At 71.6% G+C, this 431,827-nt stretch carries 376 protein-coding genes, 1 tRNA gene and 5 pseudogenes; 186 read left to right on the top strand and 196 right to left on the bottom strand.

From position 1 onward, the window contains the following. Positions 1-506 precede the first annotated feature (506 nt). The 3 genes from ACIPSE_RS12695 to ACIPSE_RS12685 form a co-directional block, all read right to left on the bottom strand. Positions 507-1,268 (bottom strand): class I SAM-dependent methyltransferase, encoded by a 762-nt coding sequence (locus ACIPSE_RS12695; RefSeq protein WP_401661228.1) that lies wholly within the window; start codon positions 1,266-1,268, stop codon positions 507-509. An 82-nt stretch (positions 1,269-1,350) separates the two neighbouring features. Then, positions 1,351-2,325, bottom strand: coding sequence for a sugar ABC transporter substrate-binding protein (locus ACIPSE_RS12690; protein ID WP_401661225.1), 975 nt, complete (start codon positions 2,323-2,325; stop codon positions 1,351-1,353). A 387-nt stretch (positions 2,326-2,712) separates the two neighbouring features. Then, a complete protein-coding gene (locus tag ACIPSE_RS12685) occupies positions 2,713-5,250 on the bottom strand; it encodes a discoidin domain-containing protein (protein WP_401661223.1) in 2,538 nt (845 codons plus the stop codon). A gap of 282 nt (positions 5,251-5,532) precedes the next feature. Between ACIPSE_RS12685 and ACIPSE_RS12680 the strand changes: the two genes are divergently transcribed. From ACIPSE_RS12680 to ACIPSE_RS12670, 3 genes are all read left to right on the top strand, one after another. Further along, positions 5,533-6,627, top strand: a complete 1,095-nt coding sequence (locus ACIPSE_RS12680) for a DUF1996 domain-containing protein (protein WP_401661220.1) — start codon at positions 5,533-5,535, stop codon at positions 6,625-6,627. A 12-nt stretch (positions 6,628-6,639) separates the two neighbouring features. After that, complete coding sequence (locus ACIPSE_RS12675) at positions 6,640-8,418, top strand: discoidin domain-containing protein (protein ID WP_401661218.1); 1,779 nt, start codon at positions 6,640-6,642, stop codon at positions 8,416-8,418. A 94-nt stretch (positions 8,419-8,512) separates the two neighbouring features. Next, on the top strand, positions 8,513-9,553 hold the full coding sequence (locus ACIPSE_RS12670) for a LacI family DNA-binding transcriptional regulator (RefSeq protein WP_401661215.1): 1,041 nt from the start codon (positions 8,513-8,515) through the stop codon (positions 9,551-9,553). Between the two features lie 22 nt (positions 9,554-9,575). Here the strand turns inward: ACIPSE_RS12670 and ACIPSE_RS12665 are convergent, their stop codons facing one another. The 10 genes from ACIPSE_RS12665 to ACIPSE_RS12620 all read right to left on the bottom strand — a co-directional run bounded on the left by ACIPSE_RS12665 (position 9,576) and on the right by ACIPSE_RS12620 (position 21,236). Next, positions 9,576-10,211, bottom strand: a complete 636-nt coding sequence (locus tag ACIPSE_RS12665; RefSeq protein ID WP_401661212.1) for a class II aldolase/adducin family protein — start codon at positions 10,209-10,211, stop codon at positions 9,576-9,578. 73 nt (positions 10,212-10,284) lie between these two features. Beyond that, complete coding sequence (locus tag ACIPSE_RS12660; RefSeq protein ID WP_401661209.1) at positions 10,285-11,592, bottom strand: MFS transporter; 1,308 nt, start codon at positions 11,590-11,592, stop codon at positions 10,285-10,287. Continuing rightward, positions 11,589-13,136 (bottom strand): aldehyde dehydrogenase family protein, encoded by a 1,548-nt coding sequence (locus ACIPSE_RS12655; RefSeq protein WP_401661206.1) that lies wholly within the window; start codon positions 13,134-13,136, stop codon positions 11,589-11,591. Before ACIPSE_RS12655 ends, ACIPSE_RS12660 begins: the two co-directional genes overlap by 4 nt. Before the next feature lie 215 nt (positions 13,137-13,351). Beyond that, entirely contained in the window at positions 13,352-14,683 is a 1,332-nt protein-coding gene (locus ACIPSE_RS12650) for an amidohydrolase (protein WP_401661203.1), read from the bottom strand. Between the two features lie 82 nt (positions 14,684-14,765). Next, a complete protein-coding gene (locus tag ACIPSE_RS12645) occupies positions 14,766-15,629 on the bottom strand; it encodes an ABC transporter permease (protein ID WP_401661200.1) in 864 nt (287 codons plus the stop codon). Continuing rightward, entirely contained in the window at positions 15,629-16,672 is a 1,044-nt protein-coding gene (locus tag ACIPSE_RS12640) for an ABC transporter permease (protein ID WP_401661198.1), read from the bottom strand. Before ACIPSE_RS12640 ends, ACIPSE_RS12645 begins: the two co-directional genes overlap by 1 nt. 1 nt (position 16,673) lies before the next feature. After that, complete coding sequence (locus ACIPSE_RS12635; protein WP_401661195.1) at positions 16,674-18,212, bottom strand: ABC transporter ATP-binding protein; 1,539 nt, start codon at positions 18,210-18,212, stop codon at positions 16,674-16,676. Beyond that, positions 18,193-19,245: a BMP family ABC transporter substrate-binding protein gene (locus ACIPSE_RS12630; RefSeq protein WP_401661192.1), complete on the bottom strand. Its 1,053-nt coding sequence runs from the start codon at positions 19,243-19,245 to the stop codon at positions 18,193-18,195. The genes ACIPSE_RS12635 and ACIPSE_RS12630 overlap by 20 nt, the downstream gene beginning before the upstream one ends. A gap of 213 nt (positions 19,246-19,458) precedes the next feature. Beyond that, positions 19,459-20,193: a nucleoside phosphorylase gene (locus tag ACIPSE_RS12625; protein ID WP_401661190.1), complete on the bottom strand. Its 735-nt coding sequence runs from the start codon at positions 20,191-20,193 to the stop codon at positions 19,459-19,461. Continuing rightward, positions 20,190-21,236 carry a s-methyl-5-thioribose-1-phosphate isomerase gene (locus tag ACIPSE_RS12620; protein ID WP_401661187.1) on the bottom strand — a complete coding sequence of 349 codons (1,047 nt, stop codon included), beginning with the start codon at positions 21,234-21,236 and terminating at the stop codon, positions 20,190-20,192. The genes ACIPSE_RS12625 and ACIPSE_RS12620 overlap by 4 nt, the downstream gene beginning before the upstream one ends. Positions 21,237-21,690: 454 nt before the next feature. Between ACIPSE_RS12620 and ACIPSE_RS12615 the strand changes: the two genes are divergently transcribed. Then, a complete protein-coding gene (locus tag ACIPSE_RS12615; RefSeq protein ID WP_401661184.1) occupies positions 21,691-22,383 on the top strand; it encodes a GntR family transcriptional regulator in 693 nt (230 codons plus the stop codon). A gap of 163 nt (positions 22,384-22,546) precedes the next feature. Here the strand turns inward: ACIPSE_RS12615 and ACIPSE_RS12610 are convergent, their stop codons facing one another. The 3 genes from ACIPSE_RS12610 to ACIPSE_RS12600 form a co-directional block, all read right to left on the bottom strand. Next, entirely contained in the window at positions 22,547-23,737 is a 1,191-nt protein-coding gene (locus ACIPSE_RS12610; RefSeq protein ID WP_401661181.1) for a beta-1,3-glucanase family protein, read from the bottom strand. Between the two features lie 670 nt (positions 23,738-24,407). Continuing rightward, on the bottom strand, positions 24,408-24,680 hold the full coding sequence (locus tag ACIPSE_RS12605; protein WP_401661178.1) for a hypothetical protein: 273 nt from the start codon (positions 24,678-24,680) through the stop codon (positions 24,408-24,410). A gap of 165 nt (positions 24,681-24,845) precedes the next feature. Continuing rightward, positions 24,846-25,499: a TetR/AcrR family transcriptional regulator gene (locus ACIPSE_RS12600; RefSeq protein WP_401661176.1), complete on the bottom strand. Its 654-nt coding sequence runs from the start codon at positions 25,497-25,499 to the stop codon at positions 24,846-24,848. A gap of 84 nt (positions 25,500-25,583) precedes the next feature. Between ACIPSE_RS12600 and ACIPSE_RS12595 the strand changes: the two genes are divergently transcribed. Next, the gene (locus ACIPSE_RS12595; RefSeq protein WP_401661173.1) at positions 25,584-26,321 is read left to right on the top strand and encodes an SDR family NAD(P)-dependent oxidoreductase; all 738 of its coding nucleotides are present in this window, start codon (positions 25,584-25,586) and stop codon (positions 26,319-26,321) included. Between the two features lie 123 nt (positions 26,322-26,444). On the opposite strand, the gene ACIPSE_RS12590 is transcribed toward ACIPSE_RS12595, so the two are convergent. The 5 genes from ACIPSE_RS12590 to ACIPSE_RS12570 form a co-directional block, all read right to left on the bottom strand. Then, on the bottom strand, positions 26,445-27,728 hold the full coding sequence (locus ACIPSE_RS12590) for a serine hydrolase domain-containing protein (RefSeq protein WP_401661171.1): 1,284 nt from the start codon (positions 27,726-27,728) through the stop codon (positions 26,445-26,447). Between the two features lie 221 nt (positions 27,729-27,949). Continuing rightward, the gene (locus tag ACIPSE_RS12585) at positions 27,950-28,657 is read right to left on the bottom strand and encodes a response regulator (RefSeq protein WP_401661168.1); all 708 of its coding nucleotides are present in this window, start codon (positions 28,655-28,657) and stop codon (positions 27,950-27,952) included. Further along, positions 28,602-29,738, bottom strand: coding sequence for a sensor histidine kinase (locus ACIPSE_RS12580; protein WP_401661733.1), 1,137 nt, complete (start codon positions 29,736-29,738; stop codon positions 28,602-28,604). The genes ACIPSE_RS12585 and ACIPSE_RS12580 overlap by 56 nt, the downstream gene beginning before the upstream one ends. Positions 29,739-30,014: 276 nt before the next feature. Beyond that, a complete protein-coding gene (locus ACIPSE_RS12575; RefSeq protein WP_401661165.1) occupies positions 30,015-30,548 on the bottom strand; it encodes a 2,4'-dihydroxyacetophenone dioxygenase family protein in 534 nt (177 codons plus the stop codon). A 245-nt stretch (positions 30,549-30,793) separates the two neighbouring features. After that, positions 30,794-31,189 (bottom strand): hypothetical protein, encoded by a 396-nt coding sequence (locus ACIPSE_RS12570; protein ID WP_401661163.1) that lies wholly within the window; start codon positions 31,187-31,189, stop codon positions 30,794-30,796. Positions 31,190-31,989: 800 nt separating this feature from the next. Here ACIPSE_RS12570 and ACIPSE_RS12565 point away from each other — a divergent pair. Further along, positions 31,990-32,496 carry a hypothetical protein gene (locus ACIPSE_RS12565; protein ID WP_401661161.1) on the top strand — a complete coding sequence of 169 codons (507 nt, stop codon included), beginning with the start codon at positions 31,990-31,992 and terminating at the stop codon, positions 32,494-32,496. A gap of 596 nt (positions 32,497-33,092) precedes the next feature. Here ACIPSE_RS12565 and ACIPSE_RS12560 read toward each other — a convergent pair. Continuing rightward, the gene (locus ACIPSE_RS12560; RefSeq protein WP_401661158.1) at positions 33,093-33,374 is read right to left on the bottom strand and encodes a hypothetical protein; all 282 of its coding nucleotides are present in this window, start codon (positions 33,372-33,374) and stop codon (positions 33,093-33,095) included. Continuing rightward, a complete protein-coding gene (locus ACIPSE_RS12555) occupies positions 33,371-34,150 on the bottom strand; it encodes a phytanoyl-CoA dioxygenase family protein (RefSeq protein WP_401661730.1) in 780 nt (259 codons plus the stop codon). The genes ACIPSE_RS12560 and ACIPSE_RS12555 overlap by 4 nt, the downstream gene beginning before the upstream one ends. Positions 34,151-34,255: 105 nt before the next feature. On the opposite strand from ACIPSE_RS12555, the gene ACIPSE_RS12550 reads away from it, so the two are divergent. Together ACIPSE_RS12550 and ACIPSE_RS12545 are read left to right on the top strand one after the other, a co-directional pair. Then, a complete protein-coding gene (locus ACIPSE_RS12550; protein WP_401661156.1) occupies positions 34,256-35,098 on the top strand; it encodes a helix-turn-helix transcriptional regulator in 843 nt (280 codons plus the stop codon). A gap of 219 nt (positions 35,099-35,317) precedes the next feature. Continuing rightward, positions 35,318-35,458, top strand: coding sequence for a hypothetical protein (locus tag ACIPSE_RS12545; protein WP_401661153.1), 141 nt, complete (start codon positions 35,318-35,320; stop codon positions 35,456-35,458). A gap of 115 nt (positions 35,459-35,573) precedes the next feature. Here ACIPSE_RS12545 and ACIPSE_RS12540 read toward each other — a convergent pair whose 3' ends face one another. The 6 genes from ACIPSE_RS12540 to ACIPSE_RS12515 form a co-directional block, all read right to left on the bottom strand. Beyond that, positions 35,574-36,353, bottom strand: coding sequence for an SDR family NAD(P)-dependent oxidoreductase (locus ACIPSE_RS12540; protein ID WP_401661151.1), 780 nt, complete (start codon positions 36,351-36,353; stop codon positions 35,574-35,576). After that, positions 36,350-37,363 (bottom strand): sugar phosphate isomerase/epimerase family protein, encoded by a 1,014-nt coding sequence (locus ACIPSE_RS12535; protein ID WP_401661146.1) that lies wholly within the window; start codon positions 37,361-37,363, stop codon positions 36,350-36,352. Before ACIPSE_RS12535 ends, ACIPSE_RS12540 begins: the two co-directional genes overlap by 4 nt. A gap of 95 nt (positions 37,364-37,458) precedes the next feature. Next, on the bottom strand, positions 37,459-38,343 hold the full coding sequence (locus ACIPSE_RS12530) for a sugar phosphate isomerase/epimerase family protein (protein WP_401661143.1): 885 nt from the start codon (positions 38,341-38,343) through the stop codon (positions 37,459-37,461). A 154-nt stretch (positions 38,344-38,497) separates the two neighbouring features. Then, a complete protein-coding gene (locus ACIPSE_RS12525) occupies positions 38,498-39,694 on the bottom strand; it encodes a Gfo/Idh/MocA family protein (protein WP_401661140.1) in 1,197 nt (398 codons plus the stop codon). 68 nt (positions 39,695-39,762) lie between these two features. After that, on the bottom strand, positions 39,763-41,208 hold the full coding sequence (locus tag ACIPSE_RS12520) for a sugar porter family MFS transporter (RefSeq protein ID WP_401661138.1): 1,446 nt from the start codon (positions 41,206-41,208) through the stop codon (positions 39,763-39,765). A gap of 392 nt (positions 41,209-41,600) precedes the next feature. Continuing rightward, positions 41,601-42,650 (bottom strand): LacI family DNA-binding transcriptional regulator, encoded by a 1,050-nt coding sequence (locus ACIPSE_RS12515; RefSeq protein ID WP_401661136.1) that lies wholly within the window; start codon positions 42,648-42,650, stop codon positions 41,601-41,603. 320 nt (positions 42,651-42,970) lie between these two features. Between ACIPSE_RS12515 and ACIPSE_RS12510 the strand changes: the two genes are divergently transcribed. Genes ACIPSE_RS12510 through ACIPSE_RS12500 form a run of 3 tightly spaced genes read left to right on the top strand, consistent with a single transcriptional unit; the run spans position 42,971 to position 45,980 of the window. Continuing rightward, positions 42,971-44,017 carry a sugar ABC transporter substrate-binding protein gene (locus ACIPSE_RS12510; protein ID WP_401661134.1) on the top strand — a complete coding sequence of 349 codons (1,047 nt, stop codon included), beginning with the start codon at positions 42,971-42,973 and terminating at the stop codon, positions 44,015-44,017. After that, a complete protein-coding gene (locus ACIPSE_RS12505; protein ID WP_401661131.1) occupies positions 44,017-45,093 on the top strand; it encodes an ABC transporter permease in 1,077 nt (358 codons plus the stop codon). Before ACIPSE_RS12510 ends, ACIPSE_RS12505 begins: the two co-directional genes overlap by 1 nt. Positions 45,094-45,101: 8 nt before the next feature. After that, complete coding sequence (locus tag ACIPSE_RS12500; RefSeq protein ID WP_401661128.1) at positions 45,102-45,980, top strand: ATP-binding cassette domain-containing protein; 879 nt, start codon at positions 45,102-45,104, stop codon at positions 45,978-45,980. A gap of 281 nt (positions 45,981-46,261) precedes the next feature. Here the strand turns inward: ACIPSE_RS12500 and ACIPSE_RS12495 are convergent. Then, positions 46,262-46,345 (bottom strand) — tRNA-OTHER (locus ACIPSE_RS12495). 331 nt (positions 46,346-46,676) lie between these two features. On the opposite strand from ACIPSE_RS12495, the gene ACIPSE_RS12490 reads away from it, so the two are divergent. The 4 genes from ACIPSE_RS12490 (at position 46,677) to ACIPSE_RS12475 (ending at position 48,232) form a co-directional block, all read left to right on the top strand. Then, positions 46,677-47,084, top strand: a complete 408-nt coding sequence (locus tag ACIPSE_RS12490) for a DUF6083 domain-containing protein (protein WP_401661125.1) — start codon at positions 46,677-46,679, stop codon at positions 47,082-47,084. A 241-nt stretch (positions 47,085-47,325) separates the two neighbouring features. Beyond that, complete coding sequence (locus tag ACIPSE_RS12485) at positions 47,326-47,508, top strand: hypothetical protein (RefSeq protein ID WP_401661122.1); 183 nt, start codon at positions 47,326-47,328, stop codon at positions 47,506-47,508. Positions 47,509-47,513: 5 nt separating this feature from the next. Continuing rightward, on the top strand, positions 47,514-47,852 hold the full coding sequence (locus ACIPSE_RS12480; protein WP_401661728.1) for an ArsR/SmtB family transcription factor: 339 nt from the start codon (positions 47,514-47,516) through the stop codon (positions 47,850-47,852). 179 nt (positions 47,853-48,031) lie between these two features. Next, the gene (locus tag ACIPSE_RS12475) at positions 48,032-48,232 is read left to right on the top strand and encodes a DUF6126 family protein (RefSeq protein WP_401661119.1); all 201 of its coding nucleotides are present in this window, start codon (positions 48,032-48,034) and stop codon (positions 48,230-48,232) included. 180 nt (positions 48,233-48,412) lie between these two features. On the opposite strand, the gene ACIPSE_RS12470 is transcribed toward ACIPSE_RS12475, so the two are convergent. The 5 genes from ACIPSE_RS12470 to ACIPSE_RS12450 all read right to left on the bottom strand — a co-directional run bounded on the left by ACIPSE_RS12470 (position 48,413) and on the right by ACIPSE_RS12450 (position 51,830). Continuing rightward, positions 48,413-48,763, bottom strand: coding sequence for an ArsR/SmtB family transcription factor (locus tag ACIPSE_RS12470; protein WP_401661116.1), 351 nt, complete (start codon positions 48,761-48,763; stop codon positions 48,413-48,415). A 343-nt stretch (positions 48,764-49,106) separates the two neighbouring features. Continuing rightward, positions 49,107-49,532 (bottom strand): ATP-binding protein, encoded by a 426-nt coding sequence (locus ACIPSE_RS12465; protein ID WP_401661114.1) that lies wholly within the window; start codon positions 49,530-49,532, stop codon positions 49,107-49,109. Next, positions 49,532-49,942, bottom strand: coding sequence for a pyridoxamine 5'-phosphate oxidase family protein (locus ACIPSE_RS12460; protein WP_401661111.1), 411 nt, complete (start codon positions 49,940-49,942; stop codon positions 49,532-49,534). The genes ACIPSE_RS12465 and ACIPSE_RS12460 overlap by 1 nt, the downstream gene beginning before the upstream one ends. After that, positions 49,939-51,696, bottom strand: coding sequence for a SulP family inorganic anion transporter (locus ACIPSE_RS12455; RefSeq protein WP_401661108.1), 1,758 nt, complete (start codon positions 51,694-51,696; stop codon positions 49,939-49,941). The genes ACIPSE_RS12460 and ACIPSE_RS12455 overlap by 4 nt, the downstream gene beginning before the upstream one ends. Beyond that, positions 51,693-51,830, bottom strand: a complete 138-nt coding sequence (locus ACIPSE_RS12450; RefSeq protein ID WP_401661105.1) for a hypothetical protein — start codon at positions 51,828-51,830, stop codon at positions 51,693-51,695. The genes ACIPSE_RS12455 and ACIPSE_RS12450 overlap by 4 nt, the downstream gene beginning before the upstream one ends. A gap of 454 nt (positions 51,831-52,284) precedes the next feature. Between ACIPSE_RS12450 and ACIPSE_RS12445 the strand changes: the two genes are divergently transcribed. The 11 genes from ACIPSE_RS12445 to ACIPSE_RS12395 all read left to right on the top strand — a co-directional run bounded on the left by ACIPSE_RS12445 (position 52,285) and on the right by ACIPSE_RS12395 (position 64,574). Continuing rightward, complete coding sequence (locus ACIPSE_RS12445) at positions 52,285-53,541, top strand: ATP-grasp domain-containing protein (protein ID WP_401661102.1); 1,257 nt, start codon at positions 52,285-52,287, stop codon at positions 53,539-53,541. Further along, positions 53,538-54,389: a Rossmann-like domain-containing protein gene (locus tag ACIPSE_RS12440; protein ID WP_401661099.1), complete on the top strand. Its 852-nt coding sequence runs from the start codon at positions 53,538-53,540 to the stop codon at positions 54,387-54,389. Before ACIPSE_RS12445 ends, ACIPSE_RS12440 begins: the two co-directional genes overlap by 4 nt. Next, positions 54,386-55,498 carry a PLP-dependent cysteine synthase family protein gene (locus ACIPSE_RS12435; RefSeq protein ID WP_401661096.1) on the top strand — a complete coding sequence of 371 codons (1,113 nt, stop codon included), beginning with the start codon at positions 54,386-54,388 and terminating at the stop codon, positions 55,496-55,498. The genes ACIPSE_RS12440 and ACIPSE_RS12435 overlap by 4 nt, the downstream gene beginning before the upstream one ends. Then, the gene (locus ACIPSE_RS12430) at positions 55,495-56,553 is read left to right on the top strand and encodes a dipeptide epimerase (RefSeq protein ID WP_401661094.1); all 1,059 of its coding nucleotides are present in this window, start codon (positions 55,495-55,497) and stop codon (positions 56,551-56,553) included. The genes ACIPSE_RS12435 and ACIPSE_RS12430 overlap by 4 nt, the downstream gene beginning before the upstream one ends. Beyond that, the gene (locus ACIPSE_RS12425) at positions 56,537-57,799 is read left to right on the top strand and encodes an MFS transporter (RefSeq protein ID WP_401661091.1); all 1,263 of its coding nucleotides are present in this window, start codon (positions 56,537-56,539) and stop codon (positions 57,797-57,799) included. Before ACIPSE_RS12430 ends, ACIPSE_RS12425 begins: the two co-directional genes overlap by 17 nt. A gap of 13 nt (positions 57,800-57,812) precedes the next feature. Continuing rightward, positions 57,813-58,616, top strand: coding sequence for a class I SAM-dependent methyltransferase (locus ACIPSE_RS12420; protein ID WP_401661088.1), 804 nt, complete (start codon positions 57,813-57,815; stop codon positions 58,614-58,616). Positions 58,617-58,708: 92 nt separating this feature from the next. Beyond that, positions 58,709-60,289, top strand: coding sequence for an ABC transporter substrate-binding protein (locus ACIPSE_RS12415; protein ID WP_401661086.1), 1,581 nt, complete (start codon positions 58,709-58,711; stop codon positions 60,287-60,289). After that, positions 60,286-61,239: an ABC transporter permease gene (locus ACIPSE_RS12410; protein WP_401661083.1), complete on the top strand. Its 954-nt coding sequence runs from the start codon at positions 60,286-60,288 to the stop codon at positions 61,237-61,239. Before ACIPSE_RS12415 ends, ACIPSE_RS12410 begins: the two co-directional genes overlap by 4 nt. Further along, on the top strand, positions 61,236-62,099 hold the full coding sequence (locus tag ACIPSE_RS12405; protein ID WP_401661080.1) for an ABC transporter permease: 864 nt from the start codon (positions 61,236-61,238) through the stop codon (positions 62,097-62,099). The genes ACIPSE_RS12410 and ACIPSE_RS12405 overlap by 4 nt, the downstream gene beginning before the upstream one ends. A gap of 44 nt (positions 62,100-62,143) precedes the next feature. Beyond that, positions 62,144-63,688 carry an ABC transporter ATP-binding protein gene (locus ACIPSE_RS12400; protein WP_401661077.1) on the top strand — a complete coding sequence of 515 codons (1,545 nt, stop codon included), beginning with the start codon at positions 62,144-62,146 and terminating at the stop codon, positions 63,686-63,688. Positions 63,689-63,821: 133 nt separating this feature from the next. Next, a complete protein-coding gene (locus tag ACIPSE_RS12395) occupies positions 63,822-64,574 on the top strand; it encodes a phosphotransferase family protein (RefSeq protein WP_401661074.1) in 753 nt (250 codons plus the stop codon). Between the two features lie 75 nt (positions 64,575-64,649). Here the strand turns inward: ACIPSE_RS12395 and ACIPSE_RS12390 are convergent, their stop codons facing one another. Beyond that, complete coding sequence (locus ACIPSE_RS12390; protein ID WP_401661071.1) at positions 64,650-66,869, bottom strand: protein kinase; 2,220 nt, start codon at positions 66,867-66,869, stop codon at positions 64,650-64,652. A gap of 166 nt (positions 66,870-67,035) precedes the next feature. Continuing rightward, on the bottom strand, positions 67,036-69,216 hold the full coding sequence (locus tag ACIPSE_RS12385; RefSeq protein ID WP_401661068.1) for a protein kinase: 2,181 nt from the start codon (positions 69,214-69,216) through the stop codon (positions 67,036-67,038). A gap of 346 nt (positions 69,217-69,562) precedes the next feature. Here ACIPSE_RS12385 and ACIPSE_RS12380 point away from each other — a divergent pair, with 346 nt between their 5' ends. From ACIPSE_RS12380 to ACIPSE_RS12365, 4 genes are all read left to right on the top strand, one after another. After that, positions 69,563-70,792: a hypothetical protein gene (locus ACIPSE_RS12380; RefSeq protein WP_401661066.1), complete on the top strand. Its 1,230-nt coding sequence runs from the start codon at positions 69,563-69,565 to the stop codon at positions 70,790-70,792. 54 nt (positions 70,793-70,846) lie between these two features. Next, a complete protein-coding gene (locus tag ACIPSE_RS12375; protein ID WP_401661063.1) occupies positions 70,847-71,452 on the top strand; it encodes a hypothetical protein in 606 nt (201 codons plus the stop codon). Then, positions 71,449-72,150 (top strand): ATP-binding cassette domain-containing protein, encoded by a 702-nt coding sequence (locus tag ACIPSE_RS12370; RefSeq protein WP_401661061.1) that lies wholly within the window; start codon positions 71,449-71,451, stop codon positions 72,148-72,150. The genes ACIPSE_RS12375 and ACIPSE_RS12370 overlap by 4 nt, the downstream gene beginning before the upstream one ends. A gap of 160 nt (positions 72,151-72,310) precedes the next feature. Next, a complete protein-coding gene (locus ACIPSE_RS12365; RefSeq protein WP_401661058.1) occupies positions 72,311-72,967 on the top strand; it encodes a hypothetical protein in 657 nt (218 codons plus the stop codon). A gap of 151 nt (positions 72,968-73,118) precedes the next feature. Here the strand turns inward: ACIPSE_RS12365 and ACIPSE_RS12360 are convergent, their stop codons facing one another. Further along, positions 73,119-74,024, bottom strand: coding sequence for a LysR family transcriptional regulator (locus tag ACIPSE_RS12360; RefSeq protein ID WP_401661056.1), 906 nt, complete (start codon positions 74,022-74,024; stop codon positions 73,119-73,121). A gap of 138 nt (positions 74,025-74,162) precedes the next feature. Between ACIPSE_RS12360 and ACIPSE_RS12355 the strand changes: the two genes are divergently transcribed. Next, entirely contained in the window at positions 74,163-74,981 is an 819-nt protein-coding gene (locus tag ACIPSE_RS12355; RefSeq protein WP_401661053.1) for an inositol monophosphatase family protein, read from the top strand. 44 nt (positions 74,982-75,025) lie between these two features. Next, entirely contained in the window at positions 75,026-75,622 is a 597-nt protein-coding gene (locus ACIPSE_RS12350; protein ID WP_401661050.1) for an NADPH-dependent F420 reductase, read from the top strand. A 127-nt stretch (positions 75,623-75,749) separates the two neighbouring features. Here the strand turns inward: ACIPSE_RS12350 and ACIPSE_RS12345 are convergent, their stop codons facing one another. Then, positions 75,750-76,619: an IclR family transcriptional regulator C-terminal domain-containing protein gene (locus ACIPSE_RS12345; RefSeq protein WP_401661047.1), complete on the bottom strand. Its 870-nt coding sequence runs from the start codon at positions 76,617-76,619 to the stop codon at positions 75,750-75,752. A gap of 156 nt (positions 76,620-76,775) precedes the next feature. Between ACIPSE_RS12345 and shiA the strand changes: the two genes are divergently transcribed. The 4 genes from shiA (at position 76,776) to ACIPSE_RS12325 (ending at position 82,089) form a co-directional block, all read left to right on the top strand. Beyond that, positions 76,776-78,197: a shikimate transporter gene (gene shiA / locus ACIPSE_RS12340; protein WP_401661045.1), complete on the top strand. Its 1,422-nt coding sequence runs from the start codon at positions 76,776-76,778 to the stop codon at positions 78,195-78,197. Continuing rightward, on the top strand, positions 78,194-79,063 hold the full coding sequence (locus ACIPSE_RS12335; protein WP_401661043.1) for an oxaloacetate decarboxylase: 870 nt from the start codon (positions 78,194-78,196) through the stop codon (positions 79,061-79,063). Before shiA ends, ACIPSE_RS12335 begins: the two co-directional genes overlap by 4 nt. Before the next feature lie 175 nt (positions 79,064-79,238). Beyond that, complete coding sequence (locus tag ACIPSE_RS12330; RefSeq protein WP_401661041.1) at positions 79,239-80,210, top strand: C-terminal binding protein; 972 nt, start codon at positions 79,239-79,241, stop codon at positions 80,208-80,210. Between the two features lie 46 nt (positions 80,211-80,256). Continuing rightward, positions 80,257-82,089 (top strand): bifunctional sugar phosphate isomerase/epimerase/4-hydroxyphenylpyruvate dioxygenase family protein, encoded by a 1,833-nt coding sequence (locus ACIPSE_RS12325; RefSeq protein WP_401661039.1) that lies wholly within the window; start codon positions 80,257-80,259, stop codon positions 82,087-82,089. A gap of 39 nt (positions 82,090-82,128) precedes the next feature. Here the strand turns inward: ACIPSE_RS12325 and ACIPSE_RS12320 are convergent, their stop codons facing one another. After that, on the bottom strand, positions 82,129-83,031 hold the full coding sequence (locus ACIPSE_RS12320) for an alpha/beta hydrolase (RefSeq protein WP_401661037.1): 903 nt from the start codon (positions 83,029-83,031) through the stop codon (positions 82,129-82,131). A gap of 229 nt (positions 83,032-83,260) precedes the next feature. Here ACIPSE_RS12320 and ACIPSE_RS12315 point away from each other — a divergent pair, with 229 nt between their 5' ends. Continuing rightward, complete coding sequence (locus ACIPSE_RS12315) at positions 83,261-84,262, top strand: AraC family transcriptional regulator (protein WP_401661034.1); 1,002 nt, start codon at positions 83,261-83,263, stop codon at positions 84,260-84,262. A gap of 89 nt (positions 84,263-84,351) precedes the next feature. Here ACIPSE_RS12315 and ACIPSE_RS12310 read toward each other — a convergent pair. The 4 genes and pseudogenes from ACIPSE_RS12310 to ACIPSE_RS12295 form a co-directional block, all read right to left on the bottom strand. Beyond that, positions 84,352-84,570 (bottom strand): annotated as a pseudogene (locus ACIPSE_RS12310) (cell wall anchor protein); the annotation flags it as partial. A gap of 4 nt (positions 84,571-84,574) precedes the next feature. After that, positions 84,575-84,907 (bottom strand): annotated as a pseudogene (locus tag ACIPSE_RS12305) (Ig family protein); the annotation flags it as partial. Positions 84,908-84,973: 66 nt separating this feature from the next. Beyond that, entirely contained in the window at positions 84,974-85,486 is a 513-nt protein-coding gene (locus ACIPSE_RS12300) for a hypothetical protein (RefSeq protein ID WP_401661032.1), read from the bottom strand. Continuing rightward, positions 85,483-86,421, bottom strand: a complete 939-nt coding sequence (locus tag ACIPSE_RS12295; protein ID WP_401661030.1) for a class I SAM-dependent methyltransferase — start codon at positions 86,419-86,421, stop codon at positions 85,483-85,485. The genes ACIPSE_RS12300 and ACIPSE_RS12295 overlap by 4 nt, the downstream gene beginning before the upstream one ends. 104 nt (positions 86,422-86,525) lie before the next feature. Here ACIPSE_RS12295 and ACIPSE_RS12290 point away from each other — a divergent pair, with 104 nt between their 5' ends. The 3 genes from ACIPSE_RS12290 (at position 86,526) to ACIPSE_RS12280 (ending at position 88,983) form a co-directional block, all read left to right on the top strand. Beyond that, a complete protein-coding gene (locus tag ACIPSE_RS12290) occupies positions 86,526-87,065 on the top strand; it encodes a hypothetical protein (RefSeq protein ID WP_401661028.1) in 540 nt (179 codons plus the stop codon). Next, entirely contained in the window at positions 87,062-87,439 is a 378-nt protein-coding gene (locus ACIPSE_RS12285; protein WP_401661025.1) for a GntR family transcriptional regulator, read from the top strand. The genes ACIPSE_RS12290 and ACIPSE_RS12285 overlap by 4 nt, the downstream gene beginning before the upstream one ends. Positions 87,440-87,972: 533 nt before the next feature. After that, positions 87,973-88,983, top strand: a complete 1,011-nt coding sequence (locus tag ACIPSE_RS12280) for a hypothetical protein (protein WP_401661022.1) — start codon at positions 87,973-87,975, stop codon at positions 88,981-88,983. An 82-nt stretch (positions 88,984-89,065) separates the two neighbouring features. On the opposite strand, the gene ACIPSE_RS12275 is transcribed toward ACIPSE_RS12280, so the two are convergent. Both ACIPSE_RS12275 and ACIPSE_RS12270 read right to left on the bottom strand, forming a co-directional pair. Then, the gene (locus ACIPSE_RS12275) at positions 89,066-89,845 is read right to left on the bottom strand and encodes a DUF2993 domain-containing protein (protein WP_401661019.1); all 780 of its coding nucleotides are present in this window, start codon (positions 89,843-89,845) and stop codon (positions 89,066-89,068) included. Then, positions 89,842-92,304 (bottom strand): MMPL family transporter, encoded by a 2,463-nt coding sequence (locus tag ACIPSE_RS12270; RefSeq protein WP_401661016.1) that lies wholly within the window; start codon positions 92,302-92,304, stop codon positions 89,842-89,844. Before ACIPSE_RS12270 ends, ACIPSE_RS12275 begins: the two co-directional genes overlap by 4 nt. 230 nt (positions 92,305-92,534) lie before the next feature. Between ACIPSE_RS12270 and ACIPSE_RS12265 the strand changes: the two genes are divergently transcribed. The 3 genes from ACIPSE_RS12265 to ACIPSE_RS12255 all read left to right on the top strand — a co-directional run bounded on the left by ACIPSE_RS12265 (position 92,535) and on the right by ACIPSE_RS12255 (position 95,946). Next, positions 92,535-93,215 carry a response regulator transcription factor gene (locus ACIPSE_RS12265; protein WP_401661014.1) on the top strand — a complete coding sequence of 227 codons (681 nt, stop codon included), beginning with the start codon at positions 92,535-92,537 and terminating at the stop codon, positions 93,213-93,215. Then, positions 93,212-94,624, top strand: a complete 1,413-nt coding sequence (locus ACIPSE_RS12260; protein ID WP_401661011.1) for a sensor histidine kinase — start codon at positions 93,212-93,214, stop codon at positions 94,622-94,624. Before ACIPSE_RS12265 ends, ACIPSE_RS12260 begins: the two co-directional genes overlap by 4 nt. 173 nt (positions 94,625-94,797) lie before the next feature. Continuing rightward, positions 94,798-95,946: a hypothetical protein gene (locus tag ACIPSE_RS12255; RefSeq protein WP_401661008.1), complete on the top strand. Its 1,149-nt coding sequence runs from the start codon at positions 94,798-94,800 to the stop codon at positions 95,944-95,946. On the opposite strand, the gene ACIPSE_RS12250 is transcribed toward ACIPSE_RS12255, so the two are convergent. From ACIPSE_RS12250 to ACIPSE_RS12235, 4 genes and pseudogenes are all read right to left on the bottom strand, one after another. After that, complete coding sequence (locus ACIPSE_RS12250) at positions 95,918-96,580, bottom strand: hypothetical protein (protein WP_401661006.1); 663 nt, start codon at positions 96,578-96,580, stop codon at positions 95,918-95,920. The genes ACIPSE_RS12255 and ACIPSE_RS12250 overlap by 29 nt on opposite strands. A 778-nt stretch (positions 96,581-97,358) precedes the next feature. Beyond that, complete coding sequence (locus ACIPSE_RS12245; protein ID WP_401661003.1) at positions 97,359-98,210, bottom strand: SDR family NAD(P)-dependent oxidoreductase; 852 nt, start codon at positions 98,208-98,210, stop codon at positions 97,359-97,361. Between the two features lie 56 nt (positions 98,211-98,266). Next, complete coding sequence (locus ACIPSE_RS12240) at positions 98,267-99,238, bottom strand: alpha/beta hydrolase (protein ID WP_401661000.1); 972 nt, start codon at positions 99,236-99,238, stop codon at positions 98,267-98,269. An 83-nt stretch (positions 99,239-99,321) separates the two neighbouring features. Further along, positions 99,322-99,636 (bottom strand): annotated as a pseudogene (locus tag ACIPSE_RS12235) (putative quinol monooxygenase); the annotation flags it as partial. 149 nt (positions 99,637-99,785) lie between these two features. On the opposite strand from ACIPSE_RS12235, the gene ACIPSE_RS12230 reads away from it, so the two are divergent. Further along, complete coding sequence (locus ACIPSE_RS12230) at positions 99,786-100,691, top strand: AraC family transcriptional regulator N-terminal domain-containing protein (RefSeq protein WP_401660997.1); 906 nt, start codon at positions 99,786-99,788, stop codon at positions 100,689-100,691. A 34-nt stretch (positions 100,692-100,725) separates the two neighbouring features. Here ACIPSE_RS12230 and ACIPSE_RS12225 read toward each other — a convergent pair whose 3' ends face one another. The 3 genes from ACIPSE_RS12225 to ACIPSE_RS12215 all read right to left on the bottom strand — a co-directional run bounded on the left by ACIPSE_RS12225 (position 100,726) and on the right by ACIPSE_RS12215 (position 103,852). Next, the gene (locus ACIPSE_RS12225; RefSeq protein ID WP_401660995.1) at positions 100,726-101,568 is read right to left on the bottom strand and encodes an N-acyl homoserine lactonase family protein; all 843 of its coding nucleotides are present in this window, start codon (positions 101,566-101,568) and stop codon (positions 100,726-100,728) included. A gap of 98 nt (positions 101,569-101,666) precedes the next feature. Further along, positions 101,667-103,340 carry an ABC transporter substrate-binding protein gene (locus ACIPSE_RS12220; protein WP_401660992.1) on the bottom strand — a complete coding sequence of 558 codons (1,674 nt, stop codon included), beginning with the start codon at positions 103,338-103,340 and terminating at the stop codon, positions 101,667-101,669. Positions 103,341-103,501: 161 nt separating this feature from the next. Next, positions 103,502-103,852 (bottom strand): hypothetical protein, encoded by a 351-nt coding sequence (locus ACIPSE_RS12215; RefSeq protein WP_401660990.1) that lies wholly within the window; start codon positions 103,850-103,852, stop codon positions 103,502-103,504. A 231-nt stretch (positions 103,853-104,083) separates the two neighbouring features. Here ACIPSE_RS12215 and ACIPSE_RS12210 point away from each other — a divergent pair, with 231 nt between their 5' ends. Continuing rightward, entirely contained in the window at positions 104,084-104,773 is a 690-nt protein-coding gene (locus ACIPSE_RS12210; protein ID WP_401660987.1) for an alpha/beta fold hydrolase, read from the top strand. A gap of 36 nt (positions 104,774-104,809) precedes the next feature. Here ACIPSE_RS12210 and ACIPSE_RS12205 read toward each other — a convergent pair whose 3' ends face one another. The 6 genes from ACIPSE_RS12205 to ACIPSE_RS12180 all read right to left on the bottom strand — a co-directional run bounded on the left by ACIPSE_RS12205 (position 104,810) and on the right by ACIPSE_RS12180 (position 111,207). Further along, on the bottom strand, positions 104,810-105,652 hold the full coding sequence (locus ACIPSE_RS12205) for a DUF6461 domain-containing protein (RefSeq protein ID WP_401660985.1): 843 nt from the start codon (positions 105,650-105,652) through the stop codon (positions 104,810-104,812). Positions 105,653-105,732: 80 nt separating this feature from the next. Further along, positions 105,733-106,737, bottom strand: coding sequence for an intradiol ring-cleavage dioxygenase (locus tag ACIPSE_RS12200; RefSeq protein ID WP_401660982.1), 1,005 nt, complete (start codon positions 106,735-106,737; stop codon positions 105,733-105,735). 167 nt (positions 106,738-106,904) lie between these two features. Further along, positions 106,905-107,756: an SDR family NAD(P)-dependent oxidoreductase gene (locus ACIPSE_RS12195; protein WP_401660979.1), complete on the bottom strand. Its 852-nt coding sequence runs from the start codon at positions 107,754-107,756 to the stop codon at positions 106,905-106,907. Between the two features lie 87 nt (positions 107,757-107,843). Further along, entirely contained in the window at positions 107,844-108,686 is an 843-nt protein-coding gene (locus tag ACIPSE_RS12190; RefSeq protein ID WP_401660976.1) for an amidohydrolase family protein, read from the bottom strand. Next, complete coding sequence (locus ACIPSE_RS12185) at positions 108,683-109,870, bottom strand: mandelate racemase/muconate lactonizing enzyme family protein (protein ID WP_401660973.1); 1,188 nt, start codon at positions 109,868-109,870, stop codon at positions 108,683-108,685. The genes ACIPSE_RS12190 and ACIPSE_RS12185 overlap by 4 nt, the downstream gene beginning before the upstream one ends. Further along, the gene (locus ACIPSE_RS12180; protein WP_401660971.1) at positions 109,870-111,207 is read right to left on the bottom strand and encodes an aspartate aminotransferase family protein; all 1,338 of its coding nucleotides are present in this window, start codon (positions 111,205-111,207) and stop codon (positions 109,870-109,872) included. The genes ACIPSE_RS12185 and ACIPSE_RS12180 overlap by 1 nt, the downstream gene beginning before the upstream one ends. Before the next feature lie 311 nt (positions 111,208-111,518). Here ACIPSE_RS12180 and ACIPSE_RS12175 point away from each other — a divergent pair, with 311 nt between their 5' ends. From ACIPSE_RS12175 to ACIPSE_RS12130, 10 genes are all read left to right on the top strand, one after another. Continuing rightward, entirely contained in the window at positions 111,519-112,367 is an 849-nt protein-coding gene (locus ACIPSE_RS12175) for an IclR family transcriptional regulator (protein ID WP_401660969.1), read from the top strand. Between the two features lie 831 nt (positions 112,368-113,198). Next, positions 113,199-115,001: a peptidase C14 gene (locus ACIPSE_RS12170; RefSeq protein WP_401661725.1), complete on the top strand. Its 1,803-nt coding sequence runs from the start codon at positions 113,199-113,201 to the stop codon at positions 114,999-115,001. 49 nt (positions 115,002-115,050) lie between these two features. Beyond that, positions 115,051-116,346 (top strand): Gfo/Idh/MocA family protein, encoded by a 1,296-nt coding sequence (locus tag ACIPSE_RS12165; RefSeq protein ID WP_401660966.1) that lies wholly within the window; start codon positions 115,051-115,053, stop codon positions 116,344-116,346. 102 nt (positions 116,347-116,448) lie between these two features. Beyond that, entirely contained in the window at positions 116,449-117,699 is a 1,251-nt protein-coding gene (locus ACIPSE_RS12160; protein WP_401660963.1) for an extracellular solute-binding protein, read from the top strand. Between the two features lie 115 nt (positions 117,700-117,814). Beyond that, on the top strand, positions 117,815-118,723 hold the full coding sequence (locus tag ACIPSE_RS12155; protein WP_401660960.1) for a carbohydrate ABC transporter permease: 909 nt from the start codon (positions 117,815-117,817) through the stop codon (positions 118,721-118,723). Positions 118,724-118,726: 3 nt separating this feature from the next. Beyond that, positions 118,727-119,641 carry a carbohydrate ABC transporter permease gene (locus tag ACIPSE_RS12150; RefSeq protein WP_401660958.1) on the top strand — a complete coding sequence of 305 codons (915 nt, stop codon included), beginning with the start codon at positions 118,727-118,729 and terminating at the stop codon, positions 119,639-119,641. A 43-nt stretch (positions 119,642-119,684) separates the two neighbouring features. Next, the gene (locus tag ACIPSE_RS12145) at positions 119,685-120,746 is read left to right on the top strand and encodes an NAD-dependent epimerase/dehydratase family protein (RefSeq protein WP_401660955.1); all 1,062 of its coding nucleotides are present in this window, start codon (positions 119,685-119,687) and stop codon (positions 120,744-120,746) included. Positions 120,747-120,750: 4 nt separating this feature from the next. Further along, complete coding sequence (locus ACIPSE_RS12140; protein ID WP_401660953.1) at positions 120,751-121,809, top strand: dihydrodipicolinate synthase family protein; 1,059 nt, start codon at positions 120,751-120,753, stop codon at positions 121,807-121,809. Beyond that, positions 121,793-122,806: a hydroxyacid dehydrogenase gene (locus ACIPSE_RS12135; RefSeq protein ID WP_401660950.1), complete on the top strand. Its 1,014-nt coding sequence runs from the start codon at positions 121,793-121,795 to the stop codon at positions 122,804-122,806. Before ACIPSE_RS12140 ends, ACIPSE_RS12135 begins: the two co-directional genes overlap by 17 nt. Positions 122,807-122,850: 44 nt before the next feature. After that, entirely contained in the window at positions 122,851-123,729 is an 879-nt protein-coding gene (locus ACIPSE_RS12130) for a fumarylacetoacetate hydrolase family protein (protein WP_401660947.1), read from the top strand. An 18-nt stretch (positions 123,730-123,747) separates the two neighbouring features. Here the strand turns inward: ACIPSE_RS12130 and ACIPSE_RS12125 are convergent, their stop codons facing one another. Together ACIPSE_RS12125 and ACIPSE_RS12120 are read right to left on the bottom strand one after the other, a co-directional pair. Continuing rightward, positions 123,748-124,182, bottom strand: coding sequence for a cupin domain-containing protein (locus tag ACIPSE_RS12125; protein ID WP_401660944.1), 435 nt, complete (start codon positions 124,180-124,182; stop codon positions 123,748-123,750). Between the two features lie 57 nt (positions 124,183-124,239). Beyond that, entirely contained in the window at positions 124,240-125,226 is a 987-nt protein-coding gene (locus ACIPSE_RS12120; protein ID WP_401660942.1) for an aldo/keto reductase, read from the bottom strand. Between the two features lie 708 nt (positions 125,227-125,934). Here ACIPSE_RS12120 and ACIPSE_RS12115 point away from each other — a divergent pair. From ACIPSE_RS12115 to ACIPSE_RS12100, 4 genes are read left to right on the top strand one after another with little or no spacing between them, the layout of a single operon-like run. After that, complete coding sequence (locus tag ACIPSE_RS12115) at positions 125,935-127,377, top strand: MFS transporter (protein ID WP_401660940.1); 1,443 nt, start codon at positions 125,935-125,937, stop codon at positions 127,375-127,377. After that, positions 127,377-128,261: an aldo/keto reductase gene (locus tag ACIPSE_RS12110; RefSeq protein ID WP_401660938.1), complete on the top strand. Its 885-nt coding sequence runs from the start codon at positions 127,377-127,379 to the stop codon at positions 128,259-128,261. The genes ACIPSE_RS12115 and ACIPSE_RS12110 overlap by 1 nt, the downstream gene beginning before the upstream one ends. A 52-nt stretch (positions 128,262-128,313) precedes the next feature. Continuing rightward, positions 128,314-128,688: a DUF2255 family protein gene (locus tag ACIPSE_RS12105; protein WP_401660936.1), complete on the top strand. Its 375-nt coding sequence runs from the start codon at positions 128,314-128,316 to the stop codon at positions 128,686-128,688. Between the two features lie 49 nt (positions 128,689-128,737). Beyond that, positions 128,738-129,772, top strand: a complete 1,035-nt coding sequence (locus ACIPSE_RS12100) for a zinc-dependent alcohol dehydrogenase family protein (protein ID WP_401660934.1) — start codon at positions 128,738-128,740, stop codon at positions 129,770-129,772. A gap of 22 nt (positions 129,773-129,794) precedes the next feature. Here the strand turns inward: ACIPSE_RS12100 and ACIPSE_RS12095 are convergent, their stop codons facing one another. After that, on the bottom strand, positions 129,795-132,149 hold the full coding sequence (locus ACIPSE_RS12095; protein ID WP_401660932.1) for an MMPL family transporter: 2,355 nt from the start codon (positions 132,147-132,149) through the stop codon (positions 129,795-129,797). 159 nt (positions 132,150-132,308) lie between these two features. Between ACIPSE_RS12095 and ACIPSE_RS12090 the strand changes: the two genes are divergently transcribed. Beyond that, positions 132,309-132,959, top strand: a complete 651-nt coding sequence (locus ACIPSE_RS12090; RefSeq protein ID WP_401660930.1) for a TetR/AcrR family transcriptional regulator — start codon at positions 132,309-132,311, stop codon at positions 132,957-132,959. Positions 132,960-132,996: 37 nt separating this feature from the next. On the opposite strand, the gene ACIPSE_RS12085 is transcribed toward ACIPSE_RS12090, so the two are convergent. The 3 genes from ACIPSE_RS12085 to ACIPSE_RS12075 form a co-directional block, all read right to left on the bottom strand. Beyond that, the gene (locus ACIPSE_RS12085; protein ID WP_401660928.1) at positions 132,997-133,515 is read right to left on the bottom strand and encodes a DUF1203 domain-containing protein; all 519 of its coding nucleotides are present in this window, start codon (positions 133,513-133,515) and stop codon (positions 132,997-132,999) included. A 79-nt stretch (positions 133,516-133,594) separates the two neighbouring features. After that, positions 133,595-134,299 (bottom strand): DUF2470 domain-containing protein, encoded by a 705-nt coding sequence (locus ACIPSE_RS12080; protein ID WP_401660926.1) that lies wholly within the window; start codon positions 134,297-134,299, stop codon positions 133,595-133,597. A 96-nt stretch (positions 134,300-134,395) separates the two neighbouring features. Next, a complete protein-coding gene (locus tag ACIPSE_RS12075) occupies positions 134,396-136,381 on the bottom strand; it encodes a hypothetical protein (protein WP_401660923.1) in 1,986 nt (661 codons plus the stop codon). Between the two features lie 425 nt (positions 136,382-136,806). Here ACIPSE_RS12075 and ACIPSE_RS12070 point away from each other — a divergent pair, with 425 nt between their 5' ends. Then, positions 136,807-138,021, top strand: a complete 1,215-nt coding sequence (locus tag ACIPSE_RS12070) for a cation:proton antiporter (RefSeq protein ID WP_401660920.1) — start codon at positions 136,807-136,809, stop codon at positions 138,019-138,021. Between the two features lie 81 nt (positions 138,022-138,102). On the opposite strand, the gene ACIPSE_RS12065 is transcribed toward ACIPSE_RS12070, so the two are convergent. From ACIPSE_RS12065 to ACIPSE_RS12055, 3 genes are all read right to left on the bottom strand, one after another. Next, positions 138,103-139,752, bottom strand: a complete 1,650-nt coding sequence (locus ACIPSE_RS12065) for a hypothetical protein (protein WP_401660917.1) — start codon at positions 139,750-139,752, stop codon at positions 138,103-138,105. A gap of 90 nt (positions 139,753-139,842) precedes the next feature. Next, the gene (locus tag ACIPSE_RS12060; protein ID WP_401660914.1) at positions 139,843-141,618 is read right to left on the bottom strand and encodes a hypothetical protein; all 1,776 of its coding nucleotides are present in this window, start codon (positions 141,616-141,618) and stop codon (positions 139,843-139,845) included. Beyond that, on the bottom strand, positions 141,615-142,394 hold the full coding sequence (locus ACIPSE_RS12055; protein ID WP_401660911.1) for a hypothetical protein: 780 nt from the start codon (positions 142,392-142,394) through the stop codon (positions 141,615-141,617). The genes ACIPSE_RS12060 and ACIPSE_RS12055 overlap by 4 nt, the downstream gene beginning before the upstream one ends. 522 nt (positions 142,395-142,916) lie before the next feature. Between ACIPSE_RS12055 and ACIPSE_RS12050 the strand changes: the two genes are divergently transcribed. Together ACIPSE_RS12050 and ACIPSE_RS12045 are read left to right on the top strand one after the other, a co-directional pair. After that, positions 142,917-144,305, top strand: a complete 1,389-nt coding sequence (locus tag ACIPSE_RS12050) for a hypothetical protein (RefSeq protein ID WP_401660908.1) — start codon at positions 142,917-142,919, stop codon at positions 144,303-144,305. 325 nt (positions 144,306-144,630) lie between these two features. After that, positions 144,631-148,455, top strand: coding sequence for a helix-turn-helix domain-containing protein (locus ACIPSE_RS12045; RefSeq protein ID WP_401660905.1), 3,825 nt, complete (start codon positions 144,631-144,633; stop codon positions 148,453-148,455). 99 nt (positions 148,456-148,554) lie between these two features. Here the strand turns inward: ACIPSE_RS12045 and ACIPSE_RS12040 are convergent, their stop codons facing one another. Genes ACIPSE_RS12040 through ACIPSE_RS12030 form a run of 3 tightly spaced genes read right to left on the bottom strand, consistent with a single transcriptional unit; the run spans position 148,555 to position 152,081 of the window. After that, positions 148,555-151,092 (bottom strand): FtsX-like permease family protein, encoded by a 2,538-nt coding sequence (locus ACIPSE_RS12040; protein WP_401660902.1) that lies wholly within the window; start codon positions 151,090-151,092, stop codon positions 148,555-148,557. Positions 151,093-151,095: 3 nt separating this feature from the next. After that, entirely contained in the window at positions 151,096-151,848 is a 753-nt protein-coding gene (locus ACIPSE_RS12035; protein ID WP_401660900.1) for an ABC transporter ATP-binding protein, read from the bottom strand. Then, positions 151,845-152,081 (bottom strand): hypothetical protein, encoded by a 237-nt coding sequence (locus tag ACIPSE_RS12030; protein WP_401660897.1) that lies wholly within the window; start codon positions 152,079-152,081, stop codon positions 151,845-151,847. Before ACIPSE_RS12030 ends, ACIPSE_RS12035 begins: the two co-directional genes overlap by 4 nt. A gap of 195 nt (positions 152,082-152,276) precedes the next feature. Between ACIPSE_RS12030 and ACIPSE_RS12025 the strand changes: the two genes are divergently transcribed. From ACIPSE_RS12025 to ACIPSE_RS12015, 3 genes are all read left to right on the top strand, one after another. Further along, positions 152,277-153,563 carry a sensor histidine kinase gene (locus ACIPSE_RS12025; protein ID WP_401660894.1) on the top strand — a complete coding sequence of 429 codons (1,287 nt, stop codon included), beginning with the start codon at positions 152,277-152,279 and terminating at the stop codon, positions 153,561-153,563. Next, positions 153,551-154,210 carry a response regulator gene (locus ACIPSE_RS12020; protein ID WP_401660891.1) on the top strand — a complete coding sequence of 220 codons (660 nt, stop codon included), beginning with the start codon at positions 153,551-153,553 and terminating at the stop codon, positions 154,208-154,210. Before ACIPSE_RS12025 ends, ACIPSE_RS12020 begins: the two co-directional genes overlap by 13 nt. A 216-nt stretch (positions 154,211-154,426) precedes the next feature. After that, positions 154,427-155,344, top strand: coding sequence for a CPBP family intramembrane glutamic endopeptidase (locus ACIPSE_RS12015; protein WP_401660888.1), 918 nt, complete (start codon positions 154,427-154,429; stop codon positions 155,342-155,344). Here ACIPSE_RS12015 and ACIPSE_RS12010 read toward each other — a convergent pair. The 4 genes from ACIPSE_RS12010 to ACIPSE_RS11995 all read right to left on the bottom strand — a co-directional run bounded on the left by ACIPSE_RS12010 (position 155,334) and on the right by ACIPSE_RS11995 (position 158,454). Then, positions 155,334-155,957 (bottom strand): hypothetical protein, encoded by a 624-nt coding sequence (locus tag ACIPSE_RS12010; RefSeq protein WP_401660885.1) that lies wholly within the window; start codon positions 155,955-155,957, stop codon positions 155,334-155,336. The genes ACIPSE_RS12015 and ACIPSE_RS12010 overlap by 11 nt on opposite strands. Further along, positions 155,954-156,550 carry an RNA polymerase sigma factor gene (locus ACIPSE_RS12005; RefSeq protein ID WP_401660883.1) on the bottom strand — a complete coding sequence of 199 codons (597 nt, stop codon included), beginning with the start codon at positions 156,548-156,550 and terminating at the stop codon, positions 155,954-155,956. Before ACIPSE_RS12005 ends, ACIPSE_RS12010 begins: the two co-directional genes overlap by 4 nt. 138 nt (positions 156,551-156,688) lie before the next feature. Further along, positions 156,689-157,363 (bottom strand): LuxR C-terminal-related transcriptional regulator, encoded by a 675-nt coding sequence (locus ACIPSE_RS12000; RefSeq protein WP_401660880.1) that lies wholly within the window; start codon positions 157,361-157,363, stop codon positions 156,689-156,691. Further along, complete coding sequence (locus ACIPSE_RS11995) at positions 157,351-158,454, bottom strand: sensor histidine kinase (RefSeq protein ID WP_401660877.1); 1,104 nt, start codon at positions 158,452-158,454, stop codon at positions 157,351-157,353. The genes ACIPSE_RS12000 and ACIPSE_RS11995 overlap by 13 nt, the downstream gene beginning before the upstream one ends. 260 nt (positions 158,455-158,714) lie before the next feature. Here ACIPSE_RS11995 and ACIPSE_RS11990 point away from each other — a divergent pair, with 260 nt between their 5' ends. The 5 genes from ACIPSE_RS11990 to ACIPSE_RS11970 all read left to right on the top strand — a co-directional run bounded on the left by ACIPSE_RS11990 (position 158,715) and on the right by ACIPSE_RS11970 (position 161,855). Then, entirely contained in the window at positions 158,715-158,942 is a 228-nt protein-coding gene (locus ACIPSE_RS11990) for a hypothetical protein (RefSeq protein WP_401660875.1), read from the top strand. 66 nt (positions 158,943-159,008) lie between these two features. Continuing rightward, on the top strand, positions 159,009-159,365 hold the full coding sequence (locus tag ACIPSE_RS11985) for a nucleic acid-binding protein (protein ID WP_401660872.1): 357 nt from the start codon (positions 159,009-159,011) through the stop codon (positions 159,363-159,365). Between the two features lie 201 nt (positions 159,366-159,566). Beyond that, entirely contained in the window at positions 159,567-160,364 is a 798-nt protein-coding gene (locus ACIPSE_RS11980; RefSeq protein WP_401660870.1) for a hypothetical protein, read from the top strand. A gap of 231 nt (positions 160,365-160,595) precedes the next feature. Further along, positions 160,596-161,372, top strand: a complete 777-nt coding sequence (locus ACIPSE_RS11975; protein ID WP_401660867.1) for a dienelactone hydrolase family protein — start codon at positions 160,596-160,598, stop codon at positions 161,370-161,372. Between the two features lie 150 nt (positions 161,373-161,522). Further along, positions 161,523-161,855, top strand: a complete 333-nt coding sequence (locus tag ACIPSE_RS11970) for a hypothetical protein (protein WP_401660863.1) — start codon at positions 161,523-161,525, stop codon at positions 161,853-161,855. A gap of 165 nt (positions 161,856-162,020) precedes the next feature. On the opposite strand, the gene ACIPSE_RS11965 is transcribed toward ACIPSE_RS11970, so the two are convergent. The 4 genes from ACIPSE_RS11965 to ACIPSE_RS11950 all read right to left on the bottom strand — a co-directional run bounded on the left by ACIPSE_RS11965 (position 162,021) and on the right by ACIPSE_RS11950 (position 166,727). Beyond that, on the bottom strand, positions 162,021-163,151 hold the full coding sequence (locus tag ACIPSE_RS11965; protein WP_401660861.1) for a hypothetical protein: 1,131 nt from the start codon (positions 163,149-163,151) through the stop codon (positions 162,021-162,023). A 138-nt stretch (positions 163,152-163,289) separates the two neighbouring features. Further along, positions 163,290-164,033, bottom strand: coding sequence for a class I SAM-dependent DNA methyltransferase (locus ACIPSE_RS11960; protein WP_401660858.1), 744 nt, complete (start codon positions 164,031-164,033; stop codon positions 163,290-163,292). A 301-nt stretch (positions 164,034-164,334) separates the two neighbouring features. Further along, complete coding sequence (locus ACIPSE_RS11955) at positions 164,335-165,390, bottom strand: acyltransferase family protein (protein WP_401660855.1); 1,056 nt, start codon at positions 165,388-165,390, stop codon at positions 164,335-164,337. 338 nt (positions 165,391-165,728) lie between these two features. Then, the gene (locus ACIPSE_RS11950; protein ID WP_401660852.1) at positions 165,729-166,727 is read right to left on the bottom strand and encodes a LacI family DNA-binding transcriptional regulator; all 999 of its coding nucleotides are present in this window, start codon (positions 166,725-166,727) and stop codon (positions 165,729-165,731) included. A gap of 179 nt (positions 166,728-166,906) precedes the next feature. Here ACIPSE_RS11950 and ACIPSE_RS11945 point away from each other — a divergent pair, with 179 nt between their 5' ends. Further along, entirely contained in the window at positions 166,907-168,271 is a 1,365-nt protein-coding gene (locus ACIPSE_RS11945; RefSeq protein WP_401660849.1) for an MFS transporter, read from the top strand. An 11-nt stretch (positions 168,272-168,282) separates the two neighbouring features. Then, positions 168,283-169,611: a carboxylesterase family protein gene (locus ACIPSE_RS11940; protein ID WP_401660846.1), complete on the top strand. Its 1,329-nt coding sequence runs from the start codon at positions 168,283-168,285 to the stop codon at positions 169,609-169,611. Positions 169,612-169,761: 150 nt separating this feature from the next. On the opposite strand, the gene ACIPSE_RS11935 is transcribed toward ACIPSE_RS11940, so the two are convergent. After that, entirely contained in the window at positions 169,762-170,550 is a 789-nt protein-coding gene (locus ACIPSE_RS11935; RefSeq protein ID WP_401660844.1) for a hypothetical protein, read from the bottom strand. A gap of 141 nt (positions 170,551-170,691) precedes the next feature. Here ACIPSE_RS11935 and ACIPSE_RS11930 point away from each other — a divergent pair, with 141 nt between their 5' ends. Then, positions 170,692-171,009, top strand: coding sequence for a UBP-type zinc finger domain-containing protein (locus tag ACIPSE_RS11930; RefSeq protein WP_401661722.1), 318 nt, complete (start codon positions 170,692-170,694; stop codon positions 171,007-171,009). Between the two features lie 103 nt (positions 171,010-171,112). Here ACIPSE_RS11930 and ACIPSE_RS11925 read toward each other — a convergent pair whose 3' ends face one another. Both ACIPSE_RS11925 and ACIPSE_RS11920 read right to left on the bottom strand, forming a co-directional pair. Continuing rightward, on the bottom strand, positions 171,113-171,610 hold the full coding sequence (locus tag ACIPSE_RS11925) for a GNAT family N-acetyltransferase (protein WP_401660841.1): 498 nt from the start codon (positions 171,608-171,610) through the stop codon (positions 171,113-171,115). 105 nt (positions 171,611-171,715) lie between these two features. Beyond that, positions 171,716-173,074 (bottom strand): hypothetical protein, encoded by a 1,359-nt coding sequence (locus ACIPSE_RS11920; protein ID WP_401660838.1) that lies wholly within the window; start codon positions 173,072-173,074, stop codon positions 171,716-171,718. Between the two features lie 224 nt (positions 173,075-173,298). Between ACIPSE_RS11920 and ACIPSE_RS11915 the strand changes: the two genes are divergently transcribed. The 5 genes from ACIPSE_RS11915 to ACIPSE_RS11895 all read left to right on the top strand — a co-directional run bounded on the left by ACIPSE_RS11915 (position 173,299) and on the right by ACIPSE_RS11895 (position 176,765). Next, entirely contained in the window at positions 173,299-174,123 is an 825-nt protein-coding gene (locus ACIPSE_RS11915) for an SDR family NAD(P)-dependent oxidoreductase (protein ID WP_401660835.1), read from the top strand. Then, positions 174,116-175,045, top strand: a complete 930-nt coding sequence (locus ACIPSE_RS11910) for an amidohydrolase family protein (protein WP_401660833.1) — start codon at positions 174,116-174,118, stop codon at positions 175,043-175,045. Before ACIPSE_RS11915 ends, ACIPSE_RS11910 begins: the two co-directional genes overlap by 8 nt. A gap of 59 nt (positions 175,046-175,104) precedes the next feature. Beyond that, complete coding sequence (locus tag ACIPSE_RS11905; protein ID WP_401660830.1) at positions 175,105-175,632, top strand: carboxymuconolactone decarboxylase family protein; 528 nt, start codon at positions 175,105-175,107, stop codon at positions 175,630-175,632. A 73-nt stretch (positions 175,633-175,705) separates the two neighbouring features. Next, positions 175,706-176,428, top strand: a complete 723-nt coding sequence (locus ACIPSE_RS11900) for a GntR family transcriptional regulator (protein ID WP_401660827.1) — start codon at positions 175,706-175,708, stop codon at positions 176,426-176,428. A gap of 79 nt (positions 176,429-176,507) precedes the next feature. Then, entirely contained in the window at positions 176,508-176,765 is a 258-nt protein-coding gene (locus ACIPSE_RS11895; protein ID WP_401660824.1) for a helix-turn-helix transcriptional regulator, read from the top strand. 100 nt (positions 176,766-176,865) lie between these two features. Here ACIPSE_RS11895 and ACIPSE_RS11890 read toward each other — a convergent pair whose 3' ends face one another. Continuing rightward, the gene (locus ACIPSE_RS11890; protein WP_401660822.1) at positions 176,866-177,675 is read right to left on the bottom strand and encodes an NAD(P)H-binding protein; all 810 of its coding nucleotides are present in this window, start codon (positions 177,673-177,675) and stop codon (positions 176,866-176,868) included. A gap of 87 nt (positions 177,676-177,762) precedes the next feature. Here ACIPSE_RS11890 and ACIPSE_RS11885 point away from each other — a divergent pair, with 87 nt between their 5' ends. Further along, the gene (locus ACIPSE_RS11885) at positions 177,763-178,182 is read left to right on the top strand and encodes a winged helix-turn-helix transcriptional regulator (RefSeq protein ID WP_401660819.1); all 420 of its coding nucleotides are present in this window, start codon (positions 177,763-177,765) and stop codon (positions 178,180-178,182) included. Between the two features lie 98 nt (positions 178,183-178,280). Here ACIPSE_RS11885 and ACIPSE_RS11880 read toward each other — a convergent pair whose 3' ends face one another. The 3 genes from ACIPSE_RS11880 to ACIPSE_RS11870 are packed head-to-tail and all read right to left on the bottom strand — an operon-like array spanning position 178,281 to position 180,798. Next, on the bottom strand, positions 178,281-178,910 hold the full coding sequence (locus ACIPSE_RS11880) for a 3-oxoacid CoA-transferase subunit B (RefSeq protein WP_401660816.1): 630 nt from the start codon (positions 178,908-178,910) through the stop codon (positions 178,281-178,283). Then, on the bottom strand, positions 178,910-179,605 hold the full coding sequence (locus ACIPSE_RS11875; RefSeq protein ID WP_401660813.1) for a 3-oxoacid CoA-transferase subunit A: 696 nt from the start codon (positions 179,603-179,605) through the stop codon (positions 178,910-178,912). Before ACIPSE_RS11875 ends, ACIPSE_RS11880 begins: the two co-directional genes overlap by 1 nt. Continuing rightward, positions 179,602-180,798 (bottom strand): thiolase family protein, encoded by a 1,197-nt coding sequence (locus ACIPSE_RS11870; protein WP_401660811.1) that lies wholly within the window; start codon positions 180,796-180,798, stop codon positions 179,602-179,604. The genes ACIPSE_RS11875 and ACIPSE_RS11870 overlap by 4 nt, the downstream gene beginning before the upstream one ends. A gap of 78 nt (positions 180,799-180,876) precedes the next feature. Here ACIPSE_RS11870 and ACIPSE_RS11865 point away from each other — a divergent pair, with 78 nt between their 5' ends. After that, complete coding sequence (locus tag ACIPSE_RS11865) at positions 180,877-181,758, top strand: LysR substrate-binding domain-containing protein (RefSeq protein ID WP_401660808.1); 882 nt, start codon at positions 180,877-180,879, stop codon at positions 181,756-181,758. A 121-nt stretch (positions 181,759-181,879) separates the two neighbouring features. On the opposite strand, the gene ACIPSE_RS11860 is transcribed toward ACIPSE_RS11865, so the two are convergent. Continuing rightward, a complete protein-coding gene (locus ACIPSE_RS11860) occupies positions 181,880-184,171 on the bottom strand; it encodes a zinc-dependent metalloprotease (RefSeq protein WP_401660805.1) in 2,292 nt (763 codons plus the stop codon). Between the two features lie 306 nt (positions 184,172-184,477). Next, positions 184,478-185,185 carry a GntR family transcriptional regulator gene (locus tag ACIPSE_RS11855; protein WP_401660802.1) on the bottom strand — a complete coding sequence of 236 codons (708 nt, stop codon included), beginning with the start codon at positions 185,183-185,185 and terminating at the stop codon, positions 184,478-184,480. A 134-nt stretch (positions 185,186-185,319) separates the two neighbouring features. Between ACIPSE_RS11855 and ACIPSE_RS11850 the strand changes: the two genes are divergently transcribed. The 8 genes from ACIPSE_RS11850 (at position 185,320) to ACIPSE_RS11815 (ending at position 195,175) form a co-directional block, all read left to right on the top strand. After that, on the top strand, positions 185,320-186,642 hold the full coding sequence (locus ACIPSE_RS11850) for a M20/M25/M40 family metallo-hydrolase (protein ID WP_401660799.1): 1,323 nt from the start codon (positions 185,320-185,322) through the stop codon (positions 186,640-186,642). Then, entirely contained in the window at positions 186,639-187,562 is a 924-nt protein-coding gene (locus ACIPSE_RS11845) for a polysaccharide deacetylase (RefSeq protein WP_401660797.1), read from the top strand. Before ACIPSE_RS11850 ends, ACIPSE_RS11845 begins: the two co-directional genes overlap by 4 nt. Continuing rightward, a complete protein-coding gene (locus ACIPSE_RS11840) occupies positions 187,559-188,383 on the top strand; it encodes an SDR family NAD(P)-dependent oxidoreductase (RefSeq protein ID WP_401660795.1) in 825 nt (274 codons plus the stop codon). Before ACIPSE_RS11845 ends, ACIPSE_RS11840 begins: the two co-directional genes overlap by 4 nt. Then, complete coding sequence (locus tag ACIPSE_RS11835; protein WP_401660793.1) at positions 188,380-189,408, top strand: ketopantoate reductase family protein; 1,029 nt, start codon at positions 188,380-188,382, stop codon at positions 189,406-189,408. Before ACIPSE_RS11840 ends, ACIPSE_RS11835 begins: the two co-directional genes overlap by 4 nt. Before the next feature lie 205 nt (positions 189,409-189,613). Next, positions 189,614-191,248 (top strand): ABC transporter substrate-binding protein, encoded by a 1,635-nt coding sequence (locus ACIPSE_RS11830; RefSeq protein WP_401660791.1) that lies wholly within the window; start codon positions 189,614-189,616, stop codon positions 191,246-191,248. Next, a complete protein-coding gene (locus tag ACIPSE_RS11825; protein ID WP_401660788.1) occupies positions 191,248-192,192 on the top strand; it encodes an ABC transporter permease in 945 nt (314 codons plus the stop codon). Before ACIPSE_RS11830 ends, ACIPSE_RS11825 begins: the two co-directional genes overlap by 1 nt. Next, positions 192,189-193,061: an ABC transporter permease gene (locus ACIPSE_RS11820; RefSeq protein ID WP_401660786.1), complete on the top strand. Its 873-nt coding sequence runs from the start codon at positions 192,189-192,191 to the stop codon at positions 193,059-193,061. Before ACIPSE_RS11825 ends, ACIPSE_RS11820 begins: the two co-directional genes overlap by 4 nt. Then, positions 193,058-195,175 carry a dipeptide ABC transporter ATP-binding protein gene (locus tag ACIPSE_RS11815; protein ID WP_401660784.1) on the top strand — a complete coding sequence of 706 codons (2,118 nt, stop codon included), beginning with the start codon at positions 193,058-193,060 and terminating at the stop codon, positions 195,173-195,175. The genes ACIPSE_RS11820 and ACIPSE_RS11815 overlap by 4 nt, the downstream gene beginning before the upstream one ends. A gap of 499 nt (positions 195,176-195,674) precedes the next feature. On the opposite strand, the gene ACIPSE_RS11810 is transcribed toward ACIPSE_RS11815, so the two are convergent. The 3 genes from ACIPSE_RS11810 to ACIPSE_RS11800 all read right to left on the bottom strand — a co-directional run bounded on the left by ACIPSE_RS11810 (position 195,675) and on the right by ACIPSE_RS11800 (position 197,114). Next, on the bottom strand, positions 195,675-195,851 hold the full coding sequence (locus ACIPSE_RS11810; protein WP_401660782.1) for a hypothetical protein: 177 nt from the start codon (positions 195,849-195,851) through the stop codon (positions 195,675-195,677). After that, positions 195,848-196,243 (bottom strand): DUF6415 family natural product biosynthesis protein, encoded by a 396-nt coding sequence (locus ACIPSE_RS11805; protein ID WP_401660779.1) that lies wholly within the window; start codon positions 196,241-196,243, stop codon positions 195,848-195,850. The genes ACIPSE_RS11810 and ACIPSE_RS11805 overlap by 4 nt, the downstream gene beginning before the upstream one ends. A 283-nt stretch (positions 196,244-196,526) precedes the next feature. Next, complete coding sequence (locus tag ACIPSE_RS11800; RefSeq protein WP_401660776.1) at positions 196,527-197,114, bottom strand: RNA polymerase sigma factor; 588 nt, start codon at positions 197,112-197,114, stop codon at positions 196,527-196,529. A gap of 236 nt (positions 197,115-197,350) precedes the next feature. On the opposite strand from ACIPSE_RS11800, the gene ACIPSE_RS11795 reads away from it, so the two are divergent. The 3 genes from ACIPSE_RS11795 (at position 197,351) to ACIPSE_RS11785 (ending at position 199,388) form a co-directional block, all read left to right on the top strand. Then, complete coding sequence (locus ACIPSE_RS11795; protein WP_401660774.1) at positions 197,351-197,818, top strand: SRPBCC family protein; 468 nt, start codon at positions 197,351-197,353, stop codon at positions 197,816-197,818. Positions 197,819-197,945: 127 nt separating this feature from the next. Then, positions 197,946-198,965: a MerR family transcriptional regulator gene (locus ACIPSE_RS11790; RefSeq protein ID WP_401660771.1), complete on the top strand. Its 1,020-nt coding sequence runs from the start codon at positions 197,946-197,948 to the stop codon at positions 198,963-198,965. 144 nt (positions 198,966-199,109) lie between these two features. Next, the gene (locus ACIPSE_RS11785; protein WP_401660769.1) at positions 199,110-199,388 is read left to right on the top strand and encodes a GlsB/YeaQ/YmgE family stress response membrane protein; all 279 of its coding nucleotides are present in this window, start codon (positions 199,110-199,112) and stop codon (positions 199,386-199,388) included. Between the two features lie 152 nt (positions 199,389-199,540). Here ACIPSE_RS11785 and ACIPSE_RS11780 read toward each other — a convergent pair whose 3' ends face one another. Further along, positions 199,541-200,161, bottom strand: a complete 621-nt coding sequence (locus ACIPSE_RS11780; RefSeq protein WP_401660767.1) for a TetR/AcrR family transcriptional regulator — start codon at positions 200,159-200,161, stop codon at positions 199,541-199,543. Between the two features lie 140 nt (positions 200,162-200,301). Here ACIPSE_RS11780 and ACIPSE_RS11775 point away from each other — a divergent pair, with 140 nt between their 5' ends. Then, positions 200,302-201,225: an alpha/beta hydrolase family protein gene (locus ACIPSE_RS11775; protein WP_401660765.1), complete on the top strand. Its 924-nt coding sequence runs from the start codon at positions 200,302-200,304 to the stop codon at positions 201,223-201,225. A gap of 96 nt (positions 201,226-201,321) precedes the next feature. After that, positions 201,322-202,326, top strand: a complete 1,005-nt coding sequence (locus tag ACIPSE_RS11770; RefSeq protein WP_401660763.1) for an SDR family NAD(P)-dependent oxidoreductase — start codon at positions 201,322-201,324, stop codon at positions 202,324-202,326. A gap of 24 nt (positions 202,327-202,350) precedes the next feature. Here the strand turns inward: ACIPSE_RS11770 and ACIPSE_RS11765 are convergent, their stop codons facing one another. Together ACIPSE_RS11765 and ACIPSE_RS11760 are read right to left on the bottom strand one after the other, a co-directional pair. Beyond that, positions 202,351-202,524 carry a hypothetical protein gene (locus ACIPSE_RS11765; protein ID WP_401660760.1) on the bottom strand — a complete coding sequence of 58 codons (174 nt, stop codon included), beginning with the start codon at positions 202,522-202,524 and terminating at the stop codon, positions 202,351-202,353. 25 nt (positions 202,525-202,549) lie between these two features. After that, positions 202,550-202,906, bottom strand: coding sequence for a PRC-barrel domain containing protein (locus tag ACIPSE_RS11760; protein ID WP_401660757.1), 357 nt, complete (start codon positions 202,904-202,906; stop codon positions 202,550-202,552). A 222-nt stretch (positions 202,907-203,128) separates the two neighbouring features. Here ACIPSE_RS11760 and ACIPSE_RS11755 point away from each other — a divergent pair, with 222 nt between their 5' ends. Next, entirely contained in the window at positions 203,129-205,507 is a 2,379-nt protein-coding gene (locus ACIPSE_RS11755) for an ATP-binding protein (RefSeq protein WP_401660755.1), read from the top strand. Here ACIPSE_RS11755 and ACIPSE_RS11750 read toward each other — a convergent pair. From ACIPSE_RS11750 to ACIPSE_RS11735, 4 genes are all read right to left on the bottom strand, one after another. Then, complete coding sequence (locus ACIPSE_RS11750) at positions 205,396-205,941, bottom strand: response regulator (protein ID WP_401660752.1); 546 nt, start codon at positions 205,939-205,941, stop codon at positions 205,396-205,398. The two genes, ACIPSE_RS11755 and ACIPSE_RS11750, sit on opposite strands and share 112 nt — an antisense overlap. Beyond that, on the bottom strand, positions 205,938-207,758 hold the full coding sequence (locus ACIPSE_RS11745) for a PP2C family protein-serine/threonine phosphatase (RefSeq protein ID WP_401660749.1): 1,821 nt from the start codon (positions 207,756-207,758) through the stop codon (positions 205,938-205,940). The genes ACIPSE_RS11750 and ACIPSE_RS11745 overlap by 4 nt, the downstream gene beginning before the upstream one ends. 254 nt (positions 207,759-208,012) lie before the next feature. Beyond that, positions 208,013-208,348 (bottom strand): hypothetical protein, encoded by a 336-nt coding sequence (locus ACIPSE_RS11740; RefSeq protein ID WP_401660747.1) that lies wholly within the window; start codon positions 208,346-208,348, stop codon positions 208,013-208,015. 3 nt (positions 208,349-208,351) lie between these two features. Further along, positions 208,352-209,173: a DUF1206 domain-containing protein gene (locus ACIPSE_RS11735; RefSeq protein ID WP_401660745.1), complete on the bottom strand. Its 822-nt coding sequence runs from the start codon at positions 209,171-209,173 to the stop codon at positions 208,352-208,354. Positions 209,174-209,381: 208 nt separating this feature from the next. Between ACIPSE_RS11735 and ACIPSE_RS11730 the strand changes: the two genes are divergently transcribed. Further along, positions 209,382-210,347, top strand: coding sequence for a YihY/virulence factor BrkB family protein (locus tag ACIPSE_RS11730; protein WP_401660743.1), 966 nt, complete (start codon positions 209,382-209,384; stop codon positions 210,345-210,347). Between the two features lie 34 nt (positions 210,348-210,381). On the opposite strand, the gene ACIPSE_RS11725 is transcribed toward ACIPSE_RS11730, so the two are convergent. Beyond that, positions 210,382-211,110: a flavodoxin family protein gene (locus ACIPSE_RS11725; RefSeq protein WP_401660740.1), complete on the bottom strand. Its 729-nt coding sequence runs from the start codon at positions 211,108-211,110 to the stop codon at positions 210,382-210,384. A gap of 124 nt (positions 211,111-211,234) precedes the next feature. On the opposite strand from ACIPSE_RS11725, the gene ACIPSE_RS11720 reads away from it, so the two are divergent. Continuing rightward, a complete protein-coding gene (locus ACIPSE_RS11720; protein WP_401660738.1) occupies positions 211,235-212,236 on the top strand; it encodes an NAD-dependent epimerase/dehydratase family protein in 1,002 nt (333 codons plus the stop codon). A gap of 67 nt (positions 212,237-212,303) precedes the next feature. On the opposite strand, the gene ACIPSE_RS11715 is transcribed toward ACIPSE_RS11720, so the two are convergent. Continuing rightward, the gene (locus tag ACIPSE_RS11715) at positions 212,304-213,416 is read right to left on the bottom strand and encodes a sensor histidine kinase (RefSeq protein ID WP_401660735.1); all 1,113 of its coding nucleotides are present in this window, start codon (positions 213,414-213,416) and stop codon (positions 212,304-212,306) included. Between the two features lie 3 nt (positions 213,417-213,419). Continuing rightward, complete coding sequence (locus ACIPSE_RS11710; protein ID WP_401660732.1) at positions 213,420-214,130, bottom strand: response regulator transcription factor; 711 nt, start codon at positions 214,128-214,130, stop codon at positions 213,420-213,422. A 104-nt stretch (positions 214,131-214,234) separates the two neighbouring features. Here ACIPSE_RS11710 and ACIPSE_RS11705 point away from each other — a divergent pair, with 104 nt between their 5' ends. The 3 genes and pseudogenes from ACIPSE_RS11705 to ACIPSE_RS11695 all read left to right on the top strand — a co-directional run. After that, positions 214,235-214,924 (top strand): glycosyltransferase family 2 protein, encoded by a 690-nt coding sequence (locus ACIPSE_RS11705; RefSeq protein WP_401660729.1) that lies wholly within the window; start codon positions 214,235-214,237, stop codon positions 214,922-214,924. Continuing rightward, positions 214,921-215,538, top strand: a complete 618-nt coding sequence (locus tag ACIPSE_RS11700) for a DUF2064 domain-containing protein (RefSeq protein ID WP_401660727.1) — start codon at positions 214,921-214,923, stop codon at positions 215,536-215,538. Before ACIPSE_RS11705 ends, ACIPSE_RS11700 begins: the two co-directional genes overlap by 4 nt. After that, a pseudogene (locus tag ACIPSE_RS11695) lies at positions 215,535-216,059 on the top strand (class I SAM-dependent methyltransferase); the annotation flags it as partial. The gene ACIPSE_RS11700 and the pseudogene ACIPSE_RS11695, both read left to right, overlap by 4 nt. 71 nt (positions 216,060-216,130) lie before the next feature. Here ACIPSE_RS11695 and ACIPSE_RS11690 read toward each other — a convergent pair. After that, positions 216,131-216,589 (bottom strand): hypothetical protein, encoded by a 459-nt coding sequence (locus ACIPSE_RS11690; protein WP_401660724.1) that lies wholly within the window; start codon positions 216,587-216,589, stop codon positions 216,131-216,133. Further along, positions 216,589-217,860 (bottom strand): molybdopterin-dependent oxidoreductase, encoded by a 1,272-nt coding sequence (locus ACIPSE_RS11685; RefSeq protein ID WP_401660722.1) that lies wholly within the window; start codon positions 217,858-217,860, stop codon positions 216,589-216,591. The genes ACIPSE_RS11690 and ACIPSE_RS11685 overlap by 1 nt, the downstream gene beginning before the upstream one ends. Before the next feature lie 65 nt (positions 217,861-217,925). Here ACIPSE_RS11685 and ACIPSE_RS11680 point away from each other — a divergent pair, with 65 nt between their 5' ends. The 4 genes from ACIPSE_RS11680 (at position 217,926) to ACIPSE_RS11665 (ending at position 222,634) form a co-directional block, all read left to right on the top strand. Beyond that, the gene (locus tag ACIPSE_RS11680) at positions 217,926-219,251 is read left to right on the top strand and encodes a hypothetical protein (protein WP_401660720.1); all 1,326 of its coding nucleotides are present in this window, start codon (positions 217,926-217,928) and stop codon (positions 219,249-219,251) included. Between the two features lie 184 nt (positions 219,252-219,435). Continuing rightward, on the top strand, positions 219,436-220,326 hold the full coding sequence (locus tag ACIPSE_RS11675; RefSeq protein ID WP_401660717.1) for an alkaline phosphatase family protein: 891 nt from the start codon (positions 219,436-219,438) through the stop codon (positions 220,324-220,326). Positions 220,327-220,331: 5 nt separating this feature from the next. Then, on the top strand, positions 220,332-221,615 hold the full coding sequence (locus ACIPSE_RS11670) for an MFS transporter (protein ID WP_401660714.1): 1,284 nt from the start codon (positions 220,332-220,334) through the stop codon (positions 221,613-221,615). Beyond that, entirely contained in the window at positions 221,612-222,634 is a 1,023-nt protein-coding gene (locus ACIPSE_RS11665) for a TolB family protein (RefSeq protein WP_401660712.1), read from the top strand. Before ACIPSE_RS11670 ends, ACIPSE_RS11665 begins: the two co-directional genes overlap by 4 nt. 93 nt (positions 222,635-222,727) lie before the next feature. Here the strand turns inward: ACIPSE_RS11665 and ACIPSE_RS11660 are convergent, their stop codons facing one another. Next, complete coding sequence (locus ACIPSE_RS11660; RefSeq protein WP_401660709.1) at positions 222,728-223,972, bottom strand: ROK family transcriptional regulator; 1,245 nt, start codon at positions 223,970-223,972, stop codon at positions 222,728-222,730. Between the two features lie 242 nt (positions 223,973-224,214). Between ACIPSE_RS11660 and mmsA the strand changes: the two genes are divergently transcribed. The 3 genes from mmsA to ACIPSE_RS11645 all read left to right on the top strand — a co-directional run bounded on the left by mmsA (position 224,215) and on the right by ACIPSE_RS11645 (position 228,364). Further along, a complete protein-coding gene (mmsA, locus tag ACIPSE_RS11655; protein ID WP_401661720.1) occupies positions 224,215-225,735 on the top strand; it encodes a multiple monosaccharide ABC transporter ATP-binding protein in 1,521 nt (506 codons plus the stop codon). Continuing rightward, the gene (gene mmsB / locus ACIPSE_RS11650; protein WP_401660706.1) at positions 225,732-227,039 is read left to right on the top strand and encodes a multiple monosaccharide ABC transporter permease; all 1,308 of its coding nucleotides are present in this window, start codon (positions 225,732-225,734) and stop codon (positions 227,037-227,039) included. The genes mmsA and mmsB overlap by 4 nt, the downstream gene beginning before the upstream one ends. A 215-nt stretch (positions 227,040-227,254) precedes the next feature. Beyond that, complete coding sequence (locus ACIPSE_RS11645; protein ID WP_401660703.1) at positions 227,255-228,364, top strand: substrate-binding domain-containing protein; 1,110 nt, start codon at positions 227,255-227,257, stop codon at positions 228,362-228,364. Between the two features lie 70 nt (positions 228,365-228,434). Here the strand turns inward: ACIPSE_RS11645 and ACIPSE_RS11640 are convergent, their stop codons facing one another. Further along, the gene (locus ACIPSE_RS11640) at positions 228,435-229,262 is read right to left on the bottom strand and encodes an NAD(P)H-binding protein (protein WP_401660700.1); all 828 of its coding nucleotides are present in this window, start codon (positions 229,260-229,262) and stop codon (positions 228,435-228,437) included. Positions 229,263-229,615: 353 nt separating this feature from the next. Beyond that, positions 229,616-230,083, bottom strand: coding sequence for a winged helix-turn-helix transcriptional regulator (locus tag ACIPSE_RS11635; RefSeq protein WP_401660697.1), 468 nt, complete (start codon positions 230,081-230,083; stop codon positions 229,616-229,618). A gap of 92 nt (positions 230,084-230,175) precedes the next feature. Here ACIPSE_RS11635 and ACIPSE_RS11630 point away from each other — a divergent pair, with 92 nt between their 5' ends. Further along, positions 230,176-230,676, top strand: a complete 501-nt coding sequence (locus ACIPSE_RS11630; RefSeq protein WP_401660694.1) for a PaaI family thioesterase — start codon at positions 230,176-230,178, stop codon at positions 230,674-230,676. Between the two features lie 21 nt (positions 230,677-230,697). Here the strand turns inward: ACIPSE_RS11630 and ACIPSE_RS11625 are convergent, their stop codons facing one another. Then, on the bottom strand, positions 230,698-231,507 hold the full coding sequence (locus ACIPSE_RS11625; protein WP_401660691.1) for a hypothetical protein: 810 nt from the start codon (positions 231,505-231,507) through the stop codon (positions 230,698-230,700). Positions 231,508-231,727: 220 nt separating this feature from the next. Then, a complete protein-coding gene (locus ACIPSE_RS11620) occupies positions 231,728-233,038 on the bottom strand; it encodes a LuxR C-terminal-related transcriptional regulator (protein ID WP_401660688.1) in 1,311 nt (436 codons plus the stop codon). A 208-nt stretch (positions 233,039-233,246) separates the two neighbouring features. Between ACIPSE_RS11620 and ACIPSE_RS11615 the strand changes: the two genes are divergently transcribed. Together ACIPSE_RS11615 and ACIPSE_RS11610 are read left to right on the top strand one after the other, a co-directional pair. Next, positions 233,247-234,329: an S-(hydroxymethyl)mycothiol dehydrogenase gene (locus tag ACIPSE_RS11615; RefSeq protein WP_401660686.1), complete on the top strand. Its 1,083-nt coding sequence runs from the start codon at positions 233,247-233,249 to the stop codon at positions 234,327-234,329. Between the two features lie 2 nt (positions 234,330-234,331). Next, a complete protein-coding gene (locus ACIPSE_RS11610) occupies positions 234,332-234,961 on the top strand; it encodes an MBL fold metallo-hydrolase (RefSeq protein WP_401660683.1) in 630 nt (209 codons plus the stop codon). Between the two features lie 230 nt (positions 234,962-235,191). Here the strand turns inward: ACIPSE_RS11610 and ACIPSE_RS11605 are convergent, their stop codons facing one another. Next, positions 235,192-235,599 carry a RidA family protein gene (locus tag ACIPSE_RS11605; protein WP_401660681.1) on the bottom strand — a complete coding sequence of 136 codons (408 nt, stop codon included), beginning with the start codon at positions 235,597-235,599 and terminating at the stop codon, positions 235,192-235,194. Continuing rightward, positions 235,596-237,077 (bottom strand): FAD-dependent monooxygenase, encoded by a 1,482-nt coding sequence (locus ACIPSE_RS11600; RefSeq protein ID WP_401660678.1) that lies wholly within the window; start codon positions 237,075-237,077, stop codon positions 235,596-235,598. The genes ACIPSE_RS11605 and ACIPSE_RS11600 overlap by 4 nt, the downstream gene beginning before the upstream one ends. 68 nt (positions 237,078-237,145) lie before the next feature. On the opposite strand from ACIPSE_RS11600, the gene ACIPSE_RS11595 reads away from it, so the two are divergent. The 8 genes from ACIPSE_RS11595 (at position 237,146) to ACIPSE_RS11560 (ending at position 246,466) form a co-directional block, all read left to right on the top strand. After that, on the top strand, positions 237,146-237,754 hold the full coding sequence (locus tag ACIPSE_RS11595) for a TetR/AcrR family transcriptional regulator C-terminal domain-containing protein (protein WP_401660675.1): 609 nt from the start codon (positions 237,146-237,148) through the stop codon (positions 237,752-237,754). Positions 237,755-237,845: 91 nt separating this feature from the next. Beyond that, on the top strand, positions 237,846-238,694 hold the full coding sequence (locus ACIPSE_RS11590; protein WP_401660673.1) for a helix-turn-helix domain-containing protein: 849 nt from the start codon (positions 237,846-237,848) through the stop codon (positions 238,692-238,694). Positions 238,695-238,849: 155 nt separating this feature from the next. Continuing rightward, positions 238,850-239,926 (top strand): iron-siderophore ABC transporter substrate-binding protein, encoded by a 1,077-nt coding sequence (locus ACIPSE_RS11585; protein WP_401660670.1) that lies wholly within the window; start codon positions 238,850-238,852, stop codon positions 239,924-239,926. 43 nt (positions 239,927-239,969) lie between these two features. Further along, a complete protein-coding gene (locus ACIPSE_RS11580; protein ID WP_401660668.1) occupies positions 239,970-241,055 on the top strand; it encodes a FecCD family ABC transporter permease in 1,086 nt (361 codons plus the stop codon). Continuing rightward, positions 241,052-242,113, top strand: a complete 1,062-nt coding sequence (locus tag ACIPSE_RS11575; RefSeq protein ID WP_401660665.1) for a FecCD family ABC transporter permease — start codon at positions 241,052-241,054, stop codon at positions 242,111-242,113. Before ACIPSE_RS11580 ends, ACIPSE_RS11575 begins: the two co-directional genes overlap by 4 nt. After that, complete coding sequence (locus ACIPSE_RS11570) at positions 242,110-243,774, top strand: ABC transporter transmembrane domain-containing protein (RefSeq protein WP_401660662.1); 1,665 nt, start codon at positions 242,110-242,112, stop codon at positions 243,772-243,774. Before ACIPSE_RS11575 ends, ACIPSE_RS11570 begins: the two co-directional genes overlap by 4 nt. Then, a complete protein-coding gene (locus ACIPSE_RS11565; RefSeq protein WP_401660660.1) occupies positions 243,771-245,576 on the top strand; it encodes an ABC transporter ATP-binding protein in 1,806 nt (601 codons plus the stop codon). The genes ACIPSE_RS11570 and ACIPSE_RS11565 overlap by 4 nt, the downstream gene beginning before the upstream one ends. Continuing rightward, positions 245,573-246,466 (top strand): siderophore-interacting protein, encoded by an 894-nt coding sequence (locus ACIPSE_RS11560; RefSeq protein WP_401660657.1) that lies wholly within the window; start codon positions 245,573-245,575, stop codon positions 246,464-246,466. Before ACIPSE_RS11565 ends, ACIPSE_RS11560 begins: the two co-directional genes overlap by 4 nt. Positions 246,467-246,513: 47 nt before the next feature. On the opposite strand, the gene ACIPSE_RS11555 is transcribed toward ACIPSE_RS11560, so the two are convergent. The 4 genes from ACIPSE_RS11555 to ACIPSE_RS11540 all read right to left on the bottom strand — a co-directional run bounded on the left by ACIPSE_RS11555 (position 246,514) and on the right by ACIPSE_RS11540 (position 252,292). Next, a complete protein-coding gene (locus ACIPSE_RS11555) occupies positions 246,514-247,515 on the bottom strand; it encodes a hypothetical protein (protein WP_401660654.1) in 1,002 nt (333 codons plus the stop codon). Next, on the bottom strand, positions 247,512-248,384 hold the full coding sequence (locus ACIPSE_RS11550) for a hypothetical protein (protein WP_401660652.1): 873 nt from the start codon (positions 248,382-248,384) through the stop codon (positions 247,512-247,514). Before ACIPSE_RS11550 ends, ACIPSE_RS11555 begins: the two co-directional genes overlap by 4 nt. Before the next feature lie 407 nt (positions 248,385-248,791). Further along, a complete protein-coding gene (locus ACIPSE_RS11545; RefSeq protein ID WP_401660650.1) occupies positions 248,792-251,179 on the bottom strand; it encodes a phosphoketolase in 2,388 nt (795 codons plus the stop codon). 207 nt (positions 251,180-251,386) lie between these two features. After that, complete coding sequence (locus tag ACIPSE_RS11540) at positions 251,387-252,292, bottom strand: universal stress protein (RefSeq protein WP_401660647.1); 906 nt, start codon at positions 252,290-252,292, stop codon at positions 251,387-251,389. Between the two features lie 300 nt (positions 252,293-252,592). Here ACIPSE_RS11540 and ACIPSE_RS11535 point away from each other — a divergent pair, with 300 nt between their 5' ends. After that, positions 252,593-253,045 carry a pyridoxamine 5'-phosphate oxidase family protein gene (locus ACIPSE_RS11535; RefSeq protein ID WP_401660645.1) on the top strand — a complete coding sequence of 151 codons (453 nt, stop codon included), beginning with the start codon at positions 252,593-252,595 and terminating at the stop codon, positions 253,043-253,045. 6 nt (positions 253,046-253,051) lie between these two features. On the opposite strand, the gene ACIPSE_RS11530 is transcribed toward ACIPSE_RS11535, so the two are convergent. Together ACIPSE_RS11530 and ACIPSE_RS11525 are read right to left on the bottom strand one after the other, a co-directional pair. Next, positions 253,052-254,176, bottom strand: coding sequence for a fatty acid desaturase family protein (locus tag ACIPSE_RS11530; protein ID WP_401660642.1), 1,125 nt, complete (start codon positions 254,174-254,176; stop codon positions 253,052-253,054). 7 nt (positions 254,177-254,183) lie between these two features. Continuing rightward, entirely contained in the window at positions 254,184-255,239 is a 1,056-nt protein-coding gene (locus tag ACIPSE_RS11525; protein ID WP_401660639.1) for a ferredoxin reductase, read from the bottom strand. Positions 255,240-255,326: 87 nt separating this feature from the next. Here ACIPSE_RS11525 and ACIPSE_RS11520 point away from each other — a divergent pair, with 87 nt between their 5' ends. Beyond that, on the top strand, positions 255,327-256,466 hold the full coding sequence (locus ACIPSE_RS11520; RefSeq protein ID WP_401660637.1) for a PucR family transcriptional regulator: 1,140 nt from the start codon (positions 255,327-255,329) through the stop codon (positions 256,464-256,466). Between the two features lie 95 nt (positions 256,467-256,561). On the opposite strand, the gene ACIPSE_RS11515 is transcribed toward ACIPSE_RS11520, so the two are convergent. Then, on the bottom strand, positions 256,562-256,957 hold the full coding sequence (locus ACIPSE_RS11515; protein ID WP_401660635.1) for a winged helix-turn-helix transcriptional regulator: 396 nt from the start codon (positions 256,955-256,957) through the stop codon (positions 256,562-256,564). Between the two features lie 186 nt (positions 256,958-257,143). Between ACIPSE_RS11515 and ACIPSE_RS11510 the strand changes: the two genes are divergently transcribed. Next, on the top strand, positions 257,144-257,872 hold the full coding sequence (locus ACIPSE_RS11510; protein ID WP_401660632.1) for an alpha/beta fold hydrolase: 729 nt from the start codon (positions 257,144-257,146) through the stop codon (positions 257,870-257,872). Between the two features lie 54 nt (positions 257,873-257,926). Here the strand turns inward: ACIPSE_RS11510 and ACIPSE_RS11505 are convergent, their stop codons facing one another. Then, positions 257,927-259,054 (bottom strand): polyprenyl synthetase family protein, encoded by a 1,128-nt coding sequence (locus ACIPSE_RS11505; RefSeq protein WP_401660629.1) that lies wholly within the window; start codon positions 259,052-259,054, stop codon positions 257,927-257,929. Between the two features lie 744 nt (positions 259,055-259,798). Here ACIPSE_RS11505 and ACIPSE_RS11500 point away from each other — a divergent pair. The 5 genes from ACIPSE_RS11500 to ACIPSE_RS11480 all read left to right on the top strand — a co-directional run bounded on the left by ACIPSE_RS11500 (position 259,799) and on the right by ACIPSE_RS11480 (position 276,010). Further along, positions 259,799-263,923 carry an amino acid adenylation domain-containing protein gene (locus ACIPSE_RS11500; protein WP_401660626.1) on the top strand — a complete coding sequence of 1,375 codons (4,125 nt, stop codon included), beginning with the start codon at positions 259,799-259,801 and terminating at the stop codon, positions 263,921-263,923. Next, positions 263,920-273,297: an amino acid adenylation domain-containing protein gene (locus ACIPSE_RS11495; protein ID WP_401660623.1), complete on the top strand. Its 9,378-nt coding sequence runs from the start codon at positions 263,920-263,922 to the stop codon at positions 273,295-273,297. The genes ACIPSE_RS11500 and ACIPSE_RS11495 overlap by 4 nt, the downstream gene beginning before the upstream one ends. Further along, positions 273,294-274,373: a GSCFA domain-containing protein gene (locus ACIPSE_RS11490; RefSeq protein WP_401660620.1), complete on the top strand. Its 1,080-nt coding sequence runs from the start codon at positions 273,294-273,296 to the stop codon at positions 274,371-274,373. Before ACIPSE_RS11495 ends, ACIPSE_RS11490 begins: the two co-directional genes overlap by 4 nt. Beyond that, positions 274,336-275,046, top strand: a complete 711-nt coding sequence (locus ACIPSE_RS11485) for a hypothetical protein (RefSeq protein ID WP_401660617.1) — start codon at positions 274,336-274,338, stop codon at positions 275,044-275,046. The genes ACIPSE_RS11490 and ACIPSE_RS11485 overlap by 38 nt, the downstream gene beginning before the upstream one ends. Before the next feature lie 91 nt (positions 275,047-275,137). Beyond that, a complete protein-coding gene (locus ACIPSE_RS11480) occupies positions 275,138-276,010 on the top strand; it encodes a TauD/TfdA dioxygenase family protein (RefSeq protein ID WP_401660614.1) in 873 nt (290 codons plus the stop codon). Between the two features lie 84 nt (positions 276,011-276,094). Here the strand turns inward: ACIPSE_RS11480 and ACIPSE_RS11475 are convergent, their stop codons facing one another. The 3 genes from ACIPSE_RS11475 to ACIPSE_RS11465 all read right to left on the bottom strand — a co-directional run bounded on the left by ACIPSE_RS11475 (position 276,095) and on the right by ACIPSE_RS11465 (position 277,929). After that, a complete protein-coding gene (locus ACIPSE_RS11475; protein WP_401660611.1) occupies positions 276,095-276,790 on the bottom strand; it encodes a SpcZ in 696 nt (231 codons plus the stop codon). A gap of 124 nt (positions 276,791-276,914) precedes the next feature. Next, entirely contained in the window at positions 276,915-277,679 is a 765-nt protein-coding gene (locus ACIPSE_RS11470; RefSeq protein WP_401660608.1) for an SDR family oxidoreductase, read from the bottom strand. 184 nt (positions 277,680-277,863) lie between these two features. Beyond that, the gene (locus ACIPSE_RS11465) at positions 277,864-277,929 is read right to left on the bottom strand and encodes a putative leader peptide (protein WP_401661717.1); all 66 of its coding nucleotides are present in this window, start codon (positions 277,927-277,929) and stop codon (positions 277,864-277,866) included. Between the two features lie 234 nt (positions 277,930-278,163). Here ACIPSE_RS11465 and ACIPSE_RS11460 point away from each other — a divergent pair, with 234 nt between their 5' ends. Then, a complete protein-coding gene (locus ACIPSE_RS11460; RefSeq protein WP_401660605.1) occupies positions 278,164-279,828 on the top strand; it encodes a serine/threonine-protein kinase in 1,665 nt (554 codons plus the stop codon). A gap of 278 nt (positions 279,829-280,106) precedes the next feature. Here the strand turns inward: ACIPSE_RS11460 and ACIPSE_RS11455 are convergent, their stop codons facing one another. From ACIPSE_RS11455 to ACIPSE_RS11445, 3 genes are all read right to left on the bottom strand, one after another. Further along, a complete protein-coding gene (locus ACIPSE_RS11455; RefSeq protein ID WP_401660602.1) occupies positions 280,107-280,376 on the bottom strand; it encodes a hypothetical protein in 270 nt (89 codons plus the stop codon). Between the two features lie 34 nt (positions 280,377-280,410). Further along, positions 280,411-282,435, bottom strand: a complete 2,025-nt coding sequence (locus tag ACIPSE_RS11450) for a DUF6461 domain-containing protein (RefSeq protein WP_401660599.1) — start codon at positions 282,433-282,435, stop codon at positions 280,411-280,413. A gap of 99 nt (positions 282,436-282,534) precedes the next feature. Continuing rightward, positions 282,535-283,389, bottom strand: coding sequence for a YwqG family protein (locus tag ACIPSE_RS11445; RefSeq protein ID WP_401660596.1), 855 nt, complete (start codon positions 283,387-283,389; stop codon positions 282,535-282,537). Positions 283,390-283,549: 160 nt separating this feature from the next. Between ACIPSE_RS11445 and ACIPSE_RS11440 the strand changes: the two genes are divergently transcribed. Next, positions 283,550-284,143 carry a helix-turn-helix domain-containing protein gene (locus ACIPSE_RS11440; protein WP_401660593.1) on the top strand — a complete coding sequence of 198 codons (594 nt, stop codon included), beginning with the start codon at positions 283,550-283,552 and terminating at the stop codon, positions 284,141-284,143. A gap of 17 nt (positions 284,144-284,160) precedes the next feature. Here ACIPSE_RS11440 and ACIPSE_RS11435 read toward each other — a convergent pair whose 3' ends face one another. Next, the gene (locus ACIPSE_RS11435; RefSeq protein WP_401660590.1) at positions 284,161-285,192 is read right to left on the bottom strand and encodes an SMP-30/gluconolactonase/LRE family protein; all 1,032 of its coding nucleotides are present in this window, start codon (positions 285,190-285,192) and stop codon (positions 284,161-284,163) included. A gap of 203 nt (positions 285,193-285,395) precedes the next feature. Here ACIPSE_RS11435 and ACIPSE_RS11430 point away from each other — a divergent pair, with 203 nt between their 5' ends. Together ACIPSE_RS11430 and ACIPSE_RS11425 are read left to right on the top strand one after the other, a co-directional pair. Next, the gene (locus tag ACIPSE_RS11430; protein WP_401660587.1) at positions 285,396-287,204 is read left to right on the top strand and encodes a flavin-containing monooxygenase; all 1,809 of its coding nucleotides are present in this window, start codon (positions 285,396-285,398) and stop codon (positions 287,202-287,204) included. Between the two features lie 156 nt (positions 287,205-287,360). Next, positions 287,361-290,360 carry a beta-N-acetylglucosaminidase domain-containing protein gene (locus ACIPSE_RS11425; RefSeq protein WP_401661714.1) on the top strand — a complete coding sequence of 1,000 codons (3,000 nt, stop codon included), beginning with the start codon at positions 287,361-287,363 and terminating at the stop codon, positions 290,358-290,360. A 72-nt stretch (positions 290,361-290,432) separates the two neighbouring features. On the opposite strand, the gene ACIPSE_RS11420 is transcribed toward ACIPSE_RS11425, so the two are convergent. Then, a complete protein-coding gene (locus ACIPSE_RS11420) occupies positions 290,433-291,197 on the bottom strand; it encodes a sugar isomerase domain-containing protein (RefSeq protein WP_401660584.1) in 765 nt (254 codons plus the stop codon). Between the two features lie 186 nt (positions 291,198-291,383). On the opposite strand from ACIPSE_RS11420, the gene ACIPSE_RS11415 reads away from it, so the two are divergent. From ACIPSE_RS11415 to ACIPSE_RS11390, 6 genes are all read left to right on the top strand, one after another. Continuing rightward, on the top strand, positions 291,384-292,277 hold the full coding sequence (locus ACIPSE_RS11415) for a MurR/RpiR family transcriptional regulator (RefSeq protein ID WP_401660581.1): 894 nt from the start codon (positions 291,384-291,386) through the stop codon (positions 292,275-292,277). Between the two features lie 138 nt (positions 292,278-292,415). Beyond that, the gene (locus ACIPSE_RS11410) at positions 292,416-296,645 is read left to right on the top strand and encodes an NEW3 domain-containing protein (protein WP_401660578.1); all 4,230 of its coding nucleotides are present in this window, start codon (positions 292,416-292,418) and stop codon (positions 296,643-296,645) included. Beyond that, complete coding sequence (locus tag ACIPSE_RS11405; RefSeq protein WP_401660575.1) at positions 296,638-297,339, top strand: peptidyl-prolyl cis-trans isomerase; 702 nt, start codon at positions 296,638-296,640, stop codon at positions 297,337-297,339. Before ACIPSE_RS11410 ends, ACIPSE_RS11405 begins: the two co-directional genes overlap by 8 nt. 177 nt (positions 297,340-297,516) lie before the next feature. Beyond that, on the top strand, positions 297,517-298,890 hold the full coding sequence (locus ACIPSE_RS11400; protein ID WP_401660572.1) for an extracellular solute-binding protein: 1,374 nt from the start codon (positions 297,517-297,519) through the stop codon (positions 298,888-298,890). Positions 298,891-298,892: 2 nt separating this feature from the next. Beyond that, positions 298,893-299,906 carry a carbohydrate ABC transporter permease gene (locus tag ACIPSE_RS11395; protein ID WP_401660569.1) on the top strand — a complete coding sequence of 338 codons (1,014 nt, stop codon included), beginning with the start codon at positions 298,893-298,895 and terminating at the stop codon, positions 299,904-299,906. Continuing rightward, entirely contained in the window at positions 299,903-300,787 is an 885-nt protein-coding gene (locus tag ACIPSE_RS11390; RefSeq protein WP_401660567.1) for a carbohydrate ABC transporter permease, read from the top strand. The genes ACIPSE_RS11395 and ACIPSE_RS11390 overlap by 4 nt, the downstream gene beginning before the upstream one ends. On the opposite strand, the gene ACIPSE_RS11385 is transcribed toward ACIPSE_RS11390, so the two are convergent. Together ACIPSE_RS11385 and ACIPSE_RS11380 are read right to left on the bottom strand one after the other, a co-directional pair. Then, on the bottom strand, positions 300,777-303,020 hold the full coding sequence (locus ACIPSE_RS11385; RefSeq protein ID WP_401660564.1) for a glycoside hydrolase family 3 N-terminal domain-containing protein: 2,244 nt from the start codon (positions 303,018-303,020) through the stop codon (positions 300,777-300,779). The two genes, ACIPSE_RS11390 and ACIPSE_RS11385, sit on opposite strands and share 11 nt — an antisense overlap. 64 nt (positions 303,021-303,084) lie before the next feature. Beyond that, on the bottom strand, positions 303,085-304,203 hold the full coding sequence (locus ACIPSE_RS11380; RefSeq protein WP_401660562.1) for an N-acetylglucosamine kinase: 1,119 nt from the start codon (positions 304,201-304,203) through the stop codon (positions 303,085-303,087). Positions 304,204-304,223: 20 nt separating this feature from the next. Between ACIPSE_RS11380 and ACIPSE_RS11375 the strand changes: the two are divergent. Next, positions 304,224-305,530, top strand: a pseudogene (locus ACIPSE_RS11375) (glycosyl hydrolase). A gap of 91 nt (positions 305,531-305,621) precedes the next feature. On the opposite strand, the gene ACIPSE_RS11370 reads toward ACIPSE_RS11375, so the two are convergent. Further along, positions 305,622-307,100 (bottom strand): glycoside hydrolase family 3 N-terminal domain-containing protein, encoded by a 1,479-nt coding sequence (locus ACIPSE_RS11370; protein WP_401660559.1) that lies wholly within the window; start codon positions 307,098-307,100, stop codon positions 305,622-305,624. Positions 307,101-307,312: 212 nt separating this feature from the next. Between ACIPSE_RS11370 and htpG the strand changes: the two genes are divergently transcribed. Next, entirely contained in the window at positions 307,313-309,247 is a 1,935-nt protein-coding gene (htpG, locus tag ACIPSE_RS11365; RefSeq protein ID WP_401660556.1) for a molecular chaperone HtpG, read from the top strand. An 88-nt stretch (positions 309,248-309,335) separates the two neighbouring features. On the opposite strand, the gene ACIPSE_RS11360 is transcribed toward htpG, so the two are convergent. From ACIPSE_RS11360 to ACIPSE_RS11345, 4 genes are all read right to left on the bottom strand, one after another. Further along, a complete protein-coding gene (locus ACIPSE_RS11360; RefSeq protein WP_401660553.1) occupies positions 309,336-309,662 on the bottom strand; it encodes a plasmid stabilization protein in 327 nt (108 codons plus the stop codon). 246 nt (positions 309,663-309,908) lie between these two features. Continuing rightward, the gene (locus tag ACIPSE_RS11355; protein WP_401660551.1) at positions 309,909-310,175 is read right to left on the bottom strand and encodes a DUF4235 domain-containing protein; all 267 of its coding nucleotides are present in this window, start codon (positions 310,173-310,175) and stop codon (positions 309,909-309,911) included. Between the two features lie 5 nt (positions 310,176-310,180). After that, positions 310,181-310,597: a DUF3618 domain-containing protein gene (locus tag ACIPSE_RS11350; RefSeq protein WP_401660548.1), complete on the bottom strand. Its 417-nt coding sequence runs from the start codon at positions 310,595-310,597 to the stop codon at positions 310,181-310,183. After that, positions 310,594-311,025: a phage holin family protein gene (locus tag ACIPSE_RS11345; RefSeq protein ID WP_401660545.1), complete on the bottom strand. Its 432-nt coding sequence runs from the start codon at positions 311,023-311,025 to the stop codon at positions 310,594-310,596. The genes ACIPSE_RS11350 and ACIPSE_RS11345 overlap by 4 nt, the downstream gene beginning before the upstream one ends. A 200-nt stretch (positions 311,026-311,225) precedes the next feature. On the opposite strand from ACIPSE_RS11345, the gene ACIPSE_RS11340 reads away from it, so the two are divergent. Both ACIPSE_RS11340 and ACIPSE_RS11335 read left to right on the top strand, forming a co-directional pair. Next, the gene (locus tag ACIPSE_RS11340; RefSeq protein ID WP_401660543.1) at positions 311,226-311,813 is read left to right on the top strand and encodes a DinB family protein; all 588 of its coding nucleotides are present in this window, start codon (positions 311,226-311,228) and stop codon (positions 311,811-311,813) included. Positions 311,814-311,902: 89 nt separating this feature from the next. After that, the gene (locus tag ACIPSE_RS11335; RefSeq protein ID WP_401660540.1) at positions 311,903-312,649 is read left to right on the top strand and encodes a class I SAM-dependent methyltransferase; all 747 of its coding nucleotides are present in this window, start codon (positions 311,903-311,905) and stop codon (positions 312,647-312,649) included. Here the strand turns inward: ACIPSE_RS11335 and ACIPSE_RS11330 are convergent. Both ACIPSE_RS11330 and ACIPSE_RS11325 read right to left on the bottom strand, forming a co-directional pair. Beyond that, positions 312,646-314,298, bottom strand: coding sequence for a PQQ-binding-like beta-propeller repeat protein (locus tag ACIPSE_RS11330; RefSeq protein WP_401660537.1), 1,653 nt, complete (start codon positions 314,296-314,298; stop codon positions 312,646-312,648). The genes ACIPSE_RS11335 and ACIPSE_RS11330 overlap by 4 nt on opposite strands. A gap of 107 nt (positions 314,299-314,405) precedes the next feature. After that, positions 314,406-315,413 carry a glycoside hydrolase family 26 protein gene (locus tag ACIPSE_RS11325; protein ID WP_401660534.1) on the bottom strand — a complete coding sequence of 336 codons (1,008 nt, stop codon included), beginning with the start codon at positions 315,411-315,413 and terminating at the stop codon, positions 314,406-314,408. Between the two features lie 205 nt (positions 315,414-315,618). Between ACIPSE_RS11325 and ACIPSE_RS11320 the strand changes: the two genes are divergently transcribed. From ACIPSE_RS11320 to ACIPSE_RS11310, 3 genes are read left to right on the top strand one after another with little or no spacing between them, the layout of a single operon-like run. Then, the gene (locus ACIPSE_RS11320) at positions 315,619-316,008 is read left to right on the top strand and encodes a hypothetical protein (RefSeq protein ID WP_401660532.1); all 390 of its coding nucleotides are present in this window, start codon (positions 315,619-315,621) and stop codon (positions 316,006-316,008) included. Positions 316,009-316,043: 35 nt separating this feature from the next. Further along, entirely contained in the window at positions 316,044-318,218 is a 2,175-nt protein-coding gene (locus tag ACIPSE_RS11315; RefSeq protein WP_401660529.1) for a glycosyltransferase, read from the top strand. Beyond that, positions 318,215-319,498: an acyltransferase gene (locus tag ACIPSE_RS11310; protein WP_401660526.1), complete on the top strand. Its 1,284-nt coding sequence runs from the start codon at positions 318,215-318,217 to the stop codon at positions 319,496-319,498. Before ACIPSE_RS11315 ends, ACIPSE_RS11310 begins: the two co-directional genes overlap by 4 nt. A gap of 120 nt (positions 319,499-319,618) precedes the next feature. Here ACIPSE_RS11310 and ACIPSE_RS11305 read toward each other — a convergent pair whose 3' ends face one another. The 5 genes from ACIPSE_RS11305 to ACIPSE_RS11285 all read right to left on the bottom strand — a co-directional run bounded on the left by ACIPSE_RS11305 (position 319,619) and on the right by ACIPSE_RS11285 (position 327,287). Continuing rightward, entirely contained in the window at positions 319,619-321,274 is a 1,656-nt protein-coding gene (locus ACIPSE_RS11305) for an amidohydrolase (protein ID WP_401660524.1), read from the bottom strand. A 25-nt stretch (positions 321,275-321,299) separates the two neighbouring features. Then, positions 321,300-322,667, bottom strand: a complete 1,368-nt coding sequence (locus ACIPSE_RS11300; RefSeq protein ID WP_401660521.1) for a purine-cytosine permease family protein — start codon at positions 322,665-322,667, stop codon at positions 321,300-321,302. An 82-nt stretch (positions 322,668-322,749) separates the two neighbouring features. Continuing rightward, complete coding sequence (locus tag ACIPSE_RS11295; RefSeq protein ID WP_401660518.1) at positions 322,750-324,273, bottom strand: APC family permease; 1,524 nt, start codon at positions 324,271-324,273, stop codon at positions 322,750-322,752. Positions 324,274-324,386: 113 nt separating this feature from the next. Then, complete coding sequence (locus tag ACIPSE_RS11290) at positions 324,387-325,739, bottom strand: aspartate aminotransferase family protein (protein ID WP_401660515.1); 1,353 nt, start codon at positions 325,737-325,739, stop codon at positions 324,387-324,389. 75 nt (positions 325,740-325,814) lie between these two features. Next, positions 325,815-327,287 (bottom strand): aldehyde dehydrogenase, encoded by a 1,473-nt coding sequence (locus ACIPSE_RS11285; protein ID WP_401660513.1) that lies wholly within the window; start codon positions 327,285-327,287, stop codon positions 325,815-325,817. 196 nt (positions 327,288-327,483) lie between these two features. Between ACIPSE_RS11285 and ACIPSE_RS11280 the strand changes: the two genes are divergently transcribed. Beyond that, positions 327,484-328,101, top strand: coding sequence for a TetR/AcrR family transcriptional regulator (locus ACIPSE_RS11280; protein ID WP_401660510.1), 618 nt, complete (start codon positions 327,484-327,486; stop codon positions 328,099-328,101). 16 nt (positions 328,102-328,117) lie between these two features. On the opposite strand, the gene ACIPSE_RS11275 is transcribed toward ACIPSE_RS11280, so the two are convergent. Genes ACIPSE_RS11275 through ACIPSE_RS11250 form a run of 6 tightly spaced genes read right to left on the bottom strand, consistent with a single transcriptional unit; the run spans position 328,118 to position 334,099 of the window. Further along, complete coding sequence (locus ACIPSE_RS11275; RefSeq protein ID WP_401660508.1) at positions 328,118-329,035, bottom strand: LysR family transcriptional regulator; 918 nt, start codon at positions 329,033-329,035, stop codon at positions 328,118-328,120. Between the two features lie 51 nt (positions 329,036-329,086). Beyond that, the gene (locus tag ACIPSE_RS11270; RefSeq protein WP_401660505.1) at positions 329,087-330,454 is read right to left on the bottom strand and encodes an MFS transporter; all 1,368 of its coding nucleotides are present in this window, start codon (positions 330,452-330,454) and stop codon (positions 329,087-329,089) included. Positions 330,455-330,496: 42 nt separating this feature from the next. Continuing rightward, on the bottom strand, positions 330,497-331,636 hold the full coding sequence (locus ACIPSE_RS11265; protein WP_401661711.1) for a M20 family metallopeptidase: 1,140 nt from the start codon (positions 331,634-331,636) through the stop codon (positions 330,497-330,499). Continuing rightward, positions 331,636-332,310: a DUF1028 domain-containing protein gene (locus tag ACIPSE_RS11260; protein WP_401660502.1), complete on the bottom strand. Its 675-nt coding sequence runs from the start codon at positions 332,308-332,310 to the stop codon at positions 331,636-331,638. The genes ACIPSE_RS11265 and ACIPSE_RS11260 overlap by 1 nt, the downstream gene beginning before the upstream one ends. Beyond that, a complete protein-coding gene (locus ACIPSE_RS11255; RefSeq protein ID WP_401660499.1) occupies positions 332,307-332,777 on the bottom strand; it encodes a RidA family protein in 471 nt (156 codons plus the stop codon). The genes ACIPSE_RS11260 and ACIPSE_RS11255 overlap by 4 nt, the downstream gene beginning before the upstream one ends. A gap of 26 nt (positions 332,778-332,803) precedes the next feature. After that, the gene (locus tag ACIPSE_RS11250; RefSeq protein ID WP_401660497.1) at positions 332,804-334,099 is read right to left on the bottom strand and encodes a flavin-containing monooxygenase; all 1,296 of its coding nucleotides are present in this window, start codon (positions 334,097-334,099) and stop codon (positions 332,804-332,806) included. A 272-nt stretch (positions 334,100-334,371) separates the two neighbouring features. Between ACIPSE_RS11250 and ACIPSE_RS11245 the strand changes: the two genes are divergently transcribed. Further along, positions 334,372-334,926 (top strand): EF-hand domain-containing protein, encoded by a 555-nt coding sequence (locus tag ACIPSE_RS11245; RefSeq protein WP_401660494.1) that lies wholly within the window; start codon positions 334,372-334,374, stop codon positions 334,924-334,926. A gap of 44 nt (positions 334,927-334,970) precedes the next feature. On the opposite strand, the gene ACIPSE_RS11240 is transcribed toward ACIPSE_RS11245, so the two are convergent. After that, a complete protein-coding gene (locus ACIPSE_RS11240; protein ID WP_401660491.1) occupies positions 334,971-335,903 on the bottom strand; it encodes an alpha/beta fold hydrolase in 933 nt (310 codons plus the stop codon). Positions 335,904-336,030: 127 nt separating this feature from the next. On the opposite strand from ACIPSE_RS11240, the gene ACIPSE_RS11235 reads away from it, so the two are divergent. Continuing rightward, positions 336,031-336,660: a TetR/AcrR family transcriptional regulator gene (locus ACIPSE_RS11235; RefSeq protein ID WP_401660488.1), complete on the top strand. Its 630-nt coding sequence runs from the start codon at positions 336,031-336,033 to the stop codon at positions 336,658-336,660. Here the strand turns inward: ACIPSE_RS11235 and ACIPSE_RS11230 are convergent. Then, positions 336,645-337,484 (bottom strand): GntR family transcriptional regulator, encoded by an 840-nt coding sequence (locus tag ACIPSE_RS11230; RefSeq protein WP_401660485.1) that lies wholly within the window; start codon positions 337,482-337,484, stop codon positions 336,645-336,647. The genes ACIPSE_RS11235 and ACIPSE_RS11230 overlap by 16 nt on opposite strands. Positions 337,485-337,837: 353 nt before the next feature. On the opposite strand from ACIPSE_RS11230, the gene ACIPSE_RS11225 reads away from it, so the two are divergent. The 3 genes from ACIPSE_RS11225 (at position 337,838) to ACIPSE_RS11215 (ending at position 341,428) form a co-directional block, all read left to right on the top strand. Continuing rightward, positions 337,838-339,355 (top strand): beta-N-acetylhexosaminidase, encoded by a 1,518-nt coding sequence (locus ACIPSE_RS11225; RefSeq protein WP_401660483.1) that lies wholly within the window; start codon positions 337,838-337,840, stop codon positions 339,353-339,355. Between the two features lie 55 nt (positions 339,356-339,410). After that, entirely contained in the window at positions 339,411-340,838 is a 1,428-nt protein-coding gene (locus ACIPSE_RS11220; RefSeq protein ID WP_401660480.1) for a cellulose binding domain-containing protein, read from the top strand. Positions 340,839-340,957: 119 nt separating this feature from the next. Beyond that, entirely contained in the window at positions 340,958-341,428 is a 471-nt protein-coding gene (locus ACIPSE_RS11215) for an Lrp/AsnC family transcriptional regulator (RefSeq protein WP_401660477.1), read from the top strand. A gap of 15 nt (positions 341,429-341,443) precedes the next feature. On the opposite strand, the gene ACIPSE_RS11210 is transcribed toward ACIPSE_RS11215, so the two are convergent. Beyond that, positions 341,444-341,929 carry an Lrp/AsnC family transcriptional regulator gene (locus tag ACIPSE_RS11210; RefSeq protein ID WP_401660474.1) on the bottom strand — a complete coding sequence of 162 codons (486 nt, stop codon included), beginning with the start codon at positions 341,927-341,929 and terminating at the stop codon, positions 341,444-341,446. Positions 341,930-342,177: 248 nt separating this feature from the next. Here ACIPSE_RS11210 and ACIPSE_RS11205 point away from each other — a divergent pair, with 248 nt between their 5' ends. From ACIPSE_RS11205 to ACIPSE_RS11175, 7 genes are all read left to right on the top strand, one after another. Further along, a complete protein-coding gene (locus ACIPSE_RS11205; protein WP_401660471.1) occupies positions 342,178-343,089 on the top strand; it encodes an ABC transporter permease in 912 nt (303 codons plus the stop codon). After that, the gene (locus tag ACIPSE_RS11200; RefSeq protein ID WP_401660468.1) at positions 343,086-343,892 is read left to right on the top strand and encodes an ABC transporter permease; all 807 of its coding nucleotides are present in this window, start codon (positions 343,086-343,088) and stop codon (positions 343,890-343,892) included. Before ACIPSE_RS11205 ends, ACIPSE_RS11200 begins: the two co-directional genes overlap by 4 nt. Positions 343,893-343,984: 92 nt before the next feature. Then, positions 343,985-345,067 (top strand): PotD/PotF family extracellular solute-binding protein, encoded by a 1,083-nt coding sequence (locus ACIPSE_RS11195; RefSeq protein WP_401660465.1) that lies wholly within the window; start codon positions 343,985-343,987, stop codon positions 345,065-345,067. Position 345,068: 1 nt separating this feature from the next. After that, positions 345,069-346,154, top strand: a complete 1,086-nt coding sequence (locus tag ACIPSE_RS11190; RefSeq protein ID WP_401660462.1) for an ABC transporter ATP-binding protein — start codon at positions 345,069-345,071, stop codon at positions 346,152-346,154. An 88-nt stretch (positions 346,155-346,242) separates the two neighbouring features. Further along, a complete protein-coding gene (locus ACIPSE_RS11185; protein ID WP_401660459.1) occupies positions 346,243-347,034 on the top strand; it encodes a carbon-nitrogen hydrolase family protein in 792 nt (263 codons plus the stop codon). A 6-nt stretch (positions 347,035-347,040) separates the two neighbouring features. After that, on the top strand, positions 347,041-347,733 hold the full coding sequence (locus tag ACIPSE_RS11180; protein WP_401660456.1) for an RraA family protein: 693 nt from the start codon (positions 347,041-347,043) through the stop codon (positions 347,731-347,733). A 50-nt stretch (positions 347,734-347,783) separates the two neighbouring features. Then, the gene (locus ACIPSE_RS11175) at positions 347,784-348,506 is read left to right on the top strand and encodes a 3-keto-5-aminohexanoate cleavage protein (protein WP_401660454.1); all 723 of its coding nucleotides are present in this window, start codon (positions 347,784-347,786) and stop codon (positions 348,504-348,506) included. Between the two features lie 108 nt (positions 348,507-348,614). Here ACIPSE_RS11175 and ACIPSE_RS11170 read toward each other — a convergent pair whose 3' ends face one another. Both ACIPSE_RS11170 and ACIPSE_RS11165 read right to left on the bottom strand, forming a co-directional pair. Further along, positions 348,615-349,076: a hypothetical protein gene (locus tag ACIPSE_RS11170; RefSeq protein ID WP_401660451.1), complete on the bottom strand. Its 462-nt coding sequence runs from the start codon at positions 349,074-349,076 to the stop codon at positions 348,615-348,617. 83 nt (positions 349,077-349,159) lie between these two features. Then, positions 349,160-350,353, bottom strand: a complete 1,194-nt coding sequence (locus ACIPSE_RS11165) for an MFS transporter (RefSeq protein ID WP_401660448.1) — start codon at positions 350,351-350,353, stop codon at positions 349,160-349,162. Between the two features lie 89 nt (positions 350,354-350,442). Here ACIPSE_RS11165 and ACIPSE_RS11160 point away from each other — a divergent pair, with 89 nt between their 5' ends. Then, on the top strand, positions 350,443-351,204 hold the full coding sequence (locus ACIPSE_RS11160) for a DeoR/GlpR family DNA-binding transcription regulator (protein WP_401660445.1): 762 nt from the start codon (positions 350,443-350,445) through the stop codon (positions 351,202-351,204). A 50-nt stretch (positions 351,205-351,254) separates the two neighbouring features. Here ACIPSE_RS11160 and ACIPSE_RS11155 read toward each other — a convergent pair whose 3' ends face one another. Both ACIPSE_RS11155 and ACIPSE_RS11150 read right to left on the bottom strand, forming a co-directional pair. After that, entirely contained in the window at positions 351,255-352,322 is a 1,068-nt protein-coding gene (locus tag ACIPSE_RS11155; protein ID WP_401660442.1) for a dipeptidase, read from the bottom strand. Next, a complete protein-coding gene (locus tag ACIPSE_RS11150; RefSeq protein WP_401660439.1) occupies positions 352,319-353,647 on the bottom strand; it encodes an amidohydrolase family protein in 1,329 nt (442 codons plus the stop codon). The genes ACIPSE_RS11155 and ACIPSE_RS11150 overlap by 4 nt, the downstream gene beginning before the upstream one ends. Before the next feature lie 133 nt (positions 353,648-353,780). Here ACIPSE_RS11150 and ACIPSE_RS11145 point away from each other — a divergent pair, with 133 nt between their 5' ends. Together ACIPSE_RS11145 and ACIPSE_RS11140 are read left to right on the top strand one after the other, a co-directional pair. Further along, positions 353,781-354,542, top strand: coding sequence for an IclR family transcriptional regulator (locus tag ACIPSE_RS11145; RefSeq protein WP_401660436.1), 762 nt, complete (start codon positions 353,781-353,783; stop codon positions 354,540-354,542). After that, the gene (locus ACIPSE_RS11140; RefSeq protein ID WP_401660433.1) at positions 354,539-355,468 is read left to right on the top strand and encodes an ornithine cyclodeaminase family protein; all 930 of its coding nucleotides are present in this window, start codon (positions 354,539-354,541) and stop codon (positions 355,466-355,468) included. Before ACIPSE_RS11145 ends, ACIPSE_RS11140 begins: the two co-directional genes overlap by 4 nt. A 141-nt stretch (positions 355,469-355,609) precedes the next feature. Here the strand turns inward: ACIPSE_RS11140 and ACIPSE_RS11135 are convergent, their stop codons facing one another. Continuing rightward, on the bottom strand, positions 355,610-356,593 hold the full coding sequence (locus ACIPSE_RS11135) for a helix-turn-helix transcriptional regulator (RefSeq protein WP_401660430.1): 984 nt from the start codon (positions 356,591-356,593) through the stop codon (positions 355,610-355,612). 93 nt (positions 356,594-356,686) lie between these two features. On the opposite strand from ACIPSE_RS11135, the gene ACIPSE_RS11130 reads away from it, so the two are divergent. Continuing rightward, positions 356,687-357,085 carry a VOC family protein gene (locus ACIPSE_RS11130; RefSeq protein WP_401660427.1) on the top strand — a complete coding sequence of 133 codons (399 nt, stop codon included), beginning with the start codon at positions 356,687-356,689 and terminating at the stop codon, positions 357,083-357,085. 56 nt (positions 357,086-357,141) lie between these two features. Here the strand turns inward: ACIPSE_RS11130 and ACIPSE_RS11125 are convergent, their stop codons facing one another. Beyond that, a complete protein-coding gene (locus ACIPSE_RS11125; protein ID WP_401660424.1) occupies positions 357,142-357,471 on the bottom strand; it encodes a GNAT family N-acetyltransferase in 330 nt (109 codons plus the stop codon). Between the two features lie 127 nt (positions 357,472-357,598). Here ACIPSE_RS11125 and ACIPSE_RS11120 point away from each other — a divergent pair, with 127 nt between their 5' ends. Then, positions 357,599-357,946, top strand: a complete 348-nt coding sequence (locus ACIPSE_RS11120; protein WP_401660421.1) for a PRC-barrel domain containing protein — start codon at positions 357,599-357,601, stop codon at positions 357,944-357,946. Between the two features lie 6 nt (positions 357,947-357,952). Here the strand turns inward: ACIPSE_RS11120 and ACIPSE_RS11115 are convergent, their stop codons facing one another. Beyond that, a complete protein-coding gene (locus ACIPSE_RS11115; protein WP_401660418.1) occupies positions 357,953-358,555 on the bottom strand; it encodes a TetR/AcrR family transcriptional regulator in 603 nt (200 codons plus the stop codon). A 151-nt stretch (positions 358,556-358,706) separates the two neighbouring features. On the opposite strand from ACIPSE_RS11115, the gene ACIPSE_RS11110 reads away from it, so the two are divergent. The 4 genes from ACIPSE_RS11110 to ACIPSE_RS11095 all read left to right on the top strand — a co-directional run bounded on the left by ACIPSE_RS11110 (position 358,707) and on the right by ACIPSE_RS11095 (position 362,828). Then, the gene (locus ACIPSE_RS11110; protein WP_401660415.1) at positions 358,707-359,270 is read left to right on the top strand and encodes a hypothetical protein; all 564 of its coding nucleotides are present in this window, start codon (positions 358,707-358,709) and stop codon (positions 359,268-359,270) included. Positions 359,271-359,332: 62 nt separating this feature from the next. Next, positions 359,333-360,679 carry a glycoside hydrolase family 18 protein gene (locus ACIPSE_RS11105; RefSeq protein ID WP_401660412.1) on the top strand — a complete coding sequence of 449 codons (1,347 nt, stop codon included), beginning with the start codon at positions 359,333-359,335 and terminating at the stop codon, positions 360,677-360,679. 209 nt (positions 360,680-360,888) lie between these two features. Then, positions 360,889-361,737, top strand: coding sequence for a PP2C family protein-serine/threonine phosphatase (locus ACIPSE_RS11100; protein WP_401660409.1), 849 nt, complete (start codon positions 360,889-360,891; stop codon positions 361,735-361,737). 71 nt (positions 361,738-361,808) lie between these two features. Beyond that, positions 361,809-362,828, top strand: a complete 1,020-nt coding sequence (locus ACIPSE_RS11095; protein ID WP_401660406.1) for an MASE1 domain-containing protein — start codon at positions 361,809-361,811, stop codon at positions 362,826-362,828. A 70-nt stretch (positions 362,829-362,898) separates the two neighbouring features. Here ACIPSE_RS11095 and ACIPSE_RS11090 read toward each other — a convergent pair whose 3' ends face one another. Continuing rightward, a complete protein-coding gene (locus tag ACIPSE_RS11090; protein WP_401660403.1) occupies positions 362,899-363,267 on the bottom strand; it encodes an ArsR/SmtB family transcription factor in 369 nt (122 codons plus the stop codon). A 131-nt stretch (positions 363,268-363,398) separates the two neighbouring features. On the opposite strand from ACIPSE_RS11090, the gene ACIPSE_RS11085 reads away from it, so the two are divergent. Then, positions 363,399-365,024, top strand: coding sequence for an MFS transporter (locus ACIPSE_RS11085; RefSeq protein ID WP_401660401.1), 1,626 nt, complete (start codon positions 363,399-363,401; stop codon positions 365,022-365,024). On the opposite strand, the gene ACIPSE_RS11080 is transcribed toward ACIPSE_RS11085, so the two are convergent. Next, entirely contained in the window at positions 364,993-365,700 is a 708-nt protein-coding gene (locus tag ACIPSE_RS11080; RefSeq protein ID WP_401660398.1) for a TetR/AcrR family transcriptional regulator, read from the bottom strand. The two genes, ACIPSE_RS11085 and ACIPSE_RS11080, sit on opposite strands and share 32 nt — an antisense overlap. Before the next feature lie 124 nt (positions 365,701-365,824). Here ACIPSE_RS11080 and ACIPSE_RS11075 point away from each other — a divergent pair, with 124 nt between their 5' ends. Together ACIPSE_RS11075 and ACIPSE_RS11070 are read left to right on the top strand one after the other, a co-directional pair. After that, entirely contained in the window at positions 365,825-367,327 is a 1,503-nt protein-coding gene (locus ACIPSE_RS11075) for an MFS transporter (protein WP_401660395.1), read from the top strand. 303 nt (positions 367,328-367,630) lie between these two features. After that, positions 367,631-368,095 carry a hypothetical protein gene (locus tag ACIPSE_RS11070; RefSeq protein ID WP_401660392.1) on the top strand — a complete coding sequence of 155 codons (465 nt, stop codon included), beginning with the start codon at positions 367,631-367,633 and terminating at the stop codon, positions 368,093-368,095. Between the two features lie 42 nt (positions 368,096-368,137). On the opposite strand, the gene ACIPSE_RS11065 is transcribed toward ACIPSE_RS11070, so the two are convergent. The 8 genes from ACIPSE_RS11065 to ACIPSE_RS11030 form a co-directional block, all read right to left on the bottom strand. After that, a complete protein-coding gene (locus tag ACIPSE_RS11065) occupies positions 368,138-368,878 on the bottom strand; it encodes a DUF6928 family protein (RefSeq protein ID WP_401660389.1) in 741 nt (246 codons plus the stop codon). A gap of 158 nt (positions 368,879-369,036) precedes the next feature. Continuing rightward, positions 369,037-369,438 (bottom strand): hypothetical protein, encoded by a 402-nt coding sequence (locus tag ACIPSE_RS11060; protein WP_401660386.1) that lies wholly within the window; start codon positions 369,436-369,438, stop codon positions 369,037-369,039. Positions 369,439-369,442: 4 nt separating this feature from the next. After that, on the bottom strand, positions 369,443-370,708 hold the full coding sequence (locus tag ACIPSE_RS11055) for an MFS transporter (RefSeq protein WP_401660383.1): 1,266 nt from the start codon (positions 370,706-370,708) through the stop codon (positions 369,443-369,445). Between the two features lie 37 nt (positions 370,709-370,745). After that, a complete protein-coding gene (locus ACIPSE_RS11050; protein ID WP_401660380.1) occupies positions 370,746-371,552 on the bottom strand; it encodes an alpha/beta fold hydrolase in 807 nt (268 codons plus the stop codon). A gap of 124 nt (positions 371,553-371,676) precedes the next feature. Next, positions 371,677-373,029, bottom strand: a complete 1,353-nt coding sequence (locus ACIPSE_RS11045; protein WP_401660377.1) for an MFS transporter — start codon at positions 373,027-373,029, stop codon at positions 371,677-371,679. A gap of 105 nt (positions 373,030-373,134) precedes the next feature. Then, the gene (locus ACIPSE_RS11040) at positions 373,135-374,379 is read right to left on the bottom strand and encodes a PLP-dependent aminotransferase family protein (protein ID WP_401660374.1); all 1,245 of its coding nucleotides are present in this window, start codon (positions 374,377-374,379) and stop codon (positions 373,135-373,137) included. A gap of 67 nt (positions 374,380-374,446) precedes the next feature. Next, positions 374,447-377,662, bottom strand: coding sequence for a BTAD domain-containing putative transcriptional regulator (locus ACIPSE_RS11035; RefSeq protein WP_401660371.1), 3,216 nt, complete (start codon positions 377,660-377,662; stop codon positions 374,447-374,449). A 146-nt stretch (positions 377,663-377,808) separates the two neighbouring features. After that, the gene (locus tag ACIPSE_RS11030; RefSeq protein WP_401661709.1) at positions 377,809-380,487 is read right to left on the bottom strand and encodes an FAD-dependent oxidoreductase; all 2,679 of its coding nucleotides are present in this window, start codon (positions 380,485-380,487) and stop codon (positions 377,809-377,811) included. Positions 380,488-380,677: 190 nt separating this feature from the next. On the opposite strand from ACIPSE_RS11030, the gene ACIPSE_RS11025 reads away from it, so the two are divergent. The 3 genes from ACIPSE_RS11025 (at position 380,678) to ACIPSE_RS11015 (ending at position 382,235) form a co-directional block, all read left to right on the top strand. Further along, positions 380,678-381,424, top strand: a complete 747-nt coding sequence (locus ACIPSE_RS11025; RefSeq protein WP_401660368.1) for an alpha/beta fold hydrolase — start codon at positions 380,678-380,680, stop codon at positions 381,422-381,424. Positions 381,425-381,499: 75 nt separating this feature from the next. Further along, positions 381,500-381,709, top strand: a complete 210-nt coding sequence (locus ACIPSE_RS11020; RefSeq protein ID WP_401660365.1) for a 2TM domain-containing protein — start codon at positions 381,500-381,502, stop codon at positions 381,707-381,709. Positions 381,710-381,743: 34 nt separating this feature from the next. After that, on the top strand, positions 381,744-382,235 hold the full coding sequence (locus tag ACIPSE_RS11015; protein ID WP_401660362.1) for a DUF4188 domain-containing protein: 492 nt from the start codon (positions 381,744-381,746) through the stop codon (positions 382,233-382,235). A gap of 139 nt (positions 382,236-382,374) precedes the next feature. On the opposite strand, the gene ACIPSE_RS11010 is transcribed toward ACIPSE_RS11015, so the two are convergent. The 5 genes from ACIPSE_RS11010 to ACIPSE_RS10990 all read right to left on the bottom strand — a co-directional run bounded on the left by ACIPSE_RS11010 (position 382,375) and on the right by ACIPSE_RS10990 (position 388,602). Beyond that, the gene (locus ACIPSE_RS11010) at positions 382,375-383,790 is read right to left on the bottom strand and encodes a glucoamylase family protein (RefSeq protein WP_401660359.1); all 1,416 of its coding nucleotides are present in this window, start codon (positions 383,788-383,790) and stop codon (positions 382,375-382,377) included. 412 nt (positions 383,791-384,202) lie between these two features. Then, positions 384,203-385,408 (bottom strand): glycoside hydrolase family 1 protein, encoded by a 1,206-nt coding sequence (locus tag ACIPSE_RS11005; protein ID WP_401660356.1) that lies wholly within the window; start codon positions 385,406-385,408, stop codon positions 384,203-384,205. A 96-nt stretch (positions 385,409-385,504) separates the two neighbouring features. Next, a complete protein-coding gene (locus ACIPSE_RS11000) occupies positions 385,505-386,374 on the bottom strand; it encodes a carbohydrate ABC transporter permease (RefSeq protein WP_401660353.1) in 870 nt (289 codons plus the stop codon). Continuing rightward, positions 386,371-387,342, bottom strand: a complete 972-nt coding sequence (locus ACIPSE_RS10995; protein WP_401660350.1) for a carbohydrate ABC transporter permease — start codon at positions 387,340-387,342, stop codon at positions 386,371-386,373. Before ACIPSE_RS10995 ends, ACIPSE_RS11000 begins: the two co-directional genes overlap by 4 nt. Before the next feature lie 15 nt (positions 387,343-387,357). Continuing rightward, entirely contained in the window at positions 387,358-388,602 is a 1,245-nt protein-coding gene (locus ACIPSE_RS10990) for a sugar ABC transporter substrate-binding protein (RefSeq protein WP_401660347.1), read from the bottom strand. Between the two features lie 301 nt (positions 388,603-388,903). Here ACIPSE_RS10990 and ACIPSE_RS10985 point away from each other — a divergent pair, with 301 nt between their 5' ends. Together ACIPSE_RS10985 and ACIPSE_RS10980 are read left to right on the top strand one after the other, a co-directional pair. Next, a complete protein-coding gene (locus ACIPSE_RS10985) occupies positions 388,904-389,878 on the top strand; it encodes an acetylxylan esterase (protein WP_401660344.1) in 975 nt (324 codons plus the stop codon). Between the two features lie 266 nt (positions 389,879-390,144). Beyond that, entirely contained in the window at positions 390,145-390,282 is a 138-nt protein-coding gene (locus tag ACIPSE_RS10980; protein ID WP_401660342.1) for a hypothetical protein, read from the top strand. A gap of 75 nt (positions 390,283-390,357) precedes the next feature. On the opposite strand, the gene ACIPSE_RS10975 is transcribed toward ACIPSE_RS10980, so the two are convergent. The 4 genes from ACIPSE_RS10975 to ACIPSE_RS10960 all read right to left on the bottom strand — a co-directional run bounded on the left by ACIPSE_RS10975 (position 390,358) and on the right by ACIPSE_RS10960 (position 393,849). Beyond that, positions 390,358-390,783, bottom strand: a complete 426-nt coding sequence (locus ACIPSE_RS10975; RefSeq protein ID WP_401660339.1) for a hypothetical protein — start codon at positions 390,781-390,783, stop codon at positions 390,358-390,360. Between the two features lie 182 nt (positions 390,784-390,965). Further along, positions 390,966-391,142 carry a hypothetical protein gene (locus ACIPSE_RS10970; protein WP_401660336.1) on the bottom strand — a complete coding sequence of 59 codons (177 nt, stop codon included), beginning with the start codon at positions 391,140-391,142 and terminating at the stop codon, positions 390,966-390,968. 141 nt (positions 391,143-391,283) lie between these two features. Next, on the bottom strand, positions 391,284-392,369 hold the full coding sequence (locus tag ACIPSE_RS10965) for a LacI family DNA-binding transcriptional regulator (RefSeq protein WP_401660333.1): 1,086 nt from the start codon (positions 392,367-392,369) through the stop codon (positions 391,284-391,286). Positions 392,370-392,586: 217 nt separating this feature from the next. After that, positions 392,587-393,849 (bottom strand): PucR family transcriptional regulator, encoded by a 1,263-nt coding sequence (locus ACIPSE_RS10960; protein ID WP_401660330.1) that lies wholly within the window; start codon positions 393,847-393,849, stop codon positions 392,587-392,589. Between the two features lie 247 nt (positions 393,850-394,096). Here ACIPSE_RS10960 and ACIPSE_RS10955 point away from each other — a divergent pair, with 247 nt between their 5' ends. After that, the gene (locus ACIPSE_RS10955; protein WP_401660327.1) at positions 394,097-394,972 is read left to right on the top strand and encodes a DUF4394 domain-containing protein; all 876 of its coding nucleotides are present in this window, start codon (positions 394,097-394,099) and stop codon (positions 394,970-394,972) included. Positions 394,973-395,053: 81 nt separating this feature from the next. Here ACIPSE_RS10955 and ACIPSE_RS10950 read toward each other — a convergent pair whose 3' ends face one another. The 15 genes from ACIPSE_RS10950 to ACIPSE_RS10880 all read right to left on the bottom strand — a co-directional run bounded on the left by ACIPSE_RS10950 (position 395,054) and on the right by ACIPSE_RS10880 (position 412,698). Beyond that, positions 395,054-395,686 carry a TetR/AcrR family transcriptional regulator gene (locus ACIPSE_RS10950; RefSeq protein WP_401660324.1) on the bottom strand — a complete coding sequence of 211 codons (633 nt, stop codon included), beginning with the start codon at positions 395,684-395,686 and terminating at the stop codon, positions 395,054-395,056. Beyond that, entirely contained in the window at positions 395,683-397,689 is a 2,007-nt protein-coding gene (locus ACIPSE_RS10945) for a CocE/NonD family hydrolase (protein WP_401660321.1), read from the bottom strand. Before ACIPSE_RS10945 ends, ACIPSE_RS10950 begins: the two co-directional genes overlap by 4 nt. Continuing rightward, positions 397,686-399,428, bottom strand: a complete 1,743-nt coding sequence (locus tag ACIPSE_RS10940) for a dipeptide ABC transporter ATP-binding protein (protein ID WP_401660318.1) — start codon at positions 399,426-399,428, stop codon at positions 397,686-397,688. Before ACIPSE_RS10940 ends, ACIPSE_RS10945 begins: the two co-directional genes overlap by 4 nt. A 34-nt stretch (positions 399,429-399,462) precedes the next feature. Then, the gene (locus ACIPSE_RS10935) at positions 399,463-400,353 is read right to left on the bottom strand and encodes an ABC transporter permease (RefSeq protein WP_401660315.1); all 891 of its coding nucleotides are present in this window, start codon (positions 400,351-400,353) and stop codon (positions 399,463-399,465) included. Continuing rightward, entirely contained in the window at positions 400,350-401,306 is a 957-nt protein-coding gene (locus tag ACIPSE_RS10930) for an ABC transporter permease (protein WP_401660312.1), read from the bottom strand. Before ACIPSE_RS10930 ends, ACIPSE_RS10935 begins: the two co-directional genes overlap by 4 nt. Before the next feature lie 2 nt (positions 401,307-401,308). Beyond that, a complete protein-coding gene (locus ACIPSE_RS10925) occupies positions 401,309-402,892 on the bottom strand; it encodes an ABC transporter substrate-binding protein (RefSeq protein ID WP_401660309.1) in 1,584 nt (527 codons plus the stop codon). Positions 402,893-403,102: 210 nt separating this feature from the next. After that, positions 403,103-404,032 carry a lysostaphin resistance A-like protein gene (locus ACIPSE_RS10920; RefSeq protein ID WP_401660306.1) on the bottom strand — a complete coding sequence of 310 codons (930 nt, stop codon included), beginning with the start codon at positions 404,030-404,032 and terminating at the stop codon, positions 403,103-403,105. A 101-nt stretch (positions 404,033-404,133) separates the two neighbouring features. Continuing rightward, the gene (locus ACIPSE_RS10915) at positions 404,134-404,811 is read right to left on the bottom strand and encodes a response regulator (RefSeq protein WP_401660303.1); all 678 of its coding nucleotides are present in this window, start codon (positions 404,809-404,811) and stop codon (positions 404,134-404,136) included. Beyond that, positions 404,808-406,019: a sensor histidine kinase gene (locus ACIPSE_RS10910; protein ID WP_401660300.1), complete on the bottom strand. Its 1,212-nt coding sequence runs from the start codon at positions 406,017-406,019 to the stop codon at positions 404,808-404,810. The genes ACIPSE_RS10915 and ACIPSE_RS10910 overlap by 4 nt, the downstream gene beginning before the upstream one ends. Before the next feature lie 94 nt (positions 406,020-406,113). After that, positions 406,114-407,388: a family 43 glycosylhydrolase gene (locus ACIPSE_RS10905; protein ID WP_401660297.1), complete on the bottom strand. Its 1,275-nt coding sequence runs from the start codon at positions 407,386-407,388 to the stop codon at positions 406,114-406,116. A 206-nt stretch (positions 407,389-407,594) separates the two neighbouring features. Further along, the gene (locus tag ACIPSE_RS10900) at positions 407,595-408,509 is read right to left on the bottom strand and encodes a helix-turn-helix domain-containing protein (RefSeq protein WP_401660294.1); all 915 of its coding nucleotides are present in this window, start codon (positions 408,507-408,509) and stop codon (positions 407,595-407,597) included. A 331-nt stretch (positions 408,510-408,840) separates the two neighbouring features. Then, a complete protein-coding gene (locus ACIPSE_RS10895) occupies positions 408,841-409,710 on the bottom strand; it encodes a hypothetical protein (RefSeq protein ID WP_401660292.1) in 870 nt (289 codons plus the stop codon). Positions 409,711-409,799: 89 nt separating this feature from the next. Continuing rightward, positions 409,800-410,279, bottom strand: coding sequence for an RICIN domain-containing protein (locus ACIPSE_RS10890; protein ID WP_401660290.1), 480 nt, complete (start codon positions 410,277-410,279; stop codon positions 409,800-409,802). Between the two features lie 513 nt (positions 410,280-410,792). Beyond that, entirely contained in the window at positions 410,793-411,461 is a 669-nt protein-coding gene (locus ACIPSE_RS10885; protein WP_401660287.1) for an NAD-dependent epimerase/dehydratase family protein, read from the bottom strand. 229 nt (positions 411,462-411,690) lie between these two features. After that, positions 411,691-412,698: an NAD-dependent epimerase/dehydratase family protein gene (locus ACIPSE_RS10880; protein ID WP_401660285.1), complete on the bottom strand. Its 1,008-nt coding sequence runs from the start codon at positions 412,696-412,698 to the stop codon at positions 411,691-411,693. Between the two features lie 109 nt (positions 412,699-412,807). On the opposite strand from ACIPSE_RS10880, the gene ACIPSE_RS10875 reads away from it, so the two are divergent. Next, positions 412,808-413,386, top strand: a complete 579-nt coding sequence (locus ACIPSE_RS10875; protein ID WP_401660282.1) for a TetR/AcrR family transcriptional regulator — start codon at positions 412,808-412,810, stop codon at positions 413,384-413,386. A 136-nt stretch (positions 413,387-413,522) separates the two neighbouring features. After that, positions 413,523-414,515 (top strand): hypothetical protein, encoded by a 993-nt coding sequence (locus ACIPSE_RS10870; RefSeq protein WP_401660279.1) that lies wholly within the window; start codon positions 413,523-413,525, stop codon positions 414,513-414,515. Here ACIPSE_RS10870 and ACIPSE_RS10865 read toward each other — a convergent pair. Continuing rightward, positions 414,448-415,323, bottom strand: a complete 876-nt coding sequence (locus tag ACIPSE_RS10865) for a LysR family transcriptional regulator (protein WP_401660276.1) — start codon at positions 415,321-415,323, stop codon at positions 414,448-414,450. The genes ACIPSE_RS10870 and ACIPSE_RS10865 overlap by 68 nt on opposite strands. 121 nt (positions 415,324-415,444) lie before the next feature. Here ACIPSE_RS10865 and ACIPSE_RS10860 point away from each other — a divergent pair, with 121 nt between their 5' ends. Beyond that, entirely contained in the window at positions 415,445-415,807 is a 363-nt protein-coding gene (locus tag ACIPSE_RS10860) for a DoxX family protein (protein WP_401660273.1), read from the top strand. A gap of 70 nt (positions 415,808-415,877) precedes the next feature. Here ACIPSE_RS10860 and ACIPSE_RS10855 read toward each other — a convergent pair whose 3' ends face one another. After that, complete coding sequence (locus ACIPSE_RS10855) at positions 415,878-416,627, bottom strand: FadR/GntR family transcriptional regulator (protein WP_401660270.1); 750 nt, start codon at positions 416,625-416,627, stop codon at positions 415,878-415,880. Positions 416,628-416,863: 236 nt separating this feature from the next. Here ACIPSE_RS10855 and ACIPSE_RS10850 point away from each other — a divergent pair, with 236 nt between their 5' ends. The 7 genes from ACIPSE_RS10850 to tkt all read left to right on the top strand — a co-directional run bounded on the left by ACIPSE_RS10850 (position 416,864) and on the right by tkt (position 425,098). Further along, complete coding sequence (locus ACIPSE_RS10850) at positions 416,864-418,231, top strand: MFS transporter (RefSeq protein WP_401660268.1); 1,368 nt, start codon at positions 416,864-416,866, stop codon at positions 418,229-418,231. Further along, complete coding sequence (locus tag ACIPSE_RS10845; protein WP_401660265.1) at positions 418,228-419,961, top strand: dihydroxyacetone kinase family protein; 1,734 nt, start codon at positions 418,228-418,230, stop codon at positions 419,959-419,961. The genes ACIPSE_RS10850 and ACIPSE_RS10845 overlap by 4 nt, the downstream gene beginning before the upstream one ends. Before the next feature lie 12 nt (positions 419,962-419,973). After that, positions 419,974-420,456, top strand: a complete 483-nt coding sequence (locus ACIPSE_RS10840) for a ribose-5-phosphate isomerase (RefSeq protein WP_401660262.1) — start codon at positions 419,974-419,976, stop codon at positions 420,454-420,456. Then, positions 420,456-421,229, top strand: a complete 774-nt coding sequence (locus ACIPSE_RS10835) for a triose-phosphate isomerase family protein (RefSeq protein ID WP_401660260.1) — start codon at positions 420,456-420,458, stop codon at positions 421,227-421,229. The genes ACIPSE_RS10840 and ACIPSE_RS10835 overlap by 1 nt, the downstream gene beginning before the upstream one ends. After that, positions 421,229-422,035: a sugar phosphate isomerase/epimerase family protein gene (locus ACIPSE_RS10830; protein ID WP_401660257.1), complete on the top strand. Its 807-nt coding sequence runs from the start codon at positions 421,229-421,231 to the stop codon at positions 422,033-422,035. The genes ACIPSE_RS10835 and ACIPSE_RS10830 overlap by 1 nt, the downstream gene beginning before the upstream one ends. Then, the gene (locus ACIPSE_RS10825) at positions 422,035-422,910 is read left to right on the top strand and encodes a phosphogluconate dehydrogenase C-terminal domain-containing protein (protein WP_401660255.1); all 876 of its coding nucleotides are present in this window, start codon (positions 422,035-422,037) and stop codon (positions 422,908-422,910) included. The genes ACIPSE_RS10830 and ACIPSE_RS10825 overlap by 1 nt, the downstream gene beginning before the upstream one ends. Before the next feature lie 109 nt (positions 422,911-423,019). Beyond that, a complete protein-coding gene (gene tkt / locus ACIPSE_RS10820; protein WP_401660252.1) occupies positions 423,020-425,098 on the top strand; it encodes a transketolase in 2,079 nt (692 codons plus the stop codon). 122 nt (positions 425,099-425,220) lie between these two features. Here the strand turns inward: tkt and ACIPSE_RS10815 are convergent, their stop codons facing one another. Beyond that, the gene (locus ACIPSE_RS10815; RefSeq protein ID WP_401660249.1) at positions 425,221-426,690 is read right to left on the bottom strand and encodes an MFS transporter; all 1,470 of its coding nucleotides are present in this window, start codon (positions 426,688-426,690) and stop codon (positions 425,221-425,223) included. Between the two features lie 154 nt (positions 426,691-426,844). On the opposite strand from ACIPSE_RS10815, the gene ACIPSE_RS10810 reads away from it, so the two are divergent. After that, complete coding sequence (locus tag ACIPSE_RS10810; RefSeq protein WP_401661706.1) at positions 426,845-427,492, top strand: TetR/AcrR family transcriptional regulator; 648 nt, start codon at positions 426,845-426,847, stop codon at positions 427,490-427,492. A gap of 26 nt (positions 427,493-427,518) precedes the next feature. Here the strand turns inward: ACIPSE_RS10810 and ACIPSE_RS10805 are convergent, their stop codons facing one another. The 3 genes from ACIPSE_RS10805 to ACIPSE_RS10795 are packed head-to-tail and all read right to left on the bottom strand — an operon-like array spanning position 427,519 to position 430,273. Next, a complete protein-coding gene (locus tag ACIPSE_RS10805) occupies positions 427,519-428,190 on the bottom strand; it encodes a response regulator (RefSeq protein WP_401660246.1) in 672 nt (223 codons plus the stop codon). Then, positions 428,166-429,275, bottom strand: coding sequence for a hypothetical protein (locus tag ACIPSE_RS10800; protein WP_401660244.1), 1,110 nt, complete (start codon positions 429,273-429,275; stop codon positions 428,166-428,168). Before ACIPSE_RS10800 ends, ACIPSE_RS10805 begins: the two co-directional genes overlap by 25 nt. After that, positions 429,272-430,273, bottom strand: coding sequence for a sensor histidine kinase (locus ACIPSE_RS10795; RefSeq protein ID WP_401660241.1), 1,002 nt, complete (start codon positions 430,271-430,273; stop codon positions 429,272-429,274). Before ACIPSE_RS10795 ends, ACIPSE_RS10800 begins: the two co-directional genes overlap by 4 nt. A 547-nt stretch (positions 430,274-430,820) precedes the next feature. On the opposite strand from ACIPSE_RS10795, the gene ACIPSE_RS10790 reads away from it, so the two are divergent. Next, positions 430,821-431,702, top strand: a complete 882-nt coding sequence (locus ACIPSE_RS10790; RefSeq protein ID WP_401660238.1) for an esterase/lipase family protein — start codon at positions 430,821-430,823, stop codon at positions 431,700-431,702. The last annotated feature ends 125 nt before the right edge of the window (positions 431,703-431,827 follow it).

Below are 431,827 nucleotides of genomic sequence, written 5' to 3'. Positions count from 1 at the left end.
CGCGGCGCCCGGTGATGGGGGGGTCTCGCACACCTCCACCGGCGCGGGGCCCCGCGCCCCCCCCCGGGGGGGGGGCGCCCGGGGGGGGGGGGGGGGGGGGGGGGGGGGGGCCCCCCCCCCCCCCCACCCCTCAGGATGGGCCGGCCTGAGCTCCGGACCGTCTGCCTGCCGTCGCGAGAGGCAGTCGCGAGAGGCAGCGGCATCGGCGGATCCGCCGCCTCGGCGCCTCTGGAACGCGACGCCGTCGGCGAGCCGGAGGACGAACCAACTCGTCCCACTTCCGCCACGGGCCGCTGTTGCACGGGGAGCTCCGCACACCGTCGATGTTGTTGTGGTCCAGGCACCCGTCCGTGGCCCGGTTGCGGAAGGTCTGGACGGGGTCCGTTCGCGGAGCTGCCGAGGCGGTTGCGGCAGTGGTGCCGGCGATCAGGCAGAGCGCGGCCACCACGCCTGCGCGACACATACAAGGCAGCGCCGGCCAGAGCCAGGGTCGGCGTCGGGGAGCCTTATGTGCGCAGGCGCAGGCGCAGGCTCACCGCGTACCCGGATCCGGTGGCGTCTCGCTCCAGCGTCTCCAGGATCCAGGCGGATCCGTCCACGGCCGCGGTGAACTCGTCCGGCGACGCCAACCAGTAGTCGAACCAGGGCGTCGCCACCGCGCCGTCCCGTACACGCAGCCGCAACTGTCCGCGTGCCCGGCCACGGCGGAGGTTCCAGGAGTGGTAGGCGGCGTGGACCGTGCCCACGCCGTCGCCGGGATCCGTGCCGGTGCCGATCAGCCGAGCACCGGGGCGGGCCACCGCCGCAAGGGCCGACAGGACCTCAGCCGCCTGCTCGGCGCCGCCCAGCAGGCCGATGCTGTCCCCGCACAGGGCAATCGTGTCGAACCGTCCGAGGTGCGCGGGCAGGGACGGCACCGCGCCGAGCACAGCGTCGACCCCTCGCTCGCGCGTGATGCGCACGGCCCCGGGAGACGGGTCCACCCCGACCACCTCGTGCCCACGGGCCACCCACGCGACCGCATGGCGCCCGCCGCCGCACCCCACGTCCAGGATCCGGCCCTCGGCCTGTTCCCACGCCCACCGGTCCAGCGCCGACCACTGCGCGGGCTCGCTGAAGTAGCGGGAGGCGTCATTGACCGCGATCAGGCCGTCGTCGCGCTCGATCACTTCCGCTGCCGACCACGGTGTGGCACCGGCCATCCAGCAGCGGGTCAGAACACTGCCGAAGGCATCGTCGATCCGAGGTTCCTTCGCGACCAGATCCATGACGCCATGGTGTCTCCGGACCTACGCTTCCCGCGCCCGATTTGGAGCTGGAAGTCGGACCCGCCGCCCACCGATCCCGATCTCAGTCGATCTCGGGATCGCAGTAGAGGGGAGCCGTGTCCGCGTTGCCCTTGGTGATGAGGCGCACCGGAGTGGTGGCCACCTTGTCGACGCTGTCGTCACCGCGCAGCAGATCGAGCGCGTTGCTCACGGCCAACTCGCCGGTGTCCGCGGCCGAGTTGGCGACGGTGGCCGCGAAACGTCCGTCCTTCAACGCGGCCAGGCCCTCGTCGGTGCCGTTGACGGTGACGATCCTGACGTTCTCGGCGCCGGCCTCGTCGAAGGCCTCGCGGACGGCGAACGCCATCTCCTCGTTGGCGACGAAGGCGTAGTCGAGGTCCGGGTGTTCCTCGATCATGCTGTCGGCGACCTTCCGGGCCTTGGCCGCGTCGTACATGCCGGGTCGGCTCGCGACGACCGTCGCGTTGTCCGGCAGGGCGCCCTTGAACCCGCCGACCAGCAGATCGGAGGCGGCACCCGGCGCACCGGCGACGATGGCGACGCGCACGTCCTTTCCGGCGGCGTCCCGCTGGATCCAGCCCGCGTCCAGTTCGCCCACCTTCTTCAGGTCGACGACTACGGCTCCGAGGATGTCGGAGGTGTCGTCTGGCACGATCGAGGTGAGGAAGATCGGCACGCCCGCCTCTCTGGCCTGGGCTATGTCGTCCTGGAGCGCGTCGACGTCGACGGTCTGCACGATCAGCGCGTCCACCTTCCGAGCGATCATGTCCTCGATGTTGGCCAGCTCCGTCGTGGCGTCCTGCTGGGACTTGGCCGTGTGGATCACGGCGAGGTAGTTGGCGGCGGTCTGCTCGACGGCCTCCTGGAGACAGCGGTGGAACCGGGTGGATCCGCCGTTGACGAACCCCAGGGTGACCGGGCCGTCGTCCGTGCTGCCCGCCTCTTCGCCCCAGTTCAGGTCGCAGCCGCTCAGGAGCAGGCTGCCGGCGAGAGCGGAGGCGAGCAGCGTTCTGCGGGCGCGGACGGTTCTGGGCATGGCGGGGCCGCCTTCCTGACGTACCTGTGCGGGTACTCCCCTGCCGTGCGGCTCCGCTGAGACGGCGGCAGAAGAGGCGCACGGATACGCAGCGCCGCGCGACGGCAGCAGACGGTACCGGCGTGTGGCCGGGACTCACCCTTCACGGAACGCAAGGTAAGGCTGCGCGGTCAGGGCAGCAGGATGTGTTGAGAGTTCCGCGAGACCGGCCCTGCTTCGAAGCCGTCGCCACCCGGACCATCACGGTGGCCGCCGTGAACGGGCGTGTATCGACGCGGATCCAGAGACTCGCCCCGCGTGTCTGCCGGGACCCGCAGCTCGCGGGTCCCGGCAGGCGGTCAGGGGCGCAGCGTCTCGCCCGGTGCGGCGGTCATGCCGTCCTGCCGGTCACGGGAACGACGTCAGCTTCGACGGGACGGTGTCCGTGCCCGAGGTCGGGGCGCCGGTGTTGTTGACGACGTGGGCGTACTGCCCCTTGCCGCCGAGGGAGATGACCAGCACGTCGTGCAGCTTGACCCCGGCGGTGACGGGGACCTGGAAGCCGTGTGTCTGGACGATGGTCGGATCGGAGGTGTAGTTGCAGTAGCTGCCCAGTCCCCAGGCCTCGTGCTGGGTCACGGTGTCGGCGACCTTGTAGGCGGCGTATCCGACGATGCCGTCATGGGTGATGGCGGCGGCGTTCGGGGCGTCGTAGGCCTTCTCGTTCTGGAAGAAGATGGTGCGGCCTCGTTCGCCGTTCCACAGGACGTCGTACTTGTTGAAGTGCTCGACGAACAGGCCCGTGGCCAGGACGTCGTCGCCGTTGACGGTGAGGCCGTAGTCGGCGCGGTTGGTGTCCCAGCCGACGCCGGCGCCGTGGTCGGCACGCCACAGCCAGGTGTGGTCGATGACGACGTCGTCGCTGTTGACGACGACGGAGTTGGTGGCGAGGCCGGCTCCGGCTCCGCCGACGCGGACGAACACGTCCTGGACGGTGGTCGGGTCTGCGGAGTGGTCGGCGGCGGCGCCGGGCTGGCCGATCCGCAGCAGGGTGTCGGAGTTGACGGGGCCCGCGTCGATGAGGAAGCCGGCGAGGCGGACGCCGTCGACGTCGGCGACGTGCATGGCATCGATGCCGTTGTCCGGTACGAGCGTGGCCAGGCCGAGTCCGAGGACGACGGTGTCGGCGCGGGTGACGTCGATGGTCTGGTCGAGGTGGTAGACGCCGGGGGTGAACAGGAGGTCGAGGCCCTGGGCGAGTGCCTGGTTGATGGTGGCGGCGGTGGCGCCCGGCTTGACGACGTAGAACTGGTCGAGCGGGAGCGAGGTGCCGGCGTTCGCCGGCCAGGAGACGCCGCGGGCGTTGGTGCGCTTGGCGGGCACGAACACCTTGTAGGTGCTGCCGTCGAGGTAGAGGAACGGCTTCTCACGGGAGACGGGTGTGGTGTCGAGGGTGGTGTACGGCCCTGAGTCGAAGTTGGTCGCCGGGGCGCCCTGGACTCCGGTGAAGGTCATGTTCCACACGCCGTTGGTCCAGCCGCCGACGGAGCTGTCACGGGTGTACCACTGCTGCTGGGAGTAGGGGCCCACGGTGCCGTCGATCTTCGAGTCGGCGATGTAGCCTCCGGAGGCCCAACCGTAGCCGTTGGGTGCCAGGTTGAGGCCGCCCTTGACGTGGATACGGCGGAAGGGCGCGGCCTGGGCGACGGCCCAGCGGTCGGTGCCGTTGGACGGTGTGATGGCGAGGTTCTCCGCCGAGCGCCAGAAGTTCTGGGTGGCGTTGCCGTTGAACCAGCCCGCGTCGACGGTGATGTCGCCGTTGATCTGGGTGTCGTCGGGGTTGAGGCCGAGTCCGGAGATCGAGGTGTAGAAGCCGAGTTGGGCGTTGATGCCGTTGTAGGTGCCGGGCTTGAGGAGGAACTGGTAGCGACCGTCGCCGAACTGGCTGGACTCCTGCTGGGCGAAGACGGTGTCGAACTTCTGCTGGAGGTTGGGGGTGCTGGGGTCGACGACGATGACGTTCGGCCCGAGGTCGCCGCCGCCCTGGACCGGGGGCACGCCGCTGGTGGTGGTGTGGACGGCGACCTCCCACAGGGAGTAGCCGTAACCCGTGGCGCGGACGGTGCCGTTGACGCGGACGTAGCGGCCGGAGCCGGTGATGTCGTAGGAGGCGGTGCCGCCGCTCGCGCCGGTGACGCTCTTGAGGGTGGTCCAGTTCTGGCCGTCGGTGGAGGCCTGGATCTGGAACTCCTTGGCGTAGGCGGCCTCCCAGTTCAGGTCGATCTTGCAGAGGTTCTTGACCGAGCCGAGGTCGACGCGGACCCATTGCGGGTCGGAGGCCTGGCTGGACCAGCGGGTGCCGGTGTCGCCGTCGAAGGCTGCGGAGGCGGGGGTGCCGGCGTTCTCCGTGGAGGAGGCCGTGGCGGGCTGCCCCTTCGCGGCGTTGGCCGTGTCGCAGGAGGCGGTGCCGGTGCCTGAGGTGCCGAAGACCTGGAACTCCCAGAGGGAGTAGCCCCATTGGGTGGCGCGGTGGATGCCGTACATCCTGACGTAGCGGCCCTGGCCGGAGACGTCGAGGGTGTCGGTGCCTCCGTCGCCGCCGGTGACGGAGGTCAGGTCGGTCCAGGTGCTGCCGTCGGCGGAGGCCTGGATCTTGTAGTCCTTGCCGTAGGCCGCCTCCCAGTTGAGGACGACCTTGGAGAGCGTGGCGGTGGCGCCGAGGTCGACCTGGAGCCACTGGGTGTCGGTGGCGGCCGACGACCAGCGGGTGGCGGTGTCGCCGTCGACGGCGGCGGCTGCCGCGGTGCCGGCGTTCTCGTCGGAGGAGGACGTCGCGGTTCTGCCTTGTGACAGCGGGAGTTCGGCCGCACCGGCCGAGTGGGCGGCGGGGAGGGCGAGCAGCGCTGCCATGGCGGCGAGCGCGACGCCCGTGGATCTCAGTCTCATGGAGGTCCCTGCGGGTGTGGTGGAGAAGGGAACACTGGGGAGCCGCCGATGGGCAGGCGGTGGGCACGCCAAGGGCTGCACCCCGACGCTTAGTTCACGTCTTGATTTAACTGATGAGTCACAACTCTCGGCAAGCCTTCGGAAGTTGAAATCTTTCCGGGTCCGCTTCCGCCGGATCCCTTGACACCTTGATGACATGCCCTCAACACTCCTCGGCGGGAGAGCGCTCTCCCATCTCTGATCCGGCGCTCCCTGACCCCCACAGCACAGGAGGAGGTCTCCATGTCACGGAGATCGAAAGGCCTGTCCGTCACGCTCATCGCCAGCGCGCTCCTGCTGACCTCGCTCGGACTGGGCGGCGTCGCCGTCAGCTCCGGCCCGCCCGCACCGCACAGCCCGGCCGGGAAGGCGTTCGCGGCCGCCCACTCCGGCCACGCGATGGCCGCATCCGTGGCCTCCTCGCCGGAGGACCCGGACGGCGACGGCTACATCCCGGCGAACCCGCCGGTCACCGGCGTGACACCGTCCACGCAGAACCCGCCCCACCGCTACTTCCACGAGTTCCAGGCCAACTGCTCGGTCACCCACACCCGCCCCGACGACCCCATCGTCTATCCGCAGCAGCCCGGCAAGTCCCACGACCACACGTTCATGGGCAACACCACCACCGACGCCTACAGCACGACCGCCTCACTGGCGACCGGCGGCACGACCTGCAAGGCTCCGGGCGACCGGTCCGGGTACTGGATGCCCACCGTCTACAACGGCGACCGGCCGATCCTCCCGGTGGGACCGCAGGTCATCTACTACAAGACGGGCGTCACCGACTACACCAGCGTGCGCCCCTTCCCCAAGGGACTCAGGTTCGTCGTCGGCAGCCCGATGCAGAGCGCCGACGACTTCCGCCACCACCCGGGCTTCGTCGAGGGCTGGGAGTGCGGCGACAGCTTCTTCAACACCGAGTTCCCGGCGACCTGCCCGAGCCGCGCCGACGTACAGCTCAACATCCGCTTCCAGGCGCCCAGTTGCTGGGACGGCAGGTATCTCGACACCCCCGACCACAAGAGCCACATGGCCTACCCGGTGGTCAAGCCCGGCACCAACGACAACATCTGTCCGGCCGACCACCCGGTCGCCCTGCCGATGATCGAGTTCAAGATGGCCTTCCCGGTCAACGGAGACATGTCCCAGGTGCGCCTGGCCAGCGGAGCGGGCCACACCTTCCACTACGACTTCTTCAACGCCTGGGACGACCCCACGCTCACCGCGCTGGTCGACCACTGCATCGTCGGCGGGCTGCAGTGCGACGCGCGCGGCTACGACGAGACCCACCCGGAGGCGGGCGCGGCCCTGGACGAGCACTACGAACTCCCCTGAGGAGCAGCAGCGATGACCCCACGACCCCGCACACGCTCCAGCACACTCACCCGCTCCGGAACGCGCCGCTCCGCGGCACCTCTCCTCGCCGGCGTCCTGGCCACCGGCTCCCTCGTCGCACTGCCCGCCGCCCAGGCGCACGCCGCCGGCAGCGTCGTCAAGGTCACCGGCAGCCAGGGCTCCTGGCAGCTGACCGTGGACGGGCAGCCGTATCAGATCAAGGGCCTGACCTGGGGCCCGAGCGTCGCGGACGCCGAGAAGTACATGCCGGACCTGCGGTCCATGGGCGTCAACACGATCCGCACCTGGGGCACCGACGCGACCACCAAGCCCCTGCTGGACTCCGCCGCCGCCCACGGCATCAAGGTGATCGCCGGTTTCTGGCTCCAGCCCGGCGGCGGCCCCGGCAGCGGCGGCTGCGTGAACTACGTGACCGACACGGCGTACAAGAACCAGATGCTCGACGAGTTCCCCCAGTGGGTCCGGACGTACAAGGACAACCCCGGCGTACTCATGTGGAACGTCGGCAACGAGTCCGTCCTCGGCCTGCAGAACTGCTACAGCGGCGAGGAGTTGGAGCGGCAGCGCGACGCCTACACCACCCTCGTCAACGACATCACCAGGAAGATCCACGCCGTCGATCCCGACCACCCCGTCACCTCCACCGACGCCTGGGTGGGGGCCTGGCCGTACTACAAGAGGAACGCGCCGGACCTCGACCTGTACGCGGTGAACGCCTACAACGCGGTCTGCGACATCAAGTCCGCCTGGGAGCAGGGCGGTTACTCCAAGCCGTACATCGTCACCGAAACCGGCCCGGCCGGCGAGTGGGAGGTTCCCGACGACGCCAACGGCGTCCCGCTCGAACCCACCGACCGGGCCAAGGCCGACGGTTACACACGCGCCTGGGACTGCGTCACCGGACACCGGGGCGTCGCGCTCGGCGCCACGATGTTCCACTACGGCACCGAGTACGACTTCGGCGGCATCTGGTTCAACCTGCTGCCCGCGGGCCAGAAGCGCCTGTCGTACTACGCCGTGAAGACGGCCTACGGCGCCGACACCACGCGCGACAACACCCCGCCCGTCATCTCCGACCTGGCCGTGGAGGGCGACGCGGGCCAGGTGCAGGCCGGGCGCGACCTCGTCCTGTCGGTCAAGGCCACCGACCCCGACGGCGACCCGGTCTCCTACGAGGTCCTCGACAACAGCATGTACATCGACCAGGGCAAGAACCTGGCCTCGCTGCCCTTCACCGATCTGGGCGGCAGCCGGCTGAAGGTGACCGCGCCCGACCGTCCCGGGGTGTGGAAGATGTACGTCAAGGCGACCGACGGGCGGGGCAACGTCGGCGTCGAGAGCCGCTCGGTCCGCGTCGTCCCGCCGGTGCCGTCCGGCACCGACCTGGCCCGGGGCAGACCGGCCACCGCCTCGTCGTTCCAGGCGAGTTACGGCGACTGCCCCTGCCCCGCCGCCAACGCGGTCGACGCGGACCCCGCCACCCGCTGGGCCAGCGACTGGAGCGACCCCCAGTGGCTCCAGGTCGACCTGGGCACCCGCACCACGTTCCGGCACGTCCAGCTGTACTGGGAGGCCTCGTACGCGAAGGCGTACACCGTCCAGACCTCCGACGACGGCCAGAACTGGCGGACCGTGCACAACGTGACCGACGGCAACGGTGGCGTCGACGACTTCGACGTCACCGGCACGGGACGCTATGTGCGGGTCAACGGCACCGCCCGGGGCACGGGTTGGGGGTACTCGCTGTACGGCTTCGGCGTGTACGCCTGACCACCGTTCTCTCGGTCCGCCGACTCGCCCGGCCGGCGGACCGGTGCCGGAGAGCGCTCTATTGCTTGATCGCCCGGTCCGTTAGGGTGCCTGCATGCGCAGACGGGCCCCGACGTTGGAGGACGTCGCCCGGGAGGCCGGTGTCTCCCGGGCCACCGTGTCCCGGGTGGTCAACGGCACCCGCAACGTCGACCCGGAGATCCAGGACCTGGTCCGCCGTGCCATCGACAGCACGGGATACGCGCCGAACCGGGCCGCCCGCTCCCTGGTGACCCGACGGTCCGAGACCGTGGCCCTGGTGGTGTCCGGCGCGGGCGACACCTCGGACGCCGCCCAGAACGCCTTCGCCGCCCGTGTGTTCGCCGACCCTTTCTTCGGGCGGGTGGTCGCGGGCGTCGTCGGCCATCTGCGCCCGCGCTCCCTGCACCCGGTGCTGATGTTCGCGGAGTCCGCCGAGGCCCGTCAGGAAGTCCTGACGTATCTGCGGCAGGGGCGTGCCGACGGCGCCCTCGTGGTCTCCACCCACGCCGACGACCCGTTGCCCGCCCTCCTCGCCGACGCCCGGCTCCCCGCCGTGCTCTTCGCCCGCCCCTCGCGCCCGGTTCCGCTCAGCTACGTCGACCTGGCGCACCGGGACGGAGCGCGCCTGGCCGCCGAGCATCTGCTCGCGCGCGGCTGCCGCCGACTCGCCACGATCAGCGGCCCGTTGGACGTCGCCGCGAGCCAGGAGCGGCTGGCCGGCTTTCGCGACACGCTCGCCCGGCACGGCCACCCCTATGTCCCGGTCGCCGAGGGCGGCTTCACCCTCGACAGCGGCATCGCGGCCATGTCCGACCTGCTGGCCCGCCATCCCGACACGGACGGTGTGTTCGCCGCCAACGACCTCATGGCGCAGGGCGCCTGCCAGGTGCTGCGCGAGCGCGGCGTCAGGGTCCCGCAGGACGTGGCGGTCGTCGGCTTCGACGACTCCAGCGTCGCCGTCGCCTGCCGCCCCCGACTGACCACCGTCCGCCAGCCGGTGGAGGAGATGGCCGCGGAGATGGCCCGGCTGCTCGACGAGCACATCCACGGCGTCCGTACCGAGCCGAGGTCGGTCGTCTTCGAGCCGGAACTCGTGGTGCGGGAGTCGGCGTGACGGCGGGGCCGGAACCGTACGGTCAGGCGTGATGCAACTCCGAGAAGCTCTCCGCCGGGAACGCGGTGTGCCGATCGCCCAACGCCAGGGCGCGGTAGGTGGTGGTGGCGGCTTCCTCAAGGTTCATCGCTCTGCGGAAGGCCATGCCGACGTCCTCCCCGAGGGAGGAGGAACCGTGGTGCGACAGCACGACGCAGTCGTGTTCCCGGGCCTGCTCAGCGGCGCCGTCGGCGAGTTCGTCCGACCCGTTGGGGTAGTACGGCACCGTGCCGATCGACCGCACGTAGTAGGCGTGGTCCAGGGTGATGAGCCGGATGTCCTCCCCCATGGCGTCCAGCATGACCGCGTACTGCGGGTGGAGATGGATCACGCAGTTCGCGTCGGGCCGCACCTGGTAGGTCCGCTGGTGCAGCTTCCACTCGCTGGACGGCAGCTCTGCGCCGCCGATTCGGACGCCGGCCGTGCTCATGACGGCGAAATCGTCCGGCTCCAGACGGTCCAGCCAGGTTCCGGCCCCGGTGACGACGAACTCGTCCGCGCCCGGCAGGCGCGCCGAGAGGTTTCCGCCGCTCGCCAGCACGAGCCCGCGGGCCACCGCGGTTCTGCCCACCTCCGCGAGCTGTTCCATCAGGTCGTCTCTCGTGCGAGCGAGCTTCACTCTCAGATCCTCTCGAAGCAGGTGGTCGTTGCGGGGCCGGGGCCGGAATCCCCCGGCGCCGGTCGGGAACACGTCAGAACGTCTTGTGCAAGAGCCGCAGGGACAGCAGGCCGATCGCGGGTCCTACGGCCAGCGCCGTGCAGGCGTAGCGCCAGCCGACCTCGTTCGCCATCAACGGCAGCGTCCAGATCGACATCACGCTCAGCGCGTAGCCCACGGCCATCTGCATGGTCAGGGCCGTGCCCACCGCGCGAGGCGAGCAGAGGTCACCGAGGAGGGCGGAATACAGGGGCGAGTCGCCGATGACCGCGGCTCCCCACACGAGCAGGATCACGGCCACCGCCGGCGCGGGGAGGACGGGCAGCAGCGGTGTCGTCAGACAGCACAGGCCGGAGGCGGCCAGACACACGGACGCGACCCGCACCGTACCGAAGCGGTCCGCGGCCCGGCCGGCCAGCAGACAGCCGGCCACACCCGCGACGCCGATCACGGTGAAGGAACCCCAGGAAGGGTCCAGCAACGCGCCCACGCCGCCCTCCCGGCCCCCGGCCGCCGTCACGGTGAGCAGGGTCGGGAGCCACACCCACATGCTGTAGACCTCCCACATGTGGCCCAGGTAGGCCAATGTCGCCAGTCGCTGACGGCGGTCGCGGAACAGCCACAGGGCCGCACTCGGCAGCAGCTTCCCGGGAGGCGACACATACGGCCCCGGCCGGGTCGCGGTGGCCAGCGCTCCCGCCAGCAGGGCCGCCGCGGAAGCGCAGAGCAGGACCGCACGCCACTCGAACACGGGCAGGGCCTCCCCGAGATGCGGCAAGGCCGTGCCCAGAGTGAGAGCGGCGACCACGGCGGACACCGCGCTGCCACGCCGAGCCCGGTACCAGGAGGTCACCACCCTCATCCCGGGCGGGTAGACAGCGGCGAGGCCGATCCCGGCCGCCGCCCGCAGCACCACCGTGGGCAGGTAGCCGAGGTCGAACAGTGCCGGCGCGGCGGTGACCAGCGCGGTGACGGCGCAGGCGGCCGGAATCAGGATGCGCGGCGCCACGCGGTCGGCCAGACGGAGCAGCGCGGACCCGATCGCGCCTGCGGCGAAGCCGATCTGTACGGCGCCGGTCAGCCACGACACCTGGGTGTCCGACAGGTCCCAGCGCACGCGCAGGGAGGGCACCACGACCGACACGCTGAACCAGCACGAGACGGCGAGTACCTGTACGACGACGGCCAGTCGGAGCTGGCGTCCCGCCGCCCGGCCGACGCGTATCGGTCCACTGCTCCCGCCGCTGCGCCGGTCGCAGCCCTGCGGACCCGTTTCTCCGCCTCCCCCGGGTGAAGCCGGCTCGTGTCCGTTCTCCGGGCCGTCGCTGTCCGTCGCGCTCATGGAGTGAGGCTGGTCCACACGGTCTTGGTCTCCAGGTACGACTCCAGGTTGGCGTGACCCATGTCGCGGCCGTAGCCGGACCGCTTGAAGCCGCCGAACGGTGCCGCGGCGTCGGTGGCACCCCACATGTTGAGGTAGACGGTGCCCGCCCGGAGCATGCCCGCCAGCCTGTTGGCGCGGGAGATGTCGCGCGTCCAGACACCCGCCGCCAGTCCGTACGGCGAGTCGTTGGCGCGATCGACGACCTCTTCCAGGGCATCGAAGGGCTGGGCCACCACGACCGGGCCGAAGATCTCTTCCCGCACCGCGGGCATGCTGTCGTCGACGTCGGTCAGGACGGTCGGCCGCATGAAGTGGCCTTGGGGGTCGACGCCGACGGGCAGGCCGGGGCCTCCGGCGGCAGCGGTGGCACCGCGGTCGAGGGAGTCCGTGACGTAGCCGCGTACGCGTTCCAACTGGGTCGCGCTGATCACGGGGCCGACCGTGGTGGCCGGGTCGAGGCCGTGTCCGGGGACGAGGTTGTCGGCGATCTCCGCGAGGCGCCCCACCACGTCGTCGAACGCCGATCGCTCGACGTAGAGGCGTGAGCCGGCGGCACACGCCTGACCGGCGTTGGAGAAGATGGCGTTCGCCGCGCCTTGCGCGGTCGCTTCCAGCGGACTGTCGGCGAACACGATGTTGGGGCTCTTGCCGCCGAGTTCGAGGGTGACCCGCTTCACCTGGAGGGCGGCACGGGCCGCGATGCCGATACCGACCCGGGTGGATCCGGTGAACGCGATCTTGTCGACCAGCGGATGGTCGACCAGCGCTTCACCGGCCTCGGGCCCGTAGCCGGGGACGACGTTCAGCACACCGGGCGGCAGCCCGGCCTCGCAGCCGAGCTCGCCCAGGCGCAGGGCCGTCAGAGGGGTGTTCTCCGCGGGCTTGAGCACGATGGTGCAGCCGGCCGCCAGGGCAGGGGCGATCTTCCAGACGGCCATGAGGAGGGGGAAGTTCCACGGCACGATCTGGGCGACGACACCGACGGGCTCACGTTCGGTGCGCACCAGGGTGTCGGGCACGGACACCGGGATCGTGTTGCCCTCGATCTTGCTGGTCCAGCCGGCGAAGTAGGCGAGGTGGCGTACCGCCAGGGCTACGTCTCCGTGCCGAGCGGCGCCGCGCAGCTTGCCCGCGTCGAGTACTTCCAGTTCGGCCAGGTCGTCGGCGTGCTGCTCCAGAAGCTGGGCGAACCGCTCCAGGATCCGGCCGCGGTCCAGGGCGTTCATGCGGCGCCACGGGGCGTCGTAACGGAACGCCTTCGCGGCGGCTGTGACCGCTCGGTCGACGTCGACGGCGTCGGCCACCGCGGCCGTCGCGATGCGCCGGCCGGTCGCCGGGTCGAGGACGTCGCAGCTGCGGCCACTGTGCGCCTCGGTCAGCCGGCCGTCGATGAACAGCCGTGGCGGCCGTCGAAGGACGGCGGTGACGGCGGGGCTGATCTCGCGGTCGGACGACGGATTCCCGGTGTCCCGGGAGGCTGTTGCTGTGCTGTCAGTCGTCATTCCAGTGGACTCCTTTGGTTTTTCCGGCAGTTGCGTCGAGGGGATCCGCTTCCTTCGCGGCGGCAGGTGCCGCGGTCAGGTCAGCGGGCGGCACAGGGGCCGAACCGGGTCGGCGTCGGCGGCGGACGGGTTCGCGTCGGTCCCTCCGAGGTCCCGCTCTTCACGATCTGCCGGGCCGGGTGACATGGAGCGGTGTGTGCGCGGGTGGCGGCGGATCAGGTGCCTGTCTCCCGCGCCGCGTCGCCCGTGCTGCGCTCCGCGAGGGCGATCCGTGCCGCGACCTCGTCGACCGTGGTCAGGACCCGGTCGCGCATGAGGACGCGGCCGTCGACCACGGTGTCGCGCACATCGTCCGCTCGGGCCGCGTAGGCGAGTGCCGACCATGGGTCGTGCGGCGGCTGGAGGTGCGGGGCGCGCAGGTCCAGCACGATCAGGTCGGCCCGTTTGCCGGCCTCCAGCGAGCCCAGGTGGTCGGCCAGCCCGAGAGCTCGCGCGCCTTCGACGGTCGCCATGCGCAGGGCCTGTTCGGCACCGACCGCTGTCGGGTCGCCGCCCGCCTTGTGGACCAGCGCCGCCTGCCGGACCGCACCCAGTACGTCCAGGGTGTTGGAACTGACCGCTCCGTCGGTCCCCAGTCCCACGGTCACGCCCGCGCGCAGCAGTTGCGGCACCGGCGCGATCCCGCACCCCAGCTTCAGGTTGGAGACCGGGCAGTGGGCCACCGACGTACCGGTGCGGGCCAGAGCCGCGATCTCCGGTCCGGTGAGGTCCACGGCATGGGCGAGCAGCACGTCCGGGCCCAACAACCCGAGGGAGTCGAGCAGTTCGACCGGCCGCTTGCGGTAGCGGGTCTCGACCGTGGACACCTCGGCGGCGTTCTCCGCCGCGTGGATGTGGATCAGCGCGTCGAACTCCCGTGCAAGGGAGAAGACTTCGGTGAGCTGTCGCGGGGTGAGGGTGTAGGCGGAGTGGGCGAAGAGCACCTGTCGTCCGCCGGGGCCGGGAGGCTTCCGGGCCGTCAGGTGCCGTCGTGCCCAGGCCAGCCGGTCCTCGTAGGCGATCCCGTCGGCCGGGTCCGGGACGTCCATGAAGGTGGGGCCCGTGTGCAGTCGCCAGCCTGCCTCTCGCGCGACGGTCTCGGCCGCCTCATGGAACCAGTACATGTCCAGTGCCGAGGTCACTCCCGCACGGATGCTCTCGGCGACAGCCAGCCTGACCGCGTCCGCCGCGCTCCGCGGGGTCAGCAGCTTCGACTCCCGCATGAGGACCTTGTCCAGGAAACCCTGGAGGGTGACGTCGTCGGCTCGGCCGCGCAGGAGTGTCATGGCCAGGTGGGTGTGCGTGTTGATCAGGCCGGGCAGGACGAGGCAGCCGGTCGCGTCGATCTCCTCGCACGCGGTGTACGTCGCCGCCAGATCCGGTGCGGGGCCGACGGCGAGGATCTCGCCGTCGTGGACGGCGACCGCTCCGTCGGGCACGACGGTGCCTGCCGGATCGACCGTGAGGACGTCTCCGCCGTGGATCAGAAGGTCGATCGCGGTGTCCACGTCTCCTCCTTCACCGCTCCCCCGTCGTGGTTCCGCCTCGTCGGGTCGTGTCGTGTGCGGCCGGCCGGCCGCGGAGGAGGTGTCATGCGGCGGTTCCCGCGGTGGCGCGCCGACGGCGTCGGGCGGTGGTGAGGAAGAGGGCGCCGAGCGTCACGACGTACGGCGCGGCGTCGGTGGCCTGTTGCGGCAGTCCGATGCCCTGGAGGCGGAAACCGGCGGCCTCCGCCAGGCCGAAGAGCAAGGCCGCGAGCAGTACGCCCACCGGCAGGGCCCGGCCGAGCATCACGGCCACGACGGCGATCCAGCCTCGGCCCGCGGTCATGTTCTCGGAGAACAGGGTGACGTTGCCCAGGGCGAGTTGTGCTCCGGCGAGCCCGCACAGCACGCCGGAGAGAAGGACCGCCCCGTACTTGTAGCGTGCCGGGCTGACACCGAGGGTGGCCGCCGCGTCCGGTGTCTCGCCCACTCCCCGCAGGCGCAGTCCCCACATGTGCCGGGACAGGAGCAGCCCGGCGACGGCGACGGCGATCCAGGACAGGTAGGCGAGCGGGGTGAAGCCGCCGATCAGCGGCAGCCCGGTGAGTGCGGGGTCGTCGAAGGTTCCCTGCACGCCGAAGACCGTGCGCAGAAGGAAGCTGGTCAGCCCCACTGCCAGGAGGTTCATGGCGACGCCCAGGACCACGGCGTCACCGCGCAGGGTCACCGTGCCCACCGCGAGGATCAGCGAGTACCCGGCGGCGGCCAGGGCCGCGGCGAGTACGCCGAGCCAGGGGCTGCCGGTGGACCAGCTGACGGCGACCGAGGTGAAGCAGCCGAGCAGCATCATGCCTTCGAGGCCGATGTTGAACACGCCTGCCCGCTCGCACAGGGCGCCGCCGAGTGCGGCCAGCAGGATCGGGGTCAGCGCCCGCAGCGCCGACATCAGGAGGTCGGAGTCGAAGAACATCACACGGCCGCCTTCTTCTTCTGTCGGCTCGCACGGCGCGGGAGGCGCAGGCGGGCCGCGAGGAACACGATGACGATGGCCTGGAGGACCTGGGTGAGTTCCCGCGGCACCTCGGTCGTCCGTTCCATGGCCAGACCGCCGACCTGGAGGACGCCGAAGAAGAACGAGGCGATCACCGTGCCCAGGGGGACCGCCGCGGCGAGGAGCGCGGCCGTCAGTCCCGTCCAGGTGTAGCCCGGTGCGGTCAGTGCCCCGTCGACGAACCGGTAGGGGAAGCTCAGCACTCCCAGCGCGCCGGTCAGTCCGGCGAGTGCGCCCGAGACGGACATCAGCTTGAGGGTGAGACCTGCCCGGCGCACGCCTGCGTAGGCGGAGAACCTGGGGTTGAGGCCGGTCATGCGGATCTCGTAGCCGAACGCGGTGCGGCGGTCGGTGAACCAGTAACCGGCTGCCGCCAGTACGACGAGGACCAGGCCGACCGTGACGGTCGAGTCGCCGAAAGCGGGCAGGTCCACGCCGTCGGGCATGGCGCGGGTCTGCGGCAGGCTGGAGCCGGGCTCCTTGAGGGGATAGCGGGCGAGGTAGGAGGCGAGGGACATCGCCGGATAGCTCAGCAGCAGGCTGCTCACGAGCAGGGGGACACCGAAGTGGTTCTCGCACACAGCGGCCAGCGCGGCGTAGGCGGCGCCGACGGCCATGGCCGCGATCAGGGCTGCCACGACGGTGAGGGGAGCGGGCAAAGGTGAGTAGAGGCCCACGACGGCGGCGGTGATGCCGCCGAGCACCATCTGTCCGTCGCCGCCGAGGTTGATCAGCCCGGCGCGCAGCGGAACGGCGAGCGCGAGCGCGAGGCCCAGCACGCTGGTGGTGGTCGTGAGCGTGGAGCCGATGCCGTCTTCGCCCAGTGATCCAGAGATGACCTCGCCGTACGCGGTGAGCGGGTTGGCACCCGTGCCGAGCAGGAGCAGCGCGCCGATGACGAGGCCGGCGAACACGGAGAAGGTGATGGGAGAGCGCAAGGCTCCAGCGGTGCGGTCGTTCATGTCATTCGGCCGTCTCTGCGAGGGCGGAATCGGTGCGGACACCGCCGGCCATGGCGAGCCCGAGCGTCCGTTCGTCCGCCTCGTCCTTGGTGTACGCCGCGGTGACGCGGCCTTCGAACATCACCAGGACCCGGTCGGCGAGCCCGCGGATCTCACTGAGTTCGGCGGAGACGAGGAGGACGGCGTGCCCGGCGTCGCGGTAGGCGATCAGCTGGTCGTGGATGTTCTGGATGGCGCCGATGTCGACCCCGCGGGTGGGCTGTTCGACGAGCAGCAGGGGTGCCTCGTGGGCGAGTTCGCGGCCGATGAGCAGCTTTTGCAGGTTGCCGCCGGACAGGGCGGAGGCGGGGACCTCGGGGGTGGATGCCTTGACGCCGAAGCGTTCGACCAGGCGCCGTGCGTGGTCGCGGACCGCGGCCGGCGGCAGCAGGCCCCGCCGGGAGAGGGAGGTGCGGTGGTGTCCCATGGCGAAGTTGTCGGCGACCGAGGCGGCGGGGGCGGAGCCCACGGCGTGCCGGTCCTCCGGGACGTACGCCAGGCCTCGGGCCCGCCGGTCGGCCGCCGAGTCGTGGGTGATGTCCTGTCCGGCGAGCACGACGCGCCCGGACGTGGCGGGCCGGAGACCGGCGAGCGTCTCGATCAGTTCGCTCTGGCCGTTGCCGGCGACGCCTGCGATGCCGACGATCTCCCCGGCCCGGACGGTCAGATCGACCCTGTGGACGCTGCTGGTGCTGAGCTTGGTGACGTCGAGCACGACGTGCCGGGGCTGTCCTGGGGCGTGGACCCGGTCGAGTTCGACCGCGCGGCCGGTCATCGCCGCGGCGATCTGCGCCGGGGAGGTGTCGGCCGTGTTCATCCGGGCGCTCACCCTGCCGTCGCGCAGGACGGTCACCCGGTCGCTGCCCTCCAGCACCTCGCGCAGCTTGTGGGTGACGAGGATGACCGATCTGCCCTGCGCGGTCAGCGACTTGAGCACGGCGAACAGGGCGTCCGCCTCGGCCGGCGTGAGCACGGCGGTCGGCTCGTCGAGGATCAGGGTGCGCGCGCCCCGGTGCAGCAGTTTCAGGATCTCCACCCATTGGCGCAGCCCCACCGAGAGCTCGTCGACCCGGGCGTCGGGGTCGATGACGAGCCCGTGTTCCTCGGCCAGTTCGCGCACCCGGCGGCGGGCCGCGGCCCGGTCGACCAGACCGAAGCGCCTCGGCTCGGCACCGTAGACGACGTTCTCGGCGACGGTGAGTGAACCGAAGAGTTTGAAGCTCTGGTGGACCATGCCGAGCCCGGCGGCCATGGCGGCACCGGAGTTGGCGAAGGCCGTCTCCCGCCCGTCGACATGTATCGAGCCGTCGTCGGGACGCTCCATGCCGTAGAGGATCGACATCAGGGTCGATTTGCCGGCCCCGTTCTCGCCCATGAGCGCGTGGATCTCACCGCGTCGGACCGTCAGGTCCACGGCGTCGTTGGCGAGCGTTCCGGGAAATCGCTTGGTGATGCCCCTCAGTTCGACCGCGAGGTCGCCCTCAGCCCGCTGCGGGGTCATCGACCTTCAACTCCCCCGACACGATCTGGTCGCGCAGCGCGGCGACCTTCTTGAGGACGTCCTTGTGGTCGGCGATCACGCATTTCGAGGAGTCGACGCCGTCCTCCAGCCCGGTCAGGCTCACCCCGCCTTCCTTGAGACCGTAGGAGACGGTCTTGCCGGTCTGGCCGTCGAGGACGGACTCGATGCCCTTCTGCACGACGGTGTCGGTCCGTTTGATGACGTTGTCGACCACGGTGCCGGGCGAGGACGGGCACTGGTTCACGTCGACGCCGTAGGCGTAGGCGCCCTTCGCCTTGGCTGCTTCGAAGACGCCGTAGTTGCCGGCCGCGGCGGCGGCCATGATGTGGTCGTACCCCTTGGACAGCAGGGTGGCCGTCTGTTCCTTGGCCCGGGCGGAGTCGTCGAAGGGAGACTGTCCGCCGACGAAGCGGCTGGACGTCTGGGTCTTCGGGGCGGTCTTGCGGGCGCCGGCCGCGAAGGGGTCGGTGTAGCGGCGGAACTGGGGGGTGTCCAGCACGCCCACCGCGGCGACCTGTCCCGAGGTGCTCAGCAGGCCGGCTTCGGCGCCCGCGAGGTAGACGCCCTCGTGCTCGCGGAAGACCGCGCAGCTGACGTTGTCGTACGACTTGGTCGTGCACGCGTCGACCAGCAGGAACTGCTGCTTCGGGTTCCGTTCCGCCTGCTGTGCCACGATGTCGGCGAACTCGAAGCCGACCAGCACGATGACGTCCGGCTGGGCGACGACCGCGGCCTGGACGTTCTGCTGCTGGGTGGCGGTGTCCGTGGACTGGAACACCTTCTGGGTCGCGTCCTGCTCCTGTGCCGCGCTCTTGATGCCGTCGACGGCGAGCTTGAGGAACGCGTTCTGACCGACAGGGTCCGGGGTGACGAGAACGAGCGACTTGCCGCTGCTCCCCCCGGAGGCGGCGGCGTCGTCGTTCTTCGCCGCGGCGTTGCACGCGGTGGCGAGGAGCGCCGCGCCGGCGGTGAGCGCGGTCAGCTTCAGGGCATGGCGGTGTCTGTGGTGCATCGGGAACCTTCCGGATACGGCAAGGGGTGGACGCTGTTCGGTGAGTGAGGTGTGTGCGGGAAGAAACCTCGGTAAGCAGGTGTGCGTGGGGGTGGAAAACTCGGAAAGCAGGTGTGTGCGGGGGTAGAAACCTCGGGAAGCAGGTGTGTGCGGGAAGGAGTCTCAGTCAGTAGGTGTGCGCGTCTTGTACTGCGGTCGGCTGCGCGAGCGGCGTCAGAGTTCGACCAGGGCGTCGAGCGAGAGCGTGATCGCGCGTTCCACGCCTTCCGCGACGACGGCCCGGTGGGGGTCGTACCCCGTCGTGTCGACGAGGTCGTCCGCGGCGGCTCCGTCGATGACCAGGACCCCGCCGCTGCGGATGCCTCGGCTCTGCGCCATGACCAGCAGGGCCGACAGTTCCATCTCGATGGCGAGCACGCCCTGCCGGGCGTATTCCTTCAACGGCAGGTGGACCATGGCCGGGTAGAAGGCCGCGCGGGTCCAGACGACGCCGCGCCGGTAGGCGAGGCCGAGCCGCTCCGCGGTCGCGGTGAGTCCGCAGACGACCTCGGGGGTGGCGAAGGAGGGGTACTCGGGCGGCAGCAGTTGCTGGGTCACACCGTCGTCGCGCACGGCCGCCTCCGCGATGACCAGGTCGCCGTCGCCCAGTCCGGGAACCATCGCTCCGGCGGTGCCCAGACGCAGGATCGTGTCGGCTCCGGCGTCGATCAGTTCCTGGAACTGGCAGATGGCGCCCGGGCCGCCCACCCCGTGCGAGGAGACCAGGACGCTCACGCCCTTCCAGGACCCCTCGAACGACGCGTACTCCCGGTTCCGCGCGATCTCCTGCGCCTTGTCGAGCATGCCCGCTATGCGCTCGGCGCGCGCGGGGTCACCGACGACCAGGGCGCGTGTGGGCACCTTGCCGCGGGGCAGCTTGGTGATCGGCAGAATGTCCGCAGTGGTCACTTTCCGGACTCCTCGAAGGTGTAGTAGGAGGCGAGGTCCCGGGGCGAGAACCGGCCCCGGTCGGTGGCCACGGTGCTGATGTAGCGCGGTGGTGTGACGTCGAACGCCGGGTAGATGCCGGCGACCCGGGTCGACCCGGTCCGCTGCCCGAGGGTGTGGAGCACCTCCTCGCCGTCGCGGTACTCCATCGGCACCGCCGCGGGGGTCGGCGCCAAGAGGTCGGGGGCCTGCACGAGAGCGATGTAGGGCACGTTGAACGCGTGCGCGGCGATGGCGATCTGGAGCGTGCCCACCTTGTTGATCACGTGGCCGTCCATGGTGACCCGGTCCGCGGCGCTGATGAACTTGGTGATCACGCCCCGGCTCATCAGGTCCGCCGCCATGCCGTCGGTGATCACCGACGTCTCCACGCCCATCTCTGCCAGGGACTCCGAGGTCAGCCGGGCGCCCTGGAGGTAGGGCCGGGTCTCGGTGCACACCATCTTCAGGCGCTTGCCGGCGCGCAGGGCCGCCGCGACGGTCTCGGTCACATAGGACTCGCCCCAGCAGTGGGTGAGGACCGTGTCGCCGTCGGAGAGCATCTCGGCGGCTGTCGCGCCGAGGCGTCGGCTGCGCGCCAGATAGCGCTCCCCCACCGCGACGGCCTCCCTCTCGACGGCGTCGGAGATCGGCCGGTCCTGGACCAGGAGCGGGTCGGCGGTGGCCAGCAGCGCGTCGACCGCCTCGCGGATGCCGTTGTTGGTCGGTCGCGCCGCCCGGAGCCGGTCGGCCGCGGCCAGCAGGTACGGGGCGCGCTCACGCGCCACCAGTCCGTCCGCCACGCGCGCCGCCAGGGTCATGCCTCCGGCGGCGGCGAACAGCGGACCGCTGCTCTGCGTGACCATGTCCTCGATGGCCACGGCCACGTCCTCGTAGGACCGGCACTCCACCCAGCTCCGCTCGAACGGGAACACCCGGCGATCGAGGATGCGGACCGAGTCCGGCTCGATCAGGACGCTCTGTGCGATCAGCGTGGGCACAGGCACTTCGATCGGTGTCTGCACGTCGTACTCCTCAGACTGTTAGACGACAGACGTAAAACGTCTTGCGTCTTTCGTGGGGATGACATTGACCCGCCCCACCACCCCGCGTCAAGGCCTCAGGAACAGGAAGAACGGCCGACACCTCGACCGCGCGGCCACCCGCAGAGGCCCACGGCCTCCCTCCACGCCCCCGGAGGCATCACCGCACACCAGCAGCGCGACGCGGTCGGACCGATGCGCCGCACACTCCCCCACCTGCGATTCTTCGCGCTTACGGTCACACCGCCGAGAACGCGCCCGCTCCCCCGGCCACGCGTCCGGCACGCTCCGCTCGACACAAAGACATGTCGTCTGACGTCTTGCGTCTTCTCGGGCTTCGGTATGCTCCGGACACATCATCAGGGTGGATCCCGACCGGGGTCCGGGAGGGAACATCTTGGGGCGGTCACTGCGTCGGGACACCAGGACGCTGCCCATGCAACTCGCGGAGCAACTGCGCGAGCGCATCACCGACAGCGAGTGGGCGGCCGGCAGCCGCCTGCCCTCGGAACAGGATTTCGCGAACGAGTACGGGGTGAGCCGCCCGACGGTACGCGTCGCCATGCAGAAACTGCAGGAGGCCGGACTGATCCGGGTGCGCCACGGCGCCGGCACGTTCGTCACCGAACTCGGCGGGGCGATCCGCTCCGGGCTCCAGGAGCTGCGGTCGACCAGCCAGATCATCGCCGAGCAGGGCCACCACTGCGAAGTCGTCTACCGCAGCAGAGAGATCCGCTCGGCGACCGACGAGGAGACGCTCCGACTCCAGCGCGACACGCCGCCCCCGGTCCTGGCCTACGAACGCTCGTTCGTGACCGACGGACAGCCGGTCGCGTTCGAGGAAGGCCTGATCGCCACCGATCTGTTCCCCGTGGGGACGGACTTCGACTCCGTGGCGGGGTCGATCTTCGAGTTCCTCGAACCGCACGGCCTGCTGCCGGACCAGGCGTCGGCGGATGTACGAGCCGTGCTCGACGAGAACGTCGGCTGGGGCAAGAACCGCCCGAACCCGCCCGTCTACCTGCGCCTCGAACAGACGCAGTCCCTGCCCACCGGAACGTGCATCACCTGGTCGCGCACGCATTTCGTGCAGGACCGCTTCCAGTTCCGCCTCATCCGGCGCAGCTAGGAGGTCGGGAATCAATCAGTAGGCGTTCGGCTGTGGCGGCGTACGCCTTCACGCCACGGACGCCGCGCCGACTCGACACGATGCGACGCGGACCGGCACGCTCCTCACCGCCGGGGGGCGTGGTGGCGAGGAGCGTGCCGGTCCGGTTCGATACGGGCAATTGTCAGAACGGGGACAGCGTGAGCGTGAAACCGGTCGGCTGGGTGTCCTGGATGTACGAGGCGAAGTCCGCCACGTCGTCGAAGGCGAAGCCGTAGGCCCTGCCGTCCTTGGTCGCCGCGTGGATCGCCTTCGCGTAGTGGTTGGTCAGGTCGCCCTGGTAGAAGGCGGCGGCGTCGGTCGCGGGCTGGGTGGTGTCCGTGAGCAGCGTGGAGCGGTTGAAGCCCGCGCCCAGGACGGCTGCGACGGGACCGGTGGTGCCGTCGTTGGGCGCGGCGAGGTTCCCGTCGCAGAAGAGGACGTCACGGGTCGAGGGCTTGGCGAAGGACACGGACGCCGGACCGTCGAAGACGAACTGGTCGGCGCGCACCCGGCCGGTGAAGGTTCCGGCGTTGGTCGTGACGGTGAGGTCCTTGCCGGTGTACGTGCTCCACACCTCGTCGATGTACGGGGCGAAGTAGTCGGCGGCGAAGAGGCCCGCGTCCAGGCCGTGGCCGGGAGCGATGATGCGGGTGTCGTCCACGACCAGCGGTGCGAACTCCTCGACCGCCTTGACCGCGGCGAAGGCGGCGGCGCGCCCGCCGTCGAGCAGGGTTCCCGTGGTCTGGTCCTGGCCGCCGGTGAGCCGGATGTTCATCGGCACGCTGAACATGTCGACCATCGTGGTGTTGCAGAACATGCCGGCCGCGTTGTGGGTGAACTCGGCACAGTCGTGCAGGACGCCGTAGCTGGGGTCCGAGGTGACCCACCCGGCCGGATACTGCAGGGCCGCGTTGCCGTTGCCGTCGGTGACGGCCTTGAACTTGAGCTTGTCGCCGAGCGAGACGTAGATACGGCCCGACATGTACGGCAGGGACAGCGTCGTCGCGCCGCTGCTCGCCAGAGGTATGGCGTAGTCGGTGAAGCCGTCGGCCCCGTTGTCCGCCAGGGAGATGGGGGCGAGGCCGCCGTCCGCGGTGAGCCGGACCTGGTTGCCGTCCAGGTTGCCGACGACGTACAGATGCACGGAGGCGTTGTCGAACGATCCGCTGTTGTTCACGACGGTCACCGGGAGCGAGCCACTCGCGGAGGCGCTCTCCTGGTCGGCCAGGGCGTACGGCGCGACGGCCGCGATCGCCGGAACGGCGACGGCCGCACCGCCCAGGGCGAAGAGCATCTTGCGGCGGGTCAGGTCGCGCTGGTGACGGGGGCTCATGCGTACTCCTCTGGGATCCGGCCTCGGAGCCGGGGGCTCTCGGGGGCGGGGTTGGGGGAGGGTGGGTCGGGGGTTCGCTGGGGGCGGGGGTCCGGGGGCGGGGTTGAGGTTCGGGGAAGGTGGGCCGGCGGGGTCGTCGTCGAGGGGCGGGCGGTGCGCAGGAGCGCACGGGCGGGCGAAGGACTGAGAGCGCTCTCAGTTGCGCGCCGGGCGCCGCTGGTGGGCCATGACGATACGCACGAACACCGGTCGCGCCAACCGGAATGCTGAGCCCCAAATGGGCCTGACCTGCTGGTACTTGGAACGGGGTCGAAGAGCGAGGAATGTTTAAGGCGTGTTTAAACCATGCTTAAGGTGGCCGGCCGTCCCGCAGCGAGCGTCCGTCCCCGCCGCAGGGCATCTGAAGTCGCACCCGCCAGAACCGCCGGACCGCCGACCGGGTTGGATGGCTCCATGGCGAGACGGAAGTAGGGGAAGAGGCGGTGACCTCCCTTTGGTACGCCGAAGAGCATCGCCCTGCTCGCAACGTCCGAAGGCTGGCGCCACAGCGTCCTCACCGCGGAGGGCACGATGCACTGTGGGTGCCTCACCGAACTGCCGGTCAGCACCGCTCTAGTTGAGGCACGAGCCGCCGCGCCAGCCATAGTGGCGGATCGGTAGCGGATCCTCGTCAGCGGGCACGTTTCACGACGTGCCCAAAGATGACGATGCCAACGGCGCCCGCGAGAAGCCAAGTTGAGTGACGGCCAAGAGCGAATACGGCCAGCAGCACCCCGGCGCCCCACAAGCGAGGAAACCGCACGGCCCGCTGCAACGGACGGCCGGGCATCCGCCCATGGACGAGTGCATGGACACTCAGGGCCAAGCAGGTGATCGCCAGCGCCAGCCCACCCAATGCGCCCAGCAGCAGCCACAGATCGCTCGCCGTGAACCGGAAGATCACGCGACGCCCCTCCTTTATGACTGTCAGGATATGCAGCGCGAAGCTCCCCGCCAGCCCTGCGACTTGGCCACCCGAAAAATCCCGCACCGGCTCCGGCGCGGAAGCGCACCGATCACGGGCAGCGGTTCACCGGTGAACGGCTCGAGAGGGAACCGAACGTCACGCTCAACTCGATGGGGTTCCGCTCCGCCGATCAAGACCAGCCCTCAGGAACCTGCGACCCTCTTCAGGCCTGGGCAGGACGGCCAGTGCGGTGTCCGCGATGTTCCGCAGGGTGTCAGGGGGCAGGCCGGCCTTGCCCACCGCCTCGATACCGCGGACAACGGTCAGCAGCAGCGCGGCCAAGCTCTCAGGATCGGCTGTGCTGTCGATGTCGCCGTGGCGCTGGGCGGCGCTGATCTCCGTCCGGAGCAGGGTGAGCAGTGCCGTCATGGTCTCGGCGGACCGTGCGGCCACCGTCGGATCCTGCTGGGCCAGCTCGGCCGCGCCCTTGGCCAGCAGACAGCCCCGGCGCTCGGTGTCGGAGGCGGTGTTCTCGGCCATGAGGTGCACGTATTCCGAGATCCGGGCCATGGCCTCGGAATCCGGTCCGCCCGTCAGCCGCCCTTCGGCGACCTCGACGACCGCGGCGCACCAGTCTCCGAACACACGGTGGAACAGTTTGCCCTTGTCACCGAACGCGCCGTACAGGCTGCCCTTGCCCAGGCCCGTCGCCTGGGCGATGTCGTCCATCCGGGTTCCGGCGTAGCCGGTCGCCCAGAACTGTTCCCGGGCCTGCTCCAGGACGTGACGTTCGTCGAATGCGCGTGGTCTCGGCATGCCCCCAGGATATTCATTCTTGACTCGATCGTCCATTACTCCTTACGTTATGGACGATCCGTTCCAGAAATGAAGGGGTTCACCATGTCAGGCGTGCTGAAGGAGAAGGTGGCCGTGGTCACCGGAGGGTCCAGCGGGATCGGGCTGGCCATCGCCCACCGCTTCGTCCGGGAGGGCGCGCGGGTCTTCGTGACCGGCCGGGACACAGGCCGCCTCGAAGCGGCAGTCAAGGACCTGGGCCCCTCGGCCACCGGCGTGCGGTCCGACGTATCGGTCCTGGCCGACCTGGACGCGCTCTACGAGCGGGTCCGCGAGGAGGCCGGGCGCATCGACGTGCTCGTGGCCAACGCGGGGGTCGTCGCGGACGCCGCGCTCGGCTCCCACACCGAGGCGAACGTCGACCTCACGCTCGCCGTCAACATCAAGGGCCCCCTGTTCACCGTCCAGAAGGCGCTCCCGCTTCTGACGGAGAACGCTTCTGTCCTGGTCATCGGCTCGAGCAACAGCCTGCGGCCCAATGAGCACCTCGAGGTCTACAGCGCCTCGAAAGCGGCGTTGAGCAACCTCGTGCACAACTGGGCCCGCCAGTCGCGCGACCGCCGGTTCCGGGTCAACGTGCTCAGCCCCGGGCCCACGCGGACCCCCGGCCTGATCGGCGCCGCGGGACCCGACGTCGATCAGTTCGCCGAAGCCGTCGTGCCGCTGGGACGGCTGGCCGACGCCGAGGAGATCGCCGAGGCCGCCCTCTTCCTGGCCTCCGACGCCTCCTCGTTCGTCACCGGCGCCGAACTCTTCGCCGACGGCGGCTACACCCGCGCCTGAGCGCCGGCCTGCCGCACTCCTCTTCCGGTGTGTGCCTTCGGACGTCTTGAGGTGTGCCTCTTCGGAGCGGCTGGTGGTGTCAGGAGCGGGTCTCCCCCGCTCCTGACACAACCGGCCCCGTCGTCATCCGGCCGGGCTCTCCGAGGGCTGTGGCTTGCCCAGCATCTGGCAGATCGCGGCGTCCGTGAGGTCCTTGTTAGCCGCTGCGGCTGCTTCTTCCTTGATGCCGAAGTTCGTGCTCGTCAGGACGGCGACGCTGCGCCGGCCGTCGGCATCGGAGTAGATCTCGCTGGAGTACCCGGGCAGGCCGCCGGTGTGTCCCCAGACGGTGCCGCAGGGAGTGCTCACCTGCATCAGGCCGAGTCCGTAACGCCCGCGTTCCTCGGGCGCGTCCACGGTCGTGCGCATCTCCTTCATCTGGGCTTCGGGGACGAGTCGGCCGGACATCAACGCGCTGAGGAACTTCTGCCAGTCATGTGCGGTGGACACCATGCCGCCGGCCGCCCAGGACCAGCTCGGGTCGATGGCGGACGTCTCGACGTTGTCGTCGGGGCGTTCGGGACCGGCGAATCCGACGCCGTCGGGCAGGTCCGTGACCCCGGAGAGGATCTCCTTGAGGCGCTCGGCGTCCGGCTCGTAGCCGGTCACGTGCTGCTTGCGCGCGGGCCAGGCTGCGTTCGTGGCCAGGTAGGTGTTCTTCATGCCCAGGGGCTTGGTGATCTTCTCCTCGATCAGCTTCGACAGACTCCTGCCGGTGGCCTTCTCCAGGATCAGCCCGAGGGCCTCGTAGTTGGTGTTGCTGTAGGAGTAGTGCTCGCCGGGTGCGGTGGGCGGGTCCTGCTCGGGAGTGATGGCGAGTAGCTCCTCAGGCGTCCAGGTGCGCTGTTCCTGGCCCATCAGAGAGCCCAGGAACTCGGGTGTCAGGAGGAAGTCGCCCAGACCGCTGGTGTGGTTGAGCAGCATGCGTACGGTGATGTCGTCGCCGCCCCCGACCAAGCCGGGCAGCCACTTCTCCACCGTGTCGTCGAGGCCGATCCTGCCGTCGGCGACCTGCTGGAGCACGAGGGTGGCGGTGAGCGGCTTCGTGTTGGACCCGACCCTGAACAGGTCGCCCGCCGCGAGGCGGTGATCGGCCTTCGTCCAGGCGGCCTGCCGGGCGATCTCCACGGCCGTCCCCGTGCCGTTGTCGACGCGGACGATGACACCCAAGGAGCCCGTGTCGGCCGCCGTCTGCGCGAGGACGGCCAACCGCCGGTCGGCCGACGTTGCCGCCGAGTTCCCCGCGTCGGCCGCGTGCGCCGAGGGCTGGGAGCAGCCCATGAGCATGGCACTCGTGCACGTCACCAGCCCCAGGGCGAGCGCTCCACGCGCGATCCGGGAGCGGCGAGACGACCTGTGGGCGAACATGGTGGTTCCCTTCGATGGAGGACAACTGCGGAGTGCGGCGACCGCCCGAGAGGGGGCCCGTTGTACCGCTCATCAGTGCGGCTCGCGCACAGGGACCATTCAGCCAGCGGGCGGCAGCCCATGGCATCGGTCGAAGGCGGGCATCCCGTGGGCGCCGAGTCATTCCAAGGAGTGACTTCGAAGGGTGCGGGTGCGTTGAACGGCTCGTCGATCGCGGTCGGTCAGGCCAGCGTGTTCCGGGCCAGGACCGCCGCCCTGGCCCGGCTCTGGCAGCCTGTCTTCATGAGCACGCGGCTGACGTGCGTCTTCACCGTGTGCAGGCTGACGACGAGCCGGTCGGCGATCTCGGCGTTGCTCAGTCCGTCCCCGATCAGCCGCAGGACATCGCGCTCCCGGTCGGTGAGCTCGTTCAGACGAGCCAGCTCCTGGTCACTGGGGCGGCCGTTGAGATACCCCTCGATGATGCGCCGGGTCACCACAGGGCTCAGGGCGCTGTGGCCCGCCGCGACAGCACGCACCGCCCCGGTCATCTCCTCGTACGAACTGTTCTTCAGCAGAAACCCGGACGCTCCGGCGGCGAGCGCCTCGTCCACGTACTCGTCCAGGTCGAACGTCGTGAGCATGAGGACCCGGCTGCGCCCCGGCCCTAGCAGTCCCCGGCGGCCCAGCTCGGCCAGCGCCCAGAGTCCGTCGCGGCGGGGCATGCGGATGTCCATCAGCAGCACGTCCGGCCGTAATCGCGCACAGGCCTCGACCGCTTCCTCGCCATCGTTCGCGGTGCCGACCACGGCGAGATCGGTCTGCGTGGTCAGGATGGCCGTCAGGCCGGCACGGACGATCGGCTTGTCGTCGGCCAGCAGCACCCTGATCGGCTCAGACACCTGCGTTCTCCAGAGGCATCGTGGCCACGACGCGGAAGCCGTCGTCATCGGTAGGCCCCGTCTCCAGCTCTCCGCGCAGCGCACCCACGCGTTCGCGCATACGGATCAGGCCCAGTCCGACCCCCGCACCGGCTGCACCCTGCTGCGTCCCGTGCCCGTTCACGATCTCGCACCGCAGTTCGTCGGCGGACTGGTCGAGCGTGAGCCGGACCGGCGCGCCCGGGGCATGACGGCGAGCGTTGACCAACGCCTCCTGTATGACGCGGTATCCCGCCATCTGCACCGGGCTCGGGAGCGTGTCCAGTACGACGTTCGTCCACACTTCGACTGTTCCTCCTGCGGCACGGTGGCCGTCCAGCAACGCGTCCAGTGCACCCAGCCCTGGAGCCGGGTCGAGCGGGATCGCGTCCGCGGGATCGCGCAGCATACGCAGCAGGTCGCGCAACTCGCCACTGCTCTGCCGGCCGGCCGCCGCCAGGCCGTCGGCCTGGACGCGGGCCCAGTCCGGCAACTCGCCGCCGCGGGCCCGCAGTACCTCCGCGTGCATGACGAGCGAGGTGAGCGAGTGCGCGACCACGTCATGCATCTCGCCCGCGATCCGCATGCGCTCGCGCCGGGCGGCCTGAGCCGCCTCCAGGGCCCGTGCCCGGCCGGCGTCGGCCGCCCGCTGCTCGGCCGCGGCAAGCAGCGTCTGCCGCGTACGCGCGACGAACCCCGTCACCCACGCCAAAGGCATCGGGGCAAGCACGGCGAGAACGTCCAGGCCGCCCCGGAACTCGGCGGAATCAGTCGTCATCCGGTTCGCCCACACACCGACCGCGAACAGCACTGCCGCCCCGGACACGGCCAGCACTGTCCGCTTCCAACTCGTGCAGTGCCCGCCCATGTTGTGGAGCAGTACCGCGAGCGGCAGGAACGCCAGCGGGGACAGTTTGGCCTCGACAGCCGCGCCCGCCACGAGCGCCACCATGAGCGCCCCGAAACACACGACGAAAGCGGTGGCCGGCACCCGTCGCCGCAACGTCAACACCACCACGCTCACGGCCTCGTAGCCCAGCAGACAGACCCATGCCGCCCCGGAGGGATCCGCGTACGGTTGCAGCAACAAGGCCGGAACGAGCGTCAGCACGACCAACCCGGCATCGCCACCCCGCCCGGACCATCTACCGCCAACCGCTCTCATCCGACACACGCTAGGGCTCCGCGCACCGGTTCGCGTCACTCCAAAGAGCCACCTACGCCTCCGACATGGGATCGTGGGATCCCCACATGGGCTGGAAGCGCACTGCGCGAACGCACAGCCTTCGGATGAACGCCAACCCACGTGCTGCCGCGGCAGATGGACGCGGCCCGTCGACGGCTTCCACGAGGCAACCGTCCACGCGGCAACCGTCCGCGCGCCCGGTCACCGCAGCAACGCGTCGACCCGGTCGGCCCCTATACCGACGGCGTCATAGTGCGAGCGGCACAGGGCGAGATAGTCGTGGACGTCGAAGCAGCCGTCGGGCCGGCCGTTCTCGTCCAGCCAGATCAGCGGTCCCTTGACGATGAAGAACACCTTCATCGGCTCGCCGCTGTTGTAGGCCACCAGCGTGTGGCCCTCGCCCGGCGACTCGTAGACGAAGTCTCCGGCCTGGGCCGTCCAAGGGCGTTCCAGATAGCCCCACTTGCCGGAGATCGTGTACGCGAAGACCTCGTGCGGGTGATAGTGGCGGTTGACCAGTCCGGCCTCCTTGGCGCGCAGGATGTCCGCCCAGGAGTTGTCCTTCACGTTGATCCACAGAGGGCGTGAACCGACGGTCTCGGTGAAGGGGACGTAGTAGCGGTCGTCGTCGGTGGCCGCCTGTGCGAGGTGGACTTCGGGCAGCGCGTCCGGGCGACGGGAGTCCTCGATCGGCTTGAGATGTCTCCAGAACTCGGCACCTGGGGAGTCGGGCATGGTGCGCTCCTGTGTTCCGTTCCAGTAGGACGGCTACGCTCTGCCGTGCGGCAACGGAGTGCTCCGGCGCCTTCACGATGCTGCTGCCGCGACGCCGGCGCAAGGCGCGTGTGCTGCTCTGCGGAACGCAGCGCAGGACCCGGGTACTCGGCCCCGCACCCGTGAGCCCGCAGCCAGAGCGACCTCGCGGCGCGAGCCCGGCCGTGCGCACACGGTCCGGGCTCTTCCAGCGCTCGTGGGTGGACTCAGGGACAGGTGGCCGCGGTGTCGATCCTGATGCCGGTCACGGTGTACGCCGAGGAGAAGTAGGCGGTCTGGTTCGGCAGGACGCAGAGGTATTCGGTCGCGCCGGTGCTGAGGCGGATGTATCGGAGGTACGCACGGTCGTCGTTGCGGGTGTTCCGTACCCAGTCCGCCCCTCGGCTCCTGGAGCCGAGCGTCTGGTAGGACGTGGTGACGTCCTGGAACGCGGCTGTGGGACTCGCGCTGTTCCAGTCGCTGTCGGTGAGGTAGAAGCAGACGCGGGGGTACACGCATCCGTTGGCGGAGTCGGCGGAGGCAGTGGGAGCCGCGGCCAGTGCGGCCACGGCGACGGCGGCAACTGCTGTACCGAGGGCGGCGATTCGCTTGAGTGCGTTCATGGCGCAGCAGCCTGCTGGTGGAGCGTGAGCTTCAGGAGGCACAAGTCAGCCAGATGGGGTTATTGGATAAATACGAGCCAAAGCGGGCTCAAGGCGATTCTCCCCACCTGAACATCACGTACATCGCCTTGGAGCTGCGCGGCAATGCGAGCACCCTTCCGATGAGCCTTCTGTGCCGGACCACGGCGTCACAGGGGGGAGGCGACAGCGGGTGGACTGGTTCTGGTGGGTTCTCATCGTCTTTTGGACGGGTGGCTTCGCGTGGGTGGCCGACAACGTCCGCACCGCACTGCGTAATCGGCATGAGCGCAAGTTGCAGTTGCTGGAGCCGGCGAGACAAGGAGCTGACAGACCTCGCCTGACCAAAATGGGAGCGGCCACTCTTCGCGCGTGACAGCGCACTTGACATCGCCGCCCCACACGCCTGCCCCGCGCACGCCAGGCTCCCCCCCTCCGTGACGCTCACGCCGGGATCGACACCGTTGCCAGAACGCCAACCGGCAATTTCCCCTTCCCGCCGGAATTCTCACGGAGGCTGAACAACGGGCCACGACCACTCCTTGAATGCTCAGTCAGCAAGCCGCCGCGGACTGCAGGAGACGGAATCGGTCACGTAGGAGAGCGGGTCGCGGACAAGCCACTGCAGATCCACCCTCCCCAGCCCGCCGACAACCTGGACCTGAGCACCCTGCCACCGAACCCGTGACGACAGCACGTGCCGAAATATCCCCCGGTGGAGCTCCTGTTGTCGCTAGCCCAAGAATGTACGGATCGCAGTCAGCGACATCGCAGGAGGAAGCATGACGACATCCGTCTTCACTGCTCTGGTGGCCCTCGTCGGCGTCGCGCTGGGCGGCTGGCTCTCACTACGCAACCAAGACCGCATGTGGAAGCGAGAGCACCTGCGCCAGTGGCGCGACATCCGTCTGTCTGCGTGCAACGAGTTCCTGGCGGCCAACCGGCGTTACGTCGCCTACGCCCTTGATCCAGAAGCATCCGTCACGGCGGTCCCTCATCCTCGGGAACCCGGTCGGCTGATGCCGTTCTTCAATGAAGCTGGCAGGCCCTACAAGGAGGCTCTGGAAGCCGGATTCACGGCCATGCGCCTGGTCGCCGAGCGGCCTCAAACCGTTCGAGCTGGAGTCTCTTTCGTCAACTGCGCACGTGAGGTCGCTGCGGCACGGGCAACACTGTCAGAAGCCGACATCCCCTCACATGCCTTCGAACGCCTATGGTCAGCGGAGCAGGACTTCATCAACGCCGTCCGCACAGAACTGGGCCTGGCCGCGATACCTCGCCAGCCCTGATCAAGCCCTACAGGTCTGTCGACCGTCCGCTGACTGTCGTCCCATCCGCTGCCTCGCCCTTCAGGACGTCTTCGACGCCTACCGCAACAAGGAGTTCGACATCACGCGCGAGAGCCACGACGGTGCGGTCACTCGCGTCGAGCGGTACGCGGTGGAGGGAGCAGGCCTCCGCCGTGTCGTCCTGACCCCGGTCGACGCGGCGGAGATGGCCAGGCGTTACCCGCATGTCGCCCAGTCCGCCCGGGACTCACTCGACCGCCAGGTCACCGCGGCCGACGGCTCTCTCTGGCTCGGTGGCTCTGCCAGCCCTCCGGACAGGGGCTTCTGGGACGGCCTCGCGGACACCTGGACGACCTGGCGGAGGCCCCGGCGTCATCGCGGTGGTGGTCCTGGTCGCCCTGGCAGGACTCGTCTTCGGCTTCCAGACCCGACACCGTCCGCGAAAGCCCGCCCCGTGAGCGGAAGTCGTCTTCCCGACCGAGCCATCGACCTGCGAGGTGTCCGGCCTCCGCGGACTCAGGAAGACGCGTGGTGTCGTCCTCTCCCTGAGCCGTGAACACCACGCGGCGGTGACCGGTCACCCTGGTTCCGGAGTGTCAGCCAGCCCTCGTGTCGATGAGCTTCTCGAAGAAGAACTCGTGCTTGAGGAAGGAGACGTCGTACTCGTGCCCCGGATACGGCGGGATGAGCTGGGCCGCCTGGAAGAGGCGCCAGCCGTCCTCCAGCGCGTGCACGCCGGACTTGTACGGCGGTTCGTCGCTGTCGCCCGTCGTGGGGGACGTGCTCCCCGTGCCGTCGTAGACGGACCAGCCCACGACCTCCGAGTCCAGGGCCGAGTTGTTGAGGTAGAGCACCAGTACCTGCTGACGCACGCTCATGCGGCCCTCCCTGCGGGGCGGTTGGAGACGCGGGACACCCAGTGGTCGAGATCGAACGAGTCGTCCCCGGTGAGGGCGCGCCACAGCAGGACGCGGTTGTAGACCTCCAGGCGCCCGGTGGCCTGCTCGTACCAGGGGAAGGATGTCGAGAGTTCCGCGCGTACGCGGGGATCGTCCAGGTCGGACATGTCCCAGAGCCCGAGCTGGCGGACCGTGGGATTGAACCGGATCTTGAACATGTAGCGCACCACATCGCTGTCGTTGCGCCGCCCGCCATGCCACAGGCCATGGTGCAGAAACACCACGGTGCCGGCGGGGCACACGAGCCGGCTCTGCCCCCGCAGATTCTGGTAGCGGCCGGTGTCGGACTCGTTCGTACGACGCAGATGGCTGCCCGGCACGCTGAGCGTTCCGCCCATGTCGAGCGTGACGTCCTGCGGGTAGTACATGAGCTGGACGTCGAAGGCGTCGGTGCGGACGTCGATGATCGCGTCGCCGTGCAGGGGCTGGGCCTGCCCCTCGCGGGGCTCCCGGATGTGGACGGCGTGGTGATCGACGTGAGGGTCCGGTCCGACGAGGCTTCGCAGCGCTCCGGCCACTTCGGGGATCTCCAGCAGCCGCCGGGCGAACGACCCCGCCGGATAGGCGCTCGGCACAGTGCTGCCGTAGGGGACGTCGGGGACGCCTTGGCTCAGCGTCTCGATTCCCACGGCGTTCAGTTCGGGCGGCACCACCGCGTCGAGCCGCAGCGAACCGTGCGACACGAAGTGCGCCATCTGCACAGAACTCAGGAGTTTGGTATCGGTCACGTGCCCCAACGTAGGAGCCGGGCGGGGCCGTGCGGCATTGGCTGCGATCACCACTGCTGGTAATTTCTCACCATGCGTGAGACGGAGGTCCCTCTCGGCCGGCCTCCCGTCGTCGTCAACATGGGCGTCGGGGTGCACGGGGTCGTCTCACCGACCGACGTCTTCAGGCTCCCCCGGCTGTGGCAACTGCACCTCTACCGGTACGACGCCGAACTGACCGTCGAGGGCACGACCCACCTCGTCAGGCCCGGCAGGGTCAGCCTGGTGCCGCCGGGCGCGACGGTGCACTACCGCTACCAAGGCCGCTCCGAGCATCTCTACGCCCACCTGCTCATCGAAGCGGCCGGCGTACCCCACAGGATCCCCGTCATCCAGGACACCGGCCCGGACTTCCCCCTCCTGGCAGACCTGCTGTCGCGGGCCATCGCCGCGTTTCCCAGCAGGCCCGATCACACCCGCGCCGAGATCTGGACGGCCCTGTGGCGGATCACCGCCCTGGCCCCGGCCCCCGACAGGGACCGCCACCCGGCGGTGGCGGCGGCGATCGCCCACATCGAGGCGCACCTGGCGACCTCGCTGGTGGTGCCCGACATCGCCCGTACCGTCGGCGTGTCCCACAACCATCTCACCCGGCTTTTCCGCAGCGAGACCGGGAACACGGTCGTCGCCCACATCCGCAAGCGCAGGATGCAACGCGCGCGCCACCTCCTGAGCGCCTCCACCCTGTCCATCCCCGCGATCGCCGCGTCGGTCGGAATCCCCGACCTCCAGGCCTTCAACAAGGCCTGCCGACGCGAACTGGGCGCCGCACCAAGGGTTCTGCGTGGCCCCGGCACCCCGGCCACACCCCGCACACCGGTCACGGCCGGGCGCGGAACAGCCGCCGAGCGGAGTTCCGGCGCGTCAGGTAGCTAGGCACACCGACCGGTCGTATGCCCGACGGACGACGCAGGACCGATCCCGCGCCTGTCGGCTTCGGCGTGCCGTGCTCCGGAGCAAACGGCGCTTCGCGACGATCACCTTCACTTAACCAGCCTGCACCTCATGGGAGTTGACAACCGGGCCACCTCGCACTGTCGGCGGTCAGGGCCGTCTTCGGGGCCGAGATGTCCGCCACACGGTCGCGGCGATCCGGTGGGAGAACGCGGAGGTCGCCGCTCACCCGGGCAAGTCGACGGCGACGGCGACGGCCTCGACGACCACCTCGTCGTCGAGGCCACCGACCGTTCCACCCGCGCATGGCTCAACAACGGCGGCAACCAAGCCACCCCCTGACACACCAGCCGCGGTGGGGCGGGAAGCCCGTGACCTCCCGCCCCACCGCGGTGACATGTGCCTCGCGCCCCGGCGTCAGCGCTCGCGTCGGCGCGAGTTCGGCGCCGTAAGGTTCCTAGACCGCGCGAGGAGCTCCCGTCGAGGCCGTCGTCCCGCCGTCGACCGGGATGACCGCTCCGGTGATGTATCCGGCGTCGGGGCTGGTGAGGAAGAGGGCCGCGCGTGCGATGTCCTCGGGTTGGGCGACGCGGTCCAGCGCCAGGCGGTCCTGGAGCCGCTCCGAGAAGACCGGGTCGTCGAGTCGGGCCTGGGTGAGGCGGGTTTCCGTGAAGGCGGGGGCGATCGCGTTGACGCGTATGCCGTCCTGGCCGAGGTCGAGGGCCAGGCTCTGCACGAATCCGTTGACGGCCGCCTTGGTGGCGTTGTAGGCGAACTGCTTCCAGTCGCCGCGCATCCCGGAGACGGAGGAGACGGCGAGGAAGTTGCCTCGGGTGAAACGGAGATGGGGCACCACGAGGCGCGCGAGCTGGATGACCGAGTCGAGGTTCACCGACCGCAGTCGCTCCCAGGCGGCGTCGTCGAAGGTGTCGATGACGCTCGGTTCGCAGGTGCCGGCGTTGGCGACGACGACGTCGATACGGCCGAAGCGTTCCACGACCGCGGCGATGGCCGTCTCCAGCCGGGCGCCGTCGGTCACGTCGACCTCCAGCAGGAGGTACTGATCCGGGTCGAAGCCGGCCACGGTCTCGCGCAGCGGTTCCGGCCTGCGGCCGAGCACGGCGACCTGCGCTCCTTGCTCCAGGTAGGCGCGCGCGGTGGCCCGGCCGATTCCGGTGCCCGCTCCGGTGACGAGCACGACCTGCCCCCGGTAGGGGTAGTTGGCCCAGGCGATCATGACGTGAGGGAGCTCTGGAGTGCGGCGTCGGCGGCCTTGAGTACGTCAGCGGCAACGGATACGCCCTCGACGGGGCCGAGTTCGGTGTCCTCGTGCTCGATGTTGACGAGCATGTCGGGGTCGACCTCGTGCAGGGCGCGCAGGAACTCGGTCCAGTACGCGACGTCGTGGCCCTTGCCGAGCGCCACGAAGTCCCAGGCGGACTGCTGGGGCCATTCGTTGGCCCACTCGTCGCCGCCGAGGTTGACGCGCGGTTCATCGGCCGACAGGCGGCGGAAGCTGTTGTCGAGGACTCCGTTGAGCGCCGCGTACGCGGGGTTGATCCGGACGTCCTTGGCCGCGGCGTGGAAGACCAGCTCGCCGAGGTGCCGTACGACCTGGACAGGGTCCATCTGCTGCCAGAACAGGTGGGAGGCGTCGAGTTCGACGCCGACGTGCGTGGCACCGGTCAGTTCGATGAGCTGGTGCACGGTGGCCGTGTTGAACACGATGTTCTGCGGATGGAGTTCGAGGGCGACCTTGACGTCGTGGTCGGCGGCGAGGCGGTCGGTCTCGCGCCAGAAGTCGGCGGTGATCTTCCACTGGTGGTCGAGGACGTCGAGTGCGGCGGAGTTCCAGGCGTTGACGATCCAGTTGGGGCGGGTCGCGCCGGTTTCTCCCCCGGGCAGGCCGGACATGGTGACGAGGCGGTGCTGGCCCAGGCGCTCGGCGAGCCTGATGGAGCGGCGGATGTCCTCGGCGTGCTTCTGCCCTATGACGGGATTGGGGTGCAGCGGGTTGCCGTTGGCGTTGAGACCGGCGATGGAGACGCCGGTGCCCTCGAACAGACCGAGGAAGTCGTCCCTCGCGGTGTCGCTGACGAGGATGTCGTCGAAGGTCGGCACGTGGACGGCGGGCAGGAAGCCGCCCGTGTTCAGCTCGATGCCGGTCAGGCCGAGGTCGGCGATGACTTTGATCGCCTCGGGCAGCGGGCGGTCGTGCAGGATCGCGTTGTAGAGTCCCAGCTTCATTGCGTGCTTCTCTCGTTCTCGGGGAGGGTGTGCGGGGAGTGCGGAGGCGGGTGGGGAGTGCGGAGGCGCGCGGGCCGTCCGTACGGCGGGCGGTGTCAGCGCGGAGTGAGGACCCCGGTGCCGAAGTGCTTCTCGATGAGCGCGCTCGCCTTCTCACGCTGACGCACGCTGATCTCCTCGGCGTGCTCCTCCCAGCCGAAGACGCAGGAGGAGACCACGCCGTCGAACCCGGCGCCGGCGAGCGCGGCGAACACGGCGTCGAAGTCGACCTCGCCGCGGCCCATCTCGCTGTGCTGGTGCACGCGGACGGTGGAGCCCGGCGGGTTCACGATGTACCGCAGGCCGTTGGACGCGGTGTGGTCGAGGGTGTCCGCGAGGTGGACGTAGGTGACCTTGTCACCGGCGGCGGCGATGATGCCCGCCGGGTCGTTGCCCTGGTGGAAGGTGTGCGGCGTGCAGTACAGGAAGGAGATCCAGTCCCGGTTCAGGCCGCGGACCATGTCGACGGCCGCGTGCCCGTCCTCGATGAAGTCGTCGGGGTGCGGTTCCAGGACTAGCTTGATGCCTTCGCGTTCGAAGTCGGGGACGAGTTCCTCCATCGAGCGCAGGAACTGGCTCTCGGCGAACTCGGCTGCTTCGGGGCGGCCGTTGAACTCGGAGTTCATGGTGTCCACGCCGAGGTCGGCCGTGATCTGGATGGCCCGCCGCCATGCGCGGACGGCGGCCTGCCGCTCCTCCTCCCCCGGCCCCGACCAGCGCAGCACGGGCAGGACGGAGGCGATGCCGACGCCCGCGTCGGCGGCGCGCTTGCGCAGCGCCGCCACGGTGGCGTCATCGGCGCGCGGGTACCGGAAGAACGGAATGAAGTCGTCCTTGGGCGACAGCTCCATCCAGGAGTAGCCGGCCCGGGCGACCACATCGGGCAGGTCGAGCACCGAGTGGGTGCTGTAGAACATCTGGGGATCCAGAGCGAGCTTCATGGGAGAACTCCGGGAAGGGAACGGGGAGTACAAGCAGTGCGGGGAGTACAAGCAGTGCGGGCAGTGCGGGGCGATGGTCCGGTACCCGTCCGCCGGGACCGGCGAGCCGCCGGTGATGCGACACACCCGGCCCGGGATGCGACGGGCTGTGGGCTCAGGCGACGGGCGGCACCGCGACGACGGCCCCGTCGTTGCGCGAGGAGTCCACGACGGCCTGGATGATCTCCATGGTGCGCAGCGCGTCGGCGAAGGTGGCGCAGGCGGGCAGCGCGTCGGCGGAGCCGGCCACCTGGTCGAGGAAGGCCCGTGCCTGGTAGGTGAAGTTGTCGCCGTTGCTGGCGCCGACACCGGGGGCCTCCATCGGGACGCCGCCCGCGAAGTACGGCATCTGGGGGCCGGCGATGACCTGGCGGGCACCGCGGGTACGGGCGTCGGGCTGGGCGTCGTCGAAGAGGTACTCGGCGGGGCGGTGCTGGTCGAACGCGGCCCGTCCACCGACGCCCAGGACGTCGAAGGCGAGGCCGTTGGGCAGACCGAATCCGGTGCGGGTCAGCGAGAAGGTGCCGACGAGGCCGGACTCGAAGCGGGCGGTGAAGGTGGCGGTGTCCTCGTTCTCGACCTCGCCGAACTCGTCCGAGACGGGGGCGGCGTTGTGGCCGACGACGGCGCCGAGAGGCAGCGGGCGCTTGGTGATCTGCGTGGACAGACTGGCGCCGGAGACGGAGACGATGGGCCCGGCCACGTACTCGGCGGCGTCGATGATGTGCGAGCCGACGTCACCGAGCGCGCCGGAGCCCGCGCCGCCCTTGAAGCGCCAGCTCAGCGGCCCGTTGGGGTCGGTGGCGTAGTCGCACCAGTACCGGCCGCTGAACAGGGTGAGGTCGCCGAGCTCACCGCGTTCGACGTGCCGGCGGATGGCGGCGATGCCCGGAGAGCGGCGGAAGGTGTAGCCGACGGCGGTGACGAGGTCGGTGCCCCGCTCCAGCTCGGCCATGGCACGGGCGTCGTCCAGGGAACCGGCCAGCGGCTTCTCGCACAGGACGTGCTTGCCCGCGGCGACCAGCGCTTCGGCTATCGGACGGTGCAGGGCGTTGCCCACGACGATGCTGACGGCGTCGATCGTCGGGTCCTCGGCGACGGCCTCCCAGCTGGGCAGGGCCTTCTCGAATCCGTAGCGGCGGGCGGCGTCCGCGGCGAGTTCCGTGTTGGCGTCGGCGACGGCGGCCAGGCGTACGGGCGGCAGACCGGCGCCGAAGACGGTGTTGGCGTTGCGGTATCCGGCGGCGTGGCTGCGGCCCGCCATGCCCGCGCCGATGACGGCGACGGAGATCGGCTTCTGGGACGAGGTCATGATCGGTCCTTAGCTGAAGAGGAGGGGAGGGGAAGGGGAAGAGAGAGGGAGGGAGAGGGAGAGGAGGGTCAGGCGGCGGACTGGGCTCGGAAGGAGTCCTCGATGGCTTCCATGGAGCGCCCGCGGGTCTCGGGGACCATGCGGACGTAGAAGACGAAGGACGCGACGTTGATCGCGGCGAAGATCAGGAAGGTGGCTCCGCCGATCGTGGAGATCAGCGGCGGGAAGAGCAGGGTGACCGCGAAGTTGGCCGTCCAGGTGCCGAACACGGACACACCCATCGCGAAGCCGCGCAGCCTGAGCGGGAAGATCTCGGAGAGCATCAGCCAGAACACGGTCGCGATGCAGCACTGCATGAAGGCGAGGAACGTCAGCATGAAGGCGAGCACCAGGTAGCTGCGCAGCGGCGACTGGGGCAGCAGGAGGAACGCTGCCGCGATCAGGGCGAGGGAGACGGTGACACCGATCTGGCCCACCAGGAGCATCTGCCGGCGTCCGTGGCGGCCGAGCAGCCAGATGCCGCAGGAGACGGCGATGACGGCGACCACTCCGTTGGCGATGGTGGCGGTGAGTGCCGCCTGGGTGCCGAGCCCGGTCTCCAGCAGGATCGTCGGCGCGAAGTACATGATCGAGTTGACGCCGGTGAGCTGGGAGAGCCCCGCCAGGCCGAGTCCCACGATCACGATGCGGCGGATCCAGGGGGTGCGCAGATCGTTCCAGCCGGCTCGGGGTTCGCTCGCGTCGGCGGCCACGCGGTGCTCGATCTCGGCGAGTTCGGCGTCGACGGTGCCCGGGGCGCGAACCTGGCGGAGGGTTTCGGCTGCCTCGTCGGTCCGTCCGTGTGCGGCTAGCCAGCGGGGCGACTCGGGCACGAACAGCATGCCGATCCACAGCAGGACGGCGGGGACGGTCGCGATGGCGAGCATCCAGCGCCAGATGCCCGCTTCGCCGATGGTCTCGGCGATGACGGCGTTGGAGGTGTAGGCGCACAACTGGCCGGTGACGATCATGAGTTCGTTCTGGGTGACCAGCCGTCCGCGCCGTTCGGCCGGGGCGAGTTCGGCGAGGAACACCGGCACGGTGGCGGACGCCCCGCCGACCGCGAGACCGAGCAGGACCCGGAAGAGCACCATCACCGTGAGGCCTGGGGCCAGGGCGGTGCCCAGGGCGCCGACGAAGAACAGGACGGCCAGTGCGGAAATGGTGCGGCGGCGTCCGTAGTGATCGGCGAGCCGGCCGCCGAGGAGGGCTCCGAAGGCCGCGCCGAGGACCAGCGAGGAGGCGACCACTCCCTCGGTGAGCGGGGTGAGGCCGAGTCCGCCTTCGTCGTGGGACAGGGACATGAAGGGCAGTGCGCCGGAGATGACTCCGGTGTCGTAGCCGAAGAGCAGGCCACCGAAGGTGGCGATCAGCGTGATGAGCCGCAGCCGGCGGTCGACGTGTTTCGCGGGGGCCGTGCCGTCCAGGTCAGGGCCCCGTTGTCCGGGCTGTGAGAGGCGTGGCGCCATTGCCATGGGTTCGTCCTTCACCAGGTCGCGCGTGGCAGTCCGACGGACAGACTCACGGCATTTAGAGCGCTTTAAATTCGATGGGCACTACGATGCAGCCATCCAAATGTCATGTCAATAGGTTGTTAAGCCGGGGTTTCCTCGGCGGGCACGACACCGCCGCCCCAGTCCCAAGCGAGGCATCGCACCACGTCACACGGGGTCTCCAGTCCGAGCAACCCCAAGGCGCGGACCCCGCCCACCCCACGGGCCGGGCGGGCGCGACACCTGTCCATCAGCAGGCCGCCACCCGCCCGGAACAGCCAGTCAGGCACCAGGCCTACGCCGCCACCGCACCCGGAGGACCAACCGGCCAACCGGCCGTGTCCCGCCCCGGGGCTGGGCCACACGGGTGTCCGTCAGCGCGAACCGGGCGCGCCGGAGACCTCTGCCGTGGAACCGCGGATCACCAGACGCGGGGGCAGAATCACTTCGCGCGGCATCGTGCGGCTGCCGTCGAGACGTTCGACGGCGATCTCGACCGCGCGGCCGGCCTGCTCGGCGGGGCTCTGGCTGACCGTGGTCAGGTCGAAGCAGCCGAGCTGGGAAATGGCGGCGTTGTCGTAGCCGGCCACGGAGATGTCGCGGGGAACGGAGAGGCCGAGGCGGGTGAGCTCGGTGAGCACCCCGACCGCGCAAGGGTCGTTGTAGGCCAGCACGGCCGTGGGCAGTATGTCCTGCTGCGCCAGCCGACGGGCCGCCGCTTCGCCCGACTTCTCCGTCGTGTCCCCCGCGACGACCTGCGCGTGCTCGGCAAGCCCCTGCCGCCGCATGGCCAGGCGATAACCGCGCCGCCGGTCCGTGGCGATGACCCCTTTCCCGCCGTCGACGTACGCGATGCGGCGGTGCCCCAGGGCGACCAGATGCTCGACGAGGCCGCCCACGCCGTCGGCGTCCGCGGTGCGCACCACGTCCAGCGGATCACCGGCGATCCGTCGGCCGACGACGACCGTGGGCAGCCGCTCGTCCAGGACACGCAGCGCGTCGGGCGGAGCGATCGGACCGAGCAGGATCAGGGCCTCGCTGCCGAAGGAGAGCAGGGTCTGGAGCGCGGCCCGCTCGTCACGGCGGGGTGTGACGGTGCTCAGAACCAGGTCGTAGCCCGCCTTCTCCGCCTCGGCGTGCAGGTGATCGACGAGTTCGGCATGGAAGGGGCTGTGGATGTCGATCATGACTCCGAGCAGCCGGCTCCGCCTGCTCGCCAGCACCTGGGCGTTGCGGTCCGGCTGGTAGCCGAGCTGCTCCGCCGCGGCCAGGACGCGTTCTCGCGTCTGGGCGCTGGGCCCCGGAACCCCACGGAGCACGAGCGACACCGACGCGGTGGACATGCCCACGCGGTCCGCGACGTCCTGGAGCCTGGGCCGCGCGCGGTACGCGCTGCCTTCGGCGGAGGTTTCCGGGGTGTTCATGGATGCCCTCACCGAGAAGTTGTTCAGCATGTCTTGACATGCTGTTGGCCAGGTCACATAGTACCGACTATTCAAGCGCTTTAAGAGGCGTCGCCGAACCGGCACCCCCCTCCAGCGCCCTTCCACCGGTCGTGAACCGGCTGACGAAACGACGAGTTCACACGCGCCACCGGTCCAGATGCGCGACACCGAGCCATCACGCATCACGCCCGTCCCTCATCCCGGGACCCCTCTCCAGTGCACCCATCCCGCCGCATCGGGCTCACCCCGCTCAGCTGATGGTCGACTCCGTCAGCGGTACGAAGAGGTACTGAACAGCCATGAGCCGCACCCACTCCCCCAACACCAGCCCCAGCCCCAGCCCTCGCTCCCGCTCCAGACTCACGGCCGCGGTGGCCGTGGCCGCGGCGGCCACCCTGACCATCGCCGGCTGCTCCAGCGGTTCCGGCGGCAAGAAGGCCGACCAAACCGCGGCCGGCGTCTCGGCAGGCAAGGCCGACACCCCCCGGATGACCATCGCGATGATCACCCACGCGCCGTCCGGGGACACCTTCTGGGACACCATCCGCAAGGGGGCCGAGGCAGCCGCCGCCAAGGACAACGTCAAGCTCATCTACTCCAACGACGAGACAGCCGGTGACCAGGCCAACCTCGTGCAGAACGCCATCGACCAGAAGGTCGACGGCATCGCCGTGACCCTCGCCAAGCCCGACGCCCTCAAGGACGTCGTCGCCAAGGCCGAGAAGGCGGGCATCCCGGTCGTGGGCCTCAACGCGGGGCTCGGGGTCTGGCAGGAGCAGAACCTGCTGTCGTTCTTCGGCCAGGACGAGTCGGTCTCGGGACAGGCACTCGGCACCAAGATCGACCAGACCGGGGCCAAGCACGTCCTCTGCGTCATCCAGGCACAGGGCGACGTCAACCTGGAGGAGCGCTGCGCCGGAGTGAAGAAGACCTTCGGCGGCACGACCGACGTCCTCTACGTCAACGGGACGGACATGCCGTCGGTGAAGTCGACGATCACCGCCAAGCTCAAGACCGACTCGTCCATCGACCAGGTCGTCACCCTCGGCGCCCCCATCGCCCTGACCACCGTCCAGTCCGTGTCCGAGTCGGGCTCCAAGGCGAAGATCGCCACCTTCGACCTCAACAAGGACCTGGTGTCCGCGATCGAGAAGGGCACGATCGAGTTCGCCGTCGACCAGCAGCCCTATCTCCAGGGCTACCTCGCCGTCGACTCCCTGTGGCTCTACAAGAACAACGGCAACTACAGCGGTGGCGGGGAGGCTCCGGTGCTGACGGGGCCGGCCTTCGTCGACAAGTCCAACGTCGACGCGGTCGCCGCGTTCGCCGCGAAGGGCACCCGGTGATGAGCATGACCCAGCAGGCTGCGCCGGCGGTGACCTCACCGCCGGCCTCCGGCCCCCGGCAGACGGACGGTCGCACCGCACGGCGCCCCCTGCTCCTGCGGCTGCTGGCCCGCCCCGACGTGGGCGTGTTCCTCGGCGCCGCCGCGGTCTACGTGTTCTTCCTGGCGGCGGCGCCGCCGGTCCGCGAGGCCGGCTCCATGGCCAACGTCCTCTACCAGTCGTCGACCATCGGGATCATGGCTCTGCCCGTGGCCCTGCTGATGATCGGCGGGGAGTTCGACCTCTCGGCGGGCGTCGCCGTGATCGCCTCGGCCCTCACCGCGGCCATGCTCAGCTACCAGCTCAGCATGAACATCTGGGTCGGTGTCATCGCCGCCCTGGCGGTCTCGCTGGCGATCGGTCTCCTCAACGGCTGGCTCCTGGTGAAGACCGGTCTGCCCAGCTTCCTGGTCACCCTCGGCACCTTCCTGATCCTCCAGGGCGTCAACCTCGCGGTCACCAAGCTGGTCACCGGCAACGTGGCGACCGACGACATCAGCGACATGGACGGCTTCGCCCAGGCGAAGAACGTCTTCGCCTCGTCGGTCGAGATCGGCGGCGTCCAGGTGAAGATCACCATCGTCTGGTGGCTGGTCTTCGCCGCCCTGGCCACCTGGGTGCTGCTGCGCACCAGGTACGGCAACTGGATCTTCGCCGTCGGCGGGAACAAGGAATCCGCGCGAGCCGTGGGCGTCCCGGTCACCTTCACCAAGATCTCGCTGTTCATGCTCGTGGGATTCGGCGCCTGGTTCGTCGGCATGCACCAGCTCTTCTCGTTCAACACCGTCCAGTCCGGCGAAGGCGTCGGCCAGGAGCTGATCTACATCGCCGCGGCGGTCATCGGCGGCTGCCTGCTGACAGGCGGCTCCGGCTCCGCCATCGGCCCGGTCTTCGGCGCCTTCATGTTCGGCATGGTCCAGCAGGGCATCGTCTACGCCGGATGGAACCCCGACTGGTTCAAGGCCTTCCTCGGCGTGATGCTCCTCGGCGCCACGCTCATCAATCTGTGGGTCAGCCGCACGGCGACCCGGAGGTGAACCACCCCATGACCACCACCCGAACCACCACCCTCGACGCCACCGACCACGCGGGCAGGGCCGGCGACGCGATCGTCGAACTGCGCGCCACCGGCAAGTCCTACGGCAACATCCGCGCGCTGCACGGAGTCAGCCTCCAGGTGCGCCCCAGCCGGGTGACCTGCGTACTCGGCGACAACGGCGCCGGAAAGTCCACCCTCATCAAGATCATCTCCGGGTTGCATCAGCACACCGAGGGCGAGTTCCTCATCGACGGCGAGCCGGTGAAGTTCTCCACGCCGCGTGAGGCGTTGGACAAGGGCATCGCGACGGTCTATCAGGACCTGGCGGTGGTGCCGCTGATGCCGGTGTGGCGGAACTTCTTCCTCGGCTCGGAGATGACGAAGGGGCCGTGGCCGCTGCGGCGTCTGGACATCGAGGGCATGAAGGCGACCGCGGATCGCGAGCTGCGGAACATGGGCATCGTCCTGGACGACCTGGAGCAGCCGATCGGGACGCTGTCGGGCGGCCAGCGCCAGTGCGTCGCCATCGCCCGTGCCGTCTACTTCGGCGCCCGGGTGCTGATCCTGGACGAGCCGACGGCCGCGCTGGGCGTGAAGCAGTCGGGGGTGGTGCTGAAGTACATCGCCGCCGCCCGCGACCGCGGCCTCGGCGTCATCTTCATCACCCACAACCCGCACCACGCCTACATGGTCGGCGACCACTTCAGCGTGCTGCGCCTGGGCACCCTCGAACTCTCCGCCGCCCGCAGCGAGGTCGGACTCGAAGAACTCACCAACCACATGGCCGGGGGCGCCGAACTCGCCGCCCTCAAACATGAACTGTCCCAGGTGCACGGCGTGGACACCGGAGGGCTCCCGGAGACCGTCGTGCCGAGCGCCACCTAGCCTGCGGACAGAGCGTCGCGCCTGCATGCCGTAACCGAGACGGGGCCGAGCGGAGCTGGGCGTGCGTGTGGGGGCGAACATCCCGCGCCCCCACACGCACCGACTCAAGGCACCCGGCTGCGCCGCGCCGCTGGACGCGCTTCCCGGCTCTGGCTGCGCCCGCGCCCGTACCTTCGACCCGCTCGGCGCTGCCGCCGCCGACGCACGCCCGCACACCGGAACGGAGGGGGCGCGGCCCGGGCGGGGAGTGGGCGTGCGCGTGGCCGTGGGCGTGCCGAGGGTGACCATGGCCCGGATTCGAACCGGGGTTTCCGCATCGGGCGAACCCGCGTACGACGTCCTGGGCCGCTGAACGACACATGGCCACGCGGAGCGTACTGAATCGGAGATCGGCGAGCCCACGTATTTTTTGAGGGCCAGCGTCTGAGCGGGTCCGCCTTGGTCGAGCGGGTCGGCCTTGGTCGAGCGGGTCCGCCTTGGTGGAGCGGGTCCGCCTTGGTCGAGCCCGTCGGCGCGTGCCTGGGCGAACCTCCATGCCTCTGATCCCCAAATAAGGCCAAATCGAGCTCTACTGCGATTTGCTCAGACACGGTCACACTCGAACACATGGGGGCTAGTGGCGATCGCGACGAACACTTACGCCAGCGCTGCGGGGAGGCCGGACCGACGGTCCGTAGCCGAGGCCGCATCGATCTCATGGCCGTGTTGTGCGACGACTGCTGGAATCGGCTCGCCAACGAAATGGCGGAGCAGGAAGGCGCCACGGCGCCGCCTCGGCCTGTGTTCGACCCCGATGATGTGACCTTTGTGGAGCCGCCGACTTGTCGCCTGTGCGGTGCTGACGTGCGCGTCTATCCCACCGTCTACGACCGCTGGGTCCATTTGGCCATGACAGACCTACCGGCCAAAGATGTTCCGCACCCTTTCCGGTGGCGGCTGATCCCGATCAAGCCTGCTCACTCCCCCGTCGTGATCGATGTCGTGGCAGTTCGGGTGCGCGGCATCGATCCGATCCCGGGTGAACTGGTCACACCTGCCCATCGGTTCCGGTGCGCTGCCGTACGGGCTGCGCGATCAGCTGACGAGACGATGCTTGATCTGTGACACCGGCGGCCCCGACGGCTTGACTCGGGCATGAGGACTCGACCGGCCTCGGAGCCGGCAGGTTGCGGTCCCCTCCGGGCAGGTGAACATCAGCCGGGGTCCTACGCCGTTCTCAGCATGCGCCGGGGCGATCTCACCGCTCCGATCAGAAGCGTTCGGGCGGAGGGTCGTCCCCTACAATTGAAGAGTTCTTCAATTTGTCAGTTGCCATGCCAGGCAGAGCATAGGGGGCTGGTCCCGGGTGGGCGGTTTCGTCGATGCCGTGCTGGAGCGGGTGCGGGCGGCGCGGGCCGCGTTGTCGACGGCTCTGGAGGCCGGCGACCCCTACGAAGTGGCCGTGGCGGAGGACGAGTTGGACGACGCGTTGAGGGTGGCGCTGCGGCACGGCATCGATGCCGGTGCGGACGCGACAGAGGAAGGGTGATGGGGATGCCGGTTCCGTTGTACGAGGCGAAGGCCGAGTTCTTCCGGATGCTCGGTCACCCGGTGCGCATCCGGGTGCTGGAGCTGCTGCAGGACGGGCCGAAGCCGGTGCGCGACCTGCTGGCGGCGATCGAGGTCGAGCCGTCGAACCTGTCGCAGCAGCTGGCGGTGTTGCGTCGTTCCGGGATCGTCACCGCCACCCGCACCGGGTCGACGGTCATCTACGAGCTGGCCGGGGGCGATGTGGCCGAGTTGCTCGCCGCCGCGCGGCGGATTCTGACGACCTTGGTGAGCAGTCGGCAGGACCTGCTGGACGAGCTGCGCGCGGCGGAGCCTATGCGGTGAGCGGTATCGGCATCGGCATCGGGCGCGCGAGTCGGCCACTTGCTCCGCGGGTGACGTCAGCGCAGCGCCCCTGTCCGCCATGACGGCAAGGTCGTCCGGGTGCGGTTTCAGCGTTCGGTCGTAGCCGCGCAGACATCCATCGGACAGGGACATCAGGTGAAAGGCGAGGAGGCAGTGCTGTGAGCTATGAAGGGCCCGAACAGACCGTCGGCTCCCCCGGCGAGCCGTCCATGGGGACGACCGGGGCTGTCGCCAAGGACAGGGAGCGGTGGATCGAGCGCGGGGTCGCCATCCGAGCCGGTTTCTACATCTTCGGCACGCACCTGTTCGCCGGGTTCGTGTGGCTGCTCTTCTACCTGGGTGAGCATGCGCACAAGTGACCCGCGCGCCAGGAGGAACTGCCTTGAGTGATCGCCGTTGCGGGAGATCACGACCTCACCGCGCTCACGCAACTCCCCCTCCGGCAGCGCCGACGTGGGGCCCATCTCGTGGCCCTCGCCCGGCACCGCGGAGCACTGTCACCGCCTCGGGAGACGGCCCCCGCCGGTCAGGAGTCGTCGCTACGAGGGCGGCTTGCCCCTCCCCCGCGGGTCCTGCAGGTCGGCGAGCAGTTCGGCCTGTCCGGCCAGCACGCCCGACAGGATGGTCCGTGCGACCTTGAGCAGTTCGGCCACGTGCGGGCTGGTGAGCGAGTAGTACACGGTCGAGCCGACCTTGCGGGTCACGACCAGGTTCGCCCGGCGCAGCACGGCCAGCTGCTGGGACAAGTGCGCGGCCTCGATGCCGACTTCCGGCAGCATCTCGGCGACCGCGTACTCGCGCTCGCTGAGGAGTTCCAGCACACGGATACGCGCGGGGTGCCCGAGCGTCTTGAAGAACTCGGCCTTGAGCTGGTAGAGCGGCGTACTCACCGGGCCGTCCCCTCTCCGACACTGCGGCACGGCCGCACCGGCCGGACGTGGGTACATCTCATCCACCTACTCGTCACACGCATGGGCCCATCCTCGCGTGTGCCACCGGCGGTACCGAATAGGCACCGCGCAGCCCGGATACATCCTTGCTGACCTGAGGATCTATTGAATTGCCGACGTTGGCAATTCGGTCTGTCCCCGCGCAGTGTGCGTGGAGGGCCGTGGCGCGGCCGGTGCGGACGGGGACGTCCGGAGTGGTGGCGGTGGGCCGTCGGCGGTGCGGGCGGCGCGGCTGCTCGACCGAGGGACAACAGCCCTACAGGTCCGCGATGACCGGTCCGGTTCAGAGGGGGAGGGTGATCCATATGCTCTTGCCCTTGCCGTCAGCGTCTCCGCGGACCCTGGCGGTGCCGCCGAGGCCGAGCACGAGCTCCATGACGGTGCTCAGGCCTCCGGCGTCCCCGCCTGTGACGGAGGTGGACAGCGGCGGCTGGTGGGGGTGGCGGTCGTGGACGGCGAAGGCCAGGCAGTCCGGACCGGCCGCGTAGACCACGGTGACCTCCGGGGAGAGCAAGGCGGCGTGCCGCACGCTGTTGGCGACCAGTTCGCTGAGGATCAGCAGAGCCGGGTCCACCGTGGGATGGCGCAGGCCGATCCCCCATTCGACCAGGGTCTGTTCGGCGGTCTGGCGTGCGACGCGGACGGCCGCCGGCAGGCTGGGGAGGGTGAGCACGTGTCGGTGGGGCAGCGCCGCCGGCTGCGGAGACATCAGCTGTCCGCCCGGCCGGTGAGGCGGAATCCGGTGACCGTCCGGGGCTGGATGCGCAGGATCGTGTCGTGCGGGCCGTGCGTCCAGCCGGTGAGCGTACGACGGTGGTGGGCGACCTCGTGCGGGTCGGTGACGATGTCGGCGGGACCGGTCACGTTCACCGTCCAGCCGGTGCCACTCGCCTCGCGGACCTCGTCCACCTGGTAGGTCGCCGTCGTCGGCACGGCAGCCCCCTGCACCGGGGTGCGCACCACCAGCCGCCCGTACTCCAGTGCATGACCGGCGGGCCGGACGACGGCCAACTCGCGCTGGACGAGCACCAGCCGCCCGAGTCTGCTGCCCTCCACCAGCCACAGCGCTTCCGCGCCGGAGAGCTCGACCATGCGCGCGGTGGCGGGAGTGGTGCTCATCGGACGGGTTCCTCACTGGTGTCGGTCGTCTTCGGGCGCGCTGTATGCGGCGTGTGTGCGGGGGCGGCGGGCAGGAGGCCCGCCAGGTGGAGGTGGTCGCGGGCGGCCCGGATCGCCTCGGGGGTGCTGTCGTGCTCCCGGCCCTCCAGGCGAAGCAGGTCCAGCGCGCCCACCGATGCGAGGACTTGGCGGTGGCCGGGGCGGATTCCGGAGGTCATGACGACGATGCCGCGTCGTGTGAGCTTGTCCACGGCGTCCTTCAGGACGAGGGCACCGGTGGCGTCCATCGTGGACACCCGGGACATGCGCAGGATGACGACGCGGACATCGGCGACCTCGGTCAGCTCCAGCAGGAAGCGGTGGGCTGCGGCGAAGAACAGGGGGCCGTCGATGCGGTAGGCGACGATGTGCTCGGCGAGCAGCGCGTGTTCCTCGGCGCTGTGGTCGCCCTGGTCCAGGGGCACTTGGTCGAGGCGGGCCTGTTTGGCCACGGCGCTCAGGGCGAGGACACCGGCCGCCGCCGAGCCGATGACGACGGCGTGGACGAGGTCGAGGGCGAGCGTGGCGACGGCCGTCAGGACGAGGATCAGCCCGTCGGAGCGGGTGGCCTTCGCCATCGCCCTGAGCGAGCCGACCTCCACCATGCGGATCGCGGTGGCCAGCAGGACGCCGGCCAGGGCGGCCAGCGGGATTTTCGCGACCAGGGGCGCGGCGGCGAAGACGATCACGGCGAGGACCGCGGCGTGTGTGAGGGCGGCGAGGCGGGAGCGGGCGCCGGTGCGGACGTTGACGGCGGTCCGTGCGATGGCGCCGGTCGCGGGGACCCCGCCGAACAACGGAGCGGCGATGTTCGCCAGGCCTTGGCCGAACAGTTCCCGGTCGGGATCGTGCTCCTGCCCCACCGTCATGCCGTCCGCGACCGACGCGGACAGCAGAGACTCCAGGGCGGCCAGGGCGGCGACCGCCGCTGCCGGGGCGAGCAGGGAGCCCATCGAGCCGAGTTCCAGGAAGGACAGGGTGGGGGCGGGGAGTCCGGACGGCAGGGTGCCGATCGGCTTCGCCGCGTCGAGTCCGGCTGCCTGCGCCACCAGCGTGGCCGCGATCACCGCGAGGATGGAGAAGGGGACGGTCGGCCGTCGGCGGGCGCCGACCAGCATGACCGCGGCCACGGCGAACGCGAAACCGACGGCTGTCCAGTTCGGATGCTTCGCGAACTCCTCGAGCGCGCGCCAGGTGGCGACGAGGACCCGGTCGCCCTCGGGTTCGGGTACGCCGAGCGCGTTCGGGATCTGCTGCAAGCCGATGACACAGGCGATGCCGAGGGTGAAGCCCTCGACGACCGGGGCAGGCACGTACCGCATGTACCGGCCGGCCTTCAGGGCGGCGAGGACGACGAGCATGACGCCCGCCATCACCCCGACGGTCAGCACGCCTGTCGCTCCGTACTGACCGACGATCGGTACGAGGACGACGGTCATGGCGCCGGTCGGTCCGGACACCTGGAGATTCGATCCGCCGAACACGGCGGCGAGCGCACCGGCGACCACGGCGGTCGCCAGGCCCGCCTCCGCGCCGAGACCCGAGGAGACGCCGAAGCCGAGCGCGAGGGGCAGCGCCACGACGGCCACGGTGAGCCCGGCCAGCAGGTCGCGGCGGGGAGCGCGGCCTGCTTCCGCGAGGTCGGAACGCGTGGGCAGGAGCGACGTGATCCGGGCACGCGCCCGGGCCCGGGCCCGGACAGATGCCGTGGTCATGGCGCGGCGACCTCGGCCTCGACCTTGGCCTCGACCTTGGCCTCGACCTTGGCTTTGTCCTTGGCTTTGTCCTTGGCTTTGTCCTTGGCTTTGTCCTTGGCTTTGTCCTTGGCCTGGTACAGCGGAACGGGCACGGCTCCTCGACTTCCCCTTCGAAGACCCCGCCCCGAGGGGCGGATACAGCACACACACCAGTCACATCCGTGCCGCGCCCGCGGATACCGGATCGGAGTGACACGCACGCAGCCAGCACAGCATCTAATCAATTGCGAAATTTAGCAATTGCGATACTCGTTGCAGTCGAGTGCGCGTCGAGCGGCGGGAACCCGGCCGCGAGCCGCGACCCGGAGCCGCGCGGGCGCGCGGGCGCGCGGGGAGACAGCGAAGCGAGGTGTCGGGACGAGCCGTCGGGGCGAGGCGCCAGGGCGAAGCGACGGAGTGAAGCGCCGCTTCTCGGCGACCCGACAAAGGGGCTGGTAAATGAAAATGATTATCGCTAGCGTGTGCCGTGCGTCAGCCCGCCCCCTCCCTCCCGAGGGCTCTCCGGGCTGCCTTGACACCTGAACCACGGTCACGAAAAGGGGAGTTGTGGCTCATCTGCTGATGGTCGAGAGCTGGGTCGGGTCGATGAGCAGGCTCCTGCCACGGGCGATCCGCGAGGGTGGGCACGAGTTCACGTTCCTCACCCGCGACCTGCACCACTACCTCCGCACGGCCCCTGAAGGGGCGACGCACCCACTGCTCGGCGCCCGCAACGTGCTCACCGCCGACACGAACGACATCGACACCCTGCTCCCGCAGGTCGAGCGGCTGCACCAGGTGCTGCGCTTCGACGGCGTGATCACGTCCTGCGACTACTACCTGCCGACCGTGGCCCGGATCGCCGCACGGCTGGGCCTGCCGGGCCCCAGCCCGCGGGCGGTCGAGGACGCCTGCCGCAAGGACGCCACCCGGCGGGTCCTGGCCGACGCCGGGGTACCCGGGCCGCGCTTCGCCGTGCACGAGGAGCGGGCCGACCTCGCGCGGGCGGCTCGGGAGATCGGCTACCCGTTGGTCGTCAAGCCGGTCGACCTGTGCGCGGGCATGTACGTGCGGCGCGTGGACGACGAGGAGCAACTCGCCGCCGCCGTACGGATGCTGACCGACTTCCCGGTCAACGCGCGCGGACAGCGGCGCGCCCCCGTCGTCCTGCTGGAGGAACTGCTGGACGGCCCCGAGGTGAGTGTGGAGACGGTGTCGCACGCGGGCGCGGTCCACGTGGTGGGTGTGACCGACAAGAGCATCGCAGGGGCACCCGCTTTCATCGAGACGGGGCACATGTTCCCGGCCGCCCTCTCCGCCGCCGACACCGAGGCCGCGGAGCGGACCGCGCTCGCCGCGCTCAAGGCCCTCGGCCTGACCGACGGCGTGGTGGCGCACACCGAGATCAAGCTGACCTCCGCCGGTCCGCGCGTGGTCGAGGTCAATCCTCGGCCCGCCGGGAACCGCATCACCGAGCTGGTCCGTCATGTGACCGGCATCGACCTGGCCGCGGCGTTCGTGGAGGTCTCCCTCGGCAGCGAGCCGGACCTGAGGGGCGGCGACACCGGGCTGCGCAGCGCCGCCATCGGCTTCCTCGTGCCGGAGACCTCGGGCACGCTCGACTCGCTGGATGGCGTGGAACTCGGCGACGCACCTGGCGTGTTGGAGGTGCGGCTGGCCGAGCCCGGCAAGCCGGTGACGGCGGCGGGCAGCAACAACGAGTACCTCGGGCACGTGATGGCGGGCGACACCGAGGGGCTGGGTGCCCGCGCGCGGGTCGAGGCTCTGCTCGGTGGGCTGCGTGCCGGGCTGGTGATCCGATGACCGCGCTCACCGGCAGGGTTCCGACGGTGTTCGGGACGTACGACGAGCTGCTGGAGTGCGTCCGTGCCGGTGCGATGGGCCCCGATCCTGCCTCGCAGCGCATCGCCGTGGCCTTCACCACCCGGCAGGCGGTACGGCACGACGGGCGCGGCACCGGCTACCGCAACGAGGTCCTCGGTCTGCGGCTCGGCCCGGCCGTCGGCTCGTGCGCGGTCGAACCCGGGGCCCTGCCCGAGAACGCGGTCGAGGAGTGCGTGGGCGCGAGCGTGGCCGACCTGCTGGAGCATCCGCTGCCGCCGGTGCGCGTGGCCGCGCTGGACGCCTACCTGATGCAGGCCTTTCCGCACACGCCGCCGAACGGGGCGCGGCCCGTGCCGTTGGCCGCCGGGTCGTCGCTGGAAAAGTCGCGCGCCCGGGCGACGGCGGTCGTCGGCCTGCTCGACCTGCCGCCCGGCTCGACCGTACTGGTGGTGGGGGTCGTCAACTCGCTTCTTGAGCGGCTGCGTTCGCGCGGGCTCGCCTATGTCCCCTGCGACCTCAAGGGCGGGCTGACCGAGTGGGGCGAGAAGGTTGTCACCGACGCGCTCGCCGGTGCCGACAGCTGTGACGCCCTGCTGGTCTCCGGGATGACGCTGGGCAACGGCACCTTCGAGCCCTTGCGGCGCCACGCGCTGGCACACGGCAAGCAACTGGTGATGTTCGCCCAGACCGGCAGCGCCGTACTGCCCCGCTTCCTCGGCCACGGCGTGAGCGCGGTCTGCGCCGAGCCGTATCCTTTCTTCTGGCTCGACGGCGGCCCGAGCATCGTGCACCGGTACGGCGCCTCCCGCCTTGAGGGCGGCCGATGAGCACGACGACGGTACGCCCCCTGGCCCGCCCTGAGCGCCCGGAGCTGCTCGCCCTGCTCGGCCGCTCTCCCCTGGTCCGTATCACCGCCGGTCTGCCCGGCCCGCACCCCGGCTTCTGGGCGAAACTCGAAGGACTGGCGGCGGGCGGCATGAAGGCGCGGGCCGCGGTGTCCATGCTGCTGGGCGCCCGTGAACGCGGCGAACTGCGGCCCGGCGAACCGGTGGTGGAATCCACCTCCGGCACGCTCGGTATCGGCCTCGCCTTCGCGGGCCAGCTGCTCGGCCATCCCGTCGTACTGGTCGGCGACAGTGAACTGGAGCCGTCCATGCGTCAGTTGCTGCGAGCTCACGGGGCGGGGCTGGAGATCGTGGACCGACCGGCGGCCCAGGGCGGATGGCAGGCCGCACGGCTGAACCGACTGCGGGAACTGCTCACGCTGCTGCCGGAGGCGTACTGGCCGGATCAGTACAACAACCCCGACAACCGGGCCGGTTACGCCTCCCTCGCCACCGAACTCAGCGACCAGATCGACCACTTGGACATCCTGGTGTGCAGCGTCGGCACCGGCGGGCACAGCGCGGGCATCATCGGCCCGCTGCGGCGGCGCTGGCCGGCGCTGCGGCTCATCGGCGTCGACGCGACCGGCTCCACGATCTTCGGCCAGCCCGCCCGCCCACGGCTGATGCGCGGCCTGGGCAGCAGCATCCACCCACGCAATGTCGCCTACGACGCCTTCGACGAGGTCCACTGGGTCGGCCCCGCGGAAGCCGTGGACAGTTGCCGCCGACTGGCCCGCGGCAGCTTCGTCAGCGGCGGCTGGAGCACGGGCGCCGCAGCCCGGGTCTCCGCCTGGGCCGCCCGCGTCCATCCCGGCGCGGTCGTCGCCACCGTCTTCCCCGACGGCCCGCACCGCTACCTCGGCACCGTCTACGACGACGACTTCACCGCCGCCCACGGCCTCGACCTCGCCAGGGCCGCCGACCGCCCCGTCGAGATCCCGTACCCCGGCGCGGCCGAGGCCACCGGCTGGGTGCGCTGCACCCGCGTCACCGACCCGCTGCCCCACGCCGACGCCGAACCCGTACCGCACCCGGAGAGGATCCTGTGAAGACCGGCCTGCGCACCGTACGCCTCGCGCTCACCGAGCCACTGCGCATCTCCCGCTCCACCATGACCGAACGCGACGCCGTGTGGCTGACCGTCGAACACGACGGTGTCAGCGGCCACGGCGAAGCCGTCAGCAGCGTGTTCTACCAGCTCGACACCCCGTGTCTGGAGCGTCTCCTGACCGCCGCCGGTTCGGAACTCACCCGCTTCCCTGATCCGGACGCTGCTCTGCAAGGGCTGCGGGCGGGTGAGTTGGCGGATTCGGGCACTCCCCCAGCCGTGACCGCCGCCGTGGAGGCCGCGCTCCTCGACCTCGTCGGCAAACGCGCGGGCTCGCCCGTACACCGGCTGCTCGGAACCGCCACGCCACCGGTAGCCGCCACCGCCCGCACCATCGGGATCACCTCCCCCACCCGTGCCGCGGCGCAAGCCCGCTCTCTCGCCGCGGACGGCTTCGAGGTCATCAAGGTCAAGGCGGGAACCCCCGACCCGGAGGACGACGTGGAGCGCGTCCGGGTCATCCGCGACGCGGCGCCCGGGGCCAGACTGCTGCTGGACCCCAACGGCGCGTGGACGATCGCGCAGGCCACGGTTCTGCTGCCCCGCTTCGCCGGCCTGGGCGTCGAGGCCGTCGAGCAGCCCGTCGCGCCCGGCGACCCCGAAGGGCTCGCGGTGCTGGCCGAACGCTCGCCGCTGCCGGTCATCGCCGACGAGGACGCCGTCAGCCTTGAGGACGTACGCCGCCTGGCCGGCCGCGTCCACGGCGTCAACGTGAAGCTCGCCAAGTGCGGCGGGGTGCACTCGGCACTGCGCATCGCCGAACTGGTCGAGGGCAGCGGTACCGAGCTGATGCTGGGCTGCCTGACCGCCAGCAGCCTCGGCCTCGCACCCGCCGTCCATCTCGCCGACCGGGCCCGGTGGACCGACCTCGACGGCCATCTGCTGCTCGCCCACGACCCGTGGACCGGAATCGGCGGCCAGGACGGCTTCGTACGCACAAGTGAGTCGCCTGGTCTGGGAGTTCGGGAGGTGAGGGCGGATGAGGACGTGGCATGAGATGCGCCGCTTCCCGCTCGCGGTCCAGGTGCTGCTCGTCAACCAGCTCGGCGTCAACATCGGTTTCTACCTGCTCATCCCCTACCTCGCGACCCATCTCACCGACAACCTGGGCCTGTCGGCGGCCGTCGTCGGCATCGTGCTCGGCGTGCGCAACCTGAGCCAGCAGGGGCTGTTCATCATCGGCGGCTCCGCCTCCGACCGGCTCGGCGCGCGCGGCGTCATCATCGCGGGCTGCGCCCTGCGCACCGTCGGGTTCGCCCTGTTCGCGCTCGGCGACCACCTGGCCGTGCTGCTCGCCGCGTCCGTCCTCAGCGGGCTCGCCGGGGCGCTGTTCAACCCCGCCGTGCGCACCTACATCGCACAGGAGGCTTCGGAGCGGAAGGCGGAGGCGTTCGCCCTGTTCAACGTGTTCGCCACCACCGGCGCCCTGATCGGGCCGCTGCTGGGCAGCGCACTGCTGCTCGTCGACTTCCGCGCCTCCGCGCTCACCGCCGCCGCGATCTTCGCGGCGCTCACCGTCGCCCAGGCCCTCGTGCTGCCGGTCCGGCCCGTCGCGCCGGGCAAGGGCACGGTCCTGGGCGACTGGCGCGAGGTGGTCGGCAACCGGGCCTTCCTCGCCTTCGCGCTCGCCATGGTCGGCATGTTCACCCTGGAGAACCAGCTGTACCTGCTGCTGCCCGACGGCGCCCGGCAGGCCACCGGCTGGGACGGCGCCGCCGGGCTCGTCTTCGTCGTCGGCACCCTCACCAACCTGACCCTGCAACTGCGCGTCACCCGCGCCCTCAAGAAGCGGGGGGACAGGGCACGTTGGATCGCCACGGGCCTGAGTCTCATGGCGCTGGCCTTCCTGGCGCCGTCCGTGACGGCGGCAGGCTCCGACGGCCCGGACGGCGCGGTCGACGCGCTCCTGCGCGCACTGCCCGTGCTGTCCGGCGCGCTGCTGCTCTACCTGGGCGTGATGATCGCCCAGCCGTTCGTGATGGAGCTCATCCCCGGCTTCGGCCGACCGGAGCTGACCGGCACCTACTTCGGCGTCTTCTACGTGATCTCCGGCATCGCCGCCGCCGTGGGCAACACCGTCGTCGGCTGGGCCATGGACACCGGTCGGCGCGGGGACGCCGAGTGGCTTCCCTGGGTCTGCTGCGCCCTGTTCGGGCTCGCCTCCGCACTCGGGGTGGCCTGGTTGCGCCGACTCGGATCGCTGCCGTCCCCGTCCCGGCCCGCCCTGCCCGCAACGGTGTGAGGAGGCACGAACCATGACCGCCACGACCGCCACGCACAACCTGCTCACCGACAACCCCGAGCTGTACGAGGCCCGTTTCCCCGACCGCGACCGGGTCGCGGGGCGCTGGACGGAGGACTGCCTGCGTCGCCACGGTGCGGGCCCGCGCGTGCTCGACATGGGCTGCGGCACCGGACGCGACGCCGCCCACCTCCACGGCGCCGGCCGCACGGTCACCGGCGCCGACGTCTCGGAGGCGATGCTGGCTCACGCCCGCCACCACCACCCGGGACCCGCATACGTCCATGCCGATGTGCACGGTTTCGACCTGGGCCGGGGCGCGTTCGACGCCGTGGTGTGCCTGGACAGCGCCTTGCTGTACTGCCACACCAACGACCAGCTCGACGCATTCCTGTCGTCCGTGCGCCACGCGCTGGCCCCCGGCGGCATCCTGGTCGCGGAAATGCGCAACGGCGCCTACTTCCTGGGCCGAACCGACCTGCTCGACACCCCTGTCGTCCACTCCTTCACCTGGCAGGGCACCGGCTACCGGTCCCGCACCACGCTCACCGTGGACCGCACCGCCCAACTCCTGCGCCGCACCCGTCTGTGGACCGCGGGCGATGACGCACAGCCGGTCGAACAGCGCTCCGCCTGGCGGCTGCTGTTCCCGCAGGAGCTGCGGCATCTGCTGACCGCGCACGGCTTCGACGTCCTCGAACTCCACGACGGGCCCGGCCCCCGCACCGACCTGCCCTGGCAGGAAGGCGAGTTGCCCGGCAGCACGACGGACGCGGACCGGCTGCATCTCGTCGCACGCCGCGGCCCCGCCCACTGACACCACGGCTCACGCACCGCAACCCCGGCCGCCGGCAGGGCACTTCACACGCCGCAACCTCACTCTCTGACACCACACTTCAAAGGACGCTCATGAACGACCCACGTCTTCCCGGCCTGCACAGACGCGGCTTCCTGGCCGCCGGCGGCGCCGCCTCGCTCGGTGCGCTCGCCCTGACCGGGTGCGGCGGCTCCGGCGACGACGGCTCCGACGCCAAGGACGGCGGCGCACCGAAGAAGGGCGGACGGCTGCGCGCCGCGTTCGCGGGCGGCGGTGCCGGCGAGACCCTCGACCCGCACCTGGCCAACCTCTTCGCCGATGCCGCCCGGGCCAAGGCGCTCTACGACAAGCTCGCCGACTACGGCGCCGACCTGTCCGCTGAGCCCCGTCTCGCCGAGAAGTGGGAGTCCAACAAGACCCTCGACCGCTGGCAGATCACCCTGCGCACGGCGAGCTTCCACGACGGCAGTCCGGTCACCGCGGCGGACGTCCTCTACAGCTACCGCCGCATCGCCGATCCCGAACAGACCTTCCGCGCCAAGGCCTCCCTGGAACCCATCGACCTCGACGCCAGCCGAGCCACCGGCCCACGGTCGATCGAGTTCGTCCTCAAGCGCCCGACGGCCGAATTCCCCAACGTGCTGGCCGCGTTCGGCGCGTACATCGTCCCCGAGAACGCCACCGGCACCGACTTCGACACCAAGCCCGTCGGCTCCGGCCCGTTCCGGTTCGTCTCCTTCACCCCCGGCCGCTCCGCCGTCCTGCGCCGCTTCGACGACTACTGGGAGGGCGCCCCGCACCTCGACGAGCTGGAGTTCGTCGTCGCCAACGAGGAATCCGCCCGCGTCAACGCGCTCCTGGGCGGCCAGGTGGAATACGCCCACGAACTCAACCCGACCACCGCCCGCGCCTACGAGGGCAAGGGACAGATCGAGATCGTCCGGCTCCGGGGCAGCGCCATGCAGGCGTTCTGCATGAAGACCGACCGGCCTCCCTTCGACGACAAGCGCGTCCGGGAGGCGTTCTTCCTCATCGCCGACCGCAAGGAACTCGTCGACGGCGCGCTGTCGGGAGCGGGCGTGATCGGCAACGACCTGTTCGGCAAGGGCTACGAGTACTACACCGACGACCTCCCCCAACGCGAGCAGGACCTCGACAAGGCCCGCGCCCTCCTCAAGCAGGCGGGCGCCGAGGACCTGAAGGTCACGCTCGACACCTCGGCGGTCGCCGCCGGATTCACCGAAGCCGCCAGCATCTTCCGCGACCAGGCGAAGAAGGCCGGCGTCACCATCGACGTGAAGATGGGCAGCAAGGACTCCTACTGGGCGGACATCCTCGACAACGGAACCTTGTCCTGCTACCGCTCCGGCGCCATGCCCATCGAGGCCCACATCAGCCAGCGCCTGCTCACCGGCTCCACCACCAACGCCACCAAGTGGCGGCACAAGGACTTCGACGCCCTGTACGAACAGGCCCAGTCCACGCGCGACACGACCGAACGGGCCGCCGTCTACGCACGGATGCAGCGCCGCCTGTACGCCGAGGGCGGCTTCCTCGTCTGGGGGTTCGCCGACTGGATCATCGCAACGGCGCGAACCGTGAAGGGGGTTGAGAGCAAGGCCCCCGCCAACACCCTCCACTGGGCCCGTTTCGACAAGGTCTGGCTCGCGTGAGTCACCTTCGTTCCTTCGTCGTCCGGCGGTTGCTCCTGGGCGTGGCGCAGACCGTGGCCGTGGTGCTGCTGGTCTTCGCGCTCACCGAAGCGCTGCCGGGCGACGCGGCGGTCGCGCTCGCCGGCGACCAACCCGACCCGGCCCGGATCGCCGCGATCCGCGAGACCATGCGTCTCGACCGGCCCGCGCACGAACGGCTCGCCGACTGGGCGACGGGTCTGCTGCACGGCGACTTCGGCACCTCTTTGACCTCGGGCCGCCCGGTGGGCCAGTACATCTCCGACGGGTTCGGCCCGACCCTCCTCCTGGCCGCGCTCACGGTGGCCCTGCTCGTCCCGATCGGCTTCGGCCTCGGTGTGCTCGCCGCCCGCCACGAAGGGCGCCTCGCCGACCGCGCCATCAGCTCGATGACGCTCGCCGTGTACGCGGTACCCGAGTTCGCCCTCGGCGTGCTGCTGGTGAGCGTCCTCGCGCTCCGGCTGGGCTGGCTGCCGCCGACCGCGGTCGGCTACGGCACCGATCTGCTCGGCCACCCGGCCGCGCTGGTCCTGCCGGTGCTGGTCCTGCTGTCCCGTCCGGTCTGCTCCCTGTCCCGACTGGTGCGGGCCGGGATGATCGACGCGCTCGCCTCCCCGTACGTCGCCCAGGCCCGCCGTTACGGCGTCTCCGGCGCCCGTATCCGCTACACCCACGCCCTTCCCAACGCCCTCGCCCCCGCCGTGCAGCAACTCGCCCGCACCATCGACTGGTTGCTGTGCGGCGTCATCGTCGTGGAGGCGCTCAACGTGATCCCGGGACTCGGCACCGTGCTACTCAACGCCGTCGCCGAGCGTGACGCCCCGGTGGTCCAGGGGCTCGCCGTGGTGTTCGGCGTGCTGACCGTCGTGCTGAACCTGGGCGCGGATCTCGTCGCCCACCGTCTCGCACCCCGAGCGGGAGCGGCCGCATGACCACGCTCCGCGAGACCCGCTTCCGTCTCGGCCTGGCGGTCATCGCCGTACCTCTCGTACTCGCCCTCCTGGGGCCGCTGTTCGCCGGGGAACCCGGGCCGCGGACGGCGTCGTTCGCCACCGGGGCCGGGCATTGGCTCGGCACCGATTTCGTGGGCCGGGACGTGTGGCGGCAGGTGCTGCACGGCGGCCGGCCGGTCGTCCTCACCGCGCTCGCCGCGACCGCGCTGGCGTATCTCGTCGCGCTGCCCGCCGGGCTGATCGCTGCGCTCACGCATCGCCGGTGGCTGGAGGAGGTGCTGATGCGGCCCCTGGACATCCTGCTCGCCGTCCCGTCGCTGCTGCTGATCCTGCTGGCCGCCACCGTCTTCTCCCCCGGCCCCGTCGGTGTGGCCCTGCTCGTGGCGCTGGTGAACGCCCCCGACGCGGCCCGGCTCGTCCGCGCAGCCGCCACCGAGACAGCCGCACGCCCCGCGGTGGAGGCGCTGCGCATGCAGGGCGAGACCTGGTGGCGCATAGCCGTCGGATACGTCGGCCGTTCCCTCCTGCGCACCTTGGCCGCGGACGCGGGCATCCGGCTGACCGGCGTGCTCTACCTGGTCGCCGCGGCCGCGTTCCTCGGCGTGGGGGTCGCCCCGGACGCCGCCGACTGGGCCGTCATGGTCGACCGCAACCGCACCGGCCTGATCGTCCAGCCCTGGGCCGTGGTCGTGCCCGCCCTGCTGATCGTCGCCCTGACGACGGGCACCAACCTGCTCTTCGACGCGGCCCTCACCCGCGACGCCCCCGGCCGGGGCACCCGGCTTCCGAAGCCGACCAGGACCGTCCGCGACCGGGCAGGGAGTGAAGCAAGCCCGTGAATCCCTCTCACGAGACATCAGCGCCTGCCGGAGACGCATCCACCGTGCCCGTGGCCGAGATCCACGACCTGCGCGTCGAGGTCGGCGGCCGGGCGATCGTCGACGGAGTGAGCCTCAAGGCCCTCCCCGGCACGGTCACCGCGCTGATCGGCGCCTCGGGCAGCGGCAAGACCACCACCGGTCTCGCCCTGCTCGGTGAGTACCCGCCCGGTGCCCACGTGACCGGTGAGACGCACCTGGCGGACGACGGCCTGGTCGGCTACATCCCCCAGCACCCGGCCACCGCCCTCAACCCCGCACGCCGCGTCTCCGCCCTCCTGACGGACATCGCCCGCTCCCAGGTACGCCGACTGCCGCGCGGCCGGCGCCGGACCGCGGCCCGCGCACGCGTCCTGCGCGCCCTGGCAGAGGCCCAACTCCCGCACGGGGACGCGCTGATGCACCGCTACCCGCACCAGCTCTCCGGCGGCCAGCAGCAACGTGTCGTCCTGGCCCAGGCCTTGCTGCTCGGTGCCCGGGTCATCGTCGCCGACGAGCCCACCACCGGACAGGACGCGCTGACCAAGAGCCGTGTCGTCGACCAGCTGGCGTCCGTCGCGGCACGCGGCATCGCCGTCATCCTGCTCAGCCACGACCTGGACGTCGTACGAGCGCTCGCCGACGAGGTGATCGTCATGCGGGCGGGAAGGATCGTGGAGTCGGGCCCGGCGCGCCAACTGCTGTCCGCCCCAGGGCACGCCTGGACCCGCCAGCTGCTCTCGGGCCAACCGCCCTTGGCACACGAGGAAAGCGGGCCGAGGACGGTCCGCCCCGCCCTGCGGATACGCGATCTCAAGGCCCACCACCACACCACCGCCCGGGGCACGACCCAGGTCCTGCACGTCCCCCGACTCGACCTGCACGCGGGCGAAAGCCTGGCCGTCGTCGGCCGCTCCGGAAGCGGCAAGACCACCCTCGCCCGCTGCCTGGCCGGACTCCACCGCGACCACGACGGAACGGTCCTCCTCGACACAACTCCCCTGCCACGCAGTGTGCGCGACCGGAACCGCGCTCAACTGGCCGCCGTGCAATACGTCTTCCAGGACGCACGCACCGCCTTCGACGAACACCGGCCTGTCCTGCACCAGATCGCACGCACCGCGATCCGTCTGCGCGGCGCCACGACGACCGCCGCGGCTCAGGAAGCCCTCACCACGCTGACCGGCCTCGGCCTGGCCGAGGATCTGGCCCACCGCCTCCCCGGGCAGCTCTCCGGCGGCGAGCTCCAACGCGCCTCCCTCGCCCGCGCTCTGCTGGCCCGGCCCCGGGTCCTCGTCTGCGACGAGATCACCTCCGGCCTCGACCCGATCAGCCGCCGGGACATCCTCGGCACGCTCACCACCCTGCTCCACGACCGCCAGGACCTCTCCCTCGTCCTGATCACCCACGACCTGGACACCGCGTCCCTGGCCCACCGCATCGCGGTCCTGGACGCCGGTGAACTCCTCGAAGAGGGACCAGCCCGACGCGTTCTCGACGCACCGAGCCATCCGTTCACCGTTTCGCTGATGGAGACGGCACAAGGACTGGAGGCGAGGCGGGGAGCTTGACCCACGCACCGGGCATGCGGCGAGGGCTTGTGTGGAAACGGCTCCCGGGCAGGGACGCCCTCGTACTCGGTCGGCGGCTGCACGCGGGAAAACCCGGCGACGTCCGCGATCGGGCCCGGGATACTGCTCGCCCATGGATGAGGTCGAAGTCGTCGTCGCCCATTCCGAGCGGGCGACTCTGCGTGTCGGTGACGTGTTCTTGAAGGTGGACGCCGATCAGGCGCGCACCGACGTCGAGGTCGAGGCGATGTCCCTCGCGCCGGTCCCGACGCCGAAGGTCCTGTGGCGCAAGCCGCCCGTGCTCGCGACCGCCGCGCTGCCGGGGACGACACTGGGGCGCCTGGGCGGGCCGTCGACCGGGTCACCGGCGGCGTGGGCCGCGGCGGGCGCCGCCGTCCGCACGCTGCACGACGCACCCCTGCCGCCCTGGACCGGGAGGGCGGGCCGGAGCATCGACACGCTGGCGAAGGAACTCGACGACGAGTGCGAGGCACTGGTGAGCAACGGGATCCTGCCCGCCGGCGTGGTCACCCGCAACCGTCGCGTCGCCGAGGCCGCGCTGCGCCCGTGGACTCCCGTGTTCACGCACGGCGACCTGCAGATCGCGCACGTCTTCGTCGACGGCGACGAGGTCACCGGCATCATCGACTGGTCCGAGGCGGGCCAGGGCGACGCCCTCTACGACCTGGCCGCCTTCGTACTCGGGCACGAGGAGCACCTGCACGATCTCATCGCCGGGTACGGCACGGACATCGCCATCGATCTCGACGTGATCCACGCGTGGTCGTCGCTGCGCAGCCTGCTGGCCGTTCGTTCACTCATCGCGCAGGGCTTCGACCCCTTCGCGCCAGGCTGCGAGGTCGAGGTGCTCACGTCCCGGATGTGACGCCACCGGCGGCAACGGCGCCGCACCGCGCGGCAGCGGTCTTCCCCGACGGCCGGACGGCCGGACGGCCGAGGGCTATCCGTTGACCGCTGTCACCGTCTTGCGTCCGGCGCAGGCGTACCAGCCGTGGGTGTCCGCCGTGAGGGCGGTGACGGGTGCGGGCGCCGTGCGGGTGTGTGTTGCGGTGTGGTTCGTCGTGGTCGTCCGCAGTGCCGTGCAGGTGCGGCCCGCTGCCGCGTAGACCGTGACGCCGTCCGGTGCCACGGCGGGCGGGCACTGGGCGGGACCGGTGTCCGCGAACTGCCGGGTTCCGCCGCGGGGTTCTCCCGTGCGCGGATCGAAGAGGGTGAGTGTGTGGCCGTCCTTCCAGTGGAGCAGCAGTCCTGAGGCGAGGACGGGCGTGTGGACGCCGCCGGGATGCCGGGTCCAGCAGGCGTCGAGGCCGAGCGCCGGTGTGCTCCAGTGCAGGCGGGCGTCGTCGAGGCCGAAGCCGTGGAGGGTGGAGCCGGTCAGCAGGAGGCCGGTGGTGCCTGCGCGGGCGAGAGCCGTGACGCCGCGTGCGATGCCGGTTCCCAGAGTGCGGGCGGCTGTACGGTGCCCGCTGCGCGCGTCGACGATGTGGAGCACGCCCTTCTCGGTGAGCAGCGCGAACCGGTCGGGCGGCAGTGCGCCCGCGGCAGTCACCCTGTCGTCCTTGCCCAACTCCCCGTAGAACCAGAGCTCTTTGCCCGTCCTCGCGTCCACGCAGGTCGGGCGGACGAACTCGTGGGTGAGCAGGATGGTCTCGCCGACGACGGCGGGGCGGCGCCACTCGGTGAGCTGTTCGCGGCGCCACAGCCCGGCGCCGGAGGTGAGCGAGACGGCGCGCAGGACATTGGTGTCGCTCACCACCATGACGGAGCCGGCGAGCGCGTACCAGCGTTGGGTGGAATCCGGTGCGGCCGCCTTGGAGAGAGTCCTGCCGGTGCTGGTGGCGGTGGGGGTGAGTCCGATCCCGCCCGCCAGGAGCAGACCGCCGTCGGTGACGCCCCAGTCGTCGGGGACGTCCGCGGAGGTCTCGACGGCCCAGCGCAGACGGCCCGCCGACGCGCTGCGCGACTGGGTCGAACCCGAGCTGGTGACGGTGCCTTCGAGCCCGTGCAGGACGAGGCCGGTCGGAGTGGCGAGCAGGGCGTCCACGCGGCCTTCGCCGGCGCTCAGCTGCCAGCGGGTCGCACCGGTGGCGGCTGTTCCCCGGGTCACCTTCCAGGCATCCGGGTCCTCGGCCCCGTCGTCGGAGCCACCGTGTGTCACCGCGTAGCCGAACAGGCCGGCGAAGGCCGCGCCGCCTGCCGCGAGGGCCGCGCGGCGGGGCCACTCGCCGCGCGGCGGGACGGCTGGGCCGGGCAGCACGACAGTCGTGGGGGCCGGAGTGGGCTCCGGTATCGGCTCGGGGTCGGTCAGCAGGGAACGCAGCGGTTCCTCACGCCACCAGGGCGACAGGGCGGGGGTGCGCGTTCGCCGGAGTATCGCGGTGGCGTCGGGGCGGTTGCCGGGGGTCTTGTCCAGGCAGGTGGAGATGAGGTCCCTCAGACCCAGTTCCACGGGCACGTCGTCGAGTCGGGGCTGTTCGTGGACGATCCGGTAGAGCAGCACGGGCACGGAGGCCGCGCCGAACGCGTTCCGGCCCGTCACCGCGAAGGTGAGTACCGCGCCGAGCGCGAAGACGTCCGTCGCGTCGGTCGCCGCCGCCCCGGCGAGGATCTGTTCCGGGGACATGTAGCCGGGGGTCCCGATCATCCCGCCGGGCTCCGTCAGGGCCCGGTCGTCCGGGGCGCGGGCGATGCCGAAATCGATGACGCGGGGGCCGTCGCGGGTGAGCAGGACGTTGGACGGCTTCAGATCACGGTGGACGAGACCGGCCGCGTGGATGTCTCGCAGCGCCTCGGCCAGGGCGGCGGCGAGGGCGCGTACGGCCGGTGCGGGCAGAGGGCCGGTCACCGCGACGGCGTGCCGCAAGGTCGCTCCGGGCAGGAAGGCGGTGGCCAGCCAGGGAAGCCGGGCATCGGGGTCCGCGTCCAGGACGGCGGCCGTGTAGGCGCCGGTGACCTTGCGGGCGGCGGCTGCCTCGCGGCGGAACCGTTCCCTGTAGTGCGGGTCCGCGGCCAGATGCTCGTGGATCGTCTTGACGGCGGTGAGACGGCCGCCCGGCGAGCGGGCGAGGTAGACCTGGCCCATGCCTCCGGCGCCGAGCCGGGCGATCAGGTGATGCCGGCCCAGCTGTCCGGGGTCCTCGGGACGGAGAGGGGTCGTCATGCGCGGGCCTCCTGAGGCTCTTCCACGCGGTCGAAGTGGTCGCCGGCGGGCGGGTGCTCGTGCTGTGGTGCCCGCCGGCGCGAGTCGCCGCGGCTCATGGCACGGCTCACGGCTCTGCTCACGGCTCTGCTCGTGGCTCTGCTCGTGGCGTCGGTCAGCGCCCTGCTCATGGCGCGCGGAATGTCTGGAGCGTCGTGTCGGTGCACACATGGATCAGGCCGTCGCCCGCCGCCGCGTGGGCCAGGGTGGTCAGTCCGTCCACCGGGACAGCCCAGCGCAGTCGGCCGGTGGCGGCCTCCAGAGCATGGATGCCCCATGCCGATGTGCCCGCGGGCGCAGCGGTGGCACCCGGGCGAGGGCCCGCCGCGTAGACCACGGCGCCGTCCCCTACGGGGCGGCCGTCGGTGGCCGTGAGCGAGCGGACGTCCTCGCGCCACCACCGCCGGACACCGTCAGCCGCCACGAGAACGCCCAAGCCGTCCGCCGTGGCGGCCAGGACGAGTTCATCGCCGTCCAGTCGCGCCACCCTCGCTCCGGCCAGGCGCCGGGTCCACCCCACCTCCCCCGTGGCCAGGTCGACCCGGCGCACGGACGTGTCCGTCGCGTCGTAGTGAATTCCCCGCGCTCCCGGATGCACCTCGGGCATGGCCGAACCGTCAGGGATGCTCGCCTCCTCCTTGCCCGAGCGCTCACGGAGCACGTACAGGGGACCGAGCGACTCGGCCGCCGTGGCCAGGGCGAACCGGCCGCCCGCCGCGTTCAGCGCCGTCACGTGCGGCTCCGCGCCCTCGCTGAACCACAGCGGGGCGCCCGTCGACAGATCGAAGCCGTACGCCCGCCAGCGCCGGCCCTTGTTCGTACGCCGATGCCACGCCGAGTGGTACTGGGCGAACGTGACGAGGCATGCCGTGCGCCGCGTGACGGCGAGCAACGTCGAGTCGGCATCGGGCGAGCCGCGACCGTAGGGCCGGTACGGGTTGGTCTCCAGCGCGCCGGTGCGCCACCGCTGCGAGCCGTCGGCAGCGCGGAGCGCCACGATCACGGGAGACGTGCCGCCGCTTGGCTCGTGGGTGACGTAGACCGTGTCGTGGTGCGGCAGGACCGCGGTCGCTTCCTCGAACTCCCAGGCCACGGCGCCGGTGTCCGGGGCGAGTCGGCGGGCCGTGCCGTCGAAGCACACGTACAGGGCGTCCGGCGTACGACTGAGTGTGCCGCCGTATTCGAGGGCGCCCACTTCTCGGGTCCACCGCGGGGTGCCGGCGGGCCAGGAGGCGGTGACCGGCTGCCGCCGCGCGCCGGAACCGTCCCCCGGCAGGACGATGGCCGCCGCCGTCCCCGAGGCGGCCGTGACGGCGGCGCCCGCCCAGGCCAGGACGCGTCTGCGCGAGGGCCGCGCGGGCGTCGGCGGCGGGCCGATGCGGGTGGCGCCGTCCTCGTCGGCATCGGCCGCCACGGCGATCCGGCGCGCGACCGCCTGCTCGTGCCGGTCGATCGCATCGGTCAGCTCGGGCCGTTCCCACCACGGTGTGCCGTCCGCACGGGCGGCACACCAGTGGAGGATCTCGGTGACCGTGGGGCGCCCGTCCGGTGTCTTGGCCAGACAGCGGGTCAGGAACGCGGCCCACTCCCCGTCCGGCACGCCGGCGAGGTCCGGCTGCTCGTGCAGCGTCCGGTACACGATGTGCGGGGCCGGACCCCCTCCGTACGGATTGCGGCCCGTCGCCGCGAGGGCGAGCAGCGCGCCGAGGGCGAACACATCGCAGGAGACGGTGGGTTCGGTGGGGTGGGTGATCTGCTCGGGTGCCATGAAGCCGGCGGAGCCGACCATCTCCTCGCTTCCCGTCAGGGCCCCGCCGGACCTCCCCGAGGCACCTGCGTCACCGAGCACCTTCGCGATCCCGAAGTCGATGACGCACGGTCCCTCCGCGGTGACCAGCACATTCGTCGGCTTCAGGTCGCGGTGCACCAGACCGGCCGCATGGATCGCGGTCAGGGCCTCGGCGAGGGCCGCACCGAGGGAGGCGAGATCACCGGCTGCCGGCGGCCCGCACTCGGCCACGGCCTCCGACAGGGTGGGGCCGGCGCAGTACTCGACGGCCAGCCACGGCTGCGCGGCACGCGTCCCCGCGTCCAGGACGGCCGCCGTGAACGGGCCCGTCACGGCACGCGCCGCCCGCACCTCGCGCCGCAGCCGCTCCCGGAACAACGGCTCGGTGGCGAGGTGCGCGTGCATCACCTTGACCACGACAAGCCGCCCCGACCCCGAACGGGCCAGGTAGGCACGGCCCATGCCGCCCGCCCCCAGCAGCGCGAGCGTCCGGTATTCCCCGAACTCGAACCGGCCCATCGGCCCCCCGCTCCCGCGCCCCGCAGCCCCGCAGCCCCGCAGCCCCGCAGCCCCAATGGTCCTTGCGACGCCCGTACGACGCCAGAGGTTCCCGACCGCCCTCGAACCGTCCGGCAGACCGAACCGGCAGCGACGCGCCGCACTCCGCGTGCGCCAGATCCTCCGGGCCTCCGCGGGCTCCTGGAGGAGCGTTCCAGGTGCGCACGCCCCTGGTGTGCCCCCGCGCTACCCGAGTGACCCGGAACCGGTGATGCGTCTCCCGCTTCATATCGATGTGTCGGTGAACCAACGAACCCCGTTCGTCCTCGTGTTGCACGCGAACCTGCGGCGCCATGGAGGGCCTCTGGTGGCTCTGGTGGTAGCGGGCGGGGTGGTCTGGATCTACGAGGCCGACATCTACGGGTGGAGTTCCTGGCCCGAGTATCCGGAGCTCTGGACCAGCGTCTGGGATGACTGTGGCATCGGCGCCAGAGCGCTCGGCGGGGCGGCTGCCGGGCTCCTGGCGGGCTGGCAGGGCGGCGCCGTGGAACGCAGCGGTGCACGCTGGCTGGAGGACACGTCGGTGCGCACACCCGTCTTCCAACGGCTGATGGGCCTCGCCTCGGGACTGCTCTGGCCTCTGGCCGGCTACCTCCTGGGCTTGACGGTCGTGCTGGTGTGGCCACAGCCGGTGCGGTCTTCAGGCCGTACGCCCTTCGACGCTCTGAGTGTCGATGCCGCGTTCATCGTCGCCGTGTCCTGCATCGCCTACCTGCTGGGCCAGGTGATGCCGCTGCGGGTGACCCCGCTGGTCCTGGGCATGGCGGCGGCGATTGCGGGGGTTGCCTGGCAGGCGCTCTTCGGGATCCGACTGACGTACACCGGGGACCCCCTCCCGGTGCAGGTGGCTTCCTGGGCTCCGCCCCCGCCGCCCGTGTGGCTGCCGTGGTGCCGATTCGTCCTGGTCGCCGCGTTGGCGGTGGCCGCCGTACTCCTGTCCGCCGGTCGTTGGAGATCGGCGGCGGTCCTGGCCGTGATCTCGGTGACCGGCGTGCTCGTGCCGGCCATGACGCAGCCGGGCGGGTACGAGGCCTCTGCCGTCAATTCCGTCGAGGTCCGCTGTCAGGGACACACGCCCGCCATCTGTCTGTCGGCTCCGTACGAGGAGTTCCGTCCGCACCTCGAACACACTGCGGAACAGCTCTCGCAACGCCTCAGAGGCGTGCGCGGGACACCTACCCACTACGTCTGGACGGACGCGGCTTCCTGCACGGACGAGGGTTCCGCCGGAGCCTCGTGGGCCCTCGACGTCGATGATTTCGACCTTGAATCGCTGGTCCGCGAGACCGTCTCCGGCGGATTCTGCAGTGGCGCCCTGTTCTCCGGAGACTGCTCAGGTCTGTACGGGACCACTCCGCAGGACGGTGCGGTGGGCGCGTGGCTCCTCTCCTGCGACCACGGCGTCGACCGGTATCGGCTGGCGGATCTTCCCGCGCCCGAGCGCACGGCGTGGCTGAGCCGGTACTTCGCGGCGAAAAGGCGCGGCGCGTCCCTGCCCTGTCTGCCCTTCCCATCGTCCCTCCCCCGCTCCTGCTGAGAGGTCCGCATGCTGTCCGTCCCACCCCCTCGTCCTCCCGCGTGGCTACGGGCCGTGCCCGGGCTGCGCTGGCCCTGGCTGGTGTCGACCACCGGCGTGTGCGCCGCGGCCGCGGGAGCCGGCGCCGTGGCGGGCGAGGAGGAGTCCCTGCTGTGGCTGCTCCTGCTCGCTCCCTTGCTGCCCCTGCTGTGGGTGGCGGCCAGCTACGGCGGCAAGGCCGACCCGTTCGCTCCTGTCATCCGCAGCACCCCGGCAGGTGGCCTGCGGCTGCTGCTTCTGCGCACGGGGGCCGTACTGGCCATCAGCCTTCCGCTGCTCCTGGCCGCCGGGCTGGTCGGTGTGGGCGTCTCGGCCTGGGCGGCGGCCTGGCTGATCCCGAGTCTGACCCTGACCCTCGCCACACTGGTCCTCGGCTCCTACATCGGCTGTCTGCCGGGCACCCTCGTGACCGGCACCGCGTGGTTCCTGCTCGTCGCCACCCTCTCGAAGCTGGACCTGCGCGAGGACGGCCGGCTGCACTCACTCGACGTCGTACTGCTCCACGTCCTCAAGAACCTCCTGGACGCCGGCGCGCAGTTGTTCTGGGCCGTGGCCGGCAACGTTCTGGCCGTCGTACTGATGCTGCGCCGCCACTCCTTCAACGATGCGAGGTCCAGGTGATCAGCGCGGCCCGGCTCACCGTCCGCCACCGCCGCACCACCGCCGTCGACAGCCTCGACCTGGAACTCGGCACCGGTGTCCACGCGTTGCTGGGTCCCAACGGCGCGGGAAAGAGTTCCCTGCTGCGTGTCCTGGCGACGGCATCCAGCGCTGTGGAGGGCGAACTGAAGCTGCTGGACCGGGATCCAGGACGCCCTTCCGAGCGGCTCGAGATCCGGCGCCGCCTCGGCTACCTGCCCCAGGCGTTCGGCATGTTCCGCGGTTTCACCGTCAGGGAATGCGTGAGCTACGCGGCCTGGCTCAAGGACATGCCCCGCCTCGGCACGCCCCGAGCCGTCGAGGAGGCGGTGGAGCGGGTGGGTCTGGCCGAGCGCATCGACCACAAGTACCGGACCCTGTCCGGCGGCATGCAGCGACGCGTCGGAATCGCCCAGGCCCTGGTCAACCACCCCTGGCTGCTGCTGCTCGACGAGCCCACCACCGGACTCGACATCGAGGAGCGCGAACGCTTCCACACCCTCATGCGGCAGTTGGGGCAGACCACCACCGTGGTCCTGTCCACCCACCTCATGGAGGACGTCACCTCGTGCTGCGAAAGCGCCGTCGTCCTTCGCTCGGCCCGCAAACTCTTCCACGGGACCCTCGGCCAACTACGCGACGCGGGAGGCTACACCGCGGTCGTCACGCCCACGTCGTAGCCTCCGCCGAAGGACAGGCCGATGAGACGGACCGGGCCGCGGTGGGTGCGGGGTGCCCACGGAGCCCTTCGCGCGCAGAGGCAGCGATCGGCAGGGCCTCGGCGCCGTGCCGGAAAATCATGCAAGGGGCAGTCGGCCGCGCGGTGATACTGGCCCCGTGATGGACATCGTGGCTGAGTACGAAGCCCAGACCGAGTCGTTGATGCGCAAGGTGTACCTCGGCCTGCGCGAGGAACGTCTCGACGCGCGGGACGTCGTCGCCCTCGCCTGTGTGCTGCTCGGCTGGTCGCATGACACCGATGCCGTCGTGGAGGTGGTCGAGCGGAATCCGGCCGAGGTGCCGCGGGCCGAGATGGCCGTCCTGGCCCGGCGCATTCTGGACGACGTGCACTTCGATCCCGGCTTCGACCTGGCCCCCGAACGGCTGGAGACGTTGCGCGCCGCGCTGCGCGTCGTGGCCCGCGATCTGCCCACGCGGGGCATCGAAGGGGAACCGGAGATCGAGATCGTGGAGGACTCGTTCCCGGTGGGAGCCGCCGTCCGTCTCGCCGACGGCGAACGGCTCAACTGGGGCGGGCCCGTCCTGCCGAGCATGTGCGACGACCCGGCCACGGCACTGACCTGCCTGGCGATCCTGATCCAGGAGAGCCTGCTCGAACGGACCTGGCAGGTCTGGCCGGTCTGCCCCCGCCACGATCTCGGCGTCCACCCCTCGGGGCGGGAACGCGAGGTGACGTGGTGGTGCGCCGGCGGGGGCGGACACACGCTGGCCCTCGTCGGCGAACTCGCGCGCGCTCTCAGTCGCCGTCGTCCCTGACAGGGGCTGTGGTGTGCTCGGCCTGTGTGTCGCGGCGACCGGGGGTGCCGCCGCGACCGGCGCACCCCATCGGCTCCGGGCCGAGCCCCGGCTCCCGCACAACACCGGACAGCGCGTGCCCACCATCACCCCCGGGCGGGGGCGACGCCTCCTACGACGCTCCGCCCGTGGTCAGCGCGGTCCGCGCCAGGCCACGCAGCCATGCGTGGGCGGGGTCGGTGTCGTAGCGCTGATGCCACGCCAGGTAGATCGGCGCCGAGGGCAGTTCGAGCGGGAGAGGGAGCGCGGCCAGGCCGAGGGCCGCGACCGCTGATCGTGTGGTGGCTTCGGGGACGGTGATCACGAGATCGGATCCCCGCGCGAACTCCAGCGCCGCCGCTTCCGTGGGCGCGGTCGCCACCACCCGGCGGGCGAGGCCGAGGCGCGCGAGGACGTCGTCGAGGGCGTTGCCGAGGTTTCCGCGTCGCGAGACGTTGATGTGCTCGGCGGCGGCGTAGCGCTGTGCGGTGACGGCCTCGTCGCGGGTCAGGGGGTGCCCCTGCCGCACGATGACGACGAGGCGGGTCTCGCCCACGTTCTCCGCACGGATGTCCGGCGCGCCCGGGCGGTCGGCGTTCGCCTCCAGGTCGACCTCGCCGCGCCGCAGCTCGGGGGTGTCGGTGCTCGATTCGGCGATGAAGCGCAGGCGCACACCCGGTGCCTGTCCGCGCACGGCCGCGAGCAGCGCGGGGCCGCCCAGGGCGACGAGCGAGTCGTGCCAGCGGAGGGTGAACGTGCGCTCCAGGGTGGCCAGATCGAGTGCGCGGCTCGGTGCCAGCACCCCGTGGACCTGGTGCAGCAGCTCGTGCACCTGCCCCCGGACGGCGATCGCGTACGGCGTCGGCGTCATCGTGCGGCCGGTGCGTACGAGGATCTGGTCCCCGGTCGTGCGCCGGATGCGGCCCAGGCTGCGACTCATCGCGGGGGCGGTGACGTGCAGGCGCGCCGCGGCCCCGGTCACGCTTCCCTCCTCCAGCAGGGCGTCGAGCGCGGTGAGGAGGTTCAGATCCAGTTGCATGGGAGTCATTCCAGTCGTTCCTGACATGCATTTGATGTTAATGGCCGGGCTGCCTACCGTTGAGGTGAACGCACGGGAGACCGCGCGCGGTTCGGCCGCCGACCGGCCTCATCCCCCTCCCTCGACAGGAGTTCCGCCATGCCCGAAACGCTTCCCACCACGGACGTCACCGCATCCGACGCAGCCCTGCTCACCGAGACCGCGGACGCCGTGCGCGTCGCGGGTTCGGCGCTGCGCGAGCGCTTCGGCGAAGTGGTCCGTCACCGGAGTCGCGAGGATCTGATGCGGGCCCTGGCCGCCAACGACGACACGGCTCTCGGCATCCTGCGTCCCCGTCTCACGGGCCTGCGCCCGGAGGCCGGCTGGGTGGAGGACGAACTGGTCGGCGGGGCGCTGCCGCCCGGCGAGTGGTGGGTCGTGGATCCGGCGGAGGGCAACGTCAACCACCTGCACGCCCTGCCCGAGTGGGCGGTGACCGCCACCCTCGTGCGCGACAACCAGCCGGTGCTCACCGCGGTCCACCTGCCGATGACCGGCGAAACCTGCACCGCGCTCACCGGCGCGGGAGCCCATCTCGACGGCCGGCCCTTGCACGTCTCCCCCACCGCAGACCTCGGCCTGGCCATCGTGGCCACCAGTCAGGCCCGCCCGGACGAGGACGAACAGGTGGTGCGTCGCGTCGGGTCCTCGATCACCGCGATGCTCTTCGGCGCGCTCGTCGTCCGCACCTCCGTGCCCGCCACCCTGCACCTGCTGAACGTGGCCGCCGGCCGGATCGACGCCTTCTGGCAGTACGCCGGCGCCCGCGCGGACCTGCTGCCCGGAGCACTGCTCGTCACCGAGGCCGGCGGGCGGATCTCCGACGCCGAGGGCCGCCCTTGGACGCCGCAGAGCGTGAGCTTCCTGGCCACCGCGCCCGGCGTCCACGCCGAGGCCGTCGCCACGCTCTCCCGCTGAACGCGCAACACCACGACCCGCACACCCGGAAGGACTTCCTCCCCATGAGCACGATCGCAGTTCTCGGAAACGGCCGCGTCGGCGGCAACCTGGCCGCAGCCCTCACCCGGACGGGACACGAGGTGAAGGTGGCGGACAGCACGCCGGGCGCCGCCGCCGACGCCGCCCGGTCAGCTCAGGTCGTCATCAACGCGACACCCGGGGCCGGCTCACTGGAACGGCTCGGCGCCCTGCGCGAGGAACTGCGGGGCACGATCCTCGTCGACGTCTCCAACGCCACCACCGATGGTCCGGACGGACTCCCCGCCGACCTGATCCATCCCGGTTCGAGCCTCGCCGAGAAGCTCCAGGAGGCCCTGCCCGAGACCCGTGTCGTGAAGACCCTCAACACGATGCTGTTCCCGGTGATGACCTCCCCGGCCTCACTCGCCCAGCCACCGACCGCGTTCCTGTCCGGCGAGGACCCGCAGGCCAAAAGGACCGTCAGGGATCTGCTCGTCACCCTCGGCTGGCACAGGGACTGGATCACCGACCTGGGCGGAATCCGGACCGCCCGCGCCACCGAGGCCGCGATCCTCTTCGTCCCGCACATCATCCGCTCCACCGGATTCGCACCCTTCGCGATCTCCCTCGCCCGCTGACCCGCACACCGCGCGCACCCCCGACAGCTCGTCGCATCACGCGGTCAGGGTCGCCGGGTTCGCTTCACCCGAAAAGCGCTTCACGCACCGGAGACGGCTACGCCGCGAGCCTCCCGTGAGCAAGCCTTCACACGTGGCGTGCGGCGGTCTGCGCGATGTGTTCCGCCTGTTCGCGCAGAGGCGCCACGACCTTTTCCTCCAGTTCCGCGAAGTCGAAGCGCATCACCGGGAAGACGGCGGACAGCGCGGTGGGGGTGCCGTCGAAGCCGAGGCCGGGCAGGGGGACGGCCACGCCCTCCATGCCGACGTCCAGTTCGCTCACGGAGTGCGCCCAGCCGCGTCGGGCGGCCTCGGCGAGCTGGGCGCGCAGGACGGTCTGGTCGGTGACCGTCCAGTCGGTGTACTGGCGCAGCTCGGCGGTGGCCAGGTAGTGGTCCAGTTCGGCCGGGGGGAGCTGGGCCAGCAGCATACGGCCGGCCGAGGTGACATGTGCGGGCGAGCGTTCGCCGATGGGGATGTTCAGGTGCAGGGTGCGCGGGGCGTTCGCCCTGGCCACGTACCGTACGTCGTGGCCGTCGAGGACCGCGAGGAGGACGGACTCCCCGACCTGGCGGCTCAGTTCGCGCATGTACGGCTCCGCGGCCGTCACACCGAGGTTGGCCAGGTAGGAGAAGCCGAAGTCGAGGACGCGCGGGGCGAGTGAGAAGTCCCGGCCGCTCTGGGACACGTATCCCAGGTCGCTGAGGGTCAGCAGGATACGGCGGGCGGTGGCACGGTTCAGACCGGTCGCCTCGGCCACCTCGGTGAGGGTGCGGCGCGGGTGCCTGGCGTCGAAGGAGCGCAGCACGAGCAGTCCGCGTTCCAGGGACTCCAGGAAGTGTTCTCCGCGCTGCTCGGGCGGGCGGGGGGCGGCGGGCCGGTCCGTGGGTTCCTGCTGCCGGGCGGGCGTGGCGGCCTGCCCCGAGACCTGCCGCGATACCGGTTCTGACCTTGTCATGCGTGGCTCCTCCCCATCGCGCCGATGATACGAGGCCGTGCCGCGACCCTTGACACCCCTCGTCGCGCTACTTAACGTCCCACCGCAAGCAAGATTCGCCAAGCGCACGATTGTTCGCTCAGCGAATGTATCACGGAGCAGCAACGGAGCATCTCCATGAGCAGACCCCTCTCCCCCGGTACGGGCCCGTCCGGCCCCGACGGCCCCCGCGGCCTCGAGGACGGCGCGGAAACGGCGGCCCCGGCCTCCGGCACGACGGACCACGCCCGCCGGGCGGCGCTCGGCAGCTTCGCCGGCGCAGTGATCGACTGGTACGACTTCATCCTCTACGGGCTGGTCGCCGCCCTGGTCTTCAACAAGGAGTTCTTCCCGAACGTCAGCCCCGCGATCGGCACCCTGGCCGCCTTCGCGACCTTCGGCGTGGGCTTCCTGTTCCGCCCCCTCGGCGGGATCGTCTTCGGGCACTTCGGCGACCGCCTCGGCCGTAAGCAGATGCTCGTGCTGACCATGATCCTCATGGGCTCCGCGACCACCCTGATCGGCTTCCTGCCCTCCTACGCCACCATCGGCTGGTGGGCCCCCTTCCTCCTGGTGGTCCTGCGGGCCGTACAGGGCTTCGCCGTCGGCGGCGAGTGGGGCGGCGCCGCCCTGATGGCGGTGGAGAACGCGCCGCGGGCACGCCGCGCGCTCTACAGCAGCGGAGTGCAGGTCGGCTACTCGGTGGGCCTGGTGATCGCCACCGGTTTCGTCCTGCTCATGAACAGTGTTCTCTCGGAGAGCCAGTTCATCTCCTGGGGCTGGCGCGTGCCGTTCCTGTCCAGCGTGGTGCTGGTGGCCATCGGGCTGTGGGTGCGGTCCCGGGTGCAGGACGGCCACGAGGCGCGGGTCCGGGTCGAGGCCGCCGAGCACACGGCGAAACAGCACGGCAAGCGGCGCATCCCGCTGCTGGAGGCGCTGCGCCGCCACCCGGGTGCGTTCGCCCGCATCTTCGGTCTGCGGCTGGTCGAACTCTTCACGGGCTACCTGGTCACGACCTTCGCGCTCAGCTACGCCACGGACCACTACGGCTATCCCCGCCAGTTCATGCTCAACATCGCGCTGCTGGTCGGCGGGCTCGGCATCGTCACCATCCCCGTCTACGCCTACCTGTCGGACCGGTTCGGCCGGCGGCGGATCTACGTCACCGGGGCACTGGCCGGCGCCGTCGGGGGCGTACCGTTCTTCCTCGCGATGCAGAGCGGGTCCCGCGTCGGGATCGTCATCGGCGCCGTGGTGCTCTTCAACGTCGCCCACGACCTGGCCGTCAGCGTCCAGCAGCCCCTGTTCACGGAGATGTTCGGCGCCGAGTACCGCTACAGCGGGGCCGGCGTGGGCTACCAGTTCGCCAGCGCCATCGCGGGCGGCCTCACCCCGTTCATCGCGGCGGCCCTGGCCACCGCCACCCATCAGTCCTGGCACCTGGTCGCGGCCTACCTGGTGGTCGGCTGCCTGATCTCGGCCGTGCTGGCCTGGCGGCTGCCCCGCGACCGGCGGACCACCGAACCGGCCGCCGCGACCAAGGTGGCGGTGTCGTCGTGACGCACTCCGGCGCCGCACAGCGGCTGCGCACCCTGCTGGCCGCCCCGGGGATCGTCAGCGCGCCCGGCGCCCCCGACTCCGTCACCGCGCGACTGGTGCGGGCAGCCGGCTTCCCCGCCGTCTACATGACCGGGTTCGGCGCCACCGCCAGCCGTCTCGGCACCCCGGACATCGGACTGCTCACCCAGACCGAGATGACGGAGCACGCCCGCAACATGACCCGTGCGGTCGACATCCCTGTCATCGCCGACGCGGACACGGGCTACGGCGGACCGTCCAACATCGAGCGCACGGTCCGGGAGTACGTCCAGGCCGGAGTCGCCGCGATCCACCTGGAAGACCAGATCGCGCCCAAGCGCTGCGGACAGATGGCGGGCATCCGGCTGATCGACGCCGAGGAGAACGCCGCGCGGCTGCGGTGCGCGGTCGCCGCCCGGGGCGACGACGACCTGCTCGTCATCGGCCGGACCGACGCGATCTCCACCGCCGGGCCCGAGGAAGCCATCAGGCGGGCACGCCTGTACCAGGAGGCGGGCGTCGACCTGGTCTTCGTGGACGGCATCAAGCACATCCGCGAGATCGAGGCGGTGGCGGCGGCGATCGAAGGACCGAAGGTCGTCTCGCTCGTCGACGGCAACGAGACCACCCGGCTCACCGCGACCGACCTGGAGCAACTGGGCTTCGACATCGTGCTCTACGCGGTGACCGCGCTGTTCACCGCGACCCGCGCGGTGTCCGACGCCCTGGGCCATCTCGCCCGAACCGGCACCCCCAGGGGCGGGCCGGCCCAGCACACCTACTCGGAGTTCACCGACCTGGTGGACCTTCCGCACCACCAGGCGCTGGACGACCGCTACGGGGCCTGAACCGCCTCGGTCGGCCTCTCCCCGGAGAGGCCGACCGGCGAGACCTCATCCGCACCCCATCCACACCCCCATCCACACCCCATCCGTACGGGCCCGGGGCGGGCCCTGGGCGCGCCCGGGGAACGACGCGTCGCAGAGCGAACGACGCATCACAGAGCAAGAGAGAGATGGTCATATGACCGCCACCGTGGTGGTAACGGACTACGAGTTCAGCGACCTGGAACCGGAACGGGCGGTGATCGAGGGCGCCGGATTCCGGCTGGTGCCGGCCCAGGCCTCCACCGAGGAGGAGATCGTCGCCGCCTGCGCGGACGCCGACGCCGTGATCAACCAGTACGCGCAGATGACCGCCCGGGTGCTCAAGCAACTGCCCAGAGTGCGGGTCGTCTCCCGGTACGGCATCGGCCTCAACACCATCGACGTGGCGGCGGCCACCGCCGAGGGCATCATCGTCTCCAACGTGCCCGACGGCTCGCTCGAGGACGTCTCCGACCACGCCGCGGCCCTGATCCTCGCCCTGGCGCGTGGCCTCGGCGCCTACACCTCCTCGCTCCGCGGCGGCGGTTGGGACTACACGGTGGCCGCACCGCTGTTCCGGCTGCGCGGCCGGACGCTCGGCCTGCTCGGCTTCGGCCAGATACCGCAGTACCTCGCGCGCAAGCTGGCCGGCTTCGGCCTGCGCGTCCTCGCCAGCGATCCGTTCGCCGACCCGGCCCTCGCCGCGCAGGCGGGGGTGACGCTCGTCGAGCCCGGCGTCCTCTTCCGCGAGGCCGACTTCCTGTCCGTCCACGTGCCGTTGACCCCGCAGACCACCGGGATGGTGGGCTCCGACGCGTTCGCCGCGATGAAGCCGACGGCTTGTCTCGTCAACACGGCCCGCGGGCCGGTCGTCGACCAGGAGGCGCTGGTGCGGGCGCTCACCACGGGGCAGATCGCGGGTGCGGGCCTCGACGTCTTCGAGTCCGAACCCCTGCCCGCCGAACACCCCCTGCGCGGACTGCCCAACGTCCTCCTGTCACCCCACTGCGCCTGGTACTCGCAGGACTCGGAGGTGGAGATCCGTACGAAGGCGGCCCGCAACGTCGTCGAGGTGCTTGAGGGCACGCCGTTGACCTACCACGTCAACCGGGACGTCGTACCGCGCTGACCAGCTCCGCTCCCCGCACCGCCCGCACCACGAAGGAGACCGTCCCATGCGCAAGTCCATCGCCACTGTCTGCCTCAGCGGTGGACTCGTGGAGAAGTTGCACGCCTGCGCCGCCGCCGGGTTCGACGGCGTCGAGATCTTCGAACCCGACCTCGTCGCAGGCGAGTCGAGCCCCGAGGAGATCCGTGCGCTCGCCGCCCGGCTCGGCCTCTCCATCGACCTCTACCAGCCCTTGCGGGACATCGAGGGCGTGGAGGAGAGCCAGTTCGCCGACAACCTGCGGCGAGCCGAGGCCAAGTTCGCCCTGATGAAACGGCTCGGTGCCGACACCGTGCTCGTGTGCAGCAATGTCGCCACCGCGACGGTCGACTCCGACGAGGTGTCCGCCGCGCAACTGCGCGCGCTCGGCGACCTGGCCGGACGGTACGGCGTGCGGATCGCCTTCGAGGCGCTCGCCTGGGGTCGCTACGTGGACGACTACCGCAGGGCGTGGCGCATCGTGCGGCTCGCCGACCATCCGCGGGTCGGGCTGTGCCTGGACAGCTTCCACATCCTCTCCCGCGGCCACGACTCGGCGCAGATCGCCTCGATCCCCGCGGAGAAGATCTTCTTCCTCCAACTCGCCGACGCCCCGGCCCTGTCGATGGACGTGCTCTCCTGGAGTCGTCATCACCGGCTCTTCCCCGGTGAGGGCAGCTTCGACCTCGTCACCTTCCTGACCCATGTCCTGCGCACCGGATACGCCGGACCCCTGTCGCTGGAGGTCTTCAACGACACGTTCCGGCAGACCGACACCCGACGCACCGCCACACACGCGCTGCGGTCCCTGGCCTGGCTGGAGGACCAGGCCGCCCGTCGCCTCGGCACCGGCGCCGCCGAGTTCCTCACCGAGGCCAAAGCACCGACCGGCTTCGACTTCGTCGAGATCAGGGCCGAGGACACCGACGGCATCGAGGTCATGCTCGGCCAACTCGGCTTCTCCTTCCGGGGCGTGCACCGCAGCAGGCCCGCCCGGCTGTGGACCTCGGGCACGGCCCGGATCGTCCTGGACGAACACAATGCCCGGGACACGGAACCCCTGTTGACGGCCGTCGGGCTCGACGTGCCGGACCCGCTCTCGTCCGCCGCCCGGGCGCACCAGTTGATGGCGCCGCCGGTGCACCGCCGCACATACGCCTCCGGCCCCGGAGTGCGGGCGGTCGCGGCGCCGGAGGGCACGGAGATCCACCTGTGCGCCGAAGGCGCTTCCTGGGCAGGGGAGTTCACCGGTGGCGCGACCACCGAGCCGATCCCCGCGTCGACGCCGGGACCGGGACCGGCCGCCGTGACCCATGTCGACCACGTCAACCTGGCTCCCTCCTGGGCGGACTTCGACGAGTCGGTGCTCTTCTACACCACCGTCCTCGACCTGGACGCGGCCCCGAGGACCGAAGTCCCCAGCCCTCACGGCCTGGTGCGCAGCCAGGTCATGCACACCCCCGACGGAGCCGTCCGACTGCCGCTGAACATGGCCCCGTCCGGCGCGGCAACGGGCTGCGGCCGTGCGGGACTTCCCCAGCACATCGCCTTCGCCTGCCCCGACGTGACCGGCCTGGCCCGCGCCGCTCGCGACCGCGGCCTGCGCCTGCTGCCCGTGCCGGCCAACTACTACGACGACCTCGCCGCACGCTTCGGGCTCGCCGCACAGGACATCGCCCGTCTTCGCGAGTCGAACGTGCTGTACGACCGTGACGCGCACGGTCACTTCCTCCACTTCTACACCCGGACCACCGGCACGGTCTTCCTGGAGTTCGTGCAACGGGTCGACGGCTACGCCGGCTTCGGCGCCGACAACGCGCCCATCCGACTGGCCGCGCAGTCCCTGACGTCCCGGCTCTGACGACGGGAAGAGCACGGACCGCGCAGCGCTGCCGCGACGTCAGGCGACCGGATCGACGAACCGGCGGATGAAGGCGAGTGCGGTGTCGGCGACTTCGCGCCAGCCGCTGTCGATCGTCAGGGAGTGGCCCCGGCCGGGGATCTCGGTGATCTCGGTGTCGGCATGCTCGTTCCGGGCCTGCTTGCTGTAGGCCGCGTCGGCGATGGCCCAGGGCACGGTGTGGTCCTTCTCCCCCGAGATGACCAGCAGGGGGCCGCGGTCGGCCGCCTCGGTGTTCACCTTGACCTCGGTCCAGGGGTTGAGATTCGCGGTGGCGGCCTGGAACAGCGGCTCCCCCGGGGCGGCCACGGCAAAAGTGCCGTACAGCTCCTGGGCCTCCGCCTCGCTGACGGCATTGGCGAACGCGTAGCGGAACTGGTCGTACGTGAGGGGAACGGCTCGGTGGTAGTTGGCCGGGTTGCCGAGCACCGCGCTCGCGGCCCGCAGTGAGGACAGCGGCAGAGGCAGCACGCCGCGGAACGGCGCCGGGTCGATGGCCACCGAAGCCTGCGACAGTCCGCGTCCGGCGATGATCTGGGTGATCAGCCCGCCGAAGGAGTGGCCGACGACGACGGGCTTGCGGTCCAGGCGGCCGATGAGGTCGCAGAAGTGGTCGGCGACCTGGCCCACGCTCTTGCTCGCGAACACCTCGGGATGGGCGTGCGCTTCCTCCACGCTCTCCGGGTCGTCCGGCCAGCCGGGCAGGACCGGCGCGAAGCCGGCCTCTTCAAAGACCCCGGCCCACCGCTCCCAGCTGGTCGGCAGCAGCCATAGCCCGTGGATGAAGACGACCGGGACACGGCCACTCGCGTTGGCCCGCTCGACCTCGGCGAGGTCCCGGGAGAAGGAGGTGCTGTCTGACGGACTGCTGTATGACGGACTGCTCTCTGACGGGCTGCTCATGGAGACTCCTTGTGGACGAGGGGTGGCAACCGATGGCGGCCGGTGGGGACAGACAGGAAGGTAGAAGGTCCGCGGGTGAACAGGTCGTCTGTGCAAGCACAAGATCTTGTCTGTGTGTGCGGAGCCGCTCCGGGCCCGGCCGGAAACCCTCGCCCCACATGCCGGTGGAACATCAGAATGGAGCTGCCGCACCCTGGGGGGCGACAACCGACCAGAGAGGGCTGGGCCGTTGCTGCTGCTGGATCTGGACACGCTCGCACCGCGGGACCGGGTGGAGGCGTTCCGCAACGCGATGAACGACACCTCCGTGCCCAACGACGTCCACCACGAAGAACCCGACCGTGGCATACGGGCCCGCTTCCATGCCTGGCGGATCGGTTCGCTCGACCTCTTCGACATCGAGTGCTCCGGTTTCGAAGCGACGCGCACCGCGCACCACGTCCGTTGGCACCGGGACCGCCCGGTGGTGTCGGTCTCGCTCCAGACCCGTGGCGTCCACCGGGCCGAGAACGGCGGCGAGCGCTACACGCTGGGCCCTGACGACATCGCCGTCTTCCACGAGCTCTCACCGCGCCGCTACGGCTGGTCCGGCGACGGATCCTCGACGGCTGTCACGATCGATGTCGAACATCTCGGCGTCAGCGTCGACACCGTCGTCCGTGCCTCCCTGCGACTGCGCTCCAGCCCCGTGCACGACCTGCTGCTCAGCCATCTGCGCGCACTGCGGAGCGACCCCGAGGCCCTCGCGGCGGACCCCAGCGCGTCGGCCGTGGCCAACGCCACCACCGAACTCGTACGGGCACTGCTCACCTCGGCCGCTCACGATCACCGCGACCCCAGAACGCGCGAGGCGCTCCACGACGCCCTCACCACCAGGATCATCGCGTACGTACGAGGGCACCTCACCGACCCCGATCTCACCCCCGACCGGATCGCACAGGCCCACTCCGTCTCCCGGCGCCACCTCTACCACCTGCTCAGCCAGGCCGGCCTCGGCCTCGAACAGTGGATCATCCAGGAACGCCTGGAAGCGGCCTGCCGTCTCCTGAGCTCCCCTCACCACACCCACCTGCCGATCGCGGCCCTGGCCATGCGCTGCGGTTTCACCAGCCCCAGCCACTTCAGCCGCCGCTTCCGCGCCACCTACGGCGTCACCCCGCGCGAATGGCGTCGCACCCGCGCACCGGCCGATCCGCGTGACTTACAGAAGCCCGCGGGGCATTCCGGCTAGGCCACACGGTCTGCTCCGCGACCGACATCGAGAGCAGTCCGCGCCGGTCGCGAGTGCGGTCACGGGGATGTGGTCGCGGGGATGCGGTCCTATTTGGCGTACGTCGGGGCGCCGAAGCCCAGTTGGTCGAAGCCTCCGCTGGTGGTGCCGTAGTCGCCGCCGCCTCCCTCCGGGGCGACGAGGTCGTAGGACATCCGCGAGATGTACTGGTCGTCCAGGCCCAGGCGCCGGTTGCAGTGGAAGTGGAGCATCGCCCAGACGGGCCGCACCTGGCCGCGGGAGGCGGAGGAGACCGCGGTCTGGGACGAGGCGGGTGGCGAGCTGTTCGTACGGGCCTTCGGGCCGGGTGGCGCGCCGGACCGTGTACCCGGTGGCCGAGGTGGACGGCAGCCAGCTCACCGTGACCCGCGCCGGCTCGCCGGTCGCCGTGACGCCGGCCGGTGCCGTCGGCACGGTCGCGGCGGGCGCCGTGCTGCCCGCGTAGGCGAGGGTCCCCCAGCCGGGCAGGTCGTCGTTGGCGGCCTCGACGGCCCGGGCACCGCCGGTACCGCGGAAGACGGCCGCCTCGGAGCCAGGGGTGTCCAGGCCGCGGACGCCGGCGTAGTGGGCGTAGGCCATCACGTGGATCGGGGGCAGGGTGCCGCGGCGCTGTCGATGTCGCCGTGGCGCTGGGCGGCGCTGATCTCCGTCCGGAGCATGGTCAGCGGTGCGCTACTGCACGTTGCTGTACCAACGTCGGTGTACGACAGGCTCCACGGACAGCACGGCAGCGCCCGCGACCGTGCCGACCAGAAGTGACAGGGCCCCGCCGCCGTTGACGAGCGCGCCGACGCAGGCGGCGGCGACGGCGAGCGGGCGCAGGAGGGTGAGCGGGCCGAGGCCGAGGACCATCGCGAGGGTGCCGGCCCTGAAGGGCAGGGCGAAGTACACCGCGAGCGAGGCCATCACGACGGCAGCGTAGAGGGCGAGAGGGATCAGGTAGCCGAGGCCTCCGGCGGTGAGTGCGTCGAAGGTCCGAACCCGGTCGGACGCGGTGAGCAGCACAAGGGCGGCGGTCAGCGCGGGGGCGAGCAGCGCGACGGCCCCGACGGACAGCCCCCGCAGGGCCGCTCTTACGACGGCCCGTTGCTTGCGTATACGGGCGTCACGGCCGGCGTAGGCGCGGAAGCCGCTGAACGAGGCGTCGATCAGCCCCAGCAAAGCGAGCAGGACGGCGGGGGTCATCCGGTGGCCGCCTCGGCCAGGTGTTCCGGGCCGACGAGTCGGCGCGCGGCTCGCCCCAGCGCCAGGCGGAGCGGCGCCTCCAAGTGCGGACGCACTCCGATGACCGGCCGCAACGTGGCGCAGAAGGGGTTCACCGAGCCGCGCGGCTCGTACACCAGCGGTCGGATGCCAGGTGCGGTGGCGGCACGCAGCAGGGTCTCGTCGCTGTGTGCGCGCCGTGCGGAGACGACACCGTCGTGGCGGCCCAGGGGGTGACGCATCCGGGCGAGGTGGAAGACCCAGGCGCCGATGGGGGCGAGGGGGGTCGCGGTGATGTCGAAGTGGCAGAAGGCCAGCGCCGGTGAAGCGGCCTGGGTCTGGAAGAACTCGGCCAGAGCCGGTCCACGGAAATGGTGCAGCACCCCGGTGGAGATGTAGACGGTCGCCGCCTGCGGCATGTCGAAGGCGTCGCCGTGGACAAAGCGGCAGTCCAGCCCTTCCGCGCGGGCGAGCCGGTCCGCTTCGCCGACCAGCGCGGCATCGAGATCGACGCCCACGAGCTCGACGTCCGCGCCCAGGGCGTTGGTGGCCGCCAGCCAGCGCACCATGTACCCCAGGCCGCAGCCGACGTCGACCAGGCGGTACGGCCCGGCCTGCGTGCCGGACGACCGGATCGCGCTGAAGAGCGGGCCCAGCAGGTGGACCAGGCGCTCGCCCATCCGCAGCTCCTCGTTCAGCCGCTGGAGCTCGGTGTGCACGCTGATGAGCACGCGGTCCACCTCGTGCGGGTCCAGCACACCGTCCTGATCCACGGGCAGATCGGCGACGATCCGAGCCGCGCGCTCGTCCCCGCACTCCCGCAACCGCCGCACCACCTCGGCACGCCTCACCGGGAGCCGGCGGCCACTGCCCGGCTCCACCGCCGTGATGAGGTCGGAAATCTCAAGCAGCTGCACGAGGCAGAACCCTACGGCCTGTCTCCGCCGCACCTGCCGGGCGGGGACCAGGTGGGCGCGCTCTCGGTCCAGCCGGGACCGGCGCAGACACACGGGGGTCACTCATGCGCGAACTCGGCACCGTCCCACGCCGCGCCTCCTCAGACCGCCGTGCACGCTGGGCCGGGCTGCTCGTCGGACTCGTCGCCGCCCGGCCGGTCGGGTCGAGCGACAGCCTCGGCGTCGGCATCCTCTACGCCATCCCGGTGTTCGGGCTGTGCGCGGTGGCCGGTCTCCTGGTGGGCGAAGTGTTGACCGCACCTCCGCAAGGAGCCGTCCGCACGGCCGGACTCGCGCCGCGCCGCATTCGCGACTACGTACCACCGCGCATGACCTTGCTCCTGCTCGCCGAGGCGGCGGCCCTCGTCATCCTGCTGACGGTGGCGGCCGTGGTCGCCTCGCCCGACGGCATGGGCCGCACCGGACGCTCCGTGAGCGTGAGCTGCCCGGATGGCGGCACAGCAACCTCAAGCCCCTGGCCAGGACTGTTCTACGGCCTGCCTGTCCTGGCTGCTCTCGCCCTATCCACCACCGCGTGCATCTGGTCCCTGGCCCGGATCGTCCGCCGCCCCGGGATCGCACCCAAAGCCGGGGTGCGGCGATGAACGGCCCCGCCATCCGCGTCAAGACGGCGAGCCCCGTCCCTCCCTACGAACAGATCCGTACCCAACTGGCCACGCTCATCGCCACGGGCCGTCTCCATGAGGGGGAACGCCTGCCGACGGTCCGCCAACTGGCGGCAGACCTGGGCCTGGCCGCGGCAACGGTCGCAAGGGCCTACCGCGAACTGGAGGCGGCATCCCTGGTCCGCACCCGCCGTGGGGCGGGAACGCGGGTGGCTCCGCTCACGGCCCCGACGCATACACCCGACCCGACCGAACTGGCGGAACTGGCACTCCGCTTCGTGGCCGAGGCCCGAAGTCCGGGCGCGGACCGGGAGACGGTGGAGCGGGCGGTACGGGACGCGCTGGACGAGTAACGGCCGCTCGGTACGGCCAAGTCCACGACCGAACCCTTCGACACCCGCGATCCGTTGACCATTGAGCCGACCATGGCTCTCTGCGCTCCACCGATCCACAGCGAACCCAGTTCGCACTGGTGCAGCGGTACCCCTTGAAGGCGATCGCTGTGACGACACGGGTGCGTCACATCATCTCTGGCCAACCCCGGGATAGCCACAAGGATGACCCGGACAGCGATGCGCCACCTATTCGCGGCATCGACAACGAGACCGTTTTCCCTGGCTGCTGCCTCACAACTTTGAGGAATACCTGCCTCCTTCGTAGCGCATTGGCTACTTTGAGGAACAGTTCGCAAGAACCTGCAGCACATCCGGGAGTCACTTGCCCACGAGCCAATGGGATGTCTCCCTGGCGCGTCCACCCGTTGTGAGAGGTCCTCATGCCAGACGATGCCTCGCAGTTGCCCGACCCGCCCGGACCGACACCGGACGAGACAGCGCCAGAGCCATCGGGCCAACCGGGCGAAGGAGGCGCGTCGGGGTCACCGGCAGTGAGTCCCGGTCCCGAGCCGCTTCAAGCTCAGGCCGACGGACGGTCCGAACCGAACAGCGGAGGCGGATGGCGGCGATACCTGCCTCTCAGAGACGGGAACTTCACCGCCACTGCCATCATCGCGCCGGTCGTCGTGTCCCTTATCGGACTGGGAATAGCCGGTGGCTTCTCCTGGATTGGCGAGCAGTTCCAAGAGGACAAGCCACCCATCTACATCGTCGGCTCCAAATCTCCGCGGGCTGCCGTATCCACAGGGCCGAGCGAGCAGCCGTCCGACTCGTCCTCACCGCCTACGCCTACCTCGCCCTCTCCAGTTCCTGAAGCTCCGTCTCCCTCCGCCTCGGAGGAACTGGCGGACCAGTCCGAAGCCGAGGCGCAAGGCATTGAGTACCGTCCCAGCGCATACCTGTGCCCGTGGGAGGCATGGGTTGCGAACCGGCCCCCCGGCGACTTCACCGAGATCCCGGTCCTGGAGGACAACAGCCTCAATACAGAGCTGATCAACGATCAGAACTCCGGAGACCCCGGAAGTACGCATCTAGTCATCGATGTCACACCGGTCGACAGCACCCCATTGATGGTCAAAGAACTACGGATCAAGGTCCTCGAACGAAATCCGGCTCCCGGCGCCGAGGAAGCAACACTGATCGGATTGCAGAATGGCCAGTGCGGAGAGGGGCCGGCAGAGCTGTCCGCTTACGCAGACCTGGACGGCGGTGCAGACTTTGCAACCGTGAGCTTCACTGGCTCGATGGGAGTACCTCAGGAACTGGTCGACATGCGGACACTCACCATCGACCTCACAGTGGAAACCCGTACCTGCGACTGCGTATGGATTCCTGAAATCGTGTGGAGCAAAGAGGGAGAGGTCTACACGACGGAGTTCCGCATCGACGGCAAGGACTTTCGCACCATCGCCACGATCGGACTCGAACGTCGCGCCTGGCAGCAAGATCTCAATACGTTGGAGTGGTCCGAAACCATCTTTGACGAATCCATCCTGGAGTGACTTTCCAGCAAGGCCAGTACCATCACGCAGAGCTCGCGAACATGCACCTGATGGGACGTCTGTCGTCGATGGAGTCCGGCGCTCAGCTCGCGTCCAACTCCGCCTGACCACCGTCGAGAGTCACGCCGACACCCCCCTCGGTGACAGCAAGGTCAGTCGCCTTGAGACCCAACGGGTAGGGATCGTCCTCCTGTGTCTCCTCGCTACCGAAGGAGTCCCTGAGCCTGTCGAGTGCGGCCTCGGGTGCTGGGCGGCCCATGACTTCCGCTCCGATCACCCCGAACTCGACGCGGCCTGCGCTGAGTTCGGGGCGGATGTCGATCCGCGCCATCCCTCCGCCGACACCGAGTCGCAGCGTGCCTGATGCCGGGTCGGGTGTCACCGAGGTGATGGGCAGGCCGCCTTCGGCCGAGGAAGCGAGCGTGTTCAGGATGTCGTCCGCCGAGAGGCTCACCTCCACGTGGGTGCCTCCGACCGAGCCGCCGCCCGAACTGCCGCCGAAGCGGACGTCGTTGAGCTGGGCCCTGATGGAGGCGCCACGCATCTTTCCGAGCCGGGCGTGGGTGCTGCTGATGTCGACGCGGTCCAGGTGGCGGCTCATGAGGCCGACGAGTGCGGGCCCGCTGATGTCGACGTCGGCGTCGGACCCCAAGGATCGCGCCACCGTGCTCTCGATGCGGTGGTGGATCAGTGAGCGGGCGATCAGTTCCGCCGTGCCCGCCAGGAGGATGGGCAGGGCGAGGCATGCGCAGATCCAGATCGTGGAGCGGCGTCGCGATCGCGCCCGTGTCCAAGCCCACCAGGCCGGTCCCACCGGCCGTACGTCCCGGGAGACGGCGGACCGGGGTGCGCGCCGAATCATGGACGGGCTTCCTCGCGCTCGACGGTCGCGGCGGCCGGCGCGGGTGTGTGGCCCTCGGGGTCGAGGTGGGGCAGCAGGCGGTCGAGACCGCGGGGCAGCCACCAGTTGGCGCGGCCGAGGAGGTTCATGCCGGCGGGGACCAGGATCAGCCGGACGACGGTGGCGTCCAGAACCACGCTGACGCCGAGCCCGAGCGCCATCATCTTGATCACGACGTTGGACGACAGCAGGAAGGCGAGGAAGACACTGGTCATGATCAGTGCGGCGCAGGTGATGACGCGTGCGGTGGCGGACAGGCCGGTCGCGACGCTGAGTTGGTTGTCCTTCGTCTCCAGCCATGTCTCCCTGATGCGGGAGAGCAGGAACACCTCGTAGTCCATGGACAGGCCGAAGACGATCGCGAACATCATCATCGGCACGTACGCCTCGATCGGCACCGTCTCGTCGACGCCGAGCCACGAGGACCCCCAGCCCCACTGGAAGACGGCGACGACGACCCCGTACGCGGCGGCTATGGACAGCAGGTTGAGCAGGGCGGCCTTGACGGCGATCAGCACACTGCGGAAGACGATGAGCAGGAGCAGGAAGGCCGCGACCGCGACGACCGCGATGATCACCGGCAGGCGATCGGACACCATGTCACGGAACTCCAGCTGGGCCGCCGTGGTGCCGGTGACATAGCTGGTGGCGTGGTGAGGGGCGCCTGCCTGCTGGAGGACGTCGTCGTCGAGGCGGTGCAGCAGGTCGGAGGTGGCCGCGTCCTGCGGACCGCTGTCCGGGGTGACGGTGGTGATCAGGAGGGCGCCGTCCGGGCTCGGCCTCGGTGTGCTCACGGTGCGCACGCCGGGGGTGTCGGCGAGCGCGGTGTGCAGCGCGTTCGCGACCTCGGTGCGGGCGGCATCGGTGACCGGTCCGTCCTTGTCCAGAGTGGTGACCACGGTGAACTGACCGTTGGTCCCGGGACCGAAGCCGGCCGAGAGCAGGTCGTACGCCTTGCGTTCGGTGGCCGCGGCGGGTGAGGCGCCCGCGTCGACGTGCCCGAGGCGGATCGAGGCGAGGGGGATGCTGAGCACTCCGAGCACGAGCATGCCGAGCGCCAGGAAGGTCCAGGAGCGGCGGCCGACGAGCACGGCCCAGCGGTGCCAGATGTCGCCGGTGTCGTCGGGCTCGTCGACCGGCGTGCGGACGTACCAGCGGTCGATGCGGCGGCCGGCGAGCCCGAGCAGGGCGGGGGTGAGGGTCAGCGCGGCGAGGGCGCCGACGGTCACGGTGACGCCCGCGGCCGTGCCGAGCATTCCGATGAACAGGATGCCGGAGGCGTACAGACCGGCCAGCGCCATCGCGACGGTGAGCGCGGCCACCAGGACGGCCCGTCCGCTGGTCGCGACCGTGCGGCCGATGGACTCGGCCGGGTCCGACGTGGTGTGCAGGAGCTTGCGGTGCCGGGTGACGAGGAAGAGCGAGTAGTCCAGGCCCACGCCGAGGCCCATCATCGACGCCAGTGTGGGTGAGGCCGCTCCGAACGTGAACAGGGCGGCCAGCATGCCGAGACCGGAGAGACCGGCGAGGAGTCCGATGACGGCGGTCAGCAGCGGGAAGCCTGCCGCGGCGACACTGCCGAAGCCGATCAGCAGAACGACCACGGCCGTGGCGAGACCGATCAGCTCGGACGCGCGGTCGGTGCCCTTGTCGGCGGCGAGCTTGCCCAGCGGATCGGCGTACTCGACCTCGACGCGGTCGGCGCGCAGCTCCGCCACCGCGTCGTCGACCTGGTCGAGATACACGGGATCGAAGGTCGCCGGGTTCTCGTCGAACTGGACGGTGAGGTAACCGGTGGTGCCGTCCTCGGAGACAGCGGCGGCGGAAGCGGAGTCGGCTCCCGGAGCGTCGAGCGGGCTCGTCACCGAGATCACGTCGGGAAGCTCACCGAGCCGGTCCACCGCCGTGTCGACGGCGTCGCGGTGGGACGCCAGCGGGCCGCTCTCCGCCTTCACCACGATCTTGGCGCTGACGCCCTTGGACGCGTCACCGCCGTGCCGGTCGAGGAGGTCGGCGCCGGTCTGGGCCGAGGTGCCGGGCAGGGAGAAGTCGTCCTCGTACACGCCGCCGAACGCGCGGTTGCCGGCGACGGCCGCGAGGAGGACGAGGAGCCAGCCCGCGACGACCAGCCAGGGATGGCGGGCGCTCCACCGGCCGGTCCGGTGCAGGAAACCGGCTCGCTTCGGCGCGTTCGGTACGGGCGGCTCCATGCGGATGCCGACGCTGACGGGCATGTACGGGTCCTTAGGGGATTCGGTGCGGAGGGGCGGAACGCTCGGTGCCGGGCGTTCGTGGTGCGGCGGGGCCGTGGAGCGCGTCCGCGCCAGCAGCAGTCCCGTGGCCACCACGAGCAGCCCCACGAGGAACAGGCCGCCCAGCAGGAAGGCGGAGGACTGGCCGACGGCCAGGACGGTCCCCATACGACGACTCCTTCTGCCTCGATGTCCGATGGGCGGGCGGCGCCCGGCCACCCCTGATGGTGGGTGTCGTGTGCAAGGCGGGTGTTCGTGGATTGTTCGAGCAGTGTGAGGATCGACCGGCCGCCTCGCACGGGCCCCTGACACGGGGATTCGGGCGGCTAGGCTCAAGAAGCGATCAGCCGGTTCCGGCCGGTGACGCGGGGTGGGCCCGCTGGAGGGGACAGTCGTACATGGAACAGGGCAAGGGCCTCGTGGTGATCGTGGAGGACGAGGCGCACATCGCCGATCTCCAGCGGATGTACCTGGGCCGGGAAGGCTTCGGCGTGCACGTGGAGAGCGACGGTCTCGCCGGTCTGGCGGCCGTGCGGCGGCTGCGTCCGGTCGCCGTCGTGCTCGACCTCGGGCTGCCCGGCCTCGACGGCATGGAGTTCTGCCGGAGGCTGCGGGAGGGCGGCGACTGGACGCCGATCCTGATGGTCACCGCGCGCGACGAGGAGGCGGACCGCGTCATCGGTCTGGAGCTCGGCGCGGACGACTACCTGACGAAGCCGTTCTCGCCGCGCGAGCTCGTCGCCCGGGTCAAGACGGTGCTGCGGCGGGCCGCCGGTCCACCGGGCGAGCCCGTGCTGACGCTCGGCGCGCTGGCCCTCGATCCGTCCCGCCGCAGCGTCCACCTCGACGGCCGCCCCGTCGACCTGACCACGACCGAGTTCAACCTCCTCGCCTATCTGATGCGCCACTCCGGCCAGGTCTTCAGCCGCGCGCAGCTCCAGGCTCAGGTCTGGGGGTACGCCGACTACCGCGACGGCCGGGTCGTCGACGTGTACGTCTCGCAGCTCCGCGCCAAGCTCGCCGACGCCAGCCCGATCCGCACGGTCCGCGGGGTCGGTTACAGCGCGGGCCCCTCGTGAACGAGTCGGGCAGGCGCGCGTCCGTCCGGCACCGGCTCGGGTTCCGCGGACCGCTGCGCGGCTCCCTGGCCGGGGACATCGTCCTGCTCGCCACCGTCGTGGCTGCGCTCGCCGTCCTGCTGACGGGGCTCGTGGCCTGGTCCACCGCACGCACCAGCGCGGAGGCCCAGGAACGCGACCAGCTCGGCCGCCAGGCCCAGGTCCTCAGCCGTGTCCCGGCGCTCTCCTCGCTCCTCCTCGAAGGGGAGCAGCGCCTGGCCGGGGCCAACGGCGTCCAGCTCGCCGTCGTCGCCCCGGACGGCAGCGCCGCCGGTCCCTCCGCCCCCGTCCTCACCACCGCGACCCGGGACCGGCTGCTGTCCGGGAAGACACTGTCCACGACCGCCGCCTTGGGCGAGGAGACCGTTCTGGTCGAAGGGCGTCCGGCACGCAACGGCGGCGCCCTCGTCCTCACCCAGCCGATGACCGACGTGGAGCGGGCCGCTTCCCGTATGCAGAGCAGCCTGCTGCTGCCGATGGGCACCGGCCTGGTGGGCGCCGCACTCGCCGGCGCGCTCCTGGCGCGCCGCATCGCCCGTCCGCTGACCGCTGCCGCGAGCGTCGCGCATCAGCTGGCCGCCGGGAAGCGGGGCCTGCACCTGCCCCCGTCGGGCCCGTCCGAAGCGGTCGAGCTGAGCAGCTCGCTCACCGCACTCGACCGGGCTCTGACGCACAGCGAGAACCGCCAGCGGGAGTTCCTGCTCTCCGTCTCCCACGAGATCCGCACTCCCCTGACCGTGGTGAAGGGCTACGCGGAGGCGCTCGACGACGGTGCCGTCCCGGCGGAGGACCTGCCCGCCGTGGGACACACTCTGCTGGCCGAGGCCCAGCGCCTGGAGGTGTTCGTCGGCGATCTGCTGCGGCTCGCACGCCTCGAAGCGGACGACTTCCACCTCGACGTCGAGCGCACCGACCTGACCGCGCTGGTCGAAGAGGCGGCCGAGACCTGGTCGCCCTTGTGCGCCCGCCATGACGTCGACTTCCGCCTCGAACACCCCTGCTCCCCCGTCGTCGCCGAGACCGACGCCTTCCGGGTACGGCAGATCGCCGACGGTCTCCTGGAGAACGCCCTGCGTGTCACCCCGGCCGGGCAGCCCCTCGTCCTGGCGCTGCGCACGGCCGTCGGCCGCCCGGTCCTGGAGGTCCGTGACGGCGGGCCCGGCCTCACGGAAGAGGACGCCGAGATCGCCTTCGAGCGGGGCGCGTTGCGCGACCGCTACCGCGACATCCGGCCGGTGGGCAGCGGCCTCGGCCTGGCCATCGCACACGGTCTCACCACACGGCTGGGCGGCACCATCAGCGCCCACGGGCGGGCGTCCGAGGGCGGGGCCCGCTTCACGGTCACGCTGCCGGGCGGCCCGGCTGTCTGAGTCCTTCGCGTGCTCACGGTTCACGCCCTGTGCTCTTGATCGCGTACGACTGCGCCAGGCGACCAGCGCCTCCCGCGTCGGCCACCCGGCTCGTACGCCCTCTTGCTCCCGCTAAATGCCCCTTGCACTCTTTGAATCGGGGACTCCGCGATTCTTGACCTGGGGGAGGACGGATGACACAGCAGCCCGGCGACCATTTACCCCGCACACGTCCGGCTTGGGAACTGCTCAAGGACAAGATCCTCGTACATACGCGGACCGGCATCCGTTACGGCAAGAGCCCTGTGCTCGCCGCCGGAGAACATGACGGGATCATCCTGTGCGGAGCCGGCGCGTTGACGACCGCCGACGCCTTGCACCGGCAGGCCGTAGAGCCATGGACCGTCCTCGTCGACCCCAACTGCTACGACCAACTGGCCACCGCTGACGCTCCGTTCCACCTCCCCGGCGCGCACCACCACGGCCAGGGCTCGCTCTTCGAGGACGACGAACCCGATCCTCTCGGGTTCGACCAGACCGTCCAACTGCGCAGGGGCGCCACCGCGGGCCTCACGCCCACCCGTTACATCCCGGGCGGAGACCGGCGAGCCGTGCGTGCGGCCGTTCGGGCCGTCCTCGACCTCGACGCCGAGCAGACGATCCTCACCCTGCCCCTCGACCACCGGTGGCTGCGCTCGTCGGACGACCTCGACTTCCTGGTCACCACGCTCGCCGACGTACCCCACATCAAGGGCATCGCCCTCGGTGCGGCAGCCAATCCTCTCGCCACCAAGGGCACGGTGGCCGGACTGCGTCGGCTGATCACCGGCCTCGACCGGGTCGCGCTCCTGCGCACGGACCTCGCCGGACTCGACGCCTACGCCCACGGCGCGCTCTTCGCCTCCATCGGCATGCAGACGAGCATGCGGCACGTAAGCCCACCCGGCACCGGAGGACCGCCGAGGCCCACGGACCGCAACGTCACCACGGTGGTCCTCCACCCGCAGCTCATGGACTACTTCACATGCGACGTCCTCAAGGACCGGTACGGCAACCTGCCCGCGCCGCTGTGCCACTGCGGTGTCTGCTGCGGGCGCAGCCTCCTGCGCTTCGACCACGACCGCACCGACCAGGAGGAGGCCAACCGGCACAACATCGCCACCTGGCTCCCCTGGGCCGACGACCTCCAGCGCACCACCGCAGGCGCCGAGCGCGTCGAGGTCTGGAGACGACTCTGCCGGGACGCCGTCATGGCCCGCCAGGAACTCCGCCACGAACTCGGAGACCCCTCCGCCTTCGAGACGCCACGCTGGCTCAAGACGTGGGCAGGAGAACCCGATTGAACCCCTCGGCGTCCTGAAGCTCCGCGTACACCTGCTCGGCGAACAACCAGCCCGCGGAGGTGGGCACGAACCGCGACGCGGGCCGCGGCGCCACGCACACGAAGGGCGCCTCGTCCGCGGGCGCGTGCACGACTCCGAGGCCGTACATCCCTGCCTCCATCACCACCAGCTCCGCACCCTCCGCGGGGCCGTCCAGCCACACCACGGACTGCGTGTACGGGCCGAAGCGGCCCGCCCGCGACAGACCGCCTGCCGTGAGCCGCGACACCCGCACCACCGCGAGATCCACCTCCAGCGGTCGCACCAGGCGCCGGACCAGTTGGCCGTCCGTCTGCTCCAGCGCGTCCGCGGGGCAACCACGCAGCAGGCGCCGCTCCTTCGACGTCAACGTCATCGAAGGCACCGGCGAACCGACCGGCAACTGCATCAGCCCATCCAGCACGGCCATGTCCAAGACCGCGTCCGCGCCCTCGCGTTGCCGACGCTCCACCTCGTTCGTGTTCAGCCGGACCACGAGCACCGCCTGAACGCCCCGCGCTCGGACCTCGACCATCGACGAGCCCGGCGACAACGGCCCTCCGGACACGACCTCGCACACCTGACGGGCTGCATCAAGATCCAACTTCGGCAACATCACATACTACCCTCAACAACGACAACCACCGCACGCAATCACATCGACGCTCGCGACACAGCGGAAACGGCGAACACCCCGCCCAGACGCCGCAAAGTCTGCTCAACCCTTGTCCGGACGGCTGCAATCCCTTCGACCGGCGCCGAGGAGGACAGGCCGGCTCCGCCTGCTGACCGCCTCCGGGCATCGGCGCTCTCGCGTCGCGTCGCACCGGCGTCGACGATGCCCGCCGTCGTGATCGTCGGACGGGCCGGTCCCGCACTCCACGAGTCCGGGACCGGTTCGCCGCCCGGGAGCGACAGAGGCAGGCCGGAGTGTCAAAATTGGCGGACGGCCGTGGGCCGGCTCTCCGGCGCAGTCCGCCGTTCTTGGGCCGTCCGCTGCCGGCGGAGCGGAGCGACCCCGTCCACGGACCGTGGGCGGACATGAGGCAGAGGGACGAGGACAGCGTGACCATCCAGGGGCCGGGCAGCGGGGACATGCCCGACGGGGCTGACGACATGCCGTTCGACTCCGGAGAGGTCTGGGCGAAGTTCCTCACGGACAGTGAGGACGCCATTCACGGGTCAGCCCCGAGGGAGCCCTCCGCGGAGGAACGCGCACGAGGGCTGAAGCCAGAACTCCCCGACACGGACGGGAAGCGGCAGCGGCGGCGGCAGCATCAGCGCGCTCGTCCCGCGCTCGCTCCCAACGGGGCAGATGCGGTGGGCGAGTTGTGGCAGCCGGAGGAGCCGGCGGCCGGCCCGGCCTGGCGGGATCTGGACGGCCGCGCGAGGCTTCACCGCGTGGGACGTGCCATAGCGGTCTGCGCGGGGCTCGCCCTCATTGTCGGCACCTGGGTCTTGCTGTCCGACAGCTCGGTCGCTCCCGGCCCCGGGATCGACGACACGACAGTGCAGCAACTGGACGAGGCGTCCACCGGTCCCGCTGTGGCACCCGTCCTGCCCTCCGGCCCCGCACCCGCACCGTCGGCTTCCGCGACCGCCTCGGGGTGAGTCGTTCGGAGGTGAACCACTTCGGGGAAGCGGGTGAAGGCGTCGTCGGCGATGCGGGTGCGGGTGGAGCCCGGCGAGATCGCGTTGACGCGGATGCCGCGTGCGCTGAACTCCTTGGCCATGTACCGCGTCAGCACGATCAGGGCGCCCTTCATCGACGCGTACGCCGCGTAGCCGGGTTCCAGGCCGGTTGTCGCGACCGCGCTGCTGCTGCTCGTGTTGACGATGGCTCCGCCGTCCGCCATCAGGGGCAGCAGCCTCTGCGTGAGGAAGTACGGTCCCTTCAGCAGGACGTGCATCAGGGTGCCGAACTCGGCCTCGGTCGTGTTCTCGAACATTGAAGTCCGCGCGAAACCGGCGTTGTTGACCAGGTGGTCGAAGGTGTCGCGTTGCCAGGTGGTGCGCAGCACGTCGGTGACCGTGTCGCGGAAGGCCGTCAGGGCGGTGCTGTCACCGACGTCCAGCGGCAGTGCCACCGCTGTGCCGCCCTCGTTCTCGAGGACGGCGGCAGTCTCCCGTTCCCCCTCCGCGTTCTTGCCGTAGGTCAGGATGACTCCGGTTCCTCGCCTGGCGATCTGGATCGCGGCGCTGCGGCCGATGCCGGAGCCGGCACCCGTGACGATGGCGACCTTCATGGTGTTCCTCCCGGGGTGAGGGCGAGCGTGGGTCAGGTGTGAGGGGGCGGACGGCGTCATGCGGCGGAGTGCGGGGTCAGGGTTCGGGTGAGCCAGTCGGTGCGGGTGCGGCGGGCCGTGGCCGAGACGCGCGCCTTCGGGTAGAGGGCGTCGAACCCGTGGAATCCGCCCGCCCAGACATGGAGTTCGGCCTGGCCGCCCGCCGCCCAGATACGACCGGCGTAGTCGACGTCCTCGTCGCGGAAGACCTCGGCGGAGCCGGTGTCGATGTAGGTGGCCGGCAGTCCCGAGAGGTCGTCGGCCAGTGCGGGTGACACGTGGGCGGGTATCCGGTCGCCGGTGAGGTCGCCCAGGAGGCAGCGCCACCCGAACTCGTTCATGTCCCGGGTCCAGATGCCGGGGCCGTGCGCGTACTGGCGGCTGGAGGCACTGGTGTTGCGGTGGTCGAGCATGGGGCCGATCAGCACCTGCGCGGCGATCGCCGGGGTGCCCCGGTCGCGGGCCAGCAAGGTGACGCCGGCCGCGAGGCCACCGCCCGCGCTGGCGCCCGCCACGACGATCCGGGCGGGGTCGATGCCCAGCTCGGCAGAGTGCTCGGCGACCCAGAGCAGGCCCTGGTAGCAGTCGTCGACGGGGGTGGTGCCGGTGGCCTCAGGAGCGAGCCGGTAGTCCACGGTGACCACGACCGCGCCGAGCGCGTCGAGCCACTCCAAGGGGATGTCGATCTGTGAGAAACGGTCGCCCATGACCATCCCGCCACCGTGCATCCAGTAGACGCAAGGGGCGGCGGTGACACGGTGGTCGGTGTGCGCGGGAGTGAAGACCGTCAGCGGGATCGCGGCGCCGTCCCCGGCGGGGACGGTGATGTCGCGACGGTTCACCGGTCGGTCGGCGAGCAGGGAGTCGACGGGCGCGGAGGGCAACTGGCGCAGGTGGGCGAGGACTTCCGGGGTGAGCTGGGTCATGAGGGGCATGTCGGCCAGCAGGTCCCGCAGTTCGGGGTCCAGGCCGGGTCGTGCCATGGTCATGGTCGCTGCCTTTCACCGGGGCGTGACGAAGAACGAGGATCGAGCGAGGGGAGGCGATCGGAGGGAAGGCGCTCAGCGGATGAGAAGGCGGCCTTGCCGCGGACCGGCACGTGGTCGGTGTACTCGGGCTCCTTGGCCAGCAGCGGGCCGATCTGCGCCACGATGGCCTGGGCGGCCTCTCCGGCGAAGATCCGCTGGTGGTTCTCCTCGCTGGTCCAGCCCTCGATGACATGGACGACGTCGGGAGCGGAGGCGGAACGGGAGACGAGGTAGACGACACAGTGTTCGCTGGCGCCGGGGCTGCCCTCGTCCAGGCCCGTCAGCAGCAGTGCGACCAGTCGGTCACCCAGGCCGGGCCTGGCGGTCAGCGTGGCGGCGAAGCCGTGGTCGGCGGTCATGGGGTACCCCACATTTCTCTCGGTGGTGGAGTGCGATGACTCCATTGAACCGAGCTGACCTGCGGGAACGTTAGACCGATACTCTCCCCTACTTGCACGATCCTCGCGTCTGCGGGAGCACGGGTACGCAACGGTGCTGCAATGGACGCATGCCCCTCGAAGAGCTCCGCGGCCTGCTGGCCCGGCACGCCCGCCCCGACTGGACCACTGCCCTCGACGGCGTCCTGATCTCGAGGATCGACCGGTCGGAGCCCCCGGCGCCCTCGATGTCCGGCATGGTGCTCGCGGTGATCGCCCAGGGCTCCAAGCGACTCGCCCTCGGCGACCGCCTGTACGAGTACGGCGCCGGCCAGTACCTGGTGGCGTCCGTAGACCTGCCGGTCACCGGGCAGTTCACCCAGGCCGACCCCGAACAGCCCGCCCTGGGCTTCGGACTTCGGCTGGAACCGTCGGCTGTCGCCGGACTGCTGTTGCGGGCCGGGCCGGGAGACACGCCCCGTACCGGCGGGGGCACTCCGTCAGGGATCGCCGTGAGCGACGCTCCGGCCGCGCTGCTCGACGCGGTGGTGCGACTCCTGCGCCTGCTCGACGAACCACGCGACCGGGCCGTACTGGCCCCGCTGTTCACGCGCGAGATCCTGTGGCGGCTGATCACCGGGGACCAGGGTGCGACCGTGCGCCAACTCGGCCTGGCCGACAGCGGTCTCAGCCACGTCTCCCGAGCCGTGGGCTGGATCCGCGAGCACTACGCGCAGCCCTTCCGGGTGGAGGACGTGGCGCGGATGGCAGGGATGAGCGTCTCCGCCTTCTACCGCAACTTCCAGGCGGTGACCGCGATGAGCCCGATCCAGTTCCAGAAGCAGATCCGGCTCCAGGAGGCACGCCTGCTCCTCGCCGCCCACCCCGGCGACGTCACCGGAGTCGGCCATCGTGTCGGCTACGACAACCCGTCCCAGTTCAGCCGTGAGTACCGCCGCCAGTTCGGAGCACCGCCCAGCGAGGACGCCGCCCGACTGCGCCGGGCCGTCCGGGCTCCGGCGGGTGTACTGCCCTGAAAGTTCTCGTGAGTGGACGCGAGGGGGAAGCAGCTCAACCGGAGAGCTCCTGTGCGTGGCTGTCACCTGCGGGCCGCCCACCCCATCCGCTCAGCCTCTCGATCAACTCCGGCCACACCACGGGGTCATGGCCGGGTACCAGCTCGTACCCCTTCCCCCGGGCAAGTCGTTTGAGGTGGCGGATCGGTTCCAGGGTGGCCTCGGGGGGAACGCCGATGGAGGTGCCTGCGGGGCGTTCGTCGTCGAGGTTCTCCGTCAGATCGGCCGCGTCGCAGGTGAAGACGTAGCCCCCGCCTTCGGCCAGGTCCACCACGAAGCTCTGGTGTCCGGGGGTGTGCCCCGTGGTCACCACGGCGGTGACGCCGGGGGCGATCTCCACGTCACCGTCGGCGAGCCGCCAGTCGATGCGGGGGTCGTCGAAGTCCGTGCGGAAGATGACCTGACGCTCCACCTCGGGCTGCCCCGACAGCCCGTACTCCAGCTCGGCACGTTGGATGTGCACGGGGACCCGGCCGGCGAAGTGCTTCAGGCCGCCCGCGTGGTCGGCGTGCAGATGACTGATGGCGACCGCCGTGATGTCCTCCAGCGCGACCCCGACAGCCGTCAGCGCCTCCAGCAACGGCTCCCCGGGGCAGGGCAGTTCGGGCTGGTAGGAGGGGGACGGGTAGTAACGGCGGCACAGAGCGGGGTCGTTGAGCAGGGCCGTGTTGAAGCCGGTGTCCAGCAGCAGCCATCCGTCCTCGGTCTCCAGCAGGACGCCGGGGACGGGTTCACGCACCCGCTCCGTGGGCGGCGCGCCATGCACCGAGATGGATCGCGGCAGGTCCTCCCAGCCGAGGAGGAGGGGCAGGACACGTCGGACACCGCGTCGGGTCATGATGATCCTTTTCGTCGTCGAGTGACCGTGCCGGTGATGTCGTGAGGCGCCGCCCGCCGGCCGGCCGAGGTCTGCGGGCGGCTGCCCCCGGGGTCGTCTCAGACGCTGGCCTTGTCCATGTAGCAGCGGTGGTTGGCGAGCGCCTCGGTGTTCATGCCCTTCACGTCGTTGCCGCTGACGACGAGGTTGCTGAAGCAGGCCAGCATCGACAGGACCATGTACTCCTCGGCCCATCTGCGCTGGATCTTCGTGTAGGCGACGGTGCGCTTCTTGGTGTCGGTGAGGTTCTTCGCGGTGTAGAGCTCGTCGGCGAGGGAAGCGGCGTCCTTGAGGGTGTCCATGCCGGAGAGCTTGGTGCCGTAGATGCCGGTGGGGCTGGCCATGGCGCCGACCATGTCGTCGGGGTCGGGGACGTAGGTGTTGCGTTCCCAGATCATCAGGTCGTGGTAGTCGTCGCTCCCGTCGAGGAGGCGTCCGAAGTAGGTCGCGGGGTCCACCGAGGTGGTGACCACCTTGAAGCCGACGTCTTCGAGGTTCTGGGCGATGATCTGGGCGGCCTTGGGGTGCCAGGAGTCGCTGGCCGCCATGAGCCGCAGGGTGCGTCCCTTCGCCCCGGCCTCTTCGACCAGGCGCTTGGCCCGGGCGACGTCCTGGGTGCTGAGGTCGGCGAGCGTGGCGTCGTAGCCGCTCTGGGCCGGCGGGATGGCGTACCCCTTGGGTTCCGCGCCGATGCCGTAGAACGCCTTGCTGAGGATGGCCTTGCGGTCGATGGCCAGGTTGATGGCCTTGCGCACCTTCAGCTCGGGGATCCGGCGGGCGTCGATCATCATGATGGCGTCGGCGTTGTGCGAGGTGTCGTAGACCTTGACCGAGGAGTCCCCGCGCAGTTGGGCGACGGCGGAGTAAGGGGCGAACTGGGTCGCGGAGACGTCGCCGCTGAGCAGGGAGCTGACGATGGCGGAGGGGTCCTGGACCTGGCGCAGGACCAGGCGGTCGACGGGCGGCTTGCCGAGCCGGAAGCCGTCGAACGCCTTGAGCGTGATCGACTGCCCGGAGGTCGCCGAGTCGAAGGCGAACGGGCCGGTGCCCACCAGGTGCTTGCCGATGTCCGCGCCGTACTTGTCCAGAGCGGCCTTGGAGATGATCCGGCCGCCGATGTCGGAGAGCTGGCCGAGGACCGTGCGGTCGGGCTTCTTGAGGACCATGGTGACGGTGAGGTCGTCGGGCGCGGTGAGGGACGCCACGTTGGTGCCCAGCCCGGCCAGTGGCCGGGTGCCGCCCTTGGGCAGGGTCTTGTCGTCGGGGTCGAACTGGCGGCCCAGGCTGGCGAGCACGTCCGCCGAGGTGAGCGTCGTCCCGTCGTGGAACGTGACGCCCTGGCGCAGGGTGAAGGTGTAGGTCAGCCGGTCGTCGGAGACGGTCCACTTCTCGGCGAGGTCGGGGGTGGGCTCGTTGCTCTCGAAGGAGATGAAGGTCAGGCCGCGGCAGATGCAGTCGACGGCCATCCAGTCGCCCAGGGAGGTGTAGAAGGCCGGGTCGCTGACGGCGCTGGTGGAGTCGATGGCCAGGGTGAGCGTGCCCCCGTCCGTGCTGCCGCTCGCGTCGTCGGCCGCGGCACCGCAGGCCGTGAGCAGGCCGGGCAGTCCGAAGCCGACGCCGACTCCGAGCAGGCTCGCCCCGCGGAGCATCGTCCGGCGCGAGACGCCTTCGGGGGCGGGCGCCGCTCCCGGGTCGGCGGGGGTCGGGGACGAGCCGGATGAACGGTTCGGCATGGGGCCTCCTGGGGCACCGATCCACAATGTGGATTACATCTTTGCTGGATTGGATCCAACGGAATGTTCGGCGGCCCCCGATTCCCTGCCGTGTCTCATGGGTTAAAGGCACGTGAATCGGACCTGTGCGTCACCAGCACGCCGGACCAGCGCACCGCTGTTCAGCGGGGCGGTCCGACGGCACGGGAGATGACGGCGTCGAAGGCGCGGTCGGAGACGACAGGGGGCGGAGAGTTCCGCTTGGCGTTGGCCTCCGAGCGCAGGGAGGTGGCGACGGCGGCGCCCTGGGCGGCGTAGGCGCCCGCGGTGGAGGACTTCTCCAGCTGGTCGGCTGCGATGGCGCCCCACTCGGTGGCGATGCCGCCGGGTTCGATGACGACGACGCCGGGGCCACGCTCGCCCGTGTCACGGACGGCACCGGCCGCGCCGTCGACGAACTCACCGCGCTCCTCGGCCGCGCCGGTCAGGCCGACGGTGACATCCACCCGGACGTCACCGTCAACGACATCCACCTACTGTTCCCGACCGCTCCCACCGACCAGCCGCCCGCCGCGCGCGCCCGCCGGCTCACCCTCGTGACCCCAGGGCTGACCACCCGCACCCGGCACACGGAGGGCTGACATCCCGCCGGAAAGGCACCTGCTGGACTACCGCTCGATCTTCTTCAGCAGCCCCGGAAGCGTGTCCCGCTCGGACTCCGACAGCGGTCCGAGGCATTCCGCGAGGGTCTCGTCGGCGACTGCGTGACCGGAGGTCTGGACGCGTTCGCCCTCGGCGGTGAGGTGGTGCTCGATGTGCCGTCCGCGGCCGGGGCGCCGCTCGATGGGTGCCTGGGCCGCCAGGCGGCCCAGTACCGCCGGCACCGGACGCTGGACAGCCGCCTCGCCACCGTCGACAGCACCTTCCTGCAGTGGGACGCGCCGCGCGCGGTCGCCGGCCTTCACGGCCCGCCCGAGGATCTGTCGGCACCCACTCCTGCGACGCCCGCCCCGTCCACGTCCACGACCCGACCCGACCCGGTCGGCAGCCACGTGAACCAGGAACCGGTCCAGGACTTCTCAGCCCTCGACGCCCGCGGTGTCGCCGAGCACGCCTACCACGATCCCGGCCGCTTCTCCGTCGACCCGGCGCCCTTCCCGGCCGAGCGCGTCGCCACCGTCCAGGGCAACATGCGTGCCCTGCGCCGGTCCTCGGGCGGCCCCGCCATGAGCGGCCCCTGTCTGCGCGAGCGCCTGGCCTCCGTCACCGTCCCCGCACTGGTCCTGTGGGGCGAGAGCGACCTGATCGCCACCCCTGCCTACGGCGAGCACTACGCCGCCGCCTTCCCGAACGCCCGGTCCGAACTCATCCCCCAGGCCGGGCACCTGCCCCATCTCGAACAGAGCCCGCCGACACCATCGCCCGCCTCGACGCCTTCGCGCCCGAGCTGCTGAGCTGCCGGGCTGCCGGGCTGCCGGGCTGCCGACCGGTCACTCCCCCGTCGCACGCTCCGGGCGGTCCGTGGAGGGCGGCTCGTCGTAGGTGACCACTACCGGCGCGTTCGCCTCCGCCCGTGCGCGGTCGCTGGCCGCCACGATCTCCTCGTAGGTCCACTCCCGGTAGAAGCGCTCGCCATGGGCATCGGTGATGTCGATGACCAGGCCGGTCCACTCCGGGGCGGGCCGATCGGGGACGACGCCCAGGTCGTACACGGCGTCCCGGAGGAAGGATTCGGTCACCCGTATGCCGGTGAGTCTCTCGGCCAGGGCGAGGACCGCCGCCTTCTCGTCGACGTCCGGGGCGTTCTCGTCGTACTCCCCCTCGGAAGTCAGCGGGAAGCCCACCTCCCTTAGCAGGGGGACCAGTTCATCGGGGGTGCTGCCGTTGCGCGACCAAGAGCCCTCGAACGTCGTGCGGAGCTCGCCGTCCTCGATCCAGTGGAAGAGGTGGATGGGCTTGCCGCCGTTGGTCGAGTGCGTCACGACCCGGCCGCCCTGCGACAACGCGTTCACGTACGTGTCCCCGACGCCCAGGCCACCGTCGAAGCCGAGGACGAGCGTCCAGTCGCCGTCCACGCCCGGGGTGCTGAAGGCGCCGGCGACGTAGAACTCGTCCCAGTGGTCGTAGTCCGCCTCGGCGCGGTGGGCGTCGTCCGCCTCGATGAGTGCGGCCGTTCCCTCCCCGGTGCCGCGCGGTTCCGCGTCGATCGCGCGCAGCACCTCGCGGGGTGTCCGCCCCTTGATCAGGGTCAGGGTGTAGCCGCACTCCAGCATGTGCCGGAACAGCGGTGAAGTGCGGATCCAGGCATAGTCGTTCGCGGTCACCGGGTTCATGGACGGCAGTGTGCCCGAGCCCACTGACAGCGCCGGCCGGCGGCCACCTGTCACACCTGGATCTCGGCCACTGACCGGTGTCAGCTGCTCGCGCTGGGGGACGGTGCTCCGGACGGCGGGGTGCCGCCGGGCGGCTGGCCCTCGCCGCCGGGGGGCTGGCCGCCGCCTCCGCCCGCTCCGACCGCGCTAGGCGTGGTGCCGGTGTCGACACCGAGGGTGAGTTCGGCGGTGTAGCCGGAGGTGGCGTTGCCGGTGATGGTGGGGACCTGGAGTGTCCAGTCGCCGTCGCCGAAGATGCCGTCGTCGGAGACCTTGGTGCCGACGCCCGCGAGGTTCTCCGTGGAGCCCGAGTAGCCGTCCAGCGCGTAGACCTTGGCCAGCATGGCGGGCGGGAAGGCGAGTTGGGAGGTCGCGATGGTGCTGCTGACGTCGGTCGCGGAGTCGGCGTCGGGGTAGACCTCGAAGTGGATGTGGGTCCAGCGGCCCGTGTAACAGCCGGGGACGATCGTCTTGAAGGTCACCGAACCGTCGGAGTCGGCGATCTGCACACCGCGCAGGTACGTCTCGTCCTCGACCCCCTCGGAGTACATGGAGTACAGGCCCTGGGCGTCGCACTGCCACACGTAGACGGCGACCTTCTCGAACGCGGCGTCGTCGTTGGCCATGTCGGTGACGTTGAGTTTGAGGGTGAGGGGCACGCCCTCGACGGTGGTTCCGCCGTCGAGGCTCGACGTGATGTCGCTGCGCACGATGCCGGACCGTTCGAGGGTGTTGACGTCGTTGGTGCCGTCGGCCGGGTAGGGACCGTTGGTCTCCTCCGGGATCTCCCCCTCCGAGGTTCCGGAGGCGGCCGAGCCGGTCGCGGTCGAGGCGGTGCCGCTCGCGCCGGAGTCGGAGGAGCACGCGGCCAGAGCGAGCGAGCCCGCTCCCACCGCGGCCATGGTGAGGATGCGCCGTCGGTTCAGGAGGGTACCGGCGTCGAATCCGGCTCCCTGGTCGACCACTTCGTCGGTCGGGCGGGCCAGCAGCCGGCCTTCGTACGCGGGCCCCTCCGGGGTGCGCTCGGCTTCAGGGACTCGTCCCACGGGTGTCTCCCAGGTGTCGTGCTTACTGCGAACGGCTTCACTGTGCAGTTCACAACCAGGCCCGGCCTGTGGTGAAGCTGTGGGCGGCATGAGAAACCTGAAGCCGCGGGCAGCCGGGCGCATGCCCTGCGCCCGGCTGCCCGGTGCACCTATGCAAGGCCGGACGCTCACGTGCCGGTGCCTTGCCCGCCCTGGGTTCCGGACCCGGGAAGGGTGGGCCGGTAGGGCGGCATGAAGCGGGTGCGGGGCATCTGGTCGGCGAGGACGCCGCCGTCGACGACGATGCGGGTGCCGGTGAGGTAGGCGCCCGCGTCGGAGGCGAGCAGCAGCAGAGCGCCGGTGCACTCCTCGGGGTCGGCGTAGCGGCCGAGGGGGATGCGCTCACGGTAGGCGGCCTCGAACGCCTCGCGGTCGAAGGGGAATTCATCGTCGATGGGGGTGGCGACCATGCCGGGGGCGATGCTGTTGACGGTGATGCCGTGCGGGGCGAGCTCGACGGCGAGGGTCTGGGTGAGCAGGTCCACGGCGGCCTTGGAGGCGTTGTAGTGGGTCAGGCCCGCTTCGGCGACGAGGGCGTTCTTCGAGGTGATGGTGACGATCCTGCCCGGGACGCCGTCGGCGATCATGTGTTCGGCGACGCGCTGGGTGAGGAAGAAGACCGCGTCGAGGTTGACCCGCATGACGCGGTACCAGCTGTCGGGGGTGATCTCGTTGAACCGCTCCAGGGCGGCGGTGCCCGCGTTGTTGACGAGGATGTGCAGCGGCCCCGCCGCCGCGCGGACGCGGTCGGCGAAACCGTGCAGTTCGTCGGTACGGCTGAGGTCCTGCGGGAGGACATGGACGGTGCGGCCCAGTGCCTTGATCCGGGCCGCCGTCTCGGCCAGGTCGGCCGAGCCGGGCAGGTCGGTGACGACGAGGTCGGCGCCTGCTTCGGCGAGGCTGGTGGCGAAGGCCCGGCCCAGGCCGCGGGCGGCGCCGGTGACCAGGGCGGTGCGGCCGGTCAGGTCGAAGCGGTCCATCAGGTCTCCGGTGTGTCCGTGCGGGGTGGGTCGGGAGCCTCTGGCGAGGCCCGAGAGGTCCGGGGCGTCTCCAGCGGTCCAGGTCTCTCAGCCGAGACCCAGCAGGTCCAGGGAGGGGCGGTGGATCAGGGCTTCCACGGCGTCCCGGTCCAGGGGGTCGAGGCCGGGGATGCCGGGGATCGCGGCGATCTTCCGCAGCCCTTCGACGGAGGCGTCGACGGTGGTGAACGGGTAGTCGCTGCCGAAGAGCAGCTTGTCCCAGACGCCGTAGTCCTGGACCAGGCGCAGGCTGTGCCAGAGCTGGAAGGGCCGGTAGTGCAGGGCGCTGATGTCGGCGTACACGTGCCGGTGCTTGCGGATGACGGCGATGCACTCGCCCTCGAAGGGGTGGCCGAGGTGGGCGAGGACCATCCGCAGTTCGGGGTGGCGGATGGCGACCTCGTCCAGGTGGCGGGGCATCGCGTACTCGAGGCGGGCCTGGGAGACGAAGGTGGTGCCGGTGTGCACCAGCAGGGGCAGGCCGTGCCGTTCGGCGTAGGCGTACAGCGGGTCGTACTCCTCGGCGGCCGGGTCGAACCCGGCGTACATCGGCATGAGTTTGATGCCGCGCAGGCCCAGTTCCTGGTGCCCGTAACGGAGTTCGTCCTCCCAGCCGGGCTGGGTGGGGTCGAGGGCGAGGTAGCCGATGAGGTGGTCGGGCTGCCGGGCCACGTACGCGGCGACGGCCGTGTCGTCCACCCACAGTCCGCTGCGCCGGGCCTTGCCGCCGACCACGATGGTGCGGGTGCCCAGCGGGGCGGTCGCCGCGTACTCCTCCCAGCGCACGGTGAGGTCGACCTCGCCCTCGTGGGCGCGGGCGGACTCGGCGCGGAAGGTGTCGTCGAAGTCGTGGCTGTGCCGGAACAGGTGTGAGTGGACGTCGGTGATCACGTGCGGTTCCTCTTCTCCCAGCCCTCGGCGAACATGTTCCAGAACAGGTGGGTGGGCGGGTGTTCGGCGAAGACCTCGTCGACGAGTTCGACGCCGAGGCCGGGCCGTTCGGGCAGGGCGATGTGGCCGTCCTGGACGGGCAGGGCGCCCTTGACCGCGTCGAACACATACGGTTCGAGGAGTCCGTCGAAGGTCTCCAGGACGGTGAAGTTGGTCAGCCCGAGTGCCGCGTGGACGGAAGCGGTGGTGCACAGCGGGGAGTTGGAGTTGTGCGGGGCGACCGTCATGCCGTGGGCGTCGGCCTGGGCGGCGATCTTGCGGAGTTCGGTGAAGCCGCCGGCCATGGACAGGTCGGGCTGCACGATGTCGACGGCGTTCGCGGCGAAGAGGGGCTTGTACTCGTAGCGGTTGTGGAAGTGTTCGCCGCCGGAGATCGGGAAGGGCGCGATGGCGCGGAGTTCGGCGTACCGCTCGATGTGGGTCCAGGGCAGGGGTTCCTCGAACCAGCCGATGTCGTAGGGCGCGAGGGCGTGGACGAGGCGGCGGGCGGTGGCCATGGCGAACCGGGCGTGGCCCTCGATGTAGAGGTCGATGTCGGGGCCGACGGCTTCACGGACGGCCTGGACGAGGTCGAGCGAGCGCCGCAGTTCGGTGCGGTCGAGTTCGTGCAGGCCGGCGCCGAAGGGATCGACCTTGAGGCCGGTGTAGCCCTTGGCGACGGTGGCCTTGGCCTTGGCGGCGAACACCTCGGGTTCACGTTCGCCGGTGTACCAGCCGTTGGCGTAGACGCGGACCTTGTCGCGGGTGGCGCCGCCGGTGAGGCGGTAGACGGGGACGCCGAGTGCCTTGCCCATGAGGTCGTGCAGGGCCTGGTCGACGCCGGAGACGACGATGCCGCCGATGTCGCCGCCGCGCAGGAAGTCCCCCTGGTACATGCGCAGCCAGATCTCCTCGACGTCGAAGGGGTCGGCGCCGATCAGGTGGCGGCGGCCCATCGCCTCGGTGAGGGAGTTGGTCTCGGCGCCCCGGTAGGGGTGGGTGATCTCGCCGACGCCGGTGAGGCCTTCGTCGGTGTGGAGGCGGACGTATCCGAAGTCGCGCCAGGCGGTGCCCAGGGCGAGGGTCTCCACCTTGGTGATGCGGCCCGCGGGTCCGGCGGGGCGGCGGGTGTCGACGGTCAGCATCAGCGCGGCGCTCCGCCCATGGTCGAGGTGTGTTCCAGGCTGTCCGGGCCGCCCTCGGCGAGGGTGCGGCGCACGGCGGTCTCGGTGGCTTCCAGCAGCCGGTCCACGTCCGCGTCGGTGTGGGCGTAGGAGAGGTGGCTGCGCTTGAGGTTCAGGGGCAGTTCGAAGACGCCCTGGTCGACGAGGTGGCGGCGGTAGCCGATGAAGCGGGCGGCGTCGTTGGCGAGGAGGTCGTCGTAGTTTCGGGGCGCGGGGCCGTCCATGAAGTAGGTGACGAAGACGGAGCCGAGGCCGGTGACGACCGCCGGGACGTCCAAACGGCGGTAGAGGTCGGCGAGTTCGGTGCGGACGCGGTCGCCGAGGCGGAACACGTGCTCGTGGACGGGGTGTTCGCGGAGTTTGCGGAGGGTGGCGAGGGCCGCGGCCACGACGTCGGGGTGGCCGTTGTAGGTGCCGGCGAAGAAGACGGGGCCGCCGGGGCGGGAGCTGAACTGCTCCATGAGGTCGGCGCGTCCGCCGAGGGCTCCGACGGGGGCGCCGTTGGCGATGGCCTTGCCGAGGGTGGTGAGGTCGGGGGTGATGCCGACGAGTTCCTGGTAGCCGCCGAGGGCGTGCCGGAAGCCGGTGATGACCTCGTCGAAGACCAGGACACTGCCGGCGGCGGTGCACTCCTCCCGCAGGGTGCGCAGGAACGTGTCGGTGGGCAGCAGGGTGCCGACGTTGTGCGGGACGGGTTCCAGAATGACGGCGGCGATGTCGTGGCCGTGGTCGGCGAAGACGCGGCGGACGGCCTCGACGTCGTTGAAGCGCAGGACGAGGGTGGCGTCCAGCACCTCGGGGAGGATGCCGGTGGAGGTGGGGTCGGGGGCGCCGACGCGGTCCGGCGCGGAGATGACGTTGAGGCTCACGGAGTCGTGCCAGCCGTGGTAGCAGCCCTGGAACTTCACCACCAGACGGCGGCCGGTGACGGCGCGGGCCAGGCGCAGGGCGTGGAAGGTGGCCTCACTGCCGGTGCTGGTGAGCAGCACCTTCTCCATGGACGGGACCAGGTCGACCAGGTGCTCGGCGAGCAGCACCTCGCCCTCGGTGACGGCGACGCCGGTCAGGGAGAGGGAGGCGCGGGCGGTCGCGACGGCGGCGGCCACGTCGGGGTCGTTGTGGCCGAGCAGGGGCGGGCCGAAGGCGGCGTGGTAGTCGGTGTACTCCCGGCCTTCGGCGTCCCAGAAGCGGGAGCCCTCGGTGCGGGCGATCACCAGGTCGGTGAGTCCGGGGATGCTGCGCTGGCCGCTGTTGACCCCTCCGGGGATGACCCGGCGGGCGCGTTCGGCGAGCGTCATTCGCTGCTCCTCTGCGTGGATTGCGGGTGTGTGGGGACAGGGGCCCTGCCCGGCCTCTGTTCCCGTGTGCCATCCGCCCGGCGCTCGTCGCAGGTGTTTCGGAGTGTGCGGTTCGTGTGCGGGTTCTTCGTGTGCGGGTTCCGCAGGTTCTGCGGGTGGTGCGGGTTCCGCGGGTGGTGCGAGTGGTGCGAGTGGTGCGGGTCCTGCGGGTTCTCTATTTCAAAACACTGTTCTGAATAGCAGAACAGTGCAGATCCTAGATCGCCAGATCCGGAGGCGTCAAGGGTCGTTGACCGATAGACTGTTCTGCTATGCAGAACAATGTGGGTGAGAGCCTCGCCGACGAGGCGTCTCACCAGCCCAAGTACTGGGTCAAGACCGTCGGCCGCGCGGCCGAGATCCTCCAGGTCCTCGCCGCCGGAGCCCCCGGCCAGGGCCTGAGCGTCACCGAGATCGGACAGCGCTGCGGCATCTCCAAGAGCGCCGCCTTCGGCATCCTCCAGACCCTGCGCCACTACGGCCTGGTCGCCGACGAGGGCGAGGGCATGAACCGGCGTTACCGCCTGGGCATGGGCCTGGCCCGGCTCGGCGAACGCGCCCAGGAACAGGTCTCGCTGCGGGACGTCGCCCGCCCGGTCCTGCGCGGACTCAGCGCCCGCTGCGCCCTGGCCTCCCGGGTCGCCGTCTGGGAGGGCGGCCACGCGGTCGTCATCGACCAGGTCGACCTCGACGCGGGCCCCCGCCTCGACCTGCGCATGGGCACCCGCGAACTCGCGCACTCCTCCGGCCTCGGCAAGGCCCTGCTCGCGTCGATGCCCGAGGACGAGGCACGCGCCCTCGTCGCCCGCTCCGGACTGCCCCGCCGCACCTCACGCACCATCACCGACGAGGACACCCTCTTCGCCCATCTGCGCGACGTGCGCGCCGCCGGCTACGCCCTCGACGACGAGGAGGACGCCGAGGGGATCTTCTGCATCGGCAGCGTCGTCCGGGACCACACCGGCCGCTCGGTCGGCGCGATCAGCGTCACCGGCCTCAAGCTGGATCTCCCGGGCTGGCGGTTCCAGGAGCTGGGGCGCCAGGTCCACGCCGCCGCCGAGGAGATCAGCCGGGAACTGGGCGCGGAACCGGCCGAGGCGAAGACACCCGAAACCCTCTAGGCACCTCCCCCTCCGGTCCGTTCCGTATTTCGGTCACGTCACGACGGTGTCCGGGCCCCGCCCTCCCGGACACCGTCCACCCGCCCTTCCGCAACACCCCGTCGCGCGGTCGTCACCCGCTTCCCCACCTGCGCGGATCACCCACCGCCCGGCGTCCCCGGCCCTTCCCGGACCCCGCCCACCCCTCCGGTTAAGTCGCTGTATCTTCCACGCACTTCTTCCGCCGATCGTCTTGACGGGCTCGGAACGACCACCTAACTTCCTCGGTCAGAAGCGGTGGTCCACACCACCGCCCACGGTCGCCGTCTCCCTGCCCCGGGGCGCGCTCCCCCACGACCGCACCAGCCATCCGCCCCGAATCGTCGCGGGACTCCTCACCATCGCCCTAGGTCAAAGGCTTGAGGTCCCGTGAGCGCATCCCGTAGTCCGCGTCCCGACACCCACCCCGTCCCGCCGGCCGATCAGGCCGGCTCCGCCCCCTCCACGGCCCGCCGCTCCCTCCTGCGGGCCGGAGGCGTGACCGGTCTGCTGGCCGCCGTCGCCGCCACCACCGTCACCCCCGCGTCCGCCTCCACCTCCGCTTCCGCTTCCTCCGCCGCGCCGGCCGGCGTCCGCTCCGTCGGCACCGTCGCCGCGCTGCGCGCCCTGCCGTCCCGCTCCCGCACCGACCACGAACTCGCCCTGGTCGCCGGATACCGCGCGGCGGGCGACGGTGGCGGGATGCTGGTGCGCTGGTCGGCTTCCTCCACCGCCGACCACAACGGCGGCACGGTCCTCGCCCCGGCCCCCGCCCCGCGCAAGGGCCGCTGGCTCCAGGTCCACGACGGCACCATGGACTTCCGCAGATTCGGCCTCTTCGACGACTCCGCACCCGCGGACGCCGCGCTCGACGCGATGGTCACCGACCCCGCCGTGCACCGCGTGGAAGCCCACACCGACCTGCTGTTCACCAAGCGCCACACCTTCGGCCGCTCGCTCGTCGAGCTCGACTTCGGCGGACACCGGGTCAGCGCCAAGGGCATCGAGGACAACACGTACGACAACCCCTTCGGCGCCGTCCTGTACTTCCGCGGCGAGGTCACCGACACCGTCGTGAAGTCCACCCTGTCCCAGGCCATGCCCGACCTCGCCGACATCTTCGACGTCCCCGACTCCGGGGCGTTCACGGTGGGCCAGTGGTGGACCGTCGAGATCGACGCCGTCCCGGGCGCCGGCAAGTACGAGAAGGAGGTCCAGAAGCTCGTCCAGGTGACCCAGATCGTCGACGCCACCCGTATCCGGGTCAACTACAAGATCGGCTGGGACCTGGCGGCGGGCCGCACCTTCACCTGGACCAGGGTCAAGCCCGTCGAGCGGGCCCATGTGCGCAACATGGTCTTCGAGGGCGTCGCCGACGGGGACACCTACACCGGATCGCACCCGGTGGCCTACGAGTACGCCGTCTCCTGCGACGTCTCCGGCATCGACGCCACCGGCACCTTCTGGCCCGTCGTGATGCGCCGCTGGTGCACCTACTTCCACACCTACCAGTGCCAGTTGAGGAACCCCACCTCGGTGACCTGGGGCGGCGCCGGATACCTCACCCAGCAGATCTACTGCCTCTACGGCCACGTCGAGGACTGTCACGTCGCCAACTCCCGCCACCTCAACGACTGGACGGCCTCCGCCTACGGCTACGTCACCAACTGCCACGGCGACGGCGACGACCAGGGCCCCTTCGTCACCCACGGGCAGTTCGAGCACGACCTCGTCTACACCGGCAACTCCGGCCTGATGACGTTCGCCAACTCCGGTGCGGCCTGGGGCTCCGCGGCCAAGCGCATCACCGTCCGCAAGCACGTCTGCTCCTGGTTCGTGGCCCGGGTCAAGGTCACCGACCTCACGCTGGAGGACATGCACGTCATCGGCAACGCGCAGGCGGGCTCCGGGATGCTGTGGGTCAACGCCGACGGCGTCCAGATCCGCGGCTGCACCGCCTCCGGCCCCCTCGTCGTGAGCCAGGCCTCCACCCGCTCCAAGCGCCCCAACGTCGTCGCCGACTCCGACTTCACCCAGGGCAACACCTACGCCGTCACCGCGGCGACCGTCTCCTCCCCGCTGCACCTCCAGCGGGTACGCCTGGACGGCCTGAACTCCAGCGCCTTCAGCGGCACCGGCCCGCTGGTCCTGGAGGACTGCGTCCTGACCGGCTCCGCCACGGCCGCGCCCACCACCTTCGCCCACAGCGACATCACCGTCCGCGGCGGCACCCTCACCGACACCGGGCTGCGCCTGAACTCCACCAAGGACCAGCGGCTGCGGATCGACTCCGGCACCCGCGTCACGGGCACCAACTCCAGCGGCGCGTTCCTCTCCCGCACCGGCGGGGACCGCACGGTCACCTGGCACCTGGACGGACTGCTCAGCGAGGCGGCCGACACCTCCACCGCGCACCTCCACGTCGGCGACGGCCCCAACCGCTACCAGGCGAGCGGCTGCACCTTCCGCTCCGGACGGCTCGACCTGGGCGCCGCCGCCTTCGCGACCGGCAGCCATCTGCTGCACAGCGGCTGCGTCGAGGACGGCACCACGCGCACGGCGATGCCCGACGAGGGCGCCCGCGTCCAGCACACCGCCACGAACCTCCTGCTCTGAGACCCACGCAGGCCCCGGCTCCCGGACCGCCCCTACCCAGGACGACACCATGCCCGAAACCCCTTCCGCGACGACACCCCGCGCGGACCGCCCGGTACGCGTCGCGCTCATCGGCGCCGGCAACCGCGGTCTGACCTACGCCGGTTGGATCCACCAGCACCCCGACCGGGCCAGGCTGGTGGCCGTGGCCGACCCCGACGCCGGGGCCCGCGCCGCGTCCCGCGCCGAGACGTCCTTCGCCGGCTGGCGGGAGTTCATGGCGGCCACCGAACGCGAGGGCCGGCTCGCCGACGGCGTCATCGTCGCCACCCAGGACCGCGAGCACGTCGAACCCGTGCTCGCCCTGGCCCGCGCCGGATACGCCGTCATGACCGAGAAGCCCCTCGCCCCCACCGAGGACGAGTGCCGCACCCTTGTCGAGGGGGTCGAGGCGACCGGTGTGCCGTTCGCGGTCTGCCACGTCATGCGGTACACGCCCTACACCGACCTGGTGCGGGAGGTCGTCGCCGAGGGGGTCCTCGGCACCCTCACCGGCGTCGAGCACCTGGAGCCCGTCGGCTGGTGGCACTTCGCCCACAGCTATGTGCGCGGCCCTTGGCGCCGGGAGGACCTCTCGTCGCCGATGATCCTCGCCAAGTCCAGCCACGACCTGGACTGGATCGCGTACGTCACCGGCCGCCGTATCGAAAGCCTCGTCAGCTTCGGCGAGTTGACGCACTTCCGTCCCGAGAACGCCCCCGAGGGCTCCACCGACACCTGCCTGACCTGCCCCGTCGAGAAGAGCTGCCCCTACTCGGCGCCGAAGCTCTACTACCCGGCGCTGCGTGCCACCGGCGGCGCCTGGCCGGTCGGTCATGTCACCTCCGCCGCCCACGGCCCCGCCGACGAGGCGGTCCTGACCGAGGCCCTGCGCACCGGACCGTACGGGCGGTGCGTGTACCGCAGCGACAACGACGTGGCCGATCACCAGGTCGTCGCGATGCGGCTGGGCGGAGGGCTCACCGCGACCCTCACCATGTCCGCGTTCACCGAGCAGACCCACCGCCAGACCCGTCTGTTCGGCAGCCACGGCTGGCTGCGCGGCGACGGCGAACAGGTCACCGTGCACGACTTCCGCGACGACACCGTGACCGTCCGCACCACCGGGCCCAGCGGTTCCAACGCGGCCGACGGCCACGGCGGCGGCGACACCGCGCTGACCGAGGCGTTCGTCACCGCGCTGGCCACCGGGGACCGGAGCCACATCCGCTCCGGGCCCGCCGAGTCCCTGGGCAGCCACCTCGCCGCGTTCGCGGCCGAGCGCTCCCGCCGCAACGGCACCGTCGAGACGGTGCCGCCCCGCTGACCCCACCGGGCCCCGCACGGCCCCTCGGCGTCCTCGCCCCTCCGAGGACGCCCGCCCCGCCCTGCCCCACCCCTCAGCCCGCTCCGTCCGAGGAGACCTCCCGTGAGAAACCGCACCACGCGGCTCATCGCCGCGGCCACCGCCGTCACGTCCGCCTTCTGTCTCGCCGCCTGCGGCGCGGACGGTGAGTCGGCCGGCGGGAAGACCACCGTCACCACCTGGGTCTACCCGGTGATCTTCGACGAGAAGGAGAACGCCGCCTACTGGAGCGGCCTGGAGAAGAAGTTCGAGAAGGCCCACCCGGACATCGACGTCAAGGTGTCGACGTACCCGTGGGCCGACCGGGACACCAAGCTGGCCACCGCGCTCGCCGCGAACAAGGGCCCGGACGTGGCCTATCTGATCCCCGACCAGCTCGCCGCCTACCAGCGCAACCTCGTCCCGGCCGACGACTACCTCGCGGACGCCGACCGCGCCGCCTACCGCGACAGCGCCCTCAAAGCCGTGACGGTCGACGGCAAGGCCATGGCCACACCGGTCCTGATGTCGGCCTACCCGCTGATGTGCAACAAGAAGGTCCTCGACGCCGTCGGCGTGGACACGGTGCCCTCCACCTGGGACGATCTCGCCGCCCTCGGCGCCAAGGCGAAGAAGAAGGGCTACTACGCGATCACCTACAGCGGGGACACCACCGCCACCCTCAACATGACCTACTACCCGCTGCTGTGGCAGGCGGGCGGCGACGTCTTCTCCGCGGACGGCACCAAGTCCGCCTTCGCGAGCGACGCCGGGGTCGAGGCGCTGACCTGGCTGAAGCAGTTCGTCGACAAGGGCTGGACCCCGAAGGACCTCGTCACCAAGACCCCGTCGATCGAACAGACCGACCTCGCGAAGAACAAGGTCGCCTGCACCTGGCAGAACAGCGCCGCCGAGGTGGAGAGCTACTGGGGCGAGGACGACATCGTCATGGGTTCCGCGCTCACCGGCCAGAAGTCCGTGGCGTACGGCACCGTCGGCACCCTGGCGATGTTCCGCGGCGCCGACACCGGCGCGGCCGGCCAGTGGATCTCCTTCGTGGCGCAGCCGGACAACGTCGCCGGACTCCTCACGCCCGGCGGCTACTTCGGCGCCCGCACCGACGGCGGCGACCTCTACCCCGGCGACACCCTCCAGCAGGCCACCGAGAAGGTCCTCGACTCCGCCGACGTCGGACCCCTCAACACCGCCGCGCGTGACGTGATGGGCGCCCTGGCGCCGCAGATCCAGGCGGCCCTGCTCGGCAAGAGCACCCCGAAGGAAGCACTGGACCAGGCCGCCACCGCGGCCGACCAGATCATCTCCCGCAAGCGCTGACCACGGCCCGCACACCCCCCATGCCGGGCGGGCGGCACCACTACTCCCCCAGTGCCGTCCGCCCTCCCCCGACCCGCCGCGCCCGACGCGGCACCGAACCGTCCCAGGAGGTCCCGTGGCCGCGGTCGCGCAACGCCCCCGACCCGACCGAGTCCGGCGCGGATCCCTCAGCCGCACCGAGGCGCGGGTCGGGCTCCTCTTCGTCCTGCCCTGTCTGCTGCTCTTCCTCGTCTTCCGCTTCGGCCCCGCGGCGGCGGGCCTGCTGCTGTCCTTCACCGACTACGCGCCCGGCGCCGACACCCACTTCACCGGCCTGGAGAACTTCGCCCGGCTCCTGGACGACCCGTTGTTCTGGTCGGCGCTGAAGGTCACCGTCCTCTACACGGTCCTGGCCGTACCGGCCGGGATCGCCGCCTCCCTCGGTCTCGCCCTGCTCACCCGGCGGGCGTTCCGCGGGAGCAAGCTGTTCCGGTCGGTGTTCTTCCTGCCCGTCGTCACCAGCCTCGTCCTGGCCTCGACCGTGTTCGTCTGGATCTTCTCCACCGACGGCCCCTGGTCCGCGGTGATGGGCTTCCTCGGCCTGCCGGAGCAGAACTGGCTCAGCGACTCCGTGCTGGTGCTGCCCGCGCTCGCGCTGGTCGGCATCTGGTCCCGGTGCGGCTACGGCATGCTGATCCTCCTCGCCCGTCTCCAGGAACTGCCCGCGGAACTGGAGGAGGCGGCCCTCGTCGACGGCGCCGGCCCCTGGCAGCGCTTCCGGCACATCGTCGCGCCCCAACTGCGGCCCGCGTTCTTCTTCCTGGCCGTGATCGAGACCACCGTCAGCTTCCAGGTCTTCGACGCCGTCTACATGATGACCGGAGGCGGCCCGGCCAACGCCAGCTACTCGCTGGTCTTCCAGCTCTACGACACCGGCTTCAAGTACTTCGACTTCGGCTATGCCAGCGCCATCGGCTGCGCCCTGTTCGTCCTGACCGTCGTCGTCGCGCTGATCCAGCGGATCTTCCTCGGCAAGGAGAAGTGACCCATGGCGCCCGTGACCCACGCCCCTGAGGCTCCCCCCGTCGTGAAGCCCGCGCCGAGCCCGGCCCGGCGCACCCCCAACGCCGGTGTCCCCGCCGGTCTGCGCTCCACCCGCCGCGGCCGTGTCCTGCGCGCGCTGCTGCTCACGCTCGCCTCGGTGGCCACGCTGTTCCCCTTCTACGCCATGGTCGTACTGTCGCTGCATCCCGAGGGCGCGGTCGACCTCCCCGGCAGCCTGCTGCCCTGGCCCGTCACGGGCGAGGCCTACGGCGAGGTCCTCGGCTCCCGGGACGTGCCGCGATGGCTGTTCAACACCCTCGTGTACTCGCTGGTGTCGGTGGCCGGCGTGCTGCTGCTCGCCTCGCTCGCGGGCTACGCGTTCGCCAAGAAGCGCTTCCCCGGACGGGAGACCATGTTCTGGTCGTTCCTGTCGATGGTGATGGTGCCCTACCACGTCACGATGATCCCGACGTTCATCCTGCTGTCGAAGCTCGGCGGTGTGGACACCTACTGGGGTCTCATCGTCCCGACCCTCGCCAACGCCCAAGCCGTCTTCCTCATGCGGCAGTTCGTCCTCGGACTGCCCGACGAGATCTTCGAGGCCGCCCGCCTCGACGGCTGCGGCGAGCTCCAGATCTTCCTGCGGATCGTGCTGCCCCTGCTCAAACCGGTCCTGGCCACGCTCGGGACGTTCGTCTTCCTCTGGCACTGGAACGACTTCCTGTGGCCGCTGATCGTCGGCCAGAGCACCGAGATGCGCACCCTCACCGTCGGCATCGCCTCGCTCCAGCAGGAACAAGTGCCCCTGAACCAGGTGCTGGCCGGGTCCGTCGTCGCCTTCGTACCGATCTTCAGCGCCTATCTGGTCGGCCAGCGCTACTTCACCGAAGGTGTCGTCGGCTCAGCCGTCAAGGGCTGACCACCCTCAACTCCCGTATTCCGTCCGGCCGTCGAGGAACCGCATGCATCCCGCACCACCCGCCCTGCCCGTCTCGCCCCTGTCCCGCCCCCGCGACGAGGCCGCTCTGGAGGAGTTGCTCGCCACACCCTCCCCGGCGCTCGTCACCGACCTCACCACGCTCGACGGCGACCTGCTGATCCTGGGCGCCGGCGGAAAGATGGGACCCAGCCTGTGCCGGCTGGCCCGCCGCGCCCTCGACGCCGCCGGCCGCACCGACATCGCCGTACGGGCCGTGTCACGCTGGTCCGACCCCGAGGCGGCGGACGCGCTGCGCGAACAGGGCGTCGAGACCGTCCCGTTCGACCTCATGGACGGGGATCCGGCCGACCTGCCGGACGCGGGCAACGTGGTCTTCATGGTCGGGGCCAAGTTCGGCTCGGCGAGCGACCCGACGACCGCGTGGGCGGTCAACGCGGCGCTCCCCGACCGGATCGCCCGCCGCTACCGGCACTCCCGGATCGCCGCGTTCTCCACCGGCAACGTCTACCCGCTGGTCTCCGTCCGCGACGCCGCGAGCAGCGAGACGGACCCGGTCGGCCCGGTCGGCGAGTACGCGATGTCCTGCCTGGGCCGCGAGCGGGTCTTCGCCCACCACGCCAGGCGGTCCGGCACCCCGCTGTCGCTGATCCGCCTCAACTACGCGGTCGACCTGCGCTACGGCGTCCTCGCCGACATCGCCGGCGCCGTCCGCTCCGGCGCCCCCGTGTCCCTGGCCACCGGCCATGTGAACGTCGTCTGGCAGGGATACGCCAACGAGGTCGCCCTGCGGTCCCTGCCGCGGGCCGCCGCCGACCCGTTCACCGTCAACCTCACCGGGCCGGAGACCGCCTCCGTACGGCGTCTGGCGGACCGCTTCGCCGAGGAGTTCGGCACCACCGCGACCTTCACCGGAGAGGAGAGCGGGACCGGTCTCCTCTCCGACGCCTCCCGGTGCCACGCGGAGTTCGGGTACCCGCCCGTCCCCCTGGCCACGCTGGTGTCATGGCAGGCCGGATGGATCAGGGACGGGCGGCCCCTGTCCGGGAAGCACACCAAGTTCGACGTCCGCGACGGAAGGTTCTGACCCCGTGCCCCCCACCGCACCCGCGCCCCTGTCCACCGCCGCGCTCGACCTGCTCGCCCAGGGCACGGTGATCCCGGCCCACCCCCTCGCGCTGGACGAGCACCGGCGCCTGGACGAACGCCGCCAGCGCGCCCTGACCCGCTACTACCTGGCCGCCGGGGCGGGCGGCGTCGCCGTGGGCGTGCACACCACGCAGTTCGAGATCCGCGAACCGCGGGTGGGACTGTTGCGTCCTGTGCTGGAACTGGCCGCCGAGACCGTCGACCGGGAGTCGGACCGACCCGTCGTCCGGGTGGCCGGGGCCTGCGGATACACCGCGCAGGCCGTCGCCGAGGCGGAGCTGGCGGCCGAACTCGGCTACCACGCGGTCCTGTTGAGCCCTCGGGTGCCGGGGGCCGACGAGGCCGGTCTGCTCGACCGGGCCCGCGCTGTCGGCGAGGTCCTGCCCGTCATCGGCTTCTACCTCCAGGAGGCCGTCGGCGGACGCTATCTCTCCCCGTCCTTCTGGAGCCGGTTCGCCGACATCCCCTCCGTCGTCGCCGTCAAGACCGCGCCCTTCGACCGGTACCGGACCGCCGAGGTCGTCGACGCGGTGTCCCGCGCCGACCGGGCCCGCGAGGTCACGCTGTACACGGGGAACGACGACGCCATCCTCACCGACCTGCTCACCCCCTACCGGGCCGGCGGTGAACTGCGCTGGTTCGCCGGGGGACTTCTGGGCCAGTGGGCGGTGTGGACCCGCACCGCGGTGACCCTCCTGGAGGAGGTGCGCCGGGCGCGGGCCGGGGACCACGACCTCCTGGTCGACCTGCTGCGCCGGGCCCCGCAGCTCACCGAGGCCAACGCCGCCGTGTTCGACGTGCGAGGGGCCTTTCGGGGCTGCATCGCCGGAGTCCACGAGGTGCTGCGCCGACAGGGGCTGCTCGCCGGAACCTGGTGCCTGGACCCGGCCGAACAGCTCTCCCCGGGACAGGCCGAGCAGATCACCCGGGTCGGCGCCGCCCACCCCTGGGTCACCGACGACACCTTCGTCGCGGAGCACCTCGATGACTGGCTCCGCTGACCGGCCGCGGGCCGTGGTGGCCGTGCCGCCCCGGCTGCGCGAGGAGTTCTTCGCTCCCGCCGCGTGGAAGCGGCTGACCGCGGTGGCCGACGTCGCCGTCCTCGACGCGCACGGCGATCGCACCGCGCTCGCGGCCCTGCTGCCCGGGGCCCGGATCCTCGTCACGGCCTGGGGAACGGCCCGGATCGACGGCGAACTCCTCACCGCGGGCGACCGGTTGCGGCTGGTCGCGCACACCGGCGGCGCCGTCAGTCCGTACGTCGGTCCCGAACTCCTGGAGCGGGGCGTGCGGGTGACGCAGGCGGGCGCGGCGATGGCCCGCCCGGTGGCGGAGGTCGCGCTGACCTTCACGCTGGCCCTGCTGCACCGTGTCCACCGTTTCGACCACGCCCTGCGCGGTGGACAGCCCTGGGACACCGCGGCGGCGGCACCACCGCGCCACGAGATCCTCGGCTGCCCCGTGGGCGTGATCGGCGCCTCGCGCACCGGACGCGCCTACCTCGCCCTCGTCCAGGCACTCGGTGCGCGCGTGAGCGTCCACGATCCGCTGCTCGGCGCCGAGGAGGCGGAGCGGCTCCAGGTGGAGCGGGTGTCGCTGGAGCAGTTGCTCGCCCGCAGCCGTGTCGTGGCGGTCCACGCCCCGGCGCTGCCGGAGACCCGTCATCTGCTCGGCCGCCGTGAGCTGGCCCTGATGCCGGACGGGGCGCTGCTGGTGAACACCGCGCGGTCCTGGCTGGTCGACGAGGAGGCGCTCGTGGACGAGTTGCGCACCGGCCGGATCGACGCCGCGCTGGACGTCTACGACCGCGAGCCGCTCCCCGTTGACCATCCGCTGCGGGCCCTGCCCAACGTGCTGCTCACCCCGCACCAGGCCGCGGCGACGGTGCAGGGCCGCCAGGCCCTGGGCGAGAGCACCGTCGCGGAGATCGAACGCTTCACCGCGGGCCGCCCGCTGCTGCACGAGATCGACGCGGCGGCCTTGCGCCGAGTCGAATGACCCACCCCGCTCTTCCCCTCACCCCTCTTGAACGGAGCTCCAGCATGCGACTGATGCGCATCGGCGATCCCGGCCATGAACGCCCGGTGGCCGCCACACCGGACGGACAGTGCTACGACCTGTCTCCGCTGACCGGCGACATCGATCCGGCGTTCCTCGCCGCCGACGGAGCAACCCGCGCCGCCGCCGCGATCGCCGACGGCGCCCTGCCCTCCATCGACCCCTCCGGCATCCGGGTCGGCGCGCCGCTCGCGGGGCCCGGCGCGCTGCTGTGCATCGGGCAGAACTACGCCGCCCACGCGGCCGAGTCGGGCAGCGCGGCGCCCGCCGAGCCCATCCTCTTCTACAAGGCACCCAACACCGTCGTCGGTCCGACGGACGACATCCGCATCCCCCGCGGCTCCGAGCGCACCGACTGGGAGGTCGAACTCGCGGTCGTCATCGGCCGTACCGCCCGCTACCTCGACGAGGAGGACGACCCGCTGTCGTACGTGGCCGGCTACGCGCTGAGCAACGACGTCTCCGAACGCTCCTTCCAGCTGGAGCGGTCGGGCGGGCAGTGGTCCAAGGGCAAGAGCTGCGAGACCTTCAACCCGCTGGGCCCCTGGCTGGTGACCCCGGACGAGATCCCGGACCCGCAGAAGCTCCGCCTGCGCTCCTGGGTCGGGGACGCCCCGCGTCAGGACTCGACGTCCGAGGACATGATCTTCCCGGTGGCCGAACTCGTCCGCCATCTCTCGCAGTTCCTGGTCCTGGAGCCCGGCGACATCATCAACACCGGCACCCCGCAGGGTGTGGCGCTGTCCGGCCGGTTCCCGTATCTCGCCGCGGGCGACACCGTCAGCGTGGAGATCGAAGGGCTCGGACGTCAGCGCAACACGTGTGTGCCGTGGGACGCCCCGCGACGGCCGCAGGACGCCTGACTCGCGTCTCCGCCGCGGTCACATGTGTGCGCCGCTTTCCGGCAGCGTGCCGTACGCCTCGTCGGTGACGGGCTCCAGCCATTCGTTGCGGACGTCCTCGCCGGGGGTGATGAAGGCGAGGTGGGAGAACCAGGCGTCGGCCTTGGCTCCGTGCCAGTGCTTCATGCCGGCCGGGACGCGGACCACCGTTCCCGGTTCCATGCTGACGGGGTCCTGGCCCTCGGCCTGGTACCAACCGCTGCCCGCCGTGCACAGCAGGATCTGGTCACCGCCGCCGCCCGTGCCGTGGTGGATGTGCCAGTTGTTGCGGCAACCCGGCTCGAAGGACACGTTGCTGACCGGGACGCTGCCCGCGGCGAGCGGTGCCAGGTAGCTCTGCCCGGTGAAGTACTGCGCGTAGGCGTCGTTCTGCTCCCCGAGCGGGAAGATCTGGTCGAATCCGTTGACGGTCATCGTGTTCCTTCGCTTCTCGCGTCCTGATGTGTCGCATCGCGTGTGCCGGCCTGCGGTTCAGCGGTTGACGTGGGCCATGTGCTCGGCGTTGTAACGGTCGCCGCTGACGCCGAGACGCCGGGCAAGGCCGTCGAGGTCGGCCACGTCGTCCGCCGACAGCTCGACCGTCGTCGCGGCGGTGTTCTCCTTGACGCGTGCCGTGCGGCGGGTGCCGGGGATCGGCACGATCCACGGCTGCTGCGCGAGCAGCCAGGCCAGCGCGATCTGGCCCGGAGTCGCGCCCCTCGCCTCGGCGAGCCCGCGGACATGGTCGACGAGCGCCTCGTTGGCGTCCAGGTTCTCCGCCGTGAAGCGCGGGACCCGTCGGCGGATGTCCCCTTCGGTGAAGGACGTGGACGTGTCGACGGTGCCGGTGAGGAAGCCCTTGCCGAGAGGGCTGAACGGCACGAAGCCGATGCCGAGTTCGGCGAGCGCGGGCAGCACCTCGGTCTCGGGGTCCCGTGTCCACAGCGAGTACTCGCTCTGGACCGCGGTCACGGGATGGACGGCGTGTGCGGCGCGGATGGTGGCGGCCGAGGCCTCGGAGAGCCCGAAGTGCCTGACCTTCCCCTCGGCGATGAGCTCGCCGACCGTGCCCGCGACATCCTCGATGGGCACCTCGGGGTCCACTCGGTGCTGGTAGAACAGATCGATCACGTCGGTGCGGAGCCGCTTCAAGGACGCCTCCGCGACGCGGCGGATCTGCTCGGGACGGCTGTCGAGGCCGACACCGCGGCCGTTCTGGATGTCCCAACCGAACTTGGTGGCGATCACGACCTGGCCGCGGACCGGTTCCAGCGCCTGGCCGACCAGTTCCTCGTTCGCGTAGGGCCCGTAGACCTCGGCGGTGTCGAAAAAGGTGACGCCCTCGTCGACCGCGGAGCGCAGCACGGCGCTCATGTCGTCGCGGCTGCCGGGGTTGGGACCGTAGCTCTGGGACATGCCCATCGCGCCGAGCCCGATCGCGGACACGTCCAAGCCGTGTCCCAGTGTTCTGACGTGCATGGTCAACTCTCCGGAGAGGTGCTTCTCCTGGCTTGTGGGGTCAGTCGTTGCCCGTACGGACGACCGTCAGGACGGAGTCGGACGTCCTGACGAGGTTCCCCCGCTCCGGACGGGCGGAGTAGTACACACTCATCCCCGCGGAACTCACGCACCTCACCCGCCACGTCCTCACGGTTCCTTCCGGGCACGCCCTCGCTCCTCCCCGCCGACACGGGCACAGCTCCACCGGACCGGCCTGCGTACTGTCCCGGCTCGTCCACCGTAGGGCGGCCCGCACGGACCTGCGAGGTACTGCCAGTACCTGGAAGAGCAGTGACTCCCACCCGCACGGCCGCAGGCGTTTCCCTGGAGAGGACCGAGGACGGGGACGCGGCAACCGCGCGTACCGCCCCCGGTTCCATCGATCTGGAGGAGCGCCGTGGGCGCAGCACTGATGTATCAACCCGGTGACGTCCGCGTCTCTGGCATGACCGACCCGGTCCTCACCGTGGCCGAGGGGGATCTGGTCGTCGCTCCGTGTCGCCGACGCGTACCGGGCCATGGACGCGCACGAGGCTCTCGAGGTGCTGGTGCGGCCGTGAACAGGCACCGTGTGAACAGGCACCGTGTGATCGGCACGACGGGGGCCTCGACCCGCGTGGACTGCGATCCGCCCGTTTCCCGGGCACGCGCGACGACCGACGCCGGGGTGATCGGGGTGGTGACAGCATGACCGCCACCGCACATCGTGGACGGGTCTCCTCGGTGCCGCAGGCGGGCAGGGCGCCGGTCCGCACGACCGTGATCCTCACGATCATCTGCGTCAGCTACTTCATGGTCGTCCTCGACAACTCGATCGTGTTCACCGGGCTGCCGCAGATCCGCTCCGCCATGGGTTTCTCCGAGACCGGTCTGTCCTGGATCACCAACGCCTACGTCCTCGTGTTCGGCGGGCTGCTCCTGCTGGGGGCGCGGGCCGGTGACATGTTCGGCCACCGCAGGATGTTCGTGCTGTCCTTGGTCGTCTTCTCCGTCACCTCGCTGCTGGTGGGGGCCGCGCAGGCCCAGTGGTGGCTGATCGCCGCCCGAGCGCTCCAGGGCGTCGGCGCCGCCGTCCTGGCGCCGTCCGCGCTGTCCCTGCTCACGCGCAGCTTCGCCGAGGGCCGGGCCCGCGACCGGGCGATGGCCGCCTACAGCGCGGTGGCCGGACTCGGTGCCGCCCTCGGGCTGGTCATCGGTGGGCTCGCCGCGGACCTGGTGTCGTGGCGGGCCGGGTTCTTCCTCAACGTGCCGGTCGGAGCCGTCATGATGGTGATGGCGCTGCGGTTCCTGCCGGAGACGGAGCGCCGGGGCGGTCGTTTCGACGTGGCCGGGGCTGTGCTGGCAACAACGGGTTCCACCGGACTGGTTCTCGGCATCGTGACCGCCGCCGACCTCGGCTGGAGCGCTCCGGCCACCGTGCTCCCCCTGGGCGCGGGCGCGGTGATGCTGGGCCTGTTCGTGACGGTGGAGCGGCGTGCCGCTCAGCCGATCGTGCCGCTGCGGCTGTTCAGCAGCCGGGAGCGCTCCGGCGCCTACCTCACCCGGATGCTCTACATGGGCGCGATGATGGGGTTCTTCTTCTTCACCGCCCAGTACGTGCAGAGCGTGTACCACTGGACGCCTCTGCAAGCCGGTCTGGCGTTCCTGCCGATGACGCTGGTCAACTTCGCTCTCGCCGTCCAGGTGCCCCGGCTCCTCGAACGGGCGGCCAGGCCACTGGTGCTGCTGTCGGGAGTCGTGCTCACCGCGGCCGGGATGGCGTGGCTGAGCCGGCTGGGCCCGCACACGCCGTACCTGACGGGTGTGGCATCGCCGATGGTGCTCATCGGCGCCGGTCAGGGGCTGACCCTGGCGCCCCTGACCTCCAGCGGGGTCGACGGGGTCGCTCCCGCCGACGCGGGGGCAGGTTCGGGGCTGGTCAACACCGTGCACCAGATCGGCAGCGCGCTGGCCCTGAGCGTCCTGACCGCCGTGGCGGCCACCGTCTCCACCGGGCACTCGGCGTCCGACATCGCGGCTCGCTCGGGCGCGGCCCTGACGGGCTCCGCCGTGCTGCTCGCCCTCGCCGTCGCGACCGTGTCGATCCTCATCGTGCCCACTCGCTCATCCCGCAAGGAAAGGCCCCTGTGATGCAGACCCTCACCCTCAACAACGGCGTCGAGATGCCCGCTCTGGGACTGGGTGTCTTCCAGACCCCGCCGGCCGAGACCATCGCCGCCGTCACCGCCGCCCTCGACCTCGGCTACCGGCACATCGACACCGCCGCCGCGTACGGCAACGAGCGCGAGGTCGGGCAGGCACTGCGCGATTCCGGCGTGCCCCGCGACGAGCTCTTCGTCGAGACGAAGATCTGGATCAGCGACTACGGCTACGACGAGACCCTGCACGGCTTCGACAAGAGCGCGGCCAAGCTCGGCCTGGACCGGATCGATCTGCTCATCCTGCACCAGGCCCTGCCGTCCGACTTCGGCAGGACCCTCGCCGCCTACCGCGCGCTGGAGAAGCTCCTGGCCGACGGCAAGGTCAGGGCCATCGGCGTCAGCAACTTCATGGTCGAGCACCTGACCGGCCTGCTCGACGCGACGACCGTCGTCCCGGCCGTCAACCAGCTGGAGATCCACCCCTACTTCCAGCAGCGCGCCGTCCTCGACTTCGACGACGCGCACGGCATCCTCAACCAGGCGTGGTCCCCCATCGGCGGCATCACCTTCTACCCGGGATACGGCGAGGACCGCCGGAGCGTCCTTCAGGACCCGGCCGTGACCAGGATCGCCGAGGCGCACGGCAAGAGCCCGGCGCAGGTCCTGCTGCGCTGGGGACTTCAGCACGGCCGCTCGGTCATCCCCAAGTCCACGAAGCGGCACCGCATCGCCGAGAACCTCGACGTCTTCGACTTCGCCCTCACTCCGGACGAGCTGAAGACCCTCGACGCCCTGGAGGCCGGCCGTCGCGGCGGCCCCGAGCCGGAGAACGTCACCCTGGCGAGCTACGGGCGCGCCATCCCGGAAGCCTGACACCCACCCCTTCGGGCTCTCCTCGGTCCCCCGTCCACGGAAGGCGAGAACCATGAGCACCACCTGGAACGACTCCGACCTGAAGAGCATCGGCGCGGCGGAGGAACTCGATCTGGAAAGCGAACGCGACGACGGCACCCTGCGCGCCCCGGTGACCATGTGGGTCGTACAGGCCGACGGCCGGCTCTACGTCCGGTCGGTCAAGGGCGTCGACGGCCCGTGGTACCGAGGCACCCGCTCCCGGCACCAGGGGCGCGTGGCGGCCGGCGGCATCCGGGCCGATGTCAGCTTCCACGACGCCGAACCCGGCGAGTACGCCGCCGTCGACGCCGCCTACCGGGACAAGTACGGCCGCTACACCGGCATCGTCGAACACGTTCTGACCGAGCGGGCCCGTGCCTCCACTCTGCGGCTCGAACCCCGCTGATCCTTCTGCCCCAGCATCCGCACCCATCCCCTCTCCAAGGAGCACCACCGTGCGAGCCACCCTGATGTACGCCGCCGAGGACGTCCGCGTCGAGGACGTGAGCGACCCGAAGATCCAGCGGCCCACCGACGCGGTCGTACGGATCGTGCTGTCCTGCGTGTGCGGCAGCGACCTGTGGCCCTACAAGTCGCTGCCGCACACGGACAACCCACGCCACATGGGCCACGAGTTCCTCGGTGTCGTCGAGGAGACCGGCGCCGATGTACGGACCGTCAAGCGCGGGGACGTGGTCGTCGCGCCGTTCGTCTGGGCCGACAACACCTGCGTGTACTGCCGTGAGGGCCTTCAGACGTCGTGTCCGCACGGCGGGCAGTGGGGGGTGAACGGTGTCGACGGCGGCCAGGGTCAGGCGGCCCGCGTACCGCTGGCCGACGGCACGCTGGTGAAGCTGCCCGTCGCCGAGGACTCGGAGCTGCTCCCGGACCTCCTCACCCTCTCCGACGTGCTGTGCACCGGCTACCACGCGGCCCGGACCGCGGGCGTGCGCCCCGGCGACTCCGTCACCGTCATCGGGGACGGCGCGGTCGGGCTGTCCGCGGTGATCTCCGCCAGGCTGCTCGGCGCCGAGCGGATCATCCTGATGGGCCGCCATCGGTCCCGCACCGACCTCGGCCGCGACTTCGGCGCCACGGACGTGGTCGACGCGCGGGGCGAGGAGGGCGTCGCCCGGGTGCGCGAGCTGACCGGCGGCGAGGGCACCCGCAAGGTCCTGGAGTGCGTCGGCCTCAAGGACGCGCTCGTGCAGGGCTTCGGTGTGGTCCGCGCCGGTGGCACCGTCAGCCGTGTCGGGGCCCCGCAGTTCACCGACGTGCCGTTCGGCTTCGCGGACTTCCTGCGGAACATCACCCTCACCGGCGGTGTCGCACCCGCCCGCGCCTACATCGAGGAGCTCATGCCGTACATCCTCGACGGCTCCATCCGGCCGGGACGCGTCTTCGACCGCACCGTCGCGCTGGAGGACATCGCCGAGGGCTACCGCGCCATGAACGACCGCGAGGCGCTCAAGACGCTGGTACGCCCCTGACCGTGCCTGCCGCCGGGACCGGTCAGCCGACGGACTCCGTCGCTGGTGCCTCGCCGCGGGACGGTGAGGCCGCGGGCCGGGGCAGCGGGACGCGCTGAGCGAGCTTGTCGCCCTCGACGTCCAGGTCGGGGAGCAGGCGGTTCAGCCAGGTGGGGATCCACCAGGCGCTCTCCCGCGCGAGTGCCATGGTGGCCGGGATGAGGGTCATCCGGATGACGAAGGCGTCGATCAGGATGCCGGCGGCGAGTGCGAAGCCGGCCTGTTTGATCATGGGTTGGGCGTTGAAGACGAAGCCCGCGAAGACGGAGACCATGATGGTGGCCGCCGCGACGATGACCGAACTGGCGCGTCGGTAGCCGGTGACGGTGGCGTCCAGAGCGCTCTGCCCGTGGACGTGGGCCTCTCGCATGGAGGTGACCAGGAACATCTGGTAGTCCATGGCCAGCCCGTAGAGCACGCCGGTGATGATGATCGGCAGCAGGCTGACGACCGGGCCGGTGGCGTCGACACCGATCAGGCCCTGGAGCCAGCCCCATTGGAAGACGGCCGTGGTGAGGCCGAAGGCGGCGGAGACGCTCAGCAGGAATCCGAGGGTGGCCACCACGGGGATCAGCAACGAGCGGAACACGAGGAGCAGGACGATCAGGGAGAGACCGAGGACGACGGCGACGTAGAGGGGCAGGACGTCGGCGAGCCGGTCGGAGACGTCGATCGCGAGCGCGGTGAAACCGGTGATGCCGAGGGTGGCGCCGTGGGCCCGGCCGATCCGCGCGCTCTTGTCCCGTACCGCGGTGACGAGGTCCTTGGTCGCCTCGTCGTTCGGCCCGGTCGCGGGCACGAGACCGAGGACGGCGGTCGTGCCCTTCGCGTTCATCCCCGCCAGGGAGACCGAGGTGGCGCCCTTGGTGCTCCGCAGTTCGGAGGCCACGGCGGCGAGCGTCCGCGGGGTGAGGGCCCGTCCGTCGGCGGTGGAGTCGACGGCGACGAGGAGCGGTCCGTTGTAGCCGGGGCCGTAGGCCTCGCTGGTCAGCTCGTAGCTGCGGCGTTGGCCGGTGTCGGAGTTGTAACCGGCCCCGGAGGGCAGGCCCAGCTTCATGTCGGCGGCCGGGAGCGCCAGGACCGCCGGAAGCAGGATCGCGGCCGTGAGGGCGGCGTACTTGTGGCGGACCAGGCGCCTTCCCCAGCGGGTGGCCCGTCCGTGCTCGGCGTCCGGCGTGCGCTCGTGCGTCTCGCGCCGGGTCCTGGCGGGGCGGATGCGTTCCCCGACCAGCCCCAGCAGGGCGGGCAGCAGGGTCAGGGCGAGCAGGACGGCGACCGCGATGGTGGCGGCTGCCACGACCGCCATGGTCGAGAGCAGGGCGATCCGGATGACCAGGAGTCCGGCGAGGGCGATGATCACGGTGCTGCCGGCGAAGAAGACGGCGCTCCCGGCGGTGCCGACGGCACGGGCGGTCGCCTCGCGGGCATCCAGTCCGTCGTCGAGGATCAGCCTCCGTTCCCGGTTGACGATGAACAGCGCGTAGTCGATGCCGACGGCCAGCCCCAGCATCAGGGCGAGTACGGCGGCGAGCGAGTGGATCTCGAACACGGTGGAGAGGGTGAACGCGCCGCCGACGCCCACGGTGACCCCGACCAGCGCGATGACCAGCGGCAGGCCCGCGGCCACCACCGATCCGAGAGTGATCAGCAGGACGAGGGCCGCGACGACGACGCCGGCGATCTCCCCCACCCCGACGATCTCGGGTATCTCCATCATCGACGCGGACGGCAGGACCTCCAGGCCGCCGCGGGCGGCGCGCTGTTCCGCGGCCTCGACGGTGCTGTCGACCGTCCCGGACGGAAGCTCGTAGGTCTGCTCGTCGAACTGGAACTGGAGGAGAGCCGTGGAGCCGTCGGCGGAGACGATCACGCCCGGGACGGGCTGTCCGCCGGACAGGAGCGGTACGGGTACGGGTCCCGAGGCCGGTGCGCCGACGGCCTTCGCCACCGCGGCCTGCGCCTGGAGCAGCGGGCTGTCCGTGCCCTTGGCGACCTCCTGGGCCAGGACCTCGCGGGTGTCGACGACGTGGTCGTGACGGTAGACGGCGTCGACCGCGGCCAGGAGCGCGGCATGGGCCTCGGGGGCGTCGATCCGTGTGCCGTCCGGCGCCTGGAAGAGCAGCATGCCCTGGCCGCCGGACGCCTCCGGCAGGGTCCGGGCCAGATCGTCGATGACCTGCTGGGACGGGGTGCCGTCGATGCGCACCTCGTTGCTGAGCCGTACGGGCTGGACGGTCAGGAGCGCCACCACCGACGCCACCACGGCCAGCCAGCCTCCGACGACGTACCAGGGTTTGCCGTAGGCGAACCTGCCCAGGCGGTACAGCAGAACGGACACAGAGCTCTCCCTGTCTCTCATGGCCGGGTCGGGTCGGACCAGGCCACGCAATGAAGTGAGAGAGTACTATCAAAGCGATAGTCGACTATCAATACGATAGGGTGCTACCACCGATGGGCACCTCCGTCGGCTTCGCCGCAGAGCAGGGACAAGGCACGGATGGCACCCACCAAGGACCGCACCCCCCGGCGCCGGGTCGACGCCCGCTCCAGCCGGGAGCGCATCACCGCCGCCGGACGCACCGTGCTGGGCAGGGGCGACGGATCACTGGACCAGATCGCGGCGGAGGCGGGCGTGGGCATCGCCACGCTCTACCGGCACTTCCCCAACCGGGAAGCCGTCGTCCGGGCCGTCCTCGACGACATCCTCGAAACCGACCTGCTGCCGCTGATCGAACGTGCGGCCGACGCCCCGGACAAACGCCAGGCGCTCCAGGACATCGCCACGCGGCTGCTCGACCTGATCGCCGAGGAGCGGGGTCTGGTCACCTTCGCCGGCAACTTCGCGGACGTGGCCGTGGACGTCCTCCAGCACTTCAGCGCCTCGCTCCACCCGCTCCTGGTGAGCGCCCAGGAGGCGGGTGAGGTCCGCTCGGACCTCACCGCCGAGGACATCCCGCACTTCCTGGTCATGGCGGTCGCCGGCCTCGCGCTCCCGAGCGCCGCCCCCTCGCTGCGCGCCCGCTTCGTCGCCCTGCTCTTCGACTCGCTCGACCCGGCGAGCGCGACGCCCCTGCCTCCGCTGCTCGCCGACGAGAAGGACCTGCGTGCCGCTGTCAGCGACGTCAGCGGGCCGCGAAGCGGCGACTGACGCACTCGGCCCGTACGCCTGCCAGGCGGCGCGGCGGCTACCGGTCCCCGGCGGAGGGCCGTCGCACCTCGAACTGGAAGCAGCCGTACTCCAGCGCCCTGACGTGCACGAGTGCCACGTCCGGGTCGCTGAAGGCGCTGTCGAAGGCCGCGTCGAAACCGGCTGTGGCGTCGGCCGGGATCTCCAGCAGGCGGCCACCCGCGATGCGCCCGCGCGCGTCGTAGCGGCGCACGGTACGCAGGGCGCCCGGCCGGTCGCAGGGATAGGTCGCGCCGGGCACGAACCCGCCGCAGTCGTCGGCATGGATGAAGACGGGCCCCTGTTCGTCGTACGCGCCCGGATCGACGCCGCTCGCGGCGGCCCAGCGGCGCAACGGGGCGTACGAGACAAGGGCGATGCGCTCACCGAGGGCGATGGGGCGCAAGCAGCAGCGCAGCGGGGAGCCCTCGTCGTCCTGGGTCGCGACGTACGGGGCGCAGGGACGGCCCGCGTCGTCGACGGCCCGCAGTTCCTTCAGGGCCGTCTCATCGACGGGGAGCACGGTGTAGTTGGTCATGTGTCCATGCTGGAGCGACACACGTGTGCGCGCTGGCAGTAAACGGACATCGCGCTGGCGCGTACGCTCCCGCGCCGGATCAGGTGAGGAGGCGTCCGCTGTGTGCGAGGCGCCGGGCCGCGGCGAGCAGCGCGTGGATCTGGGCGCCGACGTGGTCGATGTGCCGCACGGGCTTGCTGAACGGCAGCCGGACGTCCGTGTGGGATCGCGCCCGTTCCAGACGCAGCGTCAGTCCGTAGCGGTCGATGCCCACGGGCAGAGCACGGTGCACACCTCGGCCCGGGTGCGGGCGGACCAGACGCAGGAGCAGGGGGATCAGTTCGGGGTGGTCGTCCATGAGATGCGTCAGCATGCTCGCCTCGCTGGACGCGATCGGGTCGGGCTCGGCGTCCTCCAGTTCCTGGAGGGTGATGTACGCGCGGCCGTGCTGGTCCTCCAGGACGCACTGCCCGAACTCCATGCAGGTGCTGTCCGTGGAGCCCGGCTCGTACGGCGCGGCCAGCAGTCCGGTCACGGTGACTCGGGCGCGCAGCCGCTCCCGGACCGGGCTGGGCGCGACGTCGGTCAGCTCCAGCCGGACGGGCACCCTCCCGTCCGGCGGAGCACCGGGCCCCTCGAACGGGGCGTGCAGATGGACATGGCCCATGGCGCCCGAGCCGTCGAGGCGACGGATCTCGGTGCGGCGTCCGTCCGTCACCACGGTCATCGAGTGGGCGACGGTCAGGATCGAGCGGGCGCGCTCGGCGGCTGTCGGCGCGGAGGCACGCGGGGAGGTACGACGCATCCGGATCCCCCTGGAGGTCCATAGTTAGGGTTGCCTAACCTAACCTATGGCGCCACTCTCTGTCAGTCCCGAAGCCCCGCCCCTTCCCGCCGAGCCCTACGGCTGGGCCGGAGTGACGGTCAGCTCCAGCGCACCGGCGTAGGTGGCGCCCGGGGCGAGCACGGTGTCGACTCCGTCGACGCTGAAGGCGAGGCTCCGGCCGCGCGGGGCCTTCACCTGCGCGTCGGCGGCCACGACCAGCTTGGTCAGATGCGAGGTGCCGCTGACCGTCCAGACCGACTTGGCTCCCAGGTGGACGATCACGCCGTTGTTGACGGCCGGCTGGACGGTGTTGGTGACGTGGTTGATCTCCTGCCAGTCGTCCGCGGTGATGGTGGCCAGGGCGTGCCGCGTCCGCGACGAGGACAGGACGCCCTGGATCCGGCTGCGTTCGAAGGTGACGACGAGGTTCTTGCCGGTGCGCATGGCGTTGTAGAAGTCGCCCGTGAGCGAGATGTCGGTGAAGGCGGCCGTCGCGTCCGCGGTGTGCTCGGTGGTGGTGTCGAAGGAGCTGTCGCGCTCGGGGGCGTCGGTGGGGTCGCTGTAACTGCCTGTCATGGAACCGGGATCGTCCGTCTCCATGATCTGCACCAGCACGCCGTTGCCGGTGCTGAGCCGGGCGCCCCGCGATCCGTCCACGGTGATCGCGACCTGCTTGCCCTTGTCGAGGAACATGGTCTTCTCGGTGGTGAACCGTGTGTCGCCGCCGATGTCAACCGAACCGCCGTCGCCGCTGTGCCACATGACGCCGAAGCCGCGCGAGGTGAGCCGGCAGCCGCGGGGCTCGATCGCGGCCAACTCCCGTGCGGTGAGCCGCAGATCGCAGTCCTCGTCGAGCGCGGCCACGGCTCTGCGGGTGCTGTCGCCGAAGGTGACGGGACTGCCGGTGCTGATGGCGACGAACGTGGCCACGTCGAAGTGGGTGCCGAGGAACACGTTCCGCTGGCTCGTGCCGTCGGCGTAGGTGCCGTAGCCGGAGGCGCCTGTGACGGCGACGGTGGAATTGACGGCGTTCAGGCGGGAGTTGCGGACGGAGTCGGTGGACATCGCGCCCCACTCCTCGGAGGAGACCGTGGAGTTGATGTACGTGGCGGTCGTGTTCGCGCCGAGGACGTTCGTGGCGCGGACGTTGCCCGACAGGCCCAGCATCCACGGCACGGTCATCATGTTCGCGCCGAAGCCGGGCTCGTAGTCGTCGGGCAGGACGCCTTCGCGGGTGCGGATGCGGGAGTTCTTCACGATGACGTCGGCACCGTCATGGGCGATGACACCGGTCCGCACCGACCCCCGGTTGTCGACGTCCGCGTCCTCCACGACCAGCCGGGTCCCCGCTCCGGAGCCGGTGAGGGCGGCTCCGTCGCAGGCGAAGTCCAGACGGCCGTTGCCGTCGAAGCGGACCTTGGGGGAGGCGAGGCGGTAGGAGGCGCCGCCCGCGACGAAGAAGCCGTTGAACGCCTCACCGGTGGAACGGACGGTGACGTTCCTCGCGGAGTCGTCCGTGAGCCGTCCGCCGCGCACGGCCGACAGCACCGAGTTCTCGCTCACGACGCCGTCCGCCCCCACGTAGACCGCCTGGCGCAGGTGGAAGGCGGCGCCCGCGAAGGACTCCAGGTGGTCGACGGCCGGGGTGAGGACGACATCGCCGCGGTAGACGCCGGCGGCGATGACGGTCGCGAAGCCGTAGGTGCCGTCCAACCGGGAGCCCGTCTCCACGCCGTTCACCGTCAGGGACAGCGAGCAGCCCTCGGCGACCGTCAGCGTGGCCCCGTCCTCGACCACGAGTTCGTCGAGCCGGGTGATCCGGCCGATCTCCCAGGTCTCGCCGGAGGCGACCGTCCTGCGACGGGTCGACGAGGTCGCCGCGCGGGCCGTGGCCGGGGCGAGCACTCCGGGAGCGGCAGCGAGACCTCCGACGACGAGCAGGGCGCGGACCCTCCCGCGCATGCTCACTTCAGGCCCCTCCAGGGGCGGATCGACAACAACGGCTGCGGGCACAACGGCCGTGCCGGTGGTACGGGTGCCGCGGGCGGTCTGTCGGAACATGGGGAACTCCTCGACGAGTTGTCTGCCGTCGCCCCGGCACGCGGGCACGACGGCGAGCGGTGCGTGTCCCCGGCAGGGGGATGCGCACCGTGCCGCCGTCGACAGCGGGTCGGGGTCGTCGAGCACTGTCCGTGAGACCCGCACACGGGTCAACGGCCCTGGCGAAGCTGTGCACCGAGGTCCGTGATGACAACCATCGGCACGCTCGGTGCCCCCAGCTCGCACGCCAGACAGGGAGGCGAGGCAGAGAGGGAGGCCTGAGGCCCCGGACGGCGTACACCCCGGTCGTGGCGGACGGCGGCGTGAGCGAGGGTGGCACTGGCCGAGTCCGTCACCACCGGGCGGCACCGCGGCGGACATCCCGGAGGCCCTGAAGCACATCGGCACCACCGCCGTCGTCGTCGCATCGTGACCGGAGGGGCACCGTGTCGCACCCCAGCACGCTCGTCCTGATCATGGCCGCGGCCGTGCTCGCCCCGCTCCTGGTGGAGGGGGTGGCGCGGTGGGTCCGGATTCCTCTGGTCATCTTCGAGATCGCGCTGGGCATCGTGATGGGCCCGGACGTCCTCGGCTGGGCCCGTACCGATCAGGTCATCGACACGCTGTCCGACCTGGGGCTCGCCATGCTGATCTTCCTGGCCGGGTACGAGATCGAGTTCGCGGCCGTCCGCGGCACGGTTCTGCGCCGCGCGACCGGGGCGTGGCTGATCTCGCTGGTCCTCGGGATCGGGATCGCCTTCTGGCTCGGTGGCGGGGACACGTACCAGGCGTTCGTCATCGGCACCGCTCTGACCAGCACGGCCCTGGGCACGGTCCTGCCGATCCTGCGCGACGGCGGGGACCTGCGCACGCCTTTCGGCACGGTGATGTCGGTGTTCGGCGCGGTGGGCGAGTTCGGCCCGATCGTCGCCATGGCGCTGTTGCTCAGCGGTCGCAGACCCGGGGAGTCGGCGGCGCTGCTGATCGTCTTCGGGGCGATCACCGTCGCCGTGGTCCTGTGGGCGCTGCGCCCTCGTCCGCCCTGGTTCTCGCGGCTGGTGGACAAGACGGTGGACAGCAGCGGACAGTTCGCGGTGCGGTTCGTCATGCTGCTGCTCGCGGCCATGGTCGGTCTGGCCGAGGCGTTCGGCCTCGACATCCTCCTGGGCGCGTTCGCCGCCGGCATCCTGACCCGCCTCGTCCTCCAGGGTGCCTCCCCCACCAACAGCGCCCGGATCTTCGGCAAGGTCGAGGCCATGGGGTTCGGCTTCCTCGTCCCGCTGTTCTACGTCGTCACCGGCATCGAGTTCGACCTGCGCGCCCTGCTGGACGGCGGGCGGGCACTCGCCCTGCTGCCGGTGTTCCTGCTGCTGTTCCTGCTGGTACGAGGAGGGCCCGCGTACCTTCTGGCCCCGCTCGGCCTGCCCCGCGCGGACCGGTCGGCCCTGACGCTCTTCGCGTCGACCTGCCTTCCCCTGGTGGCGGCGATCACGGCCATCGGCGTCGAGCAGAAGGTGCTCGCCACGGACGAGGCGGCTGCCCTGGTGGGCGCGGCGATGCTCTCGGTGCTTCTCCTGCCCCTTGCGGCGATGCGGCTGCGTGCGCGGAGCGGCGGAAGCGGTCGGGTGTCCTCCGATTCGGTGGAGTCGGAGGCCTGGTGACCCGCGGGGGGAACCTCGGAGTTCTCCGCCAGGAACGGCGGCCCGCCCTCACCGGCCGGCGGGCCGCCGCCCCGACCGTCGTCAGCGGCGGGCCCTCCCCCGGTGCGGGGCCTCCCGTGAACGACGCATGAGGTGGACCGCCACCAGGACGAGCGGCCACGCGGTCAGGGTGCAGGTGAGCCAGCCGGGCGTGATGCGACCGACGCCGAGGAAGGACGGCAGGCTGATCGCCCAGCCGGTCGCGGCGGCTGTCAGGAGGGCGTGCGGGAGGGCTGTCTCGGCGGTGTGGCGCGCGGAGTTCGCGGAGGCGCTCATCGGCTGCCCGGCGAGCCCGGTCCAGGCGAGCGTGAGCGCCACCAGTGCGCAGGCGACGGACGCCAGCAACGGCCACAGGGCGGGCAGTTCACCGTGCGTGAGATAGCCGGGCGTCCCGTCGCCCAGCACGCTCAGGGACGCTCCCGCGACCGCGAGGCCCCCGATGGGCAGCGCCACCGCGCGCAGGGTGGCCCCCGTGCCGGCACCCGCGACGGGCAGGGCCTCGGCGAGGGTGTCCTTGGCCATCACGAGGCTGAGCGTGGTGCGGCGCTTCAGCAGGACGACCTGCCGCCACAGCCACTCCGCTCCGGCCCGCACGGTCGCCAGGCACAGGTGCCCGAAGCCGAGCAGGACCCCGGCGGCGAAGGCGGCCGTGCGCAGGAGGACGTCCAGGGTGTGTTCGCCCACGCGCAGACACACGCCGATCAGCCGGGCGGCCAGGTCGTCGGTGCCCGCGGTGTACCGGGTGCGCCCGGGGTGCGCCCAGGTGGGACGTCGTGGCTTGGGCACGGGCCGGGTCAGCTGGTCGACGTGCCGGTCGATGCGTCCGGCGCCTTGGAGGGCTCCGGCAACGAGGGTGGCGAGCAGGGCGCCCGCCAGCGCCGCCGGCACGGCGAGGTCGATCCAGTGCCGGGCCCATCCGGGCACCGGAGTCAGCGAACCGGCGGGCGCGAGGCGCTCGACCGCGCGGAACAGCAGTACGGCGGGCACCGGCGCGAGGGTGGCCGCGATCAAGCCGGCGGCGTGCGTTCCCCGCACCCACCCCCGGCCGGGCGTGATCACGGTCGTCGCGCGCCGCGCCGAGGCCTCGCGCCGGACCCGCGTGGACGCGCCCGTCATCGTCTCGCCCGCGCAGCGGACGGCCACGGCCACCGCGGTGAGCGTGAGCAGCACGGTCGCCGTGATCCGGTTCGTTCCCTGGCTCGTCCAGTGGTGCGCCACGACGAGGACGCAGGTGACCGTCCAGGCGACCGCGGCCGTCCGCCAGGTGACCGCCCAGCGGCGCAGCGGCAGAAGCAGGACGGCCGCCCCCAGCAGAAAACCCAGCACCCATATGGGCAGGGGCGAGCCGAACTGCGCCGTCCACACGAGGCCGGCCACCAGCAGGCGTGGCAGCAACCCCACCGGGTTGAGGGGGTGTTCGGGCTTCCTGACGTTCCGCAGCGGCAGGAACGCCTCGTGCGTACGGCAGTACAGGTCGCTGGGCCGGATCTTGCGGACGTCGCAGTCGAGGGCGGGTCCCTCCGGGGTGGAGCAGCCGTGCGGAGGCGACGGCGTCTCGGCTCCGAGCAGGAGCCACCAGGAGCGGGCGGGTTCCGCCGGGGAGCGCCGGTGCGGTCGCGGGGACGGCGGGTCCTGGGGCGGGCGGGGAGGGGGCGGGGTGCGACGCCCTGAGGCGCGGCCGGTGGTGTCCACTGTCTGGGCTTCCTGGGTGCGGAGTTCATGCGGGATCGGGGTGGCCGGTCGCGGTCGCGGCCGGGGAGTGCGCCGGTCGTGGCGTCGGGTTCAGCGGTGGCGCCATCGGTGCCGGGCCCTGCGGGGCAGGAACCAGGCGAGCAGCCGGAAGCGGTGCCACCAGCCGTACTGGAGCGCGAGGAGGGCGACGACGTACTCGCGCACGGTGAGGACGCGGTGCGCGCCGGGCAGCAGTGCGGTGCGCCAGGCACCGGCGGCCGATCCGAGGAGGAGGTTCGCGGCGGTCAGCTCGTCGTGGCTGTCGCGCAGGACCTCGTCGGTGAGGTTCACGTCATCGGGGTCGTAGCGGTCGCGCAGGAGCCGGTGGCGGTAGCTGAGGATGCCCTGGAGGTCGTTGGTCTCCTGGAACCAGACGGTCGAGACGCGGGCGTGGTCGTCCGTGCGCGGTACGCCGTCCCGGAGCCCGTCGAGGCTGTCGCGCACGTCGTGCAGGGCGCGGAAGTCCACGGGTGCGGGGGCGCGCACGGCCTGGTTCCGGCGGAGCAGGTGACGGGCGAGGGGCCTCAGGTCGGGGGTGCGGTGCATGTGTTCGACGACCCGTCCGAGGGTCTCCTCCAGCGTGTACGCGTACCGGCTGCCCTCCTCGGCCCGTGCGGCGTGTCCGCGCAGGTACCACCAGGCGGGCAGGAGACGTCCCTGCACCCAGAGGGAGGCGCCGATGCGTTCGGCGCGTTCCAGGGCGTGCGGTCCGTCCGAGGGGGCGTCGCGCCACAGGCGGCGCAGGGTGTTCCAGCGGCCCGCTTCCCACAGGATCCGGGAGCGGGCGCCGCGCAGTTCGCGGGGGTCGTCGGTGCCCGTCCTGCCGTCGCGCAGCAGCCGCCGGACCTCCCGGTGCAGGCCGAGCGACCCGTACAGCAGGAAGGTCGCGTGGTCGCGTTCGGTGTCCGTGACGGTGAGCGCGGGTGTGTCCGGGCTGCGCGGTGTCGCGCCGGGCAGGCGTGGCAGTGCCCAGGTGTCGGCCAGCGCGTTCAGCACGTCGGCGGTGGGCGCGCACACCACGTGCACGTCGGCTCCGGCGGCGCGCAGCAGCGTCTGGAGGGGGATGGTGTCGGCGTCGAGGGTGTGGGAGGTGTGTCCCGAGTGCGTGATCCAGAGGACGCGCAGCCCGCTCAGTCCGTCCGGGGCCAGGGCGGCGACGAGCCGGTCCACGTCGAAGTAGTCGCTGCCGCTGTAGCCGTACACCAGCAGGCCCCGGTGGGTGTGCAGGACCTGCTGGAGGCGCTCGGCCTCGTCGTCCGGGAATCCCGAGGCCAGGCGGCCGAGTGTGGCGCCCAGTTCGGCGCCGTCCGGGGAGGCGTGGAAGGAGCCGTGGAAGTGGTGGACCGCCCGGTCCGGCGGCGGGGCCCCGTGGCGTTCCTCGTGGGCCTTCTCCACGCAGGCGTCGAAGTTCGCGGTGACGTGCCGGCCGCCGACGGCGATGTGGTCGGCGGCGAAGGCGTGCAGCCGGTTGGGGGCGGCCTTGCGGACGTCGTCCAGGAGCGCGAACGCCGACGGGACGGTGTCGCCCCGGGCCCGTACGGCGGCTTCCAGCGCGGTCTCCAGTCGCGGGGGCCGGGCGGCGGGCAGCCCTGTCTCCGAGGGGCACGCGCCGTACGCGGTGAGGCCGAGTGCCTGGTGGTACCCCATGACGCGGTCCAGCGCGCCCTTCTCGAAGAAGGCGTCGAAGACCCGCCGGGTCAGCTCGGGTCCGGTGGGCAGGCTCGCGGGCCCCTCGACGGAGGCGCCCGCCCCCGACCAGAGCAGGACCTGGTCCGGGGTCGTGCCGTGCAGGTGGCGCACGGCGGCGGTGACGGCGGGCGGCCTCACCGGGGTACGGCGTCCGGGTCGGGGTCGCTCGCGGGCGGGGCGAGCAGGCCGGGCGGTTCGGGTTCGGCCGCCTCCCAGACGGCGTCGAACCGGCGCAGCCAGTACTCGTACCAGTGCGGGGTCGTCCGCCGGTCCAGTACCAGGTGCATCCGGGTGTTGATCGTGTCGTCGCCGAAGCCGTGGAACTCCACCACCACGGTGCCGTCCGGCCGGTCGCCGTTCACGATCAGCAGGCTGAAGCCGGGGTTGAAGGGCAGCGTGCGCCAGTTGAATCCCTGGTGCCGGTCCAGGCGGCGCAGGGCGCCGAGGGAGCTGTGCAGGGCCGGGCCCAGGTCGAGGTTGTCGTCGAGCTGGACGGCCGCCTGGGCGAGGGCGGGACCGGACGGCTGGAGGACGACGAAGCGGGCGGTGCCGCCGCGCCGCAGGACGAGCCGCCGCAGGTCCTCCGCGCTGGCCAGCACGTTGATGGCGGTGGGCCCGTAGACCCGCAGGTCCTCCGCCCGCTCCAGCAGGTCCCGCAGCGGGCCCAGGTCCTGCCGCTCGCGCAGCACCTCGTCCGGCGAGGCGGGCGCGGGGTCGGGCGGCGCGGCGGTCCGGAACACGAGCAGGGCGAGGGCGGCGACGGTGAAGGCCAGCAGGGTCTGCGTTCCGACGCGGTGGGTCAGCCCGAGCACGACGAGTACGAGGCCGACGGCGAAGAGGGAGTACGCCTCCAGATGCCGGCCCTGCCGTATGTCGTGCAGGACCGGATCGAGCCGTCGGCGCAGGCGGTTCACTCGCGTTTCCTCGTTTCACTGGGGTCCGGTGCGAAGCTGAGGGCCCGACTGAACCGGAGGCGGCGGGCGGCCGGTAAGACGGTTCGCGTATCCGCTTCGGGCGATGCGGTATCCGCGGGACGCGCCCGGTGGCGGCACGTCAGATGTCGGCATGTCAGGGGCCGTACGTCAGGGGCGATGCGTCCCCTGCGGTGCGACGCGGGGCCACGGGCCGTCGCGGAGTCCGGAGGAATCATCCGATTCGGCGCCGAGTCCGCCGAATCGCCGCTACTGTGCGGCCGTTGCACGGGCGGTCGTGCGGGCCACGGGCCCGGAACGGCGGTCCCGGGGGCCACGATCACGGACCGAGGGGGGCCGGGGATGGTGAAGGGTGACGACAGGGCACCGCGGACACCGGCAGGACTGGAGAGGTGCCTGGAGGCGTTGCGCCGGCGCAACGTCCTGGGACCCAAGGCCGTGGCACGTGCCTTGCGGGGCGACGCCGGGGACGGACAGAGCTGGTCGGAGAGCACCGTACGGTCCATGCTGAACGGACACCGGCCGCTGAAGCCGGAGTTCGTCCGCGCACTGGCCCGACTGGCGGACCTGCCCGTCTCGGACGTCTTCGTGGAGCTGGGCTGGCTGCCTGCCGAAGAGGTGTCCGGCCCCGATGTGCTCTCGCTGATCAGGCAGTTGAGGGACGGCGTCGCGGCGGTCGGGCGGATTCCGCGCCAGTGGGAGGCCGCGTGGTTCGACCGTGCCCCGGTGGCCGCGGCGGCCGGTGTGCTGTCCGGCAACCACGGTGCCCGCCGGTTCACCGCGGAGCTGACGGCGGTGCGGTCCGGCGAGGTCTACCCGACGGTCGTCCTCGACGTGGCGGAGTTCCGCCTCCGCCCGGGACAGGACCCCCTCCCCCTCGCCCAGGCGATCGCCCTCGCGGAACGGGAACGCGTCTGGGACACCCTGCCCTCGTTCGACGCCGCCGGGCCGGGTCCGGCGCTCGACTACTGGTCGACGCGGCTGGAGTTGACGGCGCTGGCCCACCGGGCGCTCAGGGAGCGCGGGGAGTACAGCTGGCAGGGCCTGCCCGGCGCCCGGCTGTGGCTGGACGCCCAGGACGGGCATCGTCCGCGCCATCTGCTGGTCCAGGACCGCATCGCGGCGGTGGAGCGGCCGGCACGCGGGGTGGACGGGGCGCTGCCGGGCCCGGCCGTTCCCGCTCTCGTCGTCATCGGCCGACGGCCGTTCGCCGGTGGGGCGGCCTCGCTGCTCGCGGAGGGCCTGGGCATGCAGTACGTGCTGCCCCGCTCCGACGCGGAGGTCACCCCGGACGGTCAGGTCGTCCCGGTGCGCCGGGAGAGGCTCGCGGGGCGCGTCGCGGGGTGGCTGGTGTCCTCCGAGCATCTGAGTGCCCGTCACCGGACGGTGTCGCCCTGGCGGGCCGTCGTGCTGGCTCGCCCCTATGTGTTCGCCGAGCCGGGCCCGGGTGGCGACGACCGGGCTCTGCGGTCCCTGCGGGACGTGCCCGCGCACGTGGTGTTCGTCCGGCCCGCCACGCGGATGCTGGAATGGTGGGCGGCCAGGCAGGCCGACTGCGGCGTGGCCCTGGAGGGCGGGGTGCGCGGCTGGGTGGAGCGGGAGCTGGACCTGTACGCGCGGATCGAGGAGACGCTGCGTGCACGGCCGGGCGACCGTACGCTCCTGGTCCGCGTTCCCGAACCGGATGCCCCGCTACCGGTGGTCGGATGGGGATGGCCGGCCGCCGTGTCCGATCTTCAGCCGCGGCTCGCCTGGACGGTGCTCGACTGGCTCGACCGTACGGTCAACCGCCGGGGGCCGCGGCTCGCGGAGGGCCTGGGTCCGGGGCTGCTGAGGGAGTGGGCGCCCACTCTCCACCGTGACGGCGGGGTGTCCGCTCTCATGGCGTACTGACGGACCACGAGCGGCGGACGCCGAGGTCACCGTCGGTCGTCGGGTTCCTCGGGGTCGCCGCCGGCGCGTACTGTCGGATTCCGCATGGGGTCCTGTCCCTCCTTCCACGAGGACGACGCCTCGTGCTCTCCTGCCGGGTCGGTGGTTCCGCGCCGCACGACGATGGCTCCCCTCGGTGCCGTGCGGCGCGGCCCCCTGTCCGAGGACAGCGGTGGCGGCGGGGCCGGGACACCCTGTTGCCCGATTCCCGTGGCAGCCCGGACAGTTGTCGGACAAGCCCGGACAGCGCAGCCGTCCGCGCACCCGACACTCCCGAGGAGAGCGTGTGTCACAGGGACAGGGCGGACACGGACCGCGCGGCGGAGCGGACCCCGGGAGCGTCTCCTCGGTCACGGAGTTCGCGCACGCGTTGACGACGCTGCGGCAGCGGGCGGGGCTGACCGTGCGTGACGTGGCCCGCGCGGTCCGGCTCGCGCCGAGCACGGTGGGCGACTACTTCTCCGGCCGCCATCTCCCGCCGGTCCGGGCGCCCGAGCTGCTCACCGGCATCCTGCGGACCTGCGGCGTCGAGGACCGCGGCACGCTGGAGGTGTGGCACGAGGCGCTGGTCCGCGTCCGGATGACGCCCGGCCGGCAGCCCGCAGGGGCCCTGCCGCCGTACCGGGGGCTACGGGGCTTCGACGAGGAGCACGCCGAGTGGTTCTTCGGGCGGGAGGAGCTGACCGCCGCCCTGACGCTTCGATTATCCAAGCTGACCGAGGCGGGCGGCGGGCTGCTCGCGGTGGTCGGCCCCTCGGGTTCGGGCAAGTCGTCGCTGCTGCGCACCGGTCTGATCCCCACCGTCCGGGACGGGACGGGACTCCCCGACGCAGGACAGGAGTTCGCACCGCGTCCCGTGGTCCTGATGACCCCGGGCGAGAGACCCGACGAGGAACTCACGGAACGGCTCACGGCGGCAGGGCCCAAACCGCTCGTGGTCATCGACCAGTTCGAGGAACTGTTCACCATCTGCCGCGACGACAGGGCCCGTTCGCGCTTCATCGATCTGCTGACCACCGCGCCCGCCGTGACCGTCATCGGTCTGCGGGCCGACTTCTACCCCAAGGCCCTCCAGCACCCGGCTCTGGCCCAGGCGCTCCAGGACAACCAGGTCGTCATGCGGCCGATGTCCGCGCAGGAGATGCGCCGGGCCGTCACGGGCCCCGCGGGCAAGGCCCGGCTGGACGTGGAGAGCGGCCTGGTCGAGCTGCTGCTGCGGGACCTCGCCCCCCGCACCCCCGACACCTCCCCCGGCAACGGGACGGCCGCGCACGAACCCGGCACGCTGCCCCTGCTGTCGCACGCGCTGCACGCCACGTGGCAGCGGGCGGAGCGGGGCCGCCTCACCGTCGCCGCCTACCGCGCCAGCGGCGGCATCCACGACGCCGTCGCGCGGACCGCTGAAGCGGTCTTCGCCGAACTCTCCGACATCCAGCGGGAGATCGCCCGCCGGATCTTCCTGCGCCTGGTCCATGTCACCGACGACGCGCCGCCGACCCGACGGCGGGTGGCCCGCGGCGAACTCGTGGACGGCACGGGCGGCCCGCGGTCGGCGGAGCCGGTCGCGGTCCTGGCCGCCTGCGTGGAGCAGCGGCTGATCACCGTCGACCGGGACACCGTGGAGATCTCCCACGAGTCGCTGCTGACGGCGTGGCCCCGGCTGCGGGAGTGGATCGACACGGACCGCGTCGGTCTGCGCATCCACCGCAGGCTCACCGAGGCGGCCCGCGGCTGGGAGGAGGCCGACCGCGATCCCGGGCTCCTGCTGCGCGGCACCGCGCTCGCCGTGACCCGTGAGTGGGCCGACGACCAGGCGGGCCGGGCCGCCCTGAACGCGTCGGAACGTGCCTGTCTCCTTGCCTCGACCCGGCACGAGGAGACGGAACAGCGCGTGGCGCGACTGCGCAATCGACGGCTGGTCCAGGCCCTGAGCGCGGCCCTGGCACTGCTCCTGGTCGCCTGCGGACTGTCCCTGTACGCGCGGCACCAGCGCGACCGTGCCGAACTCGCCCGGACGGAGGCCGTGTCGCGCGCTCTGGCGGCCGAGGCCGACCGCATCGGCACCCATGACCTGTCCGTCAGCGCCCAGTTGGCGCTCGCGGCCTATCGCACCGCGTCGACGCAGGAGGCCCGGGCCGCCCTGATGGACTCCTCCGCGGCGCCGACGGCCGCCCGGATCACGGGGTTCACCGGTCTGGTGCAGTCGGTGGCGGTCGACCGTGCGCGCACACTGCTCGCCGCGGGTTCCTCCGACGGCACCGTGCGCCTGTGGAGCATCGCCGACCGGGCCCGGCCCCGGCACCGGGCGACCGTGCGCGTCTCGTCGGAGCTGGCGGTCTTCGCCGTCGCCCTGAGCCCGGACGGACGGACCCTGGTGGCCGGTGGCGGCATGGGGCTGCTGCGCCGCTGGGACGTCGGCGATCCCCGGCAGCCGCGCCCGCTGCCCGCGCTGCGCGGCTCCCCGGACGCCACCGTCTATTCCCTCGCGTTCGCCCCCGACGGCCGCGCTCTCGCCGCCGCGGGCGCTGACCGCACGGTGCGGCTGTGGCCGGACGCGCGGGCCGTGCCGACGGCGGAACCGGCCGTGCTCAAGGGCAGCACCGGCTTTCTGCAGTCGGTCGCCTTCAGCCCCGACGGCACGCTCGTGGCCGCCGCCGGCCTCGACGGACACGCTCGGCTGTGGCGGGCCCGCCGCGGTGGCTCCGTCCGCCCGCTGGCCACGCTCGACGCCTTCGACGAAGCGGCCCTCACCGTGGCGTTCAGCGCGGACGGCCGCCGTCTGGCGGTGGGCAGCCAGGACCGCACCACCCGTGTCTGGGACATCTCCCGGCCCGCCGCCCCGGACCGCGTCCGTGACGCCGGTGACAAGGCCACCAGCTGGATCAACGCCGTCGCGTTCAGCCCCGGCGGCGACACCCTGGCCATCGGCGGCAGCGACGACGCGGTACGGCTGTGGGATCTCGACGCGGGCTACGTCTCCGGTTCGCTGCCCCACCCGGGCGCCGTCACCTCCCTCACCTGGATCGACCGCGAGACGCTCGTGACCGGCTGCGCGGACGGGACCGTCCGGCTGTGGAACCTCCCCTCCCCCGTCCTGACCAGCGCACAGGGCGTCAACGCGCTCGCCTACAGTCCGGACAGCCGCTTCCTGGCCGTCGGCACGCTCGAACTCCAGCTGTGGGACCTGGCCCGTCACCAGCGGATCGGCACCTCGTGGAAGCCGGGCGGCGACACCTTCGTGCAGTCGGTGGCCTTCTCCCCCGGTACGTCCCTGCTGGCCGTCGGCTACGGCAGCGGCAGCGTCCAGCTGTTCTCCGTCGGCTCCGACGGCACCCTGCGGCTGCGCGGTGACCCTTTCCGCGCCTCCGCGACGGGCTCGGTGGAATCCCTCGTCTTCAGCCCGTCCGGTACCTCCCTGGCCACCGGCGCCGACGACGCGACGCTGCGGCTGTGGGACGTGCGCGGGCAGGACCGCCCGGTGGCGCTGCGGACGTTCGAGGGCGCCACGGACGCGGTGCTGTCCGTGGCCTTCAGCCCCGACGGCAGGCATCTGACGGCCGGAAGCATCGACCGGGCGGTGCGGATCTGGGCCGTACGGGGTGCGGGGCGCCGCCCGCTGGTCACCCTCCACGGCCCGACCGGCTACGTGTGGTCCGTCGCCTTCAGCCCCGACGGAAAGCTGCTGGCCGCGGGCAGCGCCGACCGGACCGTCCGGCTGTGGTCCCTGCGGGACCTGCGGCACCCCGTGCGCGTGGGACCCGACCTGACCGGGTTCACGAGCTACGTGTACTCGGTGGCCTTCAGCCCCGACGGCCGGACGCTCGCCGCGGGCAGCACGGACTCCACCGTGTGGCTCTTCGACATCGCCCGTCCCGCCACGCCCGACCTCCAGGCCGTCCTCACGGCGGCCACCGGTCATGTGTACGTGGTCGCCTTCAGCCCGGACGGCCGCACACTCGCCGCCGGGGGCGAGGACCACACCGTACGGCTGTGGAGCACCGACACGGACGTCATCGCCCGACGGCTGTGCGAGGCCCGGGGCGACCCTCTCAGCCAGGCGGAATGGCGCCGGTTCCTGCCGACGTCCCCGCGGGTGGCGCTGTGTGCGTGAGGGGTGGGACGCACAGCCAGGGCCCTTCCCGAGTCTCTCCGTGATCACCGCGGGGGACGTCCCGGCGTTCGCCGGCCGGGACGTCCCCGCAGCGCCGCGTCAGGGCGCCCGGACCGCCTCCGCCGGCGGCAGGCGGAGTGCGCGGCGGGTGGGCAGTTCCACCGTGAGGAACGACGTCAGCCCGATCACGACGGCCGCCAGCGGCAGCAGCCAGGCCGGTCCGGCGGGCCAGGGGCGGTCGAGGAGGCCGAGGCCGAGGAGGGCCAGGGGCGGGACGGACAGGAGCGCTCCCGCGGCCACGGCGGTGAGGGCGGTGACCGCGGCCTCGCGGCGCATCATCGCGCGGACCTGGCGCGGGGTGGTGCCGACCAGGCGCAGGGCGGCGATCTCGGTGCGGCGCTGGGCGGTGGCGGCGACGAGCTTGTTGGCGATGGACAGGAGCAGGTAGCCGAGGAGGACCACGACGACGGCGAGGTTGATCCAGACCTCCGGCGGGGTCCGCGTGCCGTCGGTGGCGCCGGGCGCGGTGTCGGTCAGTACCAGGCCGGAGCGGGCGGCGGTGAGGTCGGACAGCCGTCGGGCGGTCGCGGAGGTGCCGTCGGTGCGGATCAGCAGGCTCTGCGCGGCGGTGTCGGTGGTGGTGTGGCCCGCGGCGAGGTCGGCGGAGAGGATCACCGGGCCGAAGCCGAGGGCGCGGGTGTAGGTGGCGACGACCCGGGCGGTGACCTGTGCGCCGTCGCCGAGTACGAGCCGTATCCCGCTGCCCGGCCGGGCCTCGCGCCGGCGGGCGGTCTCGGCGCTGACGGCGACCGTGGCCCCGGTCAGCCGGTCCAGGGAGCCCTCCTCGACTCCGGGGGCGAGGACGTCCGCCGCGTCCGGTCCGAGGACCGTCGCCGAGGACGACTCCGTCTCCGTCTCGCCGAGCAGCCGGTACCGCCACACCACGGTGGTCGTCCCGACCGGTTCGGCCGCGCGTACGCCGTCCACGTCCCGGACGGCGGACGCCGTGCCCTCGGGGAGCCCGCCCAGCGCGGGGGCGGTCAGCCGGTACTGGGCGAGGGTGCCGGAGCGGGTGTCGTCGTCGGTGGCGGCGAGCAGGGTGGTCTGGGCGAGGACATAGGTCAGCGTGAAGACCACGGCCATGGCCAGCGGGCTGATCACCCCGGCCAGGCGGATCGCGTACGCCCGGACGTTCGCCAGGGCCAGCCACGTCGGCGCCTTGGTGCCGGGCCCCAGGGTTCGGGTGGCCGCGCCGGCCAGCGCGCGGACCAGCACGGGGCCCACCAGGGCGAAGCCGATCGCGGCCACGATCCCGGCCATCGAGGTGACGGAAGCGGCGAGTTGGGTGCGGGCGAGGAGCGGCGCGGCGGACAGGCCGCACGCCGCGACGATCAGCAGCACGCCGGTGAGGGTGCGGCCCGGGGAGGGGGTGCGGGGTTCGCTGCGGGACTCGGCGACGGCCTCGGTGGCCGGCATCCGGGAGGTGCGCCAGGCCGCGGCCCGCGCCGAGAGCTGCACGGTGCCCGTGATGAGCAGGACCGTCGCCAGTGCCGGGAGGGGGCTGAGGGTGAGGGGCAGTGCGTCGGGCAGGACGCCGTGGTCGACGAGGAGGTCGCGGAAGCCGTCGGCGAGGAGGTGGCCGAGCAGGATGCCCGGTGGCAGGACGAGTGCGGCGACCACGGTCGACTGGGCGGCGGCGAGCCGTCGTATCTGGCGGGGCGTCGCCGCGACGGCCCGCATCAGGGCGAGTTCGCGGCGCTGGCCGGCCACCGCGAGGCCCAGTGCGCCCGCCGTGACGAACCCGGTGATGAGCAGGACGATCCCGCCCAGTGATCCGGCCAGCAGCACCAGCAGGGACTGTGCGGAGCCCACGCCCGGTTCGACGGCCTCGCCGCGGTCGGCGCCGGTGAGGACGCGCAGTCCGGTGCCCGCGACCTGGTCGCGGACGGCCGCGGCGAGCGAGGCCCGGGCTCCGGGTTCGGCGGTGACGCCGATGAGGTCGACGGTGCCGGCCCGGGGGCCGTGGCCCGGAGCGCGGCCCGCGAGCCGCGCGGCCGTCGTGTCGGCGAGGTAGATCCCGGCGTCGGGGGCGTCGACGGTCGCGGTGACCCGGTAGTCGGCGGCGGGCCGGCCGTCGAGGACCGCGCGGACGCCGTCCCCGGCACGCAGTGCGGTGGCGGCCGGCACGGCGATCTCGTCGGCGGCCTCGGGGGCCCTGCCGTGGACGACCGCGTCGGGGAGCAGTCGCGCGGAGGACCAGCCGTGTCCGGTGCCGGCGGGATCGGTGGTGGTCGCGAGGGGGCGGCCGGAGGCGTCGACCAGGGCCGCCGGGAAGGCGATGTCCCCCACCGCCCCTGCCGCGCCCGGCAGTTGGGCGAGCCGCGCCACGAGTCGGGACGGGACCGTGGCGCGTTCCGGGAGGGCGATCGCCAGGTCGCCTTCGGGGTGGTACTCCTGGTCGGCGGCGACCACGATGTCGGCGCCGCCGAGACGCCCGGGCGGCAGCGAGGAGCGCAGGCCGGACTCGGCGAGGATGCCCGTGGTGGTGATGAGCGCGGCGCCGCCGAGGACGGCGCAGGCGACGGCGAGGAACGTGGCGATCCGGTGCCGGGCCATGTGAAGGGCGAGGTGCAGCATCGTCTACCGCTCCCCCAACGCGACCAGCCGGTCGGCGAGTTGCGGAGCCGTGGGGGAGGTGAGGGACTCCACGACCCGCCCGTCGGCCATCACCAGCGCCTGGTGGGCGCGGGCCGCGGCGGCCGGGTCGTGGGTGACCATGACGACGGTCTGGCCGAGGTCGTCCACGAGGTCGCGCAGCAGGTCGAGTACCTGGTGCGCGCTGCGCAGGTCCAGCGCGCCGGTCGGTTCGTCGGCGAAGACGACCGCGGGCCGGGTCACCAACGCCCGCACCACTGCGGCGCGTTGCTGCTGGCCGCCGGAGAGCTCCGCGGGGCGGTGGCGGAGCCGGTCGGCGAGCCCGACCCGTGCGACGAGGGTGTGCAGCCACTCCCGGTCGGGCCTGCGGCCGGCCAGCCGTAGCGGCAGGGTGATGTTGTCCTCGACGCTGAGCGACGGGATGAGGTTGTACGCCTGGAACACGAACCCGACGCGCTCGCGGCGCAGTTCGGTACGGCGGGCCTCGTTCATCCCGGCGATCTCGTGCCCGTCGATGCGGACGCTGCCCTCGGTGGGCGCGTCGAGACCGGCCGCGCAGTGCATCAGGGTGCTCTTGCCCGAGCCCGAGGGGCCCATGACGGCGAGGAACGTGCCGTGGGCGACGGTCAGCGAGACGTCGTCGAGGGCGCGGACGCCGCCCGCGTACGTCTTGGTCAGACCGGTGAGGGCGATGGCCGGGGCCTTGCGTGCCGTGTCCAGTGACACGAGGCCGCTCATCGCCGACCGCGCAGGGCGCGCACGACGAGCGCGGTCGCGGCGGCGAGGGTGACGGCGCCGCAGGCCAGGTTGGCGGCGACGGGCACATCGCCGTACGACAGGACCGTGTTGGCGACGGCGCCGAGCACGACCACGGCCCACAGCAGCGTCCGGGTGAGCGCGGCGCGGCTGACGCCGTCGGGGGCGTCGCCCGCGGGGGCGTCGCTCAGACGGTAGGGGTCGGTGTGCGGCATGTGGCTGCCTGCCCTTCTGCGGTGTCGTGGCGGGTGGCTGGGACGTCACCGACGCTAGGTGGCGCCGCCCGGGCCGGCCGATCCCGCAGTCCGCCCGGTCGGTGGTACAGCAGGCTGTACCTCGCCCTTCCCGGCCCCTGGCTGCCCTCGGGCCCGCGCACCGTCCTAGGGTCGGTGCGTGACGGAGGAGAGTGGATGACGACCCCGACCACGCGAACCGCGGAATCCGGTACGGACGCCGGGCCGGCCGGCTTCAAGGAGAGCGCCGCACGGACGGCGCGCGCTGCGGGCGAGGCCGTCGGGCAGCTCGTCGGCGGGCTCGGCACGGCCGCACCGGCGTTCGTGCTGCTGCTGTGGACGGTGCTGTCGGCGCTCACCGCGCCGCTCGGCGTGGGTCTGCTGCTGGCCCTGCCGCTGCCGCGTGCCCTGCACGCCCTGGCCGCCCGGGAACGCGGGCGGCTCGCCCGGCACGGCGTGCGGGTCGTCGCCCCCGAACCGCCGCCCGTCCGGCTGCGCCCCGCGCTGGCCGACCCCACCACCCGGGGCGAGCTGCGCTGGCTGCTCCGGCACGGCACCCTCGGCCTGCTGCTGGGCATGCTCGGCTGGTACCTGCCGCTGTCCGCGTTCCGGGACTCGGTGTTCCCGCTGGTGTGGCCGTTCATGCCGGCGAGCGCCACCAGTACGTCGCTGGGGTTCGGCGTGGCCCACACCTGGCCGGAGGCCGCCGCCGTGACCCTGCTCGGCCTCGGCTGGATCGCCGTCGTCCTCGGTCTGTTCCCCGCCCTGGCCCGCCTCCAGTCGTCCCCCGCGCGACGGAACCTCGCGGCCGGTCCGGGAACGGACCTGTCGCTGCGCATCGCCGAGCTGACGGCCACCCGGGCCGCCGCGCTGGACGCCCACGCGACCGAACTGCGGCGCATCGAAAGGTCGTTGCACGACGGTACGCAGAACCGCATCGTCACCGTCGCCGTGCTGATCGGTGCCGCCCGGCGCCAGGCGGCCCGTGACCCGGACGCGGCGGGAGAGCTGCTGGAGCGTGCCCAGCAGGCCGCCGAGCAGGCCCTCGCGGAACTGCGTGCCGTCTCGCGCAGCATCCTGCCGCCGGTCCTGGCCGACCACGGTCTGGCGGGTGCCCTGTCCGGTCTCGCCGCGGGCTGCGCGGTGCCGTGCAGCGTCGACGTCGACGTGCCCGAGCGGTGCGCCGCCTCCGTCGAGGCGACCGCCTACTTCGCCGTCGCCGAGGCACTCACCAACATCGCCAAGCACAGCGGTGCGTCGCGGGCCGTCGTCACGGTGCGCGGCACGGGCGGCCGGCTGCGGCTGCGCGTCGAGGACGACGGCCGAGGCGCGGCCGACGAGAACGGCGGGTCCGGCCTGGCGGGCATCCGACGCCGGGTCGCGGCGCATGACGGTACCCTCACGGTGGCCAGCCCGCCGGGCGGCCCGACAGTCCTTGAGGTGGATCTCCCATGCGGATCGTGATAGCCGAGGACGACCCGTTGCTGAGAGAGGGAGTCGCCCTGCTGCTGCGGGCCGAGTCCCTCGACGTGGTCGCCACGGCCGGTACCCCCGACGGCGTCCTGGACGCGATCGACGAGCACAAGCCCGACGTCGCCATCCTCGACGTACGCATGCCGCCCACCCACACCGACGAGGGAATCCGCGCCGCCGTGGAGGCCCGGCGGCGGCAGCCCGGACTCGCGGTGCTGGTGCTGTCCGCCTACGTCGAGCAGTCCTTCGCCACCGAACTGCTCACCGGCGGTGTCACCGGTCTCGGCTATCTGCTGAAGGAACGGGTCGGCCGGGTCGAGGAGTTCCTCGACGCGCTGTACCGGGTCGCGGCGGGTGGCACCGCCCTCGATCCCGAGGTGGTCGCGCAGCTCTTCACGCGTTCCCGCCAGGACACCCGTCTCGAACGGCTCACGCCCCGCGAACGCGACGTGCTCGCGCTGATGGCGGAGGGGCTCGGCAACACCGTGATCGCCGAACGGCTCGTCGTCACCGACGGAGCGGTGCACAAGCACATCCGGTCCATCTTCGCCAAGCTCGACCTGTCGCCCGCCGACCGGGTCGACCGGCGGGTCGCGGCGGTCCTGCACTACCTGGAGGACTCCCGCCGCCGAACCTGAGGGTGGGGTGCGGGAGGTGGGCGGTACGACCTGCCGCACCGCCGCTCGGGGCGAGCGAGTCGGTCGGCTCCGCCTGCCGGACCACCGCTCGACGTAGGGGAGTTGGACGGTACAGCCTGCTGCACCACCGGTCGGGGTGCGCACGGCAATGATCCGCGAGCCGTCGGCTGGTGTGCTGGGCGCATCACATCAGCCCCCTCGCGAAGGGACGTCCCCGTGACCGTCCACACTCCCGCCGGCACCGTCGCCCAGCCACCGGCGGACGACCCCGGCCGCCTGCGCGGCAGTGTCCGCCGCCGACCGCTGACCTGGTTCTTCCTGCTCGCCATGGTGCTGAGCTGGGTGGCGTGGACCCCGTACATCCTGTCGGAGAACGGGCTCGGGGTGTGGCACCACACCTTCCCGGCCGCGCTCGGCACCTCGCAGCTCCTGGGCGTCCTGCCCGGCGCCTATCTCGGCCCGATCGGCGGGGCGTTCCTCGTCACCGCCCTCGCCGACGGACGCGCCGGCCTGCGCGCCTGGGGACGCCGGTTCCTCAAGTGGCGGGTGAGCTGGCGCTGGTACGCCGGGACGATCGTCGCCGTACCGGTCCTGCTGACCGTCGCGTCGGCCGCGCTCGCCGACCGGGACCCGGTCTGGCCCTCCCCTCTCGTGCTGGCCGCGCTGGTGCCCGGCCTGATCCTGCAGATGGTCACCACCGGCCTGGCCGAGGAACCCGGCTGGCGGGACTTCGCCATGCCGCGCCTCCAGCGGCGGTACGGCCCGGTGGGCGCGAGCCTCGTCGTCGGACCGCTGTGGGGTGTCTGGCACCTGCCGCTGTTCCTGACGGAATGGGGCGGCTGGCCGGACGTGCCGCCGACGCTGCCGCTGGAGTTCTGCGCCACGACGGTGACCTTCAGTTTCGTGCTGACCTGGGTGTTCAACCGCACCGGTGAGAGCCTGCCGCTGGCGATGCTGGCCCACACCGGTGTCAACAACTTCTTCTCCGTCGCCTGGACGGACATGTTTCCCACGCTCGACCAGCAGGACTCGATCCGCGCGTTCCTCCTCGCCTCGACCGTGGTCGCCGGTGTGCTGCTGGTGGCCACCCGGGGCCGTCTGGGCTGCCCACCGGCGCGGGTCCTCAGCCCCTGACTTCGAACGCCCGGTGGAAGAGGCCGTCCAGCGAGGGCTCGGTCCAGAACGCGTTGTCGCAGAAGCCGATCGACCCGTTGTAGGCGACGATGTAGCCGTGGTCACCGACGTGGAAGGTGATTCCGTCCTCCCAGTGCTCGACGTTGGTGACCTGGACGGTCGACGCGCCGTCGTCGGTGTACCAGTGGTCGACCTCGAAGGTGATCCGGTCCCCCCGCACGGAGGTGACCGTGCCCTCGAAGGCCGCGGTGGGTTCCGTCGCCCGGTCGCGCAGTCGTTCGAGGGTGGGGCCCGCGCACCTGCCTTCGCCGCTCTCCCCCGCGGCCTTGAGCACGAGCGCGCTCGGGGCGGCGTCCCGCGACCCCACCGCGCCCCAGGCGATACCGCCCGCCGCCACGACGAGGGCCGCCGCCACGAGGGCCGTCCGGCGTCGGGGCCGGCGGGAGCGCGAGGGAACCGTGCGGTTCTCGGTGCCGCCGGTCACAGCCTCGCCGGTCATGGTGTCGAGCGTCATGGTGGCCTCCATCAGCCGCTGGGGATCGGGGGGAGGAGTCACCGAGGCGGCTACGGGATCGGCGTTCTTCAGCCGGGCGAGCAGGTCCTCGTCGTTCATCGGTCGCTCCTTCCGTGTCCTTCACCCGGCATCTGTCCGGCCATCTCGGCGTTCTTTCGCTCCAGCATCGCGGCGAGCTTCTTCTTCGCCCGGTGCAGTCGGATGCTGACGGCGTTCGGGGTCGTCCCCATCGCCTCGGCTATCTCACGCGGCGCCAGCTCCTCCCAGGCCCACAGCAGCAGCACCTCCCGATCGAGAGGACTCAACTTCCTCAGCGCGTGGTCGAGTTCACCGTCACCGGACTCCGCGGCCCCCGGCCACGAGGCCGCGGGCCGCGCCACCCGGGTCAGCCGGTCCACCAGCCGCTGCCGACGCCCCTCGGCCCGGCGCGCGTTGGCGAGGCACCCGCGGGCGACTCCGTAGCACCACGGCAGCACCCCGGCGGGATCGACGGGCCGGCCCGCGCCGAGCTCGGGCACGTCCTCCAGTCGCCGCCACAACACGACCATCGTCTCCGCGAGGACGTCGTCGACCGAACCGGGATCCGTCCGCCGGCTCAGATACCGGTGCAGCGGCACGGCCACCACACCCACCAACGCCTCGAACAGAGCCTCCCGGTCCCGGGACCGCCCACGCTCCAACAAGAACTCCATACCCCCCTCTTGTCCGCCACCGCCCGCTTCCTTTCACCCGAGGGACGGTGATCGGCGACCCACCCGAGGGATGGTGATCGGCGACTCCAACTCCCGCCGCCCCAGGGCGACATCACCCCCCGACGCGAGGGGCGTCCATCAGTCCTGCGGGTCGCTGCTCCTCGTCGGGTCGTGGCGGTCCCGGTCCAGCTCCTGCTGCTTCGCCCACTCGCGGTAGTCGGCGGCACCGGCGTACGGGAGCCCGGAGTCACTGTATTTGTCACGGATGTTGGTCAGGTGAGTCGCCACCGTGCTGCGGGCGATGCCCAGTCGGCGTCCGACGGTCTCCTGCTTGGTCCCGTCGCCGATCAGCCGCAGCACCTGGCTCTCCGTCGGCGTCAGACGGGGCCGTTCGGGCCGGTCGTCCTGGGAGAGCCAGAAGGCGTGCTCGGGTGTCGTGGGGCGTTCTCCGCGGTCGAGGGCATCGATGATGTCGACGAGTTTGGCGAGGTTGTGGGCACGGCTGGTGAGGTAGGCGGACGCCCCGGCCTCGGTGGTCTCGATGATCCACTTCTTGTCCGGTACGACGGTCACGATGACGACCTTGTGTCCGGCCCGGATCAGGGCCCGCACGTTGTCTGCCGGGAGGGTCCCGTCGCCGAGGTGCAGGTCGAGGGTCACGATCCTGGGCGGGAGGCCGCGCGCGAGGAACTCGGCGACCGAGGCCGCGCTGGCTGTCATCCGTATGCCGCTCTTCACCTCGAACCACAGGGCCTTGCTCTCCAGGCCCATCAGGTCGTCGTCGATGGCTCCGATGTCGATCAGCCGGCCCATGTCATCTCCACTGTGGTTCCCTCACCGGGTGCGCTGTCGATGTCGACGGCGCCGCCGAGTTCGGTGATGCGTTTGATCGAGCGAGTGGTCCCGAGTCCCGGGGACCGGTTCGCGACGTCGAATCCGACGCCCTGGTCGATGACGGCGACCCGCACACCGCCTCGCTCGGTGGTGGCCGCCGTCACGCACACTTCGTCGGTCCGCGCGTACTTGACGACGTTGGTGAGCGCTTCCCGCGCTCCCTTCGTCAGGGCCTCCACGACGTCCGCCGGCAGATCCGAGGGGAGCGTGTCGATCCTGCTCTCCACACCGCCCCCGATGAGTTCCTGGGCCGGGTGGTCACGGATCATCCGGGCCAGGGCCGTGGCGAGTTCGGCGCGGTCGCCGTTGGTGCGGCTGGTGGTCAGAACGCGGAGGAAGTCCGCCTCCCGCTGGGCCAGCCACCGGTTCTTCCGTTCCGGATACCGGCCGGAGGCGATCATGTCGAGCGTCGCCTGGACGGAGTCGTGGAACTCCAGCGCCTGCTCCGCGCGCTCCTTCGAGCGAGCGGCCTGATGCTCGGCCCGCACCGCGCGATCGGTCGCGCTGTCAGCGGCGTGGGCCGCCCGGAGGAGCAGTCTGCCCGTGAGTCCGGCGACCCCGGCGAAGACGGTCATCATCGTGGCGTTGGAGATCAGTTCCTGACCGTTGGCCGTACCCAACGCGGGCCACGCGCCCGCGATCCACGACGAGACGACGACGGCCACCGCGGGGAAGCGGTGACGCCCGCCGTAGATGGCCGCCGTGACGGTGACGCCGCACAACGGCGGGATCACCCAGTTGGTGATCGAGGCCGCGTCGGCCGGCGGATAACTCCGGCTCACCACCACCGCGTAGAGGACGGCCAGCGCCACGTCCGCCGCGATCCAGCGTGACGACAGGAAGCGGCGCCGGATCCCCACACCGAACATGACCGCCGCGAACAGCGCGGCCACGACGTAACCGCCCACGATCACACCGGTGTGGCGGTCCGGGAGGGTCCTCATCGGGAGCACCGCGAGCCAGAGCAGGAACTGAGCGCCCCTCAGCGCGGCCAGGGCACGGACGAGCATGCGATGGGTCCGATCTTGTGCGCTCTCCAGTGGAGCGGCCTGCGGTTTCATGTGCTCCACCGTGACAGGCCGGACCGTCTCCCCGGTATCCCCTCTTCGTCCATCCCCCGGCAGGCCATGGCCCCTTCTCCATCCGCCGACCGACGATGTCGCGGCGCGGGACGAGTCCGTAGCGTCGGGTCAACGGCCGCCTGCCGACGACGAGTCGAGGACGGCTTCGACACACACGTGCCGAGAGAAGAAGGGACGGAGCGCTCGCCATGACCAGCATCCAGACCCCGCTCACACCTCCTGGCCCCAGCCGGACCGTCAAGGTCATGGCGCTCGTCATCGCGTTCCTGTGCGGTGCCGTCGCCGCCCTTACGGCGTTCACGCTCAGCCGCCACCTCGACGCGACCGGCCTCGAAGCCGTCACCTACGCCGGGGTCAGCTTCCTCGGCGTGACGAGCCTCGCCGTGGCCGTCCAGGAAAAGCTCGGGCTTCTCTGAACGGCATGAAAGGTGCAGCGGCATGGCGAGGTCGCGAAAGAATCAAACCGACTTACTGTGACAAACGTGACGACGTTCGACTACCCCGCCTCTCTCCTGGAACTCCAGCAGCAGCTGACCGCCGCACAGGTCGAGCTGCGCGCCGTACTGGCGGACCTGCCGTACTCGGTGGAGCCGATGGAAGCCTGGACCCGCGAGGGCTACTGGCTCGCCCAGCCCCGCACCTACGCGGCATCGCCCGGCTGGACACAGGAGGAGCGGGATCAGGTCGCCGCACTGCGCGAGCGCGAGCGTGAGCTGGCCGCCGCGATCATCCAGCATCCGTTCTGGGCCGAGGTCGCCGCGCCGGACCGCACCGATGCCCGGTCCGGCCTCAAGCACGCGGCCTCCGACCGGAACGGCGGGGACCAGGCGGCGGCCTGACCGTTCTGAATCTCGGCCATCCCCCTCGGCCCCGCCGGTGCCATGCTCACCGGCTGAGCCGGGTGGGGGAAAGGGTGTCCCTCAGAAGAGGTCAGACGAGAAGCGGGAACGTTTCCGTCCTTTGGCTCGCCCGGTCGGCATGGAAACGATCATGTCGCCCCGGTCAACTGCCGGGATCTCTCCCGCCCGAAGGTGCCCTGCATGGTTCTCGTCATCGTCGTCGCCGCCCTCGCCCTGCTCGCCGGACTCGCCGCCAACCGCTGGCTGCGTCCCCGCCTGGTCAACGCGGGCGACGACGAAGGCATGGCCGTCAAAGACCTCGTCGGACCGCTGCTGACCATGACCATCCTGCTCCTGTCCTTCGTCCTGGTCACCGCCAACGGCTCCTACGGCAAAGCCGAAGTCGCGGCGCGGGGAGAGGCCCGCGCCCTGGACCAGCTCGTCGAGACCGCGGAGTACGCCCCCGCCGGCGAACGGAGCGACATCCAGGCCGGGGCCGTCTGCTACGCGCGCGCCGTCCGCACACAGGAGTGGCCCGCGATGTCCGACGGCAACGGCTCGTCCGCGCCCAGCGTGTGGTCGACCGGCTTCCGGCAGACCTTCGAGACCCTGGCCGACCAGCCGGTCTTCGGGATGCTGGTCGCCGCCGACAACAAGCGCTCCGACGAACGCGAGGAACGCCTCACCCAAGCCACCTCCAGCATCCCCGGCACCATCTTCTGGTTCCTGCTCGCCACCCTGGTCATCACCGTCACGGCTCTCGGTATCTGCCTGCCCCGCAGGAACAACCGCGGCCAGATCGTCACCCTCGTCGTGATCACCGGACTGCTGACCTGCGCCCTGGTCATCATCCGCGACGTCGACCGCCCCTTCGGCGGCATCATCGACATCTCCCCCACCGCGATCACCGAGACCGAACGCCAGGCCGAGCGCGACTTCACCACCAACCACCCCGCCACCGACCTGCCCTGCGACGGCGAAGGGAACCGCACGGCCTGAACGCGATCGAGGCGGGCGGGGGCGGAGGGCACGCTGCTCCGGTCGGCGGGCGCCGAAAAACGTTTGACGGCCTGGGGCAGGCCACTGCTACGGTCGCGGAGGCCGTGCGAGAGAACGAGGAGGTGGTACCCGTGAACATGTCGACATGGGTGCTCTCCTCAGGAGTCACGGTCGGACGATAGACGCGTCGTCCGGGAGCGCCGAACCAGTGCACTCCCGAAAGGCACGACCATGCATGTCATCTCCGACCAGCTCCTGGACGACCACGTCCGCGAGCGCGCCTTCACCCTCGACGGCATCCCGGGCTTCCTGTGGACCCCCGCTTCGGCCCGCGCCACCGCTCCGGTGCCGCTGATCCTGCTGGGCCATCCGACGCTCGGCCTGCCCCGCATGTATCCCCGGCTCGCGGAGCGGGCCAGGCACTGCGCGGCGCAGGGTTTCGCCACGGCCACCATCGAACTCCCCGGCTGCGGCAACCGCCCCAGCCGGCCGGACATGGACCGGACTCGCGCCGAACTGCGCCGGACGCTGCAAGCAGGTCGACCGGTCACCGACGACCTCGTCGACAGGCTCGTCCTCCCCTTGATCGAGCAGGCCGTCCCCGAATGCCGGGCCGCCCTGGACACCCTCCTCGCCCTGGACGAGATCGACGGGCCCGTGGGCTGCTCGGGAGGCATCATCTCCCTCGGCATCCGGCTGGCGACGACCGACCCACGCATCAAGGCCGTCGGCCTCTTCGCCGGAAGTTACATCCCCCACGCCATCGTGGAGGAAGCCCGCCGCCTCACCCTTCCCGCACATGTCCTGCTGCAATGGGACGACCAGGGCAACGACCGCCAGGCCGCCCTGGACCTCTTCGACGCCCTCGGCTCCCAGGAGAAGACCCTCGAAGCCAACATGGGCGGCCACACCGGTGTCCCCGCGCACGCAGGTGACTGCGCGGCACGGTTCTTCACCCGGCACCTGACCCGAACCCCGACCCGCACGAGCGCAGCGGCGACCGGCTGACACGAGGTCCGAGGGCACCAGCCCCACACCCGCACGGGGCCCCGCCGCCGCCCGGGGAGCCCTGACATCTGTCAGGACCTCTCCTGCATGCCTGGCTCCTACTCTTTCGCGCAGGACGCCCGGCACAGGGGCGCAACAGAAGGGCAGGGAATGACGATCGACTGGAAGCGCGCACTCGCCACCGGAGCGGCGGGGATCGCACTCGTGGGCGGAGCCGGTCTCGCGACCGCCTCACCCGCGGCGGCAGCGGAACCCAACGTGTTGCAGTGCAGCACCTGGATCGAGGGCGATGTCGCCTACGGCCAGTGCTACAACCCCGGGACGCAGCTTCACGCGTTCTCCGTTCGCGCCATCTGCGGCTGGGCCCCCGACGCGTACTCGAACTGGGTCTATGTGACGCCGGGCAACACTCACAGCATCGGTATCGGCTGCGGCCCGTTGAGCACCGGTGTCGGCGGCGTGGCGATCGAGTTCGGCGGCTGAGCGCCGGGGACTCAGGGTTCTGGCCCTGCCGTGTGAGCGGCAGGGCCGGACTCGCGTCACGTGGCGACGGGGGGAGACGATCGGGCCGGACGTGCGGGACTCTCCATGTCCGTGTCGCCCCGCCCTGGCCTTCCGTCAGCCTGCTCGGTCACCGCGCAAGGGGTGTCACTCCCCGCGGATGTGCCACCTCCCCGTCGTGGGGTGCCACACCAGTCGCACTCTGCCCTGGTCCGGTCTGCGGAGGCTCAGTTCGTCCATGTCGAGTGACGACAGGGCGCGCAGCGACTCGTCCGAGGCGTTCGACCACACGAAGAGGGTGATCCCCGTCCGAGTGTCGTCGGCGATGAGCAGGCCGGGCTGCTCATCGCCAGGGGGCTCCTCGCCGGTGGTAGCCCCTGCGCTCTCGTCGACCGACTCAACTGACGCGGCATCCGCGGGTCGTTGGGCGTCCTGGCGCATCAACCGGCGTACCAGGTTCCTGGCTTGTCCGTAGGCGTCGTCGGCGGCCTTGGAGACGAGCGCCTGGATGAAGGGCACCACCGCGGTGGTGACCAGCGCGGTGACGGCGACCGTGGCGAGCTGGGGCAGGGTGCCGGCCGACTTCGTGCTCTGTGTGTCGAGTCCCTGATCCTCCAGGAGCTCGTACTTCTCCCGCCAGGTCGCGGCCTCGTCCGTCCGCCCGAGCTCGTGCAGTACGTCGGCCAGGAGGCCGATGCCGCTGACTTCACCGGCCTCGGCCTCGGGTCTCACCCACTGCTCCGCCTCGCGCAACCGGCCCTGGCGCATGAGGAGGCGGGACAAGTCGGTTCGCGCGTGGGTCACCCCGTGGTCGACGGCCGTCCGGTACCAGCGCTCAGCGTCGTCGGGCCGCTCCCGCTCCTCCGCGAGCCGGGCCAGAGACGTCATCGCATGCTGGTCCCCGGCCTCCGCCGCGCGCCGGAGCCACGGTTCCCGCTCCTCCGCACCGATGCCGCTCTTCCAGGCCATGGCCCGCACCGCCTGCGGCCAGCCCGTCTCCGCGGCACGTCGGCACCACTGGGTCGACAGCGAGGCTTCGGCATCGCCCTCGGGATACCGGTTGACGGCACGGTCCCAGTAGACCCTGCTCAGGCAGTACATAGCCTCGCCGTCCCCCACCTCAGCGGCAGCCAGCAACCACCGCTCGGCCGGCTCTCCTCTGCCACCCACATCGTAGAAGTGCCTGCCCAGAGCCTTCATCGACCCGACGTCGCCGACCTCCGCGGCCAGTACCAGATTCGGGTCCGGCTCCCCCCACACCATTCTCCGTACGGCCATCCGCCCCTCCCCGTCCCGCGCCCCGAGACACGTTTCCACAGGGGGCCGGCATCAAAACCCTGAGCGTCCTCGTTTCCTGGCTCCGGGGCCGTCGATCGCCTGCCGGGAACGGCTCCGCTCGGCGGGAAGGAGCAAGCGTCACCGCGCGTGCGGAATCCGGTAGACGGAGACATGGGAACGCGACTCCGCGGTGAACTCCCCGCCGGTCCAGTCCGCGTGCCTCGTCTCCGGTTCGAACCCGGCCAGCTGTGCCATCAAGTCGAGTTCGGCCGGCCAGATGTAGCGATGCGGGCTGCGGAACAACCTCGCCTGCTGGGTCTCGTCGAAGTGGAAGTGATGGGACACGACGTGCTGGTGGAGCACGTCGTAGGTGTCCAACCCGATGTAGCCGGGCTCGGACTGCCAGACCGTGGCCGCCTGGCCCGGTGGGAGTCTGCGCAACTCCGGTACCCACAGCTCGATCACGAACCGGCCCCCAGGTCGCAGGTGCCGCGCCGCGTTGCGGAAGCACCGCACCTGCTCCTCCTGGGTGAGCAGGTTGGAGATCGTGTTGTACACGAGGTAGACGAGCGCGTACTCGCCCGGAGCGGCGGTGGTCGCCATGTCACCGACGATCACCGGAATCGCCGTTTCATCGGCCTTGGTCCGCAGTTGCTCCACCATCGGCACGGACAGCTCGATGCCGGTGACGGGGACTCCTCGCGCGGCGAGCGGGACGGCGACCCGGCCCGTTCCGACGGCGAACTCCAACGCGGCTCCGCCCTCCGCCAGTTCGGCGAGACGGTTCACGACCGGTTCGAGGACTTCGGGCGCGAACATCCCGGACCCTGGCGTGTCATAGCGCTGCGCCGTCTCGGCGTCCCAGATCCGCTTCTGCTCCATTGCGCCAACGCTCGCCGCAGGCCCACGCGTTGTCCACCGAGTTTCCGCGCCTGCTCGCCCTGGCGGCGTCCGGAGCAAGTACTTCGTCCGCCGGCGGCCTACTGCGGCACCTCGCAGGGCGAGGCTCGATCAGCGCGATCGCGAACACCCCACAGGTGAACCCGCCGAACCAGAGGATCGGCACCCAGTCCACCGTCGGTACGGCACATTCCTCGTCCGCACCGCCCAACCCTCCGAGGGACAGGGTCAGTCCCAGCAGCAGAGCGACCGGCACTTCGATCGATCAGCGGCTGCCACCAACTCACACCCTGTGCCTCCGCGCCCGTCGCAGGAACGGTGCCTCGACGACGTAGTACGACACGAGGGCCATCGCCGCGGTCAGGACGATCGACGCCGACAGGAGTCCGTCCTTCATGCCGAGCGAGGCCAGCAGTCGGATGACGGGGTAGTGCCACAGGTAGATGCCGTAGCTGAGGTTGCGTCCCGTCCAGGACAGCGGGGTGAGTGCCAGGGTGCGGGACAGCAGGCTGTCGGGGCGCAGTTCGAGCCCGGCGACGACGGTGGCGGACACGACGGCCACGCCGAGGAACCCGGCCGTGTACCAGAGGGCGGTCCACACGCCGTGGTCCCCAGTCACGGGCACCCGCCAGGCCACCAGTGCCAGCACGGCGAGGGCGGGCAGGGCGAGGCGGCCGGCCCAGGTGCGCAGCAGTGCCAGCCGGGGGTCGTCCGCGCGGAGCCGTGCCAGGACGACGGCGATGAGCGCGCCGGCCAGCAGCTGGTCGGCGCGGGTGTCGGTGCCGTTGTAGATGCGGTGGACCGCGTCCGGGTTCCAGAGCACACAACGCCACAGGAAGGGCAGCACGCACAGGGCGGCCACACACATGAGCACCAGCCGGGCCCGGAGCCTGCGCAGGAGGAACAGCAGAAGGAGCGGCCACAGCAGGTAGAACTGCTCCTCCACGGCGAGCGACCAGGTGTGTGCGAGGGGGCCGCCGGAGTACGGGCCGGACGCCATGGCCCGTACGAGGTTGGTCGCGAACGCCGCGGCGAGGCCCGCCGCGGGCCATGACCCCTCGAAGGCCCACAGTGAGGTGGCCGCCGCGAGGACGAGACACACCGCGCACAGCGCCAGCAGCGCGGGGACCAGACGTAGCCAGCGGCGCCGGTAGAAGGGCATCAGCGCGATGGTGCCGGTGCGGGCGTACTCGGCGAGCAGCAGGCGGGTGATCACGAAGCCGCTGATGGTGAAGAAGACGTCGACGGCCACCGAACCGCCGGGGACGAGGGTGTGGTCGACGTGGTAGACGAGGACCAGTGCGACGGCCAGGGTGCGCAGTCCGTCGAGGCCGTTCACCCGGCCGCTGCGCCGAGTGGCCGAGGGGAGTCCCCGGCCTGCGGTGGGTGGTCCTACGGCCTCGGGTCTGCGGGCAGCGACTGCCGGATCCGTGCTGCCCGCTTCTGCGGCTGTCGTGTCCGACGCCTTCACCAAGAGCGCGATCGTCTTTCACCTGCCCACTGATTCGGAGTGATTCGGTGCACCTGTCCGCAATTCACCGTCACATGCGTCCCTGTCGCCCAGCTGTCTGAATCCAAGGACGATCCGATGACATGACTGTCAGGCAGGACGAAGCGTCACGGCTGTGGTGGAGGCGTTGGGGGAACCGGCCGGTCCGGCGCCCCGGGCAGGTCGGGTCAGGCGCTCTGCCGGACGATCAGGGTGGGGTGCAGCGCAGGCGTGTCCGGAGGGGTGTCGCCCTCGATTCCGGCCACGATGACGCGGGCGAGGTGGGTGACGAGAACGGCCTGGTTGTGGTCGATGGTCGTCAGCGGCGGGCCTGCGAAGGGGGCGAGGGGGATGTTGTCGGCCCCGATGACGGCGAGGTCGCGCGGCGCCGAGAGGCCGAAGTCGCGCATGACGCTCATGAGGGCGAGGGCGTAGTCGTCGCTGTAGACGCACACCGCGGTGACGCGCTCGGCGGCGGGGACGTCGAGCCAGCCGCGCAGTGCCGCGGCCACGCCGTCCGGAGTGAGGTCGGTGCTCTCCACCTGCGGGCGGTCCAGGCCGAGGTCGAGGCAGGCGGCTTCGGCCCCCTCGATCCGCAGCCGCCGGAAGAGCCGGTCGTGTTCGGCGCGGGGCGCGAGGAATCCGATACGGCGGTGTCCCTGCGCGGCGAGATGTTCCACCTGGAGCGAGCCCACCAGGCTGCCCCGGGCGAGCAGCGGGTTGCCGGTGTGTTCCTCGTCCCACAGGAGTCCCTGGGCGACGAAGACGCCGGCGCTCTCGATCGACGTCCGCTCGTCCCGGCCCACGTCGTCCAGGAGCAGGACGGCCGCCGGCATGATCGCCTTCCACAGCTCGCCGACGGGCGTCCCCTGCTTCAGCCGGCGGATGACGGGCTGGAGGTTCAGCTGTTCGAGCTGCGCGGTCAGGCCGTCGACGAATCCGGACATCGCGTAGCCGAGCGGCCAGTCGGGGAGCACGATCAGCACGATGTCGGACCGGCCGAGGCGCAGGGCGCGGGCGGCGGCGGAGGGCGTGTAGTTCAGCTCGCGGGCGGCCTTGAGCACACGGCGGCGGGTCTCCTCGGGGATGCGCGTCAGCGACTTGTTGTTCAGCACGTAGCTGACGGTCGCCTGCGACACCTGGGCCGCTTCCGCAACCTGTCGTGCCGTGACCCGGGCAGTTCCCATGCGGCGCCTTGTCGTCGGACTCGTCGGATGCGGTTCGCGGGTCCATCGTACCGACGATGCTTGCTGGTCACGGAGGTGGCTTGTACTGTGCTTATACGTTTCAGCGCTTATACGTATCAGCAGACGCTCGACAGGCGTACCCGGCGGCCCCGCCGGCCGTTCGCCGCGATGATCAGAGAGTGACGCCAGCCATGGACCACCTTGAGGAACGCCCGCCGCACCTGGCCGTCGCGCCCGCCCCGGATCCGCGCTCCCCCAGCGGCGAGACCGCTCCGGGCGGCCCGCGCACGACGATCGCCAGGGGTGCGGGCGACGGCGATCCGCCCCAGGTGAGCGCAGGGTTCGTCCTCCTGTACGCCCTGGCCTCGTTCGGCGCCCTGCTGGTCCTGCTCACACCGTCCCTCGAGAGCCTCGCCCTGCGGATCAACGCGTCCGTGCCGGCCGACCGGGCTCCCGGTGTCCTCGGAACCGTGCTGGCCGTGGGCCTCGGTCTCCAGGTACTGGCCCTTCCCGTCATCGGGCGTCTGAGCGACCGCACCCGGTCCAGGTTCGGCAGGCGCCGCCCCTGGATCGTCCTCGGGCTGACCGGGCTGGTGGCCGGAGCGCTGGTCATGGCCTTCGCGCCGGGCGTCACCGGCCTCACCTGCGGCTACGCCGTCGTGTCGGTGGCGGGCAGCTCCTGCGTCGCCGCCCTGCTGGCGGTGATGTCGGACCGGGTGCCGGTGCGGCAACGCGGTCTGGTGTCGGCGTTCCTGGGGCTGGGCACCGTCGCGGCCCTGGTCGTGGGCTCCGTGATCGTGGCCCTCCTGCCGCACGACTCGGACGGCATGTTCGTCGTCCCGGCCGTCGTCGGCGCCGCCCTGCTGGCGCTCTTCGCCGCGCTGATGAACGACCGGCCCTCGTCCCACGACGCTCCGCACCCCAGGCTGACCGTGGCCATGATGGTCTCCACCTTCTGGGTGAGCCCGCGCCGCCACCCCGACTTCGGCTGGGCCTACCTCAGCCGCTTCCTGCTCCAGCTCGCCTACGCATTCCTGACCACCTACCAGGCGTTCTACCTGATCAGCCATCTGGGGACGGCCGACGCCGACGTGCCGGGACAGGTGCTGACCGGGACCCTCCTCCTCGCGGGCGCCACGATCGTCGCGAGCGTGGTGTCGGGCCGGCTCTCGGACAAGCTGGCGCGCCGGAAGGTCTTCGTCATCACCGCGGCGTTCATCACCGCCGGCGCCCTGCTCGTCATCGCGGGCGCCCACGACCTGACCTTCTTCTACGCCGGACTGGTGCTCGGCGGTATCGGGTACGGCGGCTACACCGCCGTCGACCTCGCGCTGGCGACCGACGTCCTGCCCAACCCCGAAGACGCCGCCAACGACCTCGCCATCTTCAACACCGCGTCGACGCTGCCGCAGGCGCTCGCCCCGGCCGTCGCACCCGGCATCCTGGCGGTCACCTCGGGGTCGTACTCCGCCCTCTATGTCGTGGCCGCCGCCCTCGCCGTGGCGGGCGGCCTCGTCATCCCCCGTGTGCGAGCGGTCCGATGAGCGCCGCCCCGATGCCGCAGCCGGCCGGCGACCCCGTCTTCCTCCCGCCCTGCGGGACCGTCATCGGCCGGCGCGACGGCGCCGTCGTCCGCGCCACGGGCATCCCCTACGCCACCGCGGCGCGGTTCGAGGCCCCGCACCCGCCGGAGGACCGCACCGAACCGTTCGCCGCGCGCAGTTGGTCGCCGATGTGCCCCCAGCCCGCCGACCCGATCGCCGACACGATGTTCGGACCCGACCCGCGCTCCCTGCGCACCGACGAACACCGGCTGCACCTGTCGATCACCATGCCGGCCCGGCCGCACCCGGCCCCGCTGCCGGTGATGGTCTGGATCCACGGCGGCGGCTACGTCACCGGGGCCGGCGACCTCGCGGTGCTCGACCCGGCGTCCCTGGTCGCCGAGCAGCAGGTCGTGGTCGTCACCGTCACCTACCGCCTGGGCCTTCTCGGGTTCGTCGAGACGGTGGACGGCCCGAAGGCGAACCTCGGCCTGCTGGACATCAGGGAGGCGTTCCGCTGGGTCCGGCGCAACATCTCCGCCTTCGGAGGCGATCCGGACCGCGTCACCGCGTTCGGGCAATCGGCGGGAGCCGCCGCACTGGTGGACCTCATGGCGACACCCGAGGCCGAGTCCCTCTTCACCCGAGCCATCGTCCAGAGCGCCCCCCTGGGCATCATGCGTGGCCGCGCCCGGCTGAACCGAGCCCTCTCCCGGCGCGCCGACGTGATCCGCGACGCGACGCCGATCGAGGAGGTCGCGGAGGTGCAGGCCGACGTCGTCCGAGCGGGAGCACGGTTCGGACTCAAGGGCGCGATGCCCATCGCTCCGCAGTACGGACACGCGCCCCTACCGGCGGAGCGTGAGCTCGACGCCGCGCTGCGCAGGGCCGCGCCCCGCATCGATGTCCTCATCGGCACCACGTCCGAGGAGGCGCGGCTCTTCCTCCCGATGCTCCCGGTGCCGGCCAGGTGGTTCCGCACGCCCTTCGTCGGGCGGGTCCTGGAACGCGGTGTCGTGGCGTTCTGCACCTGGGTGGTGTACGCGCGCGGCGCCCGCCGCTTCGCCCGACGCCACCGCCGCGCGGGCGGACGCGTGACCCGGTACGTCCTGTCGTGGTCCGCTCCGGGAAACCCTGTCGGCGCGGGCCACACCATCGACCTGCCCCTCCTGCTCGGCGACGGGACCGTCTGGGCCAAGGCGGCGCTGATCGACGGAGCGTCGTGGGACGACGTCCACGCGGACGGCCGTCTGCTGCGGGCGGTATGGGCGGGCTTCGCGCGAGGCGAGCAGCCGGAACCGCGAGGCGGGGCGCGGCGGTTCCTCCACATCCGTTCCTGATGGCACCACCAAGCAACGGCGCGCGCGGCACAGTTGCTCCGCCCTGGTTCCGTCCGTCCGCGGACCGGGACCTCCTCGCCGATGCTCAGGCGTACCGGGCCGCCCGAACCTCACGGCCGGCCCGGTACGCCAATGGTCAGTGCACGCCGGTCACTTCAGGGTGACGGCGTCACCGACCGAGACGATCCGAGCGGTGGTGGTCGTGCCCGGGAAGTACCAGCGCCAACTGCCGGCCGAGGTGACGGTCACCTTGGTGCTCAGCTTCCCGGCGGCGCCCGTCCTCACGGTCTTGACCGTGCTGTAGTGGGCGGCTCCGGCCCGGCGGTACTGCAGCTTGACGTCCTGGCCGGTGAACCCGTGGTACTTCAGGTCCTCCCAATTGGCCCGGGACAGCTTGCCGTTGATGGTGAGCTCGGCCCCCTTGGCGACCGGCTCGGGGGTCGCGTCGGTGGTGAGCTTCGAGGCCCGCTTGACCTTGTACAGGGCGACGCGGTCCGAGATCCAGTAGTCGCCGTCGTTGGCCTTGACGGTGGCGTTGACCTGCCAGACGCCCGCGACCTTGTTGCTGTCGATGTCGTCGCTGCTCGCGATCCAGGCGGGGTCGACCGTCATGGTGCCGGTGCACACCGATGTCGTCGACGACTTCTTCACACAGGACGAGTCCCCGTCCCAGGTCACGAAGCCGTAGCCGTTCGACGTGTTGAACGTGCTCAGGTCGGTGATCTTCTTGACGCCCGAGTCGTCCTTGACGGTGACGGCGATCGGGTAGTGGACCGTCTTCGCCGTGCCGATGACGACGTTGGCGCCGCGGTTCACGACCGTGCCGGTGACCCGGATGTCACCCTTCCCCTCGGCGTGGGCGCCGGTGGCCGTGAGCAGGACGAGAGCTGAAGCCCCGCCCGCCACGGCCCACTGTCTGTGTCCGTACCTGTGTCTCATGTTCCTCCCCTGATGTGTCGTGGGAGAGGGTATGCCGCTTCGGCGATCGACATCGCCCGTGTGCGCCCGCTGCATCCGGGACGGGGGACGGCGCCGAAGCAGGGGTGAGACCTGTACCCGCGGAGGAGGCACCGGGTGGCGATGACGAGGTGGCAGCCGCGTGCGGACGGCGGGCAGCCGTCGGGCCGTCACTGCGCCCACACCCGCACGGACGATCCGGCACCCCTGAGCGCCCGGTGCCCCGAGTGCGCGGCACGCGGTCGGCTCCGAAGCGATCTGCTGCTGTGCCTGAGCTGCGGCCACGTGGGCTGCAGCGACTCCTCGCCCGGCGCTCACGCCCACGCCCACTTCGAGGAGAGCGGCCACCCCGTGGCCCGCACGCTGGCGCAGAGCGTGGAGCACGTGTGGGCCTGGTGCTACGAGGACGAGGTCTATCTGGAGCCGGCCGCCGCACACTGAGCGGGCCCCGCGTCGCACCGGGCGGGCACATGTGCGGCCGTGCCGAGGTGTGCCGGGGCCGAGCCGATCCGGCTCTCTGGCGCCGCCCCTCGCCGGGCGACCGTCACACCGTGTCTTCCGGAGCGACCCGGAACTCGAACTCGGGGCGGTCCCACGGCACCGCGGGCGGATTCGCGAGCACGGTCCCGGTCCGCACCGCTCCGACGCGGTGGTAGAAGTCCTCGGTGGGAACGTGCGACACCACCCTGAGACGGTCGATCCCCTCGGCACGGGCCTGCGACTCCATGTGCGCCACGAGCTGCCGCCCGATCCCCCGGCCCTGCACCTCGTCCGCGACGAACAGCAGGTCGAGTTCCGGTGGAGCGAGGACGAGCGAGTAGAACCCGAGGACGCGGCCGTCGTGCTCGTCGCCTCCGACGGCCACGAACACGCTGTGCGCCTCGATGTAGTCGGGACCGACCCGGTACCCGGCGACTGCTCCCGCGTACTCGCCCTGATAGGCACCTGAGCCACGCACCAGGCGCGTGAGCCGTTTCGCGTCCCGCGCGACGGCCCTCCGGATCGTGATCGGCCGGCTGGTCGGGAAGGTGCGTGAGCTCACGGAGACAGTATTTCCCACCGGGAGATCCGGTGCGGACCGGGCCGGGTGTGACGGTCGGCTCAGGCGCCGCGCCCGGGTGCGCAGGTGTCCGCGGTGCGGGTGCGGTCAGGGCTTCCGCTCCCCCTCCCCCGCGGCCGGTCCGGTCACTTCCCGGGCCAGGGCGGTGAGGTCGCCGTCGGTGAGCAGGCGGCCCTCTCGGGTCATGAGGGCGCGGGCCCGGGCGAGGACCGCGTCGATCTGGCCGGTGGTGAGGTCGGCGCCGGCCTCGGCCAGCTTGTCGGCGAGCGTGTAGGGGCCGCTGTCGGGGGTGAACGGAACGACACGGGCATTGCCGACCAGAGTGGGTTCCAGGCAGTTGTGCAGCAGGGGGTCCACCTCGGTCTCCTGGGTGATGATGTCCAGTCCGCCCCAGCAGAAGGCGCTGGTGCCGGTCACGGGGTGGTTCCAGGCGACGCGGTAGCCGGTGAGTTCCTCCCCGGCGCGGGCCAGATCGGTCAGGCGGGTGGTGGTGATGCCGGTGCGCACCCCGTACAAGGTCTCGAAGGCCATGGCGGTCGCGGCCAGGTCGGCGTTGCCGGGGCCGCCGCAGTAGCCGTTCACGGACAGTTCGACGACGTCCGCGCCCGCCCGTACCGCGGCCACGGCACAGGCCACGGCCAGGCCGAAGGTGTTGTGCGGGTGCAGGCCGACCTGGACGCCGGGGGCAAGCTCCTTGGTGCGGGTGACGAGGTGGGCGTAGGCCTCGGGGCTCATGGCGCCGGGGCCGTCGAAAAGGGTCAGTTCTCCGGCTCCGGCCGCGGTGAGCACGCTCACCGACTCCTCCAGGACCTCGTCGGTGAGGTAGGAGACCATCAGCAGCGGCACGATCACGTCCAGCCCCCGGCTCCGGGCGTGCTCGATCAGGGTCACCGCCCGGGCCAGGACGTCGCTCCGGCCGCGCACACGGTGCCCGGCACGCCAGTCCTCGCCGCGCCAGGCCTGCTGGTAGACGGCCGGGTTGTAGAGGAGGGACGCCTCGGCGAGCCCCTGGACCCAGATCTGCACCGCGTCGTAGCCCGCGTCGGCGGCCCGGTCGATGTCGGCGGTGGTGCGCAGCAGCGGCAGCACCAGCCGGCAGTCGGGGCGTTCGCCCTTGACGACCTCGACCTCGGTGCGCAGTGCCTTGTCGTCACGGCCGGCCAGGCCACCGGCCACCACCTCCCGCACCCCCGCTCCGAGGAGGCGGCGCAGATAGGCCTCCTTGGCCTGCTCGGAGGCGAGGACGCCCGGCAGGGTCTCGACGGAGCGCAGGGTGGCGTCGCGCAGCCGCACCGAGTCGGGCAGCGGGCCGCGCACCTCCGGTCGGCGGTTGAGCGGGCTCACCGACCAACGGCCCGGTTCATAGGCTCCCGGCGCCCGTCCGGCACTCAGCTCGGCGCGGAACCGGGCGATCTCCTCGGCGCTGAACACGGCCGGCTTCTCCACGGGCTCTCCTGGCGGGCTCGCTGGGGCAGTTGCGCTGGGGCGATGCGCTGGTTCTCGTTCAGAGAACCATCTCGATCAGCTCCTGTCGACACTACTGCGCCAAATTCTCGCCCTGCTCGGCAACTTTCCTTGATGCCCTGTACTTTCTGTCGACACTAATTGAAACTTCGCTGTGCGGTCCCCGCTGCGGCGGCCCAGCAGCACCCGAACACAGGAGACTCACCGTGACCCACCACGTGCCTTCCGCGCGCCCAGGCCGACTGGCGGGGCGGATCGCGGTCATCAGCGGCGCCGGGAGCGTCGGTCCCGGCTGGGGGAACGGCCGCGCCAGCGCCGTGATCTTCGCCCGCGAAGGCGCCACCGTGTATCTGACCGACCTCGACAAGGACGCGCTGGAGGTCACGGCGCGGCAGATCCGTGACGAGGGCGGCGACGTCCGCACCGGGCTGCTGGACGTGACCGATCCCGACGGGGTCCGCGCGTACTTCGAGCGGACCGAGCGGGAGGCCGGCCGGATCGACATCCTGGTCAACAACGTGGGCGGCTCCCGGGCCGGCGGAGCCGCCGAACTCTCCCTGGAGGACTGGGAGAGCCAGCTCAGGACCAATCTCACCAGCGCCTTCCTGTCCTGCAAGGAGGTCGTGCCGATCATGCGGCGCGGTGGCGGCGGCTCGATCGTCAACACGGCCTCCGCGTCCGGGCTGCGCTGGACCGGTGCCGCGCAGGTGGGATACGCGGCGGCGAAGGCCGGGGTCGTCCAGCTCTCCCGGGTGACGGCCGTCCAGTACGCGCCCGACAACATCCGGGTCAACACCGTCGTCCCCGGGCAGCTGCACACCCCGATGGTCGAGGCGCGGCTGGCCCACCAGCGGGCCGACGGCGACGTGGACAAGCTCCTCGCCCAGCGGCAGTCCCGCATTCCGCTCGGCTTCATGGGCGACGGCCGGGACACCGCGTACGCGGCGCTCTTCCTGGCGTCCGACGAGGCCCGTTTCGTCACCGGCACGGAGATCGTCGTCGACGGCGGAATGACGGTCCGCTGTGACTGAACCCGCGCTCGGCCGGGCTCCCGCCCCGCCGTCCCCGGGCTGCCCGCCCCCGCATCCGGCGCCCCGCAGACCCCGCCTGGCGCTGCCGCCCGGCAGTTGCGACGCGCACCTGCACGTCCTCGGTCCGGCCGAGGTCTTCCCCTATGCGGCGCAGCGCACCTTCACCCCTGTCGACGCGCCGAAGGAGCAAGTCACCGCGCTCCACGCCCATCTCGGCCTGTCCCGGGCGGTGGTCGTGCAGTCCTCCTGCAACGGCTTCGACCACAGCGCCCTGCTCGACGCCCTGGCCGCCGGTCAGGGGCGCACCCGCGGTGTCGCGCTGATCGGCGACACGACCACCCGGACCGATGTCGAGGCCCTGCACCGGGCCGGGGTGCGCGGGTTCCGGCTGAACTTCCTCCCCCACCTGCGCACCACGCCGACCAGGTCGGAGATCGACTCCGTCCTGGAGCGTGTCGACGGACTGGGGTGGGCGGCCGAGCTCCATGTCACCGGGGACGAGGTCGCCGAGTACGCGTCGCTCATCCGAGGTCTGCCGGGCCGCGTGGTCATCGACCACATGGCCCGTGTCGACCTGCGCGCGGGAACGGACGGCCCGGCCGTGCGTGCGCTGCGCGCCCTGCTGGAGACCGGTGACGTCTGGGTGAAGGTGAGCGGAGTGGACCGGATCTCCCTCCAGGGGCCGCCGTACGCGGACAGTGTGGCGCTGGCCGCCTCCCTGGTGGCGCAGGCGCCCGAGCGGGTGGTGTGGGGAACGGACTATCCGCACGTGAACATCGGGGGCGAGGCGCCGGACGACGGGCTGCTGGTCGACCTGCTCGCCGACATCGCCCCGGACCCGGTCCTGCTGCGGCGGCTCCTGGTCGACAACCCGGCCGATCTCTTCGACTTCCCCGCCCGGTCGGTGGCTTCTGATCGGTAACCCCCGCACCACACATGTCGACACTAAAGCGATCATGGCGACTTACGGAGGTGAGTACCGTGGCACGAATCCCGGACGCGGTGGGCGACGGTGAGGTGGCGGCCCGGATACGTGCCAGACGGCCGGGCGGGCGCCTGCGCCCCATCGACTGCGTCCTCCTGCACGCCCCCCGGCTCGCCGACGGCTGGAACTCACTGCTGGGCACGATCCGGCGGGGCACGGACCTGCCGCCCGACCTGCGCGAGCTCGTCGTCCTGCGCATCGCGGTCCTCAACAACGCGCCCTACGAATGGGATGCGCACCTCGACGACGCCGAAGCCGCGGGCCTGTCGTCCGCGCAGCTCACCGCACTGCGCACCGACGAGCCGGGGGCGGAGGGAGATTTCGACGAGCGGCAGCGGCTCGTACTCCGGCTGACCGACACCATGACCCGGGACATCCAGGTACCCGACGACCTGTTCGAGCGGGTGCGCCGCTCGTTCGCGCCGGCCCAGGTGGTCGAGCTGGTCGCCGTGGTCGCCGCCTACAACATGGTCTCCCGGCTCGCGGTGGCTCTGGGGGTCGAGGAGCCCGAGGAGACACCCTGACCGGACCGGCCCCGTGCGGTCACCGGCGGGCATGCGAGACACTGCGCGCACACCCGCACAGGACAGGAGCGAGATGACCCGGAGTGCCGCGTCCGAGAGCGCCGCCGCCGCGCTACCGAGCCGCAGCGACGAGATCGTGCGCCTGCTGAAGCTGGAGGAGCGTCGCGAGCCCGCGGTGGCGCAGATCGCCGTGTGGATCGCCGAGGGCATCGTCGTCGGCCGGCTGAAGCCGGGACAGGATCTCAACTCCGTCGACCTCGCGGGCCGGTTCCGCAGCAGCCGTACCCCCGTGCGCGAGGCGCTCATGCTCCTGGAGTCCGAGGGCCTGGTCGAGATGCGGGCGCGCAGGCGGCCCCGCGTCGCGTCGTTCTCCGCCGAGCGGGTCCGGCAGATCTACTTCGTGCGCCGCCATCTCCTCGGCCTGGTGGGCCGGCTCGTCGCGGACCGGGTGACCGCCGACGACATGGCGGACCTGAGAGCCCGGCTGGACAGAATGCGGACCCATGTCGAACGGGACGACGTCGACGCGTACTTCTGGAGCCACGTCGACATGCAGAGCCGGTTCCTGGAGATCGCCGGGAACGAACCGCTCGCCGAGATCCTGGACTCCCTCGCCCTGCGGACGCTGGTGCTGCGGCACGCGGCCCTGGGCGACAGCGAGCGGCTCCAGGCCTCGTTCCGCGACCAGGTCCGCATCCACGACGCGATCGTGGACCGCGACGGCGAGCTGGCGTCGATGCTTCTCGCCCGCGCGACGGACGCCGCGCTCGCCGCGATCCTCGCGACCCTCCCCTGACGGCGCCGTTCCCCAGCCCGCCGTAGGAAGGTTCCTGTGGGACATCGCTTCGCTGCGGGGATCAGGCGGTTGCCGTTACGTGCGGCACGGCCGTGCGGGGCTGACGCAGGAAGCCCTCGCCGAGCGTTCCGGGGTTTCGGTCACCACGATCCGCGGCCTGGAGACCGGCAGACGCCGCAACGCCAACTGCCCGCGCGTCATGGATGCGCCCGCCTTCTCACGCATCGGTGCGCCCCTGCCGGACCGGGCGCCGGACACCCCGGTGCCGGACGGACCGGCCCACGCGGGGCGTGTCCACTGTGACCCGTCCGGTCGGGGCGCCGACAGCTTCCGCTGAGCCGCTTCACCCGCACGAAGGTGTGTGCGGCAGAAGGTATGACGCCGCGTCAGGCGCCGGGCCCGATTCGCCTCCGGTACCCACGCCGCCGAAGGCTCGCCTACGGCCGCGCGGCCGACGCTGCCGCGGCGGCTGCGGGCAGCGGGTCGCGGGGCGGGCGGCCGAGGAGGTCCGCGAGGTCGGGGCTCGTGCCGTCCAGGAAGCCGTGCCGGACGCCCGTGGCGATGGAGGCGAGCATGGGCGGCTGGAAGGGCAGGAGTCCTGGCGTCTCGTCGAGGAGCCGGCGCCGGTACTCGTCCAGGCCGAGGGTGCGGTGCGGAACGCCCAGTGCGTCGGCCACCTGCCCCGCCGTGATCGGCGTGCCGACGAGGTCGTAGACCTTCGCGGTGTGGCGCGCCGGGTCCGCCGCGACGATCGCCGTGGCGTCGGCGAGGTCCTTCCGCGCGACGGCCGCCAGAGCGCCCTCCCCGAAGGGGGACTCCACACCGTCGCCGGTCCACGTCAGCAGTCCGCCGAAGAGTTCGGCGTAGAGGCCGTTGCGCAGGATCGTCCACCGCAGGCCGCTCGTCCGCACCAGGCGCTCGGTGGCGCGGTGCGCGGGCGCGAAACCGAGGTGGTCGCCGGCGGTGGTCAGGCTCGTGTACACGACATGGCTCACGCCGTCACGGACGGCGGCGTCCAGGACCGCCTCGTGCCGGGCGACGACCTGGTCGTCCTCGGCGTACCCGGCCGACACCAGGACCAGGGTCGTCACCCCGGTGAGGTCGAGGCTCGCGAGATCGTCGAAGTCGAGGTGCCGTGTCCCCTCGCCGGGTGTGCGGCTGCCGCCCGTCGCGGAGGCGCCGCCCGCGCGCAGGGCTGCGAGGGTGGCCCCGCCGAGGTGCCCGTTCGCTCCCGTCACCAAGATCATGTCCATCACAGTCTTCCGTCGTGGTTCTCATCGGTAACTACGATTGATCCTCGATCGCCCGTCCACCGGCCACAAGAAGGCACTTCGATGTCAGCCACGCACACCGGCGTAACCACCCCCGCCGACCTCGACCCCTGTGGTCGCGAGGACCATCCCGACTGCGGCATCCGCGATGTCCTGGACCGCATCGGCGACAAGTGGTCGGTGCTCGTGATCGTCGAACTGGCGGGCGGGCCACGGCGGTTCCGGGAGCTGCAGCGCGCCGTCGAGGGCATCTCCCAGCGCATGCTGACCCTCACGGTCCGCAGGCTGGAGCGCGACGGCCTGGTGCTGCGCACCGTGTACCCGACCGTCCCGGCGCAGGTGGACTACCGCCTCACCGGGACCGGAGCCGGACTGACCCACCTGGTCAAGGCGCTCGCCGACTGGTCGCTCGCCCACCGCGCTGTCATCGCCGAGGCACGGCACGCCTACGACCGGACCCACCCCGACCACGACATCCGGTGAGGGGCAGCGGCTCCGGAGCCGGGCTCAGTAGGGCTGCTGCGCGCGGCCTGGACGGGCGAACCCCCTGTCGGCAGGTGGTCCGCCGTTCGGGCCGGGTCTCAGGCGGCCCGGTCCAGGCCGAGTCGGGCCGAGAGGTCCTCGGGCGTGGTGCCGTAGGCCTCCAGGATCTTCACGGTGCCTGAGGTGAGGTCGAAGACCGCGTGATCGGTGTAGACCCGGCTCACGCAGGCCCGCCCGGTGAGCGGGTAGGTGCAGGCCGGCACGAGTTTGGGAGATCCGTCCTTCGCGAACAGCGTCATCATCACGTAGACGTCCTTCGCGCCGATGGCCAGGTCCATGGCGCCGCCGACGGCCGGGATGTCGTCGGGGCGGCCGGTGTGCCAGTTGGCCAGGTCCCCGCCGAAGGAGACCTGGTAGGCGCCGAGCACGCAGACGTCGAGGTGGCCGCCGCGCATCATCGCGAAGGAGTCGGCGTGGTGGAAGTACGACGCGCCCGGCAGTTCCGTCACCGGTACCTTGCCCGCGTTGGTGAGGTCCGGGTCGATCTCGTCGCCGACGGCGGCCCGGCCCATGTGGAGCATGCCGTTCTCGGTGTGCAGGACGATGCCGGAGTCCGCCGGCAGATGGTCGGCGACCTTCGTCGGGTGACCGATGCCGAGATTGACGAAGGAACCGGCCGGGATGTCACGGGCGACCGCCGCGGCGAGCTCGTCGGGGGTGAGTGCCATCAGCGGGCTCCTTGGGACAGGTACTGGCGCGGCAGGACCGGCACGACCCGGTCCACGTAGATGCCCGGCGTGACGACCGCCTCGGGGTCGAGCGCGCCGACCGGTACGACCTCCGCGACCTGGACGACCGTGAGGGCGGCGGCGGTGGCCATGACCGGACCGAAGTTGCGGGCGGTCCTGCGGTACACGAGGTTGCCCATCGTGTCGGCGCGGTGGGCGCCGACGAGGGCGACGTCACCCTTGATCGGGTACTCCAGCACGTGGTCGCGCCCGTCGATGGTGCGCACCTCCTTGCCCTCGGCCAGGGGGGTGCCCACCGCCGTCGGGCAGTAGAACGCGCCGATGCCCGCACCGGCGGCCCGCAACCGCTCCGCGAGGGTGCCCTGCGGGACGACCTCCAGGGCGATCCGGCCGGCGCGGTAGAGCTCGTCGAAGACGTAGGAGTCGGCCTGCCGGGGGAAGGAGCAGACCACCTTCCGCACCCGTCCCGCCTTGAGCAGCGCCGCCAGGCCCACCTCGCCGTTGCCGGCGTTGTTGCTGACGATCGTCAGGTCCTTCGCGCCCTGCCGGATCAGCCCGTCGACGAGGTCGAAGGGCATACCGGCCAGGCCGAAGCCGCCGACCAGGACGGTGCTGCCGTCCTCGACACCGGCCACCGCCTCGTCGACGCTCTCCAGGATCCGGGCCTGGCTCATGCGGCCACCGCCGGGGTCGTGACGTTCTCCAGCACCACGGCCAGGGCCTGCCCGACACCGATGCAGATCGCCGCGACGCCGTAGCGCTCCCCGCGCTCGGAGAGGACCTTGGCGAGCGTGCCGAGGATCCGGCCGCCGGAGGCGCCGAGCGGGTGGCCGACGGCGATGGCGCCGCCCTTGACGTTGACGATCCCGGGGTCGATGCCCCAGGCGTCCACGCAGGCCAGGGACTGCACGGCGAACGCCTCGTTCAGTTCCACCGCGCCGACCTGGTCCCAGGTGACACCGGCCCGGGCGAGCGCGCGGTCCGCGGCCTCGACCGGGGCGAACCCGAACGCCTGGGGCTCCAGAGCGGCGGCGCCGCGCCCCGCGATCCTGGCCAGCGGGGCCAGCCCGATGACGTCCGCCGCGGCCTCGGAGCCGAGGAGGACGGCGGAGGCGCCGTCGCTGAGCGGTGACGCGTTGCCCGCGGTGATCGTGCCGTCCTTGCGGAACGACGGCTTCAGCGCGGCCAGTCTCTCCGTCGTGGAGCCCGGCCGGATGCCCTCGTCACGGGCGAGATCGGCGCCCTCGACGGGGACGACCAGATCGTCGTAGAACCCGGCGTCCCAGGCCTCGGCGGCCAGCCGGTGCGAGCGGACGGCGAACTCGTCCTGGCGCTCGCGCGAGATGCCGAACCGGTCCCGCAGCTGCTCGTTGCACTCGCCCAGCGACACCGTCCACTCCTCGGGCATCCGGGGGTTCACCAGCCGCCAGCCCAGCGTGGTCGAGACGGCGGTGACATGACCGGCGGGGAAGGCGCGGTCGGGCTTGGGCAGCACCCACGGCGCCCGGGTCATCGACTCCGCGCCACCGACCAGGACGACGTCCGCGTCGCCCACCTCGACGGTCCGGGAGCCGATGATCGCGGCGTCGAGCGACGAGCCGCACAGCCGGTTGACGGTGGTGGCCGGCACGGAGACCGGGAGGCCCGCCAGCAAGGCGGCCATCCGGCCCGCGTTCCGGTTGTCCTCGCCCGCCTGGTTGGCGCTGCCCCACACGATCTCGCCGACGGAGGCCGGGTCGAGAGCGGGGGCCTTGGCGAGCAGCCCGCTGATCGAGGCCGCCGCCAGGTCGTCGGGCCGGACGTCCGCCAGGGCACCGTTGAAGCGCCCGAACAGTGTGCGGGCGGTCGCATAGACGAAAGCTGTCATGCCGACCACGGTAGGCATGCCCCTTGATACGGTGAAGGACGAATATCGGGACCGATTGAGCTGCTGAGGGTCTCAATGGTGAACCTGCGCCACCTCACGTACTTCGTCACCGTCGCCGAGGAACGCCACTTCGGCCGCGCGGCCGACCGGCTGCACATGGCCCAGTCGCCGCTCTCCCAGGCGATCCGCCAGCTGGAGGCCGAACTCGGCGTCGAGCTGCTGCACCGCACCACGCGCCGCGTCGACCTCACCGAGGCGGGCCGCGCCTACCTGGCCCGCGCACGCGCGATCCTCTCCGACCTGGACGAAGCCGCCCACGAGGCCCGCCGGGTCGAGGCCGGCGCGGTCGGGCACCTCGCGATCGGCTGCGTGGGCTCGGCGACCTACAGCCTGCTGCCGGCGCTGTCCCGCCGTCTCGCGGCCGAACTGCCCGGCGTGGATTTCGCGTTCCGCGGCGAGATGCTCGCCCCCGACCAGGTCGAGGCGGTACGGACCGGCGCGATCGACATCGCGCTGCTCCGCCCGCCTGTCGCCGACCTCTCGCTCACGGTCACACCGCTGCGCGACGACAGACTGGTGGTCGCGCTGCCCGGCGACCATCCGCTGGTGCGGCGCAAGCAGGTCCGGGTGGCGGACCTGGGGTCCACCGATCTCATCGTCCACTCCGCCGACCGGCGCTCGGTGATGTACGACGTGGTCCTCGGGCTGCTCCGGGACGCCGGCGTCGACCCGCGCATCCGGCACGAGGTCGGCGAGACCTCCACGCTCATCACCCTCGTGGCCGGCGGGCTGGGCGCCGCGGTCGTCCCCGAGCCGGTGACCGCGCTGGCCCTTGACGGCGTCGCCTACCGGCCGCTGGTCCGCCCGGCGGCCACGGTCGCCCTCGCCGTCGCCCACCGCTCCGACCGCGACGAACCGCACCTGAACCGGGCGGTCGACGTCATCAGGGGGATGTTCTAGCGACGCATCGAGGGCGGCCGTTCCCTCTTGCGGGCGGGGCGCCGCTCGGGTTCCGGGCCCACGGGGGAAGGAGAACTCCGTTCCGGGCCCGCCGGGGAAGGGGATCGCCTTTCCGGGCAGCTCAGTTGGGAGCTCCTGGGGGCAACGACGGCAGCAGGTCCGCTGCCTGCGGGAGCGGTTCGGCGAGCCGGAGGCGGATGGTCTCGGCGGCCTCCCTGCGCTGCGGGTCGCCATCGCCGAGGACACCGGCCAGGGAGCGCAGGGCGTGCCGGATCTCGGCGTCGACGCCGGCGTGCGCGGTCCCGTCCGTGAGGACGGCGAACAGATGGTCCAGCAGCGTCCGCCCGGCGGTGACCGTCACCGTGTCTCCGCCGGGGGTGCCCGGGGTGACGGGGTCGTCCCGCAGCCAGGTGGCGGCGAGGAGGGCGGTCAGGACGTCGGCCACACCGGGGACGTCGGGGTCGACGGCGTGCTGCCAGGCCAGCCGGTTCAGGCGGGTGGGTTCCAGGAGGGGCTCGGCGACCACCGACACCGCCGCCGCGACCGCGGCGAGGGGGTCGAAGAGCCGTCCGGCTCGGGTGGCGAGGTGCTGGTCGCTGCGTCCGTAGCGGATCGCCGGTGGGGTCAGGACGTCCAGCACGGCTCGGGGAAGGGCCAGTTCCTCGGCTCTCAGCAGGGTGGCGAGACGGGCGAGTGCCTGGTGCTGGTCGGCTGCCGCGACCGGGCGGGTTCCCACGTCGGGGTCGCCCGCCCACGTGTAGCGGTAGCGGACTCCGCCGACGAGCCGGGCCACCGCCTGCGTCTCGTGGCGGTGCAGCAGATGCAACAGGGCTGCCCTTTCCTCCAGTTCGCCGCTCTGCCGGTCCGGTGGCACGGCTCCGGCGGTGAAGGCGTCCAGGGCGGCCCGCCGTACTCGCAGGATGCGGTCCAGGGCGTCGAGGGCGTCGGGTCCGGTGACCCAGGGGACGGCGTCGGCGTGCGCGGCGTGCGGGCCGTGCCCGTCCTCGTCGGTGGCGTACAGCAGACCCGACTCGGCTGCCTGGCGCCGGAGTTCGGCAAGGGCCGTCTCCTCGTCCCGGTCGGGGAAGCGGCCGTAGGCGTGGGCGACGAGGAAGTGGTCCCAGGGGCCGAGTCCTTCGGCGTAGGCGTCACGGAGGTCGATGGCGCCGTCCGGTCCGAGGCCGATCCGGGCGTGCGGGTAGTCCATCACGGAGGGCTTGGAGTGGTGGGTGCTGGCGTAGTTGTGCATGAACCCGAGGGCGTGGCCGATCTCGTGCGCGGCCAGCTGACGGATGCGGGCCAGGACCAACTCCTCGACCGCGGCAACTCGTTCGGTCTCGTCGGGGCGGCCGTAGGGGGTCAGCAGGGCTTCGCCCAGGGCCCGCACCTGCTCCACCCGCTGGGAGCCGAGCCTGACGCGTCCGAAGACGATCTCTCCGGTACGCGGATCGGTGAGGCCCGCGCCCATCGACCAGCCACGTCCGGCGCGGTGAACCCACCACACGGCGTTGACGCCCGGGTCGTGGAGGTCGGTGTCCTCGTCCGCGACCTCGACCCGGAAGGCGTCGGTGAATCCGGCGCTCTCGAAGCCCGCCCGCCACCAGTTGCCGCCCTCGACGACGGCCGTGCGCAGCGGCTCGGGGAGGGCGGGGTCGACCAGGAAGACGATCGGGCGGCGCACGGTGGTGGGCGTGGCCTGCGGCGAGAGCGGTTCGAGGCGGAATCTCGGCTGGAGCCGCACGGTGGGTGAGTCGCCGCCGGTGAGGCGGGCGTGGTCGGCGTGGCCGATCGCGTACGCGCCGGAGCCCGGGTGGTAGCGGCGGGCCGGGAGGGCGGGGTCGGGCAGCGGCAGCAGGTGCAGATGCTGGACGAGGCTGACGGCGCGCGGGTCCGGGACCACTTCGCGCAGGGCGGTGCCGGTGCCGGGCCCGCTGAGGGTGAGCAGCGCGGTCAGCCGGACGCGGCCGTCACGGACATGGCTCCGCTCGGGCAGCGGCAGGCTGCGGTGAGGGTCGAGGGTGTGGGTGCCCTGGCCGGTCCCGGCGAGGTGGGTGACCAGGTCCTGGTGGTCGGCGACGGCGAGGGTGCCCGCGTCCACGACGACCGCGCCGTCCTCCTCGCGCAGCACGGGCGCGCTCCACAGCACGGACACGGCGAAGGACTCCTCGCCGGCCCGGCAGGCGGCGCCGTCGCCGTGGGCGAGGTGGTGCTTGTTGTGCTGGACGAGCAGGACGTGCGGGCCGGCCCGCCGGAAGGAGGCGACGCGGACCTTGCCGGGGCGGGCGCGGTCGGGCAGCAGACTGCTGGTGCCGAGGCCGGTGCCGAGCGCGGCGAGGAGCAGGAACGGGGTGTCGAAGTGGCGTATGCCGATGAGGAGTCGGGCTCCCTCGGGGTCGTGCGGGAGGTCGAGCATGGCGGGCACCTTTCGTCTCGGGTGCGGACGGGCTCGGGCAGTTGGGTGACTTCCGGGGCAGCACGTGAGGTGGCGTGCGGGCGGGGTCCGCGCCGCGTGTGTATCCAGTCGAGTACACGCGAGTACCCGGCGGGCGCGCACGGCGGCGATGACGGCCGTGCACGCAACTCGGTTACGGGAGCGCGTAAGTGACGAGGCGTCGACGCCCTGCGTCAGGGGCGGGTCGCTCAAGAACGATCCGCGCTCAGGGACGGGTCGTACGACATCGCGCGGGGCGGAGGACGGCGCGTCGCGGGCCGGGGCGGCTCAGGGCAGGGTCCTGGCGAGGGCGGCGAGGCGTACGTCGCGGTTGCGGCCGAGATGGGCGACGACCTCCCGGCGGGCGGCGTCGGCGTCGTGGTCGCGGATCGCGTCGATCAGGCGCGCGTGTTCCTCGTGGGTGAGTTCACGCTTGGCGGGCTCGACGGTCGGGGCGCGGTCGAAGAGGCGCATCTGCGTGATCAGGCGGTCGAGCAGCCCGAAGACGATGGCGTTGTGGCCGGCGTGCCAGACCGCCTTGTGGAACGCGGCGCTGGCGTCCGCGGCCTCCTCGGTGCCGGTGGCCTCCATCAGGCGTTCGTGATGGTGGGTGATGCGGGCCAGGTCGAGGTCGGTGCGGCGCAGCGCCGCCGCCGAGGCCGCCGTCGCCTCCAACGCGATGCGCGCTTCGTACAGTTCGAGGATGTCTTCGGCGGTGATGACCGGGACGCGGTAGCCGCGCGGGACACGTTCGACCAGTCCGTCCTGCTCAAGGCGGTTGAGTGCCTCGCGGACGGGGGTGCGGGAGACGCCGTAGCGGCTGCCCAGCGCGGTCTCCAGCAGCAGTGAACCGGGGTCGATGGTGCCGTCGATGAGGTCCTGGCGCACCTGGCGATACATGCCGAGGCCGGAGTCGGCGGAGACCTTGGGCCCGGCCTGGGCCTCCGAGGCGTCCGGGGCCGGTTCCTCGACGGGGTGCCGTGCTGCTGGGCTCACGGGGGCGTCCATCCTTACGGGTCGTCCTCGGCGGTCGGTGCGCTCATTGAAGCACGCCCGGCCGCGAACGAGTTCACATGTTTGACATGCGTATCCACTTGAATACACATGAATTCGCTGCGGATGATCGATCCATGAACCCCGTAGACGACACGGTCGACCTGCTGTCGGCGATGATCCGGAACGCCTGTGTGAACGACGGCACTCCGGACTCCGGCGGCGAGCAGCGCAACGCCGGGGTCCTCCTCGACCACCTCTCCGGCACCCGGGCGGAGGTCGAGGTGGTCGAGCCGCACCCGGGCCGGGTGAGCGTCGTCTTCCGGGTGCCGGGCCACGATCGCGAGGCGCCGGCCCTGACCCTGCTGGGTCACACCGACGTCGTCCCCGCCGATCCGCGCACCTGGTCGCAGGACCCGTTCTCCGGGGCGGTGCGCGACGGTGTCGTGTGGGGCCGCGGCGCCATCGACATGCTCAACCTGACCTCCGCCATGGCGGTCGTGACGGCGACCGTGGCCCGCCGCTCCGAGCCCCTCGCGGGTGACCTGGTGTTCGCGGCCGTGGCGGACGAGGAGGCGGGCAGCCGGTTCGGCGCCGGCTGGATCGCCCGCAACCGGCCCGAACTCCTTCCCTGGGACTACGCGTTGACCGAGAGCGCGGGCGCGCACGTCGGGTCGGGTGCGGTGACCTTCACGGTCGGCGAGAAGGGCTCCTTCCCCCGCAGGCTGCACGTGCGCGGCCGTTCCGGGCACGCCTCGATGCCCTGGGGTGCGCGGAACGCGGCACTGATCGCCGCCGAGGCGGCGGTCCGCGTCGCCCGGCACCGCCCGGCGGCCCGCCCCGACGAACGCTGGGAGGCGTACGTCCGCGCGCAGGACCTGCCGCCCGCCGCCACCGCCGGACTCCTGGACCCGGCCACCCTCGACGACCACCTCCACCACCTGGGCGAGGCGGCCCGCTTCGGTCACGCGCTGACCCACCTGACCCTCACCCCCACCGTGGTCCGCGCGGGCGGCAAGCTCAACGTGATCCCCGGAACCGCCGTGGTGGACGTGGACATCCGCGCCCTGCCCGGCCAGGACGAGTCCGAGGCGGACGCCGAACTGCACGCCGCACTGGGCGAGTTGAAGGAGTTCATCACCGTCGAACGGCTCGGCGCGCGCACCGCCTCGCAGTCCGGCGCGAGCCGGCTCCAGGACGCGGTGGCCGGCGCGGTGGGCCGCTGTTTCCCCGACCGCCGACTGCTGCCGTCACTGACCGCGGGCGGCACCGACGCCCGCTTCGTCCGCGAACGGGGCGGCACCGCCTACGGGTTCGGCCTCTACACCTCCGCGTGGGACGTCGGCCGCTACCGCCGTCTCTTCCACGGCGACGACGAACACGTCGACGTCGAAAGCCTCCGCCTGACCACCGACGCGTTGCAGGACGTCGTCGAATCCTTCCTTGGAGACACCCGATGACCAGTGAACAGCGCCCTTCGGAGGTGCCCGGGGGCGAACCCTGGCAGTGGCCCGAACGGGTCTGGCGCGACCTGGTCGGACGGGTCCGCGCGGGCCGCGACCTCACCCCGGCCTCCTGGCCCGGCGGCGCCCGGGTCGCCGTCGCGATCTCCTTCGACAGCGACCACGAGACACCCGCCCTGCGCGACGGTCACACCACACCCGGTGTGCTGGCGGCGGGCGAGTACGGCGCACGGGTCGCCGTGCCCCGCATCCTGCGTCTCCTCGACGAACACGGCGTACCCGCCTCGTTCTTCGTGCCCGCGGTCTCCGCCCTGCTGCACCCCGGCGAGATCGCCGACTACGCGGCGGCCGGTCACGAGGTGGGGGTGCACGGCTGGATCCACGAGCGCAACACCCTGCTCTCCCGCGCCGACGAGCGCGACCTGACCCTGCGCAGCCTCGACACCCTGGAGCGGCTGTCCGGGCGCCGCCCGGTCGGCATCCGCACCCCGTCCTGGGACTTCTCCCCGGACACCCTGAGCGTCGTCCGCGAACTCGGCTTCCTGTACGACTCCTCTCTGATGGCCGCCGACGAGCCGTACGAGCTGCTGGAGGACGGCGAGCCCACCGGCGTGGTCGAACTCCCCGTGGAGTGGATCCGCGACGACGCCCCCTACTTCGCGATGGTCCGCTACGCCGGACTGCGCCCGTACACCCCGCCGCGCGAGGTGCTGCGGGTCTGGCAGGACGAGTTCGACGGCGCGCTGCGCGACGGCGGCCTGTTCCAGCTGACCCTGCACCCGTCGATCTCCGGGCACCGCTCCCGGATCTGGCTGCTGGCCGAACTCCTGCGCCACATCACCGCCTCGGGCCCCGTCTGGTTCGCCACGCACGAGCAGATCGCCCGCCACGTCCGCACCGAAGGAGGCCTCGGATGAGTCCGCAGACTCCCCTGAGTCCGCATGCCGTCGTCACCGGAGCCGCCTCCGGTATCGGCGCCGCCATCGCCGACGACCTCGCCGCCCACGGCTGGCACGTCACCGGCGTCGATCTCCGGGCCGACGCCCTCACCGCGGTCCTGGACGCGATCCACGCCCGGCATCACGTGCCGGTGCGGGCCGTCGTCGGCGACCTCGCGGACGCCGGATTCGCCACCGATCTGGTCGACGAGGCCTGGTCGCAGGCACCGGTCGACGGGCTGGTGAACGCAGCCGGCATCTATCCGGCGATCCCCTTCGAAGACCTCACCGCCGAACTCTGGGACCGGGTGCAGCACGTCAACGTCCGGGCCGCGGTCCTGACCGCACAGCGTCTGGCCCACCACGCCCGCCCGGCCCGGCGCACCCCGGCCGTCGTCAACATCGCCTCGGGCGCCGCCCTGCGGGCCCGCCCGGGCGCCGCGCACTACTCCACCTCCAAGGCCGCCCTGGTGATGGCGACCAAGGCGAGCGCCGTGGAACTCGGCCCGTACGGCATCCGCGTCAACGCCGTCTCCCCCGGATTCGTCGGCGTCGACAGCGCCGTCAACCCGGTCACCCCCGGCTACGCCGAGGCAGTCGGCCGGTCGCTGCTACCGGGCCGCGCCGAGGCCTCCCACATCGCCCCGGCCGTCCGCTTCCTCCTCGGCCCGGACGCCGCCTGGATCACCGGCGCCAACCTGCCGGTGGACGGGGGCGGTTCGGCGGGCACCACCGCACTCCCCCACCACTGGCCCCACCCCACCCCCTGGCAGCTCGGCACCCCGGAGGCCCGCTCATGACCACCTACACCGTCGTCGGCGCCGGCGCGATCGGCGCGACCCTCGGCCACGCCCTCACCCGCGACGGCCACCAGGTCACGCTGGTCGACACCGACGCCGACCACATAGCCGCCGTCCGCCGGACCGGGCTCACCATCCGGCGGCCCGACGGCTCCGACGACACGGTCCGGGTCGCCGCCGCCCACACCACCGACGACCCCGAACTGCCCCCGCTGTCCGGCCCGGTGCTGCTCGCCGTCAAATCCCAGGCCACGGCACGGGCGGCTCGGTGGATCGCCGAACGCCTCACCGGCGACGGCTTCGTGGTGTCCGCGCAGAACGGCCGCAACGAACCCGTCATCGCCGACGCGGTGGGCGCCGACCGCACGCTGGGGATCTTCGTCAACATCTTCGCCGACTACCTCGAACCCGGGGTGATCCGCGACGGCGGAGCGGGCGCCCTCGCCGTCGGCCTGCCCGACGGCGGCACCCCCGACCTACGGGTCCTGGACCTGGCGGCGGACCTGCGTGCCTACGGCCCGGTCACCGCCACGGCCAATCTCCCCGGTTTCCGCTGGGCCAAGCGCGGCTTCGCCTCGATCCTGGGCGTCGCCACCCTGGTCGACGCGCCGATCGCGGAGATCGTCGACGCCCACCGCGACCTGGCCGCGGCAGCAGCGGCGGAGAGCACCGCGGTCGCCGTCGCCGAGGGCATCTCGTTGGAGGCCTTCGACGCGTACGAACCGTACGCGTTCTCCGCCGCCGCCTCGGACCGGGCCCGCACCGCCGCGCTCGACCGGCTGGTCACCTGGCTGGCCGGACAGCCCAAGGACCGCAGTGGTGTCTTCCGCGACCTCGCGGTCCGCCGCCGCCCCATCGAACGGCCGAGCCGCGACGACGGTTACGCCGCGCTCGCCGAACACCACCGGGTGGCCATCCCGCTGGGCCGCGCTCTCGGCCGCCTGCTCACCGAGATCGAGGCGGGCGAGCGCGAGTTCGCGGCCACGAACCTCGACGACCTGCGCGCGGCGGCAGCCGTCGGCTGACCTCCGGGCGGTCCGCGCGGGGGGCGACGGGCCAGGGCTGATGCTCTGCCGCTCCATCCTCCGCGTCCGTCCCTCGCCGTACGCGCAGGGGCGGCGCCCCACGGCTGGTGCCCGCCGCTCCAGTCGCCCGCCGCACACGCCGCTTCCTCACCCCCACACATCGCTTTCTCACCGTAGCCACCTCCGACGTAAGGATCCCGCCGTCATGCGGACGCCACGCACCCATGTCCTGCGCAGAGCCGCCGTTCCCGGCCTCGCGCTCTCCCTCGCCGCCGTCCTCAGCGCCTGCGGCACCGGCGGGGGCACCTCCGGTTCCGGTGCCTCGGCCTCTCCCCAGGCCGGGGGCAGTCTGAAGATCGCCATCGACTCCGATCCGGTCTGCCTCGACCCCCAGCAGTCCACGCTGATCGCAAGCGCCGTGATCAACCGGCAGGTGGTCGACTCGCTCATCGCGCAGGATCCCGAGTCGGGGAAGTTCGTCAGCTGGCTGGCCGACACGTGGAAGGCGTCCGCCGACGCCAAGTCCTTCACCTTCCACCTGCGTTCGGGCATCACGTTCTCCGACGGCACCCCCGTGGACGCCGAGGCCGTGAAGGCGAACTTCGACTCGATCGTGGCCGCCGGCGCCAAGTCGCCCTACGGCAGCCAGTACCTGCTGGGGTACACCGGCACGGAGGTCGAGGACGCGCAGAACCTGACCGTCTCCTTCGACCAGCCCAACGCACAGTTCCTGATGGCCGCTTCGACCCCGACCCTGGGTCTGCTCTCCGAGGCGGGCCTCAAGGCGTCGCTCGCCGACCGCTGCACCGGCAAGGGCCTGATCGGGTCGGGTCCCTTCAAGTTCTCGTCGTACACGAAGGACTCGAGCACCAAGCTCGTCAAGCGCAGCGGCTACAAGTGGGCGTCCGCGCTGGCCAAGCACTCGGGCGACGCCTATCTCGACCAGGTCACCTACAACGTGGTCACCGAGCCGAGCGTGCGTTCCGGCAGCCTCAAGTCGGGCCAGGTCGACGTCGCCACCACCATCCAGTCCCAGGACGAGTCCCCGCTGAAGAGCGCCGGGTACACGCTGCTGTCCCGGGTCAACCCCGGCGTCGTCATCGGCGCGGCCCCCAACCTGAAGAGCTCGAAGATCCTCCAGGACGCCGACGTCCGCAGGGCCGTCCAACTCGCCGTCGACCGGCAGCAGATCACCGACACCGTGCTGTCCCCGTCCTACGGCGTGGCCAGCAGCATCCTGGGGGACACGACGCCCGGCTACAGCGACGTGTCCGCGTCCCTGAAGGCCGATCCGGACAAGGCGGAGTCCCTGCTCGACGCGGCCGGCTGGAAGAAGGGGTCGGACGGCATCCGCGAGAAGGACGGCAAGAAGCTGTCGATCAGCCTGCTCTACTTCTACCAGGCCAACGTCATCGAGGCGGTCCAGCAGCAACTGCGCGCCGTCGGGATCGACCTGAAGCTGAAGCAGGTGACCGCCGCCGAGTACGCCACCGCCTCCGCCAAGGGCGACTACGACCTGCGCTCCACCTCCGTCAGCCGCCCGGACCCGGACATCCTGCGCGCCGCGTTCTCCAAGTCGGCCGGCAACCTGGCCTGGTTCACCGGCGACGAGCCGCAGGAGGCGCGTCTGGAGAAGGTGCTGGCCGCGCAGCTCGCCACCACCGACACCGCCGAGCGCAACAAGCTGGCCGCCGAGGCCCAGCAGATCCTCGTCGACGAGGGGTACGCCTTCCCCTTCAGCCAGCTCACCCAGGTCGTCGGAGTCTCCTCGAAGATCACCGGCATCACCTTCGACGCGGCGTCCCGCATCCTCCTCCACGACGCGGGCCGGACCTCCTGATGACCCGCTACCTCCTCCGGCGCGCCGCCACGGCACTCGTGGTGCTGTGGGCGGCGTTCACCGGAACCTTCCTCCTCATGTACCTGCTGCCCGGCGACCCGGTGGAGATGATGCTGGGCCCCGAGGCGCTGCAGAACACGCCCGCCGATCAAATCCAGGCGCTGCGTGCGGAGTTCGGCACCGACCGGCCGCTGATCGTGCAGTACGGCGACCAGTTGTGGCGGCTGCTCCATCTCGACCTGGGCACGTCCTTCCAGCAGCGGACGCCGGTCGGCGACCTGCTCGGCGCGGCCCTGCCGCCGACGCTGGAACTCGCGGTGACCGGTCTGGTCCTCGGGGTGGTGCTGGGAGCCGCGCTCGCGGTCTGGACCCGGACCACCCGCAGCGCCGGGCTCCGCGGCCTGCTGGAGGCGCTGCCCGCGGTCGGGATCGCCATGCCCACGTTCTGGGTCGGCCTGATGCTGCTCCAGCTGTTCTCCTTCCGCTGGGGACTGTTCCCCGCCTTCGGGGACCAGGGCGTACCGACGCTCGTGCTGCCCGCCGTCACCCTGGCGCTGCCGCTCGCCGCGGCCACCGCCAAGGTGCTCTCCGACGGCATCGCCACCACCCTCGCCGAACCGTTCGTCCAGGTGCTGCGCGCCAAGGGGGTCGGAACGAGGCGTCTGTTCGCCAGGCACGTGCTGCGCAACGCGTCCCTGCCGACGCTGACCACGGTCGGTGTGTGGACGGCGCAGCTGCTGGGCGGCGCGGTGCTCACCGAGACCGTGTTCTCCCGGCCGGGCCTCGGCCAGACCGCGGAGGCCGCGGTCTCGGCCCGGGACGTGCCGGTCGTCCAGGGGGTGGTGCTGCTCGCGGCGAGCGTGTTCGTCCTGATCAGCCTGTCGGTCGACCTCCTGTACGGCGTCGTCGACCCGCGGATCCGGCTCTCGGCGGTGATCGCGTGAGCGCCCCCGCCGCCGCTCCTGTGCGGTCGCCCGCGCCGGAGCCCGCCGATGAACCGCGGCCCGGGCAGGCCGCCCGGCGCCGACTGCCCGCGACCGGTCTGATCGTGTCGTGGCTCGTCCTGGCCCTCGTCCTGTCGTGGGCGCTGGTCCCGGATCTGTTCACCTCGCGGGATCCCCTGCTCGGCGATCCCGCGGACAAGCTGCTCGGACCGTCCTTGCACCACCCGTTCGGCACCGACCAGTTGGGCCGCGACCTGTACGCGCGGGTCGTGCACGGCGCCTGGCTGTCGCTGAGCGGGGTGTTCCTCGCGGTCGCGCTGACCGTGGTGGTCGGCTCGCTGCTGGGGCTGATCGCCGGATACTTCGGCGGGCTGGTGGACGAGTGCGTGATGCGGGTCTGCGACGTGCTGCTCGCCGTCCCGAGCCTGCTGCTGTCCATGGCGATCATCACGGTCCTCGGCCAGGGCTCGGTGAAGGTGGCGGTCGCGGTCGGGGTCGCGGGTGTGGCCGGGTTCGCCCGAACCGTGCGCAGCGAGGTCCTCAAGGTGCGGGAGGCCGGGTTCGTGGAGGCGGCACGGGCCGCGGGCGTGCCCCGGTGGACCGTCGTCGTCCGCCACGTCGTGCCCAACTCCTACCGGCCCGCAGTGGTGTTGGCGACCGTGGAGTTCGGCACCTCGCTGCTCGCCATCGCCGGCCTGAGCTTCCTCGGCTACGGCGAACCGCCGCCGCAGCCGGAGTGGGGCTCGCTCATCTCCGGTGGCCGCGACTTCCTGGAGAGCGCGTGGTGGCTCACCACCGTGCCCGGCCTCGTCGTCGTGGCGATCGTCCTGTCCGTCAACCGCGTCTCCCGCTCCCGGAGGAGCCCATGACCTCCCCCACCGATGCCGGCACGGGCTCCGTGACCCGTCCGGGCCCCACGGCCGGTACGGGCCACACGACGGGCACAGGTCCCACGTCCGGTACAGGTCCCACGTCCGGTACAGGCTCCACGACCGCTCCAGGTCCCACGGCCGAGCCGGGCCCCACGGCCGAGCCGGGCCCCACGGCCGAGCCGGGCCCCACGGCCGAGCCGGGCCCCACGGCCGAGCCGGGCCCCACGGCCGAGCCGGGCCCCTCGGCCGAGCCGGGTTCCACGGCCGACCCTGGACTCGCAACGGAGCCTGGCCGCGCGACCGAGCCGGTGCCGAGCGCCGTACCCGATCCGGGCCCCACGATCGAGCCAGGGCACACGACCGAGCCGGGGCACACGACCGGTACAGGCTCTACGACCGGTACAGGCAAGACGGCCGAGCCCGGCCTCGCGAGCGAGCCGGTGCCGCGCGTCGTACCGGTGCCGACGCCCGCGCCCGCGCCGCCCGCCCTGTCGGTGCGCGGCCTCTCCGTCGCCTACGCGGGCCGTGCACCGGTCGTCCACGACGTGTCGTTCGACGTGCCGAGCGGTCAAGTCGTCGCGCTGGTCGGCGAGTCGGGCTCCGGCAAGAGCACCACCGCGCTCGCCGCGCTGGGCCTGCTGCCGCCGACCGCTCAAGTGACCTCCGGCACGGTCGAGTTCGACGGCACCGGCGACCTGCTGGGGCTGCCAAAGCCGCGACTGCGGGCCCTGCGGGGCCGGGACATCGGGTTCGTCCCGCAGGACCCGGGCGTCTCCCTGGACCCCACCCAGCGGATCGGCCCCCAGGTGGCCGAGGCGCTGCTGGTGCACGGGCTGTGCGAGCGGGCGGAGGCCGCCCGGCGGGCCGTGGCGATCCTGGAGCAGGCGGGGCTCGACGATCCGGTCCGGCGGGCCCGGCAGTACCCGCACGAACTGTCCGGAGGCATGCGGCAGCGGGTGCTGGTCGGTATCGCGTGGGCCTGCGAGCCCCGGCTGATCATCGCGGACGAGCCGACGAGCGCGCTGGACGTGACGGTGCAACGGCAGATCCTCGACCACCTGGACCGGTTGCGCTCCGCGACCGGCACCGCGCTGCTGCTGGTGACGCACGATCTCGCGGTAGCCGCCGAGCGGGCCCAGCACATCGTCGTCCTGTCCCGAGGGCGGGTGGTCGAACAGGGCCCGCCGGACAAGGTCCTGCACGAACCGGAGGACGACTACACGCGGCTGCTGGTCCGCAGCATTCCCGGGCGGGGCCGTGCGAAGGGGTCCGGCCGCGCCCGTACCGCCGCTGCGCCGGGGGCCGACGCGGGACCCGATGCCGGGGCCGCGGCGGCGCTGCGACCGCCGCTGGTGCGCGTGGAGAATCTGGTCAAGGAGTTCGCCGCCCGCCGTCCGGACGGCGGCAGGTTCCGGTTCCGCGCGGTGGACGAGGTCAGCTTCACCCTGGAGCGCGGCGAGACCCTGGCCCTCGTCGGCGAGTCGGGTTCGGGCAAGTCGACCACCGCCCGCACCGTGATGGCGCTGGAGCGGCCGACCAGCGGCGCCGTGCACTTCGACAGCGTGCCTCTGCACTCCGTGCGGGCCCGCGAACTGAGGCGGCTGCGGCGGCGTTTCCAGCTCGTCCAGCAGAACCCGTACAACGCGCTGAGCCCCCGGCTGAGCGTGGAGAGCATCGTCGCCGAGCCGCTGCGCGCGTTCGGTCTCCGCCGGGACCCGGGCCGGATCGGCGCGCTGCTGGAACGGGTGGGCCTGTCCCGGTCGCTGGCCGGACGGCGTCCCGCGGAACTCTCCGGCGGCCAGCGCCAGCGCGTCGCCATCGCCCGCGCCCTGGCCCTCGAACCCGACCTGGTGGTCTGCGACGAAGCGGTGTCCGCGCTGGACGTCACGACCCAGGCCCAGGTCCTCGACCTGCTGTCCGAGCTCCAGACCGATCTGGGTCTGAGTTACCTGTTCATCTCGCACGACCTGGCCGTGGTGCGGGACATCGCCGACCGGGTGGCGGTGATGCGCTCCGGACGGATCGTGGAACTCGGCGCCACGGCCGACGTCTTCGACAACCCGGGCCAGGCCTACACCGTCGACCTTCTGGCGGCGGTACCAGGGCGCTGACACCGCGCCGCGGGCGTCCGGACAGCGGCCGACCCTCCCGTGGGGAGTCCGGGAGGGGCGGCGGGCCCTGCCATCGAGCGGACGGCAGGGCCCAACAGGGGCCTTCACCTGGGGGATTGGATCGGCGCCCGTCCGCACACTTTGCACCACAAACCAGCCACAGCGATAGATCAAGGCCGAAAGTAATTGATCGAGTCAGATCTGACGGTGCGGCACACTCCGCCGCCATTGGGCCGATCCATGCGCTATCGAGCCTTGATGGGACAACAGCCGTACGGGCGAATGAACTTCGAGGTCGCCCCGCAACCGCCCGGGACGCCTCATGGCCGACCGCACGGGACGCCTCATTCGGGCGACCGCGCAGGACGCTTCATGGCCGACCGCACAGGACGCCTCATGGGCGCCGCCCCCGCCGTGGTCGGTGGGGGCGGCGCGGGGGGTCCCGCCTCGCTGCGGAGGAGGCCGGCGCGCGCGGTGCCGGTCAGCAGGCGGGACAGGCCTAGGTGGTGAGGGCGTAGAGGAGCGCGGCGATCAGAGACCCGGTGGCGAGGACCAGGAGCACGGCCTGCATCGCCGGACCCCAACCGGGCAGGGTGCGCAGGGCTTTGACCGGATCACCGGCACTCCGGTCCAGCCTGCCCTCCAGGCCCTCCGGCGTGAGGGGCGAGCCGGTCATGACGCGCCGTCCCTGGCCGCCGGACCGAGGAGCGGTCCGGGACGCTGATGGAGGCTGAGCAGGGCCCGGCACAGCGTGGCCAGGTCGCCGACGTGCGCGGCACGTTCCTTGGCGGTGATCAGCGTGGTGCGGGTCAGGGCCCGCCGCGACCGGTTGAGGACGTGCTCGGCCGTGTGCCGGTACTCCTCGCCCATCCTCGGCACGAGCGCGTCGACCTCGCCCATGAGCAGACCCACGTGCCCCACGAGCAGCGCCTCGCACTGCTCGCGGTCATCGGCCGGCAGGGTGTCCCACGCCCACAGCACCACGTCGTAGGTCCGCCGGATCGTGTCGGCGTCGACCTGGGCCGTACTGCCGCCCGGAGCGGTGCCGTTGTCGCCCCGTCCGCCCATCGCAGCGCCTCCCGCCTGATCGTCGTCCTCTGGATCCGTTCTCACAGCAGCTTTCCGTTCCCCGTGAAGCATCGGACTTCCGGACGGACGCTCCTGCGGACTCTTCCGGTCGAGCGGGCCGTCCAGATGCAGGAAAAGAACAACGATCCGAAAGTGGTCGCGCGCGGAACCACGAAGCGGCTGAACCGACTCGCCCGGAGGTCCCGCGCCGGAGCCGGACGGTCTTCCGATCGCGTCGCACCGACGGATCGGCCCGTCGACCGCGTCGCACCGGACCTCGACGTCACGCGGCGCACGCGACAGGCTTGTCCTCGCCCAGACGGCAGGCCAGGCGACGCAGGCCCCGGCGGGCGTGGCTCTTGACCGTGCCCAGGGGCCAGCCGGTGAGCTCGGCGATCTGGGTCTGGGTGAGGTCGTCGTAGAAGGAGAGGTTGAGGACACGGCGCTGCGGTGCCGGGAGCTGTGACATCTCGTCCGCGAGCATGACGCGGTCGATGGCGGCCTCGGGCCGTACGGCCTCGTCGGAGACCCTCAGCATGAGCTGTGCGCCCGCCGCGGCGACCAGTTCCGCGCGGCGGGTCCGGGCCGCGAGCGCGTCGGCGATCTTCCGGCGGGCGATGCCCGTGAGCCACCCGGGCAGGTTGCCGCGCTCCGGGGCGTACCCGGCCCGGCCGCGCCACGCGGCGAGGAAGACGACCTGGGTGACGTCCTCCGCCTCCCGCTCGTCCCCCAGCGACCGCCGGGCGAGAGCGTGCACGAGCGGGCCCCACCGCTCGTAGACGGCCGCCAGGGAGGCCTCGTCCCCGCCGAGGAACCTGTCCACCAGCTCGCTGTCATCGATGTCCACGCCGGTGCGCTGTGCGGTCGTCATGGTGTCTCCTCCGCCGGGCCTCGCGGTCGCCGGGAGCGACGGCTGCCTCACCACAGTGCGGAATCAATGCAACCTGGACAACTCGCATCGCATCTGCATCGAATTACCCGTTCTCCTGCGCTCCGGGCCCCGGCCGTCGGACTCGGGTCACGGCCTGTTCGTGCATCCGTCAAGCGTCCGAACAAGGAACTGACCATGCCGGAACGAGCAGGAGCAGGACCGAACAGGAGGCCTTTGTGATCGAAGTCGAGCGCGTCATCACCCTGGATCACGCGTTGACCGACGTCGTGGGGTTCCTCTCCGACTTCGGGAACACGGAGATGTGGGACCCCGGCACCGTCACGTGCGACCGGCTCGACGACGGCCCCCTGTCCGTGGGTTCCGAGTGGCGCAACGTCTCCGTCTTCCGTGGCCGCCGTACCGAACTGCGCTACCGGCTGACCCGCCTGGACCCCGACCACCTCGTCTTCGTCGGCCGGAACAGGACGGCCACCTCCACCGACGACCTGCGGTTCACGCAGGAGGGCGGACGGACCCGGGTCACCTACAAGGCCAGGATCGAGTTCGCGGGGCTCGCCCGGCTGGCCGCTCCCCTCCTGAAGCGGGAGTTCGAGCGGCTCGGCGACGAGGTGAGCGGACAGCTGCCCCGCGCCGTCGACCACGCCCTGGGCGACCCGCCGACGGGGGACGGCGGCACGCTGTGAACCACGCCAGGACACCCCTCATGCCACGGGCGGCACGCACCCACGCCCGCCCGAACCTGTGCGTCAGGACATGCCCATGGACGTGAGTGGAGCGCCCACAGGGATTCGCTCGGAGAGTCCCGCCGACATGCCCGCCATTCCAACGGACGTTCCCGCCGACGTTCCCGCGGAGACAGGGGTGACGACCGGCTCGCTCGCCAGACGTCTGGGCGTCTCGCCCACGACGCTGCGTTCGTGGGACCGCCGCTACGGCCTCGGCCCGGCGGCCCGGACCGAGGGTCGCCACCGCCGGTGGACGCCCGACGACGTCGCCATGGTCCTGGAGATGTGCCGGCTCACCGCCGCCGGCATTCCCCCCGGTGAGGCCGCGCGTGCCGCCAAGAGCCTCACCCCCCAGGACTCCGCACATCCCCCGGCCCCCGCCGCCGTCGACGACGGCTCCGGCTCCCCGTACGCCTCTCGCTCGGGCAGCGGTCTGCCGCTCGGGAACGTGCGGCAGGAGTGCAAGGGCCTGGCGCGCGCCGCCGTACGGCTGGACGCCGCGGCCGTCCAGGAACAGCTCATGTCGGCGGTCCGCACCCACGGGCTGGTCGTCGCGTGGGAGGAGATCCTGGCGCCCGCCCTCCAGGCCGTCGGACGCAAGTGGCAGTCGGCCGGCGAACGCTATGTCGAGGTCGAGCACCTGCTGTCGTGGCACATCTCCGCGACGATCCGGCACGTCTACGTGCGTGCCGCGGCCGACCGTACGTCCGCGTCCTCGGCGCCCGTCATCCTCGCCTGCGCGCCCGGGGAGCAGCACACGCTGCCGCTGGAGGCGCTGAACGCCGCGCTCGCGGAGCGTGGCGCCGTCACGCTGATGCTGGGCGGCGCGGTCCCGGCGGAGGCGCTGCTGGCCGCGGTGCAGCGCGTCGGGCCGAGCGCGGTGGTCCTGTGGTCGCAGTCCTCGTCGACGGCGGCCATGGAGCTGGTCCAGCACGTGTCCGCCACCCGCTGGGGCGTCAGCGGCGCCCGTACGCGCAGCAAGGTCCTGCTCACGGGGCCCGGATGGGGCCGCGCGTCGCGCCCGGACCTGCTGCGCCCGCACGGCCTGCACGAGGCCCTGGTGCTGCTCGACGCGGTGGAGTGCAGGGACTCCCGGGGCGCGTGACGCACGGGGTACGCCCGGCGGGGGCGTTTCGCCGTCCTGCGCCCAAGTGGCGCGCACGGACCTCCGATTGCGAGGTTTGATCAAGCTCTTTCGGCGCACACGGAGAGCTGACACAGCCTTTGTCGGAGGAAGCGGAGACACATCATGGGCATCATCGCGTGGATCGTCATCGGACTGCTCGCCGGCGCCATCGCCAAGCTTCTGATGCCGGGCAAGGACCCCGGCGGCATCATCGTCACCATGCTCATCGGCATCGTGGGCGGCCTGCTCGGCGGCTGGCTCGGCAAGGTGATCTTCGGCGTCGACTCCATCGACGGGTTCTTCGATCTCTCCACCTGGATCGCGGCGATCGTGGGCTCGCTGATCCTGCTGCTCCTCTACCGGGTCTTCACCGGCAACCGGCACTCGCACCGGCACGCCTGACGGACTGTCGGCGAAAGCCCTCACGCCCGCCGCGACGGCTCCCCCTGTTCCACAGGACGGGAGCCGTCGGCATGTGCGGGACCTGTTCGTCCGCCTCGGGCATCGGGGCCGAGAGGCAACGGGCCGAAAGGCAACGGGGTCGCCGGGCGAGGTCAGGCCGAGTCGGCCTCGGCGCCTGTCGGCCGCCAGGTCGTGGGCTGCTCCTGCCGCAGCCCGCTGACGAGGAGCGTCACGCTGTGCCGCACGTCGTAGTCCGGGTCCTGCGGGGCCCAGGCCACGAGGTCCCCGACCGCACGGATGAGCTGGTACGCCGTGGTCGGGGCGACCACCTCGCCTGCCTCCCGGGCCTCGTCCAGCATCTCCGCCAGCACGGGCACGAGCCGTTCGATGAACAGGGTGTGCAGCGCGGTGAAGCCGGCCGTGTCGCCTTCCCACACCCGGGCGAGGCCGTGCTTGGTCCCGAGGAAGTCGACGAAGAGATGGGCCCAGCTCAGGACGGCCGCGAACGGGGTCGGTGCCGACTCGAGCAGGGCGGGTCCCGCCTCGGCGCAGGAGTCGATCTGGTGGCGGTACACCGCGACGACGAGGTCAGAACGGGTCGGGAAGTGGCGGTAGAGGGTCCCCACCCCGACCCCCGCGGCCGACGCGACTTCACGGACCGGCGCGTCCACCCCCGAGGAGGCGAACACGGCCGCGGCGGCGTCGAGGAGAGCGCGCTCGTTGCGCTCCACGTCCGGCCGTCGGCGCCGCGGTGAGGGTGTGGCTGTGCTCATCCGCCGATTTTCGCATGCCCCCCGACCGCGCGGAACGAGGTTCCACTTCACGTTGCAAAACGGATCGGCGTTCCGTATTCTCGCGGAGCGTTGTTCCGTTTTCGCGTGGGCCTCCCCCGCGCCACCTCCGAGAGGGCTCCATGCCATCCACCGAACTCCACCCCGACAGCACATCGCCGCAGGTCATCAGCGTGCGACCGGTGACCCTCGCCGCACCCCTGCGCGGTGACGACCTCCAGGTCCGGATCACGGCACCGACCGAGGGCACGGATCTACCCGTGATCGTCTTCGCCCACGGCTTCGCACAGTCCATGGCCGCGGGCGACCCGCTCGTGGATCACTGGACGGCCCACGGGTTCGTCGTCGTCCAGCCGACCTTCCTGGACTCCGCCGCCCTGGCGCTGACACCGGCAGATCCCCGCCACCCGGTGATCTGGCGCACCCGCGTCGACGATCTCGAACGCGTCATCGAGGAGCTGGACACCGTCATCGCGGCGGTTCCCGGCCTGCCCGGACGCGTCGACACCGATCGGCTGGCCGTGGCCGGTCACTCCTGGGGCGGCCAGTCGGTCGGCATGCTGCTCGGGGCCCGCGTCCTCGGCGCCGACGGCCGACCCGGCGAGGACCGGACCGACAAGCGCGTCAAGGCGGGAGTCCTGCTGTCCACCACGGGACTCTCCCGAGGGGACCTGACCCCCTTCGCGCAGGAGCACTTCCCGTTCATGAGCCCGGACTTCTCCGGGCTCGCCACGCCATCGATCGTCGTCGCCGGGGACCGGGACCAGTCGGCACTGTCGACCCGGGGCCCGACCTGGTTCACCGACGTCTACCACCACAGCCCCGGCGCCCGGCACCTCGTCACTCTGTACGGCGGTGAACACACGCTCGGCGGCATCCAGGACTACATGTCGACCGCCACCACCGACGAGAGCCCGCAACGCGTCGACCTGGTACGCCGCACCACGACGGCTTTCCTGCTGAAGGCGCTCGGCATCGACCATGCCGCGTGGGCCGAGGTGGCCTCGACCGCCCACGATCCGGTCGGCCGCATCGACTCCAAGTGACCGCACGCGCCGGTCGGCGGCGAGCACGCGGTAGGCGTCCCGGCCGACGCCGGCGGATCCCCCACGCCCACCCCGTCCGAAGCGAGAAGGAAGACCGTGAAACACCAGATTCCCCTTCCCAGCCCGTTCACCGCCGCGTCCACGGCCGCAGACGTCCTCGACGGCGTCGACCTCGGCGGACGCCAGGCGATCGTCACCGGCGGGCACAGCCGGATCGGCCGCGAAGTCACCCGCGCGCTCGCGGCAGCGGGCGCCTCCGTCACCGTGGCGGCCCGGAACCCCGCACGGGCCGCCGCGGCCCTCGATGGCATTCCCGGCGCACGCGTCGAGGAACTGGACCTCACCGACCCGGCGTCGATCGAGGCGTTCGCCGCCCGGTGGACCGAGTCCGGGCGAGCACTGCACATGCTGGTGAACAACGCGGCGGTGTTGTTCGGACCGCGACTCCGACTCGACGACCGCGGCAACGAACTCGCGTTCTCCACCTCTCACCTCGGCCACTTCCACCTCACGCAGGCCCTGCTCCCGGCCCTGCGCGCCGCGGGCGGTGCGCGGGTGGTCACCGTGACCTCCGGCGCCGCCCGGTTCGGCGGGATCCGCTGGGACGATCTCGCCTTCGCGGCCGGATACGACCCCATGGCCGCGTACGCGCAGTCCAAACGGGCGAACGTCCTGTTCACCGTCGAACTCGACCGCCGCTTCTCCCCGGCGGGCATCCGGGCCTACGCCGCTCACCCCGGAGTCGTCGTCGGACCTGGCCCGCACGCGCCGCAGGAGGTGGCGTCCTACCGCGCCCAGGGGCTCGTCGACGAACAGGGCGCGACGGTCATCGACCCCGGGGCAGGCAAGAAGACCGTCGAGCAGGGCGCCGCCACGGTCGTGTTCGGCGCGGCGAGTCCGCTGCTGGACGGTGTCGGCGGGGTCTACCTCAAGGACAACGACGTCGCCGTGCTCGACGACCGGCCGCGCCCGGTGACGGCACACAGCATTCCGGCCGAGGCCAACTCGGCGATGCTCGACACCGAGGACGCGCGCCGGCTCTGGGACCTCACGGAGCGGTTGCTGCGCTGGGACGGTTCCCGACCGCGCGGCACCGTTTGAGGCCCCTCGCAGGCTGCCGCCCTGTCACCGTGCGACACGATGCCTCCGCCCGCCGCGCCGGAACCGCATGACGGCGTACGCGAGGTCCGCGAGGAGCACGACCGCTCCGATGATCAGCAGGTAGAACAGCCCTTGCGCGGCGAACCCGATGATTCCCAGGACAAGGGCGACCAGGACGAAAAACAGGAAGATGCTCATCAAGGCTCCCGGCGGCGTGGTGGGGTCAGCGGCGGGCGAGCCGGCGCTCGCCGTCGGATCCGGGTGAGTAGGCGATGTCGTAGTGGGCGAAGATCTCCGGTTCGTCCTTGGCGGGCAGTTCGCCATCGGTGTCGATCGCCGGAGCCCGTTTGACCAGGTCCTTCTCGTGGGCGACCCGAAGGTAGCCGGGCCCGACGGTCGCGCCGGCCAGCGGGACGAACGTCAGCCGGCGGCGTGTGGGAAGGCCCGTCAGCACCGTGGCGAAGCAGGGCTCGTCGGTGGCGGTGTCCACGTAGATCGCCTCCAGGGAACCGATCCTGCGTCCCTGTGGGTCCACCACGTCGTGCGCGCGCCATTCACGGATGTCACCGGCCTGGAACATCGTCCACCTCCTGTGCCCGGGTACCCGCGTCGGGAGAACTGATGTCACCGTCCGCGGGCGCGAGCGGCCAGGCCGGAGACGCCGCACGGGGGCATCCGCCCAAGGTCGTTATCCTGAACGACGGTCAGGTGCGGGGGCCCGCCGAGGCGTGCTGCCGGTCCATGAACCGCCGGGTGCCCGCTCGTACGCCCGCTCGTGTGCCCGCTGAAAGGACCCCGCTCCGTGGACGACTGGCTCTCGCAGAAGGCCCGGTCCGCCGAGGCCGCCGTCGACGGCGGCTTCGACCTCACCGTCTGTGTGCGGGAGCCGATCCATCTGCTCGGCGGAATCCAGTCGTACGGCACTCTCCTGGCGGTGGATCCGGCGACGGGCCGCGTCAGCGCCGCCGCGGGCAACACCGGCACCGTGCTGGGCCAGGAGGCCGACGCCCTGCTGGGGCGGCCCGTCACCGATGTCCTGAGCACCGAGGACTGGGACGAACTGCGGGCCGCGGCGGGCGAGGACCAGGCGTCGGCCGTCGCCCTGCGTGTCGTCACCGGCGGGGGTGCGGGAGGCACGTTCGACGTGACGGCGCACCGCGGCGGCGACGGGCTCCTCCTGGTCGAGTTCGAGCCCCAGCGGGACGACGGGATCGCCGACGCCCGCTTCTACCAGCGGGTCGGACACGCGCTGGCCAGGCTGCGCGGCGCGCGCACCGTACGGGAGTGCTGCCAGGCCGCGGTGGCCGAGGTGAGCGCCCTGACCGGTTTCGACCGGGTGGTCGCCTACCGCTTCGACGGCCACGACGGGCCCGGCGAGGTCGTCTCCGAACAGGTCGCCGACGGCTGGGAGCCGTGGCTGGGGCTGTGGTTCCCCGCCACCGACATCCCACCGCAGGCCAGACGGCTGTACGAGGAGAACTGGATCCGGGTGATCGCCGACGTCGACGATCCCACGGTGCGGTTGCGGCCCGCCCTGATCGAGGGCGGGGAACGTCCGCTGGATCTGTCCCAGGCCGTGCTGCGCACGGTGTCGGAGTTCCACCTGGAGTATCTGCGCAACATCGGCGTCCGCTCCTCCATGTCCGTGTCACTGCTGCGGGAGGGACGTCTGTGGGGCCTCATCGCGTGCCATGGCGCGCGGCCCGCCCCCCTGCCCGCCGCGGTGCGTTCGGCATGCGAGCTGTTCGGGTCCGCGTTCTCGATGCAGCTCGCCGCCATCGAGGAGCGTGAGCGCGCCGACGCGCTCGAACAGGCGGTACGGGACGCCGGCGAGATCGCCGAGCTGCTGGACGCGGACACCGGTTCCTCGATCATGCGCAACGAGCGGGCCCTGCGCGACCTGCTCGATGCCGACGGGCTGGTGCTGGTGCGGGGCGGCCGGGTCCTCTCGGCGGGCCTGGCGGTGTCACGGGCCCTTGCCGCCTCGCTCGTGCGGTGCGCGCGGGAGGGCGACCGGGAGGAGTCGTGGTCGACCGACCGGCTGCCCGAGGTGCTCGCGGAGCGGGGCGAGGATCCCGCGTCCGCAGACGGGGTCGCCGGTGTGCTGCTCGTGCCCCTGGGCGGTGACGGGGACTGTCTGGCCTGGGTGCGCGGGGAGCGTCCCATGCCCCGGCAGTGGGCGGCCGACCCCGCGCGGCCGGTGCTGGTGGGACCGCGCGGGGAGCGGCTGACCCCTCGTGGCTCGGGAGCCGTGTTCCGCTCGACCATGCGCGGCCGGAGCACTCCGTGGACGGCGAAGGACGAGGCGGGAGCGGTGGAGATGCGCCGGCTGCTGACCGGCCTCGTCCTGCGGCACGCCGACGCGCTGAGCCGTCTCAACGCGGAACTGCGCCGGACCAACCTCGATCTGGACTCCTTCGCCCATGTGACCGCGCACGACCTCAAGGAGCCGCTGCGGGGCATCGCGAACACGGCGACGTTCGTTCTGGAGGACGCCGGCGAAGCCCTGGACGGTACGAGCGTGCGGCGCCTGGAGACCATCCGCAGGCTCGCGGCCCGCATGGACGACCTGCTCAACTCGCTCCTGCACTACTCCCGGATGGGCCGCGCCGGTCTGCGGCGCGACCACCTCGACCTGGACGAGGTGCTGGACGCCGCCCTGGAGGTCGCCGGTCCCCGGCTCGCGGAGAACGGGGTGGCCGTCGTCCGTCCGCCCGCCCTCCCCCGAATCTGGGCAGACCGCGAACGCCTGTACGAGATTCTGGTGAACCTGCTGGTCAACGCCGCGAAGTACGCGGACGACCGGCGGGACCGCCGGGTACAGATCGCCATGGAGGACGCCGTTCCGCCCGGGTCGGACTCGGCCGTCACCGCGCTGGTCGTCCGGGACAACGGCATCGGGATTCCCGGGGAGCGCCAGGCGGAGGTGTTCGAGCTCTTCCGCCGGCTGCACGGCCCCGGCGAGCACGGGGGCGGGACCGGTGTGGGTCTCGCCGTGGTCAAGCGCATCGTGGATCAGCACGACGGGCTGTTGTGGCTGCTGAGCGAGCCCGGTTCGGGCTCGGCGTTCTATCTGACGCTCGGGCCGGCCGGCCCCGCCTCCGCCGCCCCGGCCGCGCGGGACACCTCCGACGCCCCGGATACTCCGGACGTCCCGGGCTCCTCGGCCGCCGAGGGCTGACGCCGGTTCTGCTGCCAGTAGTCCACCGCCCCCTTCAGGACGGTCTGGAACAGCTCGAAGTTGAGGGGCTTGTAGATGTAGCTGTCCGCGCCCGCGTCGTAGCAGGACTCGACCTCGGCGGGCGCGGTGGACGACGTGAAGACCACGACGGCCACCCCGTCCAGTTCCGTCCTCGCCCGGATCTGTCCCAGGACCGCGTGGCCGCTCAGCCCGGCCATGTTGAGGTCGAGCAGGATGATCCCCGGGACGTCGGCGGCCTCCAGGAGCCGGTCGACCAGTCCGCGGCCGTGGGTGACGAACTCCAGGCGCAGCAGCGGGTGGCTGCGTGACAGGGCCCGTTCGACGGCTTCCGCGTCCTCGGCCGAGTCCTCCACGACCAGCAGCCGGCCCCTGTCGACCCGCTTCAGCGGCGGGCTGTCCTGTGCCACGTTCATCCCTCGACCTTCGCGATCAGAACGGCCGTGTCGTCGTCTCCCCTGGACCGGAAAGCGGAGGCCGCCTGTACCAGTTCCGCGGCGGCGCCCTCCCCGGATGCGGCCGTTTTCGCCACGGCGTCGGCGACATGGACCTCGAAGTGCGTACCGTCCGCCGATCTCGCCTCCAGCAGGCCGTCGGTGAAGAGCACCAGCGCCTCCCCCGCACCGATGCGGGTCCGCGTCGAGGTGAACCGCGGCTCGGGCAGCACGCCGAGCAGCGGGCCCTGGGCCGGGATCTCGACCACGGACGCGTCGTCCCGTCGTACCAGCGGCCAGGGGTGGCCCGCTCCCGCGACCTCGGCCTCCCAGCCGCCGTCCACCGGTGTGAGGATCACGATGAGCGCGGTGACGAACCGTGCGCCGCCCTCCCGCAGCAGCAGGGTGTTGATCCGGGACAGCGCGTCGGCCGGTCCCGTTCCGTCCTCCAGCAGCGTGCGGAGGGTGAACCGGGCCAGGGCCGTGTAGGCGGCGGCCTCGGCGCCTCGTCCGCACACGTCGCCGATGAACAGGGCGACACGGTCCGCGGTCGTGACGACGTCGTAGAAGTCGCCGCCCACGTCCAGGCTGGGGTCGGCGACCTGGTAGGCGGCGCTCAGTTCCAGCCCCGCCGGTCGTGGCAGTTCCCTGGGCAGCAGGTGCCGCTGCAACGACTGCACATCGCGGCGCCGCTGCTCGTACAGGGTGGTGGTGTCGATGGCCAGCGCCGCGCGGCCGGCCAGATCGCCGAGCATCACCAGGTCGATCGCCTCGGTCTCGTCCTGCCGGTACAGGAACGTGAGCGCACCGAGCGTACGGCCACGGGCGCGCAGCGGGCTGATGCTGAGCGACCGTACGGCGCCGCCGGGATGCGTCCCGTCGGCGGCGAAGGGGCCGTCGGCCAGTTCGGGCATCCCGAGGATCAGGCTCTCGCGGCTCGCGGTGCCCTCGCGTACGGCGTTTCGCACCCATTCGGTGCGGGACACGTCCGTCAGCCATGTCTGGGCGGCGGCGCCCACGTGGGCCACGGCCACGAGGCCCAGGTCGCCGTCGGCTTCGAGGAGGTGGACCAGGCAGCCCTCCGCCACCGCGGGTACGGCCAGCCGGGCGATCCGGTGCAGCGTCTCGGCGGCGTCGAGACTGGTGTCCATCTGGAGCGAGGCCTCCGCGAGGAAGGCGTCCCGGATCTGCCGTCTGCGCTCGCTCCGGCCTTGCAGGATGCGCAGGTTGCTGGCGGCGAGCACCTCCGCGACCTGGGTGAGCTGGTCGCTCAGCACCTGCCGCTCCTCCTCACCGGGCTCCTGACGGAGGCCCAGCCAGAGCCCCGCGCTGTCGCCGACGGCGAGCGGGAAGACACAGGACAGGCTCCAGCCGGCCCGCGTCTCGCGCAGGAAGCCGGCGGCGGGGGCGGCTTGCGGGGAGACGGTGTCGCGGAGGCCGGGGTCGTGTCCGCCACGGTCCTCAGGACCCAGGTCGTGCAGGCCGAGGCCGATGCCGTCGACGAGGGTCGCGAAGACCGCGGGGGATTCACCGGCGGGCCACTCCCCCATCGACGGCATCCATGTCTCGGGGCTCCGCGCGCCGGGGCGCATCCTGCGCACGTAGCGCACTCCGCAGGCGTCCCAGCGTGCTCCGACCACGCCCGTCACACCCGGCAGTGCGATCAGCGCCTCGTAGACGAGTGACGCGATCCCGGTGACGTCGCGGTCCTCCTCCACGGCCGCGCGCCACAGACCGTGGAGGGTCTTCCACCACTCCTGACGGCCCTTGGGCAACGGTCGTTCCGCACGCGCACCCACAGAACTCCTCCATCGCCGGGCCGTACGGACATACCGACCGGCCTCGGTCCGCACCCCGACAACCCGGCCCCTACCGCACCGGACAGTACCCGTCCGCACGGCAAGCATGCCCCTCGCGTTCGAGATCACGGACACGGCGGAGGGCGTCGCAGGCAGGGCGCGGCTCCGCCCGAGGGCCGACTCGGCTAGAAGTTGGCGGTGGCCATCATCTCGCCGTCCTCGCCGTACACGGTCACCAGCCCATTGTCGGACTCCTAGCAGGAGGTGAACGCGGACGCGATCAGCTTGGCCTCGCCCTGGTCCGGGCCGGCGAAGCCGCCCGTGTAGTCGGTGAAGACCTCGGCGCTGTCGAGGATGTCGTTGCGCCTGTCCGCGCCCGTGACCTTGGTGACGTGCTCGACGGCGCTCTTCTCGGTGGCGGTGCCGTTCTTCTCGACACAGGCGATGAACTCCTCGGCCTGGGTCTTCCTCTCCGCGGTGTCCGCCGCCTTGGCGTCGGCGGCGGTCGCGGCCGGCCTGGCACCGTTTGCCGGTGTCGACACCGGATCGGGTGACGGGACCACCGGGTCCGGCGTCCTTCGGGCGGTCACACGTCAGACCTTGCGCCAGCGGGCCAGGGCGAAGGAGAAGACGCCGAACAGCGCCAGGCCGATGGCGACGAGCACCAGCAGCCAGGGGCCGAGCGGGGAGTCCGCGAAGGAGCGCAGGGTGTCGTCCATGCCCTTCGCCTTGTCGGGTTCGTAGTCGACGGCGGCACGGATGGCGAAGGCGCCCGCCGCGGCGAAGACCGCGCCGCGCGCCGCGCCGCCCGCGACCCCGGTGATGTCGGTCAGCCGCCGCGCCCAAGGCGCCATCTCACCGGTCTTCAGCTTCTTGCGGTACTTCCGCATGACCGCGCGGACGCCGATCCAGACACCGGCGATGACGATGCCGATCGCGGCCGCGCCCACGATCCAACGGCCGCCCGGCAGGTCCAGCGCCTTGGCTGTGACGTCCCGGGACTGCTCGTCGCTCGATCCGCCGCCGCCCGAACCCGCCGCGAACGACAGCACGGAGTACGCGACGAACGAATAGAAGACGAAGCGGCCCGCAGCGGCAAGACGCTTGGTCGCCTTGCCGCCGTCGGCCCCGGCGGCGCCGAACAGGGCCTCGGACAGCCGCCACAGCGCCATCCCGACGAGGCCTATGCCCAGCGCCCACAGCAGCACGGACCCGAACGGCTGGTCCGCGAGAACCTCCAGGGCACCGCCCCGGTCGGCCTGCTGCCCTCCGTCACCGAAGGCGATCCGCAGGGCGAGCAGACCGACGAGCAGATAGATGACACCGCGCGCGGTCAGCCCCGCCCGTGCCGCGCCCTCTCGCAGCGTCCCGTGCGCCGCGCGCCGTCCGGCGCCGGCAACGGCAGTGGAGTTCATCCTGGCCTCCCGCCAAGCTCTACGACCTGAGCCCTCCGGATGCCCCCGCGTGCCGGTGCCACGCCTTTGTGTGCGCAGATACTCCTGGACGTCGAAGATCACGATGCGCGGACGATCAGTACCGTCGTGAGGTCGCCGAGGTCGTACCTGCGGGCGGCTGGGGCACCAGCAACTGGACAGCCGTCGGCGTACAGGGAGGGTGCCCGCCATGGGAACCGTCGTCCACGTCCCCCAGACCCGGGACATGATCGGGGAGGAACTCTCCGGAGACGAGGCCTTCACCGCCTTGCGCCACTACGGCGGGACAAGGCTGCTGGCCGACTCCGTCACCCGGTTCCGGTACGCCGACGGGTTCACCAACGCCCGCGCCCTCGCCTTCCAGGTGGTGGTCGGGCTGGTTCCGTGCACGGTCGCCCTGGTCGGTCTGGCCACCTCCGTGCACACCGAGGGCGTCGCCAGGGTCATCGAACTCACCCTCGGGCGGATCGTTCCTGGCGCGAGCGCCGACGTCGTCGAGGACGCCTTCGACGGCACCCGACGCACCGCTCACGGCGACGTGTGGAGCACCCTCGCCCTCTGGCTGGGCCTCGGCTTCGCCCTGCTGAACCTCGCCTCCGCCATGGGGCAGATAGAGCGCGGCGCGAACCGTATCTACGGCATCGAGCGTGACCGTCCCTTCCCCCGCAAGTACGCCCGGGCGCTCGTCCTGGCCGTGGCCGCCGGACTGCCCCTGGTGCTCGGCTTCGTCGTCCTCGTCGCCGGTGAGGCGGTCGGTGACGCGGTGGCGAGGGTCGCCGGGGACCAGGACGGCGGGCCGCGCTGGTGGGGCGTGCTCGACATCCCGGTGGGGCTCGCGCTCGCCTGGGTGGCCTCGGCGGTGATCTTCCGCTGGTCGCCGCGCCGCGACCAGCCGGGGTACACCTGGCTGGCCTTCGGCTCCGCCGTCCACCTGCTGCTGTGGGTGGCGGCCACCTGGCTCCTCGCCCTGTACGTCGAGGAGAGCGGGGCGTTCGGCGCCGTGTACGGGCCGCTCACCGCGTTCGTCGCCCTGCTGCTCTGGGCCAATCTCACCGCCGTGGCGCTCTTCCTCGGCATCGCCTTCGCCGCGCAGCTGGAGGCGGCCCGCGCCGGAATCGCCTCACCGGTCCACCCCGACCCGGGTCCAGGTCCCTGACGGGGTACCTGGCCCGGTGGCATCCCCACGGGGCTCAGCGATAGTCGGGGTTCGGTGCGTCCAGGCGGCACCCGGCGTCCCACTCGGAGCGCTGGTTCCCGTGGGCCGGGACCCCGCCGGAACGCTTGAGAAGGGCCGCGAGGTGCATGAGGTTCCAGGTCATGAAGGCGGTGTTGCGATTGGTGAAGTCGTTCTCCGGGCCGCCCGAGCCGGGGTCGAGGTACGAGGGTCCGGGGCCTGCCGGGCCGATCCAGCCCGCGTCGGCCTGGGGCGGGATCGTGTAGCCGAGGTGCTGGAGGCTGTAGAGGACGTTCATCGCGCAGTGCTTGACGCCGTCCTCGTTGCCGGTGATGAGACAGCCTCCGACCCGGCCGTAGTAGGCGTACTGGCCCTGCGTGTTGAGCAGCGCGGAGCAGGCGTAGAGCCGCTCGATCACCCTCTTGGTCACCGAGCTGTTGTCACCGAGCCAGATCGGTCCGGCGATGACGAGGATGTCGGCGGCCATGACCCGCTCGTACAGCGCGGGCCACGCGTCCGCCGTGAAGCCGTGCTCGGTCATGTCCGGGTACACGCCGGGGGCGATGTCGTGGTCGACGGCGCGGATCTCGGAGGTGGTGACCCCGTGATCCGTCATGATCGCCGCGCTCTTGTCGATGAGTCCCTGGGTGTGGCTGAGCTGCGGGGACGGCTTGAGGGTGCAGTTGACGAAGAGGGCGGTGAGGTCGTCGAAGCGGAAGGAAGCGGGCGAACCGGTGTTCTCCATGACGAAAAGCGTCTCGCGTTCTTCCCGTTCCGTCCCCGTGCGGCGCGGCGGTGACGTCTTACGGAGTGATGACGTGGCGGTCCGGTGACCGGATCCGGCATCGCGCCGGATCTAGCGTGGCCGTATGCGAGTACTGGTCACCGGCGGTGCCGGGTTCATCGGGTCCCATGTCGTCGAAGCGCTCACCGCCCACGGGCACGAGCCGGTCGTGTACGACGTCCGGTCGGATCCCGGCGACGACGTACGGGACCCGGTGGCGGTCGCCCGGGCGCTGGACGGCGTCGACGCGGTCTGTCATCAGGCGGCGATGGTGGGGCTCGGCAACGGGGTCGCCGACGCGGCGGAGTACGTCTCCCACAACGACGGCGGCACCGCCGTCCTGGTCGCCGCGATGGCGGAGGCGGGCGTGCGGCGCCTGGTGCTGGCCGGGTCGATGGTGGTGTACGGGGAGGGGCGGTACGCGTGCCCGGTGCACGGGGTGGTGCGTCCGGGGCCCCGGGCCGCCGCCGATCTCGACGCGGGCCGGTTCGAGCCGCTGTGCCCGTCGTGCGGGGCGGAGCTCGCTCCCGGTCTGGTCGCCGAGGACGCCCCCGTCGATCCGCGCAACGTGTACGCCACGACCAAGCTCGCGCAGGAGCACCTCGCGGCGGCCTGGGCCAGGGTGACGGGCGGGGCGGCGGTGTCGCTGCGCTACCACAACGTGTACGGGCCGCGGATGCCGCGCGACACCCCGTACGCGGGTGTCGCGTCCTTCTTCCGCTCCTCGCTCGCCCGGGGCGAGGCCCCGCGGGTCTTCGAGGACGGGCGGCAGCGGCGGGACTTCGTGCACGTGCGGGACGTGGCCGACGCCAATGCGGCGGCGCTGGAGGCCGAGGCACCGGCGGGCGTGATGACGGCGTACAACACCGGCAGCGGTGAGCCGCACACCGTCGGCGAGATGGCGCGGGCCCTGGCCTCGGCGTCCGGCGGTCCCGAGCCCGTCGTCACCGGGGAGTACCGGCTGGGCGACGTCCGGCACGTCACCGCGGACTCGGCGCGGCTGCGGGCCGAGCTGGGCTGGAAACCGCGGGTCGGCTTCGAGGAGGGCATGACCGAGTTCGCGCGGGCCGGGATGCGCGGGGCCTAGGCGGCGCGCGTCCCGGGTACGGTGCGGAACTCTCGCGGCACCCCCAGGACCGGTGGTGCTGCCCGTGTCAGGAAGCGGTGGCGGGCAGCACCACCTCGAAGCGGCAGCCGCCCGGGATGTTGTGCACGGCGGCCCGCCCGTGGTGGGCCTCCACGATCCCGCGGACGATGGCCAGCCCCAGGCCCGCGCCGGCCGGGGGCGTCCGGGCGTGCGTGCCGCGCCAGCCGGTGTCGAAGACGCGGGGCAGGTCCTCCTCGGGGATGCCGCCGCAGCCGTCGGTCACCGACACCACCACGCCCTCCGGGGAGCGTTCGGCGGCGACGGCGACCGTGCCGTCGGCCGGGGTCCGGCGGATCGCGTTGACCAGGAGGTTGCCGAGGACGCGGCTCATCTCCTTGCCGTCGACCTCGACGGGGATCGCCGCGACCCGGTCGCCGACCAGCCGGACGCCGTGCTCACGGGCGAGGGGGTCGGCGCCCGCCAGGGCGTCGCCGATCAGGTCGTACAGCGAGATACGGGCGTACGACAGGGGCAGGGTGCCGGCGTGGATGCGGGAGAGCTCGAAGAGGTCGCCGACCATGTCGTTGAGGCGTTCGACCTCGGCGCGGATCTGCTTCAGGTAGCGGGCGGGGTCGGTGGCGACGCCGTCCTCCAGCGCCTCGGACATGGCGCGCAGGCCGGCCAGCGGGGTGCGCAGGTCGTGGGAGATCCAGGCGACCAGTTCGCGCCGTGAGGTCTCCAACGCGCGTTCACGGTCGCGGGATTCGGCGAGCTTGGCGCTGATGGCGGCCAACTCCTCGGCGAGCGACCTCAGTTCGGCGGTCGCGGGCCCTCCGGGGGCCTCGAACGCCCCGCCGTCGCCGAACGTGCGGGCCGCGACGGCGAGTTCACGGCTGCGGGCGACCACCCAGCGGCCCAGTATCAGCGCCGTGGCCAGGGAGACCACGGCCGCCATCGCGACGACCGTCGTCACGACGCTGAGGTCATGGCCGGACAGGAACATCGCCTGGGCCACGGCCAGCGTGCCGGCCAGCATCGCGGTGACGGCGACCGCGGCCACCACCGTCAGCGACACGGTGAGCGACCGGCGGCGCAGCAGCCGCAGGACACCGGCGCCGAGGAGGCCGGCCGTGGCCGCGCCGAGGAAGGCGAACAGGGCGATGAGCAGGGTGTCCTTCATGTCTCACTCGCCTCCCGGCTCGAAGCGGTAGCCCACGCCCCACACCGTCTGGATGAGCAGCGGCCGGGCCGGGTCGTCCTCGACCTTGCCGCGCAGGCGGCGGATGTGGACGGTGACGGTGGACAGGTCCCCGAAGTCCCAGCCCCACACCTCCCGCATCAGGTCCTCGCGCCCGTACGCCCGTCCGGGGTGGCGCAGGAAGAACGCCAGCAGGTCGAACTCGCGCAGGGTGAGGGCGAGTTCGACGCCGTTCTTGGTGGCCCTGCGGGCGGTGGGGTCAAGGCTCAGACCGGCGGCGCCGAGCATCCGGGCACCGGCGGCGGGCCGGGTGCGGCGCAGCACCGACTCGACGCGCAGGACGAGTTCGCGAGGGCTGAAGGGCTTGGTGACGTAGTCGTCGGCACCGACCTCCAGGCCGAGGATGCGGTCGTCCTCGTCGCCGCGCGCGGTGAGCATGATGACCGGCACGGGTCCGTCCGCGCGCATCCGGCGGCACACCTCCAGGCCGTCCATGCCGGGCAGCATGAGGTCCAGCACCACCAGGTCGGGGCGGTGGGCGGCGGCCCGGGTCAGGGCCGTGGGGCCGTCGTCGGCCCGGTCGACGGTGTAGCCGGCCCGGTCCAGGTATCCGGCGACGACCTCCGCGACGGTGGGGTCGTCGTCGACGACCAGGACCCGGCCGGTCCGCGCTGTGGCCTCGTGCGACTGCTGCATGCCCCCAGCCTCGCACTCCGCGGGCGGGCCCCGGTCCGCCCGCCTGGCGACGTCCGCGTTTCGTAAGGAGCCGGAGCCCGAAATGTCCCGCTCGCGTTCGTAGGGTGAAGGCCGTGACCACCGACACATACGCAGCAGTGGACGTCGTTCTTCCCTGTCTGGACGAGGCCGAGGCGCTGCCCTGGGTCCTGGCCCGGATCCCGGCGGGCTGGCGCGCCCTCGTCGTCGACAACGGATCCACCGACGGCTCCGCGGACATCGCCCGCGCGCTCGGCGCGACCGTCGTGCACGAGCCCCGCAAGGGGTTCGGCGCGGCCTGTCACGCCGGACTGACCGCGGCCACCGCCGACATCGTCTGCTTCTGCGACTGCGACGCCTCGCTCGATCCCCGCCTGCTGGAGCCGTTCGTGCGGGAGATCCGTGCGGGCGCCGCCGACCTGGTGCTCGGACGCAGACGCCCGCACGGCCGGGGCAGCTGGCCTGCCCACGCCCGCGCCGGGAATCTCGCCCTGGCCCGTCTGCTGCGCCGCCGCACCGGGCTGCGGCTGCGCGACCTGGGACCCCTGCGGGCGGCCCGCCGCGACGAACTGCTGGCCCTCGGGCTCACCGACCGGCGCAGCGGCTACCCGTTGCAGATGGTGGTCCGCGCCGCCGACGCGGGCTGGCGGATCACCGAGCACGACGTCCCCTATCTGCCCCGCACGGGTGCCTCCAAGGTGACCGGGACCTGGCGCGGCACCTGGCAGGCGGTCCGGGACATGAGCCGCGTGCTCAACGAGGGGGCGGCCCGGTGACCACGGTTCTCGTCATCGCCAAGGAGCCGCTGCCCGGCCGGGTGAAGACCCGGCTCACACCGCCGTTCACCCCGGCGGAGGCCGCCGCTCTGGCGGAGGCCTCCCTCAGCGACACCCTGTCCGCCGTGGCCGCCGCCCCGGCGACCCGCCGGGTCCTCGTGCTCGACGGCACGCCCGGACCCTGGCTGCCGCCGGGCTTCGACGTCGTACCGCAGTGCGCGGGCGGTCTCGACGAACGGCTCGCCGCCGCTTTCGGCGGGTGCGCCGGGCCTGCCCTGCTGATCGGCATGGACACCCCACAGGTCACACCGGACCTGCTCACCGTGGACTTCACCGACTGCGACGCGTACTTCGGCAGGGCCGAGGACGGCGGCTTCTGGGCCCTCGGACTGGCCGAGCCCGACCCCGGACTGCTGCTGGGCGTTCCCATGTCGACACCGTCCACCGGTGCCGTGCAGCGGGCGCGGCTCGTCGCGGCGGGACTGCGGGTGCGGGATCTGCCGGTGCTGCGGGACGTCGACACCGCCGCGGACGCCGACGCCGTCGCGGCCCTGGCACCGCACGGCCGGTTCGCGCGTCGCCTCGCGCTCGGCGCCGCGGCGGCGCACCGATGAGCACGGCCACCTGGGCCGGCGCCGACGCCTACACGACGGCCCTGCGCTCGGGTCGTGGACCGCTGTTCCTGCGCCGGGCCGACGGCTGGCTGCTGCCGCTGGAGGTGGAGCGCTGGTGCGCCGGCGCCGACCGGGTCGACCGGGACGTCCTGCACCGCTGCGAGGGCACCGTCCTGGACGTCGGCTGCGGCCCCGGACGGCTGGTGGCCGAACTCGCCGCCCAAGGCCGTGCCGTCCTCGGGATCGACGTCAGCGAGACGGCCGTCGACCGGACGGTGCGGCTCGGGGGCCCGGCTCTCCGGCGGTCGGTCTTCGATCCGCTGCCCGGCGAGGGTCGCTGGGGCACCGTGCTGCTCATGGACGGCAACGTGGGCATCGGCGGCGATCCCGGCGCGCTGCTGGCACGGGCGGAGCGGCTGCTCGCCCCGGGCGGGCTGCTGATCGCCGAGACTCTGCCGGGGGACGTCGACGAACGCGTCGAGGTGCAGGTCGTCGACCTGACCCTCACGCCCGGGGGTGTCTTCCCCTGGGCCCGGCTCGGCACGTCCGCGCTGCTGCGGCTCGCCCGCCGGGCCGGGTGGGGTGCCGTGGATCAGTGGACGGCCGGCGGGCGCCTCTTCGTCGCCCTGCGCAGCCGTACCGCGAGCAGCAGTGCCGAGGCGCCGAAGAGCACCGCGGTGATCAGCAGCCAGTGGGCGAGGAACCCGTCCGGGGACCGTCCGGTGGCCAGGCGGTAGCGCCGGTCGACCATCCCGCCGATCAGCGGGAACCACACCAGCAGCAGCAACGCCGACAGGGCGGCCGGGACGCGGACGTACGGTGTCCACTCCCGGCGCCCCGCCGCGCCCAGTCCTCCCACGAGCGCCCGGTCCAGGGCCGCGTACAGGGGCAGGAGGACCAGGTCGTGCAGCAGCGCGGCGCCCACGAACCACAGGGCCACGCCGAACCAGTCGTCGGCGAGCAGCCGTACGCCCGCGTAGGCGGCGAGCGCGAACGAGGCGGCGAGCAGCAGCAGTTGGACGGGGTTGCCGACAGGGATCCTCGCGCGCATCACAGGTCTCCGAAGGTCAGGCGGGCCACCCACTTGGTGTTCAGCACGCCGGGCGCGGCCGGCACGATGATCCGCGCCGGGTAGCCGTGGTCGGGGGAGAGTTCCTCACCGTTGACGTACAGGGCGAGCAGGGAGCGCGGGTCGGCGACCTGGTTGGCGCGCAGGGCCGCCCGGCGGAAGGAGCCGTGTCGCTGGAGCGACTCGACGAACACGTCCGGCGGGTCCCCCTCGTGACCGACCCGTGCGGCCAGGTCGCGGAGCCGCACCCCCCGCCACCACTGGTCGGAGGTGGACCAGCCCTCCACGCAGGCGATGGGCAACGACGAGCTGTGCAGGGGCAGTCGGAGGAGGTCGGCGCGGCTCAGACGGATCGTTCCGGTCCGGCCGACGACGACGAGCCGCCAGGCGTCCTCGCCGGTCTCCGCCGCGTCGATCCCGGCGAGGGCCGCGGTCTTGTTGATCTGGAAGGCGTTCGGGCCGGAGCCGGGCTCGCCGCCGCCGTGCGGGGCCAGCAGCGCCGTGCGCCGGAGCGGGCCGTCGAAGCCCTGTCCGGCCGTCGTCGCGAACAGCAGCAGCGAGCCGCCCCCGACGAATCCGAGGGCACCGCGCCGGGAGACCGTGGGCGGGTCCGGCCGCGGAGCGGTCAACTCATCCGGCTCCCGGCCGAGTCGGCGCACATTGCGGAGGGCTGCGGGCGTCTTCAGCACGGCGTGCGCCACGAACGCGGCGATGAACACCCAGGCGCCGTAGAAGTGCAGGCGGTAGAAGGAGCCGGGGAAGAGGTAGTCGAGCTGGACGTTGAGGACACCCGTCACGAACTCGAAGAGGGCGCCGCCCACCAGGAGGAGCAGCGAGAGGCGTTCCAGGGCGTGCGTGAGCGAGCGGGCCGGGGGCAGCGCGAACAGCCGGGGGATCACCGACCACAGCTTGGCCAGGAGCACCGGGACGAGGGTGATGCCGAGGGTCACGTGCACGCCCTGGGTGAGCCGGTACAGCCAGTGCGGGTCCGTGGGCCAGGCGAACAGGTAGAAGCCGAGGAGGCCCTTGTCCGGGGTCTTGTCGTTCACCGGTGACAGATCCGGGTTGTAGGCGGCGTACGAGAGGAGCCCCGTCACGAACAGCACGGTGACACCGGCGAGCAGGACGAGTCCCAGGACGGAGGTGAACCAGGCGCCGCGCAGCGGACTGCGCCAGAAACCCGGCGAGGAAGGAGACCGACTCATGTCCCGACCGTAGGACCGGCACACCCCGGGAAAGGGTCCACGACCCATGACGAAACGCTGACGTCCGGCCCGGTCTGGGCCGTCCGGCCCGTCGCCCGGCCTAGCGTGCGGATGTGAACCGCCCCCTGCTCCGCGACCTGTGGACCGCACTGGCCGCCGTCGCCCTCGTCGTCGCCGCCGTGCTGATCGGCCGTCCGCTCCAGGACCGGCTGCTCGTCGGCTGGCCCCCGCTCCTGGCCGTCTGGGATCCGCACGTCGGTCCCGGCACCCCGGCGGCCGTCCTCGTCGCGGCGGCCGTCGTGGCGTACGGCCCCGCGCTCGCCGACCGGCTGTCCTGGCGGGCGCTGCTGGCCACGGCCTGGGGCGCGTCGACGGCGTGGATCCTCTCCCTGGCCTTGGTCGACGGCTGGCACCGGGGTGTCGCGGAGCAGCTCACCACCCGCAACGAGTACCTCCGGGTCGTCGGCCGCTTCGACGACATCCCCGCCGCACTGCGGTACTTCACCCAGCACATCCTCATCGACTCCCCGGACAACTGGCCCGCCCATGTGGCCGGTCATCCCCCGGCGGCCACGCTCGTCTTCGTCCTGCTCGACCGGATCGGCCTGCGGGGCGGCGGCTGGGCCGGCCTGTGGTGCATCGTCATCGGCGCCACGGCGTGCCTGGCCGTGCTGACCGCGGTGCGGGCCCTCGCCGGGGCGCGGCTCGCCGGACGGGCGGCGCCCTTCCTCGTGCTGGCCCCGGCGGCCGTGTGGATGGGCACGTCGGCGGACGCCTGCTTCGCGGCGGTGGCCTCCTGGTCCGTGGCCCTGGCGGCGCTCGCGGTCACCCGCCGCTCGGTGGGCTGGGCGGCCGGGGCGGGACTGCTGTTCGGCCTCACCTGCTATCTGTCGTACGGCCTGACGCTCTTCGCCGTCATCGGGGCGGCGGTGGTGTGGCTGGGCCGGCGGCGCGTACGCGAACGGCCCGTCGCACTGGTCGCCTGGTTCCTGGCCGGGCTGGCCGTGGTGCCGGCCGCCTTCACGCTCGCCGGCTTCGACTGGTGGGAGGCGTACCGCCTCCTCGTCACGCGCTACCACCAGGGCGCGGGCGGCGTACGCCCTTACGGCTACTGGGTGTGGGCCAATCTCGCGTGCACGGTCCTGATCACGGGACTGGCGACGGTGGCGGGGCTGCGGCGCACGGGTGCCGTGCTGATCCGGCGCCGTGCCGAGCCCTCCGGCCGTGTCGCTCTCGCCCTCCTCGTGTCCGCCGCTCTCCTCGCGCTCCTGACCGCCGACCTCTCCGGCATGAGCAAGGCCGAGACCGAGCGCATCTGGCTCCCGTTCGCGATGTGGCTGCTGCCCGCCTGCGCGTTCCTCACCCGCCCGCGCGCCTGGCTCACGGCACAAGCCGTACTGGCCCTGCTCATCAACCACCTGCTTCTCACGGGCTGGTGACTACAAGGGCGTCTCAACTCCTGCTCGCGACGCATTGGTTGGACATTGCCTGCGCCTGATCAGATCTTTGCCGCGCGGGTTCCACTGTTCGTCCGGGCTTCACGAAGTACCGGCCTGGGGCTTCTAGGGTTGCGGCGCCGCCAACCCCCCACACGTGCCCGCCCCTTCTGTCCGGAGGACAGTCATGACCGCCGTCAAGGCCTCCCAGCGCACCAGGCACCCCCTCACCGCACTCGCCGGGGCCCTCGCCCTCACCGCCACCTCGATCGGCGTGTGGATCGTGACCACCCCCACCGCCCAGGCCGCCGCGCTCCCCACCCCCGATCACGTGGTGGTCGTGGTCATGGAGAACCACGCCTACGCGCAGGTGATCGGCAGCTCCAGCGCCCCGTACCTCAACAACACCCTCAAGGCGGGTGGCGCGAACCTCACGCAGTCCTACGGACTCACCCACCCCAGTGAGCCGAACTACTACATGCTCTTCTCCGGCTCCAACCAGGGCCGCACGGACGACAGTTGTGTGTCGGTCGGGTCCCTGTCCGCGGCGAACCTGGCCTCGGAGCTGATCGCCGCGGGCAAGACCTGGAAGAGCTACAACGAGTCGCTGCCCAGCCAGGGTTCGACGACGTGCGGCAGCGGCGACTACGCGCAGAAGCACAACCCGTGGTTCGGCTTCTCCAACGTGCCGACGAACACCGCGATGACCTTCGCCCAGTTCCCGGCCGACTACACGACCCTGCCGAAGGTCTCCTTCGTCATCCCGGACCTGTGCGGCGACATGCACGACTGCTCGGTCTCCACGGGTGACACCTGGATCAAGAACAACCTCGGGGCGTACGCCACCTGGGCCCGGACGCACAACAGCATCCTCGCCGTCACCTTCGACGAGGACAACAAGCTCTCCGGCAACCGCATCCCCACCCTCTTCTACGGGGAGCACGTCACCGCCGGAAGCTCCAGCGCCACCACCTACAACCACTACAACGTCCTGCGCACGCTGGAGGACCTGGCCGGTCTGAGCGCCCACGCGGGGAACGCCGCCTCGGCGTCGGACATCACCGGCATCTGGAACTGACGCCCGTGTATCTCGCGGACTCCCGCGGCACCGAGGCCGCCGCCGAGCCGGACACCCGTCCGGCGCGGCGGCGGGCCACCGTGCCCGGCACCGTGCTGGCCCTCGGCGCGGTCAGCCTGATCACCGACGTCTCCTCCGAGATGGTCACGGCCGTCCTGCCGCTCTACGTCGTCGCGGGCCTGGGTCTGTCGCCGCTGGGCTTCGGTCTCCTCGACGGCATCAACAACGGTGTGGGGGCGTTGGTCAGGCTGGCCGGCGGCCATCTCGCCGACCGCGGCGGACGCCGCCACAAGGTCGTGGCGGGCCTGGGCTACGGCCTGTCGGCGCTGTGCAAGCCCCTGTTGCCGCTCGCCCACACCCTCCCCGTCATCAGCGCCGTCCTCGCGGCCGACCGCACCGGCAAAGGGCTGCGCACCGCCCCGCGGGACGCGATGATCTCGCTGGCCACCGAACCCGCCCACCGGGGAAGGGCGTTCGGGGTGCACCGCGCCATGGACACCACCGGCGCACTGCTCGGTCCGCTGGTCGCCTTCGCCGTGCTGCGGGCCACCGTGGACGGCTACGACGCGGTCTTCGAGGTCAGCGCGTGCGTCGCGGTGCTCGGGGTTCTGGTGCTGGTGCTCTTCGTGCCCGCCCGGATCACCGCCGCCGGTGTCACGCCTGCGCCCGGGCCGACCCGGCCGACGCTCCGCGCCTCCCTCGGGCTGCTGCGCCGCCCGGAGCTGCGCCGGCTGACGGTGTGCGCGGCCCTGCTCGGGCTCACCACCGTCAGCGACTCCTTCCTCTATCTCCTGGTGCAGCGCGAAGGGGACCTGGCCGCCGACCTGTTCCCGCTGCTGCCCCTGGGCACCGCCGCCGTGTTCCTGCTGCTCGCCGTCCCGCTCGGCGCCCTCGCCGACCGGGTCAGCCGCCGTCGGCTCTTCCTGGCCGGTCACGGCGTCCTGCTCCTCGGCTACGGCCTGGTCCTCTCCCCCTGGCACGGTGTCCCTGCCGTGGCCGCCGTCCTGGTCCTGCACGGCACCTTCTACGCGGCCACGGACGGAGTCCTCGCCGCCGCGACCGCCGGCGCCGTCCCGGCACAGCACCAGGGCGCCGGGCAGGCGTTGGTGGGCACCGGTCAGGCCCTGGCCCGGTTCGCCTGCTCGCTCGCCTTCGGCGCGGCCTGGAGTCTGTGGGGCGGGCGCACCGCGCTGGCCGTCACCGCGGTCGCCCTTGCCGTCAGCGCGCTCGTGGCCGCCTACGTCCTTCGCTCCGCCGACGAACCGTCCCCCGCCGAGGTGTCCGTATGACCAGAACCACCCGTCTGGTGATCCTGCTGGCCGCCCTCCTGCTGCTGGCCGGTGCCGGCACCGGGGCCGTCCTGCATGCCGCCCACCGTGCGGACCGGCGCGACGAGCAGCAGGCGAACGGTCCGGCCGTGCGAGCCGGCACGGTCTCCCTCCGGCCGGACGGCGCACGGCAGTTGCTGGTCCGCAACCTGGCCTGGGGCCCGCACCGTGACGAGCTGACCGCCGTGCCCGCCGACGATCCGCAGGGCCCGCGTACCGCCTCGGGCGTCACGTGCCTGCGCTTCCACGCGGCAGCCGGCACCGGCATCTGCCTGCAAGCGGTGCACGGCACACTGCGGGACACCTACCGGGCCGTGGTCCTCGACGCGCACCTGCGCGAGCGGCACCGCTTCCCGGCCGCGGGCATCCCCACCCGGGCCCGCGTGTCGCCCTCGGGGCACATGGCGGCCTGGACGGTCTTCGTCAGCGGGGACTCCTACGCGGGCACCGACTTCTCCACCCGCACGGCCATCGTCGACACCCGCACCTGGACGATCGACGACAACCTGGAAACGTTCCACGTCGTCAAAGACGGTCGGACCTACCGCGCCGCGGACATCAACATCTGGGGCGTCACCTTCGCCGACGACAACCGCTTCTACGCCACCCTGGCGACCGGCGGCAAGACCTACCTCGTACGAGGCGACTTGGAGGCACGCACCCTCACCACCCTGCACCGCAACGTCGAATGCCCCTCCCTCTCCCCCGACGGCACCCGCGTCGCGTACAAGAAGCGTGTCGAAGGGGCCTCACCCGACGCGCCCTGGCGGCTGTACGTCCTCGATCTGCGCACCATGAAGGAGTCCGCGACCGCCGAGGGACGCGACCTCGACGACCAGGCTCTGTGGTCCGACGACTCCACCCTCGTCTACGCGCTCCCCGGCGACTACGGCTCGGACCTGTGGACCGTCCCCGCCGACGGCACCGGCACGGCCCACCGACTCATGGCCTCGGCTGTCGCACCTGCGTACCTGGGCTGACATCCCAGGGCCACAAGGCCGACACCGAGCCGCTCAGGCCCACTTGGTCTCCCGGTCGGCTGACCCACGCCGTCGGCGTCGCCCGTGAGCCGTTCAGTCGGAGAGCAGCGCCGAAAGCTGCGGCGAGTACGTCGAGTGCAGTACGAGGGCGGCGGCGCCGATCACGGCGGCGGAGGCTCCTAGGGGTGACGCCTTCGCCTCCACGACCCGGATGCTGCGGGAGAGCGGCCTGCTCTTGAGCGCCGCGGAGACGACGTCGACGTAGCGCGACTCCACGTGCTCGATGCCGTGTCCGCCGAGGACGATGAGGTCCACGTCGATGAAGTTGACCACGCTGACGGCGATGGTGGCGACGTGTTCCGCGGCCTCGTCGATCACGGCGGCGGCGACGGGGTCGTCCGCCGCCGCGGCGAGCAGGACGGCGGGGTGGTCGACGGAGGCGGGGTCCCGGTCGAACGCTTGCGACAGGGAACTGCCTTCTTCCGGACGGGAGGTGAGTCTTCGGTGCACCTCGGCGACGAGGGCGGAGGGGTTGGTGAGGCTTTCCAGGCAGCCTCGGTTGCCGCAGTAGCAGTCGGGCCCTTCGGGCAGTACGGTCGAGTGGCCGAACTCTCCCGCGTTCAGTGAACCGCCCCTGAAGACTTGGTGGTTGAGGATGAGGCCGCCGCCCACACCGGTACCGAAGAAGAGGTACGCGAAGTTGGCCACGCCCCGGCCGACGCCGGACCAGCGTTCACCGACGGCGGCGGCCGTGGCGTCGTTGTCCAGGGTCACCGGAAGTCCGGTGGCATCGCTGAGCAGGCTTTGCAGGGGTACACGGGTCCAGTGGGCGAGCTGTGGAGGGGCGACGATCATGCCCTGCTCCTGGTCGATCGGTCCCGGGGTGGCGAGGCCGAGGCCGAGCACCTTGTCGCGCGGGACGTCGGCCTCGTCGAGTACTTCGGCGACCAACTCGGTCATGGCCGCGACCACTTGGGCCGGGTCGACGCCGGGCGGGGTCGGGCGCTTCTTGACCAGGAGCGGACGTCCGAGCAGGTCGACCGCGCAGCAGGTCAGTTCGATCGGGTCGAAGTGCAGTCCCAGGGCGCTGCCGGCGTCGGCGTTGAGCCGCAGGGTGGTGCGGGGCTTGCCTCCGTTGGACACGCGGCTGGCGCCGTCCTCGCGGACGATGCCCTCGTCGAGGAGGCGGCGCACGATGGCGGAGACGGCTTGCGGGGTGAGGCCCGTCAGGTGGGCGATCTCGACACGGCTGATGCCGTCAGCGAGTTGGATCTGGTCCAGGACGACCGCCCGGTTGTACCGGCCGACCTTGGGGAGGTTGGTTCCTGCCTGGCGCACGTGCGGCCTCTCTGTCGTCCTGGACAGCCATTCTGTGTGAACCCATTGACCTAGTAAAGCAAATGGATTTACCGTCCCGGCACGCAGTCGTAGCAGTCCGAAAACGAGACACAGCAGCGCGCCAACGGAGGCAAGCCCATGTCCACCCAACCCTGCGGTCCCCAAGCCTCTGCCCAGAGCGCCCCGTGCCGCCCGCACCCCGCGGAGCCCTGCCCGTGACCGAGGCCCCGCCCCTGCTGGAGATGCGGTCGATCACGAAGACCTTCCCCGGCGTGACCGCGCTCGCCGATGTCAACCTGGCCGTCAGGGACGGCGAGATCCACGCGATCTGCGGGGAGAACGGCGCCGGCAAGTCGACGCTCATGAAGGTGCTCAGCGGAGTGCATCCGCACGGCAGCTACAGCGGTGACATCGTTTTCCGCGGTGAGCAGGTCCGGTTCGACGACATCCGCGCGAGCGAGCAGTCCGGCATCGTGATCATCCACCAGGAACTGGCTCTGGTTCCCGGCATGTCGATCACCGAGAACCTGTTCCTCGGCAACGAGCCGCGCCGGCGCGGCGGCATCGACTGGAAGCTCGCCCAACGCCGGGCCCTGGAGCTGATGAAGGAGGTCGGGCTCCAGGAGGATCCGGACACCCTCATCAAGGACATAGGTGTCGGCAAGCAGCAACTCGTGGAGATCGCGAAGGCGTTCGCGAAGGACGTGAAGCTGCTCATCCTCGACGAGCCGACCGCGGCCCTCAACGAGGACGACTCCCGCCATCTGCTCGATCTGCTGCGGGGTTTCCAGGAACGCGGCATCACCTCGATCATCATCTCGCACAAGCTGAACGAGATCGAGGCGATCGCGGACTCCATCACCATCCTGCGCGACGGGCGCACGATCGAGAGCCTCGACGTCAAGGCGGACGGGGTCAACGAGGACCGCATCGTGCGCGGCATGGTCGGCCGTGAGCTCAGCAGCCGTTTCCCCGACCACGTGCCCGACATCGGGGACGTGTTCTTCGAGGTCCGCGACTGGACCGTGCACCATCCCAGCTCCTCCGAGCGGCTGGTGTGCAAGGGCTCGTCGTTCACCGTCCGCCGCGGTGAGATCGTCGGCTTCGCCGGCCTCATGGGCGCGGGCCGCACAGAGCTGGCGATGAGCCTGTTCGGGCGCTCCTACGGCGTCTACATGTCCGGTCAGGTGTTCAAGGACGGCGAGGAGATCCAGCTCAAGTCGGTGTCGGCCGCCATCCGGCAGGGCCTCGCGTACGTCAGTGAGGACCGCAAGTCGATCGGGCTGAACCTGCTCGACGACATCAAGACCTCCATGGTCGCCGCCAAGTTGATGAAGATCGCCAGGCGCGGGGTCGTGGATCCGGTGAGCGAGCACCGTGTCGCCGAGGAGTACCGCGAGAGCCTCAGGATCAAGACTCCCAGCGTCGACGAGGGTGTCATGACGCTGTCCGGCGGCAACCAGCAGAAGGTCGTGCTGGCGAAGTGGATGTTCACCGACCCCGATCTGCTCATCCTCGACGAGCCGACCCGCGGCATCGACGTGGGCGCCAAGTACGAGATCTACGGGATCATCCAGCGGCTCGTCGGCCAGGGGAAGGGCGTCATCGTCATCTCCTCCGAACTGCCGGAGCTGATCGGCCTGTGCGACCGCATCTACACGGTGTTCGAAGGAACGATCACCGGTGAAGTGGCCCGCGGTGACGCCGACCCGGAACTCCTCATGAAGCAGATGACCGCCGAGAAGAAGAGCCCGACCTCATGAGCCGTAAGAACGATCTGCAGAAGAATCTCTTCGGAGGCACCACCTCCAACGCCCGCCAGTTCGGCATGATCTTCACGCTGGTGGCGATCGTCGCCCTGTTCCAGATCTCGACCGACGGTCTGACCCTGACCTCCGGCAATCTCATCGCGGTCGTCAGCCAGTACTCGTACATCCTGATCCTGGCCATCGGCATGCTGATGGTGATCGTCGCCGGGCACATCGACCTGTCGGTCGGCTCCGTCGCGGCCTTCACCGGCATCGTCGTCGCCAAGGCGATGCAGGAGTACTCGATCCCCTGGCCGGTCGGCGTCCTGCTCGGCCTGGTCGTCGGCGCGCTGATCGGTGCGTGGCAGGGCTTCTGGGTGGCCTACGTCGGCATACCCGCCTTCATCGTGACGCTCGCCGGGATGATGCTGTTCCGCGGCGCCAACCAGTACATCGGCAACGCCGACACGATTCCGGTGCCCTCCGGGTTCCGCGAGATCGGCGCCGGCTTCCTGCCCGAGGTGGGCCCGGACACCGGCTACAACAACCTGACGCTGCTGCTGGGCCTGGCCGGCTGCGCGGCGGTGGTGTGGCGCGAGTTCACGGCGCGCCGGACCCGCCGCGAGATGAAGGCGGACGTGGCACCGCTGTGGATCACGGCGATCCGGCTGGCCGTCATGGTGGGCGTCATCGTCTTCGCCACGCTGCGCTTCGCCGGCGGGCGGATCGGCACCAGCCTGCCGATCTCCGGCATCATCCTCATCGTCCTGGTCCTCGCCTACTCGTACTACACCCGCAACACCATCGGCGGCCGTCACATCTACGCGGTCGGCGGCAACGCACGCGCCGCCGAACTGTCCGGTGTGAAGCTCAAGCGGGTCAACTTCCTCGTCATGATGAACATGTCGGTCCTGGCCGCACTGGCAGGCATGATCTTCGTGGCGCGGTCCGCCGCCTCCGGCCCGCAGGACGGCCTGAGCTGGGAACTGGACGCCATCGCGGCCGTGTTCATCGGCGGCGCGGCCGTCTCCGGCGGCCTGGGCACCGTCAGCGGCTCCATCGTCGGCGGCCTGGTGATGGCCCTGCTCAACAACGGCCTCCAACTGGAGGGAATCGGCTCGGACATGGTCCAGATGATCAAGGGACTCGTCCTGCTCTTCGCCGTCGCCTTCGACGTCTACAACAAGAGCCAGGGCCGGTTCTCGATCATCGGTGCGCTGATGAACCCCTTCCGCCGCGACGACACCCCGGCCGCCCCCAAGGACGCCTCTCCTCCGACCGCCGACACCCCTAACGACACGGCCAAGGTCGCCGGTTGAAGCCCGCGACCCCGTGCGGCGGGCCCCGCCCGCCGCGCGCGTCCACCCTCTCCCCCGACGACCGGGCACCCGGTCCCTGACAACCGGGTGCCCGGTTGCTCGCCCCGGCACGCCCGGCCCGAGCACCCCGGCCGAAGGCGCCGCACACCACCGCCGCACTCGACGGCGGAGCACAACTCAGCCAACCAGCACCACACGAAGGGTTCGACTCCACCATGCGCTCACCTTTCATCAGAAGCATCGCCGCGGTCGGCGCCGTCGCCCTGCTCACCCTGGGCACGGCATGCTCCAACGAACGTGAGGGTTCCACCTCCAGCGACAGCGCCGACGGCAAGGGCTTCGCGAAGGACTCCCTGATCGGGGTGGCCCTGCCGGCCAAGACCTCGGAGAACTGGGTGCTCGCCGGTGACCTGTTCACCGACGGCCTCAAGGAAGCGGGCTTCAAGAGCGACGTGCAGTACGCGGGCGCCTCGACCACCGTCGCCGACCAGCAGTCGCAGATCTCCTCCATGGTCACCAAGGGCGCGAAGGTCATCGTCATCGGCGCGACCGACGCCTCCCAGCTCGCCACGCAGGTGTCCCAGGCGAAGGAGGCCGGTGCCACCGTCATCGCCTACGACCGTCTGATCGCCAACACCAAGGACGTCGACTACTACATCGCCTTCGACAACTTCAAGGTCGGCCAGCTCCAGGGCCAGGCCCTCGTCGACGGCATGAAGGCCAAGAAGGCCAAGGGACCGTGGACGATCGAGCTGTTCTCCGGCTCGCCGGACGACAACAACTCGAAGGTCTTCTTCGACGGCGCGATGTCGGTGCTCAAGCCCCTCATCGACAAGGGAGACATCGTTGTCGGATCCAAGCAGACCGACATCAAGCAGACGGCGACCCAGGGCTGGAAGGCCGAGAACGCGCAGTCGCGCATGGACTCGCTGCTGACCTCGGCCTACGGCGGCAAGAAGACCCTCGACGGTGTTCTGTCCCCCAACGACACCCTGGCCCGCGCGATCCTCACCTCGGTCAAGGGCGCGGGCAAGCCGGTCCCGGTCGTCACCGGCCAGGACTCCGAAGTCGAGTCGGTCAAGTCGATCATGGCCGGTGAGCAGTACTCGACGATCAACAAGGACACGCGCAAGCTGGTCGCCGAGACCATCAACATGGTCAAGGCCCTCCAGAAGGGCGACAAGCCGGAGATCAACGACACCAAGTCGTACGACAACGGCGTCAAGATCGTCCCGTCCTACCTGCTCCCGCCGGTCATCGTGACCAAGGAGAACGCGGCCGAGGCCTACGCCAACGACCCCAAGCTGTCCCCGCTCACCAAGTAGCCCACCTGTACAGCTCGTCGCGCACCCGAGTCATCCCCTCTGGATGCGCGACGAGCCGTGGGCAATCCGTTCAACTGCCGTCCGTCGACGTCAGTTCGCGCACGGCTTGGCGCAACGCCGTCGGAGCGCGGCCGAGCACCCGGCCCAGGTCCTCGGTCCGGCGCTCCAGGGCTCCGGACCGGATCTGGAGTTCCAGCCAGCCCTGTATGCCGGCGGCGGGCTCGGCGCGTTGCCGAATCCGCACGGGCTCGCCGTACAACTGCGTGAGGACCTCGGCGAGTTCGGGATACGTCCACAGGGTCCCCGTGAAGTCGTAGGAACGGCCGAGGTGACCGTCCTCGGTGAGCACCCGGGCAGCCGCCTCGGCGAGGTCGGCGCGCGAGGCGGTGTTGATCCCTCTGCCGTCGGTGCCGTCCCACAGCTCCCCCTCGGCGACGGCCGTGCGCAGCCCGGGGTTGAGGAACGCCTCGCTGTAGAAGGGGTGGCGCAGCACCGTGTGGTTCAAGCCGCTGTCCCGCAAGGCCTGTTCGGTGACGTGGTGCGCCTCGGTGAGTCCGTCGGGCTTCGTGTCGGCATCCAGGAAGCTGGTGTAGACGACCGCACCGACCCCGGCCTCGCGGGCCGCGTCCAGGGCGGCCCTGTGGTGGCCGATGCGGCGGGCGGGGTCCAGTTCCGGGGAGGAGATCAGCAGCAGCCGGTCCGCCCTGGCGAACGCGCTGGTGAGGGTCGCCGGATCGTCGTAGTCGCCTCGTCTGATCTCGACCCCGCGGGCAGCGAGGGCTGCAACGCTGTCGGGAGAGCGCACCGCGACCGCGAGATCCTTCGCCGGGACACGGCTCAGCAACCGCTCCACGACGAGCCGCCCGAGCGCACCCGATGCCGCCGACACCACGATCATCCAAACCCCCTTCACCCAGGCCGAGTTGCCCGCTCCCCCACTGCGGTCGGCCCGTGCTGCCGCGCTTCGGCAGCGCGCACACCTTGATCGACCCGGCGCGTGGACGTCAAAGGCTTTTCCGGGGCCGCGTCCCCCTCACCGGGCCGGAGCGTCGTCGCCGAAGTCGCCCTGCGGGGGAGGGCGACGGCTTCCGCTGGTCGCGTCGCGCTCCGGGGGTGACTTCGCCGAGGGGTCTCGCGGCCTTCTTCGATGACGCCCCCTGCATGCGCGCCCTCCAGGACCGGCCGTCCGCGGAGGCATGGGGGGAGACGCACACCCGTGCTCCTCACACGCACGCGGCCGACCCCTGCGCCTCACACTCGTCGCCGCGCCCCAGGACCGGGCCGGGCGACGACTTCCCTGGGGGTGAGGGCGACACGGTCGGCCGGGCATTCGACGACGGCCCGGACCGGCGTCCCGCACTCGGCGTGCCGCATGTCCATCACCGGGCCCTCCGGGTCCGCGGCGTAGGTGTCGCCCCACTGCCGCAGCGCGACGAGCACGGGCCACAGATCCCAGCCCTTCGGAGTCAGCCGGTACTCGTTGCGGGACCGGCTGCCCGGTTCCCGGTAGGCGACGGTCGTCAGGATCCCGGCCGCGGTGAGCTTGCGCAGCCGGTCGCTCAGGACCGCCTCCGAGAGGCCGATGTGGCGCCGGAAGTCGTCGAACCGGCGTACGCCGCAGGCCACATCGCGCACGATCAGCAGCGTCCACTTCTCGCCGACCAGGTCGAGTGTGCGCTGGACGGGACAGTTCTCCGTGCTGACCTCAAGCCACTCCATCCCTTCATGCTAGAGGCCGACTTCTCCTTTGACAGTCAGAGAGGGTCCGGGCTAGCTTCAATCAACGAAGCCAGCTGAGAGGATGCCGGGTCATGGGACGGTCACGCACGTACGAGTGGGGCGACCCCTCGATCACCGCCGGTGCGGTGGGGCAGGCCTCGGGCCTGGAGTTCCTGCGCGAGGTCCGGTCGGGGAAGCTCCCCGCGGCGCCCATCGCGGCCACCCTCGACTTCACTCTCGACGAGGTGGACGAGGGCCGGGCGGTCTTCTCGATCACGCCCGGCGAGGAGCACTACAACCCGATCGGCAGTGTCCACGGCGGCGTGTACGCCACCCTGCTCGACTCGGCGGCCGGGTGCGCCGTGCAGTCCACCCTCCCGCCCGGGACGGGCTACACCTCGCTCGACCTGAGCGTGAAGTTCCTCAAGCGGATCACCGCGGACACCGGCAGGGTCCGGGCCATCGGCACGGTCGTGAGCCGAGGCCGCCAGACGGCACTCGCCGAGGCCAGGCTCGTCGACGAGAACGACCGCCTGCTGGCCCACGCCACCAGCAGCTGCATGCTGTTCCCCGTGCCCCCGTCCACGGCCTGAGGCGCGGACAGCGGGCCCCGCTCATCCGCTCAGGATTCCTCGGGCCCCGGTGACCGGGACCGCGTCCGCGGCTCGCGGGACGGTGACACGGACCGGCTCGCCGATGTCCGACAGCGTCATGGTCGTCGTCACCTGCGTACCGGACAGGTTGAGGTTCATACGGGTCCGCACCAGGCGCCCCCGGGTGTCGATCCAGGCGTCCGCGAAGATCGGTAGGTCGGCGCCCAGGGCGTCGCGCGCCTGGTCCGTGTTCGCCCGGACGTCCGGGGCCATGTCCAACGTGGCGGTCCGGTGGTCGAGGATGCCGCGGTAGTGCACCGCGCGTACGCCCCGGACGTCGTCCTCGCCCTCCATGGAGACCTCGCGCATCGCGGCGATCTGCTTCAGGACGTGCTCGGGGTCGTTGAGCGGGGCCCGCAGCAGATAGTGGGCCTGCGCCTCCTCCCGGGCCATGACACCCCAGGCGTCCTCTCCGGCCCCCTCGGCCGCGCTGATGTAGATCTTGCCGTCCGCGAAGACCTCGTCGCTGTGATCGATGGCGCCGCCGGGAAGGTCGACCGTCAAGTGGCCGCTGTCCGCCGCGAAGTCGAAGCCGCCGGTGACGGTGAGGCCGTACTCCTGGCCGCCGTCACGCAGCTCGATCTCCTGCCGGAACGAGGCACTGTCCCGGCGAAGGGCCGCTACGGCCGTCCGCACGGCGGAGCGAGGGCTGGTCGACGAAGCGGACGCCGGTGAAGCGCTCGTGGCACGGTCGCCGCTTCCGGCGCCGGACAGGGAGCAACCGGCACACGCCAGTGTGACGGCAGCGGTGAGGACAAGACGACGGCGCATGCGCTTCTCCGGGGTTCTCGGTCGAGCGCGCAGCCATCGCGGCGCCGCCTCGCGCGAAGATCCTACGAAGCCGCCTACGGCGATGCGAACAGATTTCCCCACCGGGTCGGCGGATCTCGTGGCGGCCCGGACCGGCGGCCACCGCCCTCGCGGATCCGGAGTCGGCGTGACCTCGCGGCAGCCCGCGCCGACGGCTGCGGCCCTCCCGGGTCCGGAGCCGTCACGCTCCGACGGCATCGCCGCCCACGGGCGCTCCAACGCCCTCGACAAGGCCCGCCTCGACGGCGACCACGGCTGCCGCGGCCCGTGAGGTGACGGCGAGCTTGCGGTAGAGCTGGCTGGTGTGGAACTTCACGGTGTTCTCGCTGATACCGAGTTCGGCCGCGATCTGCCGGTTGCGGCGTCCGGCGGCGAGGAGCCTGAGGACGTCGGTCTCGCGGGGAGCGAGGTTCCAGTTCCGCGCCGCCGCGGTGGCCGAGGTGTCGGGCGGGTCGAGGGGAATCCTCACATCGAACTCGGAGCCCCACGTCGCCACGGCGTCCACATCGAGGCGCCCTCCCAACGCGGTGGCGCGGACGGCCAGTTGACGCACGGCGGGCAGGCTGTCGTCGATGCGGCCGGGGCCGTCGTCGCGCACGGCGACGAGGAGGTTCGCGCCGTCGCAGTTCCACTGGACGCGGATCCGTGTCACGCCCTCCTGGTCGCTCATCAGGAGCACCGCGCTGCGGACGATGGCGCGGGCCGCGTGGGCCACCTCGCCCGGCAGCGCGCGACCGTCGACCGGAGGGTCGAAGAACTCCACGCGCACGGCGCCGTGGCGGCTGAGGGGTCGCAGTTCGCCCTTGAGCCGCTCGAACGCCCGTGAGACGGGTTCCTCGGCCAGCGAGGCGACCAGGTCGCTTCCGCTCCTGGACCGCACGAGGGCACCGGCGGCGAGGTCCGTGGCCAGAGCCCTGGCCCGGGCGTCGTCCAGGTCGCGGCTGCGCAGGGTGGCGAGCAGCGATTCGAGGTCGGTCTGGTGGCGGTCGGTCAGCTCGGCGGTGACCCGCAGCCTCTCGCTGGAGGCGGCCCGAGACTCCCGCAGGTAGTCGGGGCGCGCCTCGGCGACCTGCTGGCCGATGCGGGTCGCCGCGATCTCCCACAGCGCCGCGGCGCACTCCTCGGCGGACGGGTCCTCGGGCCGGCCGGGCTCGCACAGCACCAGGATCGCTCCCGTGTCGGCGCGGAACACGGTCACGGGCCGCTGCCGCGCCGCGATGACGGCGTCGCCCGACCAGCGCGGCGCCGTGAGCCCACGCCGTACGGCGTCCAGCTCGGCGATCGTGATGCGCTCGGTGATCTCGGGGTCGCCGGCCCTCTTCTGGGGTCGGCCGGTGCAGTCCTCCGTGAACACCGTGAGCGCCCGGTGGGGCAGCGCTGCGCCGATCGCCGAGTGAAGCCGTGGGGCGATCTCCAGGAGGGTCGAGGTCGCCACGGTGCCGGCGTGCCGGATCGCGGCGACGGCGCTCTCACCGGCGGGATGGGTGGTCATGTCACGCAATCTATCCCGACCCACCCGTTCCCCACCTACCCGAACGGGTGGGTGAGGTGCCCCGAAGGTTGGCTGACGGCTACCCATCCGGGCAGCAGGATGGTCGTGGGCCGGGGTGCGCTTCCGCGGGTTCCCCCTTCGCGGAGTCGTCGGCCATCCCCTCGGACGCGCCCCACCCGCACTGTCCATCGATGCGAGGAACACAGTCATGTCTCACGAAGTCCAGGGTGTCGTGGCCCGTCACAAGGGTGCGCCCGTCTCGGTGGAGACCGTCGTCGTGCCGGACCCGGGTCCGGGCGAGGCGCTGGTCAAGGTCCTGGCCTGCGGGGTGTGCCACACCGACCTGCATTACCGGGAGGGCGCGATCGGCGACGACTTCCCCTTCCTGCTCGGCCACGAGGCGGCAGGCGTCGTGGAGGAGGTCGGCGCGGGGGTGACGGAGGTCGTCCCGGGCGACTTCGTCATCCTCAACTGGCGTGCTGTGTGCGGCCGTTGTCGGGCGTGTCGGCGGGGTCAGCCGTGGTACTGCTTCGACACCCACAACGCCACGCAGAAGATGCGGCTCGCCGACGGCACGGAGCTGGCCCCCGCTCTGGGGATCGGCGCCTTCGCCGAGAAGACCCTGGTGGCCGCCGGGCAGTGCACCAAGGTGCCCGAGGTGCGTCCCGAGGCCGCCGGGCTCCTTGGCTGCGGCCTGATGGCGGGCCTGGGCGCCGCCCTGAACACGGCTCCGGTGACCCGGGGACAGAGCGTCGCCGTGATCGGGTGCGGTGGTGTCGGTGACGCCGCGATCGCCGGGGCGCACCTCGCGGGTGCCGGCCGGATCATCGCCGTCGACCTCGACGACCGCAAGCTCGAACTGGCGAGGACGTTCGGGGCGACCCACACCGTCAACTCCTCCGGTACCGATCCGGTCGCCGCGATCCGCGCGCTGACCGACGGCTTCGGCGCGGACGTGGTGATCGACGCGGTGGGCCGTCCCGAGACCTATCGGCAGGCGTTCGAGGCCCGCGACCTCGCGGGGACGGTCGTCCTGGTGGGGGTCCCCTCCCCCGACATGAAGGTGGAGCTGCCCCTGCTGGACGTCTTCGGCCGCGGCGGCGCCCTGAAGTCCTCCTGGTACGGCGACTGCCTGCCGTCCCGCGACTTCCCGATGCTGATCGACCTCTACCGCCAGGGGCGTCTCGACCTGGACTCCTTCGTCACCGAGACGATCCCCCTGGACGGCGTGGAGAAGGCCTTCGAGAAGATGCACGCGGGTGACGTCCTGCGTTCCGTGGTGGTGTTCTGAGAGTGAGCGCGCGCATCGAGCACGTCGTCACCTCCGGCACCTTCGCCCTCGACGGCGGCTGCTGGGACGTCGACAACAACGTCTGGATCGTCGGGGACGACGAGGAGGTCGTCGTCATCGACCCGGCCCATGACGCGAAGGCGATCGTCTCGGCGGTCGGCGGGCGCCGGGTGACCGCGGTGGTGTGCACCCACGGGCACAACGACCACATCAACGCGGCACCGGAGGTGGCCGAGGCGACGGGCGCCCCGGTCCTGATCCATCTCGACGACCGCATCCTGTGGTCCCGGACCCATCCGGACCGCTCCCCGGACGGCTACCTCTGCGATCAGCGCCGCCTGACGGTCGCCGGAGCGGAGGTGGAGGTCCTGCACACGCCGGGCCACACCCCGGGCGCCATCAGCCTCCACGTGCCGGAGCTGAACACCGTCCTCACCGGCGACACCCTGTTCGCGGGCGGACCCGGCGCCACGGGCCGGTCGTTCTCCGACTTCCCCACCATCATCCGCTCCATCAGGGACCGCCTCCTCACCCTGCCCCCGCACACCACCGTCCTGACCGGCCACGGCCCGTCGACCACCATCGGCACCGAGAGCCCGGACCTGGACGCCTGGATCGCACGGGGTCACTGAACGGGACCATGCCCTGGGCGAGCCGTCACCCATGCCGTGACGCCTCGCCCAGGGCACGCCGTTCTCCACCCACACAGGGCAGTACGGCTTCCGCGGCACGCCGTGCGTGAAGGACCTGACGCTTCGGGCCGTCCGTGGCGCCGACGGCACGGAGCTGGAGGTCGAGTTCCAGCACAACTGCCGGCAGCACGACGGCGACCAGACCGTCCGCTACGAAGGCGTCGAGCGAGTCAGGGGCACGGCAACTGGTGGACGGCCGCGGTGACGTCGACCTCGATGAGGTATCCGGGGGCGAACAGGGCGGTGACGGGGACGAGCGTGCTGGCGGGTGCGGTGCGGGTGCCCTCGCGCAGAGCGTCCAGGACGGCCGGCAGGACGTCGAGCGTGTAGTCGACGACGTAGATCACCTCCTTGACGATGTCGTCGCGGCTCGCACCGACGGCAGTGAGCGCGAGGTCGATGGTGCGGGCGATCACGGCGGCCTGGGCGGCATGGTCGCCGCCGGTGGGGTTGCCTCGGCCGTCCCGGGCGACCTGGCCGGAGAGGTGGACGAGCCGCCGGCCGGTGGTGACCACGAGTTGGCTGATGAGGCCGGGTACGGCGGGCAGGCCGGGCGGATCGAGGCGCTGGACGCTCACCGGGCGGCTCCTGTGCGGTGTGTGGTGGCGAGGACCTCGGTGAGGCTGTCGGTGAGGGCGGTGTCGTCCTGTTCGGTACCGACCCAGGCGAGGTGACCGTCGGGGCGGACGAGGAGGGCGCGGACGTCGGCGAAGCCGGTCGGGGACCGGTGCGGGGCGGCGGCGTGGACGTGCAGTCCGGGGCGGACGAACCCGGCCAGGCGGTGGCTGCCCGTGAGGTCCAGCAGGAGGTGGCGGTCGACGCGCAGCAGGGCGAACAGGCTGGTGTCGCCGAGGGCGAGGTCGGGCGCACGGGTGCCGGTCAGCCGGTGGGCGCCCGGGGTCGTGGGCGGGTAGGTGACGGCGAGGGAACTGACCTGGGCGGCCAGACGGTCGTTGAGGTCGGGCAGAGCCGTGATCAGCCGGGCGAGCAGGCCACGCAGGTCGGCGCCCTCGGGGGTGAACGCGGTCATCAGGGCCACTTGGGCACGGCTGGTGGCGGTGAGGTCGGCGCCGACCGGGTGGCGTTCGGCGTGATAGGTGTCCAGCAGGCCGTCGGGGGCCCAGCCGTTGAGCGTCGCGGCGAGCTTCCAGGCCAGGTTGGCGGCGTCCTGGATGCCGACGTTCATGCCGACTCCCCCGGCCGGGAAGTGCTGGTGGGCGGCGTCGCCGGCAAGGAAAACGCGGCCCTTGCGGTACTGGTCGGCGAGGCGGGTGGCGTTGCCGTAGCGGGAGAGCCAGACCGGGTCACGCATCCCGAAGTCGGCGCCTGCCATGGAGGTGACGTTCTCGCGCAGTTCGTCCAGGGTGAGGTCGCCGGGCCAGGTCGTGGTCAGGTCGCGGGGCGTGATGCCGACCAGGCGGTGGATGCCGCCGGGCAGGGGAACGGCCATGAGGGCGCCGGCCGGGCCGAAGGAGCTGTGGCCGGGCGGGGGCGGGTCGTCCAGGACGACGTCGCCGAGCCAGCCGAGCACGGTGGACGGGGTGCCGGGACAGCCGATGCCGGCGGCGGTGCGCACGGTGCTGCGGGCGCCGTCGCAGCCCACCAGGTAGGACGCCGGGAAGGTGACGGAGCCGTTCGGTCCGGTGGTGTGCACGGCGATGTGGTCGGGGTGTTCGGTGAAGCCGGTGACCTCGCGGCCGCGCAGGATGTCCGCGCCCAGGTCGGCGGCCTGCGCTTCCAGCAGGGCCTCGGTGCGTTCCTGGGGCAGGGCGAGGGTGTAGGGGAAGGGGCTGGGCAGACGGCGGAAGTCCAGGCGGGCGTCCAGGGCGCCGAAGTGGCCGCCGGGCAGCGGTATGCCCTCGCTGACGAAGGGCTGGTGCGCCCCTCGGGAGGCGAAGGTCTCGATGGTGCGCGGGTGCACGGTCAGGGCGCGGGAGCGGGGATCGCGTTCGGTGCGGGGCTCGATGACGGCGACGGTGACGCCCGCGCGGCGCAGTTCGCCGGCGAGCCACAGGCCCACGGGTCCGGCACCTGCGACAACCACCCGATGGTTCATGGTCTTTCTCCTTCCGGACAGCATCTTGGTCAGTGACCAACACGAAGCGTGTGCAGTAAACTAGGTCAGTGACCAAGAAGCAAGCCAGGGAAGACGCGGCGGGCCAGCTCACCCGCACCGCCGTGATCGATGCCGCCCTCCGCGTACTGGACGAGCGTGGACTGGACGGCCTCTCCACCCGCGCGGTCGCCGACCACCTCGGCGTACGGATGAACACCGTGCTGTGGCACGTGAAGACCAAGGCGCGAATGCTGGAACTCATGGCCGACGCCGTTCTCGCAGGCATCGGCTACGACGACCTCCCCGACGCCGCCCGGGACCGCGCCCGCGAACTCGTCGGCCGCTACCGGCGCGCGCTCCTCGCCCACCGCGACGGCGCCGCCCTGGTCACCGGCACCTACCCGGCCGAACCGCACACGCTGCGTTTCGCCGACGCCCTCGTCGACGCACTCCTGAACGCCGGCGCCGACGAGCGGCGGGCGGCCTGGACGGCCTGGACGGTCACCTACTTCACCCTCGGCCTGACCCAGGAGGAACAGGCGGCCCCCGAGGAGGACGACGAGCGACTCGCACACGCCATCGACCCCGGCACACACCCGGCACTGCGACGCGTCCTGCCCCACCTCCGGCAGAACTTCGACGAGCGCTTCACCTTCGGGCTGGAGGCGATCCTCTGAGCGAGGGCCGCGCCGCTCACGCCCGACAGGGGCGCGAAGTTCCCGCGTGACGGATCCAGGAGACCCGCCTAATTTAGGTTAGGCTCACCTAATGTCAGCGTCACTTCTTCTCCCCGCCCGACGGGACACCCAGCCACCGGTACCGGTCCCCTCCGGCTGGGACGAGCCGGTCGACGGCGGGGCCGTCGTCCGTGCGCCCTATCTCCTGACCACCGCCGTGCTCGACGGATCGGTCCCGCACGGGCCCACCCTGCGGGACGTGCACACCCACGCGGACCCGATGGTGGCCTGGGCGCACGCGGGGACCGTTCTCGTGCATACCCGTGGCGCGATTCGGCGGCTCGTGCCCGGGCAGGGGCTGTGGATCCCGCCCGGCACGGCACACGCCTCGTCCGTCGATCCGGGCGGCATCGGCTGCTACACGTACGTCACCGCCACGGCCGCCCTCTCCTGCTGGCGGTCCGTCACCGCGTTGCGGGTGAGCCGGGCGCTGCGGGAGATGCTGATCCATCTCGATGTCACGTCGATGCCCGACGAACTGCGGCTGCGCACCCAGCGGGTCCTGATCGACATGCTGGAGCCCGACCCGTCCCCGGCGATCGAGGTGCCCGTGCCGCGGGACTGGCGTATCCGGGCGCTCGCCGAGGACGTGATGCGCACGCCGGAGAGCGACACGTCCCTGGAGGAGTGGGCGGGCCGGCACGCGCTGAGCGTCCGGACCGTGGCCCGTGTCTTCGGCGACGACATCGGGATGTCCTTCACCCGCTGGCGCGCCCTGGTGCGGATGTCCGCCGCGACCGGGCTGCTGGCCCGCGGTCATTCCGTGAACCTGGTCGCCCACCGCTGCGGGTACTCCACGACCAGCGCGTTCTCCGCCGCCTTCCGCCGGGTGTGCGGGATGAGCCCGACGGTGTATGCCCGCGGCGGCACCGACACGTGATGGCCGATCCGCGACACGCAACGGCCGGAACGCGCACCTCGGGAGCCGTCACGCCCCTTAGCGTTCACGGCAGGTAAGGGTTACCTCATTTTCCCTGGTCGGAGCTGTATCGACCGACCCGTGAGGTGCCCGGCACATCAGATCCGAGGAGAACCATGTCCCTGCCGATCCGGCACACGAGCGGTCCGGGCGCACTGATCCGCGCTCTCGCCCTCGCCGTCTGCGCGGTCTTCGTCCTGGCCGGCTGCGGCGGCGGTACGGCGTCCAGCGCGAGCACCGGGAAAGCAGCCGCCTCGGCGAGCTTCCCGGTGACGCTCAAGCACGGCCACGGCAGCACGACCATCCCGTCCAAGCCGAAGCGGGTCGTCGCGGTCAGCTGGATGTCGCTCGACGTGGCCGCGGCCCTGGGGACCACGCCGGTGGGCGTGGACGAGCAGTGGGGCGGGGACAAGGACGGCTACACCCCCTGGTTCCGCGCCCAGGTGAAGAAGAACGGCGACGAACTGCCCACGGTCCTCAAGTACGCCGACTCCGGCGAGTTCGACTACGAGCAGATCCTCTCCCTCAAGCCCGACCTCATCCTGGGCCTCTACTCCGGCATCACCGAGGCGCAGTACAAGCGCCTGTCGGAGATCGCCCCGACCCTGCCGTACCTCAAGAAGGCGTGGGACGGCGGTACTTGGCAGGAGATGACCACCACCATCGGTACCGCGCTGGGCGAGAAGGACAAGGCCGCGGCGCTCGTCACCGACGTGAAGGGTCAGCTCTCCCAGGTCTCCGAGGACCACCCTGAGTTCGAGGGCAAGTCCTTCACCTACGGGACCGCCCTGTCCTCCGGCGCGACCGAGGTCGGTCTCTACGCCGACTACGACGCCCGGGTGCGGCTGCTGACCGAGATCGGCTTCGAGAACACCCCGTCGATGTCCAGCATCCTGTCCACCGTCGAAGGAACCAACTGGTACGGCGCGGTGAGCCTGGAGAAGCTCGACACGATCGAGGCGGACATCTTCGTGGCCTGGGCCAACGGCCCCGAGGACATCAAGTACACGCTCGACGACAAGGTCTTCGGCCGCTGGGCGCCGATGGCCGGCAAGCACTACGCCTTCATCCAGGACCCGACGCTCGGCATGGCCACCAGCGGTCCGTCCGTGCTGTCCATCCCCTGGGCTCTCGAGCGGTACGTGCCCATGCTCGCCGACGCCGTGTCCGGCAAGGGCAACGACGGCTCCTGACCGTCGTACGCCCCTCCCCCGTGCCGTGCTCCCAGAGAAGACGATGACGACCGCACCCGCCCCGCCGCCGACCGGCGGCCCGCCCCGGACGCCGGCACCCGCCCGGCCGCTGCCGCGCACCGACGCGGCGGCGGCCCGGGCCGGGCGCCACCGTCCGCTGCTCCTGCTCCTCTGCGTGGCGCTGCTGCTGGCGTCCTGCGTCCTCAGCGTCATGGTCGGGGCGCGCACCATCGCGCCCGGCACGGTGTGGGACGCGCTGTTCCACTTCGACGACTCCGACGAGCATCTGATGGTGCGGGAACTGCGCGTCCCGCGCACCCTGATCGGGGTGCTGGCCGGTGTCTGCCTCGGTCTGAGCGGAGCCCTGATCCAGGCGTTCACCCGCAACCCGCTCGCCGATCCCGGCATCCTCGGGGTCAACGCAGGCGCCAGTCTGGCCGTCACCTTCGCCGTCGCCGTCCTCGGCGGCGCCTTCCAGTTCCTCTGGTTCGCGCTGGGCGGGGCGCTGGTCCTGACCGTCCTGGTGTACGCCCTCGGCGCGATCGGCGCCGACCGGGCCAGCCCCGTGAAACTCACCCTGGCGGGCGTCGCGTTCAGCGCGGTGTGCAGCGGCGTCACCTCCGCCCTGGTCCTCAAGAGCACCGCCACACTCGATGTGATGCGGTTCTGGGGCGTCGGCTCCATCGGCGGGCGCAGCCTGGACATCCTGCCGGTCGCCCTGCCCCTGATCGCCACCGGTGTGCTGCTGGGTCTGGCGTCCGCGCGGTCGCTCAACGCGCTTGCCCTGGGCGACGACTCGGCCCGCGCGCTGGGCACCCGTCTGACGCTCACCCGGGTCACGGTCGTCGTCGCGATCACCTTGCTGGCCGGGACGGCTGTCGCGGTGGCCGGGCCGATCTCCTTCGTCGGGCTGATGGTCCCGCACACCGTGCGCTGGTTCGTCGGGCCCGACCAGCGGTGGATCCTGCCGCTGACCGTGCTCGTCGCCCCGTGCTTCCTGCTGGTCGCGGACATCGTGGGACGGATCGTCCTGCCGAGCGGTGAACTGCGGGTCGGGCTGGTCACCGCGCTGGTCGGCGCTCCCGTGCTGGTGGTGCTGGTGCGCCGCCGGAAGGTGAGCTCCCTGTGACCTCGCTCCCGCGCGTCTCCGGTACCGGGCGGCGCCGCTCCGTCTGGGCCTCGGGCCGCTTCTCGGTGCGCGTCGACCACCGCTCCGTCGTCGTCTGCGCGCTGCTCGCCGCGGTGACCTCAGCGGTGGGGGTGCTCGCGCTGGGCACCGGCTCGATCGCACTCACCCCGGCCCAGGTCGTCCACGCCCTCGTCGATCCGGCCGCCGCGCCGGCCGACCGGCTCGTCGTGGTCGACTGGCGGCTGCCACGGCTGCTGTTCGGCCTGCTGTGCGGGGCGGCGCTCGGGGTGAGCGGGGCGATCTTCCAGTCCCTGACCAGGAACCCCCTCGGCTCCCCCGACGTGATCGGCTTCTCCGCGGGCTCCCACACCGGAGCCAGTGTCGTCCTGCTCGCGCTGGGCAGCACCGGCTATCTCGCCCTCGCGTCCGGCGCGCTGATCGGCGGGGCGCTCAGCGCGCTCCTGGTCTACCTGCTGGCGTACCGCAAGGGCCTGCACCCGTTCCGGCTGATCATCGTCGGGATCGCCGTGGGCGCGTTCCTCAGCTCGCTCACCTCGACGATGATGCTGTCGGTCAGCCCTCAGCAGGCGATGCTCGCCGCGACCTGGGGCGCCGGATCTCTCAGCGATCTCGGCTTCTCCCAACTGAAGCCCGCCTTCGTCGTGTTCGTCCCGCTGATGCTCTGCGCGGTTCTCGTCGCGCGCCCCCTGGGGCAACTGGAGATGGGGGACGACACGGCGGTGGCCCTCGGTGTCGACGCGCGCCGCACGCGGCTCACCGCGACCGTGGTGGGCGTGGCGCTGACCGCGCTGGTCACGGCCTGCGCCGGGCCGATCGCGTTCGTGGCGCTCGCCGCCCCGCAGATCGCCCAACGGCTGACCCGCACCGCGGGCTCCCTGCGGGTGGTCCCCACCGCTCTCACCGGCGCGGCCGTCCTGGTCGCCTCCGACCATGTCGCCCAGCGCGTGAACCTGCCCGTCGGCGTGGTCACCGTCAGCGTGGGCGGCGTCTATCTGGCCTGGCTGCTGGCCCGGCAGTATGCGAGTCGCAGATCGTGAACGTACAGAAGAAGACCGCCCCCCTCACCCCCCGCTCCTCCGGGGACACCGTCTCCGCGCTCTACCGGCTCGCGCTCCTTCGCCAGGGGCGGGCCCGGATGCTGGTCCTGACCACCCTCGCGTTCATGGCCCACGAGGCGTGCGAGGCACTGATCCCGGTGCTCGTCGGTGTGGTGGTGGACCGCGCGCTGGCCCCGGGCGACGCGACCGCGCTGGCCGGCTGGCTCGCCGTGCTCGCGGCCACGTTCCTCGTGCTGTCCTGGTCGTGGCAGCGGGCCTCCGCCGCCATGGTGACCGTCTACGGCCACGGCGAACACGCACTGCGCCAGCGGGCCCTGCGCCGGGTCCTCGACCCGCACGGCCTGCGCGAGCGTCCCGGTCCCGGCGAGACGCTGTCCCTCGTCTCCTCCGACACCTACCGGGTCGCCGGGGTCTCCTGGAGCGTCGTCCAGCAGGCCTCGACCGTCACCGCCGTACTCACCGCCTGCGTCGCCCTGCTGCTGATCTCCGCGCCGCTGGCCGCCGCCGTCGTCGTCGGGGTGGTCGCCGTGCTGCTGCTGATGCGGCGGGTGTCGATGCCGCTGGAGGCGCGAGGGCTGGCCGAACAGGGGGCGGCGGCGGAGGCCGGGGAGGTCGCCACCGACATGATCACCGGGCTGCGGGTCCTCACCGGGATGCACGCCCGCGACGAGGCGGACCGCCGCTACCGGGCCGCCAGCGAGGCCTCCCGCGCGGGAGCGGTCGCGGCGGCGGGCGCCGTGGTCACCTACGGCGCCCTCAGCAAGCTGCTGTCCGGCCTGTTCCTGGCCCTGCTCGCCACCGCGTCCGGCTGGCTGGCGCTGCGCGGGCATCTCACGGTCGGTCAGCTGGTCACCGTACTGGGGCTGGCCCAGTACCTCCAGGGTGCCATCGCGCACGTCGGCACGTTCTCGGCGAACTGGGCCCACAAGCGGGCTTCGGCACGGCGACTGGCCGACCTCCTGGACCGGCCCGCCCTCGTCCCCCCGCTGAACCGCCCCGCGGGCGAGCCTGCCGGAGGTGAAGAGGCGCTGCACTGGACCCCGGCAGGCCCCGGCGGTCCCGTCGTACGGCTGCGCACCGGCGAACTGCTCGGCATCGTCCCCGAACGCCCCTCCCACGCAAGGGAGTTGTGCGACCGGTTGGGCTACCGGGTGCCGCTGCCGCGCGGGGAGCTGCTCGTCGCGGGCACCGACGCCGTCGACCTGGGTCCGGACGCCGTACGCTCCCATGTCCTGGCCCCGCCGCACCACGCCACGGTGTTCTCGGGCAGTCTGCGCGCCAACATCCGTCCGGACGGCGGCGAACCGGACCCGGCGATCCTGAGGGCCGCGCTGGTGGACGACCTGTTCGAGCGGCGCGACGGCGGCCAGGGCGAGGCGGGCGAGCGGGGCCGGGCCCTGTCGGGCGGGCAGCGCCAACGGCTCCTGCTGGCCCGCGCCCTGCACAGCGGCGCGCCCGTCGTCGTCCTGGACGACCCCACCAGCGCCCTGGACCCCGTCACGGAACGGCGGGTGGCGCAGCGGCTGCGCCGCACCGACGGCGCCGTCCTGCTCATCACCACCAGCCCGTTGCTGCTGGCCGCGTGCGACCGGGTCGTCGACCTCAGCACCGCAGCCGCTCTTCCGGAGGCCCACCGATGACACACTCCTCCTCCGCCGTGCTTCCGGTGGCCGAGGCCCGGCTGACCCGCCGGGAGATCCTGCGGCGGCTACGGCCTCACCGGGTGCGGGCCGTGTCGGCCGCCGCCGCGCTCACCGCGGGCGCGGCGGCGGCGGTGACGGCTCCGCCCTTGCTCGGCGCGATCGTCGACGCCGTCCTGGACGACGCCGGAACCGCTCACGTCGTCCTCCTGGGCGTCGCGTTGGGGCTGGCCACCGCCCTGGCGGCGCTGCTCGGACTGGTCGGCGGCCGACTGCTCACCACCGTCTCCCAGGCCACGCTGGCCACACTGCGCGAGGACGCCTTCGCGACGGCGCTGCGGCTGCCGCCCGAGCGGATCGAGGCCTCCGGCACCTCCGATGTGGTCTCGCGGGTCACCCGGGACGTCGAGTCGGTCTCCGAGGCCGCCTCCGACCTGCTGCCGGACCTCCTCGACAGTGCGCTGGCCATCGGGCTGACGGTCGTCGCGCTCGCCGTACTGGACCCGCGGCTGGCGCTGGCCGGGATGCTCGGCCTGCCCGTGCACGTCCTCGTCACGCGCAGGTTCCTGACCCGTTCCCGGCCCGTCTACCGGGACATCCGGCTGCTGGAGGCCGAGCGCGGGCAGTCCGTGCTGGAAGCGGTGCACGGCGCGGACACCGTACGCGCCCACCGCGACCAGGAGCGGGTCCTCACCCAGGTCGCCGAGCGCAGCGAACGGGCCATCACCCGCCAGCGCGACGGAGTCCGGCTGCGCAACGCCTTCGTCGGCGGCCTCAACACGGCGGAGTTCCTCGGCCTGTCCGCCGTCCTCGCGACCGGGTTCGCCCTCCTGTCGGCGGGCGAGATCACCGTGGGCACGGCCACCGCGGCGGCCCTCGCCTTCCACCGGCTGTTCGGGCCGATCGGCGCCGTCCTGGGCAGCCTCGACGACGTCCAGCGGGCCACGGTCGGCCTGTCCCGCCTGGTCGGCCTCACGACCCGGACTCCGGCGACCGGCGGACCGGAGCCCGCCGGGTCCGCGTCCGGCGCCGGTGTGGAGGTGCGCGAGGTGTCCTACGCCTACGGCGGGCGGCCCGCGCTGGACAAGGTGTCCCTGCGCATCACGCCGGGCACGACCATGGCGCTGGTCGGTGCCAGCGGCTCGGGCAAGAGCACTCTGGCGCATCTCGTCGCGGGCCTCACCACGCCGGAGAGCGGCGAGGTCCTGCTCGGCGGGACGTCCGCCGTCCGCTCGCGCGGCGCCTATCTGGTCACGCAGGAGACCCATCTGTTCCGGGGGACCCTGGCCGACAACCTCACCCTCGCCCGTCCGGACGCGAGCAGGGAGGAGATGGCCTCGGCGCTGCGCGGCTGCGGCGCCGACTGGGCGTTCGACCTGCCCGACGGGCTCGACACCCGTGTCGGCGCCGACGGCGTCCCCCTCGACGAGGCCGCCGTGCAGCATCTGGCCCTGGCCCGGGTCCTGCTGGCCGATCCACCGGTGGTGGTCCTCGACGAGGCGACCGCCGAATCGGGCACGGGACCCCACGCGACACTGCACAAGGCACTGGCGTCCGTCACCCGCGACCGCACCGCACTGGTCGTCGCCCACCAGCTGCACCAGGCCCGCCGCGCCGACCTCATCGCCGTACTCGCCGACGGCCGCACGGCCGAACTCGGCACCCATGACGAACTGTCGGCCGCGGGCGGCACCTACGCGGACCTCTGGTCGGCCGCCACCACCGCGCGGGTGCCGCCCCAACCGTCACCCGCGCCCGCCACCGCCCCTTCCCCCGCTGTCCCACACGAAGGAACCCCATGACCATCCACCACGCCGAAGTCGCCCGGGTCGTCACGCTCTCCGAGAGCATGGTGCGTGTCACGCTCGGCGGCGGCGACCTGGCCGGCTTCGTATCGACCGGCGTCGGTGACGAGTACGTCCGGCTCTTCCTGCCGCACGGCACGGACCGCCACGACCTCTCCCTCCCGGACGCCCTCCCGGACGGCGGCTGGCAGACCCCTGAGGGCCGCCCCACCGCGCCGATGCGGACCTACACGATCCGAGCGGTCCGCCCGGACGCCGGTGAGATCGACATCGACTTCGTCGCCCACGACCACGGAGTGGCATCGGAGTGGGCCCTCGGGGCGCGCCCCGGCGACCCGGTCGGCCTCACCTCGCCCACCGGCCTCTACAAGGCGCCCGCCGACCTCGGACACCAGGTGCTCGTCTCCGACCTGACCGGACTGCCCGCGCTGGCACGCCTGTTGGAGCAGACGCCCGACGGGGTGCGCAGCAGGGTCGCGGTGGAGGTCCCGGGCGCCGCGTCACGTCAGGACCTGTCCCTGCGCCCCGGGGACCACCTGACCTGGAAGTACGGCGGCAATGGACACGGCCCCTGCCGGCTGGCGGAGCTCGTGGCCGCCCAGGTGCCCGCGGGCACCGACCTCACCGGCGGGTACGTGTGGGTCGCGGGACAGACCAACGCGCTGCGTGAGGTGCGTCGTTACCTGCGCAAGGAACTCGGCCTGCCCGCCGACCGGTTCAAGGTGGTCGGCTACTGGATGCCGGGCTCCGAGACCTGGGGCGACCGCTACGAGGCCCTGCCCTCCACGGTCAAGTCGGAACTCACCCGTATGTGGGACGAGCCGACGGGCGACCAGGAGGACCTCACCCTCGACTACGAGACCCGGCTGAGCGAACTCGGGCTCTGAGCGCGGTCGCACGCCTATGTGGCCCGCGGCGACGCCCACATGGCTCTTCACGGGCATTCGGTCGCTCGCAGGGAGCTGCCGCTCACGTACTCCAGCCGCAGGCCGCGGTCGCCTTCGTCGACGATGTACATCCGCCCGTTCCAGGGAGCCCAGTACCGGGGGACGAGGTAGAGCCGGTCGCCCGCGACGTGGAACAGCCGCAGCCCGGCGTACCGGAAGTGATACGGACTGCCCTTCTCGGACACGGTCGCCGCACAGCTGCCGCCTCCGCGGATGAGCAGGTCCTCCTTGCTGAACAGCACGACGGCGGGAAAGCCGTCCGCCTCGGCCACGGCGGCGGTCGTCTCCTCCGCACGGCTCTGCCCGATGATCACCGCGTAGGCGTAGACCGCCCAGAACAAGGAGACGACGGCCACCAGCACAGCGGGCGCCCAGAGCTGTGCCGCCCGCTGACGCGGTACCGCGGGCCCGTCCGGCTCCGGGCGGGTACGGGCGTACGCGCTGAGCAGCACTCCGATGATCGCGGCCAGCGGAATGAACAGATCGAGCAGCACACCCGGTGAGAGGGAGTACAGCGGTACGAGCAGGAGCGCGGGGAGCCAGGCGTGCCGGCACACCCGCAGCACGGGCCCGGCCCGGACCGGATCGCGCTGGACCCTGCGGTGCAGCACCGACGCCGCCATGGCGGTGGCGGCCAGCGCCAGCACGGGGAAGTAGAGCGCGTCCACGCTGCGCAGCAGGTAGTCGGCCGTGGACAGCCGGAACAGCGTGTCCCGCAGGCCCAGGGCCCGTGTCTCGGCGTCCGTGCTGGCCCAGCCGAAGTAGAACAGGACGGCGGTGAAGAGGGAGAGGAGGGAGCCCGCGGTGCCCAGCAGTTCCAGCCAGTTGCGGGTCGGGGGGCCGGGTGGGCGTGCGGGTTCCGGAGGAGGACCGGGTTCCGGAGGAGGATCGGGTTCCGGTGGCAGCGGCTCCGGGTCGGGATCGGGAGGAGGCGGCTCCGGGTCGGGCTGCGGCTGCGGCTGCGGCTGCGGCTGCGGTGGGACCGTCACGGCGAAGGCGAGGTGACGGGCGACGAGGAGCCCTCGCTCGATGAGCCCGCCGGGTTCGGGTCCAGCACGGTGACGGCGTCCTCCAGCGTCGCCTTCGACCCGTACTGGACGGTGACGTCGACGGTCCTCGGATAGGTGTCGAAGGCCGGTGTCTCGACGCTGAACGCGAACCCGTCGCCGGACGGCGTGACGTCTCCCGACTCGCCGGTGGAGGGCACGTCGTCGAAGAGGACGCTCACCGAGATCAGGTCCGACGGGCTGAAGTAGGCCCCGCGCACCTCGACCCTGACCTGCTCGCCCGCCTTCACCTCGCCGCCGACGCCCGCGGTCACAGCGGCGATCCGGAAGTCGCAGGCGTTCGCGCCGCCGCTCCCCGCCGAGCTCTTCAACTGCACAGTGGCTGACGGGTGTTGCTGGTGGTAGCGCAGGGCGTCTCCCAGTACGACGCGTGCGGCGCGGCCCTTGCAGGTACTGACCGTTCCCTCGGTGTCCGCGTAGAGCCGGGCCGCCGTGTTCCAGTCACCGCCCTGCCCCTGGAGGCCGAGGCAGGCGTGGGCCAGGCCGCGGAGCAGCAGCCACTGAGGGTCGTCAGGCTGCGCCTCGATGACGTGCAGGGTCTCGGCACACTTGTCGGGCTTCTCCCCGAGCTGGTCGTAGACCGAGTCCGGGTCGGGCGACTGCTCGGTGTTGGGTGAACGCGGGCCGGGGCGCAGCCAGCTGGGCGTGCCGCCGCCTCCCGGCTGTGAGCCACCGGAATCGCTTCCGCCGGAGTCGCTTCCGCCGGAGTCGCTCCCGCCCGAGCCGCTCCCGCCGCCACCGGACCGGTTGCCTCCGGCACCCTCGTCGTCCGAGGGTCGCCATGTCGACATGCCGCCACCGGAACTGTCAGACCCGCCTGACCCGCTGGAGCCGCTGGAGCCATCCGCCCCGTTTGACCCTCCGGACCCGGTGGAGCCGCCTGATCCGGTGGACTCACTGGACCCCCCGGACGCGCCCGCCCCGTCGTCCCCGTCTCCACCACACGCGGCCGTGCCGATGACCAGCGCCCCCGCGACGCATAACCCTGACACGCGCATCCCGAGTGAGATCGCCATGACGCCCCCGATGCCAAGTGCCCCCATGATGGAGCCGCGGCCCCGGCCTGGGAAGGCACTTCACCCAGGCTGGGGAGGGAGGTACCAACGGACGTTCGCGTGGCCCTGACCGTGACCGGTGAGCGGGGCGAGCCGTGGTCCGACACCGAGGACCGGCGCGACACCGCTGCCGTGCCGGGCGTTCAGCCCTGCCACGACCAGTCGGCGACCTCCGGAAGGTCGGTGCCGTGCTCGCGGATCCACGCGTGATGGCGCAGCCGCGCGTCCTCCATCTCCTGGCGTACGGCCGCCGCGCGGACCGCCAGGCCGGGGACGCGGTCGATGACGTCCATGACCAGGCGGTAGCGGTCGAGGTCGTTGCGGACGACCATGTCGAAGGGGGTGGTCGTGGTGCCGATCTCCTTGTACCCGCGCACATGCAGGTGCCCATGTCCGGTGCGCCGGTAGGCCAGGCGGTGGATGAGCCACGGGTAGCCGTGGTAGGCGAAGATCACCGGCCGGTCGGCGGTGAACAGGCCGTCGTACTCGAAGTCGCTCATGCCGTGCGGGTGTTCCTCGCCGGGCAGGAGCCGGGCGATGTCGACGACGTTGACCACGCGGACGGCGAGGTCCGGCAGGTGCCGTCGCAGCAACTGGGCCGCGGCCAGCACCTCTTGGGTGGGGACGTCCCCGGCGCAGGCGAGGACGGCGTCCGGTTCCCGGGTGCCGTCCTCGGTGCCGGCCCAGTCCCAGATGCCCGCGCCGCGCGCGCAGTGCGCCTTGGCCTGTTCCATCGACAGCCAGTCGTAGCAGGGCTGTTTGCCGGCCACGATCACATTGACGTAGTCGCGGCTGCGGAGGGCGTGGTCGGCCACCGACAGCAGGGTGTTGGCGTCCGGCGGGAAGTAGACGCGCACGGCCTCCGGGCTCTTGTTGAGGATGTGGTCGACGAAGCCGGGGTCCTGGTGGGAGAAGCCGTTGTGGTCCTGGCGCCAGACGTGCGAGGTCAGCAGGTAGTTGAGCGAGGCGATGGGTGCGCGCCACGGCAACTGCCGTGTCACCCTCAGCCATTTGATGTGCTGGTTGACCATCGAGTCGACGATGTGGACGAACGCCTCGTAGCACGAGAAGAGTCCGTGGCGGCCGGTGAGGAGGTAGCCCTCCAGCCAGCCCTGGCAGGTGTGTTCGGAGAGGATCTCCATGACGCGGCCGTGGCGTTCGAGGTGTTCGTCCACCGGTAGCGTCTGCGCCTGCCATGCCTTGCCGCTGGCGTCGAAGACGGCCTGGAGCCGGTTGGACGCGGTCTCGTCGGGCCCCACGATCCGGAAGTCGCGTCGCTCCTGTGTGGCCCGCATGACGTGTTCCAGCAGATCGCCCAGGACACGGGTGGGTTCGTGCATCGTCAGGCCCGGCTTGTCGACGTCCACGGCGAACCGTTCCAGCGTCGGCAGCGGCAGCTCCCGCAGCAGCAGCCCGCCGTTGGCGTGCGGGGTGGCGCCCAGCCGGCGGGCGCCCTCGGGGACACAGGCCAGCACCTGTGCGCGGGGACGGCCGTACTCGTCGAAGAGTTCTTCCGGGCGGTACGAGCGCATCCACCGCTCCAGCAGGCGCAGATGCTCGGGGTTGTCGCGCACGGCGGCCAGCGGGACCTGGTGGGAGCGCCATGTTCCCTCGACGGGAACTCCGTCGACCTCGGCCGGACCGGTCCAGCCCTTGGGGGTGCGCAGCACGATGACCGGCCAGTGCGGACGTTCGGTGACTCCGTCCTCGCGGGCGCCGCGCTGAAGGACCTCGATCCGGTCCAGGGCGTCGTCCATCGCGGCGGCCATCGCCCGGTGCACGGTCATCGGGTCGTCGCCGGTGACATGGATCGGGGCGTGGCCGTATCCCCGGAGCAGGGCGTCGAGTTCGGCCTCGGGCAGCCGGGCCAGGACCGACGGATTGGCGATCTTGTAGCCGTTGAGGTGCAGGATCGGCAGGACCGCTCCGTCGTGGACCGGGTCGAGGAACTTGTTGGAGTGCCAGGAGGCGGCCAGCGGGCCGGTCTCCGCCTCGCCGTCACCGATCACACAGGCCACGACCAGCCCGGGGTTGTCGAGGGCGGCTCCGTAGGCGTGCGAGAGGGAGTAGCCCAGCTCGCCGCCCTCGTGGATGGAGCCGGGTGTCTCCGGCGCCACGTGGCTCGGCACTCCGCCGGGGAACGAGAACTGCCGGAACAGCCGTGCCATGCCGTCCGCGTCCCGGGTGACGTCCGGGTAGGTCTGGCTGTAGGTGCCCTCCAGCCAGGAGTTGGCGAGTACGGCGGGCCCGCCGTGGCCCGGCCCCCAGATGCACAGCGCGTCCAGGTCGCGGGCCTTGACGACACGGTTGAGGTGGGTGTGGACGAGGTTGAGGCCGGGTGAGGTGCCCCAGTGGCCGAGCAGCCGCGGCTTGACGTGCTCGGGGCGCAGCGGCTCGGCCAGCAGGGGGTTGGACATCAGGTAGATCTGGCCGACCGCCAGGTAGTTCGCGGCACGCCAGTGGGCGTCGAGGGCCTTCAACTCCTCGTCCGTGAGGTCGGCGGCGGACGCCTGCGGTGTGTCGACGGACATGTCGGATCCCTTCGGGGGGCGGGAGTCGCGGTTCGAGGGCGCGTGGCGTTGTACGTCGGTCCACCCTGCGCCGGATCGCCGGGTACCCGACAGGGCCGACCGGGCCACCCCTCCAGGGCCTTCGGGCGTTCGGCCCGCCGGAGCGCCTCGCTGGACCGGTCGACGGACCAGGACGTATGCCGGGCTCGGCTCGACCGGAACAGGCGGTCAGTCGTGCGGGACGACCGCGACGGGGACCGGGGCATGGTGCAGGACGGCGTGGCCGACGTGACCGATGTGGGCGCCGAACGGGTTGCGTCGCACGCGGCGGCCGACGACGACCAGGGAGGCGTTCCGGGCGGCGTCCACCAGGCGGATGCCGGGACTGCCGGACCGCGCCTCCTCGGTGACCTCGACGTTCGGGTACTTCCTCCGCCAGGGCCGCAGGGCCTCGCTCAGCAGCGCGGCCTGCTGCCGGGTGATCTCGTCGTGCAGGCCGGCATCGGCGGAGAGCCCGTAGACGTAGTACGGCGGCAGGTTCCAGCCGTACACGGCGCGCAGTGCGGTAGAGCGCCGGGCGGCCTCCTCGAAGGCGAAGGCGAGCAGGGAGTCGTCGGGCCGCAGCGCGTCGAGCCCGAGGACGACCGGCAGGAAGGGCGTGGCGGCCGACGGGATGCCGACCGGGTCCTTCTCGTGCGCGTCGGCGGCCTGTTCCCCGGCACGGACCAGGACGACAGGCCGTTGGGCGTGCGCGGCCGTCCAGAGGCCGACGGAGCCGATCATGAACCCTGCGATGCCGCTCAGCCCGCGGGAGCCGAGGACCAGCAGTTCGGCGTCCTCGGCGACCTTGGTGAGGACTTCGGCGGCCCCGCCGGTCAGGTGCTCGATGCCGACCTCCAGGCCGGGGTGTCTCGCCCGGATGCCCTGGGCGGCCTCGCGCGGGACGCGCTCGCTCCAGTCCTGCCGGGTCTCGGTGCCGAGGAGCGGCGCCTGCGCCATGGGGTCCGGGACGGGCTCCCGGACGTGGACGATCCTCAACGGCACTCCGCGCAGCCGCGCCTCGCGGGCCGCCCACTCGGCAGCGGCACGGCTCTCGGCGGAGCCGTCGAGACCTGCCACAACGGTGCGCACCATGATTCCGCCTCCTGATCGCTGTGTGGGATCAGCGTCGCTCCGGGAGGCGTGCGGGATGCAGGGGCCGCAGGTCCCCGGCGGGGGCCGACCGGCCCAAGGAGCGGTGGCGGGACGTCGTCGCCCCTCTGTTCCTAGCCTCGGCCTCGGCCCTGCGTGTGGAGGACGGGGTGCCTCTCGCCGGGGAGGGCCGAACGGCCCTAGCGGCGGCGGCTCCGCCCCGGATCGAATGATCGGATCGAACACGGCCGTGTGAGGAGCCGTCCCACGGTTCCTCGGCCTCCCGCTCACAGGAAGCCCGTCATGGCTCTTCACCCAGCTCGTCCGAACGCGCCCGGACCGCGCAGGACCATCGACCTCGACCGGGCCGAGGCGCTGCGGCTCCTGGGCAGCGTGTCGTTCGGGCGGATCGTCTTCACCGAGCTGGCGCTGCCGACGATCCGCCCCGTCAACCATGTGCTGGACCACGGGGGCATCGTGATCCGCACCCACGCGGGCGGGGCCCTGACCTCACGGACCCGGCAGGCCGGTGCGCCGGGGGTGGTCGTGGCGTACGAGGCGGACGCCATCGACCCCGAAACCCATCTGGGCTGGAGTGTGGTCGTCACCGGCTACGCGGGCCTCGTGACCGATCCTCAGGAACTCGCCCGGTACCAGGAGCTGCTGGACCCGTGGGTCGGGCGGACCATGGACTACGCCGTCCGGATCCGCCCCGACCTGGTGACCGGTGTCAGGCTGGCCCCCGTCCGGAGCTGACAGGGGTCAGGCGGCGACGAGTTCCTGCTCGCGCTCGGGCTCCGGCGTCTTGACCTTGGGCTTCTTGTTCGGCAGGGAGAGCCGGACGACCTTGTGCCAGGCGGAGAAGACCTGCTTGGGCAGTGGGCCGGTGACGTACTCCAGCTCGTACTTCTCGAAGAGCGCGCGCACCTTGACCGCGACCTCGGCGTAGCGGTTGCTGGGCAGGTCGGGGAAGAGGTGGTGCTCGATCTGGTGGGAGAGGTTGCCGGTCATGAAGTGCATGGCCTTGCTGCCGCTGATGTTCGCCGAGCCCATCATCTGGCGCAGGTACCACTGGCCGCGCGTCTCGCCCTTGATCGAGCGGCGCTCGAAGACCTGGACGCCCTCGGGGAAGTGCCCGCACATGATCACCGAGTGGGACCAGAGGTTGCGGACGATGTTCGCGGTGAACGTGGCGGCGAGGGTGGGGAGGAAGGACGGGCCCGACAGCAGCGGGTGGATGACGTAGTCCTTGAGGACCTGCTTGCGGATCTTGCGGCCCACGGCCCTGGCCCGGGCGCGGAACTCCGGGTTCTTGCGGCGCCGCTTGTGCAGGTTCTTGCCGAGTTCCAGGTCGTAGGCGGCGATGCCGTACTCGAAGAAGCAGGCGTTGATGAAGTTCCACAGCGGCTGGCCGAGGTGGAACGGGTGCCACTTCTGGTCCTCGTCGACGCGCATGATGCCGTAGCCGAGGTCGTTGTCCTTGCCGATCACGTTGGTGTACGTGTGGTGGAGCTCGTTGTGGGAGTGCTTCCACTGGTCGGCCGGCGAGACGTGGTCCCACTCCCAGGTGGTGGAGTGGATCTTCGGGTCACGCATCCAGTCCCACTGGCCGTGCAGGATGTTGTGGCCGATCTCCATGTTGTCCATGATCTTCGCCACGGACAGGCCGGCGGTGCCGATGATCCACGCGGGCGGGAAGAGCGAGAACAGCAGCACACCCCGGCTGACCAGCTCCAGCTTGCGCTGCGCCGAGATCACCTTGCGGATGTAGGCGGCGTCCTTCTCTCCGCGGCTGGCGATCACCTCGTCGCGGATCGCGTCGAGCTCGCGGCCGAGCTCCTCGATCTGCTCCGCGGTCAGATGGGCGGTGGGGTCGATGGCGGTCAAGGTGTTCCTACCGTTCGATGTCGCAGGGGCCCGCCGCGGCGGACACGCAGGTCTGGATGAGGACGCCCGGTTCGGCTTCGGTGATGTCGCCGGTGCGCAGATCGCGGACGGCGCCCGCCTTGAGCGGGGTGACGCAGCCGAAGCAGATGCCCATGCGGCACCCGGAGGGCATGAGCACGCCGGCTTCCTCGCCGACGTCCAGCAACGGCGTGGCGCCGTCCGCGTCGACGGTCTTGCCGGTCGTGCTGAACGTGACCTCGCCGCCGTCGCCGGCGACGACGATGCTGGGGCGGAAGCGTTCGATGTGCAGTCGCTCCGGGACGCCGTGCTCGGCCCAGTGTTTCTCGGCGGCGTCGAGCAGGCCCGTGGGTCCGCAGGCCCAGGTCTCGCACTCGGCCCAGTCGGGCACGAGTTCGGCGAGACGGGCGAGGTCGAGTGTGCCGTCGGTGTCGGTGTGCACCTCGGTGAGCCGCAGTTTCCGGTCCGCGACGAGGTCGTGGAGCTCACTGCGGAAGATCACGTCGTCCGGCCGGGGCGCGGAGTGGACCATGGCGACGTCGTCGAAATCGGTGTTGCGCAGCATGCCCATCACGGGCGTGATGCCGCTGCCGGCCGTCAGGTAGAGCACCTTGGCGGGCTGGGACCGCGGCAGCACGAAGTCACCGGTCGCCTGGTCGAGGTGGATCAGCGTGCCCGGTTTCGCCTCGCGGACCAGGTGGTTGCTGACCTTGCCGTCCGGGATCGCCTTCACGGTGATCGTGACGCGGCCGTCCGCGCGGTCCGTGGGCGAGGTGAGGGAGTAGGCGCGCCACAGGCGCACCCCGTCGACGTCGACCCCGACCCGCACGTACTGGCCGGGGGTGTGGCCGCGCCAGCCGCGTCCCGGTCTGATCACGACGGTCGCGGCGTCAGCCGTCTCGGGGTGCACGGCCTCGATGCGCCCTCGCAGGTCGGCGCCGGCTCGCAGCGGGCTGACCAGGTCGAGGTAGTCCGACGGCAACAGCGGCGTCGTGACCATCTCCAGTAGTTTCCAGGCCCTGGTGCGGAGGGCTGTACTCGTCATGGCCCCAGCTTGCTGCGTCTCAGGGCGTAAAGTCCTGACCGTAGGACGTGAATCTGCTCGTCGGAATTGTTCGCAGGGAATAAGAACGTGAGTCATGTGATCCGGAGGGCCAGCGAGCTGGCCCTGGATGAGACGACGGTCACCGTGCTTCGGGCCGGGCTGAAGGCCACCGCCGACGAGGTCGTGCAGGCGATCATCGACGAGGTGCCTCCCTACGCCAACGCCCTCGCGGGGCACATGGGCGCCACCATCCGCAGAGCCGTCCGCACCGCCCTGGGGCACTATCTGGACCTCGCGAGCGGGAACGTCACGGGCGGTGACGCGGGTGACGCGGCCTACGAGCTGGGCCGCGGCGAGGTCCGCGACGGCCGTTCGATGGACGCCCTGCTCGGCGCCTACCGCGTCGGCGCGCGCGTGGCCTGGCGGTGTCTGGCCGCGGGCGCGGTTCCCGCGGGTCTGCCCGCCGCCGAGGTCGCCAAGTTCGCCGAGCTGACCTTCGCCTACATCGACGAGCTCTCCGCCGCGAGCGCCGCGGGCCATGCCGACGAGCTGGCCGCGCGGGGCCGGGCCCACGAGCGTCATCTGGAGCAGCTGGCCCGCGACCTCCTCGCCGGGGCGAGCCCGGACGTCCTGCTGGTCTCCGCGCAGCGGGCCGGCTGGCAGCCGCCCCTCTCGCTGACCGCGGTCCTGCTGCCCGCCGCCCAGGCCCGTCCCGCCTACCGTACGCTCGACGCGAGCACCCTCGTCCTGGACGATCTGCCCGACGCCACCGGCGTCCTGCTCGTCCCCGACGCCGACCGGACGCACCTCTTGCGGCGGATGACCGACCGGGCCGCCGTGGTCGGCCCGGCCCGGCCCTGGACCCGTGCGTCCGCCTCGTACGCCCGCGCCGTCCGCGCGCGGTCCCTCTCCCCCGACATCCACGACACCGAGGACCACCTGCCCGAGCTGGTGCTGAGCGCCGACGCGGACGCGTTCGCGGATCTGCGCGCCCGGGCCCTCGCCCCCTTGCGGACCCTGTCCGCCGCGACGGCCCGGCGCCTGGAGGAGACGCTGCGGGAGTGGCTCCTGCACCAGGGCCGGCGGGACGAGGTGGCGGCGGCCCTGTTCGTCCACCCCCAGACCGTCCGCTACCGGATGTCGCAGCTGCGGGAGCTGTTCCCGGACCTGGGCTCACCGCAACGGGTGCTGGAGCTGACGCTGGCGGTGGGACTCCGGGCAGGCTGACACGCTCTCCGGGCACGCGCGGCTGTCGCCGTGCGGTGATGGCCGGCATGCGGTTCATCCGCCGAGGGCTCGACGGGTGAACCGCCTGTTCGCTGTCAGGAGGGTGGTACCTCGTGCGGGGGACGCGCGTCGTAGGTCGCGCGGGCCTCGTCCATCTGGGGCAGGTGCGTGAGGCTCCACTCCAGCAGGGGTGCGGTGGCGCGGCGCAGGGTGGCGCCCATGGGGGTGAGTGCGTAACTGACGTGCGGTGGCATGACGTTGTGGACGGTGCGGGTGAGGATGCCGTCGCGTTCCAGACCGCGCAGGGTGACGGTGAGCATGCGCTGGCTGATGCCGTCGATGGCGCGCTTGAGTTCGGTGAAGCGGCGAGGGCCCTGGCTGAGATTGCGGACGACGAGCAGGGACCACTTGTTGGCGACGATGTCGAGGACCTCGCGGGTGCGGCACGGGTCCTGGTGGACGGAGTTCGGACCGCCTTCGGCCGTGGTCATGGGTTACCTCCAGGGAACCGGGTCACCGGCATGTGCCTTATTGCCCAGGTCAGGGGCGTCGGGTCAGGATGTGAACGGTTCCTGAAGGGTACCGGGGCACGGACAGTAACCGTGCAGGACCGTCGCGCCCAGTCGCGCTCAGCCGTCCTCCCGTGCCCGCACTCCCCCGACACAGAAGGCTCAGTCATGTCGACTTTCGTCCTGATCCACGGCGCCTGGCACAGCGGACAGTGCTGGGAGCGGGTCGTCCCGCTGCTGGAATCGGCCGGTCATCGCGTGTTCGCGCCCTCCCTGACCGGCTACGGCGATCGGGCACACCTGCTCGGTCCTGAGGTGGGGCTCGAAACCCACGTGGGCGACGTGGTCCGGCTGTTCCGGGAGGAGGACCTGACCGACGTGGTCCTCGTCGGGCACAGTTACGCCGGGCTCGTCATCTCGTCCGTGGCCAACGACGTACCGGGGCGCATCCGCAACCTGGTCTACCTGGACGCGATGGTCCCCGAGCACGGCGAGACCGGCGTCGACGTCCAGCCCATCACCCGGCATCTGATCGAACAGGCCGAGCGGTCCGAGCACGCCTGGCGGATTCCGCCGCTCCCCGAACTGCCCGCGCCACTGGGCCTGTTCGGGGTCACCGATCCGACGGACGTGGCGTGGCTGCGCGCGATGCTGTCGGATCAGCCGGTGCGCTGCCTCCAGGAACCGGTACGTCTCGACAACCCGGCTTCGGACGTGATTCCGCGCACGCACATCCACTGCGTCGGCGCGACCCCGGAGGGCATCACGCGACGGCCCGTGCCCGCCGTACAGCCCAACGGGTCGCCCGCACAGGTCTGGGAGTTGCCGACCGGGCACGACTGCATGGTGACCCTGCCGGAGGAGTTGAGCGAACTGCTGCTGAAGGCGGCGGTGTAGCGACACCGGGGGCGAGGGGCTCGGAACGCCGACTGGCGGTGGCCTCCCGGGCCGTCATCCGGTGCGCCGGGTCCCCCAGAGCGGCAGGTGGGCGAAGAAGTCGACGGCCTCCTGTCGCCAGCGGCCCCGCCAGCCGGCCGCCACCTCGCTCGCCTGCTCGGCGATCTGGCGGGTGCGTGCGCGCAGTTCTTCGTCGACACCGAGGCGCTCGGCGATGCCCCGGACGTGGGCGACCGTCTCCTGGGTGCAGCCTCGCTCCGCGAGCGCCGACTCGACCAGGTCCTTCTCCGCGCCGCTGGTGGCGGCCAGGACCGCGCAGACCGCGTAACTGCGCCGACCGGAGCGCAGATCGGCCCCGGCGGGTTTGCCGAGGAGATCGGCGTCGCCGAAGAGGTCGAGGTGGTCGTCCCGCATCTGGCCGCTGACGCCGACCAGTCTGGCGTACCGGGCCAGTTCACCGGCGTGGGCGGTGGGGTCCTCGCCGGCGGCCAGGAGGCCGAGCTTCAGGGGCGCGAGCAGCGAGTAGCGGGCGCTCTTGTAGTCGGCGACCGTGTCCAGGGCATCGAGGTCGGGTACGGGCCCGAAGTCGCGTTCCAGGTCCAGGAACTGGCCCATCACCGTGTCCGCTCCGGCCTCGCTCTGCACGGCGGTCATGGCCTGCCGCAACTGGGCGGGGAGCGGAGCGGTGAGGAGCGCGCGCATCGACAGGAAGGCGGCGAGGTCTCCTGCGAGGACGGCCAGTCCGAGCGCTGTCCACGGGTCGTCGGCGAACCTGTCGCGGTAGGCGTAGTAGACCGAAGGTGCTCCGCGGCGCGTGGCGGAGTCGTCGATGATGTCGTCGTGGATCAGCAGGTGGGTCTGCAGCAACTCGATGCTGATCGCCGCCTCGTCCAGTCCGGCCACCGGGTCCGGTGTCACGAGCCGGGCCGCCTCGTGCAGGAGCGCCACCCTCAGCCGTTTGCCGCCGCGCAGCGACATGTCCCGCACCAGGCCCAGGGCGTCCGGGACGAACGCGCCGCGTGGGAGCGGCTGTTGGGACAGCGTGTCGAAGTACTCGGCGAACACGGCGTCGAACCGCCTCTGGTGACCGGCGAGTCGCTCCGCGACGCGGGCCGCCCCTTCCTGCGCCTCTCCCCGTGTCTCCTCCTGCGCCCCTCCCGCCGTCGCCCCGGTCACGGACATGGTTCCCCCTTGATCGACGATCGGCGTGGGTCGACGCCGATCGAACGATACGACGGCCGCGTCCCCGCTCGCCGTCAGCGGTCGAGTCGGCGGCCGGAAACCGGTGGTCCACGGGACCCACCGAAAAGCCTCACCGAGGCACACAGCAACCGCACAAATCAATCAAAGGGAGACTATTGGCCGCCGCTTGTATTCGGCCAGGCATGCAATTCGGCACGTACGACACTTACTAAAACCCTTGGAAGATGTGGCATCGGTCACCGTTGACCAGTCTTTCGGCCCGCCTCTAACATCGGCGCAAATGATCCAATGCAGCGGGCTTCACACAGAAGAAACTTCTCCATCCATCCTCGCCGCACGCACCTGGTGCAATTGCCTGGAGTCCCCATAACGCATGGCGACACCGGTCGTTCCAAGCGCGGCGCGACCACGTCGGCGCGCACTCCTTTTCGGGATGCGCGACAGGTCGCCGGACCGCCCCCAGGGTGACCGCCCGAAGAACTCGACCCCCCCAACATACCTACGTCCGGCGCCTTGACCTGACCGGATGCCCTCCCCCTACACGTCGCCCCCTCGGCGCGCGGGCTCGCACCGCCGTCCTCGCCCCATGCCCACGAAATTGGCCGTATCGGGCACATTCGCGCGACAGCGCCTTTTCCCGCATCGACCGTCGTCGACCCCATCGACCGCCCAGATCTTCGGGTCCCGATTTCCGTCGCGTTTCTTTCTCGTGAAGGGTAATCCGTGCCTTCCTCCCCACACGCAGCAACCCCCCGCTCCCGTCGTGAATCCACAGAGGAACCCGCCGAGGACCCGCCCGCGGGAAAAGCTCCCGCGCCTCTCTCCCTCGCGCAGGAACGTCTCTGGGTCATGGCCCGCATGGACGGGGAAGCCAGCGCCGCCTACAACGAGCCGATGCCTTTCGACATCCGCGGGCGGCTGGACCGGGATCTGCTGCTCCGGGCACTGCACCTGCTCGCCGCCCGGCACGAGGCACTGCGGACCCGGCTGGTGCCGCACGACGGTTCGGCGCTCCAGGTCGTCGATCCGCCGCACACCCGGTTCCCGGTGACCTTCGAGGACCTGACAGGGACGCCGGACGCGGCGGAGCGGTACGCGCGGATTCGGCAGGAGGCGGAGGGGGCGCCGTTCCGCCTGGGCGAGGAACCCATGGTGCGGGGCTGCCTGGTGGCGCTGGAACCGGACCATCACGTCCTGCTGCTGACGGCTCATCACATCATCTTCGACGGCTGGTCCCGCTCCCTGCTCCTCAAGGAGCTGGGCCTGCTCTACACGGCGCTCCAGGAGGGCCGGGACGCCGAACTGCCCGACATCGCCTGGCAGTACAGCGACTACACCCGCTGGCAGTGGCAGTGGATGGAGGGCGAGGAGCCCGCCGCGCACGGTGAGTACTGGACCGACGCACTGGCCGACGTGCCCGCCGTGCTCTCCGTGCCCACCGACCGGCCCCGCCCGCCCGAGCAGGTCTTCCGCGGTGACCGGGTGCCCGTGGTCGTGGACGAGGAACTGACGGCGGCGCTTCGGGCGCTCGCCGCGGACCACGGTGTCTCCCTGTTCGCGACGGTCCTGGCCGGGTGGTCGGTGCTGCTGTCGCTGCTCTCCGGCCAGGAAGACATCGTTGTCGGCACGCCGACGTCGAACCGTCGCCGCGGGGACGTGGAGAACCTGATCGGCTTCTTCGTCAACACCCTTGCCCTGCGGGCCGACTTGTCCGGCTCCCCCACCGTCGGCGACGTGCTCGAGCGGGTCAACCAGCGGGTCCGTGACGGCCTCAAGCATGTGGACCTGCCCTTCGAGCGGGTCGTCGAACTGGTCAACCCGCCGCGGAGCCCCGCCTACACGGCACTGTTCCAGACCATGTTCGCGTGGGTCCCCTCCATGCGGAAGGAACTGGACCTCCCCGACCTCACGGTGGAGTTGAGGGAGGACGCCGCGCATGTCCCCGCGAAGTTCGACATGGTGCTGGCGCTGGCGGACGAAGGCCGCGTCCTCAACGGGGAGATCGACTACGCGGTGGCGCTCTTCGACCGCGCGACCGTCGAGCGGTACATACGCCAGTTCCTGCGCGTCCTGAGGCTGATGGCGGACCGGCCGGACGCCGAGGTCGCCGACCTGACCCTGCTGGACGAGGACGAGCAGCGGCATGTGCTCGCCACTTTCAGCCAGGGCCCCGCGGCGGGCCAGGAGCCCTCGCCCGGCCTGTCGGTCGAGGAGCCGTCACCCGGTCCACCGGCCGGGAATCCCTGGCCCGGTCCGTCGGCCGGGGAGCCGTCACCCGGTCTGCTGGAACGCTTCGCCGCCCAGGTCGCCGCCCGGCCCGAGCAGGCCGCGGTGGTGGCCGGGGATGTCGAGCTGGACTACGCCACGCTGGACCGCAGGGCCAACCGGCTCGCCCACGCGCTGACAGCCCGCGGGGCGGGGCCCGACCGGGTCGTGGGCCTGCATGCCGGGCGGACGGCCGATCTCGTGGTCGGGGTGCTCGCCATCCTCAAGTCCGGCGCCGCCTGGCTGCCCCTCGACCCCGGGCAGCCCCCGGAGCGGCTCAACGCCATGGTCGACGACGCCGCACCCGTACTCGTCCTGACCGACCGGCCCGATCCCGACGACGACGGCCGGCCCGGGTGGCTGAACCTGGCCAAGCTGGAGGCCGAGGGCGCCCACGACGAGCCACCCCGGATCGCCGGAGCCGATCCGTCGCGGCTGGCCTACGTCATCTACACCTCGGGGTCGACCGGCCGGCCCAAGGGCGTGGCGGTCACCCACGCCAGCGTGGTGAACCTCTTCGACCACTGGCGCGCCCTGATGGGTGACGCCCCCGGTGAGGCGGCGTCCGCCTGGTCGAGCATCGGCTTCGACGCATCGGTGCACGAGCTGCTCATGCCGCTCACCACCGGCGCGGTCCTCCATGTGGTGCCGGACGAGATGCGCGGCGACCCCGGCGCCCTGATGGGCTGGCTGCGCGCGCACGCGGTGACCCAGGCCTTCCTGCCGCCCTCCTTCGTCCTGTGGATCGACGAGGACCCGCACGCGCGGCTGGCCGGGCTGCGCCTGCGGCACCTTCTGACCGGCGTGGAATCCCTCCCCGAGAGCGCCCTGCACCGCATGACCCAGGTGCTGCCCGGTCTGCGCGTCTGCTTCGGGTACGGCCCGACCGAGGCGACGCTCTACTCCACCGCCTACACCGACCCGCAGCCGCTGGACCGGCCGTGCCCCATCGGACGGCCCCTGCGCGGCACCCGCCTCTACCTGCTCGACGACCGCATGCGTCCCGTCGCACCAGGCGTGGTCGGCGAGGTCCATCTGGGCGGCGCGAGCCTGGCCCGCGGATACCTCAACCGGCCCGACCTCACCGACGAGCGCTTCCTGCCCGACCCCTTCGTCCCGGGCGAACGCGTCTACCGCACCGGCGACTTGGCACGCTGGCTGCCCGACGGGAACGCCGAGTACGTCGGCCGCGCCGACGACCAGCTCAAGTTGCGCGGCTTCCGTATCGAACCGGCAGAAGTCGAGGCCGCGTTGCTGGCGGTGCCGGGCGTGCGGGAGGCCGTGGTCCTCGCCGACCGCGACACCCCGGGCGGCCCGCACCTCGTCGCCGGGGTGGGCTGCGAGCCCGAGACGGGACGGACGCGTACGGCGCACGAGTGGCGCACGGCGGTGAAGGACCGCCTTCCGGACTACATGATCCCGGTCGTGGTGGCCGAGTTCCCGCGGCTGCCGCTCAACCGCAGCGGCAAGGTGGACCGTACGGCCGTACTGCGTGCCGTGGCGCAGGCCCGCACGGGCAAGGTCAACACAGCGGCTCCGCGCGACCATGTCGAGATGGCCCTGTACCGCGTCTGGCGGCGGGTGCTGATCCATCCGGAGATCGGCATCGGGGACAACTTCTTCGAGCTGGGCGGCACTTCGATCTCCGCGATCAAGATGGCGACCGCCGTGCAGGACGAACTCGGCGTGCCCCTGCCGGTCAGGGAGGTCATGCTGCACCCGACCATCGAGGCCCTCGCCGAGCGCGTACGCGCCGACGCCGGTGGCCGGTCCGGGACGTCCGCCGAGCCCGGCAACCTGGTGGAGTTCCGCGCCGGGGACGGACAGCGGCGTGTGGTGTGCGTGCATCCCGCCGGCGGAACCGCCTTCTGCTACCTGCCGCTGTCGGCGGCGCTGCCCGAGGACGTCGGTGTGGTCGGCCTCCAGGCACCCGGCATCAACCCCGGTGAGGCGACCCTGCCGGACGTCGAGGCGATGGCGGAGGACTACCTGCGCCTCGTCCGCCCCCGCCCGGAGGAGAGCCTGGTCCTCTGCGGACTGTCCTTCGGCGGCCTGATCGCCTACGAGATGGGCCGTCTCCTGGTGGCGGCCGGGCACGAGCGGGTGGGCGTGGTCCTGCTCGACACCCACGGTGCGCAGGACGCGGGAGACGCCGCCGCGATCGAGCCGGTCGGGATGGAGGAGTTCCGGGACAAGCTCGTGCGCTTCAACGGCATGTACCCGGGCATCGACGACGACCAGGTGGCGCGCTACCTCACCGTCTACAACCACCATCGCGCGACGGCGAACGACTACGTCGTGCCCGAGTCCCCGGGGCGTGTCGTGCTGATGCAGGCCACGGCCGTGGAGGACGAGGACCGGGAGGGCGCGGCCGAGCGGCTGCGGGCGTTCTGGGGGCGGCGCGTCAGCGGTTCGTTCGCGGTCGAGCCGGTGGCGTGCGGCCACTGGGACATGTTGGAGAGCGACGAACTGCCGCACGTCGCAGCGGTGTTGCTCGCAGAGCTGGACGAACTGGCGACCATCGGGACGGACGGGTCCCTGCTGCCGCGCACCACCCTTCCCGGCACGTCGGAGGCACGATGAACGCGCGCGTCGAATCCACCCCCGGTGAGGGGCCCCTCTCCGAGCTCGACCCGTCGAGCGGCATCGCGCTGGAGGTGCACCGGCAGGCCCTCCGCACGCCTGCGGCGGAGGCGGTCGCGGACGGCCATGTACACCTGGACTACGTCACGTTGGACGGGGCGGGAGCCGTCGCGGCCGAGGCGCTCGGCCGGGCGGGCGTGACCGCCGGGCAGGCCGTTGCCGTGGCACTGCCGCGCTCCTGGCAATTGGTCTGCGCGATGCTGGGTGTTCTGCGGCTGGGCGCGCGCGTGGTCCCGCTGGACACGCAGAGCCCCGCCGAACGCCGGTCCTTCATCCTGGAGGACTCGGGGGCGGTCGCCCTCATCCACACGGGCGACGACATCGGCTTCCGACTCCCGCCGGGTGTGCGCGCGCTCGCCATCGACGACATGCTGCCCGAGGCGGCCGTCGCGGCCATGTCCGCCCCGGTGGAGGCGCCGCCCGTTCCCGAGTCGGCGTCGTTCCTCTTCTACACGTCCGGAACGACCGGGCGTCCCAAGGGTGTCGAGGTCCGCGACACCGGCATCCTGCGGCTGGCCCTGTCCGGTCCCGACTACCTCCGCATCGAATCCGGCCTGCGGTACGCCAGTCTCGCCAACCCGGCCTTCGACGCGCTGAGCTTCGAGGTCTGGGCGCCCCTGGTGACCGGGGGCTGCTGTGTGGTCCTGCGGGACACCGACGTACAGACGCCCGAGCGGTTCGCCGAGGCGCTGCGGCGCGAGCGCGTGGACACCGCGTTCGTCACGACCGCGCTGTTCAACGCCATGGTGACCGCCGTTCCGGACTGCTTCGCCGCGACCCGGCAGGTGCTGGTGGGCGGTGAGCAGCTCAACGCCCGGGTGATGCGGCGCTGGTACCGCGACAACCCCGACAGCGCGACCCGGCTGTTCAACGTCTACGGACCGACCGAGTCGGCCACCTTCGCCCTGAGCCATCCGATCCCGCGTGACTTCGACGGTGATGTGGTCCCGATCGGGCTCCCCCTGCCCCGGACCGGTGCCGTTCTCGTCGTACCGGGCCAGGAGCGGGTGGCCGCGCCCGGTGAGACGGCCGAACTCCTGCTCAGCGGGGAAGGCCTCGCTGTCGGGTACCGGAATCTCCCCGAGGAGACCGAGCGCCGTTTCCTACGGCTCGGGTGGCTCGACGGCGGCACCGAGCGGTACTACCGCACCGGCGACCTCGTGCGCGCCGATGCCGCGGGCCGGGTCGAGTACGTGGGCCGAACCGACCGTCAGGTCAAGGTCCGTGGCTTCCGGATCGAGCCCGGCGAGGTCGAACGGCATGTGCTCGCCCATCAGGCGGTCGGGCGGGCGTACGTGTGCACGCGTCGCGCGGACGAGGACGGACCGAACGAGCTGCTGGCGTTCGTGGTCCTGGACATGCGGCAACCGGCGCCCTCCTACGAGGAGTTCGCCGCGCATCTCGCCGCGCACCTGCCCGCCTACATGCGCCCGCACCGAATCCACCTCGTGCCGGAACTGCCGCTGAACGCCAACGGCAAGGTCGACCAGGCCACACTGCTGCGGAGCGCCGACCGTCCGTGGCGGCCGGTCACCTCCGCAGCGCCCGGCGCCACGCGGGCACAGCGCGAGGTCCTGGAGCTGGCCGAGGAGATCCTCGGCGTCAGCGGGCTCGGACTGGACGACCGGTGGATCGCCGCCGGCGGCGACTCGCTCAGAGCCCTGCGGTTCTGCTTCGCCGTACGGCAGCGCTGGGGACGGGAGTTGCCCCAGGCCGCCGTCCTGCACGGTGACCTGGCCGGCATCGCCGACGCCGTCACCGCGCCCGGACGGGACGACGGCAGCGTCTACCCGACGCCGGTCCTCAAGGGGGCCGGGTCGGCGCCCGCGACGAGCGAACAGCAGCGCCTCTGGCTGCTCCAGCGGCAGGCGCCAGGGTCCCGCGCCTACTCCGTGCACCAGGCGTTCCGTCTCGACGGCGCCGTCGACTCCGCCGCTCTGCGGCGCGCGGCACGGGATCTGGTCGAGCGCCACGCGGCGCTGCGCACCGGCTTCGCTCTCGGGCCCGACGGGCTCCAGCAGACCGTCGCGGACCCCTACGATCCCTGGCACGAACCGGACGGCAGCCGGCGGGAGTGGGACGAGGACGAGGCGCGCGCCTTCGCGGCGGACTTCTCCGCAGCCCCCTTCGACCTGGCCGTTCCCCGGATGCTCCGCGTCTGCTGGCTGCCCGGCGCCGACGGCGGGACGCTCCTGCTCCATATGCACCACATCGCCGTCGACGGCTGGTCGCTGAGCATCCTGCTGCGCGATCTGTCCGACGCCTACGCACGGGACGCGGGCCCTGCACGCGATCCGGCCGCGACCCCCTTGGACTTCGCCGCCTGGCAGAAGGACTGGTTCGCGACCGATTCCTATGCTTCCCGATGCGACGAACTCCTGGCCCACTACAGGGGCTTGGACGACGCGGGACCCCGGGAGCCGCTCCCCACCTCGCCCTTGCACTCCTCCCCCGCCACCGCGTCACAGGCAGGCCTCCTGCACACCTCGCTCGACGTCGTACGCCGGGCCCAGGTGGACCGGATCTGCGTCGAGTCGGGACTGACCCGCTTCCAGGTTCTCCTCGGCGTGTTCTCGTGGAGCCTGTACGGCGTGACCGGCCTGGTCCGTCCGCGTGTCGCCGCTCCGGTGGCCAACCGGCCCGTGCGCGAGTTCGAGTCCAGCGTGGGCATGATGGCGAACACCGTGCTGCTGCCCGTGACCGTCGAGCCCGGTGCCGAGCTCCGTGCTCAGCTCATCGGCGCGGCGGACGAGGTGGCTCGGGTGCTGGAACGCCAAGACGTCGCCTTCGCCGACGTGCTGACGGGTTGGGAAGCCGTCGGCGACGGCGACGGGGCCCCTTTCGACGTGCTGTTCGTCCTGGAGAACACCGACTTCGACGCGCTGCGGCTGCCCGGCTGCGCACAGCGCCCCCTGTGGTGGGCCGTGTCGGAGGCCAAGTGCCCGTTGACGGTGTCCGTGATCGAGCACCCGGACGGACTCGACCTGCTGTGGGAGTTCGCCGAGGACCGGTTCACCGCCGAGAGTGTCGAGGCGATGGCCGAACTCGTGCGGCGCGGGGTGGACGCCCTCGTGTCGGGCGGCGCCATCACCGCACGTGAACTGGTCGCGCCCTATCGCCACTCACTGCCCGCCCACGGTCACGGTCCCGCTCCGGAGCCGGGGTTCACCACGGTCGCCGAGGGGTTCGAGCGGCAGGCAGCACGGACCCCGGACGCCACCGCCGTGGTCACGACCGACGGGATCGCCCTGACCTACGCGGCCCTCGACGCCCATGCGGCCTCGCTGGCGGCGGAGTTGGCCGGACGTTACGCGATCCCTTCGGGAGACGCGGCTTGCCGGGCCGCGCTCTACCTCGATCCGTCGCCCGAGCACGTGGTCACCCTGCTGGCCCTCGCGCGACTCAACATCACCGCTGTGCCCCTCGACCCTTCCTACCCGGCCGAGGCGCTGCGCCGCGTGCTGCAACGGGTCGACCCGCTGTGCGTGTTGGTCACGGAGGACAAGGAGGAGGGACTGGAGGCACTGCTCCAGAGCGACGCCGTGCCCCGTCATCGGGTGGTCCTCTCCGACTCGGCCGGACAGCGGAGCGGCCTGGTTCGGCACGGTGGTGACCGGCCGTTGTACACCTTGTTCACGTCCGGCTCCACCGGGGTCCCCAAGGGCGTTCAGGTGTCCGACCGCACCCTGTGCAATCTCATCCGGTGGCAGTCCGGACCTGGCGGACTCGACGCACCGGCGGTCACCCAGCAGTTCTCGATGCTGTCCTTCGACGTCTCCTTCCAGGAGATCTTCGGGACGCTGTGCACCGGCGGGAGTCTTCGGCTCGTCCGCCCCGAATGGCGCCATGACGCCCCCACGCTCCTGGACCGACTGGAGTCGGCGGGCGCCGAGCGAGTCTTCATGCCGTACGTCGCTCTGCAGTTGCTCGCGGAGTACGGGGTGCGTACGGGCAGGTTCCCGTCACGGCTGCGTGAAGTGGTGACCGCGGGCGAGCAGTTGGTGTGCACCGACGCCGTCCGTCGATGGTTCGCCGGGATGCCCGGCGCACGCCTGTTCAACCACTACGGGCCCACCGAGACACACGTGGTCAGCGCCCTGTGCCTGGAGGGCGATCCGTGGCGATGGCCCGAACGGCCCGCCATCGGGCGTCCGGTGGCCGGCGCCGACCTCCGCGTGATGGACGCCCAGGGGGATCCGGTGCCGCCGGGGTACGTCGGTGAACTGCTCATCGGCGGAACCATGACCGGTCGCTGCTACCTCACGGACAGCGCCGCGGACGAGCCCTCCCCCCATGACAGGCGGTTCGTCGAGATCGCCGGCGAGGGCCTGTTCTACCGGACCGGCGACCGGGCGTGGTTCGACCATGACGGGCTGCTGCACTACGCGGGCCGCGACGACCAGCAGATCAAACTGAGCGGCCATCGGCTCGAACTGGGTTCCGTGGAAGCGGCGTTGCTGCGCCATCCAGAGGTCGCCAACGCTGTCGTCGCCCGAGACGGCGACACGCTGACGGCCTGCCTGGAGATACGCGGCGAGTCCCCCTCCGCCGAGGACCTCGCCTCGCATCTGGGAGCACTGCTGCCGTCCTACGTACGGGTGGACCGTTTCCGGCGGCTCGCGGTCCTGCCACGGACCCCCAGCGGGAAACTGGACCGCAAGGCCGCCCTGCGCGTGCCGGGTGAGGAGATCCGGCGCACGGTGACCGAAGCCCGCATCAGGCTGTCCGCCCGGGAAGAGCGGCTCGTCGCCGCGTTCGAGGAGGTCACCGGGGCCGCCATCGAGCCGGATCAGACCTTCTTCGAAGCGGGCGCCTCCAGTCTCACCCTCATGCGCTTCCATCTGCGCTGCACCACCACGCTGGGACTGCGCTTCAGTGTCGCGGATCTCTTCGAGCACGTCACCGTACGGCAGTTGGCCAGCCATCTCGACCGCCGGTCGGAGCCCCGCGGGAGCCGTACCGAGGGCCCTCGCGGGGATGCGCCGCCCGAGCCCGGTGAGCCGATCGCGGTCGTGGGCATGGCGGTGCGAGTGCCGGGCGCCGCGGATCTGGCCGCGTTCTGGGACCTCGTGGTCTCCGGGGGCACCGGTATCCGTCGCTTCGACGCGCCCGAGGGTGTCATCGGCGCGCACAGCACGCTGGACGGGCCCTTCCAGTTCGACCCCGCGCACTTCGGCATCAGCCCCCAGGACGCACGTCTGATGGACCCGCAGCAGCGCCATCTGCTGATGGCTTCCGTACAGGCCCTGGCGCACGCCGGGATAGCGGACCCGTCGGCCGGGCGGGTGGGACTGGTGGCCGGGGCGGGCGAGAACACCTACTTCCAGAGCATGCTGCGTGAGACGGATCCCGACCGGCTGCCCGACGGCTTCCACCTCGCCCTGCACCACGAGAAGGACTTCCTGGCGACGAAGGCGGCCTACGCGCTCGGGCTGACCGGCCCCGCCTTCAGCGTCCAGACCGCGTGCTCCAGTTCCCTGGTCGGCGTGCATCTGGCGGCCGGACTGCTCCGGCAGGGCGAGGCCGACGTGATGCTCGCCGCCGGGGTGCTCATCGATCCGGGGCTGGCCGAGGGCTACCGCTACCGTCCCCAGCACATCTTCTCCGCGGACGGGGACTGCCGGCCCTTCAGCGACGACGCGACCGGCACGGTCGGCGCCAGCGGCGTCGGCGTCGTCGTGCTGAAGCCGCTGCGACTGGCCCGGCGTGACCACGACACCGTCTACGCCGTCATCACCGGCTCCGCCATCAACAACGACGGCGCGGCGAAGATGAGTTACACCGCCCCGTCGCTCGCCGGGCAGCGCGAGGTCATCCGCACCGCTCTGTCCCGCGCCGGACGTACCGGCGCCGACATCGGCTACGTCGAGGCCCACGGCACCGGCACCCGGCTCGGCGATCCCGTCGAAGTGGGAGCCCTGCGGCAGGCGTTCGACGTCGACGAGTCGGGCCGATGCGCGCTCGGTTCGGTCAAGAGCCAGCTCGGGCACATGGGTGCGGCGGCCGGAGTGGTGGGCCTCGTACGTGCCGTCCTCGCCGTCCACCGGGCGACCGTTCCGCCCACGCTGAACTTCCGGGCCTTCAATCCGGAGATCGGGACCGACCCCACGCCCTTCCACGTGCCGACGCGGGCCGTCCCCTGGGTCGATGGACGTCAACGGGTCGCCGCCGTCAGCAGTTTCGGGATCGGTGGCACCAACGCCCACGTCATCGTGGAGGAGAGCAACGGAGAGGAGGTACGGGACGGCGCAGGTTCCGTGGTGGAGTGCCTCGTGCTGTCCGCATCCGGCGCGGACGCCCTCACCGCCGACGCGGCCCGTATCGCCGACTACCTCCGACTCCGGCCCGACCTCTATCGGTCCGTGCTTCACCACCTCCAGAGCGGCCGGACGCCTCGCAAGGTGCGCGCGGCGGCGGCCGTCACCGGCCCCGAGTCCGCGGTGCGCTGGCTGCGCGCGGTGGCCGCCGGGGAGGTCACGTACGGCAACGCCGACCCGGACGCCGCACAGGTGTCCGCCGACGACCGCACGGCCGGGGACCTCGCCGACGCCTTTGCCGCCGGGCACCCCGTCGACTGGCGTGCGGCGCCGGGCTCGGCCCAGGCCCCGTGGGACTTCCCTCCTCCTTCGTTCGCGCTCGCGGAGTACGCCTTCGATCGCGCGCACCGGGAACCGGCCGGCCACGGCGGAGCGACGGACCGGCCCGAACGGCTGCCTCAGGCCGACTGGCTGCACCAGCCGACGTGGGTCCGGCTACGGCACGCGGGCACGGGCGGTGAGGCGCCAGACCTCGACGCGGCACCGGTCGTGGTCGTCGTGGCGGCGCCGGGCACGTCGCCCAACGCGCCCGAGAGCGGTTGCGTTGAAGCCCTCGCCCCACTGGAGGCCATGGCGTCCCGTGTCATCAGGGTGCACCCGGCCGGCGCCTTCGCCCGTACCGGGCCCGACACCTTCGCAGTCGACCCCGCCGCCCCGCAGAGCCTCGGCCGCCTGCTCGACGTGCTCGCCGAGGAGTTGGGTGACCTCACTCTCGACGCCGTCGAGTGGGTGCACGCGCTGCCCCTGGACGTGACGGGTCCGGTCTCCCCCGCCAGTGTGGAACACGCCCGCCACGCCTGCCTCGACACCACGGCGGCCCTGGCCCAGGCGCTGTCCGGGCGGAGCGGCTCCCCACGCGTGTGGTGGCTGTCGTACGGCGCACGCCCGGTGGCCGGAACGGTGGACCGGCCCGAACTGGCCCTCCTTGCGGGGCCCGTCGAGGTCGCCCCGCAGGAAGCCGTTCTGGCGGGGCACTGGTTGGACCTTCCCGACGCCGACCTCACCCGCTGGGCCGGCCCGGTCGCCTCGGTCATCGCCGACGCACGGCGCCCTCGGCCCGCGAACACCCCCTCTCCGCCGCGGCAACTCGCGCTGCGGCAGGGCTACTGGTGGCGTCCGGACACCACGCCAGTACCCGTGTCGTCCGGCACCGGGCCCGGCGTACCGTCCGGCGCGGACACCGTGCATCTGGTGCTCGGAGGGACCGGCGGGATCGGCAGGGCAGTCGCAGCCTGGCTGCTGGAGCACACGGGCGGACGGGTCCTGCTGCTGTCGAGAGAGCCACGGCTGCCCGCCGAACTCACCGCGTGGGCCGACCGCGTCGACCTGGTCCCCGCCGACCTGGCCGCACTCGACGTGGATGACGCGGTGGCTGCGGTGGCCGCACGCGCCTCGCGGCTGGACAGCGTGACCCACTCGGCCGGGCTGGGGTTCGGAGGGCTGCTCGCACGGCGTGACGCCGACGCGATGCGCAGCGCCGCCGCGGTCCGGGAACGGGGTGCGCTCGTCGTGGAGCGCCTGATCGCGGACTTCCGTCCGCAAGTCGCCGTGTACTGCTCGTCGATGTCCGCCGTGCTCGGCGGCGTCGGCCAGAGCGACTACGCGGCGGGCGCGAGCCTCCTCGACGGCTTCGCCCACCACCGCGCCACGGACGACGAGGCGACGATCAGGATCGCGATCGACTGGGACATCTGGTGCGAGACCGGGATGGCGACCCGGACCCTGACCACGGACAGCCGCCATCAGGCGCATCTGGCAGTCGGGCTGACGGTCGAGGAAGGCAAGGCGGTGTTCGGGCGCGCCCTGGCGCTCAAGCTGCCCCAACTCCACGTCTCGACAACGGACATCGAGGCCTCCCGCGTCTTCTACGACCCGCCGGAGTCACCGAACGCCCCCGCCGCATCATCCTCTTCGGCGTCCGTCGCCGTGGCCGGCAGCGACGCCGCGCGGCGGGCCCGTGCCATGGAGAAGGTGGTCCTGGACCTGCTCGGCGTGTCGGAACTGGACCCGGACGACTCGCTGTACGACCTCGGCGCCGACTCCCTCACCCTGATCACCCTGATCGCCGAGGTCGAGGACGAGTACGGCATCGCGTTCGACCTGTCGTCGTTCAGTCACCGGGTCAGTCTCACCGAGATCCTCAAGCACATCGAGACGGCCCTCACTCCGGTCGAGCAGGTGGAGAGCGGCGCGCCGCCCCAAGTCGGCCTCGACGTCTGGCAGGAGGGGACCGGGACGGCCGTCCTGTGCCTCGTCCACCCCGTGGGCGGGGACATCCAGGCCTACCGTTCCCTGGTCGTGGCACTCGGCCCCGACCCGACCGTGTGCCTGATCGCCGACCCGGCGCTGCGCGAACCGGACCTGCCCGCCTGGTCGTTGGCGGAGCGTGCCCGGCTCTACGACGCCGCGCTCCGCGCCCGCTTCGACGGTTCCGGGCACCGGCTGGTCCTGGCCGGCTGGTCGTACGGAGCTCGGGTGGCCATGGAGATGGCGGCGCTGGCCGAATCGGCCGGACGGCAACTGGCGGGACTCCACCTGCTGGACCCGCCCCCGCCCGTGGCGGACACCCTGGTCGCCGCCTACGACGAGACCCATCTGGTGCAGGTGTTCACGGCGGAGTTCGGCTACGACACCACGTCGTTGTCCGGCCCCCAGGCGCGGGCATACGCCGAGAACCTGGCCCGCTGCTGCCGCGCGAACCTGCGCAGCCTCGGCGAGCACCAGGTGCGCCCGCTGACCTCCGTGCCCACCCACCTGTGGCTGGCGGCGGAGCCGACGGCGGGTCTGCCCAGGCCCGTCGACCCGCTGGAGACGAAACGGCAATGGGACGCGTGCCTGCCCGCCTCCGCCGTACGCCGCACCCTGCCCACCGACCACTACGGCGTCGTCGCGCCCCCGCATGTGACCACGGTCGCCAAGGTTCTCGCGGCGACGCTGACGGAGCCGGCATCCGACGACCGGATGCGCCACGACCAGGAATCGGAGGACACCCCGTGAGTACCGCTCCTCCCCCCGTCCACCCCGCGAACCCGTACCAGGCGCTGCCCGCGAGGTCGTTCTGGCGGCCGGCCGTCGCGGAGCCGGACCCGCTGGACATAGAGGACGTCTGGACGGCGAAGTTCGCCCTCGGGCAGGACGACCCGATCGTCACCGCCGGTTCGTGCTTCGCCGCGCGGATCGGGCGGGCGCTGCTGGACTCGGGCATGAACTGGGTGGACGCCGAGCCCGCGCCACCGGGGCTGACACGGCAGCAGCGCCAGGACCGCGGCTTCGGTGCCTTCTCCTTCCGCACCGGCAACATCTACACGCCGGCGGTGCTGCGCCAGTGGCTGTCCTGGGCGCTCGGGCACACGCGGCCACCCGAGGAGGCATGGGCCCACGGGGAGCGCTGGGTGGATCCGTTCCGGCCCGCCATCGAGCCCGACGGGTTCGCCTCCCCCGCGGAGATGCTCCAGGCGCGCGAGGTCACCCTCGCCGCCATCCGCACCGCGATCACCACGGCGAGCTGCCTGGTGTTCACGATGGGACTCACGGAGGCGTGGCACGACACGGCCCACGGCACCGTGCACCCCACCTGCCCGGGCACCGTGCGCGGCACCTTCGACGCCCAGCGGTACACCCTGCACACCTTCACCTTCGCCGAGGCTCATCGGGACATGACCGAGGCGATCGCGCTGGCCCGCACGGTCAACCCCGGTCTGCGGGTCCTGCTGACGGTGTCGCCGCAGCCGCTGACCGCGACCGCCACCGGCGGCCACGCGCTGCCCGCCAACGGCCACACCAAGGCCGTACTGCGCGCGGTGGCCGGTCAACTCGCCGCGGAAGACCAGGACATCGACTACTTCCCGTCCTACGAACTCATCACCGGGCCCGTCTTCGGCGGCCGGTTCTTCGGCCCCAACCACCGCACCGTGACCCCCGAGGGAGTCGACTTCGTGATGCGGCACTTCATGGCCGGACTCGACAGCCGGACCGACGCCCCGAGTACGACGTACGACGCCCCTGCCACCGAGGCCCGTTCGGGAGATGCCGCCTGTGAGGACGCCGTCCTTGACTACTACAGCCCCCGCTAGGTTCCTGCTGCTCGGCGACTCCCACGCGGGACCGATCGGGCAGGCGGCCCGCGCCGCGGGACTGCCCTTCCTGGGCGGACCCATCGGCGCCGGGCGCGAGTTCACCGACCGGTTCTTCACCGTCCGCGACACACCGACCGCGGCGAACGACATCGTGTTCCATTCGGCGGAGGCCGAGGACCACTACCGGCGCTTCCTCAAGGAGTTGGAGGTCGGCGGGCTGGCCGAGGTGGGCATCCCTCTGGTGGCGACGTTCGGGTTCTGCGCGCACTTCGTCGCGCTGCGGGAGAACTGGGATCTGTACCGCGACAGTTCGGGTGCCGTCCCGCCGGCGTTCCTGGCCTCTCCTCTCTTCGGGGCCGTGGTGCGGGCCGCGGTGCGCGACGCGCTCGCCTTCTACCGGTACGGCGTCGGCCTCGGGCTCCGGGTCCTCGCGGTCATGCCACCGCAGCGGGTCCCGGGTCAGTCCGATCACGCGGTGTTCATGGCCGCACAGGAACACATCCGGCTGGCCGTGGAGGACCTCGGGGTCGAGGTCGTGGACCTGCGGCCCCGGACCACCGGGCCGGACGGGCTCCAACGCCCCGCGCTGTGCGAGGCCGACGACGAGATCCACGGCAACCTCGCCTTCGGCCGCATCGTCCTGGCCGAACTCCTCGACCGAGGCCTCTGAAACCCCGCTCCGACCGAGGCCTCTGAAACTCCTCTCCCCTCGCCCTCTTCCGCACCCCATCCACCTCTGTTCACCCCCTGGAGGAACTGTCATGGAGTCCTACGAACGCGACGCGCTGGAAGCGGTGACCACGCGCCCCCTGCACCCCTACCGCACGCTCACGGTCGACCGCATCACACCGGTGCTGGGCGCCGAAGTGTCGGGCGTCGACCTCTCGCGGGAGCTTCCCGCCGACCAACTGGAGGAGATTCGCACGGCGTTCCGCGACCACCATGTGCTCGTGTTCCGCGACCAGACCATCACCGCCGAGGACCAGAAGCGCTTCGCCTCCGCCTTCGGCGAGCTGCGCCCCGTCAACCCGCCGCCGCCCGAGGGCGACCCGTACGTCCTGGAGATCCGTACGACGTCGGCGGCGGCGAACGTCGCGGGCAACGGCTGGCACGCCGACGGAACGGCCGACACGGAACCGTCGTTGGGCTCGATGCTCTACATCACCGAGGTCCCGGAGCCCGGTTGCGGCGGCGACACCCTCTTCGCGAACATGCACCTCGCCTACGAGATGCTCTCGCCGACCATGCGCGCCCTCCTGGACCCCCTCACCGCCGTCCACGACGGCGCCCAGGCCCTGGCCGGTTACACGCCGCCGGCCGACTACGTGATCCCCAAGAGCGAGCACCCGCTGATCGCCCGCCACCCCGAGACCGACCGCAAGCTGCTGTACGTCAACAAGGCGTACACGAGCCGCATCCCGCAGTTGACCGTGCAGGAGAGCCAGGCGCTGCTGGACATGCTCTTCGAGACCGTCGCCTGCCGTCCGGTCCTGCACTGCCGGGTGAGCTGGACCCCGGGCACGCTCGTCTTCTGGGACAACCGGTGCGTGCAGCACCACGCGACCTACGACTACTACCCGTACACGCGCTACGGCCAGCGCGTCGCCATCAACGGCGGTCCCGTGAAGGGCTGACCCAAGCAGGGGGGCACGGTCGTCCGTGTCCCCCTCACACAACCTCACGGCATCACGGCATCACGGCATCACGGCATCACAGTCTCACGCCGAAGTGCGCCGCACCGCGTCCGTGAGGCCGTCACGGAGGCGGTTGCGGGCCTCCTGAGCGGCCGGTCCGTCCGGGTCGGCCGATCCCGCGCAGGCGGCGACCCACGCGCGCACCAGGGCGTACGGCCAGGCTTCGGCGTACGCCTTCGGGTCTCCGGCGGCGAAGGCGCGGGCGTACGCGGCGGCGTTGGCGATCGCGTTGGCCTCGGCGTGGACGCGGTCGCTGACCTCGGTGTTCAGCGCGGCGTAGGTCTCGCCGTAGCGGTCGGCCTCGGCGTCGGTCCAGCCGCGTGAGCGGGCGAAGGAGGCCGCCGCCGAGGCGGAGCGCTCGTGCACGCGCGCGCGGGGGTAGGCGAGCCGGTAGATCTCGCGCAGGGCCGGTTCCAGGGCCGCCGACCACGTGGCCTCGTCGACCGGTTCGCCGGTGGCCGCACGGGCGTGCAGGGCGCGTACGGCTTCGTGCGGGGCCATGTCCGTGCCGTGCCGGGCCGCCGTCTCGGCGATCAGGTCCGCGACCGGGCCCGCGTGCCAGGCGTGCAGCGCGGCGAAGGAGACGTCGGTGATGGCGGAGCCCTGTCCGTCGGACCCCTCGCCGGCCGTGTCGGTGAGCGCGTCGCGGACCTGGTCGAGCCAGCCGGGGACCGGGACGGGCTGGAGGGATTCCGGCAGAACGCGCGGTTCGGTGGTCAACACAGCCTCCGGAACTCATGGCCCCGCCGCCGGGGCCGGAAGAAGCACTCGGAGTGCGCATTCTGCCGCTTGCCGATCACCTTGGATCGATCTTCCGGCCAGATGTGATCAATCCCTTGAGCGGTCAGCGGAAGGTGTATCCGCCGTCCGGGTAGAGCGTCGATCCGGTGGTGTACCCGTTGGTGAACAGGAACAGCACGGCGTGCGCGATCTCGTCCTCCGTGCCGGTGCGGTGAAGCACCGTGTCGCGCTCGTACTGGGCGAAGGCGGCGTCCCGGTCGGCGGCCGGGCGACCCGCCCACAAGTGGCCGTCGACGGTGCCGGGCGACACGACGTTGACCCGCACCGGGGCGAGTTCGACGGCCAGGCCCCGGCCCAAGCCCTCGATCGCCGCGTTGCACGCCGCGTAGGCCGGGGCGGGGCCGGGCGGCCGGGCTCCGGCGGCGCCCGCCATCAGGACGACGGACGCGTCCCCGGACAGCTTCGGAGCCGCGTGCCGCACGGCGTGGTACTGGCCCCAGAACTTCGACGTGAACGGACTCTCCGCGTCCCGCGCGTCCAACTCCCTCAGCGGGCCCACCCGGTAGGTCGCCGCAGTGGTGAACAGATGGTCGACGCGGTCCACTTCGGCGAAGAGCGCCGCGAGGGACTCCTCGTCCGTCACATCGACGGTCCGCCACCGTACGGCGTCACCACCGCCGAGTTCGTCCGCGGCCCGGGCCAACCGGTCCTCCGTCCGCCCTCCGAGCACGACGTGTGCGCCCGCGGCGACCGCGTGATGCGCGACCCGCAGCCCGATGCCGGAACCGCCGCCGATCAGGACCACCGTTCGGCCGACCAGGGAGGAACCGCCCAGGGACGTGTGGGGGCGGGAAGGGAGTTGGGTCATGGAAGCAACCTCTCGAAGACGAAATGAAGTACTCGCGGCTGACGGGCAGGCCGAGGGGCGCCGGTTCAGCCCGGCAAGCGTGTTCGGGGCGCGCGTGAGATCAGCCGCGTGCCGGGAATGTCAGGGGTTCATGCAATGAAGACGGAGCAGCACGGAGCGCTCCGTGGCGTGCCGGGAACGGCCGTCAACACATGGAGGAGGAGACACGCATCAGGTCGACGTGGCGTCGGCCGTACAACCCCTGTGACATGAGCGGCACCTTACCTCCCCGTTTCACCAGGTAGCGGGCCGTCCCGGCATCCGAGCCGGGTACCGGGGCGCGCCGGCCTCCGGCGAGGGGTGCGAGGCCACCCCGGCGGTCTCCGCGGGACGGCATGGAGCACCGTCACTCTCCGCTATGCTCGGGCCTGCTTTCATTCGAACGACAACCGAACTGGTCATGCCGACGTGCCCAGTTCGCGGCGAAAGGCACCTGAGAAAGCTCGTGAGATCCGAAGACGGCGTCACTCCTTCCGCGACCGGTCCCAACGGCTCACAGAGGCTGATCGCTGACCGGTACCTGCTGCACGACATGATCGGCAGGGGCGGCATGGGTACCGTCTGGCGCGCCCACGACCAGTTGCTCGACCGGCCGGTGGCCGCCAAGGAGATCTACGTCCACGCCGGGGGCGGCGAGGACCCCAAGGTCCGTATGCACCGCGCCGTCCGCGAGGCCCGCGCGGTGGCCCGGGTGCCTCACCCGCATGTCGTCGGCGTCCACGACCTGGTCGAGGCCGAGGACCGGCTGTGGATCGTCATGGAGCTGGTCGACGGCCCGTCCCTCGGCCATCACGTCGAGAAGAACGGCCCGCTCACCCCGCAGCAGACCGCCGCACTGGGCGTGCAGATCCTCGACGCCCTGGTCGCCGTCCACGCGGCGGGCACCCTGCACCGCGACGTGAAGCCGGCGAACGTTCTGCTGCGCCGCAACGGCAACGCTGTCATCACCGACTTCGGCATCGCCGCCCTGGACGACGGGGAGTTCCTCACCACCACGGGCGAACTGGTCGGCTCGCTCGACTACATGGCGCCCGAGCGGGTCACCGGCGACCCCGTCGGCCCTTCCTCCGACCTGTGGTCGCTGGGCGCGACGCTCGCCACGGTGTGCACCGGCCAGTCCCCCTTCCGCAGGCCGGGACGGCCCGCCACCCTGCACGCGGTCGCCTACGACGAACCTACGCTGCCCGACCGGATCGGCTCGCTGCGGTCGGTCACGGAGTCGATGCTGCGCAAGAAGCCCGAGGAACGGCCCTCCGCCGCCGACATCCGTGCAGCGCTCCAGCAGGTGGCGCAGGGCCAGGAGATCGGTCCGCTGCCGTCGGCGACGGTCCACGTGCAGTGGCCCTCCCCGACCGTGGCCGACGCCCAGACGATGACGTACGACGGGCCGGCCATATCCCGGGCGGCGACAGCCGTGCACACCACCGCGCTCGGCGCCGCCGCGCCGGGCACCGCCACCGGCCCGACCCCGGGCGGGGAGCAACGACCGCCCAGGCAGAAGTGGCTGTGGTGGGCGATCGGCGGCGTGGCGCTGGTCGTCGCGGGCGCGGCGGGCGGGCTGCTGCTGTCCGGCGCGGGTGTCTCCGACGACCGGGCGGACGACAAGGCCGACGCCTCGGCCTCCGCACCCGCCGACTCGTCCGCCTCCGCCCAGCCCGCCACGGACCCGACACCGTCACCCACGCCCACGCCCACGCCCTCCGGGACGATCGTGACCAAGGTCGTCGACTCCACCTCCGGCTGGCAGGCCGTCGAGGGGGCGGACGTCGTGAGCGGTGACCAGGTGACGGTGGAGTTCGTGTCGGGCGGCTGGACGGTCGACTTCAACCGCCTCCCGGACAGCGGGCCCGCGGGCTACGACGCCGAGACCGAGAAGCAGCTGGCGGGCGCGGAGTCCTGCAAGGTGCTGGCGGACTCCCCCTTCGCCGCCCTGCTCGTCGCCCTCAGCGGTCCCGAGAACCCCGAGGTCCGGGTGGTCGGCCAGAGCGTCACCTTCCAGGCCGACGCCGAGGGAACCGTCGCGCTCACGGTCAACGACACCGCCGGTTCGTGCTCGTCGGACAACCGGGGGTCGATGACGGTGACGGTCACCGTCACCCACGCCCGGTAGGACCGGGTGGATCCTCTGAGCCGGACCCGCGCGCGACCGGCCCCGGAGTACGGCCGGTCAGCGCAGCACGGCGGCGAGCCCCGCGCTGAACGCCCGGATCATCAGCCACCTGCCCCGGAGCAGCCGCAGACCGAATCCCAGGACCCATCGCCGACGAACTGACCCGCCGTGGGCGGCACCCTCAGTCTGCACCAACCGTCCGCACGGTCTGACCGTGCAGTTCCGGCCGCCGCCCACGGACCCACGCCGCCCATGGGCACGGCGCGGGGGCCGAACGCTCAGCCGTACACACCTCGCCGGTACCGGACCGCCCCAGGCTGCAAGGGCACCGGGGCCGTGCCGATCGCGTACCTCTCGTCCAGGTGGGCGCCCGGCACCTCGGGACCGGGCAGGGTCTGCCGGGCCGCGAACATCGCCCGGGTCACCTCGTAGGCGTCGGCCGAGCCGTCTCCGAGAGCGAGCCCTACGTCAGCGGCGCCGGAGCCCAGGAGCCGCGGGTTGCGAATGCCGACGGAGGTGTTGAGCACGTCGATCCGCAGGGACTCCACCCGCCGGTCGTCGTCACGCGCCGCCTCTTCCCGTTCACCACCGAGACGGGATGATCACCCAGCGCGCGGTGCCGGTCACGTCCGCCACCGTGGGCCGTACGCCCGCGGTGCGGCAGAGCAGTTCCAGGTTCTGGTGGAACGCGACGTCCAACGGGTCGTCCGCGCCCATCACCGCCATGGCCGCCAGGACCTCCGGTGTGCTCGGCTCCTCGCTGCCCTCCTCGGAGTGGTCGGCCACGATCTCGCCGTCGCGGTACACGAGGAAGCTCCTGTCCGCGTTGACGCTGCTGTAGCAGGAGACGGCGAAGGTCCCCTTGGACAGCTCCGGGCTGCCGAGGCCCGCCGCGCTGTTGGGCTCCACCAGCAAGGTGTGCGGGCCGAGGGCGAACGCCGCGACCAGGACGTCCTCCACCTCGGAGTCCTCGATCTCGCTCTGCGTCAGCAGGTCCTCCCAGGTGCCCGTGCGGACCCGGTCCGGGTCGGCTCCCAGTCGCAGCAGTGCCTCGTCGGGTGTCGTGTCGTGCACCACGGTCGCGCAGTACGCGACCTGGCCGGTCAGCTCCTCCATCCACGCTTCGAAGTCCTCGGCCTCGGCCTGTGCCTCGAAGGCCGAAGCGGTATCCGAAGCGGCGGCTTCGGGCGTCTCCTCGCCGTTGCGCCAGACGACCGTTCCGTCCGCGCGGCACAGCAGGACTTCTCCTGCCTCCACGCGCAGTTCGTCGGCGGGACCGGCGAGCGCCGGCCGGTCGGTGTCGTCGTCGAGGATGCGCAGCATGCCGTGCGCGTCCAGGAGCAGTCCTGGCTGTTCGGCCTCTCCCAGATGCGCGTACCAGAGCCAGGTGCCGTCCGCCCCGAACAGGACGAGGCGCCGGTCGTCGTAGTGTCCGAGTACGGTGCTGCCGTCGGCGGAGGTGAGGGCGTGCCGGCGCAGCGTCTGTCCTCTGCGCAGCAGCGCGCCGCGCGGACTGTCCACGGCCGGAGCCTCGCAGGAGGCGTGCGTGTCCACGGACCAGACCGCGCGGCCGTCGGCGTCGAGCAGCTCCACCCGGCCGTCGTCCTCGACCACGAGCCGCCCGGCTCCCGAACCCGCGGTGCCCGATCCCCACACCCGCGCGCCGTGCGGGTTGCGCACCACCAGCTCGCCGTCGGTGGTCAGTTCGGCCCAGCCGCCGTCCGCCCAGTGCGTGCCCGTCGACCACACCACACGGTCCTCGGCGTGGCAGCGCAGGGCCAGGTCGCCGCTTCCCAGGTGGACGAGCGTGTGCGAGCCGGAGGCCGAGGTGAGGGACTGGTGGCGGAGGCGCCCGCCGGCGCCCAGTTCGGGTCCGCCGTAGGCGTAGGGCTCTCCCTGGGCGGCCGGTTCGGCGGGGCTCTGCGTGCCCTCGTTCCACAGGACGGCACCCGCCGCGTCCGTGAGACAGAGCATGCGCGCCTTCGACTTCCTGCCCTTGATCGGCAGCATGCGCCAGCCGAGCACGGTGCCTTCCTGGTCCATCCAGTCGACCAACGGCCCGGACAGGGCGTAGCTTCCGCCGCCGCCGTTCTTCCACTGCTCGCTGATCCGGAGCCAGCCGTCCTGTTCGCGCACGACCGTCCGCCGCTTCTTGTCCTCGTTCACGAGGAAGTGGTCGGCGTCGATGGCGGCCACCGGCACGGAGTCCCGGAGCGCCCGGGCCTCGACCGGCCCGGTACGTATGTTGGCGACGCGGACGTGCACGCCGTCGAGCAGTTCCAGGTCGCCCTCGTCGGTGAGGATCAGATGGAGAGCGCCCTGGGCCGCGAAACCCGACCACCAGACGGTCTCGTGGCTGTCCCACGCCTCGACCTGCACCTCGTACCGCTGGCCCAGCAGGAGCCGTCCGGTGGCGCCGGCCCGCCACGTGACTTCGCCGCGCTCCGTGTCGGTGATCACCGCGACGTTCTCGTCGTCGTAATGCAGCACGTACCGCCCGGAGGGCGAGCAGAGCCGCTCGTCCTCGTAGAGGCGGTTGAACTGGAGTAACTCGCGCATGGTGACCTCGTTCTGGTGCCGGGTGCCCGCGACTTGTGCGGTGGGCATGATCGGCATTGTGTCGGGTGCCACTGACATCCGGCCGACCGGTGGGGGGTGCAGTGGCGCCGCCGGCCAGAACACCTGCGTTGGTTCAGGTCGACGTGTTCAGACCTGCACGGTGAGCCGGGCCCGGTCCAAGCGCTGAGCGGCGAGGTCCTCAGGGCGGATCAGCCAGTAGAGGGTGCCCTCGTCGCCCCAGGACGTCTTCGCGGCACGGTCGCTGTCGAACTGGGCGAGCAGTACCCAGCGTCGGGCTTCCTGGTCCAGCGTCCTGTCGCCCCACTCGTGCATGCCGTCGAGCGCGGCTGCCGCGATCTCGTACTCCACCGGGCCCTGGACGGGTACGGCATGTCCGCCGATCTGGTGGCCGATCCGGGTGCGCAGGCGTCCGAAGGCGCGGACGAAAGACCTGAGTTCGGCCGGGGTGTCGCGGCGGTGCGGCCACGGCCGGGTGTCGCCGAGCAGGGCGCGCCGGGCCTGCGGCAGCCACAGATCGGGGGCGCTCCGCCCTACCGCCGCCGCGAGGTCCACGCGCGGGAACGCTTCCAGGCCAGGGGGCGTTCGCGCCGGGAGAGCGGAGGCGCCCTCGGGGAGGTACAGCACCTGGGCTCCGGCCCAGCTCTCGGGATCGCCGGCGGACACGAAGGCGTCTTCGTCGGCTTGACCGTCGAAGCAGAAGAAGAGCAGGGTCCCTTCGCGGGGGAACTCCTCGGCCAGCCCTTCTCTCGGCAGTGCTGCGCACCGCACGGAGGCCACGAAGGACAGCGGCCCGTGTCCGGGCCACTCGGGCCAGGCGACACCGGCCGGAAGGCCCGGCACCCCGCCGAGCCGGGCCACGGCCGGCGCATCCCCTTCGGCCCGACGCAGACGCACGCACGGGCGCAGGAGCCCCGTCCAGCGCCGGGCGACATCGCCGGGCAGATGCTCGACGGCGAGCCGACCGTACTGCTCATCAGTCATGGGGCTCATCATCGACGACCCCACTGACACCGTGGACTTCTCGCCCCGCCCTCAGACCCACGCCCTCAGCCTCCAGGCCCCAGACCCACGCCCCCACGCCCCCAGGCCCCCAGGCCCCCGCCCCCAGCTCCCCGCGACGCCCGATCGATATCCTCGCCATGTGACCGAGAGACTTCTTACCGACGGGCGGCGGCCCCTGAACGACGGGCCCAGAGCCGCCGCTCGCAACCGCGCCGCCCTGATCACCGCCGCGCGGGAGGTCTACGCCGAGTCCGGTCTCGGAGCACCGCTGTCCGCCATCGCACGGCAGGCGGGCGTCGGCCAGGGCGTGCTGTACCGGCACTTCCCGGACCGTACCGCTCTCGTGATCGCCATCCTGGAGGAGAACGTCCGGCAGATCGAGCTGGCGGCGGCGCAGCCCGGCATGGACATCAGCAGGATGCTCGGGGTGCTCACCTGGCACCAGACGGAGTCGGCCGCGTTCGTCGGCATGCTCCGCGCGGACGTGGAGGACGGCCGCTCGACCGTGCCCGCGTTCGCGTCGGCGCTGTCGCACCGGGTGGAGACGGCGCTGCGCACGCACCTGCCGGAGGACCACCGTCTCGCCGCGCGGCCGGAAGACCTCACGATCGCCATCGGGATGGTGTCCGGCGCCGTCGTCGGCCCCACCCGGGCGGACCGTGAGCGCCGGGCGCTGGCGGCGTGGCGGCTGCTCGGTGTCGAGGTGGGGCCGGTGCGGCAGTTCGAGGCGTAGGAGCGGGGAAGAGCCCTTCAGCCGCCGTTGGACTGGCGGATGCCCGCGGCCAGTGCGTCGAAGCGGTACAGGAACCCTCCGTCCGGCCCGCTGACCGTCATGTACGCCGTGGTGCCGTGAGGCGTGATGGCCACGTTGGTCGCGGAGGTGAGGCCCTTGGCGTCCCGGGCGGGTATCTCGACGGTCGCCAGACGCTGTCCGGTGCGGCTGTAGACGGCCATCGCGGGCCTGCCGTGGAGCCCTTGGTAGAGGTTGCCGTCGGCGTCCACGGCGAGGGAGTCGGTCTGCGCGATGCCACCGTCGACGCGGATGGCGGTGTGCCGGGCCGTCACACGGCCTTCGTCGTCCAACTGCATGTAGGAGACGCGGTTCTCGGTCAGTTCGCTGAACCACAGGCCGCGGTAGCCGGTGTCGAAGGAGATCCCGTTGGGTGCGGCGAGGCGGTCCGCGAGGACGGTGGCCGTGCGGCCCTCGCGGTCGATCCGCACGATGCGGCCGGCGGCGGCCTGGGTGCCGCACGAGTCGTGCGAATCGCTGATGTAGAGGTTGCCGTCCTGGTCGAAGGCCAGGTCGTCCGGGTGCATCGGTGCTCCGTCGACCTCGCCGGAGAAGAAGGTCTGCCGGTCACCGCCGTCCGCGGCCAGACTGACGATGTCTCCGTGGGCGTAGTCGGTGAGGTAGACGCGCCCGTCGTACGGGCTGAACTGGGCCGAGGTGTAGGCGCCTCGGTCGTCCGTGTGGAAGGGGTCGGCGGTCTTCTCGCGGACGTCGACGCGCAGGACCTTCGGTTCACCGGCGGGCGCGGTGACGTCGACGACGAGCAGGCCGCCGTCCTCGCTGAAGGTCGGCCCCTCCAGCAGGGTCATCCCGGTCCGCGGGTGCGGCTGTGTCAGCTTCATCGTCTGGTGCGCGCGGATGACTCTGCCCTCGCCGGAGGCCGCGGCCGGGCCCTCGGCGACGGTGCCGCCGGTCTGGGTCCCGCACCCGGCGAGGGCCAGCATGCCGATCGCGGTGAGTGCCGCGAGGGGGCGGATCGAGGGCTGACGCATGGCGATCAACGTTCCTTCCGGGATGTCCGAGTGTCTGCACAAGTGAGCATGTGGATGTGCGGCAGCAACCGCCACCTCAACCGGACAACACTGTCCGGTTCTTGTTACCGTACTGCACGGCCACTCAAGTCCACTGCCCCACAGCCGACTTCATGGACGCGATGGCCTTGTCTCAGCGAACGAGAAGGAACGAGGCCCCCCACATGGAACATTCGCGGCAGACATCCGACGAGGACCTCGCGTCGCTCCGGGAGCGCTACCGAGCCGAACGGGAGCGACGGGTGCGGCCCGACGGCGTGCGGCAATACCTCGCCGCCGACGCCCGGTTCGGCTACTACGCCACCGACCCCTACACGCCGGAACAGTCACCGCGCGAGCCGCTGCGCGACCGGGTGGACGTCGCGGTCGTCGGCGGCGGCTTCGGCGGTGTCCTCGCCGGTGCGCGGCTGCGCCGGGCGGGCGTCGACCGCATCCGCGTGATCGAGACGGGAGGCGACTTCGGGGGAACCTGGTACTGGAACCGGTACCCCGGCATCCACTGCGACATCGAGGCACACGTCTACCTGCCGCTGCTGGACGAAACCGGATACGTGCCGGAGTGGAAATACGCGCCCGGCGAGGAGATCCGCCGCCACGCGATGCGTATCGCGGAGAAGTTCGGCCTCTACGCCGACGCCCTGTTCTCCACCTCGGTCACCTCGCTCACCTGGGACGAGGCTTCCGAGACGTGGATCGTGACGACGGACCGCGGCGACACGTTCCACGCCACCTACGTCGTCACGGCCACCGGCACCCTGTCCGAGCTCAAACTGCCCGGCATACCCGGCATCGAGACGTTCCAGGGCCACACCTTCCACACCTCACGCTGGGACTACGGCTACACGGGCGGCACACCCGACGGCGGCCTCACCAAGCTCGCCGACAAACGTGTGGGCGTGGTGGGCACCGGCGCCACCGGCATCCAGGTGGTCCCGAAGCTCGCCGAGGACGCCGCGCACCTCTACGTCTTCCAGCGCACCCCGTCGACCGTGGACGTGCGCGGCAACCGCCGGACGACGGCCCAGGACGTGAACGCCGACCGCCCGGGCTGGGCGGCCGAACGACGGGACAACTTCCTGCGGATCGTGTCCGGTGAGACAGCGGACCAGGACCTGGTGGCGGACCAGTGGACCCGGTCGGCGGGCCTTCTGGAGAAGCTCCTGCCCAGCTTCCGGCGCCCGGCGGACACGACGGGCTTCGAAGCCGCCTACGAGGCGGCCGACACCGCCAAGATGAACGAGATCCGCGCCCGCGTCGACGAGGTCGTCACCGATCCCCGGACGGCGCGGGCCCTCAAACCCTGGTACCGGTACGCCTGCAAGCGCCCGACCTTCTCCGACCTGTACCTCCAGGCCTTCAACCGGGACAACGTCACCCTCGTCGACACCGCGGACACGCACGGCATCGAGCGGATGACCGCGCGCGGCGTCGTCGTCGGCGACACCGAGTACGCGCTCGACTGCCTCGTCTTCGCCACCGGCTTCTCCGTCGGCCGCTCCGGGATCACTTCGGGACGCCTGCCCGTGCACGGACGCGACGGTGTCCCCCTCCTGGACGCGTGGCGGGAGCGGGGGCCGCGCACCCTGCACGGCTTCACCTGCAACGGCTTCCCCAACCTCATCCAGCTGGGCGGCACGCAGAACGCGGCCAGCGTCAACTACACCCACGTCCTGGACGAGCACGCCGTCCACGCCGCCGCGCTGATCGCCGCCGCCGAAGCGGAGGGGGCCCTGGTCGAACCCTCTCCTCAGGCCGAGGACGACTGGATCGCCACCATGCGGGACGGCGCCCCCGACCACGCGTGGTTCCACGCCGAATGCACGCCCGGCTACTACAACGCGGAGGGCCGCGGGCGTCCGAACGGACCCCACGCCTATCCGCACGGCGCGGCGGCCTTCTCCGACCTGCTCGAGCGATGGCGCAAGGAGTCGATGCACGAGGCCCTGCGCGCCAGAAGCACCGACCTCACCTGAACCACCGGGCCCGAGGGCGCGACTTCCCCGCGCCGTTTGACGCCACCACGCACCATTGAATGAACCATTCACCACCTCTAGCATCATCAGGTGGCTTCATTTATCAGGTTCAGATGGACGGCCGCCTTGGCGCTGGCCGTCGGACTCGCCGCCCCGATGGCTCCCGCCGCGGCCGTACCGCGTCAGCCCGCCCCGCAGGTGTGGCCGACCCCGCAGAGCGTGCACACGGAACCGGGCCGGCTGGCCGTCCCCCGACGGGTCGTCGAGGTCGTCGGCCCCGGCACCGATCCCTCGGCCCGCAAGGTCGTCGAGGCGACCCTCAAGGCGTCCGGCGCCGAACGCGTCACCACCGTCCACGCCGGTGACCGTGTCCCCGACGCCGGCCTGACGGTCTACGTCGGCGGTCCAGGCGAGAGCCGCGCCACCGCCGGGGCGCTGAAACGCCTCAAGGCAGGCTCCCCGGCAGGTCTCGCCCCCGGCGGCTACGTCCTCGCCTCCGGACGCAGCGAGGGCCGCTCCCTGCTCGCCCTCTCCGGGGTCGACACCACCGGCACCTTCTACGCGGCCCAGACCCTGCGCCAACTCCTGGACGACAGAGACGAGTTGCCGGTCACCACGATCCGCGACTGGCCGAGCGCCGCGCTGCGCGGGGTCGTCGAGGGCTTCTACGGCACCCCCTGGACGCACGCCGAGCGGCTCAGCCAGCTCGACTTCTACGGCCGTACGAAGCAGAACGTGTACGTCTACTCCCCCAAGGACGACGAGTATCTGCGCGCCCGCTGGCGGGACGAGTACCCGCCAGCCGAACTCGGCCGGTTGAAGGAGCTGGTGGACCGGGCCGACGCCGACCACGTCCGGTTCACCTACGCGCTCTCCCCCGGCCTGTCGGTCTGCTACTCCTCCGACGCCGATGTCGAGGCGCTGACCGCGAAGTTCGACTCGCTGTACGCCATCGGTGTCCGCTCCTTCGCGATCCCGCTGGACGACATCAGCTACACCAAGTGGAACTGCCCGGCGGACGAGGAGGAGTTCGGCACGGGCGGCGGTGCGGCCGGTGCCGCGCAGGCGCGGTTGCTGAACACGGTCTGGGAGCGGTTCTCGGCCGGGCACTCCGGTCTCCAGCCCCTGGAGATGGTCCCCACCGAGTACTCCGACCTCGCCGACTCCCCGTACAAGAAGGCCCTGCGGGAGCGGCTGGACCCGTCGGTGGTCGTGGAGTGGACCGGTGTCGGCGTCATCGCGCCCACCCTCACCACGGACCAGGTGAGAAAGGCCCGCGAGGTCTACGGTCATCCGATCCTGATCTGGGACAACTACCCGGTCAACGACTATGTGACCAGCCGCCTCCTGCTGGGCCCTTACACGGGCCGCGAGGCGGGCGTCGCGAGCGAGGCGACCGGTGTGACCGCCAACCCGATGGTCCAGGGCGAGGCGAGCAGGCTGGCCCTGTTCACCTCGGCCGACTACCTCTGGAACCCGGCCGCCTACGACCCGCGCAAGGCGTTCCTCGCCTCCGTCCACGACCTCGGCGGTGCCCGGGCCGCCAAGTGGCTGAGGATCTTCGCCGAGAACAACTACTCCTCCCAGCTGGACGCGACCGAGTCCCCGACCCTGACCGGGCTCCTCGCGGCCTTCCGCGAGGCGTACGAGGAGAACCGCGGCCTGGACCGTGCCGCCACCGCGCTCAAGGGCTACTTCGCGGACATGGCCGCCACGCCCGCGCAGTTGCGCGCCCGTCTCGACAACCCCGGCTTCCTGGACGAGACCTCGGCCTGGCTGGACAAGCTCGGCAGCTACGGGACCGCCGGCGGAACGGCCGTGGAACTGCTGCTCGCCCACAAGGCGGGAGACACGGACGCCGCCTCGACGTACTGGGCCGAACTGCGCGCCGATCGGAAGGCGTTGGACGCGGTCCCGCAGCAGGTCGCGCCCGGGGTGATGGACCAGTTCCTCTACACGACGATGCTGGAGACCGCGCCCGACCCCGGAGTCGACGCCGCCTTCTCCCCGGCGTCCCTGTCGCTGAAGCCGGGGACGTCCGCCACCGTCACCCTCAAGCTGTCCGACACGGAGGCGAAGACCGTCGCCTGGAAGCTCGACGTGCCGGACGGCGTCACCGCCACCCCCGCCGAGGGCACGGCGACCACCCCGGCCTCGGTCACCGTCACGCTGACCGGCGGCACGAAGGGAGTCCACTCGGTCGTCGCCGAGGGCACCGGCATCCTCTCCCGCGCCCTGCCGGTCCAGGTCACCGACGGCTCGGGCACCTCGCATGCCCTGACCGCCGACTTCAGTGGCGGGTCGGTCAGTTCGATCGACCTGGCCACGAGGACCACGACGGACATCGCGGTCGGCGCCAACCCCGGTGACGTCGTGGTGAGCGGCGACGGCCGGACCGCCTACGCGGCCAACCAGGGTTCGAACACCGTCAGCGTGATCGACGTGGCGAAGAGCACGGTCACCGGCACGCTCCCGGTGGGCAAGGTCCCCGCGGGCCTCGCCCTCACCCCTGACGGCACCACCCTCTGGGTCGCCAACTACAGCGACGGCACGGTGCAGTCGATCGACACGTCCACCCTGAGAACGGGCACACCGATCCCCGTCGGTTCCGGCCCGGAGAACATGGCGATCACACCCGACGGCGCGACCCTGTACGTGGCCGACATCCACGACAACACGGTCAGCCCGGTGGACCTCACGACACAGCGGGCCGGCACCCCGATCCCGGTGGGGCCGAACCCCTTCAACGTGGTCGCGGCCCCGGACGGCGGGACGGTCTACGTCTCCGACTCCGGCGGCTCGACGGTCACCCCGATCGACACGACGACGAACGACACGGAACCGACCCTCCTGGTCACCGGCCAGGCCTACGGTCTCGCCCTCTCCCCCGACGGCCGCACGCTGTGGGTCAGCCCGAGCAACGGCGACCGCGTCACCCCGGTCGACACGGTGACGGGTGCCCCCGGAGAGCAGATCACCGTGGGCAGATCGGCCTTCGACGTGGCGCTCGACTGGAACGGTGCGACGGCCTACGTGACCACGGCGGACGGGAACGGGCTGGTGCCGGTGGACACCACGACCCACACCGCGGAAGAGCCCCTGCCCACCGGCGCGTACCCTCTGGCAGCGGCCCTGACTCCGGTGCCCGTCGAGTAGGGCATCCGAACCCGCCCAGGAGAACGGGGAGCCGCGCGGCCGGCCCGCGGCTCCCCGTGTTGCGCACATCCCTCAACTGGCCGTGCGCCGGATCCGCCCCGCGTACTTCTTCTCCAGCTCCAGATTCCCCTCGAAGCCCCCCGGGACGTTCGCCGACACGTAGACCGGCGGACGCTCTCCCGCGGCGATCAGCAGCCCCGCGGCCTCGGCGACAGCCATCTGCACCAAGGTCACGCCGGTCAGCGTGGACAGTGCGGACACCGCCCCGCCGCCCGGCATCCGGAGCAGCGCGTCTCCGACCGGCGCCGCGTTGTCCAGCACGACGTCCGCCAGATCGACCAGCTTCTTCCCGCTGGCATGCCCGGCGGCAACCGCCCGCGTGTGCGTGAGGGAGGTGATCGCCAGAATCCGGTGTCCCTGTTCCTTCGCGTGCAGCGCCATCTCCACGATCACGCTGTTGACCCCGGAGTTGGAGATGATCACGAACAGGTCCTCGGCCTGTGGCGCGGCCAGGTCGTACAGCCGCGCGGCGATCCCCGGCTCACGCTCCAGCAGGGGATCGCCGAGCACGCTCGGGTCGTCTCCGCCGAAGAGGACGAGGTCGGCCATCTGGAGCCGGTTCGTCGGCACCAACCCGCCCGCCCGGCCGGCGACTTCGAGCACCATGGCCTGGGAGTGGCCGGTGCCGAACGCCTGGATCACACCGTCGGCGCGCACGCAGTCGACGATCAGCTCGGCGGCGCGGCGGACGTCGTCGCGCGCGGACTCGGTGACGTGACGCAGGACGGTCAGGCTCTGTTCGGCGAAGGCCTGGGCGCTGACTGACTCGACGGACACGCTTCACTCCCCACTGGTTGATCGATGGAACACCACTGACGGACGGACCATCGGTGGTGGACGGAACACTGATGGATTGAATCACCATTCTGACACCTATGGGTGAATCAATAAATCACAGCATGGTCCTGGTATTCAATCCTCGGCCGGCAGGGTGGCTGCCACCCCCGCTGATACCTTCTTCCCATGCCTGCCACGGACGTCACCACACTGATCCGCACCGAGCTGCCCCGGCTGGCCGGTTCCCTGCGGAAGGTCGGCGAGCTGATCCTGGAGGATCCGGCCGCCGTCACCCACTGCTCCGCCGCCGAGCTGGGCCGCCGCACCGGCACCTCCCAGGCCACGGTGACACGGTTCTGCCGGGCCATCGGGCTCGACTCCTACCAGCATCTGCTGATCGAGCTGGCCCAGGAACGCGGGCGCAGCGAGGTCTCCGACTGGGGCAGCGCCGAGATCGGCCCGGACATCTCCCCGGACGACGACCTGGAGCGGGTCGTGCAGGTGGTCGGCACCGCCGACCTGCGCGCGGTGCAGCAGACCATCGACCGGATCGACCTCGACGCCCTGGAGCGCGCCGCGCAGGCGATGGCGCGGGCCCGGCGGATCGACGTGTACGGCGTCGGCGGCAGCGGTGCGGTGGCCCAGGAGACCGAGACCCGGCTGTTCCGGATCGGCTGCTCGGTGCGCGGCTGGTCCGAGGTGCACGGCGCGGCCACCTCCGCGGCCCTGCTCACCCCGGCGGACCTGGCGATCGGCATCTCGCACTCGGGGGCGACCCGGGAGACCATCGAGCCGCTGGAGCTGGCCAGCGAGCGCGGCGCGACGACCGTGGCGATCACCTCCGACCCTCGCTCGCCTCTGGCCCGCGCCGCCGACATCCGGCTGATCTCGGCGTCCGCCACGGAAACCAGTTTCCCCGGCCGCACCGGCAGCATCGGCGGCCGGCACTCGGTGCTGGTCCTCATCGACATCCTGTACGTGCGGGTCGCGCAGCTCACCTACCAGCGCTCCAGCGCCTCGCTGGCCCTCACCGACCACATCACGCCCCAGCACGCGCTGAAGAACCGCCGGGGCCGCTGAGCGCGGACGATCACGGCTCGGGCGGTGACGATCAAGGCTCAGTTTGTATGGATGAACCACCTGGGATCATCGAAGATGGTTGTTTGAATCATCCAACCGGTGCAGGATGGGGCTCTTCCACTCACTCGTAGGAGCCCCATGCGCGTCACCTCTGTCGAGTCGACCGAGCTGTTCGTCGGCAGCCCCGAGCATCCGCACCAGGTGGTGGCGGCCGAGGTCGAGCACATACCGGGCCGCACGGTCGGGCTGACCGTCGAAGGCCGGACGGTACGCGGGGTCGGGGAGACGACCGTGACCGTCGGCGAGGACGGGACCGTACGTGCCGAGATCCCCGTGACCGGCGAGAGCGGCCCTCTGACGGTCACCGCCACGGACGGCGACGAAGTCGCGCACGCGCAGGGCGAGTTCACGGTGGCCGAGCCCGGCTGGACCATGTTCATGGTCAGCCACTTCCACTACGACCCCGTCTGGTGGAACACCCAGGCCGCCTACACCGAGACCTGGGACGTCGCCGACGACCCCGCCACCACCGGTCTTGCCGCCCGCACCTTCGACTCGCGCGGCCAGTCCGGGATGAGCCTGGTGCGCGCCCATTGCGATCTGGCGCGGCGCGACCCCGCGTACACCTTCGTGCTCGCGGAGGTCGACTACCTCAAGCCGTACTGGGACGCCTTCCCGGAGGAACGCGCCTTTCTGCGGCAGCTGATCCGTACCGGCCGGGTGGAGATCATGGGCGGCACGTACAACGAGCCGAACACCAACCTCACCGGCGCCGAGGCCACCGTACGCAACGCCCTGTACGGGGACGGATATCAGCGGGCGATCCTCGGGGCGTCCCCGGAGACGGCCTGGCAGCTCGACGCGTTCGGGCACGACCCGCAGTTCCCGGGGATCATGGCCGACGCGGGGGTCACCTCCAGCTCGTGGGCGCGCGGGCCGTTCCACCAATGGGGGCCCACGCTCTCGGTGTTCGGGGAGGAACCGCGGGACCCCAAGCGGATGCAGTTCCCGGCCGAGTTCGACTGGGTCGCCCCCTCGGGCCGCTCCGTCCTCACCGCGTACATGGTCAACCACTACGGCGCGGGCTGGCGGATCGACAACGCGCCCACCCTGCCGGAGGCGGAGGCCGAGGCGCTCAAACTCTTCCAGGGGCTCAAGCAGGTCGCGCTCACCCGCAACGTGCTCCTGCCGGTCGGCGGGGACTACGCGCCGCCCTGCCGCTGGGTGATGGCCATCCACCGCGACTGGAACGAGCGTTACGTCTGGCCGCGCTTCGTCAGTGGCGTCCCCCGCGACTTCTTCGCCGCCGTGCGCGCCGAGTTGGAGACCGAGGGCCGCAAGGCATCGCCGCAGACGCGGGACATGAACCCGGTCTACACCGGCAAGGACGTCTCCTACATCGACACCAAGCAGGCCCAGCGGTACGGCGAGACGCTGCTGGCCGACGCCGAAGCCTGGGCGACGCTCGCCTCGCTCGTCACCGGGCACCCCTACCCGGACGCGGCGCTCGACAAGGCGTGGCGGCAACTCGTCTACGGCGCCCACCACGACGCCATCACCGGCTCCGAGTCCGACCAGGTCTACATCGATCTCCTCACCGGCTGGCGGGAGCTGGCCGACCTCGCCGAGACCGTCCACGCCGAGGCCACCCAGGCGCTCGCGGACGGCGTGCAGCCCGGCACCGGGCCCGACCTCGTCGTCCTCAACTCCGCGACCTGGCAGCGCCGGGACGTCCTCACCGTCGACGACCCGGGCCTCGTCCCGGTCGGAGACGACTTCCAGCCGCTGCCCGCCGTCCGTGAACGGGACGGCACCCTCAGGGTCGTCGTCCCCGATGTCCCCGGCATCGGTCTCAAGACCCTTGCGCTGACCGCGGGTTCCCTCCCCGAGTGGGTGCGCGGCGAAGGCACCACCATCCGCAACGAGTTCTACGAGGTGACGGTCGACCCGGCGCGCGGCGGAGCCGTCAGCAGCCTGCTCGCGCTCGGCGAGGCGCAGGGCGGCCGGGAGCTGCTGCGCCCCGGCGACATCGGCAACGAGCTGGTCGTCCAGGAGGAGTTCCCCCGCCACCCCCGCTTCGGCGAGGGCCCCTGGCACCTCACACCGACCGGCACGACCGCCGCGCGCAGCGGTGACGTCACGGCCGACATCGATGTCGAGCACTCCCCCGCGGGCTCCCGGATCACCGTCCGGGCCGACCTCGGCCTCTTCACGTACACGCAGAAGCTGACGCTGTGGGCGGGTGTCGACCGGCTCGACGTCACCACCACGATCGACGGCTACGACGGCGCCGACCGGCTCGTCCGGGTGCGCTGGCCCTCCGACGTACGGGGCGGGCTGCCCGTGCACGAGGTCGCCGACGCGGTGATCGGGCGCGGCTTCGGGTTCGTGGAGGTGGACAGCGAGCGGTTCCCGTGGACGCTGGACAACCCCGCCAACACCTGGTTCGGCCTCGGCTCCACGGCCCGCGTCGCGGTCCACGACGACGCCGGCACCTTGCTCGGCCACCGGTCGGTCGGGGTCGCCGAACTGGTCTACGCCGACTGGGACGTGGCCGGTGAGCTGGGCGCCCCGCTCGCGGCGGCCCTGGTCCGCGCCGGTGTCACCGCCACCTCGACCATCGCGGGCGGCCCCCGCTACGGCGACCTGGAGGTCGACTCCAACCTGCCCGACCTGCGCGTCGCGGTGGGCGGCCCGGAACGCAACTCCCTGGTCGCGGAGGCGCTCGCGATGGACCCGGCCGCCGACCGCGAACTGCGCCGCCAACTCGCCGAGCGGGGCGCGGCCTCCGTCTGGGTCGCGCCGCGCGCCTCCCTGCGCGAGGAGTGGGTGCCCGGCGCGGACCTGCGCGACCTGGAGCGGCTGCCGCTGCTCGTCGTCGCGGGCCCGGACGCCGAGGGCGACGCCAAGGCGGTGGACGCGCTCGTCGCCGACCTCGACGACTTCACCGTGGCGGCCACCGCGGCGGGCGGCGGCGAGGCGCTGCCGCCCGGAGACGCCTGGGACGGGCGCGGCTTCGCCGTCCTGAACCGGGGCACGCCCGGCTGTGTGGTGACCTCGTCCGGCGACCTCTACATGTCCCTGATGCGGTCCTGCACCGGCTGGCCCTCCGGCATCTGGGTCGACCCGCCGCGGCGCACCGCGCCCGACGGCTCGGCGTTCCAGCTCCAGCGCTGGTCGCACACCTTCGAGTACGCGGTCGTCGCGGGCGAGGGCGACTGGCGGGAGCTGGAGCTTCCGGCGCGCGGGCACGCCTACAACCATCCGCTGACGGGACGGGTGCGGGGTGCGGGCGGGAACCCCTCGCTGCCCCGGACGACGTCGCTGCTGGAGGTGGAGCCCGCCCGTGAGGTGATCCTCGACGCGCTGAAGCCGGTGGGCTCGCCGCTGGCCCGGGGCGGCTCGGACGCGGTGGATCCGGGGCGCGGGGTCGTGGTGCGGGTGCACGAGGTGAACGGGCGGCCGGTCCGGGCCCGGGTCCGCGGGCCGGTCGGCTGGCGCCAGGGGGCGCGGGCGGACCTGCTGGAGCGGGCGCGCGAGCCGCTGGCACCGGACGACGACGGCACCCTGGCCGCGGACCTCACGGGCTTCGAGGTGGCCACGGTGCTGGCGACGCCGGTCCTCTCGGCCGGCTGCTCGGGTCCCGGAGTCGCGGCGGACGAGCCCGCGCAACCGGTCCACACCCGGTACTGGCTGCACAACTCCGGTCCGGCTCCGCGTGGCAACATGCCGGTCGCGCTGTACGTGTCGCCCACGTCCCTGACCGCGTCCGGGCCCGTCACGGCGACGGTCCGGGTCAGCTCCGAGCTCACGGACGCGCCGGTGTCGGGCACGGTCGCCTTCGCCGTGCCGTCCGGCTGGTCCGCCGAGCCCGCCGAACTGCCGTACGCGCTCGGGCCCGGCGGGTTCACGCTCGCCGAGGTCACGGTGACCCCCGCGCCGGACGCGGAGCCCGGCCGCCACTGGCTGGCCGCACGCCTGTCGTACGGGGGCCAGACGTTCGAGGACGTCGTGGGCCTGGACGTGCCCGGCGGTCCGCCCGCGGGAACCGGCCTGGTCTGTGAACTGGGCGTCGAGCGGATCACCGTGCGCAGGGGCGAGCGGGCCCGGGTGCCGGTGCGCCTGCGCAACACCACCCACGGCCCGGTCACCGGCCAGCTGTGGGCCGTCTCCTCGTGGGGCACCTGGCCTGGGGTCGTTCCGGGCCTCCAGGGGTTCCAGGTGCCCGGCGGGGAGCGGGGCGAAGCGGTGATCGAGGTGGACGGCGGGGCCGTGCCGCCCGGCGCGTACTGGCTGATGGCGAAGGCCGCGTGGCACGGCTGCGTGGCGTACACGGAGGCCGTGGTGCTGGAGGTGACGGATGCGTGAGGCGGTGACGCCGGGGCCCCGTGCCGAGCCCGGCCAGGGGCCCCGCGAACACGAACACGTCCACGACCGCGCACACGCGGCGCTCATCGGCCCGGACCCGGTTCCCAGAACCAGGGTGGACACGCTGCTGGCCGCCGTTCCGGCCCGCGATCCCGAGACCTCGCGGCCCGAGTCGCTCGCGCGGGCCGAGCGGCAGCGGCGGCGGTGGGCGACGCAGGTGGTCGTCGCCGACGAGCTGGCGCGTCGGGAGTGCGCCGCGCGGGGGCTGAAGGTGCCTCCCGAGGCGGCGCCCGAGCGGCTGCTCGCCGTCTCCGGGAGCGAGGTCGCCGACCTGGGGAGCATCGTCGCGGCGGCGCTCGCCCACTCGGCCGCCGCGCGGGTGCTGCTGGACGCCCTGGAGGGCGAACAGGCCGTGCCGGAGGCCGATGTCCGGGACTACTACGAGCGCAACCGGGACCGCTTCCTGACGCCGGACGCGCTCAGACGCGGGGCCGACCCCTTCGAGGCCGCCGCACCGGGCGACGTGATGCCGTATCAGGACGTCCGCGAGGGCGTGCTGCGGGAGTTGCGCCGCGCGGCGGGCCGGCGGGCCTTCTTCGGCTGGCTGGACCTGGCCCGCGGTCCCGTGGTGTACGCGCAGGGTCACGAACATCCGGGTGACCCCGCCCATCCGGACCACGAACACCGCCACTGACGCGCCCGCGTCGGACGTACGGAACCTAAACGCAACACGGCTGGGCATTGACCTCCGATGACTTCTGGTCCACATTTTCATCAATCGGAGTCCAAGCTGATGATTTGAACCAGCTGTTCGCAAGCCGATGAACCAGCCGAAGTCCCTGACTCGCCCGGTCGCAGGAGGGCCCATCACATGCGCGCAACAAGACTGACCCGCACCCTGACCTGTATCGCCGTACTGTCGCTCGCAGCCACCGGCTGCGGACTGTCCGGCGGCTCCGACAGCGGCGGCGCCACCGCCGGTGGCTGCGAGGTCGACCAGGGAAACGTCGGGTCGGGCAAGCTGACCGGGGACGTCAAGGGCACGATCACCTTCCAGACCACCAACCTCAAGAAGGACTTCGGGGACTTCTTCGACGGGGTGATCGCCGCCTTCGAGAAGGCCCACCCCGGCACCGAGGTCAAGTGGATCGACGATCCCGGCGACAACACCTTCACCAGCCGGACCGTCGCCGACGCCCAGGCCTGCACCATGGCCGACGTCATCAACGTCAACGCGCCGACGGCGACGGCCCTCACGAAGGCCGGCTACCTGCTCGACATCGGCACCAAGGACCCGGACGCCGCCGAGCCCTACGTCCCCTCGTTCTGGAAGACCGCCACCTTCCCGGACGCCTCGGGCAAGTCGGTCCACACCACGCTGCCCTGGTACACCGGCGGCGTCCTGCTGACGTACAACACCGATCTGCTGAAGAAGGCGGGCGTCGACCCGGCGAAGCCGCCGACGAGCATCTTCGGGCTCTTCGCCGACTACGAGAAGATCGCCAAGGCCTCCGACGGCAAGTACTACGCGACGATGGCCAACCCGGTCTGGCGCATCCCCGCCGACTTCGACCAGATGGGCATCAAGGTCCTCTCCACCGACGGCAAGTCCGCCGTCTTCGCCGACGACCCGCGCACCGCCCAGTGGGTCGAGTGGATGGCCAAGCTGTACAAGGAGGGCGCGATGCCCAAGGACTCCCTGTCCTCCAGCAACGACCCCTCCACCCTCTACAGCCAGGGCAAGGTCGCCTACGGCTCGACGAACCCGAGCTTCGTGCGGTTCGTCAAGCAGAACAGCCCGTCGGTGTACGCCAGGACCGGCGTCGGACAGCAGCCCTACGACGCCCTCGGGGTCGCCTCCGCGGGCGCCCCGCAGTACATCTCGGTCGCCGCGACCAGCAAGCACGCCCCGGTGGCGCTCGCGTTCGCGGAGTTCCTCACCAACGCCGAGAACCAGACGGCCTGGTGCAAGGACCCCGCCGTGGTGATCTTCCCGACGACGACCGAGTCGCTGGACGACCCGTTCTTCCAGGACGCCACCGGCACCGACCCCTTCTCCCAGGCCCGCAAGCTCGTCGCCGACCAGCTCAAGACGGCCTCCACCAACCAGACGAACCTCTCGCCGGCCGTGCAGAACGCCATCGTGGCCCAGGTGCAGCTGGCCATGCAGGGCACGAAGAGCGCCGCGGACGCCGTCAAGGACGCCCAGGAGAAGGCGAACGAGCTGCTGAAGCAGGGCAGCTGACCGTGACGGCACAGATCACGAACCCGGTGTCCGGCGCGGAGCCCCTCACCTCCCCGCCGGGTCCGGCGCCCGCCCGCCTCCGCCGCCTCGCCAGGGCAGCTCTGCCCGGCCCCGCTCCCGGGGCCAACGGAGCTGCCATGTACCGCCGTTGGTGGCTTCCGTGGCTGTGGACCGCCCCCGCGATCGTGTGCGCGGTGGTCTTCGGGGTGTTCCCCTTCCTCAACACGCTGCTGCTGTCGTTCACCGACGCCAAGCCGCTCGGCGGCGCCGCGGGTTTCGTCGGACTCGACAACTACACGCGGATGCTCCAGGACGACGACTTCTGGCTCGCGACCCGCAACAGCATCCTGTACGCGGTGATCGTCGTGCCGCTGATGGTGCTGCTGCCGCTGATGCTCGCCGTCCTGGTGGAGAAGAACCTCCCGGGCATCGGATTCTTCCGCTCGGCCTTCTACACACCGGTGCTGGCCTCCAGCGTGGTCGTCGGCCTGAGCTGGCAGTGGCTGCTCGCGGACGACGGACTGGTCAACACCTGGCTCCAGAAGGCCCACTTGATCCGGTCGGCGATCCCGTTCCTCTCCGACTCCTGGCTGATCCTGCTCTCCGCGATGGGCCTCACCCTGTGGAAGGGCCTGGGCTGGTACATGGTGTTCTACCTGGCCGCCCTGGGGAACGTGCCGAAGGAGCTGCACGAGGCGGCCCAGATGGACGGCGCCGGGGCGGTCCGCCGCTTCTGGCACATCACGATCCCCGGCGTACGACAGGCCATGATGCTCGTCGGCACGCTCACCGGCATCGGCTCGCTCAGGGTGTTCACCGAGATCTACATGCTCGGCAGTTCCACCGGCGGCCCCGGCGGCGCCGACCGCACCCTGCCGTTCTACATCCGGGACGTCGGCCTGGACCCGATCACCGGCAACGCGGGATACGGCTCGGCCGTCAGCGTCGCCCTGTTCGCGCTGACGCTGGGGCTGACCCTGCTCGCGCAGCGTCTGACCAAGGAGGACGAGTCATGACGACGAGCGTCGTCGAGACCAAGGGCCGTCGCCTGACGCCGCGCTGGCGCGACTACGGCCGCCCGCGCGAACTCCTGGTCCGCTACCTGCTGTTGCTCCTGGTGCTCGGCCTGACCGTCGGCCCCCTGCTGTGGCAGTTCCTCGCCTCCCTGAAGGGCACGGGCGAGGACGTCTTCGGCGCGAACGCCACGCTGCTGCCGCACGAGCCGACCCTGCGCGCCTACCGGACGGTCTTCGACCAGGTGCCGGTCTGGTCGTACATCCAGAACAGCCTGATCGTGGTCGCCCTGTCGGTCACCAGCCAGCTGGTCTTCTCCACCACGGCCGGCTACATGCTCTCCAAACCCGCGTGGAAGGGCCGCAAGGCCGTCTGGGTGGTGCTGGTCGCCTCGATGATGTTCCCCTTCGAGTCGATCATGGTCTCGCTGTTCATCAGCATCCGCGACCTGGGGCTGGTCGACAGCCTGGCCGGGGTGTGGCTGCCGGGCTTCGTCGGCGCCATCAACGTCCTGCTGATGCGCGGCGCGTTCCTCGCGGTCCCGCGCGAGATCGAGGACTCGGCGATGCTGGACGGCGCGAACGAGTGGCAGCGCTTCAGGCACCTGTATCTGCCCTCCGCCTGGGGCGCGATCATGGTGGTCGTCATCAACACGTTCATCAGCGCCTGGGACGACTTCCTGTGGCCGCTGATCGTGCTGCGCTCCGAGACCAACATGACGCTCACGCTGGGCCTTTCCCGCCTCCAGAGCTCGTCGTTCGGCTACGACCAGCGGATGGTCATGGCGGGTTCGGTGATCTCGGTGGTCCCGGTGCTGGTGCTGTTCGTCATCACCCAGCGGTGGTTCTACAAGGGCGTGTCCTCGGGAGCCGTCAAGATCTGAGGTCCAGGGTCAGCGGTACGGCGGTGCGGGCCGCCCGTGCCGAGGAGGCGACCCGGATCTCCACGACATCGGCGCCGGCCAGTTGGTCGGCGCCGAGTCGTGTCACCACCGTGCGGGACTCGCCCGGCGCGAGGTCGACGCCCTCGAAGGCGCACAGCTCAAGGGTACGCGGCCAGGTCGTGGTGACGAGCCGCCGCAGATAGACCTGGACCACCGAACGCCCGCTCCGCGCACCGGTGTTGGTGACGTCCACGGAGACGGTACGGCCGTCGAGCCGGGGTGCGCCGAACACGAAGTCCGTGTACGCCAGTCCGTGCCCGAAGGAGTAGGCGGGCTCGGCGCTCTCGTCGACGTAGCCCCCGTACTCGGTGTCCTTGTGGTTGTAGTGGACGGGGAGCTGGGCGGCCGAGCGCGGCACGGAGACGGGGAGCCGTCCCGTGGGTTCGGCGAGCCCGAGCAGCACCTCGGCGATCGCCTCGCCGCCCCACGGGCCCGGGTACCAGGCGGTGAGCAGGGCGGGCGCGATGTCCGGGAGGACGTGCGGGCGCCCCTGGACCAGTACGACCGCGGTGGGTGTGCCCGTGGCGACGACGGCGTCCAGCAGCGCGTACTGCGCGGCGCCGAGCCCGAGTCCGGCGAGGTCGACTCCCTCGCCGCAGGTCATCTCCGAAACGGCCGTGCGCGCGGCCCCGTTGGCGTCGAACTCGGTGTCCGCGCCGCGCGCGCTGCTGCCGCCCAGCACGAGCACGGCGAGGTCGGATTCGGCGGCCTGGGCGATCGCGGCCGGGATGCCGGTGCGGTCGTCGCCGGTGAGCGCGCAGCCGGGGGTGTGCCGGATGTCGGCTCCGGGCGGGGCGAGCCGGCGCAGGGCGTCGAGGACGCTGCTGCCGGTGCCGGGGAGTTGTGGAGCCGTGTAGTCGCCCGACTGGTGGGTGACGGTGGCCGCTTGGGGGCCCAGTACGGCGATGCGGGAGACGTGCGGGCCGATGGGCAGGACGTCGTCGTTGCGCAGGAGGGTGACGGCGGCGCGGGCGAGTTCGGTGCTGATCCCGGCGCCCCCAGAGGGAGGTTGAGTCCGCTCCGCCCGCCCTGTCCGCTCCGCCTGCTCCGTCCGCTCGTCAAAGAGTCCCAGGCGGAACTTGAGCCGCAGCACTCGGCCGACGGCGGCGTCGAGTGCGCCCTCGGTGACGAGTCCCCGCTCGACCGCCTCCTCCAGATGCGTGAAGCCCTCGTCCCAAAGGCTCAGATCGACACCGGAGTTCAGGGCGAGCGCCCCGGCGGACCGCTTGTCACCGGTGATGCGGGCCAGCCGGTCGACGGCCAGGCCGTCCGCCATGACGAGCCCTTCGAAACCCCAGTCGTCCCGCAGGAGCCCGGTGAGCAGAGCCCGGTTGCCGGAGCACGGCATGCCGTCGACCTCGTTGTAGGCGGCCATGACGGCGGCGGCTCCCGCGCGGACGCCGGCCCGCGCGGCGGGGAGGTGGATCTCGTGCAGCTCGCGCCACCCCAGCTCGGACTCTGCGGAGTTGCGGCCACCGACGGTGGCGCCCTGACCGGCGAAGTGCTTGAGGACGACGGGCGCCTTGTCGGGGGCGAACAGGCCGTCGGGACAGGTCCCTTGCATGCCTCGCACGACCGCCTCGGTGAGCCGGGCCGCCAGGTACGGGTCCTCGCCGAAGCACTCCTCGGTGCGGCCCCAGCGGGGGTCGCGGGAGATGTCGAGCGCGGAGACGAGGGCCACGTGGCCGCCGCGGGCGCGGAGTTCGGCGGCGGCGTGGGCGGCGGCGCGCTCGTGGAGGGCGGGGTCCCAGGTGGCGCCGACGGCCAGGTTGACGGGGAGGACCGTGCCGTCGAGGGCCATGAGGCCGTGCGGGACCTCCTCGACGAACAGGGCGGGGATGCCGAGGCGGCTGCGCTCCACGACGTGCCGCTGCACCGACGCGGCGAGGGCGGCGCCGTGCGCGGCCCCGGGCCCGTTGCCGTGGTCGACGCCGGACCAGGCGTCGGCGCGCTGGAGTCCGTACAGGGCGCCGAGCCCTTCGAAGCGCTCGGTCTCGGCGTACAGGGCGTCGGTGAGCTCGAACTCGCCGTCGGGCGTGCGGCGGTAGGCGTCCCAGCCGTACATCCGCTGGTTCACCTGACCGACCTTCTCGCGCAGGGTCATCCGGGAGAGGAGATCCCGGACGCGGGCGTCGACGGGGGCGGTGGGGTCGCGGTAGAGGACGTCGCTCATCGGTCGGAGGTCTCCGGGGTGTCGCGTGCCGCTGAAGGGGGGTGCGCGGGGGTCGGTCCGCCGCTCATCGGCCCTGGTCGCCGTCGTGCAAGGTTCGCCGGCCACCGTCGTGCAGGGGACTCTGGCCGCCGTCGCGCAGACTCCCCCGGCCTGCGTCGTACAGGGTTCGCGCCAGCGCGACCGCGCCCGGTCCGCCGTCGGCCACCCAGTCGAGGCTCAGGTCGAGTGCGGTGAGGCGGTCGGTCAGGGGGGCGGTCATCGGGCCGTCGGGGCCGAGCAGGCCGCCGGTCGCGACGATCCGCTCCCCCGGTCCCGGCTCCAGCGCGCGCACCGCGGCCAGCAGGTGGTCCGCCGCCTCGTCGAGGATCTCCAGCGCGACGGCGTCCTTCTCGACGGCCGCCTCGGCGACCAGCGGGGCGAACCGGGCCAGGCGGATCGGGGGGTCGGCCATCACCGCGGGGAGCAGATGCCTGCGGAAGTCCTCACGCCGGGCGCGGGACCAGCCGGGAACGGCGCTGCCGCTCCGGCCCCCGGGGTCGCCGCCGTCGCCGTACGGCTGGATGCCGGCTGTGGGGAGGACGTCGACCGGGAGGCCGAGGGTGCTGCCGACCCACCCGGCCAGTACGGTCGTCCGTCCTCGCCCGTCGGCCATGCGCAGGGCCGCCCGGACCGCGCTGCGGCCGATCCAGAAGCCGCTGCCCTCGTCGCCGAGGAGCCAGCCGTCGCCGTCCACGGTGGTCGTGGCGCGGCGGCCGACGATGCGTGTGGCGACCGCGCCGGTGCCCGCGACCAGGGCGAGGCCGTCGGCCGGGGCGCCGGGGCCGCCGGCGAAGGCGGCCTCGATGTCGCTCCAGATGCCGACGGGGCCCTCGGGCACGTCCAGTCGGCGCAGCGCCTCCGTGAGGGCCGTGCGGGCCCGGACGGTCCCGGGATCGTCCGCGGCGGCTGCCGTGGCCCCGGCGAAGCCGCCCGCCACGGCGACGATCCGGGCGCGTGCCCGCGCGGGCACCGCGGCGGCGAGCGCCTCGGTCAGATGCTCGGCGAGCTGCGGAGGCGCCACGGTCAGGGCGTTGCCCGGACCGGCACTCGCCTCGGCGAGCACCCGGCCGTCTCCGGCACCGGCGAGAACGGCACGGGTACGGGTGCCACCGGCGTCGAGGCCGATGACAAGTTCTTGGTTCAAATCATTGCCCATCACTGACTATGGTGGTTGATACATTCGCGCAGGACAAGAGCGAGACGCGAACAACCGGACAAGAGCACCGGGAAGCCGGCCCCAGGAGGATCCCATTTCCACGCTTCGCTTCGGCGTCAACTACACGCCCCGTCACGGCTGGTTCCACTCCTGGCAGGACTTCGACCCGGCCCGGACCCGCGAGGACCTGGCCCAGATCGCCGGACTCGGTCTCGACCACGTCCGGGTCTTCCATCTGTGGCCGCTGCTCCAGCCCAACCGCACCCTGATCCGCGCCACGGCCGTGGACCAGCTGGGCCGGCTGGTCGACCTGGCCGCCGAGGAGGGCCTGGACGTCCTGGTGGACGGCGTGCAGGGCCATCTGTCGAGCTTCGACTTCTACCCGGAGTGGACCCGCAGCTGGCACCATCGCAACGTCTTCACCGACCCCGAGGCGATCGACGCCCAGGCGGACCTGCTGCGCACGCTGGGCAGGGCCCTGACCGGCCGCCCGAACCTCATCGGCCTCCAGCTCGGGAACGAGATCAACAACCTCGTCGAGCACAACCCGGTGACGGTGCCCGAGGTGGACCACTACCTCGACTCCCTGCTGGCGGCGGCCCGGGAGGGCCTGGGACCGGACGGCGGCCTGGTCACGCACTCCGCGTACGACGCCGCCTGGTACGGCGACGACCACCCCTTCACCCCCGAGGCCTCGGCCCGCAAGGGCGATGTGACCACGGTCCATCCCTGGGTCTTCTCCGGCGGCTGCGCCCGCCTCTACGGTCCGCGCTCCCCCCAGGTCCAGCACCTCGCCGAGTACGGCACGGAGCTCGCCAAGGCGTACGCCGGCGATCCGTCCCGCCCGGTCTGGGTCCAGGAGACGGGCGCCCCCGAACCCCACATCCCGGCCGCGGACGCCCCCGAGTTCGCCCGCGAGACGGTCCTCAACGCGTCCGGCTGCACGAACCTGTGGGGCGTCACCTGGTGGTGCTCCCACGACGTCGACCGCTCCTTGGCCGACTTCCCGGAACTGGAGTACACGCTGGGCCTGTTCGACTCGGCGGGCCGCCGCAAGCCGATCGCCGAGTCCTTGGCGGCGACGGTCGCGGAACTCCGGGCCAAGCCCTGGACACCCGAGGTGAGGGAGACGGCCCTGGTCCTGGACTGCACCCCGTCGACCCGCTCGACGTCGGGGCCGGGGGGCGCGTACTTCGAGGCGTGGATGAACCTGCGCCGACAGGGAGTCCGCCCGGCGGTGGTACTGGCGGACCGGGCGGGCGACGAGACCTATCTGGCCGCGAGGGGAATCAAGGAAGCCGTCCGCGTCGACTGACTTGATGGTGCGTCACATGACGTGCTGAGCTGCGCTGTTGAGCGGCTGCCGTTGCGTGCGGGTTCCGGCCTCCACACATCAGCAGCCGCGATCACCGCGCCCCGACCAGTACTTCGGCCACCGCCCGCAGGTTGGCCTTCCCCCGCCCGTACGAGCACAGCGCGCCGCCTTCGGGGAGGCCCGTGGCAACCCGTACCCCGTCCGGCCGCCGGGCCATCAGCGCCTCCGCGACCCGCCCCTGCCACGGATACAGCCCACTGTCACTCGTGGCGACGATGAGCGGCGCCCGCCCGGCCCGCCGCAGAATCGCACCGGCCAGCCCTTCCGCGTCCTCCGGCTCCCCGGAGACCGCCGTACCGGTGGCCGTGGGATCCAGGGCACGCATCTCGGTCAGCAGATCCTCCCCACCCCAGTTGAGCGCCGGATGCGGCGCGGGGAAGAGGTCCACGACGTGCGCCCCTCTCGCCCCGCCCCGTGCCGCCTGCCCGTCCACGGCCCGTCGGGCCGCCTCAAGACCCACCCCCGGGTCCCACGCGCGGACGGCGACGGAGGGCTCGGCGTACCGCTCCGCGAGCCCGCGCACCCGTTCCGACGCCTCCCGCACCCGTTCCTCGGCCAGCGTGCCGGAGCGCAGCGCGCCGAGCACCGCGTCCCGGCACTCCAGGGTGACCCCGAGGTCGGCCACGGCCACGATCACCTGGTCCGCCCCCGCGGCCAGCGCGATCCGCGCCCCCGCCGCCTCGCCGTACCGGTCGGCGATCGCCTTCATCTCCAGCGCGTCGCTGACGAGGACGCCGTCGAAGCCGAGTTCCAGCCGCAGCAGGTCCCGCAGGATGCGGCGGCTGAGGGTGGCGGGACGGTTCTCGTCGAGCGCGGGGAAGACGACGTGCGCGCTCATCATCATGGGCACGCCCGCCGCGATCGCGGCCCGGAAGGGTTCGAGGTCGAGCCGCTCGTACGGTCGTGGGTCGACCGCCAGTTCGTGGTGGCTGTCGGTGAGGGTGCCGCCGTGGCCGGGGAAGTGCTTGGCGCAGGAGGCGACGCCCCGGGCCTCGGTCGCCTCGATCCAGGCGCGCAGATGCCGGGAGACGACGCCGGCCTCGCCGCCGAAGGCACGCGTGCGCACGATGGGGTTGTCGGCCTGGACCTGGAGGTCGGCGACGGGGGCGTAGGAGACGGTGATGCCGAGCGAGGCGAGGTGCCCGGCGAGCGCGTCGGCGCAGCGGGCGGTGAGGGCGGGGTCGTCGACGACCCCGAGGGCGTAGTTGCCGGGGACTTCGGGGGCGCCCGCGGTCACGAGGTGGCCGATGCCGCCGCCCTCGTTGTCGATGGCGACGAGGAGGTCGGCGCGCAGGGCGCGCAGGCTGTCGGTGAGGCCGCGCACCTGGTCCGCGTCCCGGATGTTGCGGGTGAAGAGGATGACCCCGCCGAGCCCGCGGTCGATCAGCCGCTTCAGGTCGTCCGGGACGGCGGTGGTGCCGTCGAATCCCGCGACCAGACAGCGGTGGGCCGCCTCGTCGAGGTCGGCGGGGAGGGCGGCGCGGGCGGTCAGGGGTTCGGTGTGTGTCACCCCTGAAATTCTTTGGCTGATCGAGCCGAAAGTCAACAGCCGGAGGGCTCAGCCATTCAAGCGGCTTACGGGGGTCCGTCCGTCGGCCCGCACCGGCAGCGGCTGACGAGACTTGAGACCCTCGGCCTGGTACACACAGTCACCTGAGACAGACGCGGTCCGGCCCGCCCGGCACCGCGCCGTGCGTGACGTTCCCAGAGAAAGAGACCAACATGGACAGCAGCGTCGAGACGCTTGAATTCCAGGCTGAGACGCGCCAGTTGCTGCGACTGGTGATTCACTCGATCTACTCGAACAAGGACATCTTCCTGCGCGAGCTGATCTCGAACGCCTCCGACGCACTGGACAAGCTGCGGCTGGAATCGCTGACCGACTCCAGCCTCACCGATGTCGACACCACCGACCTGCACATCTCGTTGGAGGTCGACAAGGACGCCCGCTCACTGACCGTCCGTGACAACGGCATCGGCATGACCCGGGACGACCTCGTGGACCTGATCGGCACGATCGCCAAGTCCGGCACCGCCGGCCTGCTGGAGCGGATCAAGGAGTCCAAGGACGCCGCCACCGCCGAGAACCTGATCGGCCAGTTCGGCGTCGGCTTCTACTCCGCGTTCATGGTGGCCGACAAGGTCACCCTGCGCACCCGTCGGGTCGGCCAGGACTCCGGCGCCCAGTGGGAGTCCGACGGCGAGGGCTCGTACACCATCCAGGCCGCGGAGGGCCTGCCCGTGGGCACCTCGGTCACCCTGCACCTCAAGCCCGCCGACAGCGAGGACGGACTCGCCGACTACCTGTCCGGGTCGAAGATCCGTCAGATCGTCAAGCAGTACTCGGACTTCATCCGCTGGCCGATCCGGATGGCCGCCGAGCACACCGACGCCGAGGGCGGGACCGGCGGTGAGACCGGCGGTGAGGCCGAGACCCTCAACTCGATGAAGGCGCTGTGGGCGCGCCCGCGCACCGAGGTGGCCGAGGACGAGTACGCCGAGTTCTACCAGCAGATCAGCCACGACTGGCTGCCCCCGGCCGAGACGATCCACATGCGCGCCGAGGGCACCTTCGAGTACGAGGCGCTGCTGTTCATCCCCTCGCAGGCGCCGTTCGACCTGTTCTCCCGCGAGACCAAGCGCGGCGTGCAGCTGTACGTCAAGCGGGTGTTCATCATGGACGACTGCGAAGCGCTCATGCCGAACTACCTGCGCTTCGTCAAGGGTGTCGTGGACGCGCACGACCTGTCGCTGAACGTCTCCCGCGAGATCCTCCAGCACGACCGTCAGATCCGGGGTGTCCAGCGGCGCCTGGTCAAGAAGGTCCTCGGCGCGATCAAGGACATGCAGTCCAAGGACGCCGAGCGCTACGCCAAGGTGTGGGCGCAGTTCGGCCGGGCGCTCAAGGAAGGCCTGATCGAGGACACCGACAACACCGACGCCCTGCTGGAGCTGGTGTCGGCGGCCTCCACCCACGACCCGGAGAAGACCACCACGCTGCGCGAGTACGTGGAGCGCATGAAGGACGGGCAGGAGGCGATCTACTACCTGACGGGCGAGACCCGCGCGATGGTGGAGAACTCCCCGCACATGGAGGCCTTCGCCGCCAAGGGGTACGAGGTCCTGATCCTGACCGACCCCGTCGACGAGGTGTGGGTGGACCAGGTCCCGGCGTTCGACGGCCACCGCTTGCAGTCGATCGCCAAGGGCCAGGTCGACCTCGACGATCCGGCCGGCGACGGCGACGAGGCGGCCGACGCCGACAAGGCCCGGCACGAGCAGGACTTCGCCGCCCTGCTGCCCTGGCTGACGTCCACCCTGTCCGAGCAGGTCAAGCAGGTCCGTCTCTCGTCGCGCCTGACGACGTCCGCGGCCTGCATCGTCGGCGACGCCCACGACGTGACGCCTACCCTGGAGAAGATGTACCGGGCGATGGGTCAGCAACTCCCCACCGTCAAGCGGATCCTGGAGCTCAACCCCACGCATCCGCTGATCGGCGCCCTGCGCACCGCGCACGACGCCGATGCCGACGACCCGGCACTGCCGGAGATCGCCGAACTGGTCTACGGCAGCGCGCTGCTCGCCGAGGGAGGCGACCTGCCCGACCCGGCCCGCTTCACCCGGCTCCTGACCGACCGTCTGTCCCGCGCCCTGTGACGACCGCCGCCCGGCGCCGGCGGGGCGGGGCGTAGCGCGTGAGGGGGTCGCCCGTCTCTTCGCCGGGCGGCCCTCTCGGCAGTCGCCGTCAGCGGCCGAGGGCCCGCTGCAACTGCTTCTTGGTCATCGAGGAGCGGCCCTCGATGTCGCGCTTCCTCGCCTCGGCGTACAACTGGTCCTTCGTCGGTCCCTGCGCGCCGCTGTGCGAACGCGTTCCGCCGCGCTGGGACGCGGATTTCGGGTCCCGGGTCGAGGTCGTGCTGCTGGTCTTCGACTCGCCGGCCCGCGCCCGCTCCTTGTTGACGGTGCGTGCGGCGATCTCCTTGGCCCGCCCGGCGGACTCGCCGCGCTCCTGGGCGCTCTTCTTGATGTGCTCGTACTGACGTTCCCGCTTGGCGTTCGATCCGGCAGGCATCTCTCTCCTCCTCGTTCCCGTCTCGCTCCCGCAACGGCTCGTGACGGATCGGCCCCGTACCTGTGCCGTCCCGTCGATCCGGCCGGGATCGCCGTCCCGAGTTCCCCGATGCGGTCGTCCGACCCCTCGGCCTCGGGGCGGGCGGTGCGGGCCGCTCTCTGCCGCACGGCCGACCGCGCACGTGCCGTGACGAGCGGGGAGAGCCGGCGAGGATACGGACACCGGCTCTCCCCGCCCACGTGCACGTCAGCCGGGCCAGGTTCCGGTCAGACGCAACACCGCGGTGGCTCCGGAGCGGTCCACGGCAGCCTTGACCCCGGCGAAGACGGCGCCCTGGAGCGCGGCGGCGATCAGGATCTCGCGCCAGGCACGGTCCTCGTCAGTGGCATCCGGGGCGTCCTCGTCGTGGCCGAGCCTCTTCCACGCCTGCTTGAACAGGGCACCGGCGGCCATGCCGCTCAGGGCGCCGAGCGCGAGGCCGACCGGCTTGTAGGCCACCTTCGAGGCTTTCACCTGTCTCATCCCTTCCGTCGGCGGTAGGCCAGCCACACCACGAGGGCGCCGCCCGCGGCGGCCACCAGCACCTTGCGGTGGTCACGCGCCAGCCGTGCGCCCTCGGCGGTCGTGCGGCGCACCGGCTCGGGGGCCTTGTCCTCCCACAGCTCACCGGCCTGGGCGGCCTTGGCGCGGGCCTGGGCGGCGGCCTGCGCGGCCTTGTCCTTGACCTGATCGGGCAGCTGGTCCTGCGCCTGGTGGGCCAGCTCGGCGGTCTTCGCGCGGAGCTCCCCGGCCTTCTCCTGGGCGCGTGCCTTGACGTCGGTCTTCTCGGCGAGCGCCTCGACCGTCTCGCCGAGGTCGGAGCGGGTCCGCTCGACGTGCTCGCGCAGGTCATCGGTGCTGGGGGTGTCGGGTTCGTCGCGAGGCGGCTGGTTCATCGGTGTGCCCTTTCCTTGATCTCTGCCACGTCGGCCTTCACGTTCTCGACGGTCTGCCGCGGTGTGGGCGGTGCGGCCCGGTCGACCTGCTTCTTGCCCGTCACGGCCAGTACAGCGGCGACCAGACCGAGGACCGCGGTGACGATCAGACCGGCCGCCCACACGGGCAGGGCCACCGCCAGCGCGGCGATCACGGTGGCCAGCAGCGCCTGCGCCATGAGGAAGCCCGCCACGCCGGCACCGCCGAACAGGCCACCGCCCCGGCCGTAGTGCCTGCCCTTCTCCTTCATCTCCGCCTGCGCCAGCCGCAGCTCGCCCCGCACCAGCTCCGTCAGCTGCTGCGAGGCCCGCTGCACCAGTTCGCCCACCGGCTCCTGGTCCAAGCGGTCCGCGCCGGGGCCGGCGTGGTCCGTCTGTGTCCTCGACACCTCGGACACCTCCCGTCCCTCGAAGTTCCCGCCGGCCGGCCCGCATCACGGGTCCGGCCGTCCGTCGACGGAGCGAGTACCCCAAGCTGGAGATTCATGGGTGGGACGGCGCAGCGGTCACGAACCCGGCGAGCGACCGGAACGGCGTCGGCGGGAATGGATCTTGAGGCCACGACCGGCCCATGGCAGGCTCATGCCGCATGATCGACGAATTCGCGAAGGCCAACCTGCACGGGCGACTGCGGCGGGACCGCGCGGCGCTGGTCTGGAAGCTGGACGGGTTGTCGGAGCACGACGCCCGGCGGCCGTTGACGGCGACCGGGACCAACCTCCTCGGTCTGGTCAAACATGTGGCGACCGTGGAGGCCCGGTACTTCGGCGAGGTCTTCGACCGGCCTTCCCCGGAGCCGCTGCCCCGCTGGCAGGACCACGACGGCGGTGACCTGTGGGCTGCCGCGGGCGAGACCCGCGAACAGATCATCGCGTTCTACCAGCGCGTGTGGGAGCACTCGGACGCGACGATCGACGCGCTTCCCCTCGACGCCCCGGGCCATGTGCCGTGGTGGTCGGATCCCCGCCCCAACACGAACCTGTTCGCCGTCATGACCCATGTCCTCGGCGAGACCGACCGGCACACCGGACAGGCGGACATCCTGCGCGAGGGCATCGACGGCCGGACCGGGATGCGCGCCGAGTACGAGCAGCCGATCGACGAGGAGGCCCGCGCGGCCCACCGCGCGAGGATCGAGGAGGCCGCCGCCGGAACGGCCGCGTCGATCAAGGCGTAGCCGCAGTGCCGTCGCCTCCGAGGACCATGGTCCGGCCCGGCGACACAGCGCCCTCGTTCCGGTGCGGGACGGAGGGCATACTGCGGGACGTGGCGACCTACGACAGCATCGGCACGGCCTACGCGGGCACCCGGCGGCCGGACCCCCGCATCGCGGCCAGGATCCATCGGGCCCTCGCCGACGCCGCCACCGTGGTCAACGTGGGGGCCGGCACCGGTTCCTACGAGCCGGCGGGAACCGTGTGGGCGGTGGAACCCAGCGCGGTGATGATCGCCCAGCGCCCGCCCGGTTCCGCGCCGGCGTTGCGGGCGGGCGCGGAGGCGATCCCCCTCCCCGACGACTCGGCGGACGCGGCGATGGCCCTGCTCACCGTGCACCACTGGGACGACCTGGAGCGCGGCATCGACGAGCTGCGGCGCGTCGCCCGGCGGCGGATCGTCGTCCTCACCTTCGACCCCGCCGTCAGCCACCGGTTCTGGCTGCTGGACGAGTACCTGCCCGAGGCGGCCTCGTTCGACGCCGCACAAGCGGTCACGATCGACCGGCTCGTCTCCCTGCTGGGCGGCGCCCGCGTGGAGACGGTGCCCGTCCCGCACGACTGCACCGACGGATTCCTCGCCGCCTACTGGCGCCGCCCCGAGGCCTACCTGGACCCGCGCGTCCGGGCCGGCATCTCGCTGTTCGCCCAGATCGACGACAGCGTCGTCCGGCCCGGCCTGGACCGACTGCGCGACGACCTGTCGACCGGCCGCTGGCACCACCGCCACGCGGACCTCCTCGACCGCGACACCATGGACGCCGGCTACCGGCTCCTCGTCGGAGAGGTTCCGGCCTAGCGGTAGTAGCGCACCCCGCCCTCGGACCCGAGCGCGCTGAGTTCCAGGACGCCGCCGTCCGGTGTGACGTACACCGTGCCCGCGGTGAAGTTCTTGGCGCCGTTCTCCCTCGGGAGGCCGACGACCGGGGTCGTGCGTCCGGTGCGCCGGTCGATGCTGATGAGCTGCGGGGCGCCGGAGAGGGTGACGGCGTACACCGCGGCGTCCGAGGCGTCGTCCTCGTCGTCCGACGCCGGGACGGCGAGCGCGGCGGACTTGACGGTCCAGAGCTTGGCGCCGGTGGAGGTGTCGAAGCCGGCGATCACGATCTGGTCGGAGGACGAGGCCGGGGTCGCCAGGACGTCGCCGTAGAGGCGGGCGGAGTGGTCGGCCTCGCTGGTGTTGCCGCTGAAGAGCTCGTCGTCGCCGACGGCCAGCACGCGGCTGCCGCCGTGCTCGTCGAAGACCCGCACGCCGTCCTCGTGGACCGTGTGCACGGAGGCGATCAGCGGTGAGCCGGACAGGACGTGGGTGACCTCGGAGTGGGCCTTCTGGGCCTTGCGCCAGAGGATCTTCCCGGTCTTGGGGTCGTAGGCGCTGAGGGTGAACCGGGTCTTCTTGTCGAGGCAGTAGTCGCCCACCAGAACGGCGCCGTCGGTGCCCCAGTTGTAGGCGTTGCAGTAGCGGCCACGGGGCTTGTAGCCCCACACGCGGGTGCCGGTGCGGACGTTCACGCCGCCGAGGTAGTTCGCGCTGACGATGGTGGCGACGTTGCCCTGCACATAGGTCGAGGTCGCCACGGAGGCGGGGTGCTTGGTGTCGGTCAGCGGGATGGACCAGAGGACCTTGCCGGTGGACGCCTTGATGCCGGCGAGCCAGGTGCAGGTGCTGCCGTCCTCGCCGAAGGCGACCGTGCCGACGCCCTTGGCGTTGACCGTCGGGGACATCGCGCAGGGAACGGTGCCCTTCTCGGCCAGCGGCAGGGAGGACTTGGCGTTCCACTTCTGGCCGCCGTCGGACAGGTCGTAGGCGCGCAGGCCGCCCCGGGTGCCGGCCCGTACGAGGAGTTTGTCGGTGAGCCAGCTGCCGATGAGGGTGTCGCTGCGGGCGGCGGCCGGTATCTGCCAGGCCTGGGTGAGGTTCTCCGAGGCGACGGCGGCGGCTTCCTCCTGCTTGAGCAGAAAGGCGGCGCCACCGCCGGCGGTGGCCAGGACGGCGAGGGCGAGGACGATCCGGCCCGCCCGTCCCTTCTTGCGGGGCTCGGCGCCCTCCGCGTCCGCGTAAGGCCGCGCGGCGTTCGGTTCGGTGTGCCGGGGCGGCTCGCGGTCCAGGAGGCCCGTCGCCGCGGAGTGCTGCTCGCTCTCCCGGCCGGCGGGGTCGCCGCTGTACGGGGAGGGCGGGGGTGTGCGGCGGCCGGTCTCGCGCGCGGCGCGGTGGGCGTCGGAGCCGGGTTCGGGTATCCGCAGCGGCACGGTGACGTCGAAGCGGGGCGCGGGGGCCTCTCGGGGGGACTCCTCGGCGGGGGACCCGTCGTCCCAGCCGGCGTCGGTCTGCCACTGCCTGGGCCGGTCCCGGTACTGCTGCGGGCGGTCGGCCGACCGGCGCGGCCGGAACGCCCAGCCCTGCTCGTCCTGCGGAGCCCCCTGCCCCGGCGACGATTCCGTCGTCATCTCCGTGCTCTCCCCTGATCGGCATCCGCAGGCGTCAGCCCCGGTGATGCGCCGTGAAACGTGCTGTGTGCGGCGGGCCGTGGCCCGGACTCCCCCATCGCGCGGGCTCAGCCGTCCTTGAACGAGTGGCCGAAGCCGCTGCGGGACGACTCGACCTTGAAGGCGGCCAGCGACTCCACCGAGGAGCTGATCCGCCAGTCCATCAGCTGGTCGCTGCCCGGCCAGTCCTTGCGCTGGTCGTACCAGACGACCCCGATGACCCCGGCCTTCTCGGCGCCCTGGAACAGGTCGCGGATGTGCTCCGCCTTGCTGTCGCTCTCCGCCACCCCGGTCTCCGCGATCAGCACCGGCTTGTCGGAGAAGTCCGAGACGCTTCGCATGGTCGGGGTGAAGAGGCTGGAGAACGCGGTGCCGTCGAGGGGGCCGTAGTAGCCGATGAGGCCGACCCAGTCGACGTACTCGTCGCCCGGATAGTAGGGGCGGAGTTTCGCGGTGGTGCCCGAGTCGATCACGTGCGGGGTCCACACCCAGATCACATTGGTGACGCCCTGCTCGGCGAAGGTGTCGTGGACGCGCTTCCAGGCCGCCACGAAGTCGGCGGCCTTGGCGTGTTCGGGGCCCCAGGAGTTCCAGGGGCCGTTCATCTCACCGGCGAAGGAGAGGGCCAGCGGCCCGTCGTAGGCGGCGATCTGGTCCGCGAGCCGGCGGATGTAGTCGTCGTCCTCGCCCGCGGCGATGTCGGCGAGCGGGGTGTCGGTGGGCACGAGGGCGAGCATGGGCAGCTGGCCGTGGTCCCACAGGAAGGCGTTGCCCTCCGTGTCGAAGTCGGTGCCCCAGTTGCTGTAGTACTCACGGATGTCGGGCGCCCGGCCCGCCTCTTCGGAGAACTTTGTGACGATTCCGTACTGCCAGGGGGTTTTGTCGTCCACGACACCCAGAGCATGACCGGACGGATCGAGCAAGGAAGAGGGCTCCGAGTGGACCGATTCGGTCGCCGTGACCGCCTTGGCGTCGCTCTCCTGCCCCGCCCCGCCACACGCGCTCACCAGCAGGGCGGCGGCGACCATCAGGACCGCGGCGGCCGAACGGCGCCTGCGGCAGCGGAGTTTGACCATGCGTCAGGTCCCATCGGGCAGTAGCAAGCTGAGTCGCCCGGAACTCTACGAGACCCGCGTGACATTCACGGAATCTGCATATTAGTCTATGCATGATCGGGGCGGGTCGGATGATGTCTCTTACCGTCCGCATCTATCACCTTTCCGCACTACTTACTGCTTTCGGTCGTGCAGCCGAACGGCAGTCGAAGGCTCGAGGCTTCCGATGACCAGTACCTTCACGGAGGTCGAGCCGACTCCTGTCTTCGTCGACCAGACCGGTCAGCGAGGCCGCCGCCTGCGCGGTCTCGGCTGGCTGCTCGGCATCGCCTGCACCGGGCTCGTGGTCGCGATGACCTCCGGCCTCGTCGGAACCCAGTCGCAGGCCCCCGCGCTCGACGTCCCGGCCACCGCGGACACCACACCGCCCAGCCAGTACCTGAACGCACCGCTGCCCACGGCCCCCGGCGTCGCCGGATCCGTCGCGAGCGGCACCGCCACCGAGGCCGACCCTGAGGCCACCGCGTCGGCGACCGTCCCCGACGCCACCGCGTCGGTCATCACGACGCCGACGGACGGCACGGCGTCCACCGCCGTGACCGCCGCCGCTCAGTAGCCAGTCGTAGCCAGACGCAACCGTTCAGGAAGTACATGTCCCGCTCCCGCCGTCAGCGTTCCCGGCAGTCCCTCGCCCGGCCGCGCCGCCTCGCCGCACCCCCTCTGCGCTTCTTCCTGCCGACCACCGTGCTGGCGACCCTGCTCGCGCTGATGGTGCTGCGGGGCATGGCGAACAACGAGGTCTTCCACGACGACGCCGTCGCGGTCTCGGTGGACAAGGCCACCGTCCCCACCAGCGTGCTGGAGGGTGGTCCGGTCGTCGACGCGCGCGGCGACAAGAACGACGACCCGGTCAGCTACACGATCCCGGACAAGACGATCGTCCTCTCCTTCGACGACGGCCCCTCCCCCGAGTGGACGCCGAAGATCCTCAAGGTGCTCAAGGAGAAGAACGTCCACGCGGACTTCTTCGTCACCGGCTCGATGGTCGCCCGCAACCCGGAGCTGATCCGCCAGATCGTCGCCGAGGGCCATCAGATCGGCCTGCACACGTTCACCCACCCCGACCTCGCGCTGCACTCCGGCACCCGGCTCACCTGGGAACTGGGCGAGACCCAGCTCGCGCTGGCCGGCGTCGCGGGCATCCACTCCAGCCTCTTCCGGCCTCCCTACTCCTCCACCGCGGACGCGCTGGACGACTGGTCGTGGCCGGTGACCCAGCAGGCGGGCGAGGAGGGGTATCTGACGACGTTCATCAACAAGGACACCGACGACTGGAAGCGCCCCGGCGTCGACGCCATCGTCAAGGCCGCCATGCCCGACCTGCCGGGTCAGGGCGCGATGATCCTGATGCACGACGCGGGCGGCGACCGCTCGCAGACCCTGGCCGCGCTGCCGATCATCATCGACAAGCTCAAGGCCCAGGGCTACCGGTTCGAGACCACCGCCGGGGCGATCGGCGCCGACTCCGCGAACACCGAGGTCAGCAGCTACAACCTGTGGCTGGGCAAGGCGTTCGTGTGGTGCACGACGTTCTCGGTGCGGCTGATGCCGTGGCTGGTCGGGCTGCTCGCCGTCGTCGGCGTCCTGGTCATGGCACGGTTCGCGCTGATGCTGGTGCTCTCCACCATCCATGTGCGGCGCGTCCGCAAGAAGGGCTTCTCCTGGGGGGATCCGGTCACCGAGCCGGTCACCGTGGTCGTGCCCGCGTACAACGAGCAGGAGTGCATAGCCAACACCCTGCTCTCCCTGGCCAGGAGCGACCACCCCATCGAGGTGATCGTGGTCGACGACGGGTCGAGCGACGACACCTCCGCCATCGTGGAGGAACTGGACCTGCCGATGGTCCGGCTGATCCGCCAGCCCAACAGCGGCAAGCCCGCCGCCCTCAACACCGGTGTGGCCGCCGCCTCGCACGACCTGATCGTGATGATGGACGGCGACACCGTCTTCGAACCGGCCACCGTCCGCGAACTGGTGCAGCCCTTCGCGAACGAGCGCGTCGGCGCCGTCGCCGGCAACGCCAAGGTCGGCAACCGCGACACACTGATCGGCGCCTGGCAGCACCTCGAGTACGTCATGGGCTTCAACCTCGACCGCCGGATGTACGACGTGCTCAACTGCATGCCGACCATCCCCGGCGCCATCGGGGCCTTCCGCCGCACCGCGCTGGAGCAGGCGGGCGGCATGAGCGACGACACCCTCGCCGAGGACACCGACGTGACCATGGCCCTGCACCGGGCCGGCTGGAAGGTCGTCTACGCCGAGAACGCCCGTGCCTGGACCGAGGCGCCCGTCAGCATGAAGCAGCTGTGGTCGCAGCGGTACCGCTGGAGCTACGGCACCATGCAGGCGATGTGGAAGCACCGGCACGCGCTGCTGGAGCGCGGGCCGGCCGGCCACTTCGGCCGGGTGGGCCTGCCGTTCGTCTCCCTCTTCATGATCATCACGCCGCTGCTGGCGCCCGCCTTCGACATCGGCATGGTCTACGGCGTGGTCTTCGTCGACGCCTACAAGACCCTCGCGGCCTGGTTCGCGGTGATGGCCCTCCAGGCCGTCTGCGCCTGGTGGTCCTTCCGCCTGGACGGCGAGAAGGCGTGGCATCTGATCACGCTGCCCGCCCAGCAGGTGGTGTACCGGGTGCTCATGTACATGGTGCTGCTCCAGTCCGCCATCACCGCCCTCACCGGGGGACGGCTGCGCTGGCAGAAGCTGAAGCGCACCGGCGAGGTAGGGCTGGACGTCACGACGGGGGCAACGTCTTCATGAGCACGCTGGAACCGGGGGCCCACGGCACCCACGACTCGTCCCGGACCATGGCCCTGCGGGTCCTGGACCCCGCCACCCTGCTCGGGCAGCGCGACTCGGAGCCGGAGCCGGAGGAGACGGCGGAACCGGCCCCCGCGCCGCGCAAGCCCGTCCGCGACCGCTACTTCGACCTGCTGCGCGCGCTCGCCCTGATCCGCGTGGTGATCTACCACAACTTCGGCTGGACCTGGCTGCCGATCGTCTTCCCCTCCATGGGTGTCATGTTCGCGCTCGCCGGGGCGCTCATGGCGCGGTCCCTCAGCAGGCCCGCGCTGAGCGTGATCCGGGGCCGGCTGCGCCGTCTGCTGCCGCCGATGTGGCTCTTCGGCGCGGTCGTGGTGCCGCTGATGATCCTCCAGGGCTGGGGACCGCACTACGACGGCCACCCCAACTGGTGGTGGGGCAAGATGGCCTTCTGGGTCCTGCCGCTCAGCCAGCCGCCGTTCGGCGACGTCCTGCACACCTTCGGCGGGCACCTGCCGGCGACCTGGGCCGAGCAGATCGCCGTACCGCTGTGGTACCTGCGCGCCTACCTCTGGTACGTCCTGCTGTCGCCGCTCATGCTCAAGGCGATACGCAAGCTGCCCTGGGTCACTCTGCTGACGCCGCTGGCGCTCTCGTTCTTCCTCAACTCCGGGCTGGTCGACCAGTCGGGCCGGTTGCTGGAGGCCGCCACCGACTTCACCACCTTCGGCTCCTGCTGGCTGCTCGGCATGGCCCACCAGGAGGGGCTGCTGCGGAGGATCCCGCAGTACATCGTGCCGTCCATCGCCCCGCTGGTGCTGATGTTCGGCATGTGGTGGCTGCTGCGGTCGCCGGTGGACAACCCGCGGATCGGGCACGACCTGGAGGCGGTGCCGGTCGCGCAGGCGATCTGGTCGTTCGGGGCGGTGCTCCTGCTGCTCCACCTCAGCCCGTCCTGGGAGCAGTGGCCCAAGCGGCTGCAACGCTTCAACGGCGTGATCAGCCTCCTCAACTCCCGGGCGGTCACGGTCTATCTGTGGCACACCTTCGCCCTCGTGCTGACCGAGCCGCTCCTGGACCCCCTGTGGGACAACGCCTTCATCTACGAGCACGCCCGCTGGCTGCTGTCGAGCCAGTGGACCCCGCTGTTCCTCTCCGTGCCCCTGATCTGTCTGGCCATCGTCCTGTTCGGCTGGATCGAGGACGTGGCGGCCAAGCGCCGCCCACGGCTCTTCCCGTACCCGCGCCGCGCCAAGGGCCGCAGGCGCAGCCGCTAGGACCTGCGTGGTGGTTCGGGTCGTCGGGAGGGCCGGCGGCGCTGGGGGCGGCCAGCGCGCCGAGCACTCCTTCGAGACAGGCCCGGAGGCCCCTGCCGGGGAGCCGAAGCCGACTGGGTGTCAGAGCTCGCCGTGGACGGTCTCGCCGTCGACCAGGGTGAGTACGGGGCGGGCGGCGGCGACCTCCTCCACGTCGGTGAGCGGGCGGTCGAGGACCACCAGGTCGGCCCGGTGTCCGACGGTGAGCGTGCCGACCGCGTCCTCCATGTGGTTGGCGTAGGCAGAACCCGACGTGTAGGCGTCCAGCGCGACGTCGAGGCCGAGCGCGTGCTGGGCTTCGAGCGGGCGGGTGAAGACGCCGTCTCCCACGGAGTGCGGGTCCTGGCGGGGGCCGAGGCGGGTCACGGCCGTGTAGATCGCCCAGAGCGGGTTGGGGTCGGTCACGGGCCAGTCGCTGCCCATGGCCAGGCGGGCGCCGGTCGCCTTCAGCTCCTGGAACGGGAAGTGCCTGCTCTCGCGTTCGGCGCCGAGGAGCGGGAGCTTGCGCTCGGTGATCTCCTTGTCGCGGCGCGCCCACAGCGCCTGGATGTTGGCGATCACGCCGAGTTCGGCGAAGCGCGGGATGTCCGCGCGGTCCACGACGTCGAGGTGGGCGATCTGATGGCGGTTGTCGTGTCCGAGGCCGGCGTCGCGGGCGGCCTCGAGCGCGTCGAGACACTCGCGGACGGCCCGGTCGCCGACGGCGTGCAGGTGGATCTGGAAACTGCGCCGGTCCAGCTCGCGGCAGATCTCCTTCAGTTCCTCCGGGTCGATGAAGGACATGCCGGTGCCGGCTCCGTGGTGGACGTCCCCTGCGTAGGGCTGGAGCATGGCGGCGGTGCAGTTCTCGCACATGCCGTCCTGCATGACCTTGACCGAGGTCGCGCGGAACCGCCCGACGCCGCTGCTCGCGCGCCGCTCCTCCAGCGAGTCGAGCTGACCGAGCCCTTTGTCGGCGAACCACCACAGGGCGCCGACGACCCGGGCGGTGAGCCTCCCGTCGGCGGCGAGACGCCGGTAGAGCGGCAGCGGGTCGGGCATGCCGAACAGGGGCCCGACGCAGGCGTCCTGCCAGCCGGTGACGCCCATGGCGTGCAGATGGGCCTGGGCCGCGAGCAGGGCCTTTTCCGCGAACGCGTCGTCGATCGGGGGCAGCAGGTCGGTGACGAGGTCTCCGGCCCGTTCGGCCAGGAAGCCCGTCGCGGACCCGTTCGCGTCGCGGTTGATGCGTCCGTTGGTGGGGTCGGGTGTGCTGTCGTCGATCTTGGCCCGTTCCAGGGCCCGGGTGTTGGCCCAGACGCCGTGGGCGTCGTGGCTGAGGAAGACCGCGGGCCGGTCGGGGACGAGTTCGTCGAGGATCCGCCGGGTGGGCAGCCCGCCGGGGAAGGTGTCGCCGTACCAGCCGGTGCCGTTGATCCACTCGTGCTCGGGGTGGCTGTCGGCGTAGGCGCGGACGGCCGTGCGGTAGGCCTCCAGGTCGTGCGGCCGGCGGGAGAGGTCGCAGGAGAGGAGCTGCACGCCCGCGGCGAGCGGGTGGACGTGGGCGTCGGTGAAGCCGGGCAGCACCGTGGCGCCGCCCGCGTCGATCACACGGGTCCCCGGGCCCGCCGATTCGGCCAGGGAGCGGCGGTCGAGGGCCGTGATGCGGCCTCGGGTGATGGCCAGGGACGTGATGTCCGGGTCCGTGGCGCGGATTCCGGCGTTGACGATGACGGTGTCCGGATGGGTACTGGTCAAGGCGGTGCCTTTGCTGGAGGACGTGTCAGTCGGTGGCAGGAAGGGGGGTGGCGGTGGCGTCGGGCCGTCGCGCGACGAGCAGGAACAGGCCGCCGCTGACGGCCAGTCCGACCAGCCAGGCCAGGTCGATGCCGCCGATCGCGGTGGCCACGGGGCCGACGTACATCGGCAGGACCATGAACGGGATCTGTGCCGCCAGTCCGACGGCGTAGACGGCGAGCGCGGACACGTTCCAGGTGCCGTAGGGGCCGCCGCCGGGCTTGAAGAAGGCGGCGACGTCGTAGTGCCCGTCGCGGATGACGAAGTAGTCGACCAGGTTGATGGCCGACCACGGGACCAGGATGTAGAGGAGCACGGTCAGGAAGTTGGTGAAGGACGTGATGAATCCGTCCGAGGCGCCCAACGCGACGACCACGCCGACCACGTGCAGGACGCCGCAGGTGATCAGACGTGCGCGCACGCCGGGGCGCCAGCCGGGCTTGAAGGTCTCGGCGACGGTCAGGGTGTTGAGGACCGCGCAGTAGACGTTGCCCGCGTTGCCGAGCGCCGAGGCGGCGGCGAAGGCCAGGAGGATCGCGGTGGACAGGCCTCCGGTGAGCGCGGCGAGGCCGCCGATCACGTCGTCGCCCGTGGCCACTGCGCCGACGAGACAGCCGAGGGCCATGACGAGGACGGAGCTGATCACACTGCCGGCGTAGGTGGCCCAGAAGGCGGAGCGCGCGCCGGAGGCGGAGGGCATGTAGCGGGAGTAGTCGGAGACGTAGGGGGCGTAGGCGATCTGCCAGACCGCGCCGACCGCGATCACGGAGACGAAGGCGGTGACGGAGAAGTGCCCGGCGCTCAACGCCCCTTCGGGCACCCCGGAGACGAGGATCCACGCGAAGGAGGCGACGACCAGGAGGCCGATGACCACGGCGCCGACGGTGATGACGAGCTTGATCAGCTTCAGTCCGACGGTGGTGACGCCCATGCTGACGACCGCGGCGGCGATGAGGGCGACGACGGGGTCGACGGCCGGCAGGACCCCGTGCAGGGACTGGGCTCCGACCACGAGGTTGGAGATGTAGAAGCCCATGAACATCACCCAGGCGACCAGCGCGACCAGGGCCGCGCCCTTGGTGCCGAACTGTCCCCGGGCCTGGATCATCTGGGGCACGCCCAGCTTGGGTCCCTGGGAGGCGTGCAGGGCCATGAAGACGCCGCCGACGAGGTTGCCGATCGCGAGGGCGAGCAGGGCCAGGGCGAAGGGGAGCGCGAAGAGCGTGGTGGCGAGGGCGCCGGTGATCACGGTGAGGGGCAGCATGTTGATGCCCAGCCAGATCCCGAGGACGCCGCGCGCGGTACCGGTGCGCTCGGATTCGGGGACGGGTCCGATGGTGTGCTGCTCCAGCACGCCCGCGGCGTCGGAGGTTGGCCCGGGGCGCGGTCGCGGTGGGGCCGTGGTGGGCGGGGCAGTGGTGGGCGGGGCGGTGCCTTCAGCCGTCATGGACCGTGCCTTTCGGGTGCGAGGTGCCGGAACCGGTCCGCGGGGAGGCGGTGCGGCGGGCGGTGAGCACGCCGAGGGCGCCGATGACCAGCAGGACGGCGACCGTGCCGAGGGTGAACGCTTCGAACGAGGCCCGGGAGACGCCCCAGACGTCGTGGAAGTCGTAGCCGATGCCGAAGAGGCTCTCCAGGACGCCGGGGAAGAGCGCGGCCCAGGAACCGATCAGGATCCAGCCGTAGACCAGGGCCGCGCACACCACGAACCCCCGGTCGCCGAAGGGCACCCGGTAGGGCCGCGGCACCTCGGGGCGGCACAGCCGGAGCACGACGAGGGCCGGGATCACCACCAGGTAGGAGAGCAGCAGGGTGGTCACGGCGACGGTGAGGACGACGGTGAACACCGCGGCGGCGTCGCCTTCGGCGAGTCGCATGGCGACCAGCATGAAGACCGTGGCCACCAGACCGGACAGGAGGTTCGTCCGGACCGGGGTGGCCAGCCGGGGGTGGAAGGCGCCGAGCCGGCGGGTGAAGAAGCCGCCGTCGGCGGCGGCCATGGCCTGCATGCGGTCGCTGGCGATCATCCAGGCGCTGCCCTGGGTCAGGAGCGCGAGGACGAACATCACGGCGGTGAGCGTGAGCAGGGGACCCGCCGCGCCGCCGTAGACGCCGAAGACGAGTCGGGCGCCCTCCATGAAGCCGCCGATGCCGGTGACCTTGCCCGCCGGGACGACGGCCAGCAGGGCCAGCACCGGCAGCAGGTAGCAGCAGGCCGCGACGACGGCGGAACGCCCGAGGGCGGCCGGTACGTCGCGCTGGGGGTCGTGCATCTCCTCGCCCGCGGCGTTGGGGGCCTCGAAGCCGACGTAGGCGAACAGCAGGATCGGCACCAGGGCGAGGAAGCCGCCGGTGGTCGGGGTGAAGCGGGTGTCCGTCAGGCCCTGGAAGCCGTGCTCGGCGCCGTAGAGGAGCGCGGTGAGGGTGAACAGCGCGAGGGCGAGGAGCTTCACGGCGGCGCCGGCGGTGGTGATCCACTTGCCGCGGCGCAGTGAGACGACGGCGGTGAGGATTGCGAGCCACACGAACAGCAGCTTGAACGTGTAGTCGGCGAACGTGCCCGAGCCGAGGGGGAAGACGAAGCCGTCCCAGGTCTCGGCGGCGAGGAAGACGAGGGAGCCGCCCAGCCAGATGGGGTTGGTCACCCAGTAGAAGAGGGTGGTGAGCGCGGCGGCGGGGCGTCCGAAGGCGAGCTTGACCCAGACGTAGGGGCCGCCCTCCTGCGGGAACGCGGCGCCGGTCTCGGCGAACAGCAGGGCGTAGGGGATCAGGAAGAAGACGGCGATGGCGGCGGTCCAGGTGGCGGCCTCACCGCCGCCGGTGGCGATCTGGCCGACGGTGTCGAAGGAGATGACCGCGGCGATGGCCATGGCCGTGATGTCGAAACGCTTCAGGCTGCGCCGCAGCGTGGTCGCGTCGGCGGACGTGACGGGTTCGGCGGTGGACACTTCAGGGGACACGGGCAGTTCCTAGAAGGGGAGAGGGGACTGCGGGAGGGCGCGTGCGGGCGCTGCGACGGTGTGGGGCCGTGTCGGGTGGTGCGGCCCGGCTCGGGGGCCGGGCCCGCGGGTGGTCAGGCGGGGCGGATCCCGCCGGTGGGCTCGGTGCGTTCCAGGACGGTCCTGAGGGCGGAGGCCGCTTCCTTCGCCTCGGCCTCGGTGATGATGAGCGGCGGGGACAGGACCAGGCTGTGCGCGGAGTCGCGGACGATGACGCCGGTCTCGCGGCGGATGACGTCGTGGGGCATGCGGTCCGGGTTCAGCGGCAGCGGGGTGCGGCTGTCGCGGTCGGCGACCAGCTCCACCGCGAGCATCATGCCGACCGAGCGGATCTCGCCGACGACCGGCAAGTCGCCGAGCTGGGCCTTCAGTTCGGCGGTCAGGAAGGCGCCCATGCTCGTCGCGCGGGCGAGGAGTCCCTCCTTCTCGATGATGTCGAGGTTGGCGAGGGCGACGGCGGTGGCGACGGGGTGGCCGTTGTAGGTGTAGCCCATCGGGAAGCCGTGGTCGCGCAGGAGGACCTCGGCGACGTGGTCGCCGACGAGGAGGGCGCCGAGCGGGACGTAGCCGGAGGTGATGCCCTTGGCGGTGACGATGATGTCCGGGGTGACGCCGAAGTACTGGGCGGCGAACCACCCGCCGACGCGGCCGTAGGCGGTGACGACCTCGTCGAGGATCAGCAGGATGCCGTGCCGGTCGAGGACCTCGCGGACGCGGGGCCAGTAGTCGGCCGGCGGGACGAGCATGCCGCCGACGCCCATGATGGGCTCGCCGATCAGCGCGGCGATGTTCCCGGCGCCGATCTCCGCGATGCGCTCCTCCAGTTCGCGGATGAGGAAGTCGGTCGGGTCCTCGCCGCCGTACAGCTCCGCGCGGTAGGGCCACGGCGGGGTCAGGTGCGAGACGTGCGGCATCATCGGGGCGAAGCCCTCGTGGTAGACCGGGAAGCCGGTCGCCGAGCCGCCGCCGTAGCCGACGCCGTGGTAGGCCTTGTCGCGCGCGAGGATCCAGGTGCGGTCGGTGTCGCCGCGGCGGTGGTGGTAGTAGCGGGCCATCTTGACGGCCGCCTCGTTGCCCTCGGAGCCGCCCGAGGTGAAGTACACGTGGTTCAGCGGGTCGGGGGCCAACTCGGCCAGGCGGGCGGCGAGTTCGATGGCGCGGTCGTTGGAGAACTCCCAGAAGCTGGTGAAGTACTCCAGCTTCGCCATCTGCTCGCGGGCGACGTCCGCCAGGTCGGCGCGGCCGTGGCCGATCTGGGCGAGCCACAGTCCGCCGGTCGCGTCGAGGTAGGAACGGCCCTCGGAGTCGGTGAGCCGGCAGCCCGAGCCCTCGGTCATGATGACGCGCTCGGTGGCGGTGCCCGGCAGATAGGGGTGGATGATGTGCGCTCGGTCCAGGTCGGTCAGACGCGCGGAGTCGAGGGTCATGGGTGGTGCGTCCTTTGCTCGGTGCGGGTGCGGCTACGGGCGGCCGGAGCGGTGTTCGCCCGGCGTTCGGACCGGTCAGGTGTAGGTGATCCAGGTCGTCTTCAGGCCCGTGTACTTGTCGAAGGAGTGCAGGGAGAGGTCGCGGCCGTGGCCCGACTGCTTGAAGCCGCCGAAGGGGGTGAACGGGCTGAGCGCGTCGACGGTGTTGACGGACACCGTTCCGGCGCGCAGGGCGTCGGCGACGCGGTGGGCGCGGCCGAGGTCGCGGGTCCACAGGGACGCGGCCAGGCCGTAGGCGGAGTCGTTGGCGAGGTGGACGGCCTCGGCCTCGTCGTGGAAGGGCAGCACCGTCAGCACGGGGGCGAACAGTTCGTCGCGGACGAGCGGGGCGTCGGGCCCCAGCCCGGTGACGACGGTGGGGTCGACGTAGGCGCCCTCGCGGTCGGGGCGGGTGCCGCCGCACACGAGGGTGCCGCCCGAGGAGCGCACGGCCGCCAGGACACGCTCGACCTGGGCCTCGTCGACCAGCGGCCCCAGCCGGGTCGCCGGGTCCAGCGGGTCGCCGGGGAGCCGGCCGCGGGCGTGCTCGGCGACCCGGGCCGTGAACTCCTCGGCGACGGACGCCTCGACCAGCAGGCGGGTGGTGGCGGAGCACACCTGTCCGGCGTTGTAGGCGAAGCCCCAGGCGGCGCGCTCGGCGGCGGCCTCCAGGTCGGCGTCGGCGAAGACCACGTTGGGGCTCTTCCCGCCGGCCTCGGGCCAGACCTGCTTCATGTTGGACTCGGCGGAGTAGGCGAGGAACCGCTTGGCCACGGCGGTGGAGCCGGTGAAGACCAGGGTGTCGACGTCCGGGTGCAGACCCAGGGCGCGTCCGGTGGTCTCCCCCGGTCCGGGTACGACGTTCAGCACGCCGTCGGGCAGACCCGCCTCGGCGGCGAGTTCGGCCAGTCGCAGCGCCGACAGCGGGGACTGCTCGGCCGGCTTCAGCACGACGCTGTTGCCCGCCGCGAGGGCCGGTGCCAGCTTCCAGCTCGCCAGGTCGAGGGGGAAGTTCCAGGGCACGACGGCGCCGACCACGCCGAGCGGGGCGCGGCGCACCAGGGCGAGGTGGCCGGGCGGGGCGGGGGCGACCTCGTCGTAGAGCTTGTCGAGGGCTTCGGCGTACCAGGCGAAGACGCCCGCGGCGCCGGGCACGTCCGTGCCGAAGGACTCCGCGATCGGCTTGCCCATGTCGAGGGTGTCGCACAGGGCGAGTTCCTCGCCGTGCTCCTCGATGAGCCGGGCCAGGGCCAGCAGGACGCGCTTGCGCTCGGCGGGTGCCGTGCGGGACCAGCGGCCGTCCTCGAACGCGGTGCGGGCGGCGGACACGGCCCGGTCGACGTCGGCGGCGGAGCCTGCGGCGACCTCGGCGGTGGTCCTGCCGGTGGCCGGGTTCACGGTGGGCAGCCAGGCGTCCTGGGCCGGGTCGCGCCACGCTCCGTCGATGAACAGGCGGGTGCGTGGCGCGAGGTCGGCGGCGCGCTGCCGCCAGTGCGAGTACGTGGTCATGCTCTGGCCTTCGATGCTCGGGGAATGTGGGGCGAGCCGATGCCCGACCGGATCTCGTGGGGCCCGCCTGATCCCGGCGGCTCCGCTTCGGATCAATTCTTTGAGTCGAGATTCAAACAATTGGTGAACCGACCGTCAATGCTCCTGACCGAAACTTCTTGCCGAAGCTGGTCCCGGTAACAGAGAATTAACCGCCATGGGGAAAGTCGGCAGACCACGCAACCAGACGGCCCGCAGGGAAGCCCTCGTCTCCGCCGCGGGACGCGCCATCGCGGAACGGGGGCTGGAGGCCCTGCGCATCAAGGACATCGCCGACGCGGCGGGCGTCTCCCAGGGCTCGGTCCTGTACTACTACCCGGAGCTGGACGACCTGGTGCTGGAGGTGCACCGCGACGCGGTCGAGAGCTTCATCGCCTCGCGCCAGCGGGCCTACGACGAGGCGCCGGGGCAGGAGCCCGTGGCACGGCTGCGCGCGCTGCTGGACAGCGGTCGGCCCACCGGCTCCGACGACCCGGTGCACGGGCTGCTGTACGAGCTGCACCGCCGCGCCGGCCGCAGCCCCGGCCACGCCGAGCTGATGACCTCGCTCTTCGCCCGGGAGGTCGCCCTGTACGCGACCGCGCTGGAGGTCGGCGCGGCCACGGGCGTCTTCACGCTGGCGGCGGGAGCACAGGATCTGGCGCATGGGCTCGTGGCCCTGGAGGACGGCTACGGCCTGCACATCCTGAGCCACAACGCGGCCCTGCGGCCGGACCGGACCCGTGAACTGATCACGGCGCACGCCCGTGCGGTGACGGGGTGCGCCGCGTTGTGAGGCGTTCGGGCGGGGGTCAGCCGCGCCGGTCGTGGGTGGCGGCGATCTCCCGGAGCAGTTCCATGACCGCCCGGGCGCGCGCGGTCTGGGCCATGCTCTCCACGTAGGCGAGTTTGACCTCCAGCGGAGGGCTGTCGTCACGCAGTTCCAGCACGGCGATCTCGCCGCCGCCGTAGGTCCGGCTCGTCGCCGGGCGCTGGTTCAGCACGGAGTAGCCGAGGCCGCGGGCCACCAGGGAGCGCACGGTCTCGTAGCTGCGGGTGCGGAAGCGCACGTCGGGGGCGGTGCCGGTGGCGGCCACCAGGGAGCGGAAGTAGTCCCGGCTGTGCGGCAGGTCGAGCAGGACGAGGGGTTCCTCGGACAGCTCGGCCAGCTCCACCGATCCCCTCCCGGCCAGTGGATGCCCGGCCGGGACGATGACGTAGGCGGGGGCGTGGGCGATGGTCTCGGCGCGCAGGCCCGTCTCGGGTGCAAGGCCCAGGTCGTAGGTGAGGGCGAAGTCGACGCGGCCCGCGCCGAGATCCCTGACCAGTTCGTCCGTCTCGGCCTCCACCACCTCGATCTCCAGGCCCGGGTAGCGGCTGCTGCACTCGCTGAACAGCGGCGGCAGATAGTACGGGGCCAGGGTCACGAAGCAGCCGACCGTCACCGGCCCGGTGAGCGCCTCGCCCTCGCCGCGGGCCTCGCGCTCGATCTCCCGGGCGCGGGCCAGCAGTTCCCGCGCCTGCTGCCGTACCCGCTCTCCCGCGGGCGTCAGGATCAGCCCGCGCCCCCTGCGCCGGATGAACAGCTGCACCTGGAGTTCGCGCTCCAGGTTGTAGATGGCCGAGGACACCGCGGACTGCGCGATGTGCAGCTCCAGCGACGCCTCCGTGACCGAGCCGCGCTCGGCGGCGACCAGGAAGTAGCGAAGCTGGACGAGTGTGAAACCCACCGGTGACGTCATTCGAGACCCTCGCGCCTGCTGATCCGTTCCGGCCGAACCCTACGCGGAAGGCGTCCGGTGACCCTCGACGGGCGCGTCGGGCACGTCCTCGGGGCGCAGCAGCGGGTTCCCCGCGGTCTCCTTCAGGGACAGCGCGGCGACGAGACCGCCGACGGCGGCCACCATCAGGTACGGCCCGGGCACCAGCGTGCTCCCGGTCGCGGAGATGAGCACGGTCATCAGGTAGGGGACCGTGCCCGCGAAGAGGGCGGCGGTGATGTTGTAGGCGATGGACAGGCCGCTCTGCCGGGTCCGGGTGGGGAAGATCTCCGCCGACCAGACCGCGTACGTCCCGAGGATCGCCGCCAGGATCGCGCCGAGGAGCAGTCCCGCGATCCAGGTGCCGGCGAGCCCGGTGCGCATGAGCCAGAAGGCGGGCGTGGCGAGGACCAGGAGCGCGGTCGTGGCCCCGACGAACACCGGTTTGCGGCCCACCCGGTCGGAGAGCCGGCCGAACAGCGGCACGAGCACCAGGCCCAGCAGGGAGATCACCGTGGACAGCAGGGCCGCGCTGTCGGCCGAGTGGCCGAGGTGGTCGGTCTCGTAGGTGACCAGGTAGGTGAGGACGGCGTAGAACGGCACGTGCATGGCGGTCATCAGGCCCGCCGCCTGGAACATCTCCCGCTTGTGCGAGCGGATCAGGTCGCGCACGGGGCTGCGCGGCACGGTGTCGTTGGCCTCCAGGGCCCGGTACTCCGGGGTGTCCTCGATCTTGTTGCGGATGATGTAGCCGATGACGCCCAGGGGCGCGGCGACCAGGAACGGGACGCGCCAGCCCCAGGAGGTCAGCTGGTCGTCGTCGAGCCCCGTGGACAGCAGAAGGAAGACGAACGATCCGGCGAGGAAGCCCAGCAGGGAGCCGACCTCCAGCCAGCTCACGCCGAAGCCGCGCCGGCGACGGGGCGCGCTCTCGGCGAGGAAGCTCGCCGCGCTGCCGAACTCGCCGCCCGCGGCGAAGCCCTGGACCAGGCGCGCCACGACGAGCAGCACCGGAGCGGTGATCCCGATCGAGGCGTACCCGGGCAGGAGACCGATGACGAGGGTGGCGCCGGACATCATGAAGATGACCAGCGACAGGGTGCGCTTGCGGCCGATGCGGTCGCCGAGCGGGCCGAAGACCATCGCTCCGATGGGTCTGATCCCGAACGAGACGGCGAACACGCCGAACACGGCGAGCAGTCCCGTGGTGCCGTCGTCGGTCGGGAAGAACACGTCGGCGACGGTGCCGGCGAGATAGGCGTAGGCCGCCCAGTCGAACCAGTGCACGAACACACCGATGGCGCCGGCCGCGACGCTCCTGCGCAGTGCCACGGCATCGGCGGTCACCGGCGTCCCGTCCGTCCGGAGGTCGTTGTCGAGAGCGGGCATGCGCGTCTCCTTGTGTCGGGTGGGGTGGCTTCCGGGCGGCGATCAGGCGGGGCGGTTCGGCACGGCGCGGTCGATGCCGGTCCAGGCCAGCGCCACCGCCCCGTCGAGCAGGGCCCGTTCGGCTGCTCCGCCCACACAGAACGCGGCGAACTCGTGCTGGTGGTTGGTCGCCGGGAGGGAACCGATGCCGATGTAGGGGTGGATGGCCGGCACCACCTGCGAGACGTTGCCCATGTCGGTGGAGGCGCGGTTCATGCGCGAGGCCTGGCCCGGTGGCGCGAACTCCCGTCCCAGGGCCAGCGCGTTGAGCCGGTAGTTCCCCAAGGCGGTCTCGTCGGTGCGGAATTCCGCGTACGGCTTGCTCTCGGGCTCGATCTCCAGCTCGCAGCCCGTGGCCAGCGCGCCCGCCTCGAAGATCCTCGTGACGCGGGGCTCCAGTGCGGCGAGCTCGGCGAGGGTCTCCGCCCGCACGTACCAGCGTCCGCTCGACCGTTCCGGGATCGCGTTCGGCGCGTCACCGGCATGGGTCACCACACCGTGCACCCTGACGGAGGGCGGGAGTTGCTGGCGCAGCAGCCCGATGGCGACCTGGGCCACGGTGAAGGCGTCGGCCGCGTTGACCCCGGCCTCGGGGTAGGCGGCGGCGTGGGCGGACCTGCCGGTGTAGGAGATCCTGGAGTGGCTGACCGCGAAGGGGCGGGCCTCGGCGACGTCGACCGGCGCCGGGTGCACCATCATGGCGAGGTCCGCGCCCTGGAAAGCGCCCCGCTCCAGCAGCTCGATCTTGCCCCCGCCGCCTTCTTCGGCGGGCGTGCCGTAGACCTCGACGGTGAGGCCCGCCTCGTCCGCGACCGTGGCCAGTCCCAGCGCCGCGCCGACCGAGCTCGCCGCGATGAGGTTGTGGCCGCAGGCGTGACCGAGGCCGGGCAGGGCGTCGTACTCGGCGCACAGGGCGACACGGGTGGGCCCGCTGCCGAACCGGGCGTGGAACGCGGTCTCCAGGCCGAGGTAGGACGGGGTGACGGTGAACCCGGCCCGGTCCAGGAGCTCCGGTACGGCGGCGGCGGCCCGGTGTTCCTCCCAGGCGGTCTCCGGGTCGGCGTGCAGCCGTTCGGAGAGCGCGATCAGCCGCTCGGCGTGGCGGTCGACCTCACGGCGGGCGGCTTCCTTGAGGGTGCCCATCACCGATCGCCCGGTACACCGTACGAGGGTGCGGAGGCCGGGTCGAGCCCGCGCCGCACGTAGTCGTCCCGTTGCGGCAGCCAGACGTCCAGGTGGGCGACGAGCCGCTCGATCGGGTCCTCGGCCCAGTCGACGCGCAGGTCGGTGACCCGCCAGTCCACGTCCGCGACGACGGACAGACCCGCGGAGTGCACCGGCCCCTCCTCTCCGCCCGCCGCGACCGCGGCCCGCAGGGCGGCCACCAGGCGCTCCTCCAGCTCGCCCCCGGCGGTGAAGTAGGCGTCGAGGAGGACGTCGGGGATGTGGGTGCCGGACAGCATGTTGCCCGCCGCGACCGCGCCGTCCGCGGTGGCCGACGCGTGGGTGCCGAGGGTCTCGGCGCCGCTGAAGGCGTGTCCGGGGCCGACGCGGCCCAGCACCGTGAGCTGCCGGAACTCGATCGTCGGCGCGTTGCCGGCCGCACCGACCACTTCCGCCAGCGCACGCTGGGCGTCGCCGTGTTCGTCGAGCCGTGCCAGCAACTCCGTCCCCAGAGCCGGGTTGGTGATGTTCTGCGAGGCGGCGGCGCCGACACCGGGCGTGAGGTGCGCGCAGCGGGCGGCGACCGCCGGGCTGGAGGAGCTGACCGCGATGCCGAACCGGTCGCCGTCGCGGACCACGAGGGAGAACGTCATGCCCGTCCCCCGTCCGGGATCACGGCGATGGCGTCGATCTCGCACAGCCACTCCGGGCGGGCCAGCGCGGAGACGACGATGCCGGTGGAGATGGGGTGGACGCCCTTGGTCCAGCGGCCGACCGTGCGGTAGACGGCCTCGCGGTAGCGCGGGTCGATCAGATAGATCGTCAGCTTGACCAGGTGCTCGATGCGGCTGCCGGACTCCTCCAGCAGCATCTTGATGTTCGCCATGGCCTGTTCGGCCTGCGCCTCGGCGTCCCCGACGCCCACGGATTCGCTGGTGTCGAGGTTCTGGCCGATCTGGCCCCGGACGTACACCGTGTCGCCCGCGACGACGGCCTGACAGAGGTCGTTGTCGAGGTTCTGCTCGGGATACGTGTCACGGGTGTTGAACGGACGGATCCGGGTGTGTCCGCCGGCGACGACCGGGGCGTTCACCGGGCGTCCCTCGCTCGTGGAGCTCATGGTGTGTCTCTCTCCTCAGCTCGGTGTCAGCTCTGCGTCGCCGCGGACACGGGGGCGGGGGCGGATGCGGGGGTGCCGTGCGCGTCGTACGCGAGGTAGCTCCGCTGGGTGGTGATGTGGTCGGCGACGTAGCGGGCGTCGTGCCAGACGCCCCAGATGAAGGCCGAGCCGCGCCGGGACAGCCAGGGCAGACCCAGGAAGTACAGGCCGGGCGCGGAGGACACGCCGCGTCGCTGCCGCGGCCGGCCCCGCTCGTCGAACGCGTCGACGTCAAGCCAGCCGTAGTCGGCCGCGAAGCCTGTCGCCCAGACGACCGAGGTGACGCCGGCCCCGGCGAGGTCCAGCTCCCGGCGCGGTGCGGTCACACAGCGCGGGTCCGGCCCGAGCACGTGTGCCTGCGGCTCCTCGGGCAGGTCGAGCCCGTTGCGCGCGATGTACTCGTCGGCCGCGCGCAGGAGTTCGAGGTACTTGGCGTCGCCCTCCGCTATGTTCCGGCCCAGGTCGGGCGCGAAGCGCACCACGCCGTCCTCGCAGGACTCCGTGAGACCGACCAGCTCGATTCCTGAAGAGGCCAGTTCGCGGAAGTCCACGGTGTGGCCGCCGCGGGCTCCGCTGACCGCGATGGTCACGTGCTCGGCGCCCTGCGCGGGTGTCTCGGCGTCCCAGCGTCCCAGGACGCCGAGCCACCAGCAGAAGTCGCGTCCGCGGTACTCGCGCGGCGGGCGGTCGTGCGGGCCGACGGAGAGGAACACCTCGCGTCCGGAGCGCCGCAGTTCGTCGGCGATCTGGACGCCGGAGGAACCGGCCCCGACCACCAGGACCGCACCGTCGGGCAACTGCTCCGGGTTCCGGTAACCGCTGGAGTGGATCTGCGCGGGGACGGCACCGTCGGGGACGATCGCCGGATGCACCGGACGCTGGAAGGGACCGGTCGCCGCCACGACGAAGCGCGCGTCGATCACCCCCTGCGACGTCTCGACCCGGAAGCCGGGACGCCCCTCGTGCCTGCGCGCCGAGGTGACCTCGACGCCCGTCCTGACCGGGGCGCCGATCTTCTCCGCGTAGGCGACGAAGTAGTCCGCGACCTGGTCCTTCGAGGCGAACGCGTCGGGCGCGACGTCGGGGAACTCCAGGCCCGGGAAGCGGTCGTGCCACGCGGGCCCGTTCGCGACCAGGGAGTCCCAGCGCTCGGAACGCCACCGCTCGGCGATCCGGTGCCGCTCCAGCACGAGGTGCGGCACACCCGCGGCGCTCAGGTGCTCGCTCATCGCGACACCCGCCTGCCCCGCCCCCACGACGACTACCTCGGTCTCTTCACTCAACGTTCGGCCTCCACTCGCGCGGTGGTCCATCCCGGGACCGGATCGACTGCGTCACCGCTGCGCCCATCCTTGGACCGGGCCGAACTTCTGTCCAACAGATGTTTCCGCTGAAGGTCATCTGTTTTTCAGAACCGGGTCCGTCCAAACCGGCGCCCGGAGCGCCGGTGCGGCTCACGGTTCCGCGAGGTCCGCCCGGCCCGCTCCCGGGCGCCGTTGGAGGCGGGCGGGAGACGGACAGGCTCCTGGCGTCGGCGTGAGTGAGGAGACTTGTGATGGCCAGTGGGTTCCAGCGGATCAAGGTCCAGGCGATGTTCGACGTCTTCGACGTGGACGGCAACGGCTGGCTGGAGGAGAGCGACTTCGTGGCCCTCGCCGCCCGCTGGGGACGGCTCCCGCGCGTGGACGCCGGGTCCGAGCTGGCCGCGCGGGTGGACAGCGTGATCATGGGCTGGTGGCACCTGCTGTCGGCCGCCGCCGCGGAGCGAGGCAAGACCGGACGGATCGACGTCGAGGAGCTGCTGCACATGGTCGACCTGCTGCCCGGGATGCGGGACACCGTCGCGGCGACGGCGGACACCGTCTTCGACGCGGTCGACGAGAACGGGGACGGGCGTATCTCACGCGGTGAGCACCAGCGTCTGATCGACACCTGGCACGGCCGGGAGATCGGGGTGGCCGACGTCTTCGACACCCTCGACCAGGACGGCGACGGCCACCTCAGCCGCTCCGAGTTCGCCGAGCTGTGGATCCAGTTCTGGATCAGCGACGATCCCGCCGAGCCCGGCAACCTGATGTGCGGGCCGCTCAGCGGGTCCCGGGCGGCCTGACAGCGGGCGCCCCCGCAGGGAGAAGCGCCCTCTCCCGACCGGCCTCAGCCGTCCGCCGCCATGAAGTCCGTGAGCGCGGCGGCGACGGCCTCGGGCTGTTCGTCGGGGATGAAGTGGCCCGCGTCCGGCACGACGATCCCGGTGGCGTGGCCGGCCCACGGCCTGATGGAGGCCGCCATGTCGGGGATGGAGCCGTGGCTCGCGGAGATCCCGAGCACCGGGAGGGTCAGGCGCTGCCGTTCGAGCGACGCGTGGTTCCTCCGCGCCGATTCGGGGGCGTCGCGGTAGTAGGCCAGGGAGGCGCGGAGTCCGCCCTCGGCGGCCACGGACGCGGCGTAGTGCGCGGCTTCGGTGTCACCGAAGGTGTCCGAGGACAGGCTCTTGGTCCTCAGGAACCAGTCGACGTACTCCCGTTCGCGGCCGGCGAGCAGCGTCTCGGGCAGGCCGGGCACGAGATGGAAGGCGAAGTGCCAGGTCTTGTAGGCGCGTTCGGGGTCGATCGGAACGGAGTCGGGGAGGGTGATGCCCGGGATGCCGGCGTCGAGCAGTGCCAGACCCCGCAAGCGGTTCTGGTACCTCAGCGCCAGGGAGAAGGCGACCCACGCGCCGATGTCATGGGCGGCCAGCCAGTACGCCGGGACTCCGAGCGCCTCGACCGCCGCGTGGACGTGGGCGGCGACCGTGTGCGTGTCGTAGCTGATGTCCGGGCGATCGGAGTGGCCCTGGCCGGGCAGGTCGATCGCGATGACGTGGAAGCGGTCGGCGAGGTGCGGCATCACCTCGCGCCATGCCCACCAGGTCTGCGGGAACCCCGCGAGCAGCACGACGGCCGGGCGGTCCGGCCGGCCGCCCTCGACCGTGTGGAGGCGGACGCCGTCCGCGTCGATCCAGCGGTGGGCGAACCCGGCCAGGTCGGGCAGCGGCAGGTCGAGGACCGGGTTGCCGGTGGCACACGGGCCACTCGCGGGGGCGTTCATGTTTCTCCTCCAGTTACGTCCGGCCACGTTCGTCTCCTGACCCTAACCCATCTTGAACCAATCGTTTCAAGATGAGATGATGGCCCCGCCGGACACGGAGAACCGGGCGGAAGGGAGATGGTGCGGCGTGGCGGGCAAGAAGCAGTTCGACGTCGACACGGCGCTCGACGCCGCGATGGTCCAGTTCTGGCGGGCCGGCTACGCGGACACGTCCGTGGACGACCTGTCCCGGGCGACCGGCCTCAACCGCAGCTCCATCTACTCCTCCCTCGGGTCGAAGGACGCGCTCTTCCTGCGCTGCCTGGAGCGCTACACCGCGCGTTACGGGGCCAAGTACGACGCCGCCCTGTCGCGAGCCGCCGACGAGCCGGTGGCGGCCGTGCGGGCGTTCTTCGACGTCACTCTGGACCGCATCGCGGACCCGGCCCTGCCCGACGGCTGCCTGGTGGCGCAGACCGTGATGGCGACGCCGGTGCTGAGCGCGAGCGTCGCGGCACGCGCACGGGAATCGATCGGACTCCAGCACACCCGACTGCGCACGGCACTGGGCGCGGGGCGGCTGCACGACGACATGGCCGACTCGTTCGCGGCCCACCTGTCCGCGGTGAACCAGTCCCTCGCCGTCATGAGCAGGGCCGGAACCGGCACGGACCGGTTGCGCGCGATCGTCGACGTGACCCTGGACGCCCTCGCGCACACGCTCGACACGGACCGGCGCCCCGCGCCGGGGACGCCCATGCCTCAGGAGCCCGCCTGAACGTCCCCCCGGGTCGAGGACGCGATGGCGTCGCGGTGCGCGAAGTCGCCGGGCGGGATGCCCGGGTGGTGCCCGAGCCGCTCGGGCGGCGCGGTGGCCGCGGGACCCAGGGTGAGCCGGGAGACGATCCGGTAGCGGTCCCCGCGGTAGAGGGAGTGGACGTACTCGACGGGCTGCCCCCCGGTGTCGGAGGTGAGCCGCTCGAAGAGCAGGGCCGGGGACAGTTCGGGCACGTCGAGCAGTTCCGCCTCCGCGCGCGTCACGACGGTCGGCTCGATCGCCTGCACGGCCTCCCGCACATGGACCCCGTGCTGTCGGCGCAGATGCTCGTAGAGGTCGCCGGCCTCCAGTTCCTCGGCGGACAGGGCCGGGACCAGTCCGGCCTTGATGTGCAGGTGCTCGATGGCCATGGGGGCACCGTCGACCAGGCGCAGCCGGGCGACGTAGACGATCTCGGCGGCGGGTGAGATCCGCAGTTTGCGGCCCACGCGCGCGCCGGCCGGGACGGTGGTGAACTCCAGGAGGCGGCTCGACCAGGCTCCCGCGGCCTGCGGCAGGGTCATGGACCGCTCGTCGGAGACGAGTTCCTGCGTGATCTTCTCCGGGGCCACGAACATGCCCCGGCCGTGTTCGCGCACGAGCTGCCCGGCGGCGACGAGTTCGTCCACCGCCGCGCGCAAAGTCGGGCGGGAAACCTCCAACCGGGCACACAGGGCGCGCTCGGAGGGGATGGGATCGCCGGGGCGCCGGGACTCCACGAGGCCGAGGAGGAAGTCGCGGACTCGCTCACGCTTGAGCACCGCACCAGGTGCGTCGGCCTTCATGCGCTCCCCCTTGCCCCGAACCCCAGCCACCCGGCGGCCTGGTCACCCACTCGGTCATCCACCTGGCCAGTTGACCAGTACAGCGGTGGTCAACCAGTGGCCTGCCCGCCTCGGCGAGCGCAGTTTAGCCGCAGACCGACGGAGATCGTCAGGTGATCGGCCGTCGGGCTCACCAAATACCGTGTCGGCAGCGGGGGTTGACGCCGGAATTGGTCTATGCCACCTTCATCCTCACCCCAACAGGTGAGCTGACCAGTGGCCATCACTGGTCAAGTGGTCAGGTCTCCGCCGTCCAGACGGCGCCGTAACGGGCTGCCCCGCCCATCCCAGCCACCCCGTCCCGGAGGCGACGCATGCCCGCCCTCATCCCCCGCCCCACCCAAGCCTCTTTCCCTCCGGGCCACTTCACGCTCGACCACCGCACCACGCTCCGCCTCGGACCCGGCACCGAACCGGCCGCCGACCTCCTGCGCACGCTCCTGGCCCCCGCCACCGGGCTCCCCCTGCGCCCCTCCCCCGACGGCCCCTTCGCCCTCACCCTCGATCCGGCCTCGACCGGCCTGGGCGACGAGGGATACGCGCTCACCGTGACGCCCGATGCCGTGCTCCTGCGTGCCGCGCACCCCACCGGGCTGCTGCGCGGCATCCAGACGATCCGTCAACTCCTGCCCGCACAGGCCCTGTCCGGGACTCCGCAGCCCGCGACCGACTGGCTGCTGCCCTGCGCCGAGATCACCGACGTCCCCCGTCACCGCTGGCGCGGCGCCATGCTCGACGTGGCCCGGCACTTCCAGCCCGCGGCCTATCTTCACCGGTACGTCGACCTCCTCGCACTGCACAAGATCAACGTGTTCCATCTGCACCTCACCGACGACCAGGGGTGGCGGATGCCCGTCGCCGCGTACCCCAAGCTGACCGAGATCGGCGGACACCGCGCCGAGACCCAGCAGGGCCCGGACGGGACCGGACCGTACGACGGCACCCCGCACGGCGGTTCCTACACCCGCACCGAACTCGCCGAGCTGGTGCGGTACGCGGCCGAACGGGGAGTGAGCGTCCTGCCGGAGATCGAGATGCCCGGGCACGTGCGGGCCGCACTCGCCGCCTATCCCTCGCTCGGCAACAGTCCCGAGGCCGGCCTCGACGTCTGGACCCGCTGGGGCGTGTGCGACACCGTTCTCGGGGTCCACGACGAGGCACTCGACTTCTGCCGCACCGTCCTGGAGGAGGTCATGGACCTCTTCCCCTCCCCGTACATCCACATCGGCGGCGAGGAGTGCCCCACGGCCGAGTGGACCCGGAGCGCCAGTGCGCGTCAGCGCGTGGCGGCCGAAGGGCTGCCCCACGCCCAGGCCCTGCACGGCTGGTTCCTCGGGCGGATCGGCGACTTCCTCGTCCGCAACGGACGGCGTCCGGTCGCCTGGGCCGAGACCGGCGCCGAACTCCCCCTGGACTTCACCCTGATGACCTGGCGCGACGCGGCGCACACCCTGGCCGCGGCCCGCCGCGGCCACCTCGTGGTCAACGCCCACCACCGGACCACCTATCTCGACTACGCCCGGTCCGCCGCCCCCGACGAGCCGTCGGGGCAGCCGGGGAACGTCGTCGACCTGCGCACCGTTCACGGCCACGACCCCGTCCCGGCGGAGGCGGACGCCGAGGCTGCCGGACGGGTGCTCGGCACCCAGGCCCAGTTGTGGACGGAGTTCGTCACCACCCCCGAGCACATCGAGTACCTGACCTACCCCCGCCTGTGCGCGCTCGCCGACCGGAGCTGGAGCGCGGCGACCGACTGGGCCGAGTTCCGGTCCCGGCTCGACGAGCACACCGCTCGGCTCGACACGCTCGGCGTCCCCCGCCGGCACCCCTGACGCACGCCCCTGTCCCGTTCCGGGAATCACCCCCACCTTTCTGGAGGGAACCACCATGAGATCCACGACCCGCCGACTGCGCGCCACCGCGGCAGCCGCCTTCGTGGCCGGCCTGGGCGCCGCCGCGCTCACCGCACTCCCGGCCACCGCGAACGCCGCCGCAGACAGCCTCAGCGTCCAGTACCGGACCAGCGCCTCGGGAGCCACCGCCGACCAGTCGGAACCCTGGTTCAAGGTGACGAACACCGGCACGACCGGCGTCTCCCTGCAAAGCGTCAAGCTCCGCTACTACTTCAAGGCGGACTCGGCCAACGCGGCCTACCGCTTCGCCTGTTCCTGGGCCGTCAAGGGCTGCGCCAACATCACGGGCACCTTCGGCACGCTCGCCAACCCGACGGCCACGGCGGACCGTTACCTGGAGATCGGCTTCACCTCCGGCGCCGGTTCGCTCGCCCCCGGTGCCGACACCGGCGACATGCAACTCCGCTTCTACCAGTCGACCTGGGCGCCCCTGAACCAGAGCGACGACTACTCCTTCGGCGCCTCGCAGACCTCGTACGCCAACTGGTCCAAGGTCACGGCCCAGTCGGCGGGCACGACGCTGTGGGGTCAGGCGCCCGCGGGCAACGATCCGACGAACCCGCCGACCGATCCGCCCACCGACCCTCCGACCGGCGGCGCCAGCCTGTTCGACGACTTCGACTACACCGGCCACACCGACCCGAGGATCTCGGCGAACGGCTGGAGCGTGCGCTCCAACTCCGGTGGCCCCGGCGTCTCCGGCGCCACCTGGGCTCCCGAGAACGTCACCTTCTCCACCACCGGCGGCAACTCCATCATGAACCTGGAGACCTCGACCGCCGGCACCGGAGCGAGCACCGAGCAGACCGAGATCCTCACCAAGGCGACGAAGTTCAAGAACGGCACCTACGCCGCCCGCGTCAAGTTCAGCGACGCGCCGAAGTCAGGGCCGGACGGCGACCACCTCGTCCAGACCTTCTTCACCATCAACGACCTCAAGGCGCCCCTGGCGGACGACTACGCCGAGTACGACTTCGAGTACCTGCCCAACGGCGGCTGGGGCGAGCCGGCCAACATCCTGTACACCACGTCCTGGGAGACCTACCAGGCCGATCCGTGGGTGGCCGTCAACCAGCACAGCGAGAGCCGCCAGAGCTACACGGGCTGGCACGACCTGGTCCTGACCATCGACAACAGCAGCATCAAGTACTACGTCGACGGCCTGCTCTTCGGCACCCATGACGCCGCGTACCTGCCGGAGCGGCCCATGTCGATCAACTTCAACCAGTGGCTGATCGACTTCGGCGGACTCACCAGCAGCACCCCGCGCTCCTACGACCAGCAGGTCGACTACGTCCTGCACGTCAAGGACCAGGTCCTCACGCCCGCGCAGGTCGCCTCCAAGGTGGCGGCGTACCGGAGCGCGGGCACCACGTTCCAGGACGACGTCCCCGCCGCCTGACCTCCCTGCCGTACGTGCCGGGGCCCCGGATCGCCGGGCCCCGGCACAGGTGCGTGTCGACTGAACCATTTGTCGGTATATCCGCGCGTCACGTACGGTCGGCGGGGAGGAGGCAGACGTTGATCGACGATCTGGACCGCGACATCATGAGCGCCCTCGCCCGCGACGGGCGGATGCCGTTCACCACGCTCGCCCGGGAACTGGCGGTGTCCGAGGCGACCGTACGACAGCGGGTGGCACGGCTCCAGGAGAGCGGCACGCTGCGCATCGTGGCCCTGTGCAACCCCCTCACCCTGGGCCACCAGTCGGTGCGGCTGATGATCCGGGTCCGGGACCTGACGCCCCGCGCGGTCGCCAAGAGCCTCGCGGACATGCCGATGATCAACCATGTGGCGCTGGTCGCGGGCAGCCAGGACATCTTCCTGGAGGGCACCTGCCGCGACCAGGCGCAGCTCGTGCAGCTGCTGGACGAGATCCGGATGCTGCCCGGGGTGTCCCGGGTGCAGGTACTGCTCCTGCTGGAGCTGTTCAAGGACTACTCGTGGAACGGGCTGAACAACGCGGTCGGGCAGGCCGTCGCGGACGGCTGAGCCCGTCGCACGGGGTCAGCGCGGCAGGATGCGCTGGTCCGGGCCGGCCGGCACGTCCCGGAAGCCCGCCCACAGATAGCTGTCCTTGACCACTTCCAGGACGGTGAGCGCCTCCGCGTGGGCCACACCGTTGACCCGGCGGACCCGCTCGGTGAGCAGCTCCGAGAGATGCTCCAGGTCACGGCAGCGCACGTCGAGGATCAGGTCGTAGGGGCCGACGCAGGACGCGACGTAGCGCACCTCGGGCATCCGGGACAGCTCGCGGGCGACCAGGACCACGGGCACGTGGTGCACGCGTACGGCGAGGTGCACCTTCATCTCGCCGACCTTCACCGCGTCCGTCATGCCCACCACCTGGATGGCGCCGCGCCGCTTCAGCCGCTGGAAGCGGGAGCGCACGGAGGCCTCCGACAGGCCGATGGCGCGGCCGATCTCCCCGAACGACTTGCGGCCGTCCACCCTCAGCTGGTCGATGATCTGCCGGTCCAGGTCGTCGATCACACCGGCACCTCCTTCTGTCGTGCTCCCCACCATCATCACCCCGGGTCTTTTCGTGCCTGTTGCGAGATGCGTGGAATTCGGTCCCCGTTTCCACTGGATTCGATTTCAACAACCCTGTTCAGGTGGTTGGTCTCCGACAGAAGCTAAGGGCCACGGCACGAACGGACGATCTTCCGGACGTGCGCAACCGATCCGAGGGAGGCCCCGCACATGCACGCACCGCCACCGTTCGCCGGCCGGAGGCCGCGGTGACCGTCACCGCCGCACCGCCGCCCGCCGTCACGGCGCCGCCCGCCGCGCGCGCCGCCCGGCTGCGGCACCGCGCGATCACCTTCGCCCTGCTGGCCCCCGCGGGGCTGACGGTCCTGGCGCTGGTGCTCGTGCCCCTGATCCTCGTGGTGCGCAACAGCTTCGCGGTGGCGGACCCCTACGGCGGCATCCAGGGCGGGTTCACCCTCTCGAACTACAGCGAGCTGCTCGACCCGGTCTATCTGAAGGTCTTCGGCTACAGCCTCGGCATGGCGGCCCTCAACACCGCCGTCTGTCTGCTCCTGGGCTACGTGGTGTCGTACTACCTGGCCGGGAGGCCGCCGCAGCGCCAGGGGCTGCTCCTGCTGCTGATCATCGTGCCGTTCTGGACCGACTTCCTGGTGCGGACCTTCGCCTGGATCAATCTGCTCAGCCCCGGCGGTCCGGTCAACGCGCTGACCGACGCCGTCGGGCTCACGGACGGGCCGACCCAGTGGATCCCGAGCCAGGGCGCGTCCTTCGTGGGCCTGGTCTACGCGTTCCTGCCGACCGCGATCTTCCCGATCTACGCGACGCTGCGCGGGGTGGACCCCTCGCTCGGCGAGGCGGCCCGGGACCTGGGCTGCGGCTGGTGGCGGGTGCACACCCGGATCCTGCTGCCGCTGGCACGGCCCGGTCTGCTGGCCGCCGCGCTCCTCACGTTCATTCCCACGCTCGGCGTGTTCGTGATCCCGGTGCTGCTCGGCGGCGGCAAGAACCAGCTGGTCGGGAACCTGATCGTGACGCTGTACACCGAGTTCCGCAACCAGCCGATGGGCGCCGCGGCCTCCGTGCTGCTGCTGGCCTTGATGATCGCGTCGGTGGCGGTGCTGGGCACCGCGGCGAGCCGGCTGAGGAAGAGGACGTCATGAGCGCACGCACCCGGCTCCCCGACACGCTGACCTCCTGGCTGGCCCGCGGTGTCATCGTCTTCCTCTACATCCCGATCGTGGTCGTGGTGGTCCTGTCGTTCAACGACTCGGACGTCACCTACAAGTGGGAGGGGTTCAGCACCCGCTGGTACGGCGTGCTCGCCCAGGACACCGATCTGCTCGCCGCACTGAAGGTGAGCGCCGAGGCAGGCTTGATCTCGGCGACGCTGGCCACGGCGGGCGGGCTGTTCGCGGCGATGGGGATGGCCCGGCTGGGCCGGCGCGGCCGGGCGCTGTTCTCCGGCGGGCTGTTCCTGCCGCTGGTGATCCCGGAGATCGTGCTGGGCGTGGCCCTGCTGTCGGTGTTCGGCACCCTCAAGGCGACCCTGGGCCTGACCACGCTGGTCCTCGGCCATCTGGTGGTGACGCTCCCCTACGCGGCGCTGATCGTGCTGGGCGCGCACCGGGCGCTCGACCCGGCCCTCGACGAGGCCGCCACCGACCTGGGCTGCGGCGCGTGGCAGCGGTTCCGGCTGGTGACGGTGCCCCTGCTGAAACAGGCGCTGCTCGCCTCCTGGCTGCTGTGCTTCACGATCTCGTTCGGCAACATCGTGATGTCCACGTTCACCAGCGGGGTCGGCACCACCACCCTCCCGCTGCGCGTGTACTCGCTCCTCAAGACCGGGCTGACCCCGGAGATCAACGCCCTGGGCACCCTGCTCGTGCTCTTCACCTTCGTGATCATCCTGGGGGCCGGCCTGCGGCAGATGCGCCGCGTCCTGGTCGGCGACGGCCGCGACTGATCCACCGGCCGCGCCACCCCCTCTCCCGCACCCGCACCGTCGCGCCGTACGTCCGTCCCGCCTGCCCCGGTACGTCCCTGAAAGGCCTCGCCATGTCCCGTACCACCGTTTCGAGAACGCTCGTGGCCACCTCGGTCCTGACCGTCACCGCGCTGGTCGCCACCGCCTGCGGCGGCTCCGCCTCCGACACGGCCGCCTCCTCCGGCGGCGGCAAGGAGCTCCACCTCTACGCCTGGGCCGGGGAGATCCCCGACTCCGTCATCAAGGGGTTCGAGAAGGAGACCGGCATCAAGGTCACCGTCGACACCTTCGACAGCAACGAGACCATGACGGCCAAGCTCAGCTCGGGCTCGTCGGGCTACGACCTGGTCGAACCGAGCCAGTACACCGTGCAGCAGCTGATCGGACAGGAGCTCATCGAGCCGCTGGACCACAGCAAGCTCAAAGGGCTGGACAACCTCGCGGAGAAGTTCCGCACCGCGTCCTACGACAAGGGCAACAAGTACAGCGTGCCGTGGATCTGGGGCACCACCGGCTTCGCCTACAACGACACCTGTATCAAGTCGGCGACCAGCTGGAAGACCCTGTTCGACAGCAAGTACAAGGGCAAGCTCTACATGCTCGACAACATGCTGGCCGCCTACATCGCGGGCCTCCAGGTGACCGGGCACCGCGCCACCAGCACCGACAAGGACGAGATCGCCGAGGCGACGGCGGCCCTGCAGAAGCAGAAGGGCATCCTCGCGGGCTACAACTCGACCAACTACCCGCAGCTCCTCTCGACCGGGCAGGCGTGCGCGGCCGAGGCGTGGAGCGGTACGGCGATGGCGAAGGTCGTGCAGTCCGACAAGAACGTGCACTACGTCATCCCCGAGGAGGGCGGCTCGATCTGGACGGACGGGCTGGCCATCCCGAAGGGCGCCAAGAACGTGACGTCGGCGTACAAGTTCATCAACTACCTGCTGCGTCCCGAGGTCGCCGCGAAGGCCACCGACGACGGCTCCTCCGCCAGCGCCAACCAGGCCGCGCGCGAGTACATCAAGGACAAGGACGCGCTCGGCAACCCGGCGATCTACGCCTCCGACGCCGCGATCGCCAAGGCCGACTTCCTCCTCGACCCGGGCACCGCGATGCAGTACTTCCAGCAGGGCTGGACCAAGGTGAAGGCGTCCTGACATGAGTACCGAAACAACCGGGGAAGCGGTCCCCGCGGTCCGGCTCACCGGCGTCGGAAAGGTCTTCGGAGCGCAGCACGCGGTGCGGGACGTCACTCTCGACATCCGGCAGAACGAGTTCTTCTCGATCCTCGGCCCGTCCGGCTGCGGCAAGACCACCCTGATGCGGATGATCACCGGCTTCGAGGAGCCCTCCGAGGGCACGGTGGAGCTCGGCGGGGTCCCTGCGACCGGCGTGCCGGCGCACAAGCGGGACCTGAACATGCTCTTCCAGAGCTACGCCCTCTTCCCGCACCTGAGCGTCGCCGACAACGTCGCGTTCGAGCTGAAGGTCCGCAAGCTGCGCCCGAAGGCCGAGATCAAGGGCGCGGTCGCCGAGGCGCTCGCCCTGGTCCGGCTGGAGGGCTACGGGGACCGAGCCGTCTCCCAGCTCTCCGGCGGCCAGCGGCAGCGGGTGGCCATCGCCCGCGCGCTGATCGCCCGGCCCTCGCTGCTGCTCCTCGACGAGCCGCTGGGGGCCCTGGACAAGAAGCTGCGCGCCGAGATGCAGCTGGAGCTGAAGAAGATCCAGCGCGAGGTCGGGGTGACCTTCGTGACGGTCACCCACGACCAGGAGGAGGCGCTGACCATGTCCGACCGGATCGCCGTGATGAACGGCGGACAGGTCGTGCAGGTCGACACCCCGGAGGGCGTCTACGAGCGGCCGGCGAGCCGGTTCGTCGCCTCCTTCATCGGCACCTCCAACTTCCTCACCGGGACGTGCGACGGCCGCAGCGTCGACGTCACCGGGCTCGGCGTCCTCCCGGTCGCCGGGTCGGACGTCACCGGGCAGGCGCATCTGTCGGTGCGTCCGGAGAACGTCGACCTGTGCGCCGACGAGAACCTGCTGCCCTCCGGGCACGCCGTCCTCCAGGGCACGCTCCAGCAGTCCGTGTACCTCGGCAACGCCGTACGCCACCACCTCACGCTGGCCGACGGCTCGACCTTCGTCGCCGAGACCTCCGCCTCCGCGACGGCCGGCCTGTCCGCCGGCGGCCCCGCCTGGGCGCACTGGCGGCCCGAGGCCTCCCGGGTCCTGGCCGAGTGACCCATCCCTCCCCGGGGCGGGCGCGCCGCACCGCGCCCGCCCGGCACCCGCATCCCGCACCGACCCGTTCCAGCAAGGAGATACGACCGTGAAGGTCGCCGCCGCCCAGTACGCCCCCACCGCCGACATAGGCGCCAACCTCGAGGTCGTCGCGTCGATGACCGCCGAGGCCGCAGCAGCGGGGGCGGAACTCATCGTCTTCCCCGAGGAGGCGATGATCCCCGCGGAGGCCGCGGGCAAGCCGCTGCACGCCACGGCCGAGGCCCACTGGCCCGGCTTCCTCGCCGGGCTCTCCCGGATCGCCACCGAACACGGCGTCGCCGTCATCGCCGGCGGCTACGAGCCGAGCGGCGGCTCACTGCCGTACAACACGATCGCGGCGGTCTCCGCGGAGGGCGAACTCCTCGGCCGCTACCGCAAGATGCACCTGTACGACGCCTTCGACTACCGCGAGTCCAGCGAGGTCCAGCGCGGTGACGAGGGGCCGGTCGTGGTCCGGATCGGCGAGTTCAACGTCGGCCTGGTCAACTGCTACGACGTGCGCTTCCCGGAGTTCACCAGGACGCTGGTCGAGATGGGCGCCGACCTGCTGTCGGTGTCGGCGGCGTGGGTCCGCGGTCCGCTCAAGGAGGACCACTGGACGACGCTGCTGCGCACCCGGGCGATCGAGAACACCTGCTGGGTGGTGGCGTCCTCGCTGACCACGCCCGACTGCATCGGGATGAGCATGGCCGTCGACCCGCTGGGCGTGGTGCGTGCCGCGCTCGGCGAGGAGGAGCGCTCACTGTTCGTCGTCGAGGCGGACAAGAACCGTATCGACCGCGCCCGCACGGTGCTGCCCGTGCTCCGCAACCGTCGCATCATCATCGGCCCGAGGTGACCCGCCATGCCCCTGGACATCCGTGAACTGACCGACGTCCCGCCCCTCGACGAGGAGTTGGCGTCCCGCCTGGCGAGGGTGGACTTCCCCACCCTCGGCCACTACCTGGAGGAGGGGTTCTGCGATCCGGCGCTGCGGCGCGTGACGGGCGAGGGCCGTATGGTCGGCCGGGCCGTCACCGTGCGGATCACCGCCACCGACTCGACGATGCTGCATCACGCGGCGGGCCTCGTCGGCCCGGGTGACGTGGTCGTCGTCGACTGCGGCGGCGACCGGCGGCACGCGCCGCTCGGCGAGGTCGTCGTGCACGCGCTGGCGGCGCGGGGCGCGGCCGGTGCCGTGGTGGACGGTGTGTGCACCGACATCGGCGCCCTGCGCGAGGTGGGGCTGCCGGTGTACGCGTACGGCACCTCGCTGCTGACGACCAAGCTGCACGGCATCGCCGACGGCTCGCTGGGCGCGCCCGTGCATTGCGGCGGCGTCCCGGTGCGCGCCGGCGACCTGGTCCTCGGTGACGAGAACGGCCTGCTGATCGCCCCGGCCGCGGCGCTCGCCGCCGTAGTGGACGAGGCGCTGGCCGACGACGCCGAGGAACCGGACCTCATCGCCGAGCTGCACCGGGGGCACGCCCTGGGCACGCTCACCGGAGCCACGCGCACCCTCGCCGAGCTCCGGACCCCCTCCCCCACCACCGCGTGACCCGGGCCCGTTCCGGGCCCCACGCACCCAACCCCCAAGGAAAATCACCCATGTTCCTCAAGGCAGCCATCAACGGCGGCCGGTCCCGTGCCGAGCACCCGGCGGTCCCCGTGACGGCGGAGCAGATAGCCGTCGACACCGCGGCCGTGCTCGCGGCCGGCGCCAACGTCGTCCACCTCCACGTCCGTACCCCCGACGGCGGGCAGACCATCGCGCCCGACGCGCTCGCGGAGGTGCTGCGCGCGGTCCGTTCGACGGCGCCCGGCGCGGTCGTCGGGACGACGACGGGGCTGTGGACCTGCTCGGGCCCCGAGGAGCGCTACGACCTGGTCAAGTCCTGGGAGGTGCTGCCGGACTTCGCGTCGGTCGCGTTCTGTGAGGAGGGCGCGACGGAGACGGCGTCGCTGGTCGTGGCCCGGGGCATGGTCCTGGAGAGCGCGGTGTGGAGCGTGGACGACGTGCCCGCGCTGCTGGCGTCGCCGACGCTCGCGGACAATGTGCGGATCCTGATCGAGCCGATGGACGAGGACCCGGACACGGCCGTGGACCACGCCCGGGAGATGGCGGCGATGATCCGGTCGGCCGGTGTCGCCCTCCCGATCCTGTACCACGGCGAGGCGGCGAGCACCTGGCCGGTGCTGCGGGCCGCGCTCGCGGACGGCCACCAGGTCCGTATCGGTTTCGAGGACGACACCCTCCTGCCGGACGGGACGGTCGCCCGGGACAACGCCGAACTCGTCGCGGCGGTGCGTTCGTTGGCCGCCTCGGAGTAGGGCTCCGCGAGTTGCCCGGTGAGGCCGGTGCGTCCGTGGGGACGTACCGGCCTCGCCGTGTTCCTGAAGGGGGTCGGCCCGCTCCGAGCGGTGCGTGCCTCTGTGCGGTCAGCCGTACGCGGGGGGCGGCGCGAGCAGCATCGGCCACTGGTCGTCGGCCTTGAGCAGGTCGTCGAGCGGCACGTCGGGTGCCGCGGTGAAGACGGCCGTCGCCTCGGCCATGCGTGCGCCGAGTTCGGGGTCGACCTGGGTGCGGGCGGAGAGGAGCAGCAGGGCCTGCGGATCGACGGTCGAGCGGGCGGGGAAGTCCTCGGGGTCGACGTCCACCTGCCGCAGCGGGACGGGGTACACCGCGATGTCCACGGTCAACTCACCTTCGTCGAGGGTCCGTTCGGCCCAGCCGTCGGTGCGTACGAGATAGAACACGCCGTCGCCCTCGTAGCAGTACGAGCCGAGTGCGGCGAGGGCACGCTCCGCGGGCGTGCCCTCGGGATCGACCACGAGGACGGCGAGGACCCTGTCCGGGTCGTCGGGGTCGAGGCCGGAACGGACATACAGGCGGGCGGTCATGGGGCGGACCTCTCAGGCGGACGGCACCGGGCGGGGCCCGGTACAGCATGCCTCACGGTGACGCGCGGCCGGGACCTGGGTCGTCAAGTGCCGCTGTGCGCGGGCTCGTCGACGCGGCCGGTGCGGTCGGTGCGCAGGACTCCCGCGGCCACGGCGGCGACCGCGCACAGCAGGGTCAGCAGCAGGAACGTCTCGTTCAGGGGCACCAGATGCGTGAGCCAGCCGATCACGGCGGGGCCGGCGAGCATGCCCAGGTAGCCGAGACCGGCCACGCGGGAGACGTTGGCGCCCGCGGCGGCGGGGTCGGCGTGACCGGCGGCGCTGAAGAGCTGGGGGACGCAGCCCGACAGGCCGAGGCCGAACAGGGCCCATCCCGCGAAGGCGGCCCACAGCCAGGGCATGAGGGCCACGGCGGTGATGCCGACGGCGGCCATGGCCGACCCGTAGCGCAGGATCGCCATGGGACCGAACCGGGCGGTGAGGCGGTCCGCGAGCAGCCGGCCGAGGGTCATGGCCGCGGCGAAGGCGCCGTAGCCGAAGGCGGCGGTGGCCTCGGGCGCGCCCAGGACGGTCTTCATGTGCAGGGCGCTCCAGTCGTTGGCGGCGCCTTCGCACAGCATGATCATCAGGGCCAGGGCGGCGAGGCCCCAGATCCGGGCCTGGGCAGCGCCCTTGGCGGCCACGGCGGGGGCGTCGTCCTGCTTCTCCTGGACCGCGGGAGTGGACGGCAGCAGGCTGCGCGCGGACATCAGAGCCGTCACGACCCCCAGCGCGGCCACCACGGCGAGCGTCGCGGCCGTGGACAACCCGAGGCCGGCGGCCGCGGCCCCGGCGAGAGCGGCGAGGACACCGCCGACGGAGAAAGTGGCGTGGAAGGACGACATGACGGGTCTGGCGTACGCCTTCTCCACGTGCACGGCGTGCGCGTTCATGCTCACGTCCAGGCAGCCGTTGCCGAACCCGAAGACCAGCAGGGCGGCGCCCAGCGCCCAGGGGTTCGGGGCCAGGCCGGGCAGGACCAGCGTCACACTGCACAGCACGCCGGCGACGGGAACCACGAGGCGTGTGCCGAGGCGGTCCACGAGAGGTCCTGCCACCTGCATGCCCGCGAACGCTCCGCCGCCGAGCAGCACCAGGAGGCCGCCCAGGGTGGCGTGGCTGATGCCGACGCGCTCCTCGATCGCGGGGATCTGCACGACCCACATGCCGAGCAGCGTGCCGTTCAGGATGAAGTAGAGGAAGGTCGCCACTCGGGCGGCGCGGAGCGAAGGTGCCATGCCGAACACCTTAACGACCATGTCGATTGTTTGAAAAGGTCGCTTTCGAACAGATCTCATGTTCGTTCGGAAGGTGCTTCAATCCCTGTATGAGCAACGCAGACCGTCATCGCCTGATCGCCCAGGCGGTCAGGGACTCCGGCCGGGTCACCGTCGGCGACCTCGCCTCACTGACCGGGGCATCGGAGATGACCATCCGGCGCGACCTCGACGTGCTCGCCGCCCACGGTGTCCTCGAACGTGTCCGCGGAGGCGCCCGCACACTTCAACTCAGAGGTGAGGAGCCGCCGTTCATGCTCCGCGCCCATGAGGCGACCGAGGCGAAGGAGCGCATCGCGGCCGAGGTGAACGCCTTGGTCAAGGACGGCGAGACCGTGCTCCTGGACAGCGGCACCACCTGTCTGGAGGTCGCGGGACTCCTGCGCGGGCGGCCGGTCACCGTGATGCCCCTGTCCTTGCAGGCCATCCATGTCCTCAGCGACACACCGGGCCCGACCACGCTCATCGTGCCCGGCGGGCACCCGCGCCCCGGCGAGGGAGCGCTCACGGGCCCGCTCACCCTCGCCTCGCTGGCGGCCCTGCGCTTCGACACCGCGGTCATCGGCTGCTGCGGCCTCAGCGCGGACCAGGGCCTGACCGCCTACGACCTCGACGACGCGGCGGTGAAGAAGGCGGCCATCGCCTCGGCACGCCGCGTGATCGCCGCGACCGACAGCGGCAAGCTCGGCCACACCGCCCACGCCCACGTCTGCCCCGTCCCCCACCTCGACACCCTGGTGACGGACACCGCGGCCCCGGAGGCCGAACTCACCGCCCTCGGAGAGACCGGCATCGTGGTCAGGACGGTCTGAGGCCGGGGGTAGGGGCGCGGCGCACCCCCCGCGCCCCCGGCCTCGGGAGGTCAGCTCGACCAAACGCGGCGCGCGTGGTCGACGAAGTTGCGGCCCATGATCTTCTCGATCCGTTCGGCGGAGAAGCCGCGCCGCTCCAGGAGGCGGATCAGTTCCCGGAACTGGTCCACGCCGCGCAGGTCGACGACGAAGGGGTAGGTGTCCTCGCGTTCCCCCGCGGCGGACACCCCGGCCTGCCGGCGCCGGGCGACGTGCTCGGCGAGGTGGGCCCGGTAGGCGTCGAGGTCGTCGATGGCGGTGACCGGTCCGTCGGTGCCGATGCCGACGTGGTCCTCCCCGCAGACGTTCACGGCGTGCACGATGTGCTCGACGACGTCGGCGGCGCGCGCGTGGCCGGTGGGGCTCAGGAACGGCATGAAGTAGATGCCGACGAACCCGCCCCGGGAGGCGACCAGCCGCAGTTCCTCATCGGTCTTGTTGCGCGGCAGGTCGGTCAGCGCCCGGCATCCTGTGTGGTTGATCGAGACGGGTACGCCGGAGTGGCGCGTGGCCTCCAGGCAGGTGCGTTCGCCGCTGTGGGAGAGGTCGACCATGAGGTGGTGGTCGTTGAGGGCGTCGATCACCTCGCGACCGAAGCCGGTGAGCGCGGTGTCGCCGGGCGCCATGGAACCGCCGCCGAGGTGGTTGGCCTGGTTGTACGTCAACTGCACCACACGCACGCCGCGTTCGGCGAAGACGGCGACACGGCCGATGTCGTCGCCGACGGCCTCGGCGTTCTGGAAGCCGTAGATCACGCCGACGCGGCCGTCGCGCGCGGCGGTCTCGATGTCGGCGACGGAGGTGACCTTGAGCAGGTCGCCGGGGTGCCGGGCGACGATGCCGTCCCAGACGTCGATCTCGTGGAGGGTGTGCTCGTAGGGCGGGAGGTCGCCCATGACGTAGCCCAGGGTGATGTTGACGGCGGTCATCCCGGAGGCGCGCGCCTCGGAGAGCGTGCGCGCGTCGATGGTGAACTGTTCGCCGGTGGCGTTGAGTTCGCTCGCCGCCGCCTGCGACCGCGGGTCGTTGGGGTTGTCGAGCTGGCCCAGCGCGTTGACGATCATCGGCGTGCCGGTCATCGGTTCTCCTGGAGGCGGTCGGCGGTGTAGGCGGAGCGCGGGAAGCGGCGCCCCCGCTTGACGGTGAGGGTGACGGTGCGCAGGTCGTCGATGTCGGCGAGCGGGTCGCCGGTGAAGACCGCGAGGTCGGCGAGTTTGCCCGGTTCGACGCTGCCGGTCAGGTCGGCCACTCCGGCGCTGCGGGCGCCGATCAGGGTCGCGGACCTGAGGACGTCGTACTCGGGGATGCCGCACCGCCGTACCAGGAAGGCGAGTTCCTCGTAGAGCGCGGGGAACGGCTCCTGGGGCGGGGTCTCGTAGTCGGTGCCGGTGGAGACGTCGACTCCGGCCCGGTACGCCTGCGCCGTCAGGGCGATCGCCAACTCGGTGTTGCGGGCGGCGCGTTCGGCGACCTCGGGGTCGTCGCTCACGAACTCGTGGGAGGCGTACAGGCCGGCGGTCGCGTCCAGGACGACGCCTCGCTCCCGCATCCGGGCGAAGAGCTTCTCCAGCCGCTCGTCCTCACCGGTGACCAGGGCCGCGTGGTCGACGGGCGGCTTGTTCCTGTACGAGGTCAGCGGCCCCGTCGCCGCCTCGTGGGCGAGGAGGGACACATGCGAGACCGCGTCCACGCCCGCGTCGACGACCTCGCCCGGCGCGGCGGGGAAAACGGCGGCGTGCGCCCATACGGCGATGCCCTGCCGGTGCGCCTCGGCGGTGATCGCCGCGACGAGGCCGGCGTCGAGATCGGCGTACACCTTGATGGCGGACGCGTACGTCCCGCGCGCGAGGGCCACCGCGAGCGGCAGGTCGGTGGTGTCGGTGACGGCCTGCATCCAGGGGACCCGGCCGGCCACCGCGCCCTGGCTGACCTGGTGGGTGCGGGGGTCGTCGAAGAATCCGGGGCCCGCCATGAGGGCCGCGTAGTGGATGTCGGGACCGGCGATCTCGCCGACGCGGACGGCACGGGCGAGGTCGCCGATCTGACGGAGGTCGTCGGCCATGTCCCGGATGCCGGTGACACCGCTGTGCACCAGCCGGTCCAGCACGGCCTCGGCGGCCGGCCGGTCGGGCGGGGTGGCGAGGTGCTGGTGGGAGTCGATGAGCCCCGGGGTGACGAAGTGCCCGGCGAGGTCGACCACTTCGGCGCCCTCGGTGAGACCCTCGGCCTCGGCGTCGGTCACGACCGCGCGGATCAGGGGACCGTCCACCACGATCGACATCCCGGCACGCGGCGGGCTGCCCGTCCCGTCGAACAGGGTGACGCCCCGGTAGACCACCGTCGGACCCGTGCCCCGCTCCGGCGGCGCGTACGGCATGGCCGCGCCCGCACTGTCGCTCGTCATGAACACCGCTCCCTTGTTACGCTCTAGGTAACATCGTTCTCGCTCAACGAAACAACCGGTACCCTACATCCGGATCCCGGCGGTGCACACGCCCCACCGGGCCCTGCTCGCCCGACGCTCCGGAAGGGTTTCGATGCCGCAAGCGCAGCGCACGGCCGTGGACAAGGCGCTGGACCTGGTCGAGGCGGTCGCCCGCGCCCCCCGACCGCCCCGGCTCACCGATCTCGCCGAGACGGTCGGCCTGCACCGCGCCACCGCCTACCGGATCCTGGTGGACCTCGTGCGCCGCGGCTGGGTCCTGCGCGCGGACGACCGCTATCTGCCGGGCACGGCCGTCCTGCTCCTGTCGGCCCGCGCGGCGCACAACTCGCTGACCACGCTGGCCCGCCCGGTGCTGGAGGACCTGTCCGCACGCACCGGCCTGATGGTCAACCTCCAGGTGCTGGAGTCCACCGGCGCCCGGGTCGTGGACGTCGTACGCCCCGACCGGCTGGCGATGATCAGCACCCTGCTCGACGAGACCCTGTCCGTGCACCGCTTCGCCGGACCGCTCGCCCTCGTGGCCGCCCTGCCGCAGGAGGCCCGCACCCCCTATCTCGAAGCGGCCTCCGACGCCGGTCATCCCCTCGACGGCGCCACGGGGCTCCTCGCCGACCTCGCACGCGCCGAGGCGGACGGTTTCGCGGCCGAGGACGGACGCAACGACCAGCTCGTCGCCTCCGTCAGCCGGGCCGTCGTACCGGCCGAGGGAGTGCCCGTGTGCGCGCTCACCGTCGTCGGACCGTCGGCGGAGATCGACGACGAGCGTCTCGAACGGCTCCGCGCGGACCTCGCCGCGGCCACCGGCACCCTGGCGGCCCTGCTCGCCGGATCGCACCAGGAGGTGCGGGCATGAGCGACGTCCTCGTCCTCGACCGGGCCGCGACCCTCGCCGCCCTCGACCCGGACCGGCTGATGGCCGCCGTCTCCGACGCCCTCGTCGCCGTCGCGCAGGACCGGGCGTCCGCCCCGGCGCGGACCGCGGCCTTCGCCCCGAACGGCCTGCTCGGCGCCATGCCCGGATACGTCCCCGGTCTCGGCCTGGCCGCGAAGCTCGTGTCCGTGTTCCAGGACCCCGAACGGCCCGGCCGCAGCAGCCATCAGGGGGTGGTCGTCCTGTTCGACCCCGAGGACGGCAGCCCCCTCGCGGTCCTGGACGCCGAGCCGATCACGGCCTGGCGCACCGCCGCGTCCGCCACGCACAGCGCGCTGGCCCTCGCCGGGCCCGGCCCGGTCGTGGTGGTCGGCACCGGTGCGCAGGCCCGTGCGCAGGTCGCCCTGCTGGCCGTGGTGCGGCCCGGTGTGCCCGTCACCGTCACGGGCCGCGACCCGGCGGCGACCCGCACCACCGCCGCCCTGCACCCCCGGGGCGAGGCGGCACCCGACATCGAGGGCGCCGTGCGCGAGGCCGGGACGGTCTACTGCTGCACCGGCGCCACCGCTCCGGTCGTCCGCCGCGCCTGGCTGGCCCCGGGGACCCATGTCAGTTCCGTCGGCGGCTCGCACGGCCCCGAGCTCGACGCCGGGACCATCAGGGACGCCGACCTCTTCACCGAGTGGCCCGGCGCCGCCGCGACCCCGCCGCCCTCCGGCGCCCACGAGTTGCAGGGGCTGCCGGCCGGACGCCGGGTCACCCTCCTCGGTTCGGTCCTGGCGGGCGAGGCCACGGGGCGCCGCTCCCCCGAGGCGCTGACCGTCTTCAAGTCCACCGGGCACGCGGCGCTCGACGTGGCCGCCGCGTACGTGGTGCACGGGACGGTGACGGGGCGAGCGGGGCGGTGACCCGGTCGCGGATCATGCAACGGAGTTGCAACGTGCCGTGCGCGAAGGTCGGTTCCGCCGCGACTCGGTCACGCCCGCATGCCGGGCGTGGGCTCCCGGCCTCGTGCTGTCGGCGGTACGAGGCCGGGACCGTCGCCCCCCTCAGCACGGGCGGGTTCGCGCGGCGGACGACCTGAGCCGGTCGGCGAGCGCGGTGACGAGGTCGCGCAGTTCGCCGGGGCGCTCGACGACGAACGGCAGGTCGAGCGCGGCGAGCACCGGAGGCAGCCAGTCGAGCCGCTCCGCCCGCAGGTCGACCTGGAGCCAGCCCTCGCCGTCCGCCGTCTCGGGCCGCGCGAGGCGCGCGACGCTCGCGGGCAGGTGGGCCCGGATCTGTTCGGCCGTCCCCTGGATCCGCAGGGTGATCTCGTGCCGGTACTCGGCGGTGGCGAACCCGTCCAGCACGCGCCGCGCCGGATCGGGATCCGCGGGCGCCTCGAACGAGCCGGGCAGGGTGCGGGCGTCCGCGACGCGGTCCAGCCGGAAGGTCCGGCCCTCGCCGGTCCCGGCGTCCCGGCCCGTGACGTACCAGCGGCCCGCGTGGGCGACGATGCCGTACGCGTGCAGCGTGCGTTCGCTGGGCCGTCCGTCACGGTCGGTGTAGCGGATCGCGACCGGTCGGTGGTGGCGCACCGCGTCGGCGAGGGTGAGCAGGACCTCGGCGTCCGGGGTGGCCGCCCCGCCGGGCCGGTCCGTGAAGGAGAGGGCTTCGGGGAGGGCGTCGAGCCGGCGGGCGAGGTGTTTCGGGAGCACCCGCCGGATCTTCGCCGACGCCGTCTCGCTCGCCGTGAGCTCCGCCGCCGTCAGGCCCGCTCGGCGTCCGGCGATCAGTCCCAGCAGGACGGCGAGTGCCTCGTCGTCACTGAGCATGAGCGGCGGCAGCCGGTACCCGGGGGCGAGCCGGTACCCGCCGTAGCGGCCTCGGACCGATTCCACGGGCACGTCGAGGTCGATCAGCTGGTTGACGTACCGGCGCACGGTGCGGCCTTCGACGCCGAGCCGGTCGGCGAGTTCGGACACCGTCCGGGTGCCGCCGGACTGGAGCAGCTCCAGGAGGGTCAGTACGCGGCCGGTCGGTCGGGACATGGTCGCAGGCTAGCGCGTATACCGGACCGGTTCTGTCCGCTATTTCTCCTAGCCTGCGACGTGCACCCACTCGGCACGGCCAAGGAGATACCCATGGAGTTCGTCTCGATCCGCATCATCACCGGCGACGTGGCGCGCCTCGTCGCGTTCTACGAGCGGGCCACGGGGGCGGTCGCGGCGTGGGCCACCGAGGACTTCGCGGAGCTCAGGACCGCGGGCGCCACGCTCGCGATCGCCGGCACCCGCACGGTCCCGCTCTTCGCTCCGGACTCGGCCCGGCCCGCGGACAACCACAGCGTGATCACCGAGTTCCTCGTCGACGACGTGGACCGCGTCCACCGGAACCTGACCGGTCTCGTCAGCGAGTTCGTCGCCGGGCCCACCACGATGCCCTGGGGCAACAGGTCACTGCTGTTCCGCGACCCCGACGGCAACCTCGTCAACTTCTTCACCCCCGTCTCGCCGGAGGCCGTGGCGAAGTTCGCCCGCTGACCCGGCGCACGGACGCAGGGGCCCATGGCCGGGCAGGCGTCGCGGCGCGGCCCGTCTCAGTCGACGACCTTGCTGCGGTTCTGGTAGGCGAGGTCGTGGTACTCCGGGTGCCGCGCGAGGTAGGCCGCGATGAAGGGGCAGGTGGCCAGCACGGCCAGCTTCCGCTCGCGGGCGTCGTCCAGGACGGCGCGCGCGAGGGCGGAGCCGAGGCCCCTGCCGTTGTAGGCGGGGTCCACGACGGTGTGGGGGTAGACGACCAGCTCGTTCGTGCGCATGTACTCCGCGAAGCCCACCTGCCGCCCGTCGATCCGCACCTCGAAGCGCGAGGCCTCGGGCACGTCGACGACCTCCACCGTGCTGCTGTCCTGGTCGGTGTGCGGGGGCATGGCATCTCCTGTGCTCGCGTCGTGGAACTCCCCCGAGCGTAATCGATCATGCGGAGGAGCCGGCCGGCGGAGGTCTGCCGCGGCGGATCTCGGGCAGACGGAGGTCCAGAGCCACAGGGAGGACGCAGTGAACGAGTTCAGGACCGACCAGGTGCCGACCGCCGGACACACCCCGGACAACGACCTCACGGGCTACCACGTGCGTGCGGTGGACGGGGACGTCGGCAGGATCGGCGCGCGTTCCGCGGACCTCGGGCCGCATCACGCGGTGGTGCGCACCGGGCTCCCGTTGCTGGGCAAGGACGTGGTGCTCCCGGCCGAGGCCGTCTCGGACATCGACCACGCGGCCCGGACCATCCACCTGCGCTGGTCCAGGGACGAGGTCAAGGCGGCGCCGGTCTTCGACGAGGAGAAGTACCTCGGCGACCCCCGCCACCGCGACCAACTCGGCGGCAGCGAGGGTTCGGGGCACTGACGGAGTTCAGGCCGCTCGGCCGGATGCCTCGGTGCGGGCCCGCAAGATCCCCTCGACGCCCTGGAGGAAGGTCTCACCGACCAGCTCCGCGTCGAAGAGGCATCCGGCCGCCATGGCACCGTCGCGCAGCATCACGAAGTGCCGGCCCGCCGCGTCGGCCGGCTCCCCGCCGGTCCGCGACAGCAGCTCCGTGACGGTGTCGAGGAACCACTGCCGGTGGGCGAGGACGGCCTGGTGGACGGGGTGCGCCGGATCGGGGTACTCGGCCACCGCGTTGAGGAAGGCGCACCCGCGGAAGCCGGGCGAGCGGATGCCCTCGGTGATGGACCGGGCGACGGCCCTGAGCTTGTCGACGGCCGAGTCCGCGCCGGCCTGCGCGGCACCGACCTGTCCGCGAATGCCCTGGTCGGCCAGGTGCAGATAGGCCAGGATGAGGTCTTCCTTGCCGGCGAAGTGCCGGTACAGCGTCGCCCGGGTGACCTGGGCCTGCGCGGTGAGCCGGTCGATCCCGACGGAGTGGATGCCCTCCGTGTAGAAGATCCTCGTCGCCGTCTCCAGCAGCCGCTTGCGCGCTTCCGAGGTGACGGCTGTCTCTGTCCCGCTGTTCATGTGCCCACCGTACCAAAACGGCGAGGGAGAACGTTCGGTCTTGACAGCCCGTCCCGGCGTCCCGTTGAATCCGAAGAGACCGAACGTTCTCCCTCATCGGTGGGACGGTCACCCGCACCCTCCCGCCCCGCGCCCAGGAAAGGGCACTTCCATGGACACCCTCGTCAGCAGCACACCGGTCGACGCACCCACGCCCCTGCGCAAGCTCTATCTGGGACGCTTCGCGTTCGCGACCGTCTGGGCGGGCCTCCTCGCGACGACCGCCGACGATCTCGGCGCCCTGAGCATGACGCTCCTGTTCCTCTACCCCCTCGTCGACATGGCCGCCGCGATCACGGACCTCCGGACCGCCCACGCCGGCGGACGAGCGGCCACGGCCCTCTACGTCAACGTCTCCATCAGCGCGCTCGCCACCGTCGGCCTGGCCTTCGCCGCCACCGCGGACATTCCGGCCGTGCTGCGCGTCTGGGGTGCGTGGGCCATCGCTTCGGGCATCACCCAGCTCGTCACCGGCGCCGTACGCAGGAGCCTGGGCGGCCAGTGGCCGATGATCATCAGCGGTGCCATCTCCACACTCGCAGGCGCCTCCTTCGCCGCCCAGGCGGGGAGCGGCGACGCGACGCTGAAGAACCTCGCCGGTTACGCCTTCCTCGGCGGCGTCTTCTTCCTCGTCTCGGCCCTGCGCCTGAACCGCCGGGCACGACAGCGCATCTGACGGCAAGTCAGCAACGAGCCCACCCCTTGACCGCAATGGTCCATACCAATACGTTCCCCCTCATGCGAAGAACCCTGGGAAGACTGGCCGTCGCCACCTGTTCGCTGTCCCTGCTGGCCGTCCTCGCTCCGGCGAGCGGGACGGCCGGCGCCGCCGAGTCGCATGCCTCCACCGCCAAGTACGGCAAGCGCGTGGGCTACTTCACGCAGTGGGGTGTGTACGGGCGGGACTACCAGGTCAAGGACCTGGACACGAGCGGCCAGGCAGCGAAGCTGACACACATCAACTACGCCTTCGGCAACGTGAATTCCGCGGGAGAGTGCTTCACCGGCAACGTACCGGGCGAGGCCGACGCCTGGGCCGACTACGTGCGCCCCCTCGACGCGGAGAACTCGGTCGACGGGGTCGCCGACACCGACACGCAGGCGCTCGCCGGCAACTTCAATCAACTGCGCGAGCTCAAGGCGAAGCACCCCGGTCTCAAAGTGCTGATCTCGCTGGGCGGTTGGAGCTGGTCCACGCACTTCTCCGACGCCGCGCTCACCCCCGCGTCACGCAAGAGGTTCGTGGCCTCCTGCATCGACCTGTACATCAAGGGCAACCTGCCGGCCGACGGCGCGCGCGGCGGCGCGGGGTCGGCCGCCGGGCTGTTCGACGGGGTGGACCTGGACTGGGAGTGGCCCGGCTCCCCCGGCGACACGGACACGGTCTACCGGCCCGAGGACAGGAAGAACTTCACCGCGCTGGTGCACGAGTTCCGCACTCAGCTCAACGCGTACGCGAAGAGCGAGGCCCCGCGCGGCAAGAAGGCCAGGCACTACGACCTGACGGCGTTCGTCCCGGCCGCGCCGAAGGCGATCGACGCGGGGTTCGACATCCCGCGGATCATGCGGGACTTCGACTTCGTGAACCTCCAGGGCTACGACTACCACGTGTCCGGTGAGGCCGTCACGGCCCAGCAGTCGGCCCTGTTCGCGCCGGGTGACTTCAGCGTGGACCGGACCGTGCGGGACTGGGTGCGCAGGGGCGCGCAGCCGCGGAAGCTCGTCGTCGGCATGCCGTTCTACGGTCAGGGCTGGACCGGCGTGAGCGGCGGGGGCGACGGACTCGGCCAGCCGGCCACCGGCCCCGCGAAGGGCACCTGGGCGGACGGCTCCGAGGACTACAAGGTCCTCAAGAACCTCGCCGCCTCGGGGGCGTACACCGTGCACCGGGACCGGTGGAACGGCAGCGCGTGGCTCTTCGACGGGACCACGCTGTGGACGTACGACGACCCGAAGGTGCTGGCGACCAAGTCGGCCTACGTCCGCAAGCTGGGTCTGGGCGGCGCGATGTTCTGGTCGCTGGACGCCGACACGGCCGACGGCGAGCTGACGGCAGCGGTCGACAAGGGGCTCGACGGACGCTGAGCCGTCCGCTCCCGGCCACAGGTCCCGGCACCCCTTCGCTCCGAGGTGCCGGGACCTCGCGGCCCGTCGAACGGTTCCCGTCGGGCCGCCCTCCAGCACGCCGCACACCACAGCCGGCGTTCCGGGCGACACCGAGAGGCCCGTATCATCCGATATGAGTCACTTAGGGCTTATGCACGACGACAGATGAAGATCCCTCGGAGCGACCCATGTCCCGCAAGGGCCCCGCGTACGACAGCGACGAGCTGCTGGCCAGGCTCGGCTCGCTGACGTCCCGGGCGCGCGAGTACGCGGAGCTCCAGCGGTCCCAGGTCGAGCTGGCCATCGCCCTGCAGCGCGGCATGCTCCCCGCCGAGATGCCCACGGCGCCCCGCTACCACCTGGCCGTGCGGTACGTACCGGCCCACCACGGCCTGAACGTGGGCGGGGACTGGTACGACGCGTTCCATCTGCCGGACGGGCGCATAGGGCTGTCCATCGGGGACGTCCAGGGCCACAACATCGAGGCCGCGGCCTTCATGGGGCAGGTACGCGTCGGCCTGCGCGCGCTCGCCTCCGTGACGAGCGAACCCGGAGAGCTCCTCGCCCAGACGAACGACCTGCTCCTGTCTCTCGGCTCCGATCTCTTCGCCACCTGCACGTTCCTGCGCCTCGATCCCTCGACCGGCCTACTGGAGAGCGCCCGGGCCGGGCACATCCCCTGCGTCTGGGCGACGGCGGACGGGAAGTCCGGCATCGGGAGCGACGAGGGCGGTCCGCCGCTGGGCATCGAGGCCGGCATGACCTACCCCGTCACCCGGTACCGGCTCACCACGGGCGGTGTGTTCGTCCTGCTCACGGACGGCGTGGTGGAGGGGCCGTCGATGGAGGTCGAACAGGGCCTGGACCAGGTCGTACGGCTCGCCGGGATCGCCGCCGTGGCGGGCATGGACGCCGGTGCGCTGGCCGCCGCCGTCATCCGGGGCGCGGACCAGGTCGGACACGAGGACGACGCCGCCGTGCTCGTCATCGGCTACGACGGCGACGACGCGGAGGACGGGCACGAAGATCAGCCGTAGGGCGGCATGACCGCCCTCCCGCCTCGCCGGAACGGCGGCCCCGGTGTCTGATGGCGTATGTGGCGGCTTGCGTGGTGGGTACCGAGAATCTGCGCCGGACCGGTGTCGTCGCCCTCCAGAACCTGGCCGTCGCGGCCTGCTACTACGCCGCGGGACGGCTCGGACTCCTGCGGAACCTCACCGTCGAGGGCGCGGTCTTCACCCCCATCTGGCCGCCGACCGGTATCGCGGTGGCTGCGCTCCTCGTCCTCGGACTGCGCGTCTGGCCCGGCATCGCGCTCGGTTCGCTGCTCGTGATCATGCATCTCACGGCGCTGCGGCCCGAGGTCCTCGGCAACCTGGTGGGCAACACGGCCGCGCCCGTCTGCGCGTACCTCATGCTGCGCGCGGTGGGCTTCCGCACCGACCTGAGCCGGCTGCGGGACGGTCTGGCCCTGGTGTTCGTCGGGGCGCTGACCGGCATGCTGATCAGTTCCACGGTGGGCGTCACCATGCTCGTGATCGCGGACCGGCTGCACGGCCACGCCTTCTGGGCGGTCTGGCTGGCGTGGTGGGTGGGTGACGCGATGGGCGTCCTGATCGTCACGCCGCTCCTGCTGCTGCTCCACGCCGCACGCTGGCCCCCGCGCATGTCCCGGTGGCAGGAGGCCACCGGGCTCACGCTCGTCACCTGCGGTGTCGTCCTGCTGGTCGCCTACAGCGGTCTCAGCCTGCTGTTCCTCATCTATCCGCTGCTGATCTGGACGGCCCTGCGCTTCCAGCTGGCCGGCAGCATGCTGTGCGCGCTCCTCACGTCCGTCATGGCCACGATCGCCGCCACCGAGGAGATCGGCCCCTTCACCGGCCTGGACCAGATCGAAGTGATGCTCAAGCTCCAGGCGTTCAACGGCACCATGGCCCTCACCGCCCTGTTGCTCTCCTCCGTGATCACCGAGCAGCGCAACACGCGCCGCTCGGTGGAGAACGCCTGCCAGGAACTGGTCGAGGTGCTCGAACATCTCACCGCGGGCAACGCGCCACGCGGCGGACCGAGCAGCCGCGCGAGCGGGGAGGCGGGGGACGGGCCCCGGCAGGAGACGGCGGGGCGCTGAACAGGGCGGATGCCCGGCCTGTGTCGATGGCCGCGGCCGATCTCCGTTCCGGCCTCGTGCACCGCCGCCCTCACTCGCCGGCGCCCTCCTGTACCGCGTTCTCCGTGCTCTCCGCGTTCTCCGCGTTCTCCGCGTTCTCCGCGATCAGGTCGAGGAGCCCCGGGAAGCGGGTGTCGAGGTCGACCTTGCGGAGTTGGGCCATCCGGCTGTTCCCGCGGTCGACCTGCCGGATCAGGCCGGCTTCCCGGAGGATGCGGAAGTGGTGGCTGCGGGTGGACTTGCCGACCGGCAGACCGAATGAACTGCAGTGCCGTTCGGTGCCCTCCGGCTCACGCACCAGGGCCGAGATCACTTCGTAGCGCAGGCGGTCGGACAGGGCGTGCATCACCGCCCGCAGGTCCATCTCCTCGCATGAGGGGTGCCCCTCGGGATCGGGCATCGCGTGGACTCCTGCCTGCCGTCCGCCCAATGGTTCTACTTGCATCGTACCTTCACCCCGTGACAGCTTGAGGTTCGACAGAATACGAACCTTGATTCGTTCGACCGTACGTACGCACCTGGAGCACCCCCGTGTCCGCACAGACCGACCATGAGGCCACCGGGGGCGGACCCCCTGATGACGCCAAGACCTCGAGGAGCGCGACGGCGACGATCGGGGACCGGCGGCTGTTGCCCCTGGTGACCGTCCTGCTCGCCGTCTTCGTCGTCCCGACCTCGATCTCGGGTACCGCGGTCGCCCTCTCCGACATCGGGGCCGACACACACGCGGGTCTTGTGCCGCTGCAGTGGGTGGTCAACGCGTTCAACGTGGCCTTCGCCTGCTTCACACTCGCCTGGGGTTCGTTCGCCGACATCATCGGGCGGGTACGGGCCTTCGCCCTGGGCGCGGCGACCTACGCCGCGGCGTCACTGGCCAGCGCCCTCGCCGGCGACGTGATCATGCTGGACATCGCCCGGGCCCTGGCCGGACTCGGGGGTGCCGCGATCTTCTCCTGCGGCAGTGCCATCCTGTCGACCCTCTTCCAGGGCTCCGCGCGCGGGAAGGCGTTCGCGCTGTTCGGCACCGTGGCCGGGCTGGGCGTCGCCCTCGGCCCCTCCCTGTCAGGCGTGCTGGTGGAGGGCGCGGGCTGGCGCTGGGTGTTCGCACTCCACGGCATCGTCCTGGGGCTGGTGCTCCTCGCCACACCGTCCCTCGCCCGCCGGACGGCCGAGCCGCAGCGCACGGGCGCCCGTATCGACGTCCGCGGCACCGCCCTGTTCGTCCTCGCGATGCTGCTGCTCACCACGGGTATCGCACAGGCGTCGCAATGGGGTTGGACCAGCGTCGGCGTACTGTCCCTGCTCGCCGGGGCCGCGGCGAGCCTGGCCGTCTTCGCCGCCGTCGAACGGCGCCTCGCCCACCCGATGCTCGACCTCGGCCTGCTCGCGAACCGGCGGTTTCTCGCGCTGTGCCTCGTCCCGGTCGCCGCTTCCTTCGGCTTCGTGACGATCCTGACGTACCTGCCCGGCTACCTGACCACGGTGCACGGGCTCACCACCGGCACCGCCGGACTGGTCATGCTCCTGCTCACCCTGCCCGTCCTGGCCTGCCCCGTCCTCGCGGCCAAGCTCGTGGCGCGTGGCGTCCCCCCGCTCACCCTGATCCACATCAGTCTGGGCTGTCTCGTGCTGGGGGACGCCGCCCTCACTCTCTTCAGCGAGGACGCGGCCATCCTGCTCGCGGCCGTGCCGATGATCGTCACCGGCGCCGGGATGGGGCTGTCCGCCGGGCTGGTCGACGGCCAGGCCCTCGGCCTCGTCGCACCGGAGAAGGCCGGCATGGCGGCCGGGTTCCTCAACACGCTCCGCCTGGGCAGCGAGGCGATCGCCGTCGCCGTCTACGGCTCCTTGCTCACCACCGCGCTGACGTCCCGCGTGCGCGAGGGGATCGCCGCGTTCCCCGGCGCCGGGACTCCGACGGCGGTGGCGAACGACGTGGCCGGCGGCAACCTCGCCGCGCCGAGCAGCGCCATCGGCACCACCGCGCGAGCCGACTTCACCGACTTCCTCGCGCACTCCTACGCGTCCGCGTTCCGAACCGTCCTCTGGGCACTCAGCGCCGTCTGCCTCTTTCTCTTCGCGGTCATCGGCGGCCTGATCCACGCCACCCGTGAGACTTCGGCCGTCACCGGTCCTTTTCGGGGAGAAGGGCGGTGAGCAGCGCTTTGAGGGCCTCGGCATAACTGTCGTGGCCCTCATGGCCGTCGTGGCCCTCGTCCCGGTCCAGTTGACGGACTTCGGCGAGGGCCGGGAGCCGTTCCGGGTCGACCGACGCCATGACCTGTTCGCGCTGGTTGGGCCGGCGCGGCGGGGTGAGGGGGTGGGCGTCCAGGAGCTCACCGATGGTGAGGTGCCAGCAGGCGCGGTAGGCGGTGGAGGCCTGACGCGGCTCCAGTCCCGCGCCGAGGAAGTCGGCGAGGCAGGCGTCGCTGAAGGGGAGGGCGTTGCGGGCGACGAACTCGCCCCGGATGAGGATGTGCAGGACCCAGACGTGCTCGGCCATCCGGTCATGGGCGCCGACCAGCCGGTTGAACAGCCGCTCCCCCGCGGTGGCCCCGGGAACCTCCACCGGCAGACGGGCCGCGATGTCCTCCAGGATCGCGACCAGCAGGGCGTCGCGGTCGGCGATGTGCCGGTAGAGGGACGCGGCGCCGGTACCCAGTTCGGCGGCGACCGCCCGCATGCTGAGCGCGTCGAGCCCGTCCCGCTCGATCAGCTCCCGCCCGGCCCGGGTGATGGCCTCGGGCGTCAGCCCCGGCCGCGGCTGCGACCGCGGCACTCCCCGAGACCGCCGTGCCGTCCGCGCGTCGACGCTCTTCGGGGGCTTTTCCATGGCGTCATCCTCTCACCGCCCCAACGGCTCACCATCCCATCGGCCGGTTTAGTTAGGTTAGCCTTACGCGTACAGTGTTCGCATCGCAGGCCGCTCGGGCGTGCCAGGACAGGAGGGCAGGACGGTGACCGATCTTTCAGCCGAGATCACCGAACATCGGAGGCGGGACGACACGACGGCGGCACCGCGAGCGGGCCTGGTGCTCGCCACGGCCTGTATCGCCCAGGTGATGGTCGTGCTGGACGTCAGCGTCGTGAACGTGGCCCTGCCGTCCATCGCGACGGACCTCGGATTCGCACCCGGCGGTCTGTCGTGGGTCGTGAACGCCTACACCCTCGTCTTCGGAGGGCTGCTGCTGCTCGGCGGACGTTTCGCCGACTTCGTGGGACACCGGGTCGCCATGCTCTGGGGTCTGACCGTCTTCGGGATCACCTCCGTGCTCGGCGGCCTGGCGCAGACCCCGGGACAGCTCATAGCCGCCCGCGCCGGACAGGGGCTGGCCGGTGCGCTGCTCGCACCGCTGAGCCTCGCGGTGATCATGGTCGCCTTCCCGACCGGCAAGGCACGTTCCCGGGCCGTGGGCACCTGGGCGATGGTGGCCGCGGCGGCCAGTGCGCTGGGCGTCCTGCTGGGCGGGCTGCTCACGCAGTGGCTGTCCTGGCGGTGGATCCTGTTCGTGAACGTGCCCATCGTCGTCCTGGGACTCGCCCTCGCCTGGAAGTCCCTCTCCGGTGCGGCCACCGCACGCATCAAGCGGCTGGACGTGCCGGGCGCGTTCCTTGTCACGCTCGCGGTGACGGCCCTGGTCAACGGGCTCATCCGGGCCGGTGAGCACGGGTGGGGCACGCTCGGAGCGGGGCTGTCCTTCGTCGTCGCCGTCGTGGCCGGTCTGGCCTTCGTGGTGTGGGAGCTGCGCGGGGCGAGCGAACCGCTGGTCCGTTTCGGAATGCTGCGGGCCCGCTCGGTCTGGGTGGCGAACCTCGTGGTGCTGTTCATCGGTGCGGCGACCGTCGCGGGGTTCTACTTCGCGTCGCTGTTCCTCCAGAACGTGCTGCACTACTCGCCGCTGCGCGCCGGCTGCGCGTTCGTGCCCTTCTGCATCGGCACCATCGCCGGGTCCATGCTGTCCGGACGGCTGACCGCCCGCCTGGGCACACGCCCCGTGCTGGCGACGGGCCTCGCCCTCGGCGCGCTCGGCATGCTCCTCTTCGGGCTGATGGACGAGAACTCCACGTTCCTGGACGGCTTCCTGCTGCCCTCGCTCGTCGCCTCGGTCGGTGTCGGCCTCTGCATGGTGTCCAACACCTCGCTGGCCACCTCGGCAGCCCTCCCCCACGAGGCCGGCATGATCAGCGGCCTCATCAACGCCTCCCGCCAGATCGGCGGCAGCCTCGGCCTCGCGATCCTCACGACGGTCGCCGCGACCCACGGCACACCGTCCTCCGCGGCGGACCGCACCCGGCAGCTCGTCGACGGCTACGAGCGCGCGTTCTTCGTCACGGCGGCGTTCTGCGCGGTCGCGGCGGTGATCGCGGTGGTGTTCGTACGGGACGCGGCTCCGACTGCCCCTGTGGAAGCGCCCCATGACGGAGCGCCCACCGACACGGCTCAGCCGGAGGCCGGCTAGAGACGTACCGCTGACGGCAGTCCGTGGCCGACGCGCAGGACGGCATCCACGCTCTCCCCCACCTCAACCGGCCGGCGCGCTCCGTCGACCACCGCGTGCGCCCGCGAACCGCGGCCGGCCGGTTGAGGACCGCTTCGGGGGTGAGACTCCAGCCGGCCATGCGCAGGCCGCTCCAGTTGACGCCGATGAGGAGTCCGCCCCGGGCAGCATCGGGACTCACGGCGACCGAGCCTGCCCCTGCCGTCCTTCCCGACCTGGGCATCTACCCACGGCCGACGGGCGATCCATGATCGGCTGAGCGGCATGGAGACCATCATCGCCAGCGGCATAGCCGTCCTGGGGACCTTGCTCGGCTCGGGGATCACTCTGGCGTTCCAGCAGCGCACCGTCGACCGAAGCCACGAGTTGACCCGGCGCGAGAAGCTCAGGCAGGAACGTCTCGATGCTTACTCCGCCTACGCGGGCGCACTGGTCAACTACCGTCGCTGCCTGGTGCATCTGTGGTTCTGCGAGCACGAGCAGCCGCCACCGGAAGACTCCGACACCGTACGGATCCGCGCCTACGACCTACGCTCCCACGCCCAAGAGGCGCTGTTCAGAGTGCAGATGCTGACGGACGACGAAACGCTGAGCCGGGTCGCGGAGAGCGTTCTCGCCGACATCACGACGCTCTCCAAGACGGACAGCAGAACCGAACTCGACGAGGCCAGGGTGCGCACTCGCGACGACATCGGCCGACTGGTCGCGGCAGCAAAACAGCACCTCTGATGCGGAGCGTGGGCCGGTGCGAAGTCGACAAGGTCGCTGGGGCTAAGGGCCGTTGGTCTCGATCAGGGAGCCGTCCGGGGCCAGTGTGTAGAAGCGTGGTGTGCCCAAGGAGTCTGCTGCGCGCTGGGCGGGAGCCGGCTCGTGCGGGTCGTGTACGTGGAACCCGTGGAGGTTGATGGCGTCCGCGTCGATGTCGTCGGGGTCCGGCATGCCCTCCTGGACGAAGCCGCAGAGGGCCCGTAGCACTTCTTCGCCGAAGTCCAGGGGATGGAAGGGCAGGGGGTACGGCTCTTCCTCCTCGCCGGGCCAGGGGACGATGTCGGCGGGACGGTCCCCTGCCCAGTAGGGCAGTTCGAAGGGGAGCGGTTCGCCGATGTTCTCCAGGATGCCGCTGTCCGGGGACAGGCTGAGCGAGCGGATCAGTCGGCCGTCCTCCCACACGGCGAACGCGAGCCAGTCGACGACACTGTGCATGGCGTGCAGGACGAGCCGCCGCCCCGCACTGGCCGCCACCAGATGCTCAGGGAGCTCGGAGGGACGGTCGATCATCACCCGCTGATCGCCGATGACCTCGACTCCGGGCCAACTGGCCGCGTAGGCGATGGACTTCGGGGGATACACGCCGTCAGAGAGGGTCGAGCCGTCGCACTCCTCGATCTCCGCTCCCGGATACAGGCGTCGCATCATGGCAGTCGTCTTGTCGTGGTCCGCCCGGCCCACGTGTCGCAGCAGGGCTGGTATGCCGCCGTCGGCGTACACCAGCAGTCCCGTCTTGGCTCCCAAAGCCCCTCCCCGGAGTCCGGCTCTTTCTGGTCGACGCAACATAACGGGAGGCACTGACAACGGCGTCGCCACGAGGGCCTCGCCACTCTTGTGGGATCCGGTGGTGTGTCCGAGCTGAGTCCGTCAGGACGTAGCGCTCAGGCGCGTCGGCTGGGTTGTCACCGTGCGCCGGCCTCCGACTCCTCGCTCTCGCCCTCGCCCTCGCCCTCACCTGAGGGCTTCCCCTCCCGGATGGTCTTCGCGGCCGGCACCGGGTTGAAGGGCTCGACGAGTTCGGCCGGTGCAACGCCGTCGCCGTCCAGCAACGCGCGGACGTAGGCGAGGGCCTGCCGAGGAGACAGCGCCGGAAGCCTCCGCCGCAGCGTGCGCACGGAGTGCATGTGCCCTCGTGCGGCGGCGACTTCGCGTATCTCGTCGGGAAGGTCGTCCACTGCGGTCCGTGGGGCCAGTCCCCGGATACGGACGCGGTAGTCGTCCTCCCATTGGCCGCCCCGCACGGGGAGGACGCCGATCCGGTGCAGTCCCCCGTCCTCTCGGTCAATCAGGTAAGGGCGGATCACCAAGTCAGCCTGCCCGTGTGCTCGACCGTGCGGCGTGGGCCGGGGCGGGTGTCGGCCTTATGTGGGTGACCGTCGTCGTGTACAGGAGGAGGCCTGTGGTGGTGAGGAGGACGCCGGCCCACACCGTGGACAGGGTGCCCCAGCCGGCGTCCAGGGTGATCGCGCCGCCGATCGCGCCGAGGCAGTTGGCAAGGTTGAGGGCGGCCAGGTTGAGCGTGCCCATCAGGGTCGGGGCGTCGGGGGCGAAGCTGGTGAGGCGGACCTGGATGGTGGGGATGGCGAACATCGTCGTCGCGCCGACGCCGAACAGGCAGGGCAGCAGGACCGCCAGGTTCTCGCCCGCCACGCCGATCAGCACCAGGAACGCGAGCGCACCGCCGTACCCCGCGGTCAGGCCCAGGCTCTCGTAGCGGTCGGCGACGCGTCCGCCCGCGTGGTTGCCGAGGGCCATGCCCAGGCCGAAGACGGCGAGTGCGATCGGGATGAGGGAGGCGTCGCGCAGGGCCGCGTCGGTGATGAACGGGCCGATGAAGGTGTAGACGGCGAAGATGCTGGAGACGCCGAGTGCCGCGACGGTGACCATCAGCCAGACGCCCCGCCGCCGCAGGGCGCCCAGTTCACCGCTGAGGGAGCTGCCGCGCAGGTCGTCGGTGCGCGGCAGCCAGGCGAAGAGGGCCGCTCCGGCGAGCAGGCCCACGGCGGCCACGGTGCCGTACAGGGCGCGCCAGCCGGCGTGCTGGCCGACGAACGTGCCGAGCGGTGACCCGACGACGGTGGCGACGGTGAGTCCTCCCATCACAGTGGCGAAGGCCTTGCCGCCCTTGCCGGGGCCGTACACGTACGCGGCGACGACGGCCCCGGCGCCGAAGAAGGCGCCTTGCACGCTGCCCGTCACGAACCGGCAGACGACGAACAGTGTGATGTCCGGCGCCAGGGCGGAGACTCCGTTGCCCAGCAGGAACAGCGCGATCAGGCCGAGGAGCAGCGTGCGCCGGTTGACGCGAGCGGCGAGCAGGGTGATCGCCGGGGAGCCGATCATCACGCCGAGGGCGTACGCGGTGATCGCGTAGGTGGCCACCGGGACGGACACGTCCAGGTCAGCCGCGAAGAGCTGGATGACGCCGTTGCTGCCGAACTCCCCGGCGCCGATGGCGAAGGTGCCCAGCGCCAGGGCGAACAGGGTCGGTTTCGGGTTCCTGATGGGTGACTTCGCTTCGGTGTGCCGTTGTTCCTCGGCGGTGCACTGGCGGTCGTAGGCGCGTTGATGCATCGTCTCGTCCTCGGCGGGTGGGTCGGTGCCTGGCAGGTCAGCGCGCTGCGCGCTCGACGAGGGTCGCGGTCGTCCCGGGCCGCGCGATCATCGCGACATGCGAGGTGCCGGCCTCGACGGTGTGGGCGCCGGCGCGGCGCGCCATGAACCGCTGCGCCGCGGCGGGCAGCACCTGGTCGTCGCGGGCCACGAGGTACCAGGACGGAACGGTCCGCCAGGCCGGGGCGCCGGACGGCTCCCCCAACGTCCGTACGTCCGCCGGTCGTTGGCCGGCCCACATCAGGTCGGTGGTCGCCCTCGGCAGGTCCCCGGCGAACACGTCGTGGAAGAGTTCCTTCTTGATGTAGCCGTCGACCAGGCCCTCGCCGTAGGGGCGGAAGTCCAGGGCCGACTCGTCGAGCCTGCTGCCCGGGTACTCCGTCTGGAGGCCCAGCAGCGTCTCACCCCGGTCGGGCACGAACGCGGCCACGTACACCAGCGCCTTCACGTTCGGGTTGCCGAGCGCGGCGTTGGTGACGACGATCCCGCCGTAGGAGTGCGCGACGAGGACGAGCGGGCCGTCGAGCGTCGCGAGGATGCCGGCCAGGTAGGCGGAGTCGGAGGCCACGCCGCGCAGGGGGTTGGGCGGTGCGACGACCGGATAGCCGTCGCGGATGAGCCGGGAGGCGACCCCGTTCCAGCCGGAGGCGTCGGCGAACGCGCCGTGCACGAGTACCACGGTGGGCTTCGGTCCACTTCCGGTGTGCGCCTGCGGGGTGTGCGCCTGGGCGGCGGGCGCGTCGAGTGCGGCGCCCAGTACGACCGCGGCGGATCCGGCCAGCAGCCCCCGGCGAGTTGTCGTCATCGATAGTGCCCTTCGGTGTCCGGTGTTCTCGCTGATGAACACGGTTGAACCTAGGGCCGGTCACTTGACGGGCGCTGAACACGGATCCGGGCGCCCTGCCGGGGCCGCTTCACTGGAAGTTCCGTCACCCGGCCGTCTTCTCGTGGGCTTCGGCGCGCGGCGCCGTCGTGCGGACGCGCCGGTCCAGGGTGTACCGGCGTTGCAGCACGATGGCGATCGTCATGAGGACGGCCGGTACCAGGGTGAAGCCGTAGCGGACGGCAGCCACCGCGCCGGAGGACTGCACGGTGTGTTCTCCCGCGCTGCTGGCGACGAACCCGCCGATGGCCAGACAGGCCGAGTACGCGTACGGTCCCAGCGCACCGCCGGTGGCCTCGGCGGCGGTCCACACGCCGGTGTAGCTGCCCGCGCCGGCGGTACCGGCCGGTCCTGCGGCGATGACGTCGGGCACCATCGACAGCGGCATCAGCTGCATCGCGGCGAACGCGACACCCTGCACGGCCACGGCCGCGATCACCAGGGGCAGACCGGCCGCGGCGCCGAGGGACAGCACCAGGGAGCCCGCCACGAAGGCGGACTGCGCGACGAGCAGGCTGCGCTGCTTGCCCAGACGCCGGGCCACCAGGACCCACAGGGGCGTGGTCAGGACCGCCGGCGCCATGAACGCGGCGATGAGCACGGTGGTGAGGGAGGCGCGGCCCAGTTCGTACTCGGCGAAGTACGGCATGGCGGCCAGGACCAGGTTCATGGTGATCGCGACGGTCAGATAGGACGCGGTCAGCGCACGGAACTGCCGGTCGCGGAGCGCCACCAGCAGCCCGCTCCGCCGTCCGGGCGCGGCCGGGGTGCCCGGCGCGGCACGGTTGAGGCGGGCGACACCGGTGATGCCGACCAGCAGCGCCACGAGCATGACCGTGCCGAGCAGCAGGGCCATGCTCGTGTAGTCGCCGACGCCCGGATCGTCTCCCGCGACCAGAGGCGCCGCCACGCCCGCGAGCAGGACGCTGACGGTGATCACGACGTTGCGGTAGCCCATGAGGCGGGTCCGCTCGTGGTAGCCGATGCCCAGGTCGGCCGGTGTGGCGAGGTAGGAGACCTGGTAGAGGGAGTAGAGCAGGTTGCCGGCGACCAGTGCCAGGGCGACCCATGTCGCGGCGGCCGTTCCGTGCAGGTCCGACGGCACCGCGAAGAGGGCCACGAAGGCGATCGTCACGGCGCAGCCGACCGCCATGAGCCGTCGGCGGTGGCCCGCGCCGGCCAGGGACGTGTCGGAGAACCGGCCCACCCACGGGTGCACCACGATGTCGGCGATGTTCGGCAGCAGGAGCGCGAGACCGGCCACGTGCGGTGGGACGGCGAGGACGTCGGTCAGGAAGTACAGCAGGAAGATGCCCGGCACGGTGACCCAGATGCCCATGCCGACGGATCCGGCGGAGAACGGGACGAGTGCGCGCAGGGGAAGCCGAACGTCGGCCATGGGCCGCCTCCAGGAGATCCGCGGTGAAGCAACTGGTGTGAGGTGAGAGCGCAGGTGTGAGGCGAGGTGGCAGGTGTGAAGTGTGGGAGTGTGTCCGCGTCGTCGTCAGAAGGCCCGGGCCAAGCGGCCGACGGCTTCGCGGAGTTGTGCCGGTGTGCGGTCGCTGTAGGCGAACCGCAGGTGCCGTGCCGACGATCCCCGTCCGGGCTCTGCCTCGAAGTACTCGCCCGGCTGGTAGATCACTCCGTGGGCCGCTGCTCGCCGTAGCAGCGCCGCGGGGTCCACGGCGTCGTCGGTGAGCCGCGGCCAGAGGAACAGGCCGCCTTCGGGGGCCATGACGTCGAAGGCGCCCGGCAGTTGTTCCCGCAGGGCGTCGACGAGCGCACCGGCGCGCTCGCGGTACAGCGCGGTGGCGCCGCGCACGATCCGGTCGAAGCAGTCGGCGTCGTCGGTGATCAGTCGTTCGATCAGGGCCTGCGTCACCGAGGACGTGTGGACGTCGAGGCGGTTGCGCAGCCGGGTCACCGGGTCCACCAGGTGCTCCGGCAGGACCAGCCAGCCCACGCGCCAGCCGGGGCCGAGGGTCTTGGTGAAGGAGTTGACGTGGATCGCCCGGTCCGAGCGGTTGAAGACCTCGGTGCCCTGGTCCTGTCCGGCGAAGCGCAGCTCGCGGTAGGGGTTGTCGACGATCACGTGAAAGCCGTGGCGCTCGGCGAGTTCCATGAGCGCCTGCCGCTTCGGCGCCGAGAGGCTGACCTGGGCGGGGTTGTGGAAGTCGGGCACGGTGTACGCCGCGGCGATCCGGGCGCCTGCGGCGAGCCGCCGGGCGAGGTGCTCGACGTCGAAGCCGTCCGCGACGACCGGTACCGGCAGGATGCGCGTCGTCGACACCTCCAGCGCCCAGAGGAAGCCGGGGAACACCGGATCGTCCACGGCGACGGTGGCACCGCGCTCGACGACGGTCAGCACCGCCAGGGTGAGGCCGTGCATACCGCCGTTCGTCACCAGGACACGGCCCGGGTCGACGCCTTCCCGTCGCGCGATCCAGTGGCGCAGGGCGTCGGATCCGTGTGGCCTCGCGTACTGAAGGCCGGCGAGCGCGGCGTCGGGGTCCTGCCACAGCTGGGCCGAGACCTTGGCGAACGCCTCGACCGGGAGCGCCTCGGGCGCGGGGATGCCGCCCAGCAGGCTGATCGTTCCGGGGACGGGGGCGGCCAGGCTGGCGTCGACGAATCCCTTCGGGGCCGAGAGCCCGCGGGCCAGGGCCGTCAGCCCGGCCTCCCTCCCGGCCTCCCTCCGGGTCTCCCTCCCGGCCTGCGCTTCTGCCTCTCGCTCAGGACCCGTGGTCATACGACACCTCCAGCTCTCCCACGACCTGTGGCCATACGACGCTCCCGCTCTCCCTCAGGGCCTGCGGTCATGCGGTGCCTCCGGATTCCGAGAGGAGTCGTTCGGCGCGGCGGGCGAACAGGTGTGCCTCGCATGCGGTGGATCGCGTGTACGCGCGTTCGGCGGCGGCCCGGACGACGGTGACGGGTGCGCCGCGGGCCCGGAGCAGGCACGCCCTGAGCAGCAGGAGCAGCCCTTCGGCGTACCGCTGGCCGTGGTCCCGGATCGCCTGGTCGGCCCGGTCGAGGGCGGCTTCGGCCCGATCGGGCGCTCCGGCCGCCAGCCACATCTCGGCGATCAGCACGCAGTGGTAGGCGACGCCCCATTGGGGCGGATCGAGGAGGTGGGCGACCAGGGCTTCCTCGGCCTCGGCAGCGGCGCCGGCCGGGTCCTCGCCGGTGAGGGCGCGCGCCCAGCACCAGAACTGCCGTATGTAGTGGTCGATGTGGGCGTCGAGACGGACGAAGCCGACGGCGGCCCATCGCTCTCCGGCGCGCCGTGCCGCTTCGGCGTCCCCGGCCATGGAGGCGATCATCGTCGTGTAGTAGACCCAGACCGAGGCGGCGTACGGGTCCCCCGGGGTGTCCCAGGTGTCGACGAAGGCGAGCGCCGTGTCGACGTCGCCGTGCAGCGCCGTCATGACGGCCCGCCAGCCGGGTCCCTCGCCGGGGATGCCGCCGTCCCGCCGCAGCGGCGTCTCCTCGTCCGGTGCCAGGGCGCCGCCCACGGCGGTCGTGTCCTCCTTGATGAGGGTCCGATACGCCTCGCCGATGTTGCCGATGTCCCACTGATGCAGGCCCCAGGTGTGGCGGCCGTAGCGTCGGACGGCGGGATCGGAGGACACCTGACCGAGTTCGTGCAGTCGGCGGGCCAGTTCCCCGCGGCCCTGCTCGATGGAGGTGTAGGCGCCCATCGTGCGGATGAAGAGGAAGTCGGCGGCCTCCGCCTCCCGGCCGAGGGTGCGGGCCAGGTATTCGGCCCGGTCCAGGAGGTCGAAGGTCGAGGCGTCGTAGCCCGCCTGTCGTCGGACGACGATGGCGAGCAGCGTGAGGGCGGAGAACTCCAGCTCCATGAGTCCGGAGGCCCGGGTGAGCTGGACGGCGGAGTGCAGTTGCCGATGGGCGGACTCGAAGGCGAGTTTGGCCGCCGCGCGGCGACCGGCGCGGATGAGCGCCTGCGCGGCGCGAACGGGCTCGGCCAGGGGCCCGGCGGCCCACAGGTGGTAGGCGAGGCGTTCGGCGACGTCCTCGTCGTCGGCGTGGATCTGTTCGAGGGCGTCCGCGACGCGCAGGTGCAGCCGGGTGGCCTGCTGTCGCGTCGCGGTCTCCGAGACCGACTCGCGCACCAGGTCGTGCGCGAAGCGGAGCGAGGACGGGTCCCGTGGCCCGGGTTCGAGCAGCCCGAGCGTGTGCAGCGGTTCCAGGCGGTCGAGACAGTCCGCGACGCCCACACCGGTGGCGCGGGACAGCAGCCTGAGGTCGACGTCGCGGCCGATGACCGCGGCCACCTGGAGCAGGGCGCGGGCGCGGTCGTCGAGCCCGGACATCCGGTCGCGGACGACGTCGTGGACGGTGGAGGGCACGCCGAGCGGCATGGGCGTGACACCCTCGGCGCCGCTTTCGCCGTCACCGTCGTTCTCGTGGTCGCCGATCGCGCCGGCTCCGGTGAGGAGACGGGACAGTTCGCGCACGAAGAACGGGTTGCCGGAGGTACGGGCGTGGATGGCGCGGGCGACCGCGTCGCCGGGGTCCTGACCGGCCTCGTGGCGGATGAGTTGGGCGACGTGCGCCGGGGCGAGCGGGCCGAGGCGGAACCTGCGATGACCGGGCCGCCGGCTGACAGCGGCCAGTACCCGGGACAGGACCGGACCGACGGTGGGGGCACGGTCCCGCAGCGCGCCGACGATCGCCGTGCCGTGCGGCAGTCGTTCCGTGAGGTGCTGCAACAACTGCAGCGACGTGGCGTCGGCCCATTGGAGATCGTCGAGGACGAGGAGTGTCGGGCGCCGCGCGGAGGCTTGTCGGACGAGGGCTACGACTTGCTCGAACAGTCTGAACTGAGCGTTGCCGTCGGGTAGTTCACGGGTGGAGTCGTCGCGCGCCGTGAGGAGGCTGGCCAGTCCGCCGGTGAGCCACTGCTCGGCCGCCGCATCGGGCAGGCTGCGGACGAGCCGGTCAAGTGCCTGCTCCCACGGCCACATCGCCGGTGTCCCGTCGCCCTCCAGACACGAGCCCCAGACGGTGAGCGCCCCCAACTCGCCCGCGACGGCGGCGGCTTCCTCCAGCAGCCGGGTCTTGCCCGCGCCCGGTTCGCCTTCCACGATTCCGATCGCGGTGTCGCCCGCGAGGGCACGCTCCACGAGGTGCCGCAGCGTGGCGAGTTCCTCGGTCCGGCCGATCAAGGTGGCCGACGCGGCCCGCCCGACCGTCCTGGCCTCTTCCCGCACGGGCGGCGACGCGCGGGGCTGCGTGAGGATCCGCTGCTGGGCGTCCTCCAGTGCCGGGCCCGGGTCGATGCCGAGCTCGTCGGCGAGCCGGTCGCGGACCTGCCGGAACACCGCCAGCGCCTCGGCCTGGCGCCCCGTCGCGCCGAGCACACCGACGAGAGCGGCCAGCACGGGTTCGTTGAACGGCCCCATCGAGGCGGCCAGTTGGAGGGCGGTGAGCACCCGCTCCGGCTGGTCCACCGACACGGCGAGCTCCGCCGCCGCCGTGCACGCGTCGTAGAACTCGTTGTCGAGAGCGGCGAAGACCGTCGTGGCGGCGGTCCCGTCGGCGATGCCGTCGGCGATCCCGTCGCCCGCCGAGCCGTGCCAGAGCCCGAGGGCCGAGACGTAGTGGCCGAGCGCCGCCTCGCGCTCGTGCCCGGTCAGGGCGGCCCTCGCCGCGTCGACGCCTTCCCGGAAGGCGACGAGGTCCAACGAGGTGGGGCCGGGGGCGAAGAGGTAGGAGTTCCCACGACGGTGCAGGAACGATCCGGCTTCGCGGACGGGCCGTGACGGCTCCAGCAGACGTCGCAGCGCGCCGACGTACTTCTGGAGAATGTTCACGGCCGACGCCGGGACGTCCTCGCCCCAGATCAGGTCGACCAACTCGCTCGTGCTGATCGGCCTGCCCGCGCGGGCGAGCAGGATCGCCAGCAGATACGACTGCTGCCGAGGCCCGGGGTCCAGTTCGACGCCGTCCCGCCAGATCCGCAACGGGCCGAGTATCTGCAGACGCAGTTGTCCGCCGGAGGAAGCCATGCCCACCCCTACCCCCACTCACGGGCCGACCACGAATTCGGCTGCGGCGTAGCCACTTTACGGTTGGTCCGCGGCCCGGGTCCATGGATCAAGACGGCGGTCAGGCGATGCCTCCGGGGACGCCGGGAACCGCTGCCGTCCCGCCCCTACCGGCCGATCACCAGGTCCTCGGCCGGCAAGGTCTGGCAGGCCAGCCGCCAGCCCGCCGCCAACTCGTCGGCGGAGAACATCCCGCGGTCGTCGGTCTCGTGGGCGCCGGAGACCACCCGCACCCGGCAGGTGCCGCACGCGCCCTCGCCGCACGACTGGGGCAGCGCGACGCCGGCCGCGTTGGCCGCGTCGAGGACCGACTGCCCGGGGCCGCAAGGGAACGCCGGGTCGTCACCGCTCTCCGTCTCGATCGTGAACGCGGTGACACCGGCCGCCGCGGCGGCGACAGCGATGGCATGGGCCTTCTCCCGGCGGGTCTCCCTGCTCCGGCCCGACACGAACGCCTCGGTGCGGATGGCCTCGCGCGGCACCCCCAGTTCCGCCAGGCGGCCGATCAGGTCCTGCATCATCGGTGCCGGCCCGCACAGGTGCACCCGGGTGGCAGGGCCCGCGTGGGGAAGCAACTCGTCGTATCCGATGCGCCGTTGCCGGTCGGTCACGAACACCGACACCTCCAGGCCGGGGAGTTGGGTACGCAGTGCCCGCAGCTCCTCCTCGAACAGCACCTCCCGCGCGCTCCGGTGGCTCGCCAGCAGGACGATCGGCCCCGTGTGGCCCGCGTCGGCCGCCGCGTGCAGGACGCTCATCAAGGGGGTGATGCCGACGCCTCCGCCGATGAGCAGGAGAGTCTCCGCCGCCTCTCCGCCCGGTTCCGGCTCGGTCCCCGGTCCGGGATTCGGACCGGTCTCCGGGTTCGGCTTCGGACCGGTCTCCGGATTCTGCTTCGGCTTCGGCTCGGGCTTCGGATCGGGCTGCCATGTGAACTCGCCATGCGGGCCGCTCACGCGCAGCGCCAGGCCGGCCTCCAGGTCCTCGTGGAGGAATCCCGAGCCGAGCCCGTCCGGCTCGTGCTTCACCGCGATCTCGACGAAGCCGCTCTCCCCGGGACCGCTGCAGAGCGAGTACGAGCGTTCGATCGGCTCGACGGCGACGGGGAGTTCGACCTTCAGGTACTGCCCGGCGGCGAACGAGAACGGCATCACGTCCCCGTCCATGGGTGCGAGGCGGATCCTGCGGACCGTCGGGGTCAGGGCCTCGACGCCCGCCACGCGCAGGTAGCCCTCCCAGGGCGTGGCCGGGTCCCGGGGTGCGCCGCCCGCGCGGATGGTCTGCCACATCGTCCCGAGCTGGCGTGGCTTCAGGACCGCGTTCGCCGCCATCAGCCCGCCCGCCAGCGCCCCCACCACGCCGGAACCCCAGGCGTCCTGTCCGGCGACGAACAGACCCTTGACCGGCGTACGGCATCCCGCGCGCGCCGAGCGCAGTCGTCGCGGGGTCGCCGCGAGTCCGTAGAAGGAACCGCGCACGCTGTGCTGATAGGTCTCGAACGACAGCGGTGTCGCCAACTCGGCGAAGACGACGCGTTCCTGGAAGCCGGGCCAGCGCGCGTCCAGGCGCGCGATCATCCGACGCGTGAGGTCGTCCTTGAACGTCCGGTAGCCGTCAGGCCGTTCATTCTCCGGCGTGCCGCGCCACTGGTCTACCACCTTCGGATCGACCAGCTCCAGCAGCTCCACGGTGTGGAAGCGGGCGGCCGGGTTGTTGAGCGAGGCGAAGGAGACGTACAGCGTCCCTTCCCCGGGTGGGCGGGGAGCGCTGTCGTGCTCGTCGAGGTCCGGCATGAACCAGTGGTTCTCGCCGCGGAGTCCGAACTCGGCCGGGGAGCGGTCCAGTCCGAGGAACAGCATGACCGCGGACCGTTCCTCGGGCAGCTCCGCCAGTTCGCCGCTCCTCCCGATCAGGGCGTAGGTGTTGCGCACCCCGGCCGCCGAGACGACGGTGTCGGTCCGGACCCGGTAGCGACGGCCGGAGGCGGTGTCCTCGACGTCGACGCCGACCACCCTGCCTGCCTCCACGGCCACTTCATGGACCCGCTGCCGGGGGCGCAGGACCACGCCGTGGCGTCGCAGGATCTCCAGCACGACCCGGTTGAGTTCCTGCGGTCCGCCCACGGGGTGTGCGGTGCCCTCCATGAAGTAGGTCAGAGGGACGGCGGCGTGGTAGCCGAACGCGCTCGACGTGGGTGGGGTGCCGTAGAGCCCCCATCGGGCGGTCAGCACCGCCCGCAGGCGCGGATCGCGGAAGCTGCGGGCGACCTGGTCCCGCAGGGACCGGTACGCCGACGGGAAGAGCAGCTCCACGACGGGCGCGCCCGCCCTGCGTACGCCGGAGGGGAAGGACGCGAAGACGTTGCGTGCCGTCAGACCGGCCATGGCCCGGCGGGTGGTCCGGAAGAAGCCGTCGATCGCGGCGGCTTCGGCGGGGAAGTGTTCCTTCAACCGTGCCCGGAAGCGTTCCTTCGTGGCGGGTATCGCGAAGTCGAACTCCGGGAAATGCAGGGCGTCGTAGTCGTCCGGCAGGGGTGAGAGCTGCGCTCTGCCGTCCGTCATGAATCCGAGGAACGGGCCGGCGTTCGCGCTCATGTAGTGCAGTCCGGTGCCGAACCGGTAGCGCCCGGCGCGGGAGAACTCGTGCGTCATCCCGCCGAGCGTGTAGTGCTGTTCGAGGACGAGCACGCGCTTCCCGCCGAACTGTGCGAGGGCGCGCGCCGCCGCGAGGCCGCCCATACCCGAACCGATCACCACCACATCGGCTTCCTCGTCGTCCGCCACCATCGGCACCCCCAAGTCCTGTGTGCTCCGAGGCGCCCAGACTCGCCGGACCGGCTGTACGTCGACTGAACGGCCAGGGAAGACCACGCGGATGCCGGTCCCGGCCGCATTCCCTTCCCGTCCAGTGCCGCGCCCTAGCTTGGCGCCGAGCCTGTTCGAAGAAGTGGTCGTCATCCGAAGGAGAGGTTGGTCCATGGTGAGCGGGAAACCGACGATCGTGCTCGTGCACGGAGCCTTTGCCGACAGCAGTGGCTTCAACGCCGTGACCAAGCGGCTCGTCGCCGACGGCTATCCAGTGGTCGCCGCGCCGAACCCGCTGCGAGGGCTCTCCTACGACGCGGCCCACCTCAAGGCGCTGCTGGACAGCGTCGAGGGACCGATCGTGCTCGTCGGGCACTCCTACGGCGGTGCGGTCGTCTCCGCCGCCGCCGCGGGCCATCCGGCCGTGAGGGCCCTGGTCTACCTGGCGGCGTTCGTGCCGGAGACGGGCGAGAGCGCGCAGGCGCTGGTCGAGAAGTTCCCGGGCAGCACCGTGGGAGAGTCCCTGAAGCCGGTGCCGCTGCCCGACGGACAGGTCGACCTGTACATCGACCCGAAGGTCTTCCACCCCCATTTCGCCGCCGATGTGTCGGCGGGGGAAGCCGCCCTGTACTCGATCACCCAACGCCCGGCGACCGGCGCCGCTCTGGGCGAGCCCGCGAGCGGTCCGCAGGCGTGGCACACCATCCCGAGCTACAACCTGATCAGCGGCGCCGACCGGATCATCCCGCCGGTGACACAGGAGTTCATGGCCCAGCGCTCGGGCGCGAAGGCGCAACTGGTCGAGGGCGCCTCGCACATGGTGTTCGTATCCCGGCCGGGCGCGACGGTGGCGCTCATCGAGACCGCCGCGACCGAGACCGCCGAGCGGGCGCAGGAGCAGGAGTCGGAGCGGGCGTAACGGCTTCAGTGGCTCCGCCGGCGCCGTCCGCGACCGCGAGCGCGCGCATCGATCTCAAGACCCCAGGGAGAGAACATGCAGAAGAGCGAGAAGGCCATGAGGTGGGGCCTGCGGATCCACCTGTTCTGGTACGTCGTCGCCCATGTGGCCCAGGTGGTGGTGTGGGGCGTGGTCACACCCGACCTCTTCTTCTGGCCCCTGTGGTCGATCGTGGGCTGGGGCATCGGCCTCGCGATCCACTACTGGGCGATCCGCGCGAAGTTCCGCACGCTTGCCCGGCCCTGATCCGCGTCGCCCCCAGGAGGACCAGAGGAGTGTCATGTCCGAGAAAGTGATTCCGGGACGCAACACCGCCGCCGCCGAGGGCGATGTCGTCGTCTTCCACATCGGGCTGCGGATCAACCGGCTGCGAGCGTTCTCCAGTTGGTTCCCGGCCTTCATGTCGATGCCGCGCATGCTGCGCGAGCTGTCCCAGGAGAAGGGCAGCGGGCTTCTCGGCCACAAGGTGCTCTACGGCGGCCTGCGGGACTTCTACGTCGTCCAGTACTGGTCCGACAAGGAGCGGCTGCTCGCCTACGCACATCAGCAGGACCACGAGCACCGGCCCGCCTGGACGGCGTTCAACCGGCGGGCGCGCGCCGGGAAGGGTCATGTGGGCATCTGGCACGAGACGTTCATCGTCCCGGCGGGCTCCTACGAATCGGTGTACGTCGACATGCCCGCGTACGGACTCGCCGCGGCGACCGGTGTCGTACCGGTCGGGCGACGCGGTGACACGGCGGCGCAGCGTCTCCGGGCGGCGGAGAAGTAGGCGACGCCTCCGCGTCGAAGGGCGTGGCCGTGTCGGGCGAGCGCTCCAGGGGGCCGGTGGTCACCGTGTACCACCGGCCCCGTGCCCGACAGGGACCGTGCCGCCGCGCCCCTTCGTCCTGACGGCTGGTCAACGGCTGTCAGATCGAGAACCGCTCCTTGCGCAGCAACGGCTTTACACGGGAGGCGAATCCGCCGGTCCGGAAGGGGGTCTGGAGCAGTCCCGGCCGGAGCCGCTGCGCGAGCGCGGCCGTGATCATGCCCTGATCGAGGGCCAGCACGAAGTCGCTGACGCGGCCGGTGGTGACGTCGACCGAGTCGCGGAAGCCGTAGCGGTCGTCGTAAGCGCCGAAGTCGCGGTCCAGGCCACGGAGGTTGGCGAGCGCCTCGGCGGGTGCCTGCGGGAGGGCGAGGAAGGAGGCGTGCGGGGTGACGACGCCGAGCGAGTGGTAGCCGTCCTCCTGCATGCCGATGGCGTCGACACCGTATTCGCGGTACCCGCCGTCGGGTATCGAGGCCGGGGAGAAGCCCCAGTAGCCGTATCCCTCCTCGGCCAGACCGTGTTCGATCTGGCTGCGGACGTAACGCCGGTGCGTGAGGCCCCAGGACCCCGGGGACCATTCCGGTTCGGGCACGAAGAGCGGGACCATGAGCGCCTCGAACATCGAACCGCCCCAGGTGGGGACGAGGTCGCGCCCTCGGTAGGTGTAGTGGCCCTCCCAGACCCGCACGCCGTCGATCTCGGTGTACTCGCCTCCGGGTTCCTGTTCCTGGCCCGCGCCCGGCAGGAGGGTCCGGAACAGGTGCCAGTAGTGCTCGCCGGGCAGGGAGCCGTCCGCGATGCCGAGGTAACTGGCCATGCGGGGTTCGGTGTTGAGGGCGCCGTAGTGATGTCCCGTGGGCTCGCCCTTGCCGGGCTTGTCCGGCCAGTACCCGCCGCGCAGTTGCCCGGGACCGGCGACCGGATCGATGGCGTCGTAGGGCGTGTAGTAGTACGACCAGTCGGCGTCCGCGAGGAGCGCCGCGACGCGGGTGCGCAGCGCGGGGTCGACGTGGGCGGCGACGCGCAGCCCGGTCACGAGCCACGCGTTGTCGACGGTGGAGAGGAACGGGCGGACGGGATCACCCGTCTCGGGCCAGCTGGTCAGCAGGGAACCGTCGTGCGCGTCGTACCAGTTGAACCAGAACCCGTGGGCCCGCTCCAGACGTTCGACGGCGCTCAGCGCCCGGTCGAGGCGATGGTGCATGGCCGTCGCGGAGATGACGCCGAGTCCGGCGGCGGCGACCGTGGACCACAGGCCGCAGCCGATGTTGGTCGGCGAGGTCTGCGCGGAGGGTACGGGGGTGCCGCTGCCGCTGACGTCGATCTTGTCGGCGGCGAGGCCGAGTTCGGTGGTCATCGCCTCCATGGAGCGGTAGGTCGCGGCGAACCACTGCCGCAGCAGCCGCTCTTCGGTGTCGGCGTTCACGGCCGGGGCGGCGTGGGCGGTGAGGGGGGTCGCACAGGTGAGGGCCGCGGTGGCGGTGGCGGCGGTCAGAAAGCTTCGGCGGTTCATCGAATCTGGCTCCCTCGGGTGGGCGGACGGGGTCCGTGTGCCGTGGTGCTGTGCGGCAGACGGGTGTGCGTGTGCCGTGATGCGGTGGTGCCGGTAAGCGTGCGGGGGTGCTGCGTGCGAGGCGTCAGGTGCTGGACGTGAGGCGCCGTGCTGGGGGTGCGGCGGAGGGCCGGAGGAGGTCGGCCCGGGTACGCCTCCGCGCCATGGTGCTGATGGATCCGGTGACGGCCTCAGCCGTCATCGGTCGTGCCCTGGGCGTGGAGCTGCGCGGGTGGTGCCAGGTGTGCGGCCCCAGGCGTGGGCACCGTGGGTACGGCGCTGATCGTGAGGCGGGGCTGGTGGCGCCAGGGCGGGGGTGCGGCGGGGGCCGGCCGGTGTCAGGGGCCGGCCGGCCCTCGCCCGTTCCGGTGGGTCAGCCGTCGAGGCGCGGCAGGGCGCGCTCCCGGCCGAGGCCGCCGAGCCACTTCGCGGACGGCTTGGCCGTGCGCGCGAAGGTGACGGGGTCGACGGCGATGAGGCCGAAGGTGGGACGGTAGGAGCCCCACTCGTAGTTGTCGAGGGCACTCCAGGCCAGGTAGCCCGCGATGTCGATGCCGTCCTCCAGGCAGGCGGCGACGGCGTCGAGGGCACCGGCGTAGTAGTCGGCGCGGCGGCTGTCGTCGGCGGTGGCGATGCCGTTCTCGGTGACGATCAGCGGGGTGTCGGGGCCGATGACCTCGGCGGTGTGGCGCAGGGCGTGGCCGACGGCCGCCGGGTAGTACTCCCACTGGGTGAGGGTGCGCTCGGCGTCCTCGGGGGCGGGGATGGGGCCGTCGGTGCCGATCTTGGTGCGGGTGTAGGACTGGACGCCGATCCAGTCGTCGCCGCGGGCGGCCTCGATGAAGACGTCCTCGCGCGGGTGACGGTAGTCGGCGGTGACCTGCTCGGCGCCGGGGAGGGCCTGGTAGACCTGGTTGGCGATGGTCCAGCCGACCTTGATGTCGGGGTGGTTGCCGCGCAGGCTCTTCACGGCCGCGTGGTGCGCGGCGATGATCGCGTGGGTGGTCTCCTCGTCCGGGGTGGGCAGACCGGCGGGCGGGAAGCCCTGGTTGCCGGTCTTGGCCAGGCCGGCCATGACGGCGATCATGTTGGGCTCGTTGATCGTGCAGACGTACGGCACGCCGTCGGCGATGACCGGGGTGCAGGCCTCGACGTAGCGGACGAAGTGGTCGACGGCGCCTTCGGCGGTCCAGCCGCCGAGGTCCTCGAACCACTGCGGGACGGTGAAGTGGTGCAGGGTCACCATCGGGCGCAGGCCGCGGGCGATCGCGCCGTCGACCATGCGGCGGTAGTGGGCGATCTCGGCGCGCGAGAAGACGCCGGGGACGGGCTCGATGCGGGACCACTCGATGCCGAACCGGTAGTCGGTGAATCCGAGTTCGGCCAGGAGGTCCATGTCCTGGTCCCAGCGGTGGTAGCTGTCGCAGGCGTCGAGGCTGGGCTCCTCGATACGGGCGGCGGGGTCGTGCTCCTTGCGCCACCAGTCGCTGTTGACGTTGTTCCCCTCGATCTGGTGACCGGCCGTGGAGGCGCCCCACAGGAAGCCGTCGGGGAAGGGAGTGGTGGTGCTGTGCGTCATCGTGTGTCGCTGTCTTTCCGTGAGGGGGGTGGAAGAGGGCATGGCGGGCCGCCCCGTTGGCCGAAGGGAGGGCGGCGGGCCGGGAAGCCGGAGGGTCTACTTGAGGCCGGCGGTGGCGATGCCCTGGGTGAAGTGGCGTTGCAGGACGGCGAAGACGGCCAGGACCGGCAGGACGACGAGCAGCGAACCGGCCATCAGCATGCCGTTGCCGCCCGCGACCGTGCGGTTGGGGTCGTTGGCGAAGGTCGCCAGGGCCACCGGCAGGGTGTACTTGTCGGGGTCGTTGGTGGCGATCAGGGGCCAGATGAAGTTGTTCCAGGAACCGAGGAACGTGAAGATCGTCAGCGTGGCGAGGGCGGGCTTGACCAGGGGCATCACGATCCGCCAGAAGATGTACCACTCCCCCGCGCCGTCGAGGCGGGCCGCTTCGAGGAGTTCGTCGGGGACCTGCTGCATGAACTGCCGCATGAGGAACACCCCGAAGGCGCCCGCGGCGAACGGCAGGACGAGTCCGGCGTAGGTGTCGATGAGGCCCATGCCGTTCATCAGCACGTACAGGGGCAGGATCATCAGGTTGCCGGGCACCATCAGCGCGATCAGGACGAGTCCGAAGACCTTGGAGCGGCCGGTGAAGTCCAGCTTGGCCAGGGCGTATCCGAGCATCGAGCAGAACAGCAGGTTGCAGACGGTCACCAGGACGGCCACGATCAGCGAGTTGAGGAAGTACCTCGGCATGTCGAGCTGGTCGAGCAGCGCCGTGAAGTTGTCCAGCGTCCAGTGGCTGGGGATCCATACGGGCGGGTTCGCCGTGAGGTCCTGCCGGGTCTTGAACGCGGACAGGGCCATCCACAGGAACGGCGCGGCCATCACCAGCAGTCCCACCGAGGCGACGGTGTAGAGCAGCGGCTTGCGCAGCCGTCCGGTGCGGCGCGGCTGGTGTGCCTTGACGGCTGTCTCGGCGCTCATCGGGTGTTGTCCTTCAGCAGTCGGAGCTGGAGCACCGTGATGGCCATGATCACGACGAACAGGACGTAGGCCATGGCACTGGCGTAGCCCATGTGGAAGAAGTTGAAGCCCTCCTTGTACATGTCCAGGGACACGGTCAGCGTGGAGTTCGAGGGCCCGCCCTGGGTCATCACGAACGGTTCCTCGAAGACGTTGAGGTAGCCGATGGAGGTGATGACGGTGGCGTACAGCAGGGTGGGGCGCAGCAACGGCACGGTGATGCGGCGCAGTTCCTGCCAGGCGCCGGCGCCGTCCAGCCGGGCGGCCTCGCGGACCTCGACCGGGATGGCCTGGAGGCCGGCGATGCACAGCACCATGACGGTGCCGAGGTTGCGCCACACGGCCATGGCGATCAGCGAGGGCATGGCCCAGGTCTCGGAGCCGAGGAAGTCCGGTGCCGTCCAGCCCATTTCGGTGGCCAGGGAGGCGATGAGACCGTCGGTCGGGTCGAGCACGAACCGCCAGACGATGGCCACGGCGACGATGGTCGTGACGACCGGCGCGTAGAAGCCGATGCGGAAGAACGTGCGGGCCCGGTCGATGCCGTTGTTGAGCAGGATCGCCGCGAGGAGCCCCAGCACGATGGTGGCGGGGACGCCGACGACGACGAAGTAGGCCGTGTTGAAGAGGGCCTTGAGGAAGGTGTCGTCCTGGAACAGCTGGGTGTAGTTGTCCAGGCCGACGAACTCGGCCTCCAGGGGCCGGGTGACGTTACGGGCGCCGAAGTCGGTGAAGCTCATCAGGAGCGTGGCGACGATCGGGAAGAGCATGAACAGCCCGAACAGCACCAGGAAGGGCGTGGAGAACAGCCATCCGGTGAGGTTGTGCCGGTTCAGGGAGCGGCGGCGCCCGCCGGGTGCCCCGGGGCCGGCCCCGGGGCTCTTGTCGACGGCCGCGTGGGGCGCGGCCGGTCCTTTCGTGAGGGACATGAGGGGGACGCTCTCTTACTGAACGAGGCCTTCGATCTCGGACTGGGCCTTGTCCAGGGCGTCCTTCGCGCTGGACTTGCCCTGGGTGACCGACTCGATGGCGGTGTCGACCTTCGAGGTGATCTCGGTGAGCTTGGGCTGGGAGGGGGTGCTCTTCGCGGACTCCATCTGCTTGCGCCAGATCTGGAGGGTGGCGTCGGTGGCGAGGTCGCCGGAGTCCCAGGCGGCCGTGTTGGCGGGGAGGTCGTTGGTGCGGTCGAACCAGTCGGTCTGTCCGGCGGTGTCGGTGAGGGAGGCGACGAACTCCTGCGCGGCGGCCTTGTGGTCGCTGTCGGCGGAGATCGCGAGGCTGGAGCCGCCCGCCATGGAGCTGGACGTCTTGTCGGTCGGCACCGGGGCGATGGCCCACTTACCCTTGAGGTCGGGGTAGTTGTCGTCGAGCAGTCCGGTGACCCAGGGGCCGCCGAAGAACATGGCGACGGAGCCGGTGTTGAAGTCCTTGGTGACGTCGTAGCCGGGCTGGACGGACTTGTCGCTGAGGCCCTTGCTGAAGTAGCTGCCGTAGTTCTCCAGCGCCTCGACGGCGGCGGCGGAGTTCACGGCCGCCTTGCCGTCGTCGTCGATGATGGCGCCGCCGGCCGAGTAGAGGAACTGGTAGAAGCTCTGCACGGTGTCCAGGCCGCGGGGCTGGATGGACAGCCCCCACTTGGCGCCGGCCTTCTTCTGGTAGGCCGCCGCCGCGCTCTGGAGCTCGGCCATGGTGGTCGGGGCCTTCTTGATGCCGGCCTTCTCGGCGAGGTCGGTGCGGTAGAAGAGCACACGCGTGTCCACGTACCACGGGACGCCGTAGGTGGTGCCGTCGTAGGTGCCCTGCTGCCAGGCGGCGGGGAAGAAGTCGCTCTCCTTGACGGTCTTGGTGTCGACCGGTTCGAGGACGCCCATGTCGGCGAACTCGCCGAGGTAGCTGCCGCCCATCTGGACCACGTCGGGCAGCTTGCCCGCGGCAGCGGCGGCGACCAGCTTCTGGTGGGCGACGTCCCAGCCGATCGGCGTGACCTTGACGGTGATGTTGGAGTGCTTCTTCTCGTACTCCTTGGCGACGTCGCCGAGCTTCTCGCCCTCTGTGCCCATGGCCCAGACGGTGAGGGTCTGCTTGGCGTCGGCGGCCACGCCCGCACCACCCGAGCCGCCACAGGCGGTGAGGGTGAGCGCAGACGCCAGGGCGAGGGCCAGCGACCCGGTTGCGGCGGCGCGGTTCATGGACGGCTCCTCCTTGAGCTCCGACAACAATGTATGCGCTGTCTGTAAGCGCATACATCACTCTGTTGCAGCAGTTCGGGACCTGGCAAGGGGGGTCTTGGTCACACTCCCGTAACGGGCACGACACCCGGCGGACGGTCCGTGCGGCGCCGACGGGACCAGGTCACTCGTTCCCGGCCGACGCGAAAGCAACATAAAACGGATCAATGCACAATGAAAGCATCTGTGATCGACGCCGCTGTCCGCGCCCCCGACCCGGCCCCCGGAGAGCCCGGCGCGAGCGGCTGACTACAGTCGCCGCATGCCGCCCGTCACCCACACCTTCGCCTTCGACCCCACGCACGGCCATACCCTCGACGACCTGCTGAAAATCGGCGCGCCCACCGCCCCGGCCGGCTTCGACGCCTTCTGGCGGGCCCGCAAGGAGGCCGCCGACCGGGTCCCCCCGCGCCCGCGCCTCGGGCGGGTCGTCGGGCACCACGACGGCCACCTCGTCCAGGAGGTGTCGTACGACACGCTCGGCGGGCGCTGCTCCGCTTTGCTGGCGCTACCCGGCGAAGGCGCCGCCCGGCACGGTTTCGTGATCGGACACGGGTACGGCGGCCGGACCGACACCGGCACGGATCTGCCGCTGCCCCTGCCCGGATCGGCGGCGATCTTCCCGCTGGCCCCCGGACTCCCCGCCCTCGGACTGCGCCCGGATCTCCCCTCCACCCCCGACGCACACGTCCTGCACGGCATCGGATCCCGCGAGACCTACGTCCTCGGCGACTGCGTGGCGGGCCTGTGGGGCGCCGCGGCGGCGCTCCTGGAGCTGGTGCCCTCGCTCGACGGCCGTCTCGGACTGCTCGGCGAGAGCTTCGGCGGCGGGATCGGCGCGCTGGCACTGCCCTGGGACGACCGGTTCGCGGCGGCCCGGCTGACCGTGCCCACCTTCGGCAACCATCCGCTGCGCCTGACGCTCCCCTGCACCGGCAGCGGAGAGGCCGTACGCGCCCATGTCCGGACCCACCCCGAGGCGGTGGAGGTGCTGGCCCACTTCGACGCCGCCACGGCCGCCACACGCGTACGCGTCCCCGTCCTGGCGGCCTGCGCCCTCTTCGACCCCGCCGTACCGCCGCCGGGCCAGTTCGCGATCCACGGGGCGCTGGGCGGGCCACGGCAGCTGGAGGTACTGGAGGCGGGGCACTACGCGTACGCCGGGGAGGCGGAGGAACGGCGGCGCCTGGACCGGGTCACGGGGGAGTTCTTCGCCGGATGGATGGGGCGGGGCTGAGGGGGGAGAGGGCTCGGCGGACGGGCTCCTCGCATCCCCGAGGCGCACGTCGCAGCGGGGCGGGTGGACCGATCAGGAAGCTCGTGGCACTTCACGGTGCCCAGCAGGCACGGCGCGGGAGGGGGCAGGCCACGCCTGAAGTGCGGAAGCCGTCAGCCCGCGCACGTCGGCCCGTGTCCGGGCGGCCACAGCTCATGCGGCGGGCTGTTCGCCGAGCCGGACCCTCGGCCGACGGTCCATGGTCATCAAAGGCAAGGGACGGGGTCGTGTACCCCAGCCAGGCGAACGACATCGGGCTGGTCTTCCCATCCACCTCCAGATCGCGGCCGAACTGGATCGAGCCGGACTTCGCCGCCCTGCGCCACTACGCCCTCAACGGGACCGGCCACCGAAGCCACGGCTGACAGGTCGCCGCCATCGGCGTCTGCATCCGCTTCCCCGACGCCCGCGCCGAATCGAAGACGAATCTCGCCCCCGCGTCACCCGTCCGCACGTGGACCCAGTACCCGATCCAGGCGCCGTGACCAGCCCTTTGCGCGCCCTTCACTCGTCAACCACGGGTGATAGTGGGTACGTCCCAGGACGTCCCCGCTGTGCACCGCAGCCACGCCACCCACCACGGGCGTGGAAAGGAGCGTGAGAAGCATCGGTCCGTAGCCGCCGTCCCAGGCGACTGCCACAACGATGGTTTCACCGAGGTACATCGTGCCCGCGACACAGCCGGCGAGCAGCCCCCGCAACGGAGCCCGGGCGGCAAGCCATTCGGGCGACAGAGCAAGCGCCGCACCGGTGGCTGCGCCGAGCACGACACCGACCCCCAGGCTCCCGCCCACGACGACACCGCCCCGCATGAGACCTGTCAGGGCGTCGTGCAGCCCCGTGCGAAGCCACATCACCGCGCCCACGACCGCCAGAGAGCCGAAGACTGCCGCCAGGACCGACCCGATCCGTACTCCGAGCCGGACGCCCCGCTCGACTACAGCTCCGACCACCACGCCCCCCGCTTGGCCACCTCGCACCCTGCTTATCAGGTTGGCCCCCTGCTCAGGCGACCCCGTCACCCACGACCGCAGAACCGCCTCCGGCCTCAGACCTCGCCCGACGTCCCGGAGTCGTCACATCGCGCCCAGCGCCCCGGGGCCCGGTTCAGCCCCAGGGCCCCGTTCAGACAGTCGCAGCTCACCCTGCGGGTCAGGAGCCCGGCGCGCTGCTCGCCGGGCCGGACCATCGGCTCGACCGGCCCGAGGCGGTCAGCGAGGGGCAAGTGCGGGATCGGGCATCCCCGCTGGGGGGGCGGCGCGGCAACCAAGCGTCCCGTCCCCCTTGGCCACGGAGCCGCCCATGGCCCGGCCCCAGGCCGCCTCCGTGCTGGAAGCGTCAGGCCGCGCCACGCACACGGGTGTCGTCAGACCGCGCCCAGCGGTCCCGGGCCCGTGTCCGGGCAGCCGCAGCTCGCCCGGCGGGCCAGGCTCACCGGGAGCATGAGGGAGACCGGTTCCGTGCCGCTCTCGCCGCGCAGGCGTGCGATGAGCAGTTCGGCTGCCTGTTCGCCGAGCCGGACCATCGGCTGGCGCACCGTGGTCAGCGAGGGGCGGACGATACGGCTGAGCGGGATGCCGTCGAACCCGGTGACGGCCACCGTGTCCGGGACGGACACACCGCGTCGGTCGAGCGCCTGGAGCGCTCCCACGGCCATCTGGTCGTTGGCGAAGACGAACGCCTCGAAGGGCTCCCCGCCCCCGTCGCACAGGAGGTCCGCGGCACGGGCGCCCTCCGCCCGCGTCATCATCGGCATCCGCAGCGCGGGTTCCGGCCCGGGGGCGACGCCCGCCTCGGCGCACGCCCGGCGGAACCCGCGGAATCGCGCCTCCACGTCCGGGGACGTCTCGTCGACCCCGACGTAGGCAAGGCGGCGCAGCCCGTGGTCGTGCAGCAGATGGCGGGTCAGCTCGTACTGGCCGTCCTCGTTCGCCACCTCCACATGGTCGAGGTGGTCCAGGGAGGGGTCGGCGCGCGGTCCGGCCAGCATGACGACGGGCTGCCGCCGCGAGATGACCTCCAGCTCCTCGGTCGGGACCGTGCGCGCGAGCACCGCGAAGCCGTCGACCCGGCCGGCGACCTTGGCGACGAGGCTCTCGGGGCCGCCCGCGAGCGAGGCCGCGATCAGCAGGGCGTAGCCGTGGCGCCGGGCGGCGCGTTCCATGCCCCGGATGATCTGGTCCGAGTAGAGCATCGCCGCGTCGTCGTCCTCGATGTCCGCGGTGTCGGGGTCGGCGTAGTCGGGGAAGCACAGGCCGAGCACGTCGGTGGAACGGCTCGCGAGACCACGGGCGTTGCCGCTGGGCACGTATCCCAGCTCGCGTGCGGCGGCGAGGACCCGTTCCCGGGTGGCGGCCCGTACGGAGTCGGGGTTGCGGTAGACCCGGGACACGGTCGCGATGGAGACGCCGGAGCGGTCGGCGACGTCGTACACCGTGGGTGTGGCGTTCACGATGCGGCGCCCTTCATGATCGATCCCCCGTTCCGTGCTGGTCACGCGTTGCTCCGAGGCGGGCCCGGAGCCGAGATGAAAGCGCATTCACCCTAGGGCCGGGGCAGGCTGTCAGGCAACCGCGACCATCAGGCCGGGGATGCCGATCACTCCGGTTACGGGGACGAAAGGGGCAGGTCAGGGCGGGTGCGGAGGGTATCGGGCAGGCCGTGACCGTTCACGTCCACGCGCCTGACAGGCGGCGGGTGACCACGCACGTGAGCGTGCGCACGCCGTGCGTGGACGCCGGGTCCAGGCCGGTCAGCTCCCGTACACGGCGGAGCCGGTAGTCCAGGGTGCGCGGATGGACGTTGAGGGAGGCCGCCGCGGGGGTCCGGTTCATGTCGTGGCGGTAGTAGGCGTCGAGGGTGCGCAGCAGGTCGGGGCCGTCGTCGAGGCGTACGGCGACCGTCTCCAGCCAGGCGTCCGCGAACGGCACGTCGGCGACGGCGAGTTCGGCGAACACGTCCGCGACGGTGTACGGCCGTACTCGCGCCGAGCCGGTTCGCAGCGGAGCCGCCGCGCTGATCCGGCGGGCCCGGTCGAGGGCCTCGGCCAGGCCGGAACGGGCCGCTCCGGCGACACCGGCGGCGCACGGCAGGGCCAGCGCGTCGGCGAAGTCCGTCAGGAGGCCGCTCACCTCGGCGGGAACCCGGCCGGGGACCTCGCCGGGGTCCGACGGCTGCCACGGCTGCGCTTCCCCGGCGGGCACCAGAGCGATCAGCTCGCCCCCTTCCGATGCGCCGCCCGGTCCCCCGCTCACCACCCCCTGTGACCCTCCGGGCACCCACGCCGCCGGGACGCGCCGGGCCCTGACGAGGGCCTCGACCTGTTTCACCACGGTGCCGTCGTCCGCGGGAGCGGCCGGGGCGCGGATGACGGTCACCATGTAGTGGCTCGCGGTCTCCAGCCCCACGGCGCGCGCGAGTTCCTCCGCCAGCGGGTCGTCGGTCAGCAACGACCTGACGAGCTGGGCGACTTGCTCGACGTACGGCATTCTGCGCCGCAGCACGGAGACGAATCCGCGGCAGTACGCGCCGATGCCGCGTTCGCCCTGCGGGGCGAACCAGGCCATGATGCGCATGAGTTCGTCGAGTTCTCCGCCGCGCTGGTTCTCGGTCGCCTCGTTGATCTCGCGCAGCATGAGCGCGGTATGGACCCGCAGGATGCGCTGCCGGGATTCCAGCGACATTCCGGCGGCGGCCCGCGAAGCTCCCATCGTCGAGATATGGCCAAGGTCGGAATCGGTCAGCAGGGCGTTCCCGGGGGCGAGTTCGATGGTTCTGCGTCTGAGCCAGACCGAGTACTCGAGGGTTTCCGCGAGGACTCTGGAATTCCGTGGAGCCGCCCCCAATTCCGGGATCTCGCGTACATAGGTGTCGACCTCACGGCGCGCGTTGGCCGGTGCCTGACGGGCCAGTTCGGCGATGAGACTCCCCATGGCCGTGAGCATGCCATCACGGCGAAGGCGTCGTCAGACGAAATCCGGACCGCTGTTTGTCCCGCCGCGCAAAACGGCGAAGGCCACGGTGGCGGGGTTTTGTCACGCGGCGCAAAGTTCCCACATCGGGGCATTCTCTTCGCCCGATCCGCTTGTCGGGCCGACGTGTTCCGGACCTAATGAGACCGCGAAACCGCATTCGTCCCGCACACCGGGAAACGTCGTACGTCCAACGGGAGGAAAACGAATGAAGTCAGGGATCAAAAAGAGAGCCGTCGCGGCGGTGGCCACGATGTCCGCGGCGACCGCGCTCCTCGTGGGCGCCCCCGGCTCCAGCTCCGCCGCTCCCGACGCCACCCCCAGCCTGCGCGCCTTCGGCATCACCGGCGACGGCACCCTGATGGCCACCTTCGCCACCGACCGGCCGCAGGTCCTGGACTGGGTGCGGGTGGTCACGGGTCTGTCGGGCGACACGAAGCTCGTGGGCATCGACCATCGCGTCCAGAACAACCTGATGTACGGCCTCGGCGACAAGGGCGGCATCTACACGATCACGACCCCGCCGACCACCGCCGACGTGGTCGTCACCAAGGTCTCGCAGCTCCAGGTCGCCCTGTACGGCACCACGTTCGACATCGACTTCAACCCGGCCGCCGACCGTCTGCGCGTGATCAGCGACTACGGGCAGAATCTGCGGCACAACCTCAATGACCACACCACGGTCACCGACAGCGCGCTGAACATCCCGCCGGCGACCACCGCCGCACAGGGCGTGACGGCCGCGGGCTACACCAACAACGACCTGGTCGGCTCGACGGGGACGACCCTGATCGACATCGACACCTTCAACGACCAGGTCGTCATCCAGTCGCCGCCGAACGCGGGCAGCCTCGTCACCACCGGTCTCCTCGGCTTCGACGCGGGCACCAACGCGGGCCTGGACATCTTCAGTTACCTCACCAACGGCAAGACCACGTCGATCGCGGCGTTCGCGAGTCTCACGCCCTACGGCGCCAGTACGCCGTCCCTGTACAGCCTGAACGTGCTCACCGGGGAGCCGGCCTCCGTCGGCCAGTTCCCGTTGAACATCACGGACATCGCCATCACGATCAGCGGGACCTGACCCCGGGCCAGGGTCAGGATCCAGGGGGGCCAGGGGCCGGCCCGGGTGTGCCCGAGGGCACGGCCAGGCCGGTTCCGGGGCTCAGCCGAGCTCGTTGCGGAGGAATCGGTGCAGGTGACGGCGGGCGTCCTCGGTGGTCAACGGCGGTGCCTGGCGGAGCCGTTGCAGGGCCAGACCGTCGACCAGGGCGACGAACCGCAGGGTGAAGCCGTCGAGGTCGCCGCCGGTGAAGTCGCCGTCGGTCACGCCTCGTTCGGCCAGGGACCTGATGTGCAGGTGCCAGGCCTCGTAGCGCTGGGCCTGGCCGCGGGTGAAGGCGTCGTCCGTCGTCTGGTCGCCCGCGTTCCAGTAGTCGAACCACATCCGCCAGTGCCGGTCGGTGTGTTCGGTGAACAGGGCGTCGATGAGGAGCCCGAGGGCCTCCGAGCCGCTCTCGGCCCGCCGGGTGGCCTCCATCAGCTCGGCGTAGTACCGCTCGATGTGCAGCACCATCGCCTCGGACAGGATCTCCTGGACGCTGCCGAAGTGGTAGGTGACCGTGCCGACGGACACCCCGGCCGCGGCGGCCACGTCCCGGACGCCGACCGACGCGTAGCCGCGTTCGGCGATGAGGGGCACGGCCGCCTCGACGATGAGCCGTCGCCGTACCTCGGTGGGCTGGCGGGTGCGGTCGGCGGCGGCCACCGCCCGGCGCGGTGACTTGGCGGCGGTCATCCCGACGTCCTCGGAATGGTGTGCTGCCATGCGCGCTTGGCCACTGTCTCTCCGTTCGCCCGTGCTTCGACGCGACTGTCGGTCACGAAGTCCGCGCCCGTGGCGCGCAGCTCCGTCCGGGCCATGATCTCAGCGTCGTAGCCGTCCTCGCGCCGCAGGCGGATGCGCCATTCGGAGACGGCCGTCGCGGACAGCGGGTCGTCGCGGCGGATGCGGTAGGTCTCGCGCGCCTCCTCCTCGTAGCGCAGCCCGTCGGGGTAGGTGCGTGAGCCGCCGTAGTTGGGGTCGACCTCCAGGGTCCACTCCCCCGTCGCGACGTCGTGCGTGACCAGCCGCTCCGGGCGGGGCGCGGCGGGCGCGTCGTAGGTCACGGCCAGCGGGGGCGCCTGCTCGGGCTCCTCGAAGACGACGGGGCGTTCCTCGCCGGGTGCCAGGACGGGCAGCAGGAGGGCGCTGTCGGCGGGGACCACGGTGAGCGCGGTGCGTTCACCGTGCGGCCACACCCAGGGCCAGTAGGTGTCGGACACGGCGACCCGGACGCGGTGGCCGGGCGGGAAGGCGTAGCCGATGCCCGTCAGCTCGACCTCGACGTCCTCGTACGTGCCGGGCGTCCACTCCACGGCCCGGTCCCGGCCGTGGCGGCTGAGCAGGTTGAGGACACCGCGCGTCACGAGCGTGGACGACCCGTCGGGTGCCACGTCGCAGACGCGGACGACGACGTGGGCGCGCGGCGTGGCGCTGTCGAGGCGCAGACGGACCCGGGGGCGGCCGAGGATCTCGGCGCGCCCGTCGAGGGGTGCCGAGTCGAAGCACACGGACCGTCCGTCCTCCTCCCGCTGGTCCGGCGGCAGATCGCTCGCGTTGCCGAAGGGGAAGAAGCGGCCGGCGTCGAGCCCGGTGTGCTGCGGCGACCGGACGAGCACGGGGTCGTGGCCGTCACCCAGGGGCCGTTCGTCCCAACTGACGCGCGGCGAGGGCCACTCGCTCTCGCCGACCCAGCGGCCGGGCATCTCCTCGTACGAAGTGGCGGGCGGGACCGGGTCGTTGACCCAGGCGCGGAGCAGGGGCTCGCTCATGACGCCGGTCTCGGTGCCCTTGAGGTGCTGGTCCCACCAGCGCAGGGTCTCCTGGAGGAAGCCGATCGCGGGGCCGGGCGGCAGTCCGCGGTCGGGGTACTGGTGCGACCAGGGGCCGACGAGGCCGCGCACCCGGTCGGCGGGCAGGTGCTCCACCAGGCGCAGCACGGTGTCCCGATAGGGGTCGTGCCAGCCGCCGACGGCGAGGACGGCGGCCTTGATCGCGCCGTAGTCCTCGCAGACGCTGCCGTGCTTCCAGTAGGCGTCGCGCTGCTGGTGGGAGAGCCAGGTGGGCAGGAACGGTTCGAGGGCGTCGAGGCGTTCGCGCCACAGGGGAATCCAGCGGTCGGCGCCGACGCTCGCCGGGTCCGGGGGCCGGGAGGCGAAGGCGAGCATGGTGCCGGCCCAGGCGAGCATGTCGATGCCGAGGACGGCGCCGCCCGTGTAGTGGACGTCGTTGTCGTAGCGGTCGTCGGTGGAGCAGACGGTGACGATCGCCTTGAGGGGTTCGGGGGCGAGGGCGGCGATCTGGAGGGAGTTGAAGCCGCCCCAGGAGATGCCGAACATGCCGACCTTGCCGGTGCACCAGGGTTGCGCGGCGAGCCAGTTGACGACGTCGACGCCGTCGGCGAGTTCCTGTTCGTCGTACTCGTCGCCCGGGGTGCCCTCGCTGTCGCCGTGGCCGCGGATGTCGACGCGCACGGAGGCGTAGCCGTGTCCGGCGTACCAGGGGTGGCGCTGGGCGTCGCGCGGGGCGGTCCAGTCGCTCTTGCGGTACGGGAGGTATTCGAGCAGCGCCGGTACGGGGTCGGACTCGGCGTCCACGGGCCGCCAGACGCGGGCGTGCAGCCGGGTCCCGCCGTCCCGGGTGGGGATCCAGACGTCCTCGCGGACGACCTGGCGCTCGAACTGGTCGCGGTACTTCACGAAACTCCTTCTGCGACTGGGGTGTTGAGGGGTCCGGAGGTCACGGGGCGCCAGCGGCGGACACGGTGCCCGGCGCCCTGGTCCGTCCACATGCCGGTGGTGTCGGTGTCGTCGGCCCAGTCCGCCGTCTCGTCGGCCGGGGGTGCGGCGTCGGGGTCGGGTTCCAGGGCCGCCGCCATGAGCCGCCGGGTGTAGGGGTGGCCGGGTGCGGTGAACACGGCTTCCGTCGGGCCTTCCTCGACGACGACTCCGTGGCGCAGCACGACGACCCGGTCGGCGATGCCGCGGACCACGGCGAGGTCGTGGCTGATGAACAGGCACGCCAGGTCGCGTTCACGGCGCAGGTCGTCCAGGAGGCGCAGCACCTCGGCCTGGACGGAGACGTCGAGGGCGGTGGTGATCTCGTCGGCGATCAGGACGTCCGGTTCGCCGGCCAGCGCGCGGGCGATACCGATGCGCTGGCGCTGGCCGCCGGAGAGCTGGGCGGGGAGGCGGTCGGCGAACGCGGGGTCGAGCCGTACGTCGGCGATGAGGCGGCGGGCCTGTTCGGCGGCCTGGGCGCGGTCCGGGGCGGTGCCGAAGAACCGCAAGGGGCGGCGGACGGCGTCGCCGACGGAGCGCCGCGGGTTGAGGGAGGTGTCGGCGTTCTGGAAGACCAGCTGGACCCGGCGGCGCAGCGTCAGGGGGCGCTTGCCGGCGGGCCGGGCGAGGTCGCCCTCGTCGTGCCGCAGCGTGCCGCCCGACGGGGTGCGCAGGCCCGCCAGGGTCCAGGCGAGGGTGGACTTGCCGCTGCCGGACTCGCCGACCAGGGCGAGTATCTCGCCGCGGCGGACCTCGAAGCCGACTCCATGGACGGCGCGGGTGCTGCCGTAGTCGATGGTGACGGCCTGCGCCGAGACGGCGACCGGCGCGTCCGCGGGCACGGACGCCTTGGAGCGGACGGTCCGCTCGCCCAACTCGTCGACGATGGCGAGACCGGCGTCGTCCAGGCGCGGCACGCTCGCCAGCAGCCGTCTGGTGTAGGGGTCCTGGGGCTGGGCGAAGAGGGTGCGGGTGGGGGCGGACTCCACGATCCGGCCCGACTTCAGGACGCACACCTCGTCGGCCATGTGGGCGACGACTCCGAGGTCGTGGCTGACCAGGACGGCGGCGAGGCCGAGTTCGTCGCGCAGGGCGGCGATCAGGTCGAGGACGCTGCGCTGGGTGACGACGTCCAGGCCGGTGGTGGGTTCGTCGAGGACGAGCACCTTGGGCCGGGCGGCGATGGCCATGGCGATGGCGACGCGCTGCTGCTGTCCGCCGGAGAGTTCGTGCGGGTAGCGGCGGGCGAGTTCGGCGGGGCGGGGCAGCCGTACCTGGTCGAGCAGGTCGATGACGGGTACTTCGCCGCCGGCCTCCTCGATCTGCGCGCCGATCCGCATGGTGGGGGTCAGGGCGTGTCCGGCGTTCTGGGCGACCATGGCGACGGTGCCGCCACGCAGCCGGCGCAACTCCCGTGCGGACAGGGCGAACACGTCCTGTCCGTCCACATGCACGCTGCCGTCGGTGATGCGGGAGCCGTGCCGCAGGTGGCCCAACAGGGTGGCCGCGACGGTGGACTTGCCGCTGCCGGACTCGCCGACGAGGGCGAGGGTGCGCCCCTTGGCGACCTCCAGCGACACGTCGTGCACGACGGGGACGTCCCGCCCGCCGGAACGGTAGGCGACGCTGAGGGAGTTGACGGATACGACAGTGGTCATCGGGAGTCCTCCCCGGTCCGAGCGGCGGTGGCCATCAGGAGCCCTCCCTGATCCGGTCGACGCCCCATGCCTTGGACAGGCCGTCGGCCGCGAGGTTGAGCCCGACCACGAGGGTGGCCAGGGCGATGATGGGAGCGAGGCTCGCCAGGGGGACGACGGTGATCGCGGTGCGGTTCTCGGCGACCATGAGTCCCCAGTCGGGGGTCGGCGGGTCGGCGCCGAAGCCGAGGAAGGACAGCGAGGAGATCAGCAGCACGACCCAGGAGGCGCGCATCGCGAACTCCACGCAGACCACGTCCGTGATGTTCGGCAGGACCTCGCGGCGCAGGATCGCCCAGGTGCTCTCGCCCCGGGCCCTGGCGGCGGTGACGTAGTCCATGGGGACGACGGCCAGCGCGGCGCCGCGTACCACCCGCACGACCTGGGGGACGTAGACGACGGCGATGGCCAGGACGATCACGGCCGGGCCGGTGCCGAGGGCGGTGACGACGACCAGCAGGGCGAGGATCGAGGGGACGGAGAGGATCGCGTCCAGGACCCGGCCGAGGACGTCGTCGAACCAGCCGCCGCGCAGGGCCGCCGCGCAGCCGACGACCGTGCCGATCAGGACGGTGACGAGGGTGGCGGCCACGGAGACGCCGAGGGCATAGCGCCCGCCGTACAGGACACGGGCGAGGACGTCACGGCCGTACTGGTCGGTGCCCGCGAGGTGCTCGGCGCTCGGGCCGAGCAGGGCCTGCGAGGCGTCGTTGGCGACAGGGTCGTACGAGGTCAGCAGCGGGGCGAGCAGGGCGACCAGGACGTGGACGGCGACGACGGCGAGGCCGATGAGCGCGGTGCGCGAGGAGCGCAGGGTGCGCCAGGCCCGGGTCAGGGCGTGCGGGGCGGCCACGGGGGCGGCGGGGGTGGTGTCGAGTGTGGTCATCGGGTCCTGCCTCGGGTGCGGAGCCGGGGGTTGAGGGCCATGGCGCCGAGGTCGGCGGCGAGGTTGCAGACGACGTAGATCACGGCGCTGATGAGGGCGATGGCCTGGATGACGGGGAGGTCGCGGTTCTGGACGGAGGACAGCATCAGCTTGCCGATGCCGGGGTAGTTGAAGACGTTCTCGACGACGGCGACCCCGCCCGCGAGCCAGGCGATGTTGAGCGCGACGACGTGGAGCGTGGGCAGCAGAGCGCTGGGCAGGGCGTGCCGGGTGACGACCCGCCAGGTCGACAGGCCCTTGAGGCGGGCGGTGGTGACGTACTCGCCGGCCATGACGTCGATCACCGAGGTGCGGGTCATCCGGACGATGTAGGCGGCCATGACCACGGCGAGGGAGAGGGCGGGCAGCCATACGGCGGGCAGGAGTTGGCCGACGCTCGCCTCGGGGCCGTACAGGACGACGGCGGGGAACCAGGGCAGCGCGACGGAGAAGCAGAGCACCAGCACGGTCGCGACGACGAACTCGGGGACGCTCATGCCGACGAGGCTGACCGTCGAGATGAGGTGGTCGGGCCAGCGGTCGCGGTACAGGCCGGCCAGGACGCCGAGCACGAGCGAGCCGGTGACCGCGAACAGGACGGTGATCAGGGCGATGAGCGCCGAGTTGCCGAGGTAGGAGGCGACTTCGCCGCCGACTTCCTTCCCGGAGACGAGCGAGGTGCCGAAGTCGCCGTGCAGGGCGCCCTTGATCCAGTCGAGGTAGCGCTCGTACGCGGGCTGGTCCAGGCCCAGTGTGCCGCGCAGTGCGGCGACGGCGTCGGGGGTGGCGTCCTTGCCGAGGATCTGGGTGGCCACGTCGCCGGGCAGGGCCTGCACGGCGAGGAAGACGAGGAGGGAGGAGAGCAGCAGGGTGCCTATGGCGGAGGCGGCCCTGCGGAGAGTGAACGACAGCATGGTCAGGCCCCCTTCACACCGATGTTGAGGTAGTCGAACTCGAAGCCGTGCTCGGCGTAGCCGCGGACCTTGCGGGAGATGCCGACGAGCCGGTCGGCGAACATCGGGGTCATGGCCCCGCCTCTCTCGATCACCGCCGTCTGGGCCTCGCCGTAGAGGTCGCGTCGCCGGGTGTCGTCGGTCTCGGCGCGGGCGCGGTCGAGGAGCGCGTCGAAGTCCTTGTCGGCCCAGGCGGTCTCGTTGTAGGAGGAGCCGCCGCGGAAGATCTGCGTGAAGAGCTGGTCGACGGGCCGCCCGGTGAACCAGTAGGTGGCCATCAGGGGCTTCTTCATCCAGATCTGCGTGTAGTACGAGTCGGCGGCGGCCGTCTTGACCCGGACGCGGATCCCGGCCCGCTTGGCGGAGTCCTGGTAGGCCAGCGCCATCGGCGTGAAGAGCGGGTCGTACGACGAGGTGTACAGGTCGACGGCGAGATCCTCGTGGCCGGCCTGCTTGAGCAGGTGGCGGGCCTTCTCGGGGTCGTGCTCGGGGTGGGCCGCGAGGTGGGCGGGGTCGCTCGGCGGGACGGGGTTGTCCCAGCCGGCGGTGCCCGCTCCCTGGAGGGCGACCTTCACGACGTGCTCGGGGTCGTAGGCGAGCTTCATGGCCTGCCGGACGCGGACGTCGGTGAAGGGCTTCTCCGTGGTGAGCATGGGCAGCACGTACCACTGGGCGTTCTTCACGCGAGCGATGGTGGCCCGGTCGGACGCGGCGACGACGCGGGCGGTGGCGAAGTCGAGGTTGGTCTGGGAGAGCAGGTCGACCTGACCCGCGAGCAGGGCGTTGGAGCGGGCCGACATGTCGGCGACCGAGTAGAAGTCGATGGCGTCCAGGACGGGCCGGCCCGCCCAGTGGTCGCGGTGGGCGGTGACGCGGCCGGGCCCCGCCGGGGTGAACGACTCCAGCTTGAAGGGGCCGGTGCCGATCCCGGTGCGGCCGATGCCCTTGGCGCTGCCGTCGGGGATGACGTAGCAGTTGTAGTGCGTGAGCAGGCTGGGGAACTCGGCGTTCGGCGTCTTCAGCGGGACGACAAGGGTGTGCGCGTCGGGGGTGCCGAGCGTCTTCGGGTCGACGAGGGGTGCGAGGACGGCGGCCTGGGGCGAGGCGGTCGCCTCGTCGAGGATGTGCCGCAGGGTGTAGGCGGCGTCGGCGGAGGTGAAGGCGCGGCCGTTGTGGAAGGTGACGCCCTCGCGGAGCCGGAAGGTCCAGGTGTGGGCCTTGTCGTCGCTCTCCCAGGACTCGGCGAGGTCGGGGGCGAGTTCACCGTCGTCGCCCACGCGGACCAGCCGGTTGTACAGGGCGCCCAGGTACTCGTAGGCGGACAGGGAGCTGGCCGGGTCGAGCGTCTCGGCGTCGGAGGCGGGCGGCCGGGCGATGCGCAGGGTGCCGCCGCGGTCGGGGCCGTCCGTGGGGGTGGCGGCGGTCAGGTCGGGGGTGACGGCCGCCCCCGTACAGCCGGTGAGCAGCCAGGACGCCCCGAGCGTGGCCGCCGAGGCCGCGCCCGCGGCGAGCACCGAGCGGCGCCCCGGGAGGTGGATGTCGGGCATGTACCGACCGTCTCTCTCGCTATTCGTTCAGCGGAACGATTGAGTGAAGTGCGTGAACGATAACCAGGTGACGGGATCCAGCCAAGAGGTTGAACGCGGAAATTAACCTGGGAAACGGAGCGGTAACGCCGGATGGCGTCGCCGGGGGAACGCGGGCGCGCCGCCCTCGGCGGGAGCCGGGGCGGCGCGGGGCGGGACGGGGGGCTGAGGTCAGATGGCCGGCTGCTGCTCCGCCTCGCGGGCGGCAGCGCCCCGGGGGAACAGCCGGCCCTGGCGGCGGGCCGCCCGCAGGAAGTAGACGGTGGGGACCGAGCAGACGAGGATGGCGAAGAGGCTCGCCTCCGGGCCGAAGGTGCCGCCGGTGAGGACCGAGGGGCCCGTGAGCGCGCCGTGCAGCAGTCCGCCGGGGCCGCTGTCGTCGCCGGAGACCGTCACCCCGAAGACACCGCTCAGGGCGAAGTTCCAGCCGAAGTGCACACCGATCGGCAGCCACAGGCTGCGGGTGGCGGCGTACACGGCGCCGAGCATCACGCCGCCCTCGACGGCGATCGCGAGCGCGCCCCACACCGTGGCCTTGGGGTTGAGCAGGTGCAGCCCGCCGAAGAGAACCGCCGACACGATCAACGCGCCCTTCGTACCGGCGAGTTCCTCCACCAGCCGGAACAGCACCCCGCGGAACAGGAGTTCCTCGGTGACGGCGACCCCGGTCATCAGCCCGAACACGGTCAGCAGACCCGCGATCGACACCCCGCCCTCGGTGCCGTAGCCGCCGAACAGGGCGATGAGCACGAGCGTGGCCGTGAAGAGGCCGAACCCGGTGAGCGTGCCGGTGAGCAGCCCCGACCGGGCCTGCACCGGGGCGAGTTCGGTGACCGGCCGCTGTTCGAGGCGGCGCATGCCGAAGGCGTACACGCACAGGGCGCCGCAGACGATCAGCGCGCCGCCGACGAGGGAGAGGAGGAAGTTGTCCCCGGCCAGCGCCCGCACCCCGGCGGCGAGCGCCGTCACCACGACCAGGGCCACCGTCATCACGACGAGACGCACACCGGCCGGGTACACCCGGCGGGAGGGGACGACGGGCGCCTGGTCGAACAGGGCCTTCAGGGACTGCAACCGCGCTGACGCGTTGAGGGAGGACATGAGGAGGACGCTACAAGCCGACGGGGGCCCGGACGTCCCCTCACGGTGGACACCTGCGTGTAGCTCTCGCGGGGGACACCTCGGCCTCGGCCGGTCGGCGGTCAGCCGTCGGAGGTCACGAGTCCCACCCGATGAGCGAGCACCACCGCCTGGACCCGGTCGCGCAGGTCGAGTTTGGTGAGGATGCGGGAGACATACGTCTTCACCGTCTCGCGGCTGAGGACCATCCGGTCGGCGATCTCGGCGTTCGACAGCCCTTCGGCGATCAGCCGCAGCACCTCGATCTCCCGTGGGGCGAGCGCCGACACCGCGTCCGGTACGGCGGTCGCGCGAGCCGCCGCGGGGCGGATGCGGTCGGCGAACCGGCCCACCAGACGCCGGGTCACCGCGGGTGCCAGGAGCGACTCGCCCGCCGCCACGGTGCGGATGCCGTCGACCAGCTCGCGCGGCGGCGCGTCCTTCAGCAGGAAGCCGCTCGCCCCGGCGCGCAGCGCCTCGTACACGTACTCGTCGAGGTTGAAGGTGGTCACGACCAGGACCTTCATGGGCTCGGCCACGTCGGGCCCGGCCAGTTGCCGGGTCGCCTCGATACCGTCGAGGACGGGCAGCCTGATGTCCATCACCACCACGTCGGGGCGCAGCCGCAGGGCCGCCTCCACCCCCGCGCGCCCGTCGGCGGCCTCGCCCACGACCTCCAGGCCGGGCTGGGCGGAGAGGATGGTGACATAGCCGGCCCGCACCAGCTCCTGGTCCTCGCAGACCAGCACTCTGACCGTCATACCGCTCCCCCGACCGGGATGCGGGCGTGCACGCCGAAGCCGCCGTCCGGCCTTGCTCCGGTGAGGAGTTCACCGCCGCACACGCTGACGCGTTCACGGAGTCCGACCAGTCCGTGTCCGCCGCCGCGTCCCAGCGGTGCGGACGCGCGGACGGCGGCCGTCGCGGCGAGGGGCCTGCCCTCCGTGGTCACCTCGACCTCGACCTCCGTGTCCCCGTACCGGACCGCCACCTTTGTGCGGTGGCCCGGAGCGTGCTTGAGGGCGTTGGTCAGGGCCTCCTGGACGACACGGTAGGCGGCCAGTTCCACTGCGGAGCCCATCGGCCGCCGCTCGCCGTCCTCGGTGAGTTCGACGGGCTGGCCCGCGGCTCTGGTCTGCCCCACCAGTTCCTCCAAGTCGGCTGAAGTGGGCCCGCGTTCCACCGTGTCGGAGGTCTTCAGCAGACCCAGCAGCTGCTGGAGGTCGGTCAGTGCCCGCCGTCCCGAGTCGCTGATCGCGCCGAGCCCGGTGGCGACCCGGTCCGGCGCGTCGGCGAGCAGGAACTGCGCCGCGTCCGCCTGGACCACCATCGCCGTGACGTGATGGGTCACGACGTCGTGCAACTCCCGTGCGATGAGGGCCCGTTCGCGGGCGATGGCGGTCTCCGCCGCGAGACGGCGCCGTTCCTTCTCGGCGGCCCGCCTCGCCCGCATGGCGCCGCCCACGCCCCAGAACGCGGCCAGCACCAGGAACATGACGACGAAGTCGGGGAACTGCTGCGGCGAGCCCCGGTGATGCAGGGCCAGCGCGAACGCCACGAAGGCCGCGGCACCCGCCCAGGGCGCGACCCGGATCGCGGTCCGGCCGCTGTGCGCACCCGCGCTGTAGAGGGCGATGTAGAGGCTGAGACTCGCGAACGTCGGCGGGTAGCCGACCAGTTCACGTGCTCCGAAGGCCAGGGCGATCAGTGCCAGACACGTGCCGGGCAGGCGTCGGCGTCCCACCAGGGGCAGCCACAGGGCCACGGTGAGGAACACGCCGAGCGGGTCGTAGGGGCGCTGCGGCAGGTCGCCGAACTGGGCGCCGAGCGGGGCCATCGCCGGGAGGAACGCCACAGGGGCGAGCAGGGCGGTGCCCACCGCGTCCCGCGTCAGGACACCCAGACCGCTCCAGCGGGCCTTGAACGCGGGCCGGCTGCCGGTCCAGGCGGTTGCTGCCGATTCGAACACCCGCTGAGCGTAGCGGTCCTCGGCCCCTCCCCCGACCGCCCGCCTCACCCGGCGGACGGCGCGGGCCGGGACCGTACGGGGGTGTGCGGGGCTGTCAGGCGACCTCGATGAGATCGAGCTCGGCGTAGAGGGTTCCCTTGGACAGGGTGATGCTGTTCCAGCCGGAGTTCAGCGTGACGCTCCTGACGGCCGTCCGCCAGTTGTCCCAGGCGGTGTGGGGGTAGTCGACGGTCCCGGTGTCGGTTCCGTTGACGGACAGGCGGTGCGTCGCCGACGCCGGTGAACCGTCCGCTTCCAGTGAGCCGTTCGCGAACCGTACGGAGAGGGTGTGGCTGCCTGCCGACGCGGCGAACACCTTGAACTCGACGTGGCTGTCGGGGTGGTCGATGCGGCCGACCGCCTTGCCGTCGGACGCTTCCGGGGCCTCGCGGACGCGCGCGTCGCGCAGGTGCGCGGTCTCCGCCTCGTAGATCACTTTGCTGCCGCGCACCACCGGAAGGCCGTCGGCCCAGCCCAGATCGGCCAGGTGCATCACCCGGCCCCTGTCGCTCCAGCCGTGGAAGAGGATGCGGTCACGCCCGTCGGGCCCTGTGACCACGTCCTGTCCTCCGGGGCCCCGTACGGCGTCGGAGAAGGTGTCCGTCGTCATGAGGGGGCGGGATGCCTTGACGTAGGGGCCGGTCAGGTTCCGGGAGACGGCGTAGCCGGTCGCGTACGCGCCGCCGTCGTAGGCGTTCGCGGAGTACAGGAGGACGTAGTGCCCGGAGCGCTTGACCAATGTGGGGGCCTCGACCAGCCCGCCTTCCCAGGACCGGTCCTGGCGGACCAGCCGGATCGGATCTCCGGTGACACGTGTGCCGTCCCAGGTGGTGGGCTGGAGGTGCAGCCAGGTGTCCGCGCCGAGGTGGCAGCAGTTGCCGTCGTTCTTCCAGAGCAGGTAGCGCTGCCCGCTCTCGGTGTACGTGGAGGCGTCGATGGCGCCGCCCGTCGCCGACGGACAGATCAGCGGAGCGTCGCCGACCGGGAGGAAGGGACCGTCGGGTGATGCGGCACGGGCCACGCCGACGCACTGGCGGCCACCGGCCCGGTCACGGGCGGTGTACAGCATCGTGAAGCCGGGGCCGGTGGTACCGCCGGCGTCGAACACCTCCGGGGCCCAGACGAGTTCGGCCCGGGAGTCGGCCCACGCGCCCGGTGCGGGCAGCATGTCACTGTCGTCCAGGGTCCAGTGCCGCAGGTCGCGGGAGGTCGCGTGCTGGATGTGACGGTCGCCGTCGCTGGTGGCGTAGGCGTGATAGACGTCGCCGACCTTGACGATGTCCGGGTCCGCGAAGTCGTGGTCGAGCACGACCCGGGGCCGGCCGTCCATGGCGGTCGCGGAGTGTCCCGGGGCGAGGCAGAGGGCTGCTGTCAGAAGAGCGAGGGCTGTCCCCCATGGAGTCCATGGAGTCCATCGACTCCATCGACGGATGATGCGCTGAGCGGGCATGTGGCCCTCCTGGCCTGAGAGTTCAGGGCATGGGTGATCGAAGGCAGGGTGAGGGCTCGGGAGGCACGGAACAGCGAGGGCGGCGGCTAGGTGAGCTCGATGCCGTCCAGCTCGGTGAAGAGATCGCCTCTGGAGAACCGGATCGTGTTGCGGCCCTCTTGGAGGGCGACGGTCACCGGTTCGGTCTGCCGCCAGTTCTCCCAGCCGGTGTACGCGTAGTGGACGGGGTTCGCGACGACTCCGTTGACCGACAGGCTGTGCGAGGCGCAGGACGGGCCGCCGGCATCGTCCTGCGAGCCGTTGCTGTACCGCACCCGCATCGCCCGGGGGCCCGCCGTCTCCGCGACGACGGTGAACTCGACGAAGCTGTCGCGGTAGTCCATGCGGGCGATCGCCTTGCCGCTGCGCGCCCCGACGGCGTCACGGATCGTCACCTGGTTGATCCGCGCCTTCTCCGCCTCGTGGAAGACGCCTCGCCGCTCGCCCGCGCCGGTGCGCTCGGCACCGTTGCTCGACGAGGTCCTGCCCGCGTCCGAGCTCATGAGCTCGGTGGCGTACTGCGCCCCGTAGACGATCAGGCACGCGGCCACCGCCACGGCGCCGATCACTGCCGCGACGCCCCTGGACCGGAGGCGGGAGTGCCTGATCGACGACGTCAGGCGTCGGCCGAGGGAGCCGGAGGCGGCAGAGGGCGCGCTGCCCTCCGGCGCGGGCGGCAGCGCCGCACCGCCCGCGAGCCGTTCCAGCGACATCCCGGAAGCCGTCTCCCACAGGGCGCGGAACTCGCTCGGATCGCCGTCCAGCGCCCGGCAGATCTCGACGACCACCGCCCACGGCACGACGGCGTCACCACGGAAGTAGCGCGACAGTGACGAATCGCTGACGGGAACCTGCTTCTCCAGATCCCGCAGCGTGCGACCCGACCGGTGCTGCAGGGAACGCAGCGCCGCGCCCAGCTGTCGTTGGGCGGCAAGGCGGTCGGTCTGTCCGCTGTCCGTCATGGCGGACGTCTCCTGAGGTTCGGCAACGAGGGTTCCCGTTGACTGCTTCATGGGCTGGGACGGGGTGCCCCAGCAGGTCAGGACTGTATTTATTGCGACATGAGAGGTGCAACGGGGATGGTGCGGTGGCCGGTTGCAGAGTCGATTCACCGGCCACACAGTTCACCCGCATGGCCGTAGGAGCGGCTCGGTGCCGTACGAGCGGCTCGGTGCCGTTCGGGCGTCCCGATGCCGCAGAGGCGGCCTCCCGGCGCCGTCGAGAGGACGGCAGAGGCGGTTCCGCGCGGTGCGCTCAGCCCGGGGAGGACCGAGCGCACCACCTGGCTACGGGTCAGTCGCCGTACTGGACGGGCCGGTGGGCCCGGTACTCGCTGCCCGCGTTCAGGCCGTAGGTCAGCGTCCGGTGCGTCGTGCCGGGGCCGCCGCGCTGCTCGTAGGCCAGGTAGGAGGTGTGGGCGTCGTCGGTCCACCGTTCGAAGATGACGACGTGCCGCGTGTTGCTGTTGCCGATGGCGTCGATGACGAGGTCACCGGGCTGGAGTTCGCCCATCGAGATGGGTCGGGTGATGTTCCGGTTGGTCAGGCCTACGGTGTTGGTGCCGGGCGTCGGCAGGCCGAGCGCCATGGAGGCGTAGCCGGAGCAGTCCTGCCGGTAGCCGTCCCGCCAGTACGCGGACTGGCTGTAGGGGACGGGACGACCGCCGTTGGCGGTGAGCCAGGTCGCGGCACGTTCCAGCGTCCGCTGACGTGAGCCGGTCTGGGAGCCGCCGCCGGGAGGTTCGTTCTGGACGGGGACGCCGGGGAGCCGGTCCTCGGGGATGTCCACGGCGACGACGGTCAGGAAGCCCGTGACGGGTGCGGTGATGTGGGCCATGAAGGTGGAGCAGGCGCTGCCCTCACACACCCGGCGGCCGGTGTCGACCTGGTAGTCGGCGGTGATGCGGTCCTGACCGGCGGAATTCTGGTTGATCATGCCGACGGACGGCGAGTTGATGTCCGACGTGGCGTGCACGACCCAGCGTGTCCCCCAGGTGGGGAAGGAGGCGTCGGCCCGGGCGACGCTCACCGTCGAGGCGGTCGAGGCGGTCGGTGTCGCGGCGTGGGCCGGGAGCGCCAGGGTGAGGGCGAGGGCCGGCGCCGTCAGGCAGGTGAGGGCGAGGGCGGGCAGCATCCTGCGCGGTGTGCTGGGGCGGAGGGACAAGGTGGTGCTCCTTGATGATCGGGCGATTCGGGACACGCGGGGTGCGGTCACCGGGTGAGGGATCGAGGGCGGAGGCGCGACGAACTCCTCTACTTCCACTGCTGGTTCGCCGAGTTGGTCACGCACGGCAGGGCCACCAGGCGCTTGTTCTCGCCCGGGTCGGCGGCGCACGCCCCGGTCTTCACGTTCTTGAACTGGATGCGGCTCTCGGTGAGCTTCTCGACCGTCCACTTCTGGAAGTCGAGTCCGTTGCACGGCCAGGTGCGCAGACCGGCGGGGCTGTCGTCGAGACACCTGCCGGTGGACATGTTCGAGAGCTGCCGGGTGCCGTCGGCGTGCCGGGTGACCACCCACTTCTGGTGGTTGAGCCGGTTGCATTCCCAGCCCCGCAGGCCGCCGCCGTCGCTGTCGTCCATGCACAGACCGGTGTGGACGTTGCGGTACGTCTCCGCGTCCGCCGCCTGGGCAACGAGGGCGGATGCGGCGGAGACGGGAGTGACGGGTGCCGCGCCCAGCACGGTCACGGCTGCTGCCGCGAGAGCGGGCAGGAGGATGCGTACGGAAGTCATGCGGAAGTCCCTTTCAAGGGGGAGGAGTCGGCCCGAGCGGCCACACGAACCGGCACACCGCACTCGCCGTCGAAGGCGAGCCAGGGGGTCGGTGAGATGAGTTTGTGCAGCTCAGACCCGTTCCACAACCAGATCCCGGCTGCTTCAGCGATGTCGGGACAGACATGTCCCTGGCCTGCTGGGTCACACCTGTCCCGGGACGGGAAGCAGACGGTTCGGCGGCATCACCGAGCCGGTGTCGGGCGTCGGACTCCTGGATCCGTCCGTGAGATCGTCGTGCCCGTGACGGAGACCTGGGCGATCGACGGCGAGACGCCTCTGGCGGCGTCATCCGCAGCGGTGCCGGACACTCTTCGGTCGGGCATCGAGCATCGAGCATCGGGCATCAGGCATCAGGCACGGGGGCCTCGAGACGTGGCTGACCAGTTCGCCAGAACGGTCGTCGGCCTGCGTGCCCTCTACCTAGCGCGCGGACGCGCACTTCGCCCCGAACCCGCGGTCGGCCAGGTCGGATCACATGCCGGCGAGCCTGTTGATGTCACGGCTCGTCACGATGGCCGGGTACGTGTTCCCGGGGCGGCTGAGGGCGATGGCCGCACGGCCGATGGCCTCGGTCGACGTGGCCCAGTCGGGGAACATCCGGCGCAGCAGAGGGAAGAGCGGGCCGGTCACCGTGTAGAAGGCCTGCGCTCCTGACGAGGACGCGCGGGCCCCGTGGAGAGGACGGATGTATCCCGGGCGGAGAATGTGTGTGCGCATCGGAAGTGCCCGCAGCGCGTTCTCGGCCGCGCCCTTGACGCGCGCCCACATCACGGAGGTCCGCTCGCTGCTGTCGGCGCTGCGGCCGGAGACGTAGACGAAGGTGGGGTCGGCGCCCGCGTCCAGCAGGGCGCGCGCCGCCGCGAGCGCGTAGTCGCGGGTCACGCGGGTGTAGTCCGCTTCCGTGACACCCGCGGACGCGGTGCCGATCGCGTAGTGGCAGGTGTCGATCCCCTTCAACTCCTCACGGAGCGGGGTGAGGTCGGTGAAGTCCTGATGGATCAGCACACGGACCTTGGGGTGGGTCAGAGCGGGTGTGCGGCGGGCCACGACCGTGACGGAGTCGACACCCGGGTCGGCGATACAGGCATGGAGCATCCCGTGGCCGACCATGCCGGTGGCGCCGAGCAGAAGTACGTTCATCGGGGCCTTCCCCTGTCCGTGGGTTCGCGGGTCCGTGGGTCCGCCGGTCTGTTGGTTCGTGGGTCCGTCGGTTCGCGGGTCTGTTGGTTCGCGGGTCTGTTGGTTCGCCAGTCCGTGGATTCGCCGGTCCGTGCGTTCGCCGGTCCGTGCGTTCGCACGTGGATACGACGGTGAGGTGCCTCGGGGAGCACGTGGGGCAGGCCACGTCTCTCGCGGCGGCGCTCCGCCCCTACACGGCCCCGTGCGCGATCAAGCTGCGTGCGCAGTCGACGACGCTCTCGCGGGCCGGGCGCGGGCGCCGGCCCAGCAGGGCCTCCGCCTTGGCCGTGCTGTGCCGGTTGCGGCGTCCGAGGGCCGGGGCGATCTCGCTCATCGCGGGAATGCCGCGGACCACGTCGTCGGGGATCTGCTCGGTGGACACCTGTCGGCCGTCCTCGCCCAGGTCCTCCTTGAGCGCGTGGGCCATGTCCCGCATCCAGGTGAACTCGCCGGTGGCGAGGAAGCGTTCGCCCGCCGCCTTCGGGGAGGTCATGGCACGGACGTGGATGTCGGCGAGGTCGCGGACGTCGACGATCTCCAGGCCGATACGGGGAACCCCGCTCATCGCGCCGGTGAGCATCCGCTGGACGATGCCGACCGACCCGAGGGTGCCGGTGGCGAGGATCGGGCCGAAGACGGCGCCGGGCAGGATCGTGGTGAGCTCCGTGGGACCGTCGTACGAGGCCATGTGGTCCCAGGCCGCGAGCTCGGCGAGGGTCTTGGAGCGGCGGTAGGGGATCAGCGTCGGGTCGTCGGGGTCGGTCCACAGCGTCTCGTCGGTGACACCCTCCTCGGCGTAGGAGGAGGGGCTGGCGGTGTTGGCGGCGGAGGTCAGGACCACGCGCCGCACTCCCGCCGCCGTGGCGGCCCGAAGCACACGCAGCGCGCCGTCGCGTGCGGTGGCGATGAGGGCCTCGGGATCGACGGCGTCCGTGCCGCCCATCGGCGAGGCGACGTGGAGGACGTGGTCGACGTCCTTGACGGCGGCGTCCCAGCCCGCGTCCGCGGTCAGGTCGGCGATCACGAACTCAAGGCGCCCGTCCACGTCCACCTGGGTGGCCACGGCGTCGAGCACCGCCTGCTCTTTGCTGTGGTCCCGCACGGTCGTGCGGACCTGGTAGCCGCCCCTCAGCAGTTCGACGACGCACCATCCGCCGACGTACCCGGTTCCTCCGGTGACCAGAACCGTCTCTGTCATGACCGTCCTCCAAGATGTGTGCCAAAATTAAGCGGAAGCCCTTCCGGAACCTCTCCCGAGGAACGTAACGGAAGCCCTTCCGCTTTACAACCGGACACTGGGACCTGCCATGACACCGCCCGCTCCACCCGCACGCGCCAAGCGCACCGACGCGCTCAGCAACCGGGCCCGCATCCTCGATGTCGCCGCCGAGGCCTTCGCCGCGTCCTCGAACGCCTCCATGACGGCGATCGCCAGACAGGCGGGGGTGGGGGTCGGAACGCTGTACCGGCACTTCCCGACCCGCGAGGCGCTGATCGTGGAGCTGTACCACCAGGAGATCCAGAAGGTCATCGACCTGGCGCACACCCTGGCCGCCGATCTCCCTCCCCTGGACGCCGTGCGCCGGTGGTTCGAGGTGGTGGCCCGCTACGGGAAACTCAAGTACGGCATGTCCGAGGTCATCCACGCGGCGACCAACGGCGGACTGGACGACAAGAACTACGAGCCGTTCCTCGGCGCCATCACGGCCCTTCTCGACGCCGGAACCGCCTCGGGCGACCTCAAGTCCGGCCTCGACGCGGAGGACGTGCTTCTTCAGCTCAGCGTCCTGTGGCGCATCCCCCCGCGCGAGGACGCCGAGGCACGCGCCGCCCGCCTCCTGGACCTCATCATCGACGGCCTGCGCGCGCGCCCGGCCGGGGACTGACCCACCGGACACCACAAGCCGCCCACCACAAGGCGCCCACCACCAGACACCTGCCCCCGGCGGACCAGCGCAGAACCGTACGAGGCACCCCCGACGTCCTCACGGGAACGCACCCGTCCGCTCAGAAGGCTCGTCCATGCCCCCACCGCACCACGACACCGCTCAGCCGACGACGGCCACGATCTCCGAACGCGGGGTCACGGCAGACACGTTGGCCGTCCTGCTGCGCAACCGGGGCACGCTCACCGCCGCGACCGCACGCGTCGTCGGTCTGGCCGCGCTGGCCTGGTTCCTCACGACCGTCACGGTCTTCGCCCTCTCCTGGCCGCTCTTCACGCACATGCGCAACGAGCGCATCCGCTACCACCAGTTGGAGGACCCCTACACGCACGACAGCTCCGGTCTGGGGCTGGTCGGCCTGTGGACGCTGCCCCTCTATCTGCTGCTGCTCGGAGTGGGCAGCGCGGTCCTTCAGAACGTCTGCTCCCGTGCGGTCGCCACCGCAGGGTCCCAACAGCCGCCGAGGGAAGCCCTGTCAGCTCCTTCGCCGCGCGCACGACTGGTACCGATCCTCTCCGTGTACGTGCTGCGCGGCCTGATCGTGTGGTCCCTGCCCGTGCTCTCCTACGAACTGACAACTCGCCTGACCAGCAACACCCTTGACACCCCCCTGCCCCTGGCCCGCGGGACATGGCCCTACGTGCTCGTCTCGTCCTCCCCCGTGGCCGCCGTGTCCATGGCCGTGCTGCTCCGGCTCGCACTCGCTCTCGCGCCCGCCGCCGCGGCCTCCGGGCTGCGTCCCGGCCAGGCGCTGCGTCATTCGTGGACGCTGACGACGAGGACACGCACGGGAGCGATCCGCGTCCTCGCCGTCGCGCTGCCGCTCGCCGCGGTCACCGCCGCGGCCATCCGACTCGTGACACAACTCGCCCTGCCGCTGCGGCCGTTGACGCGCGGCTTCCTCGAACAGGCGACGGGCAACTTCTTCGCCGCGTACTACGCCGGGATCCTCGCACCCGTCATCATCGGCGTCCTCACCGCCGCGGCCCTGACCTTTCCCCTCACCGCGACCGCCTTCGCGGCCCTCTACGACCGGCTGCGGCAGCGGCGACCGATGCGAACGACCTGACCAGCGGATTCGCGTCGCCCTCGCGCCAGGCCACGACCGAGCGGCTCGGCTCCATGTCGGACAACGGCACGACGACGAGTCCCTCCCCCGGATCGTGGTCCAGCAGCGTCATCCCGACGGTGCCGTTCCAGAGGACGGCTTGGCGGCACTCCTGGACCACGCGCACGACCGGGCCCTCACGCGGTTCCCCTCCGCTCCAGTACGCGCCCCAGACGGGGTCGGTGCCGTCGGGGAAGACGAACCAGCGCCGCTCGGCCAGATCGGCGAGACACAGGGCGGGACGACCGGCCAGAGGATCGTCCGCGCGCAGCAGCGCACCCACCCGATCGGCACCCAACTCCCGCACGCTCAGGCCCGTTCGGTCGAAGGGCGCTCGGGTCAGGGCGATGTCGACCAGCCCGGCGTGGAGTCCGCAGGTGGGGTCCGCCAAGCCGGCCTCGCGGATGCGGACCTCGACGTGCGGGTGACGCAGACGGAAGTCCTCGGCCAGTCGGCGCACGACAGGGTCGGCGCTGTCGCCGAGGAGACCGACGGTGAGAAACGTGTCGCGTACAGCCGCGGCCACGCGTCCGCGCAACCGGTCGGCCCGGTCGAGCAGGGCCCGGGCTTCCTCCAGCAGCACCTCCCCCACCGGGGTGAGCGAGACGCCGGCGGAGGACCGTACGAACAGGGCGGCGCCCGCTTCCGCCTCCAGCCGCTTGATCGCCCGGCTCAGCGGCGGCTGGCTCATGTGCAGCCGGGCGGCGGCCCGGCCGAAGTGCAGTTCCTCGGCGACGGCCACGAAATAGCGCAGCGTCCGTAGCTCCATGCAGCGACGATACCCATCCGGTATCGATCTCGCGGAAGAGGTCTTGGACAGCGCGGCGCCCGGACCGTGGAATCAGCACATACCCGCGCTCCTCCCCTCACCCGCACCCTGAAGGAATTCGATGGACGTCGCCTACTGGATCGTCGCCGGCCTGCTCGCCCTCTTCTACCTCTACGGCGGCGGGCTGAAGCTGGTCCGCAGCCGCGAGCAGCTCCGGCCGATGATGGCCTGGGTCGACAGCATGCCCCTGTCCGCCGTCAGGGGGATCGGGGCCGTCGAGGTGCTCGGCGCGCTCGGGCTGGTCCTTCCGCCCCTGAGCGGTGTCGCCCCCTGGCTGGCGCTCGTCGCGGCCCTCGGCTTCGTCGTCCTGCAGCTCGCCGCGACAGCGGTCCACCTGCGCCTCGGGGACCGCCAGGTCGCGCTCAACGCCGGTCTCGTCGTGACCGCGTCCGTGACGGCCTGGCTGGCGACCGCCTGGCTCTGACCTCTGCGCACGGCGCCGCGACACGTGCGCGCACAGGGTGCCGTCGTGGGCGACGGCACCCTTCTTGCGCTCAGTGCTCCATGGACGTCCGCAGACGCGCGCTCGCCATCCGCATGTGTTCGGCCATCGCGCGGTCCGCGGCCTCCGGGTCACGGGCACGGATGGCCTGGAGGACGGCGTCGTGCTCGCAGAGGGTGCCGCTGACCGTGTCCTCCAGGTCGCTCACACGTTCCATCCACACCTGGAGCAGGGCGCGGATGCTGTGCAGGATGTCACTCAGGACGGAGTTGCGGGCGATGCGGGCGCACTCCAGGTGGAAGGCGATGTCCGCGTCGATGAAGGCCTGGACGTCGTCACCGGCCTCCCGCATGTGACTCAGATGTCCCTCCAGGAGGGCGACGTCCGCGTCGGTGGCGCGCTCGGCGGCCAGGCGGGCGGAGACACCTTCCATATGGGTGCGCACCTCGACCAGGTCCTGGGTACGGCGCTGGCCGAGCATCAGTCCCCAGTTGATCGCCCGGGGCAGGAACTCGGAGGTGCCCTCACGGACGTAGGAGCCCGAGCCGGGGCGGATCTCGATGATGCCCAGGACATCCAGTGCCGACAGCGCCCCGCGCACACTGGAACGGGCGACGCCGAGCGCCTCGGCCAGCTGCCGTTCGGCCGGCAGCCGGGTGCCGGGGCGTATGTCGCCGGCCGAGAGGTGATCGAGGAGGCGCTTGGCGACCTCGCTCACGGAGGACTCGCGCACGACCGGGCGCAGAAGCTGCGCGAGATCCGGTGCCGGGGACTGCTGATCAGGCTGACTGGTCACGGTCACCAGTCAACCAGATCCCTCCGGTACTGCGCTGACCAGCTGGTTCACCGATCCGAAGGGCCGGGTTTGTCAAGAGTTCGGACAGCATCGGGTCTATGATGGTCGCCACACTGGTAAATTGGTGACCAATTTGAACGGGAGGCATAGCGTGAGGAACGACCCGGCCGGACGCGTCCGCTGCGTGCCGCCGGCGTGACCCACCCCGGACGTCGTTGTCCGGGCGAGCCGAGGAGTCGCCCATGGGTGCCACAGTGCCCACCACGGCAGTCGAGAGAACTGCCATCAAGAAGGTCTCAGTCCGCCTCGTCCCGTTCGTGGCGTTGATGTTCTTCGTCAACTACCTCGACCGGACCGCCGTCTCGTTCGCGGAGCCCAACGGCATGGGGAGCGACCTCGCCCTCACCGCCGCCCAGTTCGGCTTCGCCTCCGGGATCTTCTTCCTCGGCTACATCGTGCTGGAAGTCCCCAGCAACATGGCCCTGCACCGGTTCGGCGCGCGCCGCTGGCTGGCCCGGATCATGGTGACCTGGGGCATCGTCTCGCTCCTGTTCACCTGGGTCAGCAGCAGCACGGAGCTGTACACCCTGCGCTTCCTGCTCGGTATCGCCGAAGCCGGCTTCTTCCCCGGCGCGATCCTGTTCCTCAGCCAGTGGGTGCCCTCCCGGCACCGCACCAAGATCCTCGGCCTGTTCTACCTGGCCCAGCCGCTGACCACGGTCCTCGGCGCCCCGCTCGCGGGCTGGCTCATCGGCCACCACGGACTGTTCGGTCTCGAGGGCTGGCGGGTGATGTTCCTCTTCGTGTCGCTGCCCGCGATCGTGCTCGGTGTCGTCGCCTGGTTCTACCTGAGCGACAAGCCGGCGGACGCCAAGTGGCTCACCCCCACCGAGCGCGACTGGCTGACCGACGAACTGGCCGCCGAGAACGCCCAGAAGACCGGCCACGAGACCAAGCACGCCAAGGGCGACCTCAAGGCGGCCTTCGGCAGCAGCCGCGTCTGGACGCTGGCCCTCGTCTACTTCGGCTTCGTCTACGGCCTGTACGCCCTCGCCTTCTTCCTGCCGACGATCATCAACGGCTTCCAGGAGCAGTACGACACCACGTTCAGCGTCATGGACAAGGCGTGGATCACCGCGATCCCGTACCTGCCCGCCGCGATCGTGCTCTTCTTCTGGACCCGGCACGCCACCAAGCACGGCACCCGCACCTGGCACGTGGCCGGACCGGCCGTCGTCGGCGGCCTCTCCATCCCGCTCGCCCTGTACATGGGCTCGCCCGCCGCGACCGTGGCCGTCATCACCGTGACCGCCTGCTCGATCTTCGCCGCGCTGCCCGTCTTCTGGTCGGTCCCCTCCCGCTTCCTCACCGGTGCCGCCGCCGCGGCCGGTATCGCCCTCATCAACACCGCGGGCAACGTCGCGGGCTTCGCGTCCAGCTACATCACCGGCTGGCTGAAGGACTGGACCGGCGCCTACTACGTACCGCTCTACCTCGTCGGCTTCTTCATGCTGCTGTCCGCAGTCCTGATGGCCTGGCTCTCGTCCCGCACCCGCGCCGAGGAGCCGGCCACCGAAGCCGATCACCCGATCACGGAGGCCGCCCGATGACCCGCCTGTTCAACGACCCCACGGCCTTCGCCGACGAGGCCCTGGAGGGCTTCGCCGCGGCGCACCGCCGCTGGGTGCGACCGGTCACCGGAGGCGTCGTCCGCGCCGGCGCCACCCCGGCCGGACAGGTCGCCGTGGTCATCGGCGGCGGCTCGGGCCACTACCCGGCCTTCTCCGGCCTGGTCGGCCGCGGCCTCGCCCACGGTGCCGCCGTCGGCAACGTCTTCGCCTCCCCCTCCGCCCAGCAGATCCGCTCCGTGGCCCGCGCCGCGCACGGCGGCGCCGGTGTCCTGCTGATGTACGGCAACTACGCCGGCGACGTGCTGCACTTCGGCCAGGCCGCCGAGCGGCTGACCTCCGAGGGCGTGCCCGCGCGCACCTTCGCCGTCACCGACGACATCTCCAGCGCCGGACCCGAGGAAGCCGCCAAGCGGCGCGGCATAGCCGGTGACCTGCCGGTCTTCAAGGCGGCAGCCGCCGCGGCGGAGCGGGGCGCCGACCTGGAGGAGGTGCTCGCCGTCGCCGAGCACGCCAACGCCCGCACCCGCTCCTTCGGCATCGCGTTCTCCGGCTGCACGCTGCCCGGCGCCGACCATCCCCTGTTCACCGTGCCCGAGGCGCGGATGGCCGTGGGGCTCGGCATCCACGGCGAGCCCGGCATCGGCGAGGAGGGTCTGCCCACCGCGGACGAGGCCGCCCGCCTGCTCGTCACCAGCCTGCTCGCCGAACTCCCGGCCGACGTCGCCTCGCCCGAGGGCAGCCGCGCGGCGGTCATCCTCAACGGGCTCGGCTCGGTGAAGTACGAGGAGCTGTTCGTCGTCTACCGCACGGTGTCCCGGCTGCTCACCGAGGCGGGCGTGGAGATCGTCGACCCGGAGGTCGGCGAACTCGTCACCAGCTTCGACATGGCCGGCATCTCCCTGACTCTGACCTGGCTCGACGAGGAACTCGAGAGCCTGTGGCGCGCGTCGGCGGACACCCCCGCCTACCGCAAGGGCGCCCTCGACACCCCCGAGGAGCCCGCCCCCCTGATCTCCGCCGAGGAAGCCGTCGACGACCTGACCGTCCCGGCCTCCTCGGCGGAGTCCCGGGAGTCCGCCGCCGTCGCCCTCGCCGCGCTGGAAGCCGTCGCGGCGACCGTGGACACCCATGCCGAGGAACTCGGCCGCATCGACGCCGTGGCCGGAGACGGCGACCACGGCATCGGCATGCAGCGCGGCTCCACCGCCGCCCGCCAGGCCGCCGCCGACGCCCACGCGCTCGGCGCGGGCGCGGGCACCCTGCTGACCCGGGCCGGGGACGCCTGGGCCGACAAGGCCGGAGGCACCTCCGGCGCGCTGTGGGGCACCATCCTGCGCGCTCTCGGCACCGCGCTCGGCGACCAGGTCAGGCCGGACGCCGCCCGTGTCTCCGAAGGGGTGACACGTGCCAAGGACGGTGTGATGCGGCTCGGCGGCGCCGAGGTCGGCGACAAGACGATGGTCGACGTCCTCGTCCCGTTCGCCGACACCCTCGCCGCCGCCGTGGCCGACGGATCGCCGCTCACCGCCGCCTGGGACCGCGCCGCGACGGCCGCCGAGGAGGCCGCCGTCGCCACCGCCGACCTGCTGCCCCGCAAGGGACGCGCCCGCCCGCACGCCGAGAAGTCCCTCGGCACGCCGGACGCCGGCGCCCACTCGCTCGCACTGATCACCCGCGCCGTCCACGGCGTGCTCACCGACAACCACTGAGGACCCCCCACCATGACCGACAAGCTCCGTATCGTCGTCGGCTCCGACGACGCCGGCTACCAGTACAAGGAAGCCCTCAAGCAGGATCTGCTGGGCAACGCGCTCGTGGCCGAGGTCACCGACGTGGGTGTCGACGCCGACGGGCACACCGCCTACCCGAAGGTGGCCATCGCCGCCGCCGAGATGATCGCCCGCGGCGAGGCCGACCGCGCCCTCCTGGTCTGCGGCACCGGCCTCGGTGTCGCCATCGCCGCCAACAAGGTCAAGGGCATCCGCGCCGTCACCGCCCACGACTCGTTCTCCGTGGAGCGCGCGGTCCTCTCCAACAACGCCCAGGTCCTCACCTTCGGCCAGCGGGTCGTCGGTCTGGAGCTGGCCCGCCGGCTGGCCGCCGAGTGGCTCACCTACCGCTTCGACGAGACCTCGGCGTCCGCCGCCAAGGTCCAGCTGATGGCGGACTACGAGCGGACCGGCGACGGCGAGGCGGCGGTCTGATGGTCTCCCCCGCCCCGTCACCCGTCCTGCTGGGGGTGAGCCTCAAGATGTACTTCGGCCACCACCAGACCCTCAACTGGGCCCGCAAGGTCGCCGACCTGGCCCACCGGCACCCGGCCGTGACCTCGGGCGCCGCCCGCCTCTTCGTCCTCCCGGCGTTCCCCACGATCGTCCCCACGGCCGGCGTCCTCGCCCCGTACGACATCGCCGTGGGCGCCCAGGACCTCGCGACCGAGGACAGCGGCCCCTACACCGGCGAGGTCGGCGGCCCGGTCCTCAAGGAGATCGGCTGCCGCTACGCCGAGGTCGGCCACGCCGAACGCCGCCGCCTGTACGGCGAGGGCGACACGGTCGTAGCCGCCAAGACGGCCGCCGCCCTGCGCAACGGCCTCACGCCCGTGCTCTGCGTCGGCGAACGCGACCACGGCACCGCGCGGGAGGCCGCCGACCGCACGGTGGCCGAGGTCGAGCGGCTGCTCGCCGGCCTGGAGGGCCCGGTCGTGCTCGCCTACGAGCCGCAGTGGGCCATCGGCGCGCCCGAACCGGCGTCCACCGAGCACATCGCCACGGTCTGCACCGCCCTGCGGGCCTGGCTCGACGCCCGGCCCCGGCACACCGGTTCGACCGTGATCTACGGCGGCAGCGCGGGCCCCGGTCTGCTCACCCGCCTCGGCGGCAGTGTCGGCGGCCTCTTCCTGGGCCGCTTCGCGCACGACCCGGCCAACGTCGAGGCCATCCTCGACGAGCTGCGCACCCCGGTGGCGGTGGCGTGATGGCGTACGGCATCAGCACCTACGCCTACTTCTGGCGGCACTCCGCTCGCGCACCGCGGCCGATGACCCTCACCGAGATGCTCACGGACACCGCCGAACTCGGCGGCCAGGTCTTCCAGATCTGCGACTACGCACCCATCGAGGCCTACGACAGGGCGCAGTTGGCCGACGTCCGCGCCACCGCGCACGACCTCGGCCTCGAACTCGAACTGGGCACACGCGGCGTGCGCACCGAGCACCTCACCAAGTACCTGGACATGGCGGGCGAGTTGGGCGTGAGCCTGGTCCGTTCCATGCTCCACGTCCCCGACCACAAGCCGGACCCGGCCGAGGCCACCGCCCTCCTCAAGGAGAGCGTGGCCCGGTACGAGGACGCCGGGGTGACCCTCGGTCTGGAGACCTACGAACAGGTCGCCACCGACGACCTCGTCGCTGTCGTACGCGGGGTCGACAGCGACCGTCTCGGTGTCGTCCTCGACCCCGGCAACAGCGTCGCCCGGCTGGAACGCCCGGTGGACGTCGTCACCGCCACCGCGGCCCACGTGGTCAACATCCACGTCAAGGACTTCGCGTTCAGCCGCCGTGACGGCTGGGTCGGATTCACCTACGCCGGCATCCCGCTCGGCGAAGGCCTCCTGGACTACGACGGCATGATCGCGGCCGTCGCGGCGGCCCGCCCGGGCCGCCGGATCAACCAGATCGTGGAGCACTGGCTCCCGTGGCAGGACGAGGGCTACGACGTCACCGCCCGGCTCGAACACCAGTGGACGCAGCACAGCATCAACACCCTTCTGAGGAGCGAGTAATGGCCACCGAGATCCAGACCCAGGCCGACGCCACGACCGTCGCCGTCATCGGGGCCGCCGGCAAGATGGGCCAGCGCGTCTCCAACAACCTGGTCAAGAGCGAGTTCCGGGTGCTCTTCAGCGAGGCCTCCCCCAAGGGCCAGGAGCTGATCCGCGACCTGGGCCGCGAGCTGACCGACTCCACCACCGCCGCGGCCGAGGCCGACGTGGTCATCCTCGCCGTCCCGGACGTCGTCCTCGGCAAGGTCTCCGCGGAGCTCGTCCCGCTGATGAAGCCCGGCACGGTCGTCCTCACCCTCGACCCGGCCGCCGCCTACGCCGGTCTGCTCTTCGAGCGCGAGGACATCCACTACGCCTGCGCCCACCCCTGCCACCCGTCGGTCTTCCTGGAGCGCACCACCAAGGAGGAGTGGCAGGACACCTTCGGTGGCATCGCCGCCCCGCAGGAGGTCGTGGCCGCGTACGAGGGCGGCGACGAGATCAAGCAGAAGCTCGCCGACTCCGTCATCCGCGTGATGTACGCGCCGGTCGTCGACGTCCACTGGGTCACCGTCAAGCAGCTCGCCGTCCTGGAGCCGACCCTCGTCGAGACCATCGCCTGCATGGTCGGCGCCCTGCTCACCGAGGCCCTGCACGAGACCGTGCACACGGTCGGCGTCCCGGAGAAGGCCGCCCGCGCCATGCTGCTCGGCCACACCCAGGTCGCCCTCGCCAACACCCTCAAGGGCTCCAACCCGTTCTCCGACGCCTGCCTGATCGCCATGGACTACGGCCGTGAGTCGATCGTCCGCGACGACTGGAAGAAGGTCTTCGAGGACGACGAGCTGGACAAGGTCATCACGCGCATGCTGAAGATCAAGGAGATCAAGCGCTGACCCGAGCGCTTCGCCTCCCCTCCCCCTGAACCGGCCCGTACCGCCTCCCCCTATTGGCGGTACGGGCCCCCTTCTGCGCCCTTCCGACGCCCTCCCTGGAGATCCGCCCATGCCTTCCGACCTGCCTGCCCTGCACTGGACCGAGTGGGACCAGCGGGCCGTGGACACCGCCCGCGTCCTGGCCGCCGATGCCGTACAGAAGGTCGGGAACGGCCATCCCGGTACGGCGATGAGCCTCGCGCCCGCCGCGTACACCCTCTTCCAGAAGGTGATGCGCCACGACCCCGCCGACCCCGAGTGGGCCGGGCGCGACCGGTTCGTGCTGTCCGCAGGCCACTCGTCCCTGACCCTCTACACGCAGCTCTACCTGGCCGGCTTCGGCCTGGAGCTCGACGACCTGAAGGCATTCCGCACGTCGGGTTCGAAGACACCGGGCCACCCGGAGTACGGCCACACGGCGGGTGTGGAGACCACCACCGGTCCGCTGGGGCAGGGTGTCGCGAACGCGGTGGGCATGGCCATGGCCGCCCGTTACGAGCGCGGCCTGTTCGACCCGGAGACCTCCCAGGGCGAGTCTCCCTTCGACCACTTCGTGTACGTGATCGCGGGAGACGGCTGCCTCCAGGAGGGCATCTCGGCGGAGGCGTCCTCGATGGCCGGCCATCAGAAGCTCGGCAACCTGATCCTGCTGTGGGACGACAACCACATCTCGATCGAGGGCGACACCGAGACGGCCGTCTCCGAGGACACCGTCAAGCGGTACGAGGCCTACGGCTGGCACGTCCAGCGCGTCGAGCCCGCTGCCGACGGCGACATCGACGTCCACGCCCTGCACGCGGCGATCGAGGCCGCGAAGCTGGTGACGGACAAGCCGTCCTTCATCGCCCTGCGCACGATCATCGCCTGGCCCGCCCCGAACGCCCAGAACACCGAGGCCGCCCACGGCTCGGCCCTCGGGGATGAAGAGATCGCGGCCACCAAGCGGGTCCTGGGCTTCGACCCCGAGCAGTCCTTCGAGGTCTCCGACGAGGTCATCGAGCACACGCGCGGCGCCATCGAGCGCGCGGCCCTGGCGCGTGCCGCCTGGGACAAGCAGATCGCCGTATGGCGGACCGAACACCCGGCCCGCGCGGCCGAGTTCGACCGTATCGCCGCGGGCGGGCTGCCCGACGGCTGGGAGTCGACGGTCCCCGTCTTCGAACCCGGCACCTCCCTGGCCACGCGTGCCGCGTCCGGCAAGGTCCTCCAGGCGCTCGGCGCGGTCGTGCCCGAACTGTGGGGCGGCTCCGCCGACCTCGCGGGCTCCAACAACACCACGATCGACAGCGGCAGTTCGTTCCTGCCGAGCGGCAACCCCCTGCCCGAGGCGGACCCTTACGGCCGTACGGTGCACTTCGGTATCCGCGAGTTCGCGATGGCCGCCGAGATGAACGGCATCGCCCTGCACGGCAACACCCGTGTCTACGGCGGCACGTTCCTCGTGTTCTCCGACTACATGCGCAACGCCGTGCGGATGTCGGCGCTGATGCACCTGCCGGTGACGTACGTGTGGACACATGACTCCATCGGGCTCGGCGAGGACGGCCCCACCCACCAGCCGGTGGAACACCTCGCGTCGCTGCGCGCCATCCCGGGTCTGAACGTCGTCCGGCCCGCCGACGCCAACGAGACGGCCATCGCCTGGCGCGAGATCCTCAAGCGCCACACGAAGGTCTACGGCGAGGGCGCCCCGCACGGCCTCGTCCTCAGCCGGCAGGGCCTGCCCACGTACGCGCCCGACCCGGCGACGGCACGCGGCGGTTACGTCCGTGCCGAGTCCTCGCGGAGCACTCCGGACGTCGTTCTCGTCGCCACCGGCTCCGAGGTCCACCTGGCCGTCGCCGCCCGGGAGTTGCTGGAGGCGGAGGGGATCGCGACCCGTGTGGTGTCGATGCCGTCGGTGGAGTGGTTCGAGGAGCAGGACCAGGCGTACCGCGACAGCGTTCTCCCGCCGTCGGTGCGGGCCCGTGTCGCGGTCGAGGCAGGCATCGGTCTGACCTGGCACAAGTACGTCGGGGACGCGGGCCGCATCGTCTCCCTGGAGCACTTCGGCGCCTCGGCGGACGGGGCGGCGCTCTTCCAGGAGTACGGCTTCACCGCCGAGAACGTGGCGGCGAAGGCGCGGGAGTCGCTGGCCGAGGTCCGCTAGAGGGCGCCTTCCGGCGGAGCCTGCCCGGAGCAGGCGTGACATGAGACCGACCGCTACCTCGCAGGAGGTGGCGGTCGGTCTCATGTGGTGGTGTCAAGCACGTCGCGTGCGCGGTGCGCGACTCATGCGGCCTCCTCTGCCGGGTGCTCCTCGACGGTGCGGGAATCGGTGAGGCTCAGCGCGCCGCCCGCGGCGATCAGCCCCACGAGGACGGCGAGCAGGGCGTAGGTGACGCTCTCGCCGTGGAAGAAGGACGCGACCAAGTCGCCGCTCCAGGTCCCGGCGGGGAGCTGGGTGGTGACGAGGGCGGCGATCAGGGTGCCGACGACGGCGGTGCCGACGCTGGAGCCGACCTCCTGGGCGGTGTCGTTGAGGGCGGCGCCGATGGAGGTGCGGTTGCTCGGCATCGCCTCGACGAGGGCGACGGCGCAGATGGTCATCACGGTGCGCAGACCGATGGTCATGACGACCATGCAGACGGCGATGGCGACGTACCCGTGGCCGACGGCCCAGGAGAGGCCCGCGAGCGACCCGGCCAGGCAGGCGGCGCCCACCAGACAGGCGACGCGGTGGCCGAAGCGGCGTGCGAGCCACTCGGACAGGGGCGTGGCGGTCAGCATCGTGACGATGATCGGCAGGTTCGCCAGGCCGGCCCGGACCGGGCTCCACCCGTAGGCGTACTGAAAGTGGAGGATCAGCCCGAACATCACGCTGGCCATGGCGATGGACGTGCCGATCTGCGCGAGGGCGGCGCCGCGGACCGTGCCGTGGGAGAAGAGCTTCAGGTCGAGCATGGGGGCCTTGCTGCGGCGCTCGTGGCGGACGAAGGCGAACGCTGCCGCGAGGGCGCCGACGATCGACGCGAGGGTGATGGCGGAGAGCCATCCGTGCTCGACGCCGCTGGTCAGCGCGTAGCAGGCCAGTCCGATGGCGAGGACGGAGAGGACGGCCCCGGGCAGGTCGAGGGAGTCCTTGGTGAGGTCTTCGGGCCGGTCGGCCGGAACGCCGAGCCGGACGCCGATGCAGGCGATCACGGCGATGGGGGCGTTCACCACGAGCAGCCACTCCCAGCGGACGTGGGCGAGGGCGGTGCCGCCGAGCAGCGGGCCGAGGACGAATCCGGACATGCCGACGACGATCATCACGGTCATGGCCCGCATGCGCAGGGCCTGGTCGTCGAAGAGGCGGAAGACCAGGGAGTTCGTGATCGGGGCCATCGCCGCGGCGGCTATGCCGAGTGCGGCTCGCAGGGCGATGAGCTGGCCCGCGGTGCTGACCAGGACGACGCACAGGCTGATCGAGCCGAACACGGCGAGCCCGATGAGCAGGACGCGGCGGCGGCCCAGCCGGTCGGCCATGGATCCGGCGGTCAGGAGCAGCCCGCCGAAGGTGAGTGAGTAGGCGCCGGTGACCCATTGCAGGGCGGTCGTACCGCTGCCGAGGTCGCGGCCGATCGTGGGCAGGGCGATCGACAGCAGGGTGTTGTCGACCATCTCGACGAAAAAGGCCAGGCAGAGGGCGGCGAGGGGGATCCAGGCCGCCCGTAGGGACGGGTAGGTGCGTACGGGGGTGTGCAGGGTCGCGGTGGACATGGCAGTACTCCAATCGAACGACGTACGGTTATCGAACACGGTTCGATACGGTACGATAGAACAACGTTCGATACGGTGCAAGACGCGAAGGGATCAAGCCGTGACACGCCAGCAGAACCGCTCCGGCGGGGGACGCCGACGGGCTTCGCACTCCATGGAGTCCGTGCTCGCCGAGGCAGTGGCCCTGCTCGACGAGGCGGGGGCCCAGGCCCTGACCTTCCGGGCTCTCGCCCAGCGCCTCGGTGGCGGCGTCGCCAGCATCTACTGGTACGTCGCCAACAAGGACGAACTGCTCGACCGGGCCGCCGACCATGCCATGGCCCCCGTCCTGGCCGACGTCGAGAAGCTCCCCGGCAGCGACGACCCGATCGACGATCTGCGCGTCATGGCCGTCACGCTGTTCGACGCGATCGTGCGGCGCCCCTGGCTGAGCTCCTACTTCATGCGCAACACGAGCATCCAGACCAACACCCTGGGCCTGTACGAGAGGCTCGGCCGGGAGACCCTGCGCCTGGATCTCACCGCGGCCCAGCGCTTCCACGCCGTGTCCGCGATCGTGGGCGTCGTCGTCGGCTCCGCCGTCGACCTGGGGCAGGAACCGACGCAGGAGATGATCGACGGCGCCGTGGACCGGGACGAGTATCTCCACGCCGTCGCCGACGACTGGCGGGCGCTCGACCCCCAGGAGTTCCCCTTCGTGCACCAGATCGTCGACGAGTTCGACGGCCACGACGACATCGACCAGTTCCGCTCCGCCCTGGAACTGACCCTGGCGGGGCTGCGCCTGCAAGCGGGGGCGTGAGGGTCAGACGCAGGGCGGAGCGGGTGTCACACCGTCGGTCCGGTCGGTGAGTAGCCGGTGATCTCGTCGGGCCTGATCAAGCCGTCCTCGATCGCCCGCGCGAGCATGTCCGCCTTCGTCGGGGCGGACCTGCCGACCTGCGCGTACTTGACCCTCGCACGGCGGATGTACACGTCCACGGTGTGCACGGACACGCCCATGCGCCGGGCGACCGAGGATTTCGACATGGACTGGAACCACCACAGCAGGGCGGTGCGTTCCTGCGTGGACAGTTTGGGTCTGCTCCCGGTGACGTCACCGGCGAGGACCCCTGCCGCGGTGGGTGTGACGTAGGGCCTGTCCCCCGCCGCGGCGAGGACGGTGTTCATCAGGTGGTCCCGTCCCTCGTTCTTCGCGACGAACTCGCAGGCGCCCGCCTCCAGGGTGTCGAGGACCATCCGCTGGTCGGTGAACTGCGAGAAGGCGATGACCCGTTGACCCGCCTCGGCCAGTTCGGCGACCCGGGGAAGCGCGAGCGTGCCGTGCAGGTTCAGGTCGAGGATGAGGACGTCCGCGATGCCGGGCGGCACGTCCGCGGAGTCGCCGGTGTGGCCGACGCGGATGCGGGGCTCCTCGGCGAGCCAGGTCCTGACGCCTTCGATCACGACGGGGTGGTCGTCGATGACGGCGACGGTCACCGGGCCGGTCGTAGCGGCCATCGGGTCTCCCACCACAGCTTCTCCTCCTGGTCGATCACGGCGGATTCAGTGAGCGCGCCGGACGGCTGGACCGGCCTCTCCAGCCGGGCGTCGGCGAGCACGCTCACCACGACGTCGTCCGGCGTCGCCACGACGGTCACCCGCGCCCGGGTCGCGGCGCCCGCCATGACCAGGAGCGGACCCTCCGCCAGTTCACGGCGGACGGGCGCCGGCAGATCGGGCACCCCGCCGTAGCAGAGCAGCGTCACATGCACGCCCCGTTCCTCGGCGACCGCGGCACAGGCCCGCAGTTCGTCCAGGAGCGGATGCGGGGTGGCGTCCGTCTCCACGAACAGCCTGCGCAGACGGGCCGCCTCGACAGCCGCGCTTCTGCGCACCGAGGCGTCCTCCGGGTCCAGTTGGCGCAGTGCCAGTCCGCGCAGCAGCGGTTCCACCCGGGTGCGCAGGTATTCGTAGCGGCGCTGCCGCTCCGCGTGCACCGTCTCGTGCGCGGCGACCCGGGCCAGCCGCTCGGCACGTTCCGCCGCGATCGCGGCGGCTTCCCCGGCGCCTTCATTGAGCTGTCGCGCCAGGTAGGCGAAGGTCAGCTGGATGCCTGCGGTGGTGTACGTGGTGGCCAGCAGCCGGGAGACGGTGACCTGGTCGAGAGCGCCGTCGGCGGCCAGGAATCCCACCGTGGCGGCGGTGTTGGCGCACAGGAGCACGATCAGTTCGCGCAGCGGACGGCGCAACAGCAGCAGTACACCGAACCAGCCCACGGTGTTCGCCGCCCAGCTCACCTCGGTGAGCCCGCCGCCCGGCGGGTACGCGGCCATGGCCAGGATGCCGGTGACCAGTGCGGCGGCGGCCAGCGACCGGGCTACGGGGGCGTGGAGTCCGCCCCGCAGCAGGAGGACGGAACCGACGGCCTGGATGACGGCGAGGATCAACCAGGCTCCCCCGGCGACGACTTGCGGCTCGTAGGCGGTCCACCCTCGCAGCACCACCACGGCGTCGAGGCCCAGGTGCCAGACGCCGACGATCGCGACCAGCCCGACATTGACGGCCGTGGCGAAGCGGGCGACGACCACGCCCTCGACCGTCACGGCTGCCACCGCAGTTCGACGCGGGTGCCCCGGCCGGTCGACGACACCACCCGGGCGCTGCCGCCCACGGCTCCCATCCGGCCGTGTACCGACTCCCTGAGACCGCGGTGGTGCGCGGGAACGGCTTCGGGGTCGAACCCGACTCCGCTGTCGGTGACTTCGACGGCGACGCCCGGCCCCAGCCGGCTCGCCCGGACCCGCGCGGCGCGGGTGCCGGCGTGCCGGGCAACGTTGGCGAGGGCCTCGGAGACGGCACCGGCGAACGCTTCCACCACGTCCCGCCGCAGCTCCAACGGCGGGACGTCGCACGCGACACGCAGCGCCCCGCCGGTACCGTGGTGCGCCCCGACGACGGTACGCAGGGCGTCGTCCAGCGACGCGGGCCCGACCGCCCCGGCACCCGGAGCCCGGGGATCCGCCTGAACCTCCGCTATGACGGCCAGGTCGGCGGCGGCCCGTCGCGGCAGCGCGGCGGAGGCCCGGGGGATGCTGCCGGTGCCCACCATCGTGAGCGTGGCGAGCACGGTGTCGTGCAACAGCCGCTGCTGATACAGCTCGTCGGTACGGGCGGCGGACCGCGCCCGCAGCGACGCGCGCAGGGACGCCTCCTCGGACAGGGCGAGGTCCGCGCCGTACGCTCCACGCCGCAGCAGGGCGATCACCACGGCGGCCAGCAGGCCCTGAAGGACCAGGATCACCGAGGCCTCGCGCAGGCCGCCGCCCACGGCATGAGCGGTCGCGATGACCACGGCGGCGGTCATGGCCAGGGGCTGGCGCAGCATGAACTGCGCGATGAAGACACCGGTTCCGGCGACCATGTCGACCCATCCGCTGCCCGCGCTCGCCTCCAGGACCTGGGCCGGTGCGAGCCGCCCCTGGGCGAGGCAGAGCACAGCGACGACCACGACATCCCCGACGCAGAGCCAGGAGGAGGGCCGCGGCCGGAGCATCAAGGCGGTGAACAGACAGCTCCACAGCAGCAGTACGGCGACCGCCACGCTCACCCATCCCGCGCGGGCCGGCGGTGCGAGGCCCACCACGGCCACAACGGCCGCACCCGCGGCGCTGGTCGCCCTCAGCGCGGCGACGAGGCGCGCGACCCTGCGCCGTAGCTGAAGCTGCGCGGGGCCCCGGGAGGGAACGCGGCCTGCGGGATCCGGCTCCTCAAGGCCCGTGAGGGCAGGATGCGATAACGCACTTCTCATGTCTCCCCCGTACGTCGCCGGGGCGTCCGCCACCCGATGGAAGCGGACCCGGCCCCGGCCACGGGGGCTCAAGTTACCGGCGGCCCCCTGCGAGACGAAGGCGGCGGGACCGAATCCGAACAAGAGCCGTACATGTGTGACGGCGCGGACGTGGTGTCACACGTTCGTGTGACATGCCCTCCTCCGGCGCACGCACCTAGTCTTCACAGCGGAGCGGATGGGCCGCACCAACTACCCGTCAGCAGCAGGTCCGTTCAGCGCCTGAGCAGCCACCTCAGCTCATCAGCGGTGCAGTTGCGCACTTCCACTTCACATCCGATCTCACCTCTGGGGGACACGCATGCCCGGACCACGCCGACGAATCGTTCTCTTCCTCGCCACGCTCATGGCGGCCGTGCTCACGGGCCTCGCCGCCACGCCTGCAAGCGCGGCACCCTCGCGGACGAACTCCAACCAGTCACGCGTCATCTTCGTGCACGGCTTCGCCCCCGAGGGGAAGCACGACTCCTGCAAGGGCTACTTCTCCAAAGCCATCTCCGGCTTCAAGAACACCGGCAGCGGATGGAAGGGGTCACTGCTGACCTTCGGCTACTACAAGGGGCAGGCCAACTGCTCGAAGAACTTCCCCGGGAGCCAGAAGACCCCGCTGAAGGAGGTGGCCAAGGCGTTCGCCAACTACGTCTACAGCTACTCCAAGAACAACGTGAAGGTCGACGTCGTCGCCCATTCCATGGGCGGGCTCGTCGTCCGCGCCGCGCTGTACTACACCGCCAGGGGCGCCTCGGGCTTCCCGCCGCGCCTCTACGTCGAGGACGTCGTCACGCTCGGCAGCCCGCACGGCGGCACCGGCTGGGGCACCTTCTGCGCCACTGTCACCAACCTGCGGCAGTGCAAGGACATGAAGCCGGGCAGTTCCTTCATCAAGGCGCTCGGCTCCACCATGCCCAACTCCGCCATGGGCACCGACTGGACCACGATCGGGTCCTACGACGACGAGATCGTCTCCGAGACCTCCGCCGTCGCCGGTGTCGCCGAACACGAGTGGCAGTACCACCCCGACGCGAATCTGCGGCACAACGAGCTCAAGACCGTGACGGGCGGGTCGTACAAGGCGCGGCACAAGACCACCAAGAACGGCGCGACCTGGAGCGGTTGGGGTTCCGGCTACGCCTCGCCGGTGAAGCTCGCCCGTACCGCCGTGTTCTACCACTCCTCGTCCTGATCCCGGACAGGCGTGGGGCCCCCCCCCCCCCCGGGGGGGGGGGGGGGCCCCCGGGGGGGGGGGGGGGCCCGGCGCCGGGGGGGGGGGGGGGGGCGTTTACCGGGGGGGGGCGGGCGGGGCGCCCC

Source organism: Streptomyces sp. NPDC090106 (assembly GCF_044747265.1).
Classification (GTDB): Bacteria; Actinomycetota; Actinomycetes; order Streptomycetales; family Streptomycetaceae; genus Streptomyces.
This window is presented reverse-complemented; position numbering and strand designations above follow the sequence as displayed.

Bases quoted from the DNA above. Each gene is read 5' to 3' on its own strand.
- ACIPSE_RS12695 (WP_401661228.1), bottom strand. From the start codon at position 1,268: ATGGATCTGGTCGCGAAGGAACCTCGGATCGACGATGCCTTCGGCAGT.
- ACIPSE_RS12690 (WP_401661225.1), bottom strand. From the start codon at position 2,325: ATGCCCAGAACCGTCCGCGCCCGCAGAACGCTGCTCGCCTCCGCTCTC.
- ACIPSE_RS12685 (WP_401661223.1), bottom strand. From the start codon at position 5,250: ATGAGACTGAGATCCACGGGCGTCGCGCTCGCCGCCATGGCAGCGCTG.
- ACIPSE_RS12680 (WP_401661220.1), top strand. From the start codon at position 5,533: ATGTCACGGAGATCGAAAGGCCTGTCCGTCACGCTCATCGCCAGCGCG.
- ACIPSE_RS12675 (WP_401661218.1), top strand. From the start codon at position 6,640: ATGACCCCACGACCCCGCACACGCTCCAGCACACTCACCCGCTCCGGA.
- ACIPSE_RS12670 (WP_401661215.1), top strand. From the start codon at position 8,513: ATGCGCAGACGGGCCCCGACGTTGGAGGACGTCGCCCGGGAGGCCGGT.
- ACIPSE_RS12660 (WP_401661209.1), bottom strand. From the start codon at position 11,592: ATGAGCGCGACGGACAGCGACGGCCCGGAGAACGGACACGAGCCGGCT.
- ACIPSE_RS12655 (WP_401661206.1), bottom strand. From the start codon at position 13,136: ATGACGACTGACAGCACAGCAACAGCCTCCCGGGACACCGGGAATCCG.
- ACIPSE_RS12645 (WP_401661200.1), bottom strand. From the start codon at position 15,629: ATGTTCTTCGACTCCGACCTCCTGATGTCGGCGCTGCGGGCGCTGACC.
- ACIPSE_RS12640 (WP_401661198.1), bottom strand. From the start codon at position 16,672: ATGAACGACCGCACCGCTGGAGCCTTGCGCTCTCCCATCACCTTCTCC.
- ACIPSE_RS12635 (WP_401661195.1), bottom strand. From the start codon at position 18,212: ATGACCCCGCAGCGGGCTGAGGGCGACCTCGCGGTCGAACTGAGGGGC.
- ACIPSE_RS12630 (WP_401661192.1), bottom strand. From the start codon at position 19,245: ATGCACCACAGACACCGCCATGCCCTGAAGCTGACCGCGCTCACCGCC.
- ACIPSE_RS12615 (WP_401661184.1), top strand. From the start codon at position 21,691: ATGCAACTCGCGGAGCAACTGCGCGAGCGCATCACCGACAGCGAGTGG.
- ACIPSE_RS12610 (WP_401661181.1), bottom strand. From the start codon at position 23,737: ATGAGCCCCCGTCACCAGCGCGACCTGACCCGCCGCAAGATGCTCTTC.
- ACIPSE_RS12600 (WP_401661176.1), bottom strand. From the start codon at position 25,499: ATGCCGAGACCACGCGCATTCGACGAACGTCACGTCCTGGAGCAGGCC.
- ACIPSE_RS12595 (WP_401661173.1), top strand. From the start codon at position 25,584: ATGTCAGGCGTGCTGAAGGAGAAGGTGGCCGTGGTCACCGGAGGGTCC.
- ACIPSE_RS12590 (WP_401661171.1), bottom strand. From the start codon at position 27,728: ATGTTCGCCCACAGGTCGTCTCGCCGCTCCCGGATCGCGCGTGGAGCG.
- ACIPSE_RS12585 (WP_401661168.1), bottom strand. From the start codon at position 28,657: ATGACGACGGCTTCCGCGTCGTGGCCACGATGCCTCTGGAGAACGCAG.
- ACIPSE_RS12575 (WP_401661165.1), bottom strand. From the start codon at position 30,548: ATGCCCGACTCCCCAGGTGCCGAGTTCTGGAGACATCTCAAGCCGATC.
- ACIPSE_RS12570 (WP_401661163.1), bottom strand. From the start codon at position 31,189: ATGAACGCACTCAAGCGAATCGCCGCCCTCGGTACAGCAGTTGCCGCC.
- ACIPSE_RS12565 (WP_401661161.1), top strand. From the start codon at position 31,990: ATGACGACATCCGTCTTCACTGCTCTGGTGGCCCTCGTCGGCGTCGCG.
- ACIPSE_RS12560 (WP_401661158.1), bottom strand. From the start codon at position 33,374: ATGAGCGTGCGTCAGCAGGTACTGGTGCTCTACCTCAACAACTCGGCC.
- ACIPSE_RS12555 (WP_401661730.1), bottom strand. From the start codon at position 34,150: ATGGCGCACTTCGTGTCGCACGGTTCGCTGCGGCTCGACGCGGTGGTG.
- ACIPSE_RS12550 (WP_401661156.1), top strand. From the start codon at position 34,256: ATGCGTGAGACGGAGGTCCCTCTCGGCCGGCCTCCCGTCGTCGTCAAC.
- ACIPSE_RS12540 (WP_401661151.1), bottom strand. From the start codon at position 36,353: ATGATCGCCTGGGCCAACTACCCCTACCGGGGGCAGGTCGTGCTCGTC.
- ACIPSE_RS12535 (WP_401661146.1), bottom strand. From the start codon at position 37,363: ATGAAGCTGGGACTCTACAACGCGATCCTGCACGACCGCCCGCTGCCC.
- ACIPSE_RS12530 (WP_401661143.1), bottom strand. From the start codon at position 38,343: ATGAAGCTCGCTCTGGATCCCCAGATGTTCTACAGCACCCACTCGGTG.
- ACIPSE_RS12525 (WP_401661140.1), bottom strand. From the start codon at position 39,694: ATGACCTCGTCCCAGAAGCCGATCTCCGTCGCCGTCATCGGCGCGGGC.
- ACIPSE_RS12520 (WP_401661138.1), bottom strand. From the start codon at position 41,208: ATGGCAATGGCGCCACGCCTCTCACAGCCCGGACAACGGGGCCCTGAC.
- ACIPSE_RS12515 (WP_401661136.1), bottom strand. From the start codon at position 42,650: ATGAACACCCCGGAAACCTCCGCCGAAGGCAGCGCGTACCGCGCGCGG.
- ACIPSE_RS12510 (WP_401661134.1), top strand. From the start codon at position 42,971: ATGAGCCGCACCCACTCCCCCAACACCAGCCCCAGCCCCAGCCCTCGC.
- ACIPSE_RS12505 (WP_401661131.1), top strand. From the start codon at position 44,017: ATGAGCATGACCCAGCAGGCTGCGCCGGCGGTGACCTCACCGCCGGCC.
- ACIPSE_RS12500 (WP_401661128.1), top strand. From the start codon at position 45,102: ATGACCACCACCCGAACCACCACCCTCGACGCCACCGACCACGCGGGC.
- ACIPSE_RS12490 (WP_401661125.1), top strand. From the start codon at position 46,677: ATGGCCGTGTTGTGCGACGACTGCTGGAATCGGCTCGCCAACGAAATG.
- ACIPSE_RS12480 (WP_401661728.1), top strand. From the start codon at position 47,514: ATGCCGGTTCCGTTGTACGAGGCGAAGGCCGAGTTCTTCCGGATGCTC.
- ACIPSE_RS12465 (WP_401661114.1), bottom strand. From the start codon at position 49,532: ATGTCTCCGCAGCCGGCGGCGCTGCCCCACCGACACGTGCTCACCCTC.
- ACIPSE_RS12460 (WP_401661111.1), bottom strand. From the start codon at position 49,942: ATGAGCACCACTCCCGCCACCGCGCGCATGGTCGAGCTCTCCGGCGCG.
- ACIPSE_RS12455 (WP_401661108.1), bottom strand. From the start codon at position 51,696: ATGACCACGGCATCTGTCCGGGCCCGGGCCCGGGCGCGTGCCCGGATC.
- ACIPSE_RS12440 (WP_401661099.1), top strand. From the start codon at position 53,538: ATGACCGCGCTCACCGGCAGGGTTCCGACGGTGTTCGGGACGTACGAC.
- ACIPSE_RS12435 (WP_401661096.1), top strand. From the start codon at position 54,386: ATGAGCACGACGACGGTACGCCCCCTGGCCCGCCCTGAGCGCCCGGAG.
- ACIPSE_RS12425 (WP_401661091.1), top strand. From the start codon at position 56,537: ATGAGGACGTGGCATGAGATGCGCCGCTTCCCGCTCGCGGTCCAGGTG.
- ACIPSE_RS12420 (WP_401661088.1), top strand. From the start codon at position 57,813: ATGACCGCCACGACCGCCACGCACAACCTGCTCACCGACAACCCCGAG.
- ACIPSE_RS12415 (WP_401661086.1), top strand. From the start codon at position 58,709: ATGAACGACCCACGTCTTCCCGGCCTGCACAGACGCGGCTTCCTGGCC.
- ACIPSE_RS12405 (WP_401661080.1), top strand. From the start codon at position 61,236: ATGACCACGCTCCGCGAGACCCGCTTCCGTCTCGGCCTGGCGGTCATC.
- ACIPSE_RS12395 (WP_401661074.1), top strand. From the start codon at position 63,822: ATGGATGAGGTCGAAGTCGTCGTCGCCCATTCCGAGCGGGCGACTCTG.
- ACIPSE_RS12390 (WP_401661071.1), bottom strand. From the start codon at position 66,869: ATGACGACCCCTCTCCGTCCCGAGGACCCCGGACAGCTGGGCCGGCAT.
- ACIPSE_RS12385 (WP_401661068.1), bottom strand. From the start codon at position 69,216: ATGGGCCGGTTCGAGTTCGGGGAATACCGGACGCTCGCGCTGCTGGGG.
- ACIPSE_RS12365 (WP_401661058.1), top strand. From the start codon at position 72,311: ATGGACATCGTGGCTGAGTACGAAGCCCAGACCGAGTCGTTGATGCGC.
- ACIPSE_RS12360 (WP_401661056.1), bottom strand. From the start codon at position 74,024: ATGCAACTGGATCTGAACCTCCTCACCGCGCTCGACGCCCTGCTGGAG.
- ACIPSE_RS12355 (WP_401661053.1), top strand. From the start codon at position 74,163: ATGCCCGAAACGCTTCCCACCACGGACGTCACCGCATCCGACGCAGCC.
- ACIPSE_RS12350 (WP_401661050.1), top strand. From the start codon at position 75,026: ATGAGCACGATCGCAGTTCTCGGAAACGGCCGCGTCGGCGGCAACCTG.
- ACIPSE_RS12345 (WP_401661047.1), bottom strand. From the start codon at position 76,619: ATGACAAGGTCAGAACCGGTATCGCGGCAGGTCTCGGGGCAGGCCGCC.
- shiA (WP_401661045.1), top strand. From the start codon at position 76,776: ATGAGCAGACCCCTCTCCCCCGGTACGGGCCCGTCCGGCCCCGACGGC.
- ACIPSE_RS12330 (WP_401661041.1), top strand. From the start codon at position 79,239: ATGACCGCCACCGTGGTGGTAACGGACTACGAGTTCAGCGACCTGGAA.
- ACIPSE_RS12325 (WP_401661039.1), top strand. From the start codon at position 80,257: ATGCGCAAGTCCATCGCCACTGTCTGCCTCAGCGGTGGACTCGTGGAG.
- ACIPSE_RS12320 (WP_401661037.1), bottom strand. From the start codon at position 83,031: ATGAGCAGCCCGTCAGAGAGCAGTCCGTCATACAGCAGTCCGTCAGAC.
- ACIPSE_RS12300 (WP_401661032.1), bottom strand. From the start codon at position 85,486: ATGACCCCCGCCGTCCTGCTCGCTTTGCTGGGGCTGATCGACGCCTCG.
- ACIPSE_RS12290 (WP_401661028.1), top strand. From the start codon at position 86,526: ATGCGCGAACTCGGCACCGTCCCACGCCGCGCCTCCTCAGACCGCCGT.
- ACIPSE_RS12285 (WP_401661025.1), top strand. From the start codon at position 87,062: ATGAACGGCCCCGCCATCCGCGTCAAGACGGCGAGCCCCGTCCCTCCC.
- ACIPSE_RS12275 (WP_401661019.1), bottom strand. From the start codon at position 89,845: ATGATTCGGCGCGCACCCCGGTCCGCCGTCTCCCGGGACGTACGGCCG.
- ACIPSE_RS12270 (WP_401661016.1), bottom strand. From the start codon at position 92,304: ATGGGGACCGTCCTGGCCGTCGGCCAGTCCTCCGCCTTCCTGCTGGGC.
- ACIPSE_RS12265 (WP_401661014.1), top strand. From the start codon at position 92,535: ATGGAACAGGGCAAGGGCCTCGTGGTGATCGTGGAGGACGAGGCGCAC.
- ACIPSE_RS12255 (WP_401661008.1), top strand. From the start codon at position 94,798: ATGACACAGCAGCCCGGCGACCATTTACCCCGCACACGTCCGGCTTGG.
- ACIPSE_RS12250 (WP_401661006.1), bottom strand. From the start codon at position 96,580: ATGTTGCCGAAGTTGGATCTTGATGCAGCCCGTCAGGTGTGCGAGGTC.
- ACIPSE_RS12245 (WP_401661003.1), bottom strand. From the start codon at position 98,210: ATGAAGGTCGCCATCGTCACGGGTGCCGGCTCCGGCATCGGCCGCAGC.
- ACIPSE_RS12240 (WP_401661000.1), bottom strand. From the start codon at position 99,238: ATGACCATGGCACGACCCGGCCTGGACCCCGAACTGCGGGACCTGCTG.
- ACIPSE_RS12230 (WP_401660997.1), top strand. From the start codon at position 99,786: ATGCCCCTCGAAGAGCTCCGCGGCCTGCTGGCCCGGCACGCCCGCCCC.
- ACIPSE_RS12225 (WP_401660995.1), bottom strand. From the start codon at position 101,568: ATGACCCGACGCGGTGTCCGACGTGTCCTGCCCCTCCTCCTCGGCTGG.
- ACIPSE_RS12220 (WP_401660992.1), bottom strand. From the start codon at position 103,340: ATGCCGAACCGTTCATCCGGCTCGTCCCCGACCCCCGCCGACCCGGGA.
- ACIPSE_RS12205 (WP_401660985.1), bottom strand. From the start codon at position 105,652: ATGAACCCGGTGACCGCGAACGACTATGCCTGGATCCGCACTTCACCG.
- ACIPSE_RS12195 (WP_401660979.1), bottom strand. From the start codon at position 107,756: ATGGACCGCTTCGACCTGACCGGCCGCACCGCCCTGGTCACCGGCGCC.
- ACIPSE_RS12185 (WP_401660973.1), bottom strand. From the start codon at position 109,870: ATGCTGACCGTCGACACCCGCCGCCCCGCCGGACCCGCGGGCCGCATC.
- ACIPSE_RS12180 (WP_401660971.1), bottom strand. From the start codon at position 111,207: ATGACGCTCGCCGAACGCGCCCGCCGGGTCATCCCCGGAGGGGTCAAC.
- ACIPSE_RS12175 (WP_401660969.1), top strand. From the start codon at position 111,519: ATGCAGAACAATGTGGGTGAGAGCCTCGCCGACGAGGCGTCTCACCAG.
- ACIPSE_RS12170 (WP_401661725.1), top strand. From the start codon at position 113,199: ATGGACTTCCGCAGATTCGGCCTCTTCGACGACTCCGCACCCGCGGAC.
- ACIPSE_RS12165 (WP_401660966.1), top strand. From the start codon at position 115,051: ATGCCCGAAACCCCTTCCGCGACGACACCCCGCGCGGACCGCCCGGTA.
- ACIPSE_RS12150 (WP_401660958.1), top strand. From the start codon at position 118,727: ATGGCGCCCGTGACCCACGCCCCTGAGGCTCCCCCCGTCGTGAAGCCC.
- ACIPSE_RS12145 (WP_401660955.1), top strand. From the start codon at position 119,685: ATGCATCCCGCACCACCCGCCCTGCCCGTCTCGCCCCTGTCCCGCCCC.
- ACIPSE_RS12135 (WP_401660950.1), top strand. From the start codon at position 121,793: ATGACTGGCTCCGCTGACCGGCCGCGGGCCGTGGTGGCCGTGCCGCCC.
- ACIPSE_RS12130 (WP_401660947.1), top strand. From the start codon at position 122,851: ATGCGACTGATGCGCATCGGCGATCCCGGCCATGAACGCCCGGTGGCC.
- ACIPSE_RS12125 (WP_401660944.1), bottom strand. From the start codon at position 124,182: ATGACCGTCAACGGATTCGACCAGATCTTCCCGCTCGGGGAGCAGAAC.
- ACIPSE_RS12120 (WP_401660942.1), bottom strand. From the start codon at position 125,226: ATGCACGTCAGAACACTGGGACACGGCTTGGACGTGTCCGCGATCGGG.
- ACIPSE_RS12115 (WP_401660940.1), top strand. From the start codon at position 125,935: ATGACCGCCACCGCACATCGTGGACGGGTCTCCTCGGTGCCGCAGGCG.
- ACIPSE_RS12110 (WP_401660938.1), top strand. From the start codon at position 127,377: ATGCAGACCCTCACCCTCAACAACGGCGTCGAGATGCCCGCTCTGGGA.
- ACIPSE_RS12105 (WP_401660936.1), top strand. From the start codon at position 128,314: ATGAGCACCACCTGGAACGACTCCGACCTGAAGAGCATCGGCGCGGCG.
- ACIPSE_RS12090 (WP_401660930.1), top strand. From the start codon at position 132,309: ATGGCACCCACCAAGGACCGCACCCCCCGGCGCCGGGTCGACGCCCGC.
- ACIPSE_RS12085 (WP_401660928.1), bottom strand. From the start codon at position 133,515: ATGACCAACTACACCGTGCTCCCCGTCGATGAGACGGCCCTGAAGGAA.
- ACIPSE_RS12080 (WP_401660926.1), bottom strand. From the start codon at position 134,299: ATGCGTCGTACCTCCCCGCGTGCCTCCGCGCCGACAGCCGCCGAGCGC.
- ACIPSE_RS12075 (WP_401660923.1), bottom strand. From the start codon at position 136,381: ATGTTCCGACAGACCGCCCGCGGCACCCGTACCACCGGCACGGCCGTT.
- ACIPSE_RS12050 (WP_401660908.1), top strand. From the start codon at position 142,917: ATGCTGAACGGACACCGGCCGCTGAAGCCGGAGTTCGTCCGCGCACTG.
- ACIPSE_RS12040 (WP_401660902.1), bottom strand. From the start codon at position 151,092: ATGCTGCACCTCGCCCTTCACATGGCCCGGCACCGGATCGCCACGTTC.
- ACIPSE_RS12035 (WP_401660900.1), bottom strand. From the start codon at position 151,848: ATGAGCGGCCTCGTGTCACTGGACACGGCACGCAAGGCCCCGGCCATC.
- ACIPSE_RS12030 (WP_401660897.1), bottom strand. From the start codon at position 152,081: ATGCCGCACACCGACCCCTACCGTCTGAGCGACGCCCCCGCGGGCGAC.
- ACIPSE_RS12025 (WP_401660894.1), top strand. From the start codon at position 152,277: ATGACGACCCCGACCACGCGAACCGCGGAATCCGGTACGGACGCCGGG.
- ACIPSE_RS12020 (WP_401660891.1), top strand. From the start codon at position 153,551: ATGCGGATCGTGATAGCCGAGGACGACCCGTTGCTGAGAGAGGGAGTC.
- ACIPSE_RS12010 (WP_401660885.1), bottom strand. From the start codon at position 155,957: ATGAACGACGAGGACCTGCTCGCCCGGCTGAAGAACGCCGATCCCGTA.
- ACIPSE_RS12005 (WP_401660883.1), bottom strand. From the start codon at position 156,550: ATGGAGTTCTTGTTGGAGCGTGGGCGGTCCCGGGACCGGGAGGCTCTG.
- ACIPSE_RS12000 (WP_401660880.1), bottom strand. From the start codon at position 157,363: ATGGGCCGGCTGATCGACATCGGAGCCATCGACGACGACCTGATGGGC.
- ACIPSE_RS11995 (WP_401660877.1), bottom strand. From the start codon at position 158,454: ATGCTCGTCCGTGCCCTGGCCGCGCTGAGGGGCGCTCAGTTCCTGCTC.
- ACIPSE_RS11990 (WP_401660875.1), top strand. From the start codon at position 158,715: ATGACCAGCATCCAGACCCCGCTCACACCTCCTGGCCCCAGCCGGACC.
- ACIPSE_RS11980 (WP_401660870.1), top strand. From the start codon at position 159,567: ATGGTTCTCGTCATCGTCGTCGCCGCCCTCGCCCTGCTCGCCGGACTC.
- ACIPSE_RS11975 (WP_401660867.1), top strand. From the start codon at position 160,596: ATGCATGTCATCTCCGACCAGCTCCTGGACGACCACGTCCGCGAGCGC.
- ACIPSE_RS11970 (WP_401660863.1), top strand. From the start codon at position 161,523: ATGACGATCGACTGGAAGCGCGCACTCGCCACCGGAGCGGCGGGGATC.
- ACIPSE_RS11965 (WP_401660861.1), bottom strand. From the start codon at position 163,151: ATGGCCGTACGGAGAATGGTGTGGGGGGAGCCGGACCCGAATCTGGTA.
- ACIPSE_RS11960 (WP_401660858.1), bottom strand. From the start codon at position 164,033: ATGGAGCAGAAGCGGATCTGGGACGCCGAGACGGCGCAGCGCTATGAC.
- ACIPSE_RS11950 (WP_401660852.1), bottom strand. From the start codon at position 166,727: ATGGGAACTGCCCGGGTCACGGCACGACAGGTTGCGGAAGCGGCCCAG.
- ACIPSE_RS11940 (WP_401660846.1), top strand. From the start codon at position 168,283: ATGCCGCAGCCGGCCGGCGACCCCGTCTTCCTCCCGCCCTGCGGGACC.
- ACIPSE_RS11935 (WP_401660844.1), bottom strand. From the start codon at position 170,550: ATGAGACACAGGTACGGACACAGACAGTGGGCCGTGGCGGGCGGGGCT.
- ACIPSE_RS11930 (WP_401661722.1), top strand. From the start codon at position 170,692: ATGACGAGGTGGCAGCCGCGTGCGGACGGCGGGCAGCCGTCGGGCCGT.
- ACIPSE_RS11900 (WP_401660827.1), top strand. From the start codon at position 175,706: ATGACCCGGAGTGCCGCGTCCGAGAGCGCCGCCGCCGCGCTACCGAGC.
- ACIPSE_RS11890 (WP_401660822.1), bottom strand. From the start codon at position 177,675: ATGATCTTGGTGACGGGAGCGAACGGGCACCTCGGCGGGGCCACCCTC.
- ACIPSE_RS11885 (WP_401660819.1), top strand. From the start codon at position 177,763: ATGTCAGCCACGCACACCGGCGTAACCACCCCCGCCGACCTCGACCCC.
- ACIPSE_RS11880 (WP_401660816.1), bottom strand. From the start codon at position 178,910: ATGGCACTCACCCCCGACGAGCTCGCCGCGGCGGTCGCCCGTGACATC.
- ACIPSE_RS11875 (WP_401660813.1), bottom strand. From the start codon at position 179,605: ATGAGCCAGGCCCGGATCCTGGAGAGCGTCGACGAGGCGGTGGCCGGT.
- ACIPSE_RS11870 (WP_401660811.1), bottom strand. From the start codon at position 180,798: ATGACAGCTTTCGTCTATGCGACCGCCCGCACACTGTTCGGGCGCTTC.
- ACIPSE_RS11860 (WP_401660805.1), bottom strand. From the start codon at position 184,171: ATGCTCGACCTCCCGCACGACCCCGAGGGAGCCCGACTCCTCATCGGC.
- ACIPSE_RS11850 (WP_401660799.1), top strand. From the start codon at position 185,320: ATGAACCCCGTAGACGACACGGTCGACCTGCTGTCGGCGATGATCCGG.
- ACIPSE_RS11845 (WP_401660797.1), top strand. From the start codon at position 186,639: ATGACCAGTGAACAGCGCCCTTCGGAGGTGCCCGGGGGCGAACCCTGG.
- ACIPSE_RS11840 (WP_401660795.1), top strand. From the start codon at position 187,559: ATGAGTCCGCAGACTCCCCTGAGTCCGCATGCCGTCGTCACCGGAGCC.
- ACIPSE_RS11835 (WP_401660793.1), top strand. From the start codon at position 188,380: ATGACCACCTACACCGTCGTCGGCGCCGGCGCGATCGGCGCGACCCTC.
- ACIPSE_RS11830 (WP_401660791.1), top strand. From the start codon at position 189,614: ATGCGGACGCCACGCACCCATGTCCTGCGCAGAGCCGCCGTTCCCGGC.
- ACIPSE_RS11825 (WP_401660788.1), top strand. From the start codon at position 191,248: ATGACCCGCTACCTCCTCCGGCGCGCCGCCACGGCACTCGTGGTGCTG.
- ACIPSE_RS11815 (WP_401660784.1), top strand. From the start codon at position 193,058: ATGACCTCCCCCACCGATGCCGGCACGGGCTCCGTGACCCGTCCGGGC.
- ACIPSE_RS11810 (WP_401660782.1), bottom strand. From the start codon at position 195,851: ATGACCGGCTCGCCCCTCACGCCGGAGGGCCTGGAGGGCAGGCTGGAC.
- ACIPSE_RS11805 (WP_401660779.1), bottom strand. From the start codon at position 196,243: ATGGGCGGACGGGGCGACAACGGCACCGCTCCGGGCGGCAGTACGGCC.
- ACIPSE_RS11800 (WP_401660776.1), bottom strand. From the start codon at position 197,114: ATGACGACCGCACAGCGCACCGGCGTGGACATCGATGACAGCGAGCTG.
- ACIPSE_RS11790 (WP_401660771.1), top strand. From the start codon at position 197,946: ATGCCCGCCATTCCAACGGACGTTCCCGCCGACGTTCCCGCGGAGACA.
- ACIPSE_RS11785 (WP_401660769.1), top strand. From the start codon at position 199,110: ATGGGCATCATCGCGTGGATCGTCATCGGACTGCTCGCCGGCGCCATC.
- ACIPSE_RS11780 (WP_401660767.1), bottom strand. From the start codon at position 200,161: ATGAGCACAGCCACACCCTCACCGCGGCGCCGACGGCCGGACGTGGAG.
- ACIPSE_RS11775 (WP_401660765.1), top strand. From the start codon at position 200,302: ATGCCATCCACCGAACTCCACCCCGACAGCACATCGCCGCAGGTCATC.
- ACIPSE_RS11765 (WP_401660760.1), bottom strand. From the start codon at position 202,524: ATGAGCATCTTCCTGTTTTTCGTCCTGGTCGCCCTTGTCCTGGGAATC.
- ACIPSE_RS11760 (WP_401660757.1), bottom strand. From the start codon at position 202,906: ATGTTCCAGGCCGGTGACATCCGTGAATGGCGCGCGCACGACGTGGTG.
- ACIPSE_RS11750 (WP_401660752.1), bottom strand. From the start codon at position 205,941: ATGAACGTGGCACAGGACAGCCCGCCGCTGAAGCGGGTCGACAGGGGC.
- ACIPSE_RS11735 (WP_401660745.1), bottom strand. From the start codon at position 209,173: ATGAACTCCACTGCCGTTGCCGGCGCCGGACGGCGCGCGGCGCACGGG.
- ACIPSE_RS11730 (WP_401660743.1), top strand. From the start codon at position 209,382: ATGGGAACCGTCGTCCACGTCCCCCAGACCCGGGACATGATCGGGGAG.
- ACIPSE_RS11725 (WP_401660740.1), bottom strand. From the start codon at position 211,110: ATGGAGAACACCGGTTCGCCCGCTTCCTTCCGCTTCGACGACCTCACC.
- ACIPSE_RS11720 (WP_401660738.1), top strand. From the start codon at position 211,235: ATGCGAGTACTGGTCACCGGCGGTGCCGGGTTCATCGGGTCCCATGTC.
- ACIPSE_RS11715 (WP_401660735.1), bottom strand. From the start codon at position 213,416: ATGAAGGACACCCTGCTCATCGCCCTGTTCGCCTTCCTCGGCGCGGCC.
- ACIPSE_RS11710 (WP_401660732.1), bottom strand. From the start codon at position 214,130: ATGCAGCAGTCGCACGAGGCCACAGCGCGGACCGGCCGGGTCCTGGTC.
- ACIPSE_RS11690 (WP_401660724.1), bottom strand. From the start codon at position 216,589: ATGCGCGCGAGGATCCCTGTCGGCAACCCCGTCCAACTGCTGCTGCTC.
- ACIPSE_RS11685 (WP_401660722.1), bottom strand. From the start codon at position 217,860: ATGGGTCGTGGACCCTTTCCCGGGGTGTGCCGGTCCTACGGTCGGGAC.
- ACIPSE_RS11675 (WP_401660717.1), top strand. From the start codon at position 219,436: ATGACCGCCGTCAAGGCCTCCCAGCGCACCAGGCACCCCCTCACCGCA.
- ACIPSE_RS11665 (WP_401660712.1), top strand. From the start codon at position 221,612: ATGACCAGAACCACCCGTCTGGTGATCCTGCTGGCCGCCCTCCTGCTG.
- mmsA (WP_401661720.1), top strand. From the start codon at position 224,215: ATGCGGTCGATCACGAAGACCTTCCCCGGCGTGACCGCGCTCGCCGAT.
- mmsB (WP_401660706.1), top strand. From the start codon at position 225,732: ATGAGCCGTAAGAACGATCTGCAGAAGAATCTCTTCGGAGGCACCACC.
- ACIPSE_RS11645 (WP_401660703.1), top strand. From the start codon at position 227,255: ATGCGCTCACCTTTCATCAGAAGCATCGCCGCGGTCGGCGCCGTCGCC.
- ACIPSE_RS11640 (WP_401660700.1), bottom strand. From the start codon at position 229,262: ATGATCGTGGTGTCGGCGGCATCGGGTGCGCTCGGGCGGCTCGTCGTG.
- ACIPSE_RS11635 (WP_401660697.1), bottom strand. From the start codon at position 230,083: ATGGAGTGGCTTGAGGTCAGCACGGAGAACTGTCCCGTCCAGCGCACA.
- ACIPSE_RS11630 (WP_401660694.1), top strand. From the start codon at position 230,176: ATGGGACGGTCACGCACGTACGAGTGGGGCGACCCCTCGATCACCGCC.
- ACIPSE_RS11625 (WP_401660691.1), bottom strand. From the start codon at position 231,507: ATGCGCCGTCGTCTTGTCCTCACCGCTGCCGTCACACTGGCGTGTGCC.
- ACIPSE_RS11620 (WP_401660688.1), bottom strand. From the start codon at position 233,038: ATGACCACCCATCCCGCCGGTGAGAGCGCCGTCGCCGCGATCCGGCAC.
- ACIPSE_RS11615 (WP_401660686.1), top strand. From the start codon at position 233,247: ATGTCTCACGAAGTCCAGGGTGTCGTGGCCCGTCACAAGGGTGCGCCC.
- ACIPSE_RS11600 (WP_401660678.1), bottom strand. From the start codon at position 237,077: ATGAACCATCGGGTGGTTGTCGCAGGTGCCGGACCCGTGGGCCTGTGG.
- ACIPSE_RS11590 (WP_401660673.1), top strand. From the start codon at position 237,846: ATGTCAGCGTCACTTCTTCTCCCCGCCCGACGGGACACCCAGCCACCG.
- ACIPSE_RS11585 (WP_401660670.1), top strand. From the start codon at position 238,850: ATGTCCCTGCCGATCCGGCACACGAGCGGTCCGGGCGCACTGATCCGC.
- ACIPSE_RS11580 (WP_401660668.1), top strand. From the start codon at position 239,970: ATGACGACCGCACCCGCCCCGCCGCCGACCGGCGGCCCGCCCCGGACG.
- ACIPSE_RS11565 (WP_401660660.1), top strand. From the start codon at position 243,771: ATGACACACTCCTCCTCCGCCGTGCTTCCGGTGGCCGAGGCCCGGCTG.
- ACIPSE_RS11560 (WP_401660657.1), top strand. From the start codon at position 245,573: ATGACCATCCACCACGCCGAAGTCGCCCGGGTCGTCACGCTCTCCGAG.
- ACIPSE_RS11550 (WP_401660652.1), bottom strand. From the start codon at position 248,384: ATGTCGACATGGCGACCCTCGGACGACGAGGGTGCCGGAGGCAACCGG.
- ACIPSE_RS11545 (WP_401660650.1), bottom strand. From the start codon at position 251,179: ATGTCCGTCGACACACCGCAGGCGTCCGCCGCCGACCTCACGGACGAG.
- ACIPSE_RS11540 (WP_401660647.1), bottom strand. From the start codon at position 252,292: ATGGTGCGCACCGTTGTGGCAGGTCTCGACGGCTCCGCCGAGAGCCGT.
- ACIPSE_RS11535 (WP_401660645.1), top strand. From the start codon at position 252,593: ATGGCTCTTCACCCAGCTCGTCCGAACGCGCCCGGACCGCGCAGGACC.
- ACIPSE_RS11525 (WP_401660639.1), bottom strand. From the start codon at position 255,239: ATGACGAGTACAGCCCTCCGCACCAGGGCCTGGAAACTACTGGAGATG.
- ACIPSE_RS11515 (WP_401660635.1), bottom strand. From the start codon at position 256,957: ATGACCACGGCCGAAGGCGGTCCGAACTCCGTCCACCAGGACCCGTGC.
- ACIPSE_RS11510 (WP_401660632.1), top strand. From the start codon at position 257,144: ATGTCGACTTTCGTCCTGATCCACGGCGCCTGGCACAGCGGACAGTGC.
- ACIPSE_RS11505 (WP_401660629.1), bottom strand. From the start codon at position 259,054: ATGTCCGTGACCGGGGCGACGGCGGGAGGGGCGCAGGAGGAGACACGG.
- ACIPSE_RS11495 (WP_401660623.1), top strand. From the start codon at position 263,920: ATGAACGCGCGCGTCGAATCCACCCCCGGTGAGGGGCCCCTCTCCGAG.
- ACIPSE_RS11480 (WP_401660614.1), top strand. From the start codon at position 275,138: ATGGAGTCCTACGAACGCGACGCGCTGGAAGCGGTGACCACGCGCCCC.
- ACIPSE_RS11470 (WP_401660608.1), bottom strand. From the start codon at position 277,679: ATGACCCAACTCCCTTCCCGCCCCCACACGTCCCTGGGCGGTTCCTCC.
- ACIPSE_RS11450 (WP_401660599.1), bottom strand. From the start codon at position 282,435: ATGCCCACCGCACAAGTCGCGGGCACCCGGCACCAGAACGAGGTCACC.
- ACIPSE_RS11445 (WP_401660596.1), bottom strand. From the start codon at position 283,389: ATGACTGATGAGCAGTACGGTCGGCTCGCCGTCGAGCATCTGCCCGGC.
- ACIPSE_RS11435 (WP_401660590.1), bottom strand. From the start codon at position 285,192: ATGCGTCAGCCCTCGATCCGCCCCCTCGCGGCACTCACCGCGATCGGC.
- ACIPSE_RS11430 (WP_401660587.1), top strand. From the start codon at position 285,396: ATGGAACATTCGCGGCAGACATCCGACGAGGACCTCGCGTCGCTCCGG.
- ACIPSE_RS11425 (WP_401661714.1), top strand. From the start codon at position 287,361: ATGGCTCCCGCCGCGGCCGTACCGCGTCAGCCCGCCCCGCAGGTGTGG.
- ACIPSE_RS11415 (WP_401660581.1), top strand. From the start codon at position 291,384: ATGCCTGCCACGGACGTCACCACACTGATCCGCACCGAGCTGCCCCGG.
- ACIPSE_RS11410 (WP_401660578.1), top strand. From the start codon at position 292,416: ATGCGCGTCACCTCTGTCGAGTCGACCGAGCTGTTCGTCGGCAGCCCC.
- ACIPSE_RS11405 (WP_401660575.1), top strand. From the start codon at position 296,638: ATGCGTGAGGCGGTGACGCCGGGGCCCCGTGCCGAGCCCGGCCAGGGG.
- ACIPSE_RS11400 (WP_401660572.1), top strand. From the start codon at position 297,517: ATGCGCGCAACAAGACTGACCCGCACCCTGACCTGTATCGCCGTACTG.
- ACIPSE_RS11390 (WP_401660567.1), top strand. From the start codon at position 299,903: ATGACGACGAGCGTCGTCGAGACCAAGGGCCGTCGCCTGACGCCGCGC.
- ACIPSE_RS11385 (WP_401660564.1), bottom strand. From the start codon at position 303,020: ATGAGCGACGTCCTCTACCGCGACCCCACCGCCCCCGTCGACGCCCGC.
- htpG (WP_401660556.1), top strand. From the start codon at position 307,313: ATGGACAGCAGCGTCGAGACGCTTGAATTCCAGGCTGAGACGCGCCAG.
- ACIPSE_RS11360 (WP_401660553.1), bottom strand. From the start codon at position 309,662: ATGCCTGCCGGATCGAACGCCAAGCGGGAACGTCAGTACGAGCACATC.
- ACIPSE_RS11350 (WP_401660548.1), bottom strand. From the start codon at position 310,597: ATGAACCAGCCGCCTCGCGACGAACCCGACACCCCCAGCACCGATGAC.
- ACIPSE_RS11340 (WP_401660543.1), top strand. From the start codon at position 311,226: ATGATCGACGAATTCGCGAAGGCCAACCTGCACGGGCGACTGCGGCGG.
- ACIPSE_RS11330 (WP_401660537.1), bottom strand. From the start codon at position 314,298: ATGACGACGGAATCGTCGCCGGGGCAGGGGGCTCCGCAGGACGAGCAG.
- ACIPSE_RS11325 (WP_401660534.1), bottom strand. From the start codon at position 315,413: ATGGTCAAACTCCGCTGCCGCAGGCGCCGTTCGGCCGCCGCGGTCCTG.
- ACIPSE_RS11320 (WP_401660532.1), top strand. From the start codon at position 315,619: ATGACCAGTACCTTCACGGAGGTCGAGCCGACTCCTGTCTTCGTCGAC.
- ACIPSE_RS11315 (WP_401660529.1), top strand. From the start codon at position 316,044: ATGTCCCGCTCCCGCCGTCAGCGTTCCCGGCAGTCCCTCGCCCGGCCG.
- ACIPSE_RS11310 (WP_401660526.1), top strand. From the start codon at position 318,215: ATGAGCACGCTGGAACCGGGGGCCCACGGCACCCACGACTCGTCCCGG.
- ACIPSE_RS11290 (WP_401660515.1), bottom strand. From the start codon at position 325,739: ATGACCCTCGACTCCGCGCGTCTGACCGACCTGGACCGAGCGCACATC.
- ACIPSE_RS11285 (WP_401660513.1), bottom strand. From the start codon at position 327,287: ATGACCACGTACTCGCACTGGCGGCAGCGCGCCGCCGACCTCGCGCCA.
- ACIPSE_RS11280 (WP_401660510.1), top strand. From the start codon at position 327,484: ATGGGGAAAGTCGGCAGACCACGCAACCAGACGGCCCGCAGGGAAGCC.
- ACIPSE_RS11270 (WP_401660505.1), bottom strand. From the start codon at position 330,454: ATGCCCGCTCTCGACAACGACCTCCGGACGGACGGGACGCCGGTGACC.
- ACIPSE_RS11265 (WP_401661711.1), bottom strand. From the start codon at position 331,636: ATGGGCACCCTCAAGGAAGCCGCCCGCCGTGAGGTCGACCGCCACGCC.
- ACIPSE_RS11260 (WP_401660502.1), bottom strand. From the start codon at position 332,310: ATGACGTTCTCCCTCGTGGTCCGCGACGGCGACCGGTTCGGCATCGCG.
- ACIPSE_RS11255 (WP_401660499.1), bottom strand. From the start codon at position 332,777: ATGAGCTCCACGAGCGAGGGACGCCCGGTGAACGCCCCGGTCGTCGCC.
- ACIPSE_RS11245 (WP_401660494.1), top strand. From the start codon at position 334,372: ATGGCCAGTGGGTTCCAGCGGATCAAGGTCCAGGCGATGTTCGACGTC.
- ACIPSE_RS11240 (WP_401660491.1), bottom strand. From the start codon at position 335,903: ATGAACGCCCCCGCGAGTGGCCCGTGTGCCACCGGCAACCCGGTCCTC.
- ACIPSE_RS11230 (WP_401660485.1), bottom strand. From the start codon at position 337,484: ATGAAGGCCGACGCACCTGGTGCGGTGCTCAAGCGTGAGCGAGTCCGC.
- ACIPSE_RS11225 (WP_401660483.1), top strand. From the start codon at position 337,838: ATGCCCGCCCTCATCCCCCGCCCCACCCAAGCCTCTTTCCCTCCGGGC.
- ACIPSE_RS11220 (WP_401660480.1), top strand. From the start codon at position 339,411: ATGAGATCCACGACCCGCCGACTGCGCGCCACCGCGGCAGCCGCCTTC.
- ACIPSE_RS11200 (WP_401660468.1), top strand. From the start codon at position 343,086: ATGAGCGCACGCACCCGGCTCCCCGACACGCTGACCTCCTGGCTGGCC.
- ACIPSE_RS11195 (WP_401660465.1), top strand. From the start codon at position 343,985: ATGTCCCGTACCACCGTTTCGAGAACGCTCGTGGCCACCTCGGTCCTG.
- ACIPSE_RS11190 (WP_401660462.1), top strand. From the start codon at position 345,069: ATGAGTACCGAAACAACCGGGGAAGCGGTCCCCGCGGTCCGGCTCACC.
- ACIPSE_RS11180 (WP_401660456.1), top strand. From the start codon at position 347,041: ATGCCCCTGGACATCCGTGAACTGACCGACGTCCCGCCCCTCGACGAG.
- ACIPSE_RS11175 (WP_401660454.1), top strand. From the start codon at position 347,784: ATGTTCCTCAAGGCAGCCATCAACGGCGGCCGGTCCCGTGCCGAGCAC.
- ACIPSE_RS11170 (WP_401660451.1), bottom strand. From the start codon at position 349,076: ATGACCGCCCGCCTGTATGTCCGTTCCGGCCTCGACCCCGACGACCCG.
- ACIPSE_RS11165 (WP_401660448.1), bottom strand. From the start codon at position 350,353: ATGGCACCTTCGCTCCGCGCCGCCCGAGTGGCGACCTTCCTCTACTTC.
- ACIPSE_RS11160 (WP_401660445.1), top strand. From the start codon at position 350,443: ATGAGCAACGCAGACCGTCATCGCCTGATCGCCCAGGCGGTCAGGGAC.
- ACIPSE_RS11155 (WP_401660442.1), bottom strand. From the start codon at position 352,322: ATGACCGGCACGCCGATGATCGTCAACGCGCTGGGCCAGCTCGACAAC.
- ACIPSE_RS11150 (WP_401660439.1), bottom strand. From the start codon at position 353,647: ATGACGAGCGACAGTGCGGGCGCGGCCATGCCGTACGCGCCGCCGGAG.
- ACIPSE_RS11145 (WP_401660436.1), top strand. From the start codon at position 353,781: ATGCCGCAAGCGCAGCGCACGGCCGTGGACAAGGCGCTGGACCTGGTC.
- ACIPSE_RS11140 (WP_401660433.1), top strand. From the start codon at position 354,539: ATGAGCGACGTCCTCGTCCTCGACCGGGCCGCGACCCTCGCCGCCCTC.
- ACIPSE_RS11135 (WP_401660430.1), bottom strand. From the start codon at position 356,593: ATGTCCCGACCGACCGGCCGCGTACTGACCCTCCTGGAGCTGCTCCAG.
- ACIPSE_RS11130 (WP_401660427.1), top strand. From the start codon at position 356,687: ATGGAGTTCGTCTCGATCCGCATCATCACCGGCGACGTGGCGCGCCTC.
- ACIPSE_RS11125 (WP_401660424.1), bottom strand. From the start codon at position 357,471: ATGCCCCCGCACACCGACCAGGACAGCAGCACGGTGGAGGTCGTCGAC.
- ACIPSE_RS11115 (WP_401660418.1), bottom strand. From the start codon at position 358,555: ATGAACAGCGGGACAGAGACAGCCGTCACCTCGGAAGCGCGCAAGCGG.
- ACIPSE_RS11110 (WP_401660415.1), top strand. From the start codon at position 358,707: ATGGACACCCTCGTCAGCAGCACACCGGTCGACGCACCCACGCCCCTG.
- ACIPSE_RS11105 (WP_401660412.1), top strand. From the start codon at position 359,333: ATGCGAAGAACCCTGGGAAGACTGGCCGTCGCCACCTGTTCGCTGTCC.
- ACIPSE_RS11100 (WP_401660409.1), top strand. From the start codon at position 360,889: ATGTCCCGCAAGGGCCCCGCGTACGACAGCGACGAGCTGCTGGCCAGG.
- ACIPSE_RS11090 (WP_401660403.1), bottom strand. From the start codon at position 363,267: ATGCCCGATCCCGAGGGGCACCCCTCATGCGAGGAGATGGACCTGCGG.
- ACIPSE_RS11080 (WP_401660398.1), bottom strand. From the start codon at position 365,700: ATGGAAAAGCCCCCGAAGAGCGTCGACGCGCGGACGGCACGGCGGTCT.
- ACIPSE_RS11070 (WP_401660392.1), top strand. From the start codon at position 367,631: ATGGAGACCATCATCGCCAGCGGCATAGCCGTCCTGGGGACCTTGCTC.
- ACIPSE_RS11055 (WP_401660383.1), bottom strand. From the start codon at position 370,708: ATGCATCAACGCGCCTACGACCGCCAGTGCACCGCCGAGGAACAACGG.
- ACIPSE_RS11050 (WP_401660380.1), bottom strand. From the start codon at position 371,552: ATGACGACAACTCGCCGGGGGCTGCTGGCCGGATCCGCCGCGGTCGTA.
- ACIPSE_RS11045 (WP_401660377.1), bottom strand. From the start codon at position 373,029: ATGGCCGACGTTCGGCTTCCCCTGCGCGCACTCGTCCCGTTCTCCGCC.
- ACIPSE_RS11040 (WP_401660374.1), bottom strand. From the start codon at position 374,379: ATGACCACGGGTCCTGAGCGAGAGGCAGAAGCGCAGGCCGGGAGGGAG.
- ACIPSE_RS11035 (WP_401660371.1), bottom strand. From the start codon at position 377,662: ATGGCTTCCTCCGGCGGACAACTGCGTCTGCAGATACTCGGCCCGTTG.
- ACIPSE_RS11030 (WP_401661709.1), bottom strand. From the start codon at position 380,487: ATGGTGGCGGACGACGAGGAAGCCGATGTGGTGGTGATCGGTTCGGGT.
- ACIPSE_RS11025 (WP_401660368.1), top strand. From the start codon at position 380,678: ATGGTGAGCGGGAAACCGACGATCGTGCTCGTGCACGGAGCCTTTGCC.
- ACIPSE_RS11020 (WP_401660365.1), top strand. From the start codon at position 381,500: ATGCAGAAGAGCGAGAAGGCCATGAGGTGGGGCCTGCGGATCCACCTG.
- ACIPSE_RS11015 (WP_401660362.1), top strand. From the start codon at position 381,744: ATGTCCGAGAAAGTGATTCCGGGACGCAACACCGCCGCCGCCGAGGGC.
- ACIPSE_RS11010 (WP_401660359.1), bottom strand. From the start codon at position 383,790: ATGAACCGCCGAAGCTTTCTGACCGCCGCCACCGCCACCGCGGCCCTC.
- ACIPSE_RS11005 (WP_401660356.1), bottom strand. From the start codon at position 385,408: ATGACGCACAGCACCACCACTCCCTTCCCCGACGGCTTCCTGTGGGGC.
- ACIPSE_RS11000 (WP_401660353.1), bottom strand. From the start codon at position 386,374: ATGAGCGCCGAGACAGCCGTCAAGGCACACCAGCCGCGCCGCACCGGA.
- ACIPSE_RS10995 (WP_401660350.1), bottom strand. From the start codon at position 387,342: ATGTCCCTCACGAAAGGACCGGCCGCGCCCCACGCGGCCGTCGACAAG.
- ACIPSE_RS10990 (WP_401660347.1), bottom strand. From the start codon at position 388,602: ATGAACCGCGCCGCCGCAACCGGGTCGCTGGCCCTCGCCCTGGCGTCT.
- ACIPSE_RS10985 (WP_401660344.1), top strand. From the start codon at position 388,904: ATGCCGCCCGTCACCCACACCTTCGCCTTCGACCCCACGCACGGCCAT.
- ACIPSE_RS10960 (WP_401660330.1), bottom strand. From the start codon at position 393,849: ATGGGGAGTCTCATCGCCGAACTGGCCCGTCAGGCACCGGCCAACGCG.
- ACIPSE_RS10955 (WP_401660327.1), top strand. From the start codon at position 394,097: ATGAAGTCAGGGATCAAAAAGAGAGCCGTCGCGGCGGTGGCCACGATG.
- ACIPSE_RS10950 (WP_401660324.1), bottom strand. From the start codon at position 395,686: ATGACCGCCGCCAAGTCACCGCGCCGGGCGGTGGCCGCCGCCGACCGC.
- ACIPSE_RS10940 (WP_401660318.1), bottom strand. From the start codon at position 399,428: ATGACCACTGTCGTATCCGTCAACTCCCTCAGCGTCGCCTACCGTTCC.
- ACIPSE_RS10935 (WP_401660315.1), bottom strand. From the start codon at position 400,353: ATGACCACACTCGACACCACCCCCGCCGCCCCCGTGGCCGCCCCGCAC.
- ACIPSE_RS10930 (WP_401660312.1), bottom strand. From the start codon at position 401,306: ATGCTGTCGTTCACTCTCCGCAGGGCCGCCTCCGCCATAGGCACCCTG.
- ACIPSE_RS10925 (WP_401660309.1), bottom strand. From the start codon at position 402,892: ATGCCCGACATCCACCTCCCGGGGCGCCGCTCGGTGCTCGCCGCGGGC.
- ACIPSE_RS10920 (WP_401660306.1), bottom strand. From the start codon at position 404,032: ATGTCCTCCCTCAACGCGTCAGCGCGGTTGCAGTCCCTGAAGGCCCTG.
- ACIPSE_RS10915 (WP_401660303.1), bottom strand. From the start codon at position 404,811: ATGACGGTCAGAGTGCTGGTCTGCGAGGACCAGGAGCTGGTGCGGGCC.
- ACIPSE_RS10905 (WP_401660297.1), bottom strand. From the start codon at position 407,388: ATGGACGGCCGGCCCCGGGTCGTGCTCGACCACGACTTCGCGGACCCG.
- ACIPSE_RS10900 (WP_401660294.1), bottom strand. From the start codon at position 408,509: ATGACGGACAGCGGACAGACCGACCGCCTTGCCGCCCAACGACAGCTG.
- ACIPSE_RS10890 (WP_401660290.1), bottom strand. From the start codon at position 410,279: ATGACTTCCGTACGCATCCTCCTGCCCGCTCTCGCGGCAGCAGCCGTG.
- ACIPSE_RS10885 (WP_401660287.1), bottom strand. From the start codon at position 411,461: ATGAACGTACTTCTGCTCGGCGCCACCGGCATGGTCGGCCACGGGATG.
- ACIPSE_RS10880 (WP_401660285.1), bottom strand. From the start codon at position 412,698: ATGACAGAGACGGTTCTGGTCACCGGAGGAACCGGGTACGTCGGCGGA.
- ACIPSE_RS10875 (WP_401660282.1), top strand. From the start codon at position 412,808: ATGACACCGCCCGCTCCACCCGCACGCGCCAAGCGCACCGACGCGCTC.
- ACIPSE_RS10870 (WP_401660279.1), top strand. From the start codon at position 413,523: ATGCCCCCACCGCACCACGACACCGCTCAGCCGACGACGGCCACGATC.
- ACIPSE_RS10865 (WP_401660276.1), bottom strand. From the start codon at position 415,323: ATGGAGCTACGGACGCTGCGCTATTTCGTGGCCGTCGCCGAGGAACTG.
- ACIPSE_RS10860 (WP_401660273.1), top strand. From the start codon at position 415,445: ATGGACGTCGCCTACTGGATCGTCGCCGGCCTGCTCGCCCTCTTCTAC.
- ACIPSE_RS10850 (WP_401660268.1), top strand. From the start codon at position 416,864: ATGGGTGCCACAGTGCCCACCACGGCAGTCGAGAGAACTGCCATCAAG.
- ACIPSE_RS10845 (WP_401660265.1), top strand. From the start codon at position 418,228: ATGACCCGCCTGTTCAACGACCCCACGGCCTTCGCCGACGAGGCCCTG.
- ACIPSE_RS10840 (WP_401660262.1), top strand. From the start codon at position 419,974: ATGACCGACAAGCTCCGTATCGTCGTCGGCTCCGACGACGCCGGCTAC.
- ACIPSE_RS10835 (WP_401660260.1), top strand. From the start codon at position 420,456: ATGGTCTCCCCCGCCCCGTCACCCGTCCTGCTGGGGGTGAGCCTCAAG.
- ACIPSE_RS10830 (WP_401660257.1), top strand. From the start codon at position 421,229: ATGGCGTACGGCATCAGCACCTACGCCTACTTCTGGCGGCACTCCGCT.
- ACIPSE_RS10825 (WP_401660255.1), top strand. From the start codon at position 422,035: ATGGCCACCGAGATCCAGACCCAGGCCGACGCCACGACCGTCGCCGTC.
- tkt (WP_401660252.1), top strand. From the start codon at position 423,020: ATGCCTTCCGACCTGCCTGCCCTGCACTGGACCGAGTGGGACCAGCGG.
- ACIPSE_RS10815 (WP_401660249.1), bottom strand. From the start codon at position 426,690: ATGTCCACCGCGACCCTGCACACCCCCGTACGCACCTACCCGTCCCTA.
- ACIPSE_RS10810 (WP_401661706.1), top strand. From the start codon at position 426,845: ATGGAGTCCGTGCTCGCCGAGGCAGTGGCCCTGCTCGACGAGGCGGGG.
- ACIPSE_RS10805 (WP_401660246.1), bottom strand. From the start codon at position 428,190: ATGGCCGCTACGACCGGCCCGGTGACCGTCGCCGTCATCGACGACCAC.
- ACIPSE_RS10790 (WP_401660238.1), top strand. From the start codon at position 430,821: ATGCCCGGACCACGCCGACGAATCGTTCTCTTCCTCGCCACGCTCATG.